General features: G+C 45.5%; 399 protein-coding genes, 2 pseudogenes and 1 riboswitch (2 of these 402 only partly in view). Of the genes and pseudogenes, 198 read left to right on the top strand and 203 right to left on the bottom strand.

Features of this window, described 5'->3' with window-relative positions:
* Positions 1 to 650, top strand: the 3' portion of a protein-coding gene (locus tag L3V27_RS07760; RefSeq protein ID WP_237311506.1) for a siderophore-interacting protein. Its footprint begins 124 nt before the window's first position; 650 of the gene's 774 nt are visible here — the last part of the coding sequence; its start codon lies beyond the left edge, outside the window; it ends in the stop codon at positions 648 to 650.
* Positions 651 to 748: 98 nt separating this feature from the next.
* Here L3V27_RS07760 and L3V27_RS07755 read toward each other — a convergent pair whose 3' ends face one another.
* A complete protein-coding gene (locus L3V27_RS07755) occupies positions 749 to 1,621 on the bottom strand; it encodes a LysR family transcriptional regulator (protein WP_020841645.1) in 873 nt (290 codons plus the stop codon).
* An 80-nt stretch (positions 1,622 to 1,701) separates the two neighbouring features.
* Positions 1,702 to 2,508: an arylamine N-acetyltransferase gene (locus tag L3V27_RS07750; protein WP_046875599.1), complete on the bottom strand. Its 807-nt coding sequence runs from the start codon at positions 2,506 to 2,508 to the stop codon at positions 1,702 to 1,704.
* A 293-nt stretch (positions 2,509 to 2,801) separates the two neighbouring features.
* On the opposite strand from L3V27_RS07750, the gene L3V27_RS07745 reads away from it, so the two are divergent.
* From L3V27_RS07745 to L3V27_RS07725, 5 genes are all read left to right on the top strand, one after another.
* A complete protein-coding gene (locus L3V27_RS07745) occupies positions 2,802 to 3,950 on the top strand; it encodes an S-(hydroxymethyl)glutathione dehydrogenase/class III alcohol dehydrogenase (RefSeq protein WP_005391984.1) in 1,149 nt (382 codons plus the stop codon).
* 61 nt (positions 3,951 to 4,011) lie between these two features.
* Positions 4,012 to 4,851, top strand: coding sequence for an S-formylglutathione hydrolase (gene fghA / locus L3V27_RS07740; protein ID WP_046875601.1), 840 nt, complete (start codon positions 4,012 to 4,014; stop codon positions 4,849 to 4,851).
* Between the two features lie 452 nt (positions 4,852 to 5,303).
* Positions 5,304 to 5,759, top strand: coding sequence for a hypothetical protein (locus tag L3V27_RS07735; RefSeq protein ID WP_005391987.1), 456 nt, complete (start codon positions 5,304 to 5,306; stop codon positions 5,757 to 5,759).
* 5 nt (positions 5,760 to 5,764) lie between these two features.
* Positions 5,765 to 6,862, top strand: coding sequence for a GGDEF domain-containing protein (locus tag L3V27_RS07730; protein ID WP_053809126.1), 1,098 nt, complete (start codon positions 5,765 to 5,767; stop codon positions 6,860 to 6,862).
* Between the two features lie 24 nt (positions 6,863 to 6,886).
* Complete coding sequence (locus L3V27_RS07725) at positions 6,887 to 7,276, top strand: hypothetical protein (protein WP_237311505.1); 390 nt, start codon at positions 6,887 to 6,889, stop codon at positions 7,274 to 7,276.
* 110 nt (positions 7,277 to 7,386) lie between these two features.
* Here the strand turns inward: L3V27_RS07725 and L3V27_RS07720 are convergent, their stop codons facing one another.
* Both L3V27_RS07720 and L3V27_RS07715 read right to left on the bottom strand, forming a co-directional pair.
* Positions 7,387 to 8,190 (bottom strand): Cof-type HAD-IIB family hydrolase, encoded by an 804-nt coding sequence (locus L3V27_RS07720; RefSeq protein ID WP_046875603.1) that lies wholly within the window; start codon positions 8,188 to 8,190, stop codon positions 7,387 to 7,389.
* Between the two features lie 95 nt (positions 8,191 to 8,285).
* On the bottom strand, positions 8,286 to 9,173 hold the full coding sequence (locus L3V27_RS07715) for a LysR family transcriptional regulator (protein ID WP_167427147.1): 888 nt from the start codon (positions 9,171 to 9,173) through the stop codon (positions 8,286 to 8,288).
* A gap of 126 nt (positions 9,174 to 9,299) precedes the next feature.
* Between L3V27_RS07715 and L3V27_RS07710 the strand changes: the two genes are divergently transcribed.
* The 3 genes from L3V27_RS07710 (at position 9,300) to L3V27_RS07700 (ending at position 12,577) form a co-directional block, all read left to right on the top strand.
* Entirely contained in the window at positions 9,300 to 10,166 is an 867-nt protein-coding gene (locus L3V27_RS07710; RefSeq protein ID WP_237311504.1) for an MBL fold metallo-hydrolase, read from the top strand.
* Entirely contained in the window at positions 10,160 to 10,780 is a 621-nt protein-coding gene (locus tag L3V27_RS07705; protein WP_167427145.1) for a DsbA family protein, read from the top strand. The genes L3V27_RS07710 and L3V27_RS07705 overlap by 7 nt, the downstream gene beginning before the upstream one ends.
* A gap of 117 nt (positions 10,781 to 10,897) precedes the next feature.
* Positions 10,898 to 12,577 (top strand): pseudouridine synthase, encoded by a 1,680-nt coding sequence (locus L3V27_RS07700; RefSeq protein WP_237311503.1) that lies wholly within the window; start codon positions 10,898 to 10,900, stop codon positions 12,575 to 12,577.
* A 97-nt stretch (positions 12,578 to 12,674) separates the two neighbouring features.
* Here the strand turns inward: L3V27_RS07700 and L3V27_RS07695 are convergent, their stop codons facing one another.
* On the bottom strand, positions 12,675 to 14,015 hold the full coding sequence (locus L3V27_RS07695) for an MATE family efflux transporter (RefSeq protein ID WP_237311502.1): 1,341 nt from the start codon (positions 14,013 to 14,015) through the stop codon (positions 12,675 to 12,677).
* A gap of 533 nt (positions 14,016 to 14,548) precedes the next feature.
* Between L3V27_RS07695 and L3V27_RS07690 the strand changes: the two genes are divergently transcribed.
* Positions 14,549 to 15,697: a GGDEF domain-containing protein gene (locus tag L3V27_RS07690; RefSeq protein ID WP_237311501.1), complete on the top strand. Its 1,149-nt coding sequence runs from the start codon at positions 14,549 to 14,551 to the stop codon at positions 15,695 to 15,697.
* A 3-nt stretch (positions 15,698 to 15,700) separates the two neighbouring features.
* Here the strand turns inward: L3V27_RS07690 and L3V27_RS07685 are convergent, their stop codons facing one another.
* On the bottom strand, positions 15,701 to 15,982 hold the full coding sequence (locus L3V27_RS07685; protein WP_005392005.1) for a hypothetical protein: 282 nt from the start codon (positions 15,980 to 15,982) through the stop codon (positions 15,701 to 15,703).
* Between the two features lie 131 nt (positions 15,983 to 16,113).
* The gene (locus L3V27_RS07680; RefSeq protein ID WP_005392006.1) at positions 16,114 to 16,398 is read right to left on the bottom strand and encodes a pyrimidine/purine nucleoside phosphorylase; all 285 of its coding nucleotides are present in this window, start codon (positions 16,396 to 16,398) and stop codon (positions 16,114 to 16,116) included.
* A gap of 325 nt (positions 16,399 to 16,723) precedes the next feature.
* Between L3V27_RS07680 and L3V27_RS07675 the strand changes: the two genes are divergently transcribed.
* A complete protein-coding gene (locus tag L3V27_RS07675) occupies positions 16,724 to 17,227 on the top strand; it encodes a DUF2850 domain-containing protein (RefSeq protein ID WP_104972159.1) in 504 nt (167 codons plus the stop codon).
* A 369-nt stretch (positions 17,228 to 17,596) separates the two neighbouring features.
* On the top strand, positions 17,597 to 20,143 hold the full coding sequence (locus tag L3V27_RS07670; protein WP_237311500.1) for a glycosyl hydrolase family 18 protein: 2,547 nt from the start codon (positions 17,597 to 17,599) through the stop codon (positions 20,141 to 20,143).
* A gap of 174 nt (positions 20,144 to 20,317) precedes the next feature.
* Here the strand turns inward: L3V27_RS07670 and L3V27_RS07665 are convergent, their stop codons facing one another.
* Together L3V27_RS07665 and L3V27_RS07660 are read right to left on the bottom strand one after the other, a co-directional pair.
* Positions 20,318 to 21,175, bottom strand: coding sequence for an alpha/beta hydrolase (locus L3V27_RS07665; RefSeq protein WP_005392011.1), 858 nt, complete (start codon positions 21,173 to 21,175; stop codon positions 20,318 to 20,320).
* Between the two features lie 130 nt (positions 21,176 to 21,305).
* Positions 21,306 to 21,896: a TetR/AcrR family transcriptional regulator gene (locus L3V27_RS07660; protein ID WP_005392013.1), complete on the bottom strand. Its 591-nt coding sequence runs from the start codon at positions 21,894 to 21,896 to the stop codon at positions 21,306 to 21,308.
* Between the two features lie 252 nt (positions 21,897 to 22,148).
* On the opposite strand from L3V27_RS07660, the gene L3V27_RS07655 reads away from it, so the two are divergent.
* Positions 22,149 to 23,174 carry an acyltransferase family protein gene (locus tag L3V27_RS07655; protein ID WP_237311499.1) on the top strand — a complete coding sequence of 342 codons (1,026 nt, stop codon included), beginning with the start codon at positions 22,149 to 22,151 and terminating at the stop codon, positions 23,172 to 23,174.
* Between the two features lie 420 nt (positions 23,175 to 23,594).
* Entirely contained in the window at positions 23,595 to 25,025 is a 1,431-nt protein-coding gene (nhaD, locus tag L3V27_RS07650; protein WP_005392020.1) for a sodium:proton antiporter NhaD, read from the top strand.
* Positions 25,026 to 25,060: 35 nt separating this feature from the next.
* On the opposite strand, the gene L3V27_RS07645 is transcribed toward nhaD, so the two are convergent.
* Positions 25,061 to 25,456 (bottom strand): GFA family protein, encoded by a 396-nt coding sequence (locus tag L3V27_RS07645; RefSeq protein WP_006740934.1) that lies wholly within the window; start codon positions 25,454 to 25,456, stop codon positions 25,061 to 25,063.
* 201 nt (positions 25,457 to 25,657) lie between these two features.
* Here L3V27_RS07645 and L3V27_RS07640 point away from each other — a divergent pair, with 201 nt between their 5' ends.
* The gene (locus L3V27_RS07640) at positions 25,658 to 26,266 is read left to right on the top strand and encodes a YitT family protein (protein WP_006740933.1); all 609 of its coding nucleotides are present in this window, start codon (positions 25,658 to 25,660) and stop codon (positions 26,264 to 26,266) included.
* A 79-nt stretch (positions 26,267 to 26,345) separates the two neighbouring features.
* Here L3V27_RS07640 and L3V27_RS07635 read toward each other — a convergent pair whose 3' ends face one another.
* The 3 genes from L3V27_RS07635 to L3V27_RS07625 form a co-directional block, all read right to left on the bottom strand.
* Positions 26,346 to 27,164 (bottom strand): hypothetical protein, encoded by an 819-nt coding sequence (locus L3V27_RS07635; protein WP_237311498.1) that lies wholly within the window; start codon positions 27,162 to 27,164, stop codon positions 26,346 to 26,348.
* A 100-nt stretch (positions 27,165 to 27,264) separates the two neighbouring features.
* The gene (locus tag L3V27_RS07630) at positions 27,265 to 27,747 is read right to left on the bottom strand and encodes a methylated-DNA--[protein]-cysteine S-methyltransferase (protein ID WP_237311497.1); all 483 of its coding nucleotides are present in this window, start codon (positions 27,745 to 27,747) and stop codon (positions 27,265 to 27,267) included.
* Positions 27,744 to 29,111, bottom strand: a complete 1,368-nt coding sequence (locus L3V27_RS07625; protein WP_237311496.1) for an AlkA N-terminal domain-containing protein — start codon at positions 29,109 to 29,111, stop codon at positions 27,744 to 27,746. Before L3V27_RS07625 ends, L3V27_RS07630 begins: the two co-directional genes overlap by 4 nt.
* Before the next feature lie 194 nt (positions 29,112 to 29,305).
* Between L3V27_RS07625 and L3V27_RS07620 the strand changes: the two genes are divergently transcribed.
* The 3 genes from L3V27_RS07620 to L3V27_RS07610 all read left to right on the top strand — a co-directional run bounded on the left by L3V27_RS07620 (position 29,306) and on the right by L3V27_RS07610 (position 30,985).
* Positions 29,306 to 29,509 (top strand): hypothetical protein, encoded by a 204-nt coding sequence (locus L3V27_RS07620; RefSeq protein WP_237311495.1) that lies wholly within the window; start codon positions 29,306 to 29,308, stop codon positions 29,507 to 29,509.
* 327 nt (positions 29,510 to 29,836) lie between these two features.
* Entirely contained in the window at positions 29,837 to 30,280 is a 444-nt protein-coding gene (locus tag L3V27_RS07615; protein WP_074190260.1) for a DoxX family protein, read from the top strand.
* A 9-nt stretch (positions 30,281 to 30,289) separates the two neighbouring features.
* On the top strand, positions 30,290 to 30,985 hold the full coding sequence (locus L3V27_RS07610; RefSeq protein ID WP_237311494.1) for a pirin family protein: 696 nt from the start codon (positions 30,290 to 30,292) through the stop codon (positions 30,983 to 30,985).
* Positions 30,986 to 31,066: 81 nt separating this feature from the next.
* On the opposite strand, the gene L3V27_RS07605 is transcribed toward L3V27_RS07610, so the two are convergent.
* Complete coding sequence (locus tag L3V27_RS07605; RefSeq protein WP_005374436.1) at positions 31,067 to 31,960, bottom strand: LysR family transcriptional regulator; 894 nt, start codon at positions 31,958 to 31,960, stop codon at positions 31,067 to 31,069.
* Positions 31,961 to 32,108: 148 nt separating this feature from the next.
* Between L3V27_RS07605 and L3V27_RS07600 the strand changes: the two genes are divergently transcribed.
* On the top strand, positions 32,109 to 32,462 hold the full coding sequence (locus tag L3V27_RS07600; protein WP_005392041.1) for a DUF413 domain-containing protein: 354 nt from the start codon (positions 32,109 to 32,111) through the stop codon (positions 32,460 to 32,462).
* Positions 32,463 to 32,607: 145 nt separating this feature from the next.
* Here L3V27_RS07600 and L3V27_RS07595 read toward each other — a convergent pair whose 3' ends face one another.
* Positions 32,608 to 32,859 (bottom strand): DUF3081 domain-containing protein, encoded by a 252-nt coding sequence (locus L3V27_RS07595; protein ID WP_005392042.1) that lies wholly within the window; start codon positions 32,857 to 32,859, stop codon positions 32,608 to 32,610.
* 374 nt (positions 32,860 to 33,233) lie between these two features.
* On the opposite strand from L3V27_RS07595, the gene nagB reads away from it, so the two are divergent.
* On the top strand, positions 33,234 to 34,034 hold the full coding sequence (gene nagB / locus L3V27_RS07590; RefSeq protein WP_006740926.1) for a glucosamine-6-phosphate deaminase: 801 nt from the start codon (positions 33,234 to 33,236) through the stop codon (positions 34,032 to 34,034).
* 91 nt (positions 34,035 to 34,125) lie between these two features.
* Here the strand turns inward: nagB and L3V27_RS07585 are convergent, their stop codons facing one another.
* Positions 34,126 to 34,992, bottom strand: a complete 867-nt coding sequence (locus L3V27_RS07585) for a glycerol kinase (protein ID WP_237311493.1) — start codon at positions 34,990 to 34,992, stop codon at positions 34,126 to 34,128.
* 157 nt (positions 34,993 to 35,149) lie between these two features.
* A complete protein-coding gene (gene gltS, locus L3V27_RS07580) occupies positions 35,150 to 36,376 on the bottom strand; it encodes a sodium/glutamate symporter (protein WP_006740924.1) in 1,227 nt (408 codons plus the stop codon).
* Positions 36,377 to 36,791: 415 nt separating this feature from the next.
* Between gltS (L3V27_RS07580) and L3V27_RS07575 the strand changes: the two genes are divergently transcribed.
* Genes L3V27_RS07575 through L3V27_RS07565 form a run of 3 tightly spaced genes read left to right on the top strand, consistent with a single transcriptional unit; the run spans position 36,792 to position 38,847 of the window.
* Positions 36,792 to 37,163: a GntR family transcriptional regulator gene (locus tag L3V27_RS07575; RefSeq protein WP_005392046.1), complete on the top strand. Its 372-nt coding sequence runs from the start codon at positions 36,792 to 36,794 to the stop codon at positions 37,161 to 37,163.
* Entirely contained in the window at positions 37,160 to 38,017 is an 858-nt protein-coding gene (locus tag L3V27_RS07570) for an ABC transporter ATP-binding protein (protein WP_048625518.1), read from the top strand. The genes L3V27_RS07575 and L3V27_RS07570 overlap by 4 nt, the downstream gene beginning before the upstream one ends.
* Complete coding sequence (locus L3V27_RS07565; protein WP_114322669.1) at positions 38,017 to 38,847, top strand: hypothetical protein; 831 nt, start codon at positions 38,017 to 38,019, stop codon at positions 38,845 to 38,847. The genes L3V27_RS07570 and L3V27_RS07565 overlap by 1 nt, the downstream gene beginning before the upstream one ends.
* A 101-nt stretch (positions 38,848 to 38,948) precedes the next feature.
* On the opposite strand, the gene gltS (L3V27_RS07560) is transcribed toward L3V27_RS07565, so the two are convergent.
* Positions 38,949 to 40,184, bottom strand: a complete 1,236-nt coding sequence (gltS, locus tag L3V27_RS07560) for a sodium/glutamate symporter (RefSeq protein ID WP_006740921.1) — start codon at positions 40,182 to 40,184, stop codon at positions 38,949 to 38,951.
* 865 nt (positions 40,185 to 41,049) lie between these two features.
* Here gltS (L3V27_RS07560) and L3V27_RS07555 point away from each other — a divergent pair.
* The 4 genes from L3V27_RS07555 (at position 41,050) to L3V27_RS07540 (ending at position 44,717) form a co-directional block, all read left to right on the top strand.
* Positions 41,050 to 41,844 carry a DUF4344 domain-containing metallopeptidase gene (locus L3V27_RS07555; protein WP_237311492.1) on the top strand — a complete coding sequence of 265 codons (795 nt, stop codon included), beginning with the start codon at positions 41,050 to 41,052 and terminating at the stop codon, positions 41,842 to 41,844.
* Between the two features lie 27 nt (positions 41,845 to 41,871).
* Positions 41,872 to 42,258: a DUF393 domain-containing protein gene (locus tag L3V27_RS07550; RefSeq protein WP_237311491.1), complete on the top strand. Its 387-nt coding sequence runs from the start codon at positions 41,872 to 41,874 to the stop codon at positions 42,256 to 42,258.
* A 180-nt stretch (positions 42,259 to 42,438) separates the two neighbouring features.
* Positions 42,439 to 44,100, top strand: coding sequence for a methyl-accepting chemotaxis protein (locus L3V27_RS07545; protein ID WP_005392065.1), 1,662 nt, complete (start codon positions 42,439 to 42,441; stop codon positions 44,098 to 44,100).
* Positions 44,101 to 44,222: 122 nt separating this feature from the next.
* Positions 44,223 to 44,717, top strand: coding sequence for a peptidylprolyl isomerase (locus tag L3V27_RS07540; protein ID WP_005448882.1), 495 nt, complete (start codon positions 44,223 to 44,225; stop codon positions 44,715 to 44,717).
* Between the two features lie 117 nt (positions 44,718 to 44,834).
* Here L3V27_RS07540 and L3V27_RS07535 read toward each other — a convergent pair whose 3' ends face one another.
* The 8 genes from L3V27_RS07535 to L3V27_RS07500 form a co-directional block, all read right to left on the bottom strand.
* Positions 44,835 to 45,485, bottom strand: a complete 651-nt coding sequence (locus L3V27_RS07535; RefSeq protein ID WP_237311489.1) for a DUF2268 domain-containing putative Zn-dependent protease — start codon at positions 45,483 to 45,485, stop codon at positions 44,835 to 44,837.
* A gap of 68 nt (positions 45,486 to 45,553) precedes the next feature.
* The gene (locus tag L3V27_RS07530; RefSeq protein ID WP_237311487.1) at positions 45,554 to 46,345 is read right to left on the bottom strand and encodes a LytTR family DNA-binding domain-containing protein; all 792 of its coding nucleotides are present in this window, start codon (positions 46,343 to 46,345) and stop codon (positions 45,554 to 45,556) included.
* Positions 46,346 to 46,360: 15 nt separating this feature from the next.
* Positions 46,361 to 47,383 (bottom strand): sensor histidine kinase, encoded by a 1,023-nt coding sequence (locus L3V27_RS07525; protein WP_065645240.1) that lies wholly within the window; start codon positions 47,381 to 47,383, stop codon positions 46,361 to 46,363.
* The gene (locus L3V27_RS07520) at positions 47,384 to 48,712 is read right to left on the bottom strand and encodes a hypothetical protein (RefSeq protein WP_237311485.1); all 1,329 of its coding nucleotides are present in this window, start codon (positions 48,710 to 48,712) and stop codon (positions 47,384 to 47,386) included.
* 45 nt (positions 48,713 to 48,757) lie between these two features.
* Positions 48,758 to 49,543: an outer membrane lipoprotein-sorting protein gene (locus L3V27_RS07515; RefSeq protein WP_042522314.1), complete on the bottom strand. Its 786-nt coding sequence runs from the start codon at positions 49,541 to 49,543 to the stop codon at positions 48,758 to 48,760.
* Entirely contained in the window at positions 49,536 to 50,804 is a 1,269-nt protein-coding gene (locus L3V27_RS07510; RefSeq protein ID WP_237311483.1) for an ABC transporter permease, read from the bottom strand. Before L3V27_RS07510 ends, L3V27_RS07515 begins: the two co-directional genes overlap by 8 nt.
* Positions 50,792 to 51,490 (bottom strand): ABC transporter ATP-binding protein, encoded by a 699-nt coding sequence (locus L3V27_RS07505; protein WP_154203013.1) that lies wholly within the window; start codon positions 51,488 to 51,490, stop codon positions 50,792 to 50,794. Before L3V27_RS07505 ends, L3V27_RS07510 begins: the two co-directional genes overlap by 13 nt.
* A gap of 9 nt (positions 51,491 to 51,499) precedes the next feature.
* On the bottom strand, positions 51,500 to 52,168 hold the full coding sequence (locus L3V27_RS07500) for a hypothetical protein (protein ID WP_017189795.1): 669 nt from the start codon (positions 52,166 to 52,168) through the stop codon (positions 51,500 to 51,502).
* Positions 52,169 to 52,575: 407 nt separating this feature from the next.
* Between L3V27_RS07500 and rodA the strand changes: the two genes are divergently transcribed.
* Complete coding sequence (rodA, locus tag L3V27_RS07495) at positions 52,576 to 53,658, top strand: rod shape-determining protein RodA (RefSeq protein WP_237311482.1); 1,083 nt, start codon at positions 52,576 to 52,578, stop codon at positions 53,656 to 53,658.
* A 73-nt stretch (positions 53,659 to 53,731) separates the two neighbouring features.
* Here rodA and L3V27_RS07490 read toward each other — a convergent pair whose 3' ends face one another.
* From L3V27_RS07490 to L3V27_RS07480, 3 genes are all read right to left on the bottom strand, one after another.
* Complete coding sequence (locus tag L3V27_RS07490; RefSeq protein WP_005392082.1) at positions 53,732 to 54,448, bottom strand: YebC/PmpR family DNA-binding transcriptional regulator; 717 nt, start codon at positions 54,446 to 54,448, stop codon at positions 53,732 to 53,734.
* A gap of 135 nt (positions 54,449 to 54,583) precedes the next feature.
* Entirely contained in the window at positions 54,584 to 54,793 is a 210-nt protein-coding gene (locus L3V27_RS07485) for a DUF3283 family protein (protein WP_005374484.1), read from the bottom strand.
* 100 nt (positions 54,794 to 54,893) lie between these two features.
* Positions 54,894 to 56,789 carry an ATP-binding protein gene (locus L3V27_RS07480; protein ID WP_237311480.1) on the bottom strand — a complete coding sequence of 632 codons (1,896 nt, stop codon included), beginning with the start codon at positions 56,787 to 56,789 and terminating at the stop codon, positions 54,894 to 54,896.
* Between the two features lie 68 nt (positions 56,790 to 56,857).
* Here L3V27_RS07480 and L3V27_RS07475 point away from each other — a divergent pair, with 68 nt between their 5' ends.
* On the top strand, positions 56,858 to 57,613 hold the full coding sequence (locus tag L3V27_RS07475; RefSeq protein WP_006740908.1) for an ABC transporter substrate-binding protein: 756 nt from the start codon (positions 56,858 to 56,860) through the stop codon (positions 57,611 to 57,613).
* 71 nt (positions 57,614 to 57,684) lie between these two features.
* Here L3V27_RS07475 and ribA read toward each other — a convergent pair whose 3' ends face one another.
* Together ribA and L3V27_RS07465 are read right to left on the bottom strand one after the other, a co-directional pair.
* Positions 57,685 to 58,746 (bottom strand): GTP cyclohydrolase II, encoded by a 1,062-nt coding sequence (gene ribA, locus L3V27_RS07470; RefSeq protein ID WP_006740907.1) that lies wholly within the window; start codon positions 58,744 to 58,746, stop codon positions 57,685 to 57,687.
* A gap of 281 nt (positions 58,747 to 59,027) precedes the next feature.
* Complete coding sequence (locus tag L3V27_RS07465; protein ID WP_005392088.1) at positions 59,028 to 59,225, bottom strand: hypothetical protein; 198 nt, start codon at positions 59,223 to 59,225, stop codon at positions 59,028 to 59,030.
* Positions 59,226 to 59,586: 361 nt separating this feature from the next.
* On the opposite strand from L3V27_RS07465, the gene L3V27_RS07460 reads away from it, so the two are divergent.
* From L3V27_RS07460 to L3V27_RS07450, 3 genes are read left to right on the top strand one after another with little or no spacing between them, the layout of a single operon-like run.
* Entirely contained in the window at positions 59,587 to 60,435 is an 849-nt protein-coding gene (locus tag L3V27_RS07460) for an ABC transporter ATP-binding protein (protein ID WP_237311479.1), read from the top strand.
* Positions 60,436 to 60,437: 2 nt separating this feature from the next.
* A complete protein-coding gene (locus L3V27_RS07455; RefSeq protein WP_237311477.1) occupies positions 60,438 to 61,370 on the top strand; it encodes an ATP-binding cassette domain-containing protein in 933 nt (310 codons plus the stop codon).
* A complete protein-coding gene (locus tag L3V27_RS07450) occupies positions 61,370 to 61,837 on the top strand; it encodes a transcriptional regulator (protein ID WP_134646286.1) in 468 nt (155 codons plus the stop codon). The genes L3V27_RS07455 and L3V27_RS07450 overlap by 1 nt, the downstream gene beginning before the upstream one ends.
* A gap of 284 nt (positions 61,838 to 62,121) precedes the next feature.
* Here the strand turns inward: L3V27_RS07450 and L3V27_RS07445 are convergent, their stop codons facing one another.
* Positions 62,122 to 64,092: a replication initiator protein RctB domain-containing protein gene (locus L3V27_RS07445; RefSeq protein WP_005392102.1), complete on the bottom strand. Its 1,971-nt coding sequence runs from the start codon at positions 64,090 to 64,092 to the stop codon at positions 62,122 to 62,124.
* 1,238 nt (positions 64,093 to 65,330) lie between these two features.
* On the opposite strand from L3V27_RS07445, the gene L3V27_RS07440 reads away from it, so the two are divergent.
* The 4 genes from L3V27_RS07440 (at position 65,331) to L3V27_RS07425 (ending at position 71,561) form a co-directional block, all read left to right on the top strand.
* Entirely contained in the window at positions 65,331 to 66,548 is a 1,218-nt protein-coding gene (locus tag L3V27_RS07440) for an AAA family ATPase (RefSeq protein WP_005374503.1), read from the top strand.
* Positions 66,549 to 66,555: 7 nt separating this feature from the next.
* The gene (locus tag L3V27_RS07435) at positions 66,556 to 67,530 is read left to right on the top strand and encodes a ParB/RepB/Spo0J family partition protein (RefSeq protein WP_237311476.1); all 975 of its coding nucleotides are present in this window, start codon (positions 66,556 to 66,558) and stop codon (positions 67,528 to 67,530) included.
* Positions 67,531 to 67,635: 105 nt separating this feature from the next.
* On the top strand, positions 67,636 to 69,663 hold the full coding sequence (locus tag L3V27_RS07430; protein ID WP_237311474.1) for a GNAT family N-acetyltransferase: 2,028 nt from the start codon (positions 67,636 to 67,638) through the stop codon (positions 69,661 to 69,663).
* 218 nt (positions 69,664 to 69,881) lie between these two features.
* Positions 69,882 to 71,561, top strand: coding sequence for a FapA family protein (locus L3V27_RS07425; protein WP_237311473.1), 1,680 nt, complete (start codon positions 69,882 to 69,884; stop codon positions 71,559 to 71,561).
* A 56-nt stretch (positions 71,562 to 71,617) separates the two neighbouring features.
* Here the strand turns inward: L3V27_RS07425 and catC are convergent, their stop codons facing one another.
* Positions 71,618 to 72,277, bottom strand: a complete 660-nt coding sequence (gene catC / locus L3V27_RS07420) for a CatB-related O-acetyltransferase (RefSeq protein ID WP_237311472.1) — start codon at positions 72,275 to 72,277, stop codon at positions 71,618 to 71,620.
* 88 nt (positions 72,278 to 72,365) lie between these two features.
* On the opposite strand from catC, the gene L3V27_RS07415 reads away from it, so the two are divergent.
* A complete protein-coding gene (locus L3V27_RS07415; RefSeq protein WP_237311471.1) occupies positions 72,366 to 73,277 on the top strand; it encodes a LysR family transcriptional regulator in 912 nt (303 codons plus the stop codon).
* Between the two features lie 37 nt (positions 73,278 to 73,314).
* Positions 73,315 to 73,980, top strand: a complete 666-nt coding sequence (locus tag L3V27_RS07410; RefSeq protein WP_069528059.1) for a peptidase E — start codon at positions 73,315 to 73,317, stop codon at positions 73,978 to 73,980.
* Between the two features lie 89 nt (positions 73,981 to 74,069).
* On the opposite strand, the gene L3V27_RS07405 is transcribed toward L3V27_RS07410, so the two are convergent.
* From L3V27_RS07405 to murQ, 3 genes are all read right to left on the bottom strand, one after another.
* On the bottom strand, positions 74,070 to 75,125 hold the full coding sequence (locus L3V27_RS07405) for a porin (protein ID WP_237311470.1): 1,056 nt from the start codon (positions 75,123 to 75,125) through the stop codon (positions 74,070 to 74,072).
* 148 nt (positions 75,126 to 75,273) lie between these two features.
* On the bottom strand, positions 75,274 to 76,728 hold the full coding sequence (murP, locus tag L3V27_RS07400; RefSeq protein WP_237311469.1) for a PTS N-acetylmuramic acid transporter subunit IIBC: 1,455 nt from the start codon (positions 76,726 to 76,728) through the stop codon (positions 75,274 to 75,276).
* A 28-nt stretch (positions 76,729 to 76,756) separates the two neighbouring features.
* Positions 76,757 to 77,659 (bottom strand): N-acetylmuramic acid 6-phosphate etherase, encoded by a 903-nt coding sequence (gene murQ, locus L3V27_RS07395; RefSeq protein WP_069486009.1) that lies wholly within the window; start codon positions 77,657 to 77,659, stop codon positions 76,757 to 76,759.
* Positions 77,660 to 77,901: 242 nt separating this feature from the next.
* Between murQ and L3V27_RS07390 the strand changes: the two genes are divergently transcribed.
* Complete coding sequence (locus tag L3V27_RS07390) at positions 77,902 to 78,753, top strand: SIS domain-containing protein (RefSeq protein WP_005392114.1); 852 nt, start codon at positions 77,902 to 77,904, stop codon at positions 78,751 to 78,753.
* A gap of 19 nt (positions 78,754 to 78,772) precedes the next feature.
* On the opposite strand, the gene mpaA is transcribed toward L3V27_RS07390, so the two are convergent.
* Positions 78,773 to 79,483, bottom strand: a complete 711-nt coding sequence (gene mpaA / locus L3V27_RS07385) for a murein tripeptide amidase MpaA (protein WP_237311467.1) — start codon at positions 79,481 to 79,483, stop codon at positions 78,773 to 78,775.
* A 141-nt stretch (positions 79,484 to 79,624) separates the two neighbouring features.
* On the opposite strand from mpaA, the gene L3V27_RS07380 reads away from it, so the two are divergent.
* Positions 79,625 to 81,250: an ABC transporter substrate-binding protein gene (locus tag L3V27_RS07380; RefSeq protein ID WP_237311466.1), complete on the top strand. Its 1,626-nt coding sequence runs from the start codon at positions 79,625 to 79,627 to the stop codon at positions 81,248 to 81,250.
* A gap of 63 nt (positions 81,251 to 81,313) precedes the next feature.
* Here L3V27_RS07380 and L3V27_RS07375 read toward each other — a convergent pair whose 3' ends face one another.
* The 8 genes from L3V27_RS07375 to L3V27_RS07340 form a co-directional block, all read right to left on the bottom strand.
* A complete protein-coding gene (locus L3V27_RS07375) occupies positions 81,314 to 81,898 on the bottom strand; it encodes a flavodoxin family protein (protein ID WP_017821885.1) in 585 nt (194 codons plus the stop codon).
* A gap of 871 nt (positions 81,899 to 82,769) precedes the next feature.
* Positions 82,770 to 83,363, bottom strand: a complete 594-nt coding sequence (locus L3V27_RS07370) for a mechanosensitive ion channel family protein (RefSeq protein WP_237311463.1) — start codon at positions 83,361 to 83,363, stop codon at positions 82,770 to 82,772.
* Positions 83,364 to 83,872: 509 nt separating this feature from the next.
* Positions 83,873 to 85,987: a type I secretion system permease/ATPase gene (locus tag L3V27_RS07365; RefSeq protein ID WP_006740888.1), complete on the bottom strand. Its 2,115-nt coding sequence runs from the start codon at positions 85,985 to 85,987 to the stop codon at positions 83,873 to 83,875.
* Between the two features lie 15 nt (positions 85,988 to 86,002).
* Entirely contained in the window at positions 86,003 to 87,916 is a 1,914-nt protein-coding gene (locus L3V27_RS07360; RefSeq protein ID WP_031780239.1) for an EAL domain-containing protein, read from the bottom strand.
* 5 nt (positions 87,917 to 87,921) lie between these two features.
* On the bottom strand, positions 87,922 to 88,605 hold the full coding sequence (locus L3V27_RS07355; RefSeq protein ID WP_005392134.1) for a transglutaminase-like cysteine peptidase: 684 nt from the start codon (positions 88,603 to 88,605) through the stop codon (positions 87,922 to 87,924).
* Positions 88,606 to 88,719: 114 nt separating this feature from the next.
* Positions 88,720 to 90,111, bottom strand: coding sequence for an HlyD family type I secretion periplasmic adaptor subunit (locus tag L3V27_RS07350; RefSeq protein ID WP_005392136.1), 1,392 nt, complete (start codon positions 90,109 to 90,111; stop codon positions 88,720 to 88,722).
* 172 nt (positions 90,112 to 90,283) lie between these two features.
* Positions 90,284 to 91,510, bottom strand: coding sequence for a response regulator (locus L3V27_RS07345; RefSeq protein ID WP_124008169.1), 1,227 nt, complete (start codon positions 91,508 to 91,510; stop codon positions 90,284 to 90,286).
* A complete protein-coding gene (locus tag L3V27_RS07340) occupies positions 91,503 to 93,377 on the bottom strand; it encodes an ATP-binding protein (protein WP_237311568.1) in 1,875 nt (624 codons plus the stop codon). Before L3V27_RS07340 ends, L3V27_RS07345 begins: the two co-directional genes overlap by 8 nt.
* Before the next feature lie 115 nt (positions 93,378 to 93,492).
* On the opposite strand from L3V27_RS07340, the gene pdxH reads away from it, so the two are divergent.
* The gene (pdxH, locus tag L3V27_RS07335) at positions 93,493 to 94,128 is read left to right on the top strand and encodes a pyridoxamine 5'-phosphate oxidase (protein ID WP_005392142.1); all 636 of its coding nucleotides are present in this window, start codon (positions 93,493 to 93,495) and stop codon (positions 94,126 to 94,128) included.
* A gap of 71 nt (positions 94,129 to 94,199) precedes the next feature.
* Here pdxH and L3V27_RS07330 read toward each other — a convergent pair whose 3' ends face one another.
* Complete coding sequence (locus tag L3V27_RS07330; protein ID WP_005392144.1) at positions 94,200 to 94,919, bottom strand: helix-turn-helix transcriptional regulator; 720 nt, start codon at positions 94,917 to 94,919, stop codon at positions 94,200 to 94,202.
* 974 nt (positions 94,920 to 95,893) lie between these two features.
* Here L3V27_RS07330 and L3V27_RS07325 point away from each other — a divergent pair.
* From L3V27_RS07325 to putP, 4 genes are all read left to right on the top strand, one after another.
* Positions 95,894 to 96,706 (top strand): AraC family transcriptional regulator, encoded by an 813-nt coding sequence (locus L3V27_RS07325; RefSeq protein WP_006740882.1) that lies wholly within the window; start codon positions 95,894 to 95,896, stop codon positions 96,704 to 96,706.
* A gap of 407 nt (positions 96,707 to 97,113) precedes the next feature.
* A complete protein-coding gene (putA, locus tag L3V27_RS07320) occupies positions 97,114 to 100,245 on the top strand; it encodes a bifunctional proline dehydrogenase/L-glutamate gamma-semialdehyde dehydrogenase PutA (RefSeq protein ID WP_006740881.1) in 3,132 nt (1,043 codons plus the stop codon).
* Positions 100,246 to 100,256: 11 nt separating this feature from the next.
* A complete protein-coding gene (locus L3V27_RS07315; protein WP_006740880.1) occupies positions 100,257 to 100,964 on the top strand; it encodes a 1-pyrroline-5-carboxylate dehydrogenase in 708 nt (235 codons plus the stop codon).
* Positions 100,965 to 101,100: 136 nt separating this feature from the next.
* On the top strand, positions 101,101 to 102,594 hold the full coding sequence (putP, locus tag L3V27_RS07310) for a sodium/proline symporter PutP (RefSeq protein WP_005392162.1): 1,494 nt from the start codon (positions 101,101 to 101,103) through the stop codon (positions 102,592 to 102,594).
* A 124-nt stretch (positions 102,595 to 102,718) separates the two neighbouring features.
* Here the strand turns inward: putP and L3V27_RS07305 are convergent, their stop codons facing one another.
* A complete protein-coding gene (locus tag L3V27_RS07305; RefSeq protein WP_237311461.1) occupies positions 102,719 to 103,252 on the bottom strand; it encodes a GNAT family N-acetyltransferase in 534 nt (177 codons plus the stop codon).
* A gap of 182 nt (positions 103,253 to 103,434) precedes the next feature.
* Between L3V27_RS07305 and L3V27_RS07300 the strand changes: the two genes are divergently transcribed.
* The gene (locus L3V27_RS07300; RefSeq protein ID WP_005392166.1) at positions 103,435 to 103,674 is read left to right on the top strand and encodes an RNA-binding protein; all 240 of its coding nucleotides are present in this window, start codon (positions 103,435 to 103,437) and stop codon (positions 103,672 to 103,674) included.
* Between the two features lie 57 nt (positions 103,675 to 103,731).
* On the opposite strand, the gene L3V27_RS07295 is transcribed toward L3V27_RS07300, so the two are convergent.
* Positions 103,732 to 104,286 (bottom strand): GNAT family N-acetyltransferase, encoded by a 555-nt coding sequence (locus L3V27_RS07295; protein WP_237311460.1) that lies wholly within the window; start codon positions 104,284 to 104,286, stop codon positions 103,732 to 103,734.
* A gap of 384 nt (positions 104,287 to 104,670) precedes the next feature.
* On the opposite strand from L3V27_RS07295, the gene L3V27_RS07290 reads away from it, so the two are divergent.
* Together L3V27_RS07290 and L3V27_RS07285 are read left to right on the top strand one after the other, a co-directional pair.
* Positions 104,671 to 104,919: a hypothetical protein gene (locus L3V27_RS07290; protein WP_012842405.1), complete on the top strand. Its 249-nt coding sequence runs from the start codon at positions 104,671 to 104,673 to the stop codon at positions 104,917 to 104,919.
* A gap of 290 nt (positions 104,920 to 105,209) precedes the next feature.
* Positions 105,210 to 105,686: an Lrp/AsnC ligand binding domain-containing protein gene (locus tag L3V27_RS07285; protein ID WP_006740877.1), complete on the top strand. Its 477-nt coding sequence runs from the start codon at positions 105,210 to 105,212 to the stop codon at positions 105,684 to 105,686.
* Positions 105,687 to 105,809: 123 nt separating this feature from the next.
* Here L3V27_RS07285 and L3V27_RS07280 read toward each other — a convergent pair whose 3' ends face one another.
* Together L3V27_RS07280 and L3V27_RS07275 are read right to left on the bottom strand one after the other, a co-directional pair.
* The gene (locus L3V27_RS07280) at positions 105,810 to 106,517 is read right to left on the bottom strand and encodes a DUF445 domain-containing protein (RefSeq protein WP_237311457.1); all 708 of its coding nucleotides are present in this window, start codon (positions 106,515 to 106,517) and stop codon (positions 105,810 to 105,812) included.
* 591 nt (positions 106,518 to 107,108) lie between these two features.
* A complete protein-coding gene (locus tag L3V27_RS07275) occupies positions 107,109 to 108,959 on the bottom strand; it encodes an ABC transporter ATP-binding protein (RefSeq protein ID WP_237311455.1) in 1,851 nt (616 codons plus the stop codon).
* Between the two features lie 402 nt (positions 108,960 to 109,361).
* On the opposite strand from L3V27_RS07275, the gene L3V27_RS07270 reads away from it, so the two are divergent.
* Positions 109,362 to 110,363: an arginine deiminase-related protein gene (locus L3V27_RS07270; RefSeq protein WP_237311453.1), complete on the top strand. Its 1,002-nt coding sequence runs from the start codon at positions 109,362 to 109,364 to the stop codon at positions 110,361 to 110,363.
* A 129-nt stretch (positions 110,364 to 110,492) separates the two neighbouring features.
* Here L3V27_RS07270 and L3V27_RS07265 read toward each other — a convergent pair whose 3' ends face one another.
* The gene (locus tag L3V27_RS07265) at positions 110,493 to 111,416 is read right to left on the bottom strand and encodes an AraC family transcriptional regulator (protein ID WP_005392187.1); all 924 of its coding nucleotides are present in this window, start codon (positions 111,414 to 111,416) and stop codon (positions 110,493 to 110,495) included.
* 436 nt (positions 111,417 to 111,852) lie between these two features.
* Here L3V27_RS07265 and L3V27_RS07260 point away from each other — a divergent pair, with 436 nt between their 5' ends.
* From L3V27_RS07260 to L3V27_RS07245, 4 genes and pseudogenes are all read left to right on the top strand, one after another.
* The gene (locus L3V27_RS07260; protein WP_182033896.1) at positions 111,853 to 112,302 is read left to right on the top strand and encodes a cupin domain-containing protein; all 450 of its coding nucleotides are present in this window, start codon (positions 111,853 to 111,855) and stop codon (positions 112,300 to 112,302) included.
* A gap of 150 nt (positions 112,303 to 112,452) precedes the next feature.
* Positions 112,453 to 112,806: a cyclophilin-like fold protein gene (locus L3V27_RS07255; protein ID WP_225461427.1), complete on the top strand. Its 354-nt coding sequence runs from the start codon at positions 112,453 to 112,455 to the stop codon at positions 112,804 to 112,806.
* A gap of 106 nt (positions 112,807 to 112,912) precedes the next feature.
* A pseudogene (locus L3V27_RS07250) lies at positions 112,913 to 113,629 on the top strand (carboxymuconolactone decarboxylase family protein).
* Positions 113,630 to 113,672: 43 nt separating this feature from the next.
* Positions 113,673 to 114,173 carry a cupin domain-containing protein gene (locus L3V27_RS07245; RefSeq protein WP_046875660.1) on the top strand — a complete coding sequence of 167 codons (501 nt, stop codon included), beginning with the start codon at positions 113,673 to 113,675 and terminating at the stop codon, positions 114,171 to 114,173.
* Between the two features lie 48 nt (positions 114,174 to 114,221).
* Here L3V27_RS07245 and L3V27_RS07240 read toward each other — a convergent pair whose 3' ends face one another.
* The gene (locus L3V27_RS07240) at positions 114,222 to 114,914 is read right to left on the bottom strand and encodes an MOSC domain-containing protein (RefSeq protein WP_237311451.1); all 693 of its coding nucleotides are present in this window, start codon (positions 114,912 to 114,914) and stop codon (positions 114,222 to 114,224) included.
* Between the two features lie 111 nt (positions 114,915 to 115,025).
* Between L3V27_RS07240 and L3V27_RS07235 the strand changes: the two genes are divergently transcribed.
* The gene (locus tag L3V27_RS07235) at positions 115,026 to 115,841 is read left to right on the top strand and encodes a helix-turn-helix transcriptional regulator (protein ID WP_237311567.1); all 816 of its coding nucleotides are present in this window, start codon (positions 115,026 to 115,028) and stop codon (positions 115,839 to 115,841) included.
* Positions 115,842 to 115,929: 88 nt separating this feature from the next.
* Positions 115,930 to 116,922 (top strand): zinc-dependent alcohol dehydrogenase family protein, encoded by a 993-nt coding sequence (locus tag L3V27_RS07230; RefSeq protein WP_237311450.1) that lies wholly within the window; start codon positions 115,930 to 115,932, stop codon positions 116,920 to 116,922.
* 73 nt (positions 116,923 to 116,995) lie between these two features.
* On the opposite strand, the gene L3V27_RS07225 is transcribed toward L3V27_RS07230, so the two are convergent.
* The 3 genes from L3V27_RS07225 to L3V27_RS07215 form a co-directional block, all read right to left on the bottom strand.
* Complete coding sequence (locus tag L3V27_RS07225; protein WP_046875662.1) at positions 116,996 to 117,691, bottom strand: VC0807 family protein; 696 nt, start codon at positions 117,689 to 117,691, stop codon at positions 116,996 to 116,998.
* 168 nt (positions 117,692 to 117,859) lie between these two features.
* The gene (locus L3V27_RS07220; protein WP_167427833.1) at positions 117,860 to 118,345 is read right to left on the bottom strand and encodes a sigma-70 family RNA polymerase sigma factor; all 486 of its coding nucleotides are present in this window, start codon (positions 118,343 to 118,345) and stop codon (positions 117,860 to 117,862) included.
* A gap of 84 nt (positions 118,346 to 118,429) precedes the next feature.
* On the bottom strand, positions 118,430 to 119,116 hold the full coding sequence (locus L3V27_RS07215; protein ID WP_167427832.1) for a DJ-1/PfpI family protein: 687 nt from the start codon (positions 119,114 to 119,116) through the stop codon (positions 118,430 to 118,432).
* Positions 119,117 to 119,242: 126 nt separating this feature from the next.
* Between L3V27_RS07215 and L3V27_RS07210 the strand changes: the two genes are divergently transcribed.
* A complete protein-coding gene (locus L3V27_RS07210) occupies positions 119,243 to 120,199 on the top strand; it encodes a LysR family transcriptional regulator (RefSeq protein WP_167427831.1) in 957 nt (318 codons plus the stop codon).
* A gap of 127 nt (positions 120,200 to 120,326) precedes the next feature.
* Positions 120,327 to 120,866 carry a CAP domain-containing protein gene (locus L3V27_RS07205; protein ID WP_167427830.1) on the top strand — a complete coding sequence of 180 codons (540 nt, stop codon included), beginning with the start codon at positions 120,327 to 120,329 and terminating at the stop codon, positions 120,864 to 120,866.
* Between the two features lie 77 nt (positions 120,867 to 120,943).
* Here the strand turns inward: L3V27_RS07205 and L3V27_RS07200 are convergent, their stop codons facing one another.
* The 4 genes from L3V27_RS07200 to L3V27_RS07185 all read right to left on the bottom strand — a co-directional run bounded on the left by L3V27_RS07200 (position 120,944) and on the right by L3V27_RS07185 (position 125,331).
* Positions 120,944 to 121,363 (bottom strand): VOC family protein, encoded by a 420-nt coding sequence (locus L3V27_RS07200; protein ID WP_025793617.1) that lies wholly within the window; start codon positions 121,361 to 121,363, stop codon positions 120,944 to 120,946.
* Positions 121,364 to 122,285: 922 nt separating this feature from the next.
* Positions 122,286 to 123,854: an alkyl hydroperoxide reductase subunit F gene (gene ahpF, locus L3V27_RS07195; RefSeq protein WP_237311449.1), complete on the bottom strand. Its 1,569-nt coding sequence runs from the start codon at positions 123,852 to 123,854 to the stop codon at positions 122,286 to 122,288.
* 157 nt (positions 123,855 to 124,011) lie between these two features.
* Positions 124,012 to 124,569 (bottom strand): alkyl hydroperoxide reductase subunit C, encoded by a 558-nt coding sequence (gene ahpC / locus L3V27_RS07190; protein ID WP_005395542.1) that lies wholly within the window; start codon positions 124,567 to 124,569, stop codon positions 124,012 to 124,014.
* A gap of 303 nt (positions 124,570 to 124,872) precedes the next feature.
* Positions 124,873 to 125,331: a MarR family transcriptional regulator gene (locus tag L3V27_RS07185; protein WP_237311448.1), complete on the bottom strand. Its 459-nt coding sequence runs from the start codon at positions 125,329 to 125,331 to the stop codon at positions 124,873 to 124,875.
* Positions 125,332 to 125,468: 137 nt separating this feature from the next.
* Between L3V27_RS07185 and L3V27_RS07180 the strand changes: the two genes are divergently transcribed.
* Positions 125,469 to 125,891, top strand: a complete 423-nt coding sequence (locus L3V27_RS07180; protein ID WP_237311447.1) for an organic hydroperoxide resistance protein — start codon at positions 125,469 to 125,471, stop codon at positions 125,889 to 125,891.
* Positions 125,892 to 125,950: 59 nt separating this feature from the next.
* Here L3V27_RS07180 and L3V27_RS07175 read toward each other — a convergent pair whose 3' ends face one another.
* The 5 genes from L3V27_RS07175 to L3V27_RS07155 all read right to left on the bottom strand — a co-directional run bounded on the left by L3V27_RS07175 (position 125,951) and on the right by L3V27_RS07155 (position 131,841).
* Positions 125,951 to 126,850, bottom strand: coding sequence for an AraC family transcriptional regulator (locus L3V27_RS07175; protein ID WP_237311446.1), 900 nt, complete (start codon positions 126,848 to 126,850; stop codon positions 125,951 to 125,953).
* 178 nt (positions 126,851 to 127,028) lie between these two features.
* Entirely contained in the window at positions 127,029 to 128,138 is a 1,110-nt protein-coding gene (locus tag L3V27_RS07170; RefSeq protein WP_237311445.1) for a lipocalin-like domain-containing protein, read from the bottom strand.
* Entirely contained in the window at positions 128,138 to 130,648 is a 2,511-nt protein-coding gene (locus L3V27_RS07165; protein ID WP_237311443.1) for an ABC transporter permease, read from the bottom strand. The genes L3V27_RS07170 and L3V27_RS07165 overlap by 1 nt, the downstream gene beginning before the upstream one ends.
* Entirely contained in the window at positions 130,635 to 131,369 is a 735-nt protein-coding gene (locus L3V27_RS07160; protein WP_225461417.1) for an ABC transporter ATP-binding protein, read from the bottom strand. Before L3V27_RS07160 ends, L3V27_RS07165 begins: the two co-directional genes overlap by 14 nt.
* 226 nt (positions 131,370 to 131,595) lie before the next feature.
* On the bottom strand, positions 131,596 to 131,841 hold the full coding sequence (locus L3V27_RS07155) for a DUF3297 family protein (RefSeq protein WP_005383498.1): 246 nt from the start codon (positions 131,839 to 131,841) through the stop codon (positions 131,596 to 131,598).
* A gap of 304 nt (positions 131,842 to 132,145) precedes the next feature.
* Between L3V27_RS07155 and L3V27_RS07150 the strand changes: the two genes are divergently transcribed.
* Both L3V27_RS07150 and L3V27_RS07145 read left to right on the top strand, forming a co-directional pair.
* A complete protein-coding gene (locus tag L3V27_RS07150) occupies positions 132,146 to 133,867 on the top strand; it encodes a glycosyltransferase family 39 protein (protein WP_237311442.1) in 1,722 nt (573 codons plus the stop codon).
* A 39-nt stretch (positions 133,868 to 133,906) separates the two neighbouring features.
* Positions 133,907 to 134,908 (top strand): glycosyltransferase family 2 protein, encoded by a 1,002-nt coding sequence (locus L3V27_RS07145; protein ID WP_237311441.1) that lies wholly within the window; start codon positions 133,907 to 133,909, stop codon positions 134,906 to 134,908.
* 20 nt (positions 134,909 to 134,928) lie between these two features.
* On the opposite strand, the gene L3V27_RS07140 is transcribed toward L3V27_RS07145, so the two are convergent.
* From L3V27_RS07140 to L3V27_RS07130, 3 genes are all read right to left on the bottom strand, one after another.
* Complete coding sequence (locus L3V27_RS07140) at positions 134,929 to 135,813, bottom strand: hypothetical protein (RefSeq protein WP_237311440.1); 885 nt, start codon at positions 135,811 to 135,813, stop codon at positions 134,929 to 134,931.
* The gene (locus L3V27_RS07135; RefSeq protein WP_005395561.1) at positions 135,803 to 136,447 is read right to left on the bottom strand and encodes a class I SAM-dependent methyltransferase; all 645 of its coding nucleotides are present in this window, start codon (positions 136,445 to 136,447) and stop codon (positions 135,803 to 135,805) included. The genes L3V27_RS07140 and L3V27_RS07135 overlap by 11 nt, the downstream gene beginning before the upstream one ends.
* A gap of 152 nt (positions 136,448 to 136,599) precedes the next feature.
* On the bottom strand, positions 136,600 to 138,591 hold the full coding sequence (locus L3V27_RS07130; protein ID WP_237311439.1) for a U32 family peptidase: 1,992 nt from the start codon (positions 138,589 to 138,591) through the stop codon (positions 136,600 to 136,602).
* Between the two features lie 227 nt (positions 138,592 to 138,818).
* Between L3V27_RS07130 and L3V27_RS07125 the strand changes: the two genes are divergently transcribed.
* Positions 138,819 to 139,265, top strand: a complete 447-nt coding sequence (locus L3V27_RS07125) for a DUF302 domain-containing protein (protein WP_237311438.1) — start codon at positions 138,819 to 138,821, stop codon at positions 139,263 to 139,265.
* Positions 139,266 to 139,359: 94 nt separating this feature from the next.
* Here L3V27_RS07125 and ptsG read toward each other — a convergent pair whose 3' ends face one another.
* Positions 139,360 to 140,802, bottom strand: a complete 1,443-nt coding sequence (gene ptsG, locus L3V27_RS07120; RefSeq protein ID WP_025500127.1) for a glucose-specific PTS transporter subunit IIBC — start codon at positions 140,800 to 140,802, stop codon at positions 139,360 to 139,362.
* 265 nt (positions 140,803 to 141,067) lie between these two features.
* On the opposite strand from ptsG, the gene L3V27_RS07115 reads away from it, so the two are divergent.
* Genes L3V27_RS07115 through L3V27_RS07105 form a run of 3 tightly spaced genes read left to right on the top strand, consistent with a single transcriptional unit; the run spans position 141,068 to position 144,442 of the window.
* The gene (locus L3V27_RS07115; protein WP_150917419.1) at positions 141,068 to 141,775 is read left to right on the top strand and encodes a response regulator transcription factor; all 708 of its coding nucleotides are present in this window, start codon (positions 141,068 to 141,070) and stop codon (positions 141,773 to 141,775) included.
* Positions 141,765 to 143,195: a HAMP domain-containing sensor histidine kinase gene (locus L3V27_RS07110; protein ID WP_237311437.1), complete on the top strand. Its 1,431-nt coding sequence runs from the start codon at positions 141,765 to 141,767 to the stop codon at positions 143,193 to 143,195. The genes L3V27_RS07115 and L3V27_RS07110 overlap by 11 nt, the downstream gene beginning before the upstream one ends.
* A 2-nt stretch (positions 143,196 to 143,197) precedes the next feature.
* A complete protein-coding gene (locus L3V27_RS07105; RefSeq protein ID WP_237311436.1) occupies positions 143,198 to 144,442 on the top strand; it encodes an ABC transporter substrate-binding protein in 1,245 nt (414 codons plus the stop codon).
* A gap of 74 nt (positions 144,443 to 144,516) precedes the next feature.
* Here L3V27_RS07105 and L3V27_RS07100 read toward each other — a convergent pair whose 3' ends face one another.
* The 5 genes from L3V27_RS07100 to L3V27_RS07080 are packed head-to-tail and all read right to left on the bottom strand — an operon-like array spanning position 144,517 to position 151,765.
* On the bottom strand, positions 144,517 to 145,719 hold the full coding sequence (locus tag L3V27_RS07100; protein WP_237311435.1) for a type III PLP-dependent enzyme: 1,203 nt from the start codon (positions 145,717 to 145,719) through the stop codon (positions 144,517 to 144,519).
* Entirely contained in the window at positions 145,712 to 147,541 is a 1,830-nt protein-coding gene (locus L3V27_RS07095) for an IucA/IucC family protein (RefSeq protein ID WP_237311434.1), read from the bottom strand. The genes L3V27_RS07100 and L3V27_RS07095 overlap by 8 nt, the downstream gene beginning before the upstream one ends.
* Positions 147,513 to 148,718, bottom strand: coding sequence for an MFS transporter (locus L3V27_RS07090; protein ID WP_150917434.1), 1,206 nt, complete (start codon positions 148,716 to 148,718; stop codon positions 147,513 to 147,515). The genes L3V27_RS07095 and L3V27_RS07090 overlap by 29 nt, the downstream gene beginning before the upstream one ends.
* Positions 148,719 to 148,724: 6 nt before the next feature.
* Positions 148,725 to 150,557, bottom strand: a complete 1,833-nt coding sequence (locus L3V27_RS07085) for an IucA/IucC family protein (protein ID WP_237311433.1) — start codon at positions 150,555 to 150,557, stop codon at positions 148,725 to 148,727.
* Complete coding sequence (locus L3V27_RS07080) at positions 150,554 to 151,765, bottom strand: hypothetical protein (RefSeq protein WP_237311432.1); 1,212 nt, start codon at positions 151,763 to 151,765, stop codon at positions 150,554 to 150,556. Before L3V27_RS07080 ends, L3V27_RS07085 begins: the two co-directional genes overlap by 4 nt.
* 250 nt (positions 151,766 to 152,015) lie before the next feature.
* On the opposite strand from L3V27_RS07080, the gene L3V27_RS07075 reads away from it, so the two are divergent.
* From L3V27_RS07075 to fecE, 6 genes are all read left to right on the top strand, one after another.
* Positions 152,016 to 154,052 (top strand): TonB-dependent siderophore receptor, encoded by a 2,037-nt coding sequence (locus L3V27_RS07075; protein ID WP_237311431.1) that lies wholly within the window; start codon positions 152,016 to 152,018, stop codon positions 154,050 to 154,052.
* Between the two features lie 121 nt (positions 154,053 to 154,173).
* Positions 154,174 to 156,309, top strand: a complete 2,136-nt coding sequence (locus L3V27_RS07070; protein WP_237311430.1) for a TonB-dependent siderophore receptor — start codon at positions 154,174 to 154,176, stop codon at positions 156,307 to 156,309.
* A 101-nt stretch (positions 156,310 to 156,410) separates the two neighbouring features.
* Complete coding sequence (locus L3V27_RS07065; RefSeq protein WP_145533942.1) at positions 156,411 to 157,334, top strand: Fe(3+) dicitrate ABC transporter substrate-binding protein FecB; 924 nt, start codon at positions 156,411 to 156,413, stop codon at positions 157,332 to 157,334.
* Positions 157,331 to 158,368, top strand: a complete 1,038-nt coding sequence (locus tag L3V27_RS07060; RefSeq protein WP_237311429.1) for an iron chelate uptake ABC transporter family permease subunit — start codon at positions 157,331 to 157,333, stop codon at positions 158,366 to 158,368. The genes L3V27_RS07065 and L3V27_RS07060 overlap by 4 nt, the downstream gene beginning before the upstream one ends.
* Positions 158,365 to 159,336, top strand: a complete 972-nt coding sequence (locus L3V27_RS07055) for an iron chelate uptake ABC transporter family permease subunit (RefSeq protein ID WP_237311428.1) — start codon at positions 158,365 to 158,367, stop codon at positions 159,334 to 159,336. The genes L3V27_RS07060 and L3V27_RS07055 overlap by 4 nt, the downstream gene beginning before the upstream one ends.
* Before the next feature lie 2 nt (positions 159,337 to 159,338).
* Complete coding sequence (gene fecE, locus L3V27_RS07050; protein WP_237311426.1) at positions 159,339 to 160,103, top strand: Fe(3+) dicitrate ABC transporter ATP-binding protein FecE; 765 nt, start codon at positions 159,339 to 159,341, stop codon at positions 160,101 to 160,103.
* A gap of 117 nt (positions 160,104 to 160,220) precedes the next feature.
* On the opposite strand, the gene L3V27_RS07045 is transcribed toward fecE, so the two are convergent.
* Entirely contained in the window at positions 160,221 to 162,107 is a 1,887-nt protein-coding gene (locus L3V27_RS07045; protein ID WP_053808230.1) for a methyl-accepting chemotaxis protein, read from the bottom strand.
* A 364-nt stretch (positions 162,108 to 162,471) separates the two neighbouring features.
* On the opposite strand from L3V27_RS07045, the gene L3V27_RS07040 reads away from it, so the two are divergent.
* Complete coding sequence (locus L3V27_RS07040; protein WP_237311425.1) at positions 162,472 to 165,222, top strand: M16 family metallopeptidase; 2,751 nt, start codon at positions 162,472 to 162,474, stop codon at positions 165,220 to 165,222.
* Between the two features lie 88 nt (positions 165,223 to 165,310).
* Here the strand turns inward: L3V27_RS07040 and L3V27_RS07035 are convergent, their stop codons facing one another.
* Positions 165,311 to 165,763: a polymer-forming cytoskeletal protein gene (locus tag L3V27_RS07035; RefSeq protein ID WP_080619267.1), complete on the bottom strand. Its 453-nt coding sequence runs from the start codon at positions 165,761 to 165,763 to the stop codon at positions 165,311 to 165,313.
* Complete coding sequence (locus L3V27_RS07030; protein ID WP_005395595.1) at positions 165,667 to 166,620, bottom strand: M23 family metallopeptidase; 954 nt, start codon at positions 166,618 to 166,620, stop codon at positions 165,667 to 165,669. Before L3V27_RS07030 ends, L3V27_RS07035 begins: the two co-directional genes overlap by 97 nt.
* Positions 166,621 to 167,048: 428 nt before the next feature.
* On the opposite strand from L3V27_RS07030, the gene L3V27_RS07025 reads away from it, so the two are divergent.
* Positions 167,049 to 168,803: a hypothetical protein gene (locus L3V27_RS07025; protein WP_185090717.1), complete on the top strand. Its 1,755-nt coding sequence runs from the start codon at positions 167,049 to 167,051 to the stop codon at positions 168,801 to 168,803.
* Positions 168,804 to 168,893: 90 nt separating this feature from the next.
* Here L3V27_RS07025 and L3V27_RS07020 read toward each other — a convergent pair whose 3' ends face one another.
* Positions 168,894 to 171,140 (bottom strand): CehA/McbA family metallohydrolase, encoded by a 2,247-nt coding sequence (locus L3V27_RS07020; RefSeq protein WP_237311423.1) that lies wholly within the window; start codon positions 171,138 to 171,140, stop codon positions 168,894 to 168,896.
* 505 nt (positions 171,141 to 171,645) lie between these two features.
* Between L3V27_RS07020 and L3V27_RS07015 the strand changes: the two genes are divergently transcribed.
* Positions 171,646 to 171,855, top strand: coding sequence for a DUF3955 domain-containing protein (locus L3V27_RS07015; protein ID WP_104972970.1), 210 nt, complete (start codon positions 171,646 to 171,648; stop codon positions 171,853 to 171,855).
* A gap of 16 nt (positions 171,856 to 171,871) precedes the next feature.
* Here L3V27_RS07015 and L3V27_RS07010 read toward each other — a convergent pair whose 3' ends face one another.
* The 4 genes from L3V27_RS07010 to glgX all read right to left on the bottom strand — a co-directional run bounded on the left by L3V27_RS07010 (position 171,872) and on the right by glgX (position 176,552).
* Positions 171,872 to 172,516 carry an START domain-containing protein gene (locus L3V27_RS07010; protein ID WP_209021023.1) on the bottom strand — a complete coding sequence of 215 codons (645 nt, stop codon included), beginning with the start codon at positions 172,514 to 172,516 and terminating at the stop codon, positions 171,872 to 171,874.
* 79 nt (positions 172,517 to 172,595) lie between these two features.
* Positions 172,596 to 173,780, bottom strand: a complete 1,185-nt coding sequence (locus L3V27_RS07005; RefSeq protein WP_048625450.1) for a multidrug effflux MFS transporter — start codon at positions 173,778 to 173,780, stop codon at positions 172,596 to 172,598.
* Positions 173,777 to 174,421: a recombinase family protein gene (locus tag L3V27_RS07000; protein WP_237311421.1), complete on the bottom strand. Its 645-nt coding sequence runs from the start codon at positions 174,419 to 174,421 to the stop codon at positions 173,777 to 173,779. Before L3V27_RS07000 ends, L3V27_RS07005 begins: the two co-directional genes overlap by 4 nt.
* 160 nt (positions 174,422 to 174,581) lie before the next feature.
* Positions 174,582 to 176,552 carry a glycogen debranching protein GlgX gene (gene glgX / locus L3V27_RS06995; protein WP_237311420.1) on the bottom strand — a complete coding sequence of 657 codons (1,971 nt, stop codon included), beginning with the start codon at positions 176,550 to 176,552 and terminating at the stop codon, positions 174,582 to 174,584.
* Between the two features lie 446 nt (positions 176,553 to 176,998).
* Between glgX and L3V27_RS06990 the strand changes: the two genes are divergently transcribed.
* From L3V27_RS06990 to L3V27_RS06970, 5 genes are all read left to right on the top strand, one after another.
* Positions 176,999 to 178,270 (top strand): maltoporin, encoded by a 1,272-nt coding sequence (locus tag L3V27_RS06990; RefSeq protein WP_006740823.1) that lies wholly within the window; start codon positions 176,999 to 177,001, stop codon positions 178,268 to 178,270.
* A gap of 100 nt (positions 178,271 to 178,370) precedes the next feature.
* A complete protein-coding gene (locus L3V27_RS06985) occupies positions 178,371 to 179,180 on the top strand; it encodes a MalM family protein (protein ID WP_237311418.1) in 810 nt (269 codons plus the stop codon).
* 316 nt (positions 179,181 to 179,496) lie between these two features.
* A complete protein-coding gene (locus L3V27_RS06980; protein WP_006740821.1) occupies positions 179,497 to 180,003 on the top strand; it encodes a hypothetical protein in 507 nt (168 codons plus the stop codon).
* Positions 180,004 to 180,123: 120 nt separating this feature from the next.
* The gene (locus L3V27_RS06975) at positions 180,124 to 181,737 is read left to right on the top strand and encodes an alpha-amylase family glycosyl hydrolase (RefSeq protein ID WP_237311417.1); all 1,614 of its coding nucleotides are present in this window, start codon (positions 180,124 to 180,126) and stop codon (positions 181,735 to 181,737) included.
* 331 nt (positions 181,738 to 182,068) lie between these two features.
* Positions 182,069 to 183,685 carry an endonuclease gene (locus L3V27_RS06970; RefSeq protein WP_237311416.1) on the top strand — a complete coding sequence of 539 codons (1,617 nt, stop codon included), beginning with the start codon at positions 182,069 to 182,071 and terminating at the stop codon, positions 183,683 to 183,685.
* Between the two features lie 105 nt (positions 183,686 to 183,790).
* Here the strand turns inward: L3V27_RS06970 and pulA are convergent, their stop codons facing one another.
* Positions 183,791 to 187,780, bottom strand: a complete 3,990-nt coding sequence (gene pulA / locus L3V27_RS06965; RefSeq protein ID WP_237311415.1) for a pullulanase-type alpha-1,6-glucosidase — start codon at positions 187,778 to 187,780, stop codon at positions 183,791 to 183,793.
* A 546-nt stretch (positions 187,781 to 188,326) separates the two neighbouring features.
* Between pulA and L3V27_RS06960 the strand changes: the two genes are divergently transcribed.
* From L3V27_RS06960 to pdxY, 6 genes are all read left to right on the top strand, one after another.
* Positions 188,327 to 189,523, top strand: a complete 1,197-nt coding sequence (locus tag L3V27_RS06960; RefSeq protein ID WP_046875696.1) for an SEL1-like repeat protein — start codon at positions 188,327 to 188,329, stop codon at positions 189,521 to 189,523.
* A gap of 540 nt (positions 189,524 to 190,063) precedes the next feature.
* Positions 190,064 to 190,510 (top strand): helix-turn-helix transcriptional regulator, encoded by a 447-nt coding sequence (locus L3V27_RS06955; protein ID WP_031780583.1) that lies wholly within the window; start codon positions 190,064 to 190,066, stop codon positions 190,508 to 190,510.
* A gap of 409 nt (positions 190,511 to 190,919) precedes the next feature.
* Positions 190,920 to 193,100, top strand: coding sequence for an ornithine decarboxylase SpeF (gene speF, locus L3V27_RS06950; RefSeq protein ID WP_031780582.1), 2,181 nt, complete (start codon positions 190,920 to 190,922; stop codon positions 193,098 to 193,100).
* A gap of 61 nt (positions 193,101 to 193,161) precedes the next feature.
* Entirely contained in the window at positions 193,162 to 194,472 is a 1,311-nt protein-coding gene (gene potE / locus L3V27_RS06945; RefSeq protein ID WP_005396773.1) for a putrescine-ornithine antiporter, read from the top strand.
* A 147-nt stretch (positions 194,473 to 194,619) separates the two neighbouring features.
* On the top strand, positions 194,620 to 194,808 hold the full coding sequence (locus L3V27_RS06940; protein ID WP_005396772.1) for an AbrB/MazE/SpoVT family DNA-binding domain-containing protein: 189 nt from the start codon (positions 194,620 to 194,622) through the stop codon (positions 194,806 to 194,808).
* A gap of 101 nt (positions 194,809 to 194,909) precedes the next feature.
* The gene (gene pdxY, locus L3V27_RS06935) at positions 194,910 to 195,779 is read left to right on the top strand and encodes a pyridoxal kinase PdxY (protein WP_237311414.1); all 870 of its coding nucleotides are present in this window, start codon (positions 194,910 to 194,912) and stop codon (positions 195,777 to 195,779) included.
* A 72-nt stretch (positions 195,780 to 195,851) separates the two neighbouring features.
* Here the strand turns inward: pdxY and sstT are convergent, their stop codons facing one another.
* From sstT to malT, 7 genes are all read right to left on the bottom strand, one after another.
* The gene (gene sstT, locus L3V27_RS06930) at positions 195,852 to 197,069 is read right to left on the bottom strand and encodes a serine/threonine transporter SstT (protein WP_005396770.1); all 1,218 of its coding nucleotides are present in this window, start codon (positions 197,067 to 197,069) and stop codon (positions 195,852 to 195,854) included.
* 357 nt (positions 197,070 to 197,426) lie between these two features.
* The gene (gene rsgA / locus L3V27_RS06925; protein ID WP_237311413.1) at positions 197,427 to 198,503 is read right to left on the bottom strand and encodes a ribosome small subunit-dependent GTPase A; all 1,077 of its coding nucleotides are present in this window, start codon (positions 198,501 to 198,503) and stop codon (positions 197,427 to 197,429) included.
* Positions 198,504 to 198,778: 275 nt separating this feature from the next.
* Complete coding sequence (locus tag L3V27_RS06920; RefSeq protein WP_046875700.1) at positions 198,779 to 199,087, bottom strand: PTS transporter subunit EIIB; 309 nt, start codon at positions 199,085 to 199,087, stop codon at positions 198,779 to 198,781.
* The gene (locus L3V27_RS06915; RefSeq protein WP_006740812.1) at positions 199,077 to 199,691 is read right to left on the bottom strand and encodes an SCO family protein; all 615 of its coding nucleotides are present in this window, start codon (positions 199,689 to 199,691) and stop codon (positions 199,077 to 199,079) included. The genes L3V27_RS06920 and L3V27_RS06915 overlap by 11 nt, the downstream gene beginning before the upstream one ends.
* 9 nt (positions 199,692 to 199,700) lie before the next feature.
* Positions 199,701 to 200,126, bottom strand: a complete 426-nt coding sequence (locus tag L3V27_RS06910) for a hypothetical protein (protein ID WP_237311412.1) — start codon at positions 200,124 to 200,126, stop codon at positions 199,701 to 199,703.
* Between the two features lie 251 nt (positions 200,127 to 200,377).
* Complete coding sequence (locus L3V27_RS06905; protein WP_041853110.1) at positions 200,378 to 201,295, bottom strand: DUF368 domain-containing protein; 918 nt, start codon at positions 201,293 to 201,295, stop codon at positions 200,378 to 200,380.
* A gap of 580 nt (positions 201,296 to 201,875) precedes the next feature.
* A complete protein-coding gene (gene malT, locus L3V27_RS06900) occupies positions 201,876 to 204,584 on the bottom strand; it encodes an HTH-type transcriptional regulator MalT (protein ID WP_237311411.1) in 2,709 nt (902 codons plus the stop codon).
* A gap of 735 nt (positions 204,585 to 205,319) precedes the next feature.
* Between malT and L3V27_RS06895 the strand changes: the two genes are divergently transcribed.
* The 5 genes from L3V27_RS06895 (at position 205,320) to L3V27_RS06875 (ending at position 215,619) form a co-directional block, all read left to right on the top strand.
* A complete protein-coding gene (locus L3V27_RS06895) occupies positions 205,320 to 207,773 on the top strand; it encodes a glycogen/starch/alpha-glucan phosphorylase (RefSeq protein WP_237311409.1) in 2,454 nt (817 codons plus the stop codon).
* A gap of 117 nt (positions 207,774 to 207,890) precedes the next feature.
* The gene (gene malQ, locus L3V27_RS06890) at positions 207,891 to 210,071 is read left to right on the top strand and encodes a 4-alpha-glucanotransferase (RefSeq protein WP_237311407.1); all 2,181 of its coding nucleotides are present in this window, start codon (positions 207,891 to 207,893) and stop codon (positions 210,069 to 210,071) included.
* Between the two features lie 282 nt (positions 210,072 to 210,353).
* On the top strand, positions 210,354 to 212,549 hold the full coding sequence (gene glgB, locus L3V27_RS06885) for a 1,4-alpha-glucan branching protein GlgB (RefSeq protein WP_237311406.1): 2,196 nt from the start codon (positions 210,354 to 210,356) through the stop codon (positions 212,547 to 212,549).
* Between the two features lie 151 nt (positions 212,550 to 212,700).
* On the top strand, positions 212,701 to 213,378 hold the full coding sequence (mtgA, locus tag L3V27_RS06880; RefSeq protein WP_046875704.1) for a monofunctional biosynthetic peptidoglycan transglycosylase: 678 nt from the start codon (positions 212,701 to 212,703) through the stop codon (positions 213,376 to 213,378).
* 180 nt (positions 213,379 to 213,558) lie between these two features.
* On the top strand, positions 213,559 to 215,619 hold the full coding sequence (locus tag L3V27_RS06875) for an alpha-amylase (RefSeq protein WP_237311404.1): 2,061 nt from the start codon (positions 213,559 to 213,561) through the stop codon (positions 215,617 to 215,619).
* 67 nt (positions 215,620 to 215,686) lie between these two features.
* On the opposite strand, the gene L3V27_RS06870 is transcribed toward L3V27_RS06875, so the two are convergent.
* The gene (locus L3V27_RS06870; RefSeq protein ID WP_237311402.1) at positions 215,687 to 216,403 is read right to left on the bottom strand and encodes a DsbA family protein; all 717 of its coding nucleotides are present in this window, start codon (positions 216,401 to 216,403) and stop codon (positions 215,687 to 215,689) included.
* 96 nt (positions 216,404 to 216,499) lie between these two features.
* Positions 216,500 to 216,787 carry a hypothetical protein gene (locus L3V27_RS06865; protein ID WP_346346959.1) on the bottom strand — a complete coding sequence of 96 codons (288 nt, stop codon included), beginning with the start codon at positions 216,785 to 216,787 and terminating at the stop codon, positions 216,500 to 216,502.
* A gap of 448 nt (positions 216,788 to 217,235) precedes the next feature.
* Between L3V27_RS06865 and L3V27_RS06860 the strand changes: the two genes are divergently transcribed.
* The 4 genes from L3V27_RS06860 to L3V27_RS06845 all read left to right on the top strand — a co-directional run bounded on the left by L3V27_RS06860 (position 217,236) and on the right by L3V27_RS06845 (position 220,114).
* A complete protein-coding gene (locus tag L3V27_RS06860; protein ID WP_237311398.1) occupies positions 217,236 to 217,973 on the top strand; it encodes a nucleoside recognition domain-containing protein in 738 nt (245 codons plus the stop codon).
* Complete coding sequence (locus tag L3V27_RS06855; RefSeq protein ID WP_085342508.1) at positions 217,973 to 218,440, top strand: YjiG family protein; 468 nt, start codon at positions 217,973 to 217,975, stop codon at positions 218,438 to 218,440. The genes L3V27_RS06860 and L3V27_RS06855 overlap by 1 nt, the downstream gene beginning before the upstream one ends.
* 9 nt (positions 218,441 to 218,449) lie before the next feature.
* A complete protein-coding gene (locus tag L3V27_RS06850; protein ID WP_237311396.1) occupies positions 218,450 to 219,574 on the top strand; it encodes a M20 family metallopeptidase in 1,125 nt (374 codons plus the stop codon).
* Positions 219,575 to 219,739: 165 nt separating this feature from the next.
* Positions 219,740 to 220,114: a YkvA family protein gene (locus tag L3V27_RS06845; RefSeq protein ID WP_031818445.1), complete on the top strand. Its 375-nt coding sequence runs from the start codon at positions 219,740 to 219,742 to the stop codon at positions 220,112 to 220,114.
* A gap of 104 nt (positions 220,115 to 220,218) precedes the next feature.
* Here the strand turns inward: L3V27_RS06845 and L3V27_RS06840 are convergent, their stop codons facing one another.
* The 5 genes from L3V27_RS06840 to L3V27_RS06820 all read right to left on the bottom strand — a co-directional run bounded on the left by L3V27_RS06840 (position 220,219) and on the right by L3V27_RS06820 (position 227,468).
* On the bottom strand, positions 220,219 to 221,523 hold the full coding sequence (locus L3V27_RS06840; protein WP_005397791.1) for a dicarboxylate/amino acid:cation symporter: 1,305 nt from the start codon (positions 221,521 to 221,523) through the stop codon (positions 220,219 to 220,221).
* Positions 221,524 to 221,925: 402 nt separating this feature from the next.
* Positions 221,926 to 223,191 (bottom strand): DUF1835 domain-containing protein, encoded by a 1,266-nt coding sequence (locus L3V27_RS06835; protein WP_237311394.1) that lies wholly within the window; start codon positions 223,189 to 223,191, stop codon positions 221,926 to 221,928.
* A gap of 366 nt (positions 223,192 to 223,557) precedes the next feature.
* Entirely contained in the window at positions 223,558 to 225,723 is a 2,166-nt protein-coding gene (locus L3V27_RS06830; RefSeq protein WP_237311393.1) for a polysaccharide biosynthesis tyrosine autokinase, read from the bottom strand.
* Between the two features lie 55 nt (positions 225,724 to 225,778).
* A complete protein-coding gene (locus tag L3V27_RS06825; protein ID WP_031780663.1) occupies positions 225,779 to 226,219 on the bottom strand; it encodes a phosphotyrosine protein phosphatase in 441 nt (146 codons plus the stop codon).
* A 130-nt stretch (positions 226,220 to 226,349) separates the two neighbouring features.
* Complete coding sequence (locus tag L3V27_RS06820; protein WP_237311391.1) at positions 226,350 to 227,468, bottom strand: polysaccharide export protein; 1,119 nt, start codon at positions 227,466 to 227,468, stop codon at positions 226,350 to 226,352.
* A gap of 455 nt (positions 227,469 to 227,923) precedes the next feature.
* Between L3V27_RS06820 and L3V27_RS06815 the strand changes: the two genes are divergently transcribed.
* Positions 227,924 to 228,817: a hypothetical protein gene (locus tag L3V27_RS06815; RefSeq protein WP_006740797.1), complete on the top strand. Its 894-nt coding sequence runs from the start codon at positions 227,924 to 227,926 to the stop codon at positions 228,815 to 228,817.
* Between the two features lie 65 nt (positions 228,818 to 228,882).
* Here the strand turns inward: L3V27_RS06815 and nfsA are convergent, their stop codons facing one another.
* Positions 228,883 to 229,605, bottom strand: a complete 723-nt coding sequence (gene nfsA / locus L3V27_RS06810) for an oxygen-insensitive NADPH nitroreductase (RefSeq protein ID WP_006740796.1) — start codon at positions 229,603 to 229,605, stop codon at positions 228,883 to 228,885.
* A 195-nt stretch (positions 229,606 to 229,800) separates the two neighbouring features.
* Here nfsA and L3V27_RS06805 point away from each other — a divergent pair, with 195 nt between their 5' ends.
* The gene (locus L3V27_RS06805; protein WP_164665928.1) at positions 229,801 to 230,442 is read left to right on the top strand and encodes a MarC family protein; all 642 of its coding nucleotides are present in this window, start codon (positions 229,801 to 229,803) and stop codon (positions 230,440 to 230,442) included.
* A 179-nt stretch (positions 230,443 to 230,621) separates the two neighbouring features.
* The gene (locus L3V27_RS06800; RefSeq protein WP_005397800.1) at positions 230,622 to 231,494 is read left to right on the top strand and encodes a patatin family protein; all 873 of its coding nucleotides are present in this window, start codon (positions 230,622 to 230,624) and stop codon (positions 231,492 to 231,494) included.
* Positions 231,495 to 231,547: 53 nt separating this feature from the next.
* Here L3V27_RS06800 and gbpA read toward each other — a convergent pair whose 3' ends face one another.
* From gbpA to L3V27_RS06785, 3 genes are all read right to left on the bottom strand, one after another.
* Positions 231,548 to 233,011 (bottom strand): N-acetylglucosamine-binding protein GbpA, encoded by a 1,464-nt coding sequence (gene gbpA, locus L3V27_RS06795; RefSeq protein ID WP_237311389.1) that lies wholly within the window; start codon positions 233,009 to 233,011, stop codon positions 231,548 to 231,550.
* Positions 233,012 to 233,116: 105 nt separating this feature from the next.
* Positions 233,117 to 233,217, bottom strand: a riboswitch (cyclic di-GMP riboswitch).
* A 273-nt stretch (positions 233,218 to 233,490) separates the two neighbouring features.
* The gene (locus L3V27_RS06790; RefSeq protein ID WP_134646146.1) at positions 233,491 to 233,991 is read right to left on the bottom strand and encodes a fasciclin domain-containing protein; all 501 of its coding nucleotides are present in this window, start codon (positions 233,989 to 233,991) and stop codon (positions 233,491 to 233,493) included.
* Between the two features lie 80 nt (positions 233,992 to 234,071).
* Positions 234,072 to 235,553, bottom strand: a complete 1,482-nt coding sequence (locus tag L3V27_RS06785) for a deoxyribodipyrimidine photo-lyase (RefSeq protein ID WP_134646144.1) — start codon at positions 235,551 to 235,553, stop codon at positions 234,072 to 234,074.
* A gap of 108 nt (positions 235,554 to 235,661) precedes the next feature.
* Here L3V27_RS06785 and L3V27_RS06780 point away from each other — a divergent pair, with 108 nt between their 5' ends.
* Positions 235,662 to 235,967, top strand: coding sequence for a DUF6482 family protein (locus tag L3V27_RS06780; RefSeq protein WP_134646142.1), 306 nt, complete (start codon positions 235,662 to 235,664; stop codon positions 235,965 to 235,967).
* Between the two features lie 70 nt (positions 235,968 to 236,037).
* Here the strand turns inward: L3V27_RS06780 and L3V27_RS06775 are convergent, their stop codons facing one another.
* Entirely contained in the window at positions 236,038 to 237,018 is a 981-nt protein-coding gene (locus tag L3V27_RS06775) for a rhodanese-related sulfurtransferase (protein ID WP_085342522.1), read from the bottom strand.
* 323 nt (positions 237,019 to 237,341) lie between these two features.
* On the opposite strand from L3V27_RS06775, the gene L3V27_RS06770 reads away from it, so the two are divergent.
* A complete protein-coding gene (locus tag L3V27_RS06770) occupies positions 237,342 to 237,833 on the top strand; it encodes a GNAT family N-acetyltransferase (protein WP_006740790.1) in 492 nt (163 codons plus the stop codon).
* A 58-nt stretch (positions 237,834 to 237,891) separates the two neighbouring features.
* Here L3V27_RS06770 and L3V27_RS06765 read toward each other — a convergent pair whose 3' ends face one another.
* Complete coding sequence (locus L3V27_RS06765) at positions 237,892 to 239,187, bottom strand: alpha/beta fold hydrolase (protein WP_237311387.1); 1,296 nt, start codon at positions 239,185 to 239,187, stop codon at positions 237,892 to 237,894.
* 210 nt (positions 239,188 to 239,397) lie between these two features.
* On the opposite strand from L3V27_RS06765, the gene L3V27_RS06760 reads away from it, so the two are divergent.
* Positions 239,398 to 240,555, top strand: a complete 1,158-nt coding sequence (locus tag L3V27_RS06760) for a D-alanyl-D-alanine carboxypeptidase family protein (RefSeq protein WP_237311385.1) — start codon at positions 239,398 to 239,400, stop codon at positions 240,553 to 240,555.
* 85 nt (positions 240,556 to 240,640) lie between these two features.
* On the opposite strand, the gene L3V27_RS06755 is transcribed toward L3V27_RS06760, so the two are convergent.
* Together L3V27_RS06755 and L3V27_RS06750 are read right to left on the bottom strand one after the other, a co-directional pair.
* The gene (locus L3V27_RS06755; RefSeq protein ID WP_237311383.1) at positions 240,641 to 243,298 is read right to left on the bottom strand and encodes an alpha-amylase family glycosyl hydrolase; all 2,658 of its coding nucleotides are present in this window, start codon (positions 243,296 to 243,298) and stop codon (positions 240,641 to 240,643) included.
* A 129-nt stretch (positions 243,299 to 243,427) separates the two neighbouring features.
* Positions 243,428 to 244,891 (bottom strand): AraC family transcriptional regulator, encoded by a 1,464-nt coding sequence (locus tag L3V27_RS06750; RefSeq protein ID WP_237311382.1) that lies wholly within the window; start codon positions 244,889 to 244,891, stop codon positions 243,428 to 243,430.
* Positions 244,892 to 245,058: 167 nt separating this feature from the next.
* Here L3V27_RS06750 and nfsB point away from each other — a divergent pair, with 167 nt between their 5' ends.
* Both nfsB and L3V27_RS06740 read left to right on the top strand, forming a co-directional pair.
* The gene (gene nfsB, locus L3V27_RS06745; RefSeq protein ID WP_237311380.1) at positions 245,059 to 245,712 is read left to right on the top strand and encodes an oxygen-insensitive NAD(P)H nitroreductase; all 654 of its coding nucleotides are present in this window, start codon (positions 245,059 to 245,061) and stop codon (positions 245,710 to 245,712) included.
* Between the two features lie 69 nt (positions 245,713 to 245,781).
* Complete coding sequence (locus tag L3V27_RS06740) at positions 245,782 to 246,072, top strand: putative quinol monooxygenase (protein ID WP_005480132.1); 291 nt, start codon at positions 245,782 to 245,784, stop codon at positions 246,070 to 246,072.
* Here L3V27_RS06740 and L3V27_RS06735 read toward each other — a convergent pair.
* On the bottom strand, positions 246,069 to 246,992 hold the full coding sequence (locus L3V27_RS06735) for a LysR family transcriptional regulator (RefSeq protein ID WP_020838235.1): 924 nt from the start codon (positions 246,990 to 246,992) through the stop codon (positions 246,069 to 246,071). The genes L3V27_RS06740 and L3V27_RS06735 overlap by 4 nt on opposite strands.
* A gap of 150 nt (positions 246,993 to 247,142) precedes the next feature.
* Here L3V27_RS06735 and L3V27_RS06730 point away from each other — a divergent pair, with 150 nt between their 5' ends.
* On the top strand, positions 247,143 to 247,361 hold the full coding sequence (locus L3V27_RS06730; RefSeq protein WP_005396617.1) for a VF530 family DNA-binding protein: 219 nt from the start codon (positions 247,143 to 247,145) through the stop codon (positions 247,359 to 247,361).
* Positions 247,362 to 247,472: 111 nt separating this feature from the next.
* On the opposite strand, the gene L3V27_RS06725 is transcribed toward L3V27_RS06730, so the two are convergent.
* The gene (locus tag L3V27_RS06725; RefSeq protein ID WP_005480116.1) at positions 247,473 to 247,925 is read right to left on the bottom strand and encodes a thioesterase family protein; all 453 of its coding nucleotides are present in this window, start codon (positions 247,923 to 247,925) and stop codon (positions 247,473 to 247,475) included.
* Between the two features lie 210 nt (positions 247,926 to 248,135).
* Here L3V27_RS06725 and L3V27_RS06720 point away from each other — a divergent pair, with 210 nt between their 5' ends.
* Positions 248,136 to 248,900 (top strand): ferredoxin--NADP reductase, encoded by a 765-nt coding sequence (locus tag L3V27_RS06720; RefSeq protein ID WP_237311378.1) that lies wholly within the window; start codon positions 248,136 to 248,138, stop codon positions 248,898 to 248,900.
* A gap of 134 nt (positions 248,901 to 249,034) precedes the next feature.
* On the opposite strand, the gene L3V27_RS06715 is transcribed toward L3V27_RS06720, so the two are convergent.
* The 10 genes from L3V27_RS06715 to L3V27_RS06670 all read right to left on the bottom strand — a co-directional run bounded on the left by L3V27_RS06715 (position 249,035) and on the right by L3V27_RS06670 (position 260,234).
* Entirely contained in the window at positions 249,035 to 249,706 is a 672-nt protein-coding gene (locus tag L3V27_RS06715) for a DUF2057 domain-containing protein (RefSeq protein WP_237311376.1), read from the bottom strand.
* A gap of 216 nt (positions 249,707 to 249,922) precedes the next feature.
* Entirely contained in the window at positions 249,923 to 251,071 is a 1,149-nt protein-coding gene (locus L3V27_RS06710; protein WP_237311375.1) for an AI-2E family transporter, read from the bottom strand.
* Positions 251,064 to 251,750, bottom strand: coding sequence for a potassium channel family protein (locus L3V27_RS06705; RefSeq protein ID WP_005396612.1), 687 nt, complete (start codon positions 251,748 to 251,750; stop codon positions 251,064 to 251,066). Before L3V27_RS06705 ends, L3V27_RS06710 begins: the two co-directional genes overlap by 8 nt.
* A gap of 16 nt (positions 251,751 to 251,766) precedes the next feature.
* Complete coding sequence (locus L3V27_RS06700; protein ID WP_006740779.1) at positions 251,767 to 252,657, bottom strand: HlyD family secretion protein; 891 nt, start codon at positions 252,655 to 252,657, stop codon at positions 251,767 to 251,769.
* A gap of 12 nt (positions 252,658 to 252,669) precedes the next feature.
* On the bottom strand, positions 252,670 to 252,873 hold the full coding sequence (locus L3V27_RS06695) for a DUF1656 domain-containing protein (RefSeq protein WP_005462724.1): 204 nt from the start codon (positions 252,871 to 252,873) through the stop codon (positions 252,670 to 252,672).
* Positions 252,873 to 254,516, bottom strand: a complete 1,644-nt coding sequence (locus L3V27_RS06690; RefSeq protein WP_237311374.1) for a TolC family protein — start codon at positions 254,514 to 254,516, stop codon at positions 252,873 to 252,875. Before L3V27_RS06690 ends, L3V27_RS06695 begins: the two co-directional genes overlap by 1 nt.
* A gap of 10 nt (positions 254,517 to 254,526) precedes the next feature.
* Entirely contained in the window at positions 254,527 to 256,701 is a 2,175-nt protein-coding gene (locus L3V27_RS06685; RefSeq protein ID WP_237311373.1) for an FUSC family protein, read from the bottom strand.
* A 388-nt stretch (positions 256,702 to 257,089) separates the two neighbouring features.
* Positions 257,090 to 257,959, bottom strand: a complete 870-nt coding sequence (locus L3V27_RS06680; protein ID WP_237311372.1) for a DMT family transporter — start codon at positions 257,957 to 257,959, stop codon at positions 257,090 to 257,092.
* Positions 257,960 to 258,100: 141 nt separating this feature from the next.
* Positions 258,101 to 259,069: an HTH-type transcriptional regulator YidZ gene (yidZ, locus tag L3V27_RS06675; protein WP_237311371.1), complete on the bottom strand. Its 969-nt coding sequence runs from the start codon at positions 259,067 to 259,069 to the stop codon at positions 258,101 to 258,103.
* Positions 259,044 to 260,234, bottom strand: coding sequence for an MFS transporter (locus L3V27_RS06670; RefSeq protein WP_069513936.1), 1,191 nt, complete (start codon positions 260,232 to 260,234; stop codon positions 259,044 to 259,046). The genes yidZ and L3V27_RS06670 overlap by 26 nt, the downstream gene beginning before the upstream one ends.
* 132 nt (positions 260,235 to 260,366) lie before the next feature.
* Here L3V27_RS06670 and L3V27_RS06665 point away from each other — a divergent pair, with 132 nt between their 5' ends.
* Both L3V27_RS06665 and L3V27_RS06660 read left to right on the top strand, forming a co-directional pair.
* A complete protein-coding gene (locus tag L3V27_RS06665; protein ID WP_237311370.1) occupies positions 260,367 to 260,837 on the top strand; it encodes a GNAT family N-acetyltransferase in 471 nt (156 codons plus the stop codon).
* A 25-nt stretch (positions 260,838 to 260,862) separates the two neighbouring features.
* The gene (locus tag L3V27_RS06660) at positions 260,863 to 261,318 is read left to right on the top strand and encodes a GNAT family N-acetyltransferase (RefSeq protein WP_237311369.1); all 456 of its coding nucleotides are present in this window, start codon (positions 260,863 to 260,865) and stop codon (positions 261,316 to 261,318) included.
* A 10-nt stretch (positions 261,319 to 261,328) separates the two neighbouring features.
* Here the strand turns inward: L3V27_RS06660 and L3V27_RS06655 are convergent, their stop codons facing one another.
* Together L3V27_RS06655 and L3V27_RS06650 are read right to left on the bottom strand one after the other, a co-directional pair.
* Complete coding sequence (locus L3V27_RS06655; RefSeq protein WP_005484189.1) at positions 261,329 to 261,841, bottom strand: DUF2799 domain-containing protein; 513 nt, start codon at positions 261,839 to 261,841, stop codon at positions 261,329 to 261,331.
* 342 nt (positions 261,842 to 262,183) lie between these two features.
* A complete protein-coding gene (locus L3V27_RS06650; RefSeq protein WP_237311368.1) occupies positions 262,184 to 262,858 on the bottom strand; it encodes a fructose-6-phosphate aldolase in 675 nt (224 codons plus the stop codon).
* A gap of 214 nt (positions 262,859 to 263,072) precedes the next feature.
* Between L3V27_RS06650 and L3V27_RS06645 the strand changes: the two genes are divergently transcribed.
* Both L3V27_RS06645 and L3V27_RS06640 read left to right on the top strand, forming a co-directional pair.
* Positions 263,073 to 264,002, top strand: a complete 930-nt coding sequence (locus L3V27_RS06645; protein ID WP_237311366.1) for a glycyl-radical enzyme activating protein — start codon at positions 263,073 to 263,075, stop codon at positions 264,000 to 264,002.
* A gap of 2 nt (positions 264,003 to 264,004) precedes the next feature.
* Positions 264,005 to 266,428, top strand: a complete 2,424-nt coding sequence (locus L3V27_RS06640) for a formate C-acetyltransferase/glycerol dehydratase family glycyl radical enzyme (protein WP_237311364.1) — start codon at positions 264,005 to 264,007, stop codon at positions 266,426 to 266,428.
* Positions 266,429 to 266,477: 49 nt separating this feature from the next.
* On the opposite strand, the gene L3V27_RS06635 is transcribed toward L3V27_RS06640, so the two are convergent.
* From L3V27_RS06635 to L3V27_RS06620, 4 genes are all read right to left on the bottom strand, one after another.
* On the bottom strand, positions 266,478 to 267,560 hold the full coding sequence (locus tag L3V27_RS06635; RefSeq protein WP_237311363.1) for a saccharopine dehydrogenase NADP-binding domain-containing protein: 1,083 nt from the start codon (positions 267,558 to 267,560) through the stop codon (positions 266,478 to 266,480).
* 24 nt (positions 267,561 to 267,584) lie between these two features.
* A complete protein-coding gene (locus L3V27_RS06630; protein ID WP_237311361.1) occupies positions 267,585 to 268,529 on the bottom strand; it encodes an SDR family oxidoreductase in 945 nt (314 codons plus the stop codon).
* Between the two features lie 253 nt (positions 268,530 to 268,782).
* Positions 268,783 to 269,220 carry a MerR family DNA-binding transcriptional regulator gene (locus tag L3V27_RS06625; RefSeq protein WP_006741992.1) on the bottom strand — a complete coding sequence of 146 codons (438 nt, stop codon included), beginning with the start codon at positions 269,218 to 269,220 and terminating at the stop codon, positions 268,783 to 268,785.
* Positions 269,221 to 269,324: 104 nt separating this feature from the next.
* Positions 269,325 to 269,870 carry a TetR/AcrR family transcriptional regulator gene (locus L3V27_RS06620; protein ID WP_237311359.1) on the bottom strand — a complete coding sequence of 182 codons (546 nt, stop codon included), beginning with the start codon at positions 269,868 to 269,870 and terminating at the stop codon, positions 269,325 to 269,327.
* A gap of 98 nt (positions 269,871 to 269,968) precedes the next feature.
* Here L3V27_RS06620 and L3V27_RS06615 point away from each other — a divergent pair, with 98 nt between their 5' ends.
* The 4 genes from L3V27_RS06615 (at position 269,969) to L3V27_RS06600 (ending at position 271,522) form a co-directional block, all read left to right on the top strand.
* A complete protein-coding gene (locus L3V27_RS06615) occupies positions 269,969 to 270,442 on the top strand; it encodes an HPP family protein (RefSeq protein WP_006741990.1) in 474 nt (157 codons plus the stop codon).
* 139 nt (positions 270,443 to 270,581) lie between these two features.
* A complete protein-coding gene (locus L3V27_RS06610; protein WP_005396585.1) occupies positions 270,582 to 270,797 on the top strand; it encodes a TIGR02450 family Trp-rich protein in 216 nt (71 codons plus the stop codon).
* A 118-nt stretch (positions 270,798 to 270,915) separates the two neighbouring features.
* On the top strand, positions 270,916 to 271,293 hold the full coding sequence (locus L3V27_RS06605) for a PH domain-containing protein (RefSeq protein WP_005396583.1): 378 nt from the start codon (positions 270,916 to 270,918) through the stop codon (positions 271,291 to 271,293).
* A gap of 10 nt (positions 271,294 to 271,303) precedes the next feature.
* On the top strand, positions 271,304 to 271,522 hold the full coding sequence (locus L3V27_RS06600; protein WP_054866829.1) for a DUF6500 family protein: 219 nt from the start codon (positions 271,304 to 271,306) through the stop codon (positions 271,520 to 271,522).
* Here L3V27_RS06600 and L3V27_RS06595 read toward each other — a convergent pair.
* The 9 genes from L3V27_RS06595 to fliD all read right to left on the bottom strand — a co-directional run bounded on the left by L3V27_RS06595 (position 271,519) and on the right by fliD (position 278,127).
* The gene (locus L3V27_RS06595) at positions 271,519 to 271,806 is read right to left on the bottom strand and encodes a hypothetical protein (protein ID WP_031780567.1); all 288 of its coding nucleotides are present in this window, start codon (positions 271,804 to 271,806) and stop codon (positions 271,519 to 271,521) included. The genes L3V27_RS06600 and L3V27_RS06595 overlap by 4 nt on opposite strands.
* A 78-nt stretch (positions 271,807 to 271,884) precedes the next feature.
* Positions 271,885 to 272,877 carry a flagellar motor protein MotB gene (locus L3V27_RS06590; protein WP_005396581.1) on the bottom strand — a complete coding sequence of 331 codons (993 nt, stop codon included), beginning with the start codon at positions 272,875 to 272,877 and terminating at the stop codon, positions 271,885 to 271,887.
* On the bottom strand, positions 272,877 to 273,734 hold the full coding sequence (gene motA, locus L3V27_RS06585; RefSeq protein ID WP_005396580.1) for a flagellar motor stator protein MotA: 858 nt from the start codon (positions 273,732 to 273,734) through the stop codon (positions 272,877 to 272,879). The genes L3V27_RS06590 and motA overlap by 1 nt, the downstream gene beginning before the upstream one ends.
* Positions 273,735 to 273,744: 10 nt before the next feature.
* The gene (locus L3V27_RS06580) at positions 273,745 to 274,473 is read right to left on the bottom strand and encodes a FliA/WhiG family RNA polymerase sigma factor (protein ID WP_005396579.1); all 729 of its coding nucleotides are present in this window, start codon (positions 274,471 to 274,473) and stop codon (positions 273,745 to 273,747) included.
* Positions 274,474 to 274,485: 12 nt separating this feature from the next.
* Positions 274,486 to 274,986, bottom strand: coding sequence for a flagellar basal body-associated FliL family protein (locus L3V27_RS06575; protein ID WP_005398533.1), 501 nt, complete (start codon positions 274,984 to 274,986; stop codon positions 274,486 to 274,488).
* 22 nt (positions 274,987 to 275,008) lie between these two features.
* Entirely contained in the window at positions 275,009 to 276,082 is a 1,074-nt protein-coding gene (locus L3V27_RS06570) for a flagellar hook-length control protein FliK (protein WP_237311357.1), read from the bottom strand.
* Entirely contained in the window at positions 276,079 to 276,399 is a 321-nt protein-coding gene (locus L3V27_RS06565) for a hypothetical protein (RefSeq protein ID WP_005398525.1), read from the bottom strand. The genes L3V27_RS06570 and L3V27_RS06565 overlap by 4 nt, the downstream gene beginning before the upstream one ends.
* Complete coding sequence (gene fliS / locus L3V27_RS06560) at positions 276,383 to 276,769, bottom strand: flagellar export chaperone FliS (RefSeq protein WP_005398523.1); 387 nt, start codon at positions 276,767 to 276,769, stop codon at positions 276,383 to 276,385. Before fliS ends, L3V27_RS06565 begins: the two co-directional genes overlap by 17 nt.
* A gap of 20 nt (positions 276,770 to 276,789) precedes the next feature.
* The gene (gene fliD, locus L3V27_RS06555; RefSeq protein WP_237311355.1) at positions 276,790 to 278,127 is read right to left on the bottom strand and encodes a flagellar filament capping protein FliD; all 1,338 of its coding nucleotides are present in this window, start codon (positions 278,125 to 278,127) and stop codon (positions 276,790 to 276,792) included.
* Between the two features lie 388 nt (positions 278,128 to 278,515).
* Here fliD and L3V27_RS06550 point away from each other — a divergent pair, with 388 nt between their 5' ends.
* Positions 278,516 to 278,803 carry a hypothetical protein gene (locus L3V27_RS06550; RefSeq protein WP_041853112.1) on the top strand — a complete coding sequence of 96 codons (288 nt, stop codon included), beginning with the start codon at positions 278,516 to 278,518 and terminating at the stop codon, positions 278,801 to 278,803.
* 282 nt (positions 278,804 to 279,085) lie between these two features.
* Here L3V27_RS06550 and L3V27_RS06545 read toward each other — a convergent pair whose 3' ends face one another.
* From L3V27_RS06545 to L3V27_RS06500, 10 genes are all read right to left on the bottom strand, one after another.
* The gene (locus L3V27_RS06545) at positions 279,086 to 280,408 is read right to left on the bottom strand and encodes a 6-hydroxymethylpterin diphosphokinase MptE-like protein (RefSeq protein ID WP_237311354.1); all 1,323 of its coding nucleotides are present in this window, start codon (positions 280,406 to 280,408) and stop codon (positions 279,086 to 279,088) included.
* Positions 280,409 to 280,463: 55 nt separating this feature from the next.
* A complete protein-coding gene (gene lafA, locus L3V27_RS06540; RefSeq protein ID WP_005398051.1) occupies positions 280,464 to 281,309 on the bottom strand; it encodes a lateral flagellin LafA in 846 nt (281 codons plus the stop codon).
* A 304-nt stretch (positions 281,310 to 281,613) separates the two neighbouring features.
* Positions 281,614 to 282,384: an EAL domain-containing protein gene (locus tag L3V27_RS06535; RefSeq protein ID WP_237311566.1), complete on the bottom strand. Its 771-nt coding sequence runs from the start codon at positions 282,382 to 282,384 to the stop codon at positions 281,614 to 281,616.
* A gap of 19 nt (positions 282,385 to 282,403) precedes the next feature.
* Positions 282,404 to 284,494, bottom strand: coding sequence for a flagellar biosynthesis protein FlhA (gene flhA / locus L3V27_RS06530; RefSeq protein WP_006741984.1), 2,091 nt, complete (start codon positions 284,492 to 284,494; stop codon positions 282,404 to 282,406).
* Between the two features lie 31 nt (positions 284,495 to 284,525).
* Positions 284,526 to 285,653: a flagellar biosynthesis protein FlhB gene (gene flhB / locus L3V27_RS06525; protein WP_006741983.1), complete on the bottom strand. Its 1,128-nt coding sequence runs from the start codon at positions 285,651 to 285,653 to the stop codon at positions 284,526 to 284,528.
* Positions 285,650 to 286,426: a flagellar biosynthetic protein FliR gene (gene fliR / locus L3V27_RS06520; protein WP_006741982.1), complete on the bottom strand. Its 777-nt coding sequence runs from the start codon at positions 286,424 to 286,426 to the stop codon at positions 285,650 to 285,652. Before fliR ends, flhB begins: the two co-directional genes overlap by 4 nt.
* On the bottom strand, positions 286,426 to 286,695 hold the full coding sequence (fliQ, locus tag L3V27_RS06515; protein WP_005375036.1) for a flagellar biosynthesis protein FliQ: 270 nt from the start codon (positions 286,693 to 286,695) through the stop codon (positions 286,426 to 286,428). Before fliQ ends, fliR begins: the two co-directional genes overlap by 1 nt.
* A 13-nt stretch (positions 286,696 to 286,708) precedes the next feature.
* A complete protein-coding gene (fliP, locus tag L3V27_RS06510) occupies positions 286,709 to 287,467 on the bottom strand; it encodes a flagellar type III secretion system pore protein FliP (RefSeq protein ID WP_005398045.1) in 759 nt (252 codons plus the stop codon).
* Positions 287,468 to 287,485: 18 nt separating this feature from the next.
* Positions 287,486 to 287,857 (bottom strand): flagellar motor switch protein FliN, encoded by a 372-nt coding sequence (gene fliN / locus L3V27_RS06505; protein ID WP_005398044.1) that lies wholly within the window; start codon positions 287,855 to 287,857, stop codon positions 287,486 to 287,488.
* Positions 287,854 to 288,672: a flagellar motor switch protein FliM gene (locus tag L3V27_RS06500; RefSeq protein WP_005398043.1), complete on the bottom strand. Its 819-nt coding sequence runs from the start codon at positions 288,670 to 288,672 to the stop codon at positions 287,854 to 287,856. The genes fliN and L3V27_RS06500 overlap by 4 nt, the downstream gene beginning before the upstream one ends.
* Positions 288,673 to 289,056: 384 nt before the next feature.
* Between L3V27_RS06500 and L3V27_RS06495 the strand changes: the two genes are divergently transcribed.
* The 8 genes from L3V27_RS06495 to fliJ are packed head-to-tail and all read left to right on the top strand — an operon-like array spanning position 289,057 to position 297,077.
* Positions 289,057 to 290,076: an OmpA family protein gene (locus L3V27_RS06495; RefSeq protein ID WP_237311353.1), complete on the top strand. Its 1,020-nt coding sequence runs from the start codon at positions 289,057 to 289,059 to the stop codon at positions 290,074 to 290,076.
* Positions 290,076 to 291,407 (top strand): sigma-54 dependent transcriptional regulator, encoded by a 1,332-nt coding sequence (locus L3V27_RS06490; protein WP_006741978.1) that lies wholly within the window; start codon positions 290,076 to 290,078, stop codon positions 291,405 to 291,407. Before L3V27_RS06495 ends, L3V27_RS06490 begins: the two co-directional genes overlap by 1 nt.
* Positions 291,408 to 291,422: 15 nt before the next feature.
* Entirely contained in the window at positions 291,423 to 291,779 is a 357-nt protein-coding gene (gene fliE / locus L3V27_RS06485) for a flagellar hook-basal body complex protein FliE (RefSeq protein WP_005375045.1), read from the top strand.
* 3 nt (positions 291,780 to 291,782) lie between these two features.
* Positions 291,783 to 293,531 carry a flagellar basal-body MS-ring/collar protein FliF gene (fliF, locus tag L3V27_RS06480; protein ID WP_031780427.1) on the top strand — a complete coding sequence of 583 codons (1,749 nt, stop codon included), beginning with the start codon at positions 291,783 to 291,785 and terminating at the stop codon, positions 293,529 to 293,531.
* On the top strand, positions 293,500 to 294,513 hold the full coding sequence (locus L3V27_RS06475; RefSeq protein ID WP_005394839.1) for a flagellar motor switch protein FliG: 1,014 nt from the start codon (positions 293,500 to 293,502) through the stop codon (positions 294,511 to 294,513). The genes fliF and L3V27_RS06475 overlap by 32 nt, the downstream gene beginning before the upstream one ends.
* Positions 294,514 to 294,517: 4 nt before the next feature.
* Complete coding sequence (fliH, locus tag L3V27_RS06470; protein ID WP_237311352.1) at positions 294,518 to 295,273, top strand: flagellar assembly protein FliH; 756 nt, start codon at positions 294,518 to 294,520, stop codon at positions 295,271 to 295,273.
* A complete protein-coding gene (fliI, locus tag L3V27_RS06465) occupies positions 295,266 to 296,612 on the top strand; it encodes a flagellar protein export ATPase FliI (RefSeq protein WP_237311351.1) in 1,347 nt (448 codons plus the stop codon). Before fliH ends, fliI begins: the two co-directional genes overlap by 8 nt.
* A 24-nt stretch (positions 296,613 to 296,636) precedes the next feature.
* Entirely contained in the window at positions 296,637 to 297,077 is a 441-nt protein-coding gene (gene fliJ / locus L3V27_RS06460; protein WP_237311350.1) for a flagellar export protein FliJ, read from the top strand.
* Positions 297,078 to 297,090: 13 nt separating this feature from the next.
* On the opposite strand, the gene L3V27_RS06455 is transcribed toward fliJ, so the two are convergent.
* Positions 297,091 to 298,095 carry a serine protease gene (locus tag L3V27_RS06455; RefSeq protein WP_237311349.1) on the bottom strand — a complete coding sequence of 335 codons (1,005 nt, stop codon included), beginning with the start codon at positions 298,093 to 298,095 and terminating at the stop codon, positions 297,091 to 297,093.
* Between the two features lie 125 nt (positions 298,096 to 298,220).
* Complete coding sequence (locus L3V27_RS06450) at positions 298,221 to 299,111, bottom strand: LysR substrate-binding domain-containing protein (protein ID WP_085342548.1); 891 nt, start codon at positions 299,109 to 299,111, stop codon at positions 298,221 to 298,223.
* Positions 299,112 to 299,240: 129 nt separating this feature from the next.
* Between L3V27_RS06450 and L3V27_RS06445 the strand changes: the two genes are divergently transcribed.
* The 5 genes from L3V27_RS06445 (at position 299,241) to L3V27_RS06425 (ending at position 302,632) form a co-directional block, all read left to right on the top strand.
* Positions 299,241 to 300,164, top strand: a complete 924-nt coding sequence (locus L3V27_RS06445) for a DMT family transporter (protein ID WP_237311348.1) — start codon at positions 299,241 to 299,243, stop codon at positions 300,162 to 300,164.
* Positions 300,165 to 300,263: 99 nt separating this feature from the next.
* Complete coding sequence (locus L3V27_RS06440; protein WP_048625393.1) at positions 300,264 to 300,710, top strand: SRPBCC domain-containing protein; 447 nt, start codon at positions 300,264 to 300,266, stop codon at positions 300,708 to 300,710.
* 83 nt (positions 300,711 to 300,793) lie between these two features.
* The gene (locus L3V27_RS06435) at positions 300,794 to 301,546 is read left to right on the top strand and encodes a phosphatase (protein WP_237311346.1); all 753 of its coding nucleotides are present in this window, start codon (positions 300,794 to 300,796) and stop codon (positions 301,544 to 301,546) included.
* 154 nt (positions 301,547 to 301,700) lie between these two features.
* Positions 301,701 to 302,090, top strand: coding sequence for a cytochrome b562 (locus L3V27_RS06430; protein ID WP_005394852.1), 390 nt, complete (start codon positions 301,701 to 301,703; stop codon positions 302,088 to 302,090).
* 176 nt (positions 302,091 to 302,266) lie between these two features.
* Positions 302,267 to 302,632, top strand: coding sequence for a hypothetical protein (locus tag L3V27_RS06425; protein ID WP_080619260.1), 366 nt, complete (start codon positions 302,267 to 302,269; stop codon positions 302,630 to 302,632).
* Here L3V27_RS06425 and L3V27_RS06420 read toward each other — a convergent pair.
* The 3 genes from L3V27_RS06420 to L3V27_RS06410 all read right to left on the bottom strand — a co-directional run bounded on the left by L3V27_RS06420 (position 302,612) and on the right by L3V27_RS06410 (position 304,506).
* The gene (locus L3V27_RS06420; protein ID WP_048625392.1) at positions 302,612 to 302,995 is read right to left on the bottom strand and encodes a VOC family protein; all 384 of its coding nucleotides are present in this window, start codon (positions 302,993 to 302,995) and stop codon (positions 302,612 to 302,614) included. The two genes, L3V27_RS06425 and L3V27_RS06420, sit on opposite strands and share 21 nt — an antisense overlap.
* Before the next feature lie 30 nt (positions 302,996 to 303,025).
* The gene (locus L3V27_RS06415) at positions 303,026 to 303,955 is read right to left on the bottom strand and encodes a LysR family transcriptional regulator (protein ID WP_237311344.1); all 930 of its coding nucleotides are present in this window, start codon (positions 303,953 to 303,955) and stop codon (positions 303,026 to 303,028) included.
* A 77-nt stretch (positions 303,956 to 304,032) separates the two neighbouring features.
* A complete protein-coding gene (locus L3V27_RS06410) occupies positions 304,033 to 304,506 on the bottom strand; it encodes a hypothetical protein (RefSeq protein ID WP_237311342.1) in 474 nt (157 codons plus the stop codon).
* A gap of 288 nt (positions 304,507 to 304,794) precedes the next feature.
* Between L3V27_RS06410 and L3V27_RS06405 the strand changes: the two genes are divergently transcribed.
* The 4 genes from L3V27_RS06405 (at position 304,795) to L3V27_RS06390 (ending at position 308,549) form a co-directional block, all read left to right on the top strand.
* Complete coding sequence (locus L3V27_RS06405) at positions 304,795 to 305,478, top strand: spondin domain-containing protein (protein WP_005384002.1); 684 nt, start codon at positions 304,795 to 304,797, stop codon at positions 305,476 to 305,478.
* A 9-nt stretch (positions 305,479 to 305,487) separates the two neighbouring features.
* The gene (locus L3V27_RS06400) at positions 305,488 to 306,183 is read left to right on the top strand and encodes a spondin domain-containing protein (protein ID WP_237311341.1); all 696 of its coding nucleotides are present in this window, start codon (positions 305,488 to 305,490) and stop codon (positions 306,181 to 306,183) included.
* A 146-nt stretch (positions 306,184 to 306,329) separates the two neighbouring features.
* Positions 306,330 to 307,061 carry a response regulator transcription factor gene (locus tag L3V27_RS06395; protein ID WP_237311338.1) on the top strand — a complete coding sequence of 244 codons (732 nt, stop codon included), beginning with the start codon at positions 306,330 to 306,332 and terminating at the stop codon, positions 307,059 to 307,061.
* Positions 307,062 to 307,175: 114 nt separating this feature from the next.
* On the top strand, positions 307,176 to 308,549 hold the full coding sequence (locus tag L3V27_RS06390) for a HAMP domain-containing sensor histidine kinase (protein WP_237311336.1): 1,374 nt from the start codon (positions 307,176 to 307,178) through the stop codon (positions 308,547 to 308,549).
* A 30-nt stretch (positions 308,550 to 308,579) separates the two neighbouring features.
* On the opposite strand, the gene L3V27_RS06385 is transcribed toward L3V27_RS06390, so the two are convergent.
* Positions 308,580 to 309,095, bottom strand: coding sequence for a superoxide dismutase family protein (locus L3V27_RS06385; protein WP_048625386.1), 516 nt, complete (start codon positions 309,093 to 309,095; stop codon positions 308,580 to 308,582).
* A 541-nt stretch (positions 309,096 to 309,636) separates the two neighbouring features.
* Between L3V27_RS06385 and L3V27_RS06380 the strand changes: the two genes are divergently transcribed.
* From L3V27_RS06380 to L3V27_RS06330, 11 genes are all read left to right on the top strand, one after another.
* Positions 309,637 to 311,046: an aminotransferase class V-fold PLP-dependent enzyme gene (locus L3V27_RS06380; protein ID WP_006741963.1), complete on the top strand. Its 1,410-nt coding sequence runs from the start codon at positions 309,637 to 309,639 to the stop codon at positions 311,044 to 311,046.
* A 62-nt stretch (positions 311,047 to 311,108) separates the two neighbouring features.
* Positions 311,109 to 312,041: a transporter substrate-binding domain-containing protein gene (locus tag L3V27_RS06375; RefSeq protein ID WP_237311334.1), complete on the top strand. Its 933-nt coding sequence runs from the start codon at positions 311,109 to 311,111 to the stop codon at positions 312,039 to 312,041.
* The gene (locus L3V27_RS06370) at positions 312,038 to 314,368 is read left to right on the top strand and encodes a bifunctional diguanylate cyclase/phosphodiesterase (protein ID WP_237311333.1); all 2,331 of its coding nucleotides are present in this window, start codon (positions 312,038 to 312,040) and stop codon (positions 314,366 to 314,368) included. The genes L3V27_RS06375 and L3V27_RS06370 overlap by 4 nt, the downstream gene beginning before the upstream one ends.
* Before the next feature lie 212 nt (positions 314,369 to 314,580).
* Positions 314,581 to 315,774 (top strand): glycine C-acetyltransferase, encoded by a 1,194-nt coding sequence (locus L3V27_RS06365; protein WP_237311331.1) that lies wholly within the window; start codon positions 314,581 to 314,583, stop codon positions 315,772 to 315,774.
* Between the two features lie 44 nt (positions 315,775 to 315,818).
* Positions 315,819 to 316,850 carry an L-threonine 3-dehydrogenase gene (tdh, locus tag L3V27_RS06360; RefSeq protein WP_005394871.1) on the top strand — a complete coding sequence of 344 codons (1,032 nt, stop codon included), beginning with the start codon at positions 315,819 to 315,821 and terminating at the stop codon, positions 316,848 to 316,850.
* A 374-nt stretch (positions 316,851 to 317,224) separates the two neighbouring features.
* The gene (locus tag L3V27_RS06355) at positions 317,225 to 317,758 is read left to right on the top strand and encodes a spore coat protein U domain-containing protein (RefSeq protein WP_237311329.1); all 534 of its coding nucleotides are present in this window, start codon (positions 317,225 to 317,227) and stop codon (positions 317,756 to 317,758) included.
* Entirely contained in the window at positions 317,759 to 318,295 is a 537-nt protein-coding gene (locus tag L3V27_RS06350) for a spore coat U domain-containing protein (RefSeq protein WP_237311327.1), read from the top strand. It abuts the gene before it with no gap.
* 39 nt (positions 318,296 to 318,334) lie between these two features.
* Complete coding sequence (locus L3V27_RS06345) at positions 318,335 to 319,093, top strand: molecular chaperone (RefSeq protein WP_237311325.1); 759 nt, start codon at positions 318,335 to 318,337, stop codon at positions 319,091 to 319,093.
* A gap of 31 nt (positions 319,094 to 319,124) precedes the next feature.
* A complete protein-coding gene (locus L3V27_RS06340) occupies positions 319,125 to 321,500 on the top strand; it encodes a fimbria/pilus outer membrane usher protein (RefSeq protein ID WP_237311564.1) in 2,376 nt (791 codons plus the stop codon).
* Positions 321,497 to 322,468 (top strand): spore coat U domain-containing protein, encoded by a 972-nt coding sequence (locus tag L3V27_RS06335; protein ID WP_012842427.1) that lies wholly within the window; start codon positions 321,497 to 321,499, stop codon positions 322,466 to 322,468. The genes L3V27_RS06340 and L3V27_RS06335 overlap by 4 nt, the downstream gene beginning before the upstream one ends.
* A gap of 141 nt (positions 322,469 to 322,609) precedes the next feature.
* Positions 322,610 to 323,329, top strand: a complete 720-nt coding sequence (locus tag L3V27_RS06330; protein WP_104972908.1) for a carbonic anhydrase — start codon at positions 322,610 to 322,612, stop codon at positions 323,327 to 323,329.
* Between the two features lie 71 nt (positions 323,330 to 323,400).
* Here the strand turns inward: L3V27_RS06330 and L3V27_RS06325 are convergent, their stop codons facing one another.
* Positions 323,401 to 324,504, bottom strand: a complete 1,104-nt coding sequence (locus L3V27_RS06325; RefSeq protein WP_046875767.1) for a mechanosensitive ion channel family protein — start codon at positions 324,502 to 324,504, stop codon at positions 323,401 to 323,403.
* Positions 324,505 to 324,804: 300 nt separating this feature from the next.
* Here L3V27_RS06325 and L3V27_RS06320 point away from each other — a divergent pair, with 300 nt between their 5' ends.
* Positions 324,805 to 325,152, top strand: coding sequence for a helix-turn-helix transcriptional regulator (locus tag L3V27_RS06320; protein WP_005375109.1), 348 nt, complete (start codon positions 324,805 to 324,807; stop codon positions 325,150 to 325,152).
* A 90-nt stretch (positions 325,153 to 325,242) separates the two neighbouring features.
* Here the strand turns inward: L3V27_RS06320 and lldD are convergent, their stop codons facing one another.
* Entirely contained in the window at positions 325,243 to 326,382 is a 1,140-nt protein-coding gene (gene lldD / locus L3V27_RS06315; protein WP_005383962.1) for an FMN-dependent L-lactate dehydrogenase LldD, read from the bottom strand.
* 315 nt (positions 326,383 to 326,697) lie between these two features.
* Positions 326,698 to 328,389: an L-lactate permease gene (locus tag L3V27_RS06310; protein ID WP_006741952.1), complete on the bottom strand. Its 1,692-nt coding sequence runs from the start codon at positions 328,387 to 328,389 to the stop codon at positions 326,698 to 326,700.
* A gap of 162 nt (positions 328,390 to 328,551) precedes the next feature.
* On the opposite strand from L3V27_RS06310, the gene L3V27_RS06305 reads away from it, so the two are divergent.
* Positions 328,552 to 329,451 (top strand): LysR family transcriptional regulator, encoded by a 900-nt coding sequence (locus L3V27_RS06305; protein WP_005375112.1) that lies wholly within the window; start codon positions 328,552 to 328,554, stop codon positions 329,449 to 329,451.
* Between the two features lie 121 nt (positions 329,452 to 329,572).
* Positions 329,573 to 331,606 (top strand): prolyl oligopeptidase family serine peptidase, encoded by a 2,034-nt coding sequence (locus L3V27_RS06300; RefSeq protein WP_237311323.1) that lies wholly within the window; start codon positions 329,573 to 329,575, stop codon positions 331,604 to 331,606.
* Between the two features lie 241 nt (positions 331,607 to 331,847).
* On the opposite strand, the gene L3V27_RS06295 is transcribed toward L3V27_RS06300, so the two are convergent.
* Both L3V27_RS06295 and L3V27_RS06290 read right to left on the bottom strand, forming a co-directional pair.
* Positions 331,848 to 333,479 (bottom strand): ABC transporter ATP-binding protein, encoded by a 1,632-nt coding sequence (locus tag L3V27_RS06295; protein WP_237311321.1) that lies wholly within the window; start codon positions 333,477 to 333,479, stop codon positions 331,848 to 331,850.
* 86 nt (positions 333,480 to 333,565) lie between these two features.
* Positions 333,566 to 334,063: a hypothetical protein gene (locus L3V27_RS06290; RefSeq protein WP_085342565.1), complete on the bottom strand. Its 498-nt coding sequence runs from the start codon at positions 334,061 to 334,063 to the stop codon at positions 333,566 to 333,568.
* Between the two features lie 187 nt (positions 334,064 to 334,250).
* On the opposite strand from L3V27_RS06290, the gene L3V27_RS06285 reads away from it, so the two are divergent.
* The 3 genes from L3V27_RS06285 to L3V27_RS06275 all read left to right on the top strand — a co-directional run bounded on the left by L3V27_RS06285 (position 334,251) and on the right by L3V27_RS06275 (position 339,892).
* The gene (locus L3V27_RS06285; RefSeq protein ID WP_005394880.1) at positions 334,251 to 336,611 is read left to right on the top strand and encodes an ATP-binding protein; all 2,361 of its coding nucleotides are present in this window, start codon (positions 334,251 to 334,253) and stop codon (positions 336,609 to 336,611) included.
* 294 nt (positions 336,612 to 336,905) lie between these two features.
* Entirely contained in the window at positions 336,906 to 338,534 is a 1,629-nt protein-coding gene (locus L3V27_RS06280) for a methyl-accepting chemotaxis protein (RefSeq protein WP_005394881.1), read from the top strand.
* A 398-nt stretch (positions 338,535 to 338,932) separates the two neighbouring features.
* Positions 338,933 to 339,892, top strand: coding sequence for a porin (locus L3V27_RS06275; RefSeq protein ID WP_104972902.1), 960 nt, complete (start codon positions 338,933 to 338,935; stop codon positions 339,890 to 339,892).
* Between the two features lie 122 nt (positions 339,893 to 340,014).
* Here the strand turns inward: L3V27_RS06275 and L3V27_RS06270 are convergent, their stop codons facing one another.
* Complete coding sequence (locus L3V27_RS06270; RefSeq protein ID WP_041853113.1) at positions 340,015 to 340,752, bottom strand: flagellar brake protein; 738 nt, start codon at positions 340,750 to 340,752, stop codon at positions 340,015 to 340,017.
* 136 nt (positions 340,753 to 340,888) lie between these two features.
* Between L3V27_RS06270 and L3V27_RS06265 the strand changes: the two genes are divergently transcribed.
* On the top strand, positions 340,889 to 341,164 hold the full coding sequence (locus tag L3V27_RS06265) for a GNAT family N-acetyltransferase (protein WP_006741945.1): 276 nt from the start codon (positions 340,889 to 340,891) through the stop codon (positions 341,162 to 341,164).
* Entirely contained in the window at positions 341,164 to 342,141 is a 978-nt protein-coding gene (locus L3V27_RS06260; RefSeq protein ID WP_237311562.1) for an ecdysteroid 22-kinase family protein, read from the top strand. The genes L3V27_RS06265 and L3V27_RS06260 overlap by 1 nt, the downstream gene beginning before the upstream one ends.
* A 43-nt stretch (positions 342,142 to 342,184) precedes the next feature.
* Here L3V27_RS06260 and L3V27_RS06255 read toward each other — a convergent pair whose 3' ends face one another.
* Positions 342,185 to 342,685 (bottom strand): GNAT family N-acetyltransferase, encoded by a 501-nt coding sequence (locus L3V27_RS06255; RefSeq protein WP_046875775.1) that lies wholly within the window; start codon positions 342,683 to 342,685, stop codon positions 342,185 to 342,187.
* 394 nt (positions 342,686 to 343,079) lie between these two features.
* Here L3V27_RS06255 and napG point away from each other — a divergent pair, with 394 nt between their 5' ends.
* The 4 genes from napG (at position 343,080) to L3V27_RS06235 (ending at position 346,571) form a co-directional block, all read left to right on the top strand.
* Complete coding sequence (gene napG / locus L3V27_RS06250; protein ID WP_237311319.1) at positions 343,080 to 343,850, top strand: ferredoxin-type protein NapG; 771 nt, start codon at positions 343,080 to 343,082, stop codon at positions 343,848 to 343,850.
* On the top strand, positions 343,850 to 344,704 hold the full coding sequence (gene napH, locus L3V27_RS06245) for a quinol dehydrogenase ferredoxin subunit NapH (RefSeq protein WP_237311317.1): 855 nt from the start codon (positions 343,850 to 343,852) through the stop codon (positions 344,702 to 344,704). The genes napG and napH overlap by 1 nt, the downstream gene beginning before the upstream one ends.
* A gap of 202 nt (positions 344,705 to 344,906) precedes the next feature.
* Entirely contained in the window at positions 344,907 to 346,088 is a 1,182-nt protein-coding gene (locus L3V27_RS06240) for an MFS transporter (protein ID WP_005394895.1), read from the top strand.
* A gap of 171 nt (positions 346,089 to 346,259) precedes the next feature.
* Positions 346,260 to 346,571 (top strand): YrhK family protein, encoded by a 312-nt coding sequence (locus L3V27_RS06235; RefSeq protein WP_043884592.1) that lies wholly within the window; start codon positions 346,260 to 346,262, stop codon positions 346,569 to 346,571.
* Between the two features lie 124 nt (positions 346,572 to 346,695).
* On the opposite strand, the gene L3V27_RS06230 is transcribed toward L3V27_RS06235, so the two are convergent.
* From L3V27_RS06230 to deoD, 9 genes are all read right to left on the bottom strand, one after another.
* Positions 346,696 to 347,535, bottom strand: a complete 840-nt coding sequence (locus L3V27_RS06230) for an energy-coupling factor transporter transmembrane component T (protein WP_237311315.1) — start codon at positions 347,533 to 347,535, stop codon at positions 346,696 to 346,698.
* Positions 347,532 to 349,271 carry a DUF3744 domain-containing protein gene (locus L3V27_RS06225; protein ID WP_237311313.1) on the bottom strand — a complete coding sequence of 580 codons (1,740 nt, stop codon included), beginning with the start codon at positions 349,269 to 349,271 and terminating at the stop codon, positions 347,532 to 347,534. The genes L3V27_RS06230 and L3V27_RS06225 overlap by 4 nt, the downstream gene beginning before the upstream one ends.
* Before the next feature lie 6 nt (positions 349,272 to 349,277).
* Positions 349,278 to 349,826, bottom strand: coding sequence for an ECF-type riboflavin transporter substrate-binding protein (locus tag L3V27_RS06220; protein WP_005375133.1), 549 nt, complete (start codon positions 349,824 to 349,826; stop codon positions 349,278 to 349,280).
* Between the two features lie 336 nt (positions 349,827 to 350,162).
* Positions 350,163 to 351,293 carry an HlyD family secretion protein gene (locus L3V27_RS06215; RefSeq protein WP_006741937.1) on the bottom strand — a complete coding sequence of 377 codons (1,131 nt, stop codon included), beginning with the start codon at positions 351,291 to 351,293 and terminating at the stop codon, positions 350,163 to 350,165.
* On the bottom strand, positions 351,293 to 351,673 hold the full coding sequence (locus tag L3V27_RS06210) for a DUF3302 domain-containing protein (protein WP_006741936.1): 381 nt from the start codon (positions 351,671 to 351,673) through the stop codon (positions 351,293 to 351,295). The genes L3V27_RS06215 and L3V27_RS06210 overlap by 1 nt, the downstream gene beginning before the upstream one ends.
* 243 nt (positions 351,674 to 351,916) lie before the next feature.
* The gene (locus tag L3V27_RS06205) at positions 351,917 to 353,500 is read right to left on the bottom strand and encodes a diguanylate cyclase (protein ID WP_006741935.1); all 1,584 of its coding nucleotides are present in this window, start codon (positions 353,498 to 353,500) and stop codon (positions 351,917 to 351,919) included.
* Positions 353,484 to 354,968: a hypothetical protein gene (locus L3V27_RS06200; protein WP_237311312.1), complete on the bottom strand. Its 1,485-nt coding sequence runs from the start codon at positions 354,966 to 354,968 to the stop codon at positions 353,484 to 353,486. Before L3V27_RS06200 ends, L3V27_RS06205 begins: the two co-directional genes overlap by 17 nt.
* A 160-nt stretch (positions 354,969 to 355,128) precedes the next feature.
* Positions 355,129 to 356,598 (bottom strand): hypothetical protein, encoded by a 1,470-nt coding sequence (locus tag L3V27_RS06195; RefSeq protein WP_005394913.1) that lies wholly within the window; start codon positions 356,596 to 356,598, stop codon positions 355,129 to 355,131.
* Between the two features lie 71 nt (positions 356,599 to 356,669).
* The gene (gene deoD / locus L3V27_RS06190) at positions 356,670 to 357,380 is read right to left on the bottom strand and encodes a purine-nucleoside phosphorylase (RefSeq protein WP_005394915.1); all 711 of its coding nucleotides are present in this window, start codon (positions 357,378 to 357,380) and stop codon (positions 356,670 to 356,672) included.
* Between the two features lie 397 nt (positions 357,381 to 357,777).
* On the opposite strand from deoD, the gene L3V27_RS06185 reads away from it, so the two are divergent.
* Genes L3V27_RS06185 through L3V27_RS06170 form a run of 4 tightly spaced genes read left to right on the top strand, consistent with a single transcriptional unit; the run spans position 357,778 to position 361,889 of the window.
* The gene (locus L3V27_RS06185) at positions 357,778 to 358,728 is read left to right on the top strand and encodes a DUF523 and DUF1722 domain-containing protein (protein WP_046875782.1); all 951 of its coding nucleotides are present in this window, start codon (positions 357,778 to 357,780) and stop codon (positions 358,726 to 358,728) included.
* A complete protein-coding gene (locus tag L3V27_RS06180; protein WP_047009571.1) occupies positions 358,718 to 359,521 on the top strand; it encodes a MerR family transcriptional regulator in 804 nt (267 codons plus the stop codon). The genes L3V27_RS06185 and L3V27_RS06180 overlap by 11 nt, the downstream gene beginning before the upstream one ends.
* 19 nt (positions 359,522 to 359,540) lie before the next feature.
* Positions 359,541 to 360,956 carry a deoxyribodipyrimidine photo-lyase gene (gene phrB / locus L3V27_RS06175; RefSeq protein ID WP_237311311.1) on the top strand — a complete coding sequence of 472 codons (1,416 nt, stop codon included), beginning with the start codon at positions 359,541 to 359,543 and terminating at the stop codon, positions 360,954 to 360,956.
* A gap of 6 nt (positions 360,957 to 360,962) precedes the next feature.
* A complete protein-coding gene (locus tag L3V27_RS06170; RefSeq protein WP_005394922.1) occupies positions 360,963 to 361,889 on the top strand; it encodes a L,D-transpeptidase family protein in 927 nt (308 codons plus the stop codon).
* 26 nt (positions 361,890 to 361,915) lie between these two features.
* Here L3V27_RS06170 and L3V27_RS06165 read toward each other — a convergent pair whose 3' ends face one another.
* Positions 361,916 to 362,170 carry an Lpp/OprI family alanine-zipper lipoprotein gene (locus tag L3V27_RS06165; RefSeq protein ID WP_005375145.1) on the bottom strand — a complete coding sequence of 85 codons (255 nt, stop codon included), beginning with the start codon at positions 362,168 to 362,170 and terminating at the stop codon, positions 361,916 to 361,918.
* A 552-nt stretch (positions 362,171 to 362,722) separates the two neighbouring features.
* Between L3V27_RS06165 and L3V27_RS06160 the strand changes: the two genes are divergently transcribed.
* The 6 genes from L3V27_RS06160 (at position 362,723) to L3V27_RS06135 (ending at position 372,845) form a co-directional block, all read left to right on the top strand.
* Positions 362,723 to 364,066, top strand: a complete 1,344-nt coding sequence (locus L3V27_RS06160; protein WP_047009779.1) for a DEAD/DEAH box helicase — start codon at positions 362,723 to 362,725, stop codon at positions 364,064 to 364,066.
* A 326-nt stretch (positions 364,067 to 364,392) separates the two neighbouring features.
* Positions 364,393 to 366,390 carry a prolyl oligopeptidase family serine peptidase gene (locus tag L3V27_RS06155; RefSeq protein WP_237311310.1) on the top strand — a complete coding sequence of 666 codons (1,998 nt, stop codon included), beginning with the start codon at positions 364,393 to 364,395 and terminating at the stop codon, positions 366,388 to 366,390.
* Positions 366,391 to 368,529, top strand: a complete 2,139-nt coding sequence (locus L3V27_RS06150; protein WP_237311309.1) for a TonB-dependent hemoglobin/transferrin/lactoferrin family receptor — start codon at positions 366,391 to 366,393, stop codon at positions 368,527 to 368,529.
* 12 nt (positions 368,530 to 368,541) lie between these two features.
* Positions 368,542 to 370,791: a proprotein convertase P-domain-containing protein gene (locus tag L3V27_RS06145; protein WP_237311308.1), complete on the top strand. Its 2,250-nt coding sequence runs from the start codon at positions 368,542 to 368,544 to the stop codon at positions 370,789 to 370,791.
* Between the two features lie 25 nt (positions 370,792 to 370,816).
* A complete protein-coding gene (locus tag L3V27_RS06140; RefSeq protein ID WP_237311307.1) occupies positions 370,817 to 372,268 on the top strand; it encodes a DUF1566 domain-containing protein in 1,452 nt (483 codons plus the stop codon).
* A 1-nt stretch (position 372,269) separates the two neighbouring features.
* Positions 372,270 to 372,845 (top strand): DUF1566 domain-containing protein, encoded by a 576-nt coding sequence (locus tag L3V27_RS06135; RefSeq protein WP_053808314.1) that lies wholly within the window; start codon positions 372,270 to 372,272, stop codon positions 372,843 to 372,845.
* A 109-nt stretch (positions 372,846 to 372,954) separates the two neighbouring features.
* On the opposite strand, the gene L3V27_RS06130 is transcribed toward L3V27_RS06135, so the two are convergent.
* Positions 372,955 to 374,598 (bottom strand): methyl-accepting chemotaxis protein, encoded by a 1,644-nt coding sequence (locus tag L3V27_RS06130; protein ID WP_237311306.1) that lies wholly within the window; start codon positions 374,596 to 374,598, stop codon positions 372,955 to 372,957.
* 328 nt (positions 374,599 to 374,926) lie between these two features.
* Between L3V27_RS06130 and L3V27_RS06125 the strand changes: the two genes are divergently transcribed.
* The 5 genes from L3V27_RS06125 to L3V27_RS06105 all read left to right on the top strand — a co-directional run bounded on the left by L3V27_RS06125 (position 374,927) and on the right by L3V27_RS06105 (position 380,932).
* On the top strand, positions 374,927 to 375,748 hold the full coding sequence (locus tag L3V27_RS06125) for a phosphate ABC transporter substrate-binding protein (RefSeq protein ID WP_006741922.1): 822 nt from the start codon (positions 374,927 to 374,929) through the stop codon (positions 375,746 to 375,748).
* Between the two features lie 103 nt (positions 375,749 to 375,851).
* Complete coding sequence (gene pstC, locus L3V27_RS06120) at positions 375,852 to 376,784, top strand: phosphate ABC transporter permease subunit PstC (RefSeq protein ID WP_006741921.1); 933 nt, start codon at positions 375,852 to 375,854, stop codon at positions 376,782 to 376,784.
* A 22-nt stretch (positions 376,785 to 376,806) separates the two neighbouring features.
* Positions 376,807 to 377,670 carry a phosphate ABC transporter permease PstA gene (pstA, locus tag L3V27_RS06115; RefSeq protein ID WP_005397882.1) on the top strand — a complete coding sequence of 288 codons (864 nt, stop codon included), beginning with the start codon at positions 376,807 to 376,809 and terminating at the stop codon, positions 377,668 to 377,670.
* Between the two features lie 60 nt (positions 377,671 to 377,730).
* Positions 377,731 to 378,480, top strand: a complete 750-nt coding sequence (gene pstB / locus L3V27_RS06110; protein WP_005397884.1) for a phosphate ABC transporter ATP-binding protein PstB — start codon at positions 377,731 to 377,733, stop codon at positions 378,478 to 378,480.
* 328 nt (positions 378,481 to 378,808) lie between these two features.
* Positions 378,809 to 380,932, top strand: a complete 2,124-nt coding sequence (locus L3V27_RS06105; RefSeq protein ID WP_134646046.1) for a GGDEF domain-containing protein — start codon at positions 378,809 to 378,811, stop codon at positions 380,930 to 380,932.
* A 116-nt stretch (positions 380,933 to 381,048) separates the two neighbouring features.
* Here the strand turns inward: L3V27_RS06105 and L3V27_RS06100 are convergent, their stop codons facing one another.
* The 6 genes from L3V27_RS06100 to L3V27_RS06075 are packed head-to-tail and all read right to left on the bottom strand — an operon-like array spanning position 381,049 to position 387,847.
* The gene (locus L3V27_RS06100) at positions 381,049 to 382,695 is read right to left on the bottom strand and encodes a BatD family protein (protein WP_237311304.1); all 1,647 of its coding nucleotides are present in this window, start codon (positions 382,693 to 382,695) and stop codon (positions 381,049 to 381,051) included.
* A gap of 4 nt (positions 382,696 to 382,699) precedes the next feature.
* Complete coding sequence (locus L3V27_RS06095; RefSeq protein ID WP_237311302.1) at positions 382,700 to 384,445, bottom strand: VWA domain-containing protein; 1,746 nt, start codon at positions 384,443 to 384,445, stop codon at positions 382,700 to 382,702.
* Positions 384,438 to 385,442 (bottom strand): VWA domain-containing protein, encoded by a 1,005-nt coding sequence (locus L3V27_RS06090; RefSeq protein ID WP_074190417.1) that lies wholly within the window; start codon positions 385,440 to 385,442, stop codon positions 384,438 to 384,440. The genes L3V27_RS06095 and L3V27_RS06090 overlap by 8 nt, the downstream gene beginning before the upstream one ends.
* On the bottom strand, positions 385,435 to 385,911 hold the full coding sequence (locus L3V27_RS06085) for a DUF4381 domain-containing protein (RefSeq protein ID WP_006741916.1): 477 nt from the start codon (positions 385,909 to 385,911) through the stop codon (positions 385,435 to 385,437). The genes L3V27_RS06090 and L3V27_RS06085 overlap by 8 nt, the downstream gene beginning before the upstream one ends.
* 38 nt (positions 385,912 to 385,949) lie before the next feature.
* On the bottom strand, positions 385,950 to 386,876 hold the full coding sequence (locus L3V27_RS06080; RefSeq protein WP_053808320.1) for a DUF58 domain-containing protein: 927 nt from the start codon (positions 386,874 to 386,876) through the stop codon (positions 385,950 to 385,952).
* A gap of 14 nt (positions 386,877 to 386,890) precedes the next feature.
* Positions 386,891 to 387,847, bottom strand: coding sequence for a MoxR family ATPase (locus tag L3V27_RS06075; RefSeq protein WP_005392397.1), 957 nt, complete (start codon positions 387,845 to 387,847; stop codon positions 386,891 to 386,893).
* Between the two features lie 310 nt (positions 387,848 to 388,157).
* Between L3V27_RS06075 and L3V27_RS06070 the strand changes: the two genes are divergently transcribed.
* From L3V27_RS06070 to L3V27_RS06035, 8 genes are all read left to right on the top strand, one after another.
* Positions 388,158 to 390,074 carry a methyl-accepting chemotaxis protein gene (locus L3V27_RS06070; protein ID WP_237311299.1) on the top strand — a complete coding sequence of 639 codons (1,917 nt, stop codon included), beginning with the start codon at positions 388,158 to 388,160 and terminating at the stop codon, positions 390,072 to 390,074.
* Between the two features lie 56 nt (positions 390,075 to 390,130).
* On the top strand, positions 390,131 to 390,331 hold the full coding sequence (locus L3V27_RS06065) for a restriction endonuclease subunit S (RefSeq protein ID WP_005392406.1): 201 nt from the start codon (positions 390,131 to 390,133) through the stop codon (positions 390,329 to 390,331).
* A 248-nt stretch (positions 390,332 to 390,579) separates the two neighbouring features.
* Entirely contained in the window at positions 390,580 to 391,248 is a 669-nt protein-coding gene (locus L3V27_RS06060; RefSeq protein ID WP_150917684.1) for a LuxR C-terminal-related transcriptional regulator, read from the top strand.
* Positions 391,249 to 391,476: 228 nt separating this feature from the next.
* Entirely contained in the window at positions 391,477 to 392,133 is a 657-nt protein-coding gene (locus L3V27_RS06055) for a LuxR C-terminal-related transcriptional regulator (protein ID WP_080619247.1), read from the top strand.
* A gap of 207 nt (positions 392,134 to 392,340) precedes the next feature.
* Positions 392,341 to 392,931 (top strand): calcium-binding protein, encoded by a 591-nt coding sequence (locus tag L3V27_RS06050; RefSeq protein ID WP_005392412.1) that lies wholly within the window; start codon positions 392,341 to 392,343, stop codon positions 392,929 to 392,931.
* 153 nt (positions 392,932 to 393,084) lie between these two features.
* Positions 393,085 to 394,803, top strand: coding sequence for a type I secretion system permease/ATPase (locus L3V27_RS06045; protein ID WP_237311298.1), 1,719 nt, complete (start codon positions 393,085 to 393,087; stop codon positions 394,801 to 394,803).
* Positions 394,778 to 396,118: an HlyD family type I secretion periplasmic adaptor subunit gene (locus L3V27_RS06040; RefSeq protein WP_047008476.1), complete on the top strand. Its 1,341-nt coding sequence runs from the start codon at positions 394,778 to 394,780 to the stop codon at positions 396,116 to 396,118. The genes L3V27_RS06045 and L3V27_RS06040 overlap by 26 nt, the downstream gene beginning before the upstream one ends.
* Positions 396,119 to 396,214: 96 nt before the next feature.
* On the top strand, positions 396,215 to 397,063 hold the full coding sequence (locus L3V27_RS06035) for a mechanosensitive ion channel family protein (RefSeq protein WP_139059203.1): 849 nt from the start codon (positions 396,215 to 396,217) through the stop codon (positions 397,061 to 397,063).
* A 99-nt stretch (positions 397,064 to 397,162) separates the two neighbouring features.
* Here the strand turns inward: L3V27_RS06035 and fhuB are convergent, their stop codons facing one another.
* The 4 genes from fhuB to L3V27_RS06015 are packed head-to-tail and all read right to left on the bottom strand — an operon-like array spanning position 397,163 to position 402,990.
* Positions 397,163 to 399,130, bottom strand: a complete 1,968-nt coding sequence (fhuB, locus tag L3V27_RS06030; RefSeq protein WP_237311296.1) for a Fe(3+)-hydroxamate ABC transporter permease FhuB — start codon at positions 399,128 to 399,130, stop codon at positions 397,163 to 397,165.
* Entirely contained in the window at positions 399,127 to 400,056 is a 930-nt protein-coding gene (locus tag L3V27_RS06025) for an iron-siderophore ABC transporter substrate-binding protein (RefSeq protein WP_237311294.1), read from the bottom strand. The genes fhuB and L3V27_RS06025 overlap by 4 nt, the downstream gene beginning before the upstream one ends.
* Positions 400,047 to 400,832, bottom strand: coding sequence for an ABC transporter ATP-binding protein (locus tag L3V27_RS06020; protein WP_237311293.1), 786 nt, complete (start codon positions 400,830 to 400,832; stop codon positions 400,047 to 400,049). Before L3V27_RS06020 ends, L3V27_RS06025 begins: the two co-directional genes overlap by 10 nt.
* Before the next feature lie 52 nt (positions 400,833 to 400,884).
* Positions 400,885 to 402,990: a TonB-dependent siderophore receptor gene (locus L3V27_RS06015; RefSeq protein WP_237311292.1), complete on the bottom strand. Its 2,106-nt coding sequence runs from the start codon at positions 402,988 to 402,990 to the stop codon at positions 400,885 to 400,887.
* Positions 402,991 to 403,135: 145 nt separating this feature from the next.
* Here L3V27_RS06015 and L3V27_RS06010 point away from each other — a divergent pair, with 145 nt between their 5' ends.
* From L3V27_RS06010 to L3V27_RS05985, 6 genes are all read left to right on the top strand, one after another.
* On the top strand, positions 403,136 to 404,989 hold the full coding sequence (locus tag L3V27_RS06010) for an ABC transporter ATP-binding protein (protein ID WP_237311291.1): 1,854 nt from the start codon (positions 403,136 to 403,138) through the stop codon (positions 404,987 to 404,989).
* A gap of 236 nt (positions 404,990 to 405,225) precedes the next feature.
* The gene (locus L3V27_RS06005) at positions 405,226 to 406,260 is read left to right on the top strand and encodes an ATP-binding protein (protein ID WP_237311290.1); all 1,035 of its coding nucleotides are present in this window, start codon (positions 405,226 to 405,228) and stop codon (positions 406,258 to 406,260) included.
* Positions 406,257 to 406,955: a response regulator transcription factor gene (locus L3V27_RS06000; RefSeq protein WP_237311289.1), complete on the top strand. Its 699-nt coding sequence runs from the start codon at positions 406,257 to 406,259 to the stop codon at positions 406,953 to 406,955. Before L3V27_RS06005 ends, L3V27_RS06000 begins: the two co-directional genes overlap by 4 nt.
* Before the next feature lie 151 nt (positions 406,956 to 407,106).
* Positions 407,107 to 407,760: a TrkA family potassium uptake protein gene (locus L3V27_RS05995; protein WP_237311288.1), complete on the top strand. Its 654-nt coding sequence runs from the start codon at positions 407,107 to 407,109 to the stop codon at positions 407,758 to 407,760.
* 1 nt (position 407,761) lies between these two features.
* Positions 407,762 to 409,126: a TrkH family potassium uptake protein gene (locus tag L3V27_RS05990; RefSeq protein ID WP_017447290.1), complete on the top strand. Its 1,365-nt coding sequence runs from the start codon at positions 407,762 to 407,764 to the stop codon at positions 409,124 to 409,126.
* Between the two features lie 248 nt (positions 409,127 to 409,374).
* Positions 409,375 to 410,301: a LysR substrate-binding domain-containing protein gene (locus tag L3V27_RS05985; RefSeq protein ID WP_005392445.1), complete on the top strand. Its 927-nt coding sequence runs from the start codon at positions 409,375 to 409,377 to the stop codon at positions 410,299 to 410,301.
* A gap of 92 nt (positions 410,302 to 410,393) precedes the next feature.
* Here the strand turns inward: L3V27_RS05985 and L3V27_RS05980 are convergent, their stop codons facing one another.
* On the bottom strand, positions 410,394 to 412,130 hold the full coding sequence (locus L3V27_RS05980; protein ID WP_237311287.1) for a BCCT family transporter: 1,737 nt from the start codon (positions 412,128 to 412,130) through the stop codon (positions 410,394 to 410,396).
* A 319-nt stretch (positions 412,131 to 412,449) separates the two neighbouring features.
* On the opposite strand from L3V27_RS05980, the gene L3V27_RS05975 reads away from it, so the two are divergent.
* From L3V27_RS05975 to L3V27_RS05945, 7 genes and pseudogenes are all read left to right on the top strand, one after another.
* A complete protein-coding gene (locus L3V27_RS05975; protein WP_005385883.1) occupies positions 412,450 to 413,637 on the top strand; it encodes an aromatic ring-hydroxylating dioxygenase subunit alpha in 1,188 nt (395 codons plus the stop codon).
* A gap of 1 nt (position 413,638) precedes the next feature.
* Entirely contained in the window at positions 413,639 to 415,075 is a 1,437-nt protein-coding gene (locus tag L3V27_RS05970) for an aldehyde dehydrogenase family protein (protein ID WP_237311286.1), read from the top strand.
* Positions 415,076 to 415,217: 142 nt separating this feature from the next.
* A pseudogene (locus tag L3V27_RS05965) lies at positions 415,218 to 415,379 on the top strand (rubredoxin); the annotation flags it as partial.
* Entirely contained in the window at positions 415,368 to 416,651 is a 1,284-nt protein-coding gene (locus tag L3V27_RS05960) for an FAD-dependent oxidoreductase (RefSeq protein WP_237311561.1), read from the top strand. The pseudogene L3V27_RS05965 and the gene L3V27_RS05960, both read left to right, overlap by 12 nt.
* Positions 416,652 to 416,663: 12 nt before the next feature.
* Positions 416,664 to 417,980, top strand: a complete 1,317-nt coding sequence (locus tag L3V27_RS05955; RefSeq protein WP_074189840.1) for an FAD-binding oxidoreductase — start codon at positions 416,664 to 416,666, stop codon at positions 417,978 to 417,980.
* Positions 417,977 to 418,327, top strand: a complete 351-nt coding sequence (locus L3V27_RS05950) for an ethanolamine utilization protein EutQ (RefSeq protein ID WP_139059213.1) — start codon at positions 417,977 to 417,979, stop codon at positions 418,325 to 418,327. The genes L3V27_RS05955 and L3V27_RS05950 overlap by 4 nt, the downstream gene beginning before the upstream one ends.
* Positions 418,328 to 418,729: 402 nt before the next feature.
* Positions 418,730 to 420,775: an EAL domain-containing protein gene (locus L3V27_RS05945; protein ID WP_237311284.1), complete on the top strand. Its 2,046-nt coding sequence runs from the start codon at positions 418,730 to 418,732 to the stop codon at positions 420,773 to 420,775.
* A gap of 67 nt (positions 420,776 to 420,842) precedes the next feature.
* Here the strand turns inward: L3V27_RS05945 and azu are convergent, their stop codons facing one another.
* From azu to norR, 3 genes are all read right to left on the bottom strand, one after another.
* Entirely contained in the window at positions 420,843 to 421,295 is a 453-nt protein-coding gene (gene azu / locus L3V27_RS05940; protein ID WP_005392455.1) for an azurin, read from the bottom strand.
* Between the two features lie 362 nt (positions 421,296 to 421,657).
* On the bottom strand, positions 421,658 to 422,308 hold the full coding sequence (locus L3V27_RS05935) for an HAD family phosphatase (RefSeq protein WP_005392456.1): 651 nt from the start codon (positions 422,306 to 422,308) through the stop codon (positions 421,658 to 421,660).
* A gap of 89 nt (positions 422,309 to 422,397) precedes the next feature.
* Positions 422,398 to 423,930, bottom strand: a complete 1,533-nt coding sequence (gene norR, locus L3V27_RS05930) for a nitric oxide reductase transcriptional regulator NorR (protein WP_237311282.1) — start codon at positions 423,928 to 423,930, stop codon at positions 422,398 to 422,400.
* 190 nt (positions 423,931 to 424,120) lie between these two features.
* Between norR and norV the strand changes: the two genes are divergently transcribed.
* The 3 genes from norV to L3V27_RS05915 are packed head-to-tail and all read left to right on the top strand — an operon-like array spanning position 424,121 to position 427,164.
* Positions 424,121 to 425,623, top strand: a complete 1,503-nt coding sequence (gene norV, locus L3V27_RS05925; protein WP_237311281.1) for an anaerobic nitric oxide reductase flavorubredoxin — start codon at positions 424,121 to 424,123, stop codon at positions 425,621 to 425,623.
* A gap of 9 nt (positions 425,624 to 425,632) precedes the next feature.
* Entirely contained in the window at positions 425,633 to 426,781 is a 1,149-nt protein-coding gene (gene norW, locus L3V27_RS05920) for an NADH:flavorubredoxin reductase NorW (protein WP_237311279.1), read from the top strand.
* A 44-nt stretch (positions 426,782 to 426,825) separates the two neighbouring features.
* Positions 426,826 to 427,164 (top strand): DUF1971 domain-containing protein, encoded by a 339-nt coding sequence (locus tag L3V27_RS05915; protein ID WP_006742231.1) that lies wholly within the window; start codon positions 426,826 to 426,828, stop codon positions 427,162 to 427,164.
* Between the two features lie 129 nt (positions 427,165 to 427,293).
* Here the strand turns inward: L3V27_RS05915 and manA are convergent, their stop codons facing one another.
* Positions 427,294 to 428,526, bottom strand: coding sequence for a mannose-6-phosphate isomerase, class I (gene manA, locus L3V27_RS05910; RefSeq protein ID WP_237311277.1), 1,233 nt, complete (start codon positions 428,524 to 428,526; stop codon positions 427,294 to 427,296).
* Between the two features lie 76 nt (positions 428,527 to 428,602).
* Positions 428,603 to 430,510 (bottom strand): fructose-specific PTS transporter subunit EIIC, encoded by a 1,908-nt coding sequence (locus tag L3V27_RS05905; RefSeq protein WP_237311276.1) that lies wholly within the window; start codon positions 430,508 to 430,510, stop codon positions 428,603 to 428,605.
* A gap of 385 nt (positions 430,511 to 430,895) precedes the next feature.
* Between L3V27_RS05905 and L3V27_RS05900 the strand changes: the two genes are divergently transcribed.
* The gene (locus L3V27_RS05900) at positions 430,896 to 431,738 is read left to right on the top strand and encodes an AraC family transcriptional regulator (RefSeq protein WP_006742228.1); all 843 of its coding nucleotides are present in this window, start codon (positions 430,896 to 430,898) and stop codon (positions 431,736 to 431,738) included.
* 34 nt (positions 431,739 to 431,772) lie between these two features.
* Here L3V27_RS05900 and L3V27_RS05895 read toward each other — a convergent pair whose 3' ends face one another.
* Both L3V27_RS05895 and L3V27_RS05890 read right to left on the bottom strand, forming a co-directional pair.
* Positions 431,773 to 432,549, bottom strand: coding sequence for a PTS sugar transporter subunit IIA (locus L3V27_RS05895; RefSeq protein ID WP_237311274.1), 777 nt, complete (start codon positions 432,547 to 432,549; stop codon positions 431,773 to 431,775).
* Positions 432,550 to 432,557: 8 nt separating this feature from the next.
* Positions 432,558 to 432,860: a PTS fructose transporter subunit IIB gene (locus L3V27_RS05890; RefSeq protein WP_005463048.1), complete on the bottom strand. Its 303-nt coding sequence runs from the start codon at positions 432,858 to 432,860 to the stop codon at positions 432,558 to 432,560.
* A 267-nt stretch (positions 432,861 to 433,127) separates the two neighbouring features.
* Here L3V27_RS05890 and L3V27_RS05885 point away from each other — a divergent pair, with 267 nt between their 5' ends.
* Together L3V27_RS05885 and L3V27_RS05880 are read left to right on the top strand one after the other, a co-directional pair.
* On the top strand, positions 433,128 to 434,999 hold the full coding sequence (locus L3V27_RS05885) for a fructose-specific PTS transporter subunit EIIC (protein ID WP_237311272.1): 1,872 nt from the start codon (positions 433,128 to 433,130) through the stop codon (positions 434,997 to 434,999).
* 180 nt (positions 435,000 to 435,179) lie between these two features.
* On the top strand, positions 435,180 to 436,058 hold the full coding sequence (locus L3V27_RS05880) for an NAD(P)-dependent oxidoreductase (protein WP_237311271.1): 879 nt from the start codon (positions 435,180 to 435,182) through the stop codon (positions 436,056 to 436,058).
* A 166-nt stretch (positions 436,059 to 436,224) separates the two neighbouring features.
* On the opposite strand, the gene L3V27_RS05875 is transcribed toward L3V27_RS05880, so the two are convergent.
* From L3V27_RS05875 to malK, 17 genes are all read right to left on the bottom strand, one after another.
* A complete protein-coding gene (locus tag L3V27_RS05875) occupies positions 436,225 to 437,664 on the bottom strand; it encodes a catalase (RefSeq protein WP_124007529.1) in 1,440 nt (479 codons plus the stop codon).
* Positions 437,665 to 437,953: 289 nt separating this feature from the next.
* Positions 437,954 to 438,571, bottom strand: coding sequence for a glutathione S-transferase (locus tag L3V27_RS05870; protein WP_006742223.1), 618 nt, complete (start codon positions 438,569 to 438,571; stop codon positions 437,954 to 437,956).
* 15 nt (positions 438,572 to 438,586) lie between these two features.
* A complete protein-coding gene (locus tag L3V27_RS05865; RefSeq protein WP_203342754.1) occupies positions 438,587 to 439,621 on the bottom strand; it encodes an NADP-dependent oxidoreductase in 1,035 nt (344 codons plus the stop codon).
* Between the two features lie 149 nt (positions 439,622 to 439,770).
* Entirely contained in the window at positions 439,771 to 440,370 is a 600-nt protein-coding gene (locus L3V27_RS05860; protein WP_006742221.1) for a TetR/AcrR family transcriptional regulator, read from the bottom strand.
* A gap of 50 nt (positions 440,371 to 440,420) precedes the next feature.
* A complete protein-coding gene (yqfB, locus tag L3V27_RS05855; protein ID WP_005392475.1) occupies positions 440,421 to 440,741 on the bottom strand; it encodes a N(4)-acetylcytidine aminohydrolase in 321 nt (106 codons plus the stop codon).
* A gap of 64 nt (positions 440,742 to 440,805) precedes the next feature.
* A complete protein-coding gene (locus L3V27_RS05850) occupies positions 440,806 to 441,204 on the bottom strand; it encodes a VanZ family protein (protein ID WP_005392476.1) in 399 nt (132 codons plus the stop codon).
* 2 nt (positions 441,205 to 441,206) lie between these two features.
* Positions 441,207 to 442,514, bottom strand: a complete 1,308-nt coding sequence (locus L3V27_RS05845; RefSeq protein WP_225461268.1) for an oligosaccharide flippase family protein — start codon at positions 442,512 to 442,514, stop codon at positions 441,207 to 441,209.
* 8 nt (positions 442,515 to 442,522) lie between these two features.
* Complete coding sequence (locus L3V27_RS05840) at positions 442,523 to 443,554, bottom strand: glycosyltransferase family 4 protein (protein WP_237311270.1); 1,032 nt, start codon at positions 443,552 to 443,554, stop codon at positions 442,523 to 442,525.
* A complete protein-coding gene (locus tag L3V27_RS05835; protein WP_047008449.1) occupies positions 443,551 to 444,384 on the bottom strand; it encodes a putative capsular polysaccharide synthesis family protein in 834 nt (277 codons plus the stop codon). The genes L3V27_RS05840 and L3V27_RS05835 overlap by 4 nt, the downstream gene beginning before the upstream one ends.
* Before the next feature lie 15 nt (positions 444,385 to 444,399).
* Positions 444,400 to 445,653, bottom strand: a complete 1,254-nt coding sequence (locus tag L3V27_RS05830; RefSeq protein ID WP_237284389.1) for an O-antigen ligase family protein — start codon at positions 445,651 to 445,653, stop codon at positions 444,400 to 444,402.
* Positions 445,619 to 446,671 carry a glycosyltransferase gene (locus tag L3V27_RS05825; protein WP_237311269.1) on the bottom strand — a complete coding sequence of 351 codons (1,053 nt, stop codon included), beginning with the start codon at positions 446,669 to 446,671 and terminating at the stop codon, positions 445,619 to 445,621. The genes L3V27_RS05830 and L3V27_RS05825 overlap by 35 nt, the downstream gene beginning before the upstream one ends.
* 2 nt (positions 446,672 to 446,673) lie before the next feature.
* Positions 446,674 to 447,483: a putative capsular polysaccharide synthesis family protein gene (locus L3V27_RS05820; protein WP_074189858.1), complete on the bottom strand. Its 810-nt coding sequence runs from the start codon at positions 447,481 to 447,483 to the stop codon at positions 446,674 to 446,676.
* Complete coding sequence (locus L3V27_RS05815; protein WP_237311268.1) at positions 447,461 to 449,641, bottom strand: polysaccharide biosynthesis tyrosine autokinase; 2,181 nt, start codon at positions 449,639 to 449,641, stop codon at positions 447,461 to 447,463. The genes L3V27_RS05820 and L3V27_RS05815 overlap by 23 nt, the downstream gene beginning before the upstream one ends.
* A gap of 15 nt (positions 449,642 to 449,656) precedes the next feature.
* Positions 449,657 to 450,169 (bottom strand): polysaccharide biosynthesis/export family protein, encoded by a 513-nt coding sequence (locus tag L3V27_RS05810; protein WP_031780257.1) that lies wholly within the window; start codon positions 450,167 to 450,169, stop codon positions 449,657 to 449,659.
* A 33-nt stretch (positions 450,170 to 450,202) separates the two neighbouring features.
* Positions 450,203 to 451,408: an outer membrane beta-barrel protein gene (locus tag L3V27_RS05805; protein WP_237311267.1), complete on the bottom strand. Its 1,206-nt coding sequence runs from the start codon at positions 451,406 to 451,408 to the stop codon at positions 450,203 to 450,205.
* A 10-nt stretch (positions 451,409 to 451,418) separates the two neighbouring features.
* Positions 451,419 to 452,819, bottom strand: coding sequence for an undecaprenyl-phosphate glucose phosphotransferase (locus L3V27_RS05800; RefSeq protein ID WP_048625323.1), 1,401 nt, complete (start codon positions 452,817 to 452,819; stop codon positions 451,419 to 451,421).
* Between the two features lie 423 nt (positions 452,820 to 453,242).
* Positions 453,243 to 454,361 carry a maltose/maltodextrin ABC transporter ATP-binding protein MalK gene (malK, locus tag L3V27_RS05795; RefSeq protein WP_005375271.1) on the bottom strand — a complete coding sequence of 373 codons (1,119 nt, stop codon included), beginning with the start codon at positions 454,359 to 454,361 and terminating at the stop codon, positions 453,243 to 453,245.
* Positions 454,362 to 455,033: 672 nt separating this feature from the next.
* Here malK and malE point away from each other — a divergent pair.
* From malE to malG, 3 genes are all read left to right on the top strand, one after another.
* Positions 455,034 to 456,212: a maltose/maltodextrin ABC transporter substrate-binding protein MalE gene (gene malE / locus L3V27_RS05790; RefSeq protein WP_005375272.1), complete on the top strand. Its 1,179-nt coding sequence runs from the start codon at positions 455,034 to 455,036 to the stop codon at positions 456,210 to 456,212.
* Between the two features lie 79 nt (positions 456,213 to 456,291).
* A complete protein-coding gene (gene malF / locus L3V27_RS05785; RefSeq protein WP_031780258.1) occupies positions 456,292 to 457,866 on the top strand; it encodes a maltose ABC transporter permease MalF in 1,575 nt (524 codons plus the stop codon).
* A 12-nt stretch (positions 457,867 to 457,878) separates the two neighbouring features.
* Positions 457,879 to 458,769 carry a maltose ABC transporter permease MalG gene (gene malG, locus L3V27_RS05780; RefSeq protein ID WP_005375275.1) on the top strand — a complete coding sequence of 297 codons (891 nt, stop codon included), beginning with the start codon at positions 457,879 to 457,881 and terminating at the stop codon, positions 458,767 to 458,769.
* 364 nt (positions 458,770 to 459,133) lie between these two features.
* Here malG and L3V27_RS05775 read toward each other — a convergent pair whose 3' ends face one another.
* The 3 genes from L3V27_RS05775 to L3V27_RS05765 form a co-directional block, all read right to left on the bottom strand.
* Positions 459,134 to 459,379: a hypothetical protein gene (locus L3V27_RS05775; protein WP_005375277.1), complete on the bottom strand. Its 246-nt coding sequence runs from the start codon at positions 459,377 to 459,379 to the stop codon at positions 459,134 to 459,136.
* A 171-nt stretch (positions 459,380 to 459,550) separates the two neighbouring features.
* The gene (locus L3V27_RS05770; protein ID WP_005392490.1) at positions 459,551 to 460,036 is read right to left on the bottom strand and encodes an acyl-CoA thioesterase; all 486 of its coding nucleotides are present in this window, start codon (positions 460,034 to 460,036) and stop codon (positions 459,551 to 459,553) included.
* A 145-nt stretch (positions 460,037 to 460,181) separates the two neighbouring features.
* On the bottom strand, positions 460,182 to 461,087 hold the full coding sequence (locus L3V27_RS05765) for a DMT family transporter (RefSeq protein WP_046873773.1): 906 nt from the start codon (positions 461,085 to 461,087) through the stop codon (positions 460,182 to 460,184).
* Positions 461,088 to 461,185: 98 nt separating this feature from the next.
* On the opposite strand from L3V27_RS05765, the gene L3V27_RS05760 reads away from it, so the two are divergent.
* Positions 461,186 to 461,373, top strand: partial view of a helix-turn-helix transcriptional regulator gene (locus L3V27_RS05760; protein WP_048625321.1) — the start only. The gene runs 601 nt beyond the window's last position; 188 of the gene's 789 nt are visible here — the first part of the coding sequence; it begins with the start codon at positions 461,186 to 461,188; its stop codon lies beyond the right edge, outside the window.

The raw sequence follows: 461,373 nt of genomic DNA, 5'->3' as shown, positions 1-461,373 counted from the left end.
GCTACATCAAGCTATTGTTCAATGAGATGGGCGGTACCGATTTGAGCACGCTAAGCGACGATGACCGACCAATCATGCGCACTTACACAATTCGACGCTTTCATCCAGAAACCAGCTCAATCGAAGTGGATTTCGTCCGACACGTAACGCAAGATCTGCAATGCGGATTTGCAGCACGTTGGGCAATGGCCGCACAAAAAGGCGATACGATTAATATCGTAGGTCCAGGCAGTATCTCTAATTTGAATACCGAGGCTGACTGGTTCTTTATGGCCGCCGATATGACAGCACTTCCTGCTCTTTCAGCGAAAATTCGTACGCTACCAGAAGAGGCAAAAGGCTATGCCGTGATCAGTGTGATGTCTGCGGCAGACATCCAGCCTCTGCACGCACCAGTTGGTATAGAGCTAATTTGGCTTACAGAAGGTCAAACCCTAGCAGAAGCGGTACGCGAACAAAAATGGCTAGATGGGGACGCCGCAGTATGGTGTGCCTGTGAGTTCGATTCAATGCGCGCGCTACGCCAATACTTCCGCAACGAGAAAGAAGTTGATCGTGAAAATATCTACATCAGCAGCTATTGGAAACAAGGCGTGTCGGAAGACGGGCACAAAGTGATTAAACGTGAAGACGCGGAATCCAATCAATAGTGGTTCATGTCTTTTCGATTCCAGCTCTCATCCCAATAAAAACGCCCGGCATTACCGGGCGTTTTAGCAACATACCTTGTAATGAGCACTTTAAGCCGCTAATCAACAAGCTCTTGCGCCAAAAAGTCGATCAATAACCGCACTTTTGGCGACAAATTGCGACTTTGCGGATACAGCGCCCAAATGCCTTCGCGATCGTCGCGGTAATCGGTCAGTACTTCGACTAACTCACCACTGTCTAACGCTTCTTGAACGTAGTAATCCGGCAGCTGCACTAAACCAAGACCGCGTTTCGCTGCATCCACCAAAGCAAAACCACTGTTGCATTTAATCCGTCCCGACACGCGTAAAGATTTATCGCGTTTATTTTCCTTAAAGTGCCAATAGTCGACCGAGCCAACCAAGCACTGATGCCGTCCCAATTCCGACAACGTATGTGGCTCACCAAAACGCTCCAAGTACATCGGACTGGCACACACGTAGGTTTGACGTGAGGAAAGACGCTTGGCGATCATGCTGGAATCTTGCAAACGGCCAAGACGAATCGCCACATCCACACCTTGCTCAATCAAATCCAGTTTTTGGTTGGTCAGCACTAAATCGAGATCCACACGCGGGTACTTTTCCAAAAACTGATGCAAAAGCGGCGCGAGGTTCATTTCCCCATACGTCACAGGAGCCGTCACGCGCAGTAAACCGCGCGGTTCCGTCTGCATTTGCGTTACGGCAAGCTCGGCCAGTTCTAACCCTTCCACCAAATGTTTACACTGCTGGTAATAGAGTTGTCCGGCTTCAGACAGGGAGACTTTTCGCGTCGTGCGATGCAGCAATTTCACCGCAAGTCGTTCTTCAAGTGCTGATACCCGACGACTGATTTGTGCCACCGATGTTTTCAGCTTAGCTGCTGCTCCGGTAAAACTGTTGGTTTCCGCCACAGCAACAAATTCGCTGACCCCTTCCCAATTCGCCATGCTGTATTCCTGTCGACCTCTTTTAGACAAATAGTGATGAAAATGTTCTCGTCGCGCTACGCTTTGAAAACGGGAGAATTTTACGCATCAGGCAACGGACGAAGATCGCCGTACTGCGCATCAAGTTCAATGCCGAAGTATTCTTTCAATGCATCCAGATAGGCTTGGCCTGGCTCTAACTCCAATTCTGTCTGCTCACCTTGGCTGGTGTATTTGAGTGTGTAGTTAAGCAATGTCACCAACCCACTTTCTGTTGCTTTCGCCGCGACTCTTGCGCTGGTAAAACGCGAGTGAGGAGAAGTGGAAGTAAAAAAGTTGCCACACGCGATATCACCCGCAAACACAAACTCTAAATCGAAGCTATAAAGGTTGTTCCATGTGTCCGTTCCATCCGTTGACAACACTTGAAGGAAGTAACCAAACTGAGCATCTTCGACAAAGCGGAAGGTTTGTAAATCCGTCTGAATCACTTGGTTGAGGATAAACGGCAATGGCGCGCGCGGCGTATTGGAGCCAAAGCCCACATCAACAATCCATGCTTGTTCATCCAGCGTCACCAACGTGATTTGATGACTACGGCCAGTTGGTGTGCCCGACACATGCACACGCCCTAGTAAACTGCGTGCTTCAAATCCGAGAGTATTGAGTACCTCAAGCATTAAACCATTCAATTCAAAACAGTAACCACCGCGAGAGTGATACACCGTTTTTTGAATGATGTCTTCAATCTCAACAGAGATGCCGCGCTGCAACGCAATATCAAAGTTCTCAAACGGCAGGCTGCGGTGCTGTGCCACGTGTACTTTATGTAATGTTTCTAAATCGGCAGGTAGCTCTCTTGGCAAACCGAGCTTGGTTAAATAGGCATTCAGATCCGTCTTGTTCATAATCACTCTTACTTCGCTGATGGGTTGATTGCGTTCTACTCTAGCCCCTCTACCTAACTTCAGGTCAACTGCCTTTTCCGCTTTCCCTTCCGCGTTGAGGAGGCATCACACTCTTATAATCTGCTTACCTTACCATTATTACGTATATGTAAAAATCATTTTCAAAATGGACGGATTATCATTTTTATTGAAACACCTAGAATAGATATCAACAAAACGACGCAGCGCAGTAAGCAAACCTTAACTACGCTTATTACGTCACTCCATATACTGAGAATATAAAGGAAAATCCAATGACTGTTGAAATCAAACCTGGTCAAACTCACATCAAATCCAAGGCAATGGTTGCATGGGCCGCTGGCGAACCACTGAAAATGGAAGAAGTGGATGTACAGCTTCCTAAAGCGGGTGAAGTGCTAGTGCGCATCGTCGCAACAGGTGTTTGTCATACTGATGCGTTCACTCTGTCAGGCGACGATCCAGAAGGCATCTTCCCTTCTATTCTTGGTCACGAAGGTGGCGGTATTGTTGAAATGGTTGGCGAAGGCGTTACCAGCGTTGAGGTTGGCGACCACGTGATTCCTCTTTACACCGCAGAATGTGGCGAGTGTAAGTTCTGTAAATCGGGCAAAACCAACCTTTGTCAGGCCGTGCGTGAAACACAAGGTAAAGGTCTGATGCCCGATGGTACAAGTCGTTTTTCTATCAACGGTGAAACCATCTTCCACTACATGGGTTGTTCTACTTTCTCTGAGTACACGGTACTCCCTGAAATCTCGCTAGCGAAAGTAAACAAAGATGCACCACTTGAAGAAGTGTGTCTGTTAGGTTGTGGCGTAACAACTGGTATGGGCGCAGTTATGAATACGGCAAAAGTTGAAAAAGGCGACACGGTTGCGATATTCGGTCTGGGTGGCATCGGTCTTTCAGCGATCATCGGTGCACGCATGGTGGGTGCAAGCCGCATCATCGGTATCGATATCAACGAAAGCAAATTCGATCTTGCAAAACAGCTAGGCGCAACCGATGTGATTAACCCACAGAAATTCGACAAGCCTATCCAAGAAGTGATTGTTGAAATGACTGACGGTGGTGTTGACTACTCATTCGAATGTATCGGTAACGTAAACGTGATGCGTCAGGCACTTGAGTGTTGTCACAAAGGTTGGGGTGAGTCGGTGATCATCGGTGTTGCGGGTGCAGGTCAGGAGATCTCAACTCGTCCATTCCAGCTCGTAACTGGTCGTGTATGGCGTGGCTCGGCTTTCGGTGGTGTTAAAGGCCGCTCTGAGCTTCCAGAAATCGTAAACCGTTACATGGCTGGTGAGTTTGGCTTGCAAGAGTTCATTACTCATACAATGGGATTGGCTGACGTAAACAAAGCGTTTGATCTGATGCACGAAGGTAAGAGCATCCGTACTGTTATTCATATGGATCAATAATGCTACCTCAGGCTCTCCTTTTGGGGAGCCTGAATTCATTCTGTTGTTAGAGAGTTTATTCATGACCATTGAAAATGTAAGCCAAACCAAAGTGTTTGGCGGTTGGCACAAACAATATACACACGAATCCAAAGCCCTAAACTGCACGATGCGCTTTGCGATTTTCTTACCACCGAATGCCACTAAATCGAACCCCGTACCCGCTTTGTACTGGTTGTCGGGCTTAACCTGCACCGATGAAAACTTTATGCAGAAAGCGGGCGCATTTCGTATGGCGGCCGAGCTTGGCATTGCGATCATTGCACCAGACACGAGTCCAAGAGGCGAAGGTATCGCTGACGATGAAAACTATGACCTGGGTAAAGGAGCTGGCTTTTACCTTAATGCGACTCAAGCACCTTGGTCACTGCATTACTTCATGTACGATTACGTGACTAAAGAGTTACCAGAGATCATTGAAAGCAATTTCCCTGTCTCAGAAGTAAAATCCATTTCTGGGCACAGCATGGGAGGTCACGGAGCATTAACCATTGGTCTGAAAAACGCAGAACAATATCGCTCAATATCGGCGTTTAGCCCTATCTGTAACCCAGTCCAATGCCCTTGGGGACAAAAAGCCTTTACTGCTTACTTAGGCAAAGATATTGAGAGCTGGAAGCAATACGATGCAAGTGAGCTTCTCAAGCAAAAACCATCACCACTTCCTATTTTGGTTGATCAAGGTGATGCTGATGGCTTCCTTAACGAGCAACTTAGGCCAGAAGCGCTGGTTGCTGCAGCAAAAGTGCATGATTCAAACCTGAACTTAAGAATGCAATCTGGTTACGACCATAGCTATTATTTCATCTCAAGCTTTATTGACGATCATCTCAACTTCCATGCGAAGTATTTGTTTGCCTAATTCATAGAAGTAACTTGATGAATTAAAAAATAAAGTCACCTACCTAGGTGGCTTTATTTTTGGTGCGTATTAACATACCAATCTTAAATAACATTGGAATAAAGATAGAGAACAATGTAAGGATGAAATCGGATTTGCTTGTACCTCAATCATTAACCCTTCTAATTCTCATTCACAATACAATTCATCGGTTGAAAATAGGATTAATTTCCATTAAAAATCTGCGAACTGACACGAATTCGTTATAGAGCGAAATAATAGCGCATATTTCTGACCTTTTAATTAAGAAGTCACTTAATAACCTTGACGTACAGTAAACCGACAGTTACTTTTCAAACATAACATATTATAAAATCTCATCCGGTTGGCTCTATTATTACAATTACAAATAAAGTACCGCTAGCACCTTTGTCCTAGCTCAGCAAAAAAGAATAAAACTCAAAGGGCATATGATGAAAAAGATAGTCGCGCTAGGTCTGTTTTTTGTTGCGCCATTCTTATCTGCAAGTACGATCGTATTTAGCAGTAGCCAACAACCTAGTGTCACATTAAAACTGGAAGAGATTCAATCTTTACCAACCACCAGCTACACAACCACGCTACCTTGGATCCCTGCTTCTTCTGAATTTCTTGGGGTCAAACTTAGTACGCTCCTCACCCACGTCTATGGCAAAGTGCCAGAACAAGTTGATGTCAGTAGCTTGAATGACTATCACTCGACACTGTCTCGACAAGACATTCTTAGATACCAACCAATACTGGCTTACCAACAAGATCAACACTATATAAAAGTCAGGAATAAGGGGCCATTTTGGGTAATATACTCTCTTAGTCTCTATCCTGAGCTCAACTACAATAAATATCACGCGCAAATGGTCTGGCAAGTAAATGAGATGAAAGCAAAATAATAAGAATGAAGTTATCAGAACCCACCCCTCAAAAGCAGAGAGCACCACAATACTCGACAACCAGTAAAATGTTGCTTGTGGTGTTTGCCACTTCTTTGCTTCTCGCAAATGTATTGCTTCTGCAGCAGACACGCGCACTGTCACAAAACTTTAATAATGAGCAAAAACAAGCAACCTGGTTTTTATTCCAACTCTCTAAAGAGCTTTCGGAACTTGTCGGAGAAGCGAGACGAGTCGATGAAAATGTATTAAATATCGAAGGTGCAGAGCTGCAATATGAATTGGCCTGGAGTAGATTCGATTTATTAATTAGTAGTAATGAAGCCTACACTTTTTTCTCTCGAAATAATATGCATCAGTATTTCATTGATCTTTTTGAGGAATTTCAGGGTCTGGAAGCGCAATTAGTTGAAGCAAGAACTGGCGATAGCCAAGCTGCGGCTCAATTTTATCGATCCACTCAAACACTGTACTTAAGCTTGGTCGATTTCGTTAATCAGAACTTTCGCCTAAGCAGCAAAGTCTATGAGGCTCAGAAAGGAGAAACGCAACGGTTAATGCAAGCGCAGTATATGCTGTTTGCTACGTTCGTTTTGTCGATCCTGTCTCTGACTTATTTCTTTTATCGTGAATCCCATTTCCATAGAAAACTGGCGCTCAGCGACCCACTGACTCATCTTGGAAATCGCAATGCACTATTTATCAACCTGAATGAGCTCACTCAAGAGAAAAGGCCTTTTTCTCTGTGGATTTTAGATTTAAATGGTTTTAAAAGTGTCAACGATACACACGGTCATCAAGTGGGAGACACCGTACTGCGTGAAATTGCTAGACGGCTTAAATCTATGGCGTTGAATGATTTTACCGTCTATCGCATGGGAGGCGATGAGTTCGCCGTCATCCTCGAAGGGGAGCATGTTGATGAAGAAGGCGTTCGTGAGCATATCAATGCGGTATTTGATGCGCCAATACTAAACTCCGACAACGTCGCAACACTATCAACCAGCATGGGCTTAGCGCAATACCCAAAAGACAGTAACAATGTTGACTTTCTTATCAGCATAGCGGATAAGCGCATGTACAAAATGAAATTTCAACGTTAAACGGTATTTATGATGAGAAAGTTCATGCAAGTACTGCTTCTACTAGCAGTCATTGCGGCAGGTGTGTTGGCTTGGGTATTTATTCCATCGCACGAAACCATCGGGCAAAAAACGCTTGAGCAGGCACTCAACGACGACTACAGCCTCGTTGGGCATCGAATCTACTCAACCGATCCGGATGCTGGCAACCGATTCGGCTACTTCGTATTGGCAACGGGACAGCGCATTGAAGAACAAGAGCCGTTTTTGGTCACTTCGGATCAGTTTATTCGCATGGAACAAACGGGTGATAACACCTTGTCTGTGACCGTCAATGGCCGTATCTACCAATACCACAACGACTTGTGGGTACCAAAATCGAATGGAAAGTTGCAGCACTTTTTGGTCAGCGCAACCGCTAAGTACGTGCGCTAAAAAACGGGAACATTACTACCCCCTCCCACCACACACACAAAAAAACAAAGCCCCGCATGCACTGCGGGGCTTTTTACGTTAACAAGAAAAGAACATCGAAAGGATGAGCGTTACTTCGCTAACACTTTCTCTTTAATCACTTTTAGTACCCCAGCCTCTTGGTTGCTTGGCGCAGAATAACGAGCGATTTTCTTAATCTCTTCATGCGCGTTAGCAACCGCGTACGAATGCTCACTGACTTGCAGCATTTCGAGGTCGTTGAGGTAATCACCAAACGTCATGGTTTCTGCCGGAGTAAAATTCATCGTCTCTTGAAGGTGCTGAATGGCCGCGCCTTTAGACGCCTCGGCATTCATCACATCCAGCCAAATTTTTGCGCTCACCACAACTTTATGCGTTGCGCCAAACTTCGCGTTCATGGTCGGGAACAGGAGCTCTTCCGAACCGTCAAAGTGACAAATTGCCACCTTAATAAACTCGTCTTCGACCTCAAGCAAATCCGGCACGTATTCACAGCGGTGGTAGTACTTTTGAAATTCTTCCAGCGATTGCTGATCATGCGTTTCGATGTACGCCGAGCGCTTGCCACACAATACGATGTTCGCCCCGTCAATTTCACGAGCCGCTTTCACAATCTCCGCCACTTCCGCTTTAGGAATGGTGCAACTGTAGAGCTCTTTGTCTTGGTACATCACCAAGGTGCCGTTTTCGGCCACATACAACACTCGATCTTTGATTGGCGCGAACGTGTCACGCAGGCTGTAATACTGACGACCAGACGCAGCGGAGAACAAAATACCTTGCTCTTCCAATTGCAAAAACAGATCGAAAAACTCTGGATCCAAACGACCGTATTGGTCAAGCAAAGTGCCGTCCATATCGGAAGCAATAAATTTGATGCGAACTTGTGACATTAACTAAAACTCTAAATGACGCTGCGAAAATAGAATCCATGTAAGGTACAGGATCTTGTATGAATCTCAAGTCGGGATGACGACGCCTTTCGCGATTACCAAGGGTGCTGTTTAAAGTAATCTTCACTGTGATCGATGAACGCTCTCACCGCAGGAGACAAGTGTTTACGCGATGAATACAGCGCGTAAATGTTGAGATCATTTGGCTTCCAATCCGGCAACACCGACTCAAGCTGACCCGATTGCAGATAGATATTGCTCAAATAGGTTGGCAGCATCGAAATACCCATGCCTTGCAAAGCGCCATGCAATAACGCCGTGGCCTCATTGCTGGTTAGGCTACACTCAATTCCCACCGATTCGAACTGGTCGCCCTGAGACAAATGCCACACGTGACGCTCAAAGTTTTTGTAACCCAAACAGTCGTGTGAAGATAAATCTCGCGGATGCGCGATCGCGCGATGAGTTTGCAAGTATTGCGGTGATGCCACCAACACCGATTCACACACCGCAATCGGCTTACCAATCAAAGAAGGATCGGGATCTGACGCAATTCGGATCGCTAGATCGATGCGTTGCTCGGTTAGATCACTCACTGAATCTTGCAGATCAATGTCGATATGCACTTTGGGGTGCTTTTGCATAAAACTGTTTACTGCTGGGATCAACTGTGAGAACCCAAATGAAGTGCTAGACGCGAGACGGATTTTTCCGGACAGCTCACCATCAACGGCAATGTTTGACGTCAACGTATCGGCCTGTTTTAACCAGCGCTCAATCTGAGGCAAGCTGCGTTCCCCTGCGGTGGTGAGGGACACCTTGCGCGTGGTGCGGTGCAACAAACGAGTTTGTAGCCAGTTCTCCATCGCCTCTACATAACGAGTCACCATTGGCCGAGACATGTCTAACCGCTCGGCGGTCGCGGTAAAACTGCCAGAATACACCACATCCACAAATACTTTTGCTGCCGTTACTCTGTCCATATATTTGCTCGAAATAAGAAATAGTGATGCACATTATTGTGTATTTTTCCGAGCGTATCAATTTCCTAATATAGCTCCCGTTCCCAAGCCATCGTCGCTTGGCCCCAAATTCTTTAGGAGCTTATTATGAAAAAATTCACTTTGATTGCTACATCCATTTTAATGGCAAGCCCTGTCCTAGCGGCAAACCACTCTCCCCTTACTCTTGAGGTTTACAACGCCGACGGTAACAGCTTCCACGTTAACTCAACCTTGGTATACGGTAAGACTGATGCCATGGTCATCGACACTGGCTTCACCAAAGCTGACGCGATGCGCATTGCCGCCAAAGTGTTGGACTCAGGCAAAACGCTTAAAACCATTTTCATCAGCCAAGCCGACCCAGATTACTACTTTGGCGCAGAGGCCTTACACCAACAGTTCCCTGATGCGCAGATCATCACAACGCCAGCGGTTCAAAAAATTATTAAAGAGAAGTTGGCTGGAAAGCTGGCGTACTGGGGACCAAAACTTGGCGCAAACGCACCGGTAAAACCAGTGATCCCTGTCGCGTACGACAAAGCATCATTAGAGCTAGAAGGCCATAAGATTGAAATCCGTGGTAACCATGGCACATCAGCACACCGCCCTTACCTATGGATTCCAGATAACAAAGCGATTCTGGGTAACGTAGCCGTGTACTCAAACGTGCATTTATGGATGGCCGATGCCGCTGACCAAACCGCCATCAATGCTTGGGAGCAGCAGCTTAGCGAGATGCTTGCGCTTAAACCTCAAGTGGTCATTCCTGGTCACATGAAAGCAGGCACAAAGCTGAACGCAGACACCATTCGCTACTCGCAACAATACTTGCAGGATTTTCAGCAAGCGAAAAAACACAGCAATAACAGCGCTCTACTCATTGACACCATGTCAGCGAAATACCCAGAAGCTCAATTGCCAATCGCGCTAGAAATCGGTGCAAAAGTGCATACTGGTGAAATGTCATGGTAACCGTGCATTACTTCTTCGATCCCATGTGTGGTTGGTGCTACGGGGCATCACCACTCATCGAAGCCTTGATGGACAACTCTCAATTTAAGGTAGTGCTTCATCCCGGCGGCATGATCGAGAAACGCGCGATTGAGCCTGAATTTCGTCAGCACATCATCAACAGTGACACTCGTATCGCAACCGAAACGGGAGCAACGTTTGGTGAGGCCTATTTACAACGCGTGAAAAGCGAAGATGCGTTTGTTCTTGATTCTTATCTACCAACACAAGCGATCTTGAGTGCGGAGAAAATGGGGCGGAATCCATGGCACATGCTAAAGGCCATCCAATCCGCGCATTATCAGCTCGGGTTAAAAGTGAATGAAGCATCGACGCTCAAAGCCATTGCAGAATCGCTAGGTTTAGCAAACGATGTGTGGGAGCAAAACATGACGTTAAGCGAAGCCGATCTAGATGAGAAAATTCGCTCTAGCCGACAGTTGATGCGCCAGTTACACGTTGGTGGTTATCCAACCCTGATTGCAGAAGTAAATGGCGAGTACCTGACCTTGCCGCACTCGGCCTACTACGACAAACCGGCACAGTGGAAGCTGGCATTACAAAAACTGCAATAAGCTCTTCCCCACTCGCTCTTGTTCTTAATCCAAGAGCGAGTGCCAACACCGACATGGCAATCCTGACTCAAACAGGTACAATCCTCGCTCGATTTTTTACTCGCGCGGATACCCACCATGCACTCGCCTGAACATTGTTTTACTCGTTTTACTGCTGATACTTCTGACTATGAATTACCAACGCAGTTTACGTTTCCGTTCTACTACACGCCGCATCCTCTTTGCGTTATGGCTGCAAAGCAATTGCAACAGCACTTATTAGCGCAAACCGACTTCGAACACGATTTTGGTTTGGTTAATGAAGAAACGGGACGAGGCAAAATGTTTGGCGTATTACTAGTAGAAAGCTCTCAAGGCGAGCTCGGCTTTTTAAGTGCGTTTTCTGGCAAAATAGCTGACCAAAACTTGATTCCAGGATTTGTCCCTCCTGTGTACGACATGCTGACCGATGAAGGCTTCTTCCGTGCAGAAACGGATGCCATCAACGCCGCCAATGCGGAGTACAAAACCTGTGCCGCGAATCCGGAATTGGCGGAGCTTAAAGCGCAAATCCAAGCCGACCGAGCCGCTTATCAGCAAGAGGAGCAAACACAGCGCCAAGTGATGATTGACGGCCGCGCCGCACGCAAACAACAGCGCCAACAGGGCGAGCAAACGCTCAATGCCGATGACCTCAAAATCTTGTTGGATGAGTTGGGTAAGCAAAGTGTCGCCGAGAAAAACGTTCTCAAATACTTAAAGCAAGCGTGGGATGAAAAGCTTGCAATCAAAGAAGCTCGCTTGGCCGAGTTAGAGCAGCAACTTGCTCATCTGAAAGAGCAGCGCAAAACGCTCTCCAACGCTTTGCAGCACAAATTGCATAAACAATACCGCTTCCTAAACAACCATGGCGAAGCACGCGACTTGGTGGACATTTTTGCGGACACCACAAACCCAATCCCACCAGCAGGTGCGGGGGAATGTGCTGCGCCAAAACTGCTTCAATACGCGTTTAAACACGGATTCAAACCGCTGGCGCTGGCAGAATTTTGGTGGGGTGTGTCGCCAAAGTCTGAAGTTCGCCAACACAAAAAATTCTACCCATCGTGCAACAGCAAATGTCAGCCGATTTTAGGCCATATGATGCAAGGGCTGGACGTCGAACCCAACCCATTAGCGGAGAATTGGGCAGAAGACAAAGAGCTGGAGATAATCTACCAAGACGACGCTATGGTCGTCGTCAACAAGCCCTCGGGCTTACTTTCAGTGCCTGGTAAAACTATCAAGGACTCTGCTTATACGCGCCTACAAGCGATGTACCCTGATGTGGAAGGGCCGTTTGTGATTCATCGCCTCGACATGGCGACCTCTGGCATTTTGGTGTTTGCCTTAACCAAGCGCGCGAACAAAAGTCTGCAAAAACAGTTTATGGCTCGCGACGTACAAAAACGTTATATGGCACTGCTCGAAGGCGTATTAAACGAGCCTGAAGGGGAAATCTCACTGCCAATGCGTGGTGACCCCGACGACCGCCCACGTCAACTGGTGTGTTTTGAACACGGTAAACATGCAGAAACCTACTGGCAACTGATTGAAGTCAAAGATGGACGCAGCAAGGTATACATGTATCCGAAAACCGGGCGAACTCACCAACTACGTGTACACAGTGCTCATCACATGGGGTTAAACATGCCGATGGTTGGTGATGGTTTATACGGCGAAAAAGCGAATCGCTTACACCTGCATGCTGAGATGCTAGAGCTGGATCATCCATACAGCAAAGAGCGCATGGTGTTCAGAGCTGAGTGCGAGTTCTAACTTCTTCCAGATTTTAAATAACAAAAAGGCACTGACTAACAGTGCCTTTTTGGGTTTCTAACAACAGAATAAGCGTGATGCGCGATACCGAAAACCGTTAGCTCACCTTAAACTTGGTCCACACCTGAGAGCGCCAACGCCTTGCCATGATGATACCACGCACCCATTCATCGAGAGCGATTGCCATCCAAGCCCCTAAAACGCCATAACCCATGTGGATGCCAAAGATGTAGGAGAAAAACACGCCTAGTCCCCACATACTCAAAATCCCCATTTGCACTGGGAACTTGATGTCACCCGCGCCTTTGAGCCCCGCGATAAAAATCAGGTTAAACACACGTCCGGCCTCGAGCAAAATTGAGCCCATGACTAACGAGCCTGCCAATGCGAGTATTTCTGGTTGATCGGTAAATACGCGCAGAATCTCTTCTCTAAACAGGTAAATCAGTGTGGTTGCCGCCGTTGATGCCACAAATCCCACTAAGAAGTAGATTTGTACGCGTTTTAAAATGCTGCTCACCCAACCTTTGCCGATGTAGTAACCAGTCTGAATTTGCGCAGCCTGACCAATTGCCAACGCGAAAGCAAACGAGAAACGGGCAATGTTTTGTGCATAAGTGAAAGCCGCCAACGATGCCGTCCCCATTTGCACCACAAAGTACACAATGCAGATTTGCGCCACGTTGTAAGACAGCACTTCACCCGCGTTCATACCGCCGATTTTTAAGATCTTTTTGTAAATTTCTGCGGGCACTTGTTTCATGGTCGACATTGGTAGTTCAATGCTGCTGCGAGCGAGAATAAACCATAACATTAACGTACCGATGACTTGGCTGACGACGGTTGCTATTGCTACACCTTGCACACCATACACAGGTAAACCGAATGGCTGGTAAAGCGCAATATAGTTACCAATGATGTTGAACACACCCGAGATCAAGTTCACCACCATTGGAGAGCGCGAATAGCCATGGCTACGCAGAATGGTCGTAAAGACTATGCCTATGGTGACGTTGAACGTCATCGCTCCGCTGATCAGCAAATATTCACGTGCGTATTGCTCGACTTGCGCCTCCAAACCGTAATACGGGAGCAGGAATATCGCGCCAAGCACAGCAATCACACTCAATAGCACACCGATGATCACAGACAGCGCAATACTTGCAACGCCGACGCTCACAGACTCTTGCTCGCGCCCTGCGCCATTGTATTGGGCAATCAAAATCCCCGTTCCGCTGCTGACAAAAGTCGAAACGATGATTAAGAAAAAGGTAATCTGCGTGATCACACCAACAGCGGATACCGCTTTGTCTGAGTATCCACTCAGCATGAACACGTCACTGGTTCCTAAAGCCGTCCGTAGCAAAATTTCGACAAGAATCGGCCAAGCTAACGCCACAATAGACATTCGCTGGTTGATGTTCTGGCTTTTAGGCATGTTTGTAACCTTTCCTACAACTAAAAACTGCCTCACAAAATGTGTGAAGCAGTTTGGAAAAAGAGTGACTCGAACGAAGCTCGATATGAGGTCGTGATTTAGCGCGGATTCTAGTCGCATATTGGTCACAACGACAACAATATTTCGCTCTGTTTCGGAAAAATATTTCTAATGCTTTTTCACAACGAAAAACTCATTGACGGAACTTAGAGATCATCGATTGACGAACAATGAGCTCAATAGGTAGAAGGCGCAGTTCATGCTAGTCCCAACAGAGTTGAGTCAGGATAGATCCTGCAAATACAGCGGTGGAAATGCATTACTTTGAATTATTAATCGAACCATCTGAAACCATAAAGATCCGCCATGGAAAACTTTATAAGCCTTTGTTGCGCTTTGAGCACTCTCACCAAACCACACTTCTAGGCCCATACTAAAAATGACTGACATCACATTTGGAAACTTTGTTGTTCTATTCATCGCTAAAATACCGCCTAGAATAAGCGTACACGTTAATTAAACAAGGATACGTAATGTCGACATTGGCTGGAGCACGCTTAGAGGAAATGGCGGATATCCGCTCAACAAGAAAAAAGAAAATTGTCTTTTTATGCTCCAGTATCGCCGCGGCATGTTTAACTTATGGCTCCATTGCTCAATTGTTTGAGGATAATTGGGGATTAAGCTTTTTCCATGCTCTGTGTGCCTTAGCCTGTTTAGGTATCAGTTATGTGATAAAGGTTCAACGACATCATCAATATGCCGACCTATGGCTGAGTGCCGTTTTGATGTTCGAAGGGTTATTGCTACTTCTGTATAACGATGCCCCCTCAGGCAAACTGCTATGGCTATACCCTATTGTCGCCACTCTGGTGCTGATCAATGAGTTTAAAGTCGGTCTGCTGTTTAGTGGCACCTATATCTTACTGATCTTTTTTGGCGTCGTTTTTTTAGATCGGCTACCAACAGCCAGTGACATCATAGAACGACGATTTATGCTGACCCTGATAGCAACTGCATTTGTGTGTCACACATTCTCGTATTACTACACAAAAGTCCTCAACTACATTCAAACACTTTATCGTGAAGGGATTGAAGAGTTGGCGTATTTTGACCAACTCACAGGGCTTGCCAACCGCTGGAGCTTTGAAACTTGGGCGCGAGCAAAGCTCGATGAGATCAACCGTTCATCTGATGACAGTATCACTGCTCTGGTCTTCCTAGATATTGATAACTTCAAACATATTAACGACACCTACGGACACGATATTGGTGACCAAGTGCTTCAAGCCTTTGCAACTCGATTAAAAAACAATGTTCGCCATAAAGACAGAAAAACCGACAAACACGACTACTCCATCGCTCGATTTGCGGGCGACGAGTTTGTGCTCATGCTCTACGACATAAACAGTAAAAATGACCTCGACAGCATTTTGAAGCGTATTGTGAATCTATTCCCAAAAGGCTACCGAAGCTACGATATGATTAACGAGTTAACGATGAGTGTGGGCGCTGCTATCTACAAACAAGATGCGAAGGATTTATCTGAATTGACTCGGTGCGCAGATAAAGCAATGTATGCGGCTAAACACACAGGGAAAAACCAATACGCGTATTACGAGCACTGCAATACCGAAGAGAAGTCAGCCTCTGAAACACCGGCTGTGTCAGAAGCTTGCTAACGGTTAAGCGAATACATGCATCACCCATAGCCCCAGCACCAGAAATACGATTAGCCACACAGCTTGCAACACTCTGCTCGGCTTATCTTGCTGGCGACTGAATTGGCCTTTAAACGCACGGTCCTTCACTTTGCCCATTAAGCCTTTCCCTAGAGCACGTCGATAGAATTCACGTCTCTTATGGGCTGCATTGGCGACCTCGGTAAAACGATGTCTTTGCTCATTGGTGAGATCTTTGTCCTCGTAACGAGGAGGGAGATCAGAATGCTTGCGTTGTACTGCCATCACTTCCTCCCTGGTCGATGGGTACATTTTTATTAAGTATATACCCAAATAACCAAAAGATGCGTTATAAGTGAAGGACATAGACGAAAAAACCACCCGAAGGTGGCTTTATTACAGGCAAAAAGGACGCTTTAGAAGTACTCACATAAATACGCAGTCGCGTCTTTCACTTGAAGCTCAAACGAAGAGTTCCCTTCCACTTCAAAAAACTCACCACTTTGGTAAGTCGTCCAATCACTCTCGCCGACACGCTTGACCACAAGTGCACCTTTTACAACCGTCATACGCTCAGGCGCTTGAGTGCCGAACGTGTATTCACCAGGAAGCATTACACCAACGCTAACGTCCTGATCATTCTGGTTAAAGCCTAGTGATTTTACACTACCTGCAAAATAGCTATTTTCCTTAATACTCATTATTGGTTTCCTTATCAAAAGTCAGCTCTTTTTACCTTGTTTCTTCCTGTTACTCAAGCTCTGAAAGTCATTAAGCTCAATGTTATAAAGCACATCCTTTGCTACTGAGCGAGGCCACCTTTTTCTAGGCTTAACCAGACGACGTAATTAGTGAGATAAAGTCGGTGAATTAGTTAACGCCAGCAATCAATAAAATCATCAATAAGAGTGTATCTGAATGTAAAAGTGGACATTAGATCATAATTTCTTAGTCTTAATCGCGGGATTGTTTGTTTTTGAGAAGGAAGGTTTCCACCATATTAAAAAAGGGAAGAAAAGTAGACCAATGACGGACTCAGCTCGCCGAAGGCGGAAAACAAGACAGGAACCAAAACTTTCATTTTGGGCTCGCCACCAATCCAAAGTCCTCAAAAGCACATTTGCCGTTTTTGGGGTGGGTCTTTTGACGTTTTTCAGCTATCAAATCCACCTATCCTATCAAGACCATATTGACCCGGAAAAAGTCTACGGCGAGTGGATTGAGATCGGCGCGCCACCCTACCAAACAGAACGTCTGACTTTCACGGAGGATGGGGTATATCGAAACCATCGACTCATCACGACAGAATTTGAATTCGATGGAAAGGTCATCACGTTGAACACCGGATTAGGAAAAACCGCGTACCAGATCTCGGGCTCTCACCTTTCACCTCAGATTCGCCGTATTGAGCCTCTTATTCCAGACCAACGATTCATCCGTAAGGGATTTGAGCATACCGTTCAAGGCTCAGAAACCGGAGCGGCTTCAAAACGTCGCGCTGCATTAAGTGAACATTTTAGCCGTGACTAGCACGTCTTCACGGCTATTTCTCCTTTCAATTCTCTTTCTACTTCGATGAAACAAAACCTTAATAAACAATGAAATAAGGTATTCATCGCATTTATCCCACCCGATACTGAGTAAACAATAATTTTAGTTTCTGCTGAGATTTTATAAATTATTGACTCAGTCTGACACTTTCTGTGTAACAGAGTGCGAGTTTTAGTTAAGTTCTCTCAAGTGCCTCGAAAACCGTCTTAATTTTTTTTGACGAAAAAAAACTCTCTGAAATGCTGAGTGTGATGCTTTTGCACATGGAGTAAATCCAATCATCTTATCTGGTGCAAGAGCAGCCTATGTTCTAGGTAGAACATGAATCCAAGGATTGAGAGAGAAGTTATGATTCGATTTAACCTATGTGCAGCTGGCGTTGCTTTAGCACTATCAGGTGCTGCAGTTGCGGCTCCAACCGCACCAAGTATCGATATGTACGGTTCCAACAACCTTCAGTTTTCTAAAATTGAACTCGCGATGGAAACCACGTCAGGCTACTACGACATGGTGAAATACCATGAGCAAGCGAAGATCACTGTTAAGTTTAACCAGTGGAGTGGCACGCCAGGTGATACTTACAACGTCTATTTTGATGGTGCAAAAGTAGCAACCGGCCCAATCACTGGTAGCCAAACAACAGCGACATTTGAATATGGTCAGGGCGGCCTATACCAAATGGAAATCGAGGCATGTGATGCGACAGGTTGTGCGAAAAGCGCACCAGCTGAAATCACGATTGCAGATACCGATGGTTCTCACTTGAAGCCACTGACGATGAACGTTGATCCAAACAACAAAACGTACAATACCGATCCAAGCGTCGTGATGGGTACGTATTTTGTTGAGTGGGGCATCTATGGTCGTGACTACACGGTCGATAACATGCCAGTCGACAACTTGACTCACATCCTTTACGGTTTTATCCCAATTTGTGGCCCAAATGAGTCTGTGAAGTCTGTTGGCGGCAACAGTTTCAATGCACTACAAACCGCTTGTACAGGCGTGCCTGACTACGAAGTCGTGATCCACGACCCTTGGGCCGCTTATCAGAAGAGCTTCCCACAAGCTGGTCATGAATACAGCACACCTATCAAGGGTAACTACGCAATGCTAATGGCATTGAAACAACGTAACCCTGATCTAAAAATCATCCCATCTATCGGTGGCTGGACGCTGTCTGACCCATTCTTCGATTTCGTGGACAAGAAAAACCGAGACACATTCGTCGCATCGGTTAAGAAGTTCCTGAAAACTTGGAAATTCTACGACGGTGTTGATATCGACTGGGAATTCCCTGGTGGTGGCGGTGCAGCCGCGGATAAGGGCGACCCTGTAAACGATGGCCCAGCTTACATCGCACTGATGCGCGAATTGCGCGTAATGCTTGATGAATTAGAAGCTGAGACAGGCCGTACTTACGAGCTAACGTCAGCTATCGGTGTCGGTTACGACAAGATTGAAGACGTAGACTATGCAGATGCGGTTCAATACATGGACTACATCTTCGCGATGACTTACGACTTCTATGGCGGTTGGAACAACGTTCCTGGTCACCAAACTGCGCTTTACTGTGGTTCATTCATGCGCCCTGGTCAGTGTGACGGTAGTGGCGTAGATGAGAACGGCGAACCGTACAAAGGTCCTGCTTACACAGCAGATAACGGCATCCAGCTTCTTCTTGCTCAAGGCGTTCCTGCGAACAAGCTAGTACTTGGTACAGCAATGTACGGTCGTGGCTGGGAAGGCGTAACTCCAGATACGCTAACCGATCCAAATGACCCAATGACAGGTACTGCTACAGGTAAACTGAAGGGCAGTACAGCGCAAGGTGTTTGGGAAGATGGCGTAATTGACTACAAAGGCATTAAGTCATTCATGCTAGGTGCAAACAACACTGGCATTAACGGCTTCGAGTACGGCTATGATGCACAAGCAGAAGCACCATGGGTATGGAACCGCACTACGGGCGAGTTGATCACATTTGATGACCACCGCTCAGTGCTAGCAAAAGGTAGCTACGCTAAGTCTCTAGGTCTTGCGGGTCTATTCTCTTGGGAAATCGACGCGGATAATGGTGACATTCTCAACGCAATGCACGAAGGTATGGCTGGCGGTGTAGTTCCTCAACCAAACCGTAAACCAACCGCAGCTGCTGGCGCAGATCAATCTGTAACTGGCCCTGCAAGTGTGGTTCTAGATGGCAGCCTATCGAAAGACTCTGACGGCACTATCGCAAGCTACGCTTGGGAGCAAGTCTCTGGTACTGCAGTGGTACTAGCAGGCGCCAACACTGCGAAAGCAAGCTTTGATGCAGCAGAAGTTACCGTTGAGGAGCAATTAACTTTCAAGCTGACAGTGACTGACAACGAAAGTGCAACGGCATCTGACCTTGTTGTAGTAACTGTGAAGCCAGCAGGTGTGGTTGACCCAGCGAACAATGCGCCAGTAGCGCAAGTTGTTGCTCCAGCAACAGCAAACGCTGGTGACGTTGTGGTTGTAGATGCGTCAGCCTCTAGCGATGCAGACAACGATACTCTTACTTTCAACTGGACGCTTCCTCAAGGTTTGAACGCAACGGTTGAAGGTTCTAAAGTCACGTTCACTGCTGCTGAATACCCGCAAGACACTAGCCTAAGCTTTACCGTAAGTGTGAGCGACGGCAAAGCGTCTTCAACGGCAAGCGCAACTGTTGTTGTTGCACAGCATACAACCGACCCAAACCCTGGTACCTGTGACAACGCATGGGATGCAAGCGCAGTGTACACAGGCGGCAACCAAGTCACTCATGCAGGTAAAACTTGGGAAGCGAAATGGTGGACTCAGGGTGACGATCCTAGCCAATCTGGCGAATGGGGCGTTTGGAAAGAAGTTGGCGTGGCTAACTGTAACTAAGCCCAACCTTGCAGACTTTCTGTAAAGTTAACGATCAAAGGACAGCTTCGGCTGTCCTTTTTTGTTTTTATCTCATAACGAGAAAAGAGATACCATAGACGAAAAACAATCCGAGGTATTGATTTCAAATCGAATTAGCCCAAAACGGACCGAGCCAATTAGCAAGCATGAAGATTACCAAGAACGATCGAGTAAACGGTCAAAACTACTGAAGACTTGTGCACACTTCATCACTCGGCCATGGCCTTGACCTTGCGTTGTCACTAACTCAACATTTTCAATCTCTTCAGCGGCTTGTGCAGAAATACTGTACTTAGTGAACTTATCCTGCTCATCATGAACAATGATGGCTGGAGACGAGCGCTCAGCCAAACGCTTTAGCGGATCAATTGACTGTAATGGGTAACCAAATTGATCTTCAACTTCAGAAACTACGGCATTAAAAAGCTTCATCGAATAACCTGAACGCGCAATGCTACCGAATAGGTTCTCTACGTAATTCAATACCGGTGCAATAAGCAGTAAAGGCTTGTTTTCTAATTTGCTATGTCTGCACTCAAGAGCAGAAGCGGTGCCCATGCTGTGCCCAACTAGACCAACAATATCGTCTACCGTATCTAACACATCTTCTAACCCTTTGACAAAACCCGGAATGTGCCCATACTGCCCTTCACTCTCACCATGTGCTGGATGATCGTATGCCAAAGCGGTGAAACCTTTCGACGCAATATGTTCCATCAACGGATAAAACTGACTTGCGGTACCAGACCAACCATGAGTTAACACCCAAATAGGTCCAGAGCCCAAAGTGTAGGTTTTGATAATGCCTGCATGCCCTTTAATTTCACCTTTGGCAAGTCCTTGAGGTTCGGTGTTTTTAGGTGCTGTGCGAGCAGGTGTCAGGAGCAACTTACGCGCGGTATTCTTTGCATGGGAAGGGGCCAGCGTATGGTGTAAACGCGTACTGATGTTCACCAAACTGCGCTTAATACTGAAACGTTGCGATGTATTAAAGTAAATTTTTTCACTCATGATTATGTCCTTAACTATCAGCTTCGCACAAAAAATAGAACGGTCGTGCTTTTTATACTGATAAGAAAGAGCGAACTCAGCCGCTCTTTATGATTTTATGTCTACAAATCTGGAAAGCGAATAACTGGTATCAGCCTTTCCAGCGAGAAAATAAGTTGTCGATCCCTTGCCAAAACAGGCGCAAGCTTTCTTCCTCACCTTTAATTGAGTAAAAAACATGCGCACTCAAATAAAGACCGTATAAATCAAACGTTGCTTGGCGTGTATCTAAGTCTGCTGCAAATTCTTGCTTCTCTTTGCCTTTCGTTATTTGGATCTCCAAATAGCTCAGCCAAGTGTCTATGGATTTACGCAGTCCGGCCTGAAGCGGGCAATCTTTATCTGCAGTGTCATTCCAAGCGTCTAGAAACATACAACTTCCTTGAAATGCGTGGTTCCAAGTCATCCAAGAGTCGAGCAACCCTCGAATTTTACGTTCGATATTGCCATCCCCTGCTTCACGAACAGGCTCAATAACCCGAGCAGCGAACACTTTATTGGCGTGCTCCAATACCGATAGTTGTAAATTCAACTTCGAATTGAAGTGAGCAAACAGACCACTTTTCGACATACCGCATTGCTTGGCTAACTCACCAATCGTAAGACTTTCTAATCCGTCTTCGCTGGCGATCTCAAAAGCCCGTTGCAGAATAAACTCTTTTGTCACTTTTCCTTTTTGCATAATCTTATTTTTAGCACGATCGTTCTTTTTTGCAATCTAGAGTTAACTGGTCTAACCATACATTAGTGTCATTTTCGACTCGCTAATCACGTATTGAGTTGGTTAATGGGTTAATAATTAAGAAGTTTGAAGTAAGTCTTAAATTTAAACACAGCTTCAGTGTAAGCGCGAGTCTGTTGACTTTTTCATGCATTAATTCATCCACAACCTGCTACTTTCACCTAAGTTTTTTTTATTTAGGTAAGTAATGTAATGGCAAAGAAACAAAAAATAGCCAGCTTAGAGTTTGCGCGTATTATTGCGATGTTTGCAATTATAGGATTGCACTGCCAGATGGCCCTGACATACTGGCAATGGGATGGAATACCGTGGGTTGGTTATATGCTCAACCAATTGGCTCGTTTTGCTGTGCCACTGTTTTTTCTCATTTCTGGTTATCTTATCCAGCCCAAGTTAAGCCGCGCACCTATCGAAACACTAAAAAACTACGCCAAACCACTGATGAAGGTTTGGCTCATTTGGAGCGTGATCAGTTTATTGATGCCATTCCAGTGGCAAACTGTCGCTGAGGCGGGGTATCTCGCCGAAAGGCAGGGCTACTGGAGCTACTTAATGTCGACCCCGTTCAATTCACTCGTCGAAGGCGGGCTCGTTCACCTGTGGTTTATTCCAGCTCTGGTCATTGCCGTTGCCTTAATTGCCTTCCTCGTGCATATCAACATGGCTCAATTGGTACTGCCAACCGCCGTATTGCTATACATATACGGCGTGTTTGCTGGCAGTTATTCGACCATTACCGATCTGCCAGCGCCTTTCTTTACTCGTAATGGGCCGTTTTTCAGTACTTTGCTGGTAACACTGGGTTATCTAGCACGAGAAGAACAATGGCGATGGTCGCGAAACAATACGATTCGATGCATTCTTCTTGGTATGGCGCTGCATTTTGGTGAAGCTTATTGGCTAATGCAACACGAGGTCGCTTTTAATTCTCACGACTTCCTGTTTGGTACTGTTATCTGGGCCCTGGGTGTCTTCATGTGGCTGTTAGTCCACCCACATTTTGGCGATATGCCTTGGGTATTCAAACTATCTCCTAGCGTGTTAGGCATTTATGTTAGCCATCTGCTTGTGATAATTATAATGATGAATGTCGCTGGATTTATCGGGTTGCAACACCTCGCGAAAGACGCATTTATTTATCCTGCAACGATTGTCGCAACCATAATACTTGTGAAAGCAATTGAGGCTTCGCCGTTGAGAAAATGGCTGCTGCGCTAAATCCATTCAGCGCTCGATATAGCTAGCTCTAGCTCAAAAGGGTTAGAGCTAGCCAGTTAAAAATGAGATTTCTCTCTCACTGACCAATTTTTGACTTTCTAATCCTTCAGAATTTGCCGTCACTCACAAAAAACATTGTTCATTTCCTTTAAATTGGCTCGACTATTACAACATTGCTCATTAAACGGAGGCTGTATGTGGGCAGGTCAAGGACTCGTTCCTTTTTTAGAGATTAGCCATTGGTTAACTTACGGTTTGTATGCCGCTGTGGTTTTATTTGGCGCAGCAAGCATTGCGTCACTCAGAAAATAGTGACGCACACTATCATTTCCTAACTCCTACTGTTAATTCGAGCTCTCTCACAACTAACTCATTAATTTGTGGCTAATATTTCTCCTACCAGACAAAGGAGAAATGTCTATGCCAATCTATCCAATTGTGGCTTTCTGCTGTTTGTTATTCTCTAGCGCCACCTTTGCTGCCCCCACCAATGAACTGAACCTTGTTAATTCTGGTGTCGGTTACGCGGCTCTGATTATCTTTTCGATTGCTTACATACTGGTTATGTTGGAAGAGTATCTGAAAATGAGAAAATCCAAGCCTGTGCTGCTCGCTGCAGGGTTAATTTGGATTCTGATTGGCTACACCTTTGCTCAACACAACCAGCCAGAAATAGCCAAATCCGCATTAGAACACAACTTGTTGGAATACGCTGAACTGCTGCTGTTTTTATTAGTAGCGATGACTTACATCAATGCTATGGAAGAGCGCAAACTCTTCGATGCCTTACAGGCGTGGATGGTCGGCAAAGGCTTTGGCTTCAAAAAGCTGTTTTGGCTGACGGGGTTTCTCGCCTTTATTATTTCACCGATTGCCGATAACTTAACCACAGCCCTCTTGATGTGCGCTGTGGTGATGAAAGTCTCTGGTGATAATCCTAGATTCGTGAATCTTGCCTGTATCAACATTGTTATCGCTGCCAACGCTGGCGGTGCATTCAGCCCATTTGGTGACATTACGACCCTGATGGTGTGGCAAGCCGGGCATGTCAGCTTTGCTGAATTCATCCCGTTATTCGTCCCGTCACTGGTGAACTATTTGGTTCCTGCGTTTTTGATGTCACTCTTTGTTCCAAACACCAAACCGAATACGATTCACCAACACGTAGAACTGAAACGCGGCGCGAGACGTATTGTCGCACTATTCATTCTGACGATTGCCACCGCAGTCTCTTTCCACGCTTTACTGCACTTCCCACCCGTTATGGGCATGATGATGGGCTTGGCTTACCTACAATTTTTCGGTTATTTCTTACGCCAAACACTCAAACATTCTTTGGCAAAAAAAGCGGCCATGGCAATTGCCAATGGCGACGATCACGCATTAAAACGCTTAGGTTCAGTCGTTCCGTTTGACGTGTTCCACCGTGTATCTCGCGCAGAATGGGATACCTTGCTGTTCTTCTACGGCGTAGTGATGTGTGTCGGCGGTTTGAGCTTACTTGGCTATCTCGAACTGGTTTCAAACGTCATGTACAACCAATGGAACCCTGTCTGGGCCAACGTGATGGTTGGTGTTCTATCTGCCATCGTCGATAACATTCCGGTTATGTTTGCTGTACTGACCATGGAACCAAGCATGTCGATGGGGAACTGGTTACTTGTCACATTGACTGCGGGTGTGGGGGGCAGCTTGCTTTCAATTGGCTCTGCGGCAGGTGTCGCATTAATGGGAGCCGCGCGTGGACAATACACCTTCTTTGGCCACCTAAAGTGGGCTCCCGTCATCGCCTTGGGTTATGCCGCCAGTATTGCAGTGCATTTGTGGATGAATAGCGGTTTATTTACCTAAGCACCGCAACTCACGTTCTTCACTTGCTATGCGGCCTAACGGTCTGATGGGTGGTTAACGCCATCCATCACTTCGATAGTTCCCAATTCATATGGGTTGACGCCCTCTAAACAGCCGACATTGTAGCCGTATTCACTCGGGTCAGAGCGACGCTGATGGTGCGTATAGATACCGCATTCGCCACAGAAAAAGTGCTTCGCTGTGCGAGTGTTAAATTGATACAGCTTCAAAACGTCTTCGCCTTGCACGATACGAATACCATTCAGAGGCACAGATGCCACAATCGCGCCGCGACGTCGACACATGGAGCAATCACATCGTCTCGGCTTCTCAATACCATTAGGTAATGCAAGTTCCAGCTCAACTTTTCCGCAGTGACAACTCAGTCGATGTAATGCGTTGATTTGGGTAGTGCCGACTTTCTTAATCATAACTTTTCCTTGTTGTTTTTCTACCTGTGTACATTATGTTAAACAGGCTAGCATCAGCACAATCTTGTCCAAAAACTCGACATTCATCACTTTTCGCGACATTTTATTGGCCGATTTGTTAGTTGCTATTTTGGCAACTGTTTATCTCGTTGGATGGACGTGTTGTCTCCGGCGCGGTTTTTAAACCAAGGAAAAAATTTTATGGATAAAGATCATAGCCTAAGAGAGAACCTCTTGGCTCTGACGCTCGGCAGTGCGTTAGTGTCGCTTGGGGTAATATTTTTCAGCAAAGTAGGATTGCTCACCGGAGGTACGGCTGGTTTGGCGATCTTCCTTACCAAAGTGAGTGACTTCAGCTTTGGTCAGATATTTTTCGCTCTCAACCTCCCTTTTTATATTTTGTCTGTAATGCGCATGGGATGGCGCTTCACCATTAATACTTTCATTGCGGTCTCGATTGTTTCTTTTGCGGTCGATCATCTGCACCATGTGATTGAAATTTCACGAATCGAACCTTTCTATGCAGCACTTCTAGGTGGTGGGTTAATTGGAATAGGTATGTTGGTGATTTTCCGTCACAAGATGAGTTTAGGCGGTTTTAACATTTTAGCGTTGTACCTTCAGGAACGTTTTGGGATTCGAGCAGGTAAAGTTCAGATGGCGCTCGATTGTGCCATCGTAGTGATGTCGCTGTTCATTGTGGATGTGCACCTTATCGCTCTATCCGTCCTAGGTGCCGTGGCGACAAACTTGATTTTGGCGATGAACCATAAACCAGGACGATACCAGGCAAAAGCGCAAATAGCATAAGCAACATCGTGTAATGAGTGAACTTACAAAATATGAGCCCCGAGCCATTCGCTCGGGGCTTTTTTGTTCAACGTTGAGATCATGTCAACGAACTCGTTGTGCAGTATTGCTGCATCCCCACATCCACTTGAGCTTTATATTTCTGGCTAAGATGGAAGTGTACTTGCATCAGCAAATCATGCGCGTGGAACAGCTCAAACGCGTCACCACCATTTTGCTGACAAATGGCTTCGCAGCGCTCGGCATGCTGCTTGGCTTGTCCGGCTTCACCCGCTTTGAGTAAACTCATCGCTAAGCGATACTCTGCACGTTCTTCTTGCATCCAACCACCCGCCACTTTCCAGTAATCCAACGCGAGCTTGGCCGCTTCTAGCATCCTCGATTTTTCCACATCCGTGCGCTCAGCCAGCGCTTCATACTGACACGCCAAGTTGTTTGCTGTGATTGCGATAGAGCGTGCTAGCAGCCCTTCAGCATCTTGTGGTGTCATACCTAGCGCGGCTTTCGCCAGCCATTGGCTCGCCAGTTCAAGCTGAGCAAGCGCAGAAAGTTCATTCGAAATCAAAGCGTAAACTCGTCGTTGTTCTTGCTCTTCCAATAATTCCATATTGTCAGTGCCATCTACGAAGTAGCGCGCAACGGCAATACTGCGTTGCAATGCCGAACTCTCGGCAACCTTGCGTTCATCAAAGCGCTCTAAACAAGCAAGAAACGGTTCTGGACGCTCGAGGTGCCCAATCGCGGTGTGCAGCATCAATGCGAATATTCGCTCGATGTGGCTAACGTTTTCCACCTCACTCAGAGCCGTTTCCAATTGAGCATAAGTTTGTTCGGGCTGTGCTTCGTGATGCTGCCAACACTCACTCATGAATGCATCAAAATCCGTTTTGAAAGGCATGTCCTTATTATCCTTTTTCTATTCGTATAACGAATATGAAACTCTACACTATCGTTTCCCCTGTGCAGCACGCTTAATCACTATATGAGAATCGCCTCACTTAAAGTGGTGTACCTTGCTCCAACGCAAGTAAACGTTGCTTGCGCTCTACTCCACCAGCATACCCTGTCAATTTACCGCTTTTGCCAATAACGCGATGACAAGGCACCACGATAGAAATAGGATTTTTTCCGTTTGCCAACCCAACAGCGCGCACAGCTTTAGGGTTGCCAATCGCGTTGGCGAGATCTTGATAGCTCCACGTTTCGCCGTATGGAATGGTCGTTAGTGCCTGCCAAACTTGATTTTGAAAATCCGTGCCTGTAGCCGCCAAAGGCAGCTCAAATTCATTACGTAGGCCAGAAAAATATTCATTCAACTGGGTAACAGCTTGGCGCAAAACTGGGTGTTGAGCGTCTCGCGCTCCCAGTTCACTCGGCTTAGTGGTGCATGTTTCAAACCAAATGCCAAGCAAGCCCTCAGCGTTAGATTGGATGGTCACCGTTCCTAATGGGCTCGGCATTTCGGTATAAAATATTTTCATGATTGATTCCATAAGTGAAACGTCGCGTAGCTTCCCCAAGGGGCCGCAGTGTGCGTATTCAGTGATGGGTAACGCTGCATCGCCTTTTTCACCACTAAATCTTTATCTAAAAAGCAATCGGGTTGAGATTGCCCTCGTAGTTGAGCATAACTGACTGTCCAAGGTCCAATGCCTTTCAAGACTAGCCACTGCTGAGGGTCGGCTTCTGAGTTGTCCTGCATGAACTGGGCGAAGCGCACTAGCGTCTCTTTACGGCTTTGCGGCATGCGCAAAAAGCTCACGTCGGTATTCGCTATCGCATCTGGTGTCGGGAAAAAGCGTTTTTCTGACTCTCCACTAAGTGTGGCCACCAATAAGTTAAGTTGACCAATCGCCGCTTTGACCGACACTTGTTGGCCTAAAATCGCTCGAACTCCAGCCTCCCATGCATTCCATACACCAGGAATCCGAATACCTTTACTCGACACAAGCCCCGGTGCAACATAATCCAAATGCTGCTCAACAGTACAAATATCGGCGTCAAGATCGAACATACGACGAATGTCAGACACCAAGTTTTGCAGCTTCGTTACGTCTTCAATTTCAAACGCTAGCTCTAGGTACCCTTCACCTTTGGTTGCTTTAAACCACGCTTTACTGGTATCCAGACAAACGTTGCGCTGATAACTCTCATTACTCACCAGCTCAACCCCCTCAATCGCTCGTAAACGGTAGAAGTCCAACATGTGCTGCCAATTCAATTCACCTCGATAAGGCAAGGCAATTCGATTGCTACCCATACCGTCAAACTCTTTGCGACGGACTTGAGAAGGCGTCAGTTTGAGAAACTTTTGGAAAGCATCGTTAAAGCGGCGTGTACTATTAAAACCGGCGGCGAAGCCTACTTCCGTGACCGACATAGAACTGGAATGAAGTAACTGTTTGGCGAACATTAATTGTTGATATTGCGCATACTGCTTGGGTGACATGCCTAGATACTGCTCAAACAACATACGTAAGTAGCGATCCGAAATCCCAACACGCTCTGCTAGCTCAGACACCGAGTGGTGATGCAGTTCCCCTCGATCAATTAACGAAATCGCTCGTTGAAAGGTCGTTTCTACGCCTTTCCATGCCCAAGAACCCGGCGCGCTATCAGGTCGACAACGCAAACAAGGACGGTACCCCGCTTGGAGAGCTTGCGCTTTATCGGTGAAGTACTCTACATTTTCTTCTTTAGGTAAATTAGCCGGACAAATTGGGCGACAAAAGATCCCCGTTGTTTTCACAGCCACATAAAATCGCCCATCAAAGCGGCTGTCTCGCGCGACTCGCGCCTTATGACACTGCTCGAAAGTCAGTGAAGTATGGGGGTGAATAAACATAGTGCTTTCCTTGCTCATGCCTTTTGTCATTTATTGTTCATAGGCATCGTTCAATATAATGTTATTGTAGCTTGCTTAAGCGTCTACAATTAGCCATTTTCGGAACTCAATATTGAGATTTATTGGCATTAGCGCTTTTGTACACTAAAGTTAGATTCAGAACATCACAACAACGTCGGCTAAAGGGAATTGGCATGGACTTACACACTTGCGTAATTGTACTAAGAAACCAAAAGGTTATTACCAGTAAATCCGTAGATCATTCAATTGGAATTATCGAACGAGACTCAGATAACGAGATCTCAGAAATTCAAATTAATGCCACGGATGGGCGTAGTATTCGAACCTATCACTACAACAATGTAGAGGAGTCACTAGAGAGCTTAATGAACCTCTGACGGTTTTCTTTAACACACCTTTCTCCCTTGTTAATAGCGAAAGCAATAGAGCACAGCAACCTGTGCTCTTTTTTTTTGTTTAACAGCAAAAATGTTTATCGAAAATAATGATGGAACCTGATTTAAAACACGACAAAACTGGCATAAAAAACTCATAAAAAACACTCAAGCAACTGATTAAAAATAACAAAAATCCATTATTCAATTTTTTAGAACGAGTTTATCAAAATACTCCCGTTATTTTTATTCTCACCGCCACCTAAACTGTTCTCAACAGCACGGGAGCACACGCTTCCCACTCATTGAAAAGAGTCAGAGGACAGAATCATGAAAGCACTATTACAGAAAATCACCACTTCAAACGCAGGTTACAGCGCACTATCACTTCGCATTCCAATCGGCATTATCTTTATGGCGCACGGCGCACAAAAACTGTTTGGTTGGTTTGGTGGCTATGGGTTAGAAGGTACAGGTCAGTGGATGGCATCCATCGGTTTAGGTCCTGGCGTGCTAATGGCATTCCTTGCTGGCAGCGCAGAGTTCTTTGGCGGCTTGTTCATCTTGCTTGGCCTGCTAACTCGCCCAGCAGCCGTTGCTTTAGCGTTCACGATGGTGGTAGCGATATTCTCCGTCCACTTTGAAAACGGTTTGTTCATGGCAAACAACGGTTACGAGTTTGGCTTAGCTTTACTGGCAGCAAGTGTTTCACTGGCGTTTTCTGGCGCAGGTAAGGTCGCGCTAGATAACTTCTTGAACAAAAAGCTCTCTTAGGGAGGTCTTATGATTACGGTAAGACTTGCAGCAGACCGAGGTCGAGCAAACTTTGGTTGGCTTGATAGCAAACATACGTTTTCTTTCGGTAGCTATTACGATCCACAACATATGGGCTTTTCTGAATTGAGAGTCATCAATGACGATGTAGTCCAACCTGGCGCAGGTTTTGATACACATGGCCATCGTGATATGGAGATCATCAGCTATGTGCTGGAAGGTGTTATCGCACACAAAGACAGCGAAGGTAACGTGAAAACATTACCTGCTGGGGAATTCCAACTCATGTCGGCAGGGAAAGGGATTTACCACAGTGAGTACAATGCGTCGAACCGCGACACGCTGCACTTTCTACAAATTTGGATTCAGCCAAATACATTTGGAACCAAACCAGGTTATCAGCAAAAAGACTTTGGTCGCACGCCTGGATTAACAACTATCGCGACTCCAACAGGAGAAAACGGTACGCTACTTATTAAGCAAGATGCCACATTACATCAGTTAATTCTTGAACCAAATAGCGAACTTAACTTTGAGATAGAATCGGGTAGAAACTTATTCGTTCACCAAGTAACGGGAAGCCTTAGCATCGACAATACCACCTTGACGGCGGGCGACGGCGCGAAGGTCGAACAGCAAAGTAAGGTTGTTTTACGCAATACATCAAACGAGAGCACAACCGCCCTGCTATTTGACTTGCCATAACTATCGATTCATCGAGATAAAAAGAAAGCCGCCTGGATTTTCCAAGGCGGCTTTTTAATTTCTCTGACTTTTCACTCAACGCTATTCGTCGGAAGTGCCGGAACCAATTTGCTGAAAACTGTAAGCCGTTAATGGATCGATCTCTTTAACAATTTCTTCCACTTGCTTAATCGCGTCTACCGACGAGCTAGCTTTACGATAGCTCAAATAGATAGGGCGACACCAATCTTCTACGCCAGACACCTTGTGAAGCTGCCCGTTGGCGATAAATGGCTCTACCAGAGAGATGGGTAAGTAAGCGGCACCGCCCTTCTCTAAAATAAAGTCCAATGCTATACGCGCTGTTGACGTGCGCAGATACGGAGCCGGGATCTTAGGGTGACGTTCAGAATGTTCTGATGAGAAGCGCGTTCCCCAATCCACATACACGTATTTGTTTTCAAAAACGGTGTCTAAAGAGTCTTTCTCAGTCGATACCAGAACGAGAACAACATCAGCCACTTTTTTGCAGTTAAGCTCATCAGCTTTGATTTGGTCGAACGCAAATGCCATATCTAACGTGCGCTCTAGCAAGCTTCGACTGAGCATTTCCCGCCCCATCACTTCTGCCATAAAACCATAACCACCAAATGAATCTGTGACGACACTTAAACAGTTCTGCAAGTAGGCGTCCCAAATATTTGGCGTACCGCCTAACGTTAATTGCAGCGCTTTGCCATCTTCAAGCGATAACTCTAGCTTCGCTTGTTGCAATGTGGTGACCATCACCTCTGCATAACTGATTAAGCGCTCACCTGCAGAGGTCAACTTTATGTTATTTCGATCACGAATAAACAATTGCGTATCGAAGTAACTTTCCAATTGTTTGATACGTGCGCTCACTGCAGCTTGGGTAATATAAAGATTCTCAGCGGCGCGTCCGAAGTGACGAACCCTTGCCAGCTCTAAAAATGTTCGAAAGACTTTTACATCCATAAACCATCTCCTGGTTAATATAAAACCAGATTAACAACTAATTAAAATCATGACGACAAAAAAGTTTTGTTTTTCTTTTGTTAGCTTTACGCCTAATTTTCGCCGTAGTTCACTACATTCATCAATAACGGTTACAGAGGCTGTTGACATGTCTGACACTGAATTCCGTCATGGCAAAAAACGTTTTTACGACAACGTAAAATTCCCACGCGGCTTTGCAAAGTCTGGCGATTTTACTCTCTCGGAAGAGGAAATCCTAACAATTTATGGGGATACTATGCTTGGCTTAGAGTCAGGCGAATTAACACCTGAAAATAGCGAAGAGAAACACTTCATCAAGGTGCTAGAAAACCCAGGCAAAGCAAAAACAAAACTTGAGCGTACGTGGCTAAAGTACACCCAACTTGCTCGTGGTCGCAAGCGCTTCCACACGCTAAATGGTCGTAATAAGCCTGACGCGACAGAAGATTACATTGAAGAGAGTTTGGTCGAAGACGATTAATAACCAAATAAACTAATGCTCGCCTTTTTCTAGCAGTAGGTAGTAGGCGAAAGCTCGCTTGGTTTGACTGAGCAAGCTCATTTCTTCTCCTAAAGCCCAAGGGCGCGTTCTCCCAAGGGCTTTTTTAGTATTTAGTGCTGCCAGTCTACTTTGCAAGCATCGCGATCTTTTTCAAAAAGCTCTCTTTCAAGTGCTCTTGGTCGTACTCCAATTGATAGGTATTGTGGAAGCCAACCTTTAGCTCAACACCATTCCCTCGTAAGAAAACGTTGTACCCGTCGTAATCGGAAAACGCTTCTACACCTTCATACATTTTGCCAAATTCGGTTGGTGTACCGTTGTTCATCACACATTCGTAAGCCTGTAGTACTTTGCTCGGATCTAACTCATTTTTCATACCGAATTCCTCACTGGTTTACACATTTCAATTATGGTTAAGGAATGAGCGTCGTGCCATGTCCATCCCATAATATTTGAAGTTCGTGTGCGATTTCACACTCTGTAGGTTGTTAAAAAACAAGGTTAAGTGCGAAGACAGAACTTAATTTAGATCATAAATTTTATCTATCAATTCGTCAGTTTCATAATGCAATTTCTTTGTAAAAAATCGGCTTATAAAAGCATTTAGATATAAAAACAGTCGATAAAATCAACACTGGTTAAAGAAAAAGCAAAATTTTGACCTAAAACAATAGCAGTTCGTCATTACTTATTTTATAATGCGAATTAATGTTTCGGTACATCGTAAATTCCAATAACTAGGGGCACAAAATGAGACTTATCCCGTTAACTCGAGCAGCACAAGTAGGTAAGTGGGCAGCTGCGCATATCGCTAAGCGTATCAACGACTTTAAACCTACTGCTGAGCGTCCATTCGTTCTGGGTCTACCAACTGGTGGCACTCCTCTAGCAACCTACAAAGCCCTAATCGAGCTTTACCAAGCCGGCGAAGTGAGCTTCAAAAACGTCGTGACTTTCAACATGGATGAGTACATTGGCATCCCTGCAGATCACCCAGAGTCTTACCGCTCGTTCATGTACAACAACTTCTTTAATCACATTGATATCCAAGAAGAAAACATCAACCTACTGAACGGTAACACTGACGATCACGACGCAGAATGTAAGCGTTACGAAGACAAAATTAAGTCTTACGGCAAGATCAACCTGTTCATGGGCGGCGTGGGTAACGACGGTCACATCGCGTTCAACGAGCCAGCGTCATCTCTGTCTTCTCGTACTCGTATCAAGACACTGACTGAAGACACTCGCATTGCGAACTCTCGCTTTTTTGACGGCGATATCAACCAAGTGCCTAAATACGCACTGACTATCGGTGTGGGTACACTGCTAGACGCAGAAGAAGTGATGATTCTGGTAACAGGTCATAACAAAGCTCAAGCACTTGAAGCAGCAGTAGAAGGTTGTGTAAACCACCTATGGACGGTTTCTGCACTTCAACTTCACCCTAAAGCAGTGATCGTATGTGACGAGCCAGCTCAACAAGAACTGAAAGTGAAGACTGTGAAGTACTTCTCGGAGCTAGAAGCGGAAAACATCAAAGGTTTTTAATCCATAGGATGACAGCCTAGATGCACGCTAAAAATACGAAACCCGTGATTGATCACGGGTTTTTTCTTATCTGAACAGCGGGCTTAAGTCGTTAATAAGCTTTAATACCAAACTGACGAAGACGCTTAGGCAGCACTTCATCTAACTTGTCTAGTTCACTCGGTTTGACTTCGATAAGGTTGAAATGATGCTGCTCATAAACAGTACGAATGGTCTCACGGTCAGCCTCAGCCATCTCCCCAGTATCACTTCCCCAAAACTGTAAATAGACTTTACCGCCTGGCAAATAAAAATCACTGGTGACATCTTGGTCAATCGGCAGTTGACGCTCATAAGCGTGCACCACACCAGCCAAGTACAGCCAGTTGTCGATGAGCAACTCCCCCTTAGAGCGCACGTAATGCCCATCTAATGTTCGGTGTTTGGCTTCAAACTTTTGGCGAAAGCTTGAGTACGATTTATCCGTGGAGTGTGACTTCGCATCTTGCCCTAAAAATTCAATGACAGACTGCTTAAGACGCTTATTACGCAGCACCACATCGTGCCATACGACAAAGGTATTTTGTGTCTCTTTATCGGTTCTTTGCTGGCCACCAGCGCGTATACCAGCTTCAGTGACACTCCAACCTTCTTCAGATTTGGCGATCCACCCCAACTCACTCAACAGTTGGTTCATGCGCTTCGCATTCAGTTTCAGCTTTTCACCCAGCTGCGTGGCGCTTAATGTTTTCCCTGAGCTGGAAGTCAGCTCAATATGTAAATTGGTCGGCCAGACGATGAACTGGCCAAATTTAGGGTGATCCACATACTCGCCGCCAAACTTGGCGCCTTCTTCCGTCAGAATCCATTTTTCGTCTTGGCGAACAATGTAGCCAGCACGTTTGAGATCGGCAAACAACAGCTTGGCTTCAACCTTACGCATTTTCGCTAATGCCGACGTCGATATTTTTTCAGACATGTGGGTACCTCATGCTGCTGTAAAACTGAACACTATGTCATCATAGTAACGTATTGATTTCACGGCTTGAAGTCAGAGAAACAAGATTTCGTTTTACAAATAACAAAGCCAATCTCAAGGGACTGGCTTTGTTATGTTAAGTTGAAAGAAGCGGGGGCTATTTAATAAAAGCAATACAGCCTTGCAAAATCACTAAGTTCACAATGTCGATGAAGAATGCACCGACAATTGGTACTACCATAAATGCTTGTGGTGATGGACCATAACGACTCACGATAGAGCCCATATTCATGACCGCAGTCGGTGTGGCACCTAAACCGAAACCACAATGTCCACTGGCGATCACCGCGGCATCGTAATTACTGCCCATCATGCGGAATGTTACGTAATAAGTGAACACCGCGAGTACGGCAGACTGAATAGCAAGAATAATAAGGAATGGGATCGCAAGATCAAAGATATTCCACAATTTCAAGCTCATCAGAGCCATGGCAAGGAACAGCGATAGCGAAACCGTACCAAGAATATCAACGGTTTCTAAATCAACCTTGCGCACCTTGGTCACTTCCATGATATTGGTGATGACAACACCAATAAACAGCGCATAAACAAAATCTGGGATCATCAACCACTTGATGCCAAAACTGCTCACCCAACTCTCCAGATAGCTCGCGCCTGTCACGCAAAGCAAAATAATGGATAAGCTTTCTACAACTCTTTTCGCCGTGACACGATCTTCTTCATGTTCGTTATAGGTCACCAATTCAGGGAAACTCTGATGGCTTTGGTTGGTGCGTCCGTATTCCGATTCTAAGTTGTGCTTGTTGAGTAACTTTTGCGCGACAGGGCTGCCAATAATCCCGCCCATGACCAAGCCAAACGTAGCAGAAGCCATCGCCACTTCTAGGACATTGTGCAAACCATACATTTCTTGAAAAGTTTGCGACCACGCCGCACCAGTTCCATGTCCGCCAGAAAGCGTAATAGAGCCGGCGATCAACCCCATGAGTGGATCTAACCCCAATGCGGTAGCTAAGGATACGCCGACCGCATTTTGGATAAGAATGTAGACCGATGCCACAACAAGGAAGATGAAAACCTTCGCACCGCCTTTAATAAGTTGGGTGTAATTCGCGGCTAAGCCAACCGTCGCAAAAAACATCAGCATAAAGGTGTTTTGCAGTGGCAAATCAAATGATACATCCACACCATTTAAGTGCATCGTCGTGATCACGCAAGCCACGACTAGACCACCAACAATTGGCTCTGGGATATTGAATTTCTTTAAGGTTGGTAATTTGGTGTTAATGAACTGCCCTAAAAATAACACGCAAATTGCGACGAGAAACGACTCTTGTGGGCCGATAGATATTACCTGATTCATGAGACCTCTTTACTCTCCTCTTTCTCATTCATTGAGCAAGCGCTCAACGTGAGATAGGTGCCTAAGTCAATCAGATTGCCTCTCGAACCTTTTGTTTTCTAGGGTGTATTTGCCACAAATTCTCATCAAGTAAGAAATGGATGCACCCAAAATCCCACTGATTATCATTATATGAGAATACCAATACCAAGCTGGTGGTAAATACCTTGATTGGATTAGAAAAATAACACTTCTCAACTTATGAGAAGTGTCTAATTTATGTTCACAATAAAGTCTTCAAAATAGCTATCACATAGGTAGATATTTAGGGAAAGCGAAGGCTGGAACATACACTTAATTTTAAATTATTACTTTCTCTCCGGCACACTAGGTGTTATACCTATATATAACACCATTTCAGCCAAGAGATTCACTCATGACCAATTGGCATGATCGCCAACCGATTTTTCGACAGTTGGCTGACCAGATCACTCAACAAATACTGCAAGGTATCTGGCAAGAAGGCGATGCTCTGCCCTCCGTTCGTAGCATCTCTGCGGATATGAAAATTAACCACCTCACCGTCATGAAAGGCTATCAATTGCTTGTTGATGAGGGGTTAGTGGAGAAAAAGCGCGGTCAAGGTATGTTTGTCGCTTCAGGGGCAAAACTAAAATTGCTCGCAGACGAGAAGGCACGTTTTCTTCAACAACAAATTCCGCAGATAGCCGACACAATACAGCGTCTGGATATGTCACTCGACGAATTCATTCAACAACTAAAACCACACTTGAAAGGTGACCAATGAGCGCATTAGTCAGTGTAAACAACGTCTCCAAGCAATATCAGCAACAAGGAGAAGCACTGCATGAAGTGAGTTTCGACCTACATGCAGGACAAGTACTTGGCTTACTCGGCCATAATGGCGCAGGTAAATCAACGCTTATTAATGCCCTACTCGGCGCACATGAATATCAAGGCACTGTTCGTATCAACGGATTTGAACCCATTATGCAACGCGACAAAATAATGCGGAGCTTATCCTATATCTCGGATGTGAACGTTCTGCCAGATTGGATGACTGTCGCTCAACTGCTTAACTATACCGAAGGCGTGCATCCAGGGTTCAATCGCGCTCAAGCAGATACGCTGCTTCGTCAAACGGACATCAAACCTCGTGCGCGCATCAAATCTTTATCCAAAGGGATGAAGGTGCAATTGCACCTCGCGATTGTAATCGCGACTAACACCCAAATCCTCATATTGGATGAACCGACACTCGGGTTAGATCTCGTTTATCGTGATACGTTTTATCGTCACTTGTTGGAATGGTTTCACGACGGCGAACGCGTGTTGATCATCGCCAGTCATGAAGTATCAGAGATTGAGCACTTACTGACTGATGTGCTGATTCTCAAGCATGGCCGCCCTGTACTACAAACCTCGATGGACAGTATCAGTGAAGACTACTTCATCCTTGAGGCCAGCGACGAATACCGCACACAAATTGAAGCGATGAACCCACTGTCGTCACAAAAAGGGCTCGGTTCAACGAAATGGTTACTCACTGCCCAGTATGCCCAACAAGCAGAAACAATGGGGGCCATCCATGGGGTGAAGTTAGCGGATCTATTTTTAGCATTGCAGAAGGAGGCAGCGTAATGCGTTCAGTTGTCGCGATGTTGCAAAAAGAGTGGTTAGAAAACCCTCTTGTTTTACGTATTCCACTGTTTGTGTTGGCGTGTGGACTTATTCTCTTTGTCAGTTTAATGAGTAACGACACTCTACAACACAATATGTTTTTCCAAATGAGCTTTGGTGGCGATGTCAGTGACATTCACAAAGAGCTTGGTGACGATGTAAACATGTTGATCACCGGCGGGGCGGGACTGCTGTCTATCTTGTTAGCCGTTCAATACTTCCCGAGAACACTGCGCAAAGAGCGCGCAGAGGGCAGTATTATGTTTTGGCGTAGTATGCCGGTCAGCGATATAAAAACTCACTTAGTGAAGCTAGGGTTTGGTTTATTGGTGATTCCGCTCGTTTGCTCGGCGCTTGTGCTCGCAGCAGATTTGATGTTGTGGTTGCTGAACATCTCTACTGATCACCAATTGGCTTTGTTGTACCGCCAAGCCTCGTTAGGTTACGTGCTGCTGCATTGGGGAGAGTTTTTAATCAGAATGTTGTTCGCCGGTATTCTACTGTTACCGCTGGCATTAACCGCAATGGCTATTTCTCAGAAAGTGAACTCACCACTGGTCATTTTGTTTATCGCCATTTATGCGCTGCGCTGGATGCCAATCGCACTATTTGGCTATTACGGCCTAGATCAGTTCTTCTCCGAAGTGCTTTACCTTCCACTGCACGCCATTGTTGCACCAAGCCCATTTAATGCAATTCCTCAAGCGGGTTGGTTAAACGTTGGCATTTACGCTTTCGTCGGCGTTCTTGGTTGGACAGCTAGTCTCAAGTTCAGCCGAACCATTCAATAATCCGTCGTTCGATAAACGGCCAAAATCGAGCCATAAAAAAACGGTCACAACCTGTGTTGTGACCGTTTTTATTTCGACCTCAGGAGATCATGAACTTAAATTTAACCAAGGAATGAAATGTAACCTTGTAAAATGATTAAGTTAACGATGTCGATAAAGAAAGCCCCCACAATTGGCACCACCATAAATGCCTGCGGCGACGGGCCAAATCGGTTAACGATAGAGCCCATGTTCATCACGGCTGTTGGGGTTGCCCCCAAGCCAAAACCACAGTGACCACCCGCAATAACCGCAGCGTCATAGTTGCGTCCCATCACTTTGAACGTAACGTAGTAAGTGAAGATAGCTAAGACCACAGACTGCACAGCCAAAATGACCAAGAATGGAATCGCTAAGTCAAAGATATTCCATAACTTCAAGCTCATTAATGCCATCGCCAAGAACAATGACAAAGAAACGGTACCGAGCATATCGACGGTTTCTGCGTCTAACTTACGAAGCTTGGTCACCTCTAAGAAGTTCGTGATGATCACACCAATGAACAGCGCATATACAAAGTCTGGAATCATCAACCATGAGATTTCATACGTGCTAACCCATTGCTCAACATACTTAGCCCCCGTAACACAGATCAGTAGGAAGAAGAGTTTCTCCACCACTTTTTTCGCCGTTACTTTATCTTCTTCGTATTCGTTGTAGGTCACCAACTCAGGGAATTTTTCGTGAGTTTTGGCATCCCGACCACCACGACCATACTCCGATTCAATGCTGTTTTTTTCTACGAGGCGCTGTGCCACTGGGCTACCAATGATACCGCCGATGATCAAACCAAAAGTGGCTGATGCCATCGCAATTTCCAAAACGTTATCCAATCCATACACGTCTTGGAAGGTTTGTGACCACGCAGCACCTGTACCATGGCCACCAGACAGAGTAATCGAGCCAGCAATTAACCCCATCAAAGGATCTAAACCGAGCGCCGCCGCGAGTGAAACGCCAACGCCGTTTTGTATGATGATGTAAAACGATGCGACAGCTAAGAAGATAAAAACCTTCGCACCTCCTTTCATCAACTGAGTGTAATTTGCGGCCAAACCAACCGTCGCAAAAAACATTAACATAAACGTATTTTGTAACGGCAAATCGAACTCCAAGTCGATGCCGTTGAAATGAAGAGCAGTAATCATGCAGGCCACAATAAGGCCACCTACAATCGGCTCAGGTATGTTGAACTTCTTTAAAATCGGTAGCTTAGCATTAATAAAATGCCCCAGGAAAAGCACACTGATTGCGACCAAGAAGGACTCCAGTGCACCTACAGATATTAAATGATTCATATCGCCTCTTATTATTGTTCTCTTCATCCTCCGTAATGATCGAGTGTTAATTTAACCTTCATTCAATAGCAAATGTTCTCGCTTTACTGTTTCGAAAATACTCAAAAGTTGGTGTAGATGCGCCTTAGGCTAGTTTAAGGGACGCTCCTTTAGCGATGTGTCAGTTTTCCGCTGTTAGCAAGCCCTTAAATGTGAAAGGAGCCGATATAGCTCCTTCAAATGCCCCCTCGCAATACCTGTGCGTGACTGCTTGGGGTATAGTGTTGTGAGTAAATTCTGGGTGACACTTTCTGAACCACGTTGGGCTCCCTTACTTAAACAGAATGTGTCAATTACTATCAAACAAAGTTCCTTCCCGTTGTAACCTCTAAACGCCGAGATCGCGTTCAAAACAATTGGGTTTGCTTGTTCCTGTCGTAGTTTTTCAACTCTGGCTCATGGTGTGTAAACGAGCCGAATCCAAGGAAACTCTCAAGCTGCAACAAACGTTTTCGTCACAACGGAGCCGGATTATAACATATTGCTGATAATTTTCTTCAATTCAGTGACATTCACCAATCCCATGGTTTCATTCCATAATGATTAACTGCTGAATAGCATTTTTACAGACAAAAGAACAAAGCCAATTCAGCTTAGCCTCACCAAAAAATAAACCTTAAAAGCCAATCACTTATCTATCGTCTCCTGAATAAAACGTGTTTTGATAGGCTTTTTGGAGGGCCCAGCAACCAAAATGTACGGTGTTGTCATGGTAGTCTTTCGAGGCTAACTACCCGATTCTGGGTGATAAAAACAATCCCAGTTATGAATCACACAAAAACATGTATAATTTTTATGTAAGTTATTCAAATAACAAGAGCCCTACATGAAAATTCATTCGCTTTTCCCTGTGCTATTACTCTGTGCCATCTCATCTGCCACTGCAGCGGAAAATATCCGTATTGAATATTCTCCCGTGGAAACAACCCATGAAAACATCGCCCTGCAATCTATCCAAAACAGCGATGTAAACCCAATTTTTCTTGAGCTATCTCAGATCCACTTTCCATTTCGCAAACCACTCACACTGATTTACGGCGGAGAAGATAGCCCAATGTACGATCCCGATACGCACACGATACACATTCCTTACACTTTTTATTTGGAATCACTCAATTACTTCTCCAATAACCAGTATGAAGAACGCCTTGGAAAATCCCCAAAAACAGGGGCGTTAGATACGTTATTACACACCTTGCTGCATGAAGCCGGGCATGCTTACATCGAAGATCAAAACATCCCTGTTCTCGGAAAAGAAGAAGATGCCGTCGATAATTTTGCCACGATCTTAATGATTGACTTCCTAGAAGATGGCGCAGAGATGGCCATTAGCGCCGCCGACATGTTCGCATTTGAGTCCGATGACAGACCGGACTACTACGACTTCGGTGAGTACATTGATGAGCACAGTTTTGATTTGCAACGCTACTTCTCTACCTTATGTTTGGTGTACGGCAGTGATCCGGAACAGTACAAGTCGCTTCTCGATGAAGTTGAAAAAGACTACCTACGAGATCGCAAAGACTTTTGCCAATACAACTACGAGAACATACGCGCGAATTGGAACCACTACCTGCAACATAATGAACCAAAAGAAAAACCGCCACGTAGAACTCAGTAAGACAAATCAAATAATAAGACGATCGCAATGACAAAGCTCACCATATTTTATGACGGAACTTGCCCACTGTGCGCCAAAGAAATGCACGCACTTAAGCAACGAGATGTAAAACAAGCGATAAAAATCGTCGATATCTACAGCGATGAATTTTCTGATTACCCACAGATAGACGCGCAAAAAGCCAACACGATTTTGCATGCGCTGAATGACAACAATGAACTGATACTTGGTCTTGATGTGACTCACCGAGCATGGCAGTTGGTCGGACGAGGTTGGCTATATGCACCACTACGTTGGTCATTACTCAAACCAATTGCCGACTGGCTTTACCTGCGCTTTGCCAACAATAGGTATCGTGTCTCATACTGGCTTACTGGTAGCTCCCGCTGCAACTCGGGCCAATGCTCTCGCTAATTGTGATCCTGCTTAAAAATGTGAGTCTCTCTCGTCCACGATCACCAACTTCCTGTACTTCTCACCCGCCAACTCGGTTAATCTGCAATCAGTACAAAAATAATTATTAACACTTTTATTTGGTAAAGCTATTGAAGTTTACCAGTTTGTAACGCTGCGCCGAGACGTAAGGAAGTACCTATGAATCTAACGATAAGAAAGCGACTTTATATTCTTTCCATCATTCCCGTGTTAACGATTGCTTTGGGTATGATGTGGTTTACCTACCTCCAAACCAGTACCTACAACCAACAACAAATCAATCATACGCACACGACGATGATGGCGATGAAGAAAGCGGAACTGAAAAACTATGTGCAGATGGCTCATTCCGCACTCAAACCGTTATTGGATCGTAATGCCTCATTGCAAGAAGCCATTCCAGTGCTCAAAGAGCTAGAGTTCGGCCAATCAGGTTATATTTTTGCGTACGACTCAAAAGGCGTGCGTGTTGTTGTCGGAAAAAACAATAAAGGGGTTGGAGAAAACTTCTATAACCTGCAAGACAAAAAAGGCAACTACCTGATCCAAGACCTGTTGAAAAACGCCAAAACGGGTGACTTCACAACCTACTACTTCCCTAAGTTAGGGCAAACCGAAGCATTACCTAAACTCAGCTACTCCATGTTCATTCCCAAGTGGGATATTATGATTGGCACAGGTTTTTATACTGATGATATCGATGCGATCATTACAGAGATGGAAAACACAGCAAACGATGAGCTAAACAATACCTTAGCCGCTATTGCTATGTTTTGTGTCTCTATTGCCGTTGTCGTGGCTATTTTTGCCGTACTCGTCAACCGTAGCATTATGCGCCCTATCGAACAGTTTGACAGCTCAATCCAATCTTTCGCGCAAGGTGACGCCGACTTAACCGCGCGTATGGAAGAATCTAGCGTGCCAGAATTTAAGCAGCTCGCGCATAACTTCAATATCTTCGTTGAGAGCTTGCAAGGAATTATTAAGAGCGTCAGCCATGTCGGACAAGAGGTAGTATCAGAAACGAACAACATGTCTCAACGCGCCTCACAAGTGGATGAATTGGCTTCTGGTCAACGTGAGGAAACGGAACAAGTCGCGACAGCAATGACAGAAATGACGGCCACCGCTCACGAGATCTCTGGCAACGCAAACCAAGCCGCCGATTCCGCTAAAAACGCCGATGACAACGCACAACAAGCGAAACACATCGTAGACTCCGCCGCTAACTCCGTTGAAGCGCTAGCGAATGAGGTCTCTGAAGCAAGCACTGTAATTTCACGTCTAGAGAGTGACGTGCAGAACATCTCATCCTCACTTGAAGTCATCCAAGATATTGCTGAACAAACCAACTTGCTTGCGCTAAATGCCGCCATTGAAGCGGCACGAGCGGGCGACCAAGGACGCGGATTCGCAGTTGTCGCGGATGAAGTGCGTAAGCTTGCAAGCCGCACTCAGGACAGCACAGGTGACATTCACAAGATGATCGATCAACTTAAAGCAGGATCGGATGCCGCAGTAAAAGCGATGGAATCTAGCCAAGCACGTGGCGAAGCGACAGTAGAAGAAGCACGTGCTGCATCGGTTGCGCTGCAAGATATTCAAGCAGCGATTGCGAATATCATGGACATGAACACGCTGATCGCGACCGCGACCGAAGAGCAAAGCCAAGTTGGACAAGAGATTTCACAACGCATCGAAGTCATTTCTCAGCAAAGTAGTCAATCGGCGCACCTTGCCAATCAAAATCGCTCGGGCAGCCAAAACCTCAATCACAAAGCCAACGAACTTTACGACTTGGTGGGACGCTTCACAGTTTAACTTCCTTAACCATACTTAATAGTAGAAACAGCGACGCCTTAACGTCGCTGTTTTTATTTCTGCTATCCTCAAGCGACTTAGCTATAATGCCGCCAACTAAGCACCCATAAGGGCAAAACCAGATGATTATCATGACCACCAATTTCGGTGACATCGAAATTGAATTGAATCTAGAACGAGCGCCAGTTAGCTCAAAGAACTTCAAAAAATACTGTGAAGATGGCTTCTACAACGGCACCATTTTCCACCGCGTTATCGATGGTTTTATGATCCAAGGTGGCGGTCACACCGAAGACATGGCAGAAAAGCCAACGCGCGCCCCGATTGCGAACGAAGCAAACCGTGGTCTAAAGAACCTTGTTGGCACTATCGCAATGGCGCGTACCGATGCACCGCACTCTGCAACGGCACAGTTCTTCATTAACTTGGAAGACAACGATTTCCTAGACCACACCGCAACCACCAACTTGGGCTGGGGCTACGCGGTGTTTGGCAAAGTGACTGCGGGTATGGATGTCGTAAATCGCATCGCGAAAGTGAAAACGACCTCTAAGCTTGGTCATGATGATGTGCCATGCGATCCAATCATTATCGAGAAAGTGACAGTCAGCGAATAAGCCCATTTGCCTCTTGGTAGAAATCGTCGCTACAAAACGATAAAAGCGCCTAACGTCTTATGACTTAAGCGCTTTCTGTTTTTATGACTCAGCCTATTAGTTTAGCTTGTGCCGGAGTTATTGATAGAAAAGCTCGGCTTTTGCTCCAACCAAATCCAGTTCAGAGCCCTGAGAATCAGCCAGATATTCCGCGACAAGGTTGTACCCGACCCAATACCCCATGTACTTCGGCCAGCGGCTTTCATCACTGCCAAGAAAGTAAGCATCGAAGTTGTAATCTAAACTGGTCAGCTTGTCTTTCATCTCAGCATAGAAAGGACGCCAATCTTGATCTTTGATATTCTCAAACAAGCTCGGAGTGACGCCACCATTTACCTTGCGTTCGAAATGACAAGCTAACCCTTCCATAATCAGCACATCACCAAGCGCAACGCCATTCTCTCCCGCTCGCATACGGAACAGGTGATGCAACTCATGCGCTAGCACCGCAGCTAGTTCTTTATCAATCACGTTTTTAATATCTGCACGTTGAGTATCAAGCAAAATCTCTACACGATAGGCACTTAAGCAATAGCCACCAATCCCCGTCTGCGGTACGTCATTGCGATCAAACGGGCTAACGGTCAGGTCAACGTTACTTAAATCGATGTTACTTAAATCAAAGTAACTAGAAAGTAGTGAGCTCAGATCATCAAGTTTCTGATGCAAATACTCAGAGATTGGAGACAACTCTCCCGTCGCATTTAAGAGGGTTACGCGATAACTCATTTATCTTCCTTGATAATGTGGGTTAATAGCAGCGAGTTTACAGTGTAAAGAGTGAACAGTTCTAGCGATTACATCCCTTTGAACAAACTTTGAGATGCACGGCTCACGGGGAGCTTGTTTTCTCCAACGTGAACAAACATTCTGCCTGCAAAGTCTTTGTTTACCTTGCTAATTTTGCACACTTGCACCAGGCTTGAACGGTGCACTTGCCAGAACTGTTCTGGGTTAAGCTGCCCTATCAACTCTTTCAACGATGTGCGAATCAAATACTCCTGCACTTTACCTTGTCCTTGTTGGGCATACACAGAAACGTATTTTTCTTCCGCTTTGAAATACAGCACATCAGACGTGGCGATCAGATGAATATCTTCCCCTTGCGTCGCTTTAATCCACTGAAGATATTGCGGCGTTTGTAGCGCGGAGAATTGCTGCAACTGTTCTAGCAAGCTGCTCATCTGCACATTACTGCTTTCTTGTGTTCGCTTAGCAAGGCGTGCTTTCACTCTTTCACACGTCGTCAGGAGGCGCTCATCCGAGATAGGCTTGAGCAAATAATCGGCGGCATTTTGTTCAAAGGCTTTGATGGCGTAATCATCGTACGCGGTAACAAATACAATCAAAGGTGGATTGGCGAGTTGATTGAGTTTTTGCGCTAATGTCATGCCATCCAAAACTGGCATACGAATATCGAGAAACGCAATATCAGGTTGGTTTTGCTCAATAGCTTGCAACGCTTGTTCACCATCCGCGACTTTGGCTATTACCTCTAGATCTGGCCACACTTCAGCTAGGCTTTTATCAAGATGACGCCTCAATAGCGGTTCATCATCAGCAATAATGGCAGTAAACCCTGTATTCATTCCTTTCTTCCTTGCTTACGATTCCATTGGCCAGCTCAAGCGAACACAAACGCCACCCTGAGCAGACTCACTGATAACAACCTCTCCTTGCCCTGCGAACAAAGCTTCAACTCGCTGCTTGAGATTACTCAAACCCACGCCGGAGCCCATGTGCCCACTAACATGATTCAAGCCAACACCTGTGTCTCTAACTTCAATCTGCAAGTTCTGTTGTTCGCGCTTGATGAGTAAACTGACTTCGCCGCCTTCTCGCTTTGGCTCAATACCGTGAACAATGGCATTCTCCACCAAAGGTTGCAACATCATCGGTGGCAGTTCTGTTGTTCCTAAACCGTCTTCTACTTCAATTTTGTAGCTTAGACGTCCATCCAGACGTATCTTCTGAATACTCAAGTAGGCTTCAATTAAGGCAATTTCATTCTCAATCGTGGTGTGCTCTTCACGTGAGCTTTTTAGCGTCGCACGTAATAGTGCGGTAAGTTGATCCAACATCTGCTTGGCCTTATCAACGTCCTGGGACATCAACGCGCTGATATTTGCCAAGGTATTAAATAGGAAATGCGGTTCAATCTGGCTTTGCATCTGCTTAAGCTGACTTAGCAACAGTGCACGTTCCTGCTCTGCCTTTTCACGCTTGATACTCTCTAATTCACGCTGAGCAATCGCTTCTTTCTCTCGTGAGTGGAAATAAAAGTAACACATGCCGCTGAATAACAAGCCCATCAGCAACACTGGCAGCATGCCCGAAATGCCGAAGTATTCACCGAGCCAAAACTGCGCATTAATGACGCCAAACAACAAACAGGCGGTCAGTGACAAAGCAATTTCTAGTCTACGAGGGATGCTAGGAAACAACTTGTCGACTAACCAAGAGAAGAACAAGGCGGAGTAACCAAAACCAAAGCTCACCAATACATGCACATAGTAAGGACCCCCCCAAACAGACAATGTCATTACCGAGATAAACAAACAGAATAAAGTCGTGACAACCACACTGCGTAGCCATCCACTTTCTACCATTAACTTAGCTGAATACATTTAGAATTTCCCTTTGATATTAAATACAATCATATGCTTATCATTGATTTGTGCGTAAGCAGATTGGTCGTCTCCGGTTAAAAAGCGTGCGGCAACTTCCACTTCTACACTTTGATCGCCGGTATCAATCCATTGGTAGTTAAGCCACTGCGTGACAATCACACCGCCATCTTGCGGCGACAACATCACATCCAACGTAGGGGTTACATCACTTAGCCAGCCGATATCCGCTTTGCCGTTCCATGCAGCCCACGCTTCCACATCCCAACTCCAGTGCAGCATTACGTTATGCTGAACGATATTGGCATGCTGAAACCCTTGGGCATAGCTTGTCGCAAGTAGAGATACATTAGGATCAGGGATCTGAGAAAGTAATTCGCCACGCTCTATTGCTTGTTGCCATTCGCTTTTCGACCATGCTCGGCTGTCGTACCAATATTCAGCAATCACGTTGTGTCCGGCTTGGTTTGCCCAGTTCACCCCAGCTAAGGCTTGGAATGCGCTGCCCTGCTCCTCAACCGAAATGGGTCGGTAAAGATCATCCTGCTGAAACTGATAGCCGACACTTTGCTTTTGCCACAGCATGGAACCGTGCATTGCGATGGATTCATCCCACACCGCAATTACACTGGCTCCAAGTAAACCTCGGCGCACATCATCGTAATAACCAATAAGTTGATACTCGGTGTCACCCACCAGCGCATAACGACGAATACCAACACCTTGCTGCTCTGCGGCTTGATCAAGTGCACTTTGGTCTTGTTGCCCCCAGCTTGAATCGGTCGCAATGACGGTCCATTCGCCGGCCATATCGTAGTGTGAAAGTGAAAACACACCCGCGCCCTCTTCTGCCACTAAGCCAACAGGGTTTTGTCGATACGGCTTAAACAGATCCAAAGGTCGGTAGCCATAACCTACGCCCCAATCCACGCGCAACTTACCTAAGCTCACATCAAGAGTGGTATCGCCGACTTGCCACTCCCCTAGCCAAGCCAGCTCTCGAATCAGCAATTGGTTATCAGCTTCACTCCACCAATCACTCTCTCCTTGTTGATTGAGGTACAAACCTTGGCTGTACAGAGCAAACAAGCCACTGAAGTTTTGATAGTTCACCTGCACATCCAAGTGTGCATTAAGTGAATCACGAGAACTGCCCTGCGCCTGCATAAATCCGCTGTCACGCTGCTTTGCAGTTTCGTAACTGACAGCCCAATCCCACTCAAAACTCAGTTCATCATTGGCAAAAGCAGGGGCTGACGCGCCCACACACAATGAGGCAGCAATCAACAAACTGGTGCTTTTGTTAAGGTTAGGCTGGTGCGATTTCATGTGACTTCCTTGCTCGTTTTCATGGTTCTCTTTACAAAGCTCAGGCTAAAGCTGAGTCGTGTTGGCTTTCGGCAAATAGCTTGGGTTGTAGAACTTGTTATCCAGTTGCCAAGGCACGATTTCTTGATACTCGATAACGGTCTTTTTGCTCGGCTGAATGCTATCAAGCAAGGTCATCTCACTGACGTAGTCTTCACCGTTGTCGCTTGCACGTCCGTATTGCGCTTGCTTGGCGAGTTTGCCAGAGCGCAAGTAGAGATCAGCTTTAATTGGAAACGCATCTTGCTCAGACAACCACAAATCGATCTTCTGATAGCTTGCCCCTTTGGTTTTCGCGGTTAAGGCAAGGTGATAAGCCGCAACACTCTCTCCGTTCACCGAAACGGTTTCTGTCGCTTTCCATTCACCTTGATAATCTTGGCTCCACGTCAGGGTTGAGATGTCGCCGATAGACGCTTCACCAAGCAGCTTCTGCATTGGCGTAATGCGAATCGGACGGCGGCTCTTTGGCATTTGCAGCCAGTAGTTATCGCCCATCATCAGCATCTTTTGTCCAGCTTCGACTGCCGATTTGAACACCACCAACGATTCACGATTTGGACGCGTGTACACGTGGTAAAGGCGGGTTTTATCTAATTCTTGGTCTTGATATAAGCGCACCAGTGACACCACTTTGGAGGAATCATCTTGCAAGCGGTAGCTGTCGGCTTTTTCAATCAATTGCGCAACTTGCTGTGCATCTAGCGCTGTTTCATTCGCACTGGCATTGATGCTTGCAAAGCAAGTTACCGTCAGCAATGCAATTGGTAATAGTGATTTGAAATTAAACATAAATCAGTGCCTCCGTAATTGGCTTGTTCACCCCTTTGCGTGCCGAGAAAAACGCCGCAATCAAACAAATCATCAATACTGCGAATCCTGCGACAGCCACCAGCTCCCAAGAGAAGTAAATCGTTAATGGGTAACCTTCTGTACGCCCTGGCGGTGGCGGCATTTGCACATCCACGACCATCAGTAAGACGGTAACTAACGCAGTAAACAAAGCGCCGATTAAGCTGCCAATCACCGCAAGTAACCCTGCTTCGCGCAAGAACCCAGCAATGATTTCGCGAGGGTAGCTACCAAGTGCTGACAAGGTGCCAATTTCACGGGTACGCTCGGTGACCGACATGGTCATGGTGTTGAACAGCGCAACAAAGACCACCAGCGCCATCACTGCCCCCATGATGCCGAAAATACGGTCGTACAAATCTTTCACTTTGAGATAGAAGAACGCGCGTTCTTGCCAAGGCGTAATTTCAATATCTTGATCACCAAAGTTCTGCTTTTGTTTAATCAGAACCGAAGCCACTTGTTGCTCGACTTGGCTCGTTAAACTGGTATCAAACAGGAAGACAGATAGTGCACTGACTTTGTCTGAACCTAGCAACGATTGCGCGCTGTTGATGTGTACGTACAGCTGGCGTTTATCAAGCTCAGGCACGCCGGTTGAATAGATGCCACGAACTTTGAAGTCATATGCGTTCAAAGCACCGTCGGTTGTGGTCGCCAGCAAGGTAATCCAATCGCCAACGTGCACGCTTAGGTTGTTCGCTAAATCAACGCCGAGCATCACTTCTGGCTCTGCTGGGTCATAACGCGATGCATGAATGTTGGACAGCGTCTGCCCTTCGCGCACATCCAAAAACGGTCCTTTCATATCGAATTCGCGCTCGTTAACGCCAATGCCGATAAAGATCGAGGACTTGTTGCCGTTGGAAATCAAACCGCTGAACTCAACTCGAGGCTGCACACCTCGCACTTCATTCAAGCCAATCAATTGCTTGGTGATGTAGTCCGCATGAGTTAACCCGTTACTCAGTGGCATCTCTTCTTCTTTAGCGAAGTAACCTGGCGTGGTTAACGTCAGATGCCCCGTGTCACGTGCTGTTGACTCTTTCAAACTGTCGTAGGTGTACAGACCAAAACCACCCGCACTGGTTAAGGCAAACACGGCAATGGCAATGATCAGAATCGACAACAAACTGCGGCGGCGATTGCGTTGCAGGTTCAACCAAGCAAGGCGAACGGAAACTGGAATTAGCTTGCCCATGAAACCTCCTCCACACTTGCGTGCGTTTGGGTGATCTTGCCATCCACCAATTCAATGGTTCGATCGCAGCGAGATGCCATACGAGGGTCGTGAGTGGCGACGATAAAAGTGGTACCAAGCTCGTGTCCGAGCCCTTTCATAATGTCGATGACCTTGTTGGCAGTTTGGCTATCAAGACTTGCGGTTGGCTCATCAGCAATCACCAACGCCGGTTTGTGCACTAAGGCGCGCGCAATTGCCACGCGTTGTTGCTGACCGCCTGATAGGTTATCGGGCATGTGATGAATAAACTCGCCCAAGCCAACGTGTTCTAGCATTTGTGTAGCGAGCTCGGTTTGTTCTGCTTTTGAAAAGCCGTTGAGATGCAGCGGATAAGCCACGTTCTCTAACGCTGTCATCACAGGTACAAGGTTGAATTTTTGGAACACAAAGCCAAGCTTTTCACGGCGCATTTTCGCAGCCTGCATTTGCCCAGTTGGGTATGGGCTGCCTGCAAACGTCACCTGACCTTGGTATTGAGTATCCAGCATGCCAAGTACGTTAAGTAAGGTGCTCTTGCCTGAGCCAGACGGCCCGCACAATGCCACCATTTCGCCGGCAAATACTTCACCAGAAACCTCTCGCAATGCACGCACCGTTTGGCTGCCAAGGGCGTAGTCGCGGCTAAGTTGATTAAAAACGATCATGACGCCTCCCTAATATTTCGCTAACAGCGCTTTCGCGGTTTGCGTTTCTAGATTGCTGTCACCCAATTGCTCCATTTGCGCTAACCATGTTTTGGCTTGTTGAACATCTTCAGCGCGCAATGCAGCTTCAATGGCGTAGCGATAAATCCAAGACGTTGCGGCGAAAGGTTGCTGGCTAAAACTCGGTTCATCGAGCAGAGAAAGGTACAGCTCGTAGCCACGCTCAAAGTGATTGAACATGTCAGGTAGAGAAGTAAAGGTGGTGGCTGCCATGGCGGTGGCTAATTGGTATTCCGGCAAGCCTTGTAAGCGTTGTTGCTCTTGCAGTGGTACTGGCTGATTCGCCATTAAATCCAAACCTTTTTGGATTGTCGCAAGACCGCGCTCGGTGAACTTCATCTTGTTCCAAGGCATAAACGCCTCACGGCCTTGCAATGTCTCAGCACTGCCCAAGTAAACCAACGTCACCGGCGTTGCGCCCTGCTCTTCGAGTTGTTTGGATAATTCGCCGTAAACGGTATCAACTAAGCCAGAGTCACCCTGCGCTGCTTGGTTGAATTGACTGAGTGTGCGCTCGCTTGGATTAGCCAGAGCCAAATTGCTGCTGAGTGCAAATGCGGCGATAAACGTACTTGCCAGTTTAAGAGCTTTGATTGAGCGAGATTGAGAAACCATCATGTTCTGTCCTTAGTTGAACGTGATTTGATGGTTTCAGATTAAGGGAGAAGATCGCACGCTGCTTTTGCATGCGACCAATGGCAGTTATTTAGAATGAACGGTTGTTTGCTGCGATGAATGACATTCCCTTCTTAAAGAGAGCATATATCCCTGCTTGTTTGTAAGCATCTGTCTTTCACCACAATAGGAATAAAAATACTGGCTTAAAACCTGCATCTAGTGTATTTATCCATTCCACAGCTTTCCAAGCAGCTTACCCATAACAGACGACATCGACGCTCCTCTCATACACACCTTTGCATGGTGTCTGTTATTTCCAAATAGGATTCTTAGCATCGGAATAGTTCGAACTCTTGAGTTCTGGTTGTTTTCGCGCTCGAACTGGGTGCGTTATTAGGTCGTAGAAAATGAATAAGCGTTTTTTCCCCAGGGTCGATTTGCCACTGCTGATGGCGATCATTCCGATCATGCTATTGAGTACACTAACACTTTGGAGTGCCAGTGGCTTTAATGAGGCCATGCTCTTCAAGCATTTAGCACGCTGCGGACTGACCTTGGTTTGTATATTGGTCATGTCATCGATTCCCGCCGCTAGCTATCAACGCTCAGCTCCATATCTCTACATTATTGCGGTTGCGCTGCTACTTGCTGTCGCTTTGTTTGGCGATAGTACTAATGGCTCTCAACGTTGGCTCGATATTGGCTTTTTTCGCTTTCAACCCTCGGAGCTAATCAAACTCTCGATTCCAATCATGATCGCGTGGATGCTACATATTGAAGGTGGCAGACCAGATAGTAGGAAAATCGCATTCTGCTTACTCATCACAATGATTCCTGCTGGGTTAATCGCGCTACAACCGGATTTAGACGGTGCAGTTTTTACCGTCATGTACGCCTTATTCGTTTTATTTTTAGCTGGCATGAGCTGGAAAATAATCGGTGGCTTTGTCGCGAGTATATTAACGTTGGCGCCAATTTTGTGGTTCTTCGTCATGGAAACGTATCAAAAAAGCCGCGTTACTCAGTTCTTGCACCCGGAGTCGGATCCGTTAGGTTCGGGCTACCAAATCATCCAATCTTTGATTGCGATAGGCTCTGGCGGAATGAAAGGCAAAGGTTGGATGAATGCTACGCAAGGAACACTTGGCTTTATTCCAGAAAGTCATACGGACTTTATTTTTTCGACTTATGCCGAGGAGTGGGGTTTTGTTGGTAGTTTAGTCTTGCTCGCACTGTACTTGTTTATTACCGCGCGCGTCATGTTGCTTGCATGTCAGTCTGACCACTTTTTTAGTCGGCTTGTGAGTGGTGCATTAGCGATGAGCTTTTTCCTGTATGCTTTTATCAATACAGGCATGGTGAGCGGCTTGTTGCCAGTAATGGGAAGCCCTTTGCCGTTCTTTAGTTACGGCGGCACGGCCATGCTGACGCAAGGCATCTGCTTTGGTGTGATCATGTCACTGTGTTATTCCAAATATCGCAACGTATAATGCTGCTAGCAAAGAGTGCGATCAAAAAAGGCTTCCCTCGGGAAGCCTTTTTACAACGGTGGAAGCTAAAAAATTATAGCTCTGCGTTGTGGTAAACCTGCTGAACGTCGTCACAGTCATCTAGAAGATCTAGGAATTTCTGGAACTTCTCAGCATCTTCACCCGCTACTGGAGTGTGAGTTTGAGGAACGAAAGTGATTTCTTCCACATCGATCGTTAGATCTGGGAACGCACCATTTAGTGCTGTCTTCGTCTTGAAGAACTCTGTATGAGGAGCGAATACAGTGATCACACCGTCTTCTAGCTCAACGTCAGTTACGTCTACATCTTCCATCATTAGCGTTTCTAGGATGATTTCATCATCGTCGCCTTTGAACTGGAATACCGCTTGGTGATCGAACATGTGAGAAACTGAGCCCTCAACACCAATTTTCGCACCCACTTTAACAAAGCATTGGCGTACATCTTGGAAAGTACGGTTGCCGTTATCGGTCAGACAGTCAACGATAACACTAGTACCGCCAGGGCCGAAGCCTTCGTAGCGCGCTGGTTGGTAATCTTCACCACCGCCGCCACTCGCTTTGTCTAGTGCTTTGTCGATAACGTGCGCTGGTACCTGATCTTTTTTCGCTTTCGCGATCAGGTGGCGAAGAGACAAGTTCATGTCTGGGTCACTACCGCCGTTTTTCGCGCACATGTAAATTTCTTTACCGTATTTGGAATAAACTTTAATTTTCGCGCCTGCAGTTTTCGCCATAGAGGCTTTGCGCACTTCAAAACTTCTTCCCATCGGGATGTCTCTCTAAATTCAAATTTAATGCGAAGGATTTTAGCAAAAAGCGAAACCTTTTCAATTTCGCTTAGCAAAGGAATGGGGAGGTTACCTCATTCGCCACATAGTTTTATACCGTTGTCACGATTCGCGTTAAGCGACACCCATTACTCGTTTGTACTTTTCGACCGATTGCTGAAAAAACGCTTTTTCATCAGCATCGTTAATCTTGGACAACTGTTCTTCTATTGCTTCAGGACCAGATTTGGCCTCTCTGAGCTTCCAAACCAAAAACGACGCTTGTTTATCCAGTTCGATTTTGTTTTTTTCATCAGGCGGCAATAGGGATAGATTGAACGACATTTACAGCCTCAAGGTACTTTAAATACTAGCCGCGCACTATAGCATACAGAGTTACAATTGCAGAATAGAAACGCACTTAACTTGATCAATTTCAAGTTAACTATTTGGGACCCGCACTGATTTTCAGCGCTTTTGGTAAAAACTGCTCGAATATTTGATGCAACCGATCTTTGGTCACAGGTTTGGCGACAAACTCATTCATACCGACGTCAAAGCAATGTTGTTGATCTTCTTTAATAACATTGGCACTCAACGCAATAATGGGAACGTGTTTCCCCCACTCTCCCATTTGTCGAATACGCTCAGTAGTAATGAAGCCATCCATCACTGGCATTTGGCAATCCATAAACACCAAGTCAAAAGCTTGCTTCTCACATAGCTGAAGCGCTTCTTCACCATGATTTGCGACGCTCACTCGAACGCCGAGCTTTTCCAACATAATACGGACGACTTTCTGGTTTACGATGGTATCTTCAACAATCAATACCCAAGGTTGATTGTCATGCTGGAGGCTGGTTTCATTATCTTCAACTTTTGGAAACGTCAAAACATTAGGTCGTTCCGTGTAGGTAGACCGTGCTTTTACTACAACTGGAATCGAAAACTCAAAACAACTACCAAGCCCCAACTCACTTGTCAGTTGGATTTCTCCTCCCATTAAGTTCACCAACTGAGCACCAATCGCCAAACCAAGGCCGGTACCACCGTACTTTCTGGTTGTACTGCCATCGGCTTGTTGGAAACGTTCGAAGATCGCTTGTTGGTTCTCTTTCGCAATACCAATGCCAGAATCAACGACGCGAAATCGAATCATGGCGACATCATGCTCTTGACGTGTTAACTCAACAAGAAGCTTCACATGACCACGATCAGTAAATTTGATCGCGTTGCTCAACAAATTGTTCAATACCTGTTTTAAGCGTGCAGCATCACCTTGCACTTCCGCTGGCAAGTGAGGATCAATATCGCTAAGCAATTGCAGATTCTTCTGCTTGGCTTTGACGGTATGTAAGCTGATCACATCATCCAAAATACGGCGCAGATCATAGCTTACATTTTCTAATTCGACTTTACCTGCTTCGACTTTAGAAAAGTCGAGAATATCGTCGATGATCGTCATTAAAGAGTGAGAAGAACTATCGATGATCTCTACAAACTCTTTTTGCTGAGGATCGAGTTTGGTGTCACCCAGTAATGAAGCGACACCAATAATGCCATTCATCGGTGTTCGAATTTCATGGCTCATGGTTGCAAGAAATTCACTTTTTTTGCGGTTGGCGACTTCCGCTCTATCTCTTTCTTCTTCAAGCTCAGTCTGATGTTCACGGACTTTCTCAACGCTTCGGTTGTATTTCTCCGCCAACACACTCACTTCGTCAAAACACCAACGCTTTGGGAGCGTAACTTTGCTTGGAACCTTCCCGCCACTAAAATCGCTCACGGCGCCAGAAAGCAGTTGGAGAGGATTGACCAAGAGGCGGAAGGCGACCCAAAGCACGCCAATTATGAGCAATAGGATCTTGATCGCTTCTGTCGTGAGCAAGAAAAAAAATTGTTGCCAAAGATCTTCATAAATCGAGCTCAGATCCGCCTGAACAGTCAATGTCGCCAGATCATAGGTTTTATCACCAACACGATATTGCATCGGCCAACTTCTTTCTACGACATCCTCAGAAAGAGCGGTGCCCAGTTCGACGATAACTTCATCTTCATTAGCGATACGTAAATAATCCACAGAGGGCATGCGCATTGCGCCCTCTGCTTGAGTGAGTAACAGCTCCCTATCCTCCACCCATAAGCTGGCAGAAAAGCTCGATAAGTAACTGGATTCGACCTGCTTTAGCTCGACGTGCAAATGGGCTAAATCTTCATTAAAAACTCGATATAAACTCACAGCGGAAATGATGACAGTAAAGATTAAACTCAACGTTAACACCGCCAACATAAGTTGGTTGCCGATACTAAATCGACGTTGAGATCGCTCTTTTTCATCCATATGAAATCGCTCCGATAAACTTGCGCTACTCTAAATATAGCCACGCGCAAATAATAATCGAGGATACGATGAAAAGACTTTTACTTAGATTGGCTTTTAGTTTTATTGCGATAGGAACTTATGCTACTGCCGCTGAAGTGAACTATTACGTTATCGCCGACCAAGCAAGGCCATTTCAAATAGAACAACAGGGGCAAATGCATTCCGGGATTGTGACTGACATCGTCAGTGCCATTTTCGCTGAATCGGATTATCAGGTGAATTATCATACTTATCCGTTTAAACGAATGATCTCCATATTAGAAGAAGGTGGCGAACCAAACTGGCTAACTTACGGCAGCCCAAACTGGGGCAAGGTGCAATCAGAAAACTTGTCTGAAGAGCCCATTTACACTGTAAAACATGTATTGGTATCGAGTAGTGAGAAACCGTTAGAGTTCAAGAATATGGACACTATGCATGGCCGCTCTATCGTATTACTACTCGGTTTTGACTATCCGAATTTAATCCCATTCTTTGAGGATGGTAGTGTGAATGAAATACGCGTTAAAGATTATGATGCCGCATATCGAGTGATAACCCGAACACCAGGAGATACAGCCTTCGTCGAAATGGAATCACGCGTTATGTACAACTTAAAACGCCTCAATTTGTCGCTAGAAGATTTTCAGATCCAATCTTTCGACTCAGTTATCCCTGACTACTCGATCTATTTGGCCTTTTCGCCCCAAATGCAGCCAGAAACTCAGGACTACATCAATACACGTTTGGCTGAGTTAAAAACATCGGGTGAAATTGATGAGATCATTCAAAGGTATCAATAAATGACCTAACGAATGAAAACGCCAACGATTCTATCGTTGGCGTTTTCATCTATTGAGACATAGATGATGCTTTACTTGGTGTGATTGACAAACTTAGGATCAAACATGTGCCCTAATTTACTCGCCTTAGTTTGCAAGTAGTGTTGATTGCTTGGATTATTACCTTCTTGCAAGGGCACACGCTCAATGACGTTGATATCAACCGCTTTTAACGCAGCCAGCTTACGTGGGTTGTTCGTCATTAGTCGCACCGCATCAATGCCCAAATGCTCTAACATCCCTTTACAGAATGCGTAATCACGCATATCAGCAGCAAAGCCCAAACGTTCATTGGCTTCTACAGTATCGGCGCCATCGTCCTGAAGGTGATAAGCTCGAATTTTATTAATCAAGCCAATACCACGTCCTTCTTGACGCAAATAAAGCAGTACACCACATCCCTCTTCGACAATATTTTGTAGCGCCCTATTGAGCTGAAAACCACAGTCGCAACGCGTACTAAACAAGGCATCGCCAGTAAGACACTCCGAATGCAACCGAATAAGCGGTGCAGCGCTGTTTGCAGGCTCTCCATACACGAGGGCAAGATGCTCTTTGTTCGTGGCAGTTTCAACGAAGCCATACATCATAAATGTGCCCCATTGGGTAGGCAATTTGGCTTTATCGATGAACTTCACGAGATTGTAGGGCTCGACATGTCTCAGCTCAGCCCGAACGTTCATCAGAATTTCTCCTAAATGATTTTCTCCTTTACCGTCTCCCCCATCCCCCCAAAAGGCATCTTTGTGAGAATGCTCTGTGAGACAAGCGTTACCCGTTCTCATTAACTGCTGCGCTAAAGGTGGATTTTGCAGAAACTTTTCTCTAACGATGAAAGCCATAACGGCCAACTTCATATCCTCCCAGTCACTTCTGACAAAATGTTCGTATTTTCGACTTAAGGCGAACGCTTCATCTGGAGTGCTCGCGTGTTGAATTTTGCTTTGTAACTGCGCATCGAGGAACTTTTGGGCTTGATAATAATGTTCGCTGGTGGGCCAAGTTTGGGAGGATATATTGACTGGGGCATGGCAAAAATTGGAAAGAAAACCGTGGGGCTCATCGGGCTCATAAAAAAGGATTTGGTCAACCATACTCGCGCTCCTTGCTTTGTGGTCGCGATAATCAACAAAAAGCATATCGCTATTGATATATCTTTTAGTAACGCTAGGTAAGATTGTCAAACTTCTACACAGATGAAAATGAGTTTGGATCTAGAACTTTTTAGGTGAAAGAGAGGTGAATTAGAACGTTTGGATAAGAAAAATAAAGAGATGTGAGATGTTGTGGTAAGACGCAATGGCTAAAATGGAGCGAAAAATAAAAAGGGCAGCCCGACGACTACCCTATGGATTGCTATACCAAACTAGAGCAATCAGTGTATCAAGCCAAGCTCCCTTGCTTCTTCAATGGTCAATCCACTTTCACGGATTTCACGTAGCGCTTCAATGCGTCTTCTGGCTTCTGCTGATTTCACTGTTTTCTCAGGCTTCACAACGGCTTCTTCATCAGGTAATTCCCATTTGTGAGCGATGTTGGTCATCTCGTCATGGTCGATAGAATTAATGGACATATTTCCTCCGAACACACCATGTTTTCGATGCGTAATCTATAGCAAAACAGGAACGAGGTGGTAAGAAAAACTGTAGGGAAATGTGACCCCTCCCGCCCTTTCGTTAACTCCTTAATAGATCCATCATTTAAGTTTTGCCAAGGGGCAAATTTACGATTAGATTTGAATAATTCCCCCTAAGAAAAGTGTGCTGATCCAGCTCTCAATTCTCGTCTTCCTTGACTTCATTAACAACGCCGGATACCACTTTTTATTTCGCCTAACTTTCGAGTCACTTCACTGATTCACCGCTTGCCACTTTCTAAAAACCATCACACCTGATAATGATAATAATTATCTTTTACATTAGTAAGGTGTTTATATGGATGGTATTAACTTAAATCATGCATACCACAATAATCCGGTCATCCAGATCCGAGATTTATGCGTCGATTACATCACCGATAATGGTGATTTTAATGCGGTAAAATCCGTCAGCTTCGATATCGGCAAAGGAGAAGTATTTGGACTTGCTGGTGAATCGGGATGTGGCAAAAGCACGATCGCATTCTCGATCAATCGTCTCCATAAGCCGCCAGCGTTCATTTCTGGCGGTAAAATATTGTTTGATGGCAAAGACATTCTTAGCCTCTCAGATTCTGAGCTAACCGCTCTGAGGTGGAGTGAAATCGCCATGGTGTTTCAAAGCGCGATGAACTCACTCAACCCTGTCTTAACGATCCAAGAGCAATTCGCAGATGTATTGCGTCATCACCAAGGACTCACCAACGCTCAAGCGAAAGATCGAGCAGAAAAACTATTGGACTTGGTCAATATTCCACGAGAACGGTTAACGGAATACCCTCACCAATTTTCAGGTGGAATGCGTCAGCGCTTGGTGATTGCTATTGCTTTGTCTTTGAACCCTAAGCTGATCATTATGGATGAGCCCACAACCGCTTTAGATGTGGTGGTACAAAGAGAGATTTTACAACAAATCTATCAGCTTAGAGATGAATTTGGCTTCTCAGTACTCTTTATTACGCACGACTTGGCGCTGATGAGCCAATTGTGTGATCGCATTGCCATCATGCGGCATGGAGAAATCGTCGAAGTCAATCAGGCATTCGAAATTCGCAATAATCCTCAACATCCCTACACACAAAAGCTATGGGCTTCTTTCCCAAACATCCACGATGTCCACAAACAACCAGAGCAACCAGGAGCGTAATCATGAATCAGCCTATCATCCAAATGAAAAACGTGATTAAAGAGTTCAGAGTAGGCGGTGGTTTAGCGAAAGAGGAAACCTTCCGTGCGCTCCAAGGCGTGAGCTTTGATCTGTATGCAGGAAAAACGCTGGCTTTGGTTGGAGAATCAGGCTGCGGTAAAAGTACGTGTGCTCGCTTGATCACTAAAGTCTATCCGGCAACAGAAGGCGAGATCCTTTTCAATGGCACTAATATCAATGAGATTACGTCACACTCAGCGCTCCAAGAGTATCGCAGTAAAGTACAAATGGTGTTTCAAGATCCGTTTGGCTCACTCAATCCAACTCATACCATTCGCCATCATCTCACACGCCCTTTAAAGATTCATAAGCAAATCAAAAGCGAACGTGACATTCCTGCCCGTTTGGAAGCGCTTTTAAATTTGGTGGAACTACCTGAAGAGACATTAAATAAGTTTCCTCACGAGCTTAGTGGTGGACAACGTCAGCGAGTAAACTTAGCACGTGCTCTCGCCGTCGGTTCGCAAATCATTCTTGCGGATGAGCCAACATCGATGCTGGATGTCTCCATTCGCCTCGGGGTACTGAATCTAATGCAGCGCATGAAGCATGAGCTAGGAATCGGCTTTTTGTACATTACTCATGATTTGGCGACCGCACACTACATCGCGGAAGAAACAGCTGTGATGTACAAAGGGCAAATCGTTGAATGGGGTGATACACACTCAATACTGAAGAATCCGCAGCACCCGTACACCAAACTATTGATTTCAGCCGTTCCCGATCCAGACCTTCCTTTTGGTAACTTAGTGAAAAGTGAACCAAACTATTCAATAGATGCCGATGAAATTCGTAGTCGTAGCAGCATCATTGTCGACGAATTTGATCAAATAGGACCCAATCACTATGTAAAACAATGGACTGAGGCTGCGTAATGGAATTGAGGACTTGGCAAGATCAGATCGCCATGTGGTATGAACATCGGAAGCATGATCAAGTTGAAAAACTGGAAACGATCTTATATCAAGCGCCCGACGGCGTGTTTGGCCCAGAACTAAACGAAGTTCAAAGCAAAGCGATTGCTTGCTGGCTAGACGGTTGTTTACGTGTGTTTCAACATGCTAGGTACCAAGATCCTCAAAAAGCGTATCAAACCTTGCTTTACACGAGCGCAAAGCTCGAGCAAGCGGCATGTCAGGTATCGACCGATATTCTGATCAAAGATTGGTGTTTAAAGCGACTTCAGCACCTTACCGTTTTAGCTCTAGAGTTTTGTAATCAGCAATGCGATCAAAATGAGTGGCAACAACAAGCACATAACTTGATCGAGTCGCATGTTGCTTTGATGCGTTCTTTACACTGGAATGAAGCCAAGAAGCATGATCAAGGTTTATCTCATTAATCTGGAAAAATGATCAAGGCTTACTTTGAGGAATTTGAGGTAAAAAAAAGCGAGTTTCCTGAGGAGAAACTCGCGAAGTCTATTCAGAATGAATGTAACAATATGAGCCAATCTATTAATCATCAGAAAGGACAAAAGGTTGTCTATTCGTGATAAATAGTAGTCTCAGGCTTGGCTCCTAATGTCAGTGATTTGTTAGAGTTAAGTCTGTTTTTTATCATCGAAAGACATTGTTACATTTCAAATCAATACGCCTATTGCTTGATGTGTATCAAGCAACGCTTTTAAATCGCCATTTCATCCAGAGCGCGGAATACCATTTCATCCATGTGGCCATCGAAGATTTGACGGCACACCTTCCGACGTACCGCTAATCCAGCAATCAAGCGCTCAATGGTAAGATGCTTGATATCATTTTGAGTGTTAAACAGCTCGACGGTTTTGCTTAATGTCTCATAAGGAATTGGCTCATCCCCTACCCTTAGCCAATCAAGCTTCTCTATGTAATCAGAGCACTCTTCTTTGATTGAGGCATACGAGTGCCCTGTCATCGCAGATAAAGCCGTTATACTGCGTTCTAGGGCCTCTGGTGAGGTATATTTAGATAAAGTAATGGTGATCTCGTCTGCATTGATCTCTACCAGGTGTTTTCTTTGCTTCACGCGGCGGCCTAAATTCCCTCTTGGAGATGGCGCTTTGCGTTGGATAGGCTCAAATTCGCCGTCTATGATGCCTGAGAGCTCTTCAAGCTGTTGTCGGGTAACCATCTCATTACGAAGTGGGTTTGGCAGCGTAGGCGCCATGTTACGCTTTCCTGCGTTGGTTGTTCGCGCACGTGAATAACGTAAGACTTCTTCTACATCGCATTTTATATCGATCTGGTAGTCCATCACTTTGTCATTCTCGATCATAGTTTCGATCGTCAGGTGATAACCCCACAAATTCACGACAAACAGCTCATCCGTTCCCTTACCATCCGATAAACGCTTCAGCTCTCGGATCAAATCCATCGAGAATCGTCGCCATTCAATGTTACGTGCCAGCTTCTGGTTTAATTCACTCAGCAGCATGCAGTCAGTATGACGACGCACCATGCGGCTACGGAAGAAAGAATACAGTTGGAATACCAAAGTATGCTGCTTCAAGATCTCTGGTGGGAACAAGAAGAAATAATCACGTGTTAATAGTTCTTCATAAAACGAAGGCTCCCAAACCAAAATGTACAAGTTTGGCTTGATACGAATTTCACCATCGCTTCCCTCTACAGGCGCTTCTTCAGACGCAGTGATGGTTCGAGCAAGAAAACGAAAACGATCACTTTTGAATCCTTCTGGCATGTTTTCACTTAGCCAACGACCAGTAAGTTCATGCAGCTGGAAATCGGTAAACTCAATACGATCAATGCTGTCGCGAATAGAATCACGTGCTGGACCACTGTCTTTTTTGCCTCGAAGCGACAAAATATCAGTAATGTATAACGGCGTCTTGTTCGGCACGTGTGCTGCGTCGAGTTGATACTGATCTTTGTGATGATCATGGTATTGCACGGTCAATGTGAACAGAGCAAACAAGGTCATCAGATCATCCACGGTCATGATATTTTTGGATGATCGCGTTTCAATAACCGCTTTGGTACCAGAGATCGACACCATGGATTTCTGATAACTTTTTCGAGTTCTTGGTGGTGCAAGTGCTTGGTCAATGATCCCAGCCCAATTCGTTGGAGACACGACAAATTGATCGGCTTCATCTTTCATCGTTGGAGGGGTATTCAACCCATGTTCATTCAACAAACGCTTGTTGACTTGGGTTTGAGCCAATGCTTTTGAACGTTTTTGCTTTTCGTTTTGGCGTACTTTGTCTGTAACAAGACTTGTTGCACCCAACACTGAAATAAGCTGATTAGGATTAACAAACTTATGTAACATCGTCTTACCAGCAAGTCCTTCTTCAAACCGCACTGGAGTTTGAGTAAACAAACCAATGTTTACTGCTGCACGTAAGCGTTGTTGCAGAGCTGCACGAGTGAGTTGTCCGTCCGTCGCTTCCACAATCTCTGTGGTTGAAACCAATCCATCTTTGCTGCTGAAACCTCGCAATGAGATCAGATTAAGCAACTCTAAGATGCTTTTGGTCACCCCTTTGAAATGTTGGTACTGCTCTACCCAATCCGCAGAGGATTCATGTACCTCAAAAAGATGGCCATCCTTATGGCTTCTAGGTGCTTTAATCAGAATTTTTTCATCAGCCGTCATTTTAGATCCAGATCACACTAGCCGTAGTTGTGCTATGGTTCCGAAGAATAAAGAAAAACAGATCATAAATAAAGAAAAAAGATTGTTTTTTAAATAACTGATCTTTTTGATTAATCTGATCTTAATTGATTATATGATCTAATGATCTGGCTATCGTTTTACCGCTAAGTGCATGTTCTATAAAGTGATTATTTTCATGCATGTCGGAACTATGATCATGTTAATTCTGAAACGATGATCAACAATAGCCTGAAAGCATGATCACATTTGCTCGTAAGCATGATCATTAAGTTTATGAAAAGATGATCAAAAGAGTCTTGAAACGATGATCATGATGTTTTTACAGGTTATCCACAGATGCTGTGTTTAATAATGATCTTAATGAGAATTTTATTGAGCATTGTCGATGTTATTGATACTCGGATCGATGATCAAGAGCTGAGATAGCTATCGTTCTGGAGACAATACTGATGATAAATTACGCATGTGATGAAAATACATCCAAGTAGCTCTTATTCCGCAGTAAAACCTAGTTTCGGGCTATTCTTAGGAAGCATGATCATGAGAGTAAGATTTATCATAGTAACTTGAACAATTTCATTGTTCCGGCTTCTCTATCCACTAATTTCTTCTCCATCCCCCATTCTGACTGCATTCAACCGTAAATTAGAGACAAAAACTCATGCTTCCGAGAGATTCTATAGCTTGATCATATTTCCGATTGATGGATCTTATTTAATCCGCGTGTTTACACCCTCGTCTACTCTATTTTTCCATGATCATGCTTTCGTATTTGTGTTTTATCATGGAAGCATGATCATAAGCATACCTTGATCATACTTCCATAGGAGCATCACTTGAACAGCCCTTTTTGGCTCGGATACATGATCAAGGTTGTTATTAGCGTTCATGTTGAAAGATTGCTTTCTATTTTTTTTTAAATTAGGTTGGCCTAACATAATCCGTAATTTAGCTTAAGAATATAATCGTTCCGGTAGAAAATTGATTTACATTGTAAATTAGTGACGCTGTAACACTTTTATTTTTAAGTTTAAGGTGTCCACTTATTCGAAGATTATTTAATTAAAAATAGTTATGTTTTTACCATAAATCATAAAAGCGTCGATTTGAGTGTTTTTTTATGTGATGGTTATTCAAAATGTTTGTGCACCTTTTTGTTGTTTTTGGTCTTTACTGCTGTACAATTGCAAGCATAAATCCTTCCAACGGAATTTGGCATGAAAAGAGAAAAAACGATTGAAAACCTTCTTGAGTTGGCGGAGCTGACTCAGCAGGTTCAAGCTGACCGTATTGAAATTGTTTTAGAAGAGCGAAGCGATAACTACTTCCCACCAATGTCTAAGGCGATGATGGAAACCCGTTCAGGTTTAACTCGCCGTAAGCTCGATGACGCGATTGGTAAAATGGAAGCCGCTGGGCATCAATTTACCAAAAACAACGCGAATCATTATTCAATTACGTTAGAAGAAGCACATATGCTTATGGATGCGGCTGAAGTGCCTAAATTTCATGAGCGTAAAAAGAATTCAGGTAACAAACCTTGGATTATTAATGTGCAGAACCAAAAGGGCGGTACTGGTAAATCAATGACCGCGGTTCATTTAGCGGCATGTTTAGCGCTAAATTTGGATAAACGCTACCGTATTTGTTTAATCGACTTAGACCCACAAGGCTCGCTACGTTTATTCCTCAACCCACAAATCAGCATGGCAGAGCATGACAATATCTATTCTGCTGTAGACATTATGTTGGGTAACGTGCCTGATGGTGTAGAAATTGACAGTGAATTTTTGCGTAAAAACGTATTGCTGCCAACGCAATACCCGAACTTAAAGTCGATTTCAGCGTTTCCAGAAGATGCAATGTTTAATGCTGAAGCATGGCAAACGCTATCTGAAGATCCATCACTTGATATCGTTCGTCTGCTAAAAGAGCAACTGATTGATAAAATTGCTGATGACTTCGATATCATCATGATTGATACCGGCCCACACGTTGACCCACTAGTATGGAATGCGATGTATGCATCAAATGCGTTGTTAATCCCTTGTGCGGCTAAGCGTCTGGACTGGGCTTCAACAGTAAACTTCTTCCAGCATTTGCCTACGGTATATGAAATGTTTCCGGAAGACTGGAATGGTCTTGAGTTTGTTCGCTTGATGCCAACCATGTTTGAGGACGACAATAAGAAGCAAGTTTCTGTTTTAACTGAAATGAACTATCTTCTAGGTGACCAAGTTATGATGGCTACTATCCCTCGTAGCCGTGCGTTTGAAACCTGTGCCGATACCTACAGCACAGTATTTGATCTGACAGTAAGCGATTTTGAAGGCGGTAAGAAGACGCTAGCCACCGCACAAGATGCTGTTCATAAAAGCGCACTGGAATTAGAGCGTGTGCTGCATTCTAATTGGCCGTCATTGAATCAGGGGTAATAAGTAAATGGCTTTGAAAACGTCTGAATTAAACGCGAAATTATTTGGCAAAACGAATAAACGTCGTGTTGTGACTCCACAAGAGGCGCAAACCGCGGCAAAAGAAAAAGCTCAAACGATTGAGCTAGCTGTCGCAGGTGAAAACATTGTTCAGTTTGAACTTGTTCGTATTCCTGCAGAGAAAGTCGCGACAGAAACAACGGTGTTTGTTGATAACGCTCGTGAGCAATCGTTCTTAAACGAGCATGCTTTATCTGATGTTTTAGTCACACTCAAAGAGCGTGGCCAACAATATCCAGCGGTGGGTCGTAGAACTAAAGATGGCAAGATTGAAGTTTTAGATGGTAGCCGTCGTCGCATGTCTTGTATCCTCGCGGAACAAGATTTTTTGGTTTATGTTGCTGACAACATCAATACTGACCATGCAAAGTTTTTGTCTGATGTGGCAAATGCTCACAAGCCGCTCTCTTTGTACGAAAAAGGTAAAGAGATGCAGGCTAAACTAGATAGTGGTGAAGCTGAAGATCAGAAAGCATTGGCGAAAATGTTCCAGTGCAGTGAAGCGTTAGTAAGTGGCGCTTTAAAAGCGGCGGCATTACCGTTAGAACTGCTTCAAGCGTATCCCAATGTCGGCGATCTTGGTCGTCCAACTATTGTGAAACTGCACAAACAGTTTTCAACGTTGACGCCAGAGCAGCAGCAAGAGCTGTTAGATAAGTGTCGCTCTAGCGAAGGCTTTTTATGGCAGCGAAGCACAGCTCAAGGCGTTGCTCGTCTGACAAAAGAAGTCACGGAAAGCATCGAAAACTGGATTGCTGAGCTTGCACCAGCAAAACCTGGCAAGAAGACCGAAAAAGTCGACTTAGTAAAAGGTCGAGCAAGCTACAGCCGAAAAGGTAGCAGTCTGGCGTTGAACTTGAAGAAAGTTGACGACAGCTTGATGGAAGAGATTCTTGCCTTTGTGCAAAACAAGATGCAATAACAAAAGATGATTGAATCAACCGCCTCCGGGCGGTTTTTTTATATCTGAGAAGCGTCAAATTAAAGATGTGATACCATTGCGTCAGTTCAACGTTGGATAGACAAAATGCAGACACAATCTGATTTCCTTTCATCACTTCAACAACAAGCTCACCAATCTTTCCAAAGATTCGGCATCGTCATTCAAGGCGAGTCTTCTTGGCAAGATGCATTGGTGTCAGAGTTCCATAAAACACAGATGTATCAACGTTGGTTTTGTGTCGGCGATTTTGGTTTGGAAAACGCATACAGTGTTTCGCCTAAACAAGGGCACATGTTGTTAGGCAGAGAGTGTGACGTTCTATTGTTTGATGCTCGAAATGGTTTTGACGCAAATAGCTTTACCGCCGCGCTTGGCTCATTGGTTGGCGGTGGTCTTCTTATTGTCATTACTGAGTCGCGACAACCTACGAATTTTGCTCAGCAATGGATGCACAAACAATGGGAGAAGCTCGTTGTTATTGAGCAAGACAAAGCATTGCCAACGGCTCCAGACATCAAGCAAGCAGAAAAAGAAAGCCACTACACGGAACAAGAACATGCCATTTCTCTAATTGAAAAGGTGGTAACTGGACATCGAAAGCGACCGTTAGTTTTGACCGCTGATCGTGGGCGCGGAAAAACAAGTGCCCTCGGCATTGCGTGTGCGAACTTATTACAGCAGAAGCCACTTAGAATCTTAATTACGGCACCATCTATAAAAGCTGTTGAGCCTGTTTACCAACATGCTTTACGTTTACTCCCTAACGCACAGCGTATTAAGAAGGACAGATTAGAATTAGGGCAGGGAGCCATTCAATTTATTGCTCCTGACGAACTTCTATCGAGCCGACCTGAATGTGATTTGTTACTTGTCGATGAAGCGGCTGCAATTCCAGTTCCTATGCTCAAAAGCATTACCGAACATTATCATCGACTCGTTTTTTCTACGACTATTCACGGTTATGAAGGTTGTGGCCGGGGCTTTACGATTAAATTTGTTGATTGGCTTCAGAAACAGCGTTCGGGAATGAAAACATGGCACATGACACAGCCCATCCGCTGGAGCATGAATGATGCGCTCGAATCATGGCTCTATGACGCGTTTTTGTTGGATGCGGAGTTAACGCACCATCAACTTAACCAGGTCGACTCAATTTCCCTTTCTAAAGCCGATAAGGACGATTTGATATCGCAGCCTAGTTTGCTGCGCGAGTGCTTTGCTCTTTTGGTGAATGCTCATTATCAGACCTCGCCGAATGATTTGATTCACCTTTTGCAAGACGACAACAGTCAGCTCTATTTTGCTAAGCAAGATAATGCGGTTGTGGGGGTAATATTAGCGGTCGAAGAGGGGGGGCTTGACGCTGAATTGGTTGAAGAAATTCAGCTTGGTAAGCGTCGTCCTAAAGGACACTTAGCCCCAGTTACGATTGCAAACCAACTAGGATTTCCGAATGTCGCGAATCTATCGACGCTGCGAGTCATGAGAATTGCTGTTCATCCAGCATTGCAAGGAAAAGGCATTGGTCAAAAAATGCTGCAGAAACTTGAGCAAATGGCCGCTAAACACATTGCTTACTTATCCACGAGTTTCGGTGCGACTGAAGAATTGGTCCATTTTTGGCGACAATCGAACTTCCGTACAATTCGCTTAGGATCAATGCGCGATGCTGCTAGCGGTTGTTATTCAGTCTTGATGGTCAAAGCTCGTGATTCCAAACAGACGGCTTGGGTCGATGAATCTCAGGCGCTATTTGAAGAAATGTTGTCTAACAATGTGGCTGACGTCTATCCAAAATTAGAAGCCTCAATTTTTCGAGCTCTATTACCGCAACCTTTGGGAATGAGTCCACTTCATCCCGCTAAGTTATTACTAATTGAATGCTATGCTGATGGTGGTAACAGTTATGAGTCCGTGTCTGCTTGGCTTCAGCAGTGGTTACTTAACTTAGGTTTGAACTCCGCTTCCGACTTGATGATCAGTAAGCTTTTTCTTAACCGTAGTTGGACTGAATGTGCTCAGCAATTTGGGCTACCTGGAAGAAAGCAAGTTGAGCAGCAGCTAAGGGACGAAGTAAAGCACATTTGGAACGATTTACACTGTAAACAATAAGGTGAGATTTACACTGTAAATCCAGCTCCTTTTTATTTCAGTGTGTATTTTGATTGAGCTTTAGGTTAAATCGAAATGCTCTCTTAATATCTGTTTAACCGTTATTGATGGATTACTTTCTTTAGTGACGTGAGCCCTATAATAAGAAATGCGAGGTTTGTTCAGAAAACGGATTTGGGTAGACTGAAAGTGTTGATGGGAAGCAAAGTGGTAAGGGTATGTGGAAGCTGTGTCTTGAGTTATCTGAAGATAAGACCAAGGTGATAGCCCGTCTTCCGGGAGAAGTGGACCTCGGTGGTGAGCTAAATCAAAATGAATTAAACGAGCAGCTCGTCGCAATGAACGCTGAAAAGATGTTTGTTGTTGAGGGGGAAGTCGTGAGATTCATTAACTGCGCCAAAGAACGTAAAGCCGAGGCCTACGAAGGCATCGTCATTGCGGAAAAACGCAACGCGCAAGTTGAGGTTGAATTATCGAATAATGACATGCTCGCCAGTATGAACGTTGTCGGCGCGTACGGAGGCCGAGGTTTACGTGGCCCCGAGATTGTTCAAGCCCTTGCTCAAGCGCGAGTTTCGAAAGGCATCAACAAACTGGCTTTGAAGAAAGTGTTGGTTGTCAGCACTCAGCTCAAACCAGGCGAAACTTTTTCTCAACCTGTAGCGGTTGGTAAGCAACCTATCAAAGGCAAAGACGCTCTTTTTACTCCTCTCGTTAAAGACATCACCAAACGCATCCTCAAACCCAAAGACGGCCAATCTGCTAGCGACAAAATTGATTTACGTAACCTCGGTGAAACTATCGCGGTTGACGTAGGCGATGAGGTGATGCGCCGCACGCCTGCGACCAAAGGTACGCCAGGTTTTACTGTTCAAGGGCGAGTGATTCCTCCACAAGCTGGAAAAGACAGCCCAATGAAGCCAGGCAAGGGCACCGAGATAAGCAAGCACGACCCAAACCTATTGATTGCATCGGTATCCGGTACGCCTCTAATTAAAGACAAAACCATTGAAGTTGATAACGCACTCTGTCTCAATAGCGTTGGCGTGAATACAGGTCACGTGAAATTTAAAGGGAATGTGATTATCGGTGGCAACATTGAATCTGGAATGATTGTTAAAGCGACGGGCTCTATTACTGTAGGCGGCTTCATTGAATCGGCTGACGTACAAGCGCAAGACGACATTCAAGTTGGTAAAGGGATCATTGGCCACACCGTGAGTGATGGCCAGCCAAAGAGTTGTCACGTCAAAGCCAAAGGTTCGGTTCGTGCCAGCTACGCCCAATATTGTGATTTGCAAGCCGGCGAAGATATTGAGTTGGCGGTGCACAGCATGAATAACGATATTGTTTGTGGGCGCAATCTGACGGTGCTGGATGCGAACGGTAGGAACGGTACGCTCAGCGGCGGAGATGCAAAAGTCGGTGACAAAGTGGTGTGCTTACAATTGGGCGTAGAAGGCGACACCGCCACTAAGGTAGAAGCGTTCGCGCGCTATTCTGCATTTAAGGAGCGATTAGCAGAGCTTAAAGATCAATACAAACGCGCTCAAGAAGGAACGATGGATGTGATTCGTAAAGAGCTCGAATTTAAGAAACGTCCTAAAGCCGAACGTACCGACGAAGAACAAGCTCAGATTGATGTGATGAAAACACAAAACAACGAGCAGCTTGAAGCGATAAAGCAAAAGCTAGAACAAACGGAACACGACTTTGAAGTCGCGTTAGAAGAAAATATTGTCGAAGCCAAAGAGCGTGTCTTCACTCGCGTGACGGTGCAGTTTGGCGACGAGCAAGTAACGACAAAGCGTACTCATGGCGGTTGTTCGTTCCGTTTTAATCAATACGAAATTAAAGTCTCGGCGAACTTGGAAGAAGAGGACGTAGCTGCGGTTTAAGCTTTCTTACTCACGGAGCCCACACGTCGCAACAAGATGTGTGGGCTTTTGTTTATCTACAAATCGACAATGTGCTCTTGATAGTAGTCCGCAAGCGCACCGACTTGGCTGCTACACATTACTTTCATTGCTTGTTTTATGTGTTCTATTGGCCAGTTCCACCATTGGATATTGAGTAGCATTTCAATCTCTTTATCGCAGAATCGTTGACGTACGACTTGGTTGTTTCCAACCACCACCGAATAAGGTTGGACGTCTTTCGTCACTACGGTGCGTGCTCCGATGACGGCTCCATCGCCGATGTTTATTCCGGGCATGATCATCGCCTCGCTGCCAATCCAAACATCGTTCCCCACCACCGTGTCTCCGGCACGCTCGAAACCGTCTTGCACGCCTTCTCCAAATTCTTCAGGAGAGAAGGGGAAGGTCGAAATCCAGTCAATGCGATGACCTTGATTTCCTGCCATCATGAAGGTGGCTCCAGAAGCGATGGAACAAAACTTGCCAATGATTAATTTGTCGATGCTATCGGGTTCTCTACTTTGCCATTCTTGAAGTGTGACGGGGTCACCCAACAAGTAGCGTACTGCTTGCTCTTCGAAGCTTTTTTGATGATAGAAGCCCGAGTAATAGCTGTAATCGCCAACGATGATATTGGGATTAGTGATGTGATCTTTAATGACTTGACCTTTTAACCACGTGTCGAAAACACTCATAACTCATCCTTTCAAATTTAGGTTGTACAGAGTTTAGAGGCTTTCTATTATTTCCAGTAGTTTGATTTTAGAGATTCAGAATTACTGTATGGAAATAAAATGGCTCAGCTACGTACCACTTTACGTCGCTTTGTGCGAGGAGCGAAGTATTGCTGGCGCAGCAAAGCGCCTGAATTGTTCGAATGCGCATGTAAGTCGGCAACTTAAACAGCTTGAAGACATATTGTCGGTGCAGCTTATTCAGCGAACTACGCGCCAGTTTAATTTGACCTACGATGGTTTGCGGTTTTATCAGCAGGTAAAGCAATTGCTCGAAGGCGCTGAGCAGATCAATGAGCAAGTCACGGCAAACGAGATCGTATCGGGAAAATTGAGAATAGCGGCGTCTGCTTCTTTCGGAGCCGCGTTACTCAGCCAAACATTGATCGAGTTTCGATTGCAACATCCACAAGTGAGCGTCGAAGTGATCTTCACAGAGACACCTCTCGACTTGATTGAGGCTGGGTTTGATATCGCATTCTACTTTACCGATACTCCTCCAGAGGGATACGTCGGCCATCAGCTACGCACTTTACACTGTAAACCGATCGCTCATCGCTCGTATTTAGCGGATAAACCAAATGTAAGTACGCCAGAGAATCTTGGTGACTTAGAGCACATCCTTTATAAAAGTCGCGACTTGGTGTTAGATAAGTGGACGTTTACGCATAAGCAAACTCAACAGCAGTGCAGCATTGAGTTAGAAAGTACGCTGAGTTTTAATCTTGTCCAGTCCATGTTGGATGCTACTTTGGCTGGCTGTGGTGTAGCCATGTTAGATGAATTTGCACTGGCTAAACTCGAATCTGCACAAAAAGAACAACTCGTGATCTTACTACCAGAATGGCAGACGGATGCGATTTTGCCGCTTTATCTGCTTTACCCAAAACGTGAGCACTTACCAAGAAGAACGCGGGCGTTCATTGATCACTTTAGGAACATATATTCTGTCGGCGAATAGCGACAACAAACTTAGCAACAATTGAGGAAGCAAAGGAATGCGAAAACACTGTATTGCGATTGGTGGTGGTGGCTGGATGATGGGAGAGAACCCGAGCCCGCTCGATCAATACATTTTGTCTTTGTCTGGTAAGGAGAATCCAAACATTTGTTTTCTACCGACAGCCACGGGAGACGCCGATGAAGTTATTGAACGTTTTTACAATGCGAAGCTTAGTGAAAACGTAACCCATTTTCCGCTGTTTAAGTTTGATGCTGGTTGGAAAGAAACGCTATTTGAACAAGACATCATTTACGTCGGTGGCGGTAATACGCGTTCGATGTTGGCCATTTGGCGCGAATGGGGAATCGATAGAATACTCAAGCAGTGTTATGAACAAGGCATCATCATTTGTGGCATGAGCGCTGGTGCAATTTGTTGGTTTGAGTTTGCGGTGACAGACAGTGATCCCGAAGCATACCAAGTTATGCGTTGTCTTGGATTAATTGACGGTTTGGCTGCGGCGCATTTTTCCCATGTTGGTGAAAAGTTTGAGGTTTTCCAAGCCTTTGCTCGTGCTCAACCGAGCATCACTTGTTATGGTATTCACGATTATGCGGCATTGCACTTTGTCGATGGAAAATTGTTAGCTACTGTCACCAGCTTTCCTGATGCTGGCGTGTTGGTCAAAACAGGTAACGAAGAAAACATATTACGAGGGTGAGCTTCTTCAAATCAGCATTAAAGGCAATAACTACTGACCGGACACAGAAGAAGCTCATGGATTCAGCTAACTTACATTAAGTATCGTGCTTACAGCTCGTAACGCAGACCTAAGTGGTAGTAGCTTTCGTCTGCGTGCGCACCGCCAAACGAGACTTCTTGTCCATTGCTGTAGCCACGCGAGCCGTTACGATCAACGTAGTTTGTGTAGATAGAAGAACGAGGCGTCAGTTTGTATTGCACTTCTAGCGTTGTATCTTTCAGCTCTAGCTCGTCACCATCACTGTTTTCTAAAGAACGATAACCAGCACGCAGTGCCCATTTGTCATTTACACTGTAAACCGCCGTCAGTTCCATCACTTTGTCGGTACTGGTTTGTGAGTAATAGCCCTCTAGTTCATCTTCCGAGTACAACGCACCCAACATCAAATCACCTAGGTAGTAACGCGTACCTGCGCCCCAGAATGTGTAATCGGTGTCGTTGCTTTCACGTGCATCACCTTTATTTTTCTGCATCGCCACCACTGGTGCCAAGGTACCCAAATTCCCCATGTCTAGCGTATAACGCAGTGCAGTGTTGTAACCGTAGTCGAGTTCAGAAGTGTTGTTTCCTAAAATGTACGCGACAGAAAAATCGAAATTACCTAGGCTGTTTTGGTATTGCAGCGTGCCATCTTGACGGAAAACTTGCGTCGCGGTTTTGTCGACTTTATTCGCTTGGCGCGCCATAGAAACATCGGAAGAGGCGAACACATCACCAATGTCGGTAAACATAATCAATCCAGATGCCACGCGACCACCAGTAATGCGACCATAATCTTTCGCATCAATCCCCGCCCATACATAACGTGCGGTCAGAGACGGTTTGTCGTTTACTTGGTTTGCGTATTCAGCGGCACCCACTTGGTATTGCGCTTGGCCGATGATCGACGCGTACTCGTTGATGGTTTGTGAACCGTTTAAACCAATACGGCCATCAAACTCGCCATTTGCATCGCCGTGCTCATCATTTTTACTGGTGACATTGAAACCAAGACGAGAGTAAATATTTAAAACTGACCCATCTTCCGCTTGATACAGCTGCGCTGCCATTGCGTTTGATGCCATCAATGTTGGGATAAGTAGAGTCAAAATGTGCTTTTTCATGATTAACGACCTTTCATTTCTATTGTTTTAGGTACGACAAAGCCCCTTCCGAGTAACGGAATAAGAAAAATTGTCGTGAAGTAGAGAGAGGGTGCGCCCTTGTTTGCCAAGGGCGCGAGCTAGTCCATTCCTATAGGGGAAGAATGATTTAGCTTAAATCGACGTCTTTGCAGCCAAAGAAGTAAGTCGCGAGGAAGCCAACGATGTAAGAGATAAGCAGGCCAGCAACAAACACCATCATGCCCGGGAAGATGCCATTTTCTGATGTCATGAGAGGAATCGCCACGATACCGGACGGGCCAAACACCGTATTAAGACCAACTGGCAAGCCAAGGTAAGAAACTAAGCCGATAAAGAAGCCGCCCGCAGCACCACCAATACAAGCGGTAACGAATGGTTTTACGCGTGGTAATGTCACGCCGTAAATCAATGGTTCGCCAATACCTAGAAGGCCAGGAATAATAGCGCCTTTAACTTGAGTGCGCAGTAGAGCGTCTTTTTTGGCTTTGAAATACAGCGCCATTGACGCGCCAACCTGACCGCCACCAGCCATCGCCAGGATAGGAAACAGCGAGTTAAAACCCTGTGCTTCCATCAATGCGAAGTACACAGGAACGAAACCCTGGTGGATTCCAAATACCACAGAAATTAAGAACAAACCTGCCAAGATTGCAGCACCTAATGGGTTATCGTTCAAGTTGAGGAACAACCAAGACATCCCTTTAAACAGCTCGCCGCCGATTGGCATGATGATCAAGAAGGTTACCGCACCCATGATCAACAGAGTGATAACGGACGTTAAGATCATGTCCAGATCATCTGGCATGTATTGACGAACCTTACGCTCGACTTGCGCACCGATGATCGCCGCCAAAAGTACGCCGATAATGTTGCCGCGCGGATCAATCGCAAAGCCGAAAAACTCGTTCATGCCAGAGTAAATGCCGGATGTAGCCTCTGGGTTGTAACCCAGTACAAACAAAGAGGCGAGAATTGCACCATTAACACCAGAGCCGCCAAACGCTTGCTGCGCGTTGTAACCAATCAGAATACTTAAGAAAGCAAACAGACCCTTACCAAAGACTTTCATGTAGGCGATCAAATCCAACATAAACTGGCTTGGTGTCTGGTCGAGAACAAACATCTGTTCCAATAACGTCGCAAAACCAAGCAACAAACCAGCGGCAATAAAGCCAGGGATCAACGGCGTAAAGATGGTGGCAAACTTGCTTAAAAAACGCTGAACCGCACTGGTTTGTTTGCTCTTCATCTGCTTTTTCTGCTCGGCCGCGACGGCAGATAGATCTTGTTGCGGCGCATCTGGTTCTTCACTGTAACCAGAAGTTAAGCTGTCGATCAATTGATTCATCATCTCTGCCGCTTGTTGAGCTTTTCCGGGACCGAGAATGATCTGAAATTGCTCATCGCTTTCCACCACACCCATTACGCCGGGAATTTGCTTGATAACTGACTGATCAGCCAAGCCATTGTTGGCGAGCGATAAACGCAAACGCGTCATACAGTTACCACATTTGCTTACGTTGCTGCTGCCACCCACTGCGGACAGCAACTGCGATACTGTGTTTGAAGTTATTTTTGCCATAGGGTCTATCCTTCAGGACTCGGATTATTTAGTTATTATTTAGTGCTGCGCGAATAAAACCGTTGTGCGCGGCGAGGCGTGATTTGGCTTGTTCGGCATCCAAATTGGCCAAAATCATTAAGATGGCGGTTTTACAGTGGCGATCGCAGGCATTTAATGCTCGCTCTGCTTCTTCTTTTGATGCGCCAGTTGCTTCTACAACAATGTTGGTTTGGCGTTGGATGAGCTTGGCGTTGGTGGCCTCTACATCCACCATTAAGTTACCAAATACCTTACCGCTACGAATCATTGCGCCTGTCGTGAGCATGTTTAACACCAGTTTTTGTGCGGTGCCGGCTTTCATGCGAGAAGATCCAGTAACGACCTCTGCGCCAACAATCGGCAGAATCGCGATGTCGGCCGCTTTTGCCATGGCACATTCTGGATTACAGGCGATAGATGCGGTCGTAGCTCCGATGGATTTAGCGTACTCCAAACCACCTAGTACATAGGGTGTACGGCCACTCGCTGCAATGCCTACAACCACGTCATGGCTGGTGAGGTGAAGCGCTTTTAAGTCGTCTTGACCCATTTGCGCGTCGTCTTCGGCGTTTTCTACCGCTTTCAAAATCGCTTGGTGTCCACCAGCAATTAAGCCAATCACCATGTCTGGATGCGTGCCGTAGGTAGGAGGACACTCGCTCGCATCAAGAATTCCTAAGCGGCCTGATGTGCCAGCTCCCATGTAAACCAAACGGCCACCATTGGCGAACGCTTGAGTAATTGCATCAACCGTCTTTGCAATTTGTGGTAGTACCGCTTTGACCGCGAGCGCGACTTTTTGATCCTCTTCATTAATGACTTGCAGCATCTCGATGGTCGAAAGCGTATCAATCTCTGCACTGGCTGGATTACGGCTTTCTGTCACCAATCGGCTTAAATCAATTTTCATGTTTTACACTCTTCGTAATGTTCAATCTGAGGGCGATTCTATGGAATAAAATATTCTGTTTTGGTGATAAAAATCACACTTGAGGTTATTCTTTGTGCAGGAGAAATTTGGAATAATGAGAGAAAATATATGTCTATTACATCCGCTATAAACTGGCTTGGTTAGAATAATCAGGGGGTTAAATCAAACGCCTATTATTTCTGATTTGGAATAATTTATTTAAATTTTTTGAGGTTTTTGTTGTGTCAGTTGTCAATAAGATAGTCGCGAGGCGTACTCAGCTTTCGCAAAGTGGTCGTTTGGTCGGCGATTGGATTGTTGAAAACGCAGAAAAGGCGGCGCTGCTCACTAGCCAAGAACTTGCGGCGCAAGTAAAAGTGAGTCAATCGAGCATTGTGAAATTTACTCAGCGTATTGGCTTTAAAGGCTACAGCGAGTTTAAGTTAGCTCTGAATGAAGAGATTGGCCGTAAGCATGCGATGCAGTCGACACCGTTGCACAGTGATATTTTGGCAGATGATCCCATCGCGGTTATTTCACAAAAGCTGGTGAAAGCAAAAACAGATGCTATGTTTCAAACCACCAATGCGCTGTCTTATGAAGCGTGTCACCAAGCGGTGAAATGGTTGAGTGAAGCGCGTCGAGTGCAAGTGGTCGGGATTGGGGGCTCTGCACTGACCGCGAAGGATTTAAGCTTTAAACTGCTTAAACTTGGTATTACGGCGCTTTCTGAACAAGACAGCCACGTGCAGATTGCTGTTGCCCGCACGCTCTCTCCAGAAGATGTTCAGATCGCAATCTCGTTTTCGGGTGAGCGCAAAGAAATTCTCGTCGCGGCAGAAGCGGCAAAAGAGCAGGGCGCGAAGGTGATTGCGTTATCTGCTCCTGGGAGAAGCCGCTTGCGCGGTATTGCCGATATTACGTTTGATACGATTGCCAATGAAACGGAACATCGCAGCTCATCCATTGCTTCACGCACCGCGCAAAACGTGATCACCGATTTGCTGTTTATCATCTTGGTTCAGCAAAGAGACGACAGTGCCCGTCAGTTGATCAGCGATATCAGTACCGACATCAAACAGATCCTCACATGATCGCTTAACCAACAGCGAACTAAAGATCCGGATCGTGCATCAGTAAAGCAATAAAGGCGGGGAGATGCTTTTCAATGGTGAGATCGGCAGAAATTGCCGGTAACTCCAACGTGATGCAAGGTAAATCACGTTCACTACACCAAGTGCCGAATGAGCCGGGTGTTTCGTAGTCGACATCGTCAACGATTGGCAGTTGAAACTGCTCGCCGAGCCATTTGGCAAGGTTGGAATGTTTGGGATCATCTACAAACGCAAGCGGTTCATGAAACGACACCACAAACTTTGGCTTGCGCAGTTCAATCAAGTTAATTAATGCGCTAACTTCTGGCTCTAGCTGGTTTTTAGTGCCAGTTTTCACTTTTACGTCTCGAACGGGTGTGTGAGAACTCCATCGATACACTGTGCCATGCTCAGTCCAATTTTGGGTTGGAAACGCGCGATTGAGGTCCACTTGGTTTGCATTTGCGCGTGTGCCTAGCTGGTTGCCGTCCGGATTCAGTGACAGAATCACATCATGTCGTAAGTTTTTAGCTGGCAAGCTTCTTAGCGCACAGGACAAACCTGCAATCGAGGCTGTCTCATCCCCGTGAGTGCCTGCCAAAATCAAACCTCGCGAAGCACTTTCGACTTGCGCCGGAAAATACAGTAATGGCGCACCAAGCACGGAATGACCGTATGTTGTTGGCCGAATTAAAAATGTCGCTCTTTCCGTTCTTGGAATTAGACTCACCGTAATCTCCTGATTGATGAAGTAATATCAATATCTAAGCTAATTAAACCTAGCTAAACCGAACCGTTTAAACTCGTCAACGGTTGAAATGTTAATTGTGGCGCTTGCTTCACAAGACGCGTTAGGAGAACGAAAAACGATATGGATTTTATAAAACATTCAACGGCGTTGCTGATTTCCTCTTTATTCACCCCTTTTCTTTCTGCATCTGTCGTTGCGGAGACCTTACCTAACGGCGTTCAACTCGCCGCAGAGCAACATTTGGTGCGTGCGAATGACGCAGAGGCAGCAACGCTTGATCCGGCAAAAGCCGAAGGTCTGCCAGAAATGCACGTGATTCGTGACTTATTTGAAGGGCTGGTGATTCAAGATCGTGACGGAAACATCATTCCCGGTGTGGCGGAATCGTGGGAAACCAAGGACAACCTAACCTTTGTTTTTCACCTACGCAAAGATGCGAAATGGTCGAATGGCGAGCCTGTGACGGCGGATGATTTTGTCTATTCACTGCGCCGAGCGGTGGACCCGAAAACCGCTTCTCCAAATGTTTGGTATCTCAAACTCACCAAGATCAAAAACATCGCCGATGTGGCAGAGGGCAAAAAGCCTTTGGACGATCTCGGTATCAAGGCGGTGGATAAATACACCCTACGTTTTGAGTTGGACAGTCAAGTTCCGTACTTTGTTGCCATGACCGGGCACACGTCCATGATGCCAGTGCATCAAGCGACAGTGGAAAACCGCGACAAGCCGTGGAGCGATCCAGACCAATTTGTTGGCAATGGTGCATTCACGTTGGATAAGTGGGTCGTGAATGAGCGCATTGAACTGGTTAAGAGTCCAAATTACTGGGACAGCGCAGATACGCATTTAAACAAAGTGACTTACATTCCGTTTGAAAACCAAAACGCGTCAATCAATCGTTATGCGGCAGGAGAGCTGGATATCACGTCAGATGTGCCGACTCATATGGCGCAGAAGCTTAAACAAGATTACAAGCAGGCTTACACGGTGGTGCCATTACTGTGCACGTATTACTACGCGTTCAATACCACTCGTCCGCCATTTGATGATGCGCGAGTGCGTCAAGCGGTGTCGTACTCCATCATGCGTGATGTGATTACGAATGGTGTCACGCAAGTGGGCAACCTTCCTGCGTATACCTTTGCGCATCAGTACACTGCCGGTTTTGATGCGACGCCCCCTGAGTATAGTAAGTGGAGTCAGCAACAACGTGACGAGAAAGCGCGTCAGTTGTTAAAAGAAGCGGGTTACAGCCAAGACAAGCCGCTCGATTTTAAATTGCTGTACAACACCAGTGAGGCAAACAAATCGATCGCGGTTGCGATAGCGTCGATGCTACAAAAAAATCTCGGTGCAAACGTGGAGTTAGAAAACCAAGAGTGGAAGTCGTACTTAGTGGCGCGTAAACAAGGCAATTTCGATGTGATGCGCGCTTCCTGGTGTGGTGATTACAATGAAGCGTCTACTTTCCTGAGCCTACTTCGCTCAGGTTCTTCGGGTAACTTTGCACGTTACAGCAGTGAAGCGTATGACAACGCGATGAACAGTGCATTGGCTGCAACCAATGAGAAAGCGCGCCAAGGATTTTACGACCAAGCTGAACAGTTGCTGGCGACAGATATGCCTATCGCACCGATTTACTACTACATGCAAGCGCGTTTGGTTCGTCCTACGGTTGGCGGTTTTGCCAAGAACAACGTAGAAGGTCGTATCTACTCGAAAGACCTCTACATCAAGAAGTAGCGCTCAAAACAAGCGATAAATATGAAGCCCCGAAGATGTATCTTACGGGGCTTCTTTTTATTGTTAGCGAGTGGAGAGCTTGTTCACGAGCATAGCGACTCGTTTGCCAAGATACTCTGCTGTTGCAACATCAGAAGCATGCAACTGACCACCTTCACCACCTTGTGCAACAATACCACCTTGTACACCATAACGATTCAGGTTTTGCTCCCCAGAATTGCTGATCTTATCCAACCCGACCCACATCATGCCGTGTTGGTTAGCGAGCGTTTGTAGATATTGTAATGTGCAAGATTGGTCGCCATTCATTGCCCCACCACTGGTAAAGCCAGCCGCGATTTTGCTCGCCCATTTTTGGTAATACCAAGATTCACTGCTTGCATCTGCAAATGCTTTAAACTGCGCTGCTACACCGCCCATATAGGTCGGTGAGCCAAAGATAATCGCATCACACTCAGCAAGTTCATCCATTAGTTTAGGGTTCACAAAACGTCCCTCAATAATCTCACTGCCTTCAATTCGGTGAGAGAGGATTTCACATTCATCTTGCTGCTTAATGCCTTGTTGTTCAACGCCTGCGGCAATCGCGCGAGCAAGCTGACCAGTAACGTCGGTTTTAGAGAAATAAATAATCGCAATTTTGGACACAATGGTTCCTTTTTTCATTGTTGATTTTTAATCGTGCGACTAAGGCTAAAACCTCAAGCTAAGTTGAGGTCAAGAAGAGATTTGAGATAGATAAAGTACGAATTGGTATCTAAAGAGCTTTCTTATAGGGTAAGTCGACGGCATAACTACAGTGAATGCAACGACGATGAATGTCGTGTATAAAAGCGTTAAAGGAAGATCTTAAAGATGTAGAAAACTCTCTTGGAAACAATGATAAAGGTACCGATACTAGTGATGATTAATAGGCGGAAAAATAGATTAAAATATGTAAACTCAGACCTGATCCAAGGCGGGAAAAGTACATTTCATCGTGTCTTAAGGCGAGGGATTATTATCATTATGGTAGGAGGCCTTTCTACAGCCTTTTCCACGGCATTTGCACACTTTATAGGGGGGGGGTTTGATGTGGATATGAATGTTCATCCAGAGAGCTTAGAAGAAAAAGTGCATGCACTACTTTTTGTTTCGGTCAGTCTTGTTTTTTACCTCTTTTCTGCCCTTATCTCGCTAAATATTAGTGGGTGGCTCATAATGAAGCTAAAAATATAAGCTTAACTAAAACCATGTCCTTGTATTTTAAGGAAGATGGAACTAGTGACGATTTTTTCTTTGCTTGCACCATCTCTATTTTTTGTATTTATTTAAGGTTCGTAAAGAAGAAGCTTACTTTGGTTAAAGTGGCGCTTTTGGTTTCGGCGATGTGTCATGTGTTTATCATGAAAGAATACAGCGGTGACCTTTCAGTTTATACGTTTTGTCTCTTCACTGTTGTTCTCCATTAACTTTGGGTTATTTGTGACTACCAAGTGATATTAAAAAGCCGATGTAGATACATCGGCTTTTTAGTGGGTTATTTCTTTCTGCGAGTATAAATCCGAGATTTTGTTTTACTTGGCTCTGGCTTGTTTTTCGCCAGCTTTAGTACCGCTTTTTGCAAAATCTGGTTGTTTGGGTAAGTGATCAAGTTACCGTTATCGTGCTTAATTAACACGTGAAACATACTGATTTCTTGAATCTCGCCGCTGATGTCTTCGTCTTTGTCTACGACTTTAATGCGATCGCCCACTCGGTATGGGAAGACAAAAAAGATCAAAAAGCTGGCAGTGATGTTGCTCAGAATTGACCATTGCGCAATAAACGCCACACCCAATACGGCGAAAATGGACGATAGGAACAATGACACATCGCCATAGCCAATCCCGGTGATAATGGCAAAAACAGACGCGGTTAAAAATAAAAGCACGACGTTAAAACAACGCTGAATAAAACTCAGGCGGGCCTTTTTTACACCTTTTGAGGTCGCTAAGTTTAAAATGGCTCGATTGACGATTCTCTTCAGAATGCGATAAGCAATCAGGACAATAATGCCCATTAAGACTTTGTACCCGAGAGAGCCAGCGGTGAAATACTGGCTCACTTGATCTAGATGGATCCAATCATTCATTTCTTCAACTCGACGATATTAAGAAAACCGCTGTTATAGCTGATTTTCTGATGTAAGTAATCACAAATTTTTTCTCTCCATTTTCGTCTCTCTACCTAGGAACTTCGCCCTAGAGCCTACGGAGAGTTGTAGAGTTTTATCAATAGTGTGCAGAGCTTTGCTTCTGTTTGCGCTCACCGCATATATTCAACCAAAGTTGATGCGGTTTTAAAGTGTTTAATGTTTGAGCTGTATCTCATATCCGGTATTGTATGAGGCTAGGAGCGTATAAACGTGCTGAATATGATTTTTGTCCTGATAACCTAAGACGTGTTGAGTGAAATGGCTTTCTAGGATATCTATCAAATGGAAGAAGATGAAAAGGCGATTATGATGTTGGTCGTGATTGTGGGGCTAGTGCTCGTTTGGATAGCGCTTGAAGAGCTTAACTATCTTGGATTCTCAATAAAATAAGCCCCGTTAAACATGAGTCAAACGGGGCCTTTCTCTTTTGTAAATGCTAATTTCGGTTAGCTAACCGCACGTACTTTGCCTTGCTTCAGGTCATTCAGCACTTGCGCTTTAGGACCATCAGCAATGATGCTGCCTTTCTCCATCACAATTACTCGATCAACGATGTCGAGCATCGACGTTTTATGCGTAATCAGTATCAATGTTTCGCTCGGTTTGAGCTGAGATAGCTGGTGCTTAATATGCATTTCAGAGCGGTTATCCATCGCGCTGGTCGGTTCATCCATGAGTAGGACGGGAGGACGGCCCAAAAATGCACGAGCGATCGTGACTGCTTGACGTTGACCACCAGAAAGCATCGCACCACCTTCACCTACTTGACGTTCTAAACCAGCTGGATCCGATTGTGTAAATGCGGTCACGCCTGCACGGTTTGCTGCATCAAGCACGTCTCGGTCATCCGTTAGTGGACGACCCAAGGTAATATTGTCGCGAATCGAACCGAAGAATAGATTCGAATCTTGAGGCACACAGCCGATGTTACGTCGAACATCAACGTGGTGAAGCTGTGCGATATCAGTATCATCGATACGTACGTGTCCCTCTGTTGGCTTATACAAGCCCATGATCAAGCGCTCTAACGTTGTCTTACCCGAACCAATCCGACCGATGATAGCGACTTTTTCTCCAGGATTTATCGTGAGAGAAATGTTACGTATAGACGCGACAGGAGAGTCTGGGTAATGAAACGTTACGCGATCAATTTCAATCTTACCTTGGATGATTGGGCGATGGATGTAGCGTTTCCCTTCTTCTTGCTCGTCTGGCATTTCCATGACTTGATTGATAATCGTCATAGAAGACTTCGCCTGGTTGTAGCGCGTTGAGAGCAAAGACAGCTGAACCAAAGGCCCTATGGCGCGACCACTCAACATGGTTGCGGCGATTAAGCCACCCATAGTGAGCTCGCCCTCTGCAATCAGATAAACACCGAGAATGATCATCCCAACGTTACTACTTTGCTGCACGAAGCCTGCCGCATTCTGGATGCTGTCGGTAATGCGGCGGCTTTTGATGTTCCAGTTCGCCATGTGCGCCACCGCTTCTTCCCAACGGTATTGGAATTGGCTTTGTGCGCTGAGCATTTTTACGGTTTCTAGCCCCGCTAGACTCTCAATTAAGTTGGCGTATTTTTGCGATGCTAAGCGTGACCCTTCCTCTATAGAGCGACGCAGCGGTCCTTGAATCAGCAGTGAATGAACAATCAAAATGACCACGCCGACCATTGGAACATACACAAGATCGCCAGCCATTAGCCATATAATCACCAAGAACAGAATGGCAAAAGGCAGGTCAATTAGGGCACTGACGGTTGCAGACGTGAAGAATTCTCGAATAGATTCAAACTCTTGAAGATGGCGAGCGAATGCGCCGACCGAAGGCGGCTTGGACTCCATTCGGATGCCCATCACTTTGCTGAACAGTTTGGAGGAAATCAGAATGTCAGACTTCTTTCCTGCGACATCAATAAAGTAGTTTCTCAACGATTTGAGTATGAAATCGAATAGAAAGACAACAAAGATGCCGCTTGCCAATACCCATAAGGTTTCAAACGCGAGATTCGGTACCACTTTGTCGTACACCAAGCGAGTGAACAGCGGGGCGGCAACGGCAAAGAGGTTGATGAGAAGTGAGGCGATTAAAACATCGCGGTAGATACGTTTTGACTGCCACAAGGTTGACCAAAACCAGTGACCTTCGTTGGTTTTGAGCACCTCGGGAGAGCGCTCATCGAAACGGAATTGCTTTTTAACTAAAAAGTAGCGACCAGTGTACTGCTCAAGTAGGTCTTCTAATGGAATGGAGATTGGCACCATTCCACTTTCTAAGGTGGTGACTTCGGCTTCGCGTGTCTCCGCGTTAATGCTGTTGAGAACGCATGAGTCACCGCCTTTAAGAACTAAGATTGCCGGCAGAATCAGGCTGGAGATGTTCTCCAGCTCTGCACGGTTTTCCTTGGCAACCAATCCGGCCCTTTCCGCTGCTCTTGGTAGCAAAAATGGAGTTAGCTTGCCGTCTGAAAGCGGAAGGCCATTGACCAGCGCTTCTGGCGAGTTAGCTAACCCATAGTAACGGCTAACGTAGATGAGCGAATTCAGTAAAGGGTCTTTCATCTGTGGTAAACCTTTTTATTCCTTGTCGACGATGAATCCTTGGAATACCTCAACAAAATGCTCGGTGAGGAAGTCCAACTGGATTTGAGTTTCAATACGCGACGCGATAGTCGTAATGCCTAGGTTATGGGCAGTACGAGAAATCGACGTTAGCGTGAATTTCTGTTTTTCGTCGTGTAAGTTGTGTGTGAATAGGTAATCGAGCTTCACATAGTTAGGGCGGAACTCTTGGATGTACTCCAATGATTGGAAGTTACGTCCATAGTTATCTACGCCAAACTCAGCCCCGGATTGGCGAATGGCATTACATAACAGCGCCGTGTGGTGAGGCTGATCAATAAAACACTCCTCTGGAATTTCAAAGTGTAGCTTAGAGGCCACTTTTGCGTGTTTTTCTAACATGCTGGTGGTCCAGCGAATGAACGATGGCTGAGACAAGCTGCTTTGCGCAATATTGATCGCGACAGGATCGGTTAGCTCGCCACTTTCTAGCATCTTAATCATCGACTCAATAACGTATTGGTCGAAAATATTGGTGGCGTCTAACTGCTCTAGTGCGAATAAATATTGGTTGGCACGGAACGTTTCGCCCTCTTTTTCGATGCTTGAGAACACTTCGTTATGGAACACTTTACCCCAAGTGTTCTTCGCTGCTTGGAAGCGGAATTTAACCCAATCGCTATGAATCGCTTCTTCAACCAGCGCTTTCCACTGCTGTTTACCCATTAAGTTAGAAGGTGTGTCACTGCCGATAAAGCCGTAAGCTTTGTCTGGTTGAGCTTTGGCTTTCGAGAGCGCATTATCCACCATAGATAAGATTTCAGAGCGCGTTTTTTGGTCTTTACTATGCGCAACACCTAAGGCTGCTTTTGGTTTGGCTAGACCGGTTGGATCAGTGTTCAACCCGTTAACGCAGTTCACGATGCTGTCCGCCAAAATGCGTAGTTCGCTTTCATCCATGTGTGGGAAAAGCAGGCCAAACTCATCACTAGATAGGCGTGCAATGGTAGCTCCCGGCACATCAATGGTGTTTTTCAGACGTTGAGACAGCTCTTTTACGTGGGCATCGGCGCGTTGGTAGTCTTTTGTCTCGTAAATGTCACCAATGTATTCTGCATGGAGTAGCGCGATACCCCCTTGCGTTTGCTCTGCAAGCCATTGGTCTATTTGGTTGATGTAGAACGAGCGATTACCCAGTTTGGAGATAGGGTCGAGGTAAGCTTGAGCACGCAGTCGTTGTGCCTCTTTCGCTTGCTCTTTGAATGACAGCTCAATTTGAGCAGACATCATGTTAATGCCATCTACCACCGCGATCAGATCTTTAGTTCTTGGACGAGCAAGTGGTTCACCAAATTGGTTATTAGCGATTTCATGCATTTTTTTCACGATGGCCGCTAATGGTTTTAGTGAGCGACGGAGGATGTACGAAATCGCAATTAAACCAGCCAGGAAAATGACACTGAACGCAGATAACAAACCAATAAAGCCTTGCCAGAGCTGCTCGTAAGCTGCTCCTGGGTGGCTAATGATTTCCACTTCAGCAAGTTGCATCCAACCACTGGTTACTACGCGCTTATCGTGAATGGCTTTGAATAGATTCATGTCGATAAACCATTGTGGCACCGTACTTGGTTTAACCGGGTAAGTGCGCACGATTTGGTAGTCAGAATCTAAAGCGGTCAGGCGAACAACCGAGTAGGTGCTGCCGTCAAACAGAGCATTAATCACGGATTCTACCGCGACTTTATCTTTGTCTTTAAGGTAAGGAGCCAATGCCAAACCTACGGTGTTAATGGTGTTGTTGACCTCTGAACGTTGCTGTTGTTCCAAGCTGTCTCGAGTCGTGTTGAATTGGATTACGAATACTGATGCCAACAAGAGTATAAAGACCGTAACCATTCCCACTACAAGCTTCTTATATAGGGTCATGTTTCTCACTCGTCATAGTTAATTTTAGGTTTATTTAACTGCAACTTACGTTCGCGCGAGCGTAAGTCATTCCAAAGGCTCAACCGTGATGCTTTCCCTGCCAGCTCTCCAGTGCTAGCAGAAGACTTCATCAACCACAGGTTTGTACCATTAAAACTGTATATCGGTAGCAAGTCGCTACGTTTAGAGGCTCGGACAATATCAGGGTTGATATTGTCGAGAATGAGCGGCTCAGAGCTTGGGGTTGGGTAGTAAGCTAATACCATGTGAAACTGATTCAGTTCGATGGCTTTTACGTAGATCAAACGCATCTTAGAATCTGGTATTCCTAGCTCGAGTAACGAGAAGTACTTGGCGATGGTGAAATCCTCACAATCCCCTGCATTACTCCCTAAAAATTCGAGTGGCGTAGCCCAATAATCTGTCTTTCCCCACAGTTTTATGTCGTCAACAAAATACAGCTGGTTAAAAAAGTCGTTGACGCCAGCGAGCTGTTCATGTGTCTCTAATTGTTTAAATAAGTCGAGGTTTTTTCGCCATGTATTTACGCGCAATCCCGCACGTTCGCCGTACACCGCTGTGACCGTATTGACCCATTGTTGTTCTTTACTGCTTAACGCACCAATTTGGAACGAAAAACAACTTAAACTGATTAATAATGTAACTTTACGCTTCAAATTGGATCGCATATTCGACTCATATCACAAGTATACTCTTCTAAAGGGTTCGTCAGTGAGAAACAAGTGCTTTTTATTTAATCACTTATCGCTCAATACTCGCCGTTGTGAGTACCTTGGTGTGATTTACTCCTTCAAGGCGTTCGTTTTGGCACTTAAAATCGGTTTAAGTAGATATTCCAAAACGGTTCGCTTCCCTGTGATGATATCGACCGATGCCGTCATTCCTGGAATGATTGGTAAATCTGCATCTTGACCAAAATTCGTTTTATCGGTGCGGACACGAACGATGTAAAAGCTATTTCCTTCTTCATCTTGGGTTGTATCTGCGCTGATGTGCTCCAATTCACCCTCTAAGCCGCCGTACTTAGTGAAGTCGTAAGCCGTAAACTTCACGATGGCGTGTAGGTCTGGGCGCAAAAATGCAATGTCTTTTGGCGCAATTTTCGCTTCTACTAATAACGTATCTTCAGTTGGTACAATTTCGACGATATCCATGCCTGGCTGGATAACACCCCCAACGGTGTTGATGTTCAGCGTTTTGATTTTGCCTGTTACTGGCGAGTTCACAACGGTTCGATTGACTCTATCTTCTAAACCCACAGCTGATTCAACCAAGGCAGATAACTGGTCTTGGGCGCTGTTGAGTTTCTCTTGCTGTTCAGAGCGGAATTTGAGCGCAACATCAATGCGATTAAGCATGGATTCTCGAATCGCTGACTTTAATACCGGGATTTTGAGCTCACTGGAAGTCATTTCGCGGCGGGTGTCGTTGACTTGGCGTTGTAACTTGAGTAATTCAATACGAGGCACAACACCTTCATCAGCCAACGGTTTGGTGATGTCTAATTCTTTCTTCGCATATTGATAGCTTTGACGTAAGTTCCTTACTCGCGCTTCAATCTCTACTAAGTCCTGCTGCTTTTGCTGAACTTGTTGGTCAATCACCGAAAGTTGGTTGCGTAAATTGTCTAAATCTTCGCGGTATTCAGCTTTCTGGCGCTGAGTGAGTTTCGGTTGAGTTTCTTCTAAAGTTGGTGGAAAGGTCAGTTTGCCATAATCGAGTACTACGCTTTGGCGCCAGTTTTCCGTTTCAAAATCACGATTCACGGCAACACTGTTGATTGAAGCTGAGAGTTGCAGCACAGACGCAGTTAGGTTGGCAACTTGTTGTTCACGCTCACGAAAATCAGAGCGAAAGCGAGTGTCATCGATAAGAAGTAACTGCTGACCTTTTTCAACCAACTGCCCTTCTTTGACTAAAATTTCTTTGACTAAGCCACCTTCTAAGTTTTGGACAACTTGAATCTGTGAAGAGGGAATGACTTTTCCCTGACCAACAGTGACCTGGTCGATTTCAGCCCAAGACGCCCAGCCTATTGCAGCAATAAAAAACAACACCATCACCCAGAGCATCAAACGTGCGCTGTTGGGGGTGTTGAGGAGCAATGCTGCAGTTTTGTCGTCAACAAAATCCAACTCTTCATTGTTGAGTTTGTTGTAGTTATCTCGGCTCATCACAGTCCCTGCTTATATAAATGCTGATTATCTTTTTGATCTTATTATTATTAACCGATCATGTCAGTATGCTCGGCGAATAAAAATATGAGACGAAGACCATTCTCTCTCCGAATGAGCGTTTTCAATGCTTCTTTAGCAAAAGAAAAGTGAAGATATCGTCAGAGTATGGCTATTGCGCCTTGAACTTGGTTTTATCCAACTGATGTTTTTTTAGTTTGTCGTACAAGGTTTTGCGTGATACCTGTAATTCTAGTTGAACCTCTTTGAGTCTGCCTCGGTGTCTTTGTAGTGCATCGAATAATAAGCAATATTCAAAGTATTCTGTGCGCTGAGTCATACTCTGAATTTCGATACTTTTTTCACTGTTCCAATCTTCCATTCGGAAGGTATCTGGCTTGAGTGCGCGAAGTTCTGCAAATTGGCGCAGCTGCTTAATATTCTCTGGCCATTCTAAATCGGTCAGATGTTTGACTTCTTCTAAGCTAATGTGTGGCGGTTGAAGTTGGTAACGACTCGCAGCGTGGCGTACAAAGTGCTTGTATAAAGGCCCTATATCTTCCTTTCTTTCATCGAGTGTCGGCAAGTGAATTAGAGTAGCTAGGGCTTTGATAGACGGATCAACTTGGGTTGTCGCACCAAAAACACGCTCAAGTTTCGGGTGCTTAAACAAGCATTGCCATTGTTCATGTGATACATGTTCAGCACTATGTAAGTACAAGCTGCAATGGCTTTTTCCTTCAATCAAGCGATGTATGGCTTTATCGAGGGCTTCTAATGAAAGTTCATAGAGATCCTCACCAGAAGCGGCGATTAACTCGCTGTCTGGCGTTGCATGTATGTCGTGGGCAAATTGTGCGGCGAGCCGGCGACCTGTGCCATCTTGACCAACAAAAATGATCGGCTGGTTCGTTGGTGCGCTGATCAAAGCGCGACGAATGCTTACCATGGCTTTACTATGACCAATCATTTTCGGACCAACATGAGTTTGCATGTCGAGCTCTTTCTTAAGCCAGATGTTTTCCTGCAATAGATTCAACTTATCGCCAGCATTATTGAGCGACTTCATCAGTTGTTCCGTTGAAAAAGGCTTTTCGAGAAAGTCGTACGCGCCGCTTTTCATGGCATCTACCGCGGTTTTCACATCTCCATGTCCGGTAAGTACGATAAATTGAAAGTGATCGTTTTTGCTTCGCAACGTTCGCATGAACTCCAATCCATCCATCACAGGCATATGGATATCTGTGATGATGATCGCTGGCGTATTTGGGTCGATAACGCGTAAGGCTTCCACGGCGTTTGGTAAGCAGGTGACGTCTATCCCTTCAATAAGCAGTGCTTGAGCGACGGCATCACGAATATGTGGTTCATCATCAACAAAGAAAACGGGATTATTCATGGTTGTTTTCCACTTCTGGGTTGCGTTGGTTTTGGATAGCGATTGGCAGCGTTACGATAAAGGTCATGCCTCCTGCTTGTTGTTCCGTGTTCTGATGTTTATAAGCACTGAGTGAGCCGTGATAGCTTTCTAAAATGCGTTTGGAGATGGTCAAACCTAACCCTAAGCCCTCTGGCTTAGTCGTAAAAAATGGGTCAAAGACTTTTGCTAGGGCTTCGTCCGACATGCCGGGCCCGTTGTCGGAAACAAGAATGTCACAGCTGTCATCATGACACTGAACGGCAATAGATATTTGCGGATCAATGCAGTAGTTTTCCATCGCTTGTGCAGCATTATGGAAGAGATTTATCAGAACTTGCTCTAACTCAACGCTGTGAATTGCTAGCTTCACATTATAATCGATGGTTGGGACTTTTAATGTCACCCCTTGTTTAATGAGTTTGTTGCTCAAAATGCTGGTGGCAGTATGTACTGCGTCGTGCAGTACCGCGATTTCATTGTGTGAATCGTGCGTGGCTTTCCGAGTAAAGACTTTTAAGCGTGCGATCACTTCCGAAATGGTGTCATTGAGTGTCAGCATTTTGCCCAAATTGTCGGCGACCATTGGGTATTTTTCCATTGCCAACAAACGCTGCGAGTTTTCGGTATAGGTTCTTAGTGCGGAAAGTGGCTGATTTATCTCATGATTAATACTGGCAGACAGCTCGCCCAATAGTGCCAATTTCGCGGCTTGAGTCAATTCTTGTTGTGTTTGTTTAAGTTCTTGTTGGCTTTGCTCATATTGGCGGATGGTCTGCTGTAGCTTTTGGTTGGCTTCACTCAGCACTAGTGTCCGTTGCACTACTTTTTCTTCTAGGCTCACATTAAGGTCGGCTAGGCGAGCCTTGTTCACGAGTGTTTGGAACCACGCCAACGCAATCAGCGCAATGAGCGCATATAGAATCAGAAAGACGACATCAGCCTGTAACACGGCGGCAAGGACGGTGTTGTGGTTTATCAAGGCCACGACGCGAAATCCTTTATCCAATACATGTGTCGCGTATGCGAGGTAATTGGGTGAGAGGAGCAATTGATTATCAGCAAACTCGCTGACGCCACTTTGCGCGGTAAGCTCACCAAAATACTCTGGTAAGGTATCGCCATACTGACGCGTTTCGGTAAGCTCGTTTATCGCACTCGGTGACAGCGGGAAAAGTGCACGATAGCGCCAGTTAGGCAAATTGCTCATAAACACGACATTGTGTTTATCCGTGATGAGTACGTCCGTCGTGGTTTGCGAAAGACGCTGTTCTAACTGCTCCAAATTCACTTTTACCGTGATCACGCCAACGACCTCATCATTTACCCAAAGCGGGGATGAGAAGAAGTACCCACGTTTATTTGAGCGAACGCCTAACCCGACATATTGAGCGGGTTCACCGCGTCGCGCATTTTTAAAATAGGGACGATAGCTAAAGCTGGAACCAACAAACGTATCTTCTTGCTGAAAGTTACTTGAGGCAATGACTAACCCTGTGCGGTCATGAACGTAAATCGTATCGGCCAAACTTTGTTTCAACCAATCTGCTAACAATAGGTTGAGCTCGTGAGAGGGCGCTCCGCGTTCTACTGCTTTGAGTAATCTCGGATCGTGACTTAATAGGTTTGGTATCTGTTCAAACTTTGCCAGCTCGTAGTCGACTTCTTGCGACACTTGCGCTGCTTGTCTCTCTAGCTTTTGTTGCCACTGATCATGTTGGTATTGAGTTGCGTAATGATGAGTAAGCGCGAGCCCTGAAATGCCAACGGCACACAGTAGCAATAGAAAATGGCGTAGGGCTTTAGGGTTGAGTAAGTTCACGATCAGCTCACTGGTTTTTTGTGTCATGGTATCAAATGACACACTGTGATGCTGTGAGCGGCAACGATAACAAGCACAATGATGTCCTTGTATTTCCTCAGTATCGGGAGCACAATCGACAAAAACGAGTGAAGGAGTAAAGATGGAACTTGCTGATATTCGTCGTGAGTACACCAAAGGTGGGCTACGTCGTAAAGATTTGAAAGCTGATCCTATTGATCAATTTAATCTGTGGCTAGAGCAAGCAGTTGAAGCGGGTTTAACGGATCCGACTGCGATGACAGTTGCAACGGTTGATGAAAATGGCATGCCGTTTCAACGCATTGTTCTATTAAAAAACGTCGACAAAAATGGCTTTGTATTTTACACCAACCTAGGCAGTCGCAAGGCCCAGCAGCTTGAGCATAACAGCAATATTAGTTTGCACTTCCCTTGGCATCCGTTAGAGCGCCAGGTTCATATTACTGGTGTGGCGGAAAAGCTCACCGCCGTAGAAAATATGAAATACTTTACTTCTCGTCCAAAAGAGAGCCAATTAGCCGCAATCGCGAGCAAGCAAAGTAGCCGTATTTCTGCTCGAGGCGTATTAGAAGGTAAGTTTTTAGAGCTAAAACAGAAATTTGCGAAGGGTGAAATACCGGTTCCAACCTTCTGGGGTGGCTTTCGCGTAAAACCACAGAGCATCGAGTTTTGGCAGGGTGGTGAACATCGTCTTCATGACCGCTTTCTTTTCTCCCAACATGATGGAAGTTGGGACATTGACCGTCTAGCGCCATAAACTCTCTTGCCTCATGAATAAACAAACACCGCCACTTGGGCGGTGTTTTTGTAGGTGGAAAGTGGCGCGAATTATCGTTCTCCATTCAACACTACCGATAATTGATGCTTAAGCAGCGTTTTGGGTACAACAGAGCCGTAGCCAGCTTCCATTGCTTTATCTATTAGTTCGTTCTTGCTGTTCGCTGCAAACTTATTACGTAAGCGTGCGACGTGTCCTTCAACGGTTTTTGTTGATATGCCCATGACCTGAGAGATGAATTGTGGCTTCTTGCCGTAGAGCAGGAGGAAAAGCGTTTCTTGCTCGCGACATGTGAGTTTCTCTGGTTTTGGTTGTAAATCAGAGAAACGAAAGATGGATTGCTGATTAGGGTTGGTGCTGATTGCACGACAAACCCAATACCCCACTTCAATCACGGCGGTGTCGGTGAGTTCTCTTCCGTAGAAAATGGTCCCTACGATGTTACCATTGTCATCTCGCCACGGTGTTTTAGTAAAGATATGCGCTCGCCAGCGGCCATCTGGATAAGGATGTATATCAAGAATTTTGAGTGACTCACCAGTTTCGATGACGTGTTTATCTTGGCGTTGAAATTCTTGTGCACATTCAGTGGTTGGGCTTGCCATCTCAAAATCAGTTTTACCGACGCACTCCTCGGGCGACGTGTGTCCCAACAGTTCTGCGTATTCCTGATTTACGTAGCGGAATACCGAATCTTTATCTTTGCATCCCCAACAACCAGGTAGCTGTTTAAGGAGGGATTGTTCTATGGTATCGACTGAAATATTCACAAAAGGACTCACTACATACTGCTTTTACCAATACAGAGACGTCCGTGTTGCGTTGTTAATATTGACATTGCCAAGTAGGCAGTCACGTTGCTAGAACACGTTCGTTGATTGGCGCTCAATCCAATTAAGTTCATGGTGTTCGATATTTTCGTCACACAGCGACAAACAACAACGAAATTGAACGAAGAATTTAATTGGGAAAATGGTCTGTTTCATTACAGATATGTGCGCTCACGGATGTCCGCCTGATGTTCGGCTTACAACTCGTATCGTCCTTGATCATGCTTCCTACAACTCAGTTGTAATTTAGTTAGCGTTCATATCACTCATCGAGAGGGAGAACGGTGCCTAAGTCATATGAGAGGGACAGTGAGACGAAAGCTATAATATCAGCTTATGCCATTGTTTTCATTGTTGAGAAGCGAAAAAAAAGCCAGCCTGAAGACGGGCTGGCAACACAAGATATAATCTTGTCGACGTGTAGAAGAGGTTCTAAATTACCTAGCGAGGGTCAGCTAAGTAAGTTAGAGGTATCAATGAGATACCGAGAGCTTTAGATCGTATGCATCTTAAAGCTCGAGGACTAATGTATTGAATCAGAAGCATATTAGTAAGGGGGGAAATCCCTCTATGTTGATTTCAAGAGGTGGCTTTGATCTGTTTATGAGGCGATTTATCTATTTTGAACCGCAGTGTTCTACCAAATAACGGATTGTTCGGTAACAAGGATCTTTATATCTATTGGTTATGTATACGTAAGGTGCTTCTATCTATCCGTTTTTGTTAATAAAATTGGTTGCTCATTGACCGTAAGTTAACCTCGCATGATCATCGTTCCGGAACTATGATCATGTAAACGAACTTGATCATGCTGTTTTGATCTTGTGCGATTGAGTTGGGGAAAAGTTGCAACCCAACAAGGAAGGTATATGATGCCAAGACGTAAGCTGACCGTGTAAAGACGACTGTTTAAAATGAGTGATTCAGATAACCCCAAAGCCCCGCCATATCAAGAGATTATGCTGCCTAAGCCAGCAGAACTGATCACACTTCCGTCTTATATGGACTGCCATGATCATTCTTACACACAGATCGTGATTGGTTTAAAAGGACAAGCCGAATTTGAAGTGCGTGGACGAGGTAATCTTGTCGGTCCTGGCCAAGGTTGTGTGGTAACCGCATGCTCTGATCATGCTTTCGGTGGCGTCATTAATCAATCGGATATTTTGGTGCTGAATATGCCAAAACCGACAAATGATGATCCTGAAATGCTGCAGAAAATCAATAATCTAGAAAGAGACCATGTCTACTTTCAGTTAGACGGTCAAATTCAGAAGCTGATACAGATGTTGGTTCAGGAAATGCGAAACCATCCGGATGATCTGCTGTTAAGTCGTGCGTGCAACGACACTGTGATTGCACTGATGCAGCGCCATATCTCGGCATTTGAGACTAGCCGAAAAGAGTCACGCTTTGATTTGGAGGCGATTGATCGCTACATCGAGCAGCACCTTAGCCATAAGATCAGTGTGGCTCAGTTAGCGGGACGAGTGTTTCTTGGGGAAAGTCAGTTCCATTGCTTGTTTAAGGAGCAGATGGGGATTACACCTCATCAATATGTTCTCGGAAAGCGTATCGACATGGCTCGTGAATTAATCGAGCAAGGCCACCTTTCTTTAGGGCAAATTGCCGAATTCACTGGTTTCTCAAGCCAGAGTACGTTTACTCATACTTTTACTCGCTTACAGGGAATATCGCCATCCCGCTATAAAAAACAAGTTGGATAACAACGCGTATTTTTAGGTCAAATTAGCAGCAATCAGAACAAAACCATGCAATATGCATGGTTTTTTTTGTGTTTTATTCACGTGACCTATCTCTCGTTTTGTTAAATTCTCTGTCCTTTGGTGTGACTGATATGCCACTTGATCCTACATTTTCTCTTAGAACGAGCGCTTCACAAAAATCTTATTGATATTCCTGACATTTTGTTGTGAATGCAATGAAAAAATTAAAATTTACAACACAAAATATTACCTATTTGAATGTGACTATGTGGATGTTTTGTTATAAAAGCGAGTTTTTGGCAAAAATGTCGTAGTTTTTGACAAGTATTCTTATCGGCCTCAAAATACACTGCCAGCCATTGATAATCCTCGAAGCGGTTTTCGAGGAGTGAGATTGAGGAACACACATGTTTACAGCTACGAACGTGTTGACACCGGAATTTATCGGGCAGCCGCTTGATAAGTTGTGGTCACTGATCTCGCCATTGTATATGGTGGACGAGTCTCAATGGCTAGAGCAACTATTGCCACTAGCGACGCCGACAGAGGATGAAAAATCGGCGATCACTACCCAAACGACCCAACTTATCGAAGCCATTCGTGCCGATAAGAAGTCAATCCAGATGATTGATGCTCTGTTGTTGGAATACAGCTTAGATACTCAAGAAGGTATCTTGCTGATGTGTCTTGCAGAAGCATTAATGCGCATCCCAGATGCCGCGACAGCAGATTCTTTGATTAAAGATAAGTTGAGCGTCGCAGACTGGAAATCTCACCTGAAAAACTCTGACTCTGTGTTTGTTAACGCATCAACATGGGGCCTCATGCTAACAGGTAAAGTGGTTGGTCTTGGTGAGCAAGGCACCCAGAGCCCAGGTCAGGCTGTAAACCGTCTGGTAAATAAATTCTCTGAGCCTGTGATTCGTAAAGCCATGTATCAGGCAATGAAGATCATGGGTCACCAGTTTGTTCGTGGTCGTACGATCGAAGAAGCGCAAAAGAATGGTCGCCCAATGCGCGACAAAGGTTTCACCTACTCATTTGATATGTTAGGTGAGGCGGCGTTAACTACAGCGGACGCGAACAAGTACTTCAAAGATTACCTAATGGCGATCGAAGCGGTAGGTCGAGAGACTTACGGCAATGACACCAGTCCTGCGCCTTCGATTTCCATCAAGCTTTCTGCATTACACCCGCGCTACGAAGTCGCAAATGAAGAACGTGTAATGACAGAGTTGTATGACTCACTAATGCAGCTATTGAAACGTGCAATTGAAGTCGACGTTGCAATCACAATCGATGCAGAAGAAGCGGATCGCCTTGAGCTTTCTCTGAAGCTATTTGAGAAAGTGTACCGTAGCGATCTTGTGAAAGGTTGGGGCAAGTTTGGTTTGGTTATTCAAGCCTACTCAAAACGTGCTCTACCAGTCTTGGTGTGGCTAAACGCACTCGCAAAAGAGCAGGGTGACCTTATTCCGCTGCGTTTGGTTAAAGGCGCGTACTGGGACAGCGAAATCAAGTGGTCTCAACAAGCGGGTTACGCTAATTACCCGGTATACACTCGCAAAGAAGCGACGGACGTTGCGTACCTAGCTTGTGCTCGTTTCCTACTTAGCGAAGGTGTTCGCGGTAATATCTACCCGCAATTTGCAAGCCACAATGCCCACACGGTGACGGCAATCGCCGTTATGGCTGAGCACAAAGAGTACGAGTTCCAGCGTCTACATGGTATGGGTGATTCACTGTATAACCATGTTATGGAAATGTATGGTCAGCCAGTACGTATTTACGCTCCTGTCGGTAGCCATGCTGATCTTCTTCCGTACTTGGTTCGTCGTCTGCTGGAAAATGGCGCAAACAGCTCGTTTGTACACCGTCTGGTTGATGCGCGTTGTCCGATTTACGAGTTGACTCATCACCCTGTTGATGTGTTGACGGGTTTTGACACGCTACACAACGACAAGATCCCATTACCTGCCGACATCTTCCCTGAGCGTAAGAACTCATACGGCGTCAACATTGATATCGACAGTGAGGCGAAGCCATTTGAAGCGCAAGTAGAAAGCTTCATGGATAATCAGTGGGTTGCAGGCCCGATGATCAATGGTGAGCGTTTTGCCGAAAGCATGATCAAGGAAAATGCGGCTGAGATCATCACCGCACCGTACGATCGCCGAATTGAAGTCGGCAAGGTGGCATTTGCAACACTTGATCATGTTTCCGCTGCAATTGATGCGGCGCAAACTGCTTTCTCTGATTGGAAAGGTGTTCCTGTTGAGCAAAAAGCGGCTTGTTTAGAAAAGCTTGCTGACTTAATGGAAGAAAATCTGGCTGAGCTGGTGGCGATTTGTCACAAAGAAGCGGGCAAGACGATTCACGATAGTATTGATGAAGTTCGTGAAGCAGTAGATTTCTGTCGTTATTACGCGAAACAAGCGCAAAACCTACAGCCATTTGAGCTAGAAGGTTTTGACGGTGTGAAACGCATTTCTAGCCGTGAAGGTCTTGGTGTGTTTGTGTGTATCAGCCCTTGGAACTTCCCTCTGGCTATCTTCCTTGGTCAGGTAACGGCAGCACTGATTGCAGGTAACACTGTGGTTGCAAAACCTGCTGAGCAAACAAGCTTAATTGCCGCTCGCGCTATTGAATTAATGCTTGATGCGGGTTTCCCTGCTGGTGTGATTCAGTTACTTACTGGTCGCGGCGCTGAGATTGGTCATGCACTGACTTCTCATGATGCTATTGCTGGTGTGGCATTCACTGGTTCAACGGCAACTGCGCAACGCATTAACGTCACGCTTGCGGAGCGCAGCGCGAAACCGGTTCCGTTTATTGCGGAAACAGGTGGTCAAAACGCAATGATCGTGGACAGTACTGCATTGCCAGAGCAGGTGGTGCGTGATGTGATTCGTTCAGCGTTTGCATCTGCCGGTCAGCGTTGTTCTGCCCTTCGTGTTCTATTTGTACAAGAAGATGTTGCAGACCGTATGATCAACCTGATTCAAGGTGCGATGAATGAGCTGCATGTTGGTTTACCTTACCTACACAAAACAGATGTTGGTCCGGTTATCGACAGCAACGCAAAACAAAAACTCCTTGCTCACCTTGAGCAAATGAGCAAAACACAGACTAAAGTCGCTCAGCTGCAACTTGACGAATCGTGCCAGCATGGTGACTTTGTCTCACCAAGTGCGTTTGAAATCTCGGGCATCGATGTGCTGAAAGAAGAACAATTTGGTCCAATCTTGCACATTGTTCGCTTTAAAGCGTCTGAATTACCGAACGTGGTTGCGCAGATCAACAAAACGGGTTTTGGCTTGACGATGGGTATCCATAGCCGTAACGAAACCACGTACCGTTGGATTGAGAAACATGCTCGAGTAGGTAACTGCTACATCAACCGAGACCAAGTTGGTGCTGTGGTTGGCGTACAGCCGTTTGGTGGTCAAGGCTTGTCGGGTACTGGCCCGAAAGCTGGTGGTCCACACTACCTATTCCGCTTTACTCAACATCTTCTTGCTCAAGCAGAAAACGCATAAGGAGTCGCATTATGGTTCATCAGATCACCTATTTTAAAGATGCATTCTCTGCGTGGGAGCAGTGGAATCTGACTGATTTTGATTACAAATGCGAGCATGTTCTGGCATTTAAATCTGCATTAGAAGGGCAGCAGTCTACCGTTGCCAAAGTGGTTTCTTACCACTTGCAACAAGCATCAACTCTTCTTGCAGAAACTCACCAGTTAGTTGGCCCTACAGGGGAAACTAACGAACTGTATGCCGCAGGACGCGGTGTGGCTTTGGTGATTTGTGAAAACAACATCGAGCCTGCTGATAATGCGTTATACAGTGCTTTTGCAATGATCACCTGTGCCTTAATTGCAGGCAACAGCGTGGTCGTTTGCAGTGACAATGCAGAGCTAAACCAACTGGTTAAGCAAGCTGTAGCGTTGGCAAACTTCCCATCTAACTTAGTCCAGGTTGTTGCGTACGATGCGTCTGCCCCGTTGCTTGAGAGCGATGTACGTAGTGTGGGTTATGTTGGGCGTTCACAGGTTGAGCATGCGCTCAATCTTCAACTAGCTAAGCGTGACGGTGCAATCGTCGGCTTAGTTTCTGAAACGGATTTAGAGTCACCGAAATTGGCTCATGATCCTCATCTCTCGTTGCGCTTCATTACCGAGCGCACTCGAACGATAAATATTACCGCGGTGGGTGGTAACGCGACTCTACTCGAGTTGGGGAACGAAACTCACTAACCTGACTTGTGATACCAATCTGGAGTAACTGGACTGAGAGCCGGTCCAGATTGGTTTCTTATACTCTGATGTATTGCTGAGACGGTAAAATATCAGGGCAGGCAAGGAAGGAAATAATTATAACGAGGACTATCTAATGATAGAAAATAGCTTTGCTATCACGTCCACTTTTGTGGCGTATTTACTGATTATGGTTGCTATTGGCGTTTACGCGTATAAGAGGACTTCCAATTCATCTGATTACTTCCTAGGTGGCCGTAGCCTAGGTCCGTGGCCTGCTGCATTATCTGCAGGTGCTTCAGACATGAGTGGTTGGTTGCTGCTAGGCTTGCCTGGCTATGCGTACGCTGCGGGTATCGAGGCCTTCTGGTTAGCCGGCGGCCTACTTCTTGGTACATGGGCAAACTGGCTCATCAGTGCAAAACGCCTACGTACCTACAGTATCCAAACTGACGCGTTAACGTTGCCAGAGTTCCTGTCACGTCGCTTCAACGATAAGTCGAAACTGATCCAGACAATCTCTGCGTTTTTCATTCTTCTATTTTTCCTTTTCTACACCAGCTCAGGTTTGGTCGCAGGGGGCAAACTGTTTGAGACGGTATTCGGTCTAGATTACACTTACGCTGTTATCATCGGTACGGTGTGTGTGGTTTCTTACACACTATTCGGTGGTTTCCTTGCGGTATCTTGGACTGACTTAGTGCAAGGTCTGCTAATGGCCGCTGCGCTAATGATTGTTCCTGTTGCTGTTATGGACGGTGGTCTAGGTCAGCTAACTTCTGATCTGCATGACATCAACCCAGAACTTGCAACGCTATGGAATGACGCCAAAGGTGAACCACTGTCTGCGATTGCTATCATCTCTTTAGCGGCATGGGGTCTTGGTTACTTTGGTCAGCCACACATCCTAGCGCGTTTTAAAGCGTCTCGTTCAAACAAAGATCTAACGACTGCACGTCGTATCGCTGTGATTTGGACTGCACTATCTATGGTTGGTGCAATGCTTGTTGGTCTTGTCGGTCTGGTTTGGGTTACGGGTCATCCGGGCACTCAACTAGAAGATGGCGAGAAGATCTTCATGCTATTGGTTAACGCAGTATTCCACCCTGTCGTTGCGGGTATGTTGTTAGCAGCAATCCTAGCGGCGGTAATGAGTACAGCAGACTCACAGCTTCTTGTTTCATCTTCAGCGCTTGCAGAAGATTTCTACAAGCAAGTATTCAAGCCAGAAGCCTCTTCTGAAGAAATCGTAATGATTGGTCGTATCGGTGTTATCGTTATTTCGCTTGTTGCGCTATTCCTAGCGATGACGCCTGATAGCTCAGTACTTGGTCTTGTATCTTACGCTTGGGCTGGTTTTGGTGCGGCATTTGGTCCTGCGGTTGTACTTAGCCTTTACTGGAGCGGTATGAACCGTAACGGCGCGTTAGCAGGTATTCTTGTTGGTGGTATCACTATCGTAGTTTGGAAGCAGCTAACTGGCGGTTGGTTTGATGTGTATGAAATCGTACCGGGCATCATCTTCTCTACGCTTGCTATCGTTGTTATCAGCAAAGCGACAGGTGGTGCAGCGCAAGACGTATTAGACCAACATCAATCGTACGAGAAGAAACTAGTTGAACTAGACTAATTACTTCCTTGTACGAACACAAAGCCCGCTTATACAGCGGGCTTTGTTTTATCTGAACTTAATAAACGTTAATGGTGATTGATTGAGGCCAGACTGTCACGTCGCTTTATTCTTTATGAGTGTGTTAGTCACGACGAACTTTGGCGTAAATGACGGTGTTACTCAGCTCGCCAGAAGGCGCACGCCGAGCACTGCGTAGCTCACCTTCAAACTCATACCCACAGCGCTCAGCAACCGCACGACTTTTGCGGTTATTCGCATCGGCTAAAATCGCGATTCTTTTCGCGTCCAACGCTTCGAATGCATAGTTTTCAATCGCCGCTACCGCCTCAGAGATATAACCGTAGCCTACCGCGCGATCATCAAGCCAATAGCCAATCTCAAATGCCGGTATCTCTTGATCATGGATCATTAACCCAATGGCGCCGAGTAAACGATCGCTTTCCTTGTCGATTAGGTAGTAGCGCAATTCTTCTTCGAAGTTTTCAAAGTTTGCGATGGCTTTCTCTGTCCCTGCAATCATCGCTTCTAAAGTGAGCACGTGAGGTACCCATGGCAGGTAAACTTCAAGCGTTCTTTGGCTACGAACAACGGCCTGATGTGCTTCTTCTGCACGTTCCAAGCAAGCTGGGATGAGCTTTAAACGTTTGGTTTCCATGTCGAATCTCCTAGGCTTTTATACTCCAATCGTCTCGTAATGCAGGATTCAGAGCGTTATCACTAAAAATCATTTAAACAGAAACACTTAGAGACATCTAGCCTTCGCAAGAACATTATTCACTTGGTTTGTAAGGGAGAAGCTGAGAGAATTGAGGCGTTATAAACATAAAATGGTTTAATATGAAACTTCTAGTAAGAAACTTAGCTCGTGAGACGACGGAGCAAGACATCCGTACTCTGTTCTCAAACTACGGCAAAGTTGAGCTTTGCACCGTCGTGCTTGATCAAGAAACGGGTTTATCAAAAGGGTTTGGTTTTGTGATCATGCCGGATGAAGCCGAAGCCGTTGCGGCGTTGGAGGCACTAAACCTGTCTTCAGTACACAAGAGCAAGATTCGTGTGAAAGTCGCACAAGACTAGTATTTTGCCTTTCAAGGTGAAAGATAAAACCAGCTGAGAGGCTGGTTTTTTAGTGCCTTAATTTTGAGAGGTTGCTACGGTTACTTGAGGCGAAAATATTTGCTGGTATGCGCAGACTTCTCGTTCTTTTCCCTGCATTTTGATGATGTGATTGTCGATATACGTCATGCCCAACTTTTGAATGACTGATTGGGATTGTCTGTTTTCGACCAAGTGCATCGCTTTTAGGCCCGATAACTCAAAATGTGGTCTGGCAAATTGAATTAAAGCCATTGACGCTTCTTGAGCAAACCCATTACCCCAATAATCGACGCCAAGCCAATACCCTAATGTGCCGACTCCCTTAGAAATGTTTAGCAAACTAACTGCACCAATTAACGCTTCGTCTTGACGCAGGGTAATGGCATATATGACCCCACTACGTTGGTGGTATACGCCAACATGGCTCTTAATCCAAATTTGTGCCATCGGCTCTTCATAGGGATGAGGAATGTTTGCGGTCATATCAGCAATGCTCTTGTCTCCTGCGAGTCGTGCGACTGTTGCGCTGTCTGTCGGATGAAATGGGCGAAGAATAAGCCTTTCTGTAGTGAGCGTTGGTTGAAGCGTCATCGTGCGTCCTTGAGATGAGTCAGTATCGTGGAAATTGCAGATTCACACTGTAAATCAGGCGTGTTTAAACAACCAAGTAATGCCTGAATCGAAAATGTGAGTGAAAGCCATATTTAAAACGCCATAAAATTGATCATTGCAGATTGAAATAGCGAGTAGCAACAATTGGTTATGTGTGATGTGTCGTATTATTACATACATAAGCGCGTTCGTTCATAATAATGGTACAAAAGTTGAGGTCTGACCAATGTCTCAATTTTTTGATACTTTCGTCCAATTTTTTGAAGATAGGACACAAAAAATTAAAGGGGCTTTTTTATTGTGGAATTATTTTGAACAAAATATGTCAATTGTCAGTAGTACTGAAAAACAGGGAGAAGAGAAATGCCGGATATATATTGCGCAGCTTGTAGAAAATCAACGCAACATAAAGTGATCATGAAGCGTTGCGAGCCACAGCCCGTTGATTCGTTGACAGGTAAAGTGGTGAGTTTTACTCAGCTGATGGCGAAATTTGTATCAGGTGAACACTACTACGAGATGGAACCACAATACTACTGCCGATGCTGTAATCATCGTGCAATTGGAGAAGTGATTCCTCATCCTACCAGGCATACGTCGGCAGCTCTCTAATTCAGAGCGATAGCTATGATTAATAGCTAAACAGGGCGGCTTGTCCCGCACGCCAGATCTATAAAGGCATATCACACGCTTTCAAATTTGCGACTCTACGGGAGCCGCTAGATTACTTTTGTTCTTCATACTCGGTTATGGAGAGAGCGGCAGTAATCGCAGCCCTTTCCTTCCTTAGTTATTTTCTAATTATTCTCTGCTGAATTTCACATGCTGTGCATTTGATGGTTTGCAATTGTTTAAGCAACGATTAATGTGATGCTTCCTGAGTGGTTACAAGGATGTGGTTAATGAGTTACCAATTGGACCGGATTGATTTACACATTTTGAGAGTGCTTCATTCAAGAGGCAGAATTCCAGTTGTTGAACTCGCAAAGCAGATCAACTTAACGACCTCGCCGTGTTCTGACCGCGTGAAGCGACTAGAAAAAGAGGGGTATATCAATGGCTACCATGCTGAGCTGAATGCGGAAAAATTAGGGTTGGATGTGCAAGTATTCATCCATATTCGCTTAGACCAAACCAGTTTTTCCATTTTTGAAAAGTTTGCGAAAGCCGTCGAATTGATGCCGGAAATTGAAGAGTGTTATTCGCTCTCTGGGGACTTCGATACCATGATAAAGGTTCGTGTTAAGAGCATGAAAGCGTATCAGGAGTTTATGTCGAGTAAGTTAGGCACGCTTCCGGGCGTAATCCAGACTCGCAGTGAAGTGGTAATTGAAGAACATAAAACAGGATTTGGCGTGAACCCGGAGCTCCTTGGTTAGGCGAGGCTGATGTCTATGACTACAGCGCTTATGCGTTGAGCATATTATTTAACGTGACTTGGCGGATTACTTTTTCAAGATCAAAAAGGAGCCGAAGCTCCTTTTTGATAAATCGGTGAGCGACTATGCGCCGATAAAGGTGCTGATAACGCCAATTAAACCGCCAAAAACACCGCCCCAAACGACTAGCCAGCCAAGGTGTTCTTTAATCATTTTTTGCACCATTTCTTTGACCAGTGCGGGTGTTAATTCGCTCAAGCGCTGATCAATGATGCCTTCAATGTTCTGCTTTATCTCATCCATCATAGCAGGAGACTCGAACTGCTCTTTCAGTGCTTCTTTGATGTTATCGCTCTTGCTCAACTCAATAATGGATTCTTGCATCTTTTCGACGAAAGGCTGCCGCATAGGTTGTAATGCCTCCGCGCCGCCAAACATCGCTAGCATGCCGCCAAATTGAGAGCCTTCGATCACTTCTACCAAAGAGTCAAACGCTGGGTTTAAATCCACTTTCTCAATCACAGGTTGAAGATCGATGTTTACACCGCCCGCCATTTCTTTGTTCAAGAATCGATCGATGTTCGCTTCGGTAAAGAACTGCTCCATCATCAAGTTTTTGATAGCCAGTTTAAACTCTTCAAATCGCGCGGGGATCACGCCAGAACCGTATAATCCAGGCACTTTTTCAAACAGCATGTGGATGGCAAGCCAGTTAGTGATGGCGCCTGAGAACGCAAACAGCCCCGAATACCAAAGGTAGTCGTTTTGTAATTGATGACCTCCAGCCATCAAAGCGATAGCGAGGACATTCGTTAGCAAACTTTTGTTCATAGTGACCAGTTATATGTGAATATCGGAATAAATAAGTGGGCCTGATTCTATACCTAAGTCACATTGAGATGCTAGGTTTTGCCGTGATGAGTGACCGTGTTGCGAAGGGATAAAAATGGATGTGCAGAAAAACAAAACCCGACAATTACTGTCGGGCCACTGCTTTTTCTTAGAAAAACTAAGATTCTATTTTTAATTTTAGATGCGGTAGATCTTACAACAAAGTTGGCATTTCCATCTTTCTGAGTAGCCGAATAGCTTGTCAGCCCAACTTGGTTTGAGTTGTACGATCTGCATTGAACCACATTTACACATAAGCTAATTACCTTATTGTTAATCTAATAACTAAGCCATCTATTGAGTATAGCTGTTTCTCAAAAAGTGAAATGACAAATGAAGACGGCTCAAAACTCTGTATTGTGTTCATTGCAATGGATACGCAACGAGGCGGTATATTAGCAGAAAAAATGTGAGCTTTATCATGGAGGATGTTTCATATATGAGAAACTATAATGGCTATATGAGTATAGGGTTATCAATAAAAATGAAAAACGGCGCTTCATGCGCCGTTTTTATTGGGTTTCTCGCTAATTAAGAAACGTGTTGATTTTCTAACTCTTCAGCGATAAATCCGCCAGTTTGATGGGCCCAAAGCTGGGCATAAATACCGTTGTTCGCGATGAGCTCTTGGTGAGAACCTTGTTCAACAATACTGCCTTTATCTAGCACGATGAGGCGATCCATTTGTGCGATGGTCGACAATCGGTGCGCAATCGCAATAACGGTTTTTCCTTGCATTAATTCATTCAAGCTTTCCTGAATCGCTGCTTCGACTTCTGAATCCAGAGCCGATGTAGCTTCATCCAGTACCAGCAATGGTGCATCTTTTAGTAGCACACGAGATATTGCGATACGCTGACGTTGGCCGCCAGACAGTTTCACACCACGTTCACCAACTTGCGCATCGTATCCGACGTTGCCAAATGGGTCGGTCAGAGTTTCAATAAACTCATGGGCATGCGCTTGCTTAGTGGCTTTCAACAAATCTTCTTCTGTCGCATCTGGGTTGCCATACAAAATATTGTCGCGAATCGAGCGGTGCAGCAGAGAAGTATCTTGGGTCACCATACCGATCTTTGAACGCAAAGAGTCTTGTGTGACTTCTGAGATGTTCTGTCCATCGATCTTAATGCTGCCGTCTTCGACATCGTGGAAACGAAGTAACAAATTCACCAGAGTTGATTTTCCGGCGCCGGAGCGCCCAACCAATCCTACTTTCTCTCCTGGTTTGATGTTGAGATCGAGGTGGCTAATCACGCCTTTGTTCTCACCGTAATGGAAGCTGACGTTATCAAAGTGAATGCCACCTTCAGTGACTACTAAGTCTTTTGCGCCTGGTTTATCTTTAATATCAATAGGCTTAGAGAGCGTTTTCATTCCATCGACTACGGTTCCCATATTTTCAAAGAGGGCGCCAACTTCCCACATGATCCACATCGACATACCATTTACACGTAATGCAAGGCTAACAGCAATCGCAATCGCGCCAACGCTGATGGCACTATCCAACCACAGGTAAATCGATAAAGCAGCAACGGAAAACACCAAAATATAGTTTGAGATCTCTACAGCAACGTCGAAGCCGGTCACTAGGCGCATTTGACGATAGACCGTATTCAAAAATCCCTTCATCCCTTGCTCGGCATATTGGGTTTCGCGCTGGCTATGAGAAAACAGTTTGACGGTTTGAATATTGGTATAGCTGTCGACGATGCGTCCTGTCATTGTCGAACGTGCATCGGCCTGCGCTGAAGCGACGTCTTTGAGCTTAGGAACGAAATAGATTTGGATAGCGATGTAAGCGAGCAGCCAGACGATCATTGGGATCATCAAGCGCCAGTCTGCTGTCGCTAACATGATTATCATACTGGTGAAGTAAACCGTAACATAAACAAACACATCCATAGCTTTCATGACGGTTTCGCGCACAGCTAGTGACGTTTGCATGACTTTAGTTGCAACTCGGCCTGCAAAATCATCTTGATAGAAGTTTAAGCTTTGATTGAGCAAATACCGGTGTGCAAGCCAGCGGATAGACATTGGATAGTTGCCCAATAATGTTTGGTGAACGAGCAACGAATACACGATCACCAAAATGGGCATGACAACCAACAATAAGGTCCCGTAAAAAATCAAATCTGCTTTATTGTCTTGCAAGAACGTTTCTGGATCGCTGGTGGACAACCAATCAACCAATTGTCCCATCGCGCCAAACAACATAACTTCAACGACAGCAACAATCGTGGCCATCAAAGACATGATGATCAAAGGCTTTTCGTAGCCGCGGGTGTAATAACGTAAAAAAGCGAGCATCCCTGAAGGAGGCTGATCCGGTGTGGATTTGGGGAACGGCTCTGTAAAGCCTTCAAATCGTTTAAACATAACTCATCCTAAAGTTAAAACAGTGCCATTTGGGGTGGCTAAATCCATCGATTCACGCAGCTTTGGACGAAGCCGCGTGTATAAGAGTTTTTGGCTGCTCTCGAGAAAGCAGACGGATTGACGAGAGGGGCGAAAAAATAGTCTAACCGATTGTGTTTTAAATGTAACTAGTTGGTTATGGGTGTGGTTGTCTATGGTTCTGATTCTTATGATGAATTCTTCGCATGTTCATCGCGATGCCATAAAACCTTAAACCTGCATAGTGACAATAAAATTTCGGGAGAAATAAGCTAAGTTCAGTGAAAATTACTTCTAGATAATTAAATTAATTGTGAAAACAGCAAAACTGAAGTTAACAATAAATTTACAATCTCCTCATTCTAGTGATAAGGAATGTATTGGATGCTATTACACGAATCAGTGACCCAATTTGCTAATGGGAAAGAAGAAAGCACGCAAAGTGCTCAGCGCCAAACCGCAAACTGCGTAGTGATGGTGCCACCGAAAGAGTTTCGTTTTAATGAAGAAACCGCACAAGATAATGAGTTCCAACATAAAGTGTCACTCAGCCAAGAAGAAGTCTCGCGTAGAGTGATGGCCGAGTTCGCGAGTATGGTAGCAACGCTGCGTCAAGAGGGCGTTCAAGTTGTTGAGTTTGATTATCCAGCTTCAGATGTTTCGACGCCAGATGCGGTATTTCCAAACAACTGGTTTAGCACTACGCCAGATGGCATGTTGTACACCTTTCCAATGGCCTGTGAAAACCGTCAAAAAGAAGTGCGTCCCGATGCGCTTGTGGCGGCACTAGCGCAAGCTGGGCGAGAAGTTCATCGACGTAGCAGCCTAACTGAATATCTTGATGAGCAAGCGTATTTAGAAAGCACGGGTGTGATGGTCTTTGACCACTTAAATAAAACGGTCTATGCCGCACTCTCACAACGTTGTGATCGTCTGGTTTTAGAAGATTACGCCGATCGTATTGGCTATGAACGAGTGATCTCTTTCCAAACTCGTTTGCCATCTGGTGCGCCTATTTACCATACCAACGTGATGATGGCTGTGGGTGAGCAGTTCTGCGTGATTTGTGACGAAGTGATCCCAGAATTTGAGCGTCGTTTTGTGATGAAATCACTCGCCAAAGATAAGCAAGTGATCTCTATCTCGATTGAGCAAATGAACCACTTCTGCGGCAACATTCTTCAGTTGGAAACCATCAATGGAGATAAAGTCATTGCGATGTCGCAATCGGCATACGATGCTTTCTCTCCTGCACAAAGAAATCAACTTGCGACGCACGGTAAATTGCTGCCATTCGATGTTTCTACCATAGAATCTATTGGTGGTGGCTCGGTTCGCTGTATGTTGGGTGAGGTCTTTTTGCCTAGTCGACAAGCGGTGTTATAAACATATTGTGCAGTTTTGCTTGCACATGCAGGTGACGTTCATTCTCTCCCAAATAATAAAACCGTTAGCCTCGAGGCAGTACGAGGCTGACGGTTTCACTTTCTAGCTTCTTCCTAGGATATTCCGAGCTTAACCCATACTCTCGCGCAAAGACTTGATGTCTTTGGATGGTGGCGCACCAAATAAACGGCTGTATTCACGGCTAAATTGAGAAGGGCTTTCGTAACCCACTTTGAACGTAGTGGCCATGGCATCGAGGTTTTCTGTCAGCATTAAACGCCGAGCTTCGCTGAGTCTTAATTTCTTTTGAAATTGCAGTGGAGTCATGGATGTCATAGAACGAAAGTGAGTATAAAACGCCGATTTACTCATGCCACTGTAGGCGGCTAACTCACTGACACTTAACGGCTTTACGAAATTATTCTTCAACCAATCAATGGCCTTCGCGATTTGATGGCTGTGACTTCCTGCAGTTACGATTTGATTAAGACGAGCGCCCTGTTCGGTGATTAACAGTCGATAAAAAATCTCTCGTTTAATAATCGGCGCTAAAATTTTGATGCTTTGTCCTTCATCCAGCAGCTCTATTAAACGCAGAAAGGCGTCAAGTAATGGCTCCGATAATTCTCCAACCGCTATGCCTTTTTGCGCTTCTTTGCTTTGATTAAACGTCAGTTCACTATCGACAATAAGTTGAGATATTTCAGTTAGATCCAGCTCCATAATCACCCCTAAATAAGGTTTATCTTCACTGGCTTCAATGATATTGGCGATAATTGGCAAGTCGACAGAGGAGATCAAAAAGTGGTTCGCATCGTAAACAAAGCTATCTTCACCCAACAACACGCGCTTTCTCCCTTGAGCAATTAAGCAAATACTTGGGTTGTGGGTGTAGCTTGTCGGTGGTGTTGGGGTTGCCCAGCGACTGAACCTTAATCCTGGAATTTCTGTGTCATATTGGTTCGCGCCATTTGCCCATTTCTCTATGTGCTTGGCAAGCTTTTCTATTGCACTGGCCAGGGTTGACGAAGTGTTTGACGGTACCTCTTGCATAAGTCAGTGCTCTCCTCTGGTTGGCCTCAGGTTCGGGGTTAACGGCATGCGATTTCTGCCTTTGTAGTTAACGCCTCTTCGGAGTCAATTAAGCGACTTCATTAAGCATAGTTATAACAGTTCATTTCTTTAAGTAAAGAATATTGGGCAAGTGTCTATTTCGAGGTTAAGCGATCAGAGAGTGATCTTTCTGGTTGGTTTTTGAGCGGGTTAATTGTCTGTCATGAATTTTATTATTTAATAGTCAAATACTTATGTATAGATGAGTTTTTATTCCGTTTTTTCTAACCGGTCTCAAGTATGGTTGTCTTTTGTATTGGTTTGGAATATTGGGCAAGTATTAGCAAAGAATAGGCTAACGGTCATCTATCAAAGCGCAATACAGTGAACCCATGGTTTGGTGAGTTGTAAGCACTCAAGAACACTATTTGGAGTCATGATGAATAACAAAAGCAATACTCAAATCCCTGACGTACTGCAAGCCAGTGTATTTCAAGGTCGAGGCATTTTCGAGTTTGGTGAAAAGAATGAAGCGTATGCGGATTACTTTACCGGTACGAGTTATCTGGCGTTGCTCAATCAGCCTGGTCTTATCGTGGCGAACGTAACGTTTGAACCAGGGTGTCGCAATTTTTGGCATATTCATCATGAAGGTGGGCAGATTCTGTTAGCGACAGGAGGGCGAGGTTGGTATCAAGAATTTGGCCAACCAGCACAAGAGTTGAATGTTGGCGATGTCGTGCATATCGCGCCAGGTACTAAGCATTGGCATGGCGCAGCTAAAGACAGTTGGTTCTCACATGTTGCAATAGAAATACCGGCTGAAGGCGCAAGTAATGAATGGTGCGAACCAGTCTCTGATCAAGAGTACATGCAACTAAAGTAGCCCGAGCTAAGTTTTCAGTGAGAAAAGGGAATCTCGATGAGACAAGCGTACCGTTTCAATCAGTGGGTGAGATGCGTTTTGGTGAGTAGTGCCTGGATGTTCCCCTGCATTGTAAACGCAGAAGTTAATAGCGCTGGATTGGAGGAAAATATGGTGAAAATTCGTTTTATTTTCGATGATTGCAGTGTTTTAGGTACATTGAAGAGCAGTGCGAGTACAGACGATTTTGTTCGTCAATTGCCTCTAACATTAGATCTACAAGACTACGCAAATACAGAGAAAATTGCTTACTTACCGAATAAGTTAACTCGCGAAGGCGCACCTTCTGGAACTCAATCAAAAACGGGTGACATCTCTTATTACGCCCCTTGGGGAAATTTAGTTATCTTTTATAAGGACTTTGGTTACGCGTCTGGGTTAATTAAATTAGGTCAAATCGATGATGGGATTCATTGCTTTATTTCGAAAGAAACAAACCGTGTCACGATCGAAAAAGTAAATTAATGACCTAGTTAACAATGTGAATTATTAATGTAGAAATCAGAACGCTAATAAATATATTTCTAGAACTTCTATGGATTAGAACACCGTTACATAATGGAATTTTGATATGAAAGCATTAAACAAATCTGTTAAATCAATATTAATATTGGTGCTCACTATGGCAACACTATGCACAACGAATATCGCTTCAGCATCAGAAATATTCAGTGATAAAGAGCGAGCTATTATTCCTATTTCTGCTTTTACTGCGAGTGGTGAAATAGAAAAACTAACACAAAGTCTTAATGATGGGTTAGACGCAGGCCTAACGGTCAACGAGATAAAAGAAGTGCTGGCTCAGTTGTACGCGTATGCTGGATTTCCGCGCAGTTTGAATGGACTAGCAACATTTATGACGGTGTTGGATGAACGTAAAAGCCGAGGTATTACCGATATCTTAGGGCGAGAATAAAGCGCGTTACCTAACGATAAAACCAGCTTAGAATTTGGCGCTGAAAACCAAACACAACTTGTTGGTGCAGAAGTAAAAGGCGCGCTATTCGATTTTTCTCCGCAAATTGATGAATATCTAAAAGCACATTTGTTTGGTGATATTTTTGAACGCGATGTGCTCACTTGGAAAGAGCGTGAAATTGCTACGGTTGCAGCATTAGCAAATATGAACGGTGTTAATAGCCAATTAGCAGTTCACTATAATATCAGTATGAATAACAATGTTTCTATTAAAGAGTTAGAGGAATTTATTGTTGTATTAAGTGAGTGCTGTGGTGAAAGTGTGTCGAACAATGCTCAATCGGTCCTAAAAACAGTTTTGGAAAAATAAATATTATTTGGCCAATCATATCAATTAGAAAGGAATTCGTTTTATGAAAAATAAATCATCATTGCTTATTTGGTCTGTGCTGTTGTCGACGGGATTTATGCTTCCAATTGCTCAAGCTGCCGATGGTAACTCATCTTCGCAGCAAGTTTATCGCTCTGCTGATCAGAAATCGTTTCAAGGACCTGAAAACCTATTTACCGGGAAAGTTAACGTCGAGATGTTGTTTCCTGAAAACGAAGTTGCAAACTACAGCGCCGCCTATGTCACTTTTGATGCAGGAGCTCGAACCGCTTGGCATACTCACCCTGCAGGACAACACATGATCGTCACTTCCGGTACCGCACTTACAGGAACGCGTGATGGGCATGTAATTCGATTTGCTGCTGGTGATAGTGTTTGGTGTCCGCCTGGTATCGACCATTGGCACGGTGCAACACCAAATGCGCCAATGACTCACCTAGTGGTTACGGCGTCAAAAGACGGTGAAAACGTTATCTGGAAAGAGCAAGTTACCGATGGTCAATATGCAGCAGGACAGCAATAACAAAGGCCACGTTTTTATAGCGAGCGCAGAGCTTTTACTCTGCGTTTTTTATTGTCTTGTTGGGCCAACCAAGCGCATTTCCCAATCCTCGACTTCGCCAGTTTCTAGGCGGCGCACGACTAACTTGCCCCAAGACTCGACTAACGGCAGTTCAGACAGCTTAATGAGTTCTTTTATATCTAAACAGCCAGTGAAAACCGCACCCATGATGCGAGCCAGTGGCCATTCTGGATAAGGTCTTTCGCACAGAATAATCTCGTCACCTGCACCGATATCGCCTTCTTCCAACACTCGGAAATACCAGCCTGTTCGAAGCGTATCTTGCAGTCTTCTCGCCATGTCGTGTTGGTCAAAGCGTACGTTAAGTTTCCAACAAGGCATGCGACCTTGCGACACTTCCAGTAGTGTTGAGCCAATGCGAATTTTATCTTTCAAGCAAATCGTGGATTCGGTGACGCCTTCGGAGCTGATGTTTTCGCCAAAGCCTCCGGCGGATTGGAAAATTGGCCTTTCGCCTAATTCTTGTTGCCAGATTGGGTAGTGCTCGCTTGGGTAAATATGAAGCGCTTTTTGAATGCCACCATGAAAGCGCGGATCACCTTGCTCATCACTGGTAAAACCAAGTTCTGTTGCGCGCTGGCGCTCAGGCAGCACTTGTTTGTTGATTGCGCTTTGCGCACCATGAGCATAAGGGACGGTTTTCCCTGCTAGCACAGCTTTTACGACGCCGATTTTCTTCATGTAACCTCCTTATTATTTGAATGAGAGATAAAGTGTTAACCTTCATTCGCGATGCGGAGCATGATAGCCTAGTGAACTTGTGTCGGAGTAGGGATGAAAAGACAACTAACAATGCTAACTCGCCAAATTGATTCGAAGTCAGGCGTCGTCACCTCCAATGAGATGATGGCTGCGAATCCCCATTCCCCTGTTTTGGTGAAAACCATCGACATGCCAAAAGGTTACATTGATGCGCTGCATCAACACGCTTGGCATCAAATCATCTTTCCTATCAAAGGGTTATTGCAAACGCAAACGGAGCATTATCAGCATTTGGTTCCGCACACTTCTGCGTTATTTGTTCCTGCGGGTGTTCAACACGAGTCGATTGCTCTGAGTAACACGATCTTTGTTGGCATTTACCTTAACCCTGCGTTTGGCGTAATGTACGAGCCACAAGTGAGAACCATTGCTCTAACGCCGTTTTTAAATGAGCTTTTACAAGAGATCCGCAGACAGTGTGAAAATGAGACAAGCCACGAAGAAGTACTGCATTTGCTGGCGGTGTTGCATGATCAAATTTTGAAAAGCAACGTGCAGACATTTCAGTTATTACTGCCACAAGATCGTCGACTAAAACTGATTTTCGAGCAACTGACTGACGAGCCCGCGTTGAGCTGTTCGCTAAAAGAGTGGGGGGAGAAAATTGGGGCGTCTGAGCGCACTTTATCACGGTTGTTTGCCAAGGAATTCAACACTTCATTTCTGCTTTGGCGGCAACAAATTCGGCTGATTTACTCGCTTTCTTTGTTAGATGAAACGTTGCCAATCCAAGCCATTGCAGACCTAGTGGGTTATCAAAACGACTCATCCTACATCAAAGCATTTAAAGCCTATTTTGATATGACGCCACAACAGTTTAGAGTGAACGGCGCATCGCGCAGGTAGAAATACAGAGTTTCGACTTAACTCAATGCGTTTGAGAAGAAGTCGCGAAACTTCCTTTTTGAATTTCAATTACATGGTATGAATAACAATGGCACCAACGATAAATACTCGAGTGAACCAATTCTGCTTTGGTCAGCCAAAAACGTCGCTGTCGTTGGAAAAAGAGCCCCTCAAACCGCTTGCTCAGGGCAAGGTTCGGGTGCGACTGGAAGCCACCAATATTAACCCAAGTGACTTGCTTTCCATTCATGGTGTTGGGCAATACCGTCGCGTTCACGTACCACCTCGCGTGCCGGGATTTGAAGCGGTTGGGCGTGTGGTGGAAGTCAGTGCAGTCGGTCACACTGACCTTCAAGTTGGGCAAAAAGTGTTGGTGGCGATGAGTGGTACTTGGCAATACTACATAGATGCTTCGCCTGAGAATCTTTTTCCGCTACCTGAGAGTTTGGATAACGGCTATGCCTGCCAGTTGTACATCAACGCGTTAACCGCGTGGGTGATCACCACTAAAGTGGCTAAGTTGAACAAAGAGGATGTGGTGATCATCAATGCGGCGGGTTCGGCGATCGGTAAGATATTTGCCCAGCTCGCCCACTCCCTGGGTTTTACACTGATTGCTGTCACTTCAAAGCCAGACGAGTATCCGTACGATACGATTCCAGTATTGGACGCGAAGCAAGACTTACACGCGCAACTGCAAACGCGCAAACTGCCACAACCAACGGTCGCTTTGGATGCGATAGGTGGTGAGGCTGGCACGGTTCTCATTCGTACCTTGAAAGAAAACGGTCAATACATCAACTACGGAACGTTGTCGTTGGCGCCTTATACGCCGGCGTTTTTTGAATCGATGAAGACCAACAACATCGACTTTAGCACCTTCTTTTTACGGTATTGGGAAGAGTCGGTAGGTAAAGGCGGGAGAAAAGCGGTATTCGCTGAAATGTTAGACCACTTTATTGCCAACGATATAAAGTTAAGTGTAGCGTCTGAACTGCCGCTAGAGGATTTTCAAACTGCGATTGAAATGGTTGAGCAACGCTCATCGGCGGTGTCAGGAAAAATCATTTTGACGCTATGAATTACAGTGAGTCTGTTGAGAAAAGGGAGGATAAAATCCTCCCTTTTTTGATGGGTTATTTGTAATGATGGGACTATTTTAGATGGAAAATTTGTTCTGTTTCGAGCGATGTCATCGTACGTACTTGACGCCAAATGTAATAAAAAATACCGAACATCATTAACATGCTTGGAATTGCAATCATCGGGTAGCTGTAAAGCGTCATCTTACCCAACTCTTCATTAAAGGCAGCCGTGCCCGAAGGACTGGTCACGATCCAAGTCGCAAGGAAGTAGTTCATCGCGGATGAGAACGCAAAAGTACTCGCAAACAGATAGTTTGATGACATTAGACAACGTTCAAATGCCTCTGATTGACCGTTCTCTTTCAAGCGTTCATTAATCAGCGATAAATTCAATACCGTGTCATTCAATACTAACTTCTGCATCAGTGGGTAGCGGGTAAACGTTGAGCCCAAAACCGCTAAACCGATCAGGCCAGGGATCAGGGCTTCTTTCAAGGCTAACCAACGTGTATCGAGCTCTAACAAGCCAATGCCGCCAGTTAATAAAACACTGATAAAGCCAAGTGCAGAAATAAAGTTAAATTTCTTGTTCCGGACAAGGTCCATACCGCCGTAAATGATAGGAAATAGCAAAGCGACAACCAGCGCCATTGCTGTTCCTAGGTGTTCATCGCCGCTAAACTTCATCAAGATAAAGGAAGGGATGAATACGTTAAAAAGAATCTCGAATAGGGGATTCGGCTTTTTCGCCGTTGTGTTACTCATAATGTTTTACTGACTCTACTCTATGTCGGCTGTTATTGTACTTTGACGAGAAGTGTTCATCTAGTCGCGCTTGATGTAAAGCGTTAAAGCGCCGAGTTGTGTAACGACTTATGAAATAGACCGGAGCATAGCCAGTTAGTTGACATGATTGACTACTTTTTTTGTGTCTTAATCGCGCTCCCTCTGCGCAATGTTCTGATTGCGTGCTCTGAATAATCGAGTCGCCACGGTGTTGTGATTAAGCTCTAATACTTGAGCAATTTCATTATGATTAAACCCGACTACGAGTTTTAAGACCAATGGCTCTCGGTATTTGGGTTCGAGAATCATCATTTGTTTTTGAAGCCAATCTTGTGCCATGTCGTGGTCACTGCCAGGGTAGGTTTTTGCCTGTATTACACACTCATCAATATCGACAAAATCGTACTGCTTTTTATCAAAGCGCCGAGCATTCTCACGACGCAAAATGGTGATGAGCCAAGGCTTCGCGGCATTGGGATCATTTAAGTTATCAAAGAATCGCCACGCTTTCAGGAAGGTGTCTTGCGCCAAATCTTCAGCAAGGTGATGATCTTTGCATAGCCAATATGCGAGACGATAGATATCTTGGTATTGCTCCTTCGTCAGTGCTTCGTATCGTTTGTGTTTTTCCATAGCATTAAGATCAGAAGTGTAGAGCTGAGCAGCAAGGTAACCTCTGAAGCTTCAAAGGTTACCTGCGGTTTCGTCCTTGCCCGCTTAAAATGGCTGGGTAGAAAAACGTGAGTATTGAAGGGCGTCTGCGACTTCTTGAGCTTTAGATTCCGAAGTCATGAGATGCAGCAATTTAAGGGCGGCTTGATAGCTAACTAGGCTGCCGTTTGAGGTGATGACGCCCTCATCAACAACAAAATTCTGGTCGACCTGTACATCAACTGCTGGATAGTCTTTTTGTAATCCGTTTTCACCTCCTGCCCACGTCGTCGCTTTCTTACCGTTTAACAGGCCAGCCTCGGCCAATAGATACGCACCAGAACAATTACTTGCCATCCAATCTGCCGCCTTTGATGTGGTTTGAATAAAGTGAATGAGATCCTTGTTTTCGATTAGCGCATCCATGTCGTAGCTGGATGTTAAAACCAGCACGTCGAGTTCCGGCTGATCGCCAATCCAAGCATCCACACCAATTTTTAATCCCTCTTCAGTGGTGATGGTTTTCTGTTCAGAGACGGAAATAGTGACTACTTCATAATCGCTAAACCAAGTCAGACGACTTGCAACGCCAAAGACCTCTAAAGGCGCAGTAACATCAGAGGTCAGTACGCCGTCGTAAACCAGAATGCCAATGCGTTTATCCGCCGCATGTGCCGTTTGAAGCATCCCAAAGAATAGGACTAAGGTCGCTATCAATAGTTGTAGTGCATTCTTTAATCCATTTTTACCCATTGTTTTTTCCTCGCTAACAGAGCGTCAAGTTATTGAGATTCATTATATTTGGGCTGATTGGTGATTGAAGAGCCACTTTGTCTTTACTAAAGTGAATAAAGTTCACGAATGGAATGCACGAGTTTTATGGATAAGATACGGTCCCTACGATTTTTTATTGCCACTTTAGAAGGTGGCAGTTTTGCTGCGGCCGCCAAAGCGCATGGCACAGACCCTTCTACGGTGAGTAAGGCCATCCATCGTCTTGAAAGCGACTTGGGAATACAGCTTTTCCAACGTTCTACGCGACAGATCCGTCTGACAGAAGCCGGTCGTCGATACGCAAATACCGCTAGGTTTGTACTGGACGAACTGACGGCGTGTGAGGATTCATTAAAAAGCCACAATGATGCGCTTTCAGGACTGCTTAAGATTAATGTGCCGGTCTCCTACGGTCGCCTTTACATTCGCCCTTTATTAAAAGAGTTTTGTCGCCGCTACCCCAGTATCACCATCGATATTCATTACGATGACGCCTACGTTGATATTATTGAGCAAGGGATTGATGTGTCGATTCGTTCTGGTGTTGTTCAGGACAGTCAGTTGATTGTGCGCCAGCTGAGTCCTATCGATTTTATTATCTGTGGCAGTCAGGATTACTTAGCGCGGCATGGTATTCCGAGTGGCCCAGACGCATTCAATGACCATTCTTGGGTTCGTTTTCGTTTTAAACAAACGGGGAAACTGTTGCCGATTCGGATGCCAGAACCAGACGGTGCAAGTGAGTATAACCCCGAGAGAAATTTTATTGTAAACGACGGCGAATCCATGGCAGAGCTTTGCGCAGAAGGCTTAGGGTTAACTCAGATTCCTCACTTTATCGCGAGAGATTGGCTCAAAGCGGGGCGTTTAGTGCCGATATTTCCGAGTATGCGCCAAGCTGGAAATGGCGTGTATCTGCTCTATGCCAACCGGGAATATGTGCCTGCTCGAGTAAGGGTGTTCATCGATTTTATCACCCAAGCGATACAGGATATGGATGAAACGCAATTCCATACGTGGGCTGAAACGTTGCCGATTTACCAACCGAACCAAGGAGATTGAAAACTTCATGTGAGTCTTTGGTTAAAACACTCCAAGCCATATGGTGCTTTTATGGGTTTTTGTTAGGTTATTGGGCGTTATTATCGACAAGCGCAGTTTGCTCTTCGTCACTCATAAAGGAAAGACAATGCCAACTAAGATCTTAGTGCCTGCTTTGGCCCTACTTCTCAGCGCATGTGACGGCGATGGGGAGTCGTCAGCTCCTGTAGAAAACGGCTCACAAAACACAGGTTCCACATCATCACAAGGCACATTTGCCGAGCAAATGCTTGCAGCGATCAACAGCGCTCGCTCTACTACACAACAGTGTGGCGCAACCACCATGCCACCTGTTGGGGCACTGACTTGGAGCTACGATTTGGAAAGCGCCGCTTATCGACATTCAAGCGACATGGCGAACAGCGATTTCATGAGTCACACAGGCTCTGACGGCAGCAATATGTCAGATCGAGTCAACGCAACGGGCTATGCTTGGAGCGCTATTGGTGAGAATGTCGCCGTAGGGCAAAGTTCCATTAACGCCGTCGTTAATGCTTGGTTATCGAGCGAAGGTCACTGCCTCAATATCATGAGTGCGGATTTTGATCAGATGGGCGCGTCGCTTGTCGAAAATCACTCGGCAAGCTACGGGTATTACTGGACTCAGGTTTTTGCCAAACAGCGCTAATGCGATAAAGAAACCAGATAGATAAACTAAAACGCCAGCAGTAACCATCTGCTGGCGTTTTATTATTTACGTCTCTTTTAGCTTGTCAGGTTACGAAGTTTTGGATCATCCGTCAGGTATTCAACGAATTCGATCTCAAAACCTGCAGGGTCAACAAAATACACATTCTTGCGATATGGCTCATCAGCCCCAGGTTGGGCAATCGGATAACCTGCATCGGTCAGTCTTTTTATGATGGCATCGACGTTGTTGGTCACATAAGCAAAATGCGCTAGCCCTACTTGGTGGCCGCCCAACTCGCGGTTCTCTCCTTCACCGTGGTCACTCATGGCAATGTATTGATACTCGTCGCCAAAATGTAGCCAGTTTCTTGGCTTACCACTCCATTCGCCTTTCCCCTCATCACGCACGTACCAATGTGGAAATGCAGTTTGATAAAACTTCAGCATTTCAGGGATGTTTTTCACGACTAAATTAATATGTTCTAGTTGGATCATGATGTGCTCCTTTTTGTCATTTCCTAGCCAACGATGAACATGCTAAAACCTCAAGTTACGTTGAGGTAAAGGGCTTTTTTAAATTTTTTAGGGTTGGTGTCTTTGGAGCTTGATACATGGAGAGATTCGGTGGGGTGGTACTTTGAATCTGCGAGTTGGGTTAGGTGCTTACAACCCTCTTTCATCTTTTGTTTGTTCGTGCTAATCATTTTCGATCGAGTTTGTGGTGAGTAGATTCCCAGTCTCACCTAGGTTCGCGGGAATGACGTGAAGAGAACGCTAAACGAACTGAGTCATTCTGAAGGAGGCTAAGCGAGTATTCAGAGTCTATTTGCAGCGCGTTTCGATGCTGGTGGTGTGAATTGAATTATCCGCGATTGTAGAACTTGCCACCTTGAGCTCGGAGAGTTGAGATCTTTAGAGTTTGATACAAGCGAAGGTTAGGTGGGGTTGGTGGTTTGAGGCTGAGAGGAGGAGCATGTACATGAATTCTCTAACCGTTGATGCTTCACGTGTATGTATGTGAATTTCTTTCGTTCAAGCTTGTGGTGAGTAGATTCCCAGTCTCACCTAGGTTCGCGGGAATGACGCGAAGAGAGCGCTACACGAACAGTGTCATTCTGAAGGAGCCTAAGCGAGTATTCAGAATCTATTCGCAGCGCGTTGTGATGCTAGTGGAGTGAACTGAATTATCCGCGATTGTAGAGCCAGTCTCTCCAGTTTGAACTCGGAGTGCTGGAGGATGTACTTACACCCCTCCCCAAAACCAAAAAAGCCAGCAGTTAATACCTGCTGGCAAAGTCTTTGGGCTTCTAGGTCTTTTGATTTTATTTCTTGTTCCTCATCGCTGTCACGGTGCCCCGATTGGTTTTCCGGGGAAGAAAACACAGCACCGTGCGCTTTGTGCTCAAGAAATTGGAGATTAACCTTGCTTACGGATTAGGTAGTCAAACGCGCCTAAGCTTGCTTTTGCACCTTCACCCATCGCAATGATGATCTGTTTGTAAGGAACCGTCGTAGCGTCACCCGCTGCGAAGACACCTTCTAGGCTGGTTTCACCACGGCTACCAACTTCAATTTCGCCGCGCTCAGAAAGCGCTACTTCTGAATCTTTCAGCCATTCTGTGTTTGGTACTAGACCGATTTGAACAAAGATACCTGACAGTTCAATCTCTTTGATTTCATCTGTGTTGCGGTCTTTGTACTTCAAGCTTGTTACGCGAGTACCGTCACCCACAACTTCAGTAGTTTGCGCCATCGTGATGATGTCTACGTTTGGTAGTGAGTTCGCTTTGTCGATAAGCACTTGGTCTGCGCGAAGTACGTCTGCAAATTCAAGAACGGTTACGTGCTCAACAATACCTGCTAGGTCGATAGCCGCTTCGATGCCTGAGTTACCACCACCGATAACCGCGGTTTTCTTGCCTTTGAATAGCGGGCCGTCACAGTGTGGGCAGTACGCGACGCCTTTGTTGCGGTACTCTTGCTCGCCCGGAACGTTCATTTCACGCCAGCGTGCACCAGGGCTTAGGATGACACTCTTACTTTTCAGCGTTGCGCCGCTTTCAAGTTGGATATGAATCAAGCCATCATCTGTGTGCGCTGCGCCCATCAGTTTTTGCGCTTGTTGCTCAGTCACAACGTCTACGTCGTATTCTTTTAGGTGCTCGGCTAGGTCAGTCGCCAGTTTTGGACCTTCAGTACGTTTTACCGAGATAAAGTTCTCGATTGCCATAGTGTCCATCACCTGACCACCGAAGCGTTTAGCGACAACGCCAGTGCGAATACCTTTACGCGCTGCGTATAGTGCTGCTGCACTACCACCAGGGCCACCGCCGACAACTAGCACGTCGTATGGGTCTTTTTCGCTCAGTGCTTTTGCGGCTTTCTCGCTCGCTTCGTCATCCACTTTGTTTAGGATTTCAGTTAGAGACATACGGCCTTGACCGAATAGCTCACCGTTCACGAATACGCTTGGTACGGCCATGATGTCGCGTTGTTTCACTTCATCTTGGAAGAGTGCACCGTCGATCATGGTTGCTTTCACTTTCGGGTTGATTGCCGCCATCATGTTGAACGCTTGAACAACGTCTGGACAGTTTTGGCACGACAGTGAAATGAACACTTCAACTTCCAACTCTTTATCTAGCGCTGCGATTTGTTCAATCACTTCCGGCTCTAGTTTGATTGGATGACCACCAGAGTGCAGTAATGCCAATACCAGAGAGGTAAATTCGTGACCCATTGGTAGGCCAGCAAAACGAAGTGCTGTGCCTTTTACTGGGTTCGTCACCGTCATCACTGGTTTACGTGCGCTTGCGTTGTCGTCACGTTCAACGGTGATAAAGTCGCTCATCTCTGCGATTTGGTTCGCCAGAGACAGAATGTCATTCGATGCTTTGCTTTCATCTAGACTAACCACTAGACGAACGTCTTCTTTTACATTAGCCAGATATTGTTTGAGTTGTTGTTGGATCGCTTGGTCTAACATAGTTGTTGTTACCTTAAATAAACAAAAGAGTGGTTACTCTGGATAAAATCAGTAGGGAGAGAGCAAACCAGGCAGAAGGTCGTCAAGGTATCTAACCTGGAATGCTCTCTAAGTTAAGCGTCAATTAGCATGTCAAATTGAGCTTAAATTCAGTGGCTTAGATTTTGCCTACTAGGTCTAGAGAAGGAGCTAGCGTCTCTTCGCCTTCTTTCCATTTCGCTGGGCAAACTTCACCTGGGTGTGCTGCTACGTACTGAGCTGCTTTCACTTTGCGTAGTAGGTCTTCTGCGTCACGACCGATACCTTCAGCAGTGATTTCCATTGCTTGGATAGTACCTTCTGGGTCGATTAGGAACGTTGCACGGTCTGCAAGACCTTGACCTTCACGCATCACACCGAAGTTGTTTGTGATGTTGCCTGTTTGGTCGCCAAGCATGTAGTACTGGATCTTGCCGATGGTTTCTGAGCTATCGTGCCAAGCTTTGTGAGTGAAGTGTGTGTCTGTTGATACTGAGTACACTTCAACGCCGCGTTTTTGTAGCTCTTCGTAGTGGTCTGCTAGGTCACCTAGTTCTGTCGGACATACGAATGTGAAGTCTGCTGGGTAGAAGAAGAATACAGCCCATTTGCCTAGAACGTCTTGTTCTGTTACTTCAACGAATTCGCCGTTTTTGTATGCTGTAGCTGCAAATGGTTTGATCTTTGTATTAATCATTTTTACTTTCCTCAGAATGTTTTAGGGTGAGCAGTTCTTGCTTTCGGAAAGTATATTCGCATTGGATTGTGTTTAAGGAAAATCGCTTGTAACTATCCTATTGATAGTCATTTCCTATCTTTATTAATAGGGAAGCCCGATGTAAGTGAGTTTGCTTTGATAGGTTTTATTGAAGAGGAAGGCCGAGTGGTAATAGAGAATACCGATGATGACCTTTAAGATATCGTCTGGCTAAGATCGAAAGAACCTGCATTTCGGCAGGCTCTTTCTAATAGGAAGTGGGGAAGCTGATGCTTTTATTTTTTAGTTCAGATTGTCGAGCACCTTGCCGCACAACTTCTTCAGCATGATCATTTCATCCATCTCTAACGTGATTTTACACATCATGGCGTTTGGCACTGACTTGGCTTGCTCTTTGAGGTCACGACCTTGCTCTGTAAGGTTGAGTACGCGTACGCGCTCATCGGTGTCACTGCGACCACGTTCTACATAGCCTTTTGTTTCTAATCGTTTAAGCAGCGGTGTGAGCGTGCCTGAATCCAAATGCAGTTGCGAGCCCAGTTCTTTAACACTGGCACCGTCTTTCTCCCACAACACCATCATCACTAAGTATTGCGAATAAGTCAGATCAAGTTCGTCCAGCAAAGGGCGGTAAGCTCGGATCACCGCATTTGCTGCACTATAGAGCGGGAAGCAAACTTGGTTTTCGAGTAAGAGTTTATCGTCGTTGGTCATGGTGTTGTCGGTGTAACACTGGCTCATTGGCGTTGCCTACCTGCTTACAGAGAAAGAGAGTAACAAGATAAATTGTGCACAATATAGTTGCAAACGATCTTTACTTCGATATAAGATTGTAAGCAATTAAATTGCGCGCAACTTAAATTAAGAAGGACAATCGCATGACTACTCTATACAAAACTCAAGCTACTGCTTTGGCTGGTCGTAATGGTCAAGTAAAAACAGATGACGGTCTTCTCGATCTAGAGCTGTCATACCCGAAGGAAATGGGCGGCACAGGTGCGGCAACTAACCCTGAGCAGCTTTTCGCAGCGGGCTATTCAGCATGTTTTTCTAACGCTATTCTGCACGTAGCACGTGAAGGTAAAGTAAACCTGAAAAGTGCACCCGTAATAGCGGAAGTGGGCATTGGTCCGAACGATAACGGTGGCTTTGCGTTGACCGTTAGCCTCGCGGCAGAGTTAGATCTACCACAAGAACAAGCATTAGAGCTAACGCGCATTGCACACCAAGTTTGCCCATACTCAAACGCCGTTCGTGGCAATATAGATGTTGCTGTTACAGTAAACGGCGAAGCGATCTAATCGATTTAGACATTATTTCTAATAGAAGGAAAGCCTGCGAACGTGCAGGCTTTTTTCGATTATTTGATGGCAGTGCAGAAGCTGACGTCTGCATGGTGCGTTTGTGGATCGTAGCTATGATAAAGTTCGAAGCAAGGTCGACAGTCGTTTTCAATACCAGATTCAACCACTTTGCTCATCAAATCATCCCATGCTTTAGGGTATTGGCTGAATTCGGTAATTTGCTGGCGCATCACCGCATATTGACCGCCGGGGAAGTCTTGCAGCTCAATGCCTTTTGGTACTTCGGTATCTTCTGGCACCATTAGACAGATATCAGTACGACACTTCTCGTCTGGCGTGATTTCTGGGTTATCGTGATAAATGAAGATACAGGTATTGCCCGCCAAACCTTTCATTCCTGCCCATTGATACAAGCGACCTGATGGTTCTTCATAGCCTTTGCCGTAAGGGCCGTTAACGCGAATGTAAGCCAATTTTGCTTTATCAAAGTTTTGCGTTTCCATATTGTTGCTCCATGTTGTGAGTTCAGAGTCAGTATATGAATCGCTTAGGGCTCGTTCGTTTCCATTCTTGCGCAGTGCGTGTCCAATCTTGCTGTTTCGCGCGAGTTCAGAAAATTGCTGGTAGTTTTTACAGTCGCGAAAGGCGGTTGGTGTTACGCCATAATGCTGCTTAAACGCCTTAGCTAGGCTTTGCGAACTAGAAAAACCGTACTCTAACGCGATGTTCAGCACTGGTTGCTTTGATTTGAAAAGGTCGTCTGCTGCCGCCTCTAGCCGTAAACGTCGGATGAAGTCGGCTAATGTTTCGCCTTGTACCGCCTTGAAGGTACGGTGAAAATGATAGGGAGAGAGGTTGGCTAGCGCTGCCACTTCGAGCAAATTGAGAGGATCGTTAAAGTGCTGTTCCAGATAGCGAATAACAGGAACGAGTCGTTGGTGATAATCGACACGCATGAGAGGGGCCACCCTTGTTTGATTTGCTCAAAGCGTACCGCAACGAAGCAAGGATTCAAGGCTAGTATCGAATAAATGCGTCGTAGTCATTTATTTCTGATTATGATGCATTCTGTTGCGGGTAGGAGATGGTTCTTAAGATGGCTTCTCAACGGTAATTGAAATCCGTTCAGAGCGCTTAATATCCCGTCAGCTCCATATAACCTGTCCCTGAATGAGAGCCCTCAATACGCACAGGGCCTTCCCAATAAGGCACAGAAAGGGGCATTTTCGCGTTCGGGTTGAGTGCAGAAACGGTAAGCTCAACTTGCTGGTTAGGAATCGACACTTGCCACTGGGTTGGATACTTTCGCCCTTGGATTTCTGTTTGCTTGGTCGCCTCTAACTGAATGTCTTTTTGTGGGATAGCGATGCCAGAACCATCTTGCTGCATCAGCCTTGCGCTGGAGTAACTGGCTGCTCCGGTTTTGGAATCCCGCAATTGGAACACCACCAAGCTGGTTTGGTCACTCAACCTTAGAGCAAACCAGTCCCAGCCTTGTTGTGAGTCGAGTAAGAACTGCGAGCTCCACTCTCGATCTATCCAACCTTTACCCGACACTTGATGGGTTTCACCGTCGATGGTGACTTCACCGGAGACATCAATAAACGGTTGGCTGTAGTAATAGGAAGCCACCTGACCATCGGCACTTTTGGTGCTGTAACCTTGTTCACCTTGTTTTTGATAAGGTGCGCTGCTGGTAAGCGTCAGCGAATAGCCAAACTGCTCTGAATTGGCATTTAGCGTGGCGGGGAAAAGGTCGGTGGTTGAAGACGTCCACTGCCAATCATCGAGATAAACTCGAAATGGTGAAGTATCAACACCTGCTAGAGAGGCTTGATCGCGTGACCATTTTTCATCAGCATAATGTTTGTCTTGCGTTGTAACCGCGCTATGCGCCATGTAGATTTGCTGAGTTTGCCATTCGGTTTTCTTCACGTCATCTTCGCCCATTGGTGGCGCAGCAGCAAAGCGAAATTGAGTCCACTGTATTCCGAGAGGATTACCTTCTTCATCAATTAAGTTAGCGGTTAAGTACCACCATTCATGACGAAAATTCGGGTGCGCTTGATGATCGGTAGGAAAGGTGAGTTCGACACCTTTTTCTACGGGTGTGAATGGGTTGCTCTCGCTTTGTGTTTCTCGACTTCCCAGCAACGTACCCATATTTTGTTGTTGCGGTTCTTCGCAGCCGAACAGGAACAAACTGCTTATGAGTAGAGTAAGCTTGCTTGCCAATCGAACCATCACAACACCTCGCTTTGCAAACTGGACACGACAGGCTTACTGACCAATCGCCACAGCGGAATCAAGGTTGCAATCACCGCCACCAAGATGGTGATTGCCGCAATGCTGAGGGCATCACTCCAATTCCACAGATAATTTAAGCTCCAACCAAAAGCGCGCAAGGTGACGATGTCTGTCAGCACATAACCCACCATGGCTCCTAAAGGTAGGGCGATAACCAGAGTAAAACTGACCAGAGCGACGATCTGCCCGACCACCATGGTCATTAATTTACGACGGCTGACGCCAAGTGCATACAGCCTTGCAATGGCGGCTTTGCGCGCGTCGAGCAACATGAAGCAAGCACTGAACAAACCAATCACCGCGACCATCAAAGTCACGCCGTTGAGAGCGCGCGTAATGGCGAAGGTTTGCGAGAAAATATCTAACGCGATGGATTTGATTTGCGCCTGATCGTAGAGCTGACTCGGATGCAGATTCAATTGCTCGCGCAGTTGCTCGTATACGATTTGTGGGTCCCCCGAGACTTTAATGCCAAGGCTTGTCGGCAGGTCGGTAAATCCGCTCTCTTGCCATAATTTTGGTGCCAATAACACTTCACCATTGGGTGAGCCGTAATCATGGAATATCGCGCCCACAAGCAGGTTCTTATTTGGAATGGCATCAAGTGTGAGTTCGCTACCCAGTGATAAACCCAGTTTGACCGCAGTAGGTTCACTGATGGCGACCAGTTCACCTCGGTAAAAGCGTTGCCAGAAGTTCTCCAAGTGCGATTTGAACACCATGGTTTGTTCTAAGGTGTCTTTGTCTTTTGTGCCAAGCAAAATCGGTAACCCTTGCAGGTTATCGTCGACGTAGTATTGCTTGTAGACGGTCTCAACCTTGTCGAACTGTCCTAATGCGCGCTCTACATCTGCGATTTCTCCTTGCGCAGGGCTGACGTAAATATCGGCGTGTAGCCTTTGTTCTAACCACTGTTTTAAGGTGGACTCAAAGCTACCAACTAAGGTATTCATCCCCATATTGGCTGTAACGGCGAGTAGCAGTGCCATCATGGCGAGAGAAAGCGGAGAAATCAGCTCGCGCAACTCAGCAAACAGATATTGCATCAAACCAGAACTGGTGCGCTTTTCACACCAATTGGCTAAGACGCTGAGTGTTTTGGGTAGATACAAAGGAATCGACACCACAAGCACGCCGAGCCATGCCATGGTGAAGCGGTGATGCTCACTCAGCCATAACCCTGCGAGTGCGAGAGTCGTCAACGCGGCACCTATCACGAACAATTGGTTTTCGTTAGAGGCTTCAGGCGCTTGATAAAATCCACCATGAGAAGAGAGCGGCTGGCGCACTCGCTGTTTAAAGTGCTGCCAACACGCCAACAGGGTTGCGGCTAACGTGAGCAGCAGTGCTTGCGCCCACCATTGCCACTGCCAAGTTCCGGGCAGAAGTGTCGCGCCATAAAGTTGTTCTAAAGTCAGTGCCACGGTCGGATGTAACCAGTGGCTAAGCTGCATGCCCAATACAAAACCGAGGGAAGAGCCGATGGTAACGAGAATAGTGAGTTCAACTAACAGCGCAGAGAACACAATGCTCGGCGCAACGCCTGCCTGTTGAATCTGCACTAACAGTCGATTGCGTTTCAGCAAGCTGTACTTTACGCCGTTGTAGGCAATGAACAGCCCGACTAAAAACGCGAGTAAGCTCATTGCCGTGAGGTTGAGGTGAAAGCTGTCGGTCAGTGAGCCAAGGTCTGTACTTTGATTATTGGAAATCCATTGTCCTTGATCGCCAATGATGCTTTGCCAATTTGCTTGCGTGTCTTTATTCCCTTTATCACCTGAATGGAAAACCGCAATGTAACTGATCTGTCCTTGTTTATTGAGCAGTTGCTGGGCAAAGCCAATGTCCATCAACATTCGGCTACCTAACTGCCATTCGTCAGGCAACACCACCACTTGGGTTGGAATGTCGTCCAAAGTTAGGGTTTCTACCTCTCCTAAGTTTTGATGTTGAGATTGGCTCATCATCACGATTGGCTTGCCGGCTAAAAGCTCAGGCAAAGGTAAAGCACTGTCGAACAAAGAGACGTTCTGTTGGTTTTCTGAAGAATAGCGCGAACGTGAGGAAATTGCGGCAATCAACTCGCTACCTTGCACTGACCAGCGACGCCCTTGTTCGTCTCTCACTCGCCCTTCGATTACAGGTAGTGTTGCACTGAGTCCGTTTTGTCTGAGGGTGAAGTAGAGCGATTCGGGCAGATAGTTTTGCCCTGCTGGTGGAATAATTAAGTTCTGAGCTTGTGCGCTAAGCTGCTCGGTAGACTCAGCATAACTGCGCTTGGCATTGAGGTTGATGGCTTGCACCGCAACAAACAAGGTCACAGCCAGCACAATACCGATCAGAATCGCGGCGGCTTGCAGTGGTGCCTGCCGATAGTGCGCCGCAAACAGATTCAGGGCGAGTCGAGTATGAGTGAATCTGGTGTTTGGTTGCTTAGCTTGCTTCATGATGTTGCTCATTTACATCGCTCTGATTTTGCGTCAGTCCGCTTTGCAAACGACCATCCTCCAAGCGCCCATCTTTTAAACGTAATTGGGTTTGCATGAACTCGGCACACTCAGGGCTGTGGGTCACCAAGAGCACAGCGGTATTGCCTTGGGTGGTGATTTCATTCAACAGTTTCATCACTTCTAAGCCCGCCTTTTGGTCAAGGTTTCCTGTGGGTTCATCGGCAAGCAGAAGTTTGGGTTTGTGGGCAAGTGCACGGGCAATCGCGACGCGTTGTTGTTGACCGCCTGAAAGAGCAGAAACATGCCTGTCGAGAAGCTGGCTGATGCCTAACGTTTCGACCAGATAATCGCACCAGTCATTCCATCTTTGTTGATTCAAATTGAGAGGAAAGGCGATGTTTTTCTTTACGTTAAGAGGTGTTAAGAGGTTGAATTGCTGAAAAATAACCCCGAGTTTTTGATGGCGAAATCGGCTCCATTGTGGGTCTTTCCAAGCCGCTGCGTTGTCGCCGTCTAGCCACAACTCACCACCGGAAAGTGGCTCAAAGCCAGCGATGATATTGAGTAAAGTACTTTTGCCGCTACCACTTGCCCCCGTCAGTGCGACACTCGCTCCCGAATTGAGGGTGAAGTCGATGCCTTCCAGCACACGATGGCTCTCTTTGCCATCGACAAAGCTTTTGCTGGCGTGTTTGAGTGTGACAAGTGGGCTTTCCATTTCCTCTCCCTGTATTCAAAAGGTGTCGTTTCTTTTGGCAATGGCTATTTAAGTAAGTTCTATAAAAACTTTAGCCAACAATCAGATAAAAACAGCGATTTACATCGATTTCTTAATAACTTGTACTGAAAATAAGAGGGAATAGATTAAACGGGAAAGGGATATAACAGACATTAAAAAAGCCCGAGTCAAACTCGAGCTTTCAAAGAAATTCAGCGTGGTCAGCTTATACGTAGTACGCTTCAACTTCGCCTTTAAGTTTGATCAGCATTGGGTTACCAAAACGGTCTTTTGCTTTAGGAGAAGCAATTTTCACCCAACCTTCGCTCACGCAGTATTCTTCTACGTCTGTGCGCTCTTTGCCGTTAAAACGGATACCGATTTGGTGATCGAAACATTCTTTGATGAAGAATGGGCTACGTGGGTTACCTGCTAGGCGATCTGGTAGAGCTGGTTTAGCTGTATCTGTCATGTTTGTGACCTAAATTCCGTAAAAAGTGCGCCATTGTAGTCAGTGCACAGTGAGTGTTCAAGATATGTTGAGAGACTTAATACTAAAGCCTTTTGAAATAATGCAAAGTTTCCCGCTTTCAAAGTGTGGAATAAAAACACGGTCTCGTTGCTCAACGGTGTTTTGCTCTCGAAACTTCTCCTGCCACCCCTTATTTGGTTTTGAATCATGACTATACTCATTACTGGCAGTTCTAACCTTATTCATACAACTTAATGTCTCAGAGCATGCCACTAGTCGAGAAACGATTAACAAGGAAGGGTGAATGGAGACTGTTGAACAGGTTAATAAACGTCATTTATCGGCTAGAGATACTACCTCTAGCACTTCTATTTTTCTTTGTATTCTAATCGTAGTGGCTGTAATCGCTCGGTTTTTTGTTGCGTTTAATTACGAAGTAAATTGGGACGAGTTTTATTACCTATCTTTTGTGCATCGGTTTATTAACGGCGAGGTGATTAATAGTCTCCAAACCTTTCACATTCACTTCTTTACTTGGCTGAGTGGTGTATCAGATAACGATGTTGACCAGATCATTGTGGCGAGAGTCGTTATGGTGTTCTTTCAATTACTCACGGGATTTTATCTATACAAGTTATGTCGATTGTACTGCAGCAAATCGGCGGCACTTTTTGCGGTGCTTGCCTATTTTTCTTTTGTTTATAATGTTCGTATGGGGGCCAGTTTTCGTACTGATCCTATCGCGACATGTATGATCATGGCGGCGCTGTATTATGTGTTTAGTACAACATTTTCTTGGCGTGTATCCATTCTTGCTGGTGTCCTTACGGCTGTCGCCTTGCTCGTCACTTTAAAGACCGCTCTGTATATCCCGACTTTTATAGGCATAGTTTTAACCTCGCTTTATTGGTCGCGAAATCGTAAGCGTTATTTTAGGCAAGTTCTCATGTATGGAGTCGCAATACTGGTTGCCTTTGCGATGCTATACAGTTGGCATTACTTCTCTATACATGGAGCGAGTTCGGTTGGTGATGCAGGAACGATGTTCGGTGCTGCGGATAAGACACTAAACCAGCGCGAGCTTTTTCCTCGATTGTTTTACTTTGTTCATTCAGTTTCGACGAACTCATGGTATTGGTTAGCTCTTTTCATTGGTATTGGTACTGCTGTTTATGCGTGTTTTTCGCAAAAGCTATTAAGCCGGGAGTCATCGATTAAGTTTTTGTGCCTAAGTTTATTACTCTTCACTTTGCTCTTTTATCGCAACGCTTTCCCATACTATTACGCTTTTATGCTTGCTCCAGTGAGTGCTTTATTTGCTGTGGCTTGGGTTGGTATCCAGAATTTCACTAACGCAAGAGTTGCACAATTTTTTAATTTTATTGTTCCTTGCTTGTTTGCGGTATCCATTGTGGTGAATGGTTTTGTTTTACCGATAAAAAGCAACTTGGCCTACCAGCGTCAGTTTCTTGATGAAGTACATAAAATCTTTCCTCAGCCTGTTGCTTATATTGATCGATGCTCCATGGTTCCGACTTTTTCAAAACAAGGTTTTTTCATGAGTACGTGGGGTTACGAAGATTATATTGCGAGAAACATCCCCGTTATTCGCAATGCAATAGAGCAAGACAATCCGGCTTTTGTACTGGTTAATTCGCACTATTTAGATGTGTTTGGCCCTGACAAAACCGATAAAGGGCTATTAAGGCAAGATATTCAAGCGTTAAGGCAGAACTACATTCATCATTGGTCGCATCTGTATGTTGCAGGAAAGACGTTTGAACTGACGCCCAACTCTCTTAATCGGGAAGTTATGGTCAACATCGAGGGCCTATATACGCTTGAAGCTAGCAATAGTCTTATGATTAATGGCAAGGTTTGGTTGGCAGGTCAAGCTCGATACTTGGCGCGGGGTGTCTATGAATTAGCGTCGAAAGAGCCAGGTAAAGTCGTTCTGCGTTGGGGAGATAACCTGTACCGACCTCGCAACCTTGAAGAGAAGCAGAGGTTATTTACCGGCTTCTAATACGCACAGTAATGTTGATTCAGAACATGAGGAGCAAGCATGAAGTTAATTGTTCAAATTCCGTGCTTTAACGAAGCGGACAATATTGCTGATGTTATTCGCTCAATACCAAAGCGCGTTGATGGTATCGCTAAGATAGAGATTCTAATCATCGATGATGGTTCTACGGATGGTACTTCAGAAGTCGCACGCAAGTGTGGTGTTGAGAACATTATTACTAACCAGGGCAATAAGGGGCTTGCTTACTCATTTCGAAGAGGGATTGAGGAGTGCCTTCGTCTTCATGCTGATATCATTGTGAACACCGATGGCGATAATCAATATAATGGGGCCGATATTCCGCACTTGGTTAAGCCTATTATCGAGCACAAAGCAGAAATTGTTGTTGGTGACCGAGGAGGGTATAGCAATACACATTTCTCTGTATTTAAACGATGTTTACAAGTGTCGGGGAGCTTTATTATTGCCAAAGCGACGGGATTGGATGTTAAAGATGCTGTGAGTGGTTTTCGCGCAATATCGAGAAGTGCGGCCCAACAACTTAATATCGTATCGGATTTTAGCTACACAATAGAAATGTTGATTCAAGCAAGTGCAAAAAGGATTGGTGTGGTTTCGGTGCCAATCCGAACTAATGAAAAAACGCGAGAGTCCCGTCTGTTTAAGAGCATTCCGCAGTTTCTAAAAATGTCGCTCTCTACTTTGGTCAGGGTTTATACCATGTACCGACCTCTGCAAGTGTTTTTGTTTATTGGCTCTGTGGCGATGATTTGCGGTGTGATTCCCATTATGCGATTCCTGTATTTCTTTTTAAATGGAGCGGGAGATGGCCATATTCAGTCATTGGTCTTGGGATCAACGCTACTTATCTTGGGTTTCATCACTTTGTTGATGGGGTTGGTGGCCGATCTAATAGGGTTCAATCGAAAGCTGACCGAAAAAGTATTGCACCGAATTGAGGTACTGGAAGAAAAGCTGGAGCATCAGGAAAAGTCGCCCACTTATCAGTTTGAAGCCAAGCGAAAACGATCTGGAGAGTAATAGCGAGTTACCTCGATACTTTAAAGAAGTGAGTTATTTGATACGGCTTGCTTAGGCCTAAATAGACTCGAGATAGCGAAGAACAACATATCTCCTAGAACCGTGACGATTCTGGAAATAAGGATGGCAACTAAGAGTGTATCTTCAATACTCGGCGAATCTAGGAGTGTGATTAAAACAGCCTCTCGGACACCCAACCCCGCAGGAGAGCCTGGGGTGGCAAACCCTATTAACCATGCGATGATGAAGTAACAAGAAGTTTTTAAAAATATCTCTAAAGTTGGAGTTAGATTGTCGTTTAGCGTAAAAAATATGAGTGAGAAAATACCGCCCGATACCAAAAAAAAGCAGAGATAAAGCCCACAAGCTTTTAGGTAATTGCGACTGGCTATCAAGCTTAATATTGATCCGGTGCTCACGATAAGTCCAGCGAATAAAGTCATCTCGTACCCCATTAAATTAGGGAAGTACTCATTTAGCAGAAAGACGCCAAACGAACCAGCCGCAATACCCATCAACCCTATTTCCCATAAGGTCGATTTCAGTAATACATTATTTTTAATTCCGTGTTGTACGCCAATTACTTGTCGGCTAGCGAATTGGAAAATGTTTCCAGGCAGATACTTAGCAATTTGAGATCCGCCAAACACCCAAATGGCAGTTGATGCAGACAGAGTATATTCACTGTTCGCGACTAAAAGTCGCCACGCCATAGAAAGAACATAATTGCCAAAGGCGTAGAGGCCTATGCAAAAAATAAATACCAGATAGGAGTAAGAGGGAATATCGTTAATATTCAGTTGCTGCGAGTATGTAGAGAGCTTGATTAATACAAAGGCGATGGAAAAAATAGTAATGATTCGCCCAACCCAGCGTAATATGAATTTACTCTTATTATGTTTCATGATTCACACGCTGGCATAAAACCATGGTCCAAGGAATGGGAGAGCGTACTTCGAGAATCTCAAAGTGCTGCTTGAGCAAAGTCAGAAAGGCATTCTTGGACCAGTGTTGGATATGTCCGGGAGTATTGCCCCAACTGTTTAAATATTTACCTCTTGCCATGTTTAACGCACACCACAACGGCTCTCTTGGCACACTAAAAATGTAATAGTCAGTATCGAGCTCTTGCAATGTTGCTAGTGCTTGCTCGGGATGCTCTAGGTGTTCCAAGACCTCACAACAAACAACAAGGTCAGCAGAATCAGTCTTTCTAGCAACGTCATACACACTTTTTTGTTCAAACAAAATGTCTTCCAAGTTGTGTGCTTGGGCATTGTCTCTTGCGAGTTGAATCACTTGTTGGGAGAAGTCACTCCCTTTCACACGGATCCCTTGTTGATGCCATTTAAGTGCCCAGACTCCTTCTCCGCAGCCGATCTCGTGTATCGACTTTGGTGTGACCATATCGACCAGTTGCGATAAATGATGATCGAAATTGCTCATCATTTTTCTGGCGATGGGGTTCTGAGTATTGTATTTGTCGTAATAGTTTCCGACAGGGATCCCCTGCTCTTCGATACCTTTAGATATTTTCATGGCGTACTCAAATAAATTATCTCAAATGGCCAGGAAGTTCTTCTATTGATGAACTATGTTCTTCAGCCAACCACCTGACTTACAAAGCGTTACGCTTCCCTCTAGTAGAGTGTAGGATAATTTATTGTTTTGTTTGCCTCGTTAGAAAAATTCTACAACCCCTTTAAATACTGCGCGTTGGCTGTTGGTTGAATCATGGCATTCAGCGTTTGGACGGTTTGTTCGCTGTGTTCTTCAAGTAGAGCTAAGAACGCGTCAATCAACTCAGGTTTGCTTGCTGAGACTTTCGTTTCGGTCTGGATATCACGCAGATCGATCAACACATCGGTAAATAATTGAGGCAGATCGTGCAGCACTTGCAGGTTTAAGACGTTGTGTTCGCTGTAGATCGAATTGTGGCTGCCTTTCTGTTTTTGCACCACGTAAGGATTGTCTTTTAAGTTGATGATAGACGTGCGTTTATCACAGCGTTTCAAACAACCTTTGTTGACCTTCACCTTACGGCATCCTTCGGTTTGTTGGAACAAACATTGGCGGCTCGTGAGTAGGGTATTTGGATGATAAATGCTGTAGAAGCTGCGCATGTTTTTCGGACGCTTGATATGGCGCATCTGCTTCATATTCAGCTCGTTAGAAACAAACGCGCCACTTGCCGCGAACTCGTCTTGAAGGCATTTAAACGCGTATGAGTTCACCGTGTTCATTTGTGGGCCTACCACCCAGCCTAAGCCGAGCTCTTTTGCGATCATGCCGACGCCTGAGTTGTTGGTGATCAACAACTCAGGTTGGATGGTTTCCAAAAATACGCGCGCGGCGTGGTAGTCTTCGCCAATCAAAATGGCTGGGAACCAAGGTTTGAGCATTGGGTTGGCTTGGAACAACTCAATCATCGCGCTCAGTTCGCCAGACAATCCCATTGGCAATTGATAGTAAACATCAATGTCGTGGTATTCGCACAGCATGGCTTCTTGTGCTGACGAGATCAGAACCGATAATTTTGGCGCACCTTGGCGAGGTTCTGGTTGAGGTAACGCTGGCAGAGTTGGTACATCAATCGACCCTTTCAAGCTGCTGCCGGATACTTGTGTCGAAGTGACATCGAACGACTTAGTTTGCTCTGCCACTTTCTCAATGATCGCGGTTTTGTCGTCGTAGAGTTTCTTTTTCACCGCTTGCACATCATCAGCAGACTGGCATTGATAAACCTTCGAAAAATGCTTTACAGCGTAGTCGCGCGGGTTGTCGATGTACATCGCCTTGCCGAAATCACCTTGCAAAAATGCGTTAGAGAAATCGCGGTTGAACACCGTGTATAACTCGGTGGTGTCTTCAGAGAGTTCCAAACCCTCGCACAAGCGATCGATTTGCTGACGCCAATTGTCGACCACGGTATAGACGTAGTGCGATTTCTTGATTCGTCCTTCCACTTTTAATGAATACACGCCAGCATCGGCAAGCGCTTTCAAGTCCCCAAAGGCGGAGTTGTCTTTCATATTGAGTGGGTAGTTGTTGCCCGTTTTGGTCGTTTCGTACTGTTCGCGACAAGGTTGACTGCAACGTCCACGGTTACCTGATGCACCATTGCGAGCGGAACTGATATAGCAAATTCCGGAGAATCCGATGCAGTATGAGCCGTGGACAAACACTTCCATCATTACGTTGTGCTCGCGACCAAATTGCGCCAGATGTTTGATCTCATTGATGTTGAGCTCGCGAGATAAGTTTACTCGGCTTGCGGTGAGCTGGTTGAGAAAGAGGATCTGGCCTTCGTTATGCGTGTTCAGTTGCGTTGAAGCGTGCACATCCAAATCGGGAAAGTGATGTTTGAGAATGTAGGCCAGACCGAGATCTTGTACGATCACGCCATCGATTTTGGTGGTGTTCAGTTGGCTGAGCAAGCGAACAATCGCTGGAATTTCACTTTCTAAAATCAGCACATTCAACGTTAGGAAAATCTTACAGCTGTGCTGATGGGCCAACGTTAACACGCCATTTAAGTTATCTAAGGTGAGGTTGGTCGCTCGGTTACGAGCATTGAAGCGGTCGAGCCCACAGTAAATTGCATCGGCGCCAGCGGCAATGGCGGCTTTGATGGAATCTAAATCACCACCGGGTGCTAATAACTCAAATTGATCGCGTGTCACTACTTTTCTCTTTCTTACTAAAATAGGCGGCAAATGTTACGTATTTCACGCTTTTGATGCTCAGCTAGTTAATGCTTTATTAATCTGAATCAATTAATCCGTGTTACACGGTCGACTCTTGAGTGGGTAGAGTGCAATTCGCGATAGCGGAATCTGACTTCTATAGTTTTCCTACACTTGGTTTTTCTATATTTAGTTTTCGACTCAGAGAGAGGAAGGGACGACAAATGAAAAAAGTAATCATCGGGTTGGTAGTGGCGTTGGCGTCATTGAGTGCGTTGGCTGGGGAGGGTGTGGTAACCGTTGCGAGCACGCATTCAGCAAAAGATACGGCGGATAAATTTGTCGCTATCGCGCAAGAAAAAGGCTTGAACGTCTTTGCGCGCATTAACCATCAAGAGAATGCCACGAAAGTCGATATGATGTTGCGACCAACCGAAGTTATCGTGTTTGGGAACCCTAAAGTGGGCACGCCACTGATGATCTGTGCGCAGGAAGTGGCGCTCGATTTACCCCAAAAAGTGTTGGTGTATGAAGATGATGAAGGCAAAACGTGGTTAGCTTATAACGATCCGATGTATTTAAAGCAGCGCCATCATATTGAAGGCTGTGACGAGGTATTGAACAAAATCAGCGGTGTGCTGAGCAATTTAACCAACGCGGCGGCGAAGTAGGCCTGGTTATTGGCTTCGCTTTTTACCTCCGAAAACGAAAAAGCCAACCTCACAAGGAGGTTGGCAAATCTTACCTAGATTGGGGGAGGTAAGATCAGGAGGTGGCGAGTACGCTATGCACTTCTGACTTAATTGAGTCAGACTGCGTACCGAAAATCGCTTGTAAACTGTCGCCAATCACTAACACATCTCGCGCGCCGAGTGCTTTCAGCTTAGCAACGTCAACATTGGCAATGTCTTTCACCGAGACACGTAGGCGAGTGATACACGCATCGACTGACTTAATATTGGCTTTGCCGCCCAATGCAGCCACTACATCCACCGCAATTTCATCAGGTTGTCCGGCGATCTTCACTTCTGCAATGTCGGTTTCGCGACCCGGCGTTTTTAGATCCAACTTCACAATTAGGAAGCGGAACAAGCCGTAGTACAGCGTCGCCCAGATTGGACCGATGATGATGAACATCCACGCGTTGGTCGACATTGGGTAGTAAAGGAAGAACTGAATCGCACCGTGCGCAAAGTCCGTACTGTGTTTGATTTCCAAAAATGCAGTGATCGCAAACGCAATACCAGTTAGGAAAATATGGATTACGTACAGCACTGGCGCGACGAATAGGAAGGTAAATTCGATTGGCTCTGTGATACCAGTTAACCAAGAGGTCAACGCCGCAGACATCATCAAACCGCCGACGATTTTCTTACGCTCAGGAGACGCGCAGTGGTAAATCGCCAGTGCCGCTGCTGGGAGCGCCCACATGGAGTACATAAAGCCACCAGACAGATAACCTGCGGTTTTATCGCCCGCGAAGAAGCGAGTGAGCTCACCAGTAAACTCTTTGCCGGTTTCTGGGTCTACATAGCTGCCAACTTCAAAGAAGAACGGCGCATTCCAGATGTGGTGCAAACCCACCGGGAGTAATGAACGTTCGCCCGCGCCATAAACCGCCCACGCGAGTACAGGGTTTTGGTACGCTGCCCAATGAGAGAATGCATCAAGAAGTTGTCCGACAGGTGGCCATGCAAACGCGAGAATCGCACCAACGACGATCGCCGATAGACCGGTGACAATGGGCACAAATCGCTTACCCGCGAAGAAGCCCAAATATTCCGGCAGTTTGATGTTGTAGAAGCGGTTGTACATGATTGCCGCGACCGCACCGATAAAGATGCCGCCAAACACCCCGGTTTGCAGCGTCTCAACGCCCATGATGGTGGCGTCAGTTTCTAAGCCACGCAGACCAGTCACGATACCGAGCGATGCGTTCATAATAATTAGGCCAACTAAGCCAGCGAGCGCAGCCGCACCGTCATTGCCTTTTGATAACCCGAGCGCTACACCGACCGCAAACATCAACTGCATGTTGCCGAACACGCCTTCACCAGCGGCGAGCATCACTTTGTTGACCGCGTCCGGAATAAACGCAAAACCCGCGTTACCAATACCCAGCATCAAGCCGGCCACCGGTAACACCGCCACAGGCAGCATCAACGACCGCCCTATTTTTTGTAGTTGTCCAAATATACTTGCAAACATGGTTTCCTCCTGACGAATGCCAGTGTTGTAGGACCTGATTCCTTCAGGTCATGTTGTTTCACGTAAGGTCAGGATGATCATAGCGAGCAAGGCGGCGCCTAAGGTTACAAAAGGCAATCAGTTTGTAAGTGGCCGCTTACAAATCTCTTACACCGAGAAGTGAAAATTGTAATCGGCTCGATTGTGCATGGGCGTTTAAGAATGCATCATATTGGCCAGCGCCAAACTCAGGGGCAGGCACAGGGACGGACACAGGGAAAGTAGGATGGAAAACAAGCAGATACTGGTCGTCGATGACAACCTAGACCTTCGCGAAGCGTTGTCAGATTACCTTGGCCGCGCAGGGTTTGAAGTGCTTTGCGCAGAAAACGGCGGCGTAATGTGGCAACTGCTCAACGATCACCATCCTGATTTGATCATCCTCGATATTATGATGCCCGGTGAAGACGGCTTTACCCTGTGCCAGAAACTGCGCAAAAACTCCGATATCCCGATCATCATGCTGACCGCCGTCACTGAAGAAGCCGACCGAGTCGCAGGACTAGAAATGGGCGCTGACGACTACATCACCAAATCATTCAGCCCGCGAGAACTGCTCGCGCGCATCAAAACGATTCTGAGACGCAGCCAATCGACCGCCAATAGCAAACTGACGCGTAAAGTGCGTTTTGATGATTGGTTGTTAGATACCGTAACCCGGCAACTGACCCACGTCGCTAGCCGCGAAATTAAGCAACTGAGTGGCGCGGATTTGTCGCTGCTCGGTTTGTTCGTCAACCACGCGCAATCAATATTGTCTCGCGATGACATTGCGCGCGAGATCTGGGGACGCGATGCCGACCCGTTTGAACGCGGCATCGACGTGCAGATCAGCCGCTTGCGTCATCACCTTGAAGATAAAGAGCGCTCGCTGATCCTAACGGTGCGCAACAAAGGCTACATGCTGACCACGGACGTGCATTATGAGAATTAAACGCTGGACGGGATCACTGGTCGTTCGCACCAGTGTGTTCCTGTTGCTGGTGATCATTCTGGCGCAGGTATTATCCGGGATTATCTGGTATCAACACGCCAGCGAACGCGATAAAGAGGGCCTGACCACCACAGTCAAAAGCTTAGCACTGAGCGCTTCTTCCACCATCGCTTTCTTTCAAACCCTCCCTTCTGAATATCGCCACTTGGTGCTCAATCAACTACGCAACATGGGTGGTACGCGCTTTTTCGTCTCACTCAACAATCACCAGATTGAAGTCGACCCACTGCCAGAGAGCGAGCGCAAAACGTTGGTCATCAACCAAGTTCGCGAGGTATTAGAAAGCGAGCTGAGCGGAATTCCTAATATCGAAGTGGAGTTCACCCAGCGCGACAAACTCAAAGTGTTCAACAACGAGCTACCTATCGATGAACTGCCACTATTGTGGGCGCATTATTCGCTTTCGTTTGGTGACCTCAATCCACCCATTCTGGTGATGCAGGTCGAAGTCGCGCAGAACGAATGGTTTTATCTCGCGGCGGTGCTACCCGCGCCTTACATCAACCTAGAGACTAACTATTTTGAGCTGCGCCAATGGCTGACGCTATTGCTGTCCGCGCTAATGCTGTTGCTGTGTACCTGGTTTATCGTTCGCAAAGAAATTCAACCCATTCGAGAGCTGGCAAAAGCAGCAACCCTGATGTCGAGCCGATTAGACGTGCCCGAAGTCTCTGAGCGAGGCAGTAACGAACTGAAAGCGGCGGTACGTGCGTTTAACAAAATGAACCGACGCATCGACAGCCACATTAAAGACCGCGAGATGCTGTTCAGCGCCATCTCCCACGATCTGAAAACGCCGATAGCCTGCCTAAAACTGCGGGCGGAAATGCTGGATGACGACGCCGACCGAGAACGCTTTATCCGCCTGAGTAACGACCTAGATTTGATGGTCAAAGGCGCATTGCAATGCATTAAAGAGACCGATATCCACGAGGAAATCGAGCCGATCAATTTCACCCAACTGATTCAGCACATTTCCGCCAATATCGCCGATGCGCCGGACACGATTCGCATCCACGGTGAAATCCGCACCCACTTTGCCGGCAAACCGTTAGCGATTAAGCGCTGCATTCAGAATCTGGTCGATAACGCGCTCAAATACGGCCATCAAGCGGACATTACGCTGAGTGAAAGCCCAGAGTCTATCCAGATTGAAATTGAAGATCACGGTGACGGTGTTGACGATTTATTACTTGAAAAGCTCTGCCAGCCATACTTCCGCGCTAGCAACGATAAAGAAGGCAGTGGGCTGGGGTTAACCATTTCACAGAGTATTGCAAAGGCTCACGGAGGCAACTTGTTGCTGAGCCATTCTCAGTTTGGCGGCCTCTGCGCCACACTGACTTTCCCGAGAGACTGACTATGAACAAACTGGCATTATTGTTCCCACTGTTGCTCGCCCCTTGCGTCGCTCACGCTGAGTCGCCACAAGGGGTAGAGTTTTTACATTGGTGGACTTCTGACGGCGAACAGCAAGCGCTGCAAACACTTAAATCTCAGCTAAAACGGCACGATATTGAGCTGCTACAAAGCCCGGTGTTAGGCGGTGGTGGAGACAGTGCGATGACGGTACTGCAAGCTCGCGCGCTGGCGGGCAATCCACCAAGCTTCGCGCAAATCGAAGGGCCAAGTATTAAAGCGTGGGATGCCATCGGTATTTTGCACAACGTCAACGCGGTTGCCGATGAGCAGCGCTGGGACGAGGTGCTCTACCCGCTATCTATTGAAATCAACAAAACACAAAACGGTTATATCGCCCTGCCACTTACGCTGCACCGTTTGAACTGGCTGTGGGTCAACCACAAGCTGCTTAAACAACTGAATCTGTCCGCGCCGAAAAACTGGCAAGAGATGTTCGCCGCCATGGAGCTTGCGAAGCAAAATGGCATCGTGCCGATCGCGGTCGGTGAGCAGCCGTGGCAAGTCGCCCAACTTTTCGAGAACTTAGTGATCTCCACTGGCGGCGTTGAGTTCTACACCAATGCAATGGTTAAACTTGAGCGAGACAGCATCGACAGTGATACCCTGCGCCAAGCGTTGACGCAATTTCGCCGCCTGAGTTTGTTGATCGACAACCAATTACCCGACAGTAAGTGGGATACGGCGACCCAAGCGCTAGCCGACGGTCAAGCGCTGTTTCAAATCGGTGGAGATTGGATTTTAGGTGAGCTGCTCGCCAATCAAGTCTCGGTTCCGCAAGAGGTCGGCTGTTACCCAACGCCTGACAGCGATGGTGTATTCCTCTACAACATGGACAGTTTGGTGTTTATGTCGAGCAAATCGTTTTCTGCCGAGGCGGCTCAGCAAACCGCGAGCGCGCTGGCAGACGTCGAGTTTCAAGCTAAGTTCAATAAGGTAAAAGGCTCGATTCCGGTACGCACCGATATCGACATCAGCGATTTTAATCCTTGTCAGGTCCAGTCATATCAAGACTTTCACTACGGCGTTAAACACAATCTCGCTGTGCCGAGTATGATTGATTCGATGGCGGTCAATCCGGTAGCTCAGCAAGCGATAAACTCGGAAATCTTCCGTTTTTACCGCAATCCCAAGATGGAACCCGACGAGCTGATAAAACGCGTTATTGCGATTTCGAAAAGCGGTTAATGGCAATGAATCTGTGCCGAGATGGAATAAAAAAGCCCCAATGATGGGGGCTTGAGTAAAGCGAAGTATGCCGTTTAGAAATAGTGGAAGATCGGCGGTTCATGCATCAAGAAGTTTTGATGGGAGATGTTCCACGCATAGGCGCCTGCTAAGGTAAACACAACGTAATCACCAATATCGACGTGGGCGACGTGTTGATTGCGTGCCAGCACATCTTTGGGCGTACAAAGCTGGCCGACAAAAGTTGCTTGTGCATGCTGAATTGGATGAGAAATCTCATGGTGTTGCTCGCTTGTCAGGATGACGAATGGATGATCATGGCTCTGCGCTGCTGGCGTGCGGAAGTGGTGAGTTCCCCCGCGTGCGATGACAAAGTTTTCGCCAAGATTTTGCTTAATATCCAGCACTTCCATCACGTAATAACCGCATGCCGCTGTGATGAACCGTCCGCATTCAAAACGCAGTGTCCAATCTTGAACTTGCTCTTTAGCGATCAGGAATTCCAACTTGTCGCAAAACTCCATCCACGGAAAGTGTTGCTCAGGGTTTTGGTAGTTGATGCCCATGCCGCCGCCCAAGTTGATCATCAGCTCACCGAGTTCAAACTCTTGTTGCCACGCTTTCACGACTTGGAAATAGCGCTGCATCAACGCTAAGTGACGTTCAACATCGAGCTGATGCGACATCAAGTGAAAATGGAAGCCTTTGAGTGACACTTGCGGGAAATCGCGCAGCAACATCAAAGCATTACTCAGTTCGGACTCGTCCAAACCAAAAGGAGTCGGCTTGCCGCCCATCGCCAACTTGCTGAGCGTGATGTCGCCGATATCAATGTTCATACGCAAAAAGATCGAAGTCGGGCGGTTGAGGCGCTCGGTTAGTGCTCCAATGCGTTGCAGCTCGGTGAGGCTTTCGACATGAATTGCATCAACATCAAGCTCAATCGCTTGTTGCAATTCACTTGGCATTTTTCCCGGGCCACCGAAGATCAATGGCTTATCGAGTTGCTGCTGGTGGAGGTGTGCCAATTCCCCGCCAGATGCCGCTTCAATACCATCGACATATGGCGCGAGCGTGTTGAGAATCGGGCCCGATGGATTGGCTTTGGCTGCGTAAAATAGCTCGACATTTTTCGGCAAAACGTGACGCAGTTGTTTGATGTGTTCTTCTAAGGCGTTTAGGTCATACAAGTACGCGCATAAGGGTTGATTTTGCTGCAGTGCGAGCGTGTGAACTTGCTGGCTAACGCGTGTCGGTAGGGAGAGTGAATTAGGCATGTTGCGCTCCTTTTTCGTGTTGCTGCCAAGGCGCGGCGACTTGGGTATAGCCCGACTCCTTATCGGCTTTTTGCATCAAACGCGTGGTGAAATTATTTTTGCTTGGGAAGTGACCGCCATTCAGCAACGCTTCTAGTTCCGGCTGTTTTCCATTCACTGATTGCCAACGCACAATGGCACTTTGCAACGCATTCCACAGCGTTTGCTCTAGTGGCTCATCACCTTCTGCGATGAAGAAAATCGCTTCGCTGATGTTGTTGATAAAGGTGCAGTATCCGATGCGATTCCAGCCTTGTTCGCGACTGTAGTAAACCGATTGTCGCGCGCGTTCAGACAAATCAGTTAATGTTTCTGCTGGCCAGAGCTCCGGCAGTAATTTAGTGCCTTCCAAATCACGAATCCAAACACAACACGGCATCTCTTGCTCAAAGCCAATCAAGGTGTTTTGCAAATGCGGCTCAAACGCCACCCCGTGTTTGAAGTAGTAGTTAAACACACCCGGAATTAGGCAATGCAAATAGCGTTCAAACCACAGTGTCGCGATGTCGGAATAGCGATTTTGCGTAGTGCGCGCTTTGTTTTTAAGGCGTTGAGCAATGCAACTGTTGCCGTTTTTGTCGTAAGCAAACAGAGCGCCAGCGAGGGTTGGTTTTAAGATGTCGACTTCGCTCAGCGAGAAATTTTCGCGGTATAAAATCCCAAACGATTCGCGCGCTTTGGTGTTGTCGTCCCAATTACGCTCAGCGACACTTTCTAGATTCAACGTAGTGGCGTAAGGCTCTGTCATCACTTTAAATACGGGGTTGTGCAGCTGTTCGTTTTCTCTTATTGGTTTGAGAATCGACGTGAGCTGCACGGCGCTGTCGAGTTCGTACCACGCGTTTTTGCGCACGCAATTGGTTAATCGTACGTTGATGGAGAATTTCGCAAACCAATCCATGTCTGGGTGGTAGAGGGTACGAACTGAAGAGGTCGGCTGCATCTTTTCACCACCTAAACCCAGTGGTGTGATCTTGCCTTGTTCAATGGCACGCTTCACGCTTGGGTTGCTCAAAATGGTGTAGCTTTCCCAAGGATGGCAAGGGTAGAGGGTCTTCCCATTGCTGATGGTGTGTTGTGGCGTGAGCTGTTGTAGCATGCGCTGAGCAGGGTTAGCGTCTCCGTCAGAACTCAGCACATCAAGTAAGGACGTATCCACTTCAAACCAGTACAACGGGACTTGCGCGCCGACTTCTGGAGAAAACGCCAAGAGATCATCCATGGTGACGCCCGAACGACTTTTCGGGGTCGGATGGAAAGTATGCCCCCAAATCAGAGACTGTTCCGAAGCGATAAATTCGTTGTGATGCGATTTGGGCGCGACGTTGAGAAACTGCTCGGTAACCAGAACGCTATTTTCCAGTTGTTCGATCAGCTCATGGTTAAACGGGATCGCCAACACCTGCTTGAGATAGTTAAGCAAAAGCGTAAGAGTTTGCGTGGCATCCAATTTCGCCCAGCCAGATCCCGGCATTTTCGCCCACGGCAGTTCTGCCAATTTGATTTTGCCCAGTTTGCTCGCGTAGTGAATCGGCAAAACCAGCACGCCATTTTGTTGAGACAGATGAACGGCTACCCGTTGCTTGGCGGAATAGTTGCGTTTTAACGTTTGGGGTAGCGATGTCGATTGGTAGCGCCATTCCACTTGTTGATTCGGTAGCGCAAATTCACGTAAGTAACAATTAAGAACACCCATTATCGTGTTGAGTTGGGCCTTCTCCCGATTGAGCTGCACATCATGCGCGCGCAACTCGCTAGTCTGAGAGGATTGAGTTTGTAACATGTTGATTTCCAAATTTTGAATGGAGAACCAGCGCGATCAAGGTGATTACGCTGACTATCGCAGAAAGTAGGAAAGGAACCTCAAGTAGCCCCAAGCTAGAAATGAAAGAAGCGCAAAATCCCGCCGCCACGCCACCCCATTTGGACATGGCATCAAAGCGAGAAAATACTTTGCCACTGAGTTTGCGATCCAGATTGCTCGCAAGATGCTGATGCAATCCGTGATAACAACACACCATCGCGATGCCGAAGACAATTCTCGCAGCAATGAGTGCGGTTTCGGACGCAATCAAATGCAAGGCAGAGCTCACGGCAAGCAATGCAAACCCGAGCCACAACGTGCGCAGTGGTTGATGGCGATTCAGCCCATCTGACAACACGTGGATTTTGCCTGCCAGCAACAGATAGACGCCATGCGGCAGTGCGTACAAAAAACCGATCCATGCGTGGTTAGTGATGCCATATTGCTGCACAAACGGCGAGAAATAAGGAAAGGTCACCACCATGGAAAACGCAAACCCGAACTGAGCAAAGAAGATCCAACGAATGGCATGCATTGCGTTTTTCTGTGCAACCGGTTTTTCTTGCTGAGATTCTGAGTTTGGCTTTTCGAGGTTTTGGTCGGCGGGTTTATCCGCAGGCAGTGTTAGCGTGATGCCCATAGCAATTAAAGGCAAAACGCATAACCAAAGGTACGCGTTGAGCGGGTTGGTCTCTGACAAGCTCCAGCCGAGCCCTATGGGCGCAACGATCAGCGCCAAGCGAGCAGATAGTTGGGTTTTATTGAGTGACTTGCCGAGTGTTTTGGCTTCTTTAATTTGACTAGATAAGTAGCTGTTCGAGGCGGCCATGGTGCCACCAAAGGTTCCTTGAACAATAAGACCAAACACAAACATGGCGAGGTTGTCTGCCAAGCCGCACAGCGCAAACCCTGCTGCAAGGCCAAGTTGCGCACGCAAGAGTGAGCGGCGGCGACCGTAGCGATCTGCAAAGTTGCCCCAAAATCGCGCCGCCAACGCAGTACAAAACGTGGGTAGGATAAACAATACCCCTGCCCAGTCCGCATCAATGCTTGCGCCTAACGTTGGCAACACGACGGGTAGAAATAGCGGCATACCTAACGCGGCAAACGCAGCGATAAAGTGGCACAACAACACACTGTAGATGAGTTTGGTCATAATCGTTTAACGTACGCTTTTTTTGATGGCTTCTAAGTAGGCGCGTTGCGCTTCTTCGCTAGAAAGCAGCAAGAAGTTCGGAGCCGACAAACCATAGAACTTATTGATGTCACTCGCGCCGGAGGCCTCTTTCGAGAGCAAACTGCCAGAGCTCAACAAGTACTTGGCGTACAAATCAGGCGCCTCTTGCAGTAACTCGCGTGCCAGTTTTGTTTCTAACCCTTCGCCTTCCAATCGGTTGAGTTGCTCTGCAATGCTTTTGGCCACGATGGCGTAAAGCGATGCTGAAGAGGCAATGCCCTTCGCTGCCATGGCTTCTACAATTGCTGCGATATCCAATTGTAATGTGATGGTGGTAAACATCTGACCGAGCGCCAATTCATTGTCGACTTTGATGCGTTGGTCGAGCAGTTCATCGCAATCCACTGGAAGTGTTTTTGCGCCGTGTTTTTCGGCAGCATGGTCTGTTGCAAAGCGGAAGCGCTCTGGCCAAACTCGCGCCGCGTCGTTGTCTTTCATCGCGAGCGTCATTTTGCCCTGTTGATCAAATGCAATGATGGCGTTTTGCTGATTGGACTCCAATGCGATGCCATAACGAAGCCACAAGGTGAGGTGCACTTGGCATAATAGGTCGACGTAATCTTGGAACCAAGCCAGCGTATCTTGTTGATAGTACTGCTCCGCCAAATGTTCTAAAAACAAGCGACCGTCAGGCATTGGGCTAGCCAGTGCTGCAACCGGAACTAACGCTTTATCTTCGCAATGAGTAAGTGGGTACTCACGTACGATGTACGCGAAGGTTTTATCCTCGCCGACGTGCCCGCCGTGTTTTTCGTTGCAATGGAACAAGCGAGTGTTTAAGTCGGCATCCGTTTGTTCAAGGTGGCTGAGTAGACGTTCAAACCAGTGGCCGTCATACAGTGTTGAAGGCTTGATTAAGCGAATGTTTTTCGTGCCTAGCGATCGCATGATCAGCGGAACTTTGATGTGAATATGCGGCGCTTCGTTGACTACCACAGTACGAACGGAAAGCGTCGGCGTCACGTCTAGATACGTTAAAGGCGCTTCTATCATACCTTCGGGTAAGGCTTCCAAAGATCGCAGGGTGAGCGGATGCGCAGGGAACAGAACGTGGCTCAGTGCAAAATCAGCAGGAAGCCCCACTTGCTCCATCGTCGGCCAGCAATCAGGTTGTTCGCTGGTTAATGTCACCAGTGATTTTTCAATCGCAATCCAATGCAGAGCAAAGCTTTGTGCGAACTCGGGCGCGTACTTAGCAAGGTCTTCATCGCTCAGACCAAACTTCGCCCGCGCAGTTGGATAGTACGGGTGGTCAAGGTAAGAAGCGATCTGGTCGGCAAGCAGTAGCTTTTTATGCCAAGAACCAAGCTCGGATATTGGTTGAGAAATGTGGTCGGCGTGGTGACGAAACGCTTGGTCACACAGCGCTTTGTGTTTCTCTGCACATTCCAGTTCTTGAAGGTACCCCGCCAACAATTCGTGAGAGCTGTCATGCGCCAGTGTCGTTAGTAGCGCAATCCACTCTTGATAATGCTGCTGATGCTCGACTTGGCCATTCCTCTCCACCCACCAACCTAGCGGCGCTTCGCCATTGGTTTGGCCGTAACACCAATGCTGCATGTAATACGTTGGCACAACAGGTAAATAGAGCGTGAAATCCGGATTATCAAAGGTCAGCCAGACTTGCTCGCCTTGAGGAACAATAACCCCTTTTGGTGCGGCGCTACTGAACTTGGCGTTCGATAAAATGCCAAACATGTCTTCGCGCAGGCAAGTATCGATCAATCGTTGGGTTAGGTATAAAGCGTTGTGATTCATGCTGCCACCTCGCGAGTCGGAGCGAGATCGAAATTGCTAAGCGCGTTCTGCAGCGCTTGGTCGAGGTTTCGCCCTGATGGTGAGACAATCGAAATTCGGGCGAGATAATCCTTATTGGAATAACTCTGTTGGAAGTGTTCTCCAGCGGTTTTTAGTACCTGTTGCTGGGTGATGATATCGTCATCGTGTTGGATGAACGACGTCGAACCTCCGTCGAGCACACCACTGTGTTCCGCAACTACGTAGTGCACGTGCGCTGACCCATGAATTTGGTAATCGCCGTCCAATCTTCGACCCAGATGCAGACCCAAAATCGTGCTAAACCAGCCGAAGTGAGCGAGATTGTTGAGCAAGAATTCGCGGCCATCCCCAATGCTGCGATAGTTGATTTCCACCAGAACTGGGCCGTTTTCAGTGATAATAAATTCGCTGTGGCAAACACCAAAACCAACGCCAAACGCTTTCAGGTGAGCCAAGCAAGCTTCTCGGTGAGCAATGCCGTTTGGTCCGTTCCAGTCTGCGGCCGTTTCGATAAAGTAAGGCGGCTCAGAGAGCGACACATCAAAACCGCCCACGGCGATAAGGCGCTCACCATCTCCTAAAGTTTCTAGCGTAACCAACGGCCCTTGAAGGAATTGCTCCACCAGAATGGCGGCGTTTGGGTGTTTTTGCCAAAACGCATCGCAGTATGCGTCGAGCTCGCTTTGGGAGTCACAGCGCTGCACATCTAAACTTGCCACGCCTTCTTTGGGTTTTGCCACGACAGGAAAGGCCATGCCTAATGCCACATTCGAATGGCGGTGCAGCAAACAGCTTTGTGTGTTGGGTAGGGCTTTTTCACTCAACACTTGTCGAGTTAAGTGTTTGTTTTTGGACTTTAACGTGACAGACCAATCTTTGGATGGGAGGCCAAAAAACTGCGCGCAGATGGCGGTGGAAGTTTGTAAGTGATCACTATTGCTGAAAATAGCGTCTGGCTTTAATTCATGCTCCGTGATGGTTTCGATGAGTTCTAATGGGTTGAAGACATCACATTCTAGAATGGTATCCGGATTAAAGTGACTATCACGACTTGCCAGCTCTAAATGGCTGATCTTGTGGTCGGTGATAAGAACGACGTGAAGGTCCATCGCTTTAGCTGCAGGCACAAAGCCGTGAGTGACTGCATCGTTAACGACATGACTTACGATAATCATCGTAGATTTCATGAGCTTTCCTAATTTTCTAACATTTTCTTCTAACGTTGATAAAGTCGCTCACGGTCGTCTTCCAATGTGCCTCTCCCGAGACGGAGGGCAGAAGTTTTAGTGTTTATTGTTATTATGTTTGGTTTTTTTTGTTGTTAGTTGTGTTTTTAGGGTAAATAAATATAGAGCATAAAATTAATATTGCAAATAGAAATAATATTTGTTCTTATTTCCATCCGTTGGCTTTATAACAACTAAACGGAATTATGGAATGAATAAATTATTGACCCTGACCCCCTTGGCGGTCGCGATTGGTTCTTCACTAGTAGCACCAAGCGCAGTGGCTTCAGAAGAGACGAACTCAACCTCATCAGCAACTGAAACGATTCAAGTCTTCGGGCATCAGTACGAAGGTTATGCTGAACACATGCCTCAATCAGGCACCAAAACCGATGTGGAATGGCTTGATGTGCCACAAGCGGTATCCGTAGTAACGAAAACAGAAATGCAAGACCGAGGCGCGGTGCGTTTAGTGGATGCGCTAGATGGGGTAGCCGGGGTCAATAACACCTTGGGCGAAGGCAGCCGTGACCAGTTCATGATTCGCGGTTTTGATTCACTCAACGATATGTACCGTGATGGCTTGCGAGATGACGGTACGTTGCAGTCTTACCGCAGCTTAGCGAATGTTGAACGCGTTGAAATTGTGAAAGGTCCTGCGGGTGCTTTGTATGGCCGTGGTTCGGCTGGGGGCATCATCAACTTGGTGACGAAACGCGCTAACGGTGAGAATTTTACTCACGTAAACGGCAGTGTAGGTAGCAACAACCAGTATGTCGGTCAGGTCGACAGCTCAATGGCGTTTTCAGATAAGGTCAACGGGCGGATTAACTTGGAGTACCGTCAAGCCGACTCGTACGTTGATCATGTTGATTCAAACGATTTCTTCATTGCACCGACCATTCGTGTGCTACCAGCGGATGGTCACACCATTGATATTGACGTGGAATACGCCCATCAAGAACTAGTGCCATATCGTGGTGTGCCATCAAAAAATGGCAAGCCAGTTGATTTGCCAGTAAGCACTTACTTTGGCGGCACAAACGACTATCAGGAGTCAGACAGTCTCCGTATTGCGGTGGATTACGAATGGCGTCTGACTGATCAATGGGTATGGAACAACCGAGCGGCGTTCAACCATATCGAACTTGAGCAAAAAGGCACGCGTCAGGGCAAAGTGACGGGTAATGAAGTGTCTCAAACCGTTAACAACTTTGGTTACGATCCACGTACTACGACCACTTTACAATCTGAGCTGATTTGGGAAACCAACGACAACCAATTGATGTTGGGCGCGGATTTCAACCAAATTGATATTGACCTGACGTTGGCAAGTGACAAAACGCTTCCCCCGCAAAATATCTACAACCCAGTTGTGGGCCCAACACCCGATCCGGGCTTTAAGCCATTTCGTGACAATACCACCACCACGACAGGTTTGTATGTGCAAGACGTCTATACGTGGGGCGACCTTTCTTTGATCGGTAACGTGCGTTACGACTCGATGGAGCTCGAACAACAAAAAGCGGGCTCAGATAAGGAAAAATTGGATGATGACAAATTCAGCTACCGTGCTGGTTTGGTATACCGCATCAATTCCGACACATCCGTATACGCCAGTTTAGCGCGCTCTTGGCAGTTACCGTACGCTGGTATCTACATCAATCCAAAATTGGCGGAGTTCTTCCACACCGACTTAAAAGAGGTGGGTGCGAAAGCGTACCTTTTGGATAACGCATTAATGTTGAATGCGGCACTGTTCCAGATTGATCAAGAGCAACCACAAACTAACGTGGACGGCGATGTGATCGACAAAATTGAAGTGCGTCACCAAGGCATTGAATTAGAGGCTCGCGGCCAAATCACCAAACAGTGGGACATCTCTGTGGGTTACAGCTACTTAGACGCGGAAGACAAAGCCACAGGCAAAAAGCCGAACGATGTATCAGACCACTTGTTCTCTCTTTGGAGCACTTACCAATTGGATGACAACTGGCGTTTAGGCGGTGGTGTGAAGTATGTGGGCGACCGTTACGCAGGTAACGACGAAGCCGTCGCACTTGGCGATTACACAACGGTGGATTTGATGGCGGCGTACACCACTAGTCGTCACAAAATCCAAGCGAACGCTTACAACATTTTGGATGAGAAGTACATTCTTGGCGCAACAAACGGCACGTCTGGCCTAAACCAGATTGGCTACGGCGCACCAGCCGAGTTCATGCTTAGCTACGGATACCAGTTCTAGGCTTGTTGTGCGTAGTTGGCGCACGTTGGCCGATTTTTGCCTCATATTGAGGATTTTTTAGCCCCGAGAGCCTACGGGATGTATTCTGCCCGAGGCTCAATTTCTCGCAAAGGAGATCTTAATGTCTTACCAGAATTTGGATGGTAAAGTGCGTGTACGTGCTGGTTTGTCTACCACTTACAGTGTGCTCGCTATTGCTATCGCTTCTGCCACCTCCATGAGTGCAGTTGCCGCTCCTGCCGCAAAAAACGAAACCACCGTGATGGAAACGGTTGTTGTCACTGGCAGCGTGATTGGCAACTCTGACATTGAAGACGTCAAAGAGTACCCTGGTGCTCGTACCGTCATTACCCGTGATCAAATTGAGAAAACTGCAGCTGGTTCGATCGATAATGCGCTACAGCGTGTTCCGGGTATTAAAGTTCAGGATGAAAGCGGAACGGGCGTATTGCCTAACATTTCCGTACGTGGTTTGAAAGCAAGCCGCAGTGGTCATGCGCAGTTCTTGATGGATGGTGTGCCGCTAACGCTCGCGCCATACGGCCATACTGGTCAGTCTATCTTCCCAGCAACGCTGTCGATGCTTGATCGTATTGACATTGTACGCGGCGGTGCCGCAGTGCAGTACGGTCCAAACAACGTCGGTGGTGTGATCAACCTAGTGACCAAACCGATTCCACACACTTGGCAAACTGAAATCAGTAACCGCCTTACCGTGTTTGATGGCGGTGATGCGCCGCTGAATGATTTTTACCTACGCACGGGCGGTTGGTTAAGCGACACATTCGCGCTGCAGTTGGAGGGTAACTTCCTAAAAGGCGAAAGCTTCCGTGAACATTCCGATACGGACGTGAAGAACTTTCAAGCTAAAGCACAGTGGCTACTGAGTGATACTCAAGAGATTCAAGCATTCCTGCAACGTTACGATGCTGAAACGCAAATGCCGGGCGCACTTTCGCCACAAGATTACGAGCAAGATCGTCATCAATCGAAACGTCCTTACGATGATTATGAAGGTAAGTCGACGCGCTGGAGTGTTAAGTACATCCACGATTTGCCATTTGCCGACAGTGCCGAGCTAGAAGTGCTAACGTTTGGTCATAAGTCAGAGCGTCTTTTCAAGTGGGGCTTTAACAGCGCGGGTGGCCATTGGGCAGATCCGGCTTTGCCTTCTACGAAAGTAAGTACTTCACCACGAGAGTTCCGTGTTTATGGTATCGAACCTAAGCTTGCTGTTTTTGTTGATGGAGGTGCCATTACGCAAAACTGGATTATAGGGACTCGTTACATTAATGAAGACATTCAATATAAAGTGACACAAACACCAGTGTCAGGCGGAGCCACAAATGTACCGCGAAACTGGCACCTTGATACCGATGCGTACGCAGGATATGTGAGCAACGAAGTCGGCCTGTTTAATGGTGCGTTAAAAGTCACGCCCGGACTTCGTTATGAATTTGTTGATATGTCCTATAAAGATTTGGGCAGCGGGCAAGAATCTGGAAACAAGGTGACTGAATTATTGCCTGGTGTGACGATCGCATATAACTGGAATGAACAATGGCTGAGCTATGCCAATGCGCAGAAATCTCTTCGCGTTCCTCAGCTTGTTAATGTTCGAGGGGTCGGTGAGGAAAGCAGTGAGTTGGCTTGGAACTACGAACTTGGCGTTCGGTATGTTCAAGATTCAACAAGCTTCAATGCAGCTTTGTATCGCATTGACTTTAAGGATCAGTTGCAGTGGCGGAGTGCGACAAATACGTCTGAAAATATAGGTAGAACCCTTCACCAAGGTTTAGAACTTTCTGCTCGTTACGTGCCTGAAGCACTACCTGCACTGAGTTTAGGCGCAAGCTATAACTATCTAGACGCTACGCTTGAAGAAGAAGGTGAGAATAAAGGTAATCAACTGCCTTACACCTCTAAGCATCAGCTTGGTTGGGATGCAACCTACGCATTTTACGGCATGGACACCACGCTATCGGGCTTCTACTTCAGTGACTCGTATACCGATAACGCCAACACCAGTGCCGAAGATGCAACAGGCGCAACGGGTAAAGTACCATCTTACATGGTGTGGAATTTCAACTTGGGGACGGATTTATACAAAGACGACAAAGGCAAGTTACGCATGAATGTTGCGGTGAACAACTTGTTTGACGAGGAGTATTACTTCCGCGGGATTGATACAAGCCCAGTTGGTCGGTACCCAGCTCCGGGACGCTCTTACACACTGGATCTGAACTATCAGTTTTAAGCGTTTCGTTCACCGAGTTTGAAAAGAAAAGTCGCCAATTTACCTTGGCGACTTTGCCGATCTTAGGTACTGGAAAACTCTTAGCACTGGAAAAAAGCAAGATGAAAAATAAAAAACAATTTACGATCAAACACTTTTCAACCGTTTTGCTGATGCTACTGAGCTCAGCTTTGATGTCATTTAGCGCATTTTCTCAGGCGCGCAGCGTGCAAGATGAGCAAGGCACGTTTGAGTTAGAAGCGATACCTCAACGTATTGTGGTTTTAGAGTTTTCGTTTGTCGATGCATTAGCGGCAGTCGATGTCTCACCGGTAGGCGTTGCCGATGACAACGATGCCACACGAGTTATCCCTGCTGTTCGAGCCAAGATTGAACCTTGGCAATCGGTCGGCATGCGCTCACAACCGAGTTTAGAGGCGATTGCGGTGCTCAAGCCGGATTTGATCATTGCTGATGCAGAACGTCATCGTGCGATTTATCAAGATTTGCAGCGAATTGCGCCAACCTTGCTGCTAAAAAGCCGTGGTGAGACATATCAAGAAAATCTCGAATCCGCACACAAAATCGGCGTGGCAATTGGCAAACAAGCGAAAATGACACAACGAATTGAGCAGCACAAACAGACAATGGCGGAGTTCAAACAGCATTTTGCGACACAAGAAACCATTCAGTTTGGTGTGGTTTCTGACAAAGGGATGTGGCTGCATAGCCCGGTTTCTTACGCTGGGGGCGTTTTGAGTACGCTGGGCATCCAAAGCCCGCTGGCTCCATCTGAGCAAAAAGCGTATATCCCAACCAGTTTCGAACTTTTACTAAAAACCAACCCTGATTGGTTGTTAGTTGGACTTTACTCTCAACCAAATATTGTGGATGAGTGGCGCAAAAACCCATTGTTTAGGTTGCTAACTGCTGCGAAAAAACAGCAACTTGTTGAGGTTTCTCCTGAACTGTGGTCGTTAAATCGCGGCATGTTGGCTGCGGAAGAAATTGCCCGCAATCTTGAAGCGTTATTGGAGCGCTCATGAGTGCGGCGATAAGCTCGGAAAGCGCGTCTTCGGTTAGCAAATCGCATTGGAAAGCGAGCTTGTTTGTCTGTGCTATGGCGTTGTGTACGCTCTCAGGCTATGCAGCCTCAATGATTGGCTGGTCCAACTTTTCTTTGAGCGTTAATGATCTGACAAGCTATTGGTTTGCGTTTGATGACGGCAATATGCTGCATCAAATCCTCGCGACGCTGCGTGCGCCTCGTGCCTATGCTGGGTTATTAATTGGCGCTTCGCTTGCGGTATCCGGAGTGCTGATGCAAGGACTAACTCGTAACCCTTTGGCGTCGCCATCCATTCTCGGCATTAATGCCGGTGCGGCGTGTTTTATGGCCTTGGCGTCCATCGGCGTACCATTCTTTAGTCAATTGAACCCAATCATCAACGCAGTACTCGGCGCGCTACTAAGTGGTGGTGCGGTCATGTTGTTGGGCGGTTTTTTCTCCGCGCGTTCTCACCCATTGCGTTTAGTGCTAGCGGGCATTGCCATCAGTGCACTGCTGATAGGGTTAACTCGTGCGTCGGTAATTTTGGCGGATGACATGGCTTACAGCGTGTTGCATTGGTTAACGGGTTCACTCTCTGCGGTAGATTCTGAGCAGTGGCAGCAACTGTGGCCTTTTGCGACTTTAGGTTTGGTGCTCGCCATGGGCTTAGCGCGAAACTTAAATTTACTCGCGTTGGGGGACGAAGTTGCTGTTGGGCTAGGTGGTAACATTCGTCTTACGCGATTTATCAGTGGTTTAGCGGTTGTGCTGTTGGCAGGAACTAGCGTAGCGATTGCTGGGCCAATTGGCTTTGTCGGGTTGTTAGTGCCGCACTTGGTACGCCCGATTGTTGGTCACAACTATCACATTCTCATTCCGGTTTCCGCCTTGTGTGGCGCGGCATTGGTGACGTGGTCAGATGCTTTATCACGAGCGATTGCCTTTCCGGCTGAAACGCCAGTGGGCGTGATTACCGCGCTGTTGGGCACACCTTGCTTTATCGCGATTGCAATGAGGAAATCATCATGATGAATCAAACCAAACTGTTTGCATTAGTTGGATTGTTGCTGATTGCGTCTTCTCTCACGCTGTTTGTTGGCGCGGCGAACATGTCGGCTCAACAGGTTTTTGCATTACTGTTTTCTTTCTCTGGCTCGGACTTTGTGATTCACCAATATCGATTGCCGAGAATGTTGCTCGCCATTGGCGTGGGCGCTGGGTTGGGGCTGTCAGGCGTTTTAGTGCAAGGCGTCATCCGTAATCCACTTGCCTCACCAGATTTAATGGGGATAAGCGCCGGAGCAGGACTGGCGGCTACCGCTTGCTTGGTGCTGTATCCAAATGCGTCAGTGGCAATGTTGCCGATGGTCGCCATGGCGGGAGGCTTGCTTGCTGCTGGCTTTATTGCTGTGCTAGCTTACTGGTCGAAACCAACACCAGCACGTTTGGCGCTGATTGGTGTTGCTGTCAGCGCATTTTTAGCCAGCGGTATCGACTTTCTTCTGATTGTGCACCCTATTGAAATCAACACGGCGATGGTCTGGCTAACGGGCAGTTTGTGGGGACGAAACTGGCAACAAGTACCGTTTATTTGGAGTGCTCTAATGCTGCTACTGCCATTGGCGTTTTGGCTGGCTTGGCGGCTAGATGTGATGGGGCTGGGAGAAGAAAGCGCCACTACGCTTGGCACGAAACCAAGACAGATCCAAATTCTTGCGCTGATTGCTGCGGTACTGCTGGCGAGCATCAGCGTGTCTGTGGCAGGTACAATAAGCTTTGTTGGCCTTCTTGCGCCGCATCTTGCGCGTTTGCTGTTTGGCCACAATCACAAGTTGTTGATTCCTGCCGCTGCAACCCTTGGCGCTTTGTTGGTGATTTGCGCCGATGGTTTAGCGAGAGGCTTACAGCCACCAATTGAGCTACCAGCGGGTGTGCTGACTTCTGTTATTGGCGCACCATATTTCATTTTTCTTTTGTATCGTTATCGAGGTTGGTAAGCATGTTACGAACGCAGAACTTATCCGTCGCGTACGGCAAACAGACCATCATTCCGGATCTCTCTTTGTCGATTCCTCAAGGTAAAATTACCGCGCTAGTTGGCCCAAATGGTTGCGGTAAATCGACACTATTAAAAACCTTGATACGCATCAATAAACCAGCTTCTGGCCAAGTGTTGTATGACGACAAACCACTAAGCAGCTACGGTGATAAACGCTTGGCACGCTCGTTGTCTTTGCTGCCGCAGATTCTTGTCAGTCCTGAAGGTATTACCGTCAGAAAACTGGTCGAATATGGCCGCTCGCCTTATCTCTCTCATTGGGGCCGGTTAAGTCAGCAAGACAAAGCCTTAGTCGAGCAAGCAATGCAAGATACTGGCGTGATTGAGTTTGCTGACAAGCCAGTTGAATCGCTGTCTGGCGGTCAAAGGCAAAGGGCGTGGATTGCGATGGTAATGGCGCAAGATACCGACGTAGTGATGCTTGATGAGCCAACCACTTACTTGGATCTCTCTCACCAAGTTGAGCTGATGAAACTTATGAGGCAGATGAACGACAAAGGCAAAACTGTAGTGGTAGTGCTGCACGATCTAAACCAAGCTTGCCGTTACTGTGATCATTTGGTGGTGTTGGAAAAAGGTCAGTTAGTCACTCAGGGAACGCCGCAAGAGGTACTAACAGAGGGCATGTTGGCATCGGTGTTTGATTTACAAGCGAGAGTATTTAACGACCCAATCTCAGGTACGCCGATGTGTGTGGCGGTGTAGGTTTACGTCTTTCGAAAGCTATCTGCAATAAAAACGTCGAGCCATAAAAATAAACCCCGCTAGTTATACATTTGCTAGCGGGGGTTGTTGTTTTTAAGTGCGTTCCTAACGTGGCGTTTAAGCCAGTTTAAACGTCGCTACTTTCGAGTTGAGATCCTCGGCTTGTGATTTCAGCTCAGCAGATTGATTCATCGATTCTTCGGCACCAACCACCAAGTGATCAGTCACATCTTTAATTGACGTGACGTTTTGTGTGATTTCATTGGTTACGTGCGTTTGCTCTTCGGCTGCGGTCGCGATTTGCGTTGCCATATCGCTGATCAACGCAACGGCCGCGTTGATTTCATCCAGAGCCAGTGCTGCGCGATCGGCATCTTCCACTGATCCTTGGGCAAGTTGAGAGCTTGTATCCATGATGGTCACAGCGCGTTGTGTGGTCTGTTGCAAAGTCTCGATCGTCGAGCGAATCTCTTCGGTTGAGGTGTGTGTGCGTTGTGATAGCACGCGCACCTCGTCTGCAACAACGGCAAAACCGCGACCTTGCTCACCTGCACGCGCCGCTTCAATCGCCGCATTCAGAGCCAGTAAGTTGGTTTGCTCTGCGATGTCTCGAATCGTTGATAGTACTGTAGAGATGTCTTGCGCGTGCTGGTTGAGCTCGCCGATGACAACGCTCGCTTGGTTGACTTCAGAAGACAAATTGTTGATGGACGATTTGGAGTTGATCACCAGTTCATGACCATTTTGTGTGCTCGCTGAAGAGTCTTGTGCGGCTTTGGCCGTCTGCTCTGCATGCGCTGCAATCTCTTGCGTTGCCGATGCCATTTCAGTCACAGCGGTCGCCACCATAGTGATTTCTTGTTGCTGATGGTTCAGATCAGAAACCGATTGATTCGCGCGAGTTGTGCTCAGCTCCGATTGTTGGCTCAGTTCTTCCGCTTGGTGGCGAATGTGACCAATAAGTTGCTGCAAACTTTCAACGAACTGGTTGAAGTTTTCAGCCAGTTCACCAACTTCGTCACGGTTTTCTACTTTGATGCGTTGAGTCAGGTCGCCGCTACCGTTGGCGATTTGCGCGAGCGCATTCGAAACATTGTAGAGCGGACGGAACAAGATGTTACATAACAGGTTAAACAAAGCCACACAGATAACGACGACGATAGTGGTTGCGATGATTTGATCCCAAACAGCATCGTAAAGTGGGGCAACCAACGAGTTTTGATCTAACACTGTGACCGTTGTGAGTTTGGTGCCCTCAATATGGCGCGCGTAAACCACATATTCGGTGTTGTTAATCGAGACACGACGCTCTGTGCCGGAACGTGCGGCAGAGGTAATATCGCTGTTGTTTAGGCCTAGCTTGCTAACAGGTTGGTTCAGCAGCTTACCGTCGTTATGGGTGAAAATATTGCCCTGTTCATTGGCAATAAACATATAGCCTTCACCCGGCAGGATCACTTGGTTGAGGCTGTTTAGGATATCACCGATCTCGACATCTGCACCCAGAACGACGGTTTGACCATGTAGTTGCAGGGCTTTACCGAGCGACACGACGTTGGCCCCCGTGGCCGCTGCGACGGTTGGGTTATCCATAAAGACTTTCGATGGATTGGCAATGGCGTTGGTGTACCAACCCCATTTGCGTGGGTCGTTATTACCTGGTGGCAAAACCACCCCATTGGCGTTGTCTTGTGAGCCGTCTGGGTAAGCGAGAAAGACGTTATCAAACGCGCCAGAGTCTCGGACTTGTTTCAAGTGCGTAACTAGAGAACGCTTCTCTGAATCGGAAGAGAGTGACGTCAGTGCTCGCTCTTTTGAGAGTAACCAGTCCTTTACGTATTGATTGTAAGATGCGCTGGTGCTTTCTAGTCGTTGCGCGACTTCGACATCCAGTCTGTTTAATGAATCTCGAAAAGACAGCCCTTCTACCAGCACTCCCCCGAGAATGATGGCTGCACTGGCAGAGATTGCCAGTTTATTTTTTAATGATAGATTTTTGAACATAAAGCGAATAATAGATCTTTGAATAATAGTTGTTGTGTTTTTATTCTCATCAGGACTCACCGAGCCGTTGAATATGCAGCAGAAAGTCAGATTCGAATCTGTTCAATAATTATATTTTATTGCTCAAAATAAATACTGACTCCATGTCGCGATTTTGAGTTTTACATCAAATAAGAAAAAGGCTTTTAAGCTGTGTTATTTATCTATTTGTAAAGTAAGGATTTGTCTATTTTTGTAAATGATAATTGATTTTATTAAAAGGTGATTTACGTCACGTTTGAGTAGTAAATAATCCATTAAAAATGTGAAGGTCATCGAACGAGGATTATATTGATCGGCTTAATCATTGCTATGGACAATAGTTATGCGCAGTATATTGTTAGTCCCCGCGTTATTACTGTCAGGGTGTGCTCTGACACAACAGTCGACGCCGATTCAGCCTGACGCCAACTGGCATGTCGACCAGTTATCGAACGGTATGAAATACCATCTTTACCCAACAAAAGACCAAGAAGTATCGGTCCGTTTGGTTCTGAATGTCGGCTCATTCCAAGAAGAAGCCAATCAAAAAGGTTACGCTCACTTTGTTGAGCACATGGCGTTTAATGGCAGCACGCATTTTACCGGCAACGACGTTGTTAAACTTTTCGAGCAATCTGGTGGTAGCTTTGGTGCAGATATCAACGCCTTTACCACTTATCAGCAAACTTCTTACCAACTTGATCTTGCCAATAATACAAAGCTGGAAGATGCCCTGAAGTGGATGAGAGATATCGGAAACGGACTTCAGTTTGCTCCTGAACAAGTAGAGAAAGAAAAAGGGGTGATTCTTGGTGAATGGCGACGTGCTAATCCGGATGATAAGTCCTTTTCTATGCATGCTTATCAAGCGTCGATTGAAGGCACTATGTATGGTGAACACGACCCAATTGGTACTCGCGAAGCGATTCAAAATGCCTCATCAAGCAAGCTAAAAGCGTTTTACGACAAGTGGTACCAACCACAAAATGCCGAGTTGGTTGTGACCGGTAATATCGACGTGGATTCACTGTCCAATATTATCAAAAACAAATTCTCGAACTGGGAAAGCACCTCGGATACCGTAATAGAGAAGCGCCGCGATATTCGAGTGAATAACCAAAACCGAATCTTGCCAAGTAACACGATGGAATCACCAAGCCTTCATTTAGTGATTGAGCGTGGTCTAAGTGGCAGCACTACGATTGAACAGCAGCATCAAGTGTGGCGTGATGAAGTCGCAACACAGCTAATTCAACAACGTCTGATTAGTGTACTTAATGATGCCGCTGAACCTTTTCAGTATGCTTATGCCCAGCCTTACTATTCCAACTACCAGCGCATGATGTCGGCAGGTATTTCGTTTGGGCCTGAGCGTCGTGAACAAATGCATCAAACTTTCATCAGCACGTTGGCGTCACTGAGAGATTATGGTGCGACCCAATCTGAGTTAGAGAGCATCATGTCAAATTGGCAAGGTGAGCTCGCAAATATTGATTCAGACTGGGACCAACGTAAGCCAAACAGTTATGCAGAAGCGCGCGTTTTTCAAATTGACCAAGGCAGTGTGAGTCAATCAAAAGAGAGTTACGCCCAGAGTTTGTCTGAATTCATCAACAACGAGAACCTAGAGAGCATTAACACGCAATTGAATGCCTTGTTGTCTGAGCAACCAATCTTTGTGATTGGGTTAGGGAAAAGTGAAACGTCAGCTCAGTTCAATGATGTATTTACCGATCTATACAGTGCCTACCTCCAAACGGGCGAAAAACCGTTAGAGATGTATGACAAAGTGGATGGATTCTTACAGCCTACTCAAGAAGGTACCATCACCAGCATGCGTCAGGAAGCGGGTGGCTTTCAAGTTTATACGCTATCAAACGGTGTCGAAGTGTGGTTCCAAAAAGATGCCAAAGCGGGTGGTCGAGCTTATATTTACTATGCGAGCCAAGGCGGTAAAGCCGCCGTTGATCCAGCGTTATATGCTGCGTATGAAATCGCCGCAACGACGGCGATACGCAGTGGGTTAGGGGCATTTTCTGGTTCAGAGTTAGACAGTTACTTACGCAAAAATAACATTGCGCTTAGCGCGATTCTTGATGCGACCAGTCACGGTTCACAAATTACCGCGCCAACAACGCATTTAACTTACGCGTTGAATGGGTTGTACAACCTAGCGACGGAGATCAAAGTTGACGAGCGCCAGATGGCGGCAGCAAAGCAAGAGTTTAAACAGCAGAGTGGCGCTTTTTTTGAATCGCCGATGGGAAAACTGATTCAGAAAGCAAACGGCAATTCTTATTTGCCGGGTAGTCGTCATCGTATAGTGTCCAGTGATGATGTTGAACAAGTGACTTCCGAGCAAATACTGGCGGTGCATGAGCAACTTTTCAAAACCAATGATGGTTTTAAGATGGTCATTGTGGCAAATGTCGAGCCGGAAGAAATTACGCCACTCTTGCGTAAGTATGTGGCCTCCATCGAGATGAAACCGGGTCGTTCGATTGATTACCATGTTGCGTTCAACACCGACGTGCCGGCGCGAACAGTCGTTGCGGATGGTCATGAACCTTCATCCTTGTATGTAATGCGTTTGACTAACACGAACGATTACCAACGTACGGCAAGGGATACGGTTATCGAAGATATTTTGCAACGTATCAGTAATGCGCGTGTCTTGGATATTGTGCGAGAAGAGTCTAGTCTCGATTACAGCCCAAATATTTACACCGTGACGCAAGATCGCGAACCAATCTCTGATTGGCTCTTGGAATCTCAAGTTGAGCCCGAAGACGTGGCAGTTTTAGATAGCAAGTTAGGCAAAATGTTTGATGACTTGGCTTCGAACATCACGCAAAAAGAGGTGGATACGGCAGCGAAGCAATTGGCGGTAGCGATGCAAGGATTAGATGATAATCCTGCTCAGCGCGCATGGTCGTATACTCGATACTTAGTGCATGATTACGGCGTCGATGTGTTACTTGACGTTGAAAACGCGGCTAAGAGTGTGACATTAGAAGAAGTGAAAGCGCATGCGAAAGCGGCTTTTGGTCCACAAGCAAAGCGCTCGGTGATGATTTTAAATCCGGCCGAATAATCACTGTAGCTTCTGACGAAGCTCGTGTCTCTAGTAATAAAAAAGACGGCGTGAAAGCCGTCTTTTTTATGCACTTTAACCAAAGAGTTTATGCTGATTTACGCGCAGGTCGCTTTTCATTGTTGGTATTGTTTTCTTTCGTGCTGGCGTTTTCTTGAGCCTTTCCTTTCAGTGTCACCACTTCTTTTTCAGGTAATTCGGCCGCCTCACCAAAGAATTTACCACCAGGTTCGATGCTGAGGTTATTACTCCAGATCCTCCCACTTACACGTCCCTTGGCAAGTACTTGAATGTGTTCTGCGTGACAGTTACCATCCATCATACCATTGATGATCAGTTGCTTAGCGTAGATCTCACCGTTTACTCGGCCGCTTTCTGCAACGACGAGAGTGCCTTCTACATTAATTTGACCATCGACGATGCCATCAATCTGGACATCGTTTTCTACTTTGAGTTCTCCGCTAACAGCACAGCCTTTGGCGATGAGAGTTGAAGCTGCTGAGCTACTCGTTGTTCCACGGTTTTGATTAAAGATTCCCATCGTATTCTTCGCTCCTTAGTAAAAATGTCTTCGAAATCATTGAGGCTCCAATCGACAAATGGCTTCGGATTCAGTGCTCGCCCAACAAAACGCACCTCGTAGTGAAGGTGAGGGCCAGAAGAGAGCCCACTGTTGCCGGAAATTGCAATCAGTTGCCCTTTTTTGACGAACTGACCACTTTTTACTTTGAACTTTTTCAAGTGCGAATAAGAACTCGAAAAACCGAAAGAATGTTGCAGCCTGAGGAAGTTACCAGAGCCTTTATTGCTGCGGCGGGTGACTTCCACAACCCCATCTGCTGGGGCATAAACCTTAGTACCGGTATTCACGGCAAAATCGAGCCCGCGATGCATCTTAGCGACTTTTGTCACCGGATGAATGCGCTTACCGAAGCGAGAAGAGAGCCGCGCTTTACCGACCGGAGACCCGCTTGGTATTTGGTTTAACAACACCATGCGAACGTTCGACGTAATCGCCGCCGCATCAAGTCGGGCATCCAAATTATCCGTGGTAGTATGTTCTCCAACTCCAAGGACTTTCTCTAACTCTCCCAAACGCTCCGAAACAAGTTGTACTCGTTCTTCTCGCTCTGAGAGATCACTTTCCAGCTCGGATTTTAATGCTTTCAGTGTGCTGAGCTCTTCACCCATAGTGCGCGAATGTTCTGTCAATTCAGCTTGTTTTAACGCGGCATTATCGACGCGAGTGTACAAGTGATGAATTAAGATCGCGGTTGCGGCCAGAGCAATGACAAAAAAGCATAAAAACGTTTTTAGATTGCGTTGCATCCTTTTACTGAAGTACCAATGTCTGGAGCCATTGATGGTTGATATAGAGATCGTCAACTGGTCTTTCATCGTCTTCTACTGCTCGTATCTGGTATACGTCTCGTCACTGAGTTAATGGGAATGTAAGGAAAACGAACGGGGACCGCTAGAGGCAAATTGGAAAGAAGTGTCAGGCCGTGAGGCGTTTTCAGATATTAGATAAAAGACTCAATAAAGATTTAATATCCTAGCGCTTTTGGTCGTAGTTACTCCAAATCGCTTTATTGAACTGAAGATTTTGATTTGTAAGGTGGTTATCCGAGAAATTAGATTGTGAATATTGCCAATAGCATCCTCACGCAATTCAACTTACTTCACGGTTTACCTTATAAATGTTGGATAATTTATCAAACCGACATTCATTATATCGATAACTTGTTTATGATAGCGGTCGATATAAAAGTGCTATTCAAAGGCTTTAAACCTAAGCGTGATATTTCGCTTAGGAACACATAACTATGACAACGGAGTTGGTCGTGAAAAAACTACTATTGGCTACAGCAGTGGTCGCAGCTGCAGGGGGCGCTGGCTACCTGTACCAAAACAATACTACCCCGAGTGATTCAGTATCACTACTTTCGCAAGTTCCTGCGGATTCGCTCATGGTGACGTATCAGACGGAACCTTTTAATCATTATAAATACATGAATGCATTTGGCACGGCTAACCAAGGCTCGATTGCTGAACTTTTTGCCGATGAACCACTTTCTCCACAGCAACAGTTTGCCGTTAACTTGTTTGATGGATATCTGGAGAGCGCAGCATCGCCAGAAACGTTAAAAGCCTACTTAGGTACCGGAGAAAATATTAACCCTGTGTTGTACACAATCGGTATGGTACCAGTGTACAAATTGAAGATTGAAGACCCTGCCGCGTTATGGAAAACATTGGATCACGAAGAGCAGATGAGCGGTGCTAAGCACGAGCTGGTTAAACTTGGTGAAGTGGAGTTTCGTCGTTACGAGATGACAGATTCGGTTGACCCGCAAGATGGCATTGGCTTGGTTGTTGCCGTGGTTGACAACGTACTTACGTTAACGGTTGATATTCCGCAACTGGGTGTTCAAAACCCGCTTAAAATGGCATTGGGACTTGAGTCACCAAGTCAAAACATTGCGGAGAGTGGACGCCTAGCGGCGTTGCAGGCTAAATACGGCGAAAACAATAACTCTTTCGGTTACGTTGATCACCGTGAATTGGTTAAAGGTTTGACGACGAAAGATGGCAATATCTTTGCGCGTCAAGTCAGCATGCTGGATGCCATTGATCCTGAGCCGACTATTCAGGAGATGCGTTCACCAGCCTGTCATACTGAACTTACTCAAGTTGCAGAAAACTGGCCTCAATCCGTCGCATTTGCGGAATACAAGTTGAAAGGCGAGCAGGCATTCATTAAAGGTGCTTTTGTTGTTGAATCGAAAAATAAAGTGATTCTAGATGCGCTTAAGTCGATTCGTGGCGTTTTGGCAGAATCGAACAATGATAAGAGCTTCTTTAGCATGGCGCTTGGTTTAGACATTAATACGCTAGCGCCATCGATTGGTCAGATTTGGAGCGACTTGACTCAGCCTCAGTACCAATGCTCTTTATTGACTCAAATGCAGCAAGAGATGGGTGGCCAAAACCCAGCCGCAGCTGTGAGCATGGGCTCCGGCATGGTTAACGGCCTGAAAGGATTAAGCCTGCAGATGTTTGATATCCACGTTGACACTAATGCTCAGCACGGTGAAGTATTTAGCCAGCTAGATGGTATGTTGTCTCTATCTGCCAATGATCCAATGATGCTGATTCAAACCGCGCAAATGTTTGTCCCTGAACTTGCTCAATTACAAATTCAGCCGGATAACCAGCCTGTTAATGTCAGTGACCTGCTCGAAATGCACACAGGCTTGAAGATGGATGTGTTTGCTCGTCTAAACGAAAACCATTTTACGCTCTATAGTGGTGAGAATGCCGAAGACGCGAGCAAAGAAGTGATGGCACAACCACTGTCTCCAAATGGCTTGTTCAGTTTTGACTTCGATTCAGAACGCATTTTGGAAGTGTTGGAAAGTGCGTCAGCCGTGACTGGTGAGCCGTTACCTGATGATGTTATGAAAAGCTTACAAGGCGAGCTTGTTGGTGGTATGACGATGGATGTAACAGATCAAGGTATTGGTTTTGAGTTTGATTACCGTGGTGCGACCAAACCCGTGACGGTTGCACAGCAGTAAAACATCGAGTAGAAAAAGGCGGCGCAGTGCCGCCTTTATTTCATCGTCGAACTCAGGTTTGTTTACCATCGAGTCGGACGTTCATCAAGACTATGACTGCAACCAAACAGGGTTACTCCAGGCCGTGCTGCCGTCTTTATCTTCGACTTCTAAACTTATCCATCCCTCTGCGTCGCTAGGTATAGGTAGCGACAGCTCTATGCGTTGAGTATCAACTTTTGGGTTAATCGTCAGAGTATTCAGCACGTTGCCGCCTTTACCGATCAATCGAATTTCTTTTAGACCATCGGCTGCAACGACGTGGATGTCCCACGTGTCGCCAGCTGTTGCTGTTTCACCAAACATAATGTTTTGCGGATAAAGAATAGGGCCTTGTGTTGCGTAGCCATGGCCGGCTTTAAGTGCTTGCGCAAACTTCGACGGTGTTAGCTCTCCATCGACTCTTGCCATCATTCGAATCTGCCCCGTGAGTTGGTTCCACGCATCGTGGGTGTCGGTTCCCGCCGTAAAGTACATTGCTTCACCTTGATCCCAGAGTTTATGCGCTTTCTTCAACGTTGGTTCATTGTCTACGCGCGCATTAAGCTCCATAAGGTCGAAGCGATCCGTTTTACCACCAGGGACTGCATTTTTAGCGATGTTCGTAAAGTAGCCATAATCGTTGTATGGATGGTTCATCGGTACGACTTCAGCCCCCATCTCATGTACGGCGTTGAGTAACGTGTGAACGTCAGCAGTGCCAGGATCGACCTTTAGCTCGGCGCCATTATCGATAGGAAATGGGTTCATATGTCCCCATGATGGCGAAACTTCGATCGACGGGATGAAAGGCACGCCACGTTTCGCAGATAGTTCTGCAAACTTCTGGTGGTTAATGGTTGAGTCATGATCGCTAATGAAAGTCAGGTCAAGATCCGTTGCCAACTGAGCGCGCACAACAATTTCTGGCGGAGTAACGCCTTCCAACACGTTGCCATGATGGTGTAAATCTGCGCCATACCAATGCTGACGGTTAGGAAACGTCACTTGAGGCACTTCTACTCGTTGCTTCGTCGTTTTACCGGATGTTAGGGTTACGTCTAATGTTTGGGTTTTAGCTGTAAAGCCTCCACCAGAGTTGATACCTAATTTGTATTGACCGGGTGCCAGTTTTAGCTCCGCATGACCTGCAGGCAGCAGATCGGTAAAGAAGGTGCGTTTACCCAAAAATTCAACCGGTGGCGCTTGACCTTCAAGGATGGTGATTCTCGCATCTTTGGCCAGACCTGATGTTGCCTCTTCAACTTGAAGTGAGAGAGTTGCTGGGCGTTTTAGAGACGTAAAATCGAGTGTTTGCTCGCTATTTCTCGCCACTTGAATCGATTGCAGCTCGCTGTTTGCGTGACCAGTCGCTGTGCCGTAGATTTGGTACTCACCCTCAGGCAGCGCCATGCTGTACTGGCCATCTTTGGCCAATGTCCAGGCATAGGGTTGTCCTTCTTTTTCGATCATCACGATAGCATCTTCAGGAACATGACCATTATCTGCGCGTAATTGGCCGTTGATGGTGCCTGTCGCTTGTCCTAGTCGGTCAGCTTCTGCCTTGACAATGGGGGCCATGTCTCCATTTGGAGCCACTTGTAATCGGGATTGGAAAGTGCGGCTTTCACCTGCTTTCAAGGTATGCCCCAGGTACATGTCACGACCATTGTATTTGACGCGATCAAAATAAGGAGCATGAAGTGCAAAGGCCCAGTCTCGATCATAAGCGACCATGCGATCGGCAAGGGCATTGTCGGCCATGGATTCTTCTTTCCCTTCCAACCCCGGCACGGCAAATTGGTAGCCAGTGTCTGGCCAAATGGTGTGCCCTGATTCTAACGCGAGATCTTTTTTACCTTGGTTGGTCATGACCGTTTTAAGCGCAATTGAGTCAGATCCAGAAGCGAGTGTATACCACGTTGTGATATCAACGTTATCGAAGTTGCGGCTCACTTTAATGACCGCTTTATTGTCGCTGTCTTCGATAATCTCAATGGATTTGCGATCATTCGGCCATGCGGACCAGCTGTTAGGAATGAAGTCAGCAAAGGCGACTCGGTCAAGATCTATTTTACCGTTCTTTACTGCTGCCAAATCGACCAATGTTCCTCGCGGTACGCCCCATGGTGGTGCTGATTCAACAGCGAGAGCGAAGGCGACATGTTCGTTTTGAACGGTAATGTCTTGAGCGTGTGTTGCTTCGCCATCGGGGATCGTGGTCTTTCCTTGTGTGATACTCACTCCCGCATGCGCTGAAGTTCCAAGCAAAAGGCCAGAGATTAAAGTTGCCACTGCACTTTTTGAAAAATTATGCATGAAGACACTTCCTTTTTTTCATGATTTATTATGTGAGTTGTCGATGGCATTGTGCGTTAACTTGATTAGACGTTCAATTAAAAAAGTGAAAGAGATGAAGAGGTCAACTCGTTACTATTATTGTTTTACAATTGATTTTTAAATATTAATTTTTGATTTTAAAGGTTTTTTGTTGTTTGGTTTGTTTTTGCGTAGAGTAATAAAAATATTTAGAACACTAATTATTTTGAGAGAAGTGTGAACGATTTTTGGCAGCATTGAGCAAACAAAATGATAACAATTACACTGTATATGTGAGAAAAAAGGTCAAGATAGTTCTGAGAACGCATATAATATTTTGAGTTAAATTTGACTTTTTATTCTTTATGTTTGGGTTTTTATCTTGTCTCTGACTAAAAGATCTCTAATAAAGATTGGAGCAAACATAGAGACACTATGTTTTTTGAGTGAACTATATACGGTGGCAATATGTCGAAGACATATCAATTGATTGCTTGAGGTTTAGATGGGGTTTATTCGTAAATATAAACTGAGCATAGTTTTGTTTTTGAGTGGTGTGGCATGTTTAATTGCGTACCACGCTCAGGGCTCTTACGTAGATGAAAATGGCTTATTAGTAGAGCCATTTGGGTTTATCCCTTTGTTTTGGCTCTTTTTGGGGTTAGCCTTCGCCTCTTTTGTGGGCACTTTTTTCAAACACCGTAATCGTAATTAAAGAGCAAACGTGAAGTTTACTCCTTTATCTGAGGATGGGAGTATTGCTGATATTTTGGTAACTCTTTCCTTAGGTTACTAAATGTTGCTCGTGCACTTTGTTTTGATAGTTTGTTGATTAGCCAGATTGGCAAAAGGCCTCCGGGGTCAGCAAACGCTTTGTAGTCAATGAGTGTCGTGCCATTAGTGAGCTTTTGTAATTCCCAAGTTGCAGCAACCGAACGAATGCGAACATAGCCCTTTTGTTCAGCAAGATATGAGTCTGGTGCGCTTTTGATTTTTATCGTGAACCCAAGCTCATCGACCCAATATTCAGAGTAGGTGAGCATATCACGATTTTTTGCAGGCCATGGCGCCGTAAATTGGGTATAAACGATGTTTTCGGTGGCTGATATTTGATTTAAAACCCGGCTATGACTGGCATTGTCAATCCAGTTCGGGATGTTGTCACTATCTTCCAATAGCGTTAAAAATGCGCCATAGCTGGTGGGTGTGAACATCCGAGCACGAATCTCAACTAAACCGTCGGTATGCTCTCGAGAGTAGATAGTGATTCCGTTATCGTCACTATCAAATTGCCAGTACTCGTTGGCTTTCGCGGTGGTGCCAGTGGATATAAAAGTGGCGAGTAGTAGCGCGCCAATTCGTAAATGCAACATCATGTTAGTACCCGCCAACTTATCCTTAGTTAAAGCTTATACGATGTGTTCTTAATTGTAAGAACAATAGTAAGTCTTTTCGTTACTGTTCTGAAGGTTGATCTGCTCCAAAACCTCGTTGAATATTGGTGAGCGTTATGGCTGCAAACACCACAATAACGATTGATAGATGCCAGGCTTGGCTTAAACCAAGCTGTACCAATGTTAAGCTGACCAATGAGGATACGATCATTTGTCCACCTCCAGACATGGCTGCTGCAGCACCAGCCTGCTTTTTGTAGGGTTGCATTACCATGGCTTGCGCGCAAGGTAGGGCAATGCCGTTACCTAAGATCATTAATAGTTGCCCCAACATTAAATACAGCGGTTCTACCGGGCAGAAGAACAACCATATTGCAGCACTGAGATGCAGGAATGGACTACAAAGTAGCATTCTTTTGTTGCCGATAATTGGCCTTACTCGGTTACAAATCGTGGTGCCGCCTAACATACCTAAAGCGGGAATGAGTGCCCACATTGCGTATTGATCGGATGTCATGCCAATTTGGTCTTGCATGATAAATGGCATCACGGACACGGTCGTTATCATCAGGCTGAAGTTTAACCAACTGATGCTGGCAAAACTCATAAAGTAACGTGACGTCACCAAGTCTCGATACTGGAAAAGCATGTTGCGTGGTGACGGAATAACAGATCGTTTTGCTATGGTTTCTGTAAACTTAAAGGCGATGATTACCCAAGCGAGTGAGACATAACCTAGCAGTGAAATGAACACCATACTCCAACCAAAGTGGAAGTTGATAAAGCCGCCAATCACAGGCGCAATGAGTGGCGTGATCGAAGCTGCCATAGCGATATAAGACATGGCGACAGGGAGCTCATCACCGCTAAATCTATCCCGAGTCGATGCTCTCGCGAGTACCGCGCAGCACCCAGTTCCTAAGCCTTGTAGAAAACGCCCCATCACCATGCCTGTGAAGGTGTCACTGAGGAAAATGATCATTAATAGACCAGACATCGCGATGAGCAAGCCCGTCAGCAGCACTTTTTTTCGACCCAAAGCATCCGATACCGGACCGTAAATGAACTGAGAGGGACCAAAGCCGAGTAAGTAAATACTCACGAGCAGTTGGGCTTGATCAAGGGAGATAGAAAAGTCTTTTGCGATCCATGGCAAAGAGGGCATAACAAGCCCCATGCTCAATTGGCCAACACTGATAATAAGACAGGCGAGTAAGATAGTGCGAAAGTTGATTGGGCGACTCATGATGGATCACCATCAGAATAACCTCTTTGCTTTCGTGTTCTGAGGCAGCCTTCATCATCCACTTCATTTAACTTAGATTTGACGCGTTTTACGGTAGATAGGCTGACATCACACTGCTCCGAAACACTCTTCAACGTATAGCCTTCTAACAGCAACGTTGCGATCTGTTGGTGTTTAGTTTTGTCTGCTGGGCGTCCGCGAAATTTCTGTTTCCACAAATCTGGTTGATCTTTAATGGCTTGCCGTCCTTGCTCTGCGGCAAACAGGCGATGTTCAGTCTGCACTTTTCCATATCCAGATAACACGGTGAGTAGCGTTTGAGTTTGAACAGAATCCGGTTCAAATGTGAGTGGCTCACAAACGGTTTTCAGTGTGACCCCTTTTGCTAGTAACACTTTGATTGTATTTAACGCCTGACTAAAATCTCGACCAAATGCCGTTAGCCACCAGAGCACAATCGTATCACCTGCTTTGACGATATTGAGTAGCTGTTGGAAAGCTTCTCGTTCTGCTGGAGGCATGCAACCGCGAACCTTATCCTCAAAATGTTGGGCGTCAGGCACGAACGCTTTTAGGACACCGAGGTGCTCTTGATAAGCTCGATTCTTTGGCGAGTAACGTGTGTAAAGATAAGTAGTCATATAGATTATGAGCCTTTTTTGTGTGGTTCACATACTGTAATGGCTCATAAATATACAGAGGTTCATTAATGCTTACAACACTAAATGGACCCGAAGTCGTTAACGGACTTCGGGTCTTTTACTATTAAAGTCGTGTATATAAGCTTTCCGGGTTATTGTTCTATGATTGATCTGATTTCGGGTGGTAATGCAAAATCACCATCGAAGTAGGTGATAGCAAAACCTCGCCTTCAGCATGCCCTGGGTTGAGGTTACGTACGTTTGTGTCGCAGATCGTTACCCATTCTTGCTTTCGCTCATTAGGGAGCTTAAAGCGCGCTGTGGCGTTAGTTTGGTTGATGAGATAGACCAGCTCTTGTCCTTCTTTACCGATACCAAGGTGAAGTGCGACAGAGCTTAAACGGTTCCAATCATCGTGCTCCATTAAGCGACCGTCTGTACGGCGCCAGAAAATACGGTTGTTATTGCGGTTTTCGCCACTGAAAGCTCGGATAAATGGCACCATGTATTGATTTCGGTTGGCGACCATTTGTGACATCCACGTTTTGAAATGTTGCTTACGCTCCGTTTCTCCCCAGTTAAGCCAACTGGTTTCGTTATCTTGGCAATAGGCATTATTGTTACCGCCTTGGGTGTGAGACAGCACGTCAGCAGTGAGGATGTGTGGGATTCCAAAAGCAAACAGCAAGCTGGCAATAAGGTTGCGTTTTTGCTTCTCACGCGTGGCGATGATCATCAGATTTTCTGTCTCGCCTTCGACACCGTAGTTTTCTGAGCGATTGTCACCGTGGCCGTCGCGATTTTCTTCGCCATTAGCTTCATTGTGTTTGTGCTTGTAAGACACTAAATCTTGCAGTGTGAAGCCATCGTGATACGTGATGTAATTCACCGTGAGTTTGTATGGCCAGTTCGCTGCACTATAAATATCACGAGAGCCCATTAATCGAGTGGCAAACTCTTTTAAATAGCCTTGATCACCGCGCCAAAAACTGCGGGAAATATCACGCAGTTTGTCATTACATTCGTTCCAACCAAATGGAAAGTTACCCACTTGGTAGCCATTTGGACCAATATCCCAAGGTTCGGCAATCAATTTAGTTTCACGCAAAATTGGGTCTTGCGCGACGGCTTTAAAGAAAGCTGCTTCAGGGTTGTAATCATCGCCTTGACGCCCTAACGTTGCGGCTAAGTCGAAACGAAAACCATCGACTTTAAATTCGCTAACCCAGTAGCGCAATGTATCCATTACAAGATTTAAAGCGGGTTGATAGGTGAGATCGACCGTGTTGCCACAACCAGTGTAATTTGCGAAGTGGTTGCCATGTTTGATGTAAAAACGGGAATCGAGCGCTTTCAGGTTGAAAATTGTAGGCCCTTCCCCCCCCTCTGCGGTGTGGTTGTAAACTACGTCGAGAATCACTTCGATGCCGTTTTTGTGCAGTTCTCGAATCGTTGTTTTGAGCTCTGTGACGGCGTCTTTTTCTGCGTAGCGCGGATCGGGTACCATAAAGAGATAAGGGTTGTATCCCCAATAATTGACCTTTTCCATCTCTAGTAGGTGAGGCTCATGCATGCACGCAGCGACAGGTAGCAATTGCAGCGTGTTGATGTTTTGCTGTTCATAAAAGGCCAGCATTTCAGGTGACGCAAGACCTAAATAGCGCCCCTTCAGTTTGTCCTCAACTTCTGGGTGGAGTTGGGTAAGCCCTTTGACGTGTGTCTCAAACAACACCATCTCTTCTCTGGGTATACGCGGATGATCCGTATCTTGCCAGTCAAAATTATCTTCGATAACGATGCACTTCGGCATATCGAAACTTTTGGCTGGAGAGTAGGGAGGGTGGTAATGGAGGGCTTTATCAATTGACTTTGCGTAAGGGTCAGAAATTAATAGTGGCTCTTCCTTGTGGGAGACAAGGTAACCGTATTTTTGCCCCGGCTTAATATCCGGAATAAAAGTATGACGTATGCCAGCGTATTCATTCGGTAAATCATGAAGCGCGTAACTGCCATCGTCTGCAAACAGGGCGAGTTTTATGTCTTTATTCCCCGGAGCGTGAATAGAGAAGTTACAACCTTCTTTATTTACAGTTGCACCCAAGGGGTAAGGGCGAGAGAGAAGTCGTGTCATCGGAGATACTTTATTTAATATTTATTGCTACCTTTAGGAAACTATAAGTTAAAAACTTTGTCTTACTAAGGTCAACCACCCTAAATATAAAAATATTCATGTAATTTAATTACTTTATGTGACGGCTTAGAGTCAAAAATATGAAATGGCTATCACTTTGTAGCGGCTCAAAACCGAATAAACTTACTAATTCCTCCCTAGATTGGTGATCTGACTCGAAAAAACACCATTCGGTAAATTTTCTACTCCCTTCTCATCCCCCCTAAATTAGTTTGGGGCGGAGGAAGTCATCCTTGTACGCCTCGGGTAATCTCATAACTGTTGAAACAAACGGGGATTCGTTCCCATCTTACCTCTCTTTCTTTAGGTGTGTTTTTACTGCCTATATTCACCTAAAAGAGTGAGCAGGGAAGACAGAATTATAAATACCCTTAATGGAGTTAAGAATGAAAAAAGTAAGTGCAATTGCTGCTGCTGTGGCTGCAACTTTAGCTGCTGGTTCTGCGTTCGCAGTGGATTTCCACGGTTACATGCGTGCTGGCGTTGGCGTGAACGCTGACGGTGGTCAACAATTAACATTCGAAAAGAACAAGATCGGTCGTCTAGGTAATGAAAGCGATATCTACGGCGAGATTCAACTAGGTAAAGAAGTTTACAACAACAACGGCAAAACGTTCTACGTAGACTCTATGGTTGCAATGACTTCTAATGGTTCAAACGACTGGGAAAGCACTTCTGCTAACTGTGGTTTGGATAACGGCGAAGTGAAATGTGTTGATGATGCACAATTCGCACTACGTCAATTCAACGTTCAAGCTAAAGGCCTACTAAACTTTGCTCCAGAAGCAACACTTTGGGCTGGTAAGCGCTACTACCAACGTCACGACATTCATATCTCAGACTTCTACTACTGGAACATCTCTGGCGCGGGCGCTGGTGTTGAAGGTATCGAAGCTGGTCCAGGTAAAGTTTCTTTCGCTTGGGTTCGTAACGACCGTGGCGATATCGCAGATCCAGGTAACGATGGCGGCGATACAAACGTTAACACTCTAGACGTACGTTATGCAGGTCTTCCTCTATGGGACAACGGTTCTCTAGAAATGGGCTTGAACTACGCAATCCTTAACGAAACTGACGCTGCGCCAAACGGCACTAAAGATGCGAAAAACGGCGTAATGTTCACAGCAGAATTGACTCAAGGTCTAGACGCTGGTTTCAACAAAACAGTGCTTCAGTACGGTACTGAAGGCTACTCAAAAACAATGGCATTCTACGGCGACGGTAGCTGGTACGGCGCAGAAGCTGATAACGGTGCATCTGGTTACCGCCTAATCAACTGGGGTGTAATCGGCATGGGTGACAGCTGGGAAATGGGTCACCAGTTAGTTTACGGTGTTGGTGAAGACATGTGGGCTGGCCAAGACAAGTGGGAAACAATGTCTGTTGTAGTTCGTCCAATGTACAAATGGGATGACAACCACAAAACTATCTTCGAAGCTGGTTACGCTATCGACGATAACGACGGCGACGAAAACAAATACGGTAAGCTAACTGTTGCTCAAGCATGGTCTGCTGGTTCTAGCTTCTGGGCTCGTCCTGAAATCCGTGTTTACGCTTCTTACCTAACGGCTGACAAAGAAGACAACTCTAACACATTTGACAACGGTCGTTCAGACGATACGTTCCAATTCGGTGTACAAGCTGAAGCTTGGTGGTAATCATCTAACCACTAAGTCCTAAATTGTCCTAGAATGATACAGCCAGAACTTATCTGGCTGTATTTATTTAAAAAACAATAAAGAGTCGAGGTAGACAGTAATGAAAAAATGGCTTGCTCCCGTACTGCTGGGCATGTTGGCTACTGGTTGTGCGTCCGTAGAACAAGTAGAGATGAGTCCAAAAGGTCAGCAACAAGTGATCACTCAATCGGGTGATATTCAATGGGTAACGGTTGATGTACCTGTGGTTACTGAATTCGCTTTGACTAATAAAAGCCAAATGCTGTTGGATGGTAACAGTGCTGGCGCTATTGCAGCGTTTGCTCTTCCGGGCAACCGTGGCAGTCTCGATATCAAATTAGAGACATTCGTAAGTAAAGAACTTCAATTTTATGCTCCTAATGTCGCAGTGATGAACTCGGCAGGAGAAACCATTTACCAAGCAGATTTCTCAAAGTTTAAGTACGAACCAGCAAAACTGTTGGACAATGATAAATTCGTACTTGATCTCAATGTGATTCCAGACATGACAGGTAACGATCTGCATGTATTGGTGTACACGACTTCCGCTGATCTAAAAGGCAGTACTCAAGTTCTGCATCCTGCAAAAGCCTTCGCCATGGCGCGCCACACTCAGCCGCCAGATATTGCAGACCCTTTAGCGAAACACAGACCACTGGGTCAGTTCCGTTTGTCGGTATCCGCAAATGATATCGTGAATACCAAGATTGTTGCGAAAAACGACAACATTCCTCAAGGTACGGATCTCACTAGCTACTACCACAGCTCAATTGAAGCGGCAGTGGCAGCGAACGATATTCCGAAAGCACTCACATTGCTCGATGAAGCAAAAGAACTGGGTATTGAAGGTGCGCAACAAGTGTTTGTGAAAGCCGTAAATAAAAAATAACTGAATATAAAAGGCCAGCAAAATGCTGGCCTTTTTTCATAGAATATAAACCAATAAAAATACCCCTACATAGAGTTATCTTATTCACATAATTATTTTTATTGTTTTGTTTTTTATATTGGTTAGATCAATAATTATTGACAGTTCCTAACTTATTTTTTTACTTAGGAAATAAATAAACTTATCGAAGTAATTTAAATTCGCAATCCGACGATATTTATTTGGCGTTTGATATTTCCATTTTAATAACGATTAATATTTCTTTTAAACGTTGAGTTTATTTTACTTTGGATATACTAAAAAGGAATTACGTGAAATGAACATGATGAAGACCTCTCTTGCTGCTGCCCTACTTGTTGCCTTAGTGGGGTGTCAATCGACTGCAGAACCAGAAGCGGCTGCAGAGCCCGTTGTGAATATGTCTCAAGACGAAGTGGTTGCTTTCATGAAAGCGTGTGACAACCCAGATAGCACGGCGAAAGGACCAATTTCTAAACCACTGTTTGTGGTGGGTACGTTTGCGGATTCCGACTGGAAACACGTGCCTCAACGTCAATACACCTACAAAGGAAATAACTTCTACCAAGCTGTGGTTCAAGAAAAAGTAGGCTCCTACAAAATGCAGTATGCGACAGAATTGTGGTTCCCACAATTTACCGCAAAAGGCAATCGAATGAACGTTGGTGAATTAACACCATTAACATTTGGTGGTTACGGTACAGATACTTCAGTTGATATTAAAGAAGACGGGAAATATGTCTGGAGCCTTCAATTTGAAGGAAAAGGCAAACCGCTTCATGTTATGGTAAATAAGTGTCAATAATATTCCATTCAGTTATTTAAAATCTGTTTTTATTTATAAATCCCTACATGGGAAGCATGTTGGGGTTTATTTTATTACTCAAATGTTTTTACTTAATTTGAGTAAGTTAGGGAGAGTAAAATGCGTAACGTCCGACGTAACCATCGCCTGTATCGATCGCTGCTTGCGTTAAGTGTGATTGGTGCTTTATCTGCGTGTCATTCTTCTGGTGGTGGCGATACTAATAGCAGCACTCCGCTACCGGATACCAGTTATGCTTGCCAAGCCAATGTCATGGCGCAAAGTAACCAACTTCGTACTTATCAAATCATGGTAGAGAGTTTTGTGGATGGTGATGCAAGCATTGGTCACGGTACGGGCTATGGCACCAGTCACCATAATGGCGATTTGCAAGGGGTGATTGATTCACTTGATTACATCCAAGATTTAGGGATGAACGCGATTTGGTTGACGCCGATTTTTGAGTCTGAAGCGATAGCAGGACAAGATCACTGGGCCGATCGTTTGGACGCCACGGGCTATTTTGCGACAGATTACTTTAAGATCGACCCAAAATTTGGTGATTTAGCGACCGCGAAAACTCTAGTAGAAGAAGCACACAAGCGCGGTTTATACGTGTTTTTTGATGGCGTATTTGGTCATCACAAAGATGGTTTGATCAAACCATCTCCCTCCGGCTTGTTGCCAACGGGATCGAGTAACCCCGTTGATTACCCGGCCAGTCTCGACTTCTACAAAGAGGTAGCAACGTATTGGATCAAAGAACTCAAGATTGACGGCTGGCGTTTAGATCAAGCCTATCAAGTTCCGACAGACGCTTGGACACAACTTCGTAAAGCTGTCGATGAAGCCTCGCAAGGTGTCACGTACACCAATAGCAAAGGCGAACAAGTGAATCCGTTGGGTTACATGGTGGCAGAGATTTGGAAAGGGGAGTCTGAGATCGCGAATGAGGCGTATGGATCGCACAGCGATCCAGCATTGTGCTCTGCATTTGACTTCCCGATGCGCTATCGCATCGTAGAAACTTTGGCCGTGAATGAGAGCGGCGTGGGTGGTCGCGGTGTGGATTGGCTAGACAACGGCTACAGCACACACAACCAATATCCAACGCATGCGCAACCGAATTTGATGATCGGCAACCATGATTTAGTGCGCTTTGGTGACTTGTTGCAACGCGGAAACTTGGCGGATGTGAATGATGCAGAATATTGGTTACGCCATAAAGCTGCGTTTGCCTTCCAAGCTGCCTACACTGGGCCAATCACGCTGTACTACGGCGATGAAATCGGGGATCAAGTGGATGGTTTTGCCGCAAAAGAAGACAACAACACCTGCGCCATTCAAGGTTTGTGCGATGATCACGTTGCGCGCAGCAGTGCAAAAATTGAAGGTGTGACGGCGACACTTGACGCAAACCAAGCCGATCTCAAAGCTTACGTGAAATCGCTGATGACGATGCGCAGTGCGCACCCAGCATTGTATCAGGGGTCACGCACGAATTTAGTTGCGAGTAACGGCAGTTATGTGGACTTGAAACAATCTGGTACAGACAAAGTCTTGTTTGCGCTAAATACCTTAGAGAACGCGAGAACTGTCATTCTTACTCAGGAGAGTGTTGGCACAGGTGAGTTGGTGGATTTGCTCACGAATGAAAAAATTACTCCGAGCAATGGTCAATATCAAATTCCGATGTCGCCATTACAAGGTCGATTCTTTGCGGTAACACCTTAAGGAATTATCCAGAATTGATGCTCACCAGTTGAGCTGACCACAAGCTTTCTTATACACAAGCCAAGTGTTGTTGCTGACCCCCATAGGCGCACACTTGGCTTTTTTCTGTCTGTTTTACTTTTCCCTTAATGGTTTTCCAACGATGTAGCCAACAGGTTGCTTCGCTTTTTGCATTGGCGTTTGTTTTCAGCCGGTAGATATTTGTGAGATAAGCTGCACATTAAAAAGTAAATTAACACTTGTGCAACGTAAAAGTGTGACCTAAGGATTACTTATGCCTTACTAATATGTTTATCGTGTTTGGGATTTACATAACTAATGGAAAAGTATAATGAAATCCATAACGAAACCCCTCTGTCTTCTTGCTGTTATTAGCTCTCCGCTTGCATATAGCCAAATTCTCAATGGTGACTTTGAACAGTGGAATGGCACTGCGCCTACGCAGTGGTCAGTGATTGACGCTGGCATCGCGGTGTCGCCAAGCAGCGAACAAATCAAATCGGGCGGCCTGGCTGCTCAAGTCGTCGTGAATACAGGTACCCAAAGCAACACTGACCTTTTGCAAACCATTAATGTGGAGCAAGGGAAAACCTATCCGTTTTCTGTCTCGGTTTATCACACCGAAGGAAATGTAAAAGCACGTCTGGTGGTTGATGGTTATCACAATTACTCAGATCCGCAGCAGGTAAACCAGTGGCAAGAGCTGGCGCATAACTATACTGCGAGTTCGAACAAGACCATCAATGTCGGGTTGCGTTTTTATGATGAGGCCGGTTTTGACGGCTCAGAAGTTGTCTACATCGATAATTTTCAACCGACCGAGACAAGTACACAACCTCCTGTAGAAAGTTGTAGTGATCATGAAGTGCTTCTTACACTCACGACGGACAACTATGGCTCAGAAACTAGCTGGGAGTTGAAAAATAGCCAAGCGCAAGTGCTTTTCTCTGGTCAGGGGTATGAGTCGTCAACCACTGTTGAAAAGACCATGTGTTTAGCCGATGGTAACTACCAATTTACGATTCAAGACAGCTATGGCGACGGCATTTGCTGTGGCAATGGGTCGGGGTCTTACGCGTTGAAGGTGGGGGATAATACGCTTGCCTCTGGCGATGAATTTGCGAAAAGCGAAACCACCGACTTTACGTTAGGTGACTCAACCACGACCCCACCAGTAGTTGATGGTTACTACCAAGCGGCGTCTGGCAAGACGGGCTACGCTCTAAAAACGGCGCTGTTTAACATCATCAACAACCACACTAGCCGAGGTTATTCTGCGGTGTGGACCTTGGTAAAAGATGCCGATATTGATCGTTATTACGAAAATGATGGCTCTATTCTCGATATGTATTCAGAGAAACCTGTGGGCAGTGATGCTATCAGCTTCACGAAAGTGACAGACCAATGTGGTCAATATAGCCAAGAAGGGGATTGCTACAACCGTGAACACTCGTTCCCGAAAAGCTGGTTTGGCGGTAAAGTTGAACCGATGAACTCCGATGGTCATCATTTGTTTGCGACCGATGGCTATGTGAACGCGAAGCGCAGTAACTGGCCATTTGGTGAAGTTGCCACCGCGACGTACGTGTCTAGTAATGGTTCTAAACTTGGTCAAGCAAGCACAGGCCTAGGTTATTCCGGTACGGTGTTTGAGCCGATCGATGAGTTTAAAGGCGATTTTGCTCGTGCCTATTTCTACATGGCAACCCGCTATGAAAATGTTGTAGGTAACTGGGAAGGTAATTCAAGCAATGCGGATGCTGTCCTTGATGGTTCAAGTTCAACGGTTTTTGAACCTTGGATGTTAAACATGCTTAAGCGTTGGCACAAAAATGATCCCGTTAGTGAAAAAGAACAAAACCGCAATCATCAAGTGTTTGAGTTTCAGGGCAATCGCAATCCATTCGTTGATCACCCAGAGTTTGTTGAACAGATTTGGGGAAACTAACACCTTCTTGATTTTGGTATCCACCATTTAGTGATAGTGACACCAACAAAACAAAGGGGAAGCGCGATGCTTCCCCTTTTTCATTACGGATGTTTTTAAATGAAACTAGTTTTTCGTTACCGTCACGATTGGCGCCGACTTGTCAGCCGCGTTGAAGTGGAAGTTGTAATTTCCCGCTTCTGCAATCGCAATTTTGAGGTTTGTACTACCGCCACCGACTTCCATCGTTAGCGCTTTACCAAGCTCAACACTACCTTCGCCACCGAAGTTGGTGTCTGCTGCCCAGTCTGCGCTCGCAACTTTCATCTCGTAGTTGCCCGCCGCTAGGTCAATGTCTAGCGAGTAAACGTCATTTGCTACATAGCTGAACTTCGCAGTGGAGTCTTGAGCTGGAGTATCCCATGTGGTGATAGTGCCACGTAGGTAAAGTGCTGTTTCACCGAACGTTGGTGCATCTGCTGACTTCGTCACTGAAACGACAGGTTTTTCTACGCTTTCATCTTGAACATGTAACGCGTTCAGAGTGAAGTTGTACTTACCAGTTTCAGCGACAGACAACGTACAGTTTCCCGCAGAGCCTAAGTCTAGTGAGCCAGAAGCCAAATCCGCAGCATCACAACCGATGTTTGGATTTGCCCATCCTGAATCCGCAAATTTGAACTCGTGTTCACCAGCTTCAAGAACGCCAGTTACAGAGTACATGCCATTGCCAATAAAGGTCATCGCCCAGTCACTGCTATCTGACCACTCGTTCATGGTGCCTTTGACGTAAACCACGGTTTCGCCGTAAGGAGGAATGCTCGATACGTCTTTGTTATCCGTGTTTACTGGTAGGCCAGCACCTTGCGCGCCGTCTTGTGGCTGTACGAATACCGCTGTTGTCAGTGCTGGTACTGTGAATGTTTCATTGGCGAAGCTTGCACCTTTCACGATGTCATCCGCAGAGTTTTGTTGAACTTCATGCAGCTCGAAACCAGTTGCGCCAGCAACTTTGAAAGATTTCTCAGTTGATGTTGAGTTAACAACGGCCACGACAGCATCGTAGTTCGAATCCAAATCGGCACCTGCTGATGTGCCATCGTCGATAGACATCACAATCAAGCCTTCTACTTGGTTTTGGCCCACGTTGCGGAAATCAACACGATTCATCACTTCTTGCGCGGTGTCTAAGCGGAACAGTTCGCTTGTACTTCGGATTTTTAGTAGCTCTAGGAATTGTTGCTTCGTCAGCTCGATGTCCGTTGAGTCTGGTTTCGCCGTGCTGTCACCGACGATGGTTTTGATCAACTCCCAGTTTGCACCGTCTTTGTCTTCACGTGGTAGACCAACGTTCCAGTTATTGTCGCTTCCATCGAAGAATACACGGTTGAACCAGTCACCAGAATCGTACGAGTCACGCTGCATTGACTTAGAGCGCAATAGCTCAGAACCCATGTGAATGAACGGAATACCTTGACCTAGCATCACCGTTGATAGTGATACAGACTGCATTCGTGCGCGCTCAGCAGATGAAGTACCTGTCGCAATCTTGTAAGCGTTGTTGTCCCACAGCGTTTGGTTATCGTGCTTAGACACGTAGGAAATGTTCTCTGATGGCACTTTTGTGTAGCCTGCTGGAGCACCATTGTAATCAACATTCTTACCAAGTTTGGTTTCGCCTTTGTAATCCAGAAGGACGTAGTCAGCTAAATTACCAGCCATACCTAGACGAACCAGATCTTGGTTGTGTAGACGGCCATTCACAGATTCTGCGTCAGTTTTGGTTTCTTCGTTCGGGTAAGCAGCGTTACCAAAGCCTTGGTTGAAGCGAAGTGGGTGCTTACCTTCAGAATCTACACCGCCATCAAACGGGCTTCCGCCACGAACTGCGTCACGCAGACGATCAGAGAAAGTACCGATTTCTGTCCCCGCCATGTTGACTTGTGTCGCTTGATCGAAGCGAGCGTTTTGCGCAACTTCACCGAAGTCCCAGCCTTCGCCGTAGAACAAAGTATTCGGATCAATTTCACGGACTTTTTCAAGTGCGTAGACCATGACATCTTTCGGCTGGTGGCCCATAAGGTCAAAACGGAAACCATCGACTTTATAGTCATCCGCCCACACCATCAATGAGTCAACCATCAGTTTACCCATCATTAGGTTTTCGGTGGCGGTGTTATCACAACAGGTTGAGTTTTCTACGCCGCCAGTGTTGACGTTTAGGCGGTGGTAGTACCCAGGGACAATTTTATCCAGTACTGATTTTTCGTTCACACCGGATGCATTCGTGTGGTTGTACACCACGTCCATGACCAGTTTCAGATCCATTTTATGCGTCGCTTGCACCATTTCGCGGAACTCAAGGATACGTTTAGAACCGTTAGGATCGGTCGCATAACTGCCTTCTGGTACAGTGTAGTGGTATGGGTCGTAACCCCAGTTGAAGCTGTCTAGCATGCGAAGATCGTTCATCAACGCTTGTGCTTTGCCCGTTGTTGGGTCGTAGCTATTTAATACCTCTTCAATCACTTTGCCGTCATCTTCGGTCTCACAGATGGAGGCTTCTGGCTTGATGCCACAAAGTTTACCCACGGTGTCGGTGATATCGACTCGCTGGTCAGCGTCTTCATCCACGGTTGCAATATCAAATGCTGGCAGGATATGCAGCGTTGTTAGGCCTGCATCTTTTAAGGCTTGTAAGTGAGAAACAGACTCACGCTCAGATTCTGTAAGGGCAAGATATTTGCCATCAAGACTTGGCGTGCCTTTGCTGTCGTTAAAGCTGAAATCACGAATGTGTGACTCGTAAAGGACGTGGTCTTCGTCTTTTTTAACCGTTGGGCGTGCGTAGTTTTTCCAATCTTGAGGCATTAAGCTTGGATCATCTAAATCAACCACTTGCGAGTATCGCGAGTTTTTAGACAAGCTCATTGAATATGGATCTGTTACCAAACGCGTTTCAACGACGCCAGTTGTTGGGTGGTATACCTTAACTTGGTAGCGATAGTATTTGTTGACAACGTTGCTTTGTGCCTCAGAAACCCAGATACCTGTTGCTGGGTCTTCCGTCATGGCAACGGTCGCTTCTTCTGCTAAGTTTTCATCGTAGATTATCAGATCAACATCTTGGGCAGTTGGTGCCCATAGTTTGAAGGTTGCGGCACCGCCTTCCACAATTGCGCCGAGTTCTTGACCAATCGCGTTACCTGCCTTGGAATCGGCAAATACCGCATCCAAAACGCCCGGCTTTTGCACTTCAGTTGCAGAAATGACGTCACCATTCGCGTTGTAAGCTACCATAACGATTTGTGACTTCAGGATCGTGCGTAGGGTCGCGTCATCGACATCAATGCCTGCAGCTTGGAGGCTAGCAAGGTGACGGAAGCGTGATTTCAGACCATCAGATAAATCACCTGCTTTCGTCAACTCAACCGCCGTGCCACCGGAGATTTGCTTGTCTTCATCCATTTTAATGTCGTTGCTGAGGCTGTAGAACAGCTTCATGGAATCCGCATTGGCCGCCGCTTCCCACGCGATGGTGTTGGCATCTAGCCAATGCGCTTTTTGACCATCAATATCAACAGGGCGTTCTTCGATTGGCTCGTAGTAAAGCTCACTGCTGCCGTGGAAGCCAAACAATCCTTTAGATTCGCCGATTTTCGTCAGCTCTACTTTTGAGTTTGCACTGCCGAATGCTTTCTCATCACCTTTGTGCAGAATGAAGTTCATGCATTCGTGTGGGTCAGAGGCATCTGGGTTCACTTTCAGTACGTAATAAGCACCGTAGGTGTCGTTGATGCCATCGAATGGATGCGGTGCCGACCAATCCGTTCCTGTGCCAGGAATGCCCATTGCGTCTAAATCTGTGCTGGTACAGCCTTCACCGTTCCACAGGTGCAAGCCCCAACCTTCGTAGTCGCTGGCCGTTGAAGCGGACGCCACGTCGCGTTTGTAATAAATGACGACCTCGTTCTCTCCCGCAGGGTACAAGCCTGAGCCTGGGTTCGTCGTATCTTCGTTCGTGCTATCACTACCACAACCGCTGATGACTGCGACGGAAATCAAAGGCAGTACGGTTTTGGCAATTGTTGATAATTTAAATGTCTTATTGTCCACGTTTACAAATCCATTGTTATTGAATTGATATTGAGCTGCGCGCTGCCTTCGCTGACTCAGTCATCAAGAAGGTTTCGCACACGCTAGAAAGGCAGATGCCGAAAAAGGAAATGTTCAACTAGATGCTAATACACTGAATCATCAGCAAAATGTGAGAGCAGGCAGTTAAGTTTTTTACAAGTGAAAATTTTCTGTCACAGTCGATTTTGTTCACAAATTAAATAATAAAACAGACGCATAGTGAGAGCTTCTGCACATCATTAAAATGTAAAATTTTATAGGAGGAGCAAGGGGGGATGATAGGGGAGGAGAATATCTCAGCCCCAAAACCGTGACTAAGTTCTATAAAAATCACAGTGATATTTTTCAATTAAAAATAAGTTGCAGTGATATTGCATAAAATACCGCCATTAAGTCTTGGCAAGCTTCAGATTTTCGCTAAGTGGTCGTTATATAATGAAGGTAGTCGGCGTTATGTCGGCGCGTAATCTTAAGATTTCCCTGAGAGGGAGATGAATTGGGCCCTGAAACCAAAAGAGGCTATTTATGAGTAGTATGGGCATTGCCATTGCGGCAACTGGCCTTTCACTCGTCCTGATATTTGTGTGGATGATCTCGTTGTCGATGCGGAAACAGAGACTCGAGGCAGAGAGGAAAGCTCGCGAAGCCGCTTATCGAAAGGCGATGCAAAAAGCTCGAGAGCAAGAGCGTAAAGAGCGTGAGTTCAAAGCAGAAACCGGACATATCCCCACCATTTTATTTCTAGCGAAAGAAGCTGAGAAGGACAACATTCGTCAAGCGCTGTATTGGTATGATAAAGCCGCTAAGTTGGACAATGTGACGGGAATGTACGGTATTGTTCGCTTGAGTGAGCGCATGCGTGAAGATGTGATTTTAAAAGAGCAGGCAAACTTTTGGCGTACCGCCATTGCCGGAATGGAAGGGGATACCGAAGCGAAATTTGCGACAGGCAAAGCGTTGGTTTTTGGTCGCGGAACGGAAAAAAATATTCCCAAAGGTAACCAACTGATTGAAACTGCAGCCGAAGAAGGCTGCATTGATGCCATGCTTTACATGGGTGAATGGCAACTTTCACCAGACAATAGTGCAGGACGCAGTGCAGATGCGCTTTATTGGTTTATGAAAGCGGCTGAAAAAGACAGTGCGGACGGAAAGATCCAAGTTGGCTTATGTTACCTAAATGGTGTTGGTACAGAAAAAAGCATGGTCAAAGGCTGCTATTGGCTTGAAAGAGCCGCAGAAGGTGGTAGCGCCGAGGCGATGTATCATGCTGGCGAAGCGTGGAAGGACAAAGGTAAAACAGGCAATGCGATTGCTTATGTTTGGTTGTTTCTTGCTGCCAATATGGGGTATCAGCCAGCGCGTACGTTGCGTGACGAAGTGGCAACCAATATTGGTGTTGATGTCGTCGTTGGATTGCAATCCATAGCGAAACCGTTGCAAAGAAAGCTTGCGTCAGGGATGGTGAGAAAGCATTCCATTATTCGGGCGCTGAACAAGGTGTACAAACGCGAAGCGTATTTTCCTGCAGAGGAGGAGCTTAACGCGGTGTTGAGTGACGAAAATAAAGACGATGCTAACGCATGGGATGAAGCATCGGCGCCGAACTTCCAGCCTGACATGACGACCGCAACGACGGAGGGACAGACAACCACATCGTCCACCGAAAAAAAGCTCTCTAAAGAGGCGCTCGATTTCACGCAGAATTTCCTTCAACCATAATTTATCTTATCCATAAGCCTCATAATTGAGGCTTTTCTTTTGCCTTTCTGTCTCAGTATCTCTGTCGATCACAATTACAGACTGTAAACTTATCTAAGCGATTTATTTACTGGATTGCATACTATTTATTCGATTTTTCAACACATTTTTAGTACTTCGCTAAGGCGGGATATGTTTATCTTCAAATAGAGGGATTTCCCTCTTTATCTACTTCTCCTGTTGGGCTCAAATCAAGTCTCTTCAATTGATAGTAATAATGATTGAAGAGCAATACTTGATGCCCAGAGTAATAGGTGAATAGTATTCATTACTTTATCTAATAATGTAAATTAAAAATTGTATTATAAATCTTAAATTGTGTTTTTATATTTAGGCATGGATTATTGATTTTATAATTAATTAGGCGCAAGATGACGTACAAAATAAAATAGCATAGATAATATGCAGAATTACACTAGGAAGTAACTTTTTCATTACATGTTTCAGCAGAAATGGAGCGAATTAGTTTTCTCTGTTTTTATTTCTATTAGAGATTTGTGTATGTTGAGAATCATTAGTGCAGATAAATTCATCTCTTCAAGATTTATCTTAGAGTACAGCAAGGCTGAGTTCGCTTCTTTATTAGGCGTTTCCGTTGCTAAGATAAGTAATATTGAAAGTGGAAAATCTTCAATCCCCCCGGTGTACGATTACGCCATTAATTATTTACTTAGTGAGCATCCTTTTAAAGATAGTGCTGTTGACGCTTTATGCTCTCACGAAACGTTAAACTTTGCTCGGCGTATTGACGTCAACACCAAAGTAAAGCGCCTGTCCTGCAAGCGCTGCGATAGCCGAAGGCTGCACGTTATGGCAGGAATGAGTGGGTTGTATTTTGTTGAGTGTATGGATTGTAAACATACCATGTACTCGTCAGGCATGTCTGTAAAGCGTTATCAACAATGGTCGAATGGTGGAGTCAAGCTAGATAGTCATTTATTCAATTAAGTTGTTTTTTCTTTATATCCAAAGTAAAGAGCCATCAATACATGTGTTGATGGCTCTTTTATTATGTGTTTAAATTTGGTTAAAAGTGGAGTGTTTTAAACTGCAATAATATAATTTAACTTATTATATAGTGATGGAAATCTCAAAACTTTATTTTCTTATAATAACCTTCTTTTTAATAATGGGCGTTGTCACATAATTATTGAAGGATCTTTCCTTTTAGGTGCGTTTCAATATCATTGAGATAGAAATTGGAAAGTGATGAAAGTCTCTAAATTTTAATTCGATAAAATAAGTCTTTTAAATATGAAAATTTAATCACGAAATTTGTAATTTGAATTTTAAATAAATATTTCGTTTGTAATATCTGTCCTTGTCATTTTTAAAGAACAAAAAAGAGATATTTCAAATGAAACGTTTAATTATAGGTGTTAGTAATTACATGCCTGAAGACTTTAGCTTATTAGCTGAATCTTTAGATGAACAATTTAATCGTCACTTACTGCCTTTAGAACAAGTTGAATTAACCGACGTTGGTGCAGCTATTATTACGTCAGCAGACATTAAAGCGGGTCTGCACAGAATGATTTCGGAAACAGGGTACGGAATTCCTGTTTTCTTAGTGACCGATGAAACTCCAGTTTCGGCAGAAGATTACGTTTGGTTAACGGGGGTTATTGATTTAGAAAGACAATCTATCGATTACTACTGCCGTCAAATTAATGAAGCCGTGACTAAATATGAGTGTCGTCTGCTCCCTCCTTTCTTCAAGCAATTAACGCACTACGTTGAGATGGGTAACTCGGCGTTTGACTGTCCAGGGCACCAAGGTGGTCAGTTCTTCAAAAAACACCCTGCTGGTAAACAATTCTACGATTTCTTTGGTGAAAACCTATTCCGTAGCGACTTGTGTAACGCGGACGTGGACTTAGGTGACTTACTGATCCACGAAGGTTCTGCACACCAAGCGCAAGCACACGCTGCAAAAGTATTTAACGCTGACAAAACTTACTTCGTACTCAACGGTACTTCTGCTTCAAACAAAGTGGTGTGTAACGCGCTAGTAACTGAAGGCGATTTGGTATTGTTCGACCGCAATAACCACAAGTCGAATCACCACGGCGCGCTAATCCAAGCGGGTGGTATGCCAGTTTATCTAGAAACGGCGCGTAACCCTTGGGGCTTCATTGGTGGTATGGATGAGCACTGTTTCGATGAAGAGTATATTCGTGCTCAAATCGCGAAAGTATCTCCAGAGCGTGCACGAGATGAACGTCCGTTCCGCCTGGCCATCATCCAGTTGGGGACTTACGACGGTACAATTTATAACGCTCGTTACGTCATGGATAAGATCGGCCACCTTTGTGACTACATCTTGTTTGACTCGGCATGGGTAGGCTATGAGCAGTTCATCCCTATGATGAAAGATTGTTCGCCACTGCTACTGGATCTGAAACCAGAAGATGCGGGTGTGATCGTGACCCAGTCTGTTCACAAGCAACAAGCTGGTTTCTCTCAAACGTCGCAAATCCACAAAAAAGACCGCCATATCAAAGGCCAAGCTCGTTACTGCAATCACAAACGCTTTAACAACGCGTTTATGATGCACGCATCGACATCTCCGTTCTATGCGTTGTTTGCAGCATTGGATGTGAACGCGAAGATCCACGATGGTGAAGCAGGCTTACGTTTATGGAGCGACGCGGTTAAGACAGGTATCGAAGCGCGTAAAGAAATTCTCAAAAGTTGTGAGTTAATTCGTCCGTTCATTCCAAATGAAATTGAAGGTCAACCTTGGGGCAGTTACGACACGGATGTGATCGCGACCAACAAGAAGTTCTTCATGTTCGAGCCAGATGCAAACTGGCACAAGTTTGAAGGTTATGGCGAAGGTCAATACTTTGTTGACCCATGTAAATTGTTGCTAACCACGGCAGGTATTGCCGAAGACGGCAGCTACGCAGATTTCGGTATTCCGGCAACGCTATTGGCGAACTTCCTTCGCGAAAACGGCATCATCCCTGAGAAGTGTGACTTGAACTCCATCTTGTTCCTACTCACTCCAGCGGAAGATATGGGTAAGATCCGTCACCTTGTCGCGCAAATCAACCGATTTGAAAAATTCATTCGTGATGATGCACCTCTCAGTATCGTGCTACCAGGCGTCTACGAAGCGAACAAAGAGCGCTACCGTGGTTACACCATCCGTCAGCTATGTCAGGAAATGCATGACATGTACAAAGAGCTGAACGTGAAACAGCTACAAAAAGCGATGTTCCGCAGTGAATACTTCCCACAAATGGTTCACAAACCAGACGTGGCAACACGTAAATACTTCCGCGGTGAATGCGATTACCTACCACTTAAAGAGGCCGTCGGCCGCGTAGCCGCCGAAGGTGCACTGCCTTACCCTCCAGGCATTATCTGTGTGATCACTGGTGAAATCTGGACTCAACAGGTGGTGGATTACTTCTTATCTCTAGAAGAAGGCATCAACCGATTCCCAGGCTTCGCGCCAGAAATTCAAGGTGTGTACCTTGAAGATGTCGACGGTCGCACTACCGCACATTGCTATGTCCTAAAAGATTAATCTACCCGTTCGCACCACGCTCCAGCGTCGGTGCGAACCGCTTATTCGTGGAGAATAATTTATGAGTACTGAAACTAAAAAAATGTCGGTGGTGCAGTTAACCATTCTGACGTTCATCAACATGGCTGGCTCCGGTATCATTATGCTGCCAAGTAAACTGGCGCAAGTGGGCACCATTTCTGTGTTGTCTTGGCTGATCACGGCAGCGGGCTCTTTGGCGTTGGCTTATGTGTTTGCAAAATGTGGTCGCTTTAGTAAACGTGACGGCGGTATGAACGGTTACGCGTCTTACGCATTCGGTAAATCGGGTGCGTTTATGGCGGGCTGGACTTACGGTTTGTCGCTCCTTATTGCGAATATTGCGATCGCGATTACCTGTGTGGGTTACGGCTCCGCATTTTTTGAAGTGACCCTATCTCCGGTCGAAACCTGTTTGTACACCATCGCCATTCTTTGGATTTGTACTTTCGCTAACTTCGGTGGTGCGAAAATCACAGGTCAAATCGGTACCTTCACGGTATGGGGTGTGATCCTACCGGTATGTTCGCTAGGTATTGTTGGTTGGTTCTGGTTTAACCCAACCATGTACATAGAAGCTTGGAACCCACACCACCTGCCATTTGGTGAAGCTGTGAGTGCTTCTATTGCCATGACACTATGGGCGTTTCTTGGTCTTGAATCGGCCTGTGCGAACTCAGAAGCGGTAGAAAACCCAGAGAAGAACGTACCAATCGCAGTATTGGGCGGTACGTTGATTGCTGCGGTGGTTTACATTGTATCGACAAACATCTGTTCTGGTATCGTTGCAAACTCTGAGCTTGCCGCTTCTACCGCGCCATTCTCAACCGTATGGTCTGTGATGCTTGGCTCAGCAGCAGGTAAAGCGGTTGCTGGTATGGCGGTATTGGCTTGTGCGGGTTCTCTATTAGGTTGGCAGTTCACTATCGCGTCAGTGTTCAAATCATCTTCTGATGCGGGCTTCTTCCCTAAATTGTTCTCTCAAGTGGACAAACGTGGTACGCCAATCAAAGGTATGGTGGCCATCACGGTTATCCAATCGGTGCTGTCTTTAATGACTATTTCTCCAACGCTGAACGAGCAGTTCGAAGCGCTGGTTAACCTAGCGGTAGTAACGAACGTTATTCCTTACATCCTATGTATGGGCGCAATTTTCATCATGCAGCAAGTGGCGCACGTGCCAGAGCGAGAGATGAAAACCACCAACATTATCGCTCTGATTGGTTCTCTATACAGCTTCTACGCGCTATATGGTTCTGGCTACGAAGCGATGATGTGGGGCTCAATCGTCACCTTCCTAGGCTGGAGTGCTTACGGTCTGATTGCTGCCAAGCATGAGCCTTTAGCAAATTAAAAAATAATAATGAAAGAGCCTTCCCAAACGCGGTGTGGAAGGCTCTTTGTTTTTAGGCGCTTATGCCAAGCCCAAGTCAGAACAAGGCTCTTGGGAATAAATATCCAATGATGTGAAAACTCATTTTCGACATTTGGAGGACGAAAGATGATAAGTCAACCTGTTAAAATCGGTGACGATACCGCCGTAGTCATTCCAAGCGTAATCCTGACTCAACTCGGGATAAGGGAAGGAGATACCCTAGAAATCGCACTGAATAAAGACAAAATGGAAATCAAGAAGATGGTGTTGAAAACCAGCGCTCCAACTTACTCTGAAGAAGTTAACGAGAATTGAGTTAGAGAATCTTGGTTTGTCGGATACACTACTGGTTTCGCAAAACTGGCGCTTGCCGCTGTCTTTGAACTATCGATAACAACAATAAGAGGTAAGGTACTATGCAAGGTATCCTCTCTATACAATCTCATGTTTCTTTTGGTCATGCTGGTAACAGCAGTGCCGTTTTCCCAATGCAACGCATGGGCTTCGAAGTATGGCCGATTCATACCGTTCAATTTTCTAACCACACGCAGTATCAAGAAGGCTGGACTGGGCGAACGTTTGCGGCTGAAGACATCAGCGAGTTAGTTCGTGGTCTTAGTAACATCGGTGCATTGGAAAAGTGCCAAGCGGTGTTGACGGGCTACCAAGGCAGCGCAGAGCAGTGCCTTGCTGTTGAAGAAACTGTGACGAAGGTGAAGCAAGCGAACCCGAAGGCACTTTATGTTTGCGACCCTGTGATGGGCGCGCCAGACAAAGGCTGTATTGTGGCGCCGGGTATTGCAGAAAACTTGTTAAACCGTCTGATGCCAATGGCAGATGTGATCGTGCCTAACCAGTTCGAGCTAAGCCAATTTGCAGAGATGGAAATCCACTCGTTAGACGATGCGATCACGGCATGCCAACGTGCACTAGCGAAAGGTCCAAAAGTTGTGCTAGTTAAGCACCTTTACTGCCTAGAGAATGGCAGCTTCAACATGTTACTGGCAACGCAAGAAGGCATTTACTTAGCGAAGCGCCCTCAGTTTGAGTTTGCCAAACAACCTGTGGGTGTAGGCGACCTTATTTCGGCGATCTTCACCGCTGGATTATTGAAGGGTTGGTCTCCTAAACAAGCTTTCCAACACTGCCATGACGCGTGTTACGGGGTATTAAGCGCCACTTACCATGCAGGGGAGTGGGAGCTGCAAACTATCGCGGCACAGCAAGAGTTTGTTGAGCCAAGTAAGCATTTCTCAATTGAAGAGGTGGCTCTGGCCACCGCGTAATTGAGCGCAAATAATTAGTATATAAAAAAGGGGAGCCATCATCGGCTCCCCTTTCTATTTGTTCTGTCAGTCTTACTGAGCTTTTTGCTGTTCTGATTTACAAACTGCTGCTGTGAAGACAACGTCTGTTGAACTGTTTAGTGCAGTTTCAGCAGAGTCTTGAATCACGCCGATGATGAAGCCAACCGCTACAACCTGCATTGCTACGTCGTTTGAGATACCAAACAGACCACACGCAAGTGGGATAAGTAGTAGCGAGCCACCTGCAACACCTGATGCGCCACATGCAGAAACCGCAGCCACAATACTTAGCAGTAGCGCAGTCAGTAGATCAACTTCAATACCCATAGTGTGCACTGCTGCAAGCGTTAGCGTTGTGATAGTGATTGCAGCACCAGCCATGTTAATGGTCGCACCTAGTGGGATAGATACTGAGTACGTATCTTCGTCCAGTTTTAGCTTCTCACATAGTGCCATGTTTACTGGGATATTCGCCGCACTTGAACGAGTGAAGAACGCGGTTACACCACTTTCACGTAGGCAACGGAATACAAGTGGGTAAGGGTTTTGCTTAGTTTTAACGAACACGATCGCCGGGTTTACAACGAGTGCGATGATCATCATAGCGCCAAGAAGAACCGCCAGAAGGTGTGCGTAGCTTGCTAGTGCGCTAAAGCCTGTTGTTGCGAACGTTGAAGCAACTAGGCCAAAGATACCAAATGGTGCAAGACGAATGATAAAGCGAACAATGTGAGACACGCTGTGGCTGAGATCTTCAAACACGGCTTTCGTTGTTGCAGATGCGTGGTGTAGCGCAAGACCCAGACCCACACCCCAAGCAAGAATGCCGATGTAGTTTGCTTCTACTAGTGCATTTACTGGGTTGTCGACCAGTTTAAACAACAGTGTGCGTAGAATTTCAGCAATACCTTGAGGCGGCGTTGCACCTTCAGCGCCGGTGACAAGCGTTAAATTGGTCGGGAAAAGGAAGCTTAGAACCACTGCTGATAGCGCCGCGAAGAACGTACCCATCAGGTACAGTACAACGATTGGACGCATGTACGTGTGCTGGTTTTTCTTTTGGTTCGCAATTGAAGCGGCAACCAAAATAAACACAAGGATTGGCGCGATCGCTTTAAGAGCACCAACAAAAAGGCTACCAATTAATCCTGCACTTTCGGCATGGCTTGGGGAAATTGTGGCGAGCAAAATACCAAAGACAATACCGACAAGGATCTGGACGACGAGGTTACCACGAGCAAATCGGGCAACGAGGCTGTTGTGTTGCATACATCATTCCTGCAATTTTATGCCAGAGCGAGCAGGGCAATAGTCCATCATTACACGGCGATAATGCCCTTGTATTGCAAGGGGTGAGCATTGCTTCTGGTCACTAAGACACATGATTATCAATTATCCTGTTTTTATAAATTCAGCCATTTTCTTGCTGAATATCACATATCTTAGCTTGGTAATATTTTGTGTCTAGTTTTAGTTTGTTTTTGGATTAAATGTTTGCTCAATGTTATTTAAATAAGATTTTTATGTTGAAAATTATCATTAGTTATGAGTAATGGTTTTTAATAAAGTTGTTAAAAAGGAGACTTTCGTCTCCTTTGATTTTATTGACAACTCAAACGTAACAAATCAATAACTTTGTTGGCGCCTGCGCTTATCACTCATGGCATTTCGAGTGAGTTTCCCGAACTGTCGACTTTGAGCTCGTTGTTCTGCCAAAGTCGCGCCGTTAAAGGCTTGTTCTCGCAATAGTTTTTGATAGTTATTGAAACGACGAACCTCCAGTGTGCCATTTTCAATCGCAGCTTGAACTGCGCAACCCGGCTCAGTTTGATGCTGGCAATCACCAAAGCGACAACGTTGAGCGAGACCCTCAATGTCAGAAAATGCTTCACTGACGCCCACTTCGCAGTCTGCTAGTTGAAGCTCGCGCATTCCCGGAGTATCAATCAAGATGCCGCCATCAGGTAATAGATGGATAGAGCGCGATGTGGTTGTATGTCGCCCTTTGCTATCGTCTTCACGAATATGCCCAGTCGCCTGTTCTTGCTGCCCGAGTAATGCATTCACAAGAGTTGATTTGCCAACGCCTGAAGAACCGATAAAAGCGACGGTTTGTCCTTCTTCGCACCAGCTCATGAGTGTAGAAGCACTCTCTGTTTCTAAGCCGTTGACTGTCTCTATGACTAATAGAGGGTCGAGCTTCTGTACTTGGCTTTTTAGTTCATCAATGTTGTCACACAAATCGGCTTTGGAAAGCACGATGACGGGTTCGACTTCGGCTTCATGAGCCAAGGCGAGATAGCGTTCAATACGACTTAAATTGAAGTCGTCGTTAAGGGAACAGACGATAAAAACGGTATCCACATTTGCGGCGATGAGCTGCTCTGCCACTTTGCTGCCTGCTGCTTTGCGGCTAAAGAGGCTCAAGCGATCCAGTAAGCGAACAAATTGCTGATCGTCATTTAAGATAACCCAGTCTCCGACGGTCATATTAGGCAGAGAGTGGTGGGCATTGAGGTGGACTTGCCCCGTTTCTGTCGCCAATAGGTAACCACTTCGGTGATGCGCAATCACACGTGCAAAGATAGTGTCGTCGTAATCGTCTAGTGTCAGTTGTTGCTGAAAAAATGGTTTCCAACCCAATCGTTTTAGTGGGTTTGAAGTTGAAATTAATGTGTCACAAAAAGTATGTGTTTGATTCATTGTTGAATTATCCCAGACGCAAAAAAGCGCCGTAATACAAATCGCATTAGGGTCTAATTCGGATAGAGTTGACCCCGGTGAAGACCGGGCAGAGAAGGGGAGTTGTGGCTATGCCACGCAATTGGTGCGGTTAGGGTTACCCTTGCGATGCCCAGTTAGTGTTATTCAATACAATCATCATGTGTCCTCTTCGTTGGTTAATAAATAAGTGAATTAATTAAGCCAAGAGAGTATAACCGCCCTTTTTCTTAGAGGGTAGCTATACAGCGAAAATATTAGCTTTGTTTGTTGATGCGCTCTTCCATTATCTGCGAATACGTGTTGGCTTTTAAGCCGTATATGATTTGGACATGACGCTCATCCAGTATCACGACGCCATGCGCGCCATGATTTTTGAGTGCATTTTTATCGATGATGGACGTCGTTCTAAGGGTAAGACGCAGCCGAGTCGCGCATGCCCCAGTTTCTAGCAGGTTTTCTATCCCCCCAATGGCGTCAATGATCGTATCGACGTCTTGTTCGACATTGGGGTTGGTTTGAGTTAGGAAACTGAAAAACTGTTTCAGCACTGACTTAACTGTCATTTGAGGAGCCTTCAGTCGTCAGTTTTGAAATGGCTTCAACAATCGGTGCCGGCGAGAGTGTATGCGGTACCTTGGTGATTAACGTGCCATCCGGCTTCAAGAAGTAAAAGTAAGAGCTGTGATCAAGCGTGTATTTGAGCTCCGAGCCTTCCAATTCGGTTTTGCGGAAAATAACACCATAGTTGTGTGCCAAAGGTGTGGTTACATCAAGCGGTGCCGATAGGCCTTCAATCATTGGATGGAAGTAATGGGCATATTTCGCCGAGGCATCGGCCTCATCACGCTCTGGATCTAAAGAAATGAACATTGGGCGCAGTTGCGCTTTTTGCGCTTCATCGATCTGATTTAGGGCTCCTGCTAGCATAGCAAGCGAAGTTGGGCAAACATCCGGGCAGCGAGTAAAACCAAAATAGACGACTCGAATGCGAGGGTCATTCACATCGAAGATATTGACGGCTTGGTTATTTTCCCCAAACAATACCGTTTGTTGAGACGTGGAACTATCCACTTGCTCTGGCTTCGTTTTCTGATTATCTAAATAGCTTTTTACGCCAAACCCGAGGGCGAAAGCAACTACGAGAAATAGGGACCAATTGCGGCTCATAACGATTCCTTATCTTTGCATTTTTATAGCAGGGTAAACGGTACTCTCTCCATCACTGAGTTCACCAACCCAGGTCATGGCGTCTTGAGTGCAAACCGGCAGAATGATGTCACCTTGATATCGACCGGGAGCGACTTGCTTCAGTAAAAACTTGGGTTCTCCCATCTCCATTTCTCTTCCTGAAAGGCTTAGGACGAGTTGCTCAGCATCGCTTGTGCGCCACTCAACATTCAGAGTAGTAGGGACCAAGGGTTGAGCAGTATCTGCGTTGAGCGTCATCGTAACATTCTCTTGAACGCACGAGGCAGTAGAGAGAAAGCAATACTCATCTATCGATTTGATCGGAGTGGATGAAGAAAAGCTTTTTAGTAACGTCGGGGCATAAAATCCCGCAACCAGTGCGGCTGAAACAGCGGCGATTTGTAACACTTTCATTAAGGTTCAGCATTTATCACTTAACATTACCTGCATCGTAGCACAGAAGCGTCATTCGCCAACTCGTGGCCTAGATAAATTGTGCGTTGTGCCTCGATGACAGAGATCAAAATAACCGCGCGGTGTAGGGGTTGTTGAATCAAGCCCATAAAGATTTTCAATTGCGATGATTTTCTCTTTGCCAACAAACAAGAACGAAGCCAATTGGCTCCGTTCTTGTTTGTTGATTCCGTATTGATTTGATACCGCAGTTACTTGTCTGAATCTGCAAATTTTTCGAGACTCAAAACCAGCGCAATGGCAGCAAGCATCATCACAACGGCAAGCACTAACTGAGAAGGTTGTGATGTCACGTGTTCAAATTCAAATGGTGATAGGTTGTGTTGTAGCAAGGGCACTTGCTCACCCTTGGAATTGGTACGCCAAGTGATGGTTTCTTTCCAAGGCCAAATTTTTGGTAACGTACCAATCATTAAGCCTGTCAAAAACATCAGAGTGAAATCGCGGAACTTGCGTAGTAACCACGACAATAGATGCGAAAAGGACAGCAAACCAATCACACAACCTGACAAAAACAGCGCCAATGTATCGACTTGGAAACCTTTCACGGCGGCTAATACTGGCGCATACATCCCAATCAATAACAAGATAAAGCTGCCAGAGATGCCCGGTAAGATCATCGCGCAAATCGCGATAGCACCAGCGAACAATGTGTTAATGGCCGTTGGTTCCATGTGCAGAGGTTTAAGCACGGTGATGCTGTAAGCAAACCCGACACCAACAAGTAAAGTCACGAAGCGGATAAGATCACGTTGTTCAACCTGACGAATAATGTGATAGACCGATACCAAAATCAGACCAAAGAAAAATGACCAAAGTGGGATGGGGTGTGTGTCAAGAAGCCAAGTGATCAACTTTGCTAGCGTAGCAATGCTGGTGAAAATACCGGCAAACAGAGCGATAAGGAAGAAACCGTTGATGTGATTAAAGGCGGCTTTAACCCCTTTTTTTCGCCAAATAGAGAAAAGTGATGGGTTAATGCGTCGAATGCTCTCAAGCAGCGTATCGTAAATGCCGGTGATAAACGCGATGGTGCCGCCTGATACGCCAGGAACAACATCTGCTGCGCCCATGGCGATTCCTTTGAAGAAAGTAATTAAGTAGTTCATTGCTCTAATGCTAAGTCGTTTCGATGGCACAGAGTATACAAACATTGCGACGAAAAAAGTATGAAATAGTGCTGTAGCTACTGGGTTTTATATCCAAGTAATTGCTTATTTTTGTTACAGGTTATGAGGTGATTCCAATGCAACGATCTCTTAATATTTGGTTTACATTATTGAGATGATTAACTGTACTATCAATGGCTACGTTTGTTGCATTATGCAAATGCAATTTGATAATTAAATTTGCGTTTTGCTAAATTTTATATAGACAAATTCACTTTATATGAGATCCTGTGCCCAAAAATAAGTCTTTGCATTTTGGCATGATTAATGCATAATACTGCTCGACCCTTCTTAAGCCGAGGGTCACCTAGCCAACTGACGTTGTTAGTGAATACAATTTGTTCACACTAAATATAAGCCAATCGCGATTATTGCGGTTGGCTATTTTTTTATATGAACAACGTTACTTACGTGCTTTGCAAATTGCACTTCCCTCGTTCTAGACTCATAAAAAAGGGCTGACTCATCACGCCAACCCCTTGTATTTCACTTTAGGTTTTAATCTGTTTTCTCGAGCTGATCAGTACCCCATCAACTGGAGTAAATTTTCAGCTGTCACAATGGCTTCTTTACGATTGGCGATATTGAGCTTTTGGTACAAGTTGCGAATGTGGGTTTTAATCGTGGTGCCTGCCACATCAAGCTCTTGCGCGATTTGCTCATTACTGAAACCAGAATAAATCAAACCAAGCACCTGCCACTCACGTTGAGTCAGTGGGCTTGTGCGAACCAGTTCCGGTACGTTAGGGTGGTTTACCAGCTTCTCAATGAAGTCTTCATCAAAGTGAATAGAGCGGCTGCGCTGATTGGAGGAAATATCCTTCATCAATTGTTGAGCGCGGTGACGTTCTAGATCGCCTAACTCATGGCGGAGGCTTAACTTCTCCAGTAGTCCGCCAATGGTGGCGCCATCAATGAGGAAATTACCTACCATCCCCGTCTGGTTTGTCATCACTAACGCTTCTTTTAGCAATGCTTTTGCTTGCTCTTCGTCTTTTTGGCGAGCAGCAAACACCGCTTCGACCACTAAGTTGCGATTAGTATCTGTGATCAGGTTGGTTCGACGAGCTTCACTTTGGAGGAAATCCAATGCTGTGCGCGCTTCGGTATATTGACCTAAGTTGATGTGTGCGCGTGCAATGTTACGCCATTGCAATTGTGAAAAGTGGTTGCATGCCGATTCAGGACGAACTGCAGTGTTGAGCCATTCTTGCATTGCATCGGTATTCCCGCGCGCTTGCCAAAACAGGATCAACGATAGTGAAGCGTTTGCTGTCCAATCTACGTGGTAAGTCGACTGCTTCATCAAATGTTGAATGTGCTCAATGAATTTACCGGCTTTGTCTAGCTCGCCACGGCCAACCGCAATACGCGCCAGCATCGAGTAGCTGTGTAAGTGCTTACTTGGCGAATGGTTTTCGAGAATTTGCAGACCTCGGTAGGCACATTCTTCTGCTTCATCAAGTCGGTTCCAGCACCAAAGCACTTGCGCTCGAATACGCAGCAAAAACTCGTGCAGAGGAACATGTTGAAGTTGCTGATCTTCAATCAGGCGGAATGCGGAATCTTGCAGCTCAAAGGCGGCTTGTACGTAACCTTGCGCAATCAAAATCTCGCTTTGTTGTAAAATCGCCCATAACGCTTGGTGGTAAACTTGGTACTGACGCGCCAATTTTTCGGTTTGTTGCATCATCGGTAACGCGCGGTCGAGTTTACCTAGCACGTGGTTAACTTCGCCAACAACCGAAGTTGCCACAATGCGGCTACGGTAAATCGTGTTATCAAGTTGGCTAAGTGCTAGCTCCGCTAATTCGAGTGCTTTCTCTGGCTGGTTGCTGTTGATAGCTACTTGAGCAAGCAGCGCGTTTGCTTGACCTTGATAATGAATATCCAACTCAATGTTACGCTTTTTATGCTCCTCTTCCGCTTCTTCAAGCAGGTGGCCTACTTGGTTATAACGGTGTTGACTTTGAGCCAACCAAGCTCGGAGCATCGTAAGTTTTGGGTGGCTGAACAGAAGCTCAGCATCCAACTTATTAATTGAGCTTTCCAGTGTGCTGAGCTCGCCTTGGTTAAACATCTTCCAGCCGAATTCGTTTAGAATTTCTACCACCAAGTCTTTATCGTTCGACTTTTGTGCATGGTGAATCGCTTGGTGCGGTGCTTTTTGTTGTAACCAGGCAACAGCTGCATTGCGGTGGAGATCTTTTTCTTGCTGAGGAATACGCGCTTGGCGCTCATGAGACAAAAACTCGCCAAATAAGTTATGGAATCGGAACCAGTTTTGCTCCCCTTCGAGTGGGTAGATGAATAAGCCGTAGCGGTTTAATGATTCGATCAAACCAAGCGCATCTTCGCGTTGGGTGAGGGCAAACACCAACTCATCATTGAAGTGGTCAAGCACGGAAACTTGCATCAAGAAATGACGAGTTTCGTGATCGAGTAGGTCAAATACTTCTTCGACCAGATAATCCCACAAATGCGCGTGATTGAACTGTGATACCGACTCTACGGTTTGCGCCAATGTGCGGTTTTGATGTTGCGCTTGTAACGCGATCAACTGCATCGCCGATGGCCAACCTTCCACATAGGTTCTGAGGCTGTTTGCCATGTCTTCGTCGATGCCATCGGCAATACGCTGATTAAAGAAGCGAGTCGTTTCTTCGGTATCGAACGCCAACATCTCGTTGCCGATTTCGATCATTAAATCACGAACACGTAAGTTTGCAGTACCCAGAGGCGGCGCTGCACGACTTGTTACCACAACGGTGAGGTTGTCTGGCATGTGTTTTAAGAAGAAACGCATGGATTCATGAATTTCATCGTTGGTGATCAAGTGATAGTCATCCAGCACCACGTAGCACTCTTGATGAAAATCAGCCATTTCCGCGAATACTTCGCTGAATAAAGAACGTAGAGAAGAGATCTGGCGTTTTTCCGCCAGTTTTTGTGCGTTAGAGCAACTGAAGTTGGTGGCTTTGTTTAATGCTTGAAGCAGGTAGTTCACAAAACGAAAGCCGTCGTTATCGCTGTCATCAATGCTGTACCAACCGACGTTTGGTTTATCGGATAGCCACTGCGCTGCCATGGTGGTTTTTCCGTAACCTGCAGGGGAGCGGAATAAAACCAATTTGTAGTAAGGCGCTTGCTGTAGTAAGTCCAACACTCGTGGGCGCACGATGGCATTGTGCAGGCGTCCTGGTCGAGTAAGCTTAGATGGAATCCACATTAGTAATTATGTCCTTATTTATGTATACCCAAGTGATTGCGACATGATCATTTCAGTAAGGCCCCCTCGAAAGCTTCGTCTTACTGAATGATGTCATCAGCATCAAAAACTGCTTGAATGCCGGTTGATGTCGCCTCTTGTTGGGGCTTGCATCCGTCTGAAAAACCATTCCATACGGTCACTTAGATATAAAAGCTAGCGAAAACTAGAAATAACTCACACCGCCTAATTCTAGTTTGTATAAAAAGCGTACAATCCTGTGAGCCGTGTGGGATGTTACGACATCAGAAATGTCCGTTACTTTGATCCACTTCCTAATTCTCAAGGGTTGATGGATTTACCATCAACTACGCCCTTTATTTGTGATTCTTGTCACTTAAATATCTTTTGTGTCGAGTGTATTAAGATCTCGTTGCACATCGATTATGAAAAATCTTTCCATGTTAACCAAGTTAATGTGACCAATATTACAATTTTCACATCATCAGATGAGTGGGCTATAAAAAGCGTCATGAACGGGTTTTAACCTTTCTCATATTCCATTGTGATCAAAATCACTAAGAACTGGAGCAAAGCTCACTTTGTTGAGATTTGGATCACTAACCTAGCAATGGTACCCCCTCTACGCCCTCAGCCCTCCTCCTTCAAAGGAGGAGAATTAGGAGGATGTTTATTCACAGAGGTAAATGCACGATGTATGGCAGATGAATTACCAAAAGACGTGAGAATTTCGTAATGAAACCTACTCAACAAAAACAATTTGACAAGAAGTCGTTCCAAGAAAGCGTAAAGAAACACCTATCTGTAACTTACGCTCACACGATTGAAAACGCAGACAGCCGAGCTTGGTACCTAGCAATGGGTCATGCACTGGCTGAGTTCACTACTTTAGATTTGCTTGCTACTGAAGAAGATCCACGCATTAAAAGTGCGAAGAGCGTTAACTACCTTTCGCTAGAATTCCTTATCGGTCGTTTGACGGGTAACAACCTAATCAGCATGGGTTTGTACGAACAAGTAACAGAAGCAATGGCTGAACTGGGTTACAACCTAACTGACCTGCTAGAAGAAGAACGTGACCCATCATTGGGTAACGGTGGTCTTGGTCGTCTAGCGGCATGTTTCATGGATTCATGTGCGGCACAAGAATTCCCAACCGTCGGTTACGGCTTGCACTACGAATACGGTTTGTTCAAACAGTCTTTCAAAGATGGTCGCCAGCAAGAAGCACCTGACGCATGGCGTGGTATAGAAGGCTACCCTTGGGAAATTGCTCGTCCAGAACTTGCACAAGAGATCGGTTTCTACGGTCACGTTGAAGTGGTTAACGAGAACGGTAAAGAAGTTCGCAAATGGGTTCCTGGCATGTCTGTAAGAGCAATGCCTTGGGATCTACCAATTGTGGGTTACGAATCAGACACGGTTTACCCGCTACGTCTTTGGGAATGTCAGGCAATTGCACCATTCTCGCTAGCAAGTTTTAACAACGGTGACTACTTCGAAGCGCAGCACGCACTGATCGACGCAGGCAACATCACTAAAGTGCTTTACCCGAATGACAACCACGAGAAAGGTAAAACACTTCGTCTAATGCAACAGTACTTCCACTCAGCTGCGTCTGTACGTGACATCCTACGTCGCCACGAAGCAGCTGGCTACTCGCTAGCGGATCTACCGAAGCAAGAGACTATCCAGCTTAACGATACGCACCCAACGATTGCGATTCCTGAGCTAATGCGCATCCTGATGGACGAAAAAGGTCTAACTTGGGAAGCGGCTTGGGAAATCAGCTCTCAAACATTCGCGTACACAAACCACACGCTACTTCCAGAAGCACTAGAGACATGGCCAGAGTCGCTAATTCAGCACCTACTACCACGTCACATGGAGATCATTTACGAGATCAACCACCGCTTCCTACAAGACGTACGTGCAATGTGGCCGGGTGATGTTGCGAAACAACAGAAGCTTTCTATCATCGAAGAAGGTTTCCACCGCATGGTTCGCATGGCAAACCTATGTGTAATTGGCTCTTACGCAGTAAACGGTGTAGCGGCACTTCACTCTGAATTGGTTAAGAAAGACCTGTTCCCAGAGTTCCACGAAATGTACCCAACACGTCTACACAACGTAACGAACGGTATTACGCCACGTCGTTGGTTGAAGTTCTGTAACCCAGGTCTTTCTAAGCTAATCACAGAGAAAGTCGGCCCAGAATGGCCTGCGAAACTAGAGCAACTAGAAGGCATCGCTAAGTACGCCACTGACGAGAAATTCCAGAAAGAATTCATGGCAGTGAAGAAAGAGAACAAAGAACGCCTAGCTAACTGGGTGAAAGAGAACATGGGTATCGAACTCGATACTAATGCGATCTTCGATGTTCAAATCAAGCGTCTGCACGAGTACAAGCGCCAGCACTTAGACCTTCTACACGTACTGTCTCTGTACCATCGCATTATTAACGAACCAGGCTTCGAATGTGTGCCTCGCGTTGTGTTCTTCGCAGCGAAAGCGGCACCGGGGTACCACCTAGCGAAAGAAATCATTTTCGCTATTAACAAGATTGCTGAGAAAGTGAACAACGACCCTCGCATCGGCAACAAGCTGAAAGTGGTCTTCATTCCTGATTACCGTGTGAGCATGGCTGAAATTATTATTCCTGCGGCGGACGTATCACAACAAATTTCACTTGCGGGTAAAGAAGCATCAGGTACTGGTAACATGAAGATGGCGCTTAACGGTGCCCTAACGATCGGTACGATGGATGGTGCTAACGTTGAGATTCGTGAAGAAGTAGGCGATGAGAACATCTACATCTTCGGTCTAGACGTTGAAGGTGTGAAAGCGCTGAAAGCTCAAGGTTACAACCCATTTGATTACTACAATGCGGATCACCTACTCAAAGCGTCTATGGACCTACTACTGGGTGAAGAATTCACTCCAGGTCAACCAGGCTTACTGCGTGCAACGTACGACAGCCTACTAGATGGTGGTGACCCGTACTTATGTCTTGCGGACTTCGCATCTTACGTGAAAGCGCACGAAGACATGAGCGAACAATACAAAGACCAAGCTGGCTGGGCGAAGAAAGCCATTCTTAATACCGCCCTTGTCGGCAAGTTCACCTCAGATCGCTCAATTCGCGACTATGTGAACAACATCTGGAAACTAAAAGCGGTTCACCGTTAATAGAACAGAGTTAAGACCAAGGTAGCCAAGCGCTACCTTTGGTCATTTTCCAAAAGAAGTTATTGATAACAATAAAACCCTACATGGAAGGTGTTGGTATTACCTTCGGAGAAAGCGATGAAAGAACAAACAGCATTAAAGAAAGTCGCGGAAATGGCGAGATTGGCTGATAGCTATGTCAGTGCTTGGGGAGATGAGGCAAAAGTGTCTGAGGAGACGCTACGCCGCTTGCTCGCTTCGCTTGGCTACGATACTAGCAGCGATGAAAAACTATTGGCTTCTGCTGAAAAGAAACATAAAAAAGACGTACTAGCCCCTGTTCTTGTTTTACGCGACGGCGAACCAGTCGAAGTGGAACTAAACCTAGGTACGAGTGCTCGTGAGAGTGAATTCAGCTGGCGTTTAGAAACAGAACAAGGAGAGGTACTTGAAGGCTATCTTCAGTCCCAAATTGTTCGTGATGAGCGTGCTGAGGGTGGCCCTCTAGTGTTTGCATTGCCAAAGAACTTGGCTTGGGGTTATCACAAATTGATTGTCAGCCGTAAGCGTCGTAAAACGCCTTACGAGATGTCATTGATCATCACGCCGAAAGCGTGTTTCAAACAAGACGATCTAAACCAACATAAAAAGCTATGGGGTCCTAGTATCCAGCTTTACACACTGCGTACTCAGCACAACTGGGGTATTGGTGATTTTGGTGACCTAAAACAGTTGGTGAGCGATATCGCTTCTCGTGGCGGTGACTTCATTGGTTTGAACCCGATTCACTCACTGTTCCCAGCGAACCCAGAAGGCGCGAGCCCATACAGCCCGTCTTCTCGTCGTTGGTTGAATATCATGTACATCGACGTAAGTTCTGTACCTGAATTCGCACTGAGTGCTGAAGCTCAGCAACGTGTTGGCAGTGCAGAGTTTCAACAGCGTCTACAAAAAGCACGTGACTCTCATTGGGTGAACTACACAGAAGTTTCGCAACTGAAAATGAGCGTTCTTCCGCTGCTGTTTAGTGAGTTTAAAGCTCGCCATTTAGACAAAAACACCGACCGCGCTCGTGCATTCTTGGATTTTGTCGAAAAAGGCGGCGACAGCTTGTTACACCAAGCTGCATTCGATGCGCTTCATGCGGATTTACACGCAGAAGATTCAAACATGTGGGGTTGGCCTGTATTCCCTGATAAATACCGCACATTCGACGCAGCCGGCACTCAGAAATACATCAAAGACAATCAAGACCGCGTTCACTTGTACATGTACTTACAGTGGATCGCAGACGATCAAATTAAAGAAGCGCAGTCACTGGCAGAAGAAAAAGGCATGGCTGTGGGCTTGTACCGCGACCTTGCTGTCGGTGTCGCCGACTCAGGTAGCGAAACATGGGCCGACGACGGTAACTTAGTGCTAGACGCCAGCATCGGTGCGCCGCCGGATGTACTTGGTCCTCTGGGTCAAAACTGGGGTCTGCCTCCGCTTAACCCTCAAGTTTTAGAAGCGACTGGCTACGACGCGTACATCAAGTTGCTACGTGCCAACATGAAGCATTGTGGTGCATTGCGTATCGACCACGTGCTTGGCCTGCTTCGCCTTTGGTGGATTCCAAAAGGCGAGAAGGCGACAGAAGGCGCGTACTTGTACTACCCAGTGGAAGACATGCTCGCAATCCTAGCGCTTGAGTCACACCGTCATCAGTGTTCAGTGATTGGTGAAGACTTGGGTACTGTGCCAGATGAAATCGTCGATATCCTACGCGATGCAGGTGTGCACTCATACAAAGTATTCTTCTTCGAAACTTCGAAAGAAGACGGTGGGTTCATTTCTCCGAAGCACTACGCAGAGCAATCGATGGCCGCACTGTGTACGCATGACATGCCAACCCTGCGTGGTTTCTGGCACTGCGATGATTTGAAAATGGGTCGTGAGATTGGCCTGTACCCAGATGAAAAACAGTTGGAAGGCTTATTTGCTGATCGCTTGAAGTGCAAGCAAGGTATCTTAGACAGCGTTCGCTGGCACGGCTATTTACCAGAAGGCATTGGTCATGATGCTCAGTACGTACCGATGGACTCGTACCTAAGCGAAGCGCTGCAACTGCACGTAGCAGCGGGTGACTCTGCACTGCTTAGCGTTCAGCTTGAAGACTGGCTAGAAATGGATCAACCGGTCAACATTCCTGGCACGGTGGATGAGTATCCAAACTGGCGTCGTAAATTGTCGATGAACCTAGATGAAATCTTCAGCCGTGAAGATGTGAATCGCATTTCTAAACGCCTCACTGAAGTTCGCGCACAGGCGAGCAAATAAGATGCGTAGAGTGACGTAGATGAATGAGCGGATTACCAATTTTGTTAGCTCAGAGGTACGAAAGTTCCGTCTAGGTCACTCATTCCGAAAACACAATCCGTTAGGATGAAGTACCGTTATTATGCCCGCGACAATAGCGGGCATTTTTTGTTTTTGACATCGCTTGATGCATACATGTTTTAAGCGAAGTCTTTTGTGAGTTCACAACGTTGGCTGTGGAGAAACCGATGTTTGATTCAGATTTCTGGTCTTGAAAAGGATATTGGCTCTAGGGAGAAAGATTTGAAAACCACCAAAACCAAGAAAATAAAGAAACAACACGAACGCGCATACGAACTGCTTGCTGAGGCGGCTTACTCAGACCCATTTTCGGCGTTGGGGCCATTCATTGATGATGGCGAAGGATCGCTGCGAGTGTGGATGCCGGGCGCAAACAAGGTTGAACTGCTTGTTAATGGCGAACCTCGCGTGGCGCTTGAGCGTGATGGTGACAGCGGTTTTATCTTAAAAGAACAACGCGATTTACACCTGACCCACTACCGTTTGGCGGTCGATTGGAATGGTGTTGAACAAATTATTGATGACCCGTACCAGTACCACAATATTTACCAAGAGTACGATCATCTGCATACGCCCAAAGACATGTATCACTATATGGGCGCACACTTTGTCACGCTAGAACGTGGCGGTGAAAACATCTCCGGTGTTCGCTTCCTTGTCTACGCACCGCATGCATCGGCTGTTAGCCTTGTGGGGTGCTTCAACCAATGGGACGGTCGTCGTCACCCAATGCAACGTTTAGATTATGGCATTTGGGGTTTGTTCATTCCTGGCTTAGAAGAAGGCGTTCAGTACAAATTTGAGCTCAAAGGGCCAAATGGGGAAGGGCTGCCACATAAACAAGACCCTTGGGGTTTCTACTCTGAGCAATACCCATCGTTCGCATCCATTACTTACGATCACAAGCGTTACCAATGGCAAGATGCGAAATGGCAAAACCGCGCAGTGACACAAAAGCGTGATGAAGCGTTATCGTTTTATGAGCTGCATGCTGGATCATGGAAGCGCAACGAGAAAGGCGATTTCCTCAACTACCGCGAACTCGCGGAGCAGTTGGTGCCATACCTTGTGGATATGGGCTACACCCACGTTGAGCTGATGCCTGTGTCTGAGCATCCATTCTACGGTTCATGGGGCTATCAACCCGTTGGCTTGTTTGCGCCAACCAGCCGTTTTGGCTCACCTGATGATTTCAAATTCTTCGTGGATGCGTGTCACCAAGCAGGCATCGGTGTGGTGCTGGATTGGGTTCCTGCGCATTTCCCATCGGATGATCACGGTTTAGCAAACTTTGACGGCACACCGTTGTTCCACGACCCGGACCCACGTCGCGGTTGGCACCAAGATTGGAACTCATACATCTACGATTTAGGCCGTGAACATGTGCGTCGCTTCCTTGTATCGAACGCGCTGTACTGGTTTGAACAATTCCATATTGATGGCATTCGCGTGGACGCTGTCGCGTCGATGCTCTATCTCGATTATTCACGTAGCCACGATCAGTGGGTACCGAACGTCGACGGTGGCAACGAAAACTACGACGCAATCGCAACCTTAAAATGGATGAACGAAGAAGTGTACAAGCACTTCCCGAATGCGATGACGATTGCGGAAGAGTCAACGGCGTTTCCGGGGGTGTCTGCGCCAACCTTTATGGGTGGTTTAGGTTTTGGCTTCAAGTGGAATATGGGGTGGATGCACGATAGTCTTTCATACATCAAAGAAGATCCTGTTCACCGCAAATACCACCACAATACCATCACATTCCCGCTGGTTTATGCGCACAGCGAAAACTACGTCTTGTCTCTCTCTCACGATGAGGTGGTGTACGGAAAAGGCTCTATCCATAACAAGATGCCAGGTGATGAATGGCAGCAAACCGCAAACCTACGTGCATACTACGGTTACATGTATGGTCAACCGGGCAAAAAGCTGAACTTCATGGGCGCGGAAATCGGCCAAACGGCGGAGTGGAACCACGATGATCAGTTGCAATGGTTCTTGTTGGAATACGAACGTCATCAAGGCGTTCAAAAGCTGATGCGCGATTTGAACCACTTGTACCGAAATGAAGCGGCGATGCACGATCAAGATTGTGTTCCTGCTGGTTTTGAGTGGCGTCTACAAGACGAAGCGGATGCGAGTATCCTAGCGCACGAGCGTATCAGTAAAGAAGGTGAGCGTATTTTGATCATCACCAACTTTACGCCCGTACCACACGAGCGTTTTCGTTTAGGCGTTCCAAATGCAGGTCAATACGAACTACTGCTGAACACGGACGACAGCAAATACGGCGGCAGCGATTTTAAAGTGCAGACCAGTGTGAAAACGGAAAAAGTCGAAAGTGAATCACTGCCTCAATCACTTGAGCTTCGTTTACCACCACTTTCAACCGTGTTCTACAAGCTGAATAAATAATTCAGTCTAATCAAATTCTAAGCTCGTTTTACATTGTAAATCGGGCTTTTTTTGACCTATTTTTTACCTCAAAAACTTGTTGTTCCTGATTGAATCAGGCAAGCTCGCTGGTTTGTTTATCATCAATCGCTAATGCATTGGGGAACCACACATGTTGAAAAGGCTTAAGTCATTTCTATTTAAAATGGTGTTGATCTTGCTGATCGCCCCAGTCGTTTTGGTTGGTGTGGTGAAATATGTCGATCCGCCAATATGGGGATGGAAGTTAAGCCGCATTGTTGTGCCACCAAAGAACTATCCAGACAGCAGCCAACACGAATGGGTATCCTTGCCGCGTATTTCAAAAAATATGCAGTTAGCGGTGATTGCGACCGAAGACCAAAAATTCCCTCATCACTATGGATTGGACTTCGAATCGCTATTCGACGTGATTGCCGAGGCAGGTGACAATGGCCCGTCGAGAGGCGCGAGCACGATTACCCAACAAGCCGCGAAAAATGTGTTTTTGTTTCCTTCTCACTCCTACGCTCGCAAGGCTTACGAGCTTTACTTTGCTTTGCTGATGGAGCTGATGTGGAGTAAAGAGCGCATTCTCGAAGTGTATCTAAATGTGGTTGAATTTGGTCCCGGTATTTACGGTGCTGAAGCGGCGGCGCAGAATTATTTTGGTGTCAGTGCAAAGCAACTCTCGAAGTGGCAAGCAGCGCGTTTAGCCGTGGTGTTGCCAAACCCATATCGAATCAAAGTCTACCCACAAAGTGATTACACTGCTCGCCGCACAAGATGGGCAATGAATCAAATGAGCAATCTTGGCAGCGTGCAACTTTAAGTCCCTCAATCCATTGCGCTTAAATAGAACTACGCCCCTATATCAATAAAATGTGAAGCGTCACAACCTTTGGGGCGTAGGCAGTTAGAATGATGTGTTCAGTTTCTTATCTAGGCACAATTAGTGTGAATAAAACTAATAAATGTGCATGGTTACCATGTGCTGCCAATGGACTGAACGATGAAACTGAACCTGATTACCACTACTTTACTGCTTGCGTCGGCAAGTGCCATCGCCGAGCCTAACATCACCATTTCTACCACGACCAGCAGCCGTGACTTCCCATTAAGTGCAGAACAGCCTTTGGTTGTGCCTCTAACCAAAGACGGATACACGCTTAAAATCACGGGCGTTGAAGGCGACTGCATTGCCCCCGATGGTCAGAAAGTGAAGTTCAATAAACCTCTTGCGCTAAACTGCGGTAAGCCAACGGAGCTGCCATTAAAAATCCGCTTTACCGGCGATTACTCTTTTGCTTTTGATGCAGAAGCCAAAACACTGCGTTTTAAGCGTGAACCTAAGAAAGCCGCCAAGAGTGAGTTCAAACGCCCAATTCCACAAGTGCAATGTGAGGTTTACCAAGGCGGAGAAGTGACCATTGCGTTAGGTGACAGTTTCCCGGATGGCACCAAGTTGCGAGATGCTTACTCGGGGCAAATGGTTGAAGTGCAAGATCAGCAAGTATCGCTGACGCCAAGCAAAGACTCCGGCGGTTTGGTGCTACTAGAGCCAGTAAAGAAAACCAAAGAAGCAGTGCCGTTTGATTATCGCAATGCCAACATTTACTTCGTGATGGTCGACCGTTTCAACAATGCTGATACGAGCAATGACAACAGCTATGGACGCAAGAAAGACGGCAAAGATGAAGTCGGCACGTTCCACGGCGGTGACCTTAAAGGTGTAATTGAGAAACTGGATTACATCAAGAGCCTAGGTACAGACGCGATTTGGTTGTCGCCAATCGTTGAACAAGTGCACGGTTTTGTCGGTGGTGGCGATAGTGGCTCATTCCCGTTTTATGCTTACCACGGCTACTGGACGCGCGATTTCACCAAGATTGATGAGAACTTCGGTAACGAAGAAGATTTAAAAACGCTGGTGGAAGAGGCGCACAAGCGTGGCCTCAAAGTCTTGATGGATGCGGTTATCAACCATTCTGGTTACTCAACATTGGCGGATCTACAGTTTGATGGTATCGATGTGTCAAAGCCTAATGCCGAACTGCCCAAGAAATGGGGCGACTGGCAACCAAAAGCAGGCGAAAATTGGCATAGCTACCACCAGAATATTGATTATCAGAGTCCGAACTGGGCGAAGTGGTGGGGCGGCGATTGGGTAAGAACCAGCTTGCCGGGTTACCCAGCTCCGGGCAGTAGCGACATCACCATGTCATTGGCGGGGCTGCCTGACTTTATCACCGAGTCAGGCAAAGCTGTAAAACCAGCTCAGTGGCTATTAGATAACCCAGGGACTCGCGTAGAAGCTCGTGACAACTACACCGTGGCGGATTACTTGATTGAGTGGCAAACCGATTGGGTGAAACGCTTCGGCATTGATGGCTATCGCGTCGACACGGTGAAACACGTCGAAGGTGAAGTTTGGAAGCGTCTAAAAGAGGAAGCATCGAACAGCCTAGAACAGTGGCGTAAAGAAAATGGCAAATCAGGTCAGCCGTTCTGGATGATGGGCGAAGTCTGGGGACACACCGCGTATCGCAGCCCTTATTTCGATGATGGTTTTGACGCGTTGATCAACTTCGATATGCAGAAGAAGCTAGACAAAGGCGCGGCGTGCTTTAGCCAAATGGCAGACACTTACCAAAGCTATGCGGACACTATCGCGAACGAGAAAGACTTCAACCCAGTCAGTTACATGTCTTCTCACGATACGGAGTTGTTTTTCTCACGTTTTAAAGATTACGGCATGCAACGTAACGCGGCGAACGCATTGCTTCTTAGCCCAGGTGCGGTTCAGGTTTATTATGGTGATGAAGTAGGTCGTAACATTGGCCCTTACGCGGATGATTTCCACCAAGGCACACGTTCAGACATGGTTTGGAAGCTATCTTATGACAAACAAGCGCTGCTGAAACACTGGCAAACCCTTGGTCAGTTCCGTCAAGCACACACTGCCATTGGCGCAGGTCAGCATCGAGTGATTGAACAGGAAGGCGCGTACGTTTTCTCTCGCTCGCTTGGCAATGACAAAGTCGTCGTGGCGTTTGTAGGACGTAATAAGTAACTAAACGCTCTTTATGTCGGTAAATAAAAAGCCCTTCCTTGAGTTATCAGGGAAGGGCTCTGTTGTTTTAGTTCGCCAGTTCTTGGTCGATGACTTTTTCTAGCTCGTCAAACGGCACATAACCAGGAATGATCTGATCATTAATGATTAACGCGGGCGTGCCGCGTAAACCAAGTTGCGTGAAATACTGATAGTTTTTATCAAGCAGCGCTTTGGTCTCTTTGTCGTCGACAAGCTGCGCTTCTGTCCCCGTTTTTTTCGCGATTTGTTTTAACGAACGTGCATCATGTGCGCCCGGTTTTTTCACCAGTAACTCATGCACTTGTTCGTACTTATCTCGCTGGTTTTGCCAAACATTTAATGCGTAACTTGCCGAGTTGTAGCCGTTTTTCTCGTATTGTTCTTTAAAAGAGACATTGAGGTTAAGCACTTTTATCTGCGGATATTCCTCACCAACTTTGACCAGTTCTCCTTCTAAACGTTTACAAAAAGGGCAACTGTAGTCCGTTACGTTAATAATGGTTAACTCAGGGTTTTCAGCACCAAAAGAGGAATGTTTGCCATCACTTAGATAGTGACGAACCTCCTTCAAGGTGTCGCCAAATGACTGTTGATACGCAATGTACTCTTGAAGGTTTTGGTGCAATGAATCAAGAATTTGAGGATTCTCTTTTAGTATCTGAGTAACTTCCTCCAGCTTTTGTTCTGCGGTCTTTTCTGATGCGAAAGATACGGCAGGTACGATAGCCATCGTTAACGTCAAAAGTGTACGAGTGAATGTCATAATATTTCCTAAAACTTTTAAATTTCGTTGTTTGTTATGTGAAGTGAATAAAATACGTACAAAAGTCAGGCGATAAGGTCTTTCGCCTTGCTAGGTTTATTCTCTAAACACGCAAAGTTTTAGGTGAACCCGACACTTTTCCGGTATCGGTTCAGTGTATTCCAGATAATGAATTGCTGTGGATGCCATCTGCAGCGCCACAATCAAAGCAAACAGAAAAAATGGAATAAGAATATGGTCCAACTGGTGTTGGTACGCTTGAACTAGCTTCTCTGAAAGGTCGCAAGATGGTGATAAATTCACGCTTTCATCTTGCTGACTCTGTATTTGGTGAGCCTTAGGGCAGCTTTTCGAGAAGCCGGAGTTTTGGCTTAAACATACCATCACCACCCAAAACACGAGGGCGAGTGTCCACTTGGCTATTTTAGGTTGTGAGCGTAACAATGGGCTGCCTAGTCCTGTTGATTCTGGTTTATGCCGTTTGCATATGACCGGACAATCCTAACCTAAATTTCATTATGGAATGTTACTTTCGAGTTAATCGATATCGCCTCAATGCCAAAGTATGAAGTACGTCATGAATGTTGTAGAAAGCAATATTCGTCAGAATCATTTGTCGGGTTGATGAAGAAGTCCTGAGGTATCGATATAGATTAATATACCTAATTGTTAGCACAAATTTTTATTATCTTTCAAATGTGATTAAAATCATAAAACAAAACTTCATAATTGAGTCGCCAGAATGTTCGGCAGACGGATTGATTTTGATCATCTCTCTAGCACATTATTCGGGTGAACATATGTGTCCTGTCCCACATGTGTAGGTAATGTTATGAAAAATCCTGTTCAAACTGAGCGCAAGGTTACGCTGGGGTGCTACGTTGCACTGGCGTTTGCGGTCGTCTTCTTTTCTGGTCTCATGCAATCGAACGAATGGTATGGCGTATTTGACTTCACCACGTTGAATGGCTCTTTCGGCAAGGTGGCTTATGGTGTCACCGAAACGGCTGACGGTGTGCAAGTTGCAACAACGTCGCTTCGTGGTACTGGTGGTAGCGGTGCACGTGACGGTTTCATTTTTGCACTTACTTTGATTCCTACCGTTATGTTCGCATTGGGTATGATCAATGTACTTGAGCACTATGGCGCACTAGAAGCAGCACGCAAACTGTTAACGCCGCTTCTTCGCCCAACTATGGGTATTCCGGGTAATTCTGGTTTGGCTCTTATCGCTTCGCTGCAAAGTACCGACGCAGGTGCGGCGATGACTCGTCAGCTTAAAGATGAAGGCCATCTTACCAAACGCGAAACCGATGTGTTCACTATGTTCCAGTTCACCGCTGGTGCCACCATTGTTAACTTTTTTTCCTCAGGGGCGGTGCTGTTTACGCTGACGATGGCGGATGGTTCGCTTGCCGTAACGTCTTCTATTGGTTTGGCGGTTGTGGTGATGTTCTTATTTAAAATTGTGGGCGCGAACTTATTCCGTATCTACCTAAACATCACAGAAGGTAAAGAAGACAAGCAAGATCAAAACAAATCTGAGAACTTAAAAGAGGAGACGGCGTAATGAGTGACGTAAAAGCAAGTAAGCCGATGGTGACGGATATTTTCGTTGAAGGCGCTAAAAAAGGCTGGGTTATTGCGACAACATCAACCGTGCCTAACGTTCTTATGGCGTTTGTCATCATTAAAGCGTTACAGATTACTGGCGCGTTGGATTTGATGGGCTCGGTATTTTCTCCAGTAATGGCGGTTTTTGGTTTGCCAGGTGAAGCAGCTGCGGTGCTGATTGGTGCTTGGATGTCGATGGGCGGCGCAGTTGGCGTGGTTATCACATTGTTTGACCAAGGCATCTTGAATGGTACGCACATCGCGATTCTTGCACCTGCAATTTACCTAATGGGCTCACAGGTTCAGTACATGGGTCGAATTATGGGACCTATCGGTACTGAAGGTCGTTACATCCCAATTATGATTGCGATTTCCGTATTGAACGCATTTGGCGCAATGCTAGTCATGAACTTGTTTGTTTAGGGGGCAATCATGCAGTTTTCTCTCAATGAATATCTCGAAGAACTTCGTCCTCTCATCAATGTCGATTGTGGCACGTACACCACTGATGGCATTGAGTTCATCGCTTCTCAATTTGAAGAGAAGTACCAAGCGATGTCAGGTTGGAGCGTAAAACGCATCGACTGTGGCAGAGCGGGTATCGGTCTTGAAGTTCGAAACAAGCCTGAAGCTGAGCAAGTTGACGTGATGCTGATTGGTCACATGGACACAGTGTTCCCTGTCGGTACCGCAGAGTTACGTTCTATGTCTCAAGACGCTGAAAAAGCGTACGGTCCGGGTGTCTCGGACATGAAATCTGGCTTGCTGAATATTGTGTACGCGATGCGTAACCTCGACCAAGCGGTGTTGGATAAACTGTCGATTTGTATCTGCATGAACCCAGACGAAGAAACCGGATCGTTAGATTCGGTCGACTGGATTCAATCTGTTGCAAAAAACGCGAAGAACGTATTGGTGGCAGAAGCAGCACGTGCAGACGGCGGTTTAGTCAAAGCGCGCAAAGGCATGGCGCGTTACAAAATCACGTTTAACGGCGTGGCGGCCCACGCTGGCAACGAACCAGAAAATGGCCGCAGTGCAATTACCGAGATGGCGAACTGGATTCTCGCAATCAATGCCATGACGAACTTCGAATCTGGTACCACATTAAACGTGGGTATTGTGTCTGGCGGTAACGGCGCAAACATCGTCCCTGAGCGCGCTGAAGCGATCGTGGATGTGCGTTTCTGGAATAACGATGAGTACGATGATGTCGATAGCAAGCTAAACGGCATGCTGGAAACACCATTTGTTGATGGCGTTAGCATCGAGTTGGTTCGTGAAGCTTACAAACCTTCTATGGTACCAAGCGCGCAAACTGAAAGTCTGATGGCATTAGTTGAAGAAGCAGCAAGTGAACTGGCTATCGATATCAACTGGAAAGAAGTGGGTGGCGGCTCTGATGCAAACAATACGGCAATTCTTGGCGTTCCAACTTTGGATGGTCTAGGACCTATCGGTGCAGGTTTCCACAGTGACCAAGAGTACTTGTTGCTTGAGTCTATCGAACCACGTATCAAAATGCTGATGCGTGTACTGGAGAAGATAGCTCAGTAGCGCACTCGACAACTTAGTTCCCAATATCACGATCCCCAGACTTCGGTTTGGGGATTTTTCTATCTGTGTTTTTGTTTCACTTTACTATCATTTCTTGTTATTAATCTTGCGTTCAGGTTCGATTTATTAATATGTTGGCCACAGTCATAAATTTCGGAGGCAACGATGACCACAACAATGTCTGTAAAATCGGCGCCGAAAGACGCCAAAGATCAAACGATGCAAGCGCCAGATGAGAAAACATTCTGGCGCAAAATGAAAGGGTCGGTGAAGAAAGCGGGTGAAGAAATTGCCGTTATGGGCATCAAATCATGGCTCGCGATGACAGATTCCAACACCGCCGTTCGCCATAAGGCGATTTTAGGTGGCGCATTGGCTTACTTCGTATTACCCACCGATATGGTGCCAGATGTGTTAGCAGGCGTCGGCTTTACCGATGACATGGCAGCGCTTACCTTAGCCGCTAACTCAGTCGGCAATGCCATTACTGAAGAACACGAAGAACAAGCCAGAGAAAAATTGAATTCGATGGCGGATTAGAAAGAGCGTTTCTAGACGCGGAGAAAACAAAAGCCCCGATGTTTCCATCGGGGCTTTCTTTTAGACAGGACTATATAATTTCAGAATGGTAATCGTAAAACGATTTAGGCGTCAGCGCGTTTAAGATGCACTTCTTCTTCGGCTACGCCTGCCATTGGATCGTTGAAGCGAGCTTCATCCAATGCGCCTTCTGATTTTGCGACAATGACGGTAACTGCACTGTCACCAGTTATGTTTACCGCAGTACGAATCATATCAAGTAGACGGTCAACACCCATGATGAGCGCGATACCTTCAAGCGGCAGACCAACTTGGTTCAATACCATGGCTAGCATTACAAGGCCAACACCAGGGACACCCGCAGTACCGATAGATGCTAATGTAGCTGTCATGATTACCATTAGGTAATCGCCCATAGTTAAATCAATATTGAAGGCTTGAGCAATAAAGGCGGTTGCTACACCTTGCATGATCGCCGTACCGTCCATGTTCACGGTTGCACCAAGTGGTACTGTGAACGATGATACGCGGTTCTCAACCCCCATACGGTGCTTAGCCGTTTCCATTGTCACTGGAATCGTCGCGTTTGATGATGCGGTCGAGAAAGCAAACATGATCGCGTCTTCCATCTTACGTAGGAACGTAATTGGATTTAGACCAGTGAAACCTTTTAACATTAAGCTGTAAGTGACTAGGCCGTGCAGGACAAGCGTCCCCGCCAGTACTAAGAAGTACTCTGCCAGATTGACGATTGCGCCCAGACCAAGACCAGTAAATAGCTTCGCCATTAAGAAGAACACACCATAAGGCGCCAAGTTCATCAAAATCGCAACCAGTTTCATGATCACTTCATTCAGATCAGAGAAGAACGCTGCAATACGTTCACCAGGTTTGCCTGCTGCGCTGATCGCGATACCAAATAGCACTGCGAACACAATAACTTGCAGGGTTTTACCTTCAGCCATCGCACTGATAGGGTTGGTTGGGAACATATCGATGATCACCTGACCCAAAGATGGTGCTTCTGCTGATTTGAATGAACTTGCTGCGGTTAGGTCAGCGCCAGCACCTGGCTGGAACAGAGTACCCATAGTTAGAGCAAGCGTAATCGCGATAGCCGTTGTTGTAACGTAGAAAGCGAGGGTTTTACCACCCATGCGACCCAGTGTAGAAAGGTCTTTGAGGGAGCTAGTACCACAAACTAGTGAAACAAACACTAGAGGGACTACGAGCATTTTTAAGCTGGCGACGAAGATCTGTCCACCAACTTCAAATAATCCATTAACAATGTATGCGTCGACAAATCCGTTGCCGGCAAAAAGTGTGCGAATTGCAAATCCTGTCAAGATACCCGCTACCATACCCAAAATTACGCGGCTGGTTAGCGACATCGGTTTCTTGGTATTCATGAGAACACTCCTTATAGTTATGCACCTTGAGTTCACTTCAAAGCGGCGAGCAGAGTAGCAGTGGAGTGAGAAAATACGAAAGAATAATCCTCTAAATGGTTAATAGATGTGAACTTTATCACTAATAAAAATAGAGTTTTAACCAAATCTTAACTATTTGACTGGTCGAAAAGTTTGTATTTTAACACTTTTATCGAACATGCAACCGATAAGAAAGAGTATTTACATTTATTTTTAGTAGTAAATGGAGTGCATATTATCTCTAAGGAATGTTGCTCTTGCATAACTATCTAGATTTTATTCAGGCTAGAAGCCGTCTCTTTTTGACTGTTTTTGTATTGGGCTGAACACTAGGGGCTAACGAGCCGTCTATGCCCCTGCTTATGTTACCTATCCGCTGAATCAATGATGGTTGGTCAATGTAGATAATTGGAGGTGATCCCAACTCCAATAATTCTGATTGGTATTGCTAATACCCCCAACCCAATAGCATTGCTTCGCTAGCATGAAGCCTTCCAAACAATGCTGACCAGCCTCAGTGATATGGACGCTCTGTTCCCACCAGTCCCTGTCACGTGACTCAATCGTGATTAAAGGCGTTTGACATTGTGCTAGAGGGAGGAGTAAGGCGTAAAACATCACATCGCCCAAGTAAGGTAGAGGTTCACGTTGTTGATATTGCTCAAACCAATCTTTGATGAGAATTGAACGATTTTGAGAACTTAGGACCTCTAATGCAATCTGCTGAGTCAAGCTTAATCCTGTTTGTGAATGAGGTAACTCTTGCATATGGCGTATTAGCACGTTGAGCATATTGGGTAAGCAATCTAGATCATGCTGCTCGATCAAATTAACCATAGAGATGGGTGTCGGTGATGTGACAGCGTGCCAGGAATGTTTAGCCTGACTGAATAATTTGGCTGTCACGGGTTTACGGTATCGCCAACAAGAACGAATAGCTTCTTCAGGCAACTGCCCAAAGCCGATGAATCGCTCAGTGCCCGGAAACTGGTTCAACTCAATGATCTCTATCACCTTGTTTTCTACATTCTCTAACAACGTTAGGGCACGAAGCAGCATTAATTGGTCATAGCTGTCATGTTCGACCCAAAAGACGATTCGTTCAAATGTATCACTGAGCAGCGTATCAATATTAGCTTGCTCAAATTTGACAATATCTTGCACTGAATCTTCACGCTTCATCACGGGCAGCAGAGTCTCTACGACATATTGGGCACGAATGGCAAGGAAGTTTTGTGGTGTTGCTGGTATGGGGCCAATACAAAGCGGATCTATTAGGGCTAAAAATGTTCCCTCGAATCCGCTGTCTTTAAGCCGTTGCTGAATATCATGCCCACAGCGGACATGGAGCGTTTTTAGCTCGCTATCAAGAGGAGGGAAGTGTTTTTTGATGGCGTCTTTGTGAGCTTCTAACTCTTCGACATGCGCTTTTAATTTACTCCAACTTGGTAAACCTAATTCTCTGGCTAGCGAATGTTGAACGTCAGCTAATTGAATTGTATTGGGAGCTAATGATTCTGGTTTGGAGTGAAATCGCTTAACTCGATCCAACATCTCATCATCGTGTTGACGTATAGCTTTGAGTCTTTTTTTAGCAACGGATTTTTGTTGGTTAATGTTGATTAAGAAGCTATTTGTAGAGTTCATTTTTCACCTTTCTTATCTCTTCCACACTCGCCTAAATAGAAGCTAAAAAGAAGGTAAAAACAGATTGTTCCTGCTATACAGAGCAGGGTGGAAGAGTTGCCGTGAACCAAGTTCTTTCCGCGAGTGTTGGGGGCTTTAGGCGTGAGCAGACTGATAGTAGGGTTTCACAATCCATCATGCAACTATTCATGAGAGAACCGCATCACAAAATATCAGCCCCATTAAAGAAGTGTTGAATAGTTTGACAGCCAATGCCTATGTAGATGTGAACGACCATCCGTTTTCTAGTAGATATGCATTACAGGATCCAGTAATAAAAAAGCCCTGCTAGGTCTAGCAGGGCTTTGTAATACATGTAGATATTAATTACTCGCTCTTGTAAGCGTAGTTATAGTAACCGTAACCATATCCGTATGAGTTTGACGCTTTCTTCTCTACGGCGTTTAGAATTACGCCTTTTACTTCCACGCCGGATTGTTCAAAGCGACCTTGTGCGACTTCAATTTCCTTCAAAGTCGTTTGATCAAAACGAGCTACCATCAATGTTGTTCCTGCGATTGCACCAACAATGCTTGGGTCGGTAACCGCGAGTACAGGCGGCGTATCGATGATCACAAGATCGTACTGCGCCGACATTTCGTCAACAAAGCTCTTAAAGCGAGGATGCATCAAAAGCTCTGACGGGTTTGGTGGTACTTGGCCACGAGTAACCACATCTAGATTGTCGATGGATGTTGATTTAATGATATTGCTATGGGATGTCTTGCCGCTCAAATAATCAGAAAGACCGTTATCCCAACGTAAACCAAAACATTGCTGCAAATAACCTTTACGCATATCTGCATCGATAAGCAGTACTTTCTGACCTGTTTTCGCAGCGACGGCTGCAAAGTTTGTCGATACGAACGTTTTACCGATAGATGGTGCTGGACCTGAAATCATAAGAACATTGTTCTTCGCTTCCATCATCGCAAAGTGCAGGCTAGTACGAAGACTACGCAGGGCCTCGATGGAAAGATCGGCCGGGTTAGCTTCAGCAAGAAGGACTAGCTCATCGTTGCTGCCTTTGTTTCGTTTAAGCTTGTTTGCAAATTCCAGTTGTTGAATAGATTTTGGAACACTAGCGTAAACAGGCATACCAATCTGCTCAATTTGATCTGGTGTTTCTACACCACGGTGGAATGCCGCACGAATTAATACGAAAGCCACGCCTGCCATGCCGCCAAGCAGTGTTGCTAGCACAACGATAAGCGCTTTTTTCGGCTTGATTGGCTTAGAGAACGATTGAGCGTTATCTAAGATTCGAACGTTGCCAACGGTTCCTGCTTTAATTATGTTGAGCTCTTGAACCTTGTTCAATAGCTGTATGTAGATTTGTTGGTTTACTTCTACATCGCGCGTCATGCGTAGAACTTCACGCTGTGTTTTCGGTAACTTTTGAACTTGTTTATTAAGACGCTCTTTCTCTTTGAGTAGCGTCTCACGTTTATCAAGCAGAGACTTATAAGCCGGGTGATCTTGTGTAAAGCGCTGGCTGATTTCACTCTCTTTGAATGTAAGCTCATTTAACTGCGCTTCTAATTCAACCATCACTTTCAGCGTTGATTGAGCTTCAAGGCCTAAGTCGATAGATTCATTTTCTTGACGGAATCGATTTAAAACGTCTTCAGAAGCGGTCAGTTTTGTTTTGATGTCTGGAAGGTGGCCTTTCAAGAACTCGAGACTTTGCTCTGCCTCTGCTGAGTTTCTTTGAACGTTTTGCAAGAAGTAGTTCTGGCTAATGTCGTTCAAGATAGCTTGAATCTTAGCGCGATCTTCACCAGAGAAGCTTAAAGAAATAATCCCGGTTTGCTTACCACGTTCGCTAATCGATAAGTTTTGTTGCAGTGCATTGATTGCATCTAATTTGCTGACTTTACTCACGGTAAACGATGCGCCGTCTTGCGCTATCATTTCTGTAGCTAAGAATTGATAGCCGTTCTTTTCAATGAGCTCGCCAACCTTACCTTCTAAAATGACGTTATTGTCATCTTCTATAAGTTTGAACGTCTGTTTTTCAGAATCAATAACTTCGAGAGTTAGAGGAATTCCAACTGCGTAAGAAGGGGTATTAAATCGTGAAACGCTCAGACTGATTTGTTCGCCTTGCAGTCGAGCTAAGCCCTTACCGATGATAGGCATGTAATTCGGAGAGACGACCGTGGTTAAGTTGAACTTATCAACTGTACCACCCAAAATCATACGAGATTTAATGATCTCAATTTCTGTTGTCGCTGATGACTCTGCTGAAAACAGCTCTCCCATATCACCAACCATCGCTGAAATACCACCGGAGCTCTTACTTTCAATTTGGATAAGAGCGTCAGCTTTGTAGATAGGTGTTGATAGAATGGCAACGCCGACGCCTATAATTGAAAATAGGACTACGGTACATAGAATGAGCCATTTGGCATCAAGAATGATCCCAAATAACTTTCCCAAATCGATCTCATCGTCGGCTTGACGTGATTGCTTAATAGTTTGTGTTGTCATTACTTTAACTTCTTAAATACCTTGCCATTGGCGTTTATTTATTTAGCCTTGCGGCTTATAGTTTTTGAGACCACGCTTTTGCTGCTTTTTCTATAAGCGTATAAGCATGTTCGAAGGCTTCTCTACTTTGTCTGTATGGATCAGGAATGTTTTTTTCACTTATCCATTGTCCAAACAGCATCGTTTTGCCTCGTGCCTCAGGAGCGACTTTGGTTAAGGCTTCTAAATGACCTTTTTCCATAACCAATATCAGATCGTATTGAGCGCAAAGCTCAGGTGTTAATTGTCGTGCTTCGTGTCCATCTAAGCTTACGCCATGTTCATTCGCGATGGTGGTTGCCATATCATCAGCAGCTTTTCCTGTTAAATGACTTTTATCCACCGCGATTCCCGCTGACGCGACATGTTTGTTTGGTAGTAAAGACTGCAAAAGCCGCTCTCCTGTTGGAGAGCGGCAAATATTACCTACACAGACGACAAGAATATTAGAAAACAAATGCTTACCCTATTTTAAATTGTATGCCTATGATCCCAACTGAATTGCTTGCTTCTTTATATTGCACAATTGAGCTACGTAACTATTGAATGCATGCCGCAAGAGATAACTTTCTTGCGGCACGTCGTTTTTACGGCCAAGTGCGTACTCGTAGTACACCTTCGGTTAATTCGTTAAAGCCGGAAATGGTTGGAACAAGTTGAGCAATAACGCGGTTCCAACGGCTAACAGGCGCGGCTGTTACATAGACTATGTCGTATGGGTTGAGATCAAACTCTGTTCCAATCACCAAAGCAGAAGCATCAGAAACATCCAACTGATAAATGTCCGCCATTTTAGCTTCTTCTTTTGAACGTCTGATGACGAAGACGCCAGTAGCATCGGCGGAGATTTCATTAATACCACCAACGCTACTTAGAGCTTCAGTAAGGCTCATACCGCTGCGATCAATTTTGAGTAGCTTCGGATCGTTAACTTCGCCCATAACAAATACTTTTTGTGCATCGTTACGGGGAATATGAACAATATCACCGGGCTTTAGAAGACGGTTTTGAGTTAAGTCGCCTTGTTGCATCAGAGCATACAAAGAGACATTTTCAACGACACCGTTTCGTGTCAGTGTTGCATTACGCCAATCGGCTTCGGCTGCCAGTCCGCCTGCTCTATTCACGGCATCAAGAAGTGTAAGAGGAATGTTTGTGATTGGTTGTTGCCCTGGCTTGTTCACTTCGCCAGTCACATAAGTCTTTTTAGAGCGAAATGCTGCAACGCTTACATCGACTTGCGGGCTCTCAATGTATTTTGCAAGACGGTTGGCAATGTCTGCACGAATTTGGCGAACGTTTTTACCTTCAACGTGTACAACGCCAATGTAAGGGTAGAAGATCGTGCCATCCGAATGCACCCAGTTACCTGCTTCGGTTGAACTACGATATGAGCCAGCTGGGATCGTGAGCTCTGGGTGGTCCCAAATAGTAATATTTAAGATATCACCAGGTCCTACTTCGTATTCATACTTGGCGATTTCAATATCTAACTCTGGATTTGGCTTTGAAAAAGGATCTATTGAATTTAAAGAGGTCACTCGCTCCAAAGTTAAAGGATAAACCGTAACCTGCGATTCTATATCACTCGATTCAGTGCTCATTACTGTTTTGTCACTGACCGAAAGGTGGCTACCAGGCAGAGTACACCCTGTAAGAAGGATAGGAAGTACTGATATCCCCAAAAATTTATTAAATGTGTTCATTGGTTTATAACTACCGAAAGAAAGTTTGCCGACTGAAATTGATTCATTCTAATTGAACTGCATTTCATCAATGTTGACGATTTACTGCAGTTTTAAGCCTTTAGAAAGCGAGTCCATTCAGAATTATTTGTGTAATAAACACTCCAAATGGCTGCTAGCGACTTAGAGCTCTTAGTTTCATTTATGAAGGTGAAAAATCTACCCCACAAAAATAGTCAACCATTATCCATCTGGTTGCAATAAAGGCAACTACATACTTAAAAAATACTTACGAATACATGACAAAATTATGTCTATTTAGCGTTATTGAGATGAATGCATGATTTTGCACATGTAAACAGGCAGGAATGTGAAAAAACTCATGCCAAAGTTGTATGCATCCTATTTACACCATATGCAACTGCCGTTATGCTTCCTGTTGCGGTCGGATATAACAACAAATATTGGAGCTAATTTTGAAAATCAAACTTTTAACGGCAAGTGTGGCTGCAGTCCTACTAGCAGGTTGTGGTAGTGACAGCGATCCTGAGGTAAAAACATACTCAGTACAGGCTTATGATCCAGCTGTTATCGGCATGGAAGTCTCTTACGACTGTGGTGGAGATTTAAAAGGTAAGGCTGATGAACTGACAACAAACTACAAAGGTATGGTTGGCTATGCGCGCATTAGTCACATAGACGTAGTTAGTGCTCCAAGTGAGTGTACTTTCACATTAAAGCACACTGATAAGAGTGTAGATGCATCTAATGGTAAACGTATTACAACTGATTACAAAATTCCAAAAGGTCTAGCGCAAGCAGATGCACCTGTAACAGGTTCACCGTTTACTACTCTAGTAACGGATACTTTGGAAGAAGGTGCAATTTACACGCCAGAGGTTGCAGAGCAAGTGTTTGCTGATTTAGGTCTTGATGTCAATGCGATGGGCGTTTCAGTTAATGATTTGCTTCGCAATACTGAAAGTGTAGTTAAGCAGTTAGATGAGAGTGGTGATGCTGCAACAAAAGCATTAGCGACTAAACTGGTTGCTACAGCGAATGTAGTTTCAGATGTCATTAAAGCGAACCCTACGGCTTCTCCGAAAGCAATTTCAGTAGCAGCCAAAGCTGTAACTGAAGAGGTAATTAAGAAGAACCCAAATTACCCTAAAAATGATTCTGGTGATGTTATTTACGTAGAGGTATCTGAAGAAGATACTAAAGATGTTGTTAACCAGGTTGAAAAAGAGATCGAAGCAGGAAAACCTGTAGATGATTTCAAACCGGTAGTGCCACCGATTCCAGATGCGAAGCCAGGCAAACCAGTTGATCCTGTTGATCCGCCATCAGGTGGTTCAGGCGGTAACTAATTAACTGTACTGATAATTAAAAGGCCTCTTCAGAGGCCTTTTTTGATCCTATTGTACTGTGTTCATCACCTTTTAGTGAGCCCTTTACTGTTTAAGTAAGGCAGGATGTGCGGACGTGATTCGCCAGCTAGTTTACTGGTGACTTCTTGTGACCAAGTGCTTTGTTTTTGATTGCTCGAACGGTTTGCATAGTAGTTTTGCATGGTTTGGTCATAAGCCTGAATATCATCCAAATTTAGGTCTTGATACTGATTTTCATGCACCACGACATGAGCAGGTAGACGTGGCTTAACTTCAGGGGCTTGATCTGGATGACCAAGACACATACCAAATAAAATGGCTGTATTTTTAGGTAAGCCTAGTAACTCGTCGACTTTTTGAGCATTGTTTCGTAAGCCACCAATATACACGCCTCCTAGTCCCATAGACTCTGCCGCAAGTAAGCAGTTTTGTGCCATGATGCCAGAATCAACAGCACCGATAAGTGTTAACTCGGTGAAATCAGCTTGCACATCAGGATTGATACTGGCGTGGCGCTGGTAATCAATGCAAAACACCAAAAACTCAGCAGCGCTTTCAACGTACCCTTGATTCCCCGCATATTGTGCCAATAGCGTACGCTTTTCTTTATCGGTAACGCGGATAATTGAGACGACTTGCAACATACTTGATGAAGACGCCGCAAGGCCAGCTTGTAGAATCGTTTCTAATTGTTCGCTTTCAATAGGTTGCGAGGTGAACTTTCGAATTGAGCGGTGATTGAGAATTGTTTGTATCGTACTGTTCATGGTGACTTAACATCCCCTGTTACATGTAAAGGCTGAAGCCTCACCTTAGCGATATTTGATGAGTCGGTAAACTATCTCAAAAGAAAAACAATGCTTAGCGCATAAGTGTGAAGATGAATAGAGAATACATCACTCGTTCTGCTTGAGAGCGTATATACTGTTTTTAGAATCAACAATTTAACTGCAGTGGAAAATATGAAAGAACTCATCGTTCATACAGTCACGGTGTTTATGGGCTTCTTTGCGATCATGAACCCCATCGCCAATGTTCCTATCTTTTTGAGTTTAACGGCAGATGAGGATAAAGAAACCGTGCGTTCCATGGCGCTTCGTTCGGTTTTTATTGCATTTGTCATCATTGCGATATTTTCGATTGCCGGTAAATTAATTTTTGATTTGTTTGGTATCACGCTGTACGCCTTGCGAATAACGGGCGGTATCTTGGTGTTTTTGATCGGTTTTAATATGCTTCAAGGTGATTCGACGCATCAGAAAACTAAAGAGAAAGCGTATTCTCCAGCGCAGCAGCAGGCGGCGTTGAGCATTGCCGTTTCTCCACTTGCAATGCCGATATTAGCAGGGCCTGGAACGATTGCTACCGCGATGAACTTTGCTACGGCGGGTGGTTTTGATCAAACCATTATTACTATCGTTTCTTTTGCTGTGTTGTGTGTTATTACCTATATATTGTTTTTATTTGGAGAAAAATTGGTCAAAGCAGTTGGACCGAGTGCTCTGAACGTCGTGACGAAAATGATGGGCTTAATCCTAGCGGTTATCGGTACTCAAATGTTTATTGATGGCGCGGGCGAAGCCTATAAAACTGTTTTCTCATAGGCGTCTCCATCTCGTCTAAATCCACACCTACATTTCTAGCTGGTGTGGATTTTTTGAACTTTAGTTTTCACTTTCTAAGAAAGAAATAAATAGACTTCACCTATTTCAATAATAAGAATATTCAATTGTTTTGATTGCACGAATTTCATTACTCTTTTGGCAAGAATAATGGGGGAAATATGGCAACAAAAGCAATTGTAGTGGAAGGTGGCGCGATGCGAGGTGTCTTCGCAAGCGGAGTGCTAGATGCGTTTTTAGAGCAGAGTTATAAACCGTTTGACTTTGCCATTGGTGTATCTGCTGGCGCATCAAACTTGATTGGTTATTTGACCGACTATCCGCATCGCAGCATTAATGTCATTACTAAGCTGGCAACGAGTAAACGCTTTTTTGATCCGACTCGATTCGTTAAAGGTGGGGACCTCATTGATGTGAAGTGGCTGTTTGAAGAGTCTAATCGTTTATATCCCGTCGATGAAAATAAACTGTTTAATGGCATTCCTTTTCTGGCAGCGACGACGAATGTAGATACAGGACAGGCAGATTATTATCGCGTGACGCGTGATAATTTTCACCATGCGATTGAAGCGACAACAGCGTTACCCATTGCATACAAGCATACCCCTTGCTTTTCTGGAGGCTGCTATACCGATGGAGGGGTGGCAGATTCCATCCCGGTGCGTGAGGCTTATCGTCGCGGGGCTCGAGACATAACCGTTGTGCTTTCTCACCCGCTAAATTATGCCAAGAAGCCAGTAAAAACCACATGGCTGATGAAGAAGTTATTTGCCGAACATCCTAAAATGGCGGACGCGATGTTAAGACGTGCAGATAACTACAATCAATCGTTGGAATTTATTCGTAATCCTCCACCGGGAACGCATGTCAGAGTGATTGCACCACCAGATAATTTTCCTGTTCAGCGCTTATCAATGCGACAAACCGTTCTATTGGAAGGTTATGAAATGGGGCTGATTGAAGGGCGGGCTCATTTGGCTAATTTGTCAGGTGTTCATGGTTTAGATCGGGAAAACTGCCATTTTTGCGTTTGATAATGAAAGAGCCTCATAGCGAGGCTCTTTTTACTTAACGTTCAAAGGGCGATTTAGTTGACTTTATCCCAAGCCATTTCCCAGTGTGAACCTGTTCCTGGTTCGTATTGGTTTGCGCTTTCTTTCCACTGTACACAGTAACCAGAGTATGGGAAGGGTTTACATTGGTAAATGGCACCGTCGCTTGCAAGCACTTTTGTGCCCGCCGTGTAGCTAGATAGCCCTTCAGGGAAGACAAAATCGTACTCGCCAGATGGTGGTGGCGTTACTGACTCTTCTTTTAAGTGAAAGTCGAGCGTTTGCTGATCCACCAAGTTGCCATCTTTGTCTTTAATACGAGTCACTAGCATATGGTGACCAGGCTCTGATTTGCTTAAAGCGAGCGATATAGCCTCCACCGAGCCGTCTTTCATTTCGTCTGCCCAGCTTGCAAGTGGCTCACGGTGGTGATTGTACACGGTGAGTTCTGCGTTTAAATCGCCTTCAGCTGTTAGTGTCAGCTCCAACGTTGTCGGTGTTGACTCAATAATATATTCGTCTGCTAAGCCATCTACTGTGAGTGAGTACTCTGGAACGGGAGTTTCTATCTTGTAGCCGACTTCTACACGCTCAAGGCCGCTATTAGCTTGCAGATACACCGGGTTAGTACCATAAACAGGAGTGAATTTGTCCTCGGCATACTGTCCCGCTTGCAGTTTAGTTTGCTCTTGGTTGATCTTCGTTGCTAGAGCGTAAGACCAGTTTTTCGCTTTGCCCATGACTGCATCGGTAATTTCTAGCTCGGTTCGATAAGCTATGTTTTCACCCGCCTGATCAAATACGCGCGTATAAACCGAATCTCCAACATTTAAATCCATCGTCGGAATAATTTGACCGCCTTGCGTCCAATCTGGAATGACTGGACTGTCACCATCAAATTTCACATCGATCACGTTATAAAATGAAGCCGCTGTGTCGCCAACATCCCATACCGCCAGAATGACGTGATACCCCTCTCGCGTAGGCACATTACATTGATGGCTCACCTGTTTTGGAGGTTGAACCATATTGCCGTCGACTACACAGAAAGGAGTCAGATCAAACGAGTCGCGTGATAGTGAGGCATTTGGGTTCCAATCAGGTTTGGTGATGTAATATTTCCAGTCACGCGTCACATGGTTAGCTGTAAATGTCCATTCAAAAGTCTGTGTACCTGATTGAATAGGACGTTTAACCCAGCGGTCGGCAGTTTGTTCATCAAGAGCGGCAGCTAGAGCGGTTTCGGCACTTGCTATTTTTCCATCGCGAGGCCCTGTTTGTGGAAAACCATCAGGACCTTCAACACTTTGTGGCTCGTATTGAATGGCACCGCAGTTATTATTTTTTTCGTTGGTATCAGGTGTTGGATACTTACATAGTGCCGCGCGACTTGCAGCGACACCATCATTGGTTTCTGATACGTAGCCGTGAGCCGCAGCACTTGAGCTAATGCTTGCAAGTGCTAATGCAAGTACGGATTTGGTTGGGAAGGATTTCATCACATGTCCTCTGTTATGGCTGACAAATTAATGTCACACCTCGGCGCATGCTGAGCATGAAGCAACGCTGCATGAATCCATGCTTTGGATAATGTAGTGTTGCAACATGGCAACCCCGCTATCATGAGCATTACTTTTGATGATGGAATGCTGACAGACCGGAAGCTTTGCGTCCCACCCTTTCGAATGGTTTGCCGAAATGTGATTGAGCAGCCAAAATTTAGCTCAAGAATTTACATGTGGAAAAGTAAACGACACTGACATGGAATCATGTTCTCAAATTGAAAGGTAACGGTACGCCAACCTCATTGATATTGTGCTTTTTTGTTTCTAAGGTATTGGTTTTGATGTTGTTTTTGTCTTTTTGATAGTTGGAGTGAATGAGTGATTGGTTGTTGGGTCGAAGGTAGGGAAGGGGCAGTATTAAGGATAGAAGAAGCACCGTTTAAAGGGCGGAATATACCGCCCTCTGAATCATGTTATTTAGGCATAATGACGGTATCAATAACATGAATGACGCCGTTTTTAGCTTTCACATCGGTTGCCATTACATTTGCATCGTTGACCATGACTTTGTCGCCCATGGTTTTAATCATCACGTCTTGCCCCTGAACCGTAGTTGCTTTGTCCAGCTTAACAACATCGGCAGCCATTACTTTCCCTGGGACGACGTGATAAGTCAAAATGGATACTAACTTGTCTTTGTTTTCCGGCATTAAGAGCATATCGATTGTACCGTCAGGCAGTTTTGCAAAAGCGTCATCCGTTGGTGCAAAAACAGTAAATGGGCCTTCTCCTTTGAGTGTATCGACTAGATCAGCCGCTTTCACTGCAGCGACAAGTGTATTGAAAGAGCCGTTTTCAGTGGCAACGTCGACAATATCACCCTTCATCATGCCATGCTCATGAGCCTTGACGGGAAGCATAAAAGATAAAGTCGCCATCAATGTAGCCGTGATAACCAAGATACGTTTAAACATAATGTGTTCCTTACGAGTTGGGGGTACAACGGTTTCCCTAGAGAATGTCTTCGTTTGTACGCATCTAAATGAAAAGATGATCAACGAGCCCTGCTTTCTTTCGATGGCCTCACGTGTCGCGTTAAAATCCGTTTGCCTTCTTGTTTTACATCGGCCCGTTTCCGCCATGCCCATAGACGCTCCCTTGCGTCTTTAGCTGCGCTATTTAGGTCGACAATAGGCGCTAGGTAACGGCTATCCGGTTTCAAGTGGTACATGACGGTTTCCATCTGTGTCATTGTCCAGGGCTCGAACAATAGTGGGGTGGGGACCATTTGCAATTCAGGCACCCATTTATAGATGAACGCGCCATCAGGGTCATGTTCTTGGGCTTGCTTAACCGGGTTGTAAATCCGGATTGTATTGGTCCCAGTTACCCCGGCTTGCATTTGGAATTGTGGGTAATGAATACCAGGCTCAAAGTCGAGGAATAGTTGCGCTAAATGCGTCACGCCAGTTCGCCAATCCATGTTCATGTGATGAGTGAGAAAACTAACCAGCATGGCACGCATGCGAAAGTTTATATAGCCAGTCTGATGCAAACAGCGCATACAGGCATCGATCAAAGGTATGCCAGTATATCCAGATTTCCATGCTGCTAACTTTTCTTCATCGAAAGTGCTACTTTGTTTAATCAACGATTCGTAAGCCCGGTTAACACAGTAAAACTCCATGTCGTATTCCGACTCGAATTTCTGTATGAAATGGCAGTGCCAATGCAGCCGTGAAGACAACGCAATTAAGCTGCGACGAAACCCAACAACTTGCCAGTGTTTCAATAGGTACTGATAAACTTCACGCAAGGATATATTACCCCAAGCGAGGTATGGAGAAAGGCGAGTACAGGCTGTACGTGAGGCTGTGGGACTAGAAATGCTTCGATAGTAATCACGACCTCGACGATTGAAAAAGTCCTCCAGTGTTTTCCAAGCGAGTTGGCTTCCTCCCGTTTGCATTCCTTTGCATTTTGATAGCCAGGATGAAGGTGGCGAAAACGCGCAGCCGAGTGATTCTGCATCCAATGAATGCAACAAGTTGGTCTGCAGATCAAGAGGGCTTATGGAGGATCTCATGACCAAATCCCAATGTTTGTCCCAACCCTGCCGGTCTTTTGCTCCTCTAATAACAGCACCGTGCTCGAACTCAAACCACGTGATGTTCTGCTCATGCAGCCAGTCGGCAATTTGCTTATCGCGCTCAAAGGTGCAGTTGAGCCCTATTTCCTGATGAGAAAACACAGCGTTGATTTGATATTGCATTTGAATTGATTGAAAACATGCTAAGGCATCGCCAAACAGAACCGTGATGCGGTGTCCATAGGCTTTGAGCGTCTCATTCATTTCTTGCAATGATTGCCAAACAAATCGCCAGTGACGCTCAGAATAGTGAGGGTTGTTTAACAGCAACGGTTCAACAATATATAAAAGTACCGTTGGGTGCTTTAACGACAATGCTTGTGTTAAGGGCTGGTGGTCAGTCAGTCTTAAATCTCGTTTTAACCACACGACATTGATTGTTTGCATCGGAATCCTCTTTGTTTCCGATGTTGTACGCAAATGACCCGAAGAGATCTCACCTAATGATCGGTTTTGTTCATTAAAACGTAGAGGTTGCTCACAAGGAGGTGAGACATGTCGATACCACTGAGTAAGTTAGAAAAGTTCTTCTACGTAGATAAATTGATCATTCACTCGCTTGATCTCGCATTGTATCAAGCATCTGTCGTAGTTGATGGAAAAGCGCAATTCATCACTGACGACAACGGTATCTTTTTGAGGGCTCATTCCCTTATCGAGATGCAAAAAAAGTGCAAGAATATCAAAGCAAATAAGCAGGTTTTAGTACATCAAAGTGCTTATGATGAGATGGTGGGGCTACCCGAAGGCAAAAGAGACAATCAACTAGAGGTTTTGGTGAAGGATACAAAATTGTATTGAAAGAGTGTTGGTGCATAGTAAAAGCGAACCACCTTACGGCAGCTCGCTTAAAATAGAATTAGAGTCGAGCTTAGTCTTGTTTACGCTGAGCTTCTTTTTGTGCGTACTTAGCGGCACGTCGAGCTTCTCTTTGCTTGGCACTTTCGCCACCAACATGCTGCTCGCCTCGTTGTTCTGCAAGAACAATTTGTTTTTCACGTTCGCGGAATCGAGCAATTTGTTCTTCTGAGTGTGTGCCGTGACATTTCGGGCAGCTCACGCCTTGCTCGAACAATTCTGACTGTTTGTCTTCTTCAGTGATCGGTAGACGACAAGCGTTACATAAATCGTAATCTGCTTTTTCTAGCTGGTGGTTTACTGCAACACGGCCATCGAAAACGTAGCAGTCACCTTCCCACATGCTCTCTTCTTGAGGAACTTCTTCAAGATATTTAAGAATGCCGCCTTCTAAGTGGTAGACCTCATCAAAGCCCTGTTCTTTCATGTAAGCAGTTGATTTCTCACAGCGGATACCACCGGTACAGAACATCGCCACTTTCTTATGCTTTTCCGGGTCCATGTTTTCTTTTACATAGTCTGGGAATTCACGAAAGGTTTCAGTATTTGGGTTTACAGCGCCTTTGAATGTGCCGATCTCGATTTCGTAATCATTACGTGTATCGACAACAAACACTTCAGGATCAGCAATAAGATCGTTCCACTCTTGAGGTTTCACGTAAGTACCCACTACGTGGCGAGGGTCGATGCCTTCAACACCTAATGTTACGATCTCTTTTTTCAGTTTCACTTTGGTGCGATTGAATGGCTGGGTCTCAGAGTACGACTCTTTGTATACGGTGCCTGTCAAACGAGGCTCGTTGTTTAGCCACTCCAGTAGCGTATCAATACCTGCACGATCAGAGGCAACAGTGCCGTTGATGCCTTCACTTGCCAGCAGTAATGTCCCGCGAATATGGTGTTTTTCCATCAACGCAAGTAATGGCTCGCGTAGTTCTTGATAGTTATTCAGCTCAACAAACTTGTACAGCGCACAAACTACATACTGACTCATGAGGTTTCCTTTAAAAATACAGGTGGTCAACGACCTTAAAATTTTAGCGGCACGAAGTATACCTGACTAAATTAGTCGGAAATACGGACAAATTATGCGGATATTATGGCTAGGCAGGATGTAGCGGTGTTTTGATGCGGCAAAGCGTCACGCGGGTAAAATCGCTATGTGTTCAAATTATAAGCATAAATTGTAGAGAACAAGGTAAGTTGAACTCGACACTTTTGGTTTAAATTTGTACTGTGATTCCTTCTTCGGCTCTTCATTAAAGTTGTGCGCAAGAGCTACAAAATAATAATCGTATCAGTTGGCAAGGAAAGGACATGCAGCAGTTTTATATCAGGCGGCTGAGGGAAGAAGATGCTCCCTTGCTCAAACAATTACTCGTTGAACTCGATACATCGCACTATGAAGCTGAACCGAACTTCTATCGTCCACCCAAGGAATTGGCGCAACTAAGAGAATCATATAGCACCTTCGAAAAGTATTTTGACGGGAGCGTGAGCGCTTTTATTGCTTGCTCGCAAAGAAAGGTCGTCGGTTTTATCTCTGGTTCGGTTCGTAACGTTCAGTCGCTGATTTCACCAGAAAAACGCGTTGGCTTTATTAATGAGCTTATTGTTTCAGAGAACCATCGAAACTTAGGAATAGGTTTATCGCTGATGGATAAGATGGAAAGTGATTTGTGTGCTCAAGGAATAGAAGAAATCGGCTTAACCGTGGCGTCATTTAACCATGAAGGTGAGGATTTCTATCATAAAATGGGCTACCGGGTGATGACGAAACGTATGACCAAGCGCGTAAGAGATTCGTAAAAACAAGATGGTAGGAATGAAACGCCTCTTACCTCTAGAAGAGGCGTTTTTATAGTATTTATTTCAAATTAGCGGCGGTTTGATTCCCCATCGCAATTAACTTATCTAAAACGCGCTCACCGTCGGCACGTAAACCGTTGTGCTCGTACTCGTTAGTGATCCACGCTTTTGAGTTTGGGATTAACGCGAGCGTTTCTCGGCTGATATCCATTTCCACAAACATATCATCGGCGTAAACGGCGCAACTGACAGGCACTTTGTTTTGAGCCAGTTGTGTTTGATCGTACAGCGCAGTCCAATCTTCTTTCGCGGCCAATATTTCAGCGGCATCTTTTAGTGGCTTGAGGTTGACGTATTGATCGAACATCCATGGGAAGACCATTTCCCCCGTAAAGTAAAATGGCTTGCCAGGTTCATAATTAAACTCTGAACGGCTTTGGCGAACACGGTGAGCACTCCAATTCGACGCAAAGCCTTGGCAATAAATCGATTCATGCAAAATGGCGTAAATCGGGTTGGTTTGGAAGTTTTGCTGTGCCAACATATCGTTCAAGAACTCATAACGAAGTTGTTGTTTGCCGTTCACTTCAATCAATGCACTTTCTAGCCAATAGTAAGTTGGCAAGAAAGTATCACTCACACCAAAGTTGATGCCGATTTGCTGAAATTGCTCCACCGTGAAGCGTTGACCATTTGGTAGGTACTCTTCGTTTTCCAGCAAGTGATTCGCAATGTTTTGGCAGAGTTGTTGCGCTTTTGGAAATTGCTGGAAGAACGCTTGGTTTTTCTCCATGGTGCGTTTGAAGGTGGCTTCATACACATCGTCGGCATGACGCGAGACTGATGGCACGCCACCCGTGATATAGCTTTGTAGCAAGCTGTCTGGGAACAAAGACAAATAGGTGAGGGAGCAAAAACCACCAAAGCTTTGACCTAAGATCGCCCATTTTTCGACGCCAAATTGCTCACGAATGTATTCCGCGTCGCGCACGATGTTATCCGCTCGGAAGTGGCTTAAGTACTCGGCCTGTTGTTGCGGCGTGAAATGAGCCAGAGTCTGATGATTAACCATCGAACTATTGCCCGTACCGCGCTGGTCGAGAAGCAAAACTCGGTACTCTTGCAGCGCGCGTTTTACCCAGCCGTTATTGCCGTTTTGACGCGGAGAGGGAAAGCCTGGCCCGCCCTGAAAGTAAACCAACCAAGGTTTGGTCGATTCTTCATCGCCAACTAGGCAAACCGCACGAGCGAAGACTTCAATGGTGCCTTTACTCACGTCTTGGTAATCCAGAGGAACGGTAAAGCTGTGGGGAGTGTAATGCAATCCTGCGTCGATAAATGATTGAGCGTTCATTGTTATCTTTATTTCCTTATTGAGGGGTAGCGCTACTTTACTGCGAATGGCGTGAAGAACCAATGCTATTTCCAAATCGCTTCGTCAGTTCTATACCTTGGTCAAATCAATGTAAGTTCAAGAAAATGAAACGATTAGCGACTGGTGCAACTGGTTGAGTGAGCTATGCTCAATAGAGTTGCGACAAAGTAAGAGCATGGAGGAAGTCGGATGAAAGTGTCACTGGCTCGATGGACAATTGTGACTTGTTTAATAAGCGTACCTACTTTTGCCGTTGTTACGCCCAACCCACCTCAGTTACAGGCAAAAGGCTACGTATTAATGGACTTTCAATCCGGTGCCATTATTGCCGAGCATAACGGGCGAGCAGGCCTTGCTCCGGCTAGTTTAACCAAGTTGATGACCGCTTACGTCGTTGGACAAGAAATCGAAGCGGGGCGTTTGAAATGGGATGATGTTGTCACCGTGAGCGAAAACGCGTGGTCGGCCAAGTTTCCCGGTTCTTCTAAAATGTTCATCAAACCGAAAGATGAAATTAGTGTTGCGAACTTAATGCGCGGCGTGATCATCCAATCGGGTAATGACGCGTGCGTTGCACTGGCGGAACACGTTGCTGGCAGTGAACGCGGCTTTGTCGCCTTGATGAATGGTTGGGCTGAGAAGTTAGGGCTGCAAGACACTTATTTTGTAAACTCCCATGGTCTCGATAGTGAAGGCATCCAAACCTCACCCACCGATATGGCAAAACTCATGCAGTCGATCATCAACGACGTTCCCGCTGTGTATGCGCTATATAGTGAGAAAGTCTTCAAGTGGAACGACATTACGCAGTACAACCGCAATAAATTACTGTGGGACAATTCCATTGATGTCGACGGGGGCAAAACCGGTTACACCAGCAATGCGGGATACAGTTTGGTGAGCTCCGCCAAAGAAGGGAAAATGCGGTTGATTTCGGTAGTGATGGGCACGCCAAGTAAACAGGCTCGAACGAGCCAATCCAAGAATTTACTCAGTTATGGTTTTCGTTTTTATGACACCAAACAAGTTGCCAAACAAGGGCAGGTTGAGTCTAAAGTTCGCGTTTGGAAGGGAAATGCCAATCAAGTTGAGGCGATCTTCGCCAAAGATGCCTATCTCACTCTGCCTCGTTCTATGACGGCTGGGCTTGATAAGAGTGTGGTGTTAAATGAACCGTTGATTGCGCCGCTCGCGCAAGGAGATGAGATTGGTAAGGTCGTTTGGAAAAGCGATGACAGTACCGTGGCGAGTTATCCCTTGGTCAGCAGCCAAGCGGTAGAAGAGGGCTCGTGGTTTGGTCAGCTTTGGGACAGTTTGGTGCTGTGGGTGAAATCATTCTTTAACTAGAATAAAAACGAGCAGAAGTGTCTTTCTGCATTCTTTGGTTGATGACCCGCCCAGCTAAACGCTGGGCGGTGTCTTATTTAACGGTTTATTCCGACAAGGTGATGATTGGTAAATCGTCCCAAATCTTACTTTCATCCGATGCGCCACCGGAGAAGTTCCAAGGGCCTTTGTTTTGTTCTAGCGGACGGTAAGTTGCCGAAAGGCCGTCTAAGTCCCAAGTCGTCACATAGAATCGAATGCCGTCCAGTGAATCAGGTCGACCCAGCGCGTCACTCGCAAAGTCCATCGAAATAGTGTTATTGGCTTTGTCTACTGTCACTGTTGGTGCTGGCGTGACCGCTTCTCCCCATGTCGTCGCATTTGCTCCTTTGGTGTTGTAAATCGAGCTTTGCCAGCCAAAGACAACCGCATTGCGACTCCAGGTTCCGCTTGGCATAGAAGCGTTGATCTTCGGTAGCTCAGACAAATTGGTTGCGGATTCTTCAGGTAAATCAATAAAGATGGTGAAACCCACGTGGTCGAAGCCGTTTGGTGGTAACCAAGTGTCGGTGATGTTGTCCATGGTGAAGGTCAAACGTACGTTACTGCCAACGGTAAACACTTCTGCTTTGTTGATCGCGAGTTGGCTGTTGTCTTTGTCGAACGTTGGATCGGTTGGTAATGAGTAGTTGCCGTTTGGGCCGCCCACGCCGTCTTGTGCATCGCCCGCATCATCAATGGTGTCGTCCGGCGTGTTTGACCAGCTTAGGTTGGAGACAAAGTTCACGTCCTCGATGCCTGCTTTTTTCTCGGTGGAATAAATTGCAAAGCGGTGCTGTTGCTTACCAATCGCAAAGTGACGGGTAGACAGCGTGACGCTGAACTGACCATCAGCGCCAACCGCGATAGCTTGCGCGGTTTCCAAGTTACCATCGACGACAAGATTCAACTTCTCGTTGGCGTTCGCACTACCCGCGATAACAATATCACCAGTGATGGTTTGGTCTTCCCAATCCTGCGCCAGTCGGATGTTGAGATCTGGAGTATCTACAGATTGGTTGCTGCTTGTCTTCGAGTAAATCACTGCAGACTTGGCTGGTAGCTCAAGGGTTACGTGACCATTTTCATCTGTGACTAACTGTTCTGGAGCGTCTGCCCAGTTCGACATGATTTGTTGTTTGAAGACGGTACCGCTCGCTTGCTCCACATCGAGTTGGTTCATCAACATCGGCGAGTTGGATGTGTTCATCACAACCAAGACTTCGTCGTTATCCAACGTTCGGGTAAAGGCGAACACACCTGCGCCCGCTTTGTCGCTGCCAATCACCTTCATTTCGCCACGTGTCATGACTTTGTTTTCAGTGCGTAGCTTGGCAAGTTCTTGAATAAATAAGTACATCTCACTGTTTGGGTCGAATGAGTCTACGTAGTCGCCATCTTCACGGTAACCTCCGGCGAACATCGCATCACGCGCCGCTGATATCGCTTGCTCTGTACCTTGGTAAATCACAGGAATGCCCGGCACGCTCATCATGGTGATCAGTGCTTGTTTCATGTCATTCACGCTACCTTGCGACAGAAAACGCGGCATGTCGTGATTATCAATGAAGTTCGGCATGATGTATGGATTCGGGAACATCGCCATCATTTTCTCTAGACGGAAACGTAAGTAGTCGGTCGGTTGTCCGGATGCAAATACGCGCGTTATGGTCGCTTGCAGTGGGAAGTTGAGTACCGAAGTTAGCTGCTTCGGCGAGCCACTTTCACCGATGTAAGTTAGCATCTTCTCTTCGCCTTCCGTGTGGTAAGGCGTAGAAGTCTCGAACACTTCACCAAAGGTAAGGAAGTTGTCACGCCCTGTATCAACCGCTTGCGTCATCACACCATCGTCGGCGTGTAGGAAGTCGTTCCAGAAATCGTGTTCAACAAACTTCACCGTATCGATACGGAATCCGTCGACGCCGACTTCGCGAATCCATTTTCGGTAGCTCTCTTTTAGATAAGCGCGTACTTCAGGACCGGACGTATTAAGGTCATCCAAATCAGAGAGCTGCCAGGTTTTTTCTTGTACCGGATCGTTGTGGTCGGTGATGGTTGGCGTCCAGTGGTAGCTGCCTGTGCCGTCTGTTTTACACTCGTTCATGTTGAGGGGGTACGGCAGCTCTTGCCCGGCGGGTAGTGCATTTTCAATCAAACGGAAACCTTGGCAAGGTAGGCTTGGATCATAACTGTAAGGATCATCGTAGGTAAAGAAGTTGCCTACATGGTTGGTCACGATGTCCTGAATTAAGAACATGTTACGCGCATGCACTTCGCGTGCTAACGCTTGGTAGCTTTCTAGGTCGCCGAAGTGCTCATCCACTTTTTGGAAATCGCGCGCCCAGTACCCGTGGTAGCCGCCGTAGTTTTGCTCCGCATCCCACCATTGGTTAGCAACTGGCGGAGTAATCCAGATCGATGTGGCACCGAGATCTTCGATGTAGCTTAACTTATCACTCACGCCAACGAGGTCGCCGCCGCTGAATTTTTTATCCGAAGTTGGATCGAATTCGTTTTGCCCTTGATCATTAAGAGCGCTGTCGCCGTCGTTAAAACGGTCGATCATCAGGAAGTAAATGATTTGATCTTGCCAATCAGGAGATGCCACGTGGCTGCCTGTATCGATTGGTGTGGTTTCGTCGCTTCCACAGCCAGAAAGAGCAAGAGCGATCGCGAAAGGAAGTATTTTTATTTTATTCATTGGGTTAGGTAGAGTTTCAAACACAGTTTTTGCCTCCGTTATGCAGCAATGCAGAAACGATAAAGCAAAGGTTTGAAATTGAGAGTGTCATTTCACGCCAAAAAAGACGTGAAATGATGTCACGAAGCGGCGACTTTGATCTGACCGACAGTTTTAATTGAGCGGTTGCACAATAGGATATTGTATCGGGTAATGCTCTTTCGCGAGCTCGTTGTCGGATTCATCATAAAGGCGGAAACGGCACTGCTTTGCAGTTTGAGTGAGCGATAATTGCAGCACCCAACAAGCATAATGTAGCGAGTGTTGGGTCAAGCGCATTGCGTGAGGTGTGGGGTCATCATCGGCGTAACAGTCAATCCTCGCAACGTTTTCAAGTCGGCATGCCAGTTCGACAAAGAGCGTGTATTGCGCCCCAATATTAATAAGCTGCCGAGTCGGAACAATATATTCCGTTGCGCCAATTAAAAGCCCCTTAGAAACCACATAATCACGCTGGTGGTTATTCTCAATGTAACGTTCCCCATCGACTTCATAACACAGGCGAAAGGTAAGGGGATGCGCCACCGGAAGTTCAGTCGTTGCCCAGAGTTCGGTGCCATGACTTAAAAAACGCTCGAAGAAGGCGGGATAGCGCCGCCATGCGCCATCACGGTCACGGCATTCTACCGAGACCACTTTTTCAAACGCAATATTGTCCACTTCTATCCAGATTTTGCCGACAGGTTGGTCGATGTGGTTATCGTCGAAGGTATTGGCTTTGGCGTAGTACAAGCGGATCGGTTGTTGATTTAGTTGAGTTCGGTTATCCAAACATTGTTGGCGATACTGCATGGGGGAAAACGGATACCAACGACGAAAAGTGCGGTGAAAGTTCGATGGTTCTTCGTAACCAAGTTGATAGGCGATTTGCTGCGTTGTGAGTTGGGTGTCGGCAAGCAAAGTGAGTGCTTGCTTTCTTTTAGCGAAATCAACGCATTGAGAGTAGCTCATTTGTTTCTCTTGCAGTCGACGTTGCAAGGTGCGTTTGGAGACGCCCAGTTGCCTTGCCGCTTGCTCTAATTTGAGCGCGTAATTACTGTTTTTGATGAACAAGGCGTTCAAAACACTCAGCAATTCGGGTTGCTCAATGGGTTGGTGAGAAAGCAGCAAATAAACATGTTTCACCAGTTCAAACACGCTTGAACTCGTTTTAGAATCTCGCATTTCCTCTAGAAAAATATCGGCCGCGAGTGGATTGTTGGCGTGAACTTGTACCTGTATTGATTCGCTTAGCTCAAGCATTTCCAACTGCATTTTGAGCAAGCCAAACACCGACTCCGCCCAATTTGGCATATCGGCCGTTCTGCATTCGACTTGCAGATGGATTTGGGCATCACCATGTTGAAATGTGACGTACAAACGGCGGTCGAATAATGAAACACTTTTACTCCACCAAAGCAGCCCTTCTTGGAGGTTAGGCGCTTCTTTCAACATCATGCATTGCAAGGCAACCAACTTCTCAATGTGCCAATATTCGCCGGCAATTCGCAGATGATTGTGACCGAGCTTTTTGCACAGAAAGGATGTAATAACGTTATCTTGAGGCAGCATTAGTTGAGTTCGGTTGCGAGCAAACATGCATTATTGCTGAAAGGATGAAGAAGTTCAGTGAGAACGCTCAAAGCCTTTCTTATCGTTTTATTTTCAAATTTATTTTGAAAATGTTTTTAATCGAAATCGGTTTTTCCCTTTATCTCATGAGGTTATGCTGTTACTCAGCTTAAATTCATTAATTGGAGAACCTCATGGATATCGTACAAGCTGCAAAATCTCGTTACTCAACGAAAGTGTTTGACCCAACGCGCAAGTTACCTCAAGAAAAAATCGATGCAGTTAAAGAGCTGATTCGTTTTAGTCCATCGAGTGTGAACTCTCAACCTTGGCATTTCATTCTGGCAAGCACAGAAGAAGGCAAACAGCGCATCGCTAAAGCGGCGCAAGAGAACTACGCGTTTAACGCGGCGAAGATTCTCAACGCTTCTCACGTATTGGTGTTTTGTGCAAAAACAGCCATCGATAACGACTACATTGAAGCGCTAATGGTGCAAGAAGAAAAAGATGGTCGATTCCCAACTGAAGAAGCGAAAGCGGCTGTGCGTGGTGGTCGTAGCTACTTTGTGAACATGCACCGCTTTGATCTGAAAGATGCGAATCATTGGATGGAGAAACAAGTTTACCTCAACGTGGGTACGTTGCTGCTGGGTGCTTCGATGCTAGAAATCGATGCAGTGCCAATTGAAGGGTTTGATCCCAAAGTGCTGGATGAAGAATTTGGCTTGCGTGAAAAAGGTTACACCAGCGTTGTGATCGTGCCGCTTGGCTACCACGCGGAAGATGACTTCAACGCGAAAACGCCAAAGTCTCGCTGGGACGCAGAAACCGTATTCACCGAGATCTAATTCGAGCTTACTTGCAGGTTACGTAGAACCCTGTAATCAATATATAAATCGCAAAAGAGTGATAAAACAATGATCCACTTAGTTGCAGAAGTGAAAGCCTATCCAGACAGTAAGGATCAGGTGGTGAACTTGCTTGCTGGTTTACTAGAGCCAACTCGTCAAGAAGAAGGCTGTTGCCAATACGAGTTGTATCTTGACGAGAAAGTTGAAGGCTTATTTATGTTCCAAGAAATTTGGGCATCGCAAGAGGCCTTGGATAAGCATTTGCAAAGCCCGCACATGGCGACGTTTCTTGAAACATTGGAAGAGAACGATTGGGTTGAGTATACCCAGATTCGTCCTCTTCGATTTATCGCCTAATGACAGAAGGTTGCCAGCACGTTGGCGCGTTGTTGGCAGCATTTTTGTTGGATAAAGTCGCGGAAAGTCCGAATCGTTGGCGTCAGTAAGCGACGATCGGCGCACACCATGTAGAGTGGCACTGGGCCGCAATCCCACTCTGGTAGCACTCGCACCAATCTTCCCTCGATTAAGTCTCGGCTGATGTCCATCAACGATTTATTCGCAATGCCTTTGCCTTTGATCGCTAACCGATGTGGCAAGTCACTATCGTTGCTCATCAAGTTACCGCTGACCACGACTTGTTCTTTCTCGCCGTCACGCGTGAGCGTCCATTTGTTGTAGACCGAATCCGCGACCATGTAGCACAAGCAGTTGTGTTGCGTTAAATCGGCAGGAGAGGTGAGTTCTGGATGTGTGGCTACGTACTCTGGCGATGCACATAAGATCCGCTCGTTTGCCCCACACAATGCCAACACGACCAGATTGGAGTCGGCCGGCTCGCCGTAGCGAATCGCAATATCGACAGGCTTGGTGTACATATCCGTCAAGCTATCGGACAGCTCTAGTTTGATGGAAACATTTGGGTAGAGATCGATGAACTCATCCACCCAATCGAGCAACATATTGCGACCAAAATCGGAGGGCGCAGTAATGTGCAGTTGACCAGATAACTCACCACGCGCACTTGAGATCTGATCTAACCCCTCCTGCAATGTTGCCAACGCTTGCGTGGTTTTGTCTAAAAACAGTTCGCCCTCTGAGGTTAAACGCAGGCTTCGGGTGGAACGCACAAACAGCGGGAAACCGATTTGCCCTTCAAGACGCTTAATCGATGCGCTAATGGCGGCAGGTGTCATGTCCATGCTGTTGGCTGCTTTTGAAAAGCTGCCTTGGCGCGCGGTTTCGACAAAAATATTGAGGTCGTTGAGGGCTTTCATCGTGAAAGGGATGTTTGTGAAGTTTGAGCTACTATAGGGGAGATGAGCAAAGTAATTCAAGCTAAACGCTTTTGAAGGTGAAAACATTAGGTTAAGTGGTCACTTTGAGTTAGATTAGCCCGCCACTTACATCGTTACTGGATCAACAACATGAGCAACGAACAGCCGAATAACCCTCTGCATGGGTTGAGTTTAGAAAAAATCGTCACCCGACTAGTTGAACACTTTGGTTGGAATGGCTTGTATGAGCGCGTTCGAGTGAACTGTTTTAAGAAAGATCCGTCGATCAAATCTTCTCTGAAGTTTTTGCGTAAAACGCAATGGGCACGAGACAAAGTCGAAGCGCTGTATATCGAGACGTTTTGCTAAGCGTTACGCTTTCAGCTAAAAAATCCGAATCAAAAAAGGTGGCCATGAGCCACCTTTTTGTTTTCTTACTGTACTTGTTTCTTCGCTGACTTTTTACTGTCCGCTGCCGATTTATTCCAAATGATGCGTACTGCCAACCGTGCTTTCTAACTCAAGAATGGATTGGCGCACATGATCAGGAATGGCCGCTTTCTCGTTGTTTTTAAAATCGAACATCACGCCTGTCGCGGTTGAGACCGTCGTAATCTTGCCCCATTTTTTACTCAATACTTGATATTCCATAGTGATGCGATCTTCTTGCATGTCGATCACGCGCGAGCCGACCAGCAACGTGTCTGGGTAAGTGACAGGCAGTTTGTAGCGACATTGCGTCTCGCTGAGTACTGGCCCAATTTGCGAGGTTTGCAGGTCGACCAGCAGATTAATTTTGTTGAAGTAATCTAAACGCGCCGTCTCAAAGTAGCGGAAATAGACCACGTTATTGACGTGTTGCAGAGCATCCATTTCACCCCATGCGACTTTGATCTCTGTGATAACGGGAAAGTCCTTTAACAGTGTGTCCATTTTTAGTGCTCCTTTTTCATCTGCATTGCCACAAATTGCGACGCGACTTATCACTTTGAGCATTTATTCTAGATGTAATCATTTAATATGTAATAAAATTGTTTTTAAAATGTGAAATGAAATGGCAATCTTGTTATGTAAACTAGAAGCTTTACATAATCGAGTTGAAGGCGTAAGTTTAACTAAGAGTAACCAAATAGGAGGTGTCTCATGACTGAGCTGAAAGGTTTCAATCTAGCCAAGGTGGAAAAACGCATTGACTGGACTGGCGAGCTGTTCAGTTTAAGGGTCTCAGGCGCGCCTCTTACCTTTAAAGCCGGCCAGTTCACCAAGCTTGCTTTGCTAGATGATGAGGGCAAGCCGATCAGCCGTGCTTACTCTGTGGTTAATGCACCAAGCGAACAGTTCGATTGGTTGGAGTTCCTAATAGTAGCGGACCCTCAAGGACAACTTTCCCCAAGGCTTCAAAAGCTTAAATCTGGTGATAGTATTTATGTTGGTGAGACCGCACATGGTGACTTAATCCACGACTCTATTCCTAAACAGGCTCATGATCTGTGGCTGTTATCTACAGGTACAGGTATTGGACCGTTTTTATCGCTACTGGATGATATAAACTTACCACCTCATAATGAGCGAATTGTGCTTGTTCATGCGGTTCGCTACGAAAAAGATCTGGTCTACAAATATCTGATTGAGCAACTACAGCAACGATATGAAGGCAGATTAAAGTACATCCCGATAGTCAGTAGGGAAGTGGTGGATGGCCAGTTACAAGGTCGAATTCCCGAACTCATCGAATCGGGTAGACTGTCCAACGCTGCTGATGTGCCATTCTCTGCTCAAAGTAGTTTTATCATGATGTGTGGGAACCCGCAGATGATCAAAGATACCTTGCCAGTCTTACAAGATCTTGGGTTGGAAAAGTATCGTCCTAAAACAGGAGGCAATATCATCTATGAGCGTTACTGGTAGCGTTTGGTTAAATTGATATAACCATATTGAACACATGATGATCACCAATACCAAAGTCGCTCAAGCTTCCTAGCTTGTTCGATCAAAAAAGCCACATGAAGTGGCTTTTTTAATATCGATAGAGTTAATCAGACTTATTGTTGATTAACGTACGCTTTAAAGCGAGCTTTGGTTTCTGCGTCTGCTTTTTGGTACCAGAAGTGCAGCATCTCTTCTGCTGTCGAATCTGATTTAGCCGCAGTCGCTCTCGCTTGTTTCATATCTTCAGGAATCTTTGCTGGCAGTGTGACTGGTTGAGCAACGGCTGCACCAGCAACAGCGATAGCAGCAACGCCGCCTGTTTTGTTGTAGCTTTCCACTTCACGTACGTAATCACGACCGATTTGCATACCCGGTTTGATCAATTTGTCTTGCTCAACGGCGACGGTGTTGCCTGAATCATCAACCAGTTTCCAATCTAAGTCCTTGATCTTTTCTTCCGCATCGCGAAGGTTGCGGTATTCTGGCATTTGTAGCGTCAGCTCGGCATTGGCAGCGTCAAATCGTGTAACGATAACATCGCTTTCAACACTTAAACGGTCATTACCTTGGTTAAAGTAAGGGGCGAAGCGAAATACGACTTGGTTAACGCCATCAGGTAACGTTAGTGTTCTTTCCGAGGCGAAAAAACCACCCGAAAGGTCTGCTTTTTCACCGTTAGCCGCTAATACTGAAACGTTGTCAGGAACACTCACGGTTACATCTGCGAATGCCATGCCACTCATTGCGAGAGCAAGCGCACAAGTTAAAGGCTTGATCAATTTCATTGTTTTTATCCTAAGCAAATTAGTGGTCATCGAGAGTGCATCGTTCATTGCCCGATTGCAACTCCCAAGTGTAAGAAGTATGAAAATTTAACAAGAACGTCATTTTTATCGCATTTATTACGGGGAAACTGTGATCCAAATAGAATCAAACCGCTGCAATAGAGCGGTTTGATATCATAAGTTATAGATTAAATTTCTTTCTAACTTATTGATTTATTATATGCCAGCACCGTGTCCAGGCTCTGATTGGTCATCAGAAGCGTCTTGTTGTTCTGACATTTCTTCTTGCTGTTGTGCTTTCTCAATGCTCAACCACCAAACAAATAACTCATACCAAATCGCCAGGATAACAGCACCTAAGAACAGACCAACGATGCCGTAGAAAAGCATACCACCGATGGCACCGAGCAGAATCACAGGCATTGGTACGTCGACACCACGTCCCATTAACATTGGTTTGAACAGGTTTTCAGAAAGTGCTGCAACTACTACCCAGACAGTAAACATGGTTGCTGTCGTTGTATCTTGAGTCATGTACATGAAGCCAATCACTGGTAGTACAGCAAGCAGCGCTGGTAGCTGAGCGATACACAAGATCATCAGAATCAGAGTGAGCAAACCAGCTGCCGGAACGCCAAATACAAAGAAACCAGCGCCGATCAATAGGGCTTGAATCGCCGCCACACCGACTACGCCAAGCAGTACGCTTTTAATGGTTGCTGCGATAAGCGTGGTCCAGCTTTTAGCGTTTTCACCAGCGGTACGAATAGCGATGGTTCTTAGACCTGATGCTGCAGATTCAGAGTACGTCATAAAACCTGCTGCAATCGCAAGTGATAAGATTGAAAGCAGTAAACTTCCCAATACACCGCCAAGAGTGCCTAGCAAAGAAGTGAGCGCGGACTTTATTTGCGGCATAAAGGTTTGAATCGCTTGTTCAAGGTTAGTCGCGAATAGGGTCCACACCTCATAGAGCTTATCACCTACGACAGGCCAATCCGCAACGGAAGGTTTTGGACCTGGGATCTTCACTTGTCCGTTTTGCAATACTTCAAGCGCATGCGTTGCACCATCCACAATAGAACCTGACACCATAACAAGTGGTGTGACTAAGAGTGCAATACCAAGTAAAGCCATCGTCGTGGCTGCCAGCCCTCTGCGACCGCCATATGCACGCTCCAGCTTTTTTGTAAGTGGCATTAAAGCGACGGCTATAATTGCACCCCAAATAACGGGAAGAATGAAGGGTTTGATGATGTCGTACGTAAACATCAGCAAGACGAAGATCAAGCCAATGCGTATTGCTGATTCCACCATATTACTGATGAAAAGCTTACTGTCGATTTTTACCGATTGTTTATCCATTTTTGTTTACCTGATGATCAATGTTAGAACTGACGAGACTTGAAACAACAATCGCCATATAAAACACACCTGTAATGGCCTCTAAATACACCACGACTTGAGCCAATGGCGTTAGAGGGCTGATATCGCCATAACCAAGCGTGGTTAAGGTGACGAAACTAAAATACGCCGCATTAGAGAAATTCTGCCCCCAAGAAATGGCTTCCATCCCAGTGAATGAGGTTGGCGAGAACTCTAGAAGAATGAGATAGGCAATTGCCCACATCAGACCAAGCAGTAAGAAAAGCGCGACTGAGCCAATGACTTTGTTGCTATTGACGTGGCCAGTGAAAAGAATCTGCCTTGCGATGGATTTAAAAGTGCCGAAAAAGAATGCGAAGGTGAGGGCAAGCATCACTACATTCATCTCTCGGATGTTGAAAACGGTCTTGATAACAATCACAAGAACCCAAACGCCAAACAGGGTATAGAGGAAACGAGACCACATTTTGTCGAAGCGAAGGCTGGCAAAACAGACAATGAACGTGAGAACCGTGAACGCCTGCAGTATGTGTTCAATCGTACCTTCACCTACCACTTGTGCCATTGCACTCCCTAGCAACAAAATCACCAGCGCTAAAGTTAGATAGAAGAAGTTGTTTTCTTCATTAATGTTTTTGAGTTTTTTACCAATGACCATGGTTCTTCTCACTTAGTTATTGTTCATTTTCTGCCGATGAATCTTTCATCACCATGATGGACGCAGAAAGCCCGAATCGAAGATCAACATCTTCTGGAAGTTCTTGGATTGAGATTCGCACCGGAATACGTTGTGCTAGGCGAATCCACTGAAATACAGGGTTCACGTTTGGAAGAAGGTTGTAGCCGACCGTGCCGTCTTTCGGCGCAATACCCCAACCGATAGAGTCAACCGTTGCGTCAATTGGCGTGTCTGGGTGAGACATCAAAGTGACACGTGCTTGGCTACCCGGTTCGATTTGCGCGAGTTGGTTTTCACGGAAGAAACCAAACACCCAGAAACTGTTCTTGTCGATCAGCGCCAGCAGTGGCTGGTTTGCGACCGCTTGCGTACCGTTTCGAATATCGAGGTTAGACACAAAACCATCGACGGTCGCATAAACTTTGGTAAAGCTGAGGTTAAGGCGCGCTGATTTTAATTGCTCTTCTGCAGATTTGATTTGCAGTAGCGATTCTTCGTAAGCGATTTCACGACGAATCAGATCCTTGTGAGAAACCGCGCCGCGGTCTTTGGCGCGAATATCTTTAAGGCGGTCGTATTCGATTTTTTTACCGCGAGAGCTAACAATGGCGCGTTCTAGTGCCACTTCGGCTTGAGACAAAGCAACTTCGTAAGTCGCAGGGTCGATTTCAAACAGTAAATCGCCTGTTTTCACTTCTTGGTTGTCTTGCACCGCGACATTTACAATTGGGCCTGATACACGAGGAGCTACTTTGATGACGTTGGCGCGCACTTGGCCGTCGCGTGTCCAAGGGTTATTAAAATACTCTTCAAATTTTTGATAGCCGAGCCAAGCTGCGCCACCAAGAATGACAAGATTGAGTGCGATTACGAATAGTTTTTTCATCTTGTTTGGCACCTAAAATTGAATATAAAAGCTGTCGATGGCCACCACATAACCGACCATGATGGCAATAAACGTCAGAGACGGAAAAGCGATGAAGCGAGACAAACGTGTCTTGTTCAATATCATCACCGTTATCCACGTTGCCGTGACGGCGAGAAAGAGCACCAGTAACGTGGGAGAAAAGTAAATGTCTCCCCAAGAGAGTTCATGAGGCATTAGAGATCCTCCGTTTTGTTCTTATCGCCGTTTTCCGTCGGTGTTTCGATAGGCAAAGGTGGCAACGTGCGGTTTTCTTCATCCAGATAACCGTCCCAATCGGTACGATCTTGCATCTGCTTGGCGATGGATTCTTCAAGGAATGGTTTCCCCGTTTGTGCCTGCCAGCCGCCGCCCAACGCTTTGTACAGCGCGATTACTTGGTTCGCGACATTGCCTTTAATTTGCGCGTAACTGTCTTCCGCGCGGGTCATTTTTTCGACTGAGTTGAGCAGTCGCTCAAAAGAAATTTGGCCGTTTTCGTACTGCGTCATGGAGATGTTGAACGCACGAATGGAAGAGTTGACCGATTGCAAACGTAAATCTTTTTGCTGCAAATACAGGTCATACGCTTCGATCGCATTGGTCACTTCGTTCACGGCTTGCAGCACTTTTTTGTTGTAGTTGGTCAGCGTTTCTTGGAAACGAGCATCTTCGAAACGAATGTTATTTTTCACGCGTCCGTATTGGAAAATGTTCCAACTGAACGTTGGGCCAACCACCATGGTGAGCGAATCGCTAAAACTGAAGCTGCTGCCATCGGGAACCGTACTGTCGATACCGATGGAACCGAACAACGAAAAGCTTGGGTACAGAGCCGTTTCCGCCACGCCAATCTGCGCACTTTGCGTGCGAGCTTGCATCTCAGAGACTTGCAAATCCGGACGTCGCATCACTAAGTTTGCGTCCACTTGGGTATCCAACAGAGGTGGACGCGGCACAATGGAGCGCTCGTCGGTGCCCGATAACGCCGATTTTCTGCCTGTCGATTTGAACTGTTTTTCGTAGTCAGCAATTTGCTTATGCATTCCATCTGATTGCAGCAGCTCGTCTACTTCTTCCGGTAATGCACCTAGCAATAACGCCAACGCGGTACGTGATTGTTTCATCGCGACTTCGAGACTCGGTAATGCCGCTTTGGTAGTATAGAGTTGGTTTTTCGCCTGTTGAACGTCCAATTCTGTAACGTTGCCAGAGTCGAACTGAACCTGTGTAATGCGGACGACACGCTCTTGAATTTCGATGTTGCGACGAGACAGCAAAATGCGCTCTTGGAACGTGCGATAGTTAATGTAGTTACGCGCCACTTCTGCGGTGATGGTGACCATGATGTCGTGATACGAAGCGATGGATGCGTAATAACCCGCTTCTGCTGATTCGATGCCACGAGCGTATTTGCCCCAAATATCCATTTCCCACGTCGCATCAAACGACAGAGCGGAGTTGTTTACACCCTGATCATTCACGTAGGCACGCGCTAGATTTCCTGACACGGTTTGAACTTGCGGGTATTGCAAGCCAGTCGAAATGCCAAGTAATGAACGCGCTTGAACAATGCGCAGCCCCGCGGCTTCTATGTCTAGGTTTTGCTCATTCGCCAACTCGACTAATTGATTGAGCGTCGGGTCGTTAAACTGCTGCCACCACTGTTGTAATTGTTGCTCGGATTGCTGCGTATCTTTGGCTGCTTTTTGCACCGACCAGTCACTTGGCAGTGGCGCCTGCTTTGGATGAACATAATCTGGTCCTACAGTGGTACACGCACTGAGCCCGAGCAGAGAAAGTATGGCGAGGCTTGGTTTAGTTAGTTTTGGAAGCATCATATCCCCACCTTTAAAAACGCTTCTGTTGTAAGTTCACCCAATCGATATCCTCGTAGGTTTGCTTGCAATGCTTGATTGCTTCGAACACGTTCCGTTTTAAATTCAGCAAGATATAAAAACCGGCTATCTCTGAATAAGCGTAGTCAGATAAATCTAACTCACTAAAAAAATCTTCCAGTTTATCTTCGAATGATTGGTAATCCTGACTGTATTGGTCGAATACGGAATCGAGTTCTTGTGTTGCTTGGTGGCTGGCTAAAGCGCCCGCCATCAAAGGAATGATGGAATCGCGGTGTTGTTGGCGAAGCTGAGTGATCAGCGGATTGGTCATCAATTTTTTCTCGGCGGCCATTAAGATGTTGATGTGATTACTGAGTACATCACACGCTTTGCTAAACGCGCCAATCGCTTCTGGCGTGGTTTTGTCAAAGTGTTTGTGGTTGATTTTCGAACCCCACACCTTGAGCTTTTTCGATGAGACGTTGAGCGTCACCAAATGCAAGGCCCGTTTGAGCGGCGTAATAATCGAGCTAGACTGCTTCTGATAGGAGTCAAACAGATCCCGAGTGTGCCTAAAATAGCGCTCTTTTATGGTCAAAAAGAGGTGTTCTGGTCGTGAGCTAAACGGGAAGTAGTGCGCGAAAATGATCATGAACACCACCATGTAGAACAGCAGCATGATCGTCATGAGGATTCCGAAGTGATAGAACATGTTGTTGTCTAAACCGAGAACAAACAAGCCCACCATGTAGAAAATCGTCACTGGCCCGTTAAACAGATAAAAGCCGATAAAGGTGTAGATAAAGATGAACAGACCAAGTTCTAACCCGAGATCCAATTGCGGAAGAATGAAGACGTAAGAAGGCACCGCGAACAAGAAGCCGAAAGTGAACAGCACAAGCAACAAAATCGGGTGCACAGGCACGAACGACAGCAAAGACATAAACATGGTCGAGAAGACTACGAACGAGTAGCCGCCTGGTGGATTGAAATAAATCCAAATCAGTCCTGCAACCCAATAAGTGACAAAGGTTTTGACCGCGGTTTTAAAGTTTTCTGCGTCCCACCATAGAAACTTGCCTTTCGGTTTCGGCAGTGGCACGTCAAAGGAGACATTGTTCGTCACAGAGTCAATGCAGCTAATGCTCTCCGCTAAACGCGACAAGTTTTGATGCATGAGCCCCAAGAGGTGCCCCAGCATAAGCGCAGAGCCTTTCTCTAGGTGCGCCGCGTCTTCAAGCAACGCCTGGTTGTATTCGACTTTGAACTCTTGAGCACGAAAAGCGGGCTCTTTTTCGTCCCAGACTTGTTGGCAGGTATCAAATAGCGCGTCAATTTCCGCAACGGCTTGATCAAAGTTGCTGATGCTTTCACGGTCTTGCTGGTGGCTAAAGTGGCTATGCGCCGCGACGGTCAATTGTTGCGTTACTTGCTTGTTCAAATGAACCGCCAAGCGCCACTCTTTCATGTAGGCCGACACGTCGCTGCATTCCACACTGACTGTGGCAAAACGCTGTTCGAGCGCATTTTGGGCGGCAAACATCTGTTCGATAAGAGAATCCACGCTAGGTTGTGGCTCTTCAGCTTCTGGATTTTCGACTCCCTCTTCTTGAGGAGAAACTTGCCCTGCCGATTTTTGCTCGAAATTTTGCAAGACAGCGGTGAACAGCGCGCGTTGTGCTTGGTTGAGTTGTTCGATGAGTTGTCTTAGGTTTTGTTCTGTTTTGGTCGGGAATAAGAAAGTCCCCACGAGTGTGTAAACCACCACCCCAAACACCGTCATATAAGCGCGGTCAACGCCATAAAGAAACGCACCTTCTGCGTCACCGCCATTGGACATCATCAGCGTCATGACGCCGGTCAGCATGAGTAGCGTTGGATCTTTTTGGTAGGCATTACGGAAGTAAAAAATGAAAGAGACCACAACCGACACGCTCAGCATGTACAGCAAGCGGTCTTGAGCAAATAATCCCACCAGTAACAAGCCAACGACGGCGCCAACCAACGTACCGAACACACGTAAGGTACCTTTGGCGAGGGATTCACGACGACTGCCTGTGGATGCAATCAGCATCACTGTGGTTGCGGCCGTCGATGCTTGCGGCCAACCCATGGCAAACGGGATTAGATAAGCCAGAGTCAGGCTAAGCGATACTTTAATAGCGAATTTTATTTTGTCGTTCATAGTGTCAAAGTTTGCTCAGGCTTATCGTTATAAGTTGATGAATTTCTTATGTGAATAATCAGAATCTTGTTCTGAATAAATTCGGGGGGCGGAATATAGCGGGTGAAAAAGTGTGCTTTGTAAACCCTTCGTCAAAACACAAAGTGCGTATTTGGCTCGATCTCGCGCTAGCCCTTGGCGTTATTGACGAAACGCCTAAAACGAGCAAAATCGCGATCTGTGACGATTCTCACTTTTGAAACAAAATCGTCGTGTTGTGTGAGCCAATTCTCACCTTATACCCTTCGCCTGATACTAAAGCGGGCCGCTCGTACCATCTGCAATGAGCTTTGCTGCTTTAAAAAGCATAGATGATGAATGGGTATTTGAGAGGGAAAGTTATTACTTTTTATCGGCTTGCCGGTTGTTTGCTTGTTTTTTTGGATCGAGATAAAAAAACCAAAGCGATACCACCAAGAATGATGCCACTGGTTAAAAGTGTATGCAGTGAAAGAGACTCGTGGAGTACGACGGTACCTAACAGCAAAGCAATGGCTGGCACGGAAAGTTGGCTGACGGCGGCTTGAAGTAAAGAGAGCTTAAGCATGACTTGATACCAAAGCGTATACCCAAGGCCAGATGCAATGGCGCCAGACGTGATAGCGAGCAAGATTCCGCTCAAAGAGAGATAGATTGAGGACAGCATCAACGGTGATAGGAGTATGCCAATTATAGATGCAGCGATAAACCCCCATGTGATGCCACTACTTGGAGAAGGCGCTTGTTTGCCGAGCGCAGTAAACGCAGCCCAACAAACGCCAGAAATCAACATGAGAAGTGCAGAACTGATGTCGGGGCGAGTGGCAGATGGCAACATTAACCAAACAAAGCCAGCAATCGAAAGGCCGATACCGATGATTTCGAGAAACTGAAAGCGCTCACCTTGCCACCAATAGATGGCCAGTAACGTCAGTTGCACGGCACCAAACAAAAGCAAAGCACCGGTTCCTGTCGCCAGTTGTAAGTACGCGAAAGAGAAAAGGGCAGCGTAACCAAATAACGCCACGCCAGCAAAAAAGCGAAAGCGAGAAGTTGGCCGATCGGTTTTCCACTGACCTCTCACGACAAGCAAAGCGATTAAGGTAATCGCGCCAGATATCAATCGAACGAGAGTGAAGCTTCCTGCATCAATCAACCCTTCGGCCAATGCAAGTCGGCACAATAATGAATTGGCAGCGAACGCCAGCATCGTAATAGCAGTGAGTAAAAAGGTCGACATCCTTGGCCCTTAACGCAGAAATATGGATTGAGTGTAGCGTCAAACGACCTTTTTCATTAGTTGATAAAGTGATTACTTATAGCTGTCAGAGCGAGAAAATCATCAAAAATCACCAGAGAAAACCTGACCTTAGCCTAAGTGTTACTGTGGTAGGGATGGTTGTTCGTACAATGACTTGATGGTGTTTTTCAACCATAGCAATTTGGGATTGTACGCATTGCGTTTATGCCAAATCATGGTAAATGGAATCAGTAACTTGTCTTGTTGAGTTTGGTCTAACGGAATTGGCAAGCACACCAAATCGAGATGCAGCTTTTCTGTGTAGCTTTTGCAATAGTGCGGCGCGGTGGTGATCATGTCATGCGTGGGCTGCGCTGCCATAAAAAGGGATTGCTCAAAGTTGGACATCGTCAGCCCGATAGAGCGCTGTAGCCCTAGTTCCGTTAACACTTCATCCAACGCCCAAGTTTCACTTTTTTCCCAAACAATATTGATGTGTTGGTAGCTCAGAAAGGTCTCGAGATTCCACTCTTGCTGTAATGCCGGATGATCTTTATGTAAATACACCATCGGCAGGTCATAAAATAGAATCTCAAAATCCAAGAAATACGGCAGAAGATCCAACGACTCTTTCGATCTAGGGTGACTTTCTCGGCCGGTAAAACCGATATCCGCCTCGCCTCGAATGATGGCGTCGAGTGAATCGTAATCCCAGTTACTGGTTTTTACTTTCGCTTCAGGGTATCGCTGGTGGATAGCGATGATGAGTCTGTCCAGCACCGTGAGCACTAATGGCGACTCAATCGTGATATCAAAACGCACTCCTTTAGGCGTAATATCGCTGCGTTTTTCTGCAATCTGGCTGCCAATTTGCAGCCATTCTGCAAGATCTTGCTCCATGCTTTGTGCCAAAGGCGTTGGCGCAAGACCTTTAGGTGTTTTGACAAACAAAGGATCATCGAACCAATGACGAAGTTTGTTGAGCGACTTACTTACGGTAGAGGGCGTAACGTTCAGCTTTTTCGAGGCTCTCGAGACGCTTTGCTCTTGCAGCAATAATTGCAGAGTGAACAGTAAGTTTAAATCAAGTCGCGCTAGGGATTTCTTCATAATGGGTATCGTGAACAGGCTTTGGAATCAATAGTATTAGAGCAAGGCTGATTACGCTACCTAACACTAAGATAAACACCAACATATTCAGAGCACTAACGCCGATGAAACCCATAAACCAAATATAGAACGCGGAACTACAAACTTGAGCAATGCCCAGTAACGAGCTTGCCACGCCAGCTTGTTGAGAGAATGGGCTGAGCGCTTGGCTCATGGCCACGCCAAAGCCACAAGCGAAGCCAGCGCAAATCAGCCCAAGTCCGAATACATAGTAAAGAGATTGTCCATCATGGAAATGGGCAGCACTGAGTACTATGGCTGCACAAGCGAGCAATACTTGAGAGGTGATCATTAAGGTTCGCTGCTTAAAAATCCCCAATGCCAATGGCGCCGAGAACGAAATCAACATGCTGATCGTCGCAGTCCCAGCCATGATGGAAGAATAGCCACCGCGATCAAAACCAAGCATGCTCATCACGACAATTGGTGAAGCGTTAACAAAGGTCAGAATGGTGGTCACTCCAAGTGCAGTAATGATCAGCCTACTGATAAAAAATCGCTCGAAGAAAGTCTCTTGATGGCTCTCTGGCGCTGTCTGTTCTTCACGTTGTTGGCTGGGTAGTGATTCCTTGAGAACAAAAATGGCCAATACACTGACGAGAATGCCCATTCCTGCCATTGTGGTAAACAAACTCGGCCAAGGAAATTTCAGCATAATCAAGTGACCAATCACGGGTGCGATCACTGGGATGATACAGGTGATGCCATTGAGCATCGACAATACTTTCGCGCGGCGCTCATCGTCTAACGTGTCGCGTAAAATCGCGAACGCGACGACATAGCAAGATCCAGCTCCGATGCCTTGGCAAAAGCGAGCAATCAAGAAAGCGTTTGGTTGCTCAGCCATCCCGCCGAGAAAAGACGCGAGCACGAAGATCATCGCGCCGACGACGGCAACAGGCTTTCGTCCCACAGAGTCTGCAATTTTCCCCGCGAATAACATGGTGGTAGCCATGCCCGCTAAATAGATCGAAAACGCAATATGCAACTGAGATTCACTGGCGTTGAGATCTGACGCAATTTGAGGCAAACCAACAAGATACAAATCAATGGCAGTAGGGTAGAGTAAAACGAGTGCAAAACTACAAAGTAAAAAACGGGACATGGAAACCTCTCTATCGAATGGCGAGGATAATAGAGTGCTAAACGTTTGCCTGCGAGTGGGAAATACGACACTAGGTATTTCTATTTACGACATACCCTGTATGAATTGAGCATAAAAACAACAAGGAAGATTATGATTACTATTGAAAAGTATTCGCCTGAGCGACATGAACAAACTTGCGAACTTAGCGTGCTAGAAGAGCAATCGCAGTTTACGGTCGCGGATGTGGGTGAAATGCTTACACGTCTTAAACCTACAGAACTTCCGCATCTGATTTTGGCAGACGATGACGTTGTTGGTTTTTTTCTGTTCGATGCTGCTTACAGCGAGAAATACGATTTTTGCCCGAAAAACAGCTTAGGCGTACGTGCTTTGCTGGTGGATCACCGTCATCAAGGCAAAGGCATCGCCAAGCAAGCCATTCAACAGTTTGCCGATTTCGCCAAACGCCATTATCCCGAGTTTGATGCGCTTTATCTCACCGTGAATTGCCGCAACATACCTGCTTATCAGTGCTATTTAAAATCAGGGTTTGAAGATACCAATGAGCTTTACCACGGCGGCCCCGTTGGACCGCAGCACATCATGATGCAGCCGCTTTAACTAGAAAAATACCAAGGATGGAAAGATGAGAATTGAAATCGACAATTTAGAACGGCCGCAGGTGATTGCGTTGTTGGAAGAGCATTTACAGGACATGTACGCGACATCGCCACCAGAGAGCGTGCATGCGTTAGATGTAAGCAAGTTGAAGTTGCCTTCAATCACGTTTTGGACGGGCTGGGATGGTGATCAGCTATTGGGATGTGTGGCAATGAGCCAACTAGAAGGTGGTCACGCAGAGTTGAAATCGATGCGTACGACACCATTGGCGAGAAAACAGGGCGTGGCATCCCGCTTACTCAATCACGTGATTGAGCAAGCGAAACATCAGGGGATACAACGTTTAAGTTTGGAAACTGGGTCGATGGCATTTTTTGAACCCGCGCATCGCCTATATGAAAAACATGGCTTCGCGTACTGCGAGCCGTTTGGTGACTATCAACCTGATCCAAACAGCCGCTTTATGACCCTAGCGTTGTAGCCCGTCGCGACTAAAAGTTAAAGTAGTAATTAGCTCCTGGCGAGATGAGTGATGCACGCTCACGCGCCAGTTGTTTTCTTCTCTCTCTAATACGCTTCGCGTTGTCTTTATCTAAGTTTGCATCCAATTGATGATCAAGGCGTGATATCTCCGCATCTAATGCGTTAATGCGTTGTTGACGCTGATATTCTTGATGGCCTAACTGATAGTTTTTAAGGAAAAGATCGTTAGAGCAAACGCCATAGTAGGTTTTTCCTTCTACACCCACCGTGTAACCATTGTCTGGCGAACAGTAAAGAATGGTGCCTTTATCAAAACCGTCTTGCCACTCAACGTGATTTGGCGTTACGCCTGCTTCGCGACAGTCTTTAATGTATTCGTACAAAATGTTTGGGTTGTTGCCTGAGCGGCCATCTTGGTAGCCGACGCGATACCAATCTGCGGTTTGGCATTGTTCTGGCGACATGCTGCTACAACCAGAAAGTAATGCAAACATGGCAAAGAGAAGCGCAATGCGTTTCATGAAGTGGATTCCTTGTTACTGCGTTAGGTTCGCTGATTATAAATGAACAGTGTTCATTTCCAATAGATAAAATTAATAATTACCGACTTATTGATGCGTTGTGCTTGTGAGTTTGTCGGTTTGAAGCAAAATTTTTTGCTTGTGGAACGAGCGTTTTTCGTCAGTAGTGATGTTACGAATAGAGTAGTTTGCGTGAAGGTAGAGGCGAGATTAGTGAGGTGGGAATCTCTTCGTAAGCCGTACCTATAAACAGTTGCCTGCGCGAATGTTACTTTTTCTCAGAGATTCCCATATCAAAAGCCCCTCGATCGAGGAGGAACGGGATTTTCGATAATTTTATGCTTAACTTTCAAATGAAAGTTTGTTGCCAAACGCGGATTTCCAGTCTTTATCAAATTGATCGACAGCCGGCTGAACTGCTGGATGAGAAAATATCTGCGCGGCCACATCGACAGGCAAGGTGATCGCTTCAATGCCCAACTTCATCACTTCCATCGCTTGTTGGGTATTTTTAAAACTCGCTGCCAAAATTTTTGCAGGCAGTTGGTTTTGATCCAGTAGCAATTGCAGGTCTGCGACCACTTCTACACCGTTTCCGTTCATCGCATCAATACGGTTCACATAAGGCGCAAGATAGTCAGCGCCGCACAATGCCGCAAGGAAACCTTGCTGAGCAGAGTAAATAGCAGTGGCGAGCACTTGAATTCCCTCTTTTTTCATCAACTTAATTGCCGCTAAGCCCGTTTCGGTTGCTGGCACTTTGACGACCATATCATAGGGTAATTCATGGATTTGGCGTGCTTCTTCCACCATGCCTTCTACAGTAGTACTCACCACTTGAGCATGGAAACGGGGTGTTCCCCCTAACGCTTCTTGCATGCCAGCTAAGGTTTGGTTCAAGCCTTGTTTTGATTTCGCCAAAATACTTGGATTTGTGGTTACCCCTTTCAGAGGTAGGCATTGGTTAAAGCGTTTTACTTCTGCCACGTCAGCAGTATCTAAATAGAGTTCGATCATGGGTTCTACCTTATACAAAATCTTCGTTTTGATGATGGGCTCACTATAGATCTGACAATCCGCTGATATCTTGATTTTGATCAATTGAAATTTCAATTGAAACTATAATAATTTCATAAAACGAAAGTTAAGTGGCAATATTTCATTATCAAATGAAGCTTTCAGCAAAAGAAAAGCGTGAAAAGTAGAAGAGCAAACCAAGAGGCGGACAGCAATGTATTTCAATATTCAGAGGTTCTCGACCCACGATGGTGATGGTATTCGCACCATTCTGTTTCTGAAGGGATGCAGTCTGTCCTGTCCTTGGTGCCAAAATCCAGAAAGCCGCAGTGAAAAGCACTCTCTGCTGTTTGATGAGCGCAGTTGTATGGCGGACTGCCAGCTTTGTATATCGGCTTATAAACAAACCGTAAACGGCAATATGGCGAGCGATGGTATCCGACGCATTGACGATCAAATCATCATCAATCGAAAAGCTATGAGCGAAGCGCAGATCATTGCGCTGCGAAACGTATGTCCAACACAAGCGCTCAGCATATGTGGAGAAGAGGCGAAATCGGACGACCTGTTTGAAGTGTTGATGAAAGACAAGCCTTTTTACGATCAAAGCCAAGGTGGCGTGACGTTTTCTGGTGGCGAGCCGCTGATGCAGCCAAATCTTGTGGCAGAACTTGCCGAACGTTTGCATCAAAACCATGTGTCTACGGCGGTGGAGTCGTGCATGCATGTTCCGTGGAAAAACGTAGAAAAAGTTGCGCCGTATATCGATTGCTGGTTAGCGGATCTTAAACACACCGACGAAGAAAAGTTTCTCTGCTGGGCGAAGGGATCGTTAAAACGCATCAAAGACAATTTTAGAAAATTGGCACCGATTGCCAAACGCATTGTGATTCGTGTGCCGGTTGTGCCGGGCTTCAATGACACCATTGATGAGCTCAAAGCGATCATTGATTTCGCAGCTTCATTAGAAAGCTGTCAAGAACTTCACTTGCTGCCGTATCACACCCTCGGCATCAATAAATACCGTTTGCTCGATATGCCTTACGAGTGTTCTGACAAACCATTAAATAATCCAGAACTGCTAGAAAACGCAATGCAATACGCAAGCGAACATACTCAACTTAACGTGATTGTTAGAGGTTAACCATGGACCTACATACCCTTCCAGAGCGAATCAAAGCCCACAAATCGGCACTGGTCAACATCGTAACGCCGCCTATCTGTACTGAGCGCGCAGAGGCTTATACTCGAGCGTATCAGGCAAATGAAGACAAACCTGTGATTGTGCAACGAGCACTGGCGTTACAAGAGCACTTACGCACTCGTACCATTTGGATTAAACACGACGAGCTGATTGTCGGTAACCAAGCGAGCAAAGTACGCGCTGCGCCAATCTTCCCTGAATACACGGTGCGTTGGATTGAAGCGGAAATCGACGAACTGGCCGACCGACCTGGGGCTGGTTTTGCGGTAAGTGAAGAAGACAAACAAAGCATTCACGCCATTACGCCATACTGGCGCGGTAAAACGGTTCAAGATCGCTGCTATGGACTTTTTACCGACGAGCAACAAGAGATCCTAGCCAGCACTATCATTAAAGCCGAGGGCAACATGACTTCGGGCGACGCGCACCTTGCAGTGGATAACGAAAAAATCCTGAAGATCGGTATGAACGGTCTGTTGGATGAGGTTCGCCAGCATCGCGCTAATAACGACGTGTCGACGTATGAAGGGTTAAAGAAAGAGCAGTTTTATAAGTCCGTCGAAATTGTCTTGCTTGCGATTCAGGAGCACATGGTGAGTTACGCCGATCTCGCTCTGGAAATGGCACAAAACGAAACTCGACCAGAGAGGAAAGCAGAACTGGAGACAATCGCAGAAAACTGTCGTTATGTGGCTTTCCATGCGCCAACCAACTTCTGGCAAGCTCTGCAACTGAGCTATTTTGTGCAGTTGATGCTGCAAATAGAATCGAATGGCCACTCTGTTTCATTCGGTCGGATGGACCAGTTCCTAAACGACTACTACGTGCGTGATCTTGAAAGTGGCACGATGAACAAAGCGTTCGCCCTTGAGTTATTGCAAAGCTGTTGGTTGAAATTGCTTGAAGTAAACAAGATTCGCTCTGGTGCGCACTCAAAAGCGTCGGCAGGTTCTCCGTTGTATCAAAACGTCTGTATCGGTGGACAAAAGCTGAATGAGAATGGAGAACCTGAAGACGCCGTAAATCCGCTATCTTGGGCGATTTTAGAGTCTTGTGGTCAGCTACGTTCCACGCAACCGAACTTGAGTGTTCGCTATCATGAAGGTCTGAATCAAGAGTTCTTGATGGGCTGTATTGAAGTGATCAAATGTGGATTCGGTATGCCTGCATTTAACAACGATGAAATCGTCATTCCAGAATTCATCAAGCTTGGCGTTGAGAAAGAAGACGCTTACAACTATGCGTCTATTGGCTGTATTGAAACCGCTGTTCCAGGCAAATGGGGTTACCGTTGCACGGGCATGAGCTTCATTAACTTTGCGCGTATTTTACTGGCTGCGCTTAACGAAGGTGTGGATGCAACGACGGGCAAAGCCTTCTTGCCGCATGATAAGTCGTTGGCAAAAGGCAACTTCGAGAGCTTTGAGCAAGTCACCGCTTCTTGGGCGAAGCAAATTCGCTACTACACACGTAAATCGATAGAGATCGATACCGTAGTCGACAGTGTGCTTGAGCAGCAAGCGCAAGATATTTTCTGCTCATCGCTGGTGGATGACTGTTTGGCGCGTGGTAAAACAGTAAAAGAGGGCGGAGCGAAATACGATTGGGTATCTGGCCTGCAAGTGGGTATCGCCAATTTGGGTAACAGTTTGGCTGCGATCAAACATTTGGTGTTTGAAGAAGCACAAATCAGCCAAACGGAACTGGCAAAAGCATTAGAAGAAGACTTCGATGGTATTGAGAACGAACAACTTCGCCAACGCTTAATCAACTTCGCGCCAAAATACGGCAATGACGACGATTATGTCGACCAATTGCTGGCTGATGCTTACCAAGTTTATATCGATGAGTTGGCGCAATTTGTCAACACACGTCATGGGCGCGGACCAATTGGTGGTGGCTACTACGCGGGAACATCGAGCATCTCTGCCAACGTGCCATTTGGCGCATCCACGATGGCAACACCAGATGGTCGAAAAGCGAAAACGCCACTGGCGGAAGGCGCAAGTCCAGCATCGGGCTCTGACCGTTTGGGACCAACGGCGGTGTACAACTCTGTCGGTAAAATTCAAGCCAATAAAATCTTGGGTGGTGTGCTGCTTAACCAGAAGTTAAGCCCAGCGGCTGTCGCTTCAGAAGGGGATAAGCTCAAGCTATCGATGCTGATTCGTACCTTCTTTAATCACCACAAAGGTTGGCACGTGCAGTACAACATCGTCTCTCGTGAAACCTTGCTGGCAGCGAAGAAGAACCCTGAGCAATATCGTGACCTTGTCGTACGAGTTGCGGGCTATTCAGCCTTCTTTACCGCGCTGTCACCAGACGCGCAGGATGACATCATCGCTCGTACCGAACACGAGTTGTGATGGCCTCAACCCCTGTTAATGCAAAAGGCACCGATAGGTGCCTTTTTGTTTACTCTTCAATGGTTATGTCACTAGAACCGGGAAGCTGCGACACAAAACTGGAGCCCATGAGCTTAGAGGGTGTGTATACACCAGCTTCAGGCTTTGTATGTAGCAGGTGTTCTACAATCGCCAGAGATCCCGTTACGGTTAAGCTGTAGCCATTGGCCGTTTGTACTCGTGCTGTTTTGCTTTGTCCGAGTTTGTTGCTTGCTTTACCCCACACATATGTGGGTAATTGGTTTCTTTGCTCCTCATTCGGCCCTTTTACGGTTCTTTCAATACGGCTTTTTATGAGACTTTGTACCCAGGTTATGCCGAGAAGGGGGCGAGCCCAATTCGCTCGTTTAGCGTTTTTTATCATGTTTGGCGATCCGGGAATAAAAACATCAATATTCTCAATCCCCGTGGTGTAATAGGCGGTTGAAACATCGCCCCACGGAATGGTCATCGCAAGTTTTTCGCCGTCACCAAAATCAATGTTGCGAACTTTATACGCTAGCGGAACGGTGGTGATTTTTCCGTTAAGCCGCACTTTACCGCCTTGAGCCAAACCTTCGACAGACGTTTTCGCCGTGCCCGGAGAAAAACCAGAGCGAGAGTCAAAACCGAGAGACAAATGTGTTGCATCTGGTAGCGCAGCTTTCAATGTGGCTGCAATACAATCCGTTGGAATAACATCAAAACCAACACCGGAGCACAATACGACACCAGCTTCGTTTGCTTGTGATTGCAGCGTTTGTGCAAACTCAAATACAGAGATCTCACCTGTAATATCGAGATAATGTGCGCCAGCTTCTAGGCTCGCTTTCATCATCGGTTTTGCCGTCGAAGAAAAGGGCCCTGCGCAGTTTAATACCAGTGAGGAACCCGAAATATGTTGGACCGCGCTGCTTTTATCCTCAAGAGAAAAAGCAAGACTTTGCAGCCCTAGTTCAGCCGCTAGGCTTTGTACTTTCTCTAAACTTCTACCTGCAAGGATTGGGTGGTGACCCCGTTTTACGGCCTCTCTCGCAATCAGCTCGCCTGTATAACCATTGGCTCCGTATATGATCCAACGATCTGGGGATGATGCCGGTGTGTTATCTTTCATCAAAAAGCTCCTATCAATGCCTGCTTAAAGAGGTTTCTGGTCATTGGCTTTTTCTTGTTGAATTGTGGTCAAGCCTTGTTCGAATGTGGTGATTTGAAAATCTGGAAAACGAGTCTGAAACTTATCCGAAACAAAAAGGTTGTCAGATTCGTAGCGAGGCAAAAGCTCGGCTGCATCTCGAATGGTTTGATTAAATCGCACAGCTAGCCACAATTGCCAGCGCTTGATGACTTTGTATTTCGGTTGAACGTTAAAAACCTTTGCTGCAACAGCGATAAACTCCCGATACGTCAGTCGACGATCATCGCAAGGCAAATGCCAAGTTTGTCCGTAAGCATCGGGCGTATTCCCAATTAGCGCCATCGCTCGGCTTGCGTCTGGCGTATAAATTAAGCTGCGTTTGGTGTCATCACGTAAAAACACTTTTGCGCTCTTTTTGTTAAGTAGATTATCGATAATGGCGGAATTAGTGATGCTTTGCGTTTTCCCCGGGCCGTAAAACTCCGGAGCGCGACAGATAACGGCTTCGATTTCTCCTTTATTCATCGATTCTAGCAGCATGTCAGTAATGACCGCACGAATTCGACCTTTTTCTCCATTGGGCTGAAATGGTGCATCTTCTTGTTGAGGTGTATCCGTTTGCGGGTACATGTAGGTATTATCAAAGTAAACAAGCTTTGCTTGATGAGTTTTACATGCGGCGATGACATTACGCATCATTGTTGGCCACTGTTCCACCCACAGTTGAGTATCCATTGGTAGCCCTGCAGTAAGGTAAACGATACTAGAACCTTTTACGGCATCTGATGTTTGTTTCGCGTCGAGCAAGTCCGCTTTTACCAGTTGATCCGTCTCGTTGACTCGATGTGGATTGCGGCTCACCAATCGGATGTCGCTCGTAAAGTCTCGTTTTAGGCTTAATGCCAGCTCACGGCCAATTTGCCCACTTGCACCTAATATCGTTTGCATTCACCAATCTCCCGCTGTGTTGCTTTGATATTCATCCTAACGTTAAAGTTAGGTTTAAGGTCAACCCGCATTTTGAAGATAAATTGGATTGATTTTTTATTGAGTATAGAAACAAGGAGATGGCACACCTGAGCTAAGGGCGAATGGTTTTTACAGACTCAATTTAGTGGCTGGCAGGGGAATTGGCGAATCTTTAACCCAACATCAAGAGTAAAGCTTCGCTTGTTAACATTGCTTTGATTTGGTGACGGTCTTATTTTTTATTTGAGGGATTTTCTTTGGTCAGAATCGTTTGACCAAGTTGAGACATGACGCGTTTTGCATTCATTGCACAGTCCATGTCATCTGGCTTAGCTTCAATCTCTTTAAGTACTTCTTTTAACTTGCTTTTACTCTGCGCGATTTTTCGCTCAAGCTCGTCGAGCTCTTGGACTTTTTGCTGCAAGGTTGTCAATAACTGATGATGATCCCAGTTAGAAAGGTCGGATGGCAGTAACGCACTTAGTTCATCCAAACTGAATCCAGCTTGCTGACCCGTTGTGATCATGTCCAGAATCATTAATGCTTCTTGCGGATACTCACGATACCCGTTGGCTTTACGGGTCACGGTTTTTAGCAGTCCGATGCGCTCGTAAAATCGAATACGCGAGGGAGCAAGGCCCGTTTTTTGCGCCAGTTCGCCAATTTTCATATCAAGCGTGTCTCATTAGGTGGATAAAATAACCTTACCATTTCTGAACATTCTTGCCAGTTTGGAGCTCGGTCGATTCGTTGCTTGCTTTCTTACAGTTGCGGTTACAGTTTGCGCAAAATTTCCACGCATTTCTTTGTGACGTCGTCGTACTCTTTTGTCATGTAAGCGGTAGTGATGGCGCCTTCTTTCATGATGCAAATGGCATCAAGTAATGATGTGTTGTCTGATTTGAGATAGCGTTGAATTAGCTCTCGAACCTGTTGTTTATGGTGGCGGCAATACGTTGCAATCTCGCCGCTGTCGTCACTGAATTCGGCGGACGTGTTGATGAAAAAACAGCCGCGAAACTCGCCCAACTTTTCCTCAGAACCATGAAACCAGCCGTTTAGCGCGGTAAACAGCTGGTCGATCACGTCTGTGCTCGATAGTGCTGATGACAGTTTCTCCTCTAGCCACGCTATGAAGATTTGGTGGCGTTGTTCTAGTGCGGCAAGGATGAGCGCTTCTTTGCTTTCAAAATGGCTGTACAGCGTGCGTTTAGCCACGCCAGATACTTTAAGGACTTCATTGATGCCAATGGAGTTGATGCCCTGTTTGTAAAACAGCGACAACGCGGTATCGATCAATAACTGTTTCTTTTTGTTCATAACTACGTCCTCAAAAAGTTCTACAAACACATATTGACAAAGGTAGACAGGTTTGTCTATTTTAATTTGTAGACAATTCGGTCTACTTTGAGGTGTTTATGAATAATTTAATTTTATCGTTGGTCGCGGGGCTTGGTGCGACATTGGCTATTGGTGTGTTGTCTTACGCCGAGGTGTCTCTTACTGAGGTGGTACTTCTCATGGCGCCATTTGGTGCTACGGCGGTGTTGGTGTTTGGGGTGCCTAGCAGCCCTCTCGCTCAACCAAAAAATGTGATCATTGGTCACTTCATTACGGCATCTATCGGTATTGCGTTTAGCCAATACGTTGAGATCACGCCAATCACGCTCGCGATTGCGACTGGGTTAGGAGTGTCAGCAATGCTGATTACGAAGACAACGCATCCACCTGCGGGCGCAAATCCTATCTTGATCATGGCCTCTGGGCAGGGGTGGAGCTTTTTGTTCACGCCAGTACTGATCGGCGCGGTGGTGATTGTGCTGGTTGGTAAGGCGTTGCAGTTACTACAGAGTCAGTACTTAACCCCTCGTTTGAACGGTCAAAAGACCTAATTGGGATGCAAGTAAGGCCGCATTAGGGGATGACCTCTTTTGCGGCTTTTTCTTTTCGTGGAGGCTTAAAAATAAAATCTGATTCTCTCTTGTTATTCAGTCGTATACATAAAGATGTTAGTTAAATTGGTATACCACTATGAATAAAATTCACCCCAAGAAGCTATTGCACAGCAAATGGACGGCGACGTCACCTAAAAATAAAGAGAAGCACTTTGTCGTAACAGAAATGGAGCTGGATGAAGAAGGCAATGTTGTGAAATGTGTCATTGAGGCGGTTATGAGTAAACGTGAGCAAGAGATGAACTGGCAAGAGCTGAAAGACCCAGAGCTATGGCGGCAAGGATGGAAGTAATGCACTTTGTTGAATTTTTTCCTAGGTTTGAAATCGAAAGATGGTACTTAGCTGATAGGCAACGGTCTGTGTATCTGCTACGTTGAGTTTGTTCGCTATCAACTAAAAAGGAATGACTATGATCGATTTCGACAATTCATCAGTGTTTAAGCTTAAACCCATTGAGGTATCAAAAGTTAGGGAAGATTTTCACAAGTTTCTTATTGATGGCGAGTCGGTATTTGCGGGCTTTAAAACGGTTCGCGACCAAGTGGTGTTCACCAACAAGCGAGTGATTGCGGCGAATGTGCAAGGGATTACGGGCTCAAAAGTGGATTACACGTCGCTGCCTTATAGCAAGATCAATGCATTTTCTATCGAGACGTCTGGTACTTTTGACTTAGATTGTGAAATTGAGTTCTTCATGAGTGAGGTGGGAAGAGTACGTTTTGAAATTAAAGGTTCGTTTGATCTGATTTCTTTCAACCGTATGGTTAGTGAGTATGTACTAGCGTAAGGGAATAGAAATGAGAGCTTCATTGAGAGACAAAATAATAGAGGTCTGTGACAAAAAGATCGAAAGCAAAGGTGAGCAGGTTGGGCTCTCATTTTATGCGTTTTTCGCCAACAAAAATGATGATCCTGAACAGTTGATGGAGGCGGCTACGTGGTGGATTCAGACCCATCGGCTCGACCACTTCGAAAAAGCAGTAAAAATCAAATCAATGGTGGAGTCTGGTATCTAAATTAAAAAAAAGAAATAAAGAAAGCAGACAAATGCCAACAACGTCGCGGATAAAACAGGGTAGATAATATAAGAGTCCTGTTTATTGGTTCTTTGAAAGCACAGAGAAACGAGTAAGACGTTGTAGACGACGAGCAGCATACTGATCATGGTCCCACTGTTAAGCGTTAAACTGGACAGCTGAGTTAAGAAAAACGCCAATAAAAGGTAGTCGAAGACAATTAACCATAAAAAGGCTTTCTTCAACAGATCGCGTTTTTTGTTTTCGGAAGGTGTTATGTGCATATAGAACTCAACTAAAAAGTCACAGTAACAGAGGTTTCAGTTAGAAAGGTCACCATCAGGCGAGGTGACCTTTTGAGGTTATAATTCTTGAATATTTACTTCGTTGGTGGCCGTATCACCCGAGTAATTGATGACTTCTTGTCGAATGACTGGTTGGTTAAATTCGGCTTTATCTTTCGCTTTTTGCAGTTCACTTTCTTGGTGGTTACCAAAAAGAGTTTCGAGTACTTTGGCTGCTGGCGTCGTTAAAACGAACAGCTCGATACGGCGGTTTTCGCTTGAATCTGGTTCATCAGGGTTAAGCAGTGCTCTATCCGACATGCCTGTGACCTGCATGACTCGATCATCCGGCATGCCACCTTCAACCAGCGTATTTCTTGCGACATCAGCTCGAGATGCAGATAGCGCCCAGTTTGATTGACGACCAAAGCGTTTTTTAAATGGAATCGCATCCGTATGTCCGCTGATGATCAGTGGGTTGTTCACACGCTGAAATACAGGCGCAAGTGCAAGTAATAAGTCTTCGAAGAAAGGGGTCAGCTCTGCGCCACCACGACTGAACATATGCTGTTTGTAATCATCTTGAAGGACGATACGTAGGCCTTGTGGGGTCACGGTGACGTTGACATTTCCTTGTGCGTTAATCTGAGCGGTCATTCGTTCAATGACTTTCGCCAACGCTGCAAGTTGCTCCTGAGTATCGAAGTTACCAGGAATCAACGAGTCGATTTCTGGCCCATCGCCGTCACCTCGAAAGTATGAGCTTACCACGTGGTTGGAATTGTGTTTACTTGGCACAGAAGAGTCCTGTGCCAAGTCAATAGGAGAGATACTTTGTGAAGTATCAAATGGATTACCGTAACTCTTGTCGAATACGCTTGAGCTATGTAAGTGGGCGACAATTGCTTTACGCTCTTCTTTGTCTACCACCTGCATAACCCAAAGCACAAGAAACAGCGCCATTAGGGCGATCATGAAGTCAGCAAACGCGACTTTCCACGCGCCGCCATGAGGTTCATCATGGCTGTGTGCTTTGGCACGTTTGAACACTACATGCTCTTGTTTTTGCATTATCCCTCCTGTTCAGCTAACCACTTCTCCATTTGGTTGAATGTTGGTTTGATGTCTAGCTGAATATGTTTACGACCAGCGTCAATGGCGAGCAATGTCGGCTTCTTCGCTACGTAGGCAACCAAGGTTGCGCGTACGCATTCAAAAGCAGTCATATTACGTTTTACTCGCTGAGCCATGGCGTTACTTAGTGGGTCTAAACCACAGTAACAACCGAAAATACCAATGAATGTACCTACGAGAGCTGCTGCAACGTGATAACCAATCATAGCGATTGAGCCATCAATGGCCTGCATGGTGATAATGATGCCACCAACTGCTGCAAGAATACCGAAGCCAGGTAGTGCTTCTGCTGTACGCTGTAGTGAGCGTGAAGGCAAAAGCATTTCGTTTTGGATAGCTTCAATTTCTTGCTCTAGCAGTCCCTCTAATTCATGAGGCGACATTTGTCCCATTGCCATTAAACGTAAATTATCAGTAATGAAAGAAATTAGGCGATGATCCTCAGCAATCGTCGGGTAAGCGAGAAACATAGAGCTCTGTTCTGGCGACTCAATGTGAGAGTCGAGAAACTTATAACCACGGTTGCGCGCTGTCTCGAGCAAGTTATTGAGCAGCGCCATTAATTCCATGTAGTACTCATGCTCTTCTGTCGGGCCTTTGATGGTCGCAGGCACTTGGCGACGCATTTCTTTCAGTACGTGAGGTGGGTTACCGATGATCAAAGAACCAGCAGCAGCGCCAATGATGATAAGGAATTCGGCTGGTTGCCAGATAGCGCCTAAGTTACCGCCGGCCCACATGTATCCACCGAAGACGCACACCAGGATAGTGAGGACTCCAAAAAACTTTTGCATCTTGTGACTCCTAAGAGGACATTAATTGGTTGAGTTGTTTCAGCGCTTGTTTGTGAAGCTGACATATACGAGGTGGTGTCAGATCCAATACCAGAGCTATTTCGTGTAAGTTGAGTTCATGTTGATAGAACAGAGTAAGCAGCAATTGATCACGCTTCGGCAATTTGCCTAAAGCGCTATCTAAACTGCGACGAATATGCTCATGTTCCATGCCATCATATTGCCCGCCAATATAACTATCACCACTGCTTTCCATCAGTTGGTCAAGGCTTTGCATCTCTCCCGCAAGGGCGGCATTTTGGCGGTTGTAATAGTCCTGCTCATTCGTCCCCAAGGCTTGGATGATTTCTGCATCCGTAGGCATCCGACCTAAAGAGCGTGTGAGATCTCGAGTCACGTCGTTGAGTTCGTGAGCCTGTTGGCGAGTTTTACGTGAGCGCCAATCTAACCGGCGTAATTCGTCTAAAATTGCACCTCGAACGCGACACACGGCAAAGGCAGGGAAATGAGGATCGTCAACATCGCCGTATCGGCGTCCAGCTTCAACTAGAGCGATAAGGCCAATTTGCTGCATATCTTCAATACTACAGTGAGAAGTGGCATGAACACGTAGCTGGTTAACGACGCGTTTCACCATAACTTGATGACGTTGCAGCAGTGCATTTTCGTCAATTGGGCGTGATGGCGTCGTCACTTCCTCTTCTGTGGTATAGGTGTCTTGTATATTCATGTCTAACATGGTTGTGCTCCGTTATTGCACAACATATTTAGTCAACAAAACATCGTCGATTTCGCGAACGATGTCTGTCTTAGCAAAAGCCAGTAAAAGCGTTTGTTTTACTTCGTTTTGCAGAATATCGATGGCACCCGCTTGCTGTAACTCATCAAATGTTTTGTCGCTAAACAATTTTAATAATGAGTTTTGTACCATTGGCATGTATTCATCAATGTCTTTGATACGCTCAGGACGGCGTGTTTCAATTGCTAGTTCTAGCATGACAAAGTGAGTCTGTTTTTTACCTTTCACGGTCAAAACGACTTTGTCTAAAGGATGGAAGCTAGGACCTTTGCTTGTCGGTTCTTCTGTGACTAAAAATGACAATGGAGAATCATCGATCAAGGAACCAGAGTCAGGTGACTCTTGAGCGTGTTTGTTTAAGTACCAGATTCCGCCCATAATCGTGGCGGCCGAAACGAGGGCGCTGGTGATGATCATGGCGATAAACAGGGCGATCATTTGTTGTTTGGTCATAACCTTTTTCCTCGAGGATTAACTAGGCTTGAGTGTTCAGCCAGTGTTCTGAATAGTTTGTTGTTGTGGTTTGGAATGCACCAGATTCTCGTGCTGCGAAAATAGTGGCGTCTTCTTCATTTGTATGTTGGTCATTGCGACTCTGGCTTTGATCAGAGCCCACGTTGACATCGACATGGACGAAGTTCTGCTCTTGCAGTTCTGTGCGCAGACGCTCAGACACTTGCATTAAAGCTTCTCGTGTTGCGGCTGTATTGGCATTGATGTGCACGCTTAGTCGGTCGCCTTCAACACGTACAAGTAAATCCAGCTTACCTAAATCCGGTGGGTCGAGGCGGATTTTGGCTTCTTGTACATTTTGTTGCGCTTGAAGAGTCACACGGTCATGCAGAACTTGCATCATTTGCTCTCCCCATTTCCCAGCACTGGTGTCAACGCGCACAGCCGCCCACTCAGAGCCTTGAGTTTGAATATGACTCGTGGCAACGGCGGTGTTCGGGGCTTGTGGCGTTGGTGTTTGTCCTTGGAGTGGTGAGGCCGTTGGTTGCCCTTGAACTGGTTGACTCAATAGGGTCTGAAAGTCGGCACTGGAGATTGATAGACGCGAGTTCGATGACATCGGTTGGCTTTGTTGCACCTCTTGTTGTTTTGGAGAGGTGTTTAGCAAGGCGTTATTTGAGTCTTGTATTGTAGACTTAACATCGTTAGCTACCGATAAAGGCGGAGTTTTTCCGAACTGACCCGGCTGCTTTTCGGCCATAGTGAGCATACTCTGGGTTAGAGCCTGAGCTTGCATAGCAAGATCAGGTGATTCTGTTGAACCCAGTGTACTTGTCAGGTGAGCATCTGCTTCAGAAGCCGAGTGCTCGTCAGTGTCCGAACCACGAGCATGCGCCTTTTCTTCGCTGTCCAAAGCTGGAGCGGTAAGATGAAAACTCGGCACGGTTGAAGCTGAGGCGAAACCTTGGCCGTCATACTGGCTATGCTCAGACATAGGGTTATGAGAAAAACCGTGTACAGCTCTTGCTTGTTTTATGTTGCCTTCATGGCCAGGTGATGAATTGCCGGATATTTGAGTTGAAGGAGATACGATCATTGAGTTAGCTCCATGGTCATCGCTAATTGATAGGCCATAGCGCGCTCTTGATGGTCATTGACCATATTCATCTCTTTTTCTAACTCGTTCTTCGACTTTTCTAATCTAGCGAATGCATCAGCATGAACGGTTTTGGCACGTTGAATTTCAGGTGCAAGCTTAGGATCCTTCAAAAAAGGTTTGTGACTGATCAATAGCTCTCGCAACTGCAAGTCATAGCGCTTAAGCGCATGCCAATCTGCTGTTTTTGTAGCGAATTGGATGAGCTGAGATAAATGACGAAATCGCTCTGGCGACACTTTATGCTTGTTGTCCAAAATTCATCCAACCTTCACGAATATTACCCATTACACGCTCGACATTAACCAAGCGATTCGCATCGTTCTGCACGCTGGCGTAATAAAGCTCAACTTGGCAGAAGTCATACAGCTGGCGTAAATTTTCAGCAATTTCGCCACCATTCTCATCATCTAGAGCGCTTGTGAGCCCAATTAAGATGTTCATACATTTGTTGATTCCGTTACCTTTCTCCGCCAAGCGATTCGCAGCCAAATGGCCACGAATACGTTCAACTTCATCAAGTAAGCCATCGATCAACATAATGACTAATTGGTGTGGGTTTGCTGCTGCCGCTTGCGCGTTGAGGTCTACTTGCTGGTACGAGTCATAGCCAGAGTCCATAAGCATGAGTTTTTTCTCCTAAAGGCTTAGCCAAACATCGACATGGTTTGGTTCATTTGGGTCATTAACGCGTTCATTTGTGTGAACTGTTTGATGTAGCGTTTGTACGACATATCGTATTTACGCTCTAATGTAGATTGTTTATCTTCTATGCGATCCAAGTTAGCTTGAAGCGCATTTTTACGGGATTTGAATGCGCCTGATGAAAACTTCAGAAATGGATCAATCATCGCGTCCATTGAGTCAAGTAAGGCATCGTCGCCATTAAACATTGCTTCCAAGCCCACGCTGTTACTCTTTTGAACTTCGGCGAATTTTTCGTGGTCGACTTTCATTTTCCCATCACGATCCAAGCTCACACCGATTTCACTCAGACGCATACCACCGTGTTCCCCTCGAACCAAATTAGTTAATTGGCTCTCAATGGAGCGAAGTGTTGGATCACTTGCTAACACTCCACGTTTTTTGTCTTCACTACCTATTTGGGTGTGCTGGTTCATTGCGCCAATAAGAGTGTTATATGCGTCAACAAACTTATCCAATTGCTCTTTAGTTGCTTCGCTGTCAGAGCCTATATCAAGGCCAACAGGTGTTTCACCAGAAGCTTGAGCTTTGGTTAGAGTAATATCTACACCGTCGATTACACCTTCAAATGTATTGCTTGCGTTCGTCAGTTTGAGACCAGAGTCTTTAGCTCCCAACCACATTACAGCATCTTGCGGGGCGCTAATTTGGTTTAGATTTGTGAATGCATCTTCAAACCAGGCTTGGCCAGTACCAGACGCCGATACGTTGATTTGGTTAGCAACACCAGTTTCAGTGCTTGATAACATAAAGTGAGTTTGACCATTTGAGCGAACTAAGGTGGCGTTTACTCCAGGGTTATCGCTGTTGTTGTTGATTGCTTTTGCTAAGTCACTGACTGTTGCTGTGCCATCACCGTCTGAATCAACAGTCGATAGATCTAGCGTCATTGTTTCGCCATTGATCGTGAACTCGAGAGAGCCAGTTGTTGGGACTTCAGTTGTTGCTTCTAGATCAGCAGGCATCCCTGTAGAGACTTGATGAGACGTGGCAACTTGCTCAACAAAAATTTGGTAGTTGCCTGTGAGGGCCTTAGCATCTGCACTGGCTGTAAAGTAACCTTCCTGAGATAGGGTTGCACTGTTCTTAATGATGGTGTTTGTGCTGCTGTTCATTTCGTTTAACGAATTACGAAAGTCTCGTAATGCCGTTTCAACTTTACCTAGAGCGGAAAGTTGCGCTTGATATTTGCTGGCTTGTAGCTGATAGCGCTGTTGAAACGGTTGAACGTCAAAAGTGGCAAATTTAGTAGCCATTGTAATTGGATCTAATGAACTCATGAGGTTACTCCCTCTCTCATATATACGGCTTAAATAGCTTATCTGCTATGCCTTGGTTTAACAGTTCATCGCAAGATGTGTGCCGTATATAAATGGCTATATATAACAATGCTTTGCGATGTATTATTTCATAGAGAGGAAGCTGTGGTTCCACCTTTTGTGTTCCGCTTTCCTCTAGAAAACAAGTAGCGTTTTCCTATAAGACAAGGCGACTCAAGACTCGTAAATGTTTAATAGAATTTCTAAGTGGAGTTGAAAGGGAGGAAGGGACTCAGAACAGATATTTCGGTGTTTACTTCTAATGAATTAAGATAATTCTTACATCGTATTTATATGCTTCCTGTTATCTTTTCATCAAATTGGAGTATCGGAAAGAAAAACAACAATTATGAACGAATTTGCCTTACGACTAATGAAGTGTGCTCGCGAATATGAGCGCTTTATTCACGCTAAATTACTTAGCAAGCAGAGTCTTAATTCTGACGAGTTGGCAAGTATCCAAAAAGAGGCCATATCAAAATTTCCTGAGTTAAAACGCTATCAGTTCGATAATAGTCCTGAGCCAGTGGAACTAGAGTTATTTAACAAAGTGTTAAGGAATATTATGCTGAAAGTAGGTTTTAGATTGCCAGACTCTCATTGGGATAATAATAGTTCTATTTACATCAGGCGATAAAAAAGCCTCAATGATGAGGCTTTCTAGAGCTAATAGCGTTCACTCAACGCTTTTATGTTAGGCGCAATTTCATACCTTAGAATATCTGCAAGTGCAGTGAAGTCATGAACTTCTCGGGCGGTATTTATTCGCGAAAGTATTTCGAGAACAGACGTGCGCTCTGACTGAACGGTGAATAATTTTGTTAGGAGATTTAGACATCTCCCTAACATTAAGTCGCCTGTCAAGTGGTCACCGTATGAGTAAACCTCTGAAGTTTTAATAAAAGTGTCATAAACAGAGTTAATCTCGGTTGCCATATAGTTCCTCCACATTGAAATATTCAGCACCAATAATTTTTGCACCAATACGGCTCCAATTGTAAAACTTGGTCTGTGGTGATGCTGCTATTAGGTTCTCAACACCGCTTCCAAACATGCGGTAGGCTGGTGAGGTTTTGATCATCTCACCATAACCATTCTCTACTCGTGCTGTCATCGTCGCGTTCGGGTCGTCTGGTCTGTTTTCGCGTCCTGAATGGATGATATCTCCAGGGAAACCAAAGTCGCATCCGATTAGTGATACTTGGGTAGCACCTTGTAAAAGGGTGAAGTGGATTAGAGGATGGATTACCGAACCAAACGAGTAAGGGCGATATTTAACCGGTAGTTTGCTTGCAAATCTGTCGTATGTGAAGTCACCCAAGTGTAAGTAATACTTCTCGCCATGCCAGTTTTGGAAAATACGGCTAGGCATATGGCTACCAAACACCAAAATAGTATTTTTGGCGATCTCATATGGAATATGTTCGTCACCTAAATTTAAATCTACAGCAAATACGACATCTGGTTTGATGTTATTTTCAATTAAGCACTTGCATGCAGTTGATGCAGCAATAAGCTTGGGACGATTTGGTCGGTTATAGACTGCTTTTAACTCTTCAATATGATGCTGGAGTGATGGGCCAGCACCAATACAAATAGCGTCGTCTACTTGATACATAAGATAATGATCAGAAGAGTTTAGGCGTTTTAAAAGAGGTTCGTTTTCTTTCTCTCTTGTTAGCAGTTCTTCATCGCTATGTCTATAGTTAGCGTTTGCATAGCCGATCAAAACACGGTTTTCTAAGCGGAAATAAAGCCATTGATGAGTATGACGCGAAATGGCTCTGTCGGCATTGAGAATGATACAATCATCCCAAGTAAGGCTCGCGAGTTTTCTACCTATATCGCTTTGGTCTTCTGAGACGATGATCAACGAAACACGAGGATCGGATATCCATTGTTGTGGAACGAGAGAAAGCACCAATTTTGCTAACGGTAGGTTATAAAGATAAACACGAATTGATCGAGCATTTTTATCTTGTGTTAACAGGGATGGGACATTGCCCATACCGATGCCCCAAATATGATAATCGTCGCTAGACGTTAGGCTTCGGTACTGGAAGGCTTCTTCGACCGGGTCATAAGCACTGCTAAGTTGAACTCCGTTGACTTTTAGGGTCATCGCTGCTTTTTCAACTACTTCAAAGTGTAAGTCGCTAAAGTCTGCACTGTCTAAGGCTTTTGCTACGTCAGGCCAACGAGAGCGAATGATATCAATATGTTGAGAATAAACTGGTGTCATAATATTCAGATAGTAAAAAACCCCACCGGATGGGTGGGGTTATAAGCTTCAATGATTAGCGTAGTAGAGACATTGCCATGCCAGGAAGCTGGTTAGTCTTAGAAAGAACTGTTGTACCTGCTTGCATAAGCATTTGGTTCTTAGTCATGTTTGAAGACTCTGTAGCGAAGTCTGCATCAGTGATACGGCCTTTTGCTGCAGAAGTGTTTTCAGTCATGTTACCAAGGTTAGTCATTGTGTGCTCTAGACGGTTGATGTTAGCACCAAACTGAGCACGTGCTGTACCTAGATCTGCTAGCATACCGCCAGAGCTTGAAAGGTTTGCAAGAGCTGTAGAAGCTGCAGCAGCAGTGCTGATGCTTGTCAGGCCAGCAATTGCTGTCGAGATGTCGTTTAGCTGTGTTTTTGCATTTACAGCTAGTTTCTCTGCACCAGTCGCACCAATTTGGTAAGTAACGCTGCTTGCACCAAAACCGCCGCCTTCAGCTAGAAGTTTTTGACCACCAAATGAAGTGTTTTCCATGATGTTGCCTAGCTCAGATGCTAGCTGTTTGAACTCTGCATCCAAAGCCGCACGGTCTTCTTGACTGTTTGAGCCGTTCAAAGATTGTGTTGCTAGGTCGTTCATGCGGTATGTGATGTTTGTCATCTCATCCATTGCACCTTCAGCAGTCTGCATCATAGAGATGCCGTCCTGTGCGTTACGCATCGCTACATTCATACCACGAGTCTGAGCTTCCAGACGAGTTGCAATTTGTAGACCCGCAGCGTCGTCTGCTGCTGAGTTGATGCGGTAACCCGTGCTTAGACGCTCCATCGCAGTGTTTAGAAGACCGCTTGTGTTGTTCAGAGTGTTTTGAGTTACAAGCGATGCGTAGTTAGTGTGCATTGATAAAGCCATCTTAGTCTCCTTAGTTAGTCACTATATCTTTCAGGCCTCGGGATATTCCCTAGTCACTAACTAGAGGCGGTCGGTCAGCTTTAATGATTAATTTGAAAATTAAAAAATTCCTAAAAAAGATCAAAATTGATGATTTTTAGTGACTTGTATTCCATGAAAATACAGATATAACATCAAATAACCTGAATAAGCCTGACTTAATCAGGGAAGCAGTCATCTATCAATATTGTCGTTCTTCGTTATAAATAAAAAAACAGCGCGAATAATTCGCGCTGTTTTATAAAGATTAATAGTTAGGATTCTGTCATTCCTCACCAAAAGATTGAAAAGAGAGGGAGGTCGGGATGTCACTGAAATAACCAAAGTAATAATTGGCCCCTAACAAGCGATAGCGGTTTAGCTCTGTTTGGCTCGCTACCCGCCCGGCTACCCAAGGGTATTTGTGCTTTCTTAAGAACTTAGCAATCGGTAGGAAAGCATGTCTTTCTTCTTTATCCTCTAACGTGACTGATAGTTTGATCATATCGGGACTAAAGTCAGCGACTCGTTCGAAGTTCACTTGTGATGTCGCGACTTCAAACCAAAGTGAGTAGGCGTTTTCTCTTAACTTCTCTATCAGCGCTGAGACTTTATCATAGGCGCATAGCGTTTTGTCTGCTTGAAGAGAAGGAATCACATGTTGAAAAGCGGAAGAGTGAAACTGAATCATCTGTTCGAGAAAGTATATGCCTGGTTCCCATAGTAATGCGTCAATTCTTATCGGCACGACGACGTTACTGATTAAGTCGGGGTGAAAGGCTTCTAGCTGAAACTGTGTTTGTCGCAATGCGAGATAAAGGCTGAACAAATCTAGGCAGTACTGCATTTGTTCAGAGAGTTCGAATTGATAGACGCTTTGTTCGCCACGCGTGCCAAATCTCAACGTCAGGTGTTGGAATTCTACCTCGCCTGATTGAGTCTCGCGAATGGCTTGGCACGCGTGTTGGATGTCATTGTGCTTTAAAGCATCAAATACTAATTGATCGTCATCCCTGACGATATGTTGTACTGCGAGACCAACCAAATGTTCGTACATCGCATGTGTTGAAATAAGATTAACCAAGGTTTCCTACCACATTGATTTGTTTGTTTTCTGGAATTTCGTTGTAAGACAATACTGCCAGTCCTTGCGTAAATGTGCGTGCGTAACGAGCCAGAAGTGGACGTAACTGAGGCATAACGAGAAGAATCGGAGGTAATCCCTGTTGTTTGAGCTGTTGTCTTATCAGTGGCAAGTTTTGTTGGAACTGACCAAGAATATTTGGCTCAATTGGGAAGCTGTCTAACATTACTGTACCAGAAGATTGTGCTTGTTGTAGCGAAGTCAGTAGCATTTGTTCTAGTTCATCAGAGAGAGCATAGACATTTAATTCGTTTTTCTGTCCCGCAATCAGGTTTACGAGCGTGCGTTTTAGTGCGCAACGCACATCAGATGCCAGTAAAATCGGGTCTTTAGTGTTTTCCGCGGACTCCAGCATCGTGTTAGCAATCGTACGAATATCTTTTAGTGGCACTTGGTCTAGTAACAACTGGCGATATACTTTGAGTTGCTGCGCAGGGTTAAGTGCCGCGGCTAGGGCTTCGGCTAACTTCGGTGCTTGCTGTGTCAAACGTTGCGTCATAGCTTCAACATCGTCGTGCGTAAACAACTCAGCAAGGTTTGTTTTCATTATCTTGCTAATATGAGTCGCGATGACCGTGCCATCATCGACCACTTGATAACCCATGTTCAGCGCTTTCGCTTTGTCTTGATGTTCAATCCACACTGCTGGTAATTGGTAAGCAGGATCACTGCCCAAAATACCATCTACTTCACCGTACGTTTCTCCGACTGCAATCGCCATCAAACGTTCTGGCTCGATAAAGCCTTGTTCGATCACTTCGCCATTGAGAGAAATTGTATACTGATTCGGCTTAAGGCTTAGGTTGTCTCGAATACGCACCTCTGGTAATAAAAAGCCGACTTGTTCAGATAGGTTACGGCGCACACCGCGAATACGCTGTGATAAAGGTGCACCTTGTTCTTTGTTGACTAGGTGAACGAGACGGTAACCCAGGGAAAGCGACAACGTTTGAACATGAGGAATATCTTCCCATGTAAGCGGTGTATCGTCCTCTTGCATGGCTTGTGAAAGTGCTTCGACCTCCTCGATTTGGGAGTCTTGCACGGGCTTTTTCGTTTGACGCCAACCCGCGAAAGCTAAAGCACCCGCGAAAGCAAAAAAGGCCAAATGTGGCATGCCTGGCACCATGCCTATCACAGCCATGATACCTGCGACGGTAAACAGTGTCGCCGGGGTTGCCAGCAATTGTTTTTGCATGGTTTCCGACATGCCATTATCGCTATCATTAATTCGCGTAACGATAATCGCTGCAGCCGTTGCCAATAGAAGTGACGGAATTTGAGCTACTAAGCCATCACCGATTGTAAGTAGTGCGTATGTTTTAAAGGCGTCAGATGCTGCGAGTCCATGCTCAAAGACGCCGATGCTGATACCACCAATGATGTTGATAAACAGAATCAGCAAACCAGCGATAGCATCGCCTCGCACAAACTTTGAGGCACCGTCCATCGAGCCATGGAAATCGGCTTCGTTAGCGACTTCTTTACGACGCAATCGAGCGGTTTCCTGATCGATAAGACCGGCATTTAAGTCGGCATCAATCGCCATCTGTTTGCCCGGTAAGGCATCCAAAGTAAAGCGCGCTGACACCTCAGAGATACGTTCGCCACCTTTGGTAATTACGACGAAGTTGATGATCATCAAGATAACAAACACCACCATACCAACGACGTAGTTACCGCCAATAACGACTTCACCGAACGCTTGGATGACTTTACCTGCCGCATCCCCCCCATTATGTCCTTCTAGGAGTACGATTCGTGTCGAAGCGACGTTCAGTGTAAGACGTAATAATGTCGCGACTAACAAAATCGTTGGAAAAACTGAGAAGTCTAATGGTCGCTTTGCGGTAGTGCTGACCAGCAATACTAGGATTGCCAAGACGATATTGAAGGTAAACAACGCATCCAATAGCAGGGGAGGCAAAGGTAAAATCACCATTGCCAAAATCATTAGCAAGACAATTGGAATGCCAATGTAGCCTTTGGTTGATGTTTGAAGTTGTTTTAACCGGTTAAGCATACTTTCGTGTCCTTGGATAAACGCGGGTTAATCAGTGCTGCAAATGTTTTGGAATCGAAAAATGAGGCAAAGGAGTTGGCTCTTTTCCTTCACCTTTACGGAAGGCTTTCAATTGCAAAACGTAAGTAAGAATATGTGCCACGGCAATGTACAGTTGGCTTGGGATTGCTTGTTCAATCGCCGTGGTGTGATAGATCGAACGAGTCAACGGTGGTGAGTTGATGATCTCCACCTTGTTTTCTCGGGCGATTCGTTGAATGTGCATGGCAGTTTCGTCTACGCCTTTTGCAACCACAAATGGAGCATCAGAAAGTGAAGGTTCGTACTTCAGAGCGACAGCGTAGTGAGTTGGGTTAGTGATGATTACGTCAGCCGTTGGTACCATCTTATCGATTTTACGGCGTGCAAACTGCTGTTGAATTTGACGGATTCGCTGCTTTACTTCAGGGCGGCCTTCGTTGTTCTTGAATTCCTCCTTCAGCTCTTGTTTGGTCATACGCAGCTCTTTTAGGTGCTCCCAACGTTGGTAGGGAATGTCTACAACACCAAATAACAACAACGCAAACCCCATCAACAATAAGCCTTCAAAGAGAATAGACATCACGAGGGAAAAGCCTTGGCTTAAAGGTAAGTTTTGCATACCTAGCAGAGGCTGTAAGTGGTTGTCTAAATAGCCATATAAGATGCCGAAAATAACGGCTACTTTGAATGTGGACTTTAAGAGCTCAACCACTGAGCGTGTCGAAAAAATGCGCTTTATCCCACTTAAAGGATTAATTTTGCTCAGCTTTGGCATAACGTTCGCCGGACGGAACATCCAACCGCCTAGTACAAGGCTGCTACCACAGGTCACGATAATAATGACGGTAAACAACGGCAATAGCATGTCGATGATTACCGCTAAACTTTGTCCCAATTGCTCGACAAGCTGTTTCGGGTTTTCTAAGTCGGCTCGCGTCAGCATCATGTTGTAGCGAAAAATACCTGACATACTTTCCCAAATGCTATTGAGCTGAGAGTAAAAGTAGAGCGCCACCGCTAGAAATATCACCGCAGTAGTAAACTCTTTCGCACGAGGAATTTGTCCTTCCTGACGTGCTTTTTTTACTTTCTGCGGCGAGGCTTTTTCAGTTTTGTCCTGAGACGATTGATCGCTCATGCGCCCCCCAACATAAAGTTACTCAAGTGTCTGATGGTGTCGTGTACAAGCGCGGTGTAGCGACCCGGCACACCAGATACTGAAATTAATACGCTGAACAGGCCAAGAAGCATCGTCATTGGAAAACCTAACGCATACACGTTGAGTGAGGGGGCGGCGCGATTCATCACACCAAAACTGATGTTGGCTAGGAGCATTGAAACAATGGCAGGCAACGCTAGTGCTAAAGCAGAGGCAAACATCCAACCGAAAATATTTACAACGCCTTGCAGAGAAAGCGAAGTGATTCCAGAACCGACCGGCCACACGACAAAACTTTGAATCACGATATCAATGACGAGCAAGTGTCCTTCTAGCGCGAGAAATAACAAGGTTGAAAATATAAGAAATATGCGGCCCAAGATGGCGACAGAAAGTCCGTTGATAGGATCATTCATCATTGCCATACCCAATCCCATTTGCAGAGAAACGACCTGACCAAGCATGGTGAAAACGTTAAAGAGCATGTGCAAAATTAGCCCAAACATCACGCCCCAAATCGCTTGCTCAAAAGCAAGGAATAGAGACGTCATGGAGAATAATTCGACTTGTGGCATTGGTGGCATCAATGGTGCGGTAATCACGACGATCGAAAGTGCCAGTAAGGTACGGATCCAAACGGGAATGATTGCATCACCAAAGAAGGGCATCGAAATAAATACAGCTCCCACACGAAAAAACGGCCACCAGAGTTGACCGAGTATCGCTGAGAGCTCTGCAAATGTGATGGCCATTAGCCAATCATCCCCGGTATGTTGTGGAATAAGAAATCAAACAGTTCCATGATTTTTCGGAGCATCCAATGACCCGCAAAAATCACCATCAATAGCGTAACGAGCAAACGTGGTAAAAAGCTGAGTGTTTGCTCGTTGATTTGTGTGGCGGCCTGGAAAACGGCGATACACAAACCGACAATTAAGCCAGGAACAACCAGTACCGCAACCATTAAAATGATCAGCCATACTGCATCGGAAAATAACGTTACGGTTAGTTCAGGGGTCATAGCATGCTCCTATTTAACCGAAACTGGCAGATAATGTGCCAACCGTCATTGCCCAGCCATCCACGAGTACAAACACTACCAGTTTAAAAGGGAGTGAAACAATCAAAGGCGATAGCATCATCATACCCATTGCCATGAGCACACTGGCGACAACCAAGTCGATAACTAAGAAGGGGATGAAGAGCATAAAGCCAATTTGAAAGGCGGTTTTTAGTTCACTGATGACAAACGCAGGCAAGACAACCGCAAAAGAAATATCCTCAACGTTTTGGTCGAGTGGTTCATTGGCAATACGCAGCATTTGCTCAAGAGAGCTTTGATGAGTTTGTGCCAGCATGAACTCTCTCACTGGTTTCTCTGCTACAGAGAATGCTTGTATTAGCGTGATTTCACCATTGTCATACGGTTGAAATGCATTTTCATGAATATCGCTCCAAACAGGTCGCATGATCAGCAAGGTCAATGCCAAAGCAATTCCAACCAATACGCGGTTAGGAGGGCTTTGTTGAAGACCAAGGGCTTGGCGCAAAATCGCGAGGACGACGATAATCCGAGTAAAGCTCGTTGCCATCAGAATGAATGCTGGAAGAAAACTGAGCGCCGTCATCAACAACAGAATTTGCAATTTAACGCTGTATTCTTGCTGTGTGTCGCCATCAGAAACGGACAAGATAGTTAAGCCGTTGTCTGCCGCCATGGTTGGGAAAGCAAACAAAAGTGACACCAGTACCAAAAGAGGTAACCAACGGTGCCAAGCGCTCAGATTTTTCATTGTGATGCCTACCTAAGATTATTGACCAACGCCACTCAATGCAGAGTCATGTACATCGATCAGACGAAGTCCGTACTTATCATTAACGACGACGACTTCAGCGTGACCCATTAGAGAGCCGTTTACCTTTACGTCTAAAGGCTCACCATTGAGCTTTTCAAGTTCGATAACCGTGCCTTCTCCGGCTTTCATTAAGTCCCCAAGTGGGATTTCTTTGCTTGCAACTTCCAGCGTGACAGTGACGGGAATACTTTTGAAAAAGCTAAGATCACGTTCCGCAGTTGCTGGTTCTTGTTGGAGCGTACTTTCAGCTTCAAAGTCTTCTAATTGAAAGTCGTCAAAGTTCAATTCTTCTGCGTCGAATGCATTCGTTTCTGGCGCTTCGCTCATCGCTGCGGTTCCTTATCAGGGTTAAAGATCAAAACAAGTTGGCCGTCTTGCTCAGCAATACGACCTGTAAATAAAGATTGGTTACCAATGCTGACTGGAACCGTATTAAGAAGCTCAATTGGTAAAATATCGTTAGGTTGTAAGCCTACAACGTCGCTCAACGGCATCTTCTTTTTACTTAAAACAACATTCAGTCGAACAGGCGTTGCCTCTAAAGAGCGACAGAATGGTTGGTACAAATCCGTATCGGGCTGCAGTTCAAGCTGCTCGATCAGTGTTTGAATAAGGTGGCTATCTAGTTTGAGATGAATTGAGCCTTGGTGATCGTCAAACGCGATGTTTAACTGCACGTTAATCCCAATCCCTCGGGGTGCTTCGTACTCACCCATTTCCCACATCTCACCTGGTGCAAGCCAACCAATAATGATACGACTGATTCGCTCTTGTAGGCGGAGATCACTTGCTGTCAGTGTTGTTGCTGAACGCTCAGTGCTGGCACCATAGAACCGATCCGCCAGTTTTATTAACGTGTGAGCATCTCCATGAACAAATACCATGCCGCCCTCTTGGTGTTGATAGGTTGACGTTTGGTCTTTATCCATTTTTATCGGTGTAAAGCGATGCAAGTCTACAGAGGTTAAGCTAGCTTCCACTTTACTCGTACTGAGCCAATTTTGTAATTCAATCGTAAGGCTGGAGCAAGACTCTGAAATCAAGCCTTCAAGCTTTTCACGAATGATATGAATAGGTTTGCCTAATAATTCTACATCAAGTAGTTGAATATCAGAAATAGGCTCGCTAACTCTATTTTCCATTTATATTTTACCGTGCGTTAACAATCGAAACTGTTTTAACTTAATGGCGTGTAGTCTACACAGAAATTTTAATGATCTTTTAGTTTCAAACTCTAAGATTGTGACTTTAGTTCACATGTTGCCTTGAGCATATAGTCTTAATCTTTTAATAAAATTTAAAAAGGGTTAGTTTCCTTTATAAATTGCTTAATAAGAAAATATAAAAATATTAAGCGTTTTTAGTTGTTATTAACTTTTTAAAACCATCTTCATGGTGTAACGGCTAATTTAGATAATTAAAATATAAGACATTGTTTTTAAAGCTTAAATCTTGATTTTAAAGGTTTGGCTATGCTCTTGTGAGTATTTTGTAACCAGTTTCAATATTCAGAATAGGTAATTAACATGATTAGCTATGCCAGTTATCACGGCTTAGTGGCATATTTAATTAAATTGATAAGGTCATGGAATTGTAAGATATACATGAACCCTAACGGTTTAATAAATTGTAAAATATTTATTTTTGTCAGTTTGCTAGTGTCTAAGGTGACATATTCAGGTGAGGTTGTGACCATCCCCATGGACCTTTCAAAGTGGACATATAAAGGAAACAACTTTGAATGCAACTTATTGCACTCAAGCACGCCGTATGGGAAGTTTTATTTCCGTTCGGAACCTAACAATAAAACTTATTTTATTTCCGATATACATTATGAAAATAATAAATGGAAAACGATTGCTCTAATAAGTCAAAGTGCCCCTTGGTCTAGTGAGCTTTATAGAAAAGAGTTTGCCACCCTTGATTTTACTAAGCCATCCCAACGATTTGTCTTCAGCAAAGGTGCTGATGAACTCATGGATTCAATTGCTACTGGTAACTGGGTGACGTTGTCACTAAAGGGAAGTAATGCTTCCTCTTTGTCAGAGATTGTGATTCCGACTATTCAAATTCAAAACGCGCTCAAGTCATTTAATGCCTGTCGAGCGCGTTTGCCTAAGCTTTCGTTTTCAGAGGCACGAAATCTTGTTCTGTCTTTTGACTTTGGTCAGAAGGCGCTAAGTCGTAAGCAGCAAGAAACGCTCGCAGCGTTAAATAGCTATGTATCTGTTGATGATCGCGTGACCAAGATTTTAATTGATGGCCACACCGATAACGTTGGTTCTAGTTTGGCGAACCTTTCAGTATCACGTACTAGAGCAGAGCAAGTTGCCGAGGCCTTAGTTGAACTTGGTATTGATAAATCGATGATCGAAACAAGAGCGCATGGTTCTCGTTACCCAATTGCCAGCAATAATTCGACGAAGGGCCAAGCGAAAAATCGACGTGTAATGTTGCGCCTAGTGAGAGATAACGAGCGAACGGCAGTGAAACACCACCCTGATGTACAACAACAAAATCAACAAACGAAAGTTAAGGTTCAATGATGACGAAAACGAAAATTTTGTTGGTTGAGCCGAATGAAGCTCTTGCTCAACCAGTATTGGATGTGTTGCAAAATGCAGGTTACACCGCAAAACACACTCGTACTGGCCGAGGCGCATTACTTGAAGAGCGAGCAGAAATCACTCTTGTGAGCTCTACTTTACCGGACATGTGTGTCCGCGAGTTTGTTGCTTGCCACCAAAAGCAACGTAACTCTGGTGTTGTTATCGCTATTGTCGATCAAGAGCAGGGAATCTTGGCGGCTGAGACGATGAAATCGGGAGCAACCGATTATCTATTACGCCCATTTGAAGCGAATCAGCTGCTTAATTTACTGAAGCGCGTTGAAGCGTTAGGTAAGCCAATGGCCAACATTGTTGCGGAATCTTGGCGAAGCAAGCAGGTACTGCAATTGGCGCATCGTGCCGCTTGCACCAGCGCCAGTGTGTTAATTACAGGCGAATCGGGAACGGGTAAAGAAGTGCTGGCTCGATATGTGCATGAGCACTCTCCACGTATTGATGGTCCATTTGTGGCGGTTAACTGCGCCGCCATTCCAGAGTCGATGCTAGAAGCGGTTCTATTTGGTCATGTAAAAGGTGCCTTCACAGGAGCGACTAACTCTCAAAGCGGTAAGTTTGAAGAAGCGAATGGCGGGACGATTTTGCTAGATGAAATCGGTGAAATGTCCCCTGCAGTTCAAGCCAAGTTATTACGCGTTCTTCAAGAGCGTGAAGTGGAACGCGTAGGCAGCCACAAGGCGGTGAAGCTTGATATTCGTGTTATTGCGGCAACCAATAAAGACTTACGTGAAGAAGTTCAAAAAGGCACATTCCGTGAAGACCTTTATTACCGATTGGATGTTTTGCCTCTGCACTGGCCGCCTTTGCGTGAAAGAAAAGAAGACATTTTACCGATCAGCCAATTCTTTATTGAAAAGTATCAAGATAGCAGTCGCTGTCATCTATCCCAAGATGCGATCAGTGCGCTGAGTCAGTATCACTGGCCAGGCAATATTCGCGAGTTGGAAAATGTCATTCAGCGTGCATTGGTCATGCGTCATGGTGACTACATTACTGCCCATGATCTGATGCTGCCTATTGAACTTGTTGCGCCAGTTCCATCCGCTGAGCCAGCTTCAAGCTTTGGTCATGTAGAAGCGAAGAAGCAGGCCGAATATCAATTTATTTTAGAAAAATTACGTCAGTTTGGTGGAAACCGAACGAAAACCGCAAACGCGCTTGGAGTATCAACTCGAGCGCTACGCTACAAACTCGCAGCCATGCGAGAACATGGTATTGATTTACAGTCGGCACTAGGCTCGGCTGCCTAATAGGAGAAAAAATAGATGGCAAGTCAACCTACTCATGCGGTCTCGGCAGAGCAACTTATGTTGTCAAAAATGCAGGCGATGCAGGCACAAGTGCAGCCGCCAGAGTTTATCGTGAGTGCAAATCCTTTAGATCAACAATCACTAAACGCACCATTATCGTTCTCACAAGCGATGACAAATGTGTTGGATACAGTGAATCAACATCAATCAGTGGCTAGTCAAAAAATGACGGCCGTAGAAACAGGAAAAAGTGATGACCTAGTTGGTGCGATGGTCGCTAGCCAAAAAGCCAGCTTATCATTTAATGCTTTGATGCAAGTGCGCAACAAAGTCGTGACCTCATTTGAAGATATTATGAAGATGCCGGTGTAATTCATGTCAGAACTAACCCCCCAAGTCGCCGGAAATACAGCCATGACCTCCGGCTCAGCACAGACATTTTCTACTGCGAATAGCATGGACGATGTAACAACGAAGCTGAAGCAAATCTGGTCGAGTAGCCAGAGAAACCTAGTGTTATCTGCCGTACTCGCTGCGATTGTTGCGGCAATCATTGTGGTCGCTCTTTGGAGTTCCTCACAAAGCTTCCGTCCACTGTATAGCCAACAAGAACGTTTTGATATCGGAGAGATTGTCTCGGTATTAGAAAGTGAAGGTGTGAGCTACCGTATGCAAGAGCAAAATGGCCAAGTTCTTGTGCCAGAAGGCGAAGTTGCGAAAGTTCGCATGTTGCTTGCGTCAAAAGGTGTTAAAGCCAAACTGCCGACAGGTTTGGATTCGCTTAAAGAAGACAGCTCTCTCGGTACAAGCCAATTTATGGAAACGGCGCGTTACCGTCATGGTTTAGAAGGTGAGTTAGTACGCACTATCATGTCTCTGAATTCAGTGGCGAATGCGCGTGTTCACTTAGCTATTCCTCGTCAAACCTTATTTGTTCGTCAAAACAGCGAGAACCCTTCAGCGTCAGTGATGCTTGAGCTGAAACCTGGCGAAGACCTCAAGTCTGAGCAAGTTGAAGCAATCATCAACTTAGTGGTTGGTAGCGTGACGGCGATGAAGCCTGAATTTGTATCTGTTATCGACCAATATGGCCGTTTACTCAGTGCAGATGTTGCTTCGGCGGAAGCAGGTAAAGTCAATGCAAAATACCTTGAATATCAAAAGAACGTTGAGAAGCAGATCATTCAACGCGCAGCAGACATGCTTACGCCAATTGTGGGTCCGAGTAACTTCCGTGTGCAAGTTGCTGCCGATATGGACTTTAGCCAAGTTGAAGAAACGCAAGAGATTTTGGATAACGCACCTGTCGTACGTAACGAGCACACCATTCACAACAACTCAGTTGACCAAATTGCGCTAGGCGTACCAGGTTCTCTAAGCAACCAACCGCCGGTAACTGGTGAAGAAGTAGAAACGAACGATAGCCAAAACACCAACGCACGCTCTGAAGTAAACCGTCAGTATGCAGTGGGGAGTAGTGTTCGTCGTACTCAATACCAACAAGGTCAAATTGAGAAAATGAGCGTGTCGGTACTGTTGAACTCGAAAGCCTCTCCGGATGGTGTTGCTTGGAGTGAAGCAGATAAAGAGCAGATTTCAAATATGATCATGGATGCTGTCGGTATTTCTGCGGCACGAGGTGACAGCTTAAGCTTGATGAGTTTCAACTTCACTCCAATTGAAATTGATGCGCCTCCTGCGCTGCCGTGGTGGCAAGACCCTACAGTACAGCAGCCAATACGTTACGTTATCGGTGGTTTGTTAGGCTTGGCGATGATCTTCTTCGTACTACGCCCATTGATCATGCACCTCACTGGCGTTGATAAGCCAGTACCAGAGTTAGACTTTGCAGAGCCGCAAGAAGAGCCTGATTACGACAACCTGCAAACGCGTGAAGAGCGTGAGCATGAAGAAGTGCTTGATCGTCGTCTATCAGAAAAAGGTATCTCAGCCTCTTCCGGTTTAGATGTAAACAGCGACATGCTGCCTCCAGCCGGTTCGCCACTAGAGATTCAATTGAAACACCTACAGCTTATTGCCAATGAAGAGCCAGAGCGCGTAGCCGAAATACTGAAACAATGGGTAAACATCAATGAACACAGTTCCATCAAAGCAGACGCTTAGTTATGTAGAACAAACCGCGCTCGTGCTATTAGGCATGGGCGAGGATGCCGCTGCGAAGGTTTTACAGCACTTTAGCCGTGATGAAACCCAGCGGGTGACTCGTGCAATGGCGAAGTTGAATGGCATTAAGAGCGATTCCGCTCGCGGCGTTATTCAAACTTTCTTTGAAGACTTTCGTGAGCACAGTGGCATTCGTGGAGCTTCTAAAGAATATTTGTCTAATACGCTACGTAAAGCATTGGGTAATGATTTGGCAAAAGGGCTGCTGAATACGCTGTATGGTGATGAAATTCGCAACAATATGCAGCGCTTACAGTGGGTAGAAGCAGAAACGCTTGCTCGTTTCATTGTGAATGAGCACCCGCAAATGCAAGCGATTTTTCTTGCCTATTTGCCAGCTGATAGCTCTTCAGCGGTGTTGAAGCACCTGCCACAAGATTACCATGACGAAATCTTGTTCCGAATTGCTCAGCTGCAAGACATCGATCATCAAGTTGCTATTGATTTGCATGAGCTCGTTGAGCGCTGCATTGAAAAAGTATCTGCAAGCCAAAGCACACCGCTATCTGGTGTCAAGCAAGCTGCTGACATCATTAACCGCTTTGAAGGTGATCGCGGGTCGTTGATGGAAATGCTGAAGTTGCATGATGAAGATGTCGTTAATGCCATTGAAGAGAATATGTTCGACTTTATGGTTCTTGGTCGTCAGCGTGAAGAAACCATGGACATGCTGGTGCAGCAGATCCCACTAGAATTGTGGGCAGTTGCACTCAAAGGTTCAGAAATTACGTTACAGCAAGCCATTAAACGTTCTATGCCTCAGCGTATGGTGAAAGCACTGGAAGACGATATGGAAGCGCGCGGGGCTGTTGCGCTAAGTCGTGTTCAAAAAGCGCGTCAAGACATCATGCAAATGGTGCGTGAGTTGGATGAATCTGGTGAAGTTCAGTTGCTTCTTTATGAAGAGCCAACGGTGGAGTAACGTCATGGTAGAGACAAAATCAAGTACGATGCGACTGCCGCCGAGTGGATACCGTTTGCACCGCTTTCCGCCTTTGGCGCAGCCTAAGGCTATAGAAGACGAGTTCGGGCTAGATAACCAAGGTTGGCAAGAGCCGCAAGTTGATATTCAACAACAGCTTGAAGCCGGTTTTCAACAAGGTTTACAACAAGGGCATGAAGAAGGCTTACGTCAAGGTATCGAGCAGGGTAAGCAACAAGGCCTGTTAGATGGACAAAAAGAAGGCTTCCAAAAAGGCTTTGTGTCTGGTGAGCAGTCAGGAAAACAGAGTTTTCTAGAGGCGGCGAAACCCGTGAACGAGCTCTTTCATGCGCTGTCTCGCTGGCAAGACGAAAAAGAGCAACAGCAACGCCATATGATTTGTGAGCTGGTACAAAAAGTGGCTCAGCAAGTGATTCGTGCTGAGCTCACTTTAATGCCTCAACAGATCCTTGCCTTGGTGGATGAGACATTGTCTGCCATGCCAGGCAAAGCGGAAACCGTAACCGTGCATTTAAATCCGCAGGATTTAGAAAGAATTACTCACATTAATGCTGATCTACCACCATCTTGGAAACTGGTGGCTAATACGGAACTTCCGATTGGTGGCTGTCAACTAGTGACCGATGATGCAGAGGCGGATGCAAGTTGCGACTCTCGTTTAGAAGCCTGTATGGACAATGTAAAACAACACCTTTTGGATGAAGTTAGTATTCCGCAGGTAGAATCAGAGCATGAGTAATACCTTAAGCCATGAGCTATTGAGTGAGCGTTTGAGCGAAGCATTGGCTTCGCTCGATTCAATCCCTGTTGCTCGCGTGACAGGGCGCTTGATTAAAGTAAACGGCTTAATGTTACAAGCCGTTGGGTGCCGGTTTAAACTGGAGCAGCGCTGTCTCGTAGAAACCGCAGAAGGCGACATGATCGAAGCGCAAGTGGTGGGCTTTGAGCACACTATTGCTTACCTAATGCCTATTCGGCGCTTAGGTGGCTTATTTGCTGGTGCGAAAGTCATTCCTCTGGACGGTGACAGTACCGTGCAGTTAAGTGCTCAGTGGTTAGGGCGAGTGCTGAATGGTTTAGGTGAGCCGTTGGATGACGGGGCAGCGCTTAAAGGGGGAGATCGTGTTTCACTTGAACCAAAACCGATTAACCCATTGAAGCGACGTCCTGTTGATACCCCACTCAACGTTGGGGTGCGCGCAATCAATGGACTCTTGACCGTCGGAAAAGGGCAACGCATTGGCTTAATGGCGGGCAGTGGTGTCGGTAAAAGTGTTTTAATGGGGATGATCACCAAAAACACCGAAGCCGATGTGATTGTGGTCGGTCTTATTGGTGAGCGAGGCCGAGAGGTACGCGAGTTCATCGAACGAAACTTAACCCCAGAGGCGCGCAAGAAGGCGATTATCATCGCAGCTCCTGCTGATGAATCCCCGCTGATGAGGTTAAGAGCGACACTGCTTTGTCATCGCGTTTCCGAGTATTTTCGAGACCAAGGCAAAGATGTTCTGTTGTTGATGGACTCTCTCACTCGATACGCCATGGCACAGCGTGAAATCGCTCTGTCGTTGGGCGAGCCCCCGGCATCTCGCGGTTATCCGCCCTCTGTCTTCAGCGTGTTACCGCAACTCCTCGAGCGTGCGGGCAACAGTGAAAATCAGCACGGCAGCCTAACCGCAATTTATACCGTGTTGGCGGAAGGGGACGACCAGCAAGATCCTGTCGTGGATTCTGCGCGTGCTATCTTAGATGGGCATGTTGTATTATCGCGTCAACTTGCCGAGCAAGGGCACTATCCTGCCATTGATATTAATGCGTCTATCAGCCGTTGTATGAGTACCTGTACACAGGAGGCGCATAGCACGATCGCGAATAATTTCCGCCAGATGTACTCCAACTATCTTCAGGTGAAAGAACTGCTGCCGTTAGGAGGCTATCAACCGGGGCAAGATCCTGAATTAGATCAATCTGTTGCTATGTATCCAAACTTACGCGCGTATTTACAACAAGCCGCCAATGAGTCAGTGGATTACCCAACCAGTTTGACCGAGCTCGCGCAGCTTTTTCAAAGTGCTTAACCAAATGGGAGTGGTATCGTTGAGATGAAATCCAAGTTAAAAGCAGTGGGTAAGCTGCAACAAATGGAAGAAAAGCAACGTGATCGTGTGGGTCAACAACTTGATGCTATACGTCAACGTCACTCCCATCTTTCAATGCAGTTGGAACAATTGTCAGCATTGAAAGGCCATGCGGGACAATCAACCAGAACTGTTCCAACACTGACAAGCGCAGCGCTGATGAACTTTAATCGTGTCGATCAAATGCTGCAAAAAATGCTTCGCCACCATGAGCATGAACAAGCCGTCATGCAAGCGGAATGCGCGTCTGTACAAAAAACGCTGGAGCACAAACACGCTCGTGTTCAAGGGTTAGAAAAAGTGCTCGAACGATGGCGTACTAAGCAAAATTATGAAAAAGCGAAAAAAGAGCAAAAAATAATAGAAGACATCATCAACTCTCGTGTTAAGCGCAAGATATTATGATGTCTTATCGAAGCTATTTGGAGCGCGAATAATTTCTTCGGCGTCTTAGCCAACCAAACCAGCCTCCAAGCATGATCATCCCTGCGCCAAGTGCGCCACCACTACTGCCATTATCCTCAAAGCCAGATGTGTTGGTATCTTCTGGTTCAAAGCCGGAATCACCTTCACTATGATAATCTTCTGTGCTTGCTAAGAGGGCATTGTAACGCGTTTTCACTCCCGAACTGGTTTGGGCTTCAATCCATGTTGTGTAGTTTAGAACCTCAGTAAACACACTCGGAATCGCAGCGGATTCACAAACAGAAGAACCATAGCTCACAATACCGATTTGTTGATACATTCCGTTGTTGTCTTGATAGGTGAGAGGGCCACCAGAGTCACCGCTGCAAATACCGGTATAACTGCGCTCAGGGAACCCATTGGCACATAAGCTTTCTTGAGCATTAAACCCCGTCACTAAAGAAGTACATTGCGCATCGGTGAGTGGTTTTACTTCCGCCCATCGCAAATAGTTTGGTCCATTTTCATCGTTGGTCGAGGTTTGCCCTAAACCGAATATCTGATAAACCGATTTGCTGCTGTAATCACCAAAATCTTGCGGCAACGTAATGGATTGAACGTTGTCGGTGATCGTGTGGGTAAGTTCAAGTACGGCGATATCATTTATCCATAAATCACTAGGCTCGTAATTTGGATGAATAGTGATAGAGCGAACATCTTTGAATTCCTCAACAAACACATCGTTCATTGTCGGGTTTTTTACTAAGACTCGCAGATCATTGATTGTCCATCCATCAGAAAAAACACTCGGCTCTACACAATGAGCGGCGGTTAAAATGAAGCGGTCATTAACAATAGTGCCGCCACAGATGTTGGCAAATTGATTAGCGCCAGTTTTGTGTAGAATGAGTCGTGCGAAAAAGGGCAATTGATTTTGAGTGGCTTGCTGGCCGCCTATGATTGCCGTTGAGATACCTTGCTCTGAATGAGCGTCTTCACTTTCAGTGATTGCACTCATGGGTACTGCGAGGCAGAGTACGCTTAACCATATTTGATACCGCTTCATAAACCATCCTTGGATGAAAAGTGCTCTTTCTAACTTTATACTAATTTTTCAATGAATGTGCTTAACAAAAGGTTTCTTTAATTGAATGATTGTTGCAACCACGAGCGCAGAAGGTGAAACGATTCCAACTTTAGCTTGTGTGGTGGGCAAACAAAGTAAAACTGTTGGTTAGGATTAATGACGGGTTTACCCAGCTCGATTAACTGACCATATTTGATGTCATCTTTCACAAACAAGCGATGAGTCACCAATAAGCCTAAACGACGAGTCGTCGCCTGCACGGCTTGTATCGACATATTAAAAGTGATTGGTTTTTTGCTTTTAGGTCGCAGGATGCCAGTCGCATTCTGCCACACGTTCCAGTCATTTTTTCTTCGCTCGTTAGTGACTTCAATGATGGGATACTGCTTTAACAGTTGAGCGATATTTGAGTCTTTCGTCTTAGCTATCAATTCAGGGCTACACACCAAAACCAGTTCATCTTCACTGAGCTTTTCACAGTAATAATCTTGCCATTCCTCGGTGTTTCCATGCACGAGTGCTGCGTCGATGCCTTCTTGTTCTAGATTAAACCTGCCAGACAGGTTGGATAAACGAACGTCTAATTGCGGAGCAAAGTCCTGCAAACTCGACATTCGCGGAATCCACCAATGCAGCGCCAAGGAATTCACCATATTAAGCGTAATACGTTGCAAGTTTTGGTCTTGGATTAGCGCTTCTGTGGCATCGACAATTTGTTCTAAAGCTGGCGCAACCTTTCGATAATATTTTTTACCGTCAGCATTAAGTTGAACTTGTCTGCCTACGCGATCAAACAGAGGCTTGTTGACCTGAGTCTCCAGTGATTTTATCGCCTGACTCACCGCCGAATGACTCACACTTAATATCTGCGCTGCTTCTGTCATGCTGCCAGATTCCGCCACAGCGACAAATGCATAGATGGATTTTAGAGGGACTAATTTACGCATATTTTAGAAACCATAACATGATGAGAGATAAGTTAACTTGTAAGTTTTTCTTACATTAATGGTTAATATTACTCGCTATTTACAATAAGTGATATCTCATAAAATACTCCATATATTAAGGAGTATCGAATGAATGCAGTAAATAAATCTATTCTTTTCATGCTGATGTCTACGTTAAGCTTATCTGTTACTGGGTTGTTAGCAAAGCAGTTGACAGGTGAACTTTCCGTCACACTGTTTAGTTTCTTACGCTTTTTGGCTCCTGCACTTATTTTGCTTGTCTTCCTTCGTTTCAAAAATCTTACCTTTCCTAAAGCTGGGACGTTAAAATCGATTTTGCTTCGCGCCTTCTGTATCGGCTTATCACAGTTGTGTTTCATCGCGTCACTACAAACGTTAACGCTGGTAGAAGGGGTGGTATTGTTTGCCACTGGCCCATTATTTATTCCTTTGGTTGAAAAGCTGTTTATGGGAGGCCACATTCGCGTTTCAACATTGGCGGCTTTAGTAATGGCGTTTACTGGAGTGGTTATGTTGGCGGGAGTTGGTGGGGAGTTTACTTGGCGCTCGGATTTATTACTCGGTCTAGCTGGTGGACTCTTCAATTCCGGCTCTCAGCTTACGCTATATAAAGTGAGTAAAACTGATATGTCGCCATTAGAAATCAACTTTTGGGCGTTTGGGTTTGCTGCCGTATTTCTGTTACCGCTAACGTTGTTTAACGACATCGATGTTTTCCTCAAAGCCAATGTGATGGAATCTACTGTTTCTTCTAATATGCTGTGGCTCGGTGTGATGTCCCTGATGATCATTAACACCCAAGTTTTCCGCTCCAAAGCGTATCAACTGGCAAGCAGCGGCTCTCAACTTGCACCACTTATTTTTACTAACCTACTGTTCACCGCGGTTTGGCAGAGTGCGTTTTTCGATGACCGAATGAGTCAAAGCCAAATTATCGGGATGAGTTTAATCGTGCTCGCAACCATACTGAACACATGTTGGGTTCGCTTTACGGCGCATCGTGGTGGTAGGTTACAAGCGAGAACTTCTTAGCCTGTCGGAAAATAGAGGATTAAATAAGGCAAATCAGAGGTGAGGTTTGATTTTTTCTGACAATGAACTAGCGTCAAGAAAGGTTCAGGGAGAGAAATAATGCTTACGCTAAATTATTACGTTGAGATTTCGGCTACACCGCAACGGGTGTGGGAAGTGCTAACCGATGCTGAGTTATACAAACGCTGGGCACAGGCTTTCTCACCCCAGTCTCAATTTGATGGGATATGGGAAGAAGGGCAAGACATCACTTTTTTTGATCCCGATATGGGCGGAACGCGAGCGACTATCGATATCGTGCAACCGCAACAGCATCTTGAATTTCATCACATTGCTATTTTTAATCCGGATAATAGGCAGCAATTGGATGGGGATTTAGCATCTAAGTGGATTGGATCGCGAGAGATCTATCAGATCGACACCAATAGTGATCGTTTGTTACTCAATGTCACCATTCATACGCACAGCGACTTTGTTTCTATGTTTAATCACGGATGGGAAAAAGCGTTGCCCCTAATAAAAGCCATCAGTGAGGAGCAAGCTTAAGTCTGATACTCATCTTGGGCTGACGGTACGTCACGTGTAGGTATACAATAGCACGCAAGATAGCGCACCTAAGAGAGTGGATGATGGAATTTAAAGTTGATACCCATACACATACGTACGCCAGTGGTCATGCGTACAGCACCTTGATTGAAAATGCAAAATTGGCGAAAGAGAACGGCTTGGATATGTTCTGTACTACCGATCACGCAGAATCAATGCCGGGCGCGCCGCATTACTGGTTTTTCTCCAACCAAAAAATCCTGCCTCGATTTTTAGACGGTATCGCGATCATTCGGGGTGTGGAATCCAACATTCTTAATACCGAAGGCGACATCGATATTCCGCTGAGTGTCGATCGTAACCTAGATTGGGTTATTGCAAGTTTCCATGAACCTGTTTTTCGTCCTGCAAACAAAGAAACTCATACGGAAGCGCTCATTAATGTGATTCAAAGCGGTCGTATTGATGCGCTTGGCCATCTTGGGAATCCAAATTTCGACTTTGATTTTCAGGCCGTTTTAACGTGCGCGAAAGAGCATAATGTTGCGATTGAAATCAATAACACCACGCTAAAAGGGAATAGCCGAGTGGGTAGCGTAGACCGTTGCCACGAGATTGCACAAATCGGTAAAGAGCTTGGTGTCTTCTTCACAACAGGAAGTGATGCACATTTCTGTCATGATGTTGGTAATCTGGATTTGGTTGGAGAGCTAATGGATAAAGTGGGTATCGATAGCAAAAAAGTGATTACTCACACCGCCCAGCAGTTTTTGTCTTTCTTAGCTCTGAGAGGCCGTAAGCCAATTCCAGAGTATGACGACATTCGCAACGCATAAACTTGATTACATTTTAGGTATGCACCTGGCGTAAGATTGCTTTACACTGCGACCCGGAAATACTCAACTAAGCTAGTTTGTCGCCTTTATGGCGTGGGTTATTTGGGTAAATAAAGCCGACACAGAATTCGGCACTATAAATGGAGAAGTGAAAATGTTACGTCCTTTAGTCCTAGGGTGTGCGATTGCGTTTGGCTCAACATACGCAATGGCAGAAGCGGTTGATTTAAAACAAAACATGAAGCAGATGAAGATGGAATTCAAACAGGCGGCAGAAGCGTCGGATGTTGAAACCATGAAGTCTGCAATTGATAGCTTGCAAGCAATCGTCGAGCAATCTAAGCGCGGTAACTATCCACCAGAGAAATTCGATACCTACTTAGAAGGCTTTAATAAACTAACGGTAACGTTAGACAAGATTGAAGCAGACTTAGACGCTGGTAACCTGCAAGACGCGAAAGCACAATTACGTGAAATTGATAGCCTACGTGAAGAATACCATGACAAGCGTAACCCAAGTATTTGGAGTAAGCTGTTCGGCTAATCGCGATAAAAGCTGACAATAGAATATGAAAATAGCCTGCCGTTTTGGTGGGCTTTTTTGTGTCTGTCAATTGCGTTATTGAAGAAAAGCTGTGAGGTGGCAACCACTTATTGATCCTGTTTTTGAGCTAGCACTCAGAATTAGTTACGCTGAATTAAATTTGTTAAGTCACCGTTATGCGTAGATTAATTCCTTTTTATCGCTCCATGCTATTTGCTAGTGCTCTAAGTTGGGTGCTAGTGACCCTGATGCCTGTTATCAATGCTCATGGTAACAGCATGGGTGTGTGGGCGACGCTATGTACGCTTAACGGTTTTGAATTGGTTCAAATCGAAGAAAGTGACAATGCCGTCAGCCATAAAGGCAAACCTTGTCCTTTTAGCCACTTTTCGACTTTTCATCATGATTCACTTCCAACTACACCAATACTTCCACAACTGAGCTTGGTCATTTCTGAAAGCTACACTTTTTTGGCTCTAAGTGTACGATTTGAAACGCCAGTTCCTCGTGCCCCACCAAAGTTAGCGTTGATAAACTTCTAGCGGCAAGCCATCTGGATCTTTGAAAAAGGTAAACGCTTTGCCTGTAAATTCATCGATGCGAATGGGCTCTACCTCAATTTCTCTCGTCTCTAAATATTCTTTAACATGCTCGACATCATCCACTTGAAAAGCAAGGTGGCGTAACCCCTGAGCTTCAGGAAAGCTCGGTCTCTCTGGTGCGTCCGGAAAGCTAAACAATTCAACTTGGCTGCCGTCAGGTAAAGCGAGGTCAAGCTTGTAGGAGTCTCTGGCTTCACGGTAATTTTCAGCAATGACTTTTAGCCCTAACAATTCGGTGTAAAAGCGTTTTGACCTTGGATAATCACTGCAAATGATCGCGACGTGATGAATGGCATTAAACATGGTTAACCTCTTCAAACATGGCTAGTATCCTCAAGCATGGTTAGCGTCCTCGGAGACTAAATGCTCCTTAACGAAGTCGATAAACACGCGCAGACGAGCAGGCATGTATTTGGTTTGCGCATACTGCATCGCGATAGCGCCGTGGTAGTTACTCTTTATCATCCAATCCGGTAGCACCTCTACCACTTCTCCTTGCTCTAACGCGTCTTTGATCACGAAGTCATGGAAGATCCCAATTCCCAAGCCAGACTTAACCCCATTCAAGCGCATTTGAGAGTGGTTGACGGCGTAGCGTCCACTTACTGCAATCGAGTGGAACGCTTCCTCTTTAAAGAACGACCAGATGTTGTCTTTGTCGTTCTCGGCAAGGTAAATACAGTCGTGCTGCTCAAGTTCGGTTGGGTGCTCAGGCATACCGTGTTTGGTGAGGTAATCTGGAGAAGCACATAAAACGAGATTGGTCTTGCTGATCTCTTTGAGTACCAGGTTCTCATCGGGTTTATCGGTAAGCTTAAATGCGACATCAATACCTTGGCGGAAAAGATCAATCTCACCATCTGCTGCACGCAGCTTAAGCTGAATATTTGGATAACGCTCTAGGAATGGCAACACAAATGGCTGAAGAACCGAATTAAGAAATGCTTCAGGGGCTGCAACTGTGAGTGCGCCTGTTGGCTCGGCATGATCTTCCGCAGATAGCTCAACGGCTTGCTGGGCGGCATTCACCATTGCGATGCTTTGGTCGTAAACCTTTTGTCCTGCTTGAGTGATCATCAACTTACGAGTCGTGCGCTCAAACAGTTTGACCGAGAGGGCTTGTTCCAACCGTGTGATCAACTTACTTAAAGCAGATGGTGTCACGCCGAGTTGTTTGGCTGCAGCGGTAAAACTGCCTTCGTTTACCACCAAGATAAACGAAGCAAGATCAGGAAGTAGGGCAATGAGTTTTGGATTAACCATAATTGTTCAGTTCTGCGCAGCGGAATAACGATATTGTCTGGTACGGTTTCACGAGGTTCAAGTGTCACCGTCTCGCTTTAACGATATTTTGCCAAAAATGCATTGAGTGCAGGCAAGCCAGATTCACCAGTATGGTATTGCTGCCAACAGTGATAAATGGCCGTTTCGTGGTCTGCAATCAACTCGATAGCTTCTTGCTCAGCGATTGAATACTGCTGTGAAGCTTTCACTTCTTCATGCCACTCTTGATACTTGACCTCATAAGGTTCTACCCACTTCAGAAGAGTTGCCACCAACTCCAGCCATGGCAACTCTATCCACTTGGTTGCGTCTGCCAAGCCTTTATCAAGCATCTCTTGGTGTCGGTTTTCGATATCCATGCCATTTGTCAGCATTACAGGCTTGAGCTTTTCTGCGGTGAGCTCTTCTACTTCAACCAAGGTTTGCCACAGCGTTTGTTGTTCACCATGGGCGTAATGGTTCAAGTAGTGGTTGAAAAAAGCGATGCCGTAGATTTCGCCATAGTAGGCAGACAGAACGTTATGAATCATGGTGAGAATCGTGATTTAAACAGGGAATACCGCATTGTAGGAGGGGAAAGCGCGAAGTGTAAACTCCTGATTAAGAGTAAAAAAGTGCTGCTGACAGAATTCGTACATAACTTGTGAGAGTTTTATGAGAATTCGATGAAGTTGCTGATAGATTTGCTCGTCATTCTTAGAGGCAAGAACGCAAAACGTTCGAAACGTAATGCTTAACCTACTCAAGTCACGAACAAAGAAGTAAAGCCGTACACATGGGCTTGGGTAGTTCAACCCTCATTAAAGGATGGAATCACAATGAAAAAACGTACCCAACTCGGACTCGTCATGACTTCAGTCGCTATGGCACTCGGCTCTGCATCAGTGAATGCGGCGGAATTGGAAATCACCGTGACAAACGCAACCAAAGGCATCTACTTTACGCCTCTTATTGTTGCCGCACATGGCTCTGATCTTCAAATGTTCAGAACGGGTCAAGCAGCGACTCCAGAACTAGAAGCAATGGCAGAAGGCGGTGATATCTCTGGGCTTGCTAGTGTGATTGGTAACGCTGGTGGTGCGGTGGTTGAGAATCCTGCTGGTGGTATTTTGAATCCAGGTGTTGCAACCACCTTCACCTTGGATAGTGGCGACCACGGTTATCTTTCGCTGAGCGCGATGTTGTTACCAACCAATGATGGTTTCGTCGGTCTGGATAGTTGGAAGATTCCAACGGAAGCGGGGACATACCGAGCAACGCTAAGAAGCTACGATGCCGGTACAGAAGCGAACGATGAACTTGCGTCTAGCATGCCAAACCCACCTTTCATTACCTTTGGTACTGGCGGCACAGGCGTTGAAGCAACGGTAACTAACGACAAAGTCCACGTGCATCCGGGTAACCTCGGTGATAGCGATCCAACCGGCGGCATCAGTGATCTAGACAGCAGCAGCCATCGTTGGTTAAACCCAGTTGCAACCATCACAATCGTTGTGAAGTAAGGGGGATGTATGAAAGTCAGAATCTTACTAGTAGCAGCTTCAGTCGGTTTGCTCGCCGGTTGTCCAAGCGATGATGATAACGACGTAGTGAAATCGTACAGCTACACCGTCAACGTGGCGAACTTGACTGCGAATCAACCAATGTCTCCGCTTGCGGTACTCACTCACAATGGTGACTACCAATTGTTTGAAATTGGCCAAGCCGCATCTGTTGAACTTGAGCATCTTGCCGAAGGCGGTAGTAACGCCGAGCTGATTGAGTTGATGAACAGTAATGACAGTGTTTACCAAGGTATTTCAGGTAATGGATTGGTTTTGCCGGGGGCATCGGACGAAGTTACCATCACGGTTGACCCTAGCCGTTACGGTTACTTGTCTGTGGCGTCTATGTTCGTGAACACCAACGATGCCTTTGTTGGCGACACGGGACTATCGCTCACATCGCTCGCAGTGGGTGAAAGTTATGAAATGAGCATGAACGTTTGGGATTCCGGCACGGAACTGAACGATGAACTTGCCGCAACCATTCCGGGCCCAGCAGGTGGCGGTGAGGGCTTCAATGCCGCTCGTAATGACAGCAGTGACGTTGTTGCATTCCATGCCGGTGTTGTTAGCCACGATGATGGATTAGCAAACTCAGCACTTTCTGCGAACCATCGTTTCTTGAATCCAGGTGCGAAAGTCACCATCACTCGAGTCGAGTAACACAGGCTCCGATGACGTCTCCTTTCCAAAGCGCTTTTAGCCGAGCGCTTTATCCCTCATGGCGTCATCGGAACCTTTTTTGAAAGAATTTCTAATTTGTTCCGGTCATGTGCAAAGTGAGGATACTCGAAGGCAAGGAAAGGACCATGGAACAACAGGCAATCAATTTAGTCGCGAACATCTTGTTGGTGGAAGATGACGATGATTTGGCAGAACTGGTTCAGATGCATCTCAAGTTTCAAGGACACCAAGTATCGCGAGCCGCAAATGTCGCCGATGCTAAAGCGCAATATCAGCAACAACCCTTTGATTTATTGATCCTTGACCGAGGTTTACCAGATGGTGATGGCCTAGACATCTGTCATTATTTGCGTCAGCAACAAGATTGGAATCCAGTGCTCATGCTGACAGCCAGAGACGGTGAAATGGACAAGGTTGACGGTTTAGAAGCGGGCGTTGATGACTACATCACTAAGCCGTTTAGCGTATTAGAATTCCAAGCACGAGTGCGAAACGTGCTGCGCCGAGTCAGTCAAACCGCAGAGGCCAAAGTAGCAAATGAAGTCCTCGACGAAGCGATGGATTTTGGTCCGCTAAGAATCATTCCGGAGTTGCACCAAGTATCCCTAAACGACAAGGATGTCACTCTTACCGCGACAGAGTTTACTTTGCTGCAGTTTCTCGCGACTCGTCCGGGCAGAGTCTACAGTAAAGATGAATTGCTCGATCACGTATGGAACACCAGTCATTCTGGTTATCACCACACGGTGTGTAGCACCATTAACCGTTTACGCAGCAAATTGTCTTTGTCTGATTCAGATCATCACTTCATCCAAACCGTGTGGGGCGTTGGGTATAAGTTTCAGCCAAGACACTAATGCAAAAAAGCAAGTCAAAACATCAAGCCAGACAGTAAGTTGGCAGTTGTTTCACCGTCATTTTTCAATCATCACGGGTGTTTCAAAAACACCGCTGTTTAAGGAGGCGATAGGATGAGCTTCAAATCTCGCTTAGTGGTATTTACCAGCTTGTGGTTCTGCCTCGTGGCGGTGGTGATTGCACTGACTTACAATTGGCAAAAAGAAACCATTGAGTTACGGACTAAGCAAAGCCTGCATAAAGAACTAGCCAGTCACATGCGTGACGATAATCCGCTGATGATCGGGACGGATTACAACCCTAAAGCGCTTAAGTCGATCTTTCATACGCTCATGTTGATCGGCCCTGATTTTGAAATCTATTTCCTCGATAGCCAAGGCAATATCACCACCCATGCTGCGCCAGATGGTGCAAAGCTTATGGACTCGGTGGATCTGAACCCCATTCAGCGATTCTTAAACAACGAACCGCTTCCCATCTTAGGCGAAGATCCTCGTAATCGCGGTGAACATAAAGTGTTTTCTGTTGCGGCGATAGAGGAATTAGGCTCTACGGTCGGTTATCTCTATGTGGTGATTGGCAGTACCCGACATGACGCCATTGCTAATGCGCAAGTCGATACCCCTTACATCGCGCTGGCAGGATTGGTCTTAGTGTCCATTTTAGGCTTTGCTCTAGGGGCTTATGTGCTGGTGAAACGTAGCCTATTGAACCCGATTGAGCGCGTGACCAAGCAACTTCAACAGCAAGCCGAACATGATTTTCACCTGCAACCTGACTTTACTCACCAAGTGCCGGAACTCGTGCCGATTGCGCACTCTTATCAGATGATGGCGAAGCACATTCAGCAGCAGTTTTTACAGTTGGAGTATCAGTCTTCTCATCGTCGTCAGAGCTTGTTGCAGCTCAGTCATGATTTAAAAACGCCGTTATCGAGCGTGCTTGGCTATCTGGAAACGTGGCGTTTGAAACATCCGGAATCTGATCCTTTGATTGATGTCGCGTTCCGAAATTGTGAGAAGCTCTCAACTCAATTGCATTCTTTATTAGACGCTGCCCGTAAAGAAGCCCCAATGCCAAACTACGAGTACCGCCCCATAGATCTTGGCGCATTGATGGCAGAATGTGCCGAGACGATGCAGAGCCAGTTTTCTCGTAAAGAAGTGGTGTTGAAAGTGGATATCGATAGCGAAATCCAAACCGTGGGTGACAAGGGGCTATTGGAGCGGTTGGTATTTAACCTGCTTGAAAATGCATTACGCCACAGCCCAATTGGCTCAGAAGTGCATTGCCAAGCGCATTTGAGTGAAGATAAGTCGCGAATCCTGTTCACTTTTGTCAACCGAATTGATAAAGATGCCGTCGGTGGCGCATTAGGAATTGGTACAAAGATAGTGCAGTCAATTTTAATGTTGCACCACAGCTACTTAGAGACGTGTGAGACGGACACTGAGTATCAACAAAAATTCGCACTTCTCGCTGCCTGAGGAGAAGCGCGAATTTGGCTTATCGAATGACTACTTAATAACGCCACATACAACGCGCGCACCGCCGCCGCCTAATTTAGCGGGGTGGTCGGAGTGATTGTCGCCGCCAGCATGAATCATTAACGCTCGTCCTTTTAAATCTGATAATTTTAGGCGAGGCGCGACAACGGGCTGATTGGCATTGCCATCCATGTCCACATAGAGTGGAGGCAGGTCGCCTAAATGATTGTCATCGGTCCAAGGGTAGCCATGTTTCCCTGTGTTGCTGGGGTCATAGTGACCACCTGCTGCACCGCCAAGGACGGTTTTGCCATTCTTCTCCGCGCTATCGCACGATGGTTTGGTGTGAACATGGAAGCCGTGCACCCCTGATGACAAACCTGATAACTGAGGCATAAATACCACGCCATAGTCACTTTGTGAAATCTCAATGGTGCCAGCGCTCTTCTTACTGTTGAGATCGGTCATCGCGACAGTCTGCGCAAGTACGTTAGGGGCGGCTACGAGAGTGGCAGCAACTGAAATGCATAGCAATCCTTTTAACATGGGACTTCCTTCTTTTTGGTTGTACGCTCAAGCACATATTAGTGAAAACTTCTCTTCCTTATGTCTGTTGAGCGGTGGGTTTATGTCAGAGAGTGATGTGTCTCACTCTATGGTCTTAAACTGGTATCTATCTGCGAAATCAGTTCTCCATTATTAAGACTTAACATATTGAGATTGTTCAGATATAAAAAGAATAGACGTCAATCAAAAAATAATCTGAATATTTTTAAATTAACGCAAAGTTAAATTTTTAATGACTTTATAACAAAGCTCATAATTGTTTTATAAAGAAGTTGTCGGAATTGTCTTCTATAAAAAGTAATCAATTTAATGAATATTTTAATGTGAATATGGTTGTTTATAGGTTTATGGTCAAACTGTTGCTTATATCATCAAATAAGATAAAAAATTGGAACTAAAGTCACTTAATGGCAGAGGAAAAAATTAAACTCTGGTTTTAATGGGTAATAATGTTTTAGTAACAGATAGTTACGCACTTAAAATTAATAATATGGCTAATTTCCGACAAGGATTGAAAAAGATGAAAGACAAGGAATCTATTCAGACTAATAGCAGCCGCCGTAATTTTCTGAAAGGCGCAACAGGAGCTGTTGTTGCTGGTGTGAGTGCTTCCGCTTTCTCGGGCGCAGTTCAAGCACGAGAACAGAAAATTGATTGGAGCAGCCGCGGGCTAGGTAGAAAACACGATAAGCGCTTTTGGCGTAAAGTGCAACGACAGTTCGTTTTGGATAAACGTACGACTTACATGAACATTGGCACAACGGGTTCTATGCCAAGACAAGTTCTTCAAGATTACGAGCATAACAACAAGTTGGTGGCTAAATATCCTTGGGATATGAAGGGCAAATTTGGCTCTTGGCCTTATGTCTCTGAGATGGTTCAAGAAGTAGCGCCTGGCTTTGGTGCTAACCCAGAAGAAATCATTCTCAGCCGCAATACTACTGATGGTCTATGTTCGATCATTAACGGCTTACACTTTGAACCAGGTGATGTGATTTTAACGACGCACCATGAGCATATGGCAGCGACATCACCGATGAACGTCGCAAAACATCGTTTTGGCGTCGATGTTGTTGAAATTCAACTACCAGTATTTACCGGTACTGAAGACGTTTCTGAACAAGATTACATCCAAGCTTTCCGCGACGCGCTTGATGCGCATCAAAACGTTCGCCTCATCATGTTCTCTCATATCACCTATAAAACGGGAACGGCGTTACCAGCCAAAGCCATTTGTGCTTTAGCGAAAGAATATGGTGTGCCTACGCTTGTAGATGGAGCGCATACTGTCGGTATGTTTGACCTCGATTTCCATGATATGGATTGTGATTTCTATGCAGGTTCTGGTCACAAATGGCAGTGTGGTCCTGGCGCAACCGGTATTTTGTACGTACGTGATAACGCCAATCGCTTGAATGAGTATTGGAGTGATCGTGAAAACCCGTTGTGGTTGATCAACTCTTCACTTTCTCATGCTGATTACTTAGGCAAACAATTACAGATGCAGTACATCGGGAACGACAACTATCCTGCGAAACAAGCGTTAGTTGATAGCTGCAAAATGTGGGATGAGATTGGTCGTGACCGCATTGAGGAACGTGTTCTAAGTCTTGGTAGTTTGTGTAAAACCTTACTACAAGAGTACTTGCCACAAGCCCAAATGTACTCGCCAAACGTGGAAGGTTTAACGAGTGGCTTAACCACAGTTAACCCATTCTCTGATGTGACGAATGAAGACATATTGACTGAATTCAGAGATCGTCTGCGTGAAGAATATGGCTATATCATTCGAACAACCAGCTTTAAGCTGCATAAAGATGATGACTTTGATACTTACGCACTCCGTATCTCCACGCACTTGTTCCATGACGAGCAGGATGTTGAAGGGCTCGTGGTGGCGATGACGAATTTGTATTACTCGTCGTTCTAACATCGTTGTTTATCACTCAAGCGCCCGTTATTGGGCGCTTTGTGAAAGGTAAGGATATTATTATGTCAGTCAAAACATTCAAAAGAACTTTAGCGGCGATGGCGCTTATGGCGGCCTCTGTTATGTCCTCTTCCGCTTGGTCAGACGACTTACAACAGATTCGTGATCGCGGAGTGTTGCGCCATATTGGTGTGCCGTACGCTAACTTCGTTTCTTATATTGAACAAGGTGAAGTGGAAACCTTGACTGGCTTAGATGTAGAGATAGTAAAAGGCTTTGCCAAGTCGTTGGGCGTTAAGTACCAATATGTTCCAGCTCAGTGGAGCGATATGGTCGGTAAGCTGACGGGCCAAGATGTTCAATACCATAATAAGCAAGCCGTTGTGGGAGAAAGTGTTCTAATCGAGGGTGACTTGATCGCAAATGGCGTTACCATTCTTGACTGGCGCTCTGAAGTTTTAGACTTTTCACAAGATTACTTCCCGTCGGGCGTTTGGTTAGTTTCCAGAACAGATTCCACGCTGAGTCCGATTAAACCCAGTGGTTCGGTTGATGAAGATGTAAAAACCGTCAAGCAGCTTATTCATGGTCGCGAAGTGTTGGCGTTGGAGCACTCTTGTTTGGACCCTAACCTTTATGACTTATATGACACAGGCGCAAAAGTCATACTGCCTGATGGGGCTCGTCTTCTTAATGAGATGGTGCCAGCGATAATGAAAAATGATGCGGAAAGCACATTACTAGACGTCGCCGATACGTTAATTGCATTAGAAAAATGGCCAGGTGAAATAAAAGTCATTGGTCCAGTATCCGAAAATCAGAAAATGGCTGTTGCATTCCGGAAAAACTCGCCGGAATTACGCAAAGCATTTGATCGTTATTTAGATTCAATAAAGAAAGATGGAACCTACGAAAAATTAGTAAAAAAATACTATCCATCTATTTACTACTTTTATAACGATTACTTCATAGAAGATAGTAAGAAAATCCGATGAAAAAGGCCGTTAAAAAAATATCCAGTAAAAAATTTATTGCAATAAGCGCAATATTAGTCTCTATTTATTTAGCTATGCTTATTGTTGTGACAAGTTTGGGGCAAAATAAATTAAAAGAATCCCAGCATAGGGAACTCGGTTTAAAAGTAAAAAGTTACGCAAGCACACTCGATAATTTATTTACCATTGCTAGTGAAGATGTTGATAATTTATCTACAGATAAAACAGTACAAACATTCTTTGCTAATTTAGCCTCTGGCATGTCAATGGAGTACGGGTTAGGAGCGAGTTTAATTAACTTGAAGCGTCGTTTCGATGAAAAGATAGATGGTAAGTTAATTAATAGCAGCCAAATCTATAAAAAGCTCACACTGGTAGGCAGTGATGGCACAACGATTGTCACGACGGGCTCTGAAGACAACACAGAGCAGAAGGTGGATATCCAAACTTTAATGACTCAACATGGGCATCCCGAAGAGGTTTGTGCAACTCGATATAACGACGACGTGCGTATTCAAGTCATCAAGCAAGTCAAGTTCTCTGGAAAGCCAGTTGCCTTTCTAATTGCAGATCTCAATAAAAACATTGTTATTGATCAGCTCACTAATCAAGAGCACGAAGACAGTTATAGCCGGATGGTGCTCAAAATAAAAGACGTTGAGATGGTCGTATGGGATACAATAAATAAAACGTCTTCTCATAATAAAGATGAGAATTATTTAATATCTGAAGCCGTTGATGGAAAGATATATTTTGAAGTGCCTGTTGAAAAACATCACTTCAAACTTATGGCTTGGTTTGAGCCTTTGAGTGAGCGAGATATTTTCACATCACGGATCTTCATTCTCGGTTTGAGTATTCTTGCTGTTATGGTTGTTATTGCGCTGTGTTATGCGTTCATCACAAACAATAATAGAATTGAATTGAAAATTAAACTTGAAGAAGAGAAAAAGCGAAAAGACATACTTTCTCAACAGAACCGAAAACTAACTAACGAAATTGAACGCCGAAAAGCGTCTGAAAAAGAACTCGCCTTCCAAGCTAAATACGATACGTTGACTAACTTGCCTAATCGCAGCTACGGTTCTGAGAGACTGGCTTTGGAGTTGATTAGAGCGTCACGTAGTGGTTCAAAAGTATTGGTCATGTTTATTGATTTAGACCACTTTAAGCAGATTAACGATTCAATGGGTCACTTTGTTGGCGACGAGATCCTTAAACTTAGTGCTCAACGACTGCATCAAGTCGCGAGAAAAACAGACTTATTGGCGAGAATTGGTGGGGATGAGTTTTTATTAGTGATTCCTGACTTGCCTGATAATGACACCGCGAAGCGCGTTGCTTCAAGCGTGCTTTCGGCGTTTAACGATCCATTTGTATGGAACAACCATGAATTCTTCTTGAGTAGCAGCGTCGGAATGTCTGTATTTCCGGATGATGGAGATAATGCCGAGCAGCTCCTCGCCTGTGCTGACATGGCGATGTATCGCGTGAAGCAAGATGGACGCGATGCCTTCTGCTTTTATAACCACAATATGAACCAAGACTTGCAACGCTATTTGGATTTGGAAAATCGACTAAGAAATGCCATCTCCAGCCAATTACTAGAGTTGTATTATCAACCTATTATTGAGCTGCGCAGTGGTAAAATTGTTGGCGCAGAAGCGTTAATGCGTTGGAATGATGAGAAGTACGGATTCGTAAATCCTGAAGAGTTTATCTCTATTGCTGAGAAAAATGGCTTGATTCATCAAATTGGTGAATTCGCTATCCAGCAAGCGTGCCGCCAAGCGGCGCAATGGCAAAGCCTGACGCCGCTGTTTGTTTCTGTGAATTTCTCCAGTGTTCAATTTAGGTATTGTGATCGCTTACTTGCGTTTATTAAGAACAGCCTTGAGGAGTCTGGTCTTCCATCAGATAAGTTCGATATTGAAGTGACAGAGAGCCTTCTCTTTAACCACGACTCAGAGCTATTAGACATGCTCAATAACTTAAGAGCGTTAGGCACTAAGCTTACCATCGATGACTTTGGTACTGGCTATTCTGCGTTGAGTTACTTACAGAAATTCCCGTTCGATCGCCTTAAGATTGATCGCAGCTTTATGCAAAATATGTTCGAAAACGACTCCGATCGTGAGCTCGTCAACGTGATCATTGCAATGGCGAAAGCGCTGAACCTTAAGATTGTTGCTGAAGGCATTGAAGAACAGCGTCATGTCGATTATCTAAAAGACTTAAACTGTGAGTTCGGGCAAGGTTTCCACTATAGCCGCCCGTTACCAGCCAAAGACTTTGAAGCACTACTTAAACAACCAACTGGGCGATAACTCCTTTTATTACAATATTATAGGAAAGCATTAATTGAATTCGTGCCTTGAATTCATTAATGCTTTTCCACCTTAAGGGATAATCCTTCTTCCTTCCTTGAATTACACTACAATTAATTGATGAGTGATAGCCCGTGATGCCCGTCACATAAAGGCTCAACCTAATTCTAAACGAGTAAATACTCGCCAAAATAACCAGGAAGGAATTTCAAATGTCTTCTGCATTCTACCAACAGATTCAGCAGCAAATTGAAGAAGTGAAGGCTGAAGGTCTTTACAAATCAGAGCGCGTAGTCACGTCTCAGCAGCAAGCGGCTGTTAAAATCTCTACCGGTGAAGAAGTATTAAACTTCTGTGCAAACAACTACCTTGGTCTTGCTAACCATCCTGCGCTAATTGAAGCGGGTAAAGCGGGTATGGACGAACACGGCTTTGGTATGGCTTCAGTACGTTTCATCTGTGGTACTCAAGACATCCACAAAGAGCTTGAGCAGAAGTTGTCTAAGTTCCTAGGTAAAGAAGATACGATTCTTTACACCTCTTGCTTCGATGCAAACGCAGGTCTGTTCGAAACCATTCTCGGTAAAGAAGACGCAATTATTTCAGACGCACTAAACCATGCGTCAATCATCGACGGTGTTCGTCTATGTAAAGCAATGCGCTTCCGTTACTCAAATAACAACATGGAAGAGCTAGAGCAACAACTGATTGCTGCGAAAGAAGCAGGCGCACGCCATATTCTTATCGTTACAGACGGCGTGTTCTCAATGGATGGCGTAGTGGCGAACCTTCCGGCTATTTGTGACCTAGCTGAAAAATACGGCGCACTGACCATGGTTGATGACTCTCACGCGGTTGGCTTCATGGGTAAAACGGGTGCAGGTACGCACGAATACCACAACGTGGTTGACCGTATCGACATCATTACAGGTACGCTAGGTAAAGCAATGGGTGGCGCTTCAGGCGGTTACACATCAGGTAAAGCGGAAGTGATCGACTGGCTACGTCAGCGTTCTCGTCCATACCTATTCTCTAACTCTGTTGCACCAGCAATCGTAAGCGCTTCTATCCGAGTTCTAGATCTACTAGAAGAGAGCGGTGACCTACGTGACCGTCTATGGGAAAACGCAGCACACTTCCGCGCACGTATGGAAGCTGCTGGTTTCACAATGGGCGGCGCTGACCATGCGATCATTCCAATCATGCTAGGTGATGCGAAAGTGGCAGCAGAATTTGCTGAGCGAGCACTAGAGAAAGGCATCTACGTAATCGGCTTCTCATTCCCTGTGGTACCAAAAGGCCAAGCGCGTATCCGTACTCAAATGTCAGCAGCGCATTCTCGTGAGCAGCTAGATCGTGCAATTGATGCGTTCATCGAAGTTGGTAAGGACATGGGTCTTATTTAAGACTCTAGGTCCTAGATAATAGGGCCTTTAATTAAGGTTACATTATGAAAATTAAAGCATTATCAAAGCTAAAGCCTGAAGAAGGCATCTGGATGACTGAGGTTGATAAACCTGAAGTTGGCCATAACGATATTCTGATCAAAATTAAGAAAACCGCTATCTGTGGTACAGACGTACACATCTACAACTGGGACGAATGGTCACAAAAGACAATTCCAGTTCCTATGGTTGTCGGTCACGAATACGTGGGTGAAGTGGTTGCGATTGGTCAGGAAGTTCGTGGCTTTGAAATTGGTGACCGCGTATCTGGTGAAGGTCACATAACTTGTGGTCACTGCCGTAACTGTCGTGGCGGTCGTACTCACTTGTGTCGCAACACGATCGGTGTGGGTGTAAACCGTGAAGGCGCATTTGCAGAATACCTAGTGATTCCTGCATTTAACGCGTTTAAGATCCCTGACGAGATTTCTGACGATCTAGCATCGATCTTCGACCCGTTCGGTAACGCGGTACACACTGCGCTTTCTTTCGATCTAGTCGGTGAAGACGTGCTCATCACTGGTGCTGGCCCAATCGGCATCATGGCCGCCGCAGTTGCGAAACACGTCGGCGCTCGTCATGTGGTTATCACAGACGTAAACGAGTACCGTTTAGAGCTAGCTCGTAAAATGGGTGTAACACGCGCAGTAAATGTTGCTGAAGAGAAGCTTGAAGATGTAATGGCTGAACTAGGCATGACAGAAGGCTTTGACGTAGGCCTAGAAATGTCTGGTAACCCAGCGGCATTCAACTCAATGCTAACCACAATGAACCACGGTGGTCGTATTGCATTACTCGGTATTCCACCATCAGATATGGGCATTGATTGGAACCAAGTGATCTTCAAAGGCCTAGTTATCAAAGGCATCTATGGTCGTGAAATGTTCGAAACATGGTACAAGATGGCTTCACTGATTCAATCTGGTTTGGATCTATCACCAATTATCACGCACCACTACAAGATTGATGACTTCCAAGAAGGCTTCGATGTCATGCGTTCAGGCATGTCTGGCAAAGTGATCCTTGATTGGGAATAATCTGCTCAAATAAGAAAGCGCTCCGAAAGGGGCGTTTTTTCGTTTTTTAAACGCTTAGATTTTTTATTATTTAGCTCACACCCTATCTCTTTTCGTTTCTAAAAGCTGTCTAATTCAGAAAAAACTGCCTTCTTCGTGTTTCAACGTATGCAGAATACACAAAGGCCTTTTATTTTGTGTGGTTAATTGGTGGTTTTATATTCCAACCTAAAAGAATATCTCGGTGTAAAGCACTGCTTTTCTTTTGACAACTACAATGAACTGACTTCTTTTTATCTTTTTAATCTTGATATGCACTTTGTTTTATTTGTTGAGCTATAACTAATAATACAATCATCTGGATAGAGTTCACAGAGATAGAAATGGAGCTTCATATGAAAAAATTTTTTTTGATTATTCCCTTGTTATTTACAGTGTTGAGCTTACAAACGAGGGCAGAGACAATTAGCGGCACGATAGATGTTTCGATCAATTTAGTGGAAGGCTGTGTCATTAATGGCAACAATGCGGTGAACGGTTCCAGTAATATTGGTTTTGGCTCATTAAATTTTGGTGACGTTCCGGCCATTTTTACTGAGCAAGAAGCAGTCTTGACTGGGGAAGGTGGTACAGGGATCGAAATACTTTGCAGCAATGGAGTCACGCCTACTTTCTCTTTAGTCAGTGGTGCCAACGATCCCAGTTCGACGACAGGTAATCACGCAATGACCAACGGATCCGAGTTTGTGGATTACACTCTCTTCACTGATTCAGATCGTTCTACCCAGTTTACCTCGAGTAACCCTATAGCACTCTCTACATTTAATGGTGTTGATTCAGAGACCATTAATTTGTACGCCACGGCATACGGTACCAGCAGCGTCGCAGGAAATTATGTTGATACACTAAACGTAACTCTGAGTTGGTAAGTGAACTCTATATTACTCAAAGCATTTTTATTCATCGCCTGTGCCACTTTTTCCTATCCTATTTTTGCAGCGCAGAGTGAAACTTTCCAAGTGTCAGCGACCATTGACACGGGATGTCTGATCAATGGTGCGCTGACAGGAGAGAGTAACACTCAAATTGGAACAATAGGAGAGTTAAACTTTGGTGAACATTCTGCTATTTATGCTGCGGAAGTAGAAGGCAGCATCACCTACAACGGTGGGCTTACGTTAAGTTGTACCCCTGGCATAGCCATGAATATTAAGATTGACGGTGGTTTGAACGCTTCGGTAGGGGGACGCAAGCTGAAGCACACAGAAAAGTCGAGTACGGTGGATTATTTATTATTTGAAGATGCAGAACACTCTCAAGTATTAGACATTGATACCCCCTATTCTGTTGGAGCTAATGAAGACCCTGACAACATTCAGGTGCCAATTTGGGCAAAGGCGATATTAAATGGAAATGAAATCGCTGGTATTTATACAGATACTCTTACCTTAACGCTTGAGTGGTAAGCGCTGTTTCGAAGAAATGATAACCTTCGGAGAAATTAAATGGATTTAATAATAAAAAGACTGGTTTTCGTCACTATTTTCTTATCAACGTTAACTTCACAGGCCTATGCTAATTCTCTCCTTATTTGGCCTATTTACCCTAAAATATCTTCTGAATCGAATGCGACATCAATTTGGATGGTTAATCAAGGCACTGAAGATTTTTATTTGCAGGTTCGTATTTTTCAGTGGGGGCAGAAGGATGGGCAGGATACATATGCGCAGCAACGACAACTGATAGCTACGCCTCCTTTTGTGAAAATTGCACCTGGTGCCAAGCAACTTATTCGTATATTAAATCAAGATGGAGCGCTTTCGAATAAAGAGTACGCATATCGTATTATCATCGATGAACTCCCGCCAGCTAAAGGGCCTCAAGATGAAAATAAAGAAAATGATCTGGCAGTAAAAGTGAGAATGAGATATTCCATACCATTGTTTATGTACGGTAAAGGGATGAAAAGACAATCCCAAGGAACAAATGAAGTTTGGAGCGGACTACAGGCAAAGATTATAAAGAGTAAAGATAAGAACCTTATTCATATAGAAAACACCACTAATCACTATGTCAGATTAGTCAACCTAGCAGTGACCGCGCCAAACCAATCGCCTTTTATCGTTTCGAAAGGGTTAGCAGGGTATATATTACCTGAGCAATATAAAACGTGGCCTATTTCTTACTCCAATATGAAAAATATAAAAGTAAAGGCGGATATTGAAGGTAAGCGTTACGTTATTCCACTCGAACAAAATGAATAAGATTTTATATCTATCTTGTTTATTTACCAGTATGACGCCTGGCGTGGGTTGGTGCGACAACGTAGTGACCCATTTATCGCAGTTACCTAGTCCTGAAAACTTTTCTTATGAGAACTTTGAAAATATTCATTTGTCGTTAGAACTAGTAATTAATCAACGACCGACTGGTTTAATCGCGGATGTTGAACGTAAAGGCGAGCGTTACTTCGTGTATAGAGACGATTTACTGTCTGCTGGCGTGGTCGCGGATGTATTACCTGGGACGCAAGAGAAGTTAGACATAACATCAATATCGGGTGTAGAGGTCGATTATTTGCAATCGTCACTGCAATTATTAATCACAGTGCCTCCTAATTGGTTGCCGATGCAACGCTTTTCTGCGCAGAACAGGAGGCGTTTTTCGCCCGCTAAATTCGGAACTGGTGGGTTATTTAATTACAGTGTGTTTGGTGTTTATGATCACGATAGTAGTCAAAAAGAAGTATCTATTAACCACGAATTGAGAGCCTTTTCCGAATTCGGCGTACTTTCTACGACGGGAATATTTAAATCTAACCTTCATCGAGACGTTCAAGCGCAACAAAGTAATAAATATACGCGCTTCGACACGAGGTACGAATATGTTGATCAAAGTCGTCGATTGCGCTTTGAAGTAGGGGATTACATTGTGAGGCCCCTTGCGTGGAGTCAACCAGTTCGAATGGCTGGTATTCAACTGTCACATGACTTCTCTATGCGTCCAGACGTGGTTACCGCACCTTTACCTGCATTTTATGGCGAAGTAACTGCTCCCACGACGTTAGATTTATTTGTAAACGGATTAAAAACCGATTCAATGTTTGTGGGGCCGGGACCGTTTGTTATCAATGATATTCCAATGGTATCGGGAGCTGGTGAAGCGACAGTGATTGCAACGGATGCCCAGGGAAGGCGGACTGCAATGACCAGTCCATTTTTCCTTTCAGCTAACTTGCTGAAGGCTAACTATACCTCTTACAACGCTAGTTTTGGTGCTTTACGCCGAAACTATGGCAACGCTTCAAATGACTATGGCGATGGTGCTGTTGTCGCAGCTGCGAGGCACGGAATGACAAACTGGCTAACGTTGGAGGCACAAACCGAAGCGAAAGATGACTTAATTGTTGCGGGAGTCGGTTTTGTTACCAACCTATTCAATATGGGAACGATTGATGGGGCGGTAAGGTTTAGCAATTATGAGCAGAGAGCGAGTTCCTATTCAGTTGGTTATAGTTATCAATCTCGAATGTTTAGCTTTGCCGCTCGTACCCAAGTTGAGAGCGAGGGATTTTACACGCTCTCCCAAACACCAGAGAGCTTGAGAAGTGACGGCACTAACGAGCGAGAGAATTTGTCTCGGCATGTCTCTCAGATAAATGTTGGCGCCCGGCTGAATGAGTTGGGTTCGTTATCAGGGGGATACTTTGATGTTCAGCAAACCGACTCTCGATCGAGAATACTTAATGTAACTTACAGTCGCTCGCTTCCGTTCGATATCAACATGTCATTATCGTTTAATCGGAGCATAGGTGGAGAGGCCGTTACGCTAGCACAATTCTCATTACCTTTGAGCGCCTTCTCTGGTAGCGCGGGATTAACCATGAAGCGTGAAAGCGATGGTCATCTTAGTGGCCGTGCTAGTGTTAGTCGACTTGCGCCGATTCGAGGTGGTTGGGGAATCAACTTAGCGCATGATATTAATGAAAAGCCTGACAATAGAAAGCAGGCCGATGTTACTTACCGAGCCTCTTGGGCGGAGTTCCGAGCGGGCTTAAACGGGACGAGTGGTAATTACGATTATTTTGCCGAAATGTCGGGTTCGGTTGCGTCACTCGATGGTGAAATATTCCCTGCAAATAATGTGTACGATAGTTTCGCTGTTGTCAGTACTAGCGGTTTTGAAGGTGTGCCCGTCAAATATGAGAATCAAGTCGTTGGATTGACTGATGATGACGGTTACTTACTTGTGCCGTGGGCAATGGCATATTACACCGCAAAATATGAAATTGATCCGCTTAGATTACCAGCCAATGCTTTTTTCCCAACAACAGAACAATACGCGTCGATACATTCTGGGTACGGCTATTTGCTCGAGTTCCCAATAGCTTTGCAAGTTGCGTTAAGCATGGAGGTTGTTGATGAAAATGACGCCTACTTGCCATTAGGAACTTATGGTCAATCAGATACTGGAGTGGTAGGGCAAATTGGTTGGGATGGAGTGACGTATTTTGAGGGGCGTAATGTAGGTGAGTACATTATCTTTTACCCCGAAGGCTTTCCACCATGTAAAGTATTTATAACGGGACTCTATCAAACACGGAGCGAGAAAATACAGACATTAGGTAAACAAGTCTGCACGAAAGAGCAAAAAGCAGAGGTACAATTATGAGTCGGTATTCTCGTTATCTTTGGTTTTTTCTTCTTTTTATATCGTCCGGTAACATGGCTTGTGAGCTCACTGCGCCGACGCCTTTGATTCAATTTGGAAGCGTTTCCTCGTTTACCGTTTCAACTATTCAGCAACAGAGCTCAGCCCAGCCTCATGCTGGGATAACGTGTGACTTTTCTACACTTGTTTCTTTGTTGAGTGGCGATTATGTGTCTGCAACGTTTAACAGCACTAACGATGGGCGGTTGCTTAATGCGGCGGATATCAGCTCGGAACTTAGCTATCAGATTTTTGGAGACCCAAGCCTTTCGCAAGAGTACATTTTTGGCCAAACTTACAATTTTTTTGAAATTGGGCTGCTCGATTTACTAGGTTTATTTGGCACTCAAGCTGAATTTCCGCTTTATGCCCGGACAGGAGCTGGTAGTAATCTCTCAGCAGGGACTTATCGAGACCAAATTACGGTGTCTTGGATTTGGAATTATTGCTCAGGAATTGGAGTTGGAGGCGTATGTCTTGGGCGAGAAACAGGCAATGCACAAAGCTTGATTACGGTAGAGTTAGAAGTCACTCCCGATTGTATGATCACGGCGCCAGATATTAATTTTGGTTCATCACCATTGGTGGCAGGTTTTGACCCTGTCAGTCAGGTTATATCATTAACCTGTACCAAGAACAGTGCTTTTACCATTGGTTTAAACGACGGTGTGAATGCCTCCGGAGGCCAACGACGCATGGCATCTGGCGGTAACTATTTGGAGTATGAAATCTATAAATCCTCCTCGACGGAGCGGTGGGGGGGTACTGGTTCTGAACGTCGTGAACAGAGCGATGTGGATACGGGTGACACCATTCCCGATGGCATCACTCCGCAGAACTTCAATTATCGCGCAGAGATAATAACAAGCCAAACCACCCCACCATCTGGCACTTATACCGACTCGATAATCGTTGATGTTCAATTTTGAGCATCATATCAATTGCATAACTAGAGGCATCTATTCCAAAAAACTTTTGTAATCATAGTTTTCACTCTATTCCCGCTTAATTCTGTGCGATTAGTATGGTTTTGTTTTCACAACATTTAACTTGAAGGAATAAGGAAAACTATGAAGAAGTCACTGGCAGCACTAGGTTTGGCGTTGGTATTTACAGGAACAGCTTACGCAGCAAGCTGGGGTTACGAGGGGAGTCACGGGCCTGAGCATTGGGGCGAGTTTGCGTCTGAATGTTCCAAAGGTCAAAACCAAAGCCCAATTAATATTGTCTCCGCAGCAGAAGCGAAGTTAGACAAATTGCAGTTCGACTACCATGGCAAAGCAATCTCATTGCTCAATAACGGCCACACCCTGCAAACCAGCCTAGAGGGTGACAACACACTGTTGATTGATGGCAATGCATTCACGTTAAAGCAGTTCCACTTCCATACTCCGTCAGAAAACCATGTGGATGGCAAAGAATACCCATTAGAAGCGCACTTTGTGCATGCTGATACAACTGGCCATTTGGCGGTTGTGGCTGTGTTTTTTCAATCCGGAAAAGCGAACCCAGATTTAGCGAAGTTACTGGCAAACATACCAAGTAAAGATCAAGGTGTAGAGATTAAATTGCCATTTGAAGCGGATGCGTTGCTTCCAAAAGACAAAGCGTATTATCGCTTTAATGGCTCACTAACGACACCACCATGCTCTGAAGGGGTACGTTGGTTAGTGATGAAAGAAGCACAAACCATTTCCCCTGAGCAGATTAAAGCGTTTACGAAAGTGATGGGGAAAAACAATCGTCCCATCCAACCATTGAATGCTCGTATGGTGTTAATGCAACACTAACCAATCCAAGCAAATAAAAATGAAAAAGCCCGCTTGAATAAAGCGGGCTTTGTTATTGGTATTAATGGAAATTAGAAGCCGTGATCTTCTTGCTCCTCAGCTTTTATCATTTGAACTGGGTCGAGCTTGAGTGTTTGAGTTGGGAAGGCGATATCTGCTTCGTGTTCTTTAATGATGTTAATTACTTGAAGAAGAACATCCTGTTTAACCTCATGGTATCTCACCCAATTCACGGTTTTTGTGAAGGTATAAATGAAGAAATGCAGTGACGATGGACCGAACGTATCGAAGTTGACGATAAGCGTTTGGCGTGCATCAATATCTTTGTGATTCTTAAGCATCTCTTTCACCGCTGTAATGATTTGCGGCATTTTTTCGGCGTCGTCGTAACGAAGTCCAATTTTTTCGTAGATGCGTCGGTTTAGCATGCGAGATGGGTTTTCTACGACTATGTTGCTAAACACAGAGTTTGGCACATAAAGAGGGCGCTTGTCGAAAGTTCGTATGATGGTCATTCTCCAGCCAATTCGCTCTACCGTACCTTCAATTTGGCGATCTGGAGAGCGGATCCAGTCGCCAACTTTAAACGGACGATCGAAGTAGATCATAAGGCCGCCAAAGAAGTTCGACAGCAGATCTTTCGCCGCTAAACCAACGATTAAACCACCGACACCACCAAAGGTGAGCAATCCTGACAGTGACAAGCCAAACGCCTGCATCACAGTGAGAATTCCGACGGTAATAAAGAACAAGCGCGCGACTTTAGCTATCGCTTGTACTGTGGTTTCATCTCGGTTTTTTTGTTCTAGGACGTACTCTTCAACATTGGTAATGAGTCGCATAACGGTCCAGACGAAGATACTGATCACCAAAATCAGTTTCAGCGTGCTTAACCAGTTTATTTTATCGTTGAGCTCGCTCTCTAATATGATGCCGATAGAGACGGTTGCTGGCCAACACCAAATGAGTGTACTGACTGGCGCTTTTAGCGCGTCAAGCAACATGTCATCCCAGTGGAAAGGGGTTTTCTCTACTAGTACTGCGAGACGAGAGCGAATCAGTCGCCAAGCTATCCAAGCAATAAAGCTGGCGAGTGTAATGAAAAGGACACTCCCACTCCAATCTTGATGAGATGTTTCAATATAGCTTTGCAAATCGGTAAACCACTGTGACATATGTAACTTCTTTCTAGTGAACCATGGAAGGAAAGGTAGCAGATATTACTCCTTCACCCCAGTGATTTCCTTTAAATCATTTACTTATGTATAAATCGCCTGAGGTAGGCTATTTCGTGAGGTGAAAAGTGAGTGGTCGAAACTGGGTGATGAGCCGCCTTTCCATTCGTGTGCGGAGCTTCGCCATCTCCGATGTGCGTTGATATTTGAACGATCAATTATAACTTCTCTGACTTATCGCTAACATTTATCTTAAGTAAGTGTGAGAGTGTATTGGCTCTTGAATTAGCGGAGGCAGATATGGAATTTACAGAGCTGGATCGAAACGCGCTCTACGACATCTGGATGTCACAAAAAGCCAAAATGCACATCACTCAAATGGAAATGGCGAAGCGCCTTGGTTTGAGTCTACACGAGTTTTCTGGCTTGTTACGTGGTAATTCTCCACTGACGCTAGGTTTTGTAAAACAGCTATGCGAGCAGCTACATGTACGTCCTGGTCAGGTGATTCCGTCTTTGACGGAGCGTGATCTATCTGCATCTGGTACGGTTTATTTACAAAATCGTGTGACGGTGGATGGCGATATCAGTAACGTGTTTATCGACGGAAACCAAGTCGTGATCGAGTACGTTCACCAAGTTAGTTAGCTTGCTCGTCAAATTATCGGGTTGAAGAGCAATAAAAAACGAGCCAACAGTGGCTCGTTTTTTCGTTTCTGTTTTGCTCGCTTGCAAAGATTATGGGATTTTCACTAGCGAATCGCGAGAAAGATCCGCGATAGACTTCGCGCCAGTAAGCGTCATAGCTACACGCATTTCTTTGTCGTACAGATCCAGTAGGTTTTCAACGCCTGCGCCGCCTTGTGCAGCCAATGCGTACACAAATGAACGACCAAGCAGTGTGCAGTCTGCGCCCAGTGCGAGCATACGAACCACATCAAGACCAGTACGGATACCTGAGTCCACAAAGATCTTAAGATCGCCTTTTACCGCATCTGCAATGCTTGGTAGTGCTTTGGCACTTGAAAGTACACCATCTAACTGACGACCACCATGGTTAGATACGACAATGCCATCCGCGCCGAAACGTACCGCATCTTTCGCGTCTTCTTCGTCGAGGATGCCTTTGATGACCATAGGGCCATCCCAAAAGTCACGAATCCACTCAAGATCTTTCCAGGAGATAGACGGGTCGAAGTTTGCGCCTAACCAGCCGATGTAATCTTCTAGTTTTGTTGGTTCGCCGCGATACGTTGAGATGTTACCTAAGTCGTGCGGCTTACCAAGTAGACCCACATCCAGCGCCCAGCTTGGGTGGCGCATCGCCTGGAACACACGACGCATGGCTGCGTTAGGGCCACTCATGCCTGAGTGCATGTCACGGTAACGCGCGCCAGGAACTGGCATATCAACGGTAAACACCAGCGTTGTGACGCCCGCAGCTTTTGCACGCTCAAGCACGTTCTTCATAAAGCCACGGTCTTTAAGCACGTAAAGCTGGAACCACATTGGACGTTCAATTGCAGGTGCGACTTCTTCAATCGGACAAACCGAAACAGTCGACATAGTAAACGGGATGCCTTTCTTCTCGGCCGCTTTTGCTGCTTGCACTTCGCCTCGGCGCGCGTACATACCAGTTAGACCAACAGGAGCTAGCGCGATTGGCATTGCCAGTTTCTCACCGAAGATCTCGGTTTCTAGGCTCAAATCTGTCATATCGCGTAGGACGCGTTGGCGAAGAGCGACATCACCTAAATCGTCAGTATTACGCTTCAGCGTGCGTTCGTCGTAAGAACCGCCATCAATATAATGGAATAGAAACGGAGGAAGCTTGGCTTTCGCGGCAGCGCGGTAGTCAGTAGAAGCTGAGATAATCATAATGGTGTCCTAGCGGTTATTCTAAGCAAAGTTGTGGAGCAATTTGCTCTTTCGTTGAGCCTTCATCGCAAAGCAGTGAAGGCATCAAAATGAGTATAGTTACCTATGGTTCACTTACGTTTGAACTGGTGATGTTGGTAACTCATTTACATAATTGATTGAAAAATTTTGTTAAATCACTCAATCAGTTATACAAATTGGAAAGGATGACACAGCTGTCGGGGGGATTGATGTAGCAAGCTAAATCAACATGTCGGGGTAGTAGTGCTGACAGCTGTGTCAAATTAGGCAGGGCTACAAACCCTGCGTTTCGCGTTACTTCATCAAGACATCCGTCATTTGGAGGCCGTAAATCAACACCAAACCAATAATGCCCGTCATTACAATGTAGTAGAACGTAGGGATAATAGTCTTACGTAATGTTGCGCCTTCACGGCCAAGTAAGCCTACGGTGGCTGATGCGGCAACAACGTTGTGAATCGCAATCATGTTACCTGCGGCAGCACCAACGGCTTGAAGCGACACAACAATCACACTCGAAATAGACAGTGTTTGTGCCACTTCGAATTGGAACTGGCTGAACATCATGTTTGAAACCGTATTTGAGCCAGCGATGAACGCACCCAGCGCACCAACGGTGGCACTTAGTGCTGGGAACGCAGAACCGACAAGGTCAGAGGCAAAGTTCGCTGTTGTGACCGGCATGCTTGCTAGGTCAGCGCCGTTAATACCAGAGTTGATGAAGATACGAACCATCGGGATGGTAAATACCAAGACAAACCCCGCGCCAATCAGTGTTTTGCTTGACTCGCCAAACGCTTCACGCAATGGCTTTGCGCTACCGCTTTGTAACATTGCGGCAAGCAGTGCGACAAACACGAGGATGCCACCTGGCAGGTACAATGGCTGAATAGCGGCACTCACACCAGTCTCACCAAGAATATTGCTGAACGACAAACTTACGCTTTGTACAAAGCCTTTCAGTTCCGGACTTACGCGGCTTGCGACGAGAATTACCGCCAGCATTACATATGGTACCCAAGCTTTTACGATGCTCATTGGCTTGCCTGGATTGTCGTTTAGATCGACTTTTAGCGAGCCCAGCCATTCAGCAGGCCATTTGTCTTCGCTTTCGAAATCCCACTTAGTCTTTGGTACTAAGAAGCCTTTTTTCGCTGCGGTAACAACAATAGAAAGACCAACCAAACCACCGATAAGTGAAGGGAATTCTGCACCCAAGAACACACCAGTTAACGCGTATGGCACAGTGAAAGAGACGCCTGCGAATAAAGCAAATGGTAGAATATCCAGACCTTCACTCCAGCTTCTGTTCTTGCCGAAGAAACGTGTTAACATCATCGCCATTAATACAGGGATCATAGTACCTACAACAGCGTGAATCACAGCAACGTGCGCGGTGATATCTTGCAGGTACATTTCCCATGTTGCGCCTTGTGCAGCCAAAGACTCACTGATGTTATGGGTGTCTAAACCTTTGTTTACACCCACGATGATTGGCGTACCCACCGCACCGAATGAAACTGGCGTTGACTGGATCATCATACCCATTAGGACAGCGGCTAGCGCAGGGAAGCCGATTGCAACCAGTAGTGGTGCAGCAATTGCTGCCGGGGTACCGAACCCTGATGCGCCTTCAATGAATGAGCCAAAACACCAAGCAATGATGATGGCTTGCACACGGCGGTCAGCTGAAATATCGGTAAATCCATTACGGATAGTGGTGATCGCTCCAGTGTGTTTTAAAGTGTTGAGCAAGAAGATGGCACCAAACACGATCCATAGAACAGAAACAGTAATGCCTAGCCCTTGGAATACAGAAGCCAGTACGCGATTGGCTGACATATCCCAAAACATTAGGGCAATAGCGACGGTTAAACCGAACGCAACAGGCATGGCTTTTTTAGCAGGCCAGTTGAGACCAACCAATAAGATGGCGGCAACAACAATTGGCGAAAATGCCACTAGGGCAAGTAGGGTTTCACTCATTTGTACATCCTTCGTACGCTGACTTCTCGAACGGTGTCAATCCGCTGTAGAGGTGACTTTTTGTTGTAATGGTTTTGTTAATTTGGCGTGAATTTACTCCTTTATTTTTTGTTGATATAGGGAAATAATGAAAATAATTAATTCCAAAAGTGACATAATCGTATGAGAGCAGACGACTTAATCCTATTTTCTCAAGTAATCGAACTGGGCAGTTTTAGTAAGGTTGCAGAAGCAAATAACCTTACAAATTCGGTAGTTAGCAAAAGAATGGCAAGGTTGGAGGAAGAGATAGGGGCGCAGCTATTATATCGAACAACGCGTAAACTGACCTTAACCGAAGCAGGTAAGGTGTTACTCCACAGTGCTAAAAATGTGAAGCAGGCCACTCAGGAGGCTATGGACGCTGTTGCAGGCTTTGGAGAGAATGTGAGCGGTCACATAAAAATGTCCGTGCCTTGTATCTCTGGAGATTTGATACTTGCTGATGCCGTTGCGGAATTTTGTAACCTTCATCCGGGTCTGACCGTGGACATGTCATTGGATAACCGCTTTGTCGATTTGGTGGCTGATGGTTACGATTTAGTCATTCGAACTGGCTACCTAGCCGATTCCAGTTTGATCGCACGACATATTCTCGATTCCCAATGGGTGGTATGCGCGTCCCCTTCATATATCGCTAAAAATGGGAAGCCGATCGAGCCGATTGATCTCACCACGCACAATTGTCTGCAATACGCTTACCAAACCACAGGTGCAACAGACTGGGAGTTTAAAGGCGAAGATGGTAATTACATCGTCAAAGTATCGGGCTGCTTTTCTACTGATAACGCGACCGCATTACGTAAAGCCGCTCTGGGCGGCCATGGTATAGCTTACGTCCCGCGATGCTTGGTGTATCACGATATTCGCAATGGCCAACTGGTGGATATTTTTCCTGAACTAGTGGGTAAAAAGTTGGGTATCTATGCGGTGTACCCGTTTACTCGTCAACCACCGAATAAAGTGAAACTGCTTATTGAGCACATTCGTGATCGTTACTTAACGATATCTCATTATTTCTAGTTCCTTCATAGATTTAAAACAATGTCGTTGAAATCAATATTGGGTGCTCTAAGGTAATCACCGCAATAAAACGATATGAAAATAAACAACTTAATAAAAACAACGGAGTAACACGGACGTTATGCATTACCCAAAAACACGTAAAGATTCTGTCGTGGACACTTACTTTGGTCACGACATTGCCGACCCTTATCGCTGGTTAGAAAATGATCGCAGCGAAGAAACCGCACAATGGGTTTCGGGTCAAAACTCAGTGACCTTCGATTTTCTTGGTCAGGTCCCGTACCGCCAACAAATCCGTGACTTGGTCGCGAACAGCCAAAACTACGAAAAATATTCCCAACCATTTGTACGTGGTGACTACACCTATTTCTACAAAAACGACGGTTTGCAAAACCAAAGCGTATTGTATCGCCGTAAAGGCGAGGGAGAAGCCGAAGTCTTCCTTGACCCAAATACGTTCTCTGAAGAGGGCACGACCTCTCTTGGCGAAGTCAGCTTCTCGAAAGATTATCGTTTGGTCGCGTATTCCATCTCGGAAGGGGGCAGTGACTGGCGCAAGATCTTTGTTATTGATGCGGAAACCAAAGAACAGTTAGAGCCTGAGATTGTGGATGCGAAGTTTACGTCGATTTCTTGGCTGGGCAGCAAAGGCTTCTATTACTCAAGCTATGATAAGCCGCAAGGCAGTGAGTTATCTGCGCGAACTGAACATCACAAGCTTTATTATCATGAACTTGGTACACCTCAGTCTGAAGATAAAGTGATTTTCGGTGAGTTGGATACGCAGGTTCACCGTTATGTGTCTGGTACCACGACGACGGACGATCGCTTCCTCATTATTTCTGGCGCAGAATCCACATCGGGTAATCGTCTGTTTTATATCGATTTACAGTCTGAGTCCCAAGCGATTGTGACGCTTCGTGATACAACGCAAGGCGACACCTACTTGATTGATAGTCAAGACGACACCTTGCTGCTTTACACCAACCTAGATGCGCCGAATGGCAAAGTTGTCAGCTACAACACCCGAACAGCGCAATGGATGGATGTGATTGCTGAACAAGAACAGCCGTTAGAAATCAGCAAAGGTGGCGGTTATCTGTTTGCGACTTATATGGTGGATGTACTTTCTAAAGTGCAGCAGTTTAACTACCAAGGTGAATGGATTCGAGATGTTGAACTGCCGGGAGAGGGTACGGCTTATGGTCTAGCGGGTAAAAAAGAAGAAACCACGCTGTATTACACCTTTACTAACTACGTGACGCCACCGACGATCTTCTCATTTGATGTTGAGTCTGGTGAATCGACGCTGTTTCAAGAATCAAAAGCGCCATTCGCTCGCAGTGAGTATGAATCAAAACAGGTGTTCTACACCTCAAAAGATGGCACGCAAGTTCCGATGATCATCTCATACAAGAAGGGCATCGCGCTTGATGGCAGTGCGCCAACCATGCTGTATGGTTACGGCGGTTTTAACATCAGCCTCACTCCAATGTTTTCTGGCAATGTAGCCAACTGGCTAGAGTTGGGTGGTATTTACGCTGTCGCCAACTTGCGAGGCGGCGGTGAATACGGTAAAGCCTGGCACAACGCAGGCACTCAGCAGCAAAAGCAAAACGTGTTTGATGACTTTATTGCGGCGGCGGAATACCTGATTGAAAACGACTACACTAGCTCCGAGCGTCTAGCGATTCGTGGTGGTTCAAATGGCGGCTTGTTGGTTGGTGCGTGTATGACGCAACGTCCTGAGTTATTTAAGGTGGCGCTGCCAGCTGTAGGTGTGCTTGATATGCTCCGTTACCACACGTTTACGTCTGGAGAAGGCTGGAAGTATGACTATGGCACGTCTGAACAAAGCGAAGCGATGTTCCAATACTTGCTTGGCTACTCTCCTGTTCACAATGTAAAAGAAAACGTGCAGTATCCTGCGACATTGGTGACAACTGCCGATCACGACGATCGTGTGGTTCCAGCACATTCGTACAAGTTTATTGCGGAGCTGCAAGACAAGCAGCAAGGCGCTAATCCAGTATTAATACGCATTGATGTCAATGCAGGTCATGGTGCAGGGATGCCGCTGAGTAAGCAAATTGACCTCACCACAGACGTGTATGCATTTACGTTATACAATATGGGTATTGAGTCGATTTAATGCCTTAGTTGCTCGAAGCTTCTGAGAATAAAAAATGCCGCGACACTGTCGCGGCATTTTTCATGGTTGGGGGAACTCAATTCATACTGTTTACCAGTATTTGAGCCAGGTTGACTAAGTCTGACTCTTGAACCAACCAGTCTCGGCGGCCAAACCGAAAGGCAGCTACGCCATTCTTAAGACAAGATGAAATCATCACCTTTTCTTAATCCTAGTTTATGAATATGAAACTGTGATGAACCTAAGCCGCATTGTGCTGATTTTCACTGTTTTCAAGATCAAATGAGGCATCTATCAGTTTTTTCGTGTAGTCATTTTTAGGGTTTTGGAAAATATTTTCGGCTGTACCTTGTTCCATGACCTCGCCTTTTTGCATGACAAGAACACGATCAGAAAGGGCTTTGACGACTGATAGATCGTGGCTAATAAACAAGTAGCCAATGTTATGCTTTTTCTGTAAATCTTTCAGGAGATCAATCACAGTCAGTTGAACCGAGCGGTCCAATGCAGAGGTCGGCTCATCAAGCAAAATAAACGAAGGTTCAAGGATCAGTGCTCGCGCGATAGCAATACGCTGACGCTGGCCTCCCGAAAACTCGTGCGGATAACGGTTGATGGACGCGGGATCTAAGCGAACCTCTCGAAGCACGTCGCGTGCTTTCTGCATACGTTCTTTTTTACTCAACATTGGCTGGTGGACAGTTAATCCTTCAGTGATGATCTCGCCGACAGTCATACGAGGAGAAAGCGAACCATAAGGGTCTTGGAACACCATCTGAACGTCTTTTTTCAGCTCAAAACGTTCTTTGTTTGTTAGCAAAGCCATGTCTTGGCCTTTGTATTCGATTTTACCTGTGGATGGCAGGAGGCCTATCAATGCGCGGCCGAGGGTAGACTTGCCTGAACCGGATTCCCCAACAATCCCGAGTGTTTCCCCTTGTTTGAGCTCAAGAGAAATGCCTTTTACCGCTTCGAAGTACTCATTTTTACTGGCAATAAAATGCGACTTTATCAAGAATTTGACTCGTATATCGTCAGCTTTTAATAGTTGTGTAGCATTCTCGCTAATAGGGTCCTTACTGCCTTTTGGAATAGAGTTGATCAGCATACGTGTGTATTCGTGCTTTGGGTCCTCGAAGAGCATTTGCGTTTCGCCTTCTTCGACGACTTCTCCTTTACACATCACAATGACACGGTCGGCAAAGTGTTTTACGACGCCTAAGTCATGAGTAATAAATAGGATTGCCATGCCCATCTGAGCCTGAATTTCTTTAATCAGGTGCAACACTTCTGCTTGAACCGTGACATCCAACGCCGTTGTTGGTTCGTCGGCGATCAAAATATCGGGCTCGTTAATCAGTGCCATCGCAATCATGATGCGTTGCAATTGACCGCCAGAAAACTCGTGCGGATATTTGCTGTACGCTTTCTCTGGCTCTGGCATGTGAACCAGTTCAAACAGCTCTAACACTCTCGCTTTGGCTTTCCGTCTATCCACTGGACGGTGGCACATGATGGCCTCAGCAACTTGGATCCCCACCCGCATGTATGGGTTCAGTGAGGTCATCGGCTCCTGAAAAATCATACCGATACGATCACCGCGAACGCTTTGCATTTCACGCTCCGTTTTATCCAAGATGGAGCTACCCTCAAACATGATGGATGAGTCCGTATGCAAAATAGCGTTGTCTGGCAATAGTTTCATCAGTGCATTGGTTGATACTGACTTGCCAGACCCAGACTCCCCAACGATGGAAAGCGTCTCGCCTGCTTTTAAATCGAAGCTAACATTCTTTACTGCATCGACGATCCCATCGTTTGTCGTAAAGCTGACCGATAGGTTATTCACCGAAAGAATGGTTTTAGAAGACATCACAGATCCTTGTGGTTGATAAAGCAAATGAAACACAAGCAATGGGCTGCGCTAAGTCTGGCAGACCTCATTGCTTGGATTCTAGATTAATTGTACAGGTGAGAAGGCGAAGACTTTGCCGAACTCATCGCTTGCAAATGCAAAAACTGCTCATGTGCGCGCGTCACATGGTCTAGCTCAATCATCCATTGAGCATTACGTTGAGCGGAGCAAAATGCCGCCATATGAGCTAATAAGTCTTCACTTTGTTGACCAAGTAAATGACCCACACGCTCAATAAGTTCATGATTCTCTAGTTGCAAGAATTGGAATAGTGCGTACGTTTGATTGAGTGTTGAAAAAGCATCGCGCTGCAATCCGAGTTTGTTGAGAATCTCCGATTGTGCGACGCACGCATCTCTCAGCCCGGTGATGAGACAGACAAACTGACAAGGTTTGGTGTGAGCATTTTCGAGCGCCGAATGAATGTGGTTGGGTAGATTGCTGAGTACATCGTCGTATAAACGATGTGCCTCGGGCCAATGGCCTTGTTCCATCAATTGCTCTGCTTTCAAGTAGCGCATCCAGCATTGCTCAATATTCATGTCCATCTCCACAAGAGTTGATTTGTTTTGATATTAAATGAAATTGATTATCAATTGCAAGTGAGTATTGATATCACTTTTATGCTCATAAAATGTCCAATCAAACTAGGGTGGAAGGTAAATCACTTAAAATTAAGCAAATAATCTCTACACTCAAATGACGAAAATAAGAAAAAAGGAAGTGGATATGGCAATACTAAGATTGGAAGCTAAGCAGCTATATTCTGTAGCAGATCTAGAGAATATGCCATGTAAGTCGACCAAGGAGTTACCTCCAATTGATGAGATTGTGGGCCAAGAGCGCGCGCAAAAAGCGGTCGAGTTTGCGATGTCCATCAAAGAGAAAGGGTATAACATCTACGCCATTGGTCAGAATGGGCTAGGTAAACGCACCATGATCCTGCGCTATCTGAATCGTCACCAGCACGATGCAGCAGCCTTGTTTGATTGGTGTTACGTTGCGAACTTTGAAGATACCCGCACACCCAAGGTGTTGAAGCTGCCTTGTGGTATCGGGAATAAGTTACGTGTTGATATTGAAGCCTTAATGGGCAAACTACTGAATGCTTTACCCCTAGCGTTCGACAATGAAATGTACTTTAGCCGCGCTGAGCGATTAAAAAATCAATTGGCAGCGAAGCAACAAAACGAGCTGGACCGCATTAGCCGAGAGGCAAAAGAGAAAGGCATTAGCTTGACGCTTACCACACAAGGCGATTATCAGTTTGTCGCCATGAATGGTGACGAGCTTCATACGGAAGAGTCTTTTGATGCACTAAGTAAGAAAGAGCAAGAGCAGTTCAGTGATGCTATTGATGAACTCGAAGTACGATTACGTTCGATGGTCCGTGAACTCACAGAGTGGGAAGAAACTTACAGCGACAAAATCAAAAAGCTTAATGATGAAGTGACGCTCGATGTGATTACTCACTTCATTAAAAAGCTCAAAGTGGATTACGCAGAATATTCTGAAATCAAAACGTACTTAACTGAGCTGCAAAAAGATATTGTTGAAAACGCAGATATCTTCCTTGACCAAAGTGGTGAGCAAGGCGAAATTGCAACGGCGTCGTTGGATAAAAAATTGCCACGTCGTTATAAAGTGAACGTCTTGGTAAGTCGCAACAGCAGTGACTTTCCTATCGTTGTTGAAGAAAACCCCAATTACCATTCGCTCTTCGGTTCGATTGAGACAGCCACTTTCAAGGGAACCGTGTTTACCGACTTTTCGCTGATTCGTGCGGGGAGTTTGCATAAGGCGAATGGCGGCGTTCTGTTAATGGATGCACAGAAAGTGCTTGAACAGCCTTACGTTTGGGATGGTTTGAAGCGCGCACTGCGTGCTCGTCAATTGAGCTTTACCTCCCTAGAAAAAGAAGTGACATTGACAGGGGCGGTATCACTCGATCCCGAGCCTATCCCGCTCGATATTAAAATCATTCTGTTTGGTGACTACCGAACTTATCAATTGCTGCAGCATTACGATCCAGAGTTCAGTGAGTTGTTCCGAGTGACAGCGGATTTTGAAGATGAGATGAAGCGAACGCCAGAATCGGAACTGCACTATGCGCGCTTTATTTCTAGCGTCGTGAACGATAACAACATGCTGCACTGTGATAGAAAGTCCATGGGACGGATTATCGAATACAGTTCACGTTTGTCTGGTGATCAAACCAAGCTATCACTCCACTCTGCCAATATTGCGAATTTATTACGTGAGTCAAACTACGTTGCTCGTCAAGCCAACTCCAACATGATCCGTATCGGTCATGTGGAAGAGGCGCTCAAGAACCAAGAAATGCGAGTGAGCCGATTACGCGACAACGTGATGGAAACGTTTGTTAACGGTACAACCTTGATTCGCACTGAAGGGAAGGCTATCGGTCAAGTGAATGCCCTCTCGGTATTAAGTACCAGCGACTACATGTTTGGCGCGCCGAATCGCATCACCGCGACGACGTGTTACGGCGATGGGGATGTTATCGATATCGAACGCAGTGTGGATTTGGGCGGCAGTATTCACTCTAAAGGCGTGATGATTCTATCGGCCTACTTGTCTTCCGTATTTGGTAAAACGGCGCGAGTACCATTAACCACAACGATTACGTTTGAGCAATCTTATGGTGGTGTCGACGGTGATAGTGCCAGCATGGCAGAGCTATGTGCTGTAGTGTCTGCTTTTTCAAAGCAACCAAACCGACAAGACATTGCGATTACAGGCTCGATGAATCAGTTTGGTGAAGCTCAGCCGATTGGTGGTGTGAACGAAAAAATTGAAGGCTTTTACGATGTGTGTGTGATTAAAGGTCGTCATGAAGGGCAGGGGGTCATTATCCCGCAATCTAACGTTCACAACTTGATGCTCCGTTCCGACATCGTGAAAGCAGTAGAAAAAGGTGAGTTTAATATTTGGGCGATTGATCATGTCACTGAAGCCATCGAGCTGTTCACGGGGAAAGTCGCCGGTGAGCCAACCGATGAAGGTTCTTATCCAATAGATACGATTTTTGGCCTTGCTCAAGCTAAGCTCAATTCGTTGAGAAAATAGCCTAAAACAGCCCCAAATGTGAATGTATCTCATCATAAGTGATCACAATTTATCATAACGACAATATCCCGACACTACTGTCGGGATATTGTCAATAACAGATTGAAAATGGGGACTTTTTGTACTAGACAAAAGTGTGATCGACCTCTAATATTCGCCACTTGTTTATTCGTCTGGGAACTTTCCCGTCGCAAGGAAGCATAGATATTCAAATAACCGAAATGCAGCTTCAGTATTGAGAGTTGCTTGAGTTCGTTTGGATATAGGCATCACGCATACAACTGAGGTCCAGTCATGCAGTTATCACTGAAAAATTTGTCAGTACGAACGCAAATTTTGGTTCCGGTATTATTTACCGCGATTGTTTTGTTTATTGCTTTGTGGATTACTAAAAACAATCTTCAAGCTGAGCAAGATGTTATTGCTTCCAACCAAGAGTCTTTGGTTTTCCATAAAGACACTTTGGCGCGTATTGACGATGAAATTTATCCACTTCGTATTACAGCGGTTTACGCTATCTACGACGCTTCTCGTCGTGAAAATTTTCTTAATGAATTGAAAGAAGGCTTAAAGCAGGTTGAAGCTGATTTAAGTGCGATTGAAGCTCGAAATCTGTTTCGTGAAGATGCGATTAAAGTTCGCCAAGCGATCGAAGCCTATGTTCGATATTCAGAGCGCTCAGTGGCTTTCTTTAACCAGTACGATCAAGGCTTGAAGTCGGACAGTGAGTACCGTGCATTCATTAAAGAGTACCGTAATGTTGGCCGAGAAATGGTTCAACAAATCAATACTCTGTCGAAGCATGTGAATGACCAAGCAGAGCAGTCAACCATAAGAAGCCATCAACAGAATGAGCGTGTACAAAACAACGCTATGCTGACAGTTCTTGCGGTATTTGCGTTCTCATTGGTCGGGGCGTGGATCTTATCAGGCATGATTGTTACGCCTATTCAAAAACTTCAAGAAGTGATGCGTCAGTTGGCAATGGGCAACTTATCAGTTCGCGCAGATGTAGATGGTGATAACGAAATTGCGAAGCTGAGCAAAGATGTTAACCAAACAGCAGAACAGCTTTATAACACGGTCGACCAGCTAACTCGTATTAGTGAAGAGGTTGCCTCGGCCTCGACTGAGCTTGCCGCAGTAATGACGCAAGCAGAAGCGAATGCTCAGCTAGAGCTAGCTGAGATCGAACAAGTTGCATCTGCTGTTAATGAACTTGCTAGCACGGCAAACAACGTGAGCGATAACGCAACGTCTGCGGATTCGACAGCTCGCGAAGCTGATGGTCTTGCGCAATCAGGTCTGGCTATCTTCCAAGAGAGCGCAGAAGCAAGCGCACAGATGTCTCAGGCATTGAACGATGCAGCGCAAGTGGTACTGCGTTTAAAAGAGCAGTCGGTTCAGATCAACGACGTTATTGAAGTAATTCGCGGTGTCTCTGAGCAGACCAACCTACTCGCATTGAACGCTGCGATTGAAGCTGCGCGTGCTGGTGAGTCTGGTCGTGGTTTTGCGGTTGTTGCGGATGAAGTACGTATGCTCGCGGCACGCACGCAAGACTCGACTCAAGAGATCCAAACGATTATTGAAGAACTTCAAGCGCAGTCTGGGCTTGCGAATGACAGCATGCAAGTCAGCCTAGACATGCTGAGTCGTAACAACGAACTGACGCAACAAGCGAATGAGGCATTGGTTGGTATTACCGAGTCGGTAGCCAACATTAACGATTCAAACACGCAAGTGGCAACCGCAGCCGAAGAGCAGTCTCAAGTCACTCAAGACATCAACCGAAACGTGGTTAACATGTCTGAACTGGTTAACCAGAATGTGGCGGGTATCAGTCAAAGCGCAAGCGCGAGTACTGAGCTTTCATTACTTGCAGAGAAGCAGAAAGAGCAATTGAGCTTCTTTAAGCTTTAATTCGCCATTCGCCTAACAAAATGTATAAATCCCTGAGCTATTGCTTGGGGATTTTTTTGTTTGTGAGAAACTGATTTAAAATCAGGAAGTCTATCTAAAACAGTCATTTAGTGAAAATATTTTGCGAGCAAAATCACATATAATGAGATTGTTTTTACATTTTTTGCGTCAATTTTTTTTTGACGCGAACGATTTTTTTACCTCAACCGATAACTTGATGGTTGAGAGGTATTCATATCGTCATTTTACTTGGTGTTTTCTTCTATAAGTGCTGTTTATTCAACGCGTTGCGTGAAAAATAACAGCTGCTACTATGCCGCCAGTTTTCTCGTTGGTACAGAAAAGTCCTGTTTTTCTGGTGAGAAAATACATATAAAACAATGATATGGAAAATAACAATGAAATTAAAAACTTTAGCTGTAGCAGTGGCGCTAATGGCATCAGGATCTCAAGTTGTCGCTTCAGAACTATACAACCAAGATGGCACTTCTCTTGAGATGGGCGGCCGCGCTGAAGCGCGTCTTTCTATGATGGATGGTAAGGCAAAAGACCGTACTCGCATCCGTCTTAACTTCCTAGGCAAACAGGAAATCAATGAAAACCTATACGGTGTTGGTTTTTGGGAAGGTGAGTTCGAAACAAAAGAAGAAGGTGCCGTAGATAACAACAGTGATCTTGAAACTCGTTACGCTTATGCAGGCCTAGGCGGTAAATACGGTGAAGTAACTTACGGTAAAAACGACGGTGCATTATTCGTTCTTACTGATTTTACCGATATTATGGCTTACCACGGTAACACTGCAGCACTTAAACTGCCTGTATCTGACCGTACAGACAACATGCTGTCTTACAAAGGCCAATTCGAGCAACTAGCTGTACGTGCTAGCTACCGCTTTGCTGACCGTACAACAGACGTGAATGGTTTTGCAGATAACAACGAAGATGGCTTCTCTCTATCTGGTATCTATGCATTTGCTAATACTGGCCTTGAACTAGGTGCTGGTTATGCAGACCAAAACGATAGTGATGAGTTCATGCTTGCTGCTGCATACTCTGTAGGTGATTTCTACTTCGCTGGTAACTACACAGGCGCAGACGTGGATGTTGCAGGTGAGTCTGCGGATTACAAAGGCTACGAACTAGCTGCATCATACACTATGGGTCAAACTGTATTTACTTCTACGTTCAACAAAGGTGAGCTAGAAGATGCTGATACTGTAGAAAACCTAGCTGTTGATGTTACTTACTACTTCAAGCCTAACTTCCGTGGCTACGCATCATACAACTTCGATCTAATGGATAACGAAGGCGCTGATGAAAAAGATGAACTAGCGCTAGGTCTACGTTACGACTTCTAAGTCGAAACTGTTATCTAAGATTCTGCCTTATTCTTAGTAAACAAAACCCCTTACTTTACAGTAAGGGGTTTCTTGTTTTCCGGGTATCAAAACTGGCCGATGCTTGGTGCTCGTTATCAAAGCTACCTTTTTAGTGTGAGTTTAGTCCCATCAAATTTTAGGTGACTCAGGAGACTTTTAGCGTTGGTTTTACCAACCTCATCAAACTCCATTCCATAGCGAGCATGGTGTGTCGATTTCTGTAAGTTACAAATACGACCTCGCAATGGCGCGAGCATGTGGCTTTCACCGGGCATGGTTAGGTCCAATGAAACGCGATCACCAACCTGAAGTGGTCGGCTCATTGGTGATGTCACAAAGCGGCACCCACTACGAGATAAATCTCTTATCTCGCATTCAGTTCGATAGGCTTCTAAACAAACGCGCGCTCTCAAATTCACTTCGTAACGTACTTCTTTACGAAGCTGAAAGACCTGCATGGTGTTAGGTAGACTTAGCACTAAAATTGGATACGGGTCGCCGAGTCGGTGCTGCAATTGCGCCCGAAATGGAATGACAGCACCTTCCCCTCGATGAGAGTACGCTTTTACATTGATCCAAAAGCCTTCTTGAAAATAGAATTTCAAGTCCTCATCGGAGATGTTCGGAACCTCTATCAATGCGGTATTATTTGAGTGACAGCCGACAAATGTGCTGGTTGTAATAAACTTGGTACCAACAGGTGTCGTGACGTTTAAACTTACTTCACTGCCATGTTCGACCATTGCCATTGCATCGGTGCTATTTAGTGTACTTGCCTGACGTTCGGGTGCCTTCTTGCTTTGCAGAGGTAGTTTGCCGTCTCTGGCAATAGGGCTCATATTTCTCATTATTATTGTCGTACCTGATTTGAGAAGGTAAGGGCGTGAAGTGACAGAGCACTTCCGCATGGTGTTGATTCTATTCAGTGATATAGTTTGATTCAATCAATCCGTAACAAAAATTAGAGAGCAAGATATGCATAAAGTAACTCATGAAGTTGAAAACAACACATTTTGGGTTGATTTAGAACAAGGTTATAAAGCCAAGGTGGTTTATCAGCTTGAGAATAATGTCATGCACATCACATCAACCGTAGTTCCTGAAGCATTACGAGGTAAAGGGTACGGAAAAGTGATGATGGAAGCGGTATTGCCAGAAATTGAGGCACTCGGTTATCAAATCAAACCAGTCTGTCCATATGTCATTCATTATATGGAGAAAAACCAAGCGTGGTCACATCTGCTTGCATGATGATGAACGACAACCACCAACGTTACCAAAGCATTGGCCAGGAGCTAAAGCTCGGGAATTATCAATCGGTAGAAGTCATACAATCGCTATGGGGAGGCTATGGTGAGTTAGTCCGAGTTACTTATTCAACTTGTTCGGTGATCATTAAGCATGTAAAACTCCCTAAGCCTTCAGAGCATCCAAGAGGTTGGAATACTGACCGATCTCACCAAAGAAAGCTGCACTCTTATCAGGTGGAAGTGAATTGGTATACGGATTTTTCCAGAGAGGTGAGCACTCGCTGCCGAGTACCACAAGGTCTAAAAACGTTCCAATCGGAGAATGAATGGCTCATCGTGATGGAAGATCTCGCCGAGGCAGGCTTTCCAAAAGTCATCACCGATGCAAAGCTAGAACATCTACGAGCCTGCCTTGCTTGGTTGGCGAACTTTCATGCGCGCTACATCGGTGTTCGCTCGGATAAGCTGTGGCATAGCGGCACGTATTGGCACTTGGCAACCAGACCCGATGAGCTTGAGGTGCTGCAAGACACCGAGCTAAAAAATGCCGCTCAATTAATTGATCAAACGCTTTCGCAAGCCAAGTTCAAGACGCTTGTACACGGTGATGCCAAATTGGCGAACTTCTGTTTTGATCGAGAAGAATCAAGCGTTGCTGCGGTCGACTTTCAATACGTCGGACATGGCTGTGCGATGAAAGACGTAGCACTGTTCATGAGCAGCGCCGTCAAGCCAGAACGTTGTGCAGAGATGGAAGTTTGGGTCTTGGATACGTATTTTGCTCAGTTGCAACAGGCGTTAATGGTTTATCAGTCGAATCTTGACCCCAATGAAGTCGAGCGCGAATGGCGTCCTTTGTTTGCGGTTGCGTGGGCTGACTTTCAACGATTTGTGAAAGGTTGGAGCCCCGATCACTGGAAGATCAATCCTTACACAGAAGCATTGACTAGCAGAGCGCTGACTCACTTACGAAAGTGAGTAGAAGTTTAAGAAGAAAAGCCTCCAATTAGGAGGCTTTTCTTTACTTTTTACTTGGCCTGATACGTGCCATGTAATAGGTATTGATGAACTCGCCATCTCGGAAGGAGCCATCAATCGCCTCTCCTTCAATTTCAAAACCATGCTTTTTGTACAGGCCAATCGCGGCCTCGTTGTCGGCATTCACTTCTAACTGGATGCGTCTTACATTCAACCAGTTATCCGCCAACTCGATGATGGTTTCAATTAACTTACTTCCCACGCCTAGGCCGTGAAACTGGTCGTGAACGCCAATACCAAACGCGGCCGTGTGCGCCGTTCTTGGACGCTGTGAGTGATGAAAGCCAATGTTACCCACTACTTTACCATCGATTTCTGCGACGTAGCTGTAAACGCCAGCGGGCATATTTGACAATCGTTCTACCCACATTGCGAGCGAAGGTTTTGGGAGTTGCAGGGTTTCACGTTGTGCTTTTGGTTGTGAATAGATTTCTACGAGTGCCGCTGCGTCTTCAACGGTTGTTGGACGTACGATAATTTCCATGCTTCTCTCCTTCGCTTTTTAGTATTAATTTCAATCTAACCACAGTTCCTTGTTTTGGATAGTATTTTTTGAAGTTTGAGAGATAAACACCTTTTAAATTAGGTTCTTATAGCGATGTTTTTCTAAATTTTAGTAGTCATTTATCTTTGAATTTAGCGAATAGATTGCAAAGGTGTTGAATTATTGTACTGAAAATGGCGTGCACGGCAGAGTATCGTGGTGAATTTCATGTTGGAGGAAATAAATGGAATTATTCAAACTGTGACGACGGCACTGTACATCAGTTGACTTGAATCAATTGAGGGTGGAGTTACCTCTTATGAGGTATGGGGAAGAGGTACGTTTAGCGCTATTTATGCTTAACTTGATAAAGGAGTTTCGTTGAGGAAATAGCATGAAATCCTCTCAGTCTAAAACATCGCAAAGTCGGCGTCGATTTTTGCGTGATACTGTCCGAACTGCGGCAGGCGTTGGCGCAGCGGCGTGTGTGTTGGGCTTACAATCGCTGCAAAGCCAAGCTCGAGAAACGAAAGGTGTGCCTATTCGCCCACCCGGTGCTTTGCCAGAAGGCGATTTCGAATCAGCCTGTATTCGATGTGGCTTGTGTGTTCAAGCATGCCCTTACGACACATTGAAACTTGCGACATTACTTTCTCCTGTAGCCACTGGTTCTCCTTACTTTACTGCGCGCGATATTCCCTGCGAAATGTGCGAAGACATTCCTTGTGTGGTGGCTTGCCCGAGTGGGGCGCTGGATCCGAAGCTAACCGATATTAATGATGCTCGCATGGGGACAGCGGTTCTTATTGACCATGAAACTTGCCTTAACTGGCAAGGATTACGATGCGACGTTTGTTATCGCGTTTGTCCGCTGATTGATGAAGCCATCACGTTAGAGATGGTTCACAACGACCGAACCGGTTATCACGCCAAACTTATCCCAACAGTGAATTCCGAAGTGTGTACCGGATGCGGTAAGTGCGAACAAGCGTGCGTGTTGGATGTCGCTGCTATTAAAGTCGTCCCGACGGATTTGGCGAAAGGCAAAGTGGGCAGTCACTACAATTTTGGTTGGAAAGAGATCGACAAACCACTCGAAAATATCCTCCCTAGTGAGACGCCTGTACCGGAAGGTGCGCTTGAATCGCTAAAAGGAGGTAAGTAATGGCAAAGAACTTAGCTCAAAATGCTGGCAAAGAAGCGGTTGAAAAGCTTGGCTGGTGGCGCGCGCATCGGTTTTTGATTTTACGCAGACTATGCCAGCTCACCATCATTGCGCTGTTTATGGCTGGGCCGACATTAGGGGCTCTAACTGGTAATCTCTCATCGAGTATGTTGCTCGACACCGTGCCTTTAAGTGACCCGTTGATAGTGCTTCAAGCTTTGGCGACAGGCCATGTTCCGGAGTTTAATGCGCTGTTAGGCGTAGTGATTGTCGTGGTGTTCTACGCGATTTTAGCGCCGCGCGCATTTTGTGCTTGGGTGTGCCCGTTAAATATCGTGACAGATTTGGCGGCTTGGCTGCGCAGAAAGCTCAACATTAAAGCGAGCTACCGTTGGTCTCCTACTATTCGTTATTGGCTGATCCCTGTTTTGATGTTGGGTAGTGCTCTGTCAGGCGCGATTCTTTGGACATGGTTAGATCCAGTGGCGGCACTGCATCGCGGATTGGTGTTTGGTATGGGCGCAGGTTGGGTGTTGATCGCCCTGGTGTTCGTACTGGATTTACTTTTGGTTGAGCATGGGTGGTGTGGGCACTTATGTCCACTGGGTGCTACCTATGGCGTGATAGGCCGAAAAAGCTTGTTGCGCGTTACCGCTGTACGCCGCGAAGATTGCACCAAATGCATGGATTGCTTTTACGTCTGCCCAGAACCTGAGGTGCTTCGACAACCATTGAAAGAGGGAGATCGTCGAGTTATGGATCAAAACTGCATTAGTTGTGGCCGCTGTTTGGATGTGTGTCCAGAACATGTGTTTGAATTTAAGAATCGTCTAACAGTAAAGAATATCGATTAAGTTACGAGCCTCATCACTGGCGTTTTACCTATTTCTCTCGATATTACAACATCGCGCTTAGCCAAGGAATTGAGTGCGATGTTTATCTTCATAACAATATCCCTATGCAATATCTGCTTGGTTTGGGTTGAAAATAATAATGATATTGCGAATTTGTTACATTTGAAGCTATGATGATGCCTTCATATTTAAAGGAAACATCATGACTACCTCATCGCAAGGCTGGAGAACGCCGCAAAATTTCCTCCTGTTAATTTCCATTATCGTGCCCATTGCTTTTTCTACCTGGATGGCGTTGTTGAACAACTTCGTTATCGAGAAAGCGAACTTTGATGGCGCTGATATCGGTTTACTTCAAAGTGTTAGAGAAGTACCTGGCTTTCTCGCTTTCACCGCGGTATTCGTTTTACTTTTTATCCGTGAACAACGCTTTATGCTCGTCTCTTTGGCGATGCTTACGCTTGGTACGGCATTAACAGGTTATTTTCCCACTTTGTACGGTCTACTTTTTACCACCTTGTTAATGTCCACCGGTTTCCACTACTTTGAAACACTAAAGCAGTCTTTGTCTTTACAATGGCTATCGAAAGAAGAAGCCCCGGAAATGCTGGGTAAATTTATTTCTGTTGGGGCTTTGGCTTCTCTGTTTACCTACGGCGCCATTTGGGTTTCGCTCGAACAGCTCAAACTTGATTTTAAAACGGTCTATCTAATGGCAGGTGGTTTAGGCTTTGTGCTTATTTTGGTGATGGCATTTGCTTTCCCTCAATTTAAAACAAAAGTGCCTCAAAACAAGAAACTCATTCTGCGTAAACGTTACTGGTTGTACTATGCGCTCACGTTTATGAGTGGTGCTCGCCGTCAGATTTTCACGGTTTTCGCTGGCTTCTTGATGGTAGAGAAGTTTGGCTACTCTGCCGCAGACATTACCTTGCTGTTTTTGATCAACTATGTCTTTAACTTCTTGTTTGCGAAGCGAATCGGCCGCTTCATCGGCGTTGTTGGTGAGCGTAAAGCGCTGATGTTTGAGTACGTCGGTTTGATCTTCGTATTCGTCGGTTATGGTTTGGTGCAAACCGCAGAGTGGGCTGCTGCATTGTACGTTGTCGACCATTTGTTCTTCGCGCTAGCGCTTGCTATCAAAACCTACTTCCAAAAAATTGCCGATCCTGCCGATATGGCGTCGACCGCTGGGGTTGCGTTTACTATTAACCATATTGCGGCGGTTGTGATACCCGTTACGTTTGGTGTGATTTGGCTGGTTTCTCCTGCTAGCGTATTTTACATCGGTGCAGGTATGGCGGCTGTGAGCTTACTGCTGTCACTCAATATTCCAGCGAAGCCAGAAGAGGGCAATGAGACCCGCTTATTAAAGTGGAGCTAAGTTGGTACTTACTATCTAGTAATAGAAGTTAATTACTGTTAATAGCTTTATTGACTTGGGTGCTTAGGCACCCTTTTCTTTATCCTCATGTTGTGTCTTCTATGGTTGTACATATCTATTGGGTCCGTTAGGGTTTTATACCTAAGTATGTTGAAATTACTCGGATACAACATGAGTCGAAACACTAAGGAGGGTTTTACAGTGCAGGTACATGGCAGGGAGTTGGATTTAGATCTAGGAAACCGTCACGTCGTTATTCAACGTCGCTATGAGGCGTTAGGTGCTGCCAACGATCTGCTCATAGCTATTTGGTTTTTAATTGGTAGCTTTTTCTTTTTGAATGATTCGTTGATTGAAAGCGGGACTTGGCTGTTCATCGTAGGCAGCGCACAGTTGATCATTAAGCCCCTGATAAAACTGATGAGTTTAGTTCATGTTGGTCGCTTAAATAAGCAACTTTCTGGCACATCAACGAGCCGCTGAGATTACACGCCTATTTTGAGCACCTGCAAGCAAGAGGCTAATGAGCGGGTTATCGAGGGGAAAGAGGGAAACATAACGTGGTCACAACACTAACCACGTTATGTTCAGTTTGAAGCTTTAGAATTTAAAACGGATACCAGAACAGTTGTGTGTCCATAACACGCTTGCTGATCGCAGCAATCACTATCACCGCAATCCCCGCCATGCAGATCATATCGGCTTTGGTTAGGGGTCTTAGGCTGTACCAAGTGCGAGATGAGTGACGGCCAAAACCACGTAGCGTCATCGCGTTTGAGATTTGGTCTGCTCTGTCCAAACTAGAGAAAATCAGAGGGCCAAGAATCTTCGCCACGTTCTTCATACGAGTGAACAACGGAGCCTTCTTACTCAGTTCTACTCCGCGTGCTTGTTGCGCGTGCATGATGTTAACAAAGTCCTTTTTCACTTCCGGCAAGTAGCGCAGCGTTAAGCTCACGGCATAGGCGATTTTGTAAGGCACACCCAAGCGGTTCAAGCTAGCTGAAAACTCCGTCGGGTGAGTAGTAAATACAAACACTAACGCGATTGGGAACATGCTGAAGTATTTCAACGTCACTGTTAATAGATAAAACAACGTCTCTTGAGTGAGTGAGTAGTTACCGGGTAATGAGAGTAAAACCGTTGATGAGCCCATGAACTCAGTACCTTGTTGCGGTGCCAACGCGAACATAAACAGGGCATTGATCAGCAATACCGTGCCTGTACCGAGTAAAAGTGGTTTGTAGACATGAAATGGCACTTTGGTCATTTTCAATAAGCCCAAACCAAGCACGATCAACAGTGCAATGATTCGCAAGTCAAACGTGGTCAACACCACCGTTACCCAAGCAATGAAAAGCAAGAACTTAGTAATGCCATTCAACTTATGAAGTGGCGATTGGGTATCGATGTAGTTGATACCAAACTTCATCTTATTGTCTTTCATGCCACCGCTTTCTCTGGTTGGTTTACTTCGCTGCTTTTTTGTTGGCGGTGCGCTTTTTCTACATTGATAAAATGCTGCATAAAGCCATTGGTGTCTTCGATGCCAACTTTCGTAGCCAACTCAAACAGACTTGTTGTGGTGAGGTTTGCTTGGTCTAGTAGCTCTGGACTGCTGAATACCTGCGTCATTGGTGCATCCGCGACTAATTTACTGTCTGCAATCACGATAGAGCGCGTGGTGTATTCCAGCACTAAATGCATGTCATGAGATATGATCATCACGGTTACGCCCAACTCGCGATTGAGCTTTTCGATGAAACTCAGCATAGACGTGTAGTTCCGGTAGTCCTGACCTGCCGTCGGTTCATCAAGGATCAGAAGTTCTGGTTCCAAGACCAAAATTGACGCAATGGTTACGCGCTTTTTCTGGCCGTAGCTCAATGCTTCGATTGGCCAGTGACGGTATTTGCTCAAACCGCACAGCTCAAGGACTTCAAGTACTTTAGCTTCGATTTGTTTCTCTTCAACGCCACGATTACGGAGGCCGAAGGCCACTTCGTCGAAAATCATGTGATGGGAAATCATGTGATTCGGATTTTGCATCACCACGCCCACTTTCTGGCTACGCTCGAAGATGGTCAGTTCGTTAAGATCTTGACCATTCATACTCATTGAGCCGCTATCCGCTTCAATAACGCCCATAATCAGTTTGGTGATGGTCGATTTACCCGAGCCATTTTTGCCAAGTACAGAGACAAACTCGCCACGCTTGATGTCAAAACTCACGTCTTCTAACGCGTTTTTCTCACCGTCGTAAGAATAGGTGAGGCCACAGACTTCAAGTAAAGTCTCGGCTGGTGTTTTAGGTCGTTGTGCTGTTGAACCATCAAACCATGCTTGTACTGCTGGTTTATATTGCTCTAACGGTAATGTGGTTAAGCTAGAAGGTTTTGCATCGCCCTCAATCGCGCAGCCTGCTTCTTTCAGTGCTGAAATATAAAGCGGTTCGCGGATGCCGTAATCTTCTAGCAGAGGCGACGCTAAAATTTCATCTGGCGTTGTATCGGCAATGATTTTGCCGCTTTCCATCAAGATAATACGGTCAACTGAGCAATGCAGAACGTCTTCAAGACGATGCTCAATGATTACGATGGTTTTGCCCGTTTCGCGGTGTAGATCATCGATGATCTCGATGGTTTTTTTACCCGTTTTAGGGTCAAGCGCAGCTAGTGGTTCATCAAACAAAAGGATATCGACGTCATCGACGAGAATGCCCGCCAAAGAAACACGCTGTTTCTGCCCGCCAGATAAATCGTGGGGTGAGCGTTCTAGCATCTGTTCCAAGTCGACCATTTTGGCCGTGGCTTTGACCAATGGGTACATGTCGATGTTAGAAGTTAGCTGGTTTTCCAGTGCAAATGCGATGTCTTCGCCAATGCTCAAGCCGACAAATTGGCTGTCCGTATCTTGCAGTACGGTGCCAACTTGCTCAGTGTATTGGTGCATGTCGAAAGGGGCTGTGTCTTGACCATTGATGGTCAGTGTTCCACTGGTTTCCCCTTTGATTGCGTGTGGGATCAGTCCGTTAAGACATTGCCCAAGGGTAGATTTACCACTACCACTTGGACCGATAATGACGATTTTCTCTCCTTTCTCTATCCTTAGATTGATATTTTTTAGCGTCGGTTTGTCCAGCGACTCATATCTAAAAGAGAAGTTAGAAAATTCGATTGTCATTCGACATTAAGCCTCTGTTAAGTTACGGCTTTGCTTGTTACGTTTAGCGACAGACTTAAGAATGAAGAAGCCAACAATAGCAATAAGAATGGTGTTACCGATCGCGATAATTGAAAGCTGGGTAAACACTTTAGTGAACGGTTCTGCGTATAAAATCGTGTCGAGGAACGCAGAGCAACCGTAACCAAATACGTTGCCTAATAGCGCAAGTACTACGAATAACGCGAAGTCTTTCATATTGAAATCGCCTTTCTCTAAACGGTAGCGCGTTAGAGAAGGGAATAGACCGATAATCAAACCAACAATGCCTGAACCAAGTACCCAAGTGAGCCATACGCCCCAACCTGCGAATAGGTCAGTGACCCAGTGGCCAATAAAACCAACCAAAAAGCCAACAAGTGGGCCAAATAGTACTGAGAACAATGCTAATACTGCCATGGCTGGTTTTAGCGTTGTGTTTGCAAACACAGGGATGCCAAACATAGGTAAGCCACCGATGCCGTAAAGAGCAGCACCGATTGCAATAACCACAACGGTTTTAGCAGAAAGATTCATAGATAACCTCAGTTCAATGGTCGATTTTAAAGAACGTTCATTTATATTGTTGGAAAGCATTGGTTATTAGATTGTGTAACATATATACAAAACAACCAAGTTGCTTATTGTTTGCTCTATTTTTCTTCAGGAAATGTGTGATTTGATTCACGTATCCCTTTGACTGGCTTTGTTTTTAGCAAGCATTAAAAATAAGGCGCGCATTATACAGAATATTGATAAAAGTGGGAATGCTATCTGTCTGGATGGCTAGAATGAAATCGGAGGCTGATTGTCAGCCCCCGATTACACTTTCTGATACTATTTTCATCGATAAATGAATGAGCTAGCAGTTCATTAATGGTCTAGGTACAAATAGTTCTGCCAGCTCTTCATGCGAATCAGCACTTTGCGCATTACTGACACGTGAGTAAAGCTGTCTGAGTAAACGGCGACTTCAACCGCAGTACCCATTGGCAGGTGGTATTCGCTCAAATCGTCCGTGATTTTCAGCTTTGCAAATACACGTCCGCTTGTGCGCAGGGCATCGGTACCAAGCAGAGCACCTCTGGCTTGAATTTGGCTTTCACCAATGGCTGGAATCACGTCGATGACTTCGCCACGGAATACCTTGCCCGGTATCGCACGGAACATAAACTCCGCTTCAAAGCCTGCCTTCAAACGTTGTAGCGAGTTTTGTCTGAACGCCGCCGTGTACGTAATGTCTTCGGTATGCACGAAGGTCATTGCTGGGGCAAGCGGCAATGGCACAGCCATCACACCAGGGCGCAAAGCCAATTGCGTAACGTAACCATCGGTTGGCGCACGAACGACGGTTTGCTCTAGGTTAAACTCTGCTTTACGCAGCTCTGCGAGAAGTTGCGCGACTTGGGTGTTTTCACCGCCGATTTCCGACTCTAATGCGATCTGTGCTTGCTCTTGCTGCAAAATGGCAACGTCTAGCATGGCTTCTGCCGCTTTGTACGCTTGGCGTCGAGTATCTAAATCTTGTTCCGTAAATGCGCCGCGATCAAAGCCCCTTTGATATCGGCTAAATTCTCTTTGTGCTTTATCTCTATCGGCTTGCGCTTTCAAAACCGCCGCTTCTGTTTCTCTCAAGTCAGACTCTAAACCCAACGCACCTTGGCTTGCTTCTTTCACTTTCGCTTCAAGGCGTGCGACTTCTGCTTCAAAAGGCACAGGATCGATTTTGAAAAGAATATCGCCGGTTTTGAGCGGTTGGTTCGCTTGAACGGGCACTTCCACAACGCGGCCACGTACACCAGAGACGATAGGCGTAGTTGGGAACACTTGGTTACCTAACTGAGTAAATGGGTGGTTGTAATTCATAAGAAGGACGAGTGTGCCCACCAACACTACGCCGCCAAGTACGGCTGTAGGTACGGTCCATTTGTTCAAAGGAATATTAAAGACTTTAAAAATGGCGATACAAAGGGCTGTATAAGTCAGAATCAGCAATAAATCCATTATTCGTCCTCTTTACTTTGTTCAGTCAAAGGCCTTTGCTGAATCTTTTGTTGTTTCAACATCGATACTTCGTTTTTGAGTTCGTTGACTTCGTCGATGAGCTCTTCAAGACGGTGATGAATGTCGTGAGTTTCTTGCTCAAGTTGTTTGAAGCCCCAGCCTCGCTCCTTGCGCCACAATGTTGCCCATATCCATAAAAATGGCCACAGTGCATGTAAAGTGAAAAGGCTAACCCAGCCTGCGTAATGAATTGCGTCTTGATGAGGGTGTTCGCGTTCTTTAGCAATTTCATACGGAATATCGTGAATAACGATAATCCCGTAGAAGATCACCAAAGCAACGAAGATGAGTAACCCAAGTGCAAAATAGTCTAGAAACATCTTACCTGCCTGTGCTTGTTACCTAATGGAAAATCTTACGTAAATGAACAGTTTAAGTATTTGTCTTAACTATCGTTCAATCAAGTTATTTTGTACTTGAATTATGTTTATGCGATATCCGTATCGATTGCTATTCGGGGACAATAAGAAGTGAAGGCGACTATATTCAAACTAAGTAGTAATAAAGGAAGGAATAGAGAATAAAAGCCACGGTTATGCCCCAAGTGAAGGTTGGGGCACGGTTTAAAGTTCGGTACAGACTTGGTTTCGGCCATTGGCTTTGGCGCGGTACAAGGCTTTGTCGGCGCGGTAGAAGGTTCGTTGGGTATTCTCTCCTTCTCGATGTAAGGTAATCCCGATCGATACGGTCAACCCCCGCTCGCCAAGAATATCGTCCCAACCATATTGATAAATGCGTTCGCGGTAATTCTCGGCATGCATTTCTGCCCGTTCTAGATTGCTATTCTCTAGAATGACAAGAAACTCTTCACCGCCAAAGCGAACGCAAGAAGCGCCTTTAAATTTGAAGTATCCTGCTAATTCTTGAGACACACGTTTAATCGCTTTGTCTCCAACAAGGTGACTGAGCTCGTCATTGATGGACTTAAAGTGGTCAATATCGATGACCATCAACGCAAATTCAGTATCGTGCAAAAGCAGGTCTTTGAGTTTGACTTCTAACCAACGTCGGTTGTGCAAAGAGGTCAGCGGGTCAGTAAAGACATCTTGCTGTAGTTGGGCGACCGTATTCTTATGTTGTTTGGTGGTTTCCTTGAGTTCTTTGTTTTCAAGTTCTGACAAAATGAGTTTGAGCTGTAGCTCAAAACGAGAAAGTCGACGTAATTGAGTGGAACCCAATTCACCAATTGGAATGTGTTTGACAAGGTCAGATTCAATGCGAAACGCTTTTTTTTCACAGTTTAATGCTTTCTGAAATAACCCTTGAGAAGCGTAAACTTGACTCATCGCGTTGTAAAAATGCTGAGCGACAAGAGGAGACGAGTGCTTCTGAATTCGCTTACCGATAGAGTCCAGCACTAAGTTGGCTAAAGAGATGTGTCCGACACCGTTTAGACAATATGCGGTCTCGATTTTGACCATCGTGGATAACCAGTACGTGGTAGCACTGCCCGTCGTATACTGGACATTAGAGATAGCAAGTAATGCGTTAGGGTAATCCTCTTGCAAACGATGTAGTTTGGCTCGGTAAAGATGAATTTGCGCAGCAAGGTTTTTATCACTGACGAGGATACTTAGCTCTTCACACTCACTCAATAATTCTTGTGCATCTGCGGTACGGTTCAAACTGATGTAACAGGCAAGCATGTAAAGTTTGTAGCGCAGACGTAGGGAGCGACTGCTAATGGCGTGATCGATCGCATCGATTTTTTGGTAATAACGCAAGGCGCGATGGTGATCCCCATAGGCATCGCACAAATTGCCCATTCCAATAATAGCCAGTACGTACTCATCAATATAGCCATATTCGACGGCGATATTCGTTGCAGCGACATACTCGGTTAATGCTGCGTTGTAGTCACCTACTTCTACTAAACGATCACTCAAGCTTGCTTTTACAGACAGAATATCTTCTACATCGTCGGGTAAAACGAGCAACTCAAGGGCTTGTCGTAGTTCTTCGATGCTGTCGTTGAGCTGTTTAATTTCTCGTCGATACTCGGCACTAATGATATAGCAATGTGCTTTTTCTCGGTTCGTGGATGCAATATGTAACCCGATGTGCTCCCACAGCGTAATCGCTTCTTCACCAGAGACGGAAGAAGGATCGATGCCTGCGTCAGTCACCTTGCTAAGCAGTTGTTCCATGCTTCATTACCTCAATATAGCTTTCTTCGAGTTGCTCCAAAGTGAATGGGAAGGTCAGGATATCTTGCAAATACAGTATCGGTTTGGGACCTTTTAGCCCGCGACGTTTCCATGGATAGATGTCTAACATTGCCTGAACCGTACGATAGACATCTTCTGCTGCTTGACCTTTCTCTGCAATTAACATAGCTAGTCTGTCACTGGAAATTCGTGAGATGAGATCACTTGAGGTCGTCAATGCATGAACTAGCTCAGTACAAACATCGAGAAATTCGGGGTTTGCATGCTGAATCATAATGATCGCGTGGTTGGAGCGTTTGAGCTCTGTTTTAAACAGAACTAACTGTTCCCACCAGTAGGTCTCGGACACAACATTAGAAAACTGCTTTTCAGGGTCATATTCATGTTGAGAACGGATTCGATTAATCAGCTTACGCGCTCGTTGCTCTAGCTGGCGTTTGGAGCCGCGTGCTTTATCCATACTGACTCGATGAGTCTGTTCTTTGAGCATTTTAAGTGCATGTTTACGGTATTTTTTAAACGCGTTAAACGCTGATTCAAAATCACCTTGCTCTTCAGCAACTCGAGATTGCTGAAAGCAGATCTGACTTAGTAGCTCGCCGTTGTCAAAACTAAGCGCGGACTCTTCTGCTGCGAGTAGTAACTTTGCTGCACTATCCGTATTTTTGCGCAAGAGTTCGAGCCTTGCGCGGCTAATAAACGAGTGTGCTTTCATCCAAATTAGATCATGTTCAATAGCGAGTTTATGGGCCTTTTGTGTGGCTTCTTCTGCGGCATCAAGGCGTTCTAGCCCAAGTAGCGCTAGGCCTTTAAAGTCCCAGATTTCGGCTTGCCATGTGCTGTCATCATGATCTTTTAGTACTTCGGTTGCACCATCCAGCACAGTGAGCATTTCGACAAATTTATTCAGTAAGTAATAGTCCCAAGCCAACAGGATACGAGCTTTGCCTTCCAACCAAGCAATACGGACGTTGTTTGCCACTTTCACGGCCAACTCATGAGTGGAAGTGGCAAGTTGATGCTCATTTGTGATGCGCCATACGTTGCCAAGCCCAATTAGAGATTCGATTTGAATTTCAATATCATCAACGAGGGCGGATTGTTCGAGTGCATTAATCCAATATTGTTGGGCTGAGTAATACTTTGCTTGTCCCCAATATTGAAGAGCAAATAAATGAAGAATTTCGGGCAGGTGGTCGTCGGTTTCAAGTTGGGTTTGCTTGCTGTAGGCGTCTTTGACTAGCTTTAAGCCTTGTCGGTAATCCATTAGGCACCAACAGCACTGCGCCATTATCAGCAATGCTCTGATTTCACCATCCACAAATAAAATTTGCTCCGCGCGGATACGGTATTGCTGCGCAATACTGAAGGTGTGTTCAGGGGCCGTTTTTATTTGGCCTTTAAGCTTTTTGAGCTCATCTTCTAGCTGAATTTGGTTTTTATCCAACGTTCACATCCATGACTATCGAACTGGAATTCACACCTAATATTAAGTGGTTAGATGCATGTTTTATTACCAAAACGATGCGGATAACGCTTTGGTAAACGATTAGGTGCCGTAATGTATACTGTCACAGCCCCTAATTACTACATCTAAATGCCAATAGTTACGATAGGAGCTGTTTGATGGTCAAAGGAGCATCAGTGACTTCTAGCCTTTGTGCGGCGGTAAGACCCTGCTTATCCTGATAGCACAAATTATGCCAAGCTCTGAATATATCTAAAAGAGGTAAAATTCCAGCAGGTCGTAATTTGCGACGTGGCTCGTTAATGAAGCTTTCGAAAAGGATCTGGAAGCGATTTTGATAGAACTGCACATGGCGAGTTGTTGCAACGTTAAACCATTTCTCGGGCTCATTTCTATCACCTGCAAGGTAGCAAATGCCTTTATGGCTTTCGTCTTGAGTGGAGATCGCCCAGCGATCTCGCCACCAGCTCATATAGGCGATATCGACCTTGCCAAAAGGTGTGCTCATGTCCCAATTTGCGTCTTCTTCTACGTACATCAAGTCGACATTTTTCTCTTTAATTCGAGACAAACAAACGCTCAGTGCTGCCGAACGTAGTAGGGGGTCTTGAGGCATATATAGAGATACACGTTTGTTGGGGCAACACATATCAAGTACATGCAGGTAATGAGCGTATGATGTGTAAGGCGGACGAACTAATGCACCTTTAGATGGGTAATGGAATACAGAAAGATTACCAAGAGGATCTTCCACGTTACCGCGAGCCAAAATGGTTTGGTATTTTTGGTCAATACGCTCACGCAGGAGGTTCGAAGGTTCCGCTGGCGGTTCACTTGCTTCCGCTGTGTACTCTTGGGAAACAAAACGAGAGACCTCGTCGTACGGGTTATGGTCTAGCGTGGCGATTGGCTCTTCATCAGCAGAATAGTTCACATGTTGACAAAGAATATAGCCTGAGTGGGCTTCACCAGAAACAATCCAGTAGACACCATTATTGCTGTTTGGCTGCAATGCAACATAGTTTGAGGCCAATTCATAGTGCGTTGCGTGGTTTACCCAACGAGCATCAATAGTGGCTAATTTACGGCGACAGCGACTCGCAATATGATCAACATGGTCGTAAAAGGTTTTCGGGTTGATACTGAGTTTTCGGCAGATCTCGCGCACAGAGTAACCAGTAAACAATAAGCCCATTAAATTCTCTTGGAATTGTAGCTTCTTGTTCGCGCCTGACCATTTATCAACAAAGGTACTTTGACACGCTTTACAACGGTAACGTTGACGATCACCACTGTAACCGAAAGCGTGGTAGAGGTGTTTATGTGTGTGGACGGATAGTCCAAAGTTCTCGCAATCATCATTGCGGCACGCAGGCAACCCGTCACTGTGGACGTGTCGCAGGCGATGAAGTTCGTTCACGACATCGCGATTGTTAAGTAAGGGGGGGAAAGCTCCACATTCACGGCATACCATCGCCGGACGTTTAGGGTTAGCATGTTGCAGAACGTAACGCTTTGCATCACTCAATCCAAAGTTGTCACACGCCAATGTTTTACAAAAGTTGAGTTGTAACCCATCTGCGTCTTTTGGCAGTTCGCCGTTAGACACAATCGCCCCCTCGGGATAATTCGGGCAGCCAGCAATAACTCTGGCTGCAAATTATTACTTACTACTTGTTCTTAGATGTTGATTGCGGTTTCTAGCGCAACTTTCATCATGTCGTTGAACGACTTTTGACGCTCTTCTGAGCTTAGTTTTTCGCCACGGATGATGTGGTCAGAAACCGTTAGGATAGTTAACGCCTTCGCACCTAGGTCTGCAGCAACACCGTAGATACCAGCCGCTTCCATGTCTACACCTAGGATGCCTAGTTTTTCCATCTTCTCGAAGATGTCAGCTTCTGGTGTGTAGAACAAGTCTGCAGAGAATACGTTACCAACTTTCACTGGTACTTGTTGAGCACGCGCTTGGTTTACCGCTTCTTCTAGAAGGCCGTAGTCAGCGATTGCAGCGAAGTCGTGGTTGTTGAAACGGATACGGTTTACTTTAGAGTCTGTAGAAGCACCCATACCGATAACAACGTCCATTAGGTTAACGTCGTCACGTACCGCACCACAGCTACCTACACGGATTACGTTTTTCACACCGTATTCTGCGATTAGCTCGTGTACGTAGATACAGCAAGAAGGGATACCCATGCCGTGACCCATAACAGACACTTTTTTGCCTTTGTAAGTGCCAGTAAAGCCGAACATGTTACGAACGTCACAAACTTGCTTCACATCTTCAAGAAACGTTTCTGCAATGTATTTAGCACGTAAAGGGTCGCCTGGCATTAGAACCGTTTCAGCGAAATCACCTGGTTGTGCATTGATGTGTGGGGTTGCCATAAGTGCTCTCCAAAGTTTTGTTTTGATAAAACGCCTCTAGTATAGAACGCTATTACCAATTCTGTTGAACTTGTTCGTTTTCGTTGAAGCAATAATATCGGGACGTACAGTAGCCCCTTGAGAGCTTAGTCACAAAAACCACGCTTTTAGAAACCATGAACATCATTGATAACTAAATCTGTTGAAAGCAAAAGAGCAATCGATTCGCTTTTGAGCGATTTGTCGATTGCGCGCACAAAATGGACACTGAGAACATCAAAAACTTTTGAGAAAGCGCTGATCGAAATGCTCTTGAGAAAAGTAAAACGACTAAATTGTACAGTTTATTTTCTTGTACAATCTAAAAAGCCTTGCTATAAGTTATACAACAAAACATTTTGTATAGGGATGCGTCATCATGGAATCTTCAATCAAAGTAGGTATCAGTTCTTGTGTTTTGGGTGAACGGGTTCGTTTTGACTCTGGTCATAAAGTAAGTAACTTTGTGACTAAAGAGCTCAGCCCGTATTTTGACTTTGTTTCGGTATGTCCCGAAGTGGGCGTCGGAATGCCAGTGCCGCGACCAACAATTCGTTTGATTTCCGAAGAAGAGCGTGTGGCGCTGGTAGAAACTAAAAATCCAGAAAATGACCATACCGATAATATGCTTGCTTACTCTGCTAACAAAGTGGAGGAGCTACAAAGCGAGCAACTTTGTGGTTACATCGTCTGTGCCAAGTCTCCAACTTGCGGTATGGAGCGCGTCAAGGTTTATAGCAAAAATAACGCAGCGAAAGAAGGCGTCGGCTTGTACACACAAACGCTGATGAAAAAAATGCCTTGGTTGCCCGTCGAGGAGGATGGCCGACTCAACGATCCTGTATTAAAAGAAAACTTTATTACCCGAGTATTTTGCCTAAACGACTTTTATGACTCGATGGACGGAGAGCCAACTCGAGGCAAAATTATCGATTTTCATTCGCGCTATAAGTTGACCTTGATGGCGCATCACCCTGAGTCATACCGCTCTCTTGGTCGTTTAGTTGCCGATGTCGCTAGCTATGAAATCGAAGAATTCTATCAAGAATATCGCTTGGGTCTTATGAAGGCACTTGCGAATCGTGCTAGCCGAAAAAATAACACTAACGTACTAATGCATTTGCAAGGGTATTTTAAGCGCGCTTTAACTAAAGACGAAAAAGAAGAATTAGCAACAGTAATTCATGACTACCGCACTGGTACACTGCCATTATTAGCACCGTTGACATTGATTAAGCACTACTTAAACACTTACCCAGATGAGTATTTAGCAAAACAGAAGTTTTTAGAACCGTATCCGCAGGAGATGAGATTACGCTATGGTTTGTAGTTCAGAAGAAAAACTATACGCGATCCGAGATGTCGCAGAAATCACGGGTGTGAAGCCAGTTACGCTGAGAGCTTGGCAGAGAAGATACAATTTGATCCAGCCTCAGCGAACAGAAAAAGGGCACAGACTTTATCGACAGCAAGATCTCGATACCATTCGTGAAGTCCAGAGTTGGCTCGCGAAGGGGATTGCAATCGGTAAAGTAAAGGGACTTTTGGGAAAAAGTGCTGACGTAGAAGTCAACAATGAAGTTCGTACTCTCGAAGAAGTAGAAACCATGTTATCAGCACTTTCGAAACTGAATCGAGGCAAAGCGGAGAGCTTACTTGCTTCTGTTCTCAAAGAGTATCCATTGAACTTGGTTATTGAACAGTTTATTGACCCTGTATTTGACGCGCTGGAGATGGTCAAAGGATCGCTGAGATCGTTGCAAATGGGGTTATTTCAAACTTGTTTGATTACTCGTCTTGCCCTTGTTATCGACTCTGAAAACAAAGCCGCTTCCAAAGGGAAGTGCTTGCTTATCAGCTTTGAACAACATAGGGAAGCAGAGAGCTGGATTCAAGCGGCGAAGTTGTGTGAGCAAGGGTATCACACGACGTTGATCGACAAAGTTGATGATGTCTCTGGTTTACTGGAGCACGAAGTTGTTGATAGCTACTCGCTCATTTACCTGTTTTCCAATAAAGCGCTGGCAGCTAAGCAAGTGGAGTCCATCAAAATGCTTCAAACACGTTTTGGCGAACGTATTGGATGTTCTGAAGTGATTGAGAAACTGCACCTAACAGAGTAGACGAAACGAAGGAGACACCATGATCTTAGTATGGTTTCGACGTGATTTACGAACGTTAGACCACACAGCACTTAAAGCGGCGTTAGATTCAGGTCAGTCTATTGTCGCTTGTTTTATCGCGACGCCAGAGCAGTGGCGAGAACACCACATGGCGCCGATGCAGGCGGATCTCATTGCTCGTCGTTTAGAGTATCTCAACGACGAGTTGGAAAGCCTGAATGTTCCTTTTTTATATAAAGAGGTGCCGTCGTTTTCTGATTGTACCGAAGTGATTAGTGAATGGGCGAAAACACTTGAAGCAACGTCTGTTATGGCGAATATTCACTATGAAGTGAATGAACGAGAGCTCGATGCACAAGTGAGTGAGGCGCTAGCTTCCCATGATATCGATTTTGAACTGTTTCACGACAAATGTGTGCACCCACCAACGACGGTTCTCAATAAGCAAGGTGAGTATTTTAAGGTATTTACACCATTCAAACGTGCTTGGTTGACGCAGTTTCAAATGCCAGCGGTAACAAAGCCTCAAGAACAAGCGCCGCTAAGCAGCAAACTATTGGAACAATTAGAGCCGATTCGATTTAGTTCAGACTTCACGTTTAGCTATCCTCGAGAGTCCAGCGAGGATTGGTTTGCTTCGACCAATGATGTTTTAAAGCAGCTTAGGGAATTTGCTCGTGAGCGCAGTGATGCTTACAAGGAAGATCGAGATTTTCCGGCTATTGATGGCACCAGTCAACTGTCTCCCTATCTTGCGATTGGTGCATTGTCACCAAGGCAATGTATTGCTCGCTTGTATGCTGAAAACCAACAAAATGACCTAACAGAAGGAAAAGCAACTTGGTTGAGTGAGATCATTTGGCGTGAGTTTTATCAGCATCTGTTGGTTTTCGAACCAAAGCTCGTTAAAGGCAAAGGCTTTATCGACTGGGAGGATAAAATTCAGTGGTCTTATGATGAGCAGGCTTTTGAGCGATGGAAGACTGGAGTGACAGGGTACCCGATCGTCGATGCAGCAATGCGTCAGCTCAACCAAACTGGCTGGATGCATAACAGGCTTCGTATGGTTGTCGCGAGCTTTCTCACCAAGGATTTACACATTGACTGGCGTTGGGGCGAAGCGTACTTCATGAGTAAGCTGGTGGACGGCGATTTCGCAGCAAACAATGGTGGTTGGCAGTGGTCTGCATCGACGGGTTGTGATGGGCAGCCGTACTTCCGTATTTTCAACCCGATAAGCCAAGGTGAGAAGTTTGATTCTGATGGCCAATTCGTGCGCCACTGGGTGCCTGAAATCAAAAGTGTGCCAAACAAATACATCCATAAACCTTGGACTTGGGAGGGATTTTCTTTACTGGAATATCACAAGCCGATGGTTGATCACAAGACAGAAAGAGAGATAACCTTACGGCTCTTTAAAAGTGCCAAGGAATAAAGTGAAATGCTTAGCAAAAAGCGATCAATGAGTTTCGCAAAACGTACGCTGTTATCTGTATCGTTATCTTTAGCGAGTGGTTTGTCATTCGCTAAAATGTACGAGCTACCAGAGGATGGCAGTCGTTTAATTGGTCGCCTTGAAAACCACGTCGTGCAAGAAGGCGAAACCATGGCAAATATTGCCAAGCACTACGATGTCGGGATGCTAGGTTTAATGGCGGCAAATAAAGGCGTGGATCCCTTCTTACCAGAAGAGGGACACGTTCTTACTATTCCAACACAACTGATCCTCCCTGATGTACCCCACAAAGGCATTGTCATCAATTTAGCGGAATTGCGCTTATACTACTTCCCGAAAGGGGAAGATATTGTGCATGTATTCCCCGTGGGAATCGGGCGAATTGGGCGAGACACCCCGGTGATGACAACGCGTATTAGCCAAAAGCGTCCAAACCCTACGTGGACGCCGCCAGCCTCGATTCGTGCCGAGTACAAAGCGAAGGGCATTGACTTGCCAACCGTTGTACCTGCCGGTCCAGACAACCCACTTGGGATGTTTGCATTGCGTTTAGCCTACGGAAATGGTGAATACCTTATTCACGGTACCAACAAAGACTTTGGCATCGGCATGCGCGTCAGCGCGGGTTGCATTCGTATGGACCCAAGCGACATTGAATGGTTGTTTGAAAAAGTTCGTAACGGTGAAGAAGTGAATATCATTAACCAACCAGTGAAAGTATCACTAGAGCCGGACAGAAGTGTATTTTTAGAGGCACATGAGCCATTGACTCGCAGCAATGGTGAGAAAGATCACCTACAGGTACCAAAAGAGTTAAAGTGGTGGCTGGATGAGTTCGGACTGAAAAATGTGAAGGCTAAAGCAGCGATTGCCGCACAGAATGGGGTTCCTGTCGAAATAACCGCGCCTTAACAGGCGTTAAGACGCGGTATCAAATCTTACTTAGTGTAAGACTGAGCGATGTTATCGATACGCTCGTTAGCACGCTCAGCTTCTTCTTGAGCAGCCATCGCTGCTGCACCTGATTTTTGAACGTCAGATTGAAGAGCTTGTACGTCTTGGCTTAGTTGGCTAACTTGGTTGCTTAGTTCGTCTAGTTTTGCTGCATTTGCTGTTGCTGCGTCATCAGAAGAAGCACAACCTGCTAGTAGAAGTACTGAAGTTGCTGCAGCTGCGATCAACGTTTTGTTCATATAAGAACTCCTTGCTTATAGTGAAAGTCTCGCTACCAACTATTATTTTATACAGTAGCGAGGTTAAATGTGGATACATTTTATCAGTACATGATGTAGCAAAAGTCAAAAAAACCCAAGAATTTCATGGAGTACCTGACGTCAACTTTTACCTGAGCTTAACAAAGGTGAGTGAATTATCCTCTCCCTTATTCCCACAACAGTTCTCATAGCAGGTGTTTTTGCCACGTTCCTGATATCAATAATTTAGACGATATTGACACAAATGAAAGTTTCTCGGCGCAAATAACTGCCATTTACGCAGTTTTATTGGAGAAAGAGAGGCACACCTTGAGCTCGCTTTTCTCTAAATCTTAAGCCAAGCAGCTGACCAATAAAGCGAGGGTTTGTTCTTAATTGAGCCGCAAATGATGTTTTGTTTTCATCTGTGGGAATTAGTTTGTGTGATCTCTATCTATACTCCTATGATTTACGGTATTATACCGAGCTTTATTTTTTTGCTGCGTTAGAGCGGAAACGACATTACAGAGCGCTCAGACGCTGACTGATTTATTGGAGAATACTTTGCAATTTAAAGATCTAGGCCTAGACAACCGATTGTTGAAGAACCTAAAACACTACGATTTTAAAAAACCAACTGACATTCAAAAGCAGGCTATTCCTGTTGCGATTGCAGGCAAGGATTTATTGGCATCTTCGAAAACGGGTTCGGGCAAGACTTTGGCGTTTGTATTACCAATGCTTCACAAGTCTTTAAAGACAAAATCGTTTTCTGCCAAAGACCCTCGCGCAGTTATTCTTGCTCCCACTCGTGAGCTAGCGAAACAAGTGTATGGTGAGCTTCGCTCTATGCTTGCTGGCCTATCTTATGAAGCTGCATTGATTTTGGGTGGTGAGAACTTTAATGATCAAGTGAAAGCACTGCGCCGTTACCCGAAATTCATCGTGGCGACACCAGGACGTCTGGCTGACCACTTAGAGCACCGCTCGCTTTACCTTGAAGGTTTGGAAACGCTGATCCTTGATGAAGCAGACCGTATGCTGGATTTGGGCTTTGCACCAGAGCTTCGTCGTATCCATAAGGCAGCTAAGCATCGTCGCCGTCAAACATTAATGTTCTCTGCGACGTTGGATCACGCCGACGTAAATGACATTGCGGCTGAAATGCTTAATGCACCGAAACGTATTGCTATCGGTGTTTCTAACGAAGAACACAAAGATATCACGCAAAAATTCTACTTGTGTGATCATCTTGATCATAAAGAGGCGATTCTAGATCGCGTACTTTCAGAAGCAGAATATCGTCAAGTTATCATCTTCACGGCGACGCGCGATGATACAGAACGCCTAACAGCGAAGCTAAACGAGAAGAAACTGAAGGCTGTTGCATTGAGTGGTAACTTGAACCAGACTCAACGCAATACGATCATGAGCCAGTTTGAGCGAGCGGTATTCAAGATCCTAGTGACAACAGATGTTGCTTCTCGTGGTTTGGATATTGCGACAGTGACACACGTCATTAACTTCGATATGCCAAAGCATACTGAAGAATATGTACACCGTGTTGGCCGTACGGGCCGTGCTGGTAACAAGGGTGATGCGATTTCTCTTGTTGGTCCAAAAGACTGGGATAGCTTTAAACGTGTAGAAGCTTACCTACAACAAGATCTTGAGTTTTCAGTATTCGAAGATCTGAAAGGTAAGTTCAAAGGCCTGAAGCCACCTAAGCCAGATTTCCGTAACAAGAAAGCGACAGCGAAGAAATCACGCCCTCAAGCGAAGAAGTCGGCTAAGAAACCTGTTAAACGTGACAAGAGTTTCTACAAAAACGTATCAGTGGGTGATGATGTGTTCATCCCGAAGAAAAAGCCAGCGGCACCAAACTCTGAAGAGTAAAAGTCGCTCCAGTTTTCAACTGATTTTAGTTTTTCAAAACCCGAGTGTTCGCACTCGGGTTTTTTTATGCTTATCTCCAGGCGAAATGATGTCTTTCTATACGAACGTGTTTGCTAGGCTTTTATATTTATCTGGTTTTATATAAACAGCATAGATCGCTAATTTAGAGAGGTATTAAGTTTTATCACCTCGGTCCAAGCAAACGTTTTTCTTCACATACTAGATAAAAATTTCACATGATTATGAAAATGATAATTGATCTCATTTTTATTTAAGGGCAGAATACGCGCCATTGTATTAATTCTATAAATGAATTCGCTCTCTATATGAAATTTACTCATGTTTTTTTAGGGCTCATAATTACCTCTAGTTCTTGCTTTGCCGTTAATGACTTTAATTGGTTGAGAGATGACGCTCGTAAAGATGAGCGAGTTCTTACCTACCTAACAGAGCTGAACCGTAAGACTGAACAGCATCAAAAAAAATATCAGACGTTGACGCAAGATCTTCTCGCGCAGTGGGAAGCCATGGTGGCAGATAAAGGTGATAAACCATGGTCGATCGTAAATGGACGCGAATGGACGTTAACGCGTCGTGACGGTGGTTATGTGTTGCTATCACGTTCGAACCAGTATGCACAAGAGAACACAGTATTTGATTTCTCTGAACGTCAATCTGCATATCCGTATTATCAAGTAGGGCAGTGGCAAGTAAGCGGAGACACGTTGCTTTTTACTGAAGATATTGATGGCAGTGAGCAATATCGCGCCGTGGTTGTTGATTTACTCTCTGGCCAATCTACGGAGCTGGCAACGCACGTCGATAGCGGTGTATTGCTTTCACCTGATGGTAAGATGGCTTACCTCGTTTCGAAGGAAATGCGTACACAGCGACCTCATAAGATCCTACGCATCTCCACTGAATCTTTGGCTAAAACCGTTGTATGGCACGAATACAAATCAGATTGGTTACTTTCTTTCTACCGTGCGGCAGATAGCCGTTACGTGGTACTGCAAAGCAACAACGAGTCAACCACAGAGCAGAAGCTTGTTGATCTAGAAACGGGCACCGTAAGCGATTCACTAAGAGTGCCGGAAGCGGGCGTGGAATATTACGCGGATGTGGCGAAAGGGCGCGTTTACATCAACAGCAACCTTGAAGGTACATTTGCACTTTATCAAACCGATCTAGCACCTCTTAGCGCAACATGGCAACGCTTTACGACCCCTCGTGAACCGCTTGACCAGTTCTACCTTTATGATGCAGGAGTTGTGGCACTCAGTAAGCCGAACAACGTAGCGACATTGACGGTGTATTCATACCAAGGTCAGGAAAAAGTGATACTGCCATTGGAACAGGATGGCAATGTCGCTTGGTTGAGCACGTTGGGCGATTTTGAATCAAACAAGATTCGTATACGAAGCATGTCGATGACTACGCCTCCTCAGTGGGAAGAGTTCGATGTAAAAACGCTGACTAAAGCCTTGTATTCTCAAGATGCTTACCAAGATTTTGATAGTCAACGTTATGTCTCCCAACGCATTTTTATCAATCACGATGGTGTTTCTGTCCCGGTCTCTTTGGCGTATCGCAAAGACAAATTACACGCGAAATCACCCGTGATGATTTACGGTTATGGCGCATATGGTTTTACGATGAAACCGTACTTTATGCCTCAAGTCATAAGCTTGCTCGACCAAGGCGTGATTTACGCTATTGCCCATGTCCGTGGCGGTGGGTACTTTGGTGATGAATGGCACGAACAAGGCCGTGGTGTGCGAAAAGCCAATTCTATTGGTGATTTTGTCGCGTCCGCGAAGGCGCTGCAAACATTCGAACGTGGCAATAGAGAGGTTTTCGCCATCGGTTCTAGTGCTGGTGGCACGTTGGTGGCCGGAGCGGTTAATCAAGATCCTAAATTGTTTTCAGGTGTCGTACTCAAAGTGCCTTTTGTTGATGTGGTTGCAAGTATGTCGGATACCTCACTTCCTCTTACCACACAGCAGTATGGCGAATGGGGTAACCCAACCAAATCTGAGCAACTGGCGCTAATGAAAGCGTACGATCCAATTCTCAACATTCATAAAGACGCTTACCCACCCATGCTGGTTCAAGTCGGTTTGATCGATCAGCGCGTGCCTTACTGGGAAGGTGCCAAGTATCTCGCCAAGGTTTCCGCGCTAAGTGAGCGCGACGGGCCGTACTTGTTGCAGACCGATTTTAATTCGGGCCACCAAATGGACCCACGACAAGCGCAAGAACAACAAGCAAAAGAATACGCCTTTCTTTTATCACTAATTAAAACATCTAAAGCGGAGCAGTAAATGAAGCTTACCCCAGTGTCAGCGGCAGTACTTTCGGTACTAGCTGCCAGCCAAGTGCACGCCAAATCTGACGTTTTCTCTATGGAAGAGGTCGTGGTGACGGCGAATCGGATTGAACAACCAATGTCTGAACTAGCAGGCAGCGTCGCAGTTGTCACTAGCGAAGAGATTGAACAAAAGGGCGAAACAGAGCTTTATGATGCGCTGCGTCACGAACCTGGGGTAAGTGTGTCGGGTGGCGCTGGGCGTCCACAAAACATCACGATTCGAGGCATGACGGGTAACCGCATTATGATCATTCGTGACGGCATTCGCTCAGCAGACGGTTTTGGTGCGAATGACAGCAATGACAAAGTGGGCCGCGATACGTTTGATCTTTCTAATTTGGAATCATTAGAAGTAGTGAAAGGGGCGAGCTCCTCAGTCTTAGGTTCTGGTGCTATCGGTGGCGCTGTGATTCTAAAATCCAAACAGCCGGGCGAGTTTTTAAAAGATCGTGACTTTTATGTTGACGCCACGGGCACGTACACGGGGATTAGCAATAAATACAAAGGCGCGAGCAATCTGGCATTTCGTTCTGGCGACACGGAAAGCTTAGTCAACGCGGCGTATTGGCAAGGTGAAGAGACGCGTAACTTCAGCCAAGATTTGTACAACCGCGATTTGGATGGTTACAGCGCGTCATACGCCATCAATCATTTCTTCAATGATGAAGTGATGGTCAAAGCGCGTGCCGAACTTTATCGGCAAGACCAACAACGCCTGGAAGGTTCGCCATCTATACAGAAGGATGGCAAATGGCATATCGAAGACTTCGCAGAAGATGAATCGACAAAAGAGTACAGCGCTTATGTTGGTGCAGAGGTCACACCGATTAATCCAACTTGGTTCGAAGAGTTAGATACAAAGGTCTACTGGCGCCACACCGAAGTGGTGGAAGACACCAACCGTTTAATGCGCCAAGTTGACCACAATGGTTTGACTGTTAGACGTCGCGAGCTAGAACACAAAACCTTCATTGACGAAACAATTGGCTTCCGTGGTGATTTCACCAATACGATTTATGCTGCAAATGCTGAGCACCAATTGGCTTACGGTATCGAGCTTTCTACTGACTATTATGAACGCACAGATAGCGATTCCAAGATTGATTGGAACGGGGTAACGCCTTCGACCAAACAACCTTTCGCTCCTGCTCGTGCTTATAACATTGGTCTGTACGTTCGAGACATGGTGGAGCTGGATAAATGGACCATTACAGGCGGCCTGCGCTTTGATGCGCACCGTCTAACACCGGACGGTGAGGGTGAAGTGGGCGGCTTCCCATTAAAAGACATGGATAGCTCAGAGGTATCTCCAAGCCTATCGATTTCTCGTGAAGTGTTTGCCAATAACATCGCTTATGTATCTTATAACCACGGTTATCGTGCTCCGGAATACGACAAAGCGTATGGCTTCGTAAACCATGATTTTGTGCCGCTAACGCCGTTTGTCATTGCACCGAACATGGACCTAGAGGCTGAAACTTCGGACTCGTTTGAAATCGGTAACAAATTCGATAATGGCCACGCGCAACTTTACGTTTCTGCGTTTTACAACAAGTTCCAAAACTTCATCGATGTTGTTACCACAGGGCAAGATAACTTCGGTAACTACATCAAGCAATACCAAAATTTACACGGTGTTGAAACCTACGGCGCGGAGCTTTCTGGTGCGTATGCTTTCACATCGTCTTGGAAGCTAAGTACCAAGCTTGGTTATGTTGACGGAAAGGACGCCGAAGGCGAGTACGTTCGTAGCATCACACCTTTCGAGGGCAATGTTGGGCTGAACTATCAGCAGCAAGACTTTAATGCGTTCGTGACGTGGAACTGGGCTGGTTCGATGGATCGTGTGCCGAGTTGCCAAACGTCACTTGGACAAAAGACCGAGTGCGCACAAACAGATTCATGGAACACGTTCGATTTGGGGGCAAGTTACCAAATCACCAAAGATTTTCGTTTGAGTGCGACCATCATCAACCTGTTCGACAAAGAATACATTCGCTACCAAGACGTTGCTGGCATAGCAGATGAGAGCAAACGCTACTCAACGGAACCAGGTCGTTACTTTACGGTTAACGCGAAGTACATCTTTTAGTAGGAGCCCTGCATGAAACTCAAACTTTTGGCGCTTTCTCTTGCGTTGGCAGGCGTTCAAGTGACGAACGCTGCCGAGTGGGATTACCCTAGCGCGGCTATTACGGTCACGAACCAAGCCGAAGCGCTGCGCTATTTACAAGCCAATTACGCTAGCGCTGGCGAACTTAAGTTTCGCTATCAAACTCGTTCTCAGCTCGGAGATCATTACAACTTTGATGTGTGGGTCGATGGACAGTATCAACCGCAACGCACCATTGTGCTGTCGACTAACCAAGACAGCCAAGTTGAACGTATTTTCAAAAGCCTTGAAGATACGGTGATTCGTAATGGTGAGGCGATGCCAGCCGGAGAACTGGAACTGCCTGTTCGATTGGAAGTGACCGAGCCGCCAGCATTGAGCTCTGGTGAGTTAGTGACGGTTCCCGTCTCACTCTTTGATCCTGATTTACGTACAATGCAACAACAAGCTGCGCCTGATTCTGCTTGGAATTCGTTAGAGGATTATCCGCAGCCACTTCAATATGTTGAGAAGCAGATTCAAGTTTTGCAGTCCGGGGGCAAGTTCTACCTAGCCAACGAGCGCGTTAAACAGGTGGATGCACTTGCATTACTGTCTTCACCTGCGGTAGGTGCGGAGCCTGTGCGTGATACAAGCAGTATTTTGCCGCCTGAGGGGGTTCAATCTTTTGCGGATGTAAAAGCGATGCAAAGCGCTCAACTTGGCGACAATGCCTTTTTGCAGTTGATGGCGTTTTACCATCTTGATAGCTCACTGCAGTACTTATCGAGCTTGAGCTATGACTTATTTGAAGAGCCGCTTCGTTTTGATGGGCGTGGTTTAGCGCTCGACAACTCTTCTTACTACACAGGTTCGCGTGCGCTGATGTTAGGCGTTGGCGGAGTATCTCCAGATGCTGCAGATGCAGATGTGATTTTGCACGAGCTAGGACACGGTATTCACTATCAAATCGTTCCTGATTGGGCGTATGGACATACTGGCGCGATTGGAGAAGGTGTTGGTGATTACTGGGCGGGCAGCGCGAGCTACCGAACACAGTATTTAGATGCAGCTCGCCGTGGCCAAGAATTCGAGTTAGATACGGTGTTCAACTGGGACGGTATGTTCGGAACACGCAAAACAACTCGTAGCTTATGGAACCAAAGAGCGCGTTACTTCGAGAGCTCAGAGTATCCAGCGCACGTTAGTGTGGGCGGTGAACTAGGCGATGAGCTGTGGTCAACGCCATTGTTCCAAGCGCTTAAAGCATCGATTGAACGATACGGTGATGACACCGATAGCGTGTTCCGCGAGTTTGACGCCATTGTTCTTGAAGGCATGTACGGTATTGGTCGTGGTGTAAAAATGCATGATTTGGCGGAGTCAACCGTGTTTGCCGCACGCACTTTGTTCCCAAATAAAGACTATGCCCAATTTCTGACGGACAGCTTCAACAAACACAACTTGCTTAAAGCGCCTTTTCGCGTTCGCTATGACGCTCGATACATCGCACAAGGTCAAGACGTGGGAGTGAGCCTGAGCCAAACTGGCCGCGAAGCGAGCATCAAAGGGCAATGGCAGCTAAATAACGCATCCGTTTTTGACTTTGATGAAACGCTTTCTGACTCGACCTCAATGAAGGTGGCGTTACCAAGCGGTCTGACATGTGGCACGCAATTCGATTCCTCTATTTCATTGGATTACCAATTTGCTGAAGGCTTAAAGACTCACCAGTGGAGTGAAAAGTTGATGCTGGTTAATGGTACGCCAGAGCTCGATATCCAGCCTCAACCAGTGAACTCCGCTTTGCCGGAGCAGGGTGACAGATTGTTCTCTCAGACGCTATCGGACAAGTCACGCACGATTGATGATTCGTTTGCGGTTTACCTGAACATCGAACATGACTCACTGCAGGATCTGCAAGTGACGCTTGTGTCTCCACAAGGTAAATCGGTTGTGCTACTTAGCCATCAATCAAGCAATACCAATGGGTTTAAAGGTTACTTCACCGCTCAGTATGACGAGGAGTTACAAGCACTTGTCGGTCAACCGAGTTGGGGTACTTGGCGTCTCGAAGTATCTGATCGCGTGTTAGGGAACTCTGGGGTGTTGAAAGAGTGGGGTGTTAGTCACTTTGCTCAGTATCAGTGTAGTGCTGATACCACTAAAGAAAGCAGTGGTGGTTCAGGTGGCAGTGGTTCGCCTTGGACCTTGGTAGGACTTTTCCTGCTTTCAATGGTGAGAGTGATTCGTTCTCGTTAATTAAAATCTAAAGAAGACAAAATTTATGAAGTTTCAATATTCTTTCGTTGCTATGTCACTAGCCCTAGCTGGTTGTGGCGGTGGTTCTGGTGGTGACACGTCAACACCGACCTATAATGTAGCTGGCACCATCGTTTCTGCAGGTACACTTCTTGATACGCCAGTATGTATCGATTTAAACCAGAACTACGTTTGTGATACTACTGAACCGAGTGCTAAAACGGATAATGCTGGTAAGTTCTCCCTGACGTCAAGCGACAAGAACATTTTGACTAGCACGATTCTTGCTCAAGTTGATCAAGGCTCAAACCAAACGTTGCGTCTTGCGGCTCCAGGCCAAAACTTAGCAACGGGTAACACGGTCAATGGTGTAACAACGTTGCTAGCAGGTCTTGTAATTGATGGTAAAACCGTTGCTCAAGCTGAAGATATTGTTAAAGCGCAACTCACGGATGCCGGCGTTTCTCTATCTGGTACGGTAATGTCTAACGCAGAAGCCAGCGAGCTAGACAAGCTAGAGCAAAACACGGTTGCGCTATTAGCTGCGATGCAACCACAACAAATGACCAAAGGCGTAGCGCTGCTTGCTCAAAGTCTTAGCTTTCAAGGTAAATCGCTAGCCTCTGATCTTTTGTCTGAAGCGGAAGTGAGTGCATTTGCTGAAGAAATTGCAGCAGTTGCTGAACAAACGGTTGGCAGCAACGATACGGGGGCCGTTCTTCATTTTGCTGATGGCGCTGCAGACGTTGCAGAGGTTCAAGCTTCTTACCCTGGTCAAGATGCGGAATACGGCTTCGACAAACAGGACAAGCAAACGTCGACAGGCGCGGGCTTTAAGTTCGTTAAGCTAGATTCACAAGGCGCTGCTTTAGCTGCAGATGCCACTGAGTGGGCTTGCACTTTGGATGAGCGTACTGGTCTTGTTTGGGAAAACAAGAGTGCGGATGCGAGCTCTATTCAATTTAAAGACCGCCTATTTGCGTTTGAGTCTGAAACATTTAAGCCATTTAGCAAAGATGTAGATCTTGCGGGCTGTAAAGAGGTGGGCGATGAAATTTGTACTACGAGCCAATACGTTGAGTACATAAACAAACAATCGTTATGTGGAATCACTGGTTGGCGCCTGCCTACTTACCGTGAAACTTATGACTTACTAGATTTCGGTGAAAAGACACTATTTGCGCCGAGCACAGAATATGAACCGAACAATGTGTATGGTTTTAATGTCAAATACTTCCCACAGCAAACTTTAGGCAGCCCTTATTTAGAAAAAGGTGCGTTTTGGCATGATGGTTTTAGGTTTACGGAAACATCATCACAGCTCATGGATGGTGAGATTTATTTCCCCGCAATTGTCTCTCGGGGCGCAGATAGAGGGGCCACTTCATTCGTTGAGATTCGCTCAAGCAGTACAAGTGAAGATGCCTATGATTCCTACCAATTCCCAATCCGTCTAGTAGCAGTTAAGGGACAATAAGATGAAGAAACTAATGACCGCGCTATCTCTTGTGTTGGCTTCTCAAGTAGCAATGGCAGCACAAGAGTGTTCGACTGAGTTTGCTAAAACAGCACCTAATACACGTTACACTTATTCAGATAAGGGAACTGTAACTGACTTAAAAACAGGTCTTACATGGATGCGCTGTCCAGTCGGTATGACATGGAATGCAGCAAACGAAGAATGCACCGGAACGCGAGCTACGATGTCATGGCAATTCGCGCTGTCTACGGCCCAACAAATTCGTAATCCGTCCGGTAACCACCCTCTACACAACTTTGCTGGCAAAAAGAATTGGCGACTAGCAAACATTAAAGAGTTGGTATCGTTAACGGAGCAAGCTTGCTATAGCCCAGCGATGAATGGTACAGGCTTTGCGAGCGGTTATACACTGACAGACAAGGACGATATTTTAGGACGTAATATCTGGAGTAACACACCTAATGGTGACGGTAAGCATGTTGCTACTCTTGATACGACTAATGGTGAGGTTTTCAATAGAGATCCATTAGACTCAAGTTTCAAAAGCTCTCTCTTGTTAGTGACAGATGAATAATACTTATTACGTTAATAAAGATTGATAGCTTTGCCTTTATAAAAAGCTCCGCCAGTGCGGAGCTTTTTTCTTTTCTAACCTTTGGCACTTATCGTGTTGAGCAGAATGTTTAAACTTGGAACTGCTTAAGTTGGTGCTTTTGGTTTTCCGCTAAGCCTGAAAGCTCTTGAGCGGCAGAGGCGGACTGCGTAATGCCAGTCACGTTCTGGCTCACTAGTTCATAGATGTTCGTTAAGTTGTTGTTGATATCAGCCGTGACCTGTTTCTGCTCTTCTGATGCGGTCGCCACTTGAGTGTTGATTGAGTTCAGATCGGCGATAGCGTTACTGATATTAGCAAGTGATTGGCTAACTTCTTGTGCCAGAGCTTGGTTGTCTGACAACATGGCTAAGCTAGAGTGCATGCTTTCATTCGCGTGACCAGATTGCTGCTGAAGCTCTTCGATGATGGTTTGGATCTCTTTCGTCGATTCCTGAGTTCGCGCCGCTAACATACGTACTTCATCGGCGACTACCGCAAAGCCTCGGCCACTTTCGCCCGCTCGTGCAGCCTCGATCGCTGCATTCAGTGCAAGCAAATTGGTTTGCTCAGAAATGCCTTCAATCACTTCGATCACGCGACCAATGTGTTCTGATTGATCTTTCAGCGATGTCACGACGGCTGCGGCTTCGTTGAGTTGTTCTGCCATTTTTTCGCTTGCGCGAGTGCTTTCCTCAAACATGCTCAGACTTTGTGAGGTAAGCATGCGTGCTTGATTTGATGCGCTATCGGCTTCTTGTGCATTGGTCGACACTTCAGCTGCAGTCGATTCTAGTTGGTTGATTGCCGAAGCCACTTGCTCAACTTCTTGCTTTTCTTGATCTGAGTTAACGCTGCTTTGAGTCATAACAGTCGCTAACTCGGTCGATGCTGATGCCACATCTTCACTAATTCGAACTAATGCACTCACGGTTTCACGCAGTTTGTCGATGGTTTGGTTTACATCCTGAGCCAGTTGCGACACTTCGTTTTTTCCGATGGCTTCGGCTTTAACCAATAGATTTCCCTTCGCGACTTCTTGCATGGTTCCTTGAAGGTTACGAATCGGTGCAACGATATAGCTGGCTAGTATCCAACTAATAAGCGAAGCAGCACTCAAGATCACCGCAAGTGAAACCGCACTGTAAGTGAGCGTGGTTGAATGCTGTTCGCCATTCGCTTCCACTTCATCGGTGACGATTTGATTCAATTGTTTAGACAGGTTGTCGATGGCGTTGATCATTGCTTCGCCAGCCAATCGATATTCTGCCATCGCAGATTCGTACTTTTGATTGAAATCGGATGTGGTGTAGCCAGAAGAGTGTTTGGTGGTGAGCAGAGGTGTCATGGTGACGCGCGTGAAATCAACATAGTGATCCATGGCTTTGCGCATAGTATTCACTTCGGTTTGAACGCCTGGGAGGCTATCGATGGAATTCAGAAAATCGCGGTTTTTGTTTTGTCGTTCAGACAGTTCTTGGTTGAGAGATTGGACATCTTCGGCTCTAAATAGACTGTAAATGGTTTTGATGCGCATGGCGTAGGTGTTGTCTACGATGGCGCTGAGTTCCTCTTTATGAATGATCAGCTTGTTGGTGGAAGTGGAAACCTTATTGAATGCTTGGTCGAGCTTGCCGATTCCGACGCTCAATCCAATGACGAGTAATACAACGGTGAATAGAACAGGCAAAAAGACCTGAAGTTTAATAGAAAGCGTACTAAGAAATTGACGCATGATTGACCCTCTATCGGTTTGATTATTATCTTTTTTATAAATAAGCATCTCGATTTTAATTGCCACATTCGTCAAATCAATGACTTACTCATATCCAATTGTTATGAAATGTACCAAAATCGATGGAGTTATCATTTTGAACGCGCGGCAATTTATAAAAGCGCTAAGCTAAAAACGGTAGAGGGATCAGTCGCGGAATTAATATACAGAAATGACAACGTGTCATAGAGGGTTCAACTAAGTGAAACACAACTGTCATATTCAAATTCTAAAGTGAGCACCGTTCAAGTGAAACACAACGGCAATAAAGCCACTTAAGGAAATTGTGATGAAAAAGACAGTAATCGGTGCAATCGCACTTCTAGGCGCAATGGCAGTGACTCCTGTTTCTGCTAAAGAAACTATCTCTGCAGTGGGTTCTAGCAGCGTAACTCCACTGATGGAAGTTTTCTCTGAAACGTACATGAAGAAGAACCCTAACGTATTTATCGAAGTTCAAGGCCCTGGTTCTTCAGCTGGTGTTAAAGCAGCAAAAAATGGTTCAGCAGACCTTGGTATGTCTTCTCGTAATCTAAAAGACTCTGAAAAAGAATCAACACTAATCGAAGAAGTGGTTGCTCGTGATGGTATCGCAGTGGTTGTTAACCCACAAAACAAACTGCCTGGCCTAACAGCAGAGCAAGTGACTGCAATCTACAAAGGCGAAGTATCAAACTGGAAAGAAGTCGGTGGTGCAGACAAGCCAATCGTAGCAATTACTCGTGACACGGCTTCAGGTACTCGTGGCGCATTTGAAGACATCATGTCTCTTAAAATGAAGATTTCTGGTAAGAAGGTATCAGCTATCTCTCAACGTGCTCAAGTTGCAAACGGTAACGGCGCACTAAAAACAATGGTTGCATCTAACCCATACGCAATCGGCTACATTTCTCTTGGTACTGTAGACAACACTGTTAATGCTCTAGCAATCGACGGCGTTGATGCAACGGTAGCTAACGTGAAAAACGGTTCTTACAAAGTAGCTCGTCCATTCCTTGTGCTTTACAAAGAAGGCAAGCCATCAGCTGAAACGCAAAAATTCCTAGACTGGATGCTAACTGAAGATGCGCAAAAGCTAGTTGACCAAAACGGTTACATCTCAGTTAACTAATTCTATCGGGACTCTTAAGTTTGCTCAGCCCACCATTTAGGGCTGAGCCTTTTCTATCCATAGTGTTCACCGGCAAAACGCCCAGAACCGTGAGATTTTTTAAATGACCATCGCAACAAATAGTGAAAAGCTTATGAATACTGACGCTAAAGCTATCAGCAAGCCCGGCCTGCGCGAGAAACGTCGCGTAGACTGGAAAGAGCGTATCTTCCACGGCTTGTTCCTAACCAGTGCCGTTATCGGCATCGTCTCATTAGCCGTTATTGCTTACTTTATTGTTCGAGAAAGTATCCCGGCATTCCAAGAAGCTGGTGTATCGGGCATCGTTCTTGGACAAAACTGGCTGCCGCCTGCACTTTACGGTGTTGCGACAATGATTGTTGCATCTATTGTATCGACGGCAGGTGCGGTAATCGTCGGTGTGCCAATTGGTGTGCTGACGGCTATCTTTATTGCCGAAATTGCACCAAAGCGTCTTGCGGATATTATTCGTCCTGCAGTTGAGCTTTTGGCAGGTATCCCGTCTGTGGTTTATGGTTTCTTTGGTTTGGTCATCATCGTACCGCTGATTCAAAACATCTTTAATGTCCCTGCGGGTAACACGATTTTGGCAGGTATCATCGTGCTTGGTGTGATGATTCTACCGACCGTAATCACGGTATCTGAAACGTCTATTCGAGCTGTGCCTCGTGCATACAAAGAAGGCTCTTTGGCACTTGGCGCTTCGAAAATCTACACAATCTTCAAATTGCTCGTTCCAGCGGCTCGTTCAGGGATCATGACGGGTGTGATTTTGGGTATTGGCCGTGCTCTAGGTGAGACAATGGCGATCATCATGGTGATGGGTAATGCACCTGCTATGCCAGAAGGCATCCTAGATTCGGCACGTACGCTAACCGCAAACATCGCGATTGAAATGTCTTACGCAAGCGGTATTCACGCCAACGCTCTTTACGCCACCGGTGTTGTACTTCTGGTCTTCATCATGTCGTTGAACGCTGTACTTCTTTACCTAAACCGAGAAAAAGCGAAGTAATCGCTCGTTAAAGGTGACTATTATGGATCGCGCAAAACTAAAACAAGCTCGCCAGTTCAAAGATAACGTCTTTAACGCTTTGGTTTGGATTTCGGCAGCACTAACGGTAGGTTTTTTGTTCTGGATTATCTGGTACATCCTATCAAATGGTCTACAACACGTAGATTGGAACTTCATTACTGATAACTACACACGTACTGGTGAAGAGCACGGTATCTTCCCGATGATCGTCTCGACCATCTACATGGTTATCGCATCCATCGCGGTAGCGGCGCCACTGGGTATCATGACGGCAATCTACTTAACCGAATACGCGAAAGTCGGTAGCCGATTGGTAAAGATTATCCGATTCTGTACTGAGTCGTTGGCGGGTATCCCATCGATCATCTTCGGTCTATTCGGTATGACGTTCTTCGTGGCAATTCTTGGCCTGGGCTTCTCGATTCTGTCGGGTGCACTGACTCTAAGTATTCTTATTCTGCCAGTGATCATCCGTACTACGGAAGAAGCACTAATGGCAGTGCCTCAAACGTATCGTGAAGGCTCTTACGGCCTTGGCGCTTCGAAAATTTACACTATCTGGCGTTTGATTCTTCCGAGCGCAATGCCAGGTATCTTAACCTCGGTCATTCTAAGTATTGGTCGTGTCATTGGTGAGTCTGCTCCTGTATTTCTGACAGCAGGCATGGTTGCTCGTATTCCAGATTCTCTGTTGGACTCCGGTCGTACATTAACCGTTCACCTATACAAACTGACTACCGAACTGTTTACCGTTGAAGAATGGAATCAGGCTTACGGTACCGCAACAGTGCTTATCGTGGTTGTTCTTCTGATCAACATGGTAACGAAACTGATTGCTAGACGTTTTAACACCGCAACTTACTAACAACACTAATTAAGAACGCACGTTAAAAGACACGAATTCAAGATTTAAGAGATTAAGAAAATGAACAAATTTGATATTGAAAACCTAGACTTATTCTACGGTGAAAACCAAGCACTGAAATCGATCAACCTACCAATTCCAGTTCGCCAAGTAACGGCGCTTATCGGTCCGTCAGGTTGTGGTAAATCAACGCTTCTACGTTGTTTGAACCGCATGAACGATCTAATCGAAGGCGTGAAAATAACGGGTAAATTGGCGATGGACGGCGAAGACATTTACGGCAACATTGATGTCGCGGATCTTCGCATCAAGGTTGGCATGGTGTTCCAGAAGCCAAACCCATTCCCGATGAGCATCTACGAAAACGTGGCTTACGGCCTACGTGCTCAAGGTATCAAAGACAAGAAACACATTGACGAAGTGGTAGAGCGTTCACTACGCGGCGCAGCACTTTGGGACGAAGTGAAAGATCGTCTGAAGTCACACGCATTTGGTCTATCGGGTGGTCAGCAACAGCGTCTGTGTATCGCTCGTACGATCGCGATGGAGCCGGATGTGATTCTGATGGATGAACCAACGTCGGCACTTGACCCAATTGCGACACATAAAATCGAAGAATTGATGGAAGAGCTAAAGAAGAACTACACCATCGTTATCGTGACCCACTCAATGCAACAAGCGCGTCGTATCTCTGACCGCACTGCGTTTTTCCTAATGGGTGAACTGGTTGAGCATAACGATACTCAAGTGATCTTCAGCAACCCTCAAGATGACCGTACTCAAGGCTACGTAAATGGTGATTTCGGTTAATTCGCCATATTTACAAGCATAACTAAATAACTATAAGCGATGGTAACTTTGCCCCTCTTTTTGAGGGGCCTTTTTCTTTTCAAGCTGCAGATTTATAACACCAACCTATACCAATAATTCTTGCAAGGAAGCACAAATATCCCCCCTTTTTATAGAACATGTAACTTATGTGAAATACGGTTATAAAAGTGCTGAAGAGCTCTCGAATGTGAAACTAAGTCTGATAATTTTGCGAATGACTTAACAGCTCAAATTTGATTGTATTGATTGCATATGATGGCCTAAGTAGTTTTTTATCGAGAATAAAAAAGTAGATTAGGTTGGTAGGGTGAGTTTAAGAAGTTTTACAAGAAAAGTATCTTCAACGAGGGATCATCGCTTATTAGCGGAGGCGATATTTGATCATTTAGAGAGTTTGTTCTCCCCTCAAGCCTTAGCCATTTTTGAAGATCCTTCAATCAATCCCCGTTATTCTGTGAGTTTCTCTCGCGGGGAGCTTTACCCAATCCAAAGCTATCCTGACAGCTTCTGGGAGTGGGCGAGTCAGTTTGACACTTCTGAAAGCATCATTCCTCTGGCGATCAATACTTGTAACTGGAATCACACCCAAGATTTAGGTGGAGATAGTTACATAATGATGCTCGATAACACGCCTATCAAACGCACCTACCTACTGATTCAGTCTGTTCATGCTCGCACGGCACACAATATCTATGAAGAAAGCTATGATGCAATGCAGCTTGCAGCGGCGCGTTGGCAGTGCATTCGCGCCGAGAAAAATGCGTCGCAAGAGATGAGACACAGAGACATTCGTGAAGCGCAATATGTCGATGAAATTAACCAACGCGAGCGCTTTATCGAGAACATGAAGTTAGTTCAGCAAGTTGCTCTCGAGATCTCCAACCCTGATTCCTTAAAAGATTTGTATTACAAAGCCGTCGAAGCGCTACGTCAACGGTTGGGGTTTGATCGCTCCACACTGATGCTTTTGGACATGAAAAAGCGTAGTTTCAGTGGAACGTACGGCACGGATGAATCAGGCATCACCATTGATGAGTTTCACACGCAATACGATTTACACCAACTGAGCGAAGAATACATCGCTGCGCTGTCAAGCCTTGAGAGCAACCTAGTGATCGTGGAAGATGCGCCGATATACACAGCTGGTAAAGTGGTTGGGCAGGGGTGGAACGCGATGTTGATTCTACGTGATGGCAATGAGCCATTTGGTTGGTTCGCGCTTGATAACTTTATTCATCGCAAGCCGATAACAGCGTATCAAAAACAGATGTTGGACTCGTTTGGCTCCCTTTTCTCACAAATTTACATTCGAAAGCGCCAAGAGCAGAACGTGCGTATGTTGCATTCAAGCATGGTTGAGCTATCACGCTGTACAACCGTCAGTGATGTATGTAAATCGGCCGTCACTTTTGCCATCAAAAATCTTGGTATTGATCGGATGGCGGTGTTTTTGACCGATGAAAACTGCTCATACATGCAAGGTACTTGGGGGACTGACATTCAAGGCAATGTAGTGGATGAGTCTTATTTCTTTGGTGAGACACAAGACTTTTCGTTGATCAATTTAGCTCGCGCCGTACCTAGTGAAGTTGCATTTGAGGAATCCGTTCCTATTTATCATGACTGTAATATTGTCGGCTTTGGCTGGGCTGCGATGACGGTTTTGACTTCGAATAGCAGCGGGCCCATCGCCTTTATTGCCGTTGATAACTTATTGACGCGCGCGCCGCTGACTTCTCAGCTACGTGAAGTGATTCGTATGTTCGCTTCCAGTCTAGCGGAGGTTTTGCAGCGCACTCAAGCGCAAGAGGCGATTCGCGGATTAAACGAAAACCTGGAGTTAGAAGTACAGAACCGAACCAAAGAGTTGGAAGAAGCCAACCGACAGCTTGAGGTGCTTTCTAAACTTGACCCTCTGACACGTCTTGGCAATCGCCGTATGTTAGAACATGTGATGCAGAAATATTGCGCGCTAGAGTGTGAGGAAGCGATGTTCTTTGGTCTTATCCTGATTGATATTGATCACTTTGGCTTGTTTAACAATCACTATGGCCATCTCGAAGGGGATATCGCACTAATGCGCGTGGGTCATATCTTGGATCATCATACCAAAGGTGAAGACGAGGTTTTCTGTCGCATTGGTGGAGAAGAGTTTGTGTTACTAATGATCGGCTCTGATCAAGAGGCGGTAAAGCAGAGAGCGGAACGTATTCGTCAATGCATTGAAGATGAAGGCATCAAACACCAACACAACCCAGAAGGGGAGTTGCTCACTGTGTCAGTCGGTTATTCTTGCTACAAAACGAAAGGCAAAGACTTTAATTTCGACCATCTGTACCAGTTGTCGGATAAGGCTCTCTATCAAGCGAAGAGCCATGGTCGAAATTGCGTAAGGCGATATGAGTACGAGCATCAAGCTTTTGTTGAATAAGTGATGCTCATAACATCAAAGTTACTGAGACAATTTGGTTGATTTTTAGATAAAACTGTTAAAGTGTGTTTGGTCGCACAAGAAAAATGGCAGCTCTCGTGAGCTGCCATTTTGCTTTATAGTTTTTCTAGCTGGTGGTCGGTTTTCGTTACGTTTGCTTTGCTAAGGTTTTGAATTTTTGCCAGTAGCGAGTCTGGACGCCAAGGTTGTTGATTGGCACTAAAACGCGCTTGGTTCATAGCATCAAGTTCTTGTTTTACGGCTTGCGCATCACTAGGGCTTAATCTGTCTCGGTGAGTGTTTAGATACTCGTTTACTGAGCGTTCAATTTTAGCAGCGTCCCCTTCATTGATGACTTTTTTCAACGCATCAACGCAAAGAGGTTGCTCGGTATTCGAAACCGTTTTACTCGCCGTCATAGGACGCTTCTTCCATGCCCAAATCGCGATTCCTAACGTCGCCACCCAAAGCCCAGCGAAAACAAAGGTCAGGGTTTTCCAGAGACTGCTCACTCCACCGTTTGGTTCGGGACTGATGGCTGACTCAGGTGGTGTTGGCAGAGGCGATTCCGGCAACGTGATAAGCCCGGTGTCACTTTGCTCTATTTCTAATTGTAGCTCTGGTAACGTCGCTTTTTTCGCTTCATCATTTTGGCTGTCCCACCAGTTCAAATGGTATCCCGGCAAGGTATATGACCCAGCCTCAGTGGGGATAATGACTTGCTTCACTGTCATGATAACGGTGCCATCTCTCGCGCTGTCGAATTGAGGCTGTTCTGGGTAGACCCGCAGCGAACTTGGATAATCAATACTTACTCGTGGAAGGTATTCGGCTTGTGTTCCGCGAGCTTTAATTTGAATGGTTCGAGTGAGTGAAGAGCCCTGTTTGACAGTGTTGAGCGCATTAACCGACAGAGGATTACCTTGATCGTCTTGCCAGCTCTGCGTCATTTCTAACGCTGAAGCTGGAAGCCATTCCCCTTCAAATTCGCTTGGAATTGGTTTTACCTCGATAGGCATTTGCTCAGCTTTGGTGTTGATTGGCATGATCTTGGTAGAGCCCGTCAAGCTGTCGCCATAAATGTAAGAGCCTGTCAGTCTAGGACCTATCAAGGTGTAAGTACCCGGCTGATTCGCCGTTAAGCGAAACGACTGTTCAATGACCGCTACTTCTAATCCATTTAAGATCTTTTGTCCCTGCTGTAAGCCACCAATCGCTTCAAGCTTCATGCCTTCAATCTGTGGAGGCACAATTTGTGGGTTATCAAGACGGCGGGTATCTGCTTTGATCAAAAGCTGCATACGTAATGTCGCAGATTGTTGAGGGTACAGCGTGCTGTTGTCGACACTGATATTAAAGCTAAATAGGTCATCGAGATTGGGTTCAGCTTGGCTTGCGGTGACACGAAGCTTTATTGGCTCCGTTCTCATACCATCTGCGGAAAAGCTCGGAATAGTCAGAACACCTTCTTTCATCGGCGCAATCGAGATACTCCACTCAGTACGTACAGATTTTCTTCCGTTAATGTTATTGCTGGAGCGCCCATAACGAGGTTGACCCAAGAAAAAGTCGTTCTCAAGTACATTAAAGTCAATTGCATCTGAGCCGAGCTCAGTATCTGCCATGATTCTGAGGTTGATCACTTCATTCTTAGCAACTTGTGTTTTATTGACGCTTGCTTGAAGCGTCTGTGCCATCACCGAGAAGCTGGATAATAGGCTGGCCACAAGAATAAAGATCAGTTGTACGCCTTTGTTCATCACGGGCTTACCACTCCTTTTGAGATTGTTGTGGAGGTTGTTTTTGTTGAGCTTGAAGTTGCATTTGTGCACGAATCAAAAAGCTTGGATCGCGAGCGCTTTCGACTGCTTCTAGACGACGGAATTCAGGATCATCCCGATGCGTGTTTTTTGGCTGCACTTGAGCATGCATTGGTTCACCTTGTTCCTGAGCCTGCTTTTCACCTCGTTTCGGTCGATGTTGCTCTGTTTTTTGCTTTTCTGTTTTATTTTCAGATTCTTGCTGATTTTGTGACTGTTGTCCTTGCTCTTCCTTCTCACCGTTTTGAGACTTTTGTTGCTGTTGCTGTTGCTGTTGCTGTTGCTGTTGCTGTTGCTGTTGCTGTTGCTGTTGCTGTTGCTGTTGCTGTTGCTGTTGCTGTTGCTGTTGCTGTTGCTGTTTCAGCTTCTGTTCCACAACCGACAAGTTTTTCTTTGCAGCTTCAAAGTTGGGCTTTTCTTCAAGCAGTTTTTTATAAAGCTCTGCCGCTTCTTCTAATTGACCATTTTGCGCCAGAGAGTTGGCAAGGTTATAGCGGCCGTTAGGAGAGGCGTCATGAGAAAATGCTTCGATAGCGGCTTCGTAGTCACCTTTTTGGTAACTGGCTGCCCCTTTCCAGCTTGGGTTTGTAAATAGATTTTGCGCCTGTTCATACTCACCTTGCTTGTAGAGTTCCGCTCCTCGTTGGTCGGCATTTAAGAACGGATTTGCTTCGGCGTGTTGTGTCCAAGTCATAGGTATTATTGTTGCCACAAACATCCAAATCAGGCCGCGTCGGAACAGTAAAGCTGCAGGCAGAAGTAACAGCGGCAGCAACCAAAAGCCACCGTTTAAGCGAGAGTCAGTGCTCACTTCTTCACTCTGCTTGGCCGAAAGTTGACTGCCAACGTTGTTCGTAAAGGCTGAAATGTTCTCAACATCGCGATTGGTGTGCTGAATAGGAACAAAAATTCCACCTGTTTTCTTTGCTAGTATTTGTAAATTCTTCAGATTTGTTTTCGCTACGACTGTTGTGCCTTGTGCAGTTTTTAAAAGAGAACCATCGAGTAGGGCGATGGGAGCACCATTAGCGGTTCCTACTGCAAGAACAGAGATCCGAATGTTTTTACCTTCGACTAAATTCAACGCGCGAGACAGTTCTGACTCATCAAGGTCATCAGCTAACACGATGATGTCGCCTTGTTGCACACCTGCTTGAGAGAACTGGTTGAGCGCTAATTCAATTGCGGAAGGCAGGTTTGCCCCTTGAAAAGGCATTAGCTCTGGTGACAAATTCTCGATAATGCCGGCAAGCGTACTGGAATCAGTCGTCAGTGGACTTAAGTTATAGGCATCGCCAGCGTAAGCAATAAGACCCGTAGCCCCTTCTTTCCATTTAGGAAGTAAGTCCAGCGCCTTATAACGTGTTTGCGCGAGTCGATTAGGCTTGATGTCCGTAGCGAACATCGAGCGAGACATATCAAGTACTAAAATGCGGTTTTGGTTTAATTCAAAGCTTGGGCGAGCGTTGGATTGCCAGCTTGGTCCCGCTAGCGCAATACAGGCAATGGCCCAAGCTACGCCCCAGAGAATAAAATAGTGTTTGGACTGCGTGTTTTGTCCGAGCACTTTAGCTAGGTGAGGGGCAATCAGTGTCGATTTTTTTGCTCTAAATTTGTGATTGAGCAAGAGCGCAATAGGGATTGCGATGAGCCCCAAAAGCCAAGAAGGGTTAAGGAAAATAAACTCAGCCATGTTTTCTCCTCAGTAGGAATAACAATACCGACAGTACGAATGCAGCGCTTAATGGGTATGGGAACCATTCTGACTGCGGACGCCAAGTTTGCGTGTCGCTTGACACGGGCTCGAGCTGGTTGATCGTGTCGTAGATCTTTTCGAGCTGATCAGTATCTCGTGCTCGAAAATATTGTCCACCAGTCATCTCTGCCACTTTAGTTAGTGTTTGCTCATCCAAGTCGGCTGCGGTGTTAACCTTGCGAGTCATGAAAAACTCTTTCACCATCATTTCACCAGCACCTACGCCTACGGTGTAAATGGTCGCTTTGTATTTTTTTGCGATTTCCGCTGCTTCGAGCGGTTCGAGCACACCGGCTGTGTTGCTGCCGTCACTAAGCAAAATCATGACTCGTTGCGGAGCATCACTGTCTACAAAAGTTTTCGTGCCTAGACCAATGCCATCACCAATGGCGGTTCGTTGACCAACCAAGCCGATGACGGTTTGATTAATCTGCTGCATGACGGTTTTACGGTCTGCAGTGAGTGGCGTTTGCAAATACGCGTGATCGCCAAACAAAACAACCCCGAGACGGTCACCTTTTCTTTTTGCCACGAAATCCGATAGAACTTTTTTGACAGCGGTGAGGCGGTCGATGTATTCGCCGTTGAGCTCCATGTCTTCTTGCTGCATCGAGCCAGATAGGTCGACGACTAACATCAAGTCCCGATATTTGGGTTGGAACTCAACTGGATCACCAAACCAAACTGGACGCGCACAAGCAATGATAAGAAGAACCCAGATCGCCATTGATAGTGATTTTTGCAGGGCTTGTCTAGGCTTGCTGCCATTCTCATTAGTTGGTAAGTACGCCAATTTGATCTCGGCTTGTTGAGATTCTTGTGGCAGGAGCTTGTATACCAGCCAGGGGACAGGCAGCAAAAATAGTGCCCACCACCAGACAAATTCAATGTTTAGCCATTGGGCAAGATCGGTTATGAGTGTTTGCTCAGTCACGGTTATTTGCCTTTTTCTTTGGTGGCAAAGCGTGAGTTATCCAAAAGACACAATCATCGACCAAGCTTTGATGATTTTCTTGAGAGGATTTCTGATACAGCGCTTCTTGCCACTGATATTGTTTGTCTACGAATCGAGTTTCTTTGGTATGGCTATCGAGAAATTCATACCAAGCGATTCCAGTTAATGGCGCGATTTCTTCACGCGGAAAGTAACTCAATGCCGCCTGACGCAATATTTCTAGAGCAGAGGAAGGGGTATGAGGTGTGACAGATTGAGTTAAAAGTTTTAAGGCTGCCTTTTGCGCGCGTAGGCGTTTTTTACGCCATTTCGTATAAAGATAAATGCTGAAAACGAAAAGTACGGTGGCCGCAAGCACTGCCCACCATCCCCAAGCGAGCGGAAACCAATCCGGAGCGTTTGGTAAAATCAGAGGTTCAAGGTCTAGGCTTTGGTTGTTTGTTGTCATTATTATTACTGCTTAATAAATGCTGCTTGTACAGTTTGTTAGCTTAATTGTGAAATCAAGGGCCAACCACTTGATAGCGTGTTAAATGGAATCGCCATCGAATGGCATTGCTGTTTAATGGTTTCTTGGTGTTGAGTAAAGTGTGTTTCGAGTTCCTTTCTTTGGCCCTTGGAGCCAAAGTTGAACCATTGACTACGTTGTCCATCCGAGGCTTTTACTTGACCTCTAAAGTTTGTTTCACCTCTTTCTAAAGGATCATAAAACTGAATAGCCCTCACACTGTTGTGCTGTTTTAGTCGACGTAACTGCGTCAACTCTGCTGCGCTTATGTGGGCAAAGTCGCTGAGCATAATCAGTTCGCTGCCCTTAGGTGTCAGTGTATGAAGTGTTTCTAACACCTGAGTATACGGCAGTGTACGAGCCTCGTTGTTGGCAGTACGAGCCACCTGCGCGTTATGTGTATCGACGATAGCATTAAGAATCCGCAGCCCCTGTTTTTGTAGAGAGGAAGGGCGAAACTCAAAACATTGATGTCCATCGTCAATCACCGCACCGATGCGATCCTTTTTAGCCAAAGTGAGCCAAATCAACACGCTGGCAAAGTGAGCCAATTGAACCGACTTAAGCATATACTTAGACCCAAAATGCAGGCTAGAACTCAGGTCAAGGTAAAGAATCACAGCTTGCTCTTTGTCTTCTGCAAATAACTTTGTGTGCGCTTTCCCTGTACGAGCAGTTACCCGCCAATCAATACTGCGGATATCATCGCCAGGTTGGTATTGGCGTACTTCCATAAAATCCATGCCTCGCCCTTTTTGGCGGCTGGTATGGTTACCGCTCATTTGCGACCAGATACTTTGTGCTGGTGGCAACCAACGTACAGATTGAGTGCGGTATTGCAGCAGCTCTTCAAGGGTTAATGTCACCCCATTCGCATGAGGTGGCAATGGATGCGTTGTGGACATATCACTCCCTCGTCTTATGCACTGCCAACGAGGTTTAGCAGCTTATCAATGACTTGGTTTGCTGTAATGCCTTCCGCTTGAGCGTGGTAACTCAGTAATAAACGGTGGCGCAAAACCGGATAAGCCATGGTTTGAACATCTTCTGGGGACACAAAATCACGACCTGCAAGCCAAGCGTGCGCACGGGCACAACGATCCAGAGCGATGGTGGCACGTGGACTAACGCCCATTGACAACCACTTATCCAGCTCAGTGTCATATTCGCTGGCTCGACGTGTTGCCATAACTAAACGGACGATGTACTGCTCTATCGTTTCGGCCATATGAATATCCAACACTTCTTTACGCGCAGTGAATATATCTTGTTGGCTTAACATTGGGCGCTCGACGGTAGTTTCGCCTTTTGCTTCACCGCGGTTAATACGCAAGATAGATAGCTCATGCTCCGCATCTGGGTATTCCACTTCTAAATGTAATAAAAAGCGATCTAGCTGTGCTTCAGGTAGTGGATAAGTCCCTTCTTGTTCAATCGGGTTTTGAGTCGCCATGACCAAAAACAACTCTGGCAACGGGTAGGTATGACGACCTGCTGTTACTTGTTTCTCTGCCATTGCTTCAAGCATCGCCGCTTGTACTTTGGCCGGTGCACGGTTTATCTCATCCGCAAGAATAAGAGAATTGAAGATAGGACCAGATTGGAAAGTGAACTCTCCGGTTTCAGGGCGGAAGATATCAGTGCCGGTTAAATCGGCTGGCAGCAAGTCAGGGGTAAACTGAATTCGGTGGAAGTCGCCTTCAACACAATCTGAGAGTGATTTTACTGCACGGGTTTTTGCCAGCCCAGGAGGGCCCTCAACCAAAATATGTCCATCTGCCAAAAGGGCAACAAGCAGTTGTTTGACTAGATCTTGCTGACCAATGATCTGCGACTCTAGGTATTGCTGAAGAGTTTCGAAGTTAGATTTATGCATGCTTTGGACTCTCGATATCCATTTGATTTTTGTGTTGAGTATTGGTCATTTTCCAGATGGAAAAAGTTCCAATGCGCTTTCGCAATTTATCTTTTCAATATTGGGACGCTGCAGAGAATTGCAAGTACTTGCTATCACTGAAAGTTCTTATCTGACAGAGCGTTACATTTATTTTTCATAATATAGTGAGAAATGCCTCTAGTTTTGTATATGTGAGCCGATAAAGTTTCTGTGATGTGCGTGTCATGAGATATGCACCAGATTCCCCTTATGGGGCCAATAACAAGTGATTCTTTTAAAAGGTCCGAATATGTTGAAACTTCATTCCTTGAGCATCAAACAGAAGGTTGTACTTGGTATTACGTTTGCTGTTTTAGCATCAACAATTATCGTTGGTGTTATGGCTCAGCGTCATGCAAGAGATGTGTTGAGCCACCGTCTTATTGATATCGAACTACCTGCGATGCTGCAGCAAATCAATACAGAAATTGACCGCGAAGTTGTAGAGATGCAACAAGCCGCAAAACAGCTCGCAACAAACGAGTTTATTGTCGAAGCTCTATCTAATACAGACCGCGATCCGTCGGTAGAAGTTCAGTTAGTTCAGCAGCTCAATAACGTTAAATCCCAGTACGGACTTAATGATGCGTCGGTAGCCAATCGTCAAACGGCATATTATTGGAATCAAAACGGGTTCTTGCGTCAGCTTAATCGAACTCAAGATGCTTGGTTCTTTGGCTTTACGTCTTCTGGTCAAGAAACGTCAGTGAGCGTTTTCCAAGAGGCAAACGGCGAAGTAAAAATGTTTGCCAACTACCAAGACTTAAATGGTACATCAATGTCAGGTCTTTCAAAGTCGATGGACGACATGGTTGCGCTGCTCAATGGGTTTAAAATTGAAGATACGGGTTATGTGTTCCTCACTAACGAACAGGGTGAGATTCAAATACATCGTCAACAAGGTAAAAACCAAACTTCTATCACCAAGCTATTTGGTAGTGATGCGAGTACACTGCTGAATAAAAACAGCTTCAATTTGATTAATGTGGACTTTGAAGGGCAGGACACGTTTGTTTCCAGTTTGTATGTTCCTTCAATGAATTGGTTTGTCATTGGTGTAGTTCCTGTCGATGAAGTCTTCGCGGACCTAAATGCTACTGCGCAAAAAATGCTGTTTACGACCATCATTGTCGCCGTTGTATTCATTCTGATGGGCGTATGGTTGGCAAATAGTATTACTAAACCAATTCGACTGATTGCCGATCGTTTTACCGACCTTGGGCAAGGTGAAGGCGACTTGGCGCAGCGCATTGAAATTCAGGGTAATGATGAAATTGCTCAGCTTTCAAAAGGCTTCAACGGATTTATTGAGAAGATCCACGCCACAATGAAAGAAGTTGCTTTAACCAGTGGCTCATTAAGTCAAGCCGCAGAAAGTGTTTCGACGAAAGCAACATCCACACATGACAACAGCCAAGAGCAACGTGATCAAACCATTCAAGTTGTTGCGGCGATTAACCAGATGGGTGCGACCATCAGCGAAATTGCATCGAACGCGGCTACTGCTGCCGATACGGCAAATCAGGCTTCTGATAATACTCAAACGGGTCGTGAAGTGGTTATGAAAGCCAAAGAGGTGATTAGCCGCCTAGCTGATGACGTAGAAACGACCAATATTGTCGTCACGCAGCTGGCATCGACAACTAAAGATATTGGCTCGATTCTGGGCGTAATTCGTGACATATCAGAACAAACCAACTTGCTTGCGTTGAACGCCGCGATTGAGGCTGCACGTGCTGGAGAGCAAGGTCGTGGTTTTGCGGTGGTTGCTGACGAGGTAAGAAACCTAGCGTCACGCACAGCTGACTCAACAGAAGAGATCCAACGGATGATCAACCAACTTCAAAGTGACGCACAAGACGCAGTAAGTGCGATGGAAGCGGGTAAAGCGGTCACTATTGAAGGGGTTGCTTCAACCGATGAAGCAGTGGAAGTGTTAGTCAATATTTCTGAGCGAATTACAGACATCTCTGATCGTAATACGCAAGTTGCGACGGCGACGGAAGAGCAATCCACTGTGGTGCATACCATTAACCAAAACATTGAAGAAATCAACGCGATCAATGAAATGACAACGGCAACGGCAGAAGAGCTGGCGGATGCAAGTCGTGATCTTCAAGCGCTCTCTTCACGTCTGGACAAGATGGTTGGTAGCTTCAAGCTATAGAGTTGGATAGAATAGCCGAAGTTTAAAAGTTCACTAACTAAATTTAGGTAAGTACTATGAATGACTTCGAAAAAGAACTAGAGCAGATTTCTCAGGAAGCCGCTCAGGAGCCAGAAGTAAAACTGCCGTCGCTAGAAGAGCAAAAAGCGATCGTCGCTGAGCTAAAAAAGCTGGAAGCAGAAGGTAAGTTGACGCCAGAAGTGTTAGAGCAACACTTTGGTAAATTTAACCAAAAAAACTCTGTTCCAGTTCACTAAGCTAGGGTGAGGTTTCGGCTCTAACGGGCGCGACAAAATCACCAACTCAAATACAAAAAAGGGAGTGTATGCTCCCTTTTTTAATGCCTGAAAAATGCTAATACCTCTTACATACTTGCCACTTAAAAATTATTGACACTTCAATGAGTTATTAATTAGTACTAGTTATTTTCATACTTGACAATACTACTGCTCTATCTAAATCTATTGCGTATTTCAATAAAAGCGACCAAGGGAATGCGATCAGGATGGAGCAACAAAAAACAAGAAATGTCATTTTAATCACGGAGGGCAGTCTGCAGTCATCTCTGCTGAAAGATGTATTGGAGACCAAACTCGGTATTAGTGTTGCTCTAATCACACCAGACTCTCTTATTCACGGAGCGTTAGATTCGCCTTTAGCGTCAGCCATTATTGTTGATTGCAGCGTGATCACTGATGAAATATTTCGGCGTTATTCGGAATTTAAAGAGTCGCAACAGAAAGATACGCTCGAAATCTTAATTAATTGTGATCAATCCATTTCGACTGAAGATCTTTTTGCTTGGCGTACTCTAGCAGGTATTTTTTATACCTCTGATGATATAAAAACGCTGCAAGTTGGGATTGGTAAGGTACTTCAGGGGGATATGTGGTTCAGCCGTAAGTTTTCTCAGCAATATATTACTCACCTTCGTCGCCACTGCAAACCGATAAATAAGAATGTTCCCGCTATTTTGACCAAACGAGAGCAACAAATAATTACCTTTCTCTCTATGGGGGCTTCCAATCAACAAATTGCTGAACAACTATTTGTGAGCGAGAATACGGTAAAGACTCATTTACACAATATTTTCAAGAAGATTGAAGTAAAAAATAGAGTCCAAGCACTTATTTGGGCGAAAGAAAATATTTCGGATAACTCGTTAACAGTGTAATCTCCTTGAAATACTACGTTATTTAATTTAGTGAATTCTTAATCATTACTGTGACCTAAATGTGTTAAAAGTGTTTCTTTTATGAGAAACACTTTTTTTGATTCTCTTTTTAATAACTTTGGAATTTAAAAAAGTAGCAAATAACTTTACTCTGTGGACTAGCACTTACATATCACACTAAGTGCGGACGATTAACGACTAATTTAAGAATGTTAAGTCACTGAAAGTATGAGAAACATTATGGAACAGTATATGGAAAAGCCTGAAGTCCTAATGCTCACTCAACAAAGTTTACAGAGTGAAAACTTTAAGGAAATGCTTTCTAAAAATATAGAAACTAAAATAACGATCATAGATACTAAAAACCCTAGTTATCACGAACTCATTCCGGAACGCTACTTTTTGCTTGTTGATTTTTCAGTTGAGATTCCATCCGAAACTTTAGTTTATTTAAAAGATAGTAATAAAGTGCTAGGAACCATAATGCTTAATTTAGGTTATGACTTAGACACAGAAGAACTCGCCTCATGGCCGCATGTAAAGGGTATATTCGGTCCGGGAGACTCCATGGACAAGGTGTGTCAGGGGTTAAAAGCAATAATAAAAGGAGATAATTGGCTGTCTCGAAGATTACTGGATCAGCTGGTTAATTATTATCGAGGAAAAGAAGCGAATAGCATTATTGAGCCCGCTATCGAGGTAGAGCTTACTCGGCGTGAAATTCAAGTTTTAAAAATGTTGAAAGAAGGAGGCTCAAATATGGAAATTGCTGATTCTTTATTTATCAGTGAGCATACTATTAAATCACATCTATACAATATTTTTAGAAAGTTAGAAGTAAAGAACCGTACGCAAGCAACAAGTTGGGCTAGGCGAAATCTGTAGTACTAGTATTAACTTACTGTAATAAAAAGAAAATACTCTATAAAGTACTAATTTTTATATTTATTATTAAAATGTCAGTCTGAAATATCATCCCATATTCAAACTTATTCCTATTCGGTTGACTATTAGACTTCTCATGTCTGTTACAAATCTACTCAGACATAGAATAAAAGGTCTATTCAATTATTAAGACAAGAGGGAATAAAAATGAGCACAAGTGACAATGACACGTATCTAGGCGATGCAGGTGTAAATAACCAATTTGCTGATTTCGATGGCGGCGATGACTTGTTTATTGGTTTTGGTGGTAATGATTCGTTTGTTGGCGGTGGCGGTAACGATTATGTGATCGGCGGCGACGGTGATGATCGCCTAACTGGTGGTGCTGGTGATGACATCCTAAGGGCTGGTACAGGAAACGATTACCTCGGCGGTGGTACAGGTAATGATTTGCTTTTGGGTTTGTTGGGTGACAACAAACTAAATGGCGGCGTCGGTGAAGATATTCTTGTAGCTGGTTCTGGTGATAATGTTCTAGTTGGCGGCAGCAATGGCGATAAGTTTGTGTTCACGGATAAGTTTGGTGGCCATGGCGAAGCAAAAGTTGTGGATTTCACCATTGGTGAAGATTCTTTGCACATTATTAGCGACTCGGTCACAGACTTCGGTGATTTAAGCTTTAGCTATGATGCTGTAGGTAATGCCGTGTTTACCGATGGTGCTGATCTAACCGTGAAACTCATTGGCGTTACCGAAACTGACATCAATACTTACGGTGCGGATTTATTTGCAATCTAAATGACTTAAATCACTCAGAATGGGATTTAGTTTGTGTGGCTCTGTCACGCTGAGGTGAACTAACTCGGTCATTCTAGAGTGTATTTGAGGCTGTCTTAAGTTAGGTGCTAGCTTTTGCTAGCGCCTACATTTTCAATTTAAACGGAAATAGTCGTGCAAAAAACGGTTTTCAAAGAAGTGAGACAAAAACTATGCACGCTTGCGGGCTTGCTAATCGCTTTTAGCCTTTTTATCAACTTACTAGTCCTCTCGATACCCTTGTACATGCTTCAAGTGTACAACCGAGTGATATCCTCCTATTCAACCGATACTCTACTTTTGCTCACTATTATCGTGATTGTCGCGTTACTAACCATGTCGATTATTGATATCGCTCGCGCGCAAATGAGTAAATCATTTGGTTATTGGATGGACACCAAACTGTCCACTTTTATGCTTAAGCGCAGCATTCAATACCAATCGCACACAGGGAAGAGTTACACCTCGCAAACGCTGCGAGACATTCAGAACATCAAAAGCTTTTTGAGCAGCCAAGCACCCTATCCACTATTGGATGCGCCTTGGACACCGCTGTTTATTTTGTTCGTATATTTATTGCACCCAGTATTGGGTCACATCGCGTTACTCGGGTCTATCGTATTGTTTAGTCTCGGGCTACTCAATGAGCTAATGACGCGTAAAACCATGCAAGAAAGTGAAGTTAGGGCGATCTCTCATATCAACAACGCCGAGCTAGCCACGCAAAATGCCAATTCAATTCTTGCGATGGGGATGATGAACGCGTTTTTAGAGAAATGGCAGTCGCGCGTGAATGAAGTCAATATGCTCGAAGAGCGAGTGGCAGGTAAGTCCATTTACATGGCTAACTTTTCTAAGTTTGTACGTGGTTCACTACAGATCTTTTTGTTGGGAGGCGGAGCATGGTTAGTGATCCAACATGAGATTACTGCGGGAGCGATGATCGCGAGTTCCATTTTAATGAGTCGGGCACTCTCGCCGATGGAGCAGGCGATTGGAACATGGCGAAGTGCTATGTCTGCTAAAGGCGCGTATAAACGACTAAAAGAAATCGACGCAATCGTACGCCAAGATGAATCGAATATGCCACTGCCAAAGCCAAAAGGACACTATGAACTTACTGGACTTGCTTATCGCCATCCTGGCACAACAGAGCCTGTACTCTCATCGATCAACTTATCTATTCCTCCCGGAGTCGCTGTCGGAGTTATTGGCCCTTCTGGTACTGGTAAATCGACGTTTGCTCGGTTGTTATTAGGTACGATCAAGCCACTAGCGGGTAAGGTTACGCTTGATGGTATGGAAGTGTCTACTTGGGCATCGGAAGACCGCGGCGCCCATTTTGGTTATCTCGCTCAAGAAGTAGAGTTGTTTGCTGGCACAATTCGGGAGAACATCGCGCGCTTCAAAGAGGAAGACCCCGCTAAAGTCATCAAGGCGGCGCAACTAGCAGGATGTCATGAATTAATACTCAAGAAAAACAAAGGCTATGATTTCGTTATTGGCGAAAATGGCCGTGGTTTATCTGGAGGAGAAAGGCAGAGAATCGCACTTGCAAGAGCCGTTTATGGCGATCCATCTATTGTGATTTTCGATGAAGCTAATGCCAACCTTGATGGTGAAGGAGAGGCTGCATATCAACGTTTGATTGCTCATTTAAAAGCGCAAGGCTCAACGATTATCGTCATTGCCCATAATCCGAGTACATTACGACAAATGGATAGATTGCTGTATTTGGCTGAAAGTCGAGTCAAATTATACGGTGCTAAAGATGAAGTATTAAAACGCTTGATGGGCGAAGAAAGAACAGATATTCCAAGGGTAAGAAATGAGCAATCAACTGCCAGCCGTTAATCAGCATCCGTCTGAAACCGTTTATCGTTTTAGTCCGCAAGCGAAACTAAGCTTTCGAAAGCCAATTTTACTTGGTGTGGTGACGCTAAGTGTTTTTCTTGGCGGTCTAGGCTACTGGGCTGCGACAGCGAAATTAGAGAGTGCTGCGATTGCTTATGGCGATTTGTCTGTTCTCACTAAGCGCCAAGAAATTCAACATCTAGAAGGCGGCATTATTGAAAAGCTGTACGTGCAGGAGGGGGACTTAGTTGAAAAAGGTCAATTATTAATTCAACTCTCTAAGCGACAAGCTATGGCGAAGTTGGATTCATTAAGTGGTCAGTTTATTCATACTCTAGCGAAGGAAAACCGTCTAAGTGCTGAGCTAGATGAATTGCCAACGATCGTATGGTCTGATGATCTTGAAAGTATTCCTCGCGTCGATATCGTCCAAGAAGCTCAACTGGTTCAAAACAAGATCTTTGAAGCGAGAAAGCGATTCTTTGATAGTAAGCTGAGCATCATTGAGCAGAGTATTTCTGGGGCAAATTTGGAGCTGGAAAACCTCCAACAAACCAAAGTAATTGAGAGAGAAAGACTCAATTTTATCGCCGAAGAAATAGACAGTAACCAAGCTCTAGTTCAAAAAGGCTTTTCGGGTAAATCCACCTTACTTCAACTCAAACGTCTTGCGGCGGAAGTGCGGAGTACCTTAAGTCAGTTAGACAGACAATCACTCACAGTAAGCAAAAGGTTGGATGAAAACCAAGCGCAAATTGAAGAGTTGAAGCTTGAAAGACTGAATGAGATTGTCGAGGAGCTACGAAACACCAAAAAGGAAATCGTCGCCATCCGTGAAGAGTATCGCTCAGCCCAAGATATTGTAGCGAGAACAACCATCAATGCACCTATTGCAGGCCGTGTGGTCAACATGCAGGTATTTACCGAAAAAGGTGTGATTGGTTCGGGTGAAACGCTATTAGAGTTGGTTCCTCAAGACGATAAGTTGTTAGTCGAGGCTCGCGTGAATCCTCAGGATATCGATTTAGTTAACCCGGGTCAGCAGGCGCATGTTCGTCTGACCGCTCTGAATGCTAGAACGTTGGCACCATTAGACGGCACGGTGTTAACGATTTCTGCGGATAAGCTTTCACAAGAAAACCAAGAGGATTTTTACCTCGCTAGAATTGCAATTTCGCAAGAAGATGTAGCCAAACACCGCTTAACTTCAGGAATGAACGCGGAAGTGCTTATTTTATCTGAACCGCGAACGCCTTTAAGTTATTTAATAAAGCCAATCACTGAAAGCATGAATCGCGCCTTTAGAGAGGAGTAATCTCAAAAGTACTTGAGTGAACACGGACAACTGACAAAATAATTTGTTATGGTTACCCGTTACTAGGCCGTATTTTAATTCTAAGGGAGCCGTGGAATGGAGAAAGTGCAGTTAGTCGTCGATTTTCTTCTCACTCATAAACTGATTTTTACCGCACTGATCTTTGTGATTATGTGGTTAATTCGTCGTACCATTTTATCGATGATTCGTGGTGACCATGCCTTTCTTTCTGAAGATCAGCGCAGCTGGATGTCCAGAACTAAGAACGGCACCTTTGCCGTTACATTACTGATTTTATTTATTTTATGGCAATCAGAAATAAACGAGTTTGCTCTAAGTGTCACGGCGATAGCGGTTGCCATTGTTGTGGCATCCAAAGAGATAATTTTGTGTTTTACAGGCTCGATTCAAAGAGCAAGCTCACGTTCTTTTCGTGTCGGTGACTGGATTGAGGTCGGTAAACTGTGCGGAGAAGTGATCGAGCACAATATGATGGCGACGGTGATTCAAGAGATCGACCTGCACCATGGGCAATATCACTACACCGGAAAAACCGCGACCTTACCCAATAGTATGTTTTTTACTTACCCAGTAAAGAACCTCAATTTTATGAAGCGCTACGTCTACCACAATTTTTCTATCGTGGTGAAAGACTTCGTTAATTTGTATCCTCTGTTACCAATCTTGACCGACAAGATTGAAGAGCATTGTAGCTACTTCAGTGATGTTGCGCATCGCTACAATGCGATGATTGAAAAACACGCTGGGGTCGATCTTCCCGGTGCAGAGCCACATATGCATATTTCTAGTAATATCAATGGTGAGCAGATTTTGCATGTTATGATTTTCTGCCCGACCGATAAAGCTAACCACTTGGAGCATTTGATTCGTAAAGACTTTATGGAACTTTATGAGCAGCGCTTTCCTGTGGTGATTGAAAAATAGAGAAGTGTCGTACGCTAGTTAAAACAAACCCCGCTATCAAACATAGCGGGGTTTGTTTTTCTAACGTTATTTCCAGCTCTAACTATATTCCCTGAATACTTAGCTGAATTTACTTTTCAGCATTAAAAACAGAAAGTAAGTACTGCCTAAAATAGCGACCAATGTGCCAGCTGCGACCTGACTTGGATAAATAGCGATTTGTCCCAGCCAATCTGCCCACAACATTAGGGTTGCACCAATTAAGGCTCCGACACTTAGTTGCTCTTTCACTTTTCTTGCTCCTAACATCATCGCCATATGGGGAGCGACCAAGCCAACAAAAGATATCGGACCAACTGTAGCGGTAGAAAAGGCGCATAATAAAGCAACGATGGTGAGCATTAGCGTATTGGCTACGGTGGGGTTAAGTCCTCGTGCATTTGAGAATTGTCGTCCGATGGAAATTAATGTTAGCCAGCGAGAAATCGCGAATACAGCGGTAAGCAGAACCATTATTGCCAAACATAGCATCAGTGCGGTGTCGGCTGTGACTCGATAAATTGAACCAGTTAGCCACAATAAAATTTTGTAACTGTCACCAGAACCTTGAGCTAGCGAAAATTGAACGAGGGCTTCTAACAGTGCCGTTAGTGCGATGCCGGACAACACGAAGTTAGATGGATTAAAATGGCTTCGTTTACCGATAATCAGCAATAACATCAATACGGACATACTTCCGAAAAAAGCGATACCCCAGTTAAATGCGGAGAGAAGTGACCCAGCGATGACTCCTGTCGTAATAATGGCAAACGTGGCTCCGGAAGACACACCGAGAATATCTGGGCTGGCCAGAGGGTTGTAAACAATGCGTTGCAAAATGATTCCGGCAACGGATAGAGCAATACCGACAGAAAGTGCGGTTAACATTCGCGGCCAGCGCAATTGCCATTGAAACTCCCCTGGCACGGACCATTGGATCCCGTTTATACCATGGGTAACGAATGAGTAAGCTAGAATCCCAACCAGACTGAATAGCGCAATGCTGCATACCGCGGGTTTAGAAAGCGCCGTTTTTCCTTGGCTCATTGAAAGGTTAAGTTGATCGGTTGCCGTCAGCTTTTTACGAGTAAACCAAATTAAAGCGGGAGCGCCAATAGCTGCAGCCGCTACGCCGCTAGGAATGGTTTCCTCTAACCATAAGCTTAGCGAGATGGCGGCAAAGTCGGTGATGATTAATAGCATTGCGCCCATTAGCATGCTGCTGATCAATTCGTCGCGCGGCGTTCTTGCCCCCATCGCTCTGGCAATATTGGGGGTCAGTAATCCGATGAAACTGATGATCCCAATGGCGGTGATTGAGGCTGATACCAGCCAAATCCCCATCACCATTAACGTGCCAAAAGCAGGTAATACTGCTAACCCACGCGCTGCTGCGCCTTCTTGTCCTAGTTTCATTAGAGTCAGAATACGTGGTGCGACGATCAAAATGACGATTGCAATAGCAGAGCGTGGCAGCAACCATTCAAACCAATCCCAGCTGTATTGTGAGAGGTCGCCTGCTCCCCACATAAAAATATTTTGCGCAAACTGAGCATTTAAAATAATGATGGCTGTGGCGATAGAACCGAGCAGGATATTAATCACCATCCCCGAAACGACCAGCGGCAAACCTGTCATATTACGCACACCAGCAATTGATACGATCAGGCCAAACGCCACTAAAGCCCCCGCCATTGCGGCTAATGCAGAGTAATCGGCTACCCAATCGACGAACCAAATGTTTACCACGACTAATGCAAGCCAAGCACCAGAAGAGGTGCCAAGAGTTAACGGCGAGGTGAGGTTATTCTGCGTTAATTGCTGCATTAAGCTGCCGGTGAGACCAAGCATGGCACCAACAAGCAGGGTCATACTTAACCTAGGAAGCTGAGCTTGCGTAAAAAATACGTCACGAAATTCGCTCGCTACCTCTGGTTTTGTTAATAATTGCCATTGTTCGAAGAGTGATAAATTAGTGTCAATTTGTAGACTAAAGACGCTAAGTAACGTAATCAGCGCCAGATAACCAATATAATGTTTCGTTCTCATTGCTTTGGTGCCAACTCTATTAGACTGTCGGTAATCGCTTCAGCGGTGTATTGCAAAGACATAGCACCGCCATACGCCCACACTGCTCTGACTGAATTTACCCGCTGCTTCTTTACAAACGGCATCGCTTGCCAAAGTGGCGAATCTTTCAGTTTGCGTTCTTCTGGGAAAGGTTGTACGTAGAGAACGTAGCTGTTGTGAAGGTTTTGAATTCGATTAATCCGATCTTGCTTTACGCCCCACGCGCGTGGAGCCTCTTTAATTGGAGCGTGTAATCCCAGCTTTCTGGCCACGTAGTCTGTGGTGGAATTTTCGGTTGCAAGAAACACCGTATTCGGCGTTGAAAAACGCATCACCAGAACACTGAGTGGCTCAGAGTAATAGTGGCGAATTCGCTGGCGCATCTGCGCAAATGAAGCATCTAATTCTGCCAGTTTCTGTTCAGCAAGTGCCTCTTTATTGAATAGCTTGCCGAGCGTACGAAAGTGACGAATAGCAGTCTCGGCCGCAGCCTCATTTTCAGAAAAATTAGGTAAATATATAACCGGAGCAATTTGTTTGAGTAACGGAACCAAGTCTTGCTGTGGAGACGCAGCAAGGATGACATCTGGCTTCAAGCTGGCGATTTTTTCTAAGTTGGGCTCTGCTCGGGTTCCAATATCTTCAATTGACTCTGGTGCATACGGATTAACCACCCATTGGCGGTAGCCTGGTAAATTTGGGGCTGCGATTGGTTCTACGTTTAGCGCCAAAACTTGTTCTAAGATGTCCCAGTTTAAGGCAACAACGCGTTGTGGCGCTTGCTCAAAACTATGCTCACCATATTCATCGGTAACGGTGATGACTGCATTTGCATTAGTCATAAAAAATGCCAACAGAAAAGCAGATTGTGTAACCACAGTAAGTAAACGAGCTATTATGCGCATACAACAGCCACCTTTTGGCTCGCCAATGTGTTGGCTGGCGTTGGATGATCAATGAGCTTAATCGGTGATTCATACAACTCAGAAAGGCGCTCCTCATCTAGCAATATGTCGGCGTTGCCTTCGAACGCAATTTGACCTTTTTTGAGCGCAACTATGTGGGTTGCGTAGCGCAGTGCTAAGTTCAAATCGTGAAGGATCACGATAATGCCTACGTTCTCTGTTCTATTTAGCTCTGCAAGTAGCGCCATCAGTTGAAATTGATGGTGAACATCGAGCGCGGAGGTCGGTTCGTCTAGGATCAAAATCGGTGATTGTTGAGCCAACAGCATAGACACCCAAGCGCGTTGGCGCTCACCGCCCGATAAATCGTCCGCTAATGCTTGAGCAAACGGAGCTACGCCAGTGAGAGCCATGGCTTCTGCGATGATCTGTTTGTCTTCAGGTTTCCAGCGACCAAGTGCGCCACGCCACGGAAAGCGACCTAAGCGCACTAGCTCTTCTACTGTTAAACCAGCCGAGGAGGGCAGCTTTTGTGGCAAATAGGCGATCTGCTTTGCCAGCTCTTTGGTTTTGAGTGATGAAAGGGAAGTGTCGTTTAATGCTACCGTGCCTTTATCTGGTGACATTTGACCAGAAAGCAGGTTCACCAGTGTCGATTTGCCTGAACCGTTATGGCCCAAAACGACAGTTAGTTCATTCGTTGGGATGTTAAGTTGGTCGATGACGAGGATCTGACGTCCACCTCGAACGATCTCAATATTAGACAGTTGAAACATGGATGACTCTTAGGAGAAAACTCCCCTCAAGAGAGGGGAGTAGAAAGTTCAATTACCAGCGGTAGTTTGCGTTTAGCATGACAGAGCGAGACTGGCCGTAGTAACACCAGTAATCGCAACCTGAAACAAACTCTTTATCCAGAATGTTGTTAACGTTTAGCTGTGCTTGCCACTGTGAAGTGATGTCGTAAGTGACTGACGCATCCCAAAGAGTGACTGAAGGAACAGTTAGGTTCGAGCTCTTAGGGTTATCTTTTGACTCACCTACGTAGCGCACACCAGTACCGATATTGAGGCCTGGAATCAGGCTGTAGGCGCTGTAGTCTACCCATGCTGAAGCTTGGTGTTCAGGAATAAGTGCGGCTTGTTTTTTACCTTGGCCAAAACTCTCATCTGTTTTCGCTTTAGTGTAGGTGTAGCTTGCCATCAGTTTTAGATCGTCGGTTAGCTGCGCCGTGCTTTCAAGCTCAATACCTTGAGAAGTCACTTCCCCCGTTTGTGTCGCGATCCATGTTGAAGGGTTAGTCACCAACGCGTTCTTTTGCGTAATGTCGAACCATGCAAGGTTGATAAAGCCATCCATAAAGCCTGGCTCATACTTCACACCTACTTCTACTTGTTCGCCTTCTAGCGGTTTGTATAGTTCATTGGTTGCTGTATCAATTGTACTGATCACTTCAAACGACTGAGAGTAGTTTGCGTAAGGTGACAGACCATTGTTTGCAAGGAACATAACACCCGCGCTGAGAGACAACTGACCATCATCACGAGATTCGTTTTGATCAACGCCTGCGCCTTTGCCAGAGTTTTCTGTTTTCACCCAGTCGTAACGAGCACCGATGTTACCAATCCACTGTTCATGCAGTTTCAATTGGTATTGTGAGTAGACACTTGCTTGAGATTTCTCAATCTCACGTTTCACGTTGTTGGCAGGATCAAGAGGGGTGAAGTTGCCGTAAACTGGGTTCCACGGGTTGATGGTGCCAAACGCGTAGTTGTCCTGCTCGTCGCCATCGGTTTTGTGGAATTGCAGATCCATACCGACAAGCACCGTGTGCTCTGCGTTGTCTGTCATCCAGTTGCCGACAGCGTTATTGTCGAATGTGATGCTCTGGTTTTTGCCGTCACGGAATACGATGCCTTGCGCTAATTCTTCTTTTGCAGGATCGTTGTTTGAGAATGCGTAAGAGCTGCGCAAGTACAACTCATTGGAGCCGTAGTTGAGGTTTTGAGAGAATGACCACGTGTCATTGATGTCGTGCTCTAGCAAGTAACCTAGAGAGAACTGCGTGCGTTCGTATTTATCGTAGTTTGGCTGACCAAGGTTAGTCGAAGGATCGATTTTGCCAAAGTTAGAACCAATCAGAGTGCCTGCTGCTGGGAAGAATGGGTTGGTTGGCACACCGTCATCACGAAGGTAAGTAGCCAAAACGGTCAGCATTGTACGGTCAGAAATGTCGAACTCGACACTTGGCGCTAGGTAGAAACGCTCGTTATTTGTGCCGTCCAGTTCACCGTCTTGGCTTGTCATCAAGCCAACCAAACGATAGCGCACGGTGCCTGCGTCGTTTGCTTCGTCAGCAATGTCAAAACCTACGGATTGGTGTTGGTTGTTGCCAACTTCGACTTTTACTTCGCCTTGAGGCGTAAACGTTGGTTTTTTCTGCACCGCATTCACGATACCGCCTGGTGCCGATTCACCAAACAGAATAGCTGATGGGCCTTTAACGATTTCTACACTTTCTAGGCCGTAAGGTTCGACTAACCATGTGTAGTAACCATCGCGGAATAGGCGGTTGCCGTTTAGGTAAGTCGCAGCATCAAAACCGCGAACTTTGAACCAATCGGTGTCGTTGTCGGCGCCATAAGGCTGAGCGGTTACGCCAGATGTGTAGCGTAATGCTTCGTCCAATTTTTGCGGTGCACGAACACGAAGTTCATCTTCAGAAATGATAGATACGCTGCGCGGCGTTTCTGCCGCAGGGGTTTCTACTTTAAGTGCTTGCGCGGTGACCGTAATGGTCTCCATTGCAATAATGTCATCTTGTACAACGTCTTCTTGAGCTTGTGCTGTGAATGCAACCACTGCTGCTGTTGGTGCCAAAGCACAGACCAACGCGTTACGGATCGCGATGGCCAGTAAGTTATTCTTTGTCATAAATATATTCCCGACAATTATGATTAACGCTAAGCTTAATTGTAATTATTATCATTTGAACTTTTGTTTCGGTATTTTACTGACTTTTGTATCAAAAGATAGTAAAACGTTCGCAAATTCATTCGCGGTACTTAAAGTCGTTGTTATGTTCAATTGGTTTGAAAAACTGACCCAACCCTTTCCCCAGATGGAAACCGAAAAGCCACCGAAGACACTTTTTGGCTTCTGTCGCTTTTACACTCGTGGCTTTGAAGCCCCTTTACTTGTCATGGCTGTGTTCAGTGCGCTTATTGCCATTACTGAGGTGACGCTGTTGCGTTATATGGGTGAGCTCGTCGATATTCTCTCTAATCAGGATCGCGCAACATTCTGGCAAGATCAGGGTGATCGCATGCTAATGATGCTGTTCTTAGTGGCGGTTGTGATGCCAGCTCTCGGTTTTGTCCACTCAATGGTGATGCACCAAACGTTATTGGGTAACTACCCGATGTCTATCCGTTGGTTGATTCACCGTTACTTGCTAAAACAAGCGGTTGGATTTTTCCAACGTGACTTTGCAGGCCGAGTTGCGACCAAAGTGATGCAAAGTGCGTTAGCGGTACGAGAAACGGTCATGAAGTTGGTGGATGTACTGGTTTATATCAGCGTTTATTTTCTTTCGATGCTTTGGATGATGGGCGAGGCCGATGGTTTGCTGATGTTGCCTATTGTGATTTGGATAGGAATGTACGCGGTTATCCAGTTCTACTTTATCCCTAAAATGAAACAAGTAGCGACAGAGCAAGCGGATGCTCGCTCTGTAATGACTGGACGCATTGTCGATTCTTACACCAACATTTCTACCGTAAAACTATTCGCGCACTCGCAACGAGAGTTGGAATACGCAGAAAGCAGCATGAAGCAATTTTTGGTGACGGTTTACCGCCAAATGCGCATGGTGACTTGTTTGTTGTTTAGTGTTGATGCCATCAACTATTTACTGCTGATGTCTATCAGTGCCATTTCGGTTTATTTATGGCTAGATCACGCTGTAACAATTGGTGCTATTGCGATTGCCATTAGTATTGCGTTGCGCGTACAAGGAATGTCGAAGTGGATCATGTGGGAAGTTAGCGCACTGTTTGAAAACATCGGTACGGTAGTGGACGGCATCAATACGATTTCAAACGACGTTGAAGTGAAAGACGTGCCAAATGCCAAGCCTCTGCAAATCTCGCAAGGAGAGATCTGTTTCGACAACGTAGGTTTTAACTACAGTGACGAGAAGGCGGTATTTGAGAACTTGAACCTGACCATCAAACCAGGCGAAAAAGTCGGTATTGTCGGTCGTTCTGGGGCAGGCAAATCCACGTTGGTTAACCTGTTGCTGCGTTTTTACGACGTAAATACGGGTAAAATTTGTATTGATGGACAGGACATTTCTCAAGTCGAACAAGAGTCGCTTCGCCAACACATTGGTATGATCACGCAAGACACCTCTTTGCTACATCGCTCAATTAAAGAGAACATTCTTTACGGTGATCCAGATGCTTCAATGGATGCCGTTATCGCAGCTGCTGAGAAAGCACATGCTCATGATTTCATTCAATCTCTACGAGACGAGCAAGGTAACGTTGGCTATGACGTTGAAGTGGGTGAACGCGGTGTGAAGCTGTCTGGTGGTCAGCGTCAACGTGTGGCGATTGCTCGCGTGCTGCTGAAAAACGCGCCAATTTTGATCATGGATGAAGCAACGTCTGCACTTGATTCAGAAGTAGAATCGGCAATTCAAGAAAACCTTGAAGTTCTGATGGAAGGAAAAACTGTGATTGCGATTGCTCACCGTTTATCAACGATTGCCGCGATGGATCGTTTGATTGTGATGGATGACGGCAAAATCATTGAGCAAGGCTCGCATTACGAGCTGCTGCAATTGGGTGGTGTTTACGCTCAGTTGTGGAAGCATCAAACCGGCGGCTTTTTGTCTGAGCAAGGTGATGCTCAACTGCAAGTCATCTAATATGACGCTACACGAAAGAGGAGCAAATGCTCCTCTTTTTTGTGTCTGTCGTTTATACCGAGTAAGTAGGCGTTAATGGGCAACGTTAACTTGTGATTATTCATTGAGTTAGGCCAACTTGATGATGATTATGTTTATAACTCACTGTCGTTATTGAATTTTTTACGCTTTTTTTACGCGAACTCCGAATGGGCTTTTGCTAAAGTTTCTGCATCGAATTTTGGTTGATGTATTTTATGTTTGTTCAATGGCGAGATAACACATTTCTCTTTTCTGCCATCGTGATTGTTGGCGCGGTTGTGGCCTCATGGCTGTTAGACCAACTGTTTGGCTCTACGGCTGCCGTCCTGCTGATTTTGCAGCTAGCAGTAGTGGTGGTGGCGTTTCAATACAGCTCGCGATTCGCTTATGCGGCGGCGGTGATCGAAGCGCTGAGCTTCAACTTCTTTTTTACGACACCTCATTACTCTTTGCAGATGTTTCGTCCGGAAGACATTTTTAATTTAGTCGTGTTTATGGTGGTGGCATTTATCACCAGCACCTTTGCGGATCTTTATCGTCGCCAGCAGGGCGAGTTAAAACAAACCAAGCTGCAAAACAGCATCCTGCTATCGGTGTCCCATGACTTACGCACGCCGCTGGCAACCATTATTGGAACATTGACCACACTCAACGAGTACATGCCCAAGCTCAATGACTTAGAGCGTAAAGAATTGCTCGACAGTGCGACTTCAGAAAGCCACCGCTTGCATCAATATATCGAGAATCTCTTACAGGCGACTAAGCTCCAACACGGTACATTAAAAATTACCAAAAAAGACGAGTCGATAGCAGATATTGTTCGGGATGCGGTTTCTCGTTTGCCGAATTACACCGAGAAAGTGTCCATGAATATAGATGATTCCGTTGGTCATTTGTCAGTAAGTCGTTCGCTCATCGAACAAGCGATTTTTAATGTGTTGGATAATGCCATGCGATTTTCACCAGAGAATGAACCTGTTGAGGTTTCACTTTCTATGCAGGGGGCGTCGTGCGTGATTGATGTTCGGGACATGGGGATTGGCATCAAAGCTGAAGATGCGGAAAAAATATTCAACCTTTTCTATTCCGGCGCGAACAACAAATCGGCCGATTCGGGCACCGGAATGGGACTCGCGGTTGCCAAAGGCATCATCACCGCGCACCAAGGAGATATTCAATCTATGCCAGTATCAGAAGGGACGCTGATCCGCATTCGACTTCCACTCAATCAAGGAGCAGAGCAGGCGTGAGTTACAAAGTTTTAGTCGTGGACGATGAGCCTCGCATTCATACCTTTATTCGAATTTCGCTGTCTGCTGAAGGGTTTGATTACATTGGCGCGAGTACCATTGCAGAAGCCAAAGCATGTTTCGAAGCGCATTCGCCGCACGTCATTCTGCTAGATTTAGGCTTGCCCGACGGCGATGGGACGGAGTTCCTCACTACGCTTCGTCAGACGTATAAAACGCCAGTGTTAGTGCTGACAGCTCGTGATCAAGAAGCGGAAAAAATTCGCCTTTTAGAAGCGGGCGCGAATGATTACTTGAGCAAACCTTTTGGCGTAAAAGAGCTCATTGCGCGCATCAAAGTGCTGGTTCGAGATTTGGTGGATGAGCAAACCGTCGCTGATGAGCTGGTGGCTGGCCGAGTCAAAATCATCAAAAGTACTCACCAATTTTGGTTGGATCAGAGGGAAATTCCACTCACCAAGAAAGAGTTTTCCTTCATTGAACAGTTGATTCTCAAGCCGGGAAAACTCATTGAGCAAACTCATTTGCTATCGGTAATTTGGGGAAAAAGTCATGTCGAAGATACTCACTACTTACGCGTGTTAGTGAGTCAACTACGCAAAAAACTGAACGATAGTGCTGACGAACAGCGGCTATTAAAAACCGAGCCGGGGCTGGGTTATCGTTTAGTGCTTGAGACGTCCAAGCACCACTAAATTCCAAATTTAATCAACGTTAATGCCAAGGTTTAGTGCTGGTTATCGGCACTCGAACAGGATTCGTGTTGCCGATTTTCCGTGACGGAAAATCAGTCTAACCCTTAACGCATTAGCATTTTCTATACATAAAACACAGTTAGGTATTGATATGGCTCACTTTACAGTAATTGGTCTAGGGCGATTTGGCGTTGCCGCCAGCTTAGAACTTATTCATCTTGGACACACCGTAACGGGGGTGGATAGCGACCCGAAAATCGTCGAAAAATACGTCGAAGAGTTAACGCAAGCGGTCATATGTGACGCAACAGACGAAGGTGCACTCAGAGAGTTAGCGTTAGCGAACAGTGATGTGGTGTTGGTGGCGATTGGCGAAGACATGCAAGCCAGTTTGTTGTGTACTCTGGCGCTGAAAAATCTGGGTGTGAAATCCATTTGGGTCAAAGCGAGCACCAAAGCGCACCACACCATCGTGTCTAAGCTTGGTGTACAACGTATTATTCATCCTGAAGAGGAGATGGGCGTAAGAGTCGCGCAGGCACTCAACTATCCGATGGTGAACAACTATTTAGAAATGGGGCATGGCTTGTATGTGGTGGAAATCCACGTTAAATCCAATCTGCACGATACGCCGCTTTCTAAGTTGATCAGCCGAGGCAGTTACAACATTCAGCCGATATTGGTGAAGCGCGAAGAAGCCGTCTACACCAATATCAATGATGATTTTGTGCTTAATGAGTTCGACACGCTGTTGCTTTGCGGTAGTCGCGCTGAGCTGAAATATGTCGCTCCAAGGTTAGTGTAACATGGTTTTGTGGCATCCCTCTATTATCCCAATCGAGCGAAAACCCAAAGCGGGCAAAAAACTGTTGGGCGCACCGCCGCTGATACTTAGCCTCAGCTTTGCGTGCTTGATCATTCTTGGCACAGTTTTACTCAAACTGCCGATTGCCACCACTGAGCCCATCACTTGGATTCAAAGCCTGTTTACTGCGACATCGGCCATTACGGTGACAGGATTAGTTGTGGTAGACACGGGCACGGCGTTTACGCCTTTTGGGCAAGTGGTTATTGCCTTCCTGATTCAATGTGGTGGCCTAGGTTTAATGACGTTTGCCATCGTGACCTTGCTGGCTCTGGGCGGAAAAATTGGCTTTTTGGAGCGAGCCGTCGCGAGAGAGGCATTTAACCAAACTGACTCGTCGACACTCATTGCCACCGCTAAATCTGTATTGATGTTCGCTCTGCTCGTTGAACTTATTGGTTTTACTATTTTGAGCGTTTATTGGAGTGAAGAGCTGGGCTGGAAAACCAGTTTGTTCCATGGTTTCTTCTACACCATCAGTGCGTTTAACAATGCAGGTTTTGCGTTGAGTACCGATAGCTTAATGCCTTACGTGGACGACCCGGTCGTTAACTTCACCATTACCAGTTTGTTCATTATTGGTGGTTTAGGCTTCTCGGTTTGGATTGACTTAAAACGCAATCGCCGTTGGCACCGACTTACCGTTTACAGTCGAATGATGATCTTAGGCACGGTGATCATTAACGTGGTGGCACTTATCGCCATTTACTTGATTGAATATGACAACCCCAACACGCTTGCTCCTTTGAGCGAAGCAGGGAAATGGTGGGCATCGTGGTTTCAAGCGGTGACGCCAAGAACGGCGGGGTTCAATACTTTAGCTATCGATCAGTTGGAAGATGCCACAACGGCGATCATTCTAGTGTTGATGTTTATTGGCGGTGGATCATTGAGCACGGCAAGTGGCATTAAAGTTGTGACATTTATGGTGTTAGTCTTGGCAACTTACAGCTATTTGCGTCGCGATGAAGCAACCTATGCGTTTCAACGCGAGATTCCCAAAGAGACCATCAGCAAGGCATTGGCGCTGACTCTGATCTCGGTGGGTGTGACTTGGTTTGCCATATTCACGCTGTTACTGACAGAGAAAGCGTCTATGTTAGACATTATGTTTGAAGCGGTCTCGGCACTGGGTACGGTTGGTTTGTCGCGAGGCTTAACGGGCAGTTTGTCCGAACCGGGTGAGTTAGTGATCATCTTCATGATGTTTATGGGACGATTAGGGCCTCTTACTTTAGCGTACTTCTTAGCCAGCCCAAGAAAGAAAAAAGCGCGTTACGCGAGCACTAAACTGGCAATAGGGTAAATGGGCTAACTCGGAGAAAATGACCAAAAGGCTAGGCAAAAGAGGAGTAACTGCTCCTCTTTTTTGTGCTCTTTGTAGCCACGAAACTGTATACGGTTGCCTCTCTCACAACAATTTATGATTCATCTCTATTTTTTATCATTTATAAATTGTCGTTTTTGAGGTGTTGTCCAGAATGGCATTATCCACGTGCAACATAAGATTGCCGGGAATAAAAATAATTACAATACTGCCTTACTGGAAGATACATGAAAATCAAACCCCTCCCACCTTTAAATAGCCTCGTTGCGTTTGAAGCGTCGGCGCGGCACTTGAGTTTTACGTTAGCCGCTGACGAGCTAAACGTGACCCAAGGTGCTATCAGTCGCCAAATTAGACAATTAGAAGAATACTTAGGCAAGGCTATGTTCACGAGAGCCAATCGAAGCATTAACTTAACGCCTACAGGTCTTCAATATTATCAAGCCGTCAGCCAATCTTTGCTCGATATTGCTCAAATCACGGGTGAAGTGAAGAAGTGGCAGGGCGAACAAAAGATCACGGTTGCGACGACAAACGCAATGGCCGCTTTGTGGTTGTTGCCTAAGGTCGCTCAATTTCAAAATGAACATGATGACATCGATATAAGGATTTTGGCCTCAGATAATGTGTTGGACTTACGCCGATTAGATTGCGATATCGCCTTGTTTTATTGTCGCACTCCACCTGCGGAAATGGATGTGACAACGCTATTTTCAGAAGAAGTCTTCCCTGTGTGTAGCCCGCTTTATTTAGAGAAAATCGGCCAGCCTAGTGAGCCAGAAGAAATCTTCAATAAAACGTTACTCTATCTGGAAGAGTCTCAAAGAGACTGGGTGAATTGGGAGCAGTGGTTTGCAAGTGTGGGGTTGCCAAATATTTCGCCTCGTAATCGCATGAACATCAATAACTATCCAATGCTGTTACAAGCGGCAATTAATGGTCAGGGCATCGCGTTAGCTTGGGGCTCATTAGTGGACGACTATTTACAAAGCGGTGCTTTGGTTAGGCCAGTCGAACACGTTCTTTCAACACCTTCCAATTTTTCTATGCTTGAACCTAAAAATAGAGGTTTAATCCCAGCAAGCGTCAAACGTTTTAGAGAATGGCTTTTGCATCAGTTGCCAGATGAGGTGGGTGATCGAGGCTTAGCCTAAATCAATAAGCAGAGAAAAGAACAGAGTTTGGTAATGTTAAAAAAGCGGGAATATCAGTTCCCGCTTTTTTAATTGATTGATGAAACGACGCACTAACTTAGTACTGGTCCCTGATTAAGTGTGGAATCATCTTTTAGTGAGGATGTTGAAGCGATAGGCTCGGAAACCACTGTTTTGCTTTCAACAAGCGGTTCAACAGGACCATCAAGTTTCTCTTGCTCTGGGTGAACATGCTCAGGCAGCATTGCCCATGGCTTAGGTTCGCGTCGAATACTATGGAACAGCGTTAAGCTCATCACCGCGATAAAAATGGCGATAGGGAAACCGGCAATAATGGAGGCCGTTTGCATTGCTTTTAACCCTCCTGCGTATAGAAGCACTCCCGCAATGGCGGCGATCATGATCCCCCATAATACGCGTATAGACGTGGGAGGTTCACTGTGTCCAGCGGCATCGAGGGTACATAGAACTAAGGTACCTGAGTCAGCGGAGGTAATGAAATAAGTACCGAGTAATAAACACGCAAGTACGCTAAGTAGTTTACCAAACATACCTGTATCTAGATTGTCGAATAGCGTAAACAAAGCGCGTGTCGTATCGGCTTTAGTCGCTTCAAGAATCGGGCCGCCAGAAAAATCTGCAGGTGGTGTTTGTTTTGCTTCTTGTGCCGCAGTGACTTGCTCTTGATGAGAAACACGAGCGTCTTGCTCTACCTTCAACGCTGCGCCACCAAATACTGAAATCCATAAAAACGTGATCAGCGTGGGTACGATGAGAGCACCGCCGATAAGCTCACGTATTGTGCGCCCTTTAGAAATACGAGCTACAAACATGCCAACGAAAGGTGCCCAAGTCATCCACCAAGGCCAGTAATAAGCCGTCCACCAGTTTTGCCAGCCAGAGTCATTCTGTGCATCGCTCCATAAGCTCATACCGACAATGTTTTGTGCATAAAGCCCCGTGCTTTCAAGTAGCGTATTTAAGATATAGCGAGTTGGGCCAATATAAAGTACGACCAGCACGAGTGCGAGTGAAAGCAGCATGTTCCATTCTGATAAACGGCGAATACCTTTCCCTACACCAGATAGCACCGACGCAACCGCACAAGTACAAAGGGAAACGATAATAAAGAGTTGAATCCCCAAACTAATGTCTAGACCAAAGGCTTGATTCAAACCAGAGTTTATTTGGATAACTCCCATCCCCAAGGTTTGAGAGATACCGAAAGCAGTCACCGCGACTGTTAGGATATCAACCGTGTGTCCGATAGGCCCATAAATACGATCGCCAATCAAAGGGTACAAGATAGAGCGTAGGGTAAAAGGCAGATCTTTACGGTAGGAAAAGTAGGCTAATGCGAGTGCAACAATAATAAAGACAGACCAAGGATGTAGACCCCAGTGAAAGAATGTCAGTTTCATTGATGTTGTTGCGGCTTCATTGGTCAGGCCTTGAGTAAATGGGTTGTCAGCGTAATGCCACATCGGTTCGGCGACCGACCAGAAAATTAAGCCTATCCCCATGCCTCCGGAAAAAAGCATGGATACCCAAGACAAATAACTAAACTCTGGTTTTTCGTCATCTTTACTCAAACGAATATGCCCATATCGACTAACCATAAGGTAAAGAAGAAAACCGACAACGAGTGAAACAAGTCCGATGTAAAACCACTTCATATTCTGTAGCAAAATGCCGGAAATCGTTTCGAAGTATTGGCCCGCTTGGTTGGCGAGAATGGCGCAGAAAAGTACAAAACCGATAACGACGATCTTTGATGCGATAGTCACAGTCGGATTGAGTCCTTTCAATATCCCAGATGTTGCTCTCATAGGCATCCCTCACAGTGCTTTTGTTTTAGCGTTATTGTTTGTTGCGTTATTGTTAATTTTTGAAAGAGAGTAGAGAGAGGGCTTTTGTGTTTCAACTGATTAATACTCATCGGTTAATGAGTATTAATCATGACAAGAAGAACCTTGTTAATTAAAAGGTTATTTTGTTGTTTGAGATCAATGCATGAATGACAAAAACTCATCCAAACCCGGCGAAAAAGTCGTTTGTTTGTTGCTGGGTTGTTAATCAAAATCATCTCCACTAACACAACACGATGTTGTACGCACTGGATGCAACTCGACTCTCGGAGATAAGAATATGAGCAATGTCAACCAAACCATTATTCCTGTTGAACTTGTTGATAATGTACTGAACCCAATCAGTGAAGCAACAGGAATGCCGAATCAGGCCTACACTAGCGAAGAGTATTTTACCTTTGAGCGTGATCAGGTGTTTGGTAACACTTGGGTATGCATTGGTTTTGCATCAGACCTGCTTAAAAATGGTTATGTGATGCCACTTGATTTCATGAATCTTCCACTACTCATGATGAGAAATCGTCAAGGTGAAGTCCAAGTCTTCCACAACGTATGTAGTCATCGTGGTATGAAGCTGGTGCATGAGGCAGGCGAAGTTCAAGGCATGATTCGCTGTCCTTACCATTCATGGACGTACGATCTTGACGGCAATCTAAAAGGCACACCACACATCGGTGGTATCGCAAAACACAAAGATGATCGATTTAAGTGTGAAAAACACGGCCTTAAGCCACTTCGTTCAGCCGTTTGGATGGACATGGTATTCGTTAACTTATCGGGCAATGCAGAAAGCTTTGAAGAGCATATCGCGCCGCTAGAGCAACGTTGGCAGCAATTCTTAGGTGAAGATGGGTTAGGGCTTCTTCGCCGCGTGAACATGGGTGGCAACTTAGAGATAGAAGTGAAAAGTAACTGGAAGCTTGCCGTAGAAAACTACTGTGAAGCTTACCACTTACCTTGGGTGCATCCGAGTTTGAACAGTTATTCTCGCCTAGAGGATCACTACAACATCATGTTTGCAGAGCGCTTTGCTGGTCAAGGTAGTCTCGCGTACAACCTTTCTGATACAGCAGGAACACACTTACCTAAATTTCCAAGCTGGCCAGAAGATAAACTGCGTCATGCAGAATACGTTGCACTCTTTCCAAACGTGTTGCTTGGTATTCAAGCCGATCATGCCTTTGCAATGATGATTGAACCAATCACTGCGAATAAGAGTGTTGAGCACCTACGTGTTTTCTATGTGGGTGATGAAGCAACGAAAGATGAGTTCGCTGCGTGCCGTACTGCTACCGTTGAGTCATGGCGAGTCGTATTCGGCGAAGATATTGGAGCGGTCGAGGGCATGCAGGAAGGTCGTTACTCACCTGGCTTTGGTGGTGGTGTGTTCTCACCAGAAATGGATGTTCCGACGCATTTCTTCCAAACCTGGTTGGCAAAGCAAGTGAAAGCGGCCCTGGAGCAGTAATATGATGCATTACCTTAATTATATTGATGGTGAGTGGTGCGATTCAGAGCAAGCGCTGACCGTCATGAACCCTGGCACAGCCGAAGCGTATGCGACGGTTGCAGAAGCCACTATCACCGATGCCGATCGCGCAATGGCAGCGGCACGTCGAGTAGTCAAGCAAGGTCTTCTTTCGGACGTTCGTCCAGCCGTCAGAACCGAGTGGATGTTAAAAGCCGCCGCAGCTATTCGTGAAATGGTTGATGAAGGTGGGTTAGTTGCCTGTCGTGAAAATGGGAAATCTTTGCAAGATGCCAAAGATGAGTTTTTAGAGTCGGCACGTTACTTCGAATACTACGCTGGCATGGCCGACAAGCTGGAAGGCACGTCAATTCCGTTGGGTAAAGACTATGTCGACTTCACTCAATATGTGCCGTTTGGCGTGTCGGTGCAGATTGTGCCGTGGAATTTCCCTGTCTCTATTTGTGCACGCTCATTGGCACCTGCATTAGCCGCAGGTAACGCAGTGGTGATCAAATCGCCAGAGATTTCCCCACTTGCCATGACGTTGTTGATTAAAGCGATTGAAAAAGCGGGCTTCCCAAAAGGCACGATTAACTTGCTATGTGGCAAAGGCTCAGTAGTTGGCAGTCATTTGGTGCAGCACCAAGATGTCGATCAAATTGTCTTTACGGGTTCCGTTCCAACCGGCCAACGCATCCTGCAAGATTCAGCGCAACGCGCTACTCCATCGGTGATGGAGCTGGGTGGTAAATCGGCTGCTATCGCGCTGAAAGATGCGAACCTCGAAACACTTTTGAAAAGCGTTCAGGTCGGTATTTTCTTTAACGCTGGTCAAGTGTGTTCGGCAATGTCTCGTTTGCTGATTCAAAAAGAGCGTTATGAAGAAGTAAAAGCGGTGGTAGTGGAAATGGCAAAAAGCCTAACTATTGGTCAAGGCGAAAGCCAGCCGGACATCACACCGTTGGTATCTGCTGATCAACAAGCACGCGTGCTTGAAATGATAGAGCAAGCAAAAGCCGACGGCGCGAATATCCTAACGGGTGGCTACGCACCTGATTTATCGGGTTACTTTGTGGCACCAACGGTGATTGAAGCCTCACCAGATATGCGTATTGCTCAAGAAGAAGTGTTTGGCCCTGTACTGGTAATTACACCGTTTGAAACTGAGCAAGAAGCAATCGAAATCGCGAATGGCACCGATTTTGGCCTGGTCGCTGGTGTCTTTGGTGAAAGCCTAAACCAAACATTGCGTGTGGCGCAGCAACTGCGTGGTGGGCAAGTGTTCATCAATGAATGGTTTGCTGGTGGTATCGAAACACCATTTGGTGGCGTGGGCTTGTCCGGTTTTGGGCGAGAAAAAGGACAAGAAGCGATTTATAGCTATGTCCAGACACGCAATATTGCCATTCGTTTGCAGCAAGACAGCAACGTATAGCTACCGTGTAACTTGATTTTCATCACCTCGCACCGGCTTGGATTTCAGACCACAAGCTAGGGCGAGGTTGATGGAATCGCTACAAATCTGACAGTGGTTTGTAAACACGGAAATTCTGAACAAGGTAGTTGGAGTAAAAGTGATGAGAAAGTGGCTCTGTATTATTTGCGGCTTAATCTATGATGAAGCACAAGGTTGGCCATCCGATGGCATTGCACCAGGAACAGCATGGGAAGATGTGCCGGATGATTGGTTATGCCCCGACTGTTTAGTGGGTAAGGCCGATTTTGAAATGATCGAAATCACCGACGATGAGCCAGTAGAAGAGGTCGCGGCAGTGTCTTCGGTGTCGGTAGGATCGTCTGTTCAGCCAAATGCGACTCAGCCACTTCCATCTGAAGTCACTCAGCCTATATTTTCAGCTGACCCTATTGTTATCATCGGTAGTGGCCACAGTGGTTACCAGTTGGCAGCGGCACTTAGAGCGCAATCTGAAACGGTTCCGATCACTGTCTTTACCGCTGATGATGGCGCACTGTACAGCAAGCCTGCCTTGTCTAATGCACTGGTCATGAATAAAGACGGCGACGCGCTACAAAGTGAAAGCGCGTTGGAGTGGGAAAGCCGTCTCAATATCCGCGTTTACCCGCATACCCGAGTTGAACATATCGATCGTGCCAATTCAACGCTACATACCTTCATCGGTAAATACGCCTACAGTCGCTTGGTACTGGCAACAGGTGCATCACCGATTGAAATCCCAATTGAGGGTGATCGCTCTTGTGTTATGAGTGTAAACGACTTAGTTGATTACCGGCGTTTCAGAGCGGAGCTGCAAGACAAAAAGCGCATCGCAATCCTAGGTGATGGCTTAATTGGCTGTGAGTTCGCGAATGACCTGATCGAAAGCGGTTATGAAGTAACAGTTATCGGGTTGGGTCAATGGCCAATGGAGCATTTGATCCCGCAACAGTTGGGTGAATCATTACAAAGCGCACTTGCAGATCGAGGTGTGCAATGGGCTCTACAAGACAGTATCGCCAGAATCGAGCCAAGGTCCGAATCAAGCGCGGTTTTGCATCTAAACAGTGGCAAGCAGATTGAAGCAGACCTAGTGCTAAGCGCGGTTGGGCTCAAGCCAAATGTATCGCTGGCTGAGCAAGCAGGGCTCGAAGTGGGCCGCGGCATTAAAGTGAATCAATTCGGCCAGACGAGTGATGAGAGTATTTACTCGCTAGGCGACTGTGTTGAAACCGAGCAAGGTTGGCAGCCGTATATTGCGCCGATTAATCAAATGATTCCTTCCGTAGCGAAAAGCTTGCTAGGCGATGTCGCGTCAATCTCGTTAACGCCAACTCCTGTGATTGTAAAAACGCCGATTCTTCCACTCACTATTTTCCCGGTTGCCCCGAACGAGCTGGGACAATGGTATATCGAGAGTCAGGCAGATGAATTGACCGCTGCGTTTTATTCTCCTGAGGGAACGATGCTTGGCTTTGCGTTGCTAGGAAGAAAAGTACAGTCATTACGTAGTCCTTGGCTAGATCAATTGTCATTGAAACTTTCAGCAGCGTAACGGAGAAAGAAGATGATTCATTTACCCAATGATGATGCAACATGTGGTTGGTACCATGCGTTGCCAAGTATTGCAGAAAAACCAGCGTTAAAAGGTAAACAAACTGCTGACTATGCCGTGCTAGGTGCCGGTTTCGCTGGACTAGCTATGGCAAGACGTTTAGCTGAGCTTCAGCCTAACGCACGAATTATACTGATTGATGCGCAACGTATCGGCCAAGGGGCGTCAGGGAGAAATTCGGGCTTTGTGATCGATTTGCCTCATAAGTTTTCACTTGAGCATCCCGACCCTGAGCACAAACAAAAGTTGTTATCGCTCAACCGTTCTGCGATTGCTCAGCTAGACACTTTAGTGTCGAAGCACAGTATTTCTTGTCAGTGGTCAGCAAAGGGCAAATATCAAGGAGCCGTAGGGGCGCGCGGTGAAGCGTATCTCGATCACTTTGAGCACCTAATGAAAGACCTTGGCGAACCATACTTCCATGTTAATGGCAGTGAGCTGGCGAAAGTCTTAGGGACAAATTACTACAGCCGCGCAATTTACACGCCAGGTGGTTATTTAATGCAACCTGCTGCTCTGGTGCGTGGGCTAGGGGAAAGCCTTCCAGAGAATGTCGAGGTGTTAGAAAACTCGCCAATCCGCAAACTCAGTAAAGAGAACGGTTACTGGGTATTACATGGAGATAGTGGTTCTGTTGAAACCACTGAACTGTTACTTGGCACCAGCATTTTTACTCGTGAGTTTGGTTACCTTAAAAACAGATTACTGCCAGTGATGACGTTTGCAAGCTGGACGCGTCCATTGACTGACGCAGAAATGCAGCGATACGGAGGAGAGCTGAATTGGGGCCTAACCCCAGCTGATCATGCGGGAACGACGTTACGTATGACCGCCGATCGACGTATTTTGATCCGAAATACTTACAAACATGTGCCGAAGTATGGCTCAAGCATGAACGATAAAGTCAGAGAGCAAATCCGAGACGATCATCGTCAAGTCTTTTTGGCGCGTTACCCCGAGCTGGCCGACGTACCATTTACTCACACATGGGGTGGGGTATATGCCATCTCTCGTAACTTTACTAACTTTTTTGGTCAATTAGATGAAGGTGTTTATGCCAGCGCTTGTGACAATGGTGTTGGTGCCGCGTGGGGAACCATTTCTGGAACGCTGTTAGCTGACTATGTCGTAGGTGCGACATCTAAATCATTGGATGACATACAGCAAGTGACAGGGATGCCTTGTTTGAATCCGCCAGAGCCTTTTTTAGGCATGGGAGTAAAAACGCGTATCCAATTAGCAAAATGGCAAAGCAGGAGTGAGTTATGAAGCAAGTCAAACTCGTTGATAGTAAAAACCTAGATTTTAATGTTCGTGGTGATACACCGGGAATGGCGTACGTAGCCCGAGCGTTAAGCCCGGAAATTTCACCAAACATTGGCGTAGGTTTTGCTAAATGGGAAGGCGCTCAAGTGGCTTGGACGCTGCTTTATGATGAGGTTATTTTTGTGATTGAAGGCTGTTTCGAGCTGACCGCAAACGGTGAAACACATCTTGTTCACCCAGGTCAAATGCTGTGGATCCCGGAAGGAACCGAGCTGGTTTATGGTGGGCATGCCCTGTTCGGCTATGTGGTTCATCCAGGAAACTGGAAAGAGCTACACGGGATTAAATGATTTGTTTTACAGACGAGACAACGACTTGAAGTTCTACTCGTGCTAAATCAAAAATTGTTCACAGTGTATGTGAGCCAAATCAACTCGCTCGTCAAGGGCGTGTCACCGAAGCCTCCTTCTTGAAGTCATTTGGGTATATACATCAGTTTTAACGATAGCCATATCGAGATGCTTGGTATGGCTTTTATCGTTAAGGATAATAATCTCATTGGATCAAGGGGTATATAATCGTTAAATTGCACTTGCGACATCTTTGCGCTGTGACTGGCAATTCAAACTATTGTTTTAGCCAATAGAAACACTAAAAATTATCCACCAAATAATACGTTACTGAGTCTGGCCGTTGCATTTACGGCTGCCTATTTCGCAGCCGATGATTATTACTTAATATAAGAACTCACCATGCACACTCGTCGTGAACGCGTATTTGACCCCTTTCATCGTCTAACGGTATTTACAGATAAATGGCGATTTGGATCTAAATCTTATCTTACTGATCTCGCATCTATTGCCTTATTGCTGTTACCGCTGACGCTATCTAACGCACTTGCTATCTTTCTTGGTCACGCTTCTAGAATCCTAGGGGTGTCAGAGGTTTCTCAGTTATTGTTCCATCTTTCTGATATTTTAATCAACTTATATCCCACAGCGTTTTGCATTGTGGCTGGTTACTATTTATCGCATAAAGTGAATGTGTCGAGCGCGATTATCATCATTTATTCGTTGGTCATGTTCTATTTAATTTCAATAGAGAATGACAGCCTTTCTAGTAATTACATGTTGCCGAATAACCCTTTATTAGCACTCTTCAGTGCAACGGTGTCATACGTTTATTGTAAAAGTTTCCGAATTGAGCTGCTTGATCCTCAAGCAATGGACTTCTCTTCTCGTCTTTTTAAAGATGTCTTACATTTTTTCGTATTCGTTTTATTTGCGGTTAGCTTATCTCATGTCACCGCAGCGGTGATGGATGCTTTTACTACAACAGTGGCTGGACTTAACTTTGATCCGCTGACGTTCACAGGAGGATTATTTTATCAATCCATCTTGAGCTTATTAGGAGCGGCGGGCATTAATGGTCACAACATGTTGTTTGCCATCAAGCAGCAAATATACGCTGCGACCGAAGCCAACATGGCTGCTTGGCAAACAGGCGAAGCGTCGCTTAACGTCATTAGCCAAGGTTTTTACGACGCATTTTTATCCATGGGCGGGTCAGGGAATAGCATCAGTTTACTCCTGTGTCTGTTATTGTTCGCTAAAGAGCGCAATCATATTTTACTGGCGTTAGCGGCAGCACCATTGGTGATGTTCAACATCAATGAAGTGCTGCTATTTGGGTTGCCTATCATCTTTAATCCTATTCTGGTCGTCCCATTTGTATTAGTGCCGCTGGTAAGTTTTATCATCACCTACTGTGCAATTGCTTCCGGCTTAATTGCGCCTGTTGAAAATATTGTGAACTGGATGACACCGCCTCTGTTGAGTGGTTATGTTGCAATGGGGCATCAGGTCCAGGGGGCGATACTTCAACTGGTGGTGATTGCGATTGGTGTACTAATTTATCGACCTTTTTATCTAGCCTATACAGGCAAATATGTGGGGCAGCTTGGTGTAAGTAATACTTACAATGGTTTAGAACAATCCCTATTTAAATCACTACTCAGTAGTGTGAAAGATGCGAACACATCGAGTATCAGCAAGTCATCCGCGCAGAAGCGTTTAACTTCCATTCTTCGTGAAGGCGAGTTGGTGATGTTTTATCAAAAGCAGCATTCAACAAAGGATGCGGAACAGTATTCTTACGAAGCGCTTATTCGATATAAAGATGAAGATGGAAACTTACTTTCACCAACGTTTATTGAAGATTTTCACCGGTTAGATGCTATGCCACTGCTCGATAAACTAGTTCTCGAAAAGGTGTTGTCGGATATGAAGGAAATGGGATTATCTGATCAGCGAAGAGTGGCCATTAATGTTTCTGTTGCTACCATTCAACAAGTGGATTTTGTTCAGCATTTACAAGGCAGGTTGGTCTATTTTGGAATCCCGGCTGAATGGCTTGAAATTGAAATTACTGAAGAAGCCGTATTAGACAATGAAGTTTCTTTAACTAACACCATGAAAGCTCTACAGAGTATGGGAGTTCGTATCACAATGGATGATTTTGGTACGGGCTACGCGTCGTTTCCTCATTTGTTCAAGTATCCATTTAACAAGATTAAGCTAGACAGATCGCTGCTATTGGACGCTAACGATCATCGTGGACGTCAACTGTATCGATTGGTTGCTAAGTTAGGACATATTGCAAATTGCGAGGTCGTAGCGGAAGGGGTGGAAACGCAGTCTGACTATGACTTTGTGCGGTCAAGTGGGGTTGATAAAGTTCAAGGATTTTACTTAGCAAGGCCTGTACCTTTGGATGAGATTATCCATCGACGTGCTTAACTAACGTGCAATAAAAAGGGAAGCGATGGCTTCCCTATAGTGAGTCTTGTTTTGACTTTGTTAGCTCTTATTTGAACTCAAATTTACCCTGCATGATCGCCCAGTGACCAGGGAACGAGCAGAAGAATGAGTAGTCGCCGCCAGCTTTCATTTTTTCAGTGCTGAAAGTAATGCTGGTGCTTTCACCGCCGCCAATCACTTTTGTGTGAGCGTATACACGGTCGTCATTTGGCTTCACGTAATTGTTTTCTGCACCTGCTGCCATGCCGTCCGTACCTACTGCTTGTAGATTAGCGGTATCTGCGATAACGACGTTGTGACCCATTGATTGTGCAGGCATTTTACCTGTGTGGTTTAGCGTCAGTTTTACTTCTTTACAAGTGGCTGGAACGCTCAGTGTTTTAGTAGAAAACTGCATCATATCGTTAGCATCTAGGGACACTTCACACTCGGCACTGGCTTGGGCACCAAAGCTCATTCCTACTAATGCGAAGGTTGCTGCTAATAAACGTAAAGACATATAACACTCTCCATTTTATATTTTGGGCTGACTTGGATTAATCTCATCCAATAGTTCTCATTATCAGCCAATTTTCACTCGAAAAACGTGCTTCAAGCGGTATATTGACGTTTTGTTGCAAAGTTGTACTGGTTAGTTCCACTATTTGATCACTCATAGGCCCTATTTCATGCGATGGCGTGAGGTAAATCAAAAAAGAAAGGAATACGCCCCGTACAGAGATAAGGTCTATCTTATTAAGCCTTTGGAGCAGTATCTTGGCGTTTATTAGAAGTAGATTAGAGAAGGTGAGAGGAGAGGCTCAAGTATAAAAAAGCTCAGCCAAATTGCTGAGCTTTAACAGTTAGAGCGGCAGTTGACGTTTAGCGATTTTGCTTCAACGCATCTAACGCTTCATGTAATGACGGCACGATGGAATGACCAAATTGTTTTACCTCTTCGCAAGGTTCAACTAAATCCGGAATCTGATAAGTAACCATATTCGCTGCCACGGCTGCACGAACACCGTTATTGGAATCTTCAAAGGCCAAACATTGGCTTGGTTCTACATCCAGACGATTCGCTGCCAGCAAATAGATTTCTGGATCGGGTTTACCGTGGTTTACCTCGCAGCCTGTGGTGAGGTTGTCGAAGTACTTACTCAAACCCGCTAATTCCAGTTTGATTTTCGCTACCTCCTTTGCCGTAGAAGTCGCTACTGCGATTGGTAAGCCTTGTGCTTTCAGCCATTCTAGCAGCTCAACAACACCATTTTTCACTGGGATGGCTTGGTGTTTGACGACAGCATTGTAACGAGTACGCCATTCATGATGCAGGCGGTCTAGGTTCTCACCGTAGGCTTTGCGGAAAATTGCTTCAATACCTGCCGCATTGCGACCAATGATCGACAGGTAAACATCTTCATAAAACGGAAGGTTTTGGACTTCACATGCTTCTTGGAAAATACGCATACAGACGCGCTCAGTATCAAGGAGCAAACCATCCATATCAAAAATAGCAGCTTGGTAGTTCATTACATTACAGACTTTTCGATTGTGATGGTGCATTTTGACATAAGCGAGATAGATTTTCTTGCGGAATTCAAACCGTCCGTATCCTTTTTTTACTTTATACCTAACCGTTTGGCTAAGCGGTGTAAATTACCATTATCGAGTTCTAACTGACGTGCTGTTGCAGCCCAGTTTCCTTGATTCTGCTCTAGTGCTTTTAGAATCATGGATTTTTGGAAGGTGTCAGTGGCTTGTTTTAAACCAGCGTCTGACAGTTCAAATGAAGAGCTAGGTATACCTGGCTCTTCAGTGATGGGCTGATTGTTCGACGCTTTGATATCGAAATCTTGTTCCACCAATTCGATATCCAGCGATTGAGTTCTAGCTTTGGCAAGCACGCCCGCTCGTTTGATGACGTGTTCCAGTTCACGCACGTTGCCCGGCCAAGAGTAATCTTTAAGTTCTTGAACTAGAGTGGGAGAGAGTCGAACACTGTTCAGCCCCAACTTACTGCGTAGTTGCTCTGCAAAGAAACCAGCCAGTAGCACGACATCGTCTTCACGTTCACGAAGTGGGGGAACATGAAGAGGGAATACACTCAAACGGTGGTACAAATCTGCTCTGAAACGGCCAGCTTTTACTTCTTCATGCAGAACACGGTTCGTTGCCGCCACAATGCGTGTATTGACTCGAATATGGCGGTCATCACCCACACGTTGGATGTCGCCGTATTGGAGAGCTCGAAGTAACTTAGCTTGCAGTTCTAACGACAGTTCGCCAACTTCATCCAAAAACAGTGTGCCACCATCTGCTTGTTCGAACTTACCCTTGCGATTACTGATAGCACCAGTAAAAGCACCTTTGATATGACCAAAAAGCTCACTCTCTGCGACAGACTCAGGTAATGCGGCACAGTTTAAGTACACCAAGGTATTATTGGCTCGGTGAGAGCGATGATGAATTGCGTTTGCGACGAGCTCTTTACCAACCCCTGTTTCACCCATTATCAACACTGATAGCTCGGTATCTGCCACCGCATCGATTTGCTCTTGAAGTGCTTTCATCCCAGCCGATTTGCCAATGATTTCGTTGCTCAAGGTGCGTTTCTCAGTGTAAGACTCACGTGGCAAGCTTGCTTGTGTTTCTAACTGCTCCAGTAGTAGAGCAGTGTGCAAGCCCCCCGCGGCTAACGCACTTACAAAGCGTAGTTCTTGATTGAGTAAACCATCGAACTGATTCGGGTCGAAGGCATCAATAGTGATCGCGCCAATCAATTGATCGTCGATCAACAAAGGGAGACCAATACATGAATGAACGTGCAGATTGTCGTCGTGGTTCGGAATTAACCCGTCATAGGGATCGGGTAAGTCGCTATTCGATGGAAACCGTACGATATCGCCAGCGCGTGCAATGGCTTCCAATCTCGGGTGTTGGTTTATAGAAAAACGGCGTCCCAATACTTCCTTTGCTAAGCCATTGATAGCCAGCGGCTTAAAGTGCTGATCTTCATACAAAAGAAGAGCAGAAGCATCACATTTTAATATCTCGCGAATCGTTGTTAATAAGGTATCAAATCGAGCTTGCCGAGTGAGCGCTGAATTTAGGTCTTGCGTGATGTGTAGCCATTGCGCGATTAAAGAAGTCATAGCCAATACCAAATGTGTCAATATGACTATTGTAGTGTCTTAATGACAATTTTCAACTGTGTCTAAATGACAGTTGTTAAGGTTGTATTTTAATTAAATTATTGAAATATATAGCAATTAAAAGTTGGCATGCCCAGTGCATTACAAGAAGAAATTATTTTTGTTTATCCCGTCATTCAAGGTAGTAATCATGACAATTCACGTAAAAAACAACATCCACTGGGTAGGTCAACGCGATTGGGAAGTTCAAGACTTCCACGGTACAGAATACAAAATGACAAAAGGTACCAGCTACAACAGTTATCTAATTCGTGAAGAAAAAACGGTGCTGATCGATACGGTCGATCATCGATTCAGCCAGCAATTTATCCAGAACCTAGAAATGGAAATCGATCTTAAGACGATCGATTTTATCGTCGTGAACCATGCAGAAGAAGATCACTCGGGCGCATTGTCGGCATTGATGGAGAAGATTCCGAACACGCCAATTTACTGTACGGAAGCGGCGATTGATTCGATTGTTGGCCATCACCATCATCCCGAATGGAACTTTAAAACGGTAAAAACAGGTGACAGCATCGATATTGGTAACGGTAAACAATTGGTATTTGTGGAAGCGCCGATGTTGCACTGGCCTGACAGTATGATGACTTACTTAACCGGCGATGCGGTGCTGTTTAGTAATGACGCCTTTGGACAGCATTATTGTGATGAGCGTTTGTTCAACGACGAAGTGGATCAAAATGAGTTGATGGAACAGTGTCTGCGTTACTACTCAAACATTCTAACGCCGTTCAGCAGCTTGGTAACCGCTAAAATCAAAGAAGTGTTGAGCTTTAATTTGCCTGTCGACATGATTGCTACTTCACACGGTATTGTATGGCGCGATAACCCAGTTCAAATCATCGAGCAATATTTGGAATGGGCGGATAACTACCAAGAAGATCGTATTACCATCTTCTACGATTCTATGTCGAACAATACCCGAATGATGGCGGACGCGATTGCACAGGGCATTCACGATGTCGACCCGGGTGTCGCTGTTAAAGTCTTCAATGTGTCTAAGCACGATAAGAATGAAATTCTCGCCAATGTATTCCGCTCTAAAGGCATCTTGGTTGGCTCGTCTACCATGAACAACGTCATGATGCCGAAGATTGCTGGCATGCTGGAGGAGATCACAGGTCTTCGTTTTAAAGCCAAGAAGGCCGCTGCATTCGGTAGCTACGGGTGGAATGGTGGTGCGGTAGACCGTATCCACGCACGGTTGACCGATGCGGGTTTTGAAACGGCAGTCAGCCTGAAAACCAAATGGCGACCAGATGGTAAAGCGATGCGTGAGTGTCGTGAACATGGCAAGAGCATCGCGAAACTGTGGGCGAAACATCCACTAATAAGTCCTGTTGCGGCTCCGATGATGGCTGCGTCTGCACCGCAAGTTCAATCACAGCCCGTTGTACAAGTAGAAACGCAAGCCGTAGTCGAAAGGGAGCTTATTAATCCAAGCTCAGAGGTACATCCATCAGATTGCCAATGCATGATTTGCACCGTTTGTAACTGGGTGTATGACCCTGCTCAGGGTGAGCCTAATCAAGGAATTGAACCGGGTACCGTGTGGTCAGACGTTCCGGATTACTTCCTTTGCCCTGAGTGTCACTTGGGTAAAGATGTATTTGTTGAGTTCAAGGGTTAAGGAGCTGTGATGCAAGCACCAATTGTAATCATAGGCAGTGGCTTTGCTGCCTATCAACTGGTTAAAACTGTGCGTCGAGTGGATGCACAGGTGTCAATTCAAGTATTCACCGCTGATGACGGTGCGGAGTATAACAAGCCCGATTTGAGCCATGTGTTCAGTAGAAAACAGACCGCGAGGGATCTGGTGGTAAAAACGGGAGAAGCGTTTGCCCAAGAGCACCATATCGAGTTATTAACCCACACTAAAATTGAGAGTGTGGATACGCAAGCCCAACAAGTGGTAGCAGATGGACAAGTTTATGCGTACTCCAAACTGATTTTTGCAACGGGCGCGAAAGCCTTTGTTCCTCCAATTCGAGGTGATGCTTCTGGCGATGTCCTAACGCTCAATTCGTTACAAGAGTATCAGCTCGCAGAAGAGCGAATCAGTCAAGCAAAGCGCGTAATGGTTATCGGTGGTGGTTTGATTGGCGTTGAGATTGCAATGGATATTGCGAGCAGCGGCAAAGCCGTTACGGTGGTTGAATCAAACCAACGCTTGCTTGCCAATCTTATTCCTGAGTTTGTGGCGTTGCCTCTGGAAAGCCAACTTAAGCAGCAAGGCATTCAACTGGCGTTGGGAAATGGGGTTGTTGAGGTGAATCGTACCGCCGATTCGTTGGTGGCGACTTTGAACAGCGGTGAAGTGATCGATACTGATGTAGTGATTTCTGCCGCTGGCTTACGTTCAAACACTCAATTAGCGAATGCTTGTGGATTAGAGGTTGGGAAAGGCATTGCTGTTGACGCTAAGCTGCAGACTTCTGCGAACAATGTATTCGCTCTGGGCGATTGCGCCGAGATACAAGGGCGTATGCTTCCATACCTTCAGCCAATCGTGTTGAGCGCTAATGTTTTAGGTAAGCAGTTGCTTGGGCAGGAAGCGCAATTGAAGTTGCCGCCAATGATGGTAAAAGTCAAAACGCCGAGTTACCCAATTCAGCTTGCCGGGGACTTCAGTGCTGTCGCGAATTGGAATGTGCAGATTTCTCAATCTGGCATCGTAGCAAAAGCTGAAAATGAACAAAGCATATTGACAGGGTTTGTTGTGACGGGCGAGCAAGTGGCTCAGGCTTTTCTGTTACTGCGTGAACTGTCTCAAGTCGCGCAATCGTAACTCGCTTCAAGCAGCACAATTTTATATTCAAAGAGGGTATAACCATGTCACATCTTCGTATTCCGAAAGACTGGACGGTTCAACGTTCGACGCCATTTTTTACCAAAGGCAGTGTGCCTCCAGCTCTTCTAACTCATCACAACACAGCCGAAGGCGTGTTTGGGCAGTTATGCGTAATGGAGGGGCAAGTCACCTACTATGGTTTTGCTGATGAATTCGCGACAGAGCCTGAAATGGTCGTCGTGATCAACGCAGGTCAGTTCGCGACAAGCCCGCCACAGTATTGGCATCGTATTGAAATGAGCGATGATGCACAGTTCAATATTAACTTTTGGTCGAATAAAGATAAAAGTGGACAAGCGATGTTCCACGCTAAGCAGTAAACCTTTCTAGACAATTTGATTATTGCGTGAATTTATCGGGAAAAGCGCATATTAAGTAAAAGAGCAGAGACGTTTCTCTGCTCTTTTTTGCTTATTGGCAGTAACGACATGTGAACTTAATCAGCGATATTAACTGTAAGCCCGTGCAACGCGACCTTCGCAATTCAAGGTGTATTGTTTTGCGTAAGCCGGAATGAAAACAGATTGGCCTTTATCTACTACACATGTTTCACCATTTGCGTGTGTAATCACGAGCGGGGAATCTAGCGGCAAAAGGATTTCTGCGGTTCTTACATAAAGTGTTCGTTGGTTGGCCTGCTTTACAATCGCGAATTTGAAATCGTCGACGGGAACTGGGTATTCCAACATGTCGTCGTTTTCGATTGGTGCAAGCAGTAGGGTATCGAATGGCTTTTCTTCGAAGCGTGTGCATGCAACGAGTTCTTTTACATCCATATACTTCGGTGTTAAACCTGCGCGTAGCACATTGTCTGAGTTCGCCATGATCTCAAGACCTGTACCTTTTAAGTAAGCGTGTGGCGTTTCTGCATCCAAGAACATCGCTTCGCCTGGTTTCAGCGTGATAACGTTGAGTAGCAAGGGTGCAAACAAACCAATGTCGCCCGGGTATTGCGTTTCTAACTCCAAGATCAGGTTGAACAGAGGTAAGTCGGTGATGCGAGCTTGTGCCAATAGCACCGTCAACGCCATCTCTTTCTGTTCGCCTTCCAGTGACAATAGACCGGAGAAGAAGCTCGCCAAGCCTTTTGAAGTTTGATTGTCGATAAGGTCATCCACCAAGTCTTGCAGCTCAGGAATCGCCAGCTCAGAGAAGAAGCTGATGATTTCACTGGTTGGGCGGAAGCCATTCATCGCTTGGTATTCGGTTAGCGCGTAAACCAATTCTGGTTTGTGGTTTGGATCTTTGTAGTTACGGTTTGCAGCGGTTAGGGGAATGCCTTGTTTTTCTTCCAGTGCAAAACCCAGTTCTGCTTGTTGCTTGTTTGGGTGCACCTGAATCGACAGTGCTTTCTCAGCAGCAAGCACTTTAAACAGGTATGGAAGTTCACCAAAACGGTTTGCGACTTCTTCACTCAGAAAAGCATTCATGTCTTGAGCAATCAGTGAAGAGAGTTTGGTCTCCTCGCCGTTTACCATCACCACTGAGCAACCGTTTGGATGCGCGCCCATCCATACTTCGGCTTGTGGTTCGCCCGTTGGGTTTTCAATGCCAAACAGTTGGTTAACAGAAGTAGTACTGCCCCAAGCGTAGTTTTGAATCACGTTGTTCATCAGGAAAAACATCGTATGCTTAGCTTGAGTTTGAATCGTTTGTGTATCGGACATCGTTAAATCAGACATAGAGTGTCACCATGCGAGAAAATCATGGCTTAGGCGACATTGCCCAAGCCATAGGAGCCATTTGGGGGAGAGGGGATTAAGCCGCTGCTTGCATCATTTTTGCTTTACGTACTTTCTTCAACGTTACACACGTTACTGCGGTAACCGTTGCGCCAGCTGCCATACAAATCAGAGCAAGGACTGGGTGGTTCATCGCACCAAGTAGAGCGACAACTGGACCGCCGTGAGCAACGCTGTTGGTAATGCCGAATGAGAACGCCATTACTGCCGCCACCATTGAGCCAAGTACGTTTGCAGGAATCACTGACATTGGATCTTGCGCTGCGAATGGAATAGCACCCTCAGAGATACCCACCAGACCCATTGCACCTGCTGCTTTACCTGCTTCGGTTTCTGATTCTTCGAACAGGTCGAACTTACGACCAAGCGCCGTTGCCAGTGCCATGCCTAGAGGTGCAACAGGGATTGCACACGCCATCGCACCCATAAATTGAGTTTGACCGCTCGCAATCATGCCCACAGAGAATAGGAATGCGACCTTGTTGAATGGACCACCCATATCGAAGCCAGCCATACCACCAAGTACGATACCCAGTAGAACGACGTTACCTGTACTCATGCTAGTGAGTAGCGCAGTCAGACCGTCCATTAGGCTTGCGATTGGCGCGCCGATAACGAAGATGAAAAGACCTGCGATGAACAACGAACCTGTGATTGGCGCAATCATGATTGGCACCAAAGGTTGAATGAATTTGTGGTAGTTAATCGACGTAATCCACTTCACGAAGTAACCCACAAGCAGGCCTGCGATGATGGCACCGATAAAGCCTGTACCTGCGTCTGCGCCGTAGAAAGAACCGTTGTTTGCAATCCAACCACCGATCAAGCCAGGAGCCAGAGCAGGACGGTCAGCAATCGCGTAAGCAATGTAACCGGCTAGGATTGGGATCATCAGCGTAAAGGCAACCACACCAACGTTGAGGATTTGGTTCCACATGCTGCCTTCAGGGATGGCCATGCCCGCTTCACTTGGCTGACCACCGACTGCAAGAGCAAGGGCAATCAACAGACCCCCGGTTACGACGAATGGGATCATGTGTGATACGCCGTTCATCAAGTAGCGATATAAGTCAGAACGGGCTTGAGACGCTTTGTTTGCAACTGACGCTTGCGTATTGCCATTGGACTCAGCTTGGTACGTCGGTGCGTTTAACGCTTCATTAATCAGTCCTTGAGCATCGCGGATTGGGGCTTTTACGTTGGTTTTAACCACGCGTTTGCCCGCGAAGCGGTTCATGTCGACTTGTTTGTCACAGGCGACGATGATGGCACCTGCACGCTCGATTTCTTCTGCGGTTGGGCTGTTTTTCACACCGATTGAACCGTTCGTTTCAACCTTGATTTCGTAACCCATCGCCGCTGCACCTTTCTCTAGTGCTTCCGCCGCTAGGTACGTGTGGGCAACGCCAGCAGGACAACCAGTAACACCAATGATGAAACCTTGGTTTGCTGGAGCATCTGTCACTGGTTGCGGTTCTTCTTTAGCAAGAAGGAGTGCCAGTGCGTCGTGGCTGTTTGTTGCGCCTAAGAACGCATCGATGAAACCATCTTCAATCAATTTTGAAGATAGTTCTGCAAGTACTTCGATATGGTGGTTATCGCCACCGTCTGGAGAAGCGATCATGAAGAACAGCTTTGAAGGTAAACCGTCTTCCGCGCCGTATTCGATACCTGATTTGCTTACGCCGATCACAACCGCTGGTTCAATCACAGCGGCGCTTTTCGCGTGTGGAATTGCCACGCCATCTTCAAATCCAGTATTTCCTAATTCTTCACGTGCTTTTATATCTGCAAGAAATTGTGTTTGGTCAGAAATACGACCTTGGGCATGAAGAACGGCAACCAGTTCTTTAAATACGTCTTCTTTTGAAGACGCTTTAAGATCAAGCTTAATTAAGTCTTCATTTATTAGTTTGGTGATCATTGTCGAACCCCTATAAATATAATTTTTATTTCAGGGGTATTTTTAAATTACTGATAAAAAGACTGTAGTGAAGAAAAAATGCATTTACTGGAGGATTGTAACCGACTAACTATAGTGTGATTTAGATCGTTCACTGGACAAATCTAGCTGCATATCTGTGACATGATGGATAAGAAGCTAAACGATAAGTGAAATGTGGCTTTGCTCCCATTTGAAAAGGGATTGAGTGTTGTTGATAGAGTTTTTGTTACTGGAAATTTGATGCGTTAACTAGATTTTTGTAACATTAAAATGGAAGTGTGATTTTGCTCAATAGCACAAAAATCCAGTCCGGTGTATATCTATAGTAAATAGCATCATTGATGCATATATAGAGTGTGAGACAATGATTTTTCATGATTTAATTTCAGCGGTATTAAATGAAAGAGAGCCATTTCATAATATTTGGTTTGCAGGAGATTTTCATACGCCGCCTGAATTTAGCTATCAAGTTAATTTCCCTCGCCTAGAGTTAGTTCTGGATGGGGAATATATTAATGAAATGGAAAGTCATGATCGAAAAGTAACGCACATCGTTGCTAAAAAAGGCGATGCGATATTTATTCCACCTAACTGTTGGAATAAACCAGACTGGGATACCGATTGCTCAGTTTTAAGTATTTTGTTTGGGCGTCGACAACTTGGGTTAAGTTTGGTGAGCAAACGCAAAGGTGAGGCAAACTTTTACGATATTCAAAAGCATAGCATCCAAACACGCTCAGGATTTGCGATAGATAACATCTTAGAAGCGTTGAGCTCACTGGCTCGTGAGAATACTAAAAAACCAATGGATGAGCTTTTACTGCAAGCATTACTGCAATACGCGAAGACGATGTTGGATGCACCAGTCGAGCAGCAGTCACATAGCCGTGTGCAAGATCTCTATCAAGGGATTTGTATCTACATTCAAGAGAACTTCCATCGCCCAATCACACGTGACAGCATTGCGTCGAGATTCAGTATTTCCTCGAACCATTTGTCGCGCTTGTTCCGTCAGCAGGGGCACATGACCTTGGCAGACTACATTACTTGGGTACGCGTGGATCGTGCGAAGTTTATGCTCAAGAAATACAACTTCAAACTCAATGACGTGTCAGTGCGCTGTGGATTTAAAGACGTGAACTATTTCTGCCGAGTATTTAAGAACCGTACAGGCAGAACGCCGACGGAATATCGTGGTTCGATTTAAGCCTTCAGTCAGAGTGCGTAAATTATAGAGAAGTTTAGGCGAGCAGCCTCGACATGGCGTACATCAGCAGCGCTTGTAAGTCGACGCTGCTTTTTGTTAGTAGTAGGCGTTCCGCCATTTGATCGGTAAGCAGATTTCGTGTGAGGTTAGTAGCCGCAATGATCTGATCTCGGGTCGGCCTTTCTGGCATCACCAGTGCTATAGCCAGATGAACATCACCCATCTTCGAAGCCCAATCCATCGACTTTTCATTCGCAATAACAGCAATAGAAATATGGTCAACACCTGAAAACATCACGTGTGGTAGAGCGATCCCCGGAGTCACGCAAGTTGATGAGCGTTCTTCGCGTTTAATAAAAGCAAGAATCAGCTCGTCAGGATGAATGGGGTGGATCAGCTGAGCTAATCCTTTAAGGCATTCAAACTTGGTGAGCTCGGTATGCGCTTTGGCGTATTGCCATTTGATTTCACAAGGTGGGCAAATTTGCGGTAAACGCTCGGCCAGTTGGCTAGAAAACTCATAGTTGATATGAGAGCCCACCACCGTAAAGTGTTCAGCAATCATGTCTTTGATGACGAAGCAGGCCAGCTCTGCGTCAATGCCAATCGCTGTGATTTGACACAAATCACCTTGTTGTAGACCTGCTTGCAAAATCGCCACGGACTTTGTGAGTTCCGCAACACGATTTTGCGTTACATTAATGATATGTAAGGTACTTTTGAACTTTTTTGCCACTCGATTGAGTGGCTGAGCAAGGTGCGCACTGGCATTTGCATTATCGACGAAAAAGGTGATTTGGTATTCGTTCATCTGCAAATTTAGTCGCGGCAGTGAACGAGGAATACTTTGTCGACGTTCAGCAAAACCTCTTCAATGGGGATTTGAATTTTACGCGTCCCTTCGAATCGGCCAGGTTGTTCTATCTCAATATCCGACACGATCAAAACCCGATCCGCTTGAGCGATATCGTGAGGAGTGAGCTGATTTTCTATCCCCATCGCACCTTGCGTTTCTACTTTAATTTGCACGTTATGTTTTGGCGCAGCTTTCATTAGTGCATCTGCTGCCATATAAGTATGAGCGATACCTGTAGGGCATGCTGTCACCGCTACGATTTTCATGTTCTATCCATTTTATTTTTTGTGGATATTAGCACAGCCACCGCAGATTGAATTGATTTGAGCTGGATTAACGCAAGAGCTCTATCACAGTTTGAATCTCATGTTACATTAATCCAGTTAATGCACTTTTAGTCCTATATATCAAAGGGTAGGCACTGGTTAATCTATGCCCAAGTCAAATGAGTAGGAACGCATACGAGCCAGGGGATCCTGTATCTCAAACTCACTTGGGTATATATTCGAGCGTGAATATTGGAAGGTAAAACAATGGACATCACAAACCTAATTGAGCTGGAAACGATATGTTTAGATCTAAAAGCTCAAACCAAAGATGAAGCGCTCAAAGAGCTGGTCGAGATGCTAGAGGCCGCCGGCAAGCTCAATAGTCAAAGCCAGTTCTTGGCAGATATCTGGAAACGAGAAGAGATCGGTAACACAGGATTTGATGATGGTATTGCGATCCCTCATGCCAAAAGTGATGCTGTAGCGCAACCAGCTGTCGCGGTCGGGATCAGCCGTAATGGGATTGATTATGGCGCCGAAGATGGCGAGCTGTCCGATGTGTTTTTCATGCTGGCGTCTCCAGATGGTGATGATCATCATCACATTGAAGTATTGGCACAAATTTCCACCAAAATTATCGAAGACGGCTTTGTTGAAAAGCTCAAGTTGGCTCAATCGCGAGAAGAAGCGCTTGAGATGCTGACTGATATTCAAACTCAATCCAATGAATTTCTCCCAACTTCTTTAGAATTTACATCAGAACCCCTAAGCCCTTGGGCGCAAAAACTTGGTCGCATTAAAGAGCACCTGTTGTTTGGCACATCTCACATGATCCCGTTTATCGTTGCGGGCGGTGTGTTGTTGTCGTTGTCGGTGATGATCTCTGGTCACGGTGGTGTACCACAAGAGGGCGTTCTGGCCGATATTGCCCAAATGGGGATTGCTGGCCTTACATTATTTACTGCCGTTCTTGGCGGTTACATTGCTTATTCCATTGCCGACAAGCCGGGCCTTGCGCCGGGTATGATTGGATCTTGGATTGCTGTCAGTCATTACAATACGGGTTTTTTAGGTGCGATTGTGGTCGGCTTTTTTGCTGGCTTTGTCGTTTGGCTATTAAAGAAAATTCAGCTACCAGACAGCATGAGTTCGCTTGGCTCGATTTTTATTTATCCGCTAGTCGGTACGTTTGTTACTTGCGGCGCGGTGATGTGGGTGATAGGTGCTCCGATAGCCAGCGCAATGACCACCATGAACGAGGTGCTGACGGGCATGGCGGGGTCAGGCAAAGTGATGCTCGGAACTGTGCTTGGGGCAATGACCGCGTTTGATATGGGCGGCCCAATTAACAAAGTGGCGACGTTGTTTGCTCAAACCCAAGTGAACACGCAACCATGGTTGATGGGCGGGGTCGGTATTGCGATTTGTACGCCGCCATTGGGTATGGCACTAGCCACATTTTTGGCGCCGAGTAAATTCAAGCGAGATGAACGCGAAGCGGGGAAAGCCGCAGGTATTATGGGGATGATCGGTATTAGCGAAGGTGCGATTCCTTTTGCCGCTGGTGACCCTGCGCGAGTATTACCCGCTATTGTGGCGGGTGGCATCGTTGGTAACGTGATTGGCTTTATGTTCCACGTAATGAACCATGCACCGTGGGGCGGTTGGATTGTTCTCCCTGTTGTGGATGGAAAAATTGGGTACATCATCGGCACGATTGCGGGCTCTGTTACCACGGCGTTGATCGTGATTGCACTAAAGAAAACCGTCACCGAAGATGAGAGTTACACTGGTCATTCTCAAGTATATGGCTCCGTTCAAGGCGAAGGTGAGGCGGATGTTTTGGCGGTCACATCTTGTCCATCAGGTGTGGCACATACGTTCTTAGCGGCGAAGTCATTGGAAAAAGCAGCGTGTGCACTCGGCATTAAGATTAAAGTCGAAACCCAAGGCGCGAATGGCGTCATCAACCGAATTACCGAGAAAGACATCGAGAAAGCCAAGTTTGTGATTTTTGCTCACGATGTGGCGATTAAAGAACCGGAACGCTTTCGAAAAATCCAAGTCTTGGATGTCAGTACCAAGGATGCCATGTTGAACGCCACGGCTTTGTTGCAAGCTCGTAGAGTGTCTTAACATTTAACTTCTGAGAAATGTCTCCTCGATGACCCTGATGAATGCTTTTGGTATTTACTCCAACATCGCGGTTCGCTTTTATTTGTGCCGCGAGTGAAGGATAAATTACGAGTAATGTTTTCAATTCTTTAGTAGCATGTTACAAAACATTTCAGTCAGGTGAACTAAGGGAAGCGTGCAATGGAAAAACAACGAGTAGCATTTATTGGTTTGGGTGTTATGGGTTACCCAATGGCGGGCTATTTGAGCAAAGCGGGATATGAAACCAAAGTATACAACCGCACCAAAGCCAAAGCTGATAAATGGGCTGCAGAATACAACGGCATTGCGTGTGAGACACCGCGAGAAGCGGCAGAAGGTTGCGATATCGTATTTACTTGTGTCGGTAATGACGATGACGTGCGCAGCGTTGTATACGGTGAAGAAGGCATTCTAGTCGGTCTAAAAGCAGGCGCGGTACTGGTTGATCACACCACGACTTCCGCTGATTTAGCCGTTGAATTGGCCGATGCTTGTACCAAATATGGCAATCACTTCATTGATGCTCCGGTATCTGGTGGTCAAGCAGGCGCAGAAAATGGCGTACTAACCATCATGTGTGGTGGCGAGCAGAACATTTTTGATCGTGTGTCTCTAGCGATGGACGTATATGCAAAGCAAATGACGCTTCTGGGTGAAAATGGCCAAGGTCAACGTTGTAAAATGGTAAACCAAATCTGTATTGGTGGTGTGCTTCAAGGCTTGAGCGAAGCGTTGTTACTCGCGCAGAAATCCGGTTTGGATATTGAACAAGTAGTTGAAACACTCAAGCACGGTGCTGCAGGGTCATGGCAAATGGAAAACCGCGCCAAGACGATGGCGCAAGATAAGTTTGATTTTGGCTTCGCGATTGATTGGATGCGCAAAGACTTAGGCTTCTGTCTGCAAGAAGCAGAGCGAGTGGGTCTAGAGCTCCCACTGACTAAGAAAGTGGATGAGCAATACGCAGACCTTCAACGCGATGGTTTAGGCCGCATGGATACGTCTGTTCTGATTAAAGCCGTTGCTAAGAATCAGTAGTAGATAAACAGTTCTTTAGTATCAAAGAGCTTGAAGAAATTTAAGTTGATCATGATCGTTCCCCTTGAACATTAGTGTGTGATTAACGAACTTGAATGAGGAGGTGCTTTGGGGCACCTCCTTTTTTATGTCTTCTTATCACAGCATTTGCTGGTGCAGTGTCCGTTTACTTGTTTAAGCCTAGCGCAATCTCAAGGCCTTTGCCGTAAGCTTCGTCCGCTTGGTAGGCGTGGTTAACGTGACGTTCTTTGATGAAGTCTGGCACACCATCCATTGCACGAGCGGTGTTGTCGAATAGAGTTTGACGCTGTTCTTCGCTCATCAGACGGAATAGGTCTCCCGCTTGGCTGAAGTAGTCTTCGTCTACACGGTGATCGTAATGATCAGCATTGCCGTTGATGCGTAGAGGTGGCTCAGAGTAATCTGGTTGCTCTGCCCATTCTTGTTTGTAGTTTGGCTCGTAACCTAGTGTTGAACCAAAGTTGCCATCAACGCGCATTGCGCCATCGCGGTGGTAGCTGTGTACCGGACAACGAGGCGCGTTAACTGGAATTTGGTGATGGTTTACACCTAGGCGGTAACGCTGCGCATCTCCGTATGCAAACAGACGGCCTTGCAGCATTTTGTCTGGTGAGAAGCCAATTCCAGGAACGATAGCTGCCGGGTTAAACGCGGATTGCTCAACTTCCGCATAGAAATTTTCTGGGTTACGGTTCAGTTCAAACTCGCCTACTGGGATCAATGGATAATCTTTTTGTGACCATACTTTTGTTAGGTCGAACGGGTTGAAGTTCACTTCATCCGCTTCTAACTCAGGCATGATCTGGACGTACATCTTCCATTTAGGGAAGTCTTGACGCTCAATCGCTTCGTAAAGGTCACGGTGATGGCTTTCGCGGTCTTTACCTACGATCGCTTCTGCTTCTTGGTCAGTCAGGTTTTTGATGCCTTGCTGAGTTTTAAAGTGGAATTTCACCCAGTAACGCTCGTTTTCTGCGTTGATAAAGCTGAATGTGTGGCTACCGAAGCCGTGCATATGACGGTAAGACGCTGGAATACCACGATCACTCATAACGATCGTAACTTGGTGGAATGCTTCTGGTAGTGATGTCCAAAAATCCCAGTTGTTTGTCGAGCTGCGCATGTTGGTGCGTGGATCGCGTTTTACTGCGTGGTTTAGATCTGGAAATTTTAGTGGATCACGGAGGAAGAACACTGGCGTGTTGTTACCAACCAAGTCCCAGTTGCCTTCTTCGGTGTAAAACTTTAGCGCAAAACCACGGATGTCGCGCTCTGCATCTGCGGCACCGCGCTCCCCCGCAACGGTGGTAAAGCGAGCAAATAGTTCGGTCTTTTTACCAATCTCCGAGAAGATCTTCGCGCGAGTGTATTTTGTGATGTCATGAGTCACAGTAAAGGTGCCGTAAGCGCCTGAGCCTTTGGCGTGCATACGACGCTCAGGAATCACTTCGCGGTCAAAGTGTGCCAGTTTTTCAAGGAACCAAACGTCTTGCAGTAGTTGGGGACCACGAGGACCTGCAGTCATCACATTTTGATTATGGGCGACAGGACAGCCTGCGGCGGTGGTTAATTTCTTATTTGTCATTTTTCTTCCCCTCCAGGGATCAATACCTTAGCAACTGAAGAGAAGATTATTACGGAAAAGCTGGAAGCAAAAACTGATACTGCTTATCAATTCAATAGGTGGTAACGATGATGAAAAGTAACTTAGAATCAAATTCTTAGCTGATTTTTATGATTGGTTTATTAACGTATTGGCGAAAAGGGTAAAAAGAGGACGCTGGCATTTGCATGAATTGCGCTTTGTTGACAAGGCTAACGTTGGAAATCGCCCCTTTGATATCGCTTTATTGAACATCAAAGGGGCGGAATGATTAGGAGTACTTCACTTCAATTTGCTCAGCTTTTTCAAACGCTGGATGCGTTGCGAGTTGTTTTCCATAACGCTCAATATTCGGGAAGTGACCAGCCAAACCGAACTTATGCACGAGCTCGACAATAAATGACATCATGATGTCTGCGCCAGTTAAACGTTCTTCTACTAGGTAAGTTTTGCCTTCTAGCGATTGCTCGAAATAACCCAGAACGTTCATCGCTTCTTTGTCAGCATAGCCTGATAGAAATTGAGTTTCGTTTGGCTCTTTGCTGATAAAGATTTTTAACAACATTGGTAAGATTGCTGAACTTTCAGCAAAGTGCATCCATTGTAGGTACTCAGTGTGCGCCTTCGTCCCACGCTCAGGAGCCAACGCACCATCACTGTACTTCTCAATCAAATATTCGGTCATCGCGCCTGATTCAATGATGAACTCGCCATCATCTTCAAGCAGGGGCGATTTACCGAGCGGATGAACGCTCTTTAGCTCAGGCGGTGCCATGAAGGTCACTTTGTCACGAACATAAGGCACGATTTCGTAATCCACATTTAGCTCTTCAAGTAACCAAATGATGCGCTTTGAGCGAGACTGATTGAGATGGTGAAGTTTAATCATTTATTTATCCCTTCCTTATAATGGGTCGTTAATCTGTACTACAAGCTTGCCGAAGTTCTTACCTTCCAACAGACCGATAAATGCTTCTGGTGCATTCTCCAGTCCTTGTACTAGATGTTCACGGTATTGGATCTTTCCTTCTGCCAACCATTGATTAATATCTTGCGCAAATTCACCGTAACGATGTCCGTAGTCATCAAAAATGATGAAGCCTTGCACCTTGATTCGTTTAGTCAGCAGCTTACCCATTAATAATGGAAGATGGTCGGTACCTTGAGGCAGTTCTGTTGCGTTGTATTGAGAAATCAAACCACAAAGTGGGATACGTGCGCTGGTATTCAGAAGTGGCATTACAGCTTCGAATACTTTGCCACCTACGTTTTCGAAGTAAACATCGATACCTTGATCACAGGCGTTTTTCAACTGTTCTGCAAAGTCGTCAGCTTTGTGATCGATACATTCATCGAAGCCAAGGACTTCTTTGGCGTAACGGCACTTTTCTTCTCCGCCTGCAATACCAACAACTCGGCAACCTTTGATTTTGCCAATTTGACCAACAGTCGCGCCCACAGGGCCCGTCGCGGCCGCTACCACAATGGTTTCACCTGGTTTTGGCTGACCGATATCGAGCAAGCCCATATACGCGGTAAAGCCTGGCATGCCAGCAACACCTAGAGCGTATGAAGGGTTTTGTGGTTCTTTGCCAAGTTTAATCACCATCTCACCAGTTGAGATGGCGTAGTCTTGCCAGCCAACAGTGTATGCAAGAACCCATTCACCCGCTTCATAATCTGGGTGGTTCGATGCTTCTACCTGACAAACTGTGCCAGCGATCATTACGTCATCAACCGCAACAGGATCGGCGTATGACTCGGCATCGCTCATGCGACCGCGCATGTATGGGTCGAGAGATAAATAAACGGTTCTCAGTAGCATCTCACCATCTTGAGGAGTCGGTTTCGCCACTTCTTCTAGACGAAAGTTTTCTTTTGTTGGTGCACCATGGGGACGTGACGCGAGTACGATTCTGCGATTTGTTGCGTTAGTCATATTTATCTCACTTATTGATTAGACCGGTCGTCTAGTTTTAATTTCAAAATATCCCGCTCATAGAGCGGGAAAGTGTATTGTGCTATCACAGGAGTTATTACCAACTGTGAAACACATGTAGGGTGTTCATCTTACTTTTACGCTACCTACTATGGGCAAGTTCGCGTGTTTTGCAGTAGATGTTGAGTATAGGTCAGACTTTGCGTTAATGCTGCCTGATCTTGATACAGTTTGTTCAGCAAGCTTGCGCCGTTCCAAAGGTAGTATATCTGCCTTGCCAATAAAGCACTGTCACCATTTGGGATAGAGCCATCTTGAATGCCTACGTCAATGCAATCCGCCATTGCTTGAATGGTTTTGTCTGCACCTTGGCGTAACGCTAGACGCATGGACTCTGAGAGATCGGAGACTTCCGCACTTAACTTGACCAACAAACATTTGTTCGCATTACATACGTCGTCTTCTACTTTGACCATTTCTTCAAAGTAGCTCATTAGGCGTTGGTAGCCATTCAGATCGGTATTGGTAAAGCGTGCGTTTAAACGCTCAAAATACTTAGTAAAGTAGTCTTGAATCATCGCTTCACCAAATTGTTCTTTGGATTTGAAGTAATGATAAAACGAGCCTTTCGGCACCGCGGCCTTTTTTAAAAGCTCTGAAAGGCCAACACTCGTAAACCCTCGGTTTACGATTAACTCGTATCCGACGTCGAGAATATGTTGGCGTGTGTCGTTCGTCTTTGCGTTCATGAAGCGTACTATAGAATGAATTAGACCAGTCGTCTAGTTTTTGTTGTGGGTTATTTGATTAGCTCGTACTCAATCACAAATAGCGTGTCGGTGTTTGGGTAGATTTCTCGAATTAACTGCTTGAGTTTTGGCAGTTCGATGGCTTCTTGTTCAGCATGAAACTCATTGATATCTTCAAAGTTGAGTGGTTCTACAGAGCGTATTTTGATGTTGCAGACTTTACGATCCGTCTCTAGCGTAAAAACTTCGACCTCTGTATTTGGAACGTAGTGACTTTCTGATTCATCTCGAATCGTAATCGTTTTTTTGCCTGATGTGATCAACGGGGTTAAGAATTCAAAAAAGGTAATCTTGGTTGGGTGGGATGACATGATGTACTCGTTAGTCTGATTGTTTGGCGTAATTATATACCCAAATAACCTTGAGGTGCTTATTTCAAGAGAACGAGCGAGTGCGCAGGACGCGAATCAACTTGGCACTAAAGTAACCCGAGATAATGCCTATCCAGTTGGTGCTGAGATCATCAAAACTAAACGAGCGACTTGGAATAAAAAGTTGACTTATTTCTTCCATTGAAACGATAGCCAACAGCAGTAGCAAAAGGCGGATGCCAAAGACGTCGGCTTTACTTGAACTTACTAAAGAGGGGAAGGTGAAGACCGATAAAAAGCCGATCAATAAACTGAAAGTAAAGTGAAGCGTACTCGATCCACCTAAGTAGGTTTCCATTTGCAGGTAAGTGGCATGGTGTAAGTCAGAGCTTTTCCACAAAGAGAGTGAAGCCGTAAGCGTCAGAACGAAAACAAAACTTATCCGTGTCAGTATTGAAACCATAATTAACCTATTGGAAAGAAGCCTAAGTAACGTTTTACAAAGTACAACGCTGCTAGATTCTGAATTGCCATGCCAATTGCCATCGCCCATGCTGCACCAATAACACCGAACGTTTGGCAAAGCGCAATGAGCAAGCAGATAGAAATTGTGCCGGAGGAAATTGTAATGTATTTCATGGTTCTTTCGTGACCGCTCATGAGTAATAAAAATCCTACAGAGCCAGTCGCAACATTGACTAACTGCCCTAAAGACAGGACGACTAACAGTGGCGCAGCAGCAAGAAACTCTTCACCAAAAAACTGCATCACAAACTCTGGGAATAGAGTGCAAATAATCACGGGCACAATGGCCAAACCAACGTTGGCTCGGCAAGCTAAACGGCTAAGGCTTTGCAGTTTGATCATTTGACGTTCTTTGTAGAGAGAGGCAAACATAGGAGCGACCACAAAGTTAATGGTAATCAGCACAAAGCCAATCAGCAGTGATGTACGTTGAGCTGCGGCTAATAAACCGAGTTCCGCTGTTGAGATAAAAAAGCCCGCAATGACAAGGCTTCCCCATTGAAGGACGTTCGTGAAGATACTGCCAATCCAGACTTGCTTGGCAGAAGCGACCATTTTTTTGTTTGGTACGAAAGCTGATGTCTGATACTGACCTGAACCTAGCCAATTAACACTGGATATTACCGCGACGCCCACACTCGCCAGAAGCAGTGCGGTCATCAGATTGTTGATATTTTGCTGACCGATATAGTCCAAGCCAAAGACAAAAAAGACCATCAACATACTCACGCCAAGCTGTAAAGCAAACAGTGATGACACGACCTTTCTACATGCTTGAAGCACACGACTGTTGGTCTGTGCAAGCACCAAAAACGGTATGCAGAACAAGCCTAAAGTAATCGCATGCATTGGCGATTGGGTCTGGTTTAGCTGTTCAGGAAACAGATTAAATCCTACCAACAAAACGGCCATGGCTAGCAAGCAAAACGCCATACTTCGATAAAGTGCCGTTTTATAGTTGTGGCTTTGTTGAAGTGTCTCTTTGTTGTTAAAGGCGATCGCATTGTAGCGAACTAATGAGACATCAAAACCTAGCTGAGAAACGATCGCGAGTAGTGAGACTAGGTTGAATAAAAAGAAAAATTGACCGGAAGTCGAAGCGTCACTGGTCTTTGATACAATCAGTGTCAGTAAAAAAGCAAATAGCGCACTCAACACACGCGTGATTGCGGTTTTCAATCCAGTAGATAGCAAGCTTTTTTTACCGCTGGGCATCAACAGTAATTTTTGTTGAATAGTGTGAAACATAGAGGTATTTAACCGTAAATATTATTGAGTGCGAGGCGCTGTTTTTCTTCACTGAAGGCGTCGTTTAACGCTGTTGTATATTGGCAAAAATCAATTTCATCATAATAATTGACACAGTGCGCGATCTGCTTGGCCATTTCTTCAGGTGTTAGCGCTAAAAATGGGTAGTTGAGATCTTTGGTCGCGCCGATAGTTCGAATCACCATAGGAAGATGTAATTTGGCTGCTTCTAGAATAGTTAACGGCATCCCTTCCCATGCTGCAGTATGTAAGTAAAGGTCTGAACCCTTGAGCTTTTTAACCACTTCATCACGAGGCAACATGCCAGTCACATCCACATTTTCTGTACGCAATTTTTGTTCGAGTGTGTGGTCACCGCCACCTATCCAAGTGATATCTAATGGGCGGTTAAGCGCATATCGATTAAGGTGTTGCAATGTGTCGATGAGAAATTGCGGATCCTTTTGGGGCGCGACACGACCAAGCACAACAAGTCGCAGCGCTTCTTGTCTGTTTCGCAATAAACGCTCTTCACTTTGATAGGACACGTAGTTGTTGAGCAGTTCAGCACGTTTCGCGCCAATACTAATCGCCAAGTCACATTCTCGTTGGCTACAGCCTGCCACCACATCAATTTTGCTTAGTTTTACTTTCTCTAGCGCTCTATAGAGCTGGCGCGCGAATTCGGAGATATCTTCACGTTCGAAAGCATAACAGTGCGGCGTATAAACCAAGCGTGCCTTACCAAGCTGTAGAAATCGGCCGAGAAATCCCGCTTTACTCGAGTGCAAATGCACGACGTCGGGAGCAAGTGATGCAATCATGTGGTTTGCATCGCGAACAAATTGAAGTAAGCCGCCTTCCACCCATTTGGTCTGTGTGAAAATATGATGGTTGTTTTCATTGGTTAAGTCGTTTTCTCGAGCTCTGGCTAGCAAGAAATGTTGATAGGGTTCGTCTCGAGAGGAGTGAGCATAACTATAGAGGGCGGTTTGAACGCCACCTCCGAAGGCTTCTGTAATATGGAGCACTTTTTTCATGATGATTTTGTTCCTGGTGTCTGCATCCATTTATGTTTGAAAGCATCACGCTCTTGTTCTGAATAAACGTGGCGATATAAGGGAAGATCGTACATATAGAACAGCTTTGAAAAGTCGTAGTGATGCTTAAAGTGCTGGTGGATATTGGAGTACCACTTGTTTTTCGCTTCATTGCTGTTTTTCAGCACGAAGTCTTGCAGCCCGAGAAACTCACCAATTTCTTTATCGAGAGAGCTGAGCTTTTCGCATTTGATTAGCATGACGTTGGCTTGCTCGTTCTTGAATGTGAAGAAAGGTTGAGTGTTGTCCAGTTCTTGGCGCATCACATCGATATTGAAATTACGCTTTAACTCGTTGTCGAACCAGTTCGCAAAATAGTTGAGATTGATATAGTTATCGAAACAATGTTCGAGGTGCTGATACGTGACTGCCATATCTCGGTGAATTGCATCATTCTTTTTGCCTTCGATAAATTGCAAATGGAGGTCTTGAAAGAAACGAGAAAAGACAGTTGCGATTGGATCACGGACCAGTGTGACGATTTTGATCTGTTCGCGTTTTTGTAAGATACGTTTTCGTTGCTTGAGCACTAAGCGGTAGAGCGCACGGTTTTTGAAATCGAAAAATTTACTCACGTCTTTTTTATTGTGATACATGTGAAATTCTTCGTGATCATCAAAGGTGTGGATGTGATAGCTTGGGATATTTCTTTCTCCCAGCGTGTGCTCAATTGACGATGAGCCAACTTTGCCCATTTGGTAAACTAAAACAAAATTGTCAGCTTGGAGTTCTCGGTTCTTTTCAAATTGTCGAGAGATTGAATACTTCATCTATCCTATCCTTGATTATTCAAATTCGTGGTGATGGTTTACCGGAAAAGTATGAGCAATGGTGTTGACCTTTGACTCGCGGCTCATGCTTATCATGACGGGTAATAAGAGTATTAAAATGATGGTGGTATTTACCGCAACGAAGAACACCATGATGAGGGCGTATATCGCGAGTAAGAGGCTTTTCCTGTTGTCATTGAGACTACGGAAGCAAAAGCGAATAAAAAGAAAATAACCACCAAATAATAGGGCGATACCGAGCAACCCGTATTCAATTGCGGTATCTAACACAAAGTTGTGGGTGTAGATCGCCAGCTCATCATAGTTAAAGTAACTGATCATAAAGTTGGGCAGCATCTTCGCGCCGACACCTAAAATAGGGTGTTGAAGTAAAATATCTAACCCATTGGCAAGTAAGAGTTTTCTATGAAGGTTCGACACCCAGCGAGCTTCACTTTGGTTGGCAAATAAGACGTCTTCTTGGGTTATTTCCAATGTGTCTGCTAACGTTTCAAACCCAACATAGAGTGTAGTTGCGACGGCAGTGAACACCATAAAGCTTAAGGCCAATAAAATGGTCCACGTATACGTTTCATTAAGCGATTTTCTCATCAGGTTTTTTACGAGCAGCTGGTCAAAGAAGAAAAGCAGACAAAAACCAAGTAGTGCTTTTCTTTCTTGCGACAACACCAGTAATACCAAAGCAACGAGCATCAAAAGGTGGAAAGCGCGAATTTTATCCCGATAAAGGTACAGTAGTGAGCAAAGTACACCGAACCCGTATTTACTTACCCCGAGTAACTTAAACCCGCTTTGATAGCCTTGAGCAAAGTGCCATAAGGCAACGAGCGTACAGATGAAAAACAGCAGATAAGTGAAATAAACCATTACCCATTCATCATCAAACACGCCATAGGCGTACATTAGGCTAAGCAAGCAGAGAATCGCCAGCCATTGCACGGTTTCTATAACTAGCGGCATTAGGGGGACGCGATTTAGCAGGCCATTTAAGAACACATACCCAGTGAACAATACGAGGAACCCCATGCAGGGATGCATGAGTTTTTCAGCTTTTCCTTCCAATACCACTAACGCTGTAAAACCAATGGACAAAAGACTTACGATGTCTGATGGTGCTAGTGCTATTCCTCCAGCACGAAACTTCATAGGAATAAAGAACAATGCTAATAGGCATGCTGCAAACCATGAGGCTCGATGGCTCGATGGCGCGGAGCTATTTGTTGGTGCAAAGCTGCTGGTAGATTCCATAGTAACCTTCACGAAATTTATCGATGGTGTAGAGAGAGGCCCTATTGACTGAGTATTGACTTGCAGCGTCATACCGCTCAACACTTTCACACAGCTGGAGCACTTTCTGGCTCAGCTCATTTGAGTTACCAACCTGAAATAAATATTCGGCACGTCCGGTGACGTCATCCAAACCGGGTACGTCCGATGATAATACGGGTAAGCCTGCTGCCATGGCCTCAACCGCCGCCAAGCCAAAGCCTTCGACATGCGATGATTGCACGTAAATGTCCATGTCGTTCAAAAACGCTGGAACATCAGAAACTACCCCATGAAAGTGAACACGTTGCGTGACGTTGAGCTTTGTTGCCAACGCTTGCAGTGACGATTTTTTTTCGCCATCTCCAGCAAGATGGAGCTCGTATCGTCTCGGTAAATGGACAAGTGCTTGGATAAGAGTTTCATGATCTTTATGTTGGTGAAGTCGGCCCACCATGCCAATCTTGATGATTGGTTTGTCGATTAGGTGGCTGGCGCACTTCGGCATCATAGGAAACCTTTTTAAATCAACGCCATTGTGCACCACGTGATATTTATGTTGGTAGCGAGGCATGAACTTCACCAGTTCATCTTGTACTTTTTCACTAATACTGACCGTCAAGTCGTGGCCCCAATACAAGACATATTCCATGAACTTAAACAACGGATAGTCACGTCGACGGTTGTAAGAGCAGTGCTCAGTCTGGATTCGTTTTTTACCTACCGCCAATAGCGCTAGATAAATGGAAGGGTAGAGGTGCCCGTGAACGACATGCGGCCAACGTAGCAAACAGTATTTCTCACTCAATGACAAAGTGCGCCAGTTAAAACACTCTATCCCTTGGGCGGATAGCGTTGGTAAGTAATCATTTTCATCACATAAGACCAAAATTTTGATTTCGTATTCAGGCTTATGTTCTAAAACAAGGTCGACTAAGAACTTCTGAGCACCGCCGTTCTGAGAAAGATCATTAATAATATGTAGAATCTTGGTTTTCATGATTAATTGGTCAGATATTGCTGTTTAAGGTCGGTGATTTCTGCATTTGAGAAAAAGTGCTTCGTCAATTTAGAATTCAGCATTTCTTCAACGTACTCGGGTGTAGGTTGAAATTGCGTTTTGAATTCTTTCATTAGTGGCGAGTACCATTTGTTGTCTGACTGATTTTCATAAACAACATCCACGGGGTAACCTAAAAAGCCTTCAACTGCGGAGTTAGCCTGCTTTAGCTTGTCACTTCGAATGACCAACAGTGAAAAGTTATTGTTATGGTATGTCTGATAGCCTACTTCGTGATTAAAAGGTTCGTTAAACACATCAATCCCTGTTAGTTGTTTGATTTCGTTGTCAAACCACTGCAGCGCATATTGATGATTCATGTGCTTATCAAATGCCTCTTGGAGTAACTGCGGACGTTCGGTACGGATTGCGCTATCATCTTTTAGGTATTTGTCCGCCATCCAAAACGGAAGTGCTTGAAAGAACATTGAAACATTTCGTCCGATCGGTTCACGCACCAGCGAGATAATTCGAACTTTTTTCTTGCGCTTTAACATACGGCTCATCGCTATGCGCTTGAGTCGTCGCTTTAACGCGTTGATCTGAGGTTTATGCAATTGAGCTCTGACAGGGGATATCTGTTTTTTCGCATCGACAGTCATGAGATCGTGCAAGTGAACCGAGTTAGGAATGGAATGCTCTAATGCACTCGAACCTACTTTGCCCATTTGATAGATCAATACCGGTTGTTCTTGGCTTTTCAACGTTTGGTACCAAGATGCGTTTGAGTTAGTAGGCGTATTTCTGGACATAAAGCGTTTCTCCTTCCTTAGTCTTGGCTTGTGTGATTAAGACGCCAAGAGATGGAACTGAGTGTTGTATTTGTTTAGATAACGCAAGGTTAACCAGTGATGATTTTGTCGATTCTGAGCGAATGACGGTAATCAGACCATTGGCATACTGACCAAGAATAAGTGCATCACTCACTGACAGTAGGGGCGGTGTATCGATAATGATCCGGTCATACTTATTTTGAAAATGTTCGAGCAACTTTTTAAAGCGATCAGAAGCTAGCAGTTCCTGTGGGTTTGGCGGAATTAGGCCTGCCGGTAATACATCTAAGTTGGCTTCTTTTATATGCGTAACACAATCTTTGATTGGCGTATCCATAGTCAGGATATGCGTTAAGCCTGGGCTTGATTCAGCAATACCAAACCGTTTTGCGATGGAAGGTCGGCGTAAATCGCAGTCGATGATCAATACCTTTTCCATTTTTGAAAACGACACCGCCATATTGATACTGGTCGATGTTTTTCCTTCTTCTGGAATGGCAGAAGTAAAGGGCAATATCTTTTGCTTAGTGTTGGTTAGTCTGAGCAGAAGCGAGGTTCTGACGGAGCGACAAGCTTCACTAAATAGCTTTTCTTCATCATCTAAATACGCGGTATAACTGACGCCGTTTTTACGCAAATTGCGTTTTTTGACCATCGGAATCACGCCTAAACACGTAACACCAAGTTTTTCCTGCACATCGGCTGTGCTTCGGATAACTTCTCGCATCGTTTCTAAGATGATGACCAGCGCACAAGCAATGGCAAAGCCAAAAAAGGTGGCAATCAGTACCAGTTTGATTCGTTGTGGTGCCACCGGGAATAGAGGAATGATGGCTTTGTCAGTAAAGCGAGCGGTGACATTCTTGTAGTCGCTGGTGGCGTTGGTCTCTTTCTCACGATTTAAGAACGCTTCATAGAGTGCCTTATTGGATTCAACCTCGCGTTTTAACTGTTCGTAACGCGCTTTTTGTGACCCTAACGATTGGAAGTCCGACTTTTTGTGATCGAGTTCTGCTCGAAGCATGTCCTCTTGAGCCTTTGCAGCAAGAAGGTCTTGTTGCTTACTGAAGGAAATGTCACGAATGAGTTGCTGGGTTCTAGATTGAATTTCAGCAAGCTGCGCTTTCGCCTGAATCATTCGGTCATGCTTGGGGCCGTAGCGCTGTGCCAGCTCAGAGAGATTTTTGGCTGCCTGGGCTTCCGATAATTTGAGGTCGCGGATCTGCGCTTGATTAGCGAATTCATCAATTGACAGCAAGCTGTCTAAACTTTGTGAAGATTTACGTCTTAACAGTTGGATTAACGTCTGCGCTTCAATGCGCTTATTAACAGCGACATTTAGCTTGCGAGTGAGTTCTTCTAGCTCATTTGCGTAAATTTCATCAATACCGTTTATATCGATCAACCCTTCTTTTAACAAGAACTCTTGCAGCGCTTGCTCAGAGTTACGTAATCGCTCCTCCAATTTTTGTGAGTTATTTGTCAACCAAGTGGCCGCATTTTGTGTAACGACCAATTTGGCTTCAAAATTTGCGTCAATGTAGGCTTGGCCGACCGCGTTGGCGATTGTCGTTGCAAGCTTAGGATCGGTAGAACGAAAGCGAATTCTGACTAATTGGGTGTTACGTACTGGCTCAATATCGAGTTTACTTCTGAAAGCTTGAAGTGCCTGATAATAGGACTCTGAAAATTGGGCGGTTTCTTTTGGGCTTGGTGCCACATTCAGTAGGTCTTGAACAAAAGGGATCGACTTTATTTGGTCGATCTTTTGATTTAATCCACCTGAGCGTGTGAACTCCGGTAGTTGAGTTAGGTTCAGCTCTCTAATGACCTTATCTGCGATATGATTCGATTTTAAAATGGCGATTTGCGTTTGAAAGTACTCTTTTTTTGTCGTGTCGACGCCATATACTTCCTCGATTGAAAGGGCGCTTTTTTGTTCCTCTTGGATGAGTAGCGTAGCTGTAGCTTGGTATATCGATGCTTTGGAGTAGATATACCAAGTACAAGTTAATGAGAACAGAAGCGTGAATGCTGCGATGCTTAGCCAATTCTTTTTAATCGCTTTGAAGTGATGGCCAAAACGAATCAGTTCTACTTTGTTCATCTGGAGATTATTTGGATGAGTCCCGTTCATTTGATTCCCTGTCACTTAAAAGAAGCTCTGGTCGATAAATACAATGTCACCAGGCTCAACGTTGCGGTGCATACTGACACCCTCTATCGTTTGACCCGTTTTATGTTTGGTGAGGTTAATGCCTTTGCGTGAGGCTCGGTCGGTCAAGCCACCAGCTAAAGCGATGGCCTTTTCGATAGTTAATCCTGGTCGATATTCAAATCCACCTGGTTTCCTGACTTCGCCATTGACGTAAAACAGACGAAAGTTATTGATGGTGACCATCACTTTTGGGTTGATGAGATAATCGCCTTTTAAGCCCGTTTCTATTTCGTACTTGAGTTGTTTCGGTGTTTTTTTGATTGCTTTGATTCGGCCAAGGTAGGGGTAATCAAAATAGCCATCTGACGTTATTAGAATATTTTTAATCGTAAGATCTTCTTCACCATAGACCTGCACGGAAATGGTATCGCCCGTGTCGAGTAAGTAATCTTCTTCGTTTGAGTCAGCGTTTACCAAGGTGCTAAATAGCAATAACGCGACGCTCATGAATGTGATGAATGACTTCATTAATAATCCTTGTTACAGAGAAAACTGTGCGCTTAAAGTCCAAATGTTCTGTTCGAAGCTATAACCTAGTCGGTTAGAGGTTTTATCTTGGTATTGCCAGTCGGCTTGCAGCTGTACCCAGCGTTTAATTTGATAATCGATACCAAAAGATAGGGTGTAGCGATCGTCGTTTCTGGTGATCCCCGTATAGTCATCTTGTTGATAAATAGCACCTAAGCGAGTTGCAAGGTAACTATTCCAATCGTGCTTGAGGTTCAGTCGATAACGAGTTTGTAGGTTGTAATCGCCATCTTGATCTGGGTTAACTGCCGCTTGAGTAGTTTTCACGCTGACTAGAGTTTGTTCTTGAGGCAACCATTCAAAGCCGATATCCCAACTGAAGCCTTTAAATGTCTCTCGTTGAGCGCTGTCAAAATCTTTGATTTGATAACCGAGTCGAGCGATGCCTTTGGTTTTTCCCGTTACTTCCCATTCGGCACCGGTGTAATAGAAACTGGTGCTATTATCTTTGGAAGGCTGCGCAGAATTTAGGTGCTGATAGTCGGTTACTATTTGTTTTGTCCCAACTAACCAATAGGTTCTTGGCGTCGCCCTTAAATAGAACTCCAAGTGTGCATTGGGAGCTCGAAAATCGTTGTATTTCGTTTTAGCGTTTGTGCGCCCAGGCAAGCCGTCACGGTAGTTTTGATAGGTTTTATCACTGTAGCCTAAACCGAATTCGAGTCTGCCTTTTGCACCGTTAGAGCCAAAGACATAATTGGTTTTGATATCGTTACGGTTGAACTCTATTGGTGAGTCTATTGCGCTACCATTACCTTCGGTAATGTCTTCCCCTCTAATTTCATGCTGGGTGCGTAAACGATAATCAACCACTAAACGATGACGATGATTGAACTCAAAAAAGTTGGAAAACTGAAAGGTATGATCGTCGAAGTCGTTGCGGTCATCGGATGAAAAACCTGCTTTCAACTTGTATAAAATATCTGCGCGATAGCGATTCCTTTCTATACGTGCTAATAAGCTTGGCTCTATACCCCAAATATTGACCGATTCTACATTGCCGGATTCCTCCGCTTTGTTGATGTTGTCATCGCCCTCGTAGAAAGTTCTTACGAGGGGAATAAACTCAATGCCAGACTCGGTTTGGTAAGCCATCGGTTCTGCGAGTAAGCCAGTTGAAAACAGACTCAATGCTATTGCCATTGTCAGTTTCTTCATAATCTCAACCTTAGTAAGCGTTAGCACCAGTGAACCCTTTGAAAACGGTCATGAAGATGATTTTGATGTCCATCCAAACAGACCAGTGGTGGATGTAATCCAAATCAAATTCGACTCTCTTTTCCATTTTTTCTAAGGTGTCGGTTTCGCCGCGATAGCCATTAATTTGCGCCCAGCCAGTAATGCCTGGTTTTACTTTGTGACGTAGCATGTATCGGTCAACAATCTGGCGATACTCTTCATTGTGCGCCACGGCATGAGGGCGTGGACCAACAATAGACATGGTCCCTTGCAGTACATTGATAAATTGAGGCAGTTCGTCCAAAGAGGTGCGACGCAGAAAACCACCAAAAGGCGTAATGCGTGGGTCGTTCTTTGTCGCCTGTTTCACGTGAGGGCCTTGATCCATAGTGGTCATTGAACGGAATTTCCAGACTTCAATCTTGCGTCCATCGAGGCCGTAACGATGCTGTTTAAAAATGACCGGACCTTTAGAGGTCAGCTTAATGCCAATCGCAATGGCGAGCAGGACTGGAGAGATCAAGGCTAAAATAATGCTCGAAAACAAAATGTCTTCAAACCGTTTTACCCAGGAAGAAATTCCAGCAAATGGCGTATCAAATACGCTGAGCGTTTGAACTTGGCCGATTTGCGCCCAACGAGAATGCAAAAGGTTATAGGTAAAGAAGTCGGGAATCAGATACGTATTTGCGGTGGTGTCTGAGAATTGGTTAAGAAGCGATGCAATACGTTCTTTTGCGTGCATTGGCATTGCGATATAGACGTAATCCACTTCCCCTTTCTTGGCTCGCTCAAGAGCGTGGTCAACTGCCCCTTTAATAGGGTAAGCAGAATTTGGCAATCTGTCGGAAGAACGCTCATCGTAAAAGCCATCAAAAAGTACACCGTGTTCAGTGTGGTTTTGAATTTCGTTAGCAAGGGTGATGCCGTGAGGAGTTTGGCCGATGATGATCGCAGTACGAGTGTTGAATCCTTTTTTTCTTAAATAGGCTAATCCGGTACGGAATGTCACTCGCCATGCCAAAAGTAGAGCGGGCGTAATCGCAAACCACAATGCCAGAATAGTGTTATCAAATAAGTCATAGACTTCCGAAAAATACAGAACAATAAAGATAAGCGCGGAAGTTACTGCCCAGGCCACACAGACAATAATCATCTGCTCTTTAAACGAACTGGTTCGCCAAGAGCGGTACAGGTTGCCGCTTTCTGCCATAAATAGAAAGGAGATGCCTCCAACAAAAGCCAGTATGACGTAATCTTTCCCCATCGCAGTATTCATGTCTTTGAACACTAAAAGCAGCATAAAAGAGACGATGACAGCAAGATCTGAGATGCGATATAAAAAAGCGAACTCCATCTCGTGAGAGCGGATAAGTCCTTTTTGTTTCATGACTCAGTTTCCTTTCTTACACGCTACCGCCCTTGGGTGTCTCCCCCAATTGCCGTGTCGTGAGCGTTATTAGTAGTTGGTGAACAGAGCATTCTGTTGAATGCTTCTGAGTTTTTTGTCACGTGTAATTTCGTTGATAAGTGTAAAAATTTGCGTTGTTGAGGTAAGTGGAAATAAGAATGAAATTTAGACCTTTGGCTAAGTTTGGCGGGTTAGGAAAAAGCTGGTACTTACTCATGAGGGATGAGGAAAAGTATTAAAAATGAAGTATCAGTACAAAGACAATGGTTTATGTAAAGGTAGAAGAAACGGGTGATCTTATGGGTTAACGATTAATGATTTAGTATCGAATTACTTATATTTATTAGGATAAAAAAATCCCTCTCAAGTGAGAGGGATTTATTGTGAATCAGGACGAAAAAATTATTCGACTTCTACGCCGTTTTCTTTGTATAGGCGGCGGCATGCACGACCATCACTGTGGAACAGGTGACAACGGTGTGCTGGAATACCAATCTCGATTTTATCGCCGGTATCGACTGCGAGCGTGTCAGGCTGACGGAAAATAACGTCCGCGTCCGCACCTTCTAGGTTTAGGTATACTTGAGTTTCGTTACCTAGCTTCTCAACAATCATCACTTCACCGTGAATGCTTGCATCAGCTTCAGAAGCGGATAATAGGTGCTCAGGGCGAATGCCTAAAGACATGCGGTCGCCACGGTTAACCGTCGTGCCATCCACTGGAATCCAGAAAGATACGCCATTAGATAGTTGAACTTTGACGCGCTCTGCTTCTACTTCATCAATGAATACGCTCATGAAGTTCATTTTCGGAGAACCGATAAAGCCTGCTACAAAGCGGTTTTGTGGGTAATGGTAAAGTTCAAGTGGCTTACCAACTTGCGATACATAACCGCCGTCTAGTACAACGATTTTATCTGCCATTGTCATTGCTTCTACCTGATCGTGCGTTACGTAGATCATGGTACAACCAAGTTGACGTTGTAGCTTAGTGATTTGCGCACGCATGTTTACACGCAGTGCGGCATCCAAGTTTGATAGTGGTTCATCTAGAAGGAATACATTAGGTTGCGATACCAGTGTTCGACCGATAGCCACACGTTGACGCTGGCCACCTGAAAGCGCTTTTGGTTGGCGTTCAAGTAAGTGACCCAGTTGTAGAATTTCTGCAGCTTGCTCAACACGTTTGTCGATTTCTGCTTTGTCTGCTTTTGCTAATTTTAAGCCAAATGACATGTTGTCATATAAGTTAAGGTGTGGGTAAAGAGCGTAAGACTGGAATACCATACCAACACCACGTTTGGATGGTTCGACGTCATTCATGCGCTGGTCACCAATATACAAATCACCTGAAGTAATGTCTTCAAGACCGGCAATACAACGTAAAAGGGTAGATTTACCACAACCTGATGGACCTACGAAAACAACAAATTCACCTTCGTTGATTGTTAGGTCTACGTTCTTAGAAATCAGTACGTCGCCATACGCTTTACAAACATTTTTTAACGTGACACTCGCCATGTAGCTCGTCCTCGATCAATTTTTTATTATTCACCGCTCATCATTATATGAATTATCTAGCGAGCAGTAACAGTAGGAATCGGTAAGTTATTGCGGTTGGTAAGAAAAGTAGGGTAGCACTTCAATAAAATGTCCTGAATAGAAGTGCTACCCATCATAGCCAAGTACGAGTTTCTCTCCCCCACATTATTCGTGTTGTCTCCCCCGTGAAATAATTACCACAAACAACACCAATAATGACATTCCACTCGTCTGGCAATGCAAAACCAGCAAATCTTTTTCCTAATACGTAGGCACTGCTGGGAAAGGGTTCTTACCATCCACTCTTGGATGACTGAAGTTTGTAAGATTGTGCGAGGTGCGACATCCTCCTAATAGAAATAATTGTAGGGGGAGTAGGTAGGGAGGAGTAAAAAAGGAGGAGGAATAAAGCAGTTGGTCGGAAATCACATTATTGCACCACCTAAAGTTGAAACCGATCACAGGAAGTATCTGTTTTGTGATTTGAGTCTCTTACCCTTGGCGATTTAGATCACGAAAATACGTCATAATTGTAAGGGCGTAGGGATTAGGAGGATGAGACATATTGGATTATTTCAGATGATATATGTCGAAATACGGCTGAACCTCAATGGACTAGCCCTACATCAAAAATATAAAAAGGATACGAACATGAAAAAGTTAAGCGCTGTAGCACTAGGTACTCTTGTTGCTTTGGGTTCTTTTGGTGCTAATGCTGCCATCGAAGAAGGACAACTTACTATCTGGATCAACGGCGACAAAGGTTACAACGGCCTTGCTGAAGTTGGTAAAAAATTCGAAGAAGATACTGGCATTAAAGTGACAGTGGCTCACCCAGATGGCCTTCAAGACAAATTCCCTCAAACTGCAGCGACTGGTGACGGTCCTGACATCGTATTCTGGGCTCACGACCGTTTCGGTGGTTACGCAGAAGCAGGCCTGCTAGCAGAAATTAAACCTTCTAAGAACATTCAAGAAGGTATTGTTGATTTCGCTTGGGATGCTGTACGTTACGATGGCAAATTGATCGGCTACCCAGTTGCGGTTGAGTCTCTATCTCTAATCTACAACAAAGACCTAGTTCCAAACCCACCGAAGTCTTGGGAAGAAGTTGCAGCGCTAGATGCAAAACTTAAAAAAGACGGCAAGTCTGCAATCATGTGGAACCTAAAAGAACCGTACTTCACTTGGCCACTAATGGCTGCTGATGGCGGCTACGCGTTCAAATACACTTCTGAAGGTTACGATGTTAAAGACGCTGGTATCGCGAAAGAAGGCGTTAAAGACGCAATGAGCTTCGTAAAAGGCTTGGTAGACAAAGGCGTGATCTCTGCAGATATGGACTACTCAGTATCTGAGTCTGCATTCAACCAAGGCAAGACAGCGATGACGATCAACGGTCCATGGTCTTGGGGCAACATCGAGAAGTCTGGCGTTAACTACGGCGTGACTACGCTACCTAAGTTCCAAGGTCAATCTTCTAAGCCATTCGTTGGTGTTCTAACGGCTGGTATCAGCACTGCGTCTCCAAACAAAGACCTAGCTGTTGAGTTCATTGAGAACTACCTACTAACAAACGACGGCCTACGTATGGTTAACAACGATAAGCCTCTAGGTGCGGTAGCGCTTAACTCGTTCCAACGTGAACTAGATTCAGATACTCGTATCGCTGCGACTATGGATAACGCGATGAACGGCGAAATTATGCCAAACATTCCTCAAATGAACGCATTCTGGGGCGCGGCTAAGAACGCAATCATCAACGTAGTTGATGGTCGTCAAACTGTCGATGCAGCATTGGCAGACGCAGAAAAACAAATGACTAAATAATTAAGTAAGACCTTTTTAAGGAGGAGGCAACTCCTCCTTACTTTTCTATATTTATTCTATATTCGCTAGCAGGTTCCCTATGCAGTCAGTTCAAGGTACAAATGCTATGACAGCACCAGAAGCCAGCCTTCCGAGCAGCAAAAAAGTGTTCATGAAATGGTCACTTTTAGGCACAGTCGGCATTATCAATGGCTACGCAACAATCCTTATGTATTCACGCGGTGAGATTGCGTTTGCACTACTTACGATCATTCTTACCGCTTTAGCGTTGTTCATCTTTGGTAGTAAAAAGACGTACGCACACCGTTACATCTACCCTGGTATCGCAGGGATGATCCTTTTCATTCTTTTCCCTCTGGCGTACACCATAGGTTTGGCGTTTACCAACTACAGCGCGAAAAACCAACTCTCTTTTGATCGTGCGCAGAGCGTACTTTTGGACAGAACTTATCAAAGTGGTGATAGCTACCCGTTCACTTTATATAAAACGGATCAAGGACATCAGCTTGTGGTTGAAAAAGATGGTGAGCTACTTGCTACGCCCACTTTTCAACTAGATAGCCTTTCAGCATCGGATCTTGACCTGTCGCCAATTGAAGAAGCTACGGGCGAGAAAGAATCAATCAAGACGATTGTTAAGAGCCGTAATACGTTGAGCAGTGTTGATTTGCATCTGCCGAGCGGTGAAGACATCCGCATGAGCGGGTTACGTAAGTTTGCGGCAGTTGTGCCTTTGTACACGCTGCAAGAAGACGGCGAAACGCTTTACAACAATCGTACTGAAGAGACGTTACGTCCAAATATGGAAGTAGGTTACTACCAACCTGTCGATGAAAACGGTCAGTTTGTTGGTAGCACAGTGTCTCCTGGCTTTGTGGTGAACATTGGCACACACAACTTTGAGCGTGTGTGGAAAGATGATGGCATCAAAGAGCCGTTTATCAGTATCTTTATCTGGACGATTGTGTTCTCAGCACTCACCGTACTATTTACGCTTGTAATTGGTCTTGTTCTAGCAAGTGTTGTTCAGTGGGAAGCATTAAAAGGCCGCTCGGTTTACCGACTCTTACTGATTCTGCCTTATGCGGTACCGGCGTTTATTTCTATCTTGATCTTTAAAGGTTTGTTTAACCAAAGCTTTGGTGAGATCAACATGCTTCTGGAAGGTTTGTTCGGTATTAGCCCAGCTTGGTTCTCAGACCCGTTCATGGCGAAAACCATGATCCTGATTGTGAACACGTGGCTTGGTTTCCCTTACATGATGATTCTATGTATGGGTCTACTAAAAGCGATTCCTGATGATTTATATGAAGCGTCAGCAATTGATGGTGCGAACTTTATTACTAACTTTACTCGTATCACGCTACCAATGATGTTGAAGCCGTTAACACCACTGTTGATTGCGAGCTTTGCCTTCAACTTCAACAACTTCGTGCTTATCCAGTTGTTGACAGGCGGTGGTCCAAACATGATTGGTACGTCAGAACCTGCGGGTTACACTGACCTATTGGTAAGTTACACCTACCGAATCGCATTCGAAGGTGCGGGCGGTCAAGACTTCGGTCTAGCAAGTGCAGTAGCAACACTTATCTTCCTATTGGTTGGCGCATTGGCACTTATCAACCTACGCGTAACTAAAGTAGCTCAGGACTAAGGAGAGATTACAATGGCAATGGTACAAGGTAAGTCATTAAAGTATCGTGTTTGGGCTACTCATATTGCGATGTGGGCATTCTTGGCACTGATTATTTTCCCTTTACTGATGATCATCGCGATTTCATTCCGTGAAGGTAACTTTGCAACGGGTAGCCTGATCCCAGACAACCCAACGCTTGATCACTGGAAATTGGCATTAGGTTTCTCGGTGACTAACCCAGACGGTACAGTTACACCGCCACCATTCCCAGTCATGACATGGCTGTGGAACTCAGTAAAAGTGGGTGGTATTTCTGCAATCCTAATCGTGGCGCTATCAACCACATCAGCTTATGCGTTTGCTCGTATGAAGTTCAAAGGTAAGAACACTATCCTAAAAGCGATGATGATCTTCCAAATGTTCCCTGCGGTATTGGCATTGGTTGCTCTATACGCGTTGTTCGACAAATTGGGTCAGTACATCCCATTCCTTGGTCTGAACACGCACGGCGGTCTGATATTCGCTTATTTAGGTGGTATCGCACTGCACGTTTGGACGATTAAAGGCTACTTCGAAAGTATTGACTCTTCGTTAGAAGAAGCGGCGGCACTAGATGGTGCGACACCATGGCAAGCATTCCGTTTGGTATTGCTTCCATTGTCTGTGCCAATCCTAGCGGTAGTATTCATCTTGTCGTTCATCATGGTAATTGGTGAAGTTCCTGTAGCATCACTACTACTTTCTGATGTAGACTCGTACACACTTGCAGTGGGTATGCAGCAATACCTATATCCACAAAATTACTTGTGGGGTGACTTTGCAGCAGCTGCTGTACTTTCAGCAGTGCCAATCACTGCCGTATTCTTACTTGCTCAACGCTGGTTGGTTGGTGGTCTAACCGCTGGTGGTGTGAAAGGATAATCTCTTGTGGTCTGAGATTGATAAGAATAACTAGAAAAGGGCGACCACATGGTCGCCCTTATACGTAGCACGGATATTACAATTTTGGTTTGGCCGCCGATCAGTAATATCTTGGCTTTTCTTGGCGTTACGCATAGCTGGCTGTTAGCTTAGTTCCTTACGATTCAATCACTAACAGTTTCTTGTAACCATAACCTGAGTTTAGACTCAGGTTTTTTTATACCTGTTAAATACAGTTGTTCAATAAGCAGATAAAGATTAGCGGCTTTGCAATGGATTACACAGGGCTAGGAGAATGCCCTGCGTAGCACTTCACATAAATAACCTTGAGTTCAGGTATCAGTAAAATTGAGGTAGGTAAGGATTAAAACTCTCGACTGGAGGGGGCACATCCAACGTATTGAAGCAGCGTGTATAAGCTTTCTTGCTGTAGTGCGACGCGACGAAATAAATTTGCAAAGGTGACATCACCGCCAAAGCAGGTTTGAATGTAATGGTTAATTTCTGTTTCGTTATACCCCTCGACGTACATGGTTCTTACCCACTGGTACTCGACCGCTTTTAAATTGGTCAACGTCTCTTCACTTAAGGTCGTTTCTTTTAGTCTCAAGATCCAAACTCTATCCAACTCCAAAATAGTGGAAGGATTTAAGCAAAGCTAGGTGAAGGATTTATGACAGAGGAGGCCGAGTGTGAAGCAAATGGCAAAACCATGATGTTGCTCCACACTCTGGTTATAAGTAACGTTGAGGTAGTCAATAGCGTTCTTAACGGATGTAGGTTACTTGAGATACTTTACGTGCGCTTCCATCTCTTCCCCGATTTCTTTGCGCATGTTCATAAGGCGGATCGCGGATTGCTCCAAGGCTTTATCTTCATCAGATTCTGGAACCCATTTCGGCACGTCGGTTGGTTTTCCGTTCTCATCTACAGCAACCATAATAACGATACAGTGGGTGGTGAGTCTGTTTTTCATTTGTTTTGGGTCACTGGCTTGCACGTCAATCGCGATGTGCATTGAGCTTCGTCCGGTATAAATGACTTTCGCGCTAACTTCGACTAAGTTGCCGACATGAATCGGCGCAACAAAACGAATACCACCTGCGTATGCAGTAATGCAATATTTGCCACTCCACGCTGCAGAGCAGGCGTAGGCTGCTAAGTCGATCCATTTCATTACGGCGCCGCCGTGCACTTTTCCGCCGAAATTGACGTCACTGGGTTCTGCTAAAAAGCGAAGGGTAATGTCTCTTTGACCACTGCTCATCTGTCTTTCCTTGATGGGTTATTGTTTTCCCAATTTAGCAGCAAGATGAATTTTCGGGAATAGAGAATGAAACAAAATATTAACTTTTATTCGAACGCTGAAAACAAAAAGCCACAGCGTAGTTCTGTGGCTTGGGGAACTGGGATTAATTGGCGGTGGAGGCAATCTCGGAATTGGGCAATGGCTTTCTGTGTCGTATTTTTATTTGCGACAGGATAACGCCAGAGATGACTAACAGCCCGCCAATAATGTGGTAAGCGTAAATTTTCTCACCAATCAACGTTGAAGCAAGTACGACAGAAACCACGGGCATTAAGTTCATGAACATGGCACTTGAATCAGCGCCAATTGAATCAATCGCTTTCACCCACATTAACGGCGCAAAAATGGAAGCCGCAATGCCAGCATAGGCGATTAATGGTAGCGCGTCTTGGCTTGGTAACAGTTGCTCACTAGAGAGCCAAAGTGGTGTAAGCATCACAACCGAGAAGAAGCCTTGCATGTAAACCAGAGTCAAACTACTGAAAGGCATCTTCCAGCGTTTTAGCAGCACGCAATAAGCCGCGTATACCATGGCTGCAATCAGCATAAGGCTATCACCTTGGGTCATGTCTTGATGTAAAAAGTAGGTGATATCACCATGACCAAGCATAAACGCCAAGCCGCCGAGCGAAATCACACCACCGACGATACTTAACATTGATACAGACTTGCCTAACAGAGGAACACTTAAAAACACACTGATCAAAGGAACCAAAGAGGTAATCAGTGCCATGTTGGAAGCCGTTGTCGTTAAACCAGCGTAGTAGCCAAGTGATTGGTTGAGCACCATACCAAGTAACGCAAGAAACGCCAACTTAGCTAAGTAAGGTCGAATAATGTGTCGTTGTTTGATGATCGCAGGCAGACAAAATGGAGTTAGAAGTACCATTGCGACAAACCAACGATAGAAACTCATCGCACTTGGTTCAATGGCGCTTGCTGCCATCTTATTCACAATTGAGTTACCACCCCAAATCATAACGGTGAAAAACGGAAGTAAATAAATCATGAGAACCCTATAGCACAATTATTGATGGCGCTAGTCTGGCAGGTCTTTATAATAAAAAGTATCTCTTAAAAGACATCGTAAGCGATAGGAAGACAATTTTGAAAAAGAGCGCCAGAAATCTTCATCCCTCATTATCAATCGACCGCGCACCATCGGATGTATTTATGAATTTTGAAGCCTTTCTCTCTAATACAGAAACACGAATTCATAGCCATCCTTGGGGGCAAGTGCAGCTGATCAGCGGTGGGATCCTAGAGATGGATGCAGAAGATACAAGATTTCTAGC

This window comes from Vibrio sp. J2-3(2022) (assembly GCF_021725735.1).
Taxonomy (GTDB): Bacteria; Pseudomonadota; Gammaproteobacteria; order Enterobacterales; family Vibrionaceae; genus Vibrio; species Vibrio diabolicus.
The sequence above is the reverse complement of the archived record's forward strand: the minus strand, read 5'-3'. Positions and strand labels throughout refer to the sequence as shown.

What these genes read in the sequence shown, in the direction of transcription:
- L3V27_RS05945 (WP_237311284.1), top strand. Translation starts at nt 418,730, where the DNA reads ATGCACACTCGTCGTGAACGCGTATTTGACCCCTTTCATCGTCTAACG.
- L3V27_RS07610 (WP_237311494.1), top strand. Translation starts at nt 30,290, where the DNA reads ATGATTACGGTAAGACTTGCAGCAGACCGAGGTCGAGCAAACTTTGGT.
- L3V27_RS06165 (WP_005375145.1), bottom strand. Translation starts at nt 362,170, where the DNA reads ATGAACAAAACGTTGATCGCAGCTGCAGCAACTTCAGTACTTCTACTA.
- L3V27_RS06435 (WP_237311346.1), top strand. Translation starts at nt 300,794, where the DNA reads ATGGAATTTAAAGTTGATACCCATACACATACGTACGCCAGTGGTCAT.
- L3V27_RS05835 (WP_047008449.1), bottom strand. Translation starts at nt 444,384, where the DNA reads ATGAAGTATTCAATCTCTCGACAATTTGAAAAGAACCGAGAACTCCAA.
- L3V27_RS06285 (WP_005394880.1), top strand. Translation starts at nt 334,251, where the DNA reads ATGGCAATACTAAGATTGGAAGCTAAGCAGCTATATTCTGTAGCAGAT.
- L3V27_RS07300 (WP_005392166.1), top strand. Translation starts at nt 103,435, where the DNA reads ATGAAACTTCTAGTAAGAAACTTAGCTCGTGAGACGACGGAGCAAGAC.
- L3V27_RS07160 (WP_225461417.1), bottom strand. Translation starts at nt 131,369, where the DNA reads ATGGAAAGCCCACTTGTCACACTCAAACACGCCAGCAAAAGCTTTGTC.
- L3V27_RS07755 (WP_020841645.1), bottom strand. Translation starts at nt 1,621, where the DNA reads ATGGCGAATTGGGAAGGGGTCAGCGAATTTGTTGCTGTGGCGGAAACC.
- L3V27_RS06240 (WP_005394895.1), top strand. Translation starts at nt 344,907, where the DNA reads ATGACTACCTCATCGCAAGGCTGGAGAACGCCGCAAAATTTCCTCCTG.
- L3V27_RS07455 (WP_237311477.1), top strand. Translation starts at nt 60,438, where the DNA reads ATGAATCAGCCTATCATCCAAATGAAAAACGTGATTAAAGAGTTCAGA.
- L3V27_RS05895 (WP_237311274.1), bottom strand. Translation starts at nt 432,549, where the DNA reads ATGAACGAATACCAAATCACCTTTTTCGTCGATAATGCAAATGCCAGT.
- L3V27_RS06715 (WP_237311376.1), bottom strand. Translation starts at nt 249,706, where the DNA reads ATGAAATTGATCAAGCCTTTAACTTGTGCGCTTGCTCTCGCAATGAGT.
- L3V27_RS06040 (WP_047008476.1), top strand. Translation starts at nt 394,778, where the DNA reads ATGAGCAATCAACTGCCAGCCGTTAATCAGCATCCGTCTGAAACCGTT.
- mtgA (WP_046875704.1), top strand. Translation starts at nt 212,701, where the DNA reads ATGTTGAAAAGGCTTAAGTCATTTCTATTTAAAATGGTGTTGATCTTG.
- L3V27_RS07035 (WP_080619267.1), bottom strand. Translation starts at nt 165,763, where the DNA reads ATGGGAATCTTTAATCAAAACCGTGGAACAACGAGTAGCTCAGCAGCT.
- L3V27_RS06645 (WP_237311366.1), top strand. Translation starts at nt 263,073, where the DNA reads ATGTATTTCAATATTCAGAGGTTCTCGACCCACGATGGTGATGGTATT.
- L3V27_RS06035 (WP_139059203.1), top strand. Translation starts at nt 396,215, where the DNA reads ATGGAGAAAGTGCAGTTAGTCGTCGATTTTCTTCTCACTCATAAACTG.
- L3V27_RS06075 (WP_005392397.1), bottom strand. Translation starts at nt 387,847, where the DNA reads ATGCATAAATCTAACTTCGAAACTCTTCAGCAATACCTAGAGTCGCAG.
- L3V27_RS07705 (WP_167427145.1), top strand. Translation starts at nt 10,160, where the DNA reads ATGGTAACCGTGCATTACTTCTTCGATCCCATGTGTGGTTGGTGCTAC.
- L3V27_RS07205 (WP_167427830.1), top strand. Translation starts at nt 120,327, where the DNA reads ATGCCAACTAAGATCTTAGTGCCTGCTTTGGCCCTACTTCTCAGCGCA.
- L3V27_RS07225 (WP_046875662.1), bottom strand. Translation starts at nt 117,691, where the DNA reads ATGAGTAACACAACGGCGAAAAAGCCGAATCCCCTATTCGAGATTCTT.
- putP (WP_005392162.1), top strand. Translation starts at nt 101,101, where the DNA reads ATGATAGAAAATAGCTTTGCTATCACGTCCACTTTTGTGGCGTATTTA.
- L3V27_RS07275 (WP_237311455.1), bottom strand. Translation starts at nt 108,959, where the DNA reads ATGTTTAAACGATTTGAAGGCTTTACAGAGCCGTTCCCCAAATCCACA.
- L3V27_RS07220 (WP_167427833.1), bottom strand. Translation starts at nt 118,345, where the DNA reads ATGGAAAAACACAAACGATACGAAGCACTGACGAAGGAGCAATACCAA.
- L3V27_RS06855 (WP_085342508.1), top strand. Translation starts at nt 217,973, where the DNA reads ATGAGTGACGTAAAAGCAAGTAAGCCGATGGTGACGGATATTTTCGTT.
- L3V27_RS06845 (WP_031818445.1), top strand. Translation starts at nt 219,740, where the DNA reads ATGACCACAACAATGTCTGTAAAATCGGCGCCGAAAGACGCCAAAGAT.
- potE (WP_005396773.1), top strand. Translation starts at nt 193,162, where the DNA reads ATGAGTACTGAAACTAAAAAAATGTCGGTGGTGCAGTTAACCATTCTG.
- L3V27_RS05845 (WP_225461268.1), bottom strand. Translation starts at nt 442,514, where the DNA reads ATGTTTCACACTATTCAACAAAAATTACTGTTGATGCCCAGCGGTAAA.
- manA (WP_237311277.1), bottom strand. Translation starts at nt 428,526, where the DNA reads ATGTCTGATTTAACGATGTCCGATACACAAACGATTCAAACTCAAGCT.
- L3V27_RS07315 (WP_006740880.1), top strand. Translation starts at nt 100,257, where the DNA reads ATGGTTCATCAGATCACCTATTTTAAAGATGCATTCTCTGCGTGGGAG.
- L3V27_RS06680 (WP_237311372.1), bottom strand. Translation starts at nt 257,959, where the DNA reads ATGTCGACCTTTTTACTCACTGCTATTACGATGCTGGCGTTCGCTGCC.
- L3V27_RS07255 (WP_225461427.1), top strand. Translation starts at nt 112,453, where the DNA reads ATGGTGAAAATTCGTTTTATTTTCGATGATTGCAGTGTTTTAGGTACA.
- L3V27_RS06295 (WP_237311321.1), bottom strand. Translation starts at nt 333,479, where the DNA reads ATGTCTTCTAAAACCATTCTTTCGGTGAATAACCTATCGGTCAGCTTT.
- L3V27_RS06550 (WP_041853112.1), top strand. Translation starts at nt 278,516, where the DNA reads ATGAACGAATTTGCCTTACGACTAATGAAGTGTGCTCGCGAATATGAG.
- L3V27_RS07245 (WP_046875660.1), top strand. Translation starts at nt 113,673, where the DNA reads ATGAAAAATAAATCATCATTGCTTATTTGGTCTGTGCTGTTGTCGACG.
- L3V27_RS06025 (WP_237311294.1), bottom strand. Translation starts at nt 400,056, where the DNA reads ATGCGCATAATAGCTCGTTTACTTACTGTGGTTACACAATCTGCTTTT.
- L3V27_RS06970 (WP_237311416.1), top strand. Translation starts at nt 182,069, where the DNA reads ATGAAATCCATAACGAAACCCCTCTGTCTTCTTGCTGTTATTAGCTCT.
- L3V27_RS06775 (WP_085342522.1), bottom strand. Translation starts at nt 237,018, where the DNA reads ATGAGTCAGTATGTAGTTTGTGCGCTGTACAAGTTTGTTGAGCTGAAT.
- L3V27_RS07155 (WP_005383498.1), bottom strand. Translation starts at nt 131,841, where the DNA reads ATGACAGATACAGCTAAACCAGCTCTACCAGATCGCCTAGCAGGTAAC.
- L3V27_RS07535 (WP_237311489.1), bottom strand. Translation starts at nt 45,485, where the DNA reads ATGAGTTATCGCGTAACCCTCTTAAATGCGACGGGAGAGTTGTCTCCA.
- L3V27_RS06760 (WP_237311385.1), top strand. Translation starts at nt 239,398, where the DNA reads ATGAAAGTGTCACTGGCTCGATGGACAATTGTGACTTGTTTAATAAGC.
- fliD (WP_237311355.1), bottom strand. Translation starts at nt 278,127, where the DNA reads ATGAGTTCATTAGATCCAATTACAATGGCTACTAAATTTGCCACTTTT.
- L3V27_RS07360 (WP_031780239.1), bottom strand. Translation starts at nt 87,916, where the DNA reads ATGACCCTATATAAGAAGCTTGTAGTGGGAATGGTTACGGTCTTTATA.
- L3V27_RS07695 (WP_237311502.1), bottom strand. Translation starts at nt 14,015, where the DNA reads ATGCCTAAAAGCCAGAACATCAACCAGCGAATGTCTATTGTGGCGTTA.
- ribA (WP_006740907.1), bottom strand. Translation starts at nt 58,746, where the DNA reads ATGGTTGACCAAATCCTTTTTTATGAGCCCGATGAGCCCCACGGTTTT.
- L3V27_RS06095 (WP_237311302.1), bottom strand. Translation starts at nt 384,445, where the DNA reads ATGGCTGAGTTTATTTTCCTTAACCCTTCTTGGCTTTTGGGGCTCATC.
- L3V27_RS07520 (WP_237311485.1), bottom strand. Translation starts at nt 48,712, where the DNA reads ATGAAATCGCACCAGCCTAACCTTAACAAAAGCACCAGTTTGTTGATT.
- L3V27_RS06325 (WP_046875767.1), bottom strand. Translation starts at nt 324,504, where the DNA reads ATGTCACAGTGGTTTACCGATTTGCAAAGCTATATTGAAACATCTCAT.
- L3V27_RS07110 (WP_237311437.1), top strand. Translation starts at nt 141,765, where the DNA reads ATGAGAATTAAACGCTGGACGGGATCACTGGTCGTTCGCACCAGTGTG.
- L3V27_RS07095 (WP_237311434.1), bottom strand. Translation starts at nt 147,541, where the DNA reads ATGTTACAAACTCAATCCTCTCAGACTAGCGAGTTGCGCGCGCATGAT.
- flhA (WP_006741984.1), bottom strand. Translation starts at nt 284,494, where the DNA reads ATGCTTAACCGGTTAAAACAACTTCAAACATCAACCAAAGGCTACATT.
- L3V27_RS07615 (WP_074190260.1), top strand. Translation starts at nt 29,837, where the DNA reads ATGAAAGCACTATTACAGAAAATCACCACTTCAAACGCAGGTTACAGC.
- L3V27_RS06450 (WP_085342548.1), bottom strand. Translation starts at nt 299,111, where the DNA reads ATGCGTAAATTAGTCCCTCTAAAATCCATCTATGCATTTGTCGCTGTG.
- L3V27_RS06660 (WP_237311369.1), top strand. Translation starts at nt 260,863, where the DNA reads ATGAGAATTGAAATCGACAATTTAGAACGGCCGCAGGTGATTGCGTTG.
- L3V27_RS06010 (WP_237311291.1), top strand. Translation starts at nt 403,136, where the DNA reads ATGTTCAATTGGTTTGAAAAACTGACCCAACCCTTTCCCCAGATGGAA.
- L3V27_RS07170 (WP_237311445.1), bottom strand. Translation starts at nt 128,138, where the DNA reads ATGGTTCGATTGGCAAGCAAGCTTACTCTACTCATAAGCAGTTTGTTC.
- fliN (WP_005398044.1), bottom strand. Translation starts at nt 287,857, where the DNA reads ATGAGCGAAGCGCCAGAAACGAATGCATTCGACGCAGAAGAATTGAAC.
- L3V27_RS07690 (WP_237311501.1), top strand. Translation starts at nt 14,549, where the DNA reads ATGTCGACATTGGCTGGAGCACGCTTAGAGGAAATGGCGGATATCCGC.
- L3V27_RS07020 (WP_237311423.1), bottom strand. Translation starts at nt 171,140, where the DNA reads ATGCATAATTTTTCAAAAAGTGCAGTGGCAACTTTAATCTCTGGCCTT.
- L3V27_RS07565 (WP_114322669.1), top strand. Translation starts at nt 38,017, where the DNA reads ATGCGTTCAGTTGTCGCGATGTTGCAAAAAGAGTGGTTAGAAAACCCT.
- L3V27_RS07595 (WP_005392042.1), bottom strand. Translation starts at nt 32,859, where the DNA reads ATGAAAAATGAGTTAGATCCGAGCAAAGTACTACAGGCTTACGAATGT.
- L3V27_RS06730 (WP_005396617.1), top strand. Translation starts at nt 247,143, where the DNA reads ATGAGCAACGAACAGCCGAATAACCCTCTGCATGGGTTGAGTTTAGAA.
- L3V27_RS06850 (WP_237311396.1), top strand. Translation starts at nt 218,450, where the DNA reads ATGCAGTTTTCTCTCAATGAATATCTCGAAGAACTTCGTCCTCTCATC.
- L3V27_RS06570 (WP_237311357.1), bottom strand. Translation starts at nt 276,082, where the DNA reads ATGATCGTATCTCCTTCAACTCAAATATCCGGCAATTCATCACCTGGC.
- L3V27_RS07005 (WP_048625450.1), bottom strand. Translation starts at nt 173,780, where the DNA reads ATGAGTCGCCCAATCAACTTTCGCACTATCTTACTCGCCTGTCTTATT.
- malK (WP_005375271.1), bottom strand. Translation starts at nt 454,361, where the DNA reads ATGGCGAGTGTCACGTTAAAAAATGTTTGTAAAGCGTATGGCGACGTA.
- murQ (WP_069486009.1), bottom strand. Translation starts at nt 77,659, where the DNA reads ATGAAAATTGATTTAAGCCGATTGGTGACAGAAAGCCGTAATCCAGCC.
- gltS (WP_006740924.1), bottom strand. Translation starts at nt 36,376, where the DNA reads ATGAATCAGGTAATATCTATCGGCCCACAAGAGTCGTTTCTCGTCGCA.
- L3V27_RS06655 (WP_005484189.1), bottom strand. Translation starts at nt 261,841, where the DNA reads ATGAAACGCATTGCGCTTCTCTTTGCCATGTTTGCATTACTTTCTGGT.
- L3V27_RS07485 (WP_005374484.1), bottom strand. Translation starts at nt 54,793, where the DNA reads ATGTCGTTCAATCTATCCCTATTGCCGCCTGATGAAAAAAACAAAATC.
- L3V27_RS05890 (WP_005463048.1), bottom strand. Translation starts at nt 432,860, where the DNA reads ATGAAAATCGTAGCGGTGACAGCATGCCCTACAGGTATCGCTCATACT.
- L3V27_RS07605 (WP_005374436.1), bottom strand. Translation starts at nt 31,960, where the DNA reads ATGGATGTAAAAGTCTTTCGAACATTTTTAGAGCTGGCAAGGGTTCGT.
- L3V27_RS06700 (WP_006740779.1), bottom strand. Translation starts at nt 252,657, where the DNA reads ATGAAAAAACTATTCGTAATCGCACTCAATCTTGTCATTCTTGGTGGC.
- L3V27_RS07380 (WP_237311466.1), top strand. Translation starts at nt 79,625, where the DNA reads ATGGATTTTATAAAACATTCAACGGCGTTGCTGATTTCCTCTTTATTC.
- L3V27_RS06610 (WP_005396585.1), top strand. Translation starts at nt 270,582, where the DNA reads ATGAATAAAATTCACCCCAAGAAGCTATTGCACAGCAAATGGACGGCG.
- L3V27_RS06990 (WP_006740823.1), top strand. Translation starts at nt 176,999, where the DNA reads ATGAAAAAAGTAAGTGCAATTGCTGCTGCTGTGGCTGCAACTTTAGCT.
- L3V27_RS05935 (WP_005392456.1), bottom strand. Translation starts at nt 422,308, where the DNA reads ATGAACTACCAAGCTGCTATTTTTGATATGGATGGTTTGCTCCTTGAT.
- L3V27_RS07735 (WP_005391987.1), top strand. Translation starts at nt 5,304, where the DNA reads ATGAAAAAGATAGTCGCGCTAGGTCTGTTTTTTGTTGCGCCATTCTTA.
- L3V27_RS07305 (WP_237311461.1), bottom strand. Translation starts at nt 103,252, where the DNA reads ATGGAAACCAAACGTTTAAAGCTCATCCCAGCTTGCTTGGAACGTGCA.
- L3V27_RS06145 (WP_237311308.1), top strand. Translation starts at nt 368,542, where the DNA reads ATGAAACTCAAACTTTTGGCGCTTTCTCTTGCGTTGGCAGGCGTTCAA.
- L3V27_RS05990 (WP_017447290.1), top strand. Translation starts at nt 407,762, where the DNA reads ATGGTTTTGTGGCATCCCTCTATTATCCCAATCGAGCGAAAACCCAAA.
- L3V27_RS07625 (WP_237311496.1), bottom strand. Translation starts at nt 29,111, where the DNA reads ATGTTTATTCACCCCCATACTTCACTGACTTTCGAGCAGTGTCATAAG.
- L3V27_RS07350 (WP_005392136.1), bottom strand. Translation starts at nt 90,111, where the DNA reads ATGAGCCGAGATAACTACAACAAACTCAACAATGAAGAGTTGGATTTT.
- L3V27_RS07460 (WP_237311479.1), top strand. Translation starts at nt 59,587, where the DNA reads ATGGATGGTATTAACTTAAATCATGCATACCACAATAATCCGGTCATC.
- L3V27_RS07630 (WP_237311497.1), bottom strand. Translation starts at nt 27,747, where the DNA reads ATGAAAATATTTTATACCGAAATGCCGAGCCCATTAGGAACGGTGACC.
- pdxY (WP_237311414.1), top strand. Translation starts at nt 194,910, where the DNA reads ATGCAAGGTATCCTCTCTATACAATCTCATGTTTCTTTTGGTCATGCT.
- L3V27_RS07445 (WP_005392102.1), bottom strand. Translation starts at nt 64,092, where the DNA reads ATGACGGCTGATGAAAAAATTCTGATTAAAGCACCTAGAAGCCATAAG.
- L3V27_RS06060 (WP_150917684.1), top strand. Translation starts at nt 390,580, where the DNA reads ATGGAGCAACAAAAAACAAGAAATGTCATTTTAATCACGGAGGGCAGT.
- nfsB (WP_237311380.1), top strand. Translation starts at nt 245,059, where the DNA reads ATGGATATCGTACAAGCTGCAAAATCTCGTTACTCAACGAAAGTGTTT.
- L3V27_RS06830 (WP_237311393.1), bottom strand. Translation starts at nt 225,723, where the DNA reads ATGACAACACAAACTATTAAGCAATCACGTCAAGCCGACGATGAGATC.
- L3V27_RS06595 (WP_031780567.1), bottom strand. Translation starts at nt 271,806, where the DNA reads ATGCACATAACACCTTCCGAAAACAAAAAACGCGATCTGTTGAAGAAA.
- L3V27_RS06490 (WP_006741978.1), top strand. Translation starts at nt 290,076, where the DNA reads ATGACGAAAACGAAAATTTTGTTGGTTGAGCCGAATGAAGCTCTTGCT.
- L3V27_RS06800 (WP_005397800.1), top strand. Translation starts at nt 230,622, where the DNA reads ATGGCAACAAAAGCAATTGTAGTGGAAGGTGGCGCGATGCGAGGTGTC.
- L3V27_RS06410 (WP_237311342.1), bottom strand. Translation starts at nt 304,506, where the DNA reads ATGATTCATAACGTTCTGTCTGCCTACTATGGCGAAATCTACGGCATC.
- L3V27_RS06475 (WP_005394839.1), top strand. Translation starts at nt 293,500, where the DNA reads ATGAACACAGTTCCATCAAAGCAGACGCTTAGTTATGTAGAACAAACC.
- L3V27_RS07515 (WP_042522314.1), bottom strand. Translation starts at nt 49,543, where the DNA reads ATGTTTAATTTCAAATCACTATTACCAATTGCATTGCTGACGGTAACT.
- L3V27_RS06420 (WP_048625392.1), bottom strand. Translation starts at nt 302,995, where the DNA reads ATGTTTAATGCCATTCATCACGTCGCGATCATTTGCAGTGATTATCCA.
- L3V27_RS07295 (WP_237311460.1), bottom strand. Translation starts at nt 104,286, where the DNA reads ATGACGCTTCAACCAACGCTCACTACAGAAAGGCTTATTCTTCGCCCA.
- L3V27_RS06750 (WP_237311382.1), bottom strand. Translation starts at nt 244,891, where the DNA reads ATGTTTGCTCGCAACCGAACTCAACTAATGCTGCCTCAAGATAACGTT.
- L3V27_RS06840 (WP_005397791.1), bottom strand. Translation starts at nt 221,523, where the DNA reads ATGAATACCAAGAAACCGATGTCGCTAACCAGCCGCGTAATTTTGGGT.
- L3V27_RS06380 (WP_006741963.1), top strand. Translation starts at nt 309,637, where the DNA reads ATGAAAGACAAGGAATCTATTCAGACTAATAGCAGCCGCCGTAATTTT.
- L3V27_RS06260 (WP_237311562.1), top strand. Translation starts at nt 341,164, where the DNA reads ATGATGAACGACAACCACCAACGTTACCAAAGCATTGGCCAGGAGCTA.
- norV (WP_237311281.1), top strand. Translation starts at nt 424,121, where the DNA reads ATGACAATTCACGTAAAAAACAACATCCACTGGGTAGGTCAACGCGAT.
- L3V27_RS05875 (WP_124007529.1), bottom strand. Translation starts at nt 437,664, where the DNA reads ATGACAAATAAGAAATTAACCACCGCCGCAGGCTGTCCTGTCGCCCAT.
- L3V27_RS06400 (WP_237311341.1), top strand. Translation starts at nt 305,488, where the DNA reads ATGAAAGTCAGAATCTTACTAGTAGCAGCTTCAGTCGGTTTGCTCGCC.
- fecE (WP_237311426.1), top strand. Translation starts at nt 159,339, where the DNA reads ATGTTACGAACGCAGAACTTATCCGTCGCGTACGGCAAACAGACCATC.
- L3V27_RS07325 (WP_006740882.1), top strand. Translation starts at nt 95,894, where the DNA reads ATGAGTGATTCAGATAACCCCAAAGCCCCGCCATATCAAGAGATTATG.
- L3V27_RS06980 (WP_006740821.1), top strand. Translation starts at nt 179,497, where the DNA reads ATGAACATGATGAAGACCTCTCTTGCTGCTGCCCTACTTGTTGCCTTA.
- L3V27_RS07045 (WP_053808230.1), bottom strand. Translation starts at nt 162,107, where the DNA reads ATGTTCAAAAATCTATCATTAAAAAATAAACTGGCAATCTCTGCCAGT.
- L3V27_RS07410 (WP_069528059.1), top strand. Translation starts at nt 73,315, where the DNA reads ATGCGAAAACACTGTATTGCGATTGGTGGTGGTGGCTGGATGATGGGA.
- L3V27_RS06740 (WP_005480132.1), top strand. Translation starts at nt 245,782, where the DNA reads ATGATCCACTTAGTTGCAGAAGTGAAAGCCTATCCAGACAGTAAGGAT.
- L3V27_RS06020 (WP_237311293.1), bottom strand. Translation starts at nt 400,832, where the DNA reads ATGTTTCAACTGTCTAATATTGAGATCGTTCGAGGTGGACGTCAGATC.
- L3V27_RS07025 (WP_185090717.1), top strand. Translation starts at nt 167,049, where the DNA reads ATGACAACGGAGTTGGTCGTGAAAAAACTACTATTGGCTACAGCAGTG.
- L3V27_RS06785 (WP_134646144.1), bottom strand. Translation starts at nt 235,553, where the DNA reads ATGCAAACAATCAATGTCGTGTGGTTAAAACGAGATTTAAGACTGACT.
- L3V27_RS07125 (WP_237311438.1), top strand. Translation starts at nt 138,819, where the DNA reads ATGAAAAAAGTAATCATCGGGTTGGTAGTGGCGTTGGCGTCATTGAGT.
- L3V27_RS07200 (WP_025793617.1), bottom strand. Translation starts at nt 121,363, where the DNA reads ATGATCCAACTAGAACATATTAATTTAGTCGTGAAAAACATCCCTGAA.
- L3V27_RS06685 (WP_237311373.1), bottom strand. Translation starts at nt 256,701, where the DNA reads ATGAACGACAAAATAAAATTCGCTATTAAAGTATCGCTTAGCCTGACT.
- L3V27_RS06895 (WP_237311409.1), top strand. Translation starts at nt 205,320, where the DNA reads ATGAAACCTACTCAACAAAAACAATTTGACAAGAAGTCGTTCCAAGAA.
- L3V27_RS07355 (WP_005392134.1), bottom strand. Translation starts at nt 88,605, where the DNA reads ATGCGATCCAATTTGAAGCGTAAAGTTACATTATTAATCAGTTTAAGT.
- nhaD (WP_005392020.1), top strand. Translation starts at nt 23,595, where the DNA reads ATGCCAATCTATCCAATTGTGGCTTTCTGCTGTTTGTTATTCTCTAGC.
- L3V27_RS06065 (WP_005392406.1), top strand. Translation starts at nt 390,131, where the DNA reads ATGAATGACTTCGAAAAAGAACTAGAGCAGATTTCTCAGGAAGCCGCT.
- L3V27_RS06230 (WP_237311315.1), bottom strand. Translation starts at nt 347,535, where the DNA reads ATGAAAGACAATAAGATGAAGTTTGGTATCAACTACATCGATACCCAA.
- glgX (WP_237311420.1), bottom strand. Translation starts at nt 176,552, where the DNA reads ATGACACGACTTCTCTCTCGCCCTTACCCCTTGGGTGCAACTGTAAAT.
- L3V27_RS06720 (WP_237311378.1), top strand. Translation starts at nt 248,136, where the DNA reads ATGACTGAGCTGAAAGGTTTCAATCTAGCCAAGGTGGAAAAACGCATT.
- L3V27_RS07285 (WP_006740877.1), top strand. Translation starts at nt 105,210, where the DNA reads ATGAGTTACCAATTGGACCGGATTGATTTACACATTTTGAGAGTGCTT.
- L3V27_RS06940 (WP_005396772.1), top strand. Translation starts at nt 194,620, where the DNA reads ATGATAAGTCAACCTGTTAAAATCGGTGACGATACCGCCGTAGTCATT.
- L3V27_RS06820 (WP_237311391.1), bottom strand. Translation starts at nt 227,468, where the DNA reads ATGAACACATTTAATAAATTTTTGGGGATATCAGTACTTCCTATCCTT.
- L3V27_RS05825 (WP_237311269.1), bottom strand. Translation starts at nt 446,671, where the DNA reads ATGAAAACCAAGATTCTACATATTATTAATGATCTTTCTCAGAACGGC.
- fliS (WP_005398523.1), bottom strand. Translation starts at nt 276,769, where the DNA reads ATGCTTATGGACTCTGGCTATGACTCGTACCAGCAAGTAGACCTCAAC.
- L3V27_RS06985 (WP_237311418.1), top strand. Translation starts at nt 178,371, where the DNA reads ATGAAAAAATGGCTTGCTCCCGTACTGCTGGGCATGTTGGCTACTGGT.
- L3V27_RS07675 (WP_104972159.1), top strand. Translation starts at nt 16,724, where the DNA reads ATGACGGACTCAGCTCGCCGAAGGCGGAAAACAAGACAGGAACCAAAA.
- pdxH (WP_005392142.1), top strand. Translation starts at nt 93,493, where the DNA reads ATGGAACTTGCTGATATTCGTCGTGAGTACACCAAAGGTGGGCTACGT.
- L3V27_RS06440 (WP_048625393.1), top strand. Translation starts at nt 300,264, where the DNA reads ATGCTTACGCTAAATTATTACGTTGAGATTTCGGCTACACCGCAACGG.
- L3V27_RS07115 (WP_150917419.1), top strand. Translation starts at nt 141,068, where the DNA reads ATGGAAAACAAGCAGATACTGGTCGTCGATGACAACCTAGACCTTCGC.
- L3V27_RS05860 (WP_006742221.1), bottom strand. Translation starts at nt 440,370, where the DNA reads ATGAACGCAAAGACGAACGACACACGCCAACATATTCTCGACGTCGGA.
- L3V27_RS07490 (WP_005392082.1), bottom strand. Translation starts at nt 54,448, where the DNA reads ATGGGAAGAAGTTTTGAAGTGCGCAAAGCCTCTATGGCGAAAACTGCA.
- L3V27_RS07480 (WP_237311480.1), bottom strand. Translation starts at nt 56,789, where the DNA reads ATGGATGAAAAAGAGCGATCTCAACGTCGATTTAGTATCGGCAACCAA.
- L3V27_RS05905 (WP_237311276.1), bottom strand. Translation starts at nt 430,510, where the DNA reads ATGATCACCAAACTAATAAATGAAGACTTAATTAAGCTTGATCTTAAA.
- L3V27_RS05800 (WP_048625323.1), bottom strand. Translation starts at nt 452,819, where the DNA reads ATGAAACAAAAAGGACTTATCCGCTCTCACGAGATGGAGTTCGCTTTT.
- L3V27_RS05850 (WP_005392476.1), bottom strand. Translation starts at nt 441,204, where the DNA reads ATGGTTTCAATACTGACACGGATAAGTTTTGTTTTCGTTCTGACGCTT.
- L3V27_RS06580 (WP_005396579.1), bottom strand. Translation starts at nt 274,473, where the DNA reads ATGTTAGACATGAATATACAAGACACCTATACCACAGAAGAGGAAGTG.
- L3V27_RS07660 (WP_005392013.1), bottom strand. Translation starts at nt 21,896, where the DNA reads ATGCAAAAAGGAAAAGTGACAAAAGAGTTTATTCTGCAACGGGCTTTT.
- L3V27_RS07635 (WP_237311498.1), bottom strand. Translation starts at nt 27,164, where the DNA reads ATGCCTTTCAAAACGGATTTTGATGCATTCATGAGTGAGTGTTGGCAG.
- deoD (WP_005394915.1), bottom strand. Translation starts at nt 357,380, where the DNA reads ATGGCAACCCCACACATCAATGCACAACCAGGTGATTTCGCTGAAACG.
- L3V27_RS07210 (WP_167427831.1), top strand. Translation starts at nt 119,243, where the DNA reads ATGGATAAGATACGGTCCCTACGATTTTTTATTGCCACTTTAGAAGGT.
- L3V27_RS06265 (WP_006741945.1), top strand. Translation starts at nt 340,889, where the DNA reads ATGCATAAAGTAACTCATGAAGTTGAAAACAACACATTTTGGGTTGAT.
- L3V27_RS05830 (WP_237284389.1), bottom strand. Translation starts at nt 445,653, where the DNA reads ATGGAATCTACCAGCAGCTTTGCACCAACAAATAGCTCCGCGCCATCG.
- L3V27_RS07700 (WP_237311503.1), top strand. Translation starts at nt 10,898, where the DNA reads ATGCACTCGCCTGAACATTGTTTTACTCGTTTTACTGCTGATACTTCT.
- L3V27_RS07435 (WP_237311476.1), top strand. Translation starts at nt 66,556, where the DNA reads ATGGCTTTGAAAACGTCTGAATTAAACGCGAAATTATTTGGCAAAACG.
- L3V27_RS07010 (WP_209021023.1), bottom strand. Translation starts at nt 172,516, where the DNA reads ATGATGTTGCATTTACGAATTGGCGCGCTACTACTCGCCACTTTTATA.
- pstB (WP_005397884.1), top strand. Translation starts at nt 377,731, where the DNA reads ATGAACAAATTTGATATTGAAAACCTAGACTTATTCTACGGTGAAAAC.
- fliJ (WP_237311350.1), top strand. Translation starts at nt 296,637, where the DNA reads ATGAAATCCAAGTTAAAAGCAGTGGGTAAGCTGCAACAAATGGAAGAA.
- L3V27_RS06430 (WP_005394852.1), top strand. Translation starts at nt 301,701, where the DNA reads ATGTTACGTCCTTTAGTCCTAGGGTGTGCGATTGCGTTTGGCTCAACA.
- L3V27_RS06865 (WP_346346959.1), bottom strand. Translation starts at nt 216,787, where the DNA reads ATGGTATGTTTAAGCCAAAACTCCGGCTTCTCGAAAAGCTGCCCTAAG.
- L3V27_RS06125 (WP_006741922.1), top strand. Translation starts at nt 374,927, where the DNA reads ATGAAAAAGACAGTAATCGGTGCAATCGCACTTCTAGGCGCAATGGCA.
- L3V27_RS07500 (WP_017189795.1), bottom strand. Translation starts at nt 52,168, where the DNA reads ATGATGGTTTCTCAATCTCGCTCAATCAAAGCTCTTAAACTGGCAAGT.
- L3V27_RS05815 (WP_237311268.1), bottom strand. Translation starts at nt 449,641, where the DNA reads ATGAACGGGACTCATCCAAATAATCTCCAGATGAACAAAGTAGAACTG.
- L3V27_RS07100 (WP_237311435.1), bottom strand. Translation starts at nt 145,719, where the DNA reads ATGCCTAATTCACTCTCCCTACCGACACGCGTTAGCCAGCAAGTTCAC.
- L3V27_RS07135 (WP_005395561.1), bottom strand. Translation starts at nt 136,447, where the DNA reads ATGAAAATATCTAAAGGTATCGAAGAGCAGGGGATCCCTGTCGGAAAC.
- L3V27_RS06310 (WP_006741952.1), bottom strand. Translation starts at nt 328,389, where the DNA reads ATGAGTGAAACCCTACTTGCCCTAGTGGCATTTTCGCCAATTGTTGTT.
- L3V27_RS07180 (WP_237311447.1), top strand. Translation starts at nt 125,469, where the DNA reads ATGACTACTCTATACAAAACTCAAGCTACTGCTTTGGCTGGTCGTAAT.
- L3V27_RS06180 (WP_047009571.1), top strand. Translation starts at nt 358,718, where the DNA reads ATGGTTTGTAGTTCAGAAGAAAAACTATACGCGATCCGAGATGTCGCA.
- L3V27_RS06575 (WP_005398533.1), bottom strand. Translation starts at nt 274,986, where the DNA reads ATGACCAAACAACAAATGATCGCCCTGTTTATCGCCATGATCATCACC.
- fliF (WP_031780427.1), top strand. Translation starts at nt 291,783, where the DNA reads ATGTCAGAACTAACCCCCCAAGTCGCCGGAAATACAGCCATGACCTCC.
- L3V27_RS06790 (WP_134646146.1), bottom strand. Translation starts at nt 233,991, where the DNA reads ATGTTTAAACGTATCTTGGTTATCACGGCTACATTGATGGCGACTTTA.
- L3V27_RS07055 (WP_237311428.1), top strand. Translation starts at nt 158,365, where the DNA reads ATGATGAATCAAACCAAACTGTTTGCATTAGTTGGATTGTTGCTGATT.
- L3V27_RS06170 (WP_005394922.1), top strand. Translation starts at nt 360,963, where the DNA reads ATGCTTAGCAAAAAGCGATCAATGAGTTTCGCAAAACGTACGCTGTTA.
- L3V27_RS07235 (WP_237311567.1), top strand. Translation starts at nt 115,026, where the DNA reads ATGCTAACTCGCCAAATTGATTCGAAGTCAGGCGTCGTCACCTCCAAT.
- nagB (WP_006740926.1), top strand. Translation starts at nt 33,234, where the DNA reads ATGAGACTTATCCCGTTAACTCGAGCAGCACAAGTAGGTAAGTGGGCA.
- L3V27_RS07715 (WP_167427147.1), bottom strand. Translation starts at nt 9,173, where the DNA reads ATGGACAGAGTAACGGCAGCAAAAGTATTTGTGGATGTGGTGTATTCT.
- ahpC (WP_005395542.1), bottom strand. Translation starts at nt 124,569, where the DNA reads ATGATTAATACAAAGATCAAACCATTTGCAGCTACAGCATACAAAAAC.
- L3V27_RS07165 (WP_237311443.1), bottom strand. Translation starts at nt 130,648, where the DNA reads ATGAAGCAAGCTAAGCAACCAAACACCAGATTCACTCATACTCGACTC.
- L3V27_RS06615 (WP_006741990.1), top strand. Translation starts at nt 269,969, where the DNA reads ATGAATAATTTAATTTTATCGTTGGTCGCGGGGCTTGGTGCGACATTG.
- L3V27_RS07575 (WP_005392046.1), top strand. Translation starts at nt 36,792, where the DNA reads ATGACCAATTGGCATGATCGCCAACCGATTTTTCGACAGTTGGCTGAC.
- L3V27_RS07440 (WP_005374503.1), top strand. Translation starts at nt 65,331, where the DNA reads ATGAAAAGAGAAAAAACGATTGAAAACCTTCTTGAGTTGGCGGAGCTG.
- L3V27_RS06085 (WP_006741916.1), bottom strand. Translation starts at nt 385,911, where the DNA reads ATGACAACAAACAACCAAAGCCTAGACCTTGAACCTCTGATTTTACCA.
- L3V27_RS06875 (WP_237311404.1), top strand. Translation starts at nt 213,559, where the DNA reads ATGAAACTGAACCTGATTACCACTACTTTACTGCTTGCGTCGGCAAGT.
- L3V27_RS07555 (WP_237311492.1), top strand. Translation starts at nt 41,050, where the DNA reads ATGAAAATTCATTCGCTTTTCCCTGTGCTATTACTCTGTGCCATCTCA.
- L3V27_RS07530 (WP_237311487.1), bottom strand. Translation starts at nt 46,345, where the DNA reads ATGAATACAGGGTTTACTGCCATTATTGCTGATGATGAACCGCTATTG.
- catC (WP_237311472.1), bottom strand. Translation starts at nt 72,277, where the DNA reads ATGAGTGTTTTCGACACGTGGTTAAAAGGTCAAGTCATTAAAGATCAC.
- L3V27_RS06330 (WP_104972908.1), top strand. Translation starts at nt 322,610, where the DNA reads ATGAAGAAGTCACTGGCAGCACTAGGTTTGGCGTTGGTATTTACAGGA.
- fliE (WP_005375045.1), top strand. Translation starts at nt 291,423, where the DNA reads ATGGCAAGTCAACCTACTCATGCGGTCTCGGCAGAGCAACTTATGTTG.
- malE (WP_005375272.1), top strand. Translation starts at nt 455,034, where the DNA reads ATGAAAAAGTTAAGCGCTGTAGCACTAGGTACTCTTGTTGCTTTGGGT.
- L3V27_RS06370 (WP_237311333.1), top strand. Translation starts at nt 312,038, where the DNA reads ATGAAAAAGGCCGTTAAAAAAATATCCAGTAAAAAATTTATTGCAATA.
- L3V27_RS07370 (WP_237311463.1), bottom strand. Translation starts at nt 83,363, where the DNA reads ATGAATGATTGGATCCATCTAGATCAAGTGAGCCAGTATTTCACCGCT.
- L3V27_RS07415 (WP_237311471.1), top strand. Translation starts at nt 72,366, where the DNA reads ATGGAAATAAAATGGCTCAGCTACGTACCACTTTACGTCGCTTTGTGC.
- ptsG (WP_025500127.1), bottom strand. Translation starts at nt 140,802, where the DNA reads ATGTTTGCAAGTATATTTGGACAACTACAAAAAATAGGGCGGTCGTTG.
- L3V27_RS06835 (WP_237311394.1), bottom strand. Translation starts at nt 223,191, where the DNA reads ATGAACTCTACAAATAGCTTCTTAATCAACATTAACCAACAAAAATCC.
- L3V27_RS07570 (WP_048625518.1), top strand. Translation starts at nt 37,160, where the DNA reads ATGAGCGCATTAGTCAGTGTAAACAACGTCTCCAAGCAATATCAGCAA.
- L3V27_RS06015 (WP_237311292.1), bottom strand. Translation starts at nt 402,990, where the DNA reads ATGACAAAGAATAACTTACTGGCCATCGCGATCCGTAACGCGTTGGTC.
- L3V27_RS05970 (WP_237311286.1), top strand. Translation starts at nt 413,639, where the DNA reads ATGATGCATTACCTTAATTATATTGATGGTGAGTGGTGCGATTCAGAG.
- malT (WP_237311411.1), bottom strand. Translation starts at nt 204,584, where the DNA reads ATGTGGATTCCATCTAAGCTTACTCGACCAGGACGCCTGCACAATGCC.
- L3V27_RS06735 (WP_020838235.1), bottom strand. Translation starts at nt 246,992, where the DNA reads ATGAAAGCCCTCAACGACCTCAATATTTTTGTCGAAACCGCGCGCCAA.
- L3V27_RS06960 (WP_046875696.1), top strand. Translation starts at nt 188,327, where the DNA reads ATGAGTAGTATGGGCATTGCCATTGCGGCAACTGGCCTTTCACTCGTC.
- L3V27_RS06415 (WP_237311344.1), bottom strand. Translation starts at nt 303,955, where the DNA reads ATGGTTAATCCAAAACTCATTGCCCTACTTCCTGATCTTGCTTCGTTT.
- fliI (WP_237311351.1), top strand. Translation starts at nt 295,266, where the DNA reads ATGAGTAATACCTTAAGCCATGAGCTATTGAGTGAGCGTTTGAGCGAA.
- L3V27_RS05915 (WP_006742231.1), top strand. Translation starts at nt 426,826, where the DNA reads ATGTCACATCTTCGTATTCCGAAAGACTGGACGGTTCAACGTTCGACG.
- norR (WP_237311282.1), bottom strand. Translation starts at nt 423,930, where the DNA reads ATGACTTCTTTAATCGCGCAATGGCTACACATCACGCAAGACCTAAAT.
- L3V27_RS07040 (WP_237311425.1), top strand. Translation starts at nt 162,472, where the DNA reads ATGCGCAGTATATTGTTAGTCCCCGCGTTATTACTGTCAGGGTGTGCT.
- L3V27_RS07140 (WP_237311440.1), bottom strand. Translation starts at nt 135,813, where the DNA reads ATGAAACATAATAAGAGTAAATTCATATTACGCTGGGTTGGGCGAATC.
- L3V27_RS07265 (WP_005392187.1), bottom strand. Translation starts at nt 111,416, where the DNA reads ATGCAAGAGGTACCGTCAAACACTTCGTCAACCCTGGCCAGTGCAATA.
- L3V27_RS05950 (WP_139059213.1), top strand. Translation starts at nt 417,977, where the DNA reads ATGAAGCAAGTCAAACTCGTTGATAGTAAAAACCTAGATTTTAATGTT.
- L3V27_RS07060 (WP_237311429.1), top strand. Translation starts at nt 157,331, where the DNA reads ATGAGTGCGGCGATAAGCTCGGAAAGCGCGTCTTCGGTTAGCAAATCG.
- L3V27_RS06345 (WP_237311325.1), top strand. Translation starts at nt 318,335, where the DNA reads ATGGATTTAATAATAAAAAGACTGGTTTTCGTCACTATTTTCTTATCA.
- L3V27_RS07475 (WP_006740908.1), top strand. Translation starts at nt 56,858, where the DNA reads ATGAAAAGACTTTTACTTAGATTGGCTTTTAGTTTTATTGCGATAGGA.
- L3V27_RS06225 (WP_237311313.1), bottom strand. Translation starts at nt 349,271, where the DNA reads ATGACAATCGAATTTTCTAACTTCTCTTTTAGATATGAGTCGCTGGAC.
- gbpA (WP_237311389.1), bottom strand. Translation starts at nt 233,011, where the DNA reads ATGAAATCCTTCCCAACCAAATCCGTACTTGCATTAGCACTTGCAAGC.
- L3V27_RS05885 (WP_237311272.1), top strand. Translation starts at nt 433,128, where the DNA reads ATGGACATCACAAACCTAATTGAGCTGGAAACGATATGTTTAGATCTA.
- sstT (WP_005396770.1), bottom strand. Translation starts at nt 197,069, where the DNA reads ATGCAACACAACAGCCTCGTTGCCCGATTTGCTCGTGGTAACCTCGTC.
- L3V27_RS07505 (WP_154203013.1), bottom strand. Translation starts at nt 51,490, where the DNA reads ATGATCGTTTTTAATCAACTTAGCCGCGACTACGCCCTTGGCAGCCAA.
- L3V27_RS06055 (WP_080619247.1), top strand. Translation starts at nt 391,477, where the DNA reads ATGAGAAACATTATGGAACAGTATATGGAAAAGCCTGAAGTCCTAATG.
- fhuB (WP_237311296.1), bottom strand. Translation starts at nt 399,130, where the DNA reads ATGAGAACGAAACATTATATTGGTTATCTGGCGCTGATTACGTTACTT.
- phrB (WP_237311311.1), top strand. Translation starts at nt 359,541, where the DNA reads ATGATCTTAGTATGGTTTCGACGTGATTTACGAACGTTAGACCACACA.
- L3V27_RS07215 (WP_167427832.1), bottom strand. Translation starts at nt 119,116, where the DNA reads ATGGGTAAAAATGGATTAAAGAATGCACTACAACTATTGATAGCGACC.
- L3V27_RS06495 (WP_237311353.1), top strand. Translation starts at nt 289,057, where the DNA reads ATGATTAGCTATGCCAGTTATCACGGCTTAGTGGCATATTTAATTAAA.
- L3V27_RS07550 (WP_237311491.1), top strand. Translation starts at nt 41,872, where the DNA reads ATGACAAAGCTCACCATATTTTATGACGGAACTTGCCCACTGTGCGCC.
- L3V27_RS07065 (WP_145533942.1), top strand. Translation starts at nt 156,411, where the DNA reads ATGAAAAATAAAAAACAATTTACGATCAAACACTTTTCAACCGTTTTG.
- fliP (WP_005398045.1), bottom strand. Translation starts at nt 287,467, where the DNA reads ATGAAAAATCTGAGCGCTTGGCACCGTTGGTTACCTCTTTTGGTACTG.
- L3V27_RS07710 (WP_237311504.1), top strand. Translation starts at nt 9,300, where the DNA reads ATGAAAAAATTCACTTTGATTGCTACATCCATTTTAATGGCAAGCCCT.
- L3V27_RS06355 (WP_237311329.1), top strand. Translation starts at nt 317,225, where the DNA reads ATGAAAAAATTTTTTTTGATTATTCCCTTGTTATTTACAGTGTTGAGC.
- L3V27_RS06405 (WP_005384002.1), top strand. Translation starts at nt 304,795, where the DNA reads ATGAAAAAACGTACCCAACTCGGACTCGTCATGACTTCAGTCGCTATG.
- L3V27_RS06765 (WP_237311387.1), bottom strand. Translation starts at nt 239,187, where the DNA reads ATGAACGCTCAATCATTTATCGACGCAGGATTGCATTACACTCCCCAC.
- L3V27_RS05840 (WP_237311270.1), bottom strand. Translation starts at nt 443,554, where the DNA reads ATGAAAAAAGTGCTCCATATTACAGAAGCCTTCGGAGGTGGCGTTCAA.
- L3V27_RS07185 (WP_237311448.1), bottom strand. Translation starts at nt 125,331, where the DNA reads ATGAGCCAGTGTTACACCGACAACACCATGACCAACGACGATAAACTC.
- L3V27_RS06280 (WP_005394881.1), top strand. Translation starts at nt 336,906, where the DNA reads ATGCAGTTATCACTGAAAAATTTGTCAGTACGAACGCAAATTTTGGTT.
- tdh (WP_005394871.1), top strand. Translation starts at nt 315,819, where the DNA reads ATGAAAATTAAAGCATTATCAAAGCTAAAGCCTGAAGAAGGCATCTGG.
- L3V27_RS06710 (WP_237311375.1), bottom strand. Translation starts at nt 251,071, where the DNA reads ATGGATAAACAATCGGTAAAAATCGACAGTAAGCTTTTCATCAGTAAT.
- L3V27_RS05805 (WP_237311267.1), bottom strand. Translation starts at nt 451,408, where the DNA reads ATGAAGAAACTGACAATGGCAATAGCATTGAGTCTGTTTTCAACTGGC.
- putA (WP_006740881.1), top strand. Translation starts at nt 97,114, where the DNA reads ATGTTTACAGCTACGAACGTGTTGACACCGGAATTTATCGGGCAGCCG.
- L3V27_RS06975 (WP_237311417.1), top strand. Translation starts at nt 180,124, where the DNA reads ATGCGTAACGTCCGACGTAACCATCGCCTGTATCGATCGCTGCTTGCG.
- L3V27_RS07405 (WP_237311470.1), bottom strand. Translation starts at nt 75,125, where the DNA reads ATGAAAAAGCACATTTTGACTCTACTTATCCCAACATTGATGGCATCA.
- L3V27_RS06185 (WP_046875782.1), top strand. Translation starts at nt 357,778, where the DNA reads ATGGAATCTTCAATCAAAGTAGGTATCAGTTCTTGTGTTTTGGGTGAA.
- L3V27_RS07430 (WP_237311474.1), top strand. Translation starts at nt 67,636, where the DNA reads ATGCAGACACAATCTGATTTCCTTTCATCACTTCAACAACAAGCTCAC.
- L3V27_RS07640 (WP_006740933.1), top strand. Translation starts at nt 25,658, where the DNA reads ATGGATAAAGATCATAGCCTAAGAGAGAACCTCTTGGCTCTGACGCTC.
- L3V27_RS06255 (WP_046875775.1), bottom strand. Translation starts at nt 342,685, where the DNA reads ATGGAAATTATCGTACGTCCAACAACCGTTGAAGACGCAGCGGCACTC.
- malG (WP_005375275.1), top strand. Translation starts at nt 457,879, where the DNA reads ATGGCAATGGTACAAGGTAAGTCATTAAAGTATCGTGTTTGGGCTACT.
- L3V27_RS06135 (WP_053808314.1), top strand. Translation starts at nt 372,270, where the DNA reads ATGAAGAAACTAATGACCGCGCTATCTCTTGTGTTGGCTTCTCAAGTA.
- L3V27_RS06620 (WP_237311359.1), bottom strand. Translation starts at nt 269,870, where the DNA reads ATGAACAAAAAGAAACAGTTATTGATCGATACCGCGTTGTCGCTGTTT.
- L3V27_RS06590 (WP_005396581.1), bottom strand. Translation starts at nt 272,877, where the DNA reads ATGCAAAAACAAGAGCATGTAGTGTTCAAACGTGCCAAAGCACACAGC.
- L3V27_RS06630 (WP_237311361.1), bottom strand. Translation starts at nt 268,529, where the DNA reads ATGCAAACGATATTAGGTGCAAGTGGGCAAATTGGCCGTGAGCTGGCA.
- L3V27_RS07290 (WP_012842405.1), top strand. Translation starts at nt 104,671, where the DNA reads ATGCCGGATATATATTGCGCAGCTTGTAGAAAATCAACGCAACATAAA.
- gltS (WP_006740921.1), bottom strand. Translation starts at nt 40,184, where the DNA reads ATGAATCATTTAATATCTGTAGGTGCACTGGAGTCCTTCTTGGTCGCA.
- L3V27_RS06650 (WP_237311368.1), bottom strand. Translation starts at nt 262,858, where the DNA reads ATGATCGAACTCTATTTAGATACTGCTGACGTGGCAGAAGTAAAACGC.
- rodA (WP_237311482.1), top strand. Translation starts at nt 52,576, where the DNA reads ATGAATAAGCGTTTTTTCCCCAGGGTCGATTTGCCACTGCTGATGGCG.
- L3V27_RS07670 (WP_237311500.1), top strand. Translation starts at nt 17,597, where the DNA reads ATGATTCGATTTAACCTATGTGCAGCTGGCGTTGCTTTAGCACTATCA.
- L3V27_RS06275 (WP_104972902.1), top strand. Translation starts at nt 338,933, where the DNA reads ATGAAATTAAAAACTTTAGCTGTAGCAGTGGCGCTAATGGCATCAGGA.
- L3V27_RS06220 (WP_005375133.1), bottom strand. Translation starts at nt 349,826, where the DNA reads ATGAATCTTTCTGCTAAAACCGTTGTGGTTATTGCAATCGGTGCTGCT.
- L3V27_RS05900 (WP_006742228.1), top strand. Translation starts at nt 430,896, where the DNA reads ATGATTTTTCATGATTTAATTTCAGCGGTATTAAATGAAAGAGAGCCA.
- L3V27_RS07340 (WP_237311568.1), bottom strand. Translation starts at nt 93,377, where the DNA reads ATGACACAAAAAACCAGTGAGCTGATCGTGAACTTACTCAACCCTAAA.
- norW (WP_237311279.1), top strand. Translation starts at nt 425,633, where the DNA reads ATGCAAGCACCAATTGTAATCATAGGCAGTGGCTTTGCTGCCTATCAA.
- azu (WP_005392455.1), bottom strand. Translation starts at nt 421,295, where the DNA reads ATGTCTTTACGTTTATTAGCAGCAACCTTCGCATTAGTAGGAATGAGC.
- L3V27_RS07015 (WP_104972970.1), top strand. Translation starts at nt 171,646, where the DNA reads ATGGGGTTTATTCGTAAATATAAACTGAGCATAGTTTTGTTTTTGAGT.
- L3V27_RS07145 (WP_237311441.1), top strand. Translation starts at nt 133,907, where the DNA reads ATGAAGTTAATTGTTCAAATTCCGTGCTTTAACGAAGCGGACAATATT.
- L3V27_RS07425 (WP_237311473.1), top strand. Translation starts at nt 69,882, where the DNA reads ATGTGGAAGCTGTGTCTTGAGTTATCTGAAGATAAGACCAAGGTGATA.
- L3V27_RS06605 (WP_005396583.1), top strand. Translation starts at nt 270,916, where the DNA reads ATGATCGATTTCGACAATTCATCAGTGTTTAAGCTTAAACCCATTGAG.
- rsgA (WP_237311413.1), bottom strand. Translation starts at nt 198,503, where the DNA reads ATGAATCAAACACATACTTTTTGTGACACATTAATTTCAACTTCAAAC.
- L3V27_RS05820 (WP_074189858.1), bottom strand. Translation starts at nt 447,483, where the DNA reads ATGTCCAGAAATACGCCTACTAACTCAAACGCATCTTGGTACCAAACG.
- malF (WP_031780258.1), top strand. Translation starts at nt 456,292, where the DNA reads ATGCAGTCAGTTCAAGGTACAAATGCTATGACAGCACCAGAAGCCAGC.
- L3V27_RS07450 (WP_134646286.1), top strand. Translation starts at nt 61,370, where the DNA reads ATGGAATTGAGGACTTGGCAAGATCAGATCGCCATGTGGTATGAACAT.
- L3V27_RS06690 (WP_237311374.1), bottom strand. Translation starts at nt 254,516, where the DNA reads ATGATGCTTCCAAAACTAACTAAACCAAGCCTCGCCATACTTTCTCTG.
- yqfB (WP_005392475.1), bottom strand. Translation starts at nt 440,741, where the DNA reads ATGTCATCCCACCCAACCAAGATTACCTTTTTTGAATTCTTAACCCCG.
- L3V27_RS06375 (WP_237311334.1), top strand. Translation starts at nt 311,109, where the DNA reads ATGTCAGTCAAAACATTCAAAAGAACTTTAGCGGCGATGGCGCTTATG.
- L3V27_RS06805 (WP_164665928.1), top strand. Translation starts at nt 229,801, where the DNA reads ATGAAAGAACTCATCGTTCATACAGTCACGGTGTTTATGGGCTTCTTT.
- L3V27_RS06860 (WP_237311398.1), top strand. Translation starts at nt 217,236, where the DNA reads ATGAAAAATCCTGTTCAAACTGAGCGCAAGGTTACGCTGGGGTGCTAC.
- L3V27_RS06500 (WP_005398043.1), bottom strand. Translation starts at nt 288,672, where the DNA reads ATGGAAAATAGAGTTAGCGAGCCTATTTCTGATATTCAACTACTTGAT.
- murP (WP_237311469.1), bottom strand. Translation starts at nt 76,728, where the DNA reads ATGGCAAAAATAACTTCAAACACAGTATCGCAGTTGCTGTCCGCAGTG.
- fghA (WP_046875601.1), top strand. Translation starts at nt 4,012, where the DNA reads ATGACCATTGAAAATGTAAGCCAAACCAAAGTGTTTGGCGGTTGGCAC.
- L3V27_RS06535 (WP_237311566.1), bottom strand. Translation starts at nt 282,384, where the DNA reads ATGTACGAACATTTGGTTGGTCTCGCAGTACAACATATCGTCAGGGAT.
- L3V27_RS05880 (WP_237311271.1), top strand. Translation starts at nt 435,180, where the DNA reads ATGGAAAAACAACGAGTAGCATTTATTGGTTTGGGTGTTATGGGTTAC.
- L3V27_RS07585 (WP_237311493.1), bottom strand. Translation starts at nt 34,992, where the DNA reads ATGTCTGAAAAAATATCGACGTCGGCATTAGCGAAAATGCGTAAGGTT.
- L3V27_RS05975 (WP_005385883.1), top strand. Translation starts at nt 412,450, where the DNA reads ATGAGCAATGTCAACCAAACCATTATTCCTGTTGAACTTGTTGATAAT.
- L3V27_RS06780 (WP_134646142.1), top strand. Translation starts at nt 235,662, where the DNA reads ATGTCGATACCACTGAGTAAGTTAGAAAAGTTCTTCTACGTAGATAAA.
- L3V27_RS06915 (WP_006740812.1), bottom strand. Translation starts at nt 199,691, where the DNA reads ATGAGCCGCAATTGGTCCCTATTTCTCGTAGTTGCTTTCGCCCTCGGG.
- L3V27_RS06625 (WP_006741992.1), bottom strand. Translation starts at nt 269,220, where the DNA reads ATGAAAATTGGCGAACTGGCGCAAAAAACGGGCCTTGCTCCCTCGCGT.
- flhB (WP_006741983.1), bottom strand. Translation starts at nt 285,653, where the DNA reads ATGAGCGATCAATCGTCTCAGGACAAAACTGAAAAAGCCTCGCCGCAG.
- L3V27_RS07030 (WP_005395595.1), bottom strand. Translation starts at nt 166,620, where the DNA reads ATGAAAGACCAGTTGACGATCTCTATATCAACCATCAATGGCTCCAGA.
- L3V27_RS06910 (WP_237311412.1), bottom strand. Translation starts at nt 200,126, where the DNA reads ATGAAAGTGTTACAAATCGCCGCTGTTTCAGCCGCACTGGTTGCGGGA.
- L3V27_RS06725 (WP_005480116.1), bottom strand. Translation starts at nt 247,925, where the DNA reads ATGGACACACTGTTAAAGGACTTTCCCGTTATCACAGAGATCAAAGTC.
- L3V27_RS07750 (WP_046875599.1), bottom strand. Translation starts at nt 2,508, where the DNA reads ATGAACAAGACGGATCTGAATGCCTATTTAACCAAGCTCGGTTTGCCA.
- L3V27_RS07345 (WP_124008169.1), bottom strand. Translation starts at nt 91,510, where the DNA reads ATGAATAATCCCGTTTTCTTTGTTGATGATGAACCACATATTCGTGAT.
- L3V27_RS06390 (WP_237311336.1), top strand. Translation starts at nt 307,176, where the DNA reads ATGAGCTTCAAATCTCGCTTAGTGGTATTTACCAGCTTGTGGTTCTGC.
- L3V27_RS07240 (WP_237311451.1), bottom strand. Translation starts at nt 114,914, where the DNA reads ATGAAGAAAATCGGCGTCGTAAAAGCTGTGCTAGCAGGGAAAACCGTC.
- L3V27_RS07540 (WP_005448882.1), top strand. Translation starts at nt 44,223, where the DNA reads ATGATTATCATGACCACCAATTTCGGTGACATCGAAATTGAATTGAAT.
- L3V27_RS05765 (WP_046873773.1), bottom strand. Translation starts at nt 461,087, where the DNA reads ATGATTTATTTACTTCCGTTTTTCACCGTTATGATTTGGGGTGGTAAC.
- L3V27_RS05870 (WP_006742223.1), bottom strand. Translation starts at nt 438,571, where the DNA reads ATGATTAAACTTCACCATCTCAATCAGTCTCGCTCAAAGCGCATCATT.
- L3V27_RS06445 (WP_237311348.1), top strand. Translation starts at nt 299,241, where the DNA reads ATGAATGCAGTAAATAAATCTATTCTTTTCATGCTGATGTCTACGTTA.
- L3V27_RS07545 (WP_005392065.1), top strand. Translation starts at nt 42,439, where the DNA reads ATGAATCTAACGATAAGAAAGCGACTTTATATTCTTTCCATCATTCCC.
- L3V27_RS06635 (WP_237311363.1), bottom strand. Translation starts at nt 267,560, where the DNA reads ATGAAAGATAACACACCGGCATCATCCCCAGATCGTTGGATCATATAC.
- lldD (WP_005383962.1), bottom strand. Translation starts at nt 326,382, where the DNA reads ATGATTATCTCAGCTTCTACTGACTACCGCGCTGCCGCGAAAGCCAAG.
- L3V27_RS07685 (WP_005392005.1), bottom strand. Translation starts at nt 15,982, where the DNA reads ATGGCAGTACAACGCAAGCATTCTGATCTCCCTCCTCGTTACGAGGAC.
- L3V27_RS06955 (WP_031780583.1), top strand. Translation starts at nt 190,064, where the DNA reads ATGTTGAGAATCATTAGTGCAGATAAATTCATCTCTTCAAGATTTATC.
- L3V27_RS07600 (WP_005392041.1), top strand. Translation starts at nt 32,109, where the DNA reads ATGTCTGACACTGAATTCCGTCATGGCAAAAAACGTTTTTACGACAAC.
- L3V27_RS06365 (WP_237311331.1), top strand. Translation starts at nt 314,581, where the DNA reads ATGTCTTCTGCATTCTACCAACAGATTCAGCAGCAAATTGAAGAAGTG.
- L3V27_RS07510 (WP_237311483.1), bottom strand. Translation starts at nt 50,804, where the DNA reads ATGGGCAAGCTAATTCCAGTTTCCGTTCGCCTTGCTTGGTTGAACCTG.
- L3V27_RS07620 (WP_237311495.1), top strand. Translation starts at nt 29,306, where the DNA reads ATGGACTTACACACTTGCGTAATTGTACTAAGAAACCAAAAGGTTATT.
- L3V27_RS07070 (WP_237311430.1), top strand. Translation starts at nt 154,174, where the DNA reads ATGTCTTACCAGAATTTGGATGGTAAAGTGCGTGTACGTGCTGGTTTG.
- L3V27_RS06270 (WP_041853113.1), bottom strand. Translation starts at nt 340,752, where the DNA reads ATGAGCCCTATTGCCAGAGACGGCAAACTACCTCTGCAAAGCAAGAAG.
- L3V27_RS05960 (WP_237311561.1), top strand. Translation starts at nt 415,368, where the DNA reads ATGATCGAAATCACCGACGATGAGCCAGTAGAAGAGGTCGCGGCAGTG.
- L3V27_RS07150 (WP_237311442.1), top strand. Translation starts at nt 132,146, where the DNA reads ATGGAGACTGTTGAACAGGTTAATAAACGTCATTTATCGGCTAGAGAT.
- L3V27_RS07720 (WP_046875603.1), bottom strand. Translation starts at nt 8,190, where the DNA reads ATGTCACAAGTTCGCATCAAATTTATTGCTTCCGATATGGACGGCACT.
- L3V27_RS06395 (WP_237311338.1), top strand. Translation starts at nt 306,330, where the DNA reads ATGGAACAACAGGCAATCAATTTAGTCGCGAACATCTTGTTGGTGGAA.
- L3V27_RS06235 (WP_043884592.1), top strand. Translation starts at nt 346,260, where the DNA reads ATGAGTCGAAACACTAAGGAGGGTTTTACAGTGCAGGTACATGGCAGG.
- L3V27_RS06425 (WP_080619260.1), top strand. Translation starts at nt 302,267, where the DNA reads ATGCGTAGATTAATTCCTTTTTATCGCTCCATGCTATTTGCTAGTGCT.
- L3V27_RS07665 (WP_005392011.1), bottom strand. Translation starts at nt 21,175, where the DNA reads ATGAGTGAAAAAATTTACTTTAATACATCGCAACGTTTCAGTATTAAG.
- L3V27_RS05865 (WP_203342754.1), bottom strand. Translation starts at nt 439,621, where the DNA reads ATGACTAACGCAACAAATCGCAGAATCGTACTCGCGTCACGTCCCCAT.
- L3V27_RS06905 (WP_041853110.1), bottom strand. Translation starts at nt 201,295, where the DNA reads ATGAACTACTTAATTACTTTCTTCAAAGGAATCGCCATGGGCGCAGCA.
- L3V27_RS07745 (WP_005391984.1), top strand. Translation starts at nt 2,802, where the DNA reads ATGACTGTTGAAATCAAACCTGGTCAAACTCACATCAAATCCAAGGCA.
- L3V27_RS06140 (WP_237311307.1), top strand. Translation starts at nt 370,817, where the DNA reads ATGAAGTTTCAATATTCTTTCGTTGCTATGTCACTAGCCCTAGCTGGT.
- L3V27_RS06385 (WP_048625386.1), bottom strand. Translation starts at nt 309,095, where the DNA reads ATGTTAAAAGGATTGCTATGCATTTCAGTTGCTGCCACTCTCGTAGCC.
- L3V27_RS06920 (WP_046875700.1), bottom strand. Translation starts at nt 199,087, where the DNA reads ATGACAGTTAAGTCAGTGCTGAAACAGTTTTTCAGTTTCCTAACTCAA.
- L3V27_RS07525 (WP_065645240.1), bottom strand. Translation starts at nt 47,383, where the DNA reads ATGTATTCAGCTAAGTTAATGGTAGAAAGTGGATGGCTACGCAGTGTG.
- L3V27_RS06290 (WP_085342565.1), bottom strand. Translation starts at nt 334,063, where the DNA reads ATGAATATTGAGCAATGCTGGATGCGCTACTTGAAAGCAGAGCAATTG.
- L3V27_RS06340 (WP_237311564.1), top strand. Translation starts at nt 319,125, where the DNA reads ATGACGCCTGGCGTGGGTTGGTGCGACAACGTAGTGACCCATTTATCG.
- L3V27_RS06870 (WP_237311402.1), bottom strand. Translation starts at nt 216,403, where the DNA reads ATGACATTCACTCGTACACTTTTGACGTTAACGATGGCTATCGTACCT.
- L3V27_RS06305 (WP_005375112.1), top strand. Translation starts at nt 328,552, where the DNA reads ATGAGAGCAGACGACTTAATCCTATTTTCTCAAGTAATCGAACTGGGC.
- yidZ (WP_237311371.1), bottom strand. Translation starts at nt 259,069, where the DNA reads ATGAAGAAATCCCTAGCGCGACTTGATTTAAACTTACTGTTCACTCTG.
- L3V27_RS06640 (WP_237311364.1), top strand. Translation starts at nt 264,005, where the DNA reads ATGGACCTACATACCCTTCCAGAGCGAATCAAAGCCCACAAATCGGCA.
- L3V27_RS07260 (WP_182033896.1), top strand. Translation starts at nt 111,853, where the DNA reads ATGATGAATAACAAAAGCAATACTCAAATCCCTGACGTACTGCAAGCC.
- L3V27_RS06695 (WP_005462724.1), bottom strand. Translation starts at nt 252,873, where the DNA reads ATGCCTCATGAACTCTCTTGGGGAGACATTTACTTTTCTCCCACGTTA.
- fliH (WP_237311352.1), top strand. Translation starts at nt 294,518, where the DNA reads ATGGTAGAGACAAAATCAAGTACGATGCGACTGCCGCCGAGTGGATAC.
- L3V27_RS06300 (WP_237311323.1), top strand. Translation starts at nt 329,573, where the DNA reads ATGCATTACCCAAAAACACGTAAAGATTCTGTCGTGGACACTTACTTT.
- L3V27_RS07270 (WP_237311453.1), top strand. Translation starts at nt 109,362, where the DNA reads ATGCTATTACACGAATCAGTGACCCAATTTGCTAATGGGAAAGAAGAA.
- napG (WP_237311319.1), top strand. Translation starts at nt 343,080, where the DNA reads ATGAAATCCTCTCAGTCTAAAACATCGCAAAGTCGGCGTCGATTTTTG.
- L3V27_RS06770 (WP_006740790.1), top strand. Translation starts at nt 237,342, where the DNA reads ATGCAGCAGTTTTATATCAGGCGGCTGAGGGAAGAAGATGCTCCCTTG.
- pstA (WP_005397882.1), top strand. Translation starts at nt 376,807, where the DNA reads ATGGATCGCGCAAAACTAAAACAAGCTCGCCAGTTCAAAGATAACGTC.
- L3V27_RS06600 (WP_054866829.1), top strand. Translation starts at nt 271,304, where the DNA reads ATGAGAGCTTCATTGAGAGACAAAATAATAGAGGTCTGTGACAAAAAG.
- fliQ (WP_005375036.1), bottom strand. Translation starts at nt 286,695, where the DNA reads ATGACCCCTGAACTAACCGTAACGTTATTTTCCGATGCAGTATGGCTG.
- L3V27_RS06335 (WP_012842427.1), top strand. Translation starts at nt 321,497, where the DNA reads ATGAGTCGGTATTCTCGTTATCTTTGGTTTTTTCTTCTTTTTATATCG.
- L3V27_RS07280 (WP_237311457.1), bottom strand. Translation starts at nt 106,517, where the DNA reads ATGAACAAAAGTTTGCTAACGAATGTCCTCGCTATCGCTTTGATGGCT.
- napH (WP_237311317.1), top strand. Translation starts at nt 343,850, where the DNA reads ATGGCAAAGAACTTAGCTCAAAATGCTGGCAAAGAAGCGGTTGAAAAG.
- L3V27_RS06705 (WP_005396612.1), bottom strand. Translation starts at nt 251,750, where the DNA reads ATGGTCATTGGTAAAAAACTCAAAAACATTAATGAAGAAAACAACTTC.
- speF (WP_031780582.1), top strand. Translation starts at nt 190,920, where the DNA reads ATGAAACGTTTAATTATAGGTGTTAGTAATTACATGCCTGAAGACTTT.
- L3V27_RS07730 (WP_053809126.1), top strand. Translation starts at nt 5,765, where the DNA reads ATGAAGTTATCAGAACCCACCCCTCAAAAGCAGAGAGCACCACAATAC.
- L3V27_RS05985 (WP_005392445.1), top strand. Translation starts at nt 409,375, where the DNA reads ATGAAAATCAAACCCCTCCCACCTTTAAATAGCCTCGTTGCGTTTGAA.
- L3V27_RS06155 (WP_237311310.1), top strand. Translation starts at nt 364,393, where the DNA reads ATGAAATTTACTCATGTTTTTTTAGGGCTCATAATTACCTCTAGTTCT.
- L3V27_RS06130 (WP_237311306.1), bottom strand. Translation starts at nt 374,598, where the DNA reads ATGCGTCAATTTCTTAGTACGCTTTCTATTAAACTTCAGGTCTTTTTG.
- L3V27_RS06080 (WP_053808320.1), bottom strand. Translation starts at nt 386,876, where the DNA reads ATGTCCACAACGCATCCATTGCCACCTCATGCGAATGGGGTGACATTA.
- L3V27_RS07680 (WP_005392006.1), bottom strand. Translation starts at nt 16,398, where the DNA reads ATGAGTATTAAGGAAAATAGCTATTTTGCAGGTAGTGTAAAATCACTA.
- L3V27_RS06215 (WP_006741937.1), bottom strand. Translation starts at nt 351,293, where the DNA reads ATGGATTTATTGCTGATTCTGACTTATACAGCCCTTTGTATCGCCATT.
- L3V27_RS07000 (WP_237311421.1), bottom strand. Translation starts at nt 174,421, where the DNA reads ATGACTACTTATCTTTACACACGTTACTCGCCAAAGAATCGAGCTTAT.
- L3V27_RS06150 (WP_237311309.1), top strand. Translation starts at nt 366,391, where the DNA reads ATGAAGCTTACCCCAGTGTCAGCGGCAGTACTTTCGGTACTAGCTGCC.
- L3V27_RS06205 (WP_006741935.1), bottom strand. Translation starts at nt 353,500, where the DNA reads ATGGAACAACTGCTTAGCAAGGTGACTGACGCAGGCATCGATCCTTCT.
- L3V27_RS07105 (WP_237311436.1), top strand. Translation starts at nt 143,198, where the DNA reads ATGAACAAACTGGCATTATTGTTCCCACTGTTGCTCGCCCCTTGCGTC.
- L3V27_RS07075 (WP_237311431.1), top strand. Translation starts at nt 152,016, where the DNA reads ATGAATAAATTATTGACCCTGACCCCCTTGGCGGTCGCGATTGGTTCT.
- motA (WP_005396580.1), bottom strand. Translation starts at nt 273,734, where the DNA reads ATGCAAAAGTTTTTTGGAGTCCTCACTATCCTGGTGTGCGTCTTCGGT.
- L3V27_RS07080 (WP_237311432.1), bottom strand. Translation starts at nt 151,765, where the DNA reads ATGAAATCTACGATGATTATCGTAAGTCATGTCGTTAACGATGCAGTC.
- L3V27_RS06320 (WP_005375109.1), top strand. Translation starts at nt 324,805, where the DNA reads ATGGAATTTACAGAGCTGGATCGAAACGCGCTCTACGACATCTGGATG.
- L3V27_RS05770 (WP_005392490.1), bottom strand. Translation starts at nt 460,036, where the DNA reads ATGAGCAGTGGTCAAAGAGACATTACCCTTCGCTTTTTAGCAGAACCC.
- L3V27_RS07725 (WP_237311505.1), top strand. Translation starts at nt 6,887, where the DNA reads ATGCAAGTACTGCTTCTACTAGCAGTCATTGCGGCAGGTGTGTTGGCT.
- malQ (WP_237311407.1), top strand. Translation starts at nt 207,891, where the DNA reads ATGAAAGAACAAACAGCATTAAAGAAAGTCGCGGAAATGGCGAGATTG.
- L3V27_RS06050 (WP_005392412.1), top strand. Translation starts at nt 392,341, where the DNA reads ATGAGCACAAGTGACAATGACACGTATCTAGGCGATGCAGGTGTAAAT.
- L3V27_RS07465 (WP_005392088.1), bottom strand. Translation starts at nt 59,225, where the DNA reads ATGTCCATTAATTCTATCGACCATGACGAGATGACCAACATCGCTCAC.
- L3V27_RS07175 (WP_237311446.1), bottom strand. Translation starts at nt 126,850, where the DNA reads ATGCGTGTCGATTATCACCAACGACTCGTTCCTGTTATTCGCTATCTG.
- L3V27_RS06210 (WP_006741936.1), bottom strand. Translation starts at nt 351,673, where the DNA reads ATGTTTCTAGACTATTTTGCACTTGGGTTACTCATCTTCGTTGCTTTG.
- ahpF (WP_237311449.1), bottom strand. Translation starts at nt 123,854, where the DNA reads ATGTTAGACCAAGCGATCCAACAACAACTCAAACAATATCTGGCTAAT.
- nfsA (WP_006740796.1), bottom strand. Translation starts at nt 229,605, where the DNA reads ATGAACAGTACGATACAAACAATTCTCAATCACCGCTCAATTCGAAAG.
- L3V27_RS07645 (WP_006740934.1), bottom strand. Translation starts at nt 25,456, where the DNA reads ATGATTAAGAAAGTCGGCACTACCCAAATCAACGCATTACATCGACTG.
- L3V27_RS06005 (WP_237311290.1), top strand. Translation starts at nt 405,226, where the DNA reads ATGTTTGTTCAATGGCGAGATAACACATTTCTCTTTTCTGCCATCGTG.
- L3V27_RS05980 (WP_237311287.1), bottom strand. Translation starts at nt 412,130, where the DNA reads ATGAGAGCAACATCTGGGATATTGAAAGGACTCAATCCGACTGTGACT.
- L3V27_RS05810 (WP_031780257.1), bottom strand. Translation starts at nt 450,169, where the DNA reads ATGAGCGTCGCGTTATTGCTATTTAGCACCTTGGTAAACGCTGACTCA.
- L3V27_RS06545 (WP_237311354.1), bottom strand. Translation starts at nt 280,408, where the DNA reads ATGACACCAGTTTATTCTCAACATATTGATATCATTCGCTCTCGTTGG.
- L3V27_RS06670 (WP_069513936.1), bottom strand. Translation starts at nt 260,234, where the DNA reads ATGTCCCGTTTTTTACTTTGTAGTTTTGCACTCGTTTTACTCTACCCT.
- L3V27_RS05955 (WP_074189840.1), top strand. Translation starts at nt 416,664, where the DNA reads ATGATTCATTTACCCAATGATGATGCAACATGTGGTTGGTACCATGCG.
- L3V27_RS06070 (WP_237311299.1), top strand. Translation starts at nt 388,158, where the DNA reads ATGTTGAAACTTCATTCCTTGAGCATCAAACAGAAGGTTGTACTTGGT.
- L3V27_RS05995 (WP_237311288.1), top strand. Translation starts at nt 407,107, where the DNA reads ATGGCTCACTTTACAGTAATTGGTCTAGGGCGATTTGGCGTTGCCGCC.
- pstC (WP_006741921.1), top strand. Translation starts at nt 375,852, where the DNA reads ATGACCATCGCAACAAATAGTGAAAAGCTTATGAATACTGACGCTAAA.
- L3V27_RS06455 (WP_237311349.1), bottom strand. Translation starts at nt 298,095, where the DNA reads ATGAGTGCAATCACTGAAAGTGAAGACGCTCATTCAGAGCAAGGTATC.
- L3V27_RS06665 (WP_237311370.1), top strand. Translation starts at nt 260,367, where the DNA reads ATGATTACTATTGAAAAGTATTCGCCTGAGCGACATGAACAAACTTGC.
- L3V27_RS07365 (WP_006740888.1), bottom strand. Translation starts at nt 85,987, where the DNA reads ATGAAAGACCCTTTACTGAATTCGCTCATCTACGTTAGCCGTTACTAT.
- L3V27_RS07655 (WP_237311499.1), top strand. Translation starts at nt 22,149, where the DNA reads ATGGCAAAGAAACAAAAAATAGCCAGCTTAGAGTTTGCGCGTATTATT.
- L3V27_RS07090 (WP_150917434.1), bottom strand. Translation starts at nt 148,718, where the DNA reads ATGACCAAACTCATCTACAGTGTGTTGTTGTGCCACTTTATCGCTGCG.
- fliR (WP_006741982.1), bottom strand. Translation starts at nt 286,426, where the DNA reads ATGGCCATCACATTTGCAGAGCTCTCAGCGATACTCGGTCAACTCTGG.
- L3V27_RS07230 (WP_237311450.1), top strand. Translation starts at nt 115,930, where the DNA reads ATGGCACCAACGATAAATACTCGAGTGAACCAATTCTGCTTTGGTCAG.
- L3V27_RS07085 (WP_237311433.1), bottom strand. Translation starts at nt 150,557, where the DNA reads ATGAATCACAACGCTTTATACCTAACCCAACGATTGATCGATACTTGC.
- lafA (WP_005398051.1), bottom strand. Translation starts at nt 281,309, where the DNA reads ATGGCTTTATCAATGCACACTAACTACGCATCGCTTGTAACTCAAAAC.